General features: G+C 67.2%; 398 protein-coding genes, 9 tRNA genes, 4 pseudogenes and 1 other annotated feature (2 of these 412 only partly in view). Of the genes and pseudogenes, 158 read left to right on the forward strand and 253 right to left on the reverse strand.

The annotated features are described in order from the left end of the window. On the reverse strand, positions 1-37 hold the start of the coding sequence (gene epmA, locus OU996_RS15935) for an EF-P lysine aminoacylase EpmA (RefSeq protein WP_267582594.1). Its footprint begins 1,019 nt before the window's first position; the window shows 37 of its 1,056 coding nt (coding positions 1-37); its start codon is at positions 35-37; its stop codon lies off the left edge, out of view. 127 nt (positions 38-164) lie between these two features. Here epmA and efp point away from each other — a divergent pair, with 127 nt between their 5' ends. Next, a complete protein-coding gene (efp, locus tag OU996_RS15940; RefSeq protein WP_267582595.1) occupies positions 165-734 on the forward strand; it encodes an elongation factor P in 570 nt (189 codons plus the stop codon). Positions 735-811: 77 nt separating this feature from the next. Here the strand turns inward: efp and smpB are convergent, their stop codons facing one another. Then, a complete protein-coding gene (gene smpB / locus OU996_RS15945) occupies positions 812-1,288 on the reverse strand; it encodes an SsrA-binding protein SmpB (protein ID WP_267582596.1) in 477 nt (158 codons plus the stop codon). A 40-nt stretch (positions 1,289-1,328) separates the two neighbouring features. Then, complete coding sequence (dapA, locus tag OU996_RS15950; RefSeq protein WP_267582597.1) at positions 1,329-2,219, reverse strand: 4-hydroxy-tetrahydrodipicolinate synthase; 891 nt, start codon at positions 2,217-2,219, stop codon at positions 1,329-1,331. Positions 2,220-2,540: 321 nt separating this feature from the next. Here dapA and OU996_RS15955 point away from each other — a divergent pair, with 321 nt between their 5' ends. After that, positions 2,541-4,841 (forward strand): lytic transglycosylase domain-containing protein, encoded by a 2,301-nt coding sequence (locus OU996_RS15955; RefSeq protein WP_267582598.1) that lies wholly within the window; start codon positions 2,541-2,543, stop codon positions 4,839-4,841. A 122-nt stretch (positions 4,842-4,963) separates the two neighbouring features. Here OU996_RS15955 and OU996_RS15960 read toward each other — a convergent pair whose 3' ends face one another. The 13 genes from OU996_RS15960 to OU996_RS16020 form a co-directional block, all read right to left on the reverse strand. Continuing rightward, positions 4,964-5,098 carry a hypothetical protein gene (locus OU996_RS15960; RefSeq protein WP_267582599.1) on the reverse strand — a complete coding sequence of 45 codons (135 nt, stop codon included), beginning with the start codon at positions 5,096-5,098 and terminating at the stop codon, positions 4,964-4,966. A gap of 3 nt (positions 5,099-5,101) precedes the next feature. Next, positions 5,102-7,201 (reverse strand): OmpA family protein, encoded by a 2,100-nt coding sequence (locus OU996_RS15965; RefSeq protein WP_267582600.1) that lies wholly within the window; start codon positions 7,199-7,201, stop codon positions 5,102-5,104. Positions 7,202-7,298: 97 nt separating this feature from the next. Further along, on the reverse strand, positions 7,299-8,558 hold the full coding sequence (locus tag OU996_RS15970) for an aminopeptidase (protein ID WP_267582601.1): 1,260 nt from the start codon (positions 8,556-8,558) through the stop codon (positions 7,299-7,301). Between the two features lie 150 nt (positions 8,559-8,708). Next, entirely contained in the window at positions 8,709-8,951 is a 243-nt protein-coding gene (locus tag OU996_RS15975) for a hypothetical protein (RefSeq protein WP_267582602.1), read from the reverse strand. A 196-nt stretch (positions 8,952-9,147) separates the two neighbouring features. Continuing rightward, complete coding sequence (locus tag OU996_RS15980) at positions 9,148-9,726, reverse strand: nucleoside 2-deoxyribosyltransferase (RefSeq protein WP_267582603.1); 579 nt, start codon at positions 9,724-9,726, stop codon at positions 9,148-9,150. 99 nt (positions 9,727-9,825) lie between these two features. After that, on the reverse strand, positions 9,826-10,542 hold the full coding sequence (locus tag OU996_RS15985; RefSeq protein ID WP_267582604.1) for an SOS response-associated peptidase: 717 nt from the start codon (positions 10,540-10,542) through the stop codon (positions 9,826-9,828). A gap of 53 nt (positions 10,543-10,595) precedes the next feature. Beyond that, positions 10,596-12,242 carry a sensor domain-containing diguanylate cyclase gene (locus tag OU996_RS15990; RefSeq protein WP_267582605.1) on the reverse strand — a complete coding sequence of 549 codons (1,647 nt, stop codon included), beginning with the start codon at positions 12,240-12,242 and terminating at the stop codon, positions 10,596-10,598. 289 nt (positions 12,243-12,531) lie between these two features. Beyond that, a tRNA-Arg gene (locus OU996_RS15995) sits at positions 12,532-12,608 on the reverse strand. Between the two features lie 25 nt (positions 12,609-12,633). Beyond that, the gene (locus OU996_RS16000; protein WP_267582606.1) at positions 12,634-12,939 is read right to left on the reverse strand and encodes an ETC complex I subunit; all 306 of its coding nucleotides are present in this window, start codon (positions 12,937-12,939) and stop codon (positions 12,634-12,636) included. Positions 12,940-12,986: 47 nt separating this feature from the next. Next, positions 12,987-13,063, reverse strand: a tRNA-Pro gene (locus OU996_RS16005). Between the two features lie 91 nt (positions 13,064-13,154). Beyond that, entirely contained in the window at positions 13,155-13,559 is a 405-nt protein-coding gene (locus OU996_RS16010) for a DUF192 domain-containing protein (RefSeq protein ID WP_267582607.1), read from the reverse strand. 124 nt (positions 13,560-13,683) lie between these two features. Next, positions 13,684-14,280, reverse strand: a complete 597-nt coding sequence (locus OU996_RS16015) for a cold-shock protein (RefSeq protein WP_267582608.1) — start codon at positions 14,278-14,280, stop codon at positions 13,684-13,686. 130 nt (positions 14,281-14,410) lie between these two features. Beyond that, positions 14,411-15,187 (reverse strand): SIR2 family NAD-dependent protein deacylase, encoded by a 777-nt coding sequence (locus OU996_RS16020; protein WP_267582609.1) that lies wholly within the window; start codon positions 15,185-15,187, stop codon positions 14,411-14,413. 53 nt (positions 15,188-15,240) lie between these two features. Here OU996_RS16020 and OU996_RS16025 point away from each other — a divergent pair, with 53 nt between their 5' ends. From OU996_RS16025 to OU996_RS16035, 3 genes are all read left to right on the forward strand, one after another. Continuing rightward, positions 15,241-15,663 (forward strand): VOC family protein, encoded by a 423-nt coding sequence (locus OU996_RS16025; protein WP_267582610.1) that lies wholly within the window; start codon positions 15,241-15,243, stop codon positions 15,661-15,663. A 217-nt stretch (positions 15,664-15,880) separates the two neighbouring features. Beyond that, positions 15,881-15,955 (forward strand) — tRNA-Glu (locus OU996_RS16030). 528 nt (positions 15,956-16,483) lie between these two features. Beyond that, entirely contained in the window at positions 16,484-17,014 is a 531-nt protein-coding gene (locus tag OU996_RS16035; protein ID WP_267582611.1) for a hypothetical protein, read from the forward strand. A 114-nt stretch (positions 17,015-17,128) separates the two neighbouring features. On the opposite strand, the gene OU996_RS16040 is transcribed toward OU996_RS16035, so the two are convergent. Beyond that, positions 17,129-17,653: a hypothetical protein gene (locus tag OU996_RS16040; RefSeq protein ID WP_267582612.1), complete on the reverse strand. Its 525-nt coding sequence runs from the start codon at positions 17,651-17,653 to the stop codon at positions 17,129-17,131. Between the two features lie 399 nt (positions 17,654-18,052). On the opposite strand from OU996_RS16040, the gene OU996_RS16045 reads away from it, so the two are divergent. Both OU996_RS16045 and bla read left to right on the forward strand, forming a co-directional pair. Further along, the gene (locus OU996_RS16045) at positions 18,053-18,907 is read left to right on the forward strand and encodes a hypothetical protein (protein ID WP_267582613.1); all 855 of its coding nucleotides are present in this window, start codon (positions 18,053-18,055) and stop codon (positions 18,905-18,907) included. 96 nt (positions 18,908-19,003) lie between these two features. Then, a complete protein-coding gene (bla, locus tag OU996_RS16050) occupies positions 19,004-19,945 on the forward strand; it encodes a subclass B3 metallo-beta-lactamase (protein WP_267582614.1) in 942 nt (313 codons plus the stop codon). Between the two features lie 140 nt (positions 19,946-20,085). Here bla and OU996_RS16055 read toward each other — a convergent pair whose 3' ends face one another. Next, positions 20,086-21,228 (reverse strand): AraC family transcriptional regulator, encoded by a 1,143-nt coding sequence (locus OU996_RS16055; protein ID WP_267582615.1) that lies wholly within the window; start codon positions 21,226-21,228, stop codon positions 20,086-20,088. A 141-nt stretch (positions 21,229-21,369) separates the two neighbouring features. On the opposite strand from OU996_RS16055, the gene OU996_RS16060 reads away from it, so the two are divergent. Together OU996_RS16060 and OU996_RS16065 are read left to right on the forward strand one after the other, a co-directional pair. Continuing rightward, positions 21,370-22,401: a hypothetical protein gene (locus OU996_RS16060; protein WP_267582616.1), complete on the forward strand. Its 1,032-nt coding sequence runs from the start codon at positions 21,370-21,372 to the stop codon at positions 22,399-22,401. A gap of 47 nt (positions 22,402-22,448) precedes the next feature. Beyond that, a protein-coding gene (locus OU996_RS16065) for an IS3 family transposase (protein WP_267582617.1) occupies positions 22,449-23,680 on the forward strand; the annotation gives its coding sequence in 2 pieces (ribosomal slippage) (positions 22,449-22,746 and positions 22,746-23,680; 1,233 coding nt in all). Continuing rightward, positions 22,733-22,849 (forward strand) — a sequence feature (AL1L pseudoknot). (Overlaps the previous gene by 117 nt.) A 39-nt stretch (positions 23,681-23,719) precedes the next feature. On the opposite strand, the pseudogene OU996_RS16070 reads toward OU996_RS16065, so the two are convergent. Both OU996_RS16070 and OU996_RS16075 read right to left on the reverse strand, forming a co-directional pair. Next, positions 23,720-24,199: pseudogene (locus OU996_RS16070) on the reverse strand (hypothetical protein); the annotation flags it as partial. Positions 24,200-24,378: 179 nt separating this feature from the next. Next, positions 24,379-25,218: an oxidoreductase gene (locus OU996_RS16075; protein WP_267582618.1), complete on the reverse strand. Its 840-nt coding sequence runs from the start codon at positions 25,216-25,218 to the stop codon at positions 24,379-24,381. Between the two features lie 48 nt (positions 25,219-25,266). On the opposite strand from OU996_RS16075, the gene OU996_RS16080 reads away from it, so the two are divergent. After that, positions 25,267-25,863, forward strand: coding sequence for a TetR/AcrR family transcriptional regulator (locus OU996_RS16080; RefSeq protein WP_267582619.1), 597 nt, complete (start codon positions 25,267-25,269; stop codon positions 25,861-25,863). A gap of 229 nt (positions 25,864-26,092) precedes the next feature. Here OU996_RS16080 and OU996_RS16085 read toward each other — a convergent pair whose 3' ends face one another. After that, positions 26,093-26,752: an O-methyltransferase gene (locus tag OU996_RS16085; RefSeq protein ID WP_267582620.1), complete on the reverse strand. Its 660-nt coding sequence runs from the start codon at positions 26,750-26,752 to the stop codon at positions 26,093-26,095. Between the two features lie 84 nt (positions 26,753-26,836). On the opposite strand from OU996_RS16085, the gene OU996_RS16090 reads away from it, so the two are divergent. After that, a complete protein-coding gene (locus tag OU996_RS16090; protein ID WP_267582621.1) occupies positions 26,837-27,469 on the forward strand; it encodes a TetR family transcriptional regulator in 633 nt (210 codons plus the stop codon). A gap of 148 nt (positions 27,470-27,617) precedes the next feature. On the opposite strand, the gene OU996_RS16095 is transcribed toward OU996_RS16090, so the two are convergent. From OU996_RS16095 to OU996_RS16110, 4 genes are read right to left on the reverse strand one after another with little or no spacing between them, the layout of a single operon-like run. Further along, positions 27,618-28,319: an ABC transporter ATP-binding protein gene (locus OU996_RS16095; protein ID WP_267582622.1), complete on the reverse strand. Its 702-nt coding sequence runs from the start codon at positions 28,317-28,319 to the stop codon at positions 27,618-27,620. Continuing rightward, positions 28,316-29,479, reverse strand: coding sequence for an ABC transporter permease (locus OU996_RS16100; RefSeq protein ID WP_267582623.1), 1,164 nt, complete (start codon positions 29,477-29,479; stop codon positions 28,316-28,318). Before OU996_RS16100 ends, OU996_RS16095 begins: the two co-directional genes overlap by 4 nt. Further along, complete coding sequence (locus OU996_RS16105; RefSeq protein WP_267582624.1) at positions 29,476-30,678, reverse strand: efflux RND transporter periplasmic adaptor subunit; 1,203 nt, start codon at positions 30,676-30,678, stop codon at positions 29,476-29,478. The genes OU996_RS16100 and OU996_RS16105 overlap by 4 nt, the downstream gene beginning before the upstream one ends. Before the next feature lie 37 nt (positions 30,679-30,715). Beyond that, positions 30,716-30,988, reverse strand: a complete 273-nt coding sequence (locus tag OU996_RS16110; protein ID WP_267582625.1) for a cysteine rich repeat-containing protein — start codon at positions 30,986-30,988, stop codon at positions 30,716-30,718. 261 nt (positions 30,989-31,249) lie between these two features. Here OU996_RS16110 and OU996_RS16115 point away from each other — a divergent pair, with 261 nt between their 5' ends. From OU996_RS16115 to OU996_RS16125, 3 genes are all read left to right on the forward strand, one after another. Next, complete coding sequence (locus tag OU996_RS16115) at positions 31,250-31,969, forward strand: response regulator (protein WP_267582626.1); 720 nt, start codon at positions 31,250-31,252, stop codon at positions 31,967-31,969. 11 nt (positions 31,970-31,980) lie between these two features. Next, positions 31,981-33,306, forward strand: coding sequence for an ATP-binding protein (locus OU996_RS16120; RefSeq protein ID WP_267582627.1), 1,326 nt, complete (start codon positions 31,981-31,983; stop codon positions 33,304-33,306). A gap of 234 nt (positions 33,307-33,540) precedes the next feature. Beyond that, the gene (locus tag OU996_RS16125; RefSeq protein WP_267582628.1) at positions 33,541-33,951 is read left to right on the forward strand and encodes a hypothetical protein; all 411 of its coding nucleotides are present in this window, start codon (positions 33,541-33,543) and stop codon (positions 33,949-33,951) included. Between the two features lie 68 nt (positions 33,952-34,019). Here the strand turns inward: OU996_RS16125 and OU996_RS16130 are convergent, their stop codons facing one another. The 8 genes from OU996_RS16130 to OU996_RS16165 all read right to left on the reverse strand — a co-directional run bounded on the left by OU996_RS16130 (position 34,020) and on the right by OU996_RS16165 (position 42,672). Then, complete coding sequence (locus OU996_RS16130) at positions 34,020-34,691, reverse strand: SH3 domain-containing protein (RefSeq protein ID WP_267582629.1); 672 nt, start codon at positions 34,689-34,691, stop codon at positions 34,020-34,022. A gap of 469 nt (positions 34,692-35,160) precedes the next feature. Then, positions 35,161-35,484, reverse strand: a complete 324-nt coding sequence (locus tag OU996_RS16135) for a hypothetical protein (RefSeq protein ID WP_267582630.1) — start codon at positions 35,482-35,484, stop codon at positions 35,161-35,163. A 15-nt stretch (positions 35,485-35,499) separates the two neighbouring features. Then, the gene (locus OU996_RS16140) at positions 35,500-36,894 is read right to left on the reverse strand and encodes an FGGY family carbohydrate kinase (protein ID WP_267582631.1); all 1,395 of its coding nucleotides are present in this window, start codon (positions 36,892-36,894) and stop codon (positions 35,500-35,502) included. Beyond that, a complete protein-coding gene (locus OU996_RS16145; RefSeq protein ID WP_267582632.1) occupies positions 36,894-38,114 on the reverse strand; it encodes an NAD(P)/FAD-dependent oxidoreductase in 1,221 nt (406 codons plus the stop codon). Before OU996_RS16145 ends, OU996_RS16140 begins: the two co-directional genes overlap by 1 nt. Beyond that, on the reverse strand, positions 38,111-39,520 hold the full coding sequence (locus OU996_RS16150; protein ID WP_267582633.1) for an NAD(P)/FAD-dependent oxidoreductase: 1,410 nt from the start codon (positions 39,518-39,520) through the stop codon (positions 38,111-38,113). Before OU996_RS16150 ends, OU996_RS16145 begins: the two co-directional genes overlap by 4 nt. 119 nt (positions 39,521-39,639) lie before the next feature. Next, positions 39,640-40,749, reverse strand: a complete 1,110-nt coding sequence (locus OU996_RS16155; protein WP_267582634.1) for a C4-dicarboxylate ABC transporter — start codon at positions 40,747-40,749, stop codon at positions 39,640-39,642. A 46-nt stretch (positions 40,750-40,795) separates the two neighbouring features. Then, complete coding sequence (locus tag OU996_RS16160) at positions 40,796-42,133, reverse strand: TRAP transporter large permease (RefSeq protein ID WP_267582635.1); 1,338 nt, start codon at positions 42,131-42,133, stop codon at positions 40,796-40,798. Then, on the reverse strand, positions 42,133-42,672 hold the full coding sequence (locus OU996_RS16165; protein ID WP_267582636.1) for a TRAP transporter small permease subunit: 540 nt from the start codon (positions 42,670-42,672) through the stop codon (positions 42,133-42,135). The genes OU996_RS16160 and OU996_RS16165 overlap by 1 nt, the downstream gene beginning before the upstream one ends. A 503-nt stretch (positions 42,673-43,175) precedes the next feature. Here OU996_RS16165 and OU996_RS16170 point away from each other — a divergent pair. Continuing rightward, positions 43,176-43,949, forward strand: a complete 774-nt coding sequence (locus tag OU996_RS16170; protein ID WP_267582637.1) for a DeoR/GlpR family DNA-binding transcription regulator — start codon at positions 43,176-43,178, stop codon at positions 43,947-43,949. Between the two features lie 363 nt (positions 43,950-44,312). Here the strand turns inward: OU996_RS16170 and OU996_RS16175 are convergent, their stop codons facing one another. Next, complete coding sequence (locus tag OU996_RS16175) at positions 44,313-44,531, reverse strand: hypothetical protein (RefSeq protein ID WP_267582638.1); 219 nt, start codon at positions 44,529-44,531, stop codon at positions 44,313-44,315. Positions 44,532-44,767: 236 nt separating this feature from the next. Between OU996_RS16175 and OU996_RS16180 the strand changes: the two genes are divergently transcribed. From OU996_RS16180 to OU996_RS16195, 4 genes are all read left to right on the forward strand, one after another. Then, on the forward strand, positions 44,768-45,370 hold the full coding sequence (locus OU996_RS16180) for a helix-turn-helix domain-containing protein (protein WP_267582639.1): 603 nt from the start codon (positions 44,768-44,770) through the stop codon (positions 45,368-45,370). 289 nt (positions 45,371-45,659) lie between these two features. Next, positions 45,660-47,513, forward strand: a complete 1,854-nt coding sequence (locus OU996_RS16185) for a type I secretion system permease/ATPase (protein ID WP_267582640.1) — start codon at positions 45,660-45,662, stop codon at positions 47,511-47,513. A gap of 11 nt (positions 47,514-47,524) precedes the next feature. Next, positions 47,525-49,048: an HlyD family type I secretion periplasmic adaptor subunit gene (locus OU996_RS16190; RefSeq protein ID WP_267585730.1), complete on the forward strand. Its 1,524-nt coding sequence runs from the start codon at positions 47,525-47,527 to the stop codon at positions 49,046-49,048. Between the two features lie 284 nt (positions 49,049-49,332). Beyond that, positions 49,333-51,936 carry a fibronectin type III domain-containing protein gene (locus OU996_RS16195; protein ID WP_267582641.1) on the forward strand — a complete coding sequence of 868 codons (2,604 nt, stop codon included), beginning with the start codon at positions 49,333-49,335 and terminating at the stop codon, positions 51,934-51,936. A 133-nt stretch (positions 51,937-52,069) separates the two neighbouring features. Here OU996_RS16195 and OU996_RS16200 read toward each other — a convergent pair whose 3' ends face one another. Then, positions 52,070-53,005 (reverse strand): LysR family transcriptional regulator, encoded by a 936-nt coding sequence (locus OU996_RS16200; protein ID WP_267582642.1) that lies wholly within the window; start codon positions 53,003-53,005, stop codon positions 52,070-52,072. Positions 53,006-53,135: 130 nt separating this feature from the next. On the opposite strand from OU996_RS16200, the gene OU996_RS16205 reads away from it, so the two are divergent. The 5 genes from OU996_RS16205 to OU996_RS16225 are packed head-to-tail and all read left to right on the forward strand — an operon-like array spanning position 53,136 to position 57,216. Further along, on the forward strand, positions 53,136-53,981 hold the full coding sequence (locus tag OU996_RS16205) for a transporter substrate-binding domain-containing protein (protein ID WP_267582643.1): 846 nt from the start codon (positions 53,136-53,138) through the stop codon (positions 53,979-53,981). Between the two features lie 23 nt (positions 53,982-54,004). Further along, positions 54,005-54,664, forward strand: coding sequence for an amino acid ABC transporter permease (locus OU996_RS16210; protein WP_267582644.1), 660 nt, complete (start codon positions 54,005-54,007; stop codon positions 54,662-54,664). Positions 54,665-54,667: 3 nt separating this feature from the next. Continuing rightward, positions 54,668-55,384 carry an amino acid ABC transporter permease gene (locus OU996_RS16215; protein WP_267582645.1) on the forward strand — a complete coding sequence of 239 codons (717 nt, stop codon included), beginning with the start codon at positions 54,668-54,670 and terminating at the stop codon, positions 55,382-55,384. Positions 55,385-55,429: 45 nt separating this feature from the next. Then, positions 55,430-56,110, forward strand: coding sequence for an urea carboxylase-associated family protein (locus tag OU996_RS16220; RefSeq protein WP_267582646.1), 681 nt, complete (start codon positions 55,430-55,432; stop codon positions 56,108-56,110). Next, complete coding sequence (locus OU996_RS16225; RefSeq protein WP_267582647.1) at positions 56,107-57,216, forward strand: DUF917 domain-containing protein; 1,110 nt, start codon at positions 56,107-56,109, stop codon at positions 57,214-57,216. Before OU996_RS16220 ends, OU996_RS16225 begins: the two co-directional genes overlap by 4 nt. A 91-nt stretch (positions 57,217-57,307) precedes the next feature. On the opposite strand, the pseudogene OU996_RS16230 reads toward OU996_RS16225, so the two are convergent. From OU996_RS16230 to OU996_RS16245, 4 genes and pseudogenes are all read right to left on the reverse strand, one after another. Then, a pseudogene (locus OU996_RS16230) lies at positions 57,308-57,854 on the reverse strand (transposase); the annotation flags it as partial. 217 nt (positions 57,855-58,071) lie between these two features. After that, positions 58,072-61,527: a bifunctional cytochrome P450/NADPH--P450 reductase gene (locus OU996_RS16235; protein ID WP_267582648.1), complete on the reverse strand. Its 3,456-nt coding sequence runs from the start codon at positions 61,525-61,527 to the stop codon at positions 58,072-58,074. 25 nt (positions 61,528-61,552) lie between these two features. Then, positions 61,553-62,836 (reverse strand): glycosyltransferase, encoded by a 1,284-nt coding sequence (locus OU996_RS16240; RefSeq protein ID WP_267582649.1) that lies wholly within the window; start codon positions 62,834-62,836, stop codon positions 61,553-61,555. Next, positions 62,836-64,380 (reverse strand): MFS transporter, encoded by a 1,545-nt coding sequence (locus tag OU996_RS16245; RefSeq protein WP_267582650.1) that lies wholly within the window; start codon positions 64,378-64,380, stop codon positions 62,836-62,838. Before OU996_RS16245 ends, OU996_RS16240 begins: the two co-directional genes overlap by 1 nt. Before the next feature lie 636 nt (positions 64,381-65,016). On the opposite strand from OU996_RS16245, the gene OU996_RS16250 reads away from it, so the two are divergent. Then, entirely contained in the window at positions 65,017-66,204 is a 1,188-nt protein-coding gene (locus OU996_RS16250; RefSeq protein WP_267582651.1) for an efflux RND transporter periplasmic adaptor subunit, read from the forward strand. A 61-nt stretch (positions 66,205-66,265) separates the two neighbouring features. Next, the gene (locus tag OU996_RS16255; RefSeq protein ID WP_420712770.1) at positions 66,266-69,328 is read left to right on the forward strand and encodes an efflux RND transporter permease subunit; all 3,063 of its coding nucleotides are present in this window, start codon (positions 66,266-66,268) and stop codon (positions 69,326-69,328) included. A gap of 24 nt (positions 69,329-69,352) precedes the next feature. Here OU996_RS16255 and OU996_RS16260 read toward each other — a convergent pair whose 3' ends face one another. From OU996_RS16260 to OU996_RS16295, 8 genes are all read right to left on the reverse strand, one after another. Further along, positions 69,353-69,682 (reverse strand): hypothetical protein, encoded by a 330-nt coding sequence (locus tag OU996_RS16260; RefSeq protein ID WP_267582653.1) that lies wholly within the window; start codon positions 69,680-69,682, stop codon positions 69,353-69,355. A 125-nt stretch (positions 69,683-69,807) separates the two neighbouring features. Then, positions 69,808-72,696, reverse strand: coding sequence for an ATP-binding protein (locus OU996_RS16265; protein ID WP_267582654.1), 2,889 nt, complete (start codon positions 72,694-72,696; stop codon positions 69,808-69,810). Positions 72,697-72,784: 88 nt separating this feature from the next. Beyond that, positions 72,785-73,576 (reverse strand): carbohydrate ABC transporter permease, encoded by a 792-nt coding sequence (locus OU996_RS16270; RefSeq protein ID WP_267582655.1) that lies wholly within the window; start codon positions 73,574-73,576, stop codon positions 72,785-72,787. Further along, a complete protein-coding gene (locus tag OU996_RS16275; protein WP_267582656.1) occupies positions 73,569-74,489 on the reverse strand; it encodes a carbohydrate ABC transporter permease in 921 nt (306 codons plus the stop codon). The genes OU996_RS16270 and OU996_RS16275 overlap by 8 nt, the downstream gene beginning before the upstream one ends. Further along, positions 74,449-75,954 carry an ABC transporter substrate-binding protein gene (locus OU996_RS16280; protein WP_267582657.1) on the reverse strand — a complete coding sequence of 502 codons (1,506 nt, stop codon included), beginning with the start codon at positions 75,952-75,954 and terminating at the stop codon, positions 74,449-74,451. The genes OU996_RS16275 and OU996_RS16280 overlap by 41 nt, the downstream gene beginning before the upstream one ends. 64 nt (positions 75,955-76,018) lie before the next feature. After that, positions 76,019-81,484: a Calx-beta domain-containing protein gene (locus OU996_RS16285; protein ID WP_267582658.1), complete on the reverse strand. Its 5,466-nt coding sequence runs from the start codon at positions 81,482-81,484 to the stop codon at positions 76,019-76,021. Positions 81,485-81,625: 141 nt separating this feature from the next. After that, positions 81,626-82,939: an HlyD family type I secretion periplasmic adaptor subunit gene (locus OU996_RS16290; protein ID WP_267582659.1), complete on the reverse strand. Its 1,314-nt coding sequence runs from the start codon at positions 82,937-82,939 to the stop codon at positions 81,626-81,628. Next, positions 82,936-84,654, reverse strand: coding sequence for a type I secretion system permease/ATPase (locus OU996_RS16295; RefSeq protein WP_267582660.1), 1,719 nt, complete (start codon positions 84,652-84,654; stop codon positions 82,936-82,938). Before OU996_RS16295 ends, OU996_RS16290 begins: the two co-directional genes overlap by 4 nt. A 221-nt stretch (positions 84,655-84,875) precedes the next feature. Here OU996_RS16295 and OU996_RS16300 point away from each other — a divergent pair, with 221 nt between their 5' ends. The 12 genes from OU996_RS16300 to OU996_RS16355 all read left to right on the forward strand — a co-directional run bounded on the left by OU996_RS16300 (position 84,876) and on the right by OU996_RS16355 (position 97,826). Next, entirely contained in the window at positions 84,876-85,994 is a 1,119-nt protein-coding gene (locus OU996_RS16300) for a sensor histidine kinase (protein ID WP_267582661.1), read from the forward strand. Continuing rightward, positions 85,979-86,689, forward strand: coding sequence for a LytR/AlgR family response regulator transcription factor (locus OU996_RS16305; protein ID WP_267582662.1), 711 nt, complete (start codon positions 85,979-85,981; stop codon positions 86,687-86,689). The genes OU996_RS16300 and OU996_RS16305 overlap by 16 nt, the downstream gene beginning before the upstream one ends. A gap of 247 nt (positions 86,690-86,936) precedes the next feature. Then, positions 86,937-87,902 (forward strand): galactofuranose ABC transporter, galactofuranose-binding protein YtfQ, encoded by a 966-nt coding sequence (gene ytfQ, locus OU996_RS16310; RefSeq protein ID WP_267582663.1) that lies wholly within the window; start codon positions 86,937-86,939, stop codon positions 87,900-87,902. 159 nt (positions 87,903-88,061) lie between these two features. Next, positions 88,062-89,606, forward strand: coding sequence for a sugar ABC transporter ATP-binding protein (locus tag OU996_RS16315; protein WP_267585732.1), 1,545 nt, complete (start codon positions 88,062-88,064; stop codon positions 89,604-89,606). Positions 89,607-89,616: 10 nt separating this feature from the next. Further along, positions 89,617-90,624 (forward strand): ABC transporter permease, encoded by a 1,008-nt coding sequence (locus tag OU996_RS16320; RefSeq protein WP_267582664.1) that lies wholly within the window; start codon positions 89,617-89,619, stop codon positions 90,622-90,624. A gap of 8 nt (positions 90,625-90,632) precedes the next feature. Further along, the gene (gene yjfF, locus OU996_RS16325; protein WP_267585733.1) at positions 90,633-91,616 is read left to right on the forward strand and encodes a galactofuranose ABC transporter, permease protein YjfF; all 984 of its coding nucleotides are present in this window, start codon (positions 90,633-90,635) and stop codon (positions 91,614-91,616) included. Between the two features lie 102 nt (positions 91,617-91,718). After that, positions 91,719-93,149 carry an aldehyde dehydrogenase family protein gene (locus OU996_RS16330; protein WP_267582665.1) on the forward strand — a complete coding sequence of 477 codons (1,431 nt, stop codon included), beginning with the start codon at positions 91,719-91,721 and terminating at the stop codon, positions 93,147-93,149. Positions 93,150-93,336: 187 nt separating this feature from the next. Beyond that, positions 93,337-94,656 carry an NtaA/DmoA family FMN-dependent monooxygenase gene (locus tag OU996_RS16335; protein WP_267582666.1) on the forward strand — a complete coding sequence of 440 codons (1,320 nt, stop codon included), beginning with the start codon at positions 93,337-93,339 and terminating at the stop codon, positions 94,654-94,656. Between the two features lie 38 nt (positions 94,657-94,694). Beyond that, positions 94,695-95,540, forward strand: coding sequence for a transporter substrate-binding domain-containing protein (locus OU996_RS16340; protein WP_267582667.1), 846 nt, complete (start codon positions 94,695-94,697; stop codon positions 95,538-95,540). Positions 95,541-95,563: 23 nt separating this feature from the next. Beyond that, positions 95,564-96,292 (forward strand): ABC transporter permease, encoded by a 729-nt coding sequence (locus OU996_RS16345; RefSeq protein ID WP_267582668.1) that lies wholly within the window; start codon positions 95,564-95,566, stop codon positions 96,290-96,292. Beyond that, entirely contained in the window at positions 96,289-97,059 is a 771-nt protein-coding gene (locus OU996_RS16350) for an ABC transporter permease (RefSeq protein WP_267582669.1), read from the forward strand. The genes OU996_RS16345 and OU996_RS16350 overlap by 4 nt, the downstream gene beginning before the upstream one ends. Then, positions 97,056-97,826, forward strand: coding sequence for an amino acid ABC transporter ATP-binding protein (locus tag OU996_RS16355; protein ID WP_267582670.1), 771 nt, complete (start codon positions 97,056-97,058; stop codon positions 97,824-97,826). Before OU996_RS16350 ends, OU996_RS16355 begins: the two co-directional genes overlap by 4 nt. A 28-nt stretch (positions 97,827-97,854) precedes the next feature. On the opposite strand, the gene OU996_RS16360 is transcribed toward OU996_RS16355, so the two are convergent. Together OU996_RS16360 and OU996_RS16365 are read right to left on the reverse strand one after the other, a co-directional pair. Continuing rightward, the gene (locus OU996_RS16360; RefSeq protein ID WP_267582671.1) at positions 97,855-98,412 is read right to left on the reverse strand and encodes a flavin reductase; all 558 of its coding nucleotides are present in this window, start codon (positions 98,410-98,412) and stop codon (positions 97,855-97,857) included. 31 nt (positions 98,413-98,443) lie between these two features. Next, positions 98,444-99,757, reverse strand: coding sequence for an NtaA/DmoA family FMN-dependent monooxygenase (locus tag OU996_RS16365; protein WP_267582672.1), 1,314 nt, complete (start codon positions 99,755-99,757; stop codon positions 98,444-98,446). 309 nt (positions 99,758-100,066) lie between these two features. Here OU996_RS16365 and OU996_RS16370 point away from each other — a divergent pair, with 309 nt between their 5' ends. Beyond that, positions 100,067-101,089, forward strand: coding sequence for a LysR family transcriptional regulator (locus OU996_RS16370; protein ID WP_267582673.1), 1,023 nt, complete (start codon positions 100,067-100,069; stop codon positions 101,087-101,089). Here the strand turns inward: OU996_RS16370 and OU996_RS16375 are convergent. Next, on the reverse strand, positions 101,044-101,472 hold the full coding sequence (locus tag OU996_RS16375; RefSeq protein WP_267582674.1) for a VOC family protein: 429 nt from the start codon (positions 101,470-101,472) through the stop codon (positions 101,044-101,046). The genes OU996_RS16370 and OU996_RS16375 overlap by 46 nt on opposite strands. A 117-nt stretch (positions 101,473-101,589) precedes the next feature. Here OU996_RS16375 and OU996_RS16380 point away from each other — a divergent pair, with 117 nt between their 5' ends. Next, positions 101,590-101,976 carry a hypothetical protein gene (locus OU996_RS16380; RefSeq protein ID WP_267582675.1) on the forward strand — a complete coding sequence of 129 codons (387 nt, stop codon included), beginning with the start codon at positions 101,590-101,592 and terminating at the stop codon, positions 101,974-101,976. Positions 101,977-101,979: 3 nt separating this feature from the next. Here OU996_RS16380 and OU996_RS16385 read toward each other — a convergent pair. The 3 genes and pseudogenes from OU996_RS16385 to OU996_RS16395 all read right to left on the reverse strand — a co-directional run. Beyond that, positions 101,980-102,306 (reverse strand): annotated as a pseudogene (locus OU996_RS16385) (DMT family transporter); the annotation flags it as partial. Between the two features lie 251 nt (positions 102,307-102,557). Further along, the gene (eutC, locus tag OU996_RS16390) at positions 102,558-103,433 is read right to left on the reverse strand and encodes an ethanolamine ammonia-lyase subunit EutC (protein WP_267582676.1); all 876 of its coding nucleotides are present in this window, start codon (positions 103,431-103,433) and stop codon (positions 102,558-102,560) included. After that, positions 103,430-104,818, reverse strand: coding sequence for an ethanolamine ammonia-lyase subunit EutB (locus OU996_RS16395; RefSeq protein ID WP_267582677.1), 1,389 nt, complete (start codon positions 104,816-104,818; stop codon positions 103,430-103,432). Before OU996_RS16395 ends, eutC begins: the two co-directional genes overlap by 4 nt. Before the next feature lie 170 nt (positions 104,819-104,988). Here OU996_RS16395 and OU996_RS16400 point away from each other — a divergent pair, with 170 nt between their 5' ends. From OU996_RS16400 to OU996_RS16410, 3 genes are all read left to right on the forward strand, one after another. Beyond that, on the forward strand, positions 104,989-105,732 hold the full coding sequence (locus OU996_RS16400; RefSeq protein WP_267582678.1) for an alpha/beta fold hydrolase: 744 nt from the start codon (positions 104,989-104,991) through the stop codon (positions 105,730-105,732). A 124-nt stretch (positions 105,733-105,856) separates the two neighbouring features. After that, a complete protein-coding gene (gene speB / locus OU996_RS16405) occupies positions 105,857-106,912 on the forward strand; it encodes an agmatinase (protein WP_267582679.1) in 1,056 nt (351 codons plus the stop codon). Then, positions 106,912-107,718: a carbon-nitrogen hydrolase family protein gene (locus OU996_RS16410; RefSeq protein WP_267582680.1), complete on the forward strand. Its 807-nt coding sequence runs from the start codon at positions 106,912-106,914 to the stop codon at positions 107,716-107,718. The genes speB and OU996_RS16410 overlap by 1 nt, the downstream gene beginning before the upstream one ends. 71 nt (positions 107,719-107,789) lie before the next feature. Here the strand turns inward: OU996_RS16410 and oxlT are convergent, their stop codons facing one another. Next, on the reverse strand, positions 107,790-109,109 hold the full coding sequence (gene oxlT, locus OU996_RS16415) for an oxalate/formate MFS antiporter (RefSeq protein ID WP_267582681.1): 1,320 nt from the start codon (positions 109,107-109,109) through the stop codon (positions 107,790-107,792). Between the two features lie 620 nt (positions 109,110-109,729). On the opposite strand from oxlT, the gene OU996_RS16420 reads away from it, so the two are divergent. Then, positions 109,730-109,873: a hypothetical protein gene (locus OU996_RS16420; RefSeq protein WP_267582682.1), complete on the forward strand. Its 144-nt coding sequence runs from the start codon at positions 109,730-109,732 to the stop codon at positions 109,871-109,873. A gap of 137 nt (positions 109,874-110,010) precedes the next feature. Next, positions 110,011-111,360, forward strand: a complete 1,350-nt coding sequence (locus OU996_RS16425; RefSeq protein WP_267582683.1) for an MFS transporter — start codon at positions 110,011-110,013, stop codon at positions 111,358-111,360. Between the two features lie 13 nt (positions 111,361-111,373). Here OU996_RS16425 and OU996_RS16430 read toward each other — a convergent pair whose 3' ends face one another. The 12 genes from OU996_RS16430 to OU996_RS16485 all read right to left on the reverse strand — a co-directional run bounded on the left by OU996_RS16430 (position 111,374) and on the right by OU996_RS16485 (position 135,136). Continuing rightward, positions 111,374-112,885 carry an MFS transporter gene (locus tag OU996_RS16430; protein WP_420712771.1) on the reverse strand — a complete coding sequence of 504 codons (1,512 nt, stop codon included), beginning with the start codon at positions 112,883-112,885 and terminating at the stop codon, positions 111,374-111,376. A gap of 137 nt (positions 112,886-113,022) precedes the next feature. After that, entirely contained in the window at positions 113,023-114,354 is a 1,332-nt protein-coding gene (locus tag OU996_RS16435) for an MFS transporter (RefSeq protein ID WP_267582685.1), read from the reverse strand. Continuing rightward, positions 114,354-114,869 (reverse strand): DUF3833 family protein, encoded by a 516-nt coding sequence (locus tag OU996_RS16440; protein ID WP_267582686.1) that lies wholly within the window; start codon positions 114,867-114,869, stop codon positions 114,354-114,356. The genes OU996_RS16435 and OU996_RS16440 overlap by 1 nt, the downstream gene beginning before the upstream one ends. Positions 114,870-115,020: 151 nt before the next feature. Further along, a complete protein-coding gene (locus OU996_RS16445; RefSeq protein ID WP_267582687.1) occupies positions 115,021-116,391 on the reverse strand; it encodes an APC family permease in 1,371 nt (456 codons plus the stop codon). Between the two features lie 153 nt (positions 116,392-116,544). Next, positions 116,545-117,558, reverse strand: a complete 1,014-nt coding sequence (locus OU996_RS16450; RefSeq protein WP_267582688.1) for an ABC transporter substrate-binding protein — start codon at positions 117,556-117,558, stop codon at positions 116,545-116,547. Between the two features lie 36 nt (positions 117,559-117,594). Continuing rightward, complete coding sequence (locus OU996_RS16455) at positions 117,595-118,389, reverse strand: ABC transporter permease (RefSeq protein ID WP_267582689.1); 795 nt, start codon at positions 118,387-118,389, stop codon at positions 117,595-117,597. Beyond that, positions 118,386-119,237 carry an ABC transporter ATP-binding protein gene (locus OU996_RS16460; RefSeq protein ID WP_267582690.1) on the reverse strand — a complete coding sequence of 284 codons (852 nt, stop codon included), beginning with the start codon at positions 119,235-119,237 and terminating at the stop codon, positions 118,386-118,388. Before OU996_RS16460 ends, OU996_RS16455 begins: the two co-directional genes overlap by 4 nt. Positions 119,238-119,259: 22 nt before the next feature. Continuing rightward, entirely contained in the window at positions 119,260-120,207 is a 948-nt protein-coding gene (locus tag OU996_RS16465) for a hydroxymethylglutaryl-CoA lyase (RefSeq protein WP_267582691.1), read from the reverse strand. Beyond that, positions 120,204-121,445, reverse strand: coding sequence for a CaiB/BaiF CoA transferase family protein (locus tag OU996_RS16470; protein WP_267582692.1), 1,242 nt, complete (start codon positions 121,443-121,445; stop codon positions 120,204-120,206). The genes OU996_RS16465 and OU996_RS16470 overlap by 4 nt, the downstream gene beginning before the upstream one ends. Before the next feature lie 136 nt (positions 121,446-121,581). Continuing rightward, on the reverse strand, positions 121,582-122,094 hold the full coding sequence (locus tag OU996_RS16475; RefSeq protein ID WP_267582693.1) for a papain-like cysteine protease family protein: 513 nt from the start codon (positions 122,092-122,094) through the stop codon (positions 121,582-121,584). 26 nt (positions 122,095-122,120) lie between these two features. Continuing rightward, positions 122,121-127,904 carry a hypothetical protein gene (locus OU996_RS16480; RefSeq protein ID WP_267582694.1) on the reverse strand — a complete coding sequence of 1,928 codons (5,784 nt, stop codon included), beginning with the start codon at positions 127,902-127,904 and terminating at the stop codon, positions 122,121-122,123. A gap of 122 nt (positions 127,905-128,026) precedes the next feature. Next, entirely contained in the window at positions 128,027-135,136 is a 7,110-nt protein-coding gene (locus tag OU996_RS16485; protein WP_267582695.1) for a hypothetical protein, read from the reverse strand. Positions 135,137-135,532: 396 nt separating this feature from the next. Between OU996_RS16485 and OU996_RS16490 the strand changes: the two genes are divergently transcribed. Beyond that, complete coding sequence (locus OU996_RS16490; protein ID WP_267582696.1) at positions 135,533-136,633, forward strand: TIGR03032 family protein; 1,101 nt, start codon at positions 135,533-135,535, stop codon at positions 136,631-136,633. A 19-nt stretch (positions 136,634-136,652) separates the two neighbouring features. Here the strand turns inward: OU996_RS16490 and OU996_RS16495 are convergent, their stop codons facing one another. After that, the gene (locus tag OU996_RS16495; RefSeq protein WP_267582697.1) at positions 136,653-142,268 is read right to left on the reverse strand and encodes an autotransporter domain-containing protein; all 5,616 of its coding nucleotides are present in this window, start codon (positions 142,266-142,268) and stop codon (positions 136,653-136,655) included. Between the two features lie 668 nt (positions 142,269-142,936). Between OU996_RS16495 and OU996_RS16500 the strand changes: the two genes are divergently transcribed. From OU996_RS16500 to OU996_RS16535, 8 genes are all read left to right on the forward strand, one after another. Beyond that, positions 142,937-144,106 carry a transporter substrate-binding domain-containing protein gene (locus OU996_RS16500; RefSeq protein WP_267582698.1) on the forward strand — a complete coding sequence of 390 codons (1,170 nt, stop codon included), beginning with the start codon at positions 142,937-142,939 and terminating at the stop codon, positions 144,104-144,106. 33 nt (positions 144,107-144,139) lie between these two features. Beyond that, positions 144,140-144,754 (forward strand): ANTAR domain-containing response regulator, encoded by a 615-nt coding sequence (locus tag OU996_RS16505; RefSeq protein WP_267582699.1) that lies wholly within the window; start codon positions 144,140-144,142, stop codon positions 144,752-144,754. Between the two features lie 232 nt (positions 144,755-144,986). Beyond that, entirely contained in the window at positions 144,987-145,856 is an 870-nt protein-coding gene (locus OU996_RS16510; protein ID WP_267582700.1) for a nitrilase family protein, read from the forward strand. Positions 145,857-145,892: 36 nt separating this feature from the next. Next, on the forward strand, positions 145,893-147,047 hold the full coding sequence (locus OU996_RS16515; RefSeq protein ID WP_420712641.1) for a substrate-binding protein: 1,155 nt from the start codon (positions 145,893-145,895) through the stop codon (positions 147,045-147,047). 204 nt (positions 147,048-147,251) lie between these two features. After that, entirely contained in the window at positions 147,252-148,088 is an 837-nt protein-coding gene (locus OU996_RS16520) for a branched-chain amino acid ABC transporter permease (protein WP_267582702.1), read from the forward strand. Next, positions 148,081-149,928: an ABC transporter permease subunit gene (locus tag OU996_RS16525; protein ID WP_267582703.1), complete on the forward strand. Its 1,848-nt coding sequence runs from the start codon at positions 148,081-148,083 to the stop codon at positions 149,926-149,928. The genes OU996_RS16520 and OU996_RS16525 overlap by 8 nt, the downstream gene beginning before the upstream one ends. Further along, on the forward strand, positions 149,925-150,644 hold the full coding sequence (locus OU996_RS16530) for an ABC transporter ATP-binding protein (protein ID WP_267582704.1): 720 nt from the start codon (positions 149,925-149,927) through the stop codon (positions 150,642-150,644). The genes OU996_RS16525 and OU996_RS16530 overlap by 4 nt, the downstream gene beginning before the upstream one ends. A gap of 7 nt (positions 150,645-150,651) precedes the next feature. Beyond that, positions 150,652-151,383, forward strand: a complete 732-nt coding sequence (locus OU996_RS16535) for a DUF1028 domain-containing protein (RefSeq protein WP_267582705.1) — start codon at positions 150,652-150,654, stop codon at positions 151,381-151,383. Between the two features lie 15 nt (positions 151,384-151,398). Here the strand turns inward: OU996_RS16535 and OU996_RS16540 are convergent, their stop codons facing one another. The 13 genes from OU996_RS16540 to OU996_RS16600 all read right to left on the reverse strand — a co-directional run bounded on the left by OU996_RS16540 (position 151,399) and on the right by OU996_RS16600 (position 163,905). Beyond that, positions 151,399-151,752 carry a cupin domain-containing protein gene (locus OU996_RS16540; protein ID WP_267582706.1) on the reverse strand — a complete coding sequence of 118 codons (354 nt, stop codon included), beginning with the start codon at positions 151,750-151,752 and terminating at the stop codon, positions 151,399-151,401. Positions 151,753-151,763: 11 nt separating this feature from the next. Further along, a complete protein-coding gene (locus OU996_RS16545; RefSeq protein ID WP_267585734.1) occupies positions 151,764-153,152 on the reverse strand; it encodes an NAD(P)/FAD-dependent oxidoreductase in 1,389 nt (462 codons plus the stop codon). Next, positions 153,152-153,889, reverse strand: a complete 738-nt coding sequence (locus tag OU996_RS16550) for a sugar phosphate nucleotidyltransferase (RefSeq protein ID WP_267582707.1) — start codon at positions 153,887-153,889, stop codon at positions 153,152-153,154. The genes OU996_RS16545 and OU996_RS16550 overlap by 1 nt, the downstream gene beginning before the upstream one ends. Next, a complete protein-coding gene (locus OU996_RS16555; RefSeq protein WP_267582708.1) occupies positions 153,886-155,373 on the reverse strand; it encodes an aldehyde dehydrogenase family protein in 1,488 nt (495 codons plus the stop codon). The genes OU996_RS16550 and OU996_RS16555 overlap by 4 nt, the downstream gene beginning before the upstream one ends. 29 nt (positions 155,374-155,402) lie before the next feature. Then, positions 155,403-156,932 carry an aldehyde dehydrogenase family protein gene (locus OU996_RS16560; protein ID WP_420712642.1) on the reverse strand — a complete coding sequence of 510 codons (1,530 nt, stop codon included), beginning with the start codon at positions 156,930-156,932 and terminating at the stop codon, positions 155,403-155,405. An 11-nt stretch (positions 156,933-156,943) separates the two neighbouring features. Continuing rightward, positions 156,944-157,969 (reverse strand): aminoglycoside phosphotransferase family protein, encoded by a 1,026-nt coding sequence (locus tag OU996_RS16565; protein ID WP_267582709.1) that lies wholly within the window; start codon positions 157,967-157,969, stop codon positions 156,944-156,946. Between the two features lie 38 nt (positions 157,970-158,007). Continuing rightward, positions 158,008-158,355: a cupin domain-containing protein gene (locus OU996_RS16570; RefSeq protein ID WP_267582710.1), complete on the reverse strand. Its 348-nt coding sequence runs from the start codon at positions 158,353-158,355 to the stop codon at positions 158,008-158,010. A gap of 9 nt (positions 158,356-158,364) precedes the next feature. After that, positions 158,365-158,724 carry a cupin domain-containing protein gene (locus tag OU996_RS16575; RefSeq protein WP_267582711.1) on the reverse strand — a complete coding sequence of 120 codons (360 nt, stop codon included), beginning with the start codon at positions 158,722-158,724 and terminating at the stop codon, positions 158,365-158,367. 5 nt (positions 158,725-158,729) lie between these two features. Beyond that, positions 158,730-160,004 (reverse strand): glycosyltransferase, encoded by a 1,275-nt coding sequence (locus OU996_RS16580; protein WP_267582712.1) that lies wholly within the window; start codon positions 160,002-160,004, stop codon positions 158,730-158,732. 62 nt (positions 160,005-160,066) lie between these two features. Continuing rightward, the gene (locus OU996_RS16585; RefSeq protein ID WP_267582713.1) at positions 160,067-161,122 is read right to left on the reverse strand and encodes an ABC transporter ATP-binding protein; all 1,056 of its coding nucleotides are present in this window, start codon (positions 161,120-161,122) and stop codon (positions 160,067-160,069) included. Then, positions 161,119-161,910 (reverse strand): ABC transporter permease, encoded by a 792-nt coding sequence (locus tag OU996_RS16590; RefSeq protein WP_267582714.1) that lies wholly within the window; start codon positions 161,908-161,910, stop codon positions 161,119-161,121. Before OU996_RS16590 ends, OU996_RS16585 begins: the two co-directional genes overlap by 4 nt. Then, positions 161,903-162,769, reverse strand: a complete 867-nt coding sequence (locus OU996_RS16595; RefSeq protein ID WP_267582715.1) for an ABC transporter permease — start codon at positions 162,767-162,769, stop codon at positions 161,903-161,905. Before OU996_RS16595 ends, OU996_RS16590 begins: the two co-directional genes overlap by 8 nt. Before the next feature lie 89 nt (positions 162,770-162,858). Then, the gene (locus OU996_RS16600; RefSeq protein ID WP_267582716.1) at positions 162,859-163,905 is read right to left on the reverse strand and encodes a polyamine ABC transporter substrate-binding protein; all 1,047 of its coding nucleotides are present in this window, start codon (positions 163,903-163,905) and stop codon (positions 162,859-162,861) included. A gap of 165 nt (positions 163,906-164,070) precedes the next feature. On the opposite strand from OU996_RS16600, the gene OU996_RS16605 reads away from it, so the two are divergent. Together OU996_RS16605 and OU996_RS16610 are read left to right on the forward strand one after the other, a co-directional pair. Further along, a complete protein-coding gene (locus OU996_RS16605; RefSeq protein WP_267582717.1) occupies positions 164,071-165,033 on the forward strand; it encodes a GntR family transcriptional regulator in 963 nt (320 codons plus the stop codon). After that, positions 165,030-166,325, forward strand: coding sequence for a glycosyltransferase (locus OU996_RS16610; RefSeq protein ID WP_267582718.1), 1,296 nt, complete (start codon positions 165,030-165,032; stop codon positions 166,323-166,325). The genes OU996_RS16605 and OU996_RS16610 overlap by 4 nt, the downstream gene beginning before the upstream one ends. A 2-nt stretch (positions 166,326-166,327) precedes the next feature. On the opposite strand, the gene OU996_RS16615 is transcribed toward OU996_RS16610, so the two are convergent. Beyond that, complete coding sequence (locus OU996_RS16615) at positions 166,328-167,380, reverse strand: LacI family DNA-binding transcriptional regulator (protein ID WP_267582719.1); 1,053 nt, start codon at positions 167,378-167,380, stop codon at positions 166,328-166,330. 142 nt (positions 167,381-167,522) lie between these two features. Here OU996_RS16615 and OU996_RS16620 point away from each other — a divergent pair, with 142 nt between their 5' ends. The 6 genes from OU996_RS16620 (at position 167,523) to OU996_RS16645 (ending at position 174,604) form a co-directional block, all read left to right on the forward strand. Continuing rightward, positions 167,523-168,581, forward strand: coding sequence for a sugar phosphate isomerase/epimerase family protein (locus OU996_RS16620; protein ID WP_267582720.1), 1,059 nt, complete (start codon positions 167,523-167,525; stop codon positions 168,579-168,581). Further along, positions 168,578-169,720, forward strand: coding sequence for a Gfo/Idh/MocA family protein (locus tag OU996_RS16625; protein WP_267582721.1), 1,143 nt, complete (start codon positions 168,578-168,580; stop codon positions 169,718-169,720). The genes OU996_RS16620 and OU996_RS16625 overlap by 4 nt, the downstream gene beginning before the upstream one ends. Positions 169,721-169,746: 26 nt before the next feature. Then, a complete protein-coding gene (locus tag OU996_RS16630) occupies positions 169,747-171,243 on the forward strand; it encodes a sugar ABC transporter ATP-binding protein (RefSeq protein ID WP_267582722.1) in 1,497 nt (498 codons plus the stop codon). Continuing rightward, complete coding sequence (locus OU996_RS16635) at positions 171,236-172,231, forward strand: ABC transporter permease (RefSeq protein ID WP_267582723.1); 996 nt, start codon at positions 171,236-171,238, stop codon at positions 172,229-172,231. Before OU996_RS16630 ends, OU996_RS16635 begins: the two co-directional genes overlap by 8 nt. A gap of 27 nt (positions 172,232-172,258) precedes the next feature. Further along, positions 172,259-173,224 carry an ABC transporter substrate-binding protein gene (locus OU996_RS16640; RefSeq protein WP_267582724.1) on the forward strand — a complete coding sequence of 322 codons (966 nt, stop codon included), beginning with the start codon at positions 172,259-172,261 and terminating at the stop codon, positions 173,222-173,224. A 138-nt stretch (positions 173,225-173,362) separates the two neighbouring features. Then, positions 173,363-174,604, forward strand: coding sequence for a CaiB/BaiF CoA transferase family protein (locus tag OU996_RS16645; RefSeq protein ID WP_267582725.1), 1,242 nt, complete (start codon positions 173,363-173,365; stop codon positions 174,602-174,604). A gap of 6 nt (positions 174,605-174,610) precedes the next feature. Here OU996_RS16645 and OU996_RS16650 read toward each other — a convergent pair whose 3' ends face one another. Beyond that, positions 174,611-175,105: a DoxX family protein gene (locus OU996_RS16650; protein ID WP_267582726.1), complete on the reverse strand. Its 495-nt coding sequence runs from the start codon at positions 175,103-175,105 to the stop codon at positions 174,611-174,613. Between the two features lie 153 nt (positions 175,106-175,258). Here OU996_RS16650 and OU996_RS16655 point away from each other — a divergent pair, with 153 nt between their 5' ends. From OU996_RS16655 to OU996_RS16675, 5 genes are all read left to right on the forward strand, one after another. Further along, a complete protein-coding gene (locus OU996_RS16655) occupies positions 175,259-177,085 on the forward strand; it encodes a methanol/ethanol family PQQ-dependent dehydrogenase (protein WP_420712643.1) in 1,827 nt (608 codons plus the stop codon). A gap of 213 nt (positions 177,086-177,298) precedes the next feature. After that, positions 177,299-178,222 carry an ABC transporter substrate-binding protein gene (gene osmF, locus OU996_RS16660; protein WP_267582727.1) on the forward strand — a complete coding sequence of 308 codons (924 nt, stop codon included), beginning with the start codon at positions 177,299-177,301 and terminating at the stop codon, positions 178,220-178,222. Beyond that, positions 178,219-179,448, forward strand: a complete 1,230-nt coding sequence (locus OU996_RS16665; RefSeq protein ID WP_267582728.1) for an ABC transporter permease — start codon at positions 178,219-178,221, stop codon at positions 179,446-179,448. The genes osmF and OU996_RS16665 overlap by 4 nt, the downstream gene beginning before the upstream one ends. Next, on the forward strand, positions 179,445-180,368 hold the full coding sequence (locus OU996_RS16670) for an ABC transporter ATP-binding protein (protein WP_267582729.1): 924 nt from the start codon (positions 179,445-179,447) through the stop codon (positions 180,366-180,368). Before OU996_RS16665 ends, OU996_RS16670 begins: the two co-directional genes overlap by 4 nt. Next, entirely contained in the window at positions 180,365-181,123 is a 759-nt protein-coding gene (locus OU996_RS16675) for an ABC transporter permease (RefSeq protein WP_324290707.1), read from the forward strand. The genes OU996_RS16670 and OU996_RS16675 overlap by 4 nt, the downstream gene beginning before the upstream one ends. A gap of 1 nt (position 181,124) precedes the next feature. On the opposite strand, the gene OU996_RS16680 is transcribed toward OU996_RS16675, so the two are convergent. The 3 genes from OU996_RS16680 to OU996_RS16690 all read right to left on the reverse strand — a co-directional run bounded on the left by OU996_RS16680 (position 181,125) and on the right by OU996_RS16690 (position 190,863). Beyond that, entirely contained in the window at positions 181,125-181,679 is a 555-nt protein-coding gene (locus OU996_RS16680; RefSeq protein ID WP_267582730.1) for a cupin domain-containing protein, read from the reverse strand. A 251-nt stretch (positions 181,680-181,930) separates the two neighbouring features. Further along, positions 181,931-187,105 (reverse strand): autotransporter outer membrane beta-barrel domain-containing protein, encoded by a 5,175-nt coding sequence (locus OU996_RS16685; protein ID WP_267582731.1) that lies wholly within the window; start codon positions 187,103-187,105, stop codon positions 181,931-181,933. Continuing rightward, positions 187,039-190,863, reverse strand: coding sequence for a beta strand repeat-containing protein (locus OU996_RS16690; protein ID WP_267582732.1), 3,825 nt, complete (start codon positions 190,861-190,863; stop codon positions 187,039-187,041). Before OU996_RS16690 ends, OU996_RS16685 begins: the two co-directional genes overlap by 67 nt. A gap of 38 nt (positions 190,864-190,901) precedes the next feature. Here OU996_RS16690 and OU996_RS16695 point away from each other — a divergent pair, with 38 nt between their 5' ends. After that, positions 190,902-191,918: a hypothetical protein gene (locus OU996_RS16695; protein ID WP_267582733.1), complete on the forward strand. Its 1,017-nt coding sequence runs from the start codon at positions 190,902-190,904 to the stop codon at positions 191,916-191,918. A gap of 31 nt (positions 191,919-191,949) precedes the next feature. Here the strand turns inward: OU996_RS16695 and OU996_RS16700 are convergent, their stop codons facing one another. From OU996_RS16700 to OU996_RS16715, 4 genes are read right to left on the reverse strand one after another with little or no spacing between them, the layout of a single operon-like run. Then, the gene (locus OU996_RS16700) at positions 191,950-193,704 is read right to left on the reverse strand and encodes an ABC transporter ATP-binding protein (protein WP_267582734.1); all 1,755 of its coding nucleotides are present in this window, start codon (positions 193,702-193,704) and stop codon (positions 191,950-191,952) included. A gap of 59 nt (positions 193,705-193,763) precedes the next feature. Then, positions 193,764-195,599 carry an ABC transporter ATP-binding protein gene (locus OU996_RS16705; protein WP_267582735.1) on the reverse strand — a complete coding sequence of 612 codons (1,836 nt, stop codon included), beginning with the start codon at positions 195,597-195,599 and terminating at the stop codon, positions 193,764-193,766. Continuing rightward, a complete protein-coding gene (locus tag OU996_RS16710; protein ID WP_267582736.1) occupies positions 195,596-196,813 on the reverse strand; it encodes an MFS transporter in 1,218 nt (405 codons plus the stop codon). Before OU996_RS16710 ends, OU996_RS16705 begins: the two co-directional genes overlap by 4 nt. A 42-nt stretch (positions 196,814-196,855) precedes the next feature. After that, entirely contained in the window at positions 196,856-199,018 is a 2,163-nt protein-coding gene (locus OU996_RS16715; RefSeq protein ID WP_267582737.1) for a TonB-dependent receptor, read from the reverse strand. Between the two features lie 144 nt (positions 199,019-199,162). Here OU996_RS16715 and OU996_RS16720 point away from each other — a divergent pair, with 144 nt between their 5' ends. The 10 genes from OU996_RS16720 to OU996_RS16765 all read left to right on the forward strand — a co-directional run bounded on the left by OU996_RS16720 (position 199,163) and on the right by OU996_RS16765 (position 209,976). Beyond that, complete coding sequence (locus OU996_RS16720; RefSeq protein ID WP_267585737.1) at positions 199,163-200,170, forward strand: helix-turn-helix domain-containing protein; 1,008 nt, start codon at positions 199,163-199,165, stop codon at positions 200,168-200,170. 415 nt (positions 200,171-200,585) lie between these two features. Continuing rightward, positions 200,586-201,083: an RNA polymerase sigma factor gene (locus OU996_RS16725; RefSeq protein ID WP_267582738.1), complete on the forward strand. Its 498-nt coding sequence runs from the start codon at positions 200,586-200,588 to the stop codon at positions 201,081-201,083. A gap of 101 nt (positions 201,084-201,184) precedes the next feature. Then, positions 201,185-202,114, forward strand: coding sequence for a FecR family protein (locus OU996_RS16730; RefSeq protein ID WP_267582739.1), 930 nt, complete (start codon positions 201,185-201,187; stop codon positions 202,112-202,114). 161 nt (positions 202,115-202,275) lie between these two features. Then, positions 202,276-204,651 carry a TonB-dependent receptor domain-containing protein gene (locus OU996_RS16735; RefSeq protein WP_267582740.1) on the forward strand — a complete coding sequence of 792 codons (2,376 nt, stop codon included), beginning with the start codon at positions 202,276-202,278 and terminating at the stop codon, positions 204,649-204,651. 26 nt (positions 204,652-204,677) lie between these two features. Next, a complete protein-coding gene (locus OU996_RS16740) occupies positions 204,678-205,625 on the forward strand; it encodes a ferric iron reductase (protein ID WP_267582741.1) in 948 nt (315 codons plus the stop codon). Continuing rightward, complete coding sequence (locus tag OU996_RS16745; RefSeq protein ID WP_267582742.1) at positions 205,622-206,548, forward strand: iron-siderophore ABC transporter substrate-binding protein; 927 nt, start codon at positions 205,622-205,624, stop codon at positions 206,546-206,548. The genes OU996_RS16740 and OU996_RS16745 overlap by 4 nt, the downstream gene beginning before the upstream one ends. Then, entirely contained in the window at positions 206,545-207,582 is a 1,038-nt protein-coding gene (locus tag OU996_RS16750; RefSeq protein ID WP_267582743.1) for a FecCD family ABC transporter permease, read from the forward strand. Before OU996_RS16745 ends, OU996_RS16750 begins: the two co-directional genes overlap by 4 nt. Further along, the gene (locus OU996_RS16755) at positions 207,579-208,526 is read left to right on the forward strand and encodes a FecCD family ABC transporter permease (protein ID WP_267585738.1); all 948 of its coding nucleotides are present in this window, start codon (positions 207,579-207,581) and stop codon (positions 208,524-208,526) included. The genes OU996_RS16750 and OU996_RS16755 overlap by 4 nt, the downstream gene beginning before the upstream one ends. Then, on the forward strand, positions 208,519-209,313 hold the full coding sequence (locus tag OU996_RS16760; protein WP_267582744.1) for an ABC transporter ATP-binding protein: 795 nt from the start codon (positions 208,519-208,521) through the stop codon (positions 209,311-209,313). The genes OU996_RS16755 and OU996_RS16760 overlap by 8 nt, the downstream gene beginning before the upstream one ends. 225 nt (positions 209,314-209,538) lie before the next feature. Then, entirely contained in the window at positions 209,539-209,976 is a 438-nt protein-coding gene (locus OU996_RS16765; protein ID WP_267582745.1) for an EamA family transporter, read from the forward strand. A 340-nt stretch (positions 209,977-210,316) separates the two neighbouring features. On the opposite strand, the gene OU996_RS16770 is transcribed toward OU996_RS16765, so the two are convergent. Then, a tRNA-Ser gene (locus OU996_RS16770) sits at positions 210,317-210,408 on the reverse strand. 264 nt (positions 210,409-210,672) lie between these two features. Then, a complete protein-coding gene (locus OU996_RS16775; RefSeq protein WP_267582746.1) occupies positions 210,673-211,383 on the reverse strand; it encodes a glutathione S-transferase N-terminal domain-containing protein in 711 nt (236 codons plus the stop codon). A 335-nt stretch (positions 211,384-211,718) separates the two neighbouring features. Between OU996_RS16775 and OU996_RS16780 the strand changes: the two genes are divergently transcribed. Next, on the forward strand, positions 211,719-211,952 hold the full coding sequence (locus OU996_RS16780; protein ID WP_267582747.1) for a hypothetical protein: 234 nt from the start codon (positions 211,719-211,721) through the stop codon (positions 211,950-211,952). 155 nt (positions 211,953-212,107) lie between these two features. Further along, positions 212,108-212,839: a hypothetical protein gene (locus OU996_RS16785; RefSeq protein WP_267582748.1), complete on the forward strand. Its 732-nt coding sequence runs from the start codon at positions 212,108-212,110 to the stop codon at positions 212,837-212,839. A 9-nt stretch (positions 212,840-212,848) separates the two neighbouring features. Here the strand turns inward: OU996_RS16785 and OU996_RS16790 are convergent, their stop codons facing one another. From OU996_RS16790 to OU996_RS16815, 6 genes and pseudogenes are all read right to left on the reverse strand, one after another. Then, positions 212,849-213,376 carry a GNAT family N-acetyltransferase gene (locus tag OU996_RS16790; protein ID WP_267582749.1) on the reverse strand — a complete coding sequence of 176 codons (528 nt, stop codon included), beginning with the start codon at positions 213,374-213,376 and terminating at the stop codon, positions 212,849-212,851. Between the two features lie 244 nt (positions 213,377-213,620). After that, positions 213,621-214,511 (reverse strand): 2-hydroxy-3-oxopropionate reductase, encoded by an 891-nt coding sequence (glxR, locus tag OU996_RS16795; protein ID WP_267582750.1) that lies wholly within the window; start codon positions 214,509-214,511, stop codon positions 213,621-213,623. Positions 214,512-214,539: 28 nt separating this feature from the next. Further along, positions 214,540-215,304 carry an HpcH/HpaI aldolase/citrate lyase family protein gene (locus OU996_RS16800; protein ID WP_267582751.1) on the reverse strand — a complete coding sequence of 255 codons (765 nt, stop codon included), beginning with the start codon at positions 215,302-215,304 and terminating at the stop codon, positions 214,540-214,542. A 46-nt stretch (positions 215,305-215,350) separates the two neighbouring features. Continuing rightward, the gene (locus tag OU996_RS16805; RefSeq protein ID WP_267582752.1) at positions 215,351-216,850 is read right to left on the reverse strand and encodes a tripartite tricarboxylate transporter permease; all 1,500 of its coding nucleotides are present in this window, start codon (positions 216,848-216,850) and stop codon (positions 215,351-215,353) included. A gap of 93 nt (positions 216,851-216,943) precedes the next feature. Further along, positions 216,944-217,312, reverse strand: a pseudogene (locus OU996_RS16810) (tripartite tricarboxylate transporter TctB family protein); the annotation flags it as partial. A gap of 12 nt (positions 217,313-217,324) precedes the next feature. Continuing rightward, a complete protein-coding gene (locus OU996_RS16815) occupies positions 217,325-218,311 on the reverse strand; it encodes a Bug family tripartite tricarboxylate transporter substrate binding protein (protein WP_267582754.1) in 987 nt (328 codons plus the stop codon). A gap of 140 nt (positions 218,312-218,451) precedes the next feature. On the opposite strand from OU996_RS16815, the gene OU996_RS16820 reads away from it, so the two are divergent. Continuing rightward, entirely contained in the window at positions 218,452-219,357 is a 906-nt protein-coding gene (locus tag OU996_RS16820) for a LysR substrate-binding domain-containing protein (RefSeq protein ID WP_267582755.1), read from the forward strand. Positions 219,358-219,407: 50 nt separating this feature from the next. Here the strand turns inward: OU996_RS16820 and gatB are convergent, their stop codons facing one another. Beyond that, a complete protein-coding gene (gatB, locus tag OU996_RS16825) occupies positions 219,408-220,901 on the reverse strand; it encodes an Asp-tRNA(Asn)/Glu-tRNA(Gln) amidotransferase subunit GatB (RefSeq protein WP_267582756.1) in 1,494 nt (497 codons plus the stop codon). A gap of 372 nt (positions 220,902-221,273) precedes the next feature. Between gatB and OU996_RS16830 the strand changes: the two genes are divergently transcribed. Together OU996_RS16830 and OU996_RS16835 are read left to right on the forward strand one after the other, a co-directional pair. Beyond that, on the forward strand, positions 221,274-222,971 hold the full coding sequence (locus OU996_RS16830; RefSeq protein WP_267582757.1) for an L-lactate permease: 1,698 nt from the start codon (positions 221,274-221,276) through the stop codon (positions 222,969-222,971). 80 nt (positions 222,972-223,051) lie between these two features. After that, entirely contained in the window at positions 223,052-223,324 is a 273-nt protein-coding gene (locus OU996_RS16835) for a DUF6455 family protein (RefSeq protein ID WP_267582758.1), read from the forward strand. 25 nt (positions 223,325-223,349) lie between these two features. On the opposite strand, the gene OU996_RS16840 is transcribed toward OU996_RS16835, so the two are convergent. From OU996_RS16840 to OU996_RS16865, 6 genes are all read right to left on the reverse strand, one after another. Continuing rightward, positions 223,350-224,789 carry an esterase-like activity of phytase family protein gene (locus OU996_RS16840; RefSeq protein ID WP_420712644.1) on the reverse strand — a complete coding sequence of 480 codons (1,440 nt, stop codon included), beginning with the start codon at positions 224,787-224,789 and terminating at the stop codon, positions 223,350-223,352. Positions 224,790-224,893: 104 nt separating this feature from the next. Further along, entirely contained in the window at positions 224,894-225,190 is a 297-nt protein-coding gene (locus OU996_RS16845) for a chorismate mutase (protein WP_267582759.1), read from the reverse strand. Then, positions 225,190-226,671, reverse strand: a complete 1,482-nt coding sequence (gene gatA, locus OU996_RS16850; protein ID WP_267582760.1) for an Asp-tRNA(Asn)/Glu-tRNA(Gln) amidotransferase subunit GatA — start codon at positions 226,669-226,671, stop codon at positions 225,190-225,192. Before gatA ends, OU996_RS16845 begins: the two co-directional genes overlap by 1 nt. Positions 226,672-226,676: 5 nt before the next feature. Continuing rightward, the gene (gene gatC / locus OU996_RS16855; protein ID WP_267582761.1) at positions 226,677-226,964 is read right to left on the reverse strand and encodes an Asp-tRNA(Asn)/Glu-tRNA(Gln) amidotransferase subunit GatC; all 288 of its coding nucleotides are present in this window, start codon (positions 226,962-226,964) and stop codon (positions 226,677-226,679) included. Positions 226,965-227,068: 104 nt separating this feature from the next. Continuing rightward, positions 227,069-227,347 (reverse strand): hypothetical protein, encoded by a 279-nt coding sequence (locus OU996_RS16860; protein WP_267582762.1) that lies wholly within the window; start codon positions 227,345-227,347, stop codon positions 227,069-227,071. Between the two features lie 38 nt (positions 227,348-227,385). Then, positions 227,386-227,772, reverse strand: a complete 387-nt coding sequence (locus OU996_RS16865) for a hypothetical protein (protein WP_267582763.1) — start codon at positions 227,770-227,772, stop codon at positions 227,386-227,388. 143 nt (positions 227,773-227,915) lie between these two features. Between OU996_RS16865 and OU996_RS16870 the strand changes: the two genes are divergently transcribed. Beyond that, positions 227,916-228,848 carry a hypothetical protein gene (locus OU996_RS16870; RefSeq protein ID WP_267582764.1) on the forward strand — a complete coding sequence of 311 codons (933 nt, stop codon included), beginning with the start codon at positions 227,916-227,918 and terminating at the stop codon, positions 228,846-228,848. Between the two features lie 75 nt (positions 228,849-228,923). On the opposite strand, the gene OU996_RS16875 is transcribed toward OU996_RS16870, so the two are convergent. Both OU996_RS16875 and OU996_RS16880 read right to left on the reverse strand, forming a co-directional pair. After that, a complete protein-coding gene (locus OU996_RS16875) occupies positions 228,924-229,628 on the reverse strand; it encodes a metal-dependent hydrolase (RefSeq protein WP_267585740.1) in 705 nt (234 codons plus the stop codon). 83 nt (positions 229,629-229,711) lie between these two features. Continuing rightward, a complete protein-coding gene (locus OU996_RS16880; RefSeq protein WP_267582765.1) occupies positions 229,712-230,953 on the reverse strand; it encodes an MFS transporter in 1,242 nt (413 codons plus the stop codon). A gap of 93 nt (positions 230,954-231,046) precedes the next feature. On the opposite strand from OU996_RS16880, the gene OU996_RS16885 reads away from it, so the two are divergent. From OU996_RS16885 to OU996_RS16895, 3 genes are all read left to right on the forward strand, one after another. Then, a complete protein-coding gene (locus OU996_RS16885) occupies positions 231,047-231,490 on the forward strand; it encodes a helix-turn-helix domain-containing protein (protein ID WP_267582766.1) in 444 nt (147 codons plus the stop codon). 169 nt (positions 231,491-231,659) lie between these two features. Then, positions 231,660-232,154: a Holliday junction resolvase RuvX gene (gene ruvX, locus OU996_RS16890; protein WP_267582767.1), complete on the forward strand. Its 495-nt coding sequence runs from the start codon at positions 231,660-231,662 to the stop codon at positions 232,152-232,154. A gap of 5 nt (positions 232,155-232,159) precedes the next feature. Next, the gene (locus OU996_RS16895) at positions 232,160-233,092 is read left to right on the forward strand and encodes an AEC family transporter (protein WP_267582768.1); all 933 of its coding nucleotides are present in this window, start codon (positions 232,160-232,162) and stop codon (positions 233,090-233,092) included. A gap of 60 nt (positions 233,093-233,152) precedes the next feature. Here OU996_RS16895 and OU996_RS16900 read toward each other — a convergent pair whose 3' ends face one another. After that, entirely contained in the window at positions 233,153-233,548 is a 396-nt protein-coding gene (locus OU996_RS16900; RefSeq protein ID WP_267582769.1) for a hypothetical protein, read from the reverse strand. A 170-nt stretch (positions 233,549-233,718) separates the two neighbouring features. Here OU996_RS16900 and OU996_RS16905 point away from each other — a divergent pair, with 170 nt between their 5' ends. Genes OU996_RS16905 through dprA form a run of 4 tightly spaced genes read left to right on the forward strand, consistent with a single transcriptional unit; the run spans position 233,719 to position 237,764 of the window. Further along, the gene (locus OU996_RS16905) at positions 233,719-234,672 is read left to right on the forward strand and encodes an aspartate carbamoyltransferase catalytic subunit (protein WP_267582770.1); all 954 of its coding nucleotides are present in this window, start codon (positions 233,719-233,721) and stop codon (positions 234,670-234,672) included. Next, positions 234,665-235,981, forward strand: a complete 1,317-nt coding sequence (locus tag OU996_RS16910) for a dihydroorotase (RefSeq protein WP_267582771.1) — start codon at positions 234,665-234,667, stop codon at positions 235,979-235,981. Before OU996_RS16905 ends, OU996_RS16910 begins: the two co-directional genes overlap by 8 nt. A gap of 51 nt (positions 235,982-236,032) precedes the next feature. Then, positions 236,033-236,638 (forward strand): glycerol-3-phosphate 1-O-acyltransferase PlsY, encoded by a 606-nt coding sequence (gene plsY, locus OU996_RS16915; protein WP_267582772.1) that lies wholly within the window; start codon positions 236,033-236,035, stop codon positions 236,636-236,638. A gap of 13 nt (positions 236,639-236,651) precedes the next feature. Then, positions 236,652-237,764, forward strand: a complete 1,113-nt coding sequence (gene dprA / locus OU996_RS16920; protein WP_267582773.1) for a DNA-processing protein DprA — start codon at positions 236,652-236,654, stop codon at positions 237,762-237,764. Here dprA and OU996_RS16925 read toward each other — a convergent pair. After that, on the reverse strand, positions 237,761-237,973 hold the full coding sequence (locus OU996_RS16925; RefSeq protein ID WP_267582774.1) for a hypothetical protein: 213 nt from the start codon (positions 237,971-237,973) through the stop codon (positions 237,761-237,763). The genes dprA and OU996_RS16925 overlap by 4 nt on opposite strands. A 289-nt stretch (positions 237,974-238,262) precedes the next feature. On the opposite strand from OU996_RS16925, the gene topA reads away from it, so the two are divergent. Further along, positions 238,263-240,938 (forward strand): type I DNA topoisomerase, encoded by a 2,676-nt coding sequence (topA, locus tag OU996_RS16930; RefSeq protein WP_267582775.1) that lies wholly within the window; start codon positions 238,263-238,265, stop codon positions 240,936-240,938. Positions 240,939-240,972: 34 nt separating this feature from the next. Here topA and OU996_RS16935 read toward each other — a convergent pair whose 3' ends face one another. Further along, entirely contained in the window at positions 240,973-242,451 is a 1,479-nt protein-coding gene (locus tag OU996_RS16935; RefSeq protein WP_267582776.1) for an MDR family MFS transporter, read from the reverse strand. A gap of 179 nt (positions 242,452-242,630) precedes the next feature. Here OU996_RS16935 and rnr point away from each other — a divergent pair, with 179 nt between their 5' ends. The 5 genes from rnr (at position 242,631) to rpmG (ending at position 247,737) form a co-directional block, all read left to right on the forward strand. Then, a complete protein-coding gene (gene rnr / locus OU996_RS16940; protein ID WP_267582777.1) occupies positions 242,631-244,952 on the forward strand; it encodes a ribonuclease R in 2,322 nt (773 codons plus the stop codon). 21 nt (positions 244,953-244,973) lie between these two features. Further along, positions 244,974-245,417: a DUF983 domain-containing protein gene (locus OU996_RS16945; RefSeq protein ID WP_420712772.1), complete on the forward strand. Its 444-nt coding sequence runs from the start codon at positions 244,974-244,976 to the stop codon at positions 245,415-245,417. Between the two features lie 8 nt (positions 245,418-245,425). Further along, positions 245,426-246,166 carry an NUDIX hydrolase gene (locus tag OU996_RS16950; RefSeq protein WP_267582779.1) on the forward strand — a complete coding sequence of 247 codons (741 nt, stop codon included), beginning with the start codon at positions 245,426-245,428 and terminating at the stop codon, positions 246,164-246,166. 128 nt (positions 246,167-246,294) lie between these two features. After that, complete coding sequence (locus OU996_RS16955; RefSeq protein WP_267582780.1) at positions 246,295-247,449, forward strand: MFS transporter; 1,155 nt, start codon at positions 246,295-246,297, stop codon at positions 247,447-247,449. Between the two features lie 120 nt (positions 247,450-247,569). Next, the gene (gene rpmG / locus OU996_RS16960) at positions 247,570-247,737 is read left to right on the forward strand and encodes a 50S ribosomal protein L33 (RefSeq protein ID WP_267582781.1); all 168 of its coding nucleotides are present in this window, start codon (positions 247,570-247,572) and stop codon (positions 247,735-247,737) included. Between the two features lie 276 nt (positions 247,738-248,013). On the opposite strand, the gene OU996_RS16965 is transcribed toward rpmG, so the two are convergent. Further along, the gene (locus OU996_RS16965) at positions 248,014-248,385 is read right to left on the reverse strand and encodes a response regulator (RefSeq protein ID WP_267582782.1); all 372 of its coding nucleotides are present in this window, start codon (positions 248,383-248,385) and stop codon (positions 248,014-248,016) included. Positions 248,386-248,505: 120 nt separating this feature from the next. Between OU996_RS16965 and OU996_RS16970 the strand changes: the two genes are divergently transcribed. Continuing rightward, positions 248,506-248,808 (forward strand): DUF3572 domain-containing protein, encoded by a 303-nt coding sequence (locus OU996_RS16970; RefSeq protein ID WP_267582783.1) that lies wholly within the window; start codon positions 248,506-248,508, stop codon positions 248,806-248,808. Positions 248,809-248,820: 12 nt separating this feature from the next. After that, positions 248,821-250,188 carry a DNA polymerase IV gene (locus tag OU996_RS16975; RefSeq protein ID WP_267582784.1) on the forward strand — a complete coding sequence of 456 codons (1,368 nt, stop codon included), beginning with the start codon at positions 248,821-248,823 and terminating at the stop codon, positions 250,186-250,188. Here OU996_RS16975 and OU996_RS16980 read toward each other — a convergent pair. After that, on the reverse strand, positions 250,145-250,972 hold the full coding sequence (locus tag OU996_RS16980; RefSeq protein WP_267582785.1) for a cell envelope integrity EipB family protein: 828 nt from the start codon (positions 250,970-250,972) through the stop codon (positions 250,145-250,147). The genes OU996_RS16975 and OU996_RS16980 overlap by 44 nt on opposite strands. Before the next feature lie 147 nt (positions 250,973-251,119). Between OU996_RS16980 and OU996_RS16985 the strand changes: the two genes are divergently transcribed. The 4 genes from OU996_RS16985 to OU996_RS17000 all read left to right on the forward strand — a co-directional run bounded on the left by OU996_RS16985 (position 251,120) and on the right by OU996_RS17000 (position 254,255). Further along, a complete protein-coding gene (locus tag OU996_RS16985; RefSeq protein ID WP_267582786.1) occupies positions 251,120-251,581 on the forward strand; it encodes a RidA family protein in 462 nt (153 codons plus the stop codon). A gap of 3 nt (positions 251,582-251,584) precedes the next feature. Beyond that, positions 251,585-252,349 carry a glycerophosphodiester phosphodiesterase family protein gene (locus tag OU996_RS16990; protein WP_267582787.1) on the forward strand — a complete coding sequence of 255 codons (765 nt, stop codon included), beginning with the start codon at positions 251,585-251,587 and terminating at the stop codon, positions 252,347-252,349. Positions 252,350-252,484: 135 nt separating this feature from the next. Next, a complete protein-coding gene (locus tag OU996_RS16995; protein ID WP_267582788.1) occupies positions 252,485-253,783 on the forward strand; it encodes a GNAT family N-acetyltransferase in 1,299 nt (432 codons plus the stop codon). 49 nt (positions 253,784-253,832) lie between these two features. Next, complete coding sequence (locus OU996_RS17000; RefSeq protein ID WP_267582789.1) at positions 253,833-254,255, forward strand: HIT family protein; 423 nt, start codon at positions 253,833-253,835, stop codon at positions 254,253-254,255. A 12-nt stretch (positions 254,256-254,267) separates the two neighbouring features. Here OU996_RS17000 and OU996_RS17005 read toward each other — a convergent pair whose 3' ends face one another. From OU996_RS17005 to OU996_RS17025, 5 genes are all read right to left on the reverse strand, one after another. Further along, positions 254,268-254,621, reverse strand: a complete 354-nt coding sequence (locus tag OU996_RS17005) for an AzlD domain-containing protein (protein ID WP_267582790.1) — start codon at positions 254,619-254,621, stop codon at positions 254,268-254,270. Then, positions 254,618-255,361, reverse strand: coding sequence for an AzlC family ABC transporter permease (locus OU996_RS17010; protein ID WP_267582791.1), 744 nt, complete (start codon positions 255,359-255,361; stop codon positions 254,618-254,620). Before OU996_RS17010 ends, OU996_RS17005 begins: the two co-directional genes overlap by 4 nt. Positions 255,362-255,524: 163 nt before the next feature. Continuing rightward, positions 255,525-257,981, reverse strand: coding sequence for an ATP-dependent Clp protease ATP-binding subunit ClpA (clpA, locus tag OU996_RS17015; protein ID WP_267582792.1), 2,457 nt, complete (start codon positions 257,979-257,981; stop codon positions 255,525-255,527). Positions 257,982-258,012: 31 nt separating this feature from the next. Continuing rightward, the gene (gene clpS / locus OU996_RS17020; RefSeq protein WP_420712773.1) at positions 258,013-258,345 is read right to left on the reverse strand and encodes an ATP-dependent Clp protease adapter ClpS; all 333 of its coding nucleotides are present in this window, start codon (positions 258,343-258,345) and stop codon (positions 258,013-258,015) included. 339 nt (positions 258,346-258,684) lie between these two features. Beyond that, positions 258,685-259,023 carry a phasin family protein gene (locus tag OU996_RS17025; RefSeq protein ID WP_324290757.1) on the reverse strand — a complete coding sequence of 113 codons (339 nt, stop codon included), beginning with the start codon at positions 259,021-259,023 and terminating at the stop codon, positions 258,685-258,687. Positions 259,024-259,376: 353 nt separating this feature from the next. On the opposite strand from OU996_RS17025, the gene OU996_RS17030 reads away from it, so the two are divergent. Then, complete coding sequence (locus OU996_RS17030; RefSeq protein ID WP_267582795.1) at positions 259,377-261,059, forward strand: D-alanyl-D-alanine carboxypeptidase family protein; 1,683 nt, start codon at positions 259,377-259,379, stop codon at positions 261,057-261,059. 9 nt (positions 261,060-261,068) lie between these two features. On the opposite strand, the gene OU996_RS17035 is transcribed toward OU996_RS17030, so the two are convergent. Then, entirely contained in the window at positions 261,069-261,767 is a 699-nt protein-coding gene (locus tag OU996_RS17035; protein WP_267582796.1) for a DnaJ domain-containing protein, read from the reverse strand. Next, the gene (locus OU996_RS17040) at positions 261,764-262,486 is read right to left on the reverse strand and encodes a VWA domain-containing protein (RefSeq protein WP_267582797.1); all 723 of its coding nucleotides are present in this window, start codon (positions 262,484-262,486) and stop codon (positions 261,764-261,766) included. The genes OU996_RS17035 and OU996_RS17040 overlap by 4 nt, the downstream gene beginning before the upstream one ends. A 129-nt stretch (positions 262,487-262,615) precedes the next feature. Between OU996_RS17040 and panC the strand changes: the two genes are divergently transcribed. Further along, positions 262,616-263,473, forward strand: a complete 858-nt coding sequence (gene panC / locus OU996_RS17045) for a pantoate--beta-alanine ligase (protein WP_267582798.1) — start codon at positions 262,616-262,618, stop codon at positions 263,471-263,473. A 4-nt stretch (positions 263,474-263,477) separates the two neighbouring features. Here panC and OU996_RS17050 read toward each other — a convergent pair whose 3' ends face one another. The 4 genes from OU996_RS17050 to OU996_RS17065 all read right to left on the reverse strand — a co-directional run bounded on the left by OU996_RS17050 (position 263,478) and on the right by OU996_RS17065 (position 265,084). Next, a complete protein-coding gene (locus tag OU996_RS17050; protein WP_267582799.1) occupies positions 263,478-263,648 on the reverse strand; it encodes a hypothetical protein in 171 nt (56 codons plus the stop codon). Between the two features lie 60 nt (positions 263,649-263,708). After that, the gene (locus OU996_RS17055) at positions 263,709-264,143 is read right to left on the reverse strand and encodes a DUF1489 family protein (RefSeq protein WP_267582800.1); all 435 of its coding nucleotides are present in this window, start codon (positions 264,141-264,143) and stop codon (positions 263,709-263,711) included. Positions 264,144-264,173: 30 nt separating this feature from the next. Further along, positions 264,174-264,848 carry a glutathione S-transferase family protein gene (locus OU996_RS17060; protein WP_267582801.1) on the reverse strand — a complete coding sequence of 225 codons (675 nt, stop codon included), beginning with the start codon at positions 264,846-264,848 and terminating at the stop codon, positions 264,174-264,176. A 107-nt stretch (positions 264,849-264,955) separates the two neighbouring features. Then, complete coding sequence (locus OU996_RS17065) at positions 264,956-265,084, reverse strand: hypothetical protein (protein WP_267582802.1); 129 nt, start codon at positions 265,082-265,084, stop codon at positions 264,956-264,958. Between the two features lie 284 nt (positions 265,085-265,368). Between OU996_RS17065 and OU996_RS17070 the strand changes: the two genes are divergently transcribed. Together OU996_RS17070 and OU996_RS17075 are read left to right on the forward strand one after the other, a co-directional pair. Further along, entirely contained in the window at positions 265,369-266,070 is a 702-nt protein-coding gene (locus tag OU996_RS17070; protein ID WP_267582803.1) for a DUF599 domain-containing protein, read from the forward strand. Between the two features lie 52 nt (positions 266,071-266,122). Further along, positions 266,123-266,365: a DUF3253 domain-containing protein gene (locus OU996_RS17075; protein WP_267582804.1), complete on the forward strand. Its 243-nt coding sequence runs from the start codon at positions 266,123-266,125 to the stop codon at positions 266,363-266,365. A 99-nt stretch (positions 266,366-266,464) separates the two neighbouring features. Here the strand turns inward: OU996_RS17075 and OU996_RS17080 are convergent, their stop codons facing one another. From OU996_RS17080 to mgtE, 3 genes are all read right to left on the reverse strand, one after another. Next, positions 266,465-267,262 (reverse strand): YdcF family protein, encoded by a 798-nt coding sequence (locus OU996_RS17080; protein WP_267582805.1) that lies wholly within the window; start codon positions 267,260-267,262, stop codon positions 266,465-266,467. A gap of 12 nt (positions 267,263-267,274) precedes the next feature. After that, on the reverse strand, positions 267,275-269,473 hold the full coding sequence (locus OU996_RS17085) for a putative bifunctional diguanylate cyclase/phosphodiesterase (RefSeq protein ID WP_267582806.1): 2,199 nt from the start codon (positions 269,471-269,473) through the stop codon (positions 267,275-267,277). Positions 269,474-269,673: 200 nt separating this feature from the next. Then, a complete protein-coding gene (mgtE, locus tag OU996_RS17090) occupies positions 269,674-271,077 on the reverse strand; it encodes a magnesium transporter (protein ID WP_267582807.1) in 1,404 nt (467 codons plus the stop codon). A 143-nt stretch (positions 271,078-271,220) separates the two neighbouring features. On the opposite strand from mgtE, the gene OU996_RS17095 reads away from it, so the two are divergent. After that, entirely contained in the window at positions 271,221-271,496 is a 276-nt protein-coding gene (locus OU996_RS17095; protein WP_267582808.1) for an acylphosphatase, read from the forward strand. A 6-nt stretch (positions 271,497-271,502) separates the two neighbouring features. On the opposite strand, the gene lipB is transcribed toward OU996_RS17095, so the two are convergent. After that, positions 271,503-272,225: a lipoyl(octanoyl) transferase LipB gene (gene lipB / locus OU996_RS17100; RefSeq protein WP_267582809.1), complete on the reverse strand. Its 723-nt coding sequence runs from the start codon at positions 272,223-272,225 to the stop codon at positions 271,503-271,505. Positions 272,226-272,407: 182 nt separating this feature from the next. Between lipB and OU996_RS17105 the strand changes: the two genes are divergently transcribed. After that, positions 272,408-272,492: transfer RNA gene (locus OU996_RS17105), tRNA-Leu, on the forward strand. Between the two features lie 248 nt (positions 272,493-272,740). On the opposite strand, the gene OU996_RS17110 is transcribed toward OU996_RS17105, so the two are convergent. The 38 genes from OU996_RS17110 to OU996_RS17295 form a co-directional block, all read right to left on the reverse strand. Further along, positions 272,741-273,523 (reverse strand): polysaccharide deacetylase family protein, encoded by a 783-nt coding sequence (locus OU996_RS17110; RefSeq protein ID WP_267582810.1) that lies wholly within the window; start codon positions 273,521-273,523, stop codon positions 272,741-272,743. Positions 273,524-273,709: 186 nt separating this feature from the next. After that, positions 273,710-275,143, reverse strand: a complete 1,434-nt coding sequence (locus OU996_RS17115; RefSeq protein WP_267582811.1) for an exopolysaccharide biosynthesis polyprenyl glycosylphosphotransferase — start codon at positions 275,141-275,143, stop codon at positions 273,710-273,712. Positions 275,144-275,469: 326 nt separating this feature from the next. Beyond that, positions 275,470-276,576, reverse strand: coding sequence for an RluA family pseudouridine synthase (locus OU996_RS17120; RefSeq protein WP_267582812.1), 1,107 nt, complete (start codon positions 276,574-276,576; stop codon positions 275,470-275,472). A 47-nt stretch (positions 276,577-276,623) separates the two neighbouring features. Beyond that, the gene (gene crcB, locus OU996_RS17125) at positions 276,624-277,007 is read right to left on the reverse strand and encodes a fluoride efflux transporter CrcB (protein ID WP_267582813.1); all 384 of its coding nucleotides are present in this window, start codon (positions 277,005-277,007) and stop codon (positions 276,624-276,626) included. Between the two features lie 36 nt (positions 277,008-277,043). Further along, positions 277,044-278,360: a replication-associated recombination protein A gene (locus tag OU996_RS17130; RefSeq protein ID WP_267582814.1), complete on the reverse strand. Its 1,317-nt coding sequence runs from the start codon at positions 278,358-278,360 to the stop codon at positions 277,044-277,046. A gap of 5 nt (positions 278,361-278,365) precedes the next feature. After that, complete coding sequence (locus OU996_RS17135) at positions 278,366-279,859, reverse strand: DegQ family serine endoprotease (protein WP_420712645.1); 1,494 nt, start codon at positions 279,857-279,859, stop codon at positions 278,366-278,368. 115 nt (positions 279,860-279,974) lie between these two features. After that, a complete protein-coding gene (gene rplQ, locus OU996_RS17140) occupies positions 279,975-280,400 on the reverse strand; it encodes a 50S ribosomal protein L17 (RefSeq protein WP_267582815.1) in 426 nt (141 codons plus the stop codon). 87 nt (positions 280,401-280,487) lie between these two features. Then, a complete protein-coding gene (locus tag OU996_RS17145) occupies positions 280,488-281,504 on the reverse strand; it encodes a DNA-directed RNA polymerase subunit alpha (protein ID WP_267582816.1) in 1,017 nt (338 codons plus the stop codon). A 130-nt stretch (positions 281,505-281,634) separates the two neighbouring features. Then, a complete protein-coding gene (rpsK, locus tag OU996_RS17150; protein ID WP_267582817.1) occupies positions 281,635-282,024 on the reverse strand; it encodes a 30S ribosomal protein S11 in 390 nt (129 codons plus the stop codon). A gap of 114 nt (positions 282,025-282,138) precedes the next feature. Then, a complete protein-coding gene (gene rpsM, locus OU996_RS17155; protein WP_267582818.1) occupies positions 282,139-282,507 on the reverse strand; it encodes a 30S ribosomal protein S13 in 369 nt (122 codons plus the stop codon). 183 nt (positions 282,508-282,690) lie between these two features. Beyond that, complete coding sequence (locus OU996_RS17160) at positions 282,691-283,275, reverse strand: adenylate kinase (RefSeq protein ID WP_267582819.1); 585 nt, start codon at positions 283,273-283,275, stop codon at positions 282,691-282,693. Beyond that, the gene (gene secY, locus OU996_RS17165) at positions 283,272-284,603 is read right to left on the reverse strand and encodes a preprotein translocase subunit SecY (RefSeq protein WP_267582820.1); all 1,332 of its coding nucleotides are present in this window, start codon (positions 284,601-284,603) and stop codon (positions 283,272-283,274) included. The genes OU996_RS17160 and secY overlap by 4 nt, the downstream gene beginning before the upstream one ends. Positions 284,604-284,658: 55 nt before the next feature. Further along, positions 284,659-285,150, reverse strand: coding sequence for a 50S ribosomal protein L15 (gene rplO, locus OU996_RS17170; RefSeq protein WP_267582821.1), 492 nt, complete (start codon positions 285,148-285,150; stop codon positions 284,659-284,661). A gap of 22 nt (positions 285,151-285,172) precedes the next feature. Then, positions 285,173-285,364 (reverse strand): 50S ribosomal protein L30, encoded by a 192-nt coding sequence (gene rpmD, locus OU996_RS17175; protein WP_267582822.1) that lies wholly within the window; start codon positions 285,362-285,364, stop codon positions 285,173-285,175. Positions 285,365-285,390: 26 nt separating this feature from the next. After that, positions 285,391-285,942, reverse strand: coding sequence for a 30S ribosomal protein S5 (gene rpsE / locus OU996_RS17180; protein WP_152301896.1), 552 nt, complete (start codon positions 285,940-285,942; stop codon positions 285,391-285,393). 42 nt (positions 285,943-285,984) lie between these two features. Further along, on the reverse strand, positions 285,985-286,347 hold the full coding sequence (gene rplR, locus OU996_RS17185) for a 50S ribosomal protein L18 (RefSeq protein WP_267582823.1): 363 nt from the start codon (positions 286,345-286,347) through the stop codon (positions 285,985-285,987). 12 nt (positions 286,348-286,359) lie between these two features. Then, positions 286,360-286,893, reverse strand: a complete 534-nt coding sequence (gene rplF, locus OU996_RS17190; protein WP_267582824.1) for a 50S ribosomal protein L6 — start codon at positions 286,891-286,893, stop codon at positions 286,360-286,362. 21 nt (positions 286,894-286,914) lie between these two features. Further along, positions 286,915-287,313, reverse strand: coding sequence for a 30S ribosomal protein S8 (rpsH, locus tag OU996_RS17195; protein WP_267582825.1), 399 nt, complete (start codon positions 287,311-287,313; stop codon positions 286,915-286,917). Positions 287,314-287,326: 13 nt separating this feature from the next. Beyond that, complete coding sequence (rpsN, locus tag OU996_RS17200) at positions 287,327-287,632, reverse strand: 30S ribosomal protein S14 (protein WP_267582826.1); 306 nt, start codon at positions 287,630-287,632, stop codon at positions 287,327-287,329. A 57-nt stretch (positions 287,633-287,689) separates the two neighbouring features. Next, positions 287,690-288,247: a 50S ribosomal protein L5 gene (gene rplE, locus OU996_RS17205; RefSeq protein WP_267582827.1), complete on the reverse strand. Its 558-nt coding sequence runs from the start codon at positions 288,245-288,247 to the stop codon at positions 287,690-287,692. Further along, positions 288,240-288,557, reverse strand: coding sequence for a 50S ribosomal protein L24 (gene rplX / locus OU996_RS17210; protein ID WP_267582828.1), 318 nt, complete (start codon positions 288,555-288,557; stop codon positions 288,240-288,242). The genes rplE and rplX overlap by 8 nt, the downstream gene beginning before the upstream one ends. Next, complete coding sequence (gene rplN / locus OU996_RS17215) at positions 288,557-288,925, reverse strand: 50S ribosomal protein L14 (protein ID WP_163073307.1); 369 nt, start codon at positions 288,923-288,925, stop codon at positions 288,557-288,559. The genes rplX and rplN overlap by 1 nt, the downstream gene beginning before the upstream one ends. Positions 288,926-288,998: 73 nt before the next feature. Then, the gene (gene rpsQ, locus OU996_RS17220) at positions 288,999-289,247 is read right to left on the reverse strand and encodes a 30S ribosomal protein S17 (protein ID WP_013166271.1); all 249 of its coding nucleotides are present in this window, start codon (positions 289,245-289,247) and stop codon (positions 288,999-289,001) included. 10 nt (positions 289,248-289,257) lie between these two features. Continuing rightward, positions 289,258-289,467: a 50S ribosomal protein L29 gene (gene rpmC, locus OU996_RS17225; RefSeq protein WP_267582829.1), complete on the reverse strand. Its 210-nt coding sequence runs from the start codon at positions 289,465-289,467 to the stop codon at positions 289,258-289,260. An 11-nt stretch (positions 289,468-289,478) separates the two neighbouring features. Further along, the gene (gene rplP / locus OU996_RS17230) at positions 289,479-289,892 is read right to left on the reverse strand and encodes a 50S ribosomal protein L16 (protein WP_267582830.1); all 414 of its coding nucleotides are present in this window, start codon (positions 289,890-289,892) and stop codon (positions 289,479-289,481) included. Between the two features lie 29 nt (positions 289,893-289,921). Then, positions 289,922-290,629 carry a 30S ribosomal protein S3 gene (rpsC, locus tag OU996_RS17235; protein WP_267582831.1) on the reverse strand — a complete coding sequence of 236 codons (708 nt, stop codon included), beginning with the start codon at positions 290,627-290,629 and terminating at the stop codon, positions 289,922-289,924. Beyond that, a complete protein-coding gene (rplV, locus tag OU996_RS17240) occupies positions 290,629-291,009 on the reverse strand; it encodes a 50S ribosomal protein L22 (protein WP_018390605.1) in 381 nt (126 codons plus the stop codon). The genes rpsC and rplV overlap by 1 nt, the downstream gene beginning before the upstream one ends. Before the next feature lie 10 nt (positions 291,010-291,019). Further along, positions 291,020-291,298: a 30S ribosomal protein S19 gene (gene rpsS / locus OU996_RS17245; protein ID WP_267582832.1), complete on the reverse strand. Its 279-nt coding sequence runs from the start codon at positions 291,296-291,298 to the stop codon at positions 291,020-291,022. A gap of 17 nt (positions 291,299-291,315) precedes the next feature. Further along, on the reverse strand, positions 291,316-292,149 hold the full coding sequence (gene rplB / locus OU996_RS17250; protein ID WP_267582833.1) for a 50S ribosomal protein L2: 834 nt from the start codon (positions 292,147-292,149) through the stop codon (positions 291,316-291,318). A 22-nt stretch (positions 292,150-292,171) separates the two neighbouring features. Next, on the reverse strand, positions 292,172-292,468 hold the full coding sequence (locus OU996_RS17255; RefSeq protein ID WP_213356472.1) for a 50S ribosomal protein L23: 297 nt from the start codon (positions 292,466-292,468) through the stop codon (positions 292,172-292,174). After that, positions 292,465-293,088 (reverse strand): 50S ribosomal protein L4, encoded by a 624-nt coding sequence (gene rplD, locus OU996_RS17260; protein WP_267582834.1) that lies wholly within the window; start codon positions 293,086-293,088, stop codon positions 292,465-292,467. Before rplD ends, OU996_RS17255 begins: the two co-directional genes overlap by 4 nt. Then, positions 293,088-293,819, reverse strand: coding sequence for a 50S ribosomal protein L3 (gene rplC, locus OU996_RS17265; protein ID WP_267582835.1), 732 nt, complete (start codon positions 293,817-293,819; stop codon positions 293,088-293,090). Before rplC ends, rplD begins: the two co-directional genes overlap by 1 nt. Before the next feature lie 22 nt (positions 293,820-293,841). Further along, positions 293,842-294,150: a 30S ribosomal protein S10 gene (rpsJ, locus tag OU996_RS17270; protein ID WP_013166261.1), complete on the reverse strand. Its 309-nt coding sequence runs from the start codon at positions 294,148-294,150 to the stop codon at positions 293,842-293,844. A 96-nt stretch (positions 294,151-294,246) separates the two neighbouring features. After that, entirely contained in the window at positions 294,247-295,437 is a 1,191-nt protein-coding gene (gene tuf / locus OU996_RS17275) for an elongation factor Tu (RefSeq protein ID WP_267582836.1), read from the reverse strand. A 63-nt stretch (positions 295,438-295,500) separates the two neighbouring features. Further along, on the reverse strand, positions 295,501-297,576 hold the full coding sequence (gene fusA / locus OU996_RS17280; protein ID WP_267582837.1) for an elongation factor G: 2,076 nt from the start codon (positions 297,574-297,576) through the stop codon (positions 295,501-295,503). Between the two features lie 27 nt (positions 297,577-297,603). Beyond that, the gene (gene rpsG / locus OU996_RS17285; RefSeq protein ID WP_213753715.1) at positions 297,604-298,074 is read right to left on the reverse strand and encodes a 30S ribosomal protein S7; all 471 of its coding nucleotides are present in this window, start codon (positions 298,072-298,074) and stop codon (positions 297,604-297,606) included. Between the two features lie 11 nt (positions 298,075-298,085). Next, positions 298,086-298,457, reverse strand: a complete 372-nt coding sequence (gene rpsL, locus OU996_RS17290; protein WP_018390597.1) for a 30S ribosomal protein S12 — start codon at positions 298,455-298,457, stop codon at positions 298,086-298,088. A gap of 459 nt (positions 298,458-298,916) precedes the next feature. Continuing rightward, the gene (locus OU996_RS17295; RefSeq protein WP_267582838.1) at positions 298,917-299,372 is read right to left on the reverse strand and encodes a MarR family winged helix-turn-helix transcriptional regulator; all 456 of its coding nucleotides are present in this window, start codon (positions 299,370-299,372) and stop codon (positions 298,917-298,919) included. Positions 299,373-299,546: 174 nt separating this feature from the next. On the opposite strand from OU996_RS17295, the gene OU996_RS17300 reads away from it, so the two are divergent. Beyond that, entirely contained in the window at positions 299,547-299,969 is a 423-nt protein-coding gene (locus tag OU996_RS17300) for an organic hydroperoxide resistance protein (protein WP_267582839.1), read from the forward strand. Between the two features lie 201 nt (positions 299,970-300,170). Here the strand turns inward: OU996_RS17300 and rpoC are convergent, their stop codons facing one another. From rpoC to OU996_RS17370, 14 genes are all read right to left on the reverse strand, one after another. Then, positions 300,171-304,361 (reverse strand): DNA-directed RNA polymerase subunit beta', encoded by a 4,191-nt coding sequence (rpoC, locus tag OU996_RS17305; RefSeq protein WP_267582840.1) that lies wholly within the window; start codon positions 304,359-304,361, stop codon positions 300,171-300,173. 126 nt (positions 304,362-304,487) lie between these two features. Next, a complete protein-coding gene (gene rpoB, locus OU996_RS17310; protein ID WP_267582841.1) occupies positions 304,488-308,618 on the reverse strand; it encodes a DNA-directed RNA polymerase subunit beta in 4,131 nt (1,376 codons plus the stop codon). 281 nt (positions 308,619-308,899) lie between these two features. Continuing rightward, on the reverse strand, positions 308,900-309,274 hold the full coding sequence (gene rplL, locus OU996_RS17315) for a 50S ribosomal protein L7/L12 (protein WP_267582842.1): 375 nt from the start codon (positions 309,272-309,274) through the stop codon (positions 308,900-308,902). 50 nt (positions 309,275-309,324) lie between these two features. Continuing rightward, entirely contained in the window at positions 309,325-309,843 is a 519-nt protein-coding gene (gene rplJ, locus OU996_RS17320) for a 50S ribosomal protein L10 (protein ID WP_267582843.1), read from the reverse strand. Positions 309,844-310,311: 468 nt separating this feature from the next. Beyond that, a complete protein-coding gene (gene rplA, locus OU996_RS17325; RefSeq protein ID WP_267582844.1) occupies positions 310,312-311,013 on the reverse strand; it encodes a 50S ribosomal protein L1 in 702 nt (233 codons plus the stop codon). 4 nt (positions 311,014-311,017) lie between these two features. After that, on the reverse strand, positions 311,018-311,467 hold the full coding sequence (gene rplK / locus OU996_RS17330) for a 50S ribosomal protein L11 (RefSeq protein ID WP_267582845.1): 450 nt from the start codon (positions 311,465-311,467) through the stop codon (positions 311,018-311,020). A 258-nt stretch (positions 311,468-311,725) separates the two neighbouring features. After that, on the reverse strand, positions 311,726-312,103 hold the full coding sequence (locus OU996_RS17335) for a ribbon-helix-helix domain-containing protein (RefSeq protein ID WP_267582846.1): 378 nt from the start codon (positions 312,101-312,103) through the stop codon (positions 311,726-311,728). A 114-nt stretch (positions 312,104-312,217) separates the two neighbouring features. Continuing rightward, the gene (locus tag OU996_RS17340) at positions 312,218-312,820 is read right to left on the reverse strand and encodes a DJ-1/PfpI family protein (protein WP_267582847.1); all 603 of its coding nucleotides are present in this window, start codon (positions 312,818-312,820) and stop codon (positions 312,218-312,220) included. 183 nt (positions 312,821-313,003) lie between these two features. Further along, positions 313,004-313,534 carry a transcription termination/antitermination protein NusG gene (nusG, locus tag OU996_RS17345; protein WP_267582848.1) on the reverse strand — a complete coding sequence of 177 codons (531 nt, stop codon included), beginning with the start codon at positions 313,532-313,534 and terminating at the stop codon, positions 313,004-313,006. An 11-nt stretch (positions 313,535-313,545) separates the two neighbouring features. Next, entirely contained in the window at positions 313,546-313,743 is a 198-nt protein-coding gene (secE, locus tag OU996_RS17350) for a preprotein translocase subunit SecE (RefSeq protein WP_267582849.1), read from the reverse strand. A gap of 178 nt (positions 313,744-313,921) precedes the next feature. After that, a tRNA-Trp gene (locus OU996_RS17355) sits at positions 313,922-313,998 on the reverse strand. 243 nt (positions 313,999-314,241) lie between these two features. Next, a complete protein-coding gene (gene tuf / locus OU996_RS17360) occupies positions 314,242-315,432 on the reverse strand; it encodes an elongation factor Tu (RefSeq protein ID WP_267582836.1) in 1,191 nt (396 codons plus the stop codon). Positions 315,433-315,624: 192 nt separating this feature from the next. Further along, positions 315,625-315,698, reverse strand: a tRNA-Gly gene (locus tag OU996_RS17365). A 32-nt stretch (positions 315,699-315,730) separates the two neighbouring features. Further along, positions 315,731-315,815 (reverse strand) — tRNA-Tyr (locus OU996_RS17370). A 246-nt stretch (positions 315,816-316,061) separates the two neighbouring features. Between OU996_RS17370 and OU996_RS17375 the strand changes: the two genes are divergently transcribed. Together OU996_RS17375 and OU996_RS17380 are read left to right on the forward strand one after the other, a co-directional pair. Continuing rightward, positions 316,062-316,967, forward strand: a complete 906-nt coding sequence (locus OU996_RS17375) for a TrmH family RNA methyltransferase (protein ID WP_267582850.1) — start codon at positions 316,062-316,064, stop codon at positions 316,965-316,967. A gap of 350 nt (positions 316,968-317,317) precedes the next feature. Beyond that, entirely contained in the window at positions 317,318-318,991 is a 1,674-nt protein-coding gene (locus OU996_RS17380) for an MFS transporter (protein ID WP_267582851.1), read from the forward strand. 103 nt (positions 318,992-319,094) lie between these two features. Here OU996_RS17380 and OU996_RS17385 read toward each other — a convergent pair whose 3' ends face one another. The 3 genes from OU996_RS17385 to OU996_RS17395 all read right to left on the reverse strand — a co-directional run bounded on the left by OU996_RS17385 (position 319,095) and on the right by OU996_RS17395 (position 320,660). After that, positions 319,095-319,436, reverse strand: a complete 342-nt coding sequence (locus OU996_RS17385) for a RidA family protein (protein WP_267582852.1) — start codon at positions 319,434-319,436, stop codon at positions 319,095-319,097. 133 nt (positions 319,437-319,569) lie between these two features. Further along, positions 319,570-320,208, reverse strand: a complete 639-nt coding sequence (locus OU996_RS17390; protein WP_267582853.1) for an OmpA family protein — start codon at positions 320,206-320,208, stop codon at positions 319,570-319,572. Between the two features lie 29 nt (positions 320,209-320,237). Further along, positions 320,238-320,660, reverse strand: a complete 423-nt coding sequence (locus OU996_RS17395; protein WP_267582854.1) for a cysteine rich repeat-containing protein — start codon at positions 320,658-320,660, stop codon at positions 320,238-320,240. A gap of 290 nt (positions 320,661-320,950) precedes the next feature. On the opposite strand from OU996_RS17395, the gene OU996_RS17400 reads away from it, so the two are divergent. Next, positions 320,951-321,025: transfer RNA gene (locus tag OU996_RS17400), tRNA-Thr, on the forward strand. Between the two features lie 5 nt (positions 321,026-321,030). On the opposite strand, the gene OU996_RS17405 is transcribed toward OU996_RS17400, so the two are convergent. Then, a complete protein-coding gene (locus OU996_RS17405; protein WP_267582855.1) occupies positions 321,031-321,933 on the reverse strand; it encodes a class I SAM-dependent methyltransferase in 903 nt (300 codons plus the stop codon). Positions 321,934-322,413: 480 nt separating this feature from the next. Here OU996_RS17405 and OU996_RS17410 point away from each other — a divergent pair, with 480 nt between their 5' ends. Then, complete coding sequence (locus OU996_RS17410) at positions 322,414-323,322, forward strand: hypothetical protein (protein ID WP_267582856.1); 909 nt, start codon at positions 322,414-322,416, stop codon at positions 323,320-323,322. Positions 323,323-323,431: 109 nt separating this feature from the next. Here the strand turns inward: OU996_RS17410 and OU996_RS17415 are convergent, their stop codons facing one another. Together OU996_RS17415 and OU996_RS17420 are read right to left on the reverse strand one after the other, a co-directional pair. Beyond that, the gene (locus OU996_RS17415; RefSeq protein ID WP_267582857.1) at positions 323,432-324,127 is read right to left on the reverse strand and encodes a sulfite oxidase-like oxidoreductase; all 696 of its coding nucleotides are present in this window, start codon (positions 324,125-324,127) and stop codon (positions 323,432-323,434) included. Positions 324,128-324,268: 141 nt separating this feature from the next. Further along, positions 324,269-325,006 (reverse strand): TerC family protein, encoded by a 738-nt coding sequence (locus OU996_RS17420; RefSeq protein ID WP_267582858.1) that lies wholly within the window; start codon positions 325,004-325,006, stop codon positions 324,269-324,271. 461 nt (positions 325,007-325,467) lie between these two features. Between OU996_RS17420 and OU996_RS17425 the strand changes: the two genes are divergently transcribed. The 7 genes from OU996_RS17425 (at position 325,468) to OU996_RS17455 (ending at position 332,068) form a co-directional block, all read left to right on the forward strand. Then, positions 325,468-326,592 (forward strand): extracellular solute-binding protein, encoded by a 1,125-nt coding sequence (locus OU996_RS17425; protein WP_267582859.1) that lies wholly within the window; start codon positions 325,468-325,470, stop codon positions 326,590-326,592. Between the two features lie 147 nt (positions 326,593-326,739). Beyond that, positions 326,740-327,816 carry an ABC transporter ATP-binding protein gene (locus tag OU996_RS17430; protein WP_267582860.1) on the forward strand — a complete coding sequence of 359 codons (1,077 nt, stop codon included), beginning with the start codon at positions 326,740-326,742 and terminating at the stop codon, positions 327,814-327,816. Then, on the forward strand, positions 327,809-328,846 hold the full coding sequence (locus OU996_RS17435) for an ABC transporter permease (protein WP_267582861.1): 1,038 nt from the start codon (positions 327,809-327,811) through the stop codon (positions 328,844-328,846). Before OU996_RS17430 ends, OU996_RS17435 begins: the two co-directional genes overlap by 8 nt. A 196-nt stretch (positions 328,847-329,042) precedes the next feature. Next, entirely contained in the window at positions 329,043-329,840 is a 798-nt protein-coding gene (locus OU996_RS17440) for an ABC transporter permease (protein WP_267582862.1), read from the forward strand. Positions 329,841-329,869: 29 nt separating this feature from the next. Next, positions 329,870-330,457 carry a hypothetical protein gene (locus OU996_RS17445; RefSeq protein ID WP_267582863.1) on the forward strand — a complete coding sequence of 196 codons (588 nt, stop codon included), beginning with the start codon at positions 329,870-329,872 and terminating at the stop codon, positions 330,455-330,457. Positions 330,458-330,584: 127 nt separating this feature from the next. Next, positions 330,585-331,577 carry an MBL fold metallo-hydrolase gene (locus tag OU996_RS17450; protein ID WP_267582864.1) on the forward strand — a complete coding sequence of 331 codons (993 nt, stop codon included), beginning with the start codon at positions 330,585-330,587 and terminating at the stop codon, positions 331,575-331,577. Between the two features lie 242 nt (positions 331,578-331,819). After that, a complete protein-coding gene (locus OU996_RS17455; RefSeq protein WP_267582865.1) occupies positions 331,820-332,068 on the forward strand; it encodes a DUF3297 family protein in 249 nt (82 codons plus the stop codon). 12 nt (positions 332,069-332,080) lie between these two features. Here the strand turns inward: OU996_RS17455 and cutA are convergent, their stop codons facing one another. Then, the gene (gene cutA, locus OU996_RS17460; RefSeq protein ID WP_267582866.1) at positions 332,081-332,413 is read right to left on the reverse strand and encodes a divalent-cation tolerance protein CutA; all 333 of its coding nucleotides are present in this window, start codon (positions 332,411-332,413) and stop codon (positions 332,081-332,083) included. 27 nt (positions 332,414-332,440) lie between these two features. Between cutA and OU996_RS17465 the strand changes: the two genes are divergently transcribed. Then, entirely contained in the window at positions 332,441-333,256 is an 816-nt protein-coding gene (locus OU996_RS17465; protein WP_267582867.1) for an NAD kinase, read from the forward strand. Positions 333,257-333,281: 25 nt separating this feature from the next. On the opposite strand, the gene OU996_RS17470 is transcribed toward OU996_RS17465, so the two are convergent. Then, entirely contained in the window at positions 333,282-334,403 is a 1,122-nt protein-coding gene (locus OU996_RS17470; RefSeq protein ID WP_267582868.1) for a DUF2336 domain-containing protein, read from the reverse strand. Positions 334,404-334,513: 110 nt separating this feature from the next. Then, a complete protein-coding gene (locus tag OU996_RS17475) occupies positions 334,514-335,578 on the reverse strand; it encodes a hypothetical protein (protein WP_267582869.1) in 1,065 nt (354 codons plus the stop codon). Between the two features lie 123 nt (positions 335,579-335,701). On the opposite strand from OU996_RS17475, the gene OU996_RS17480 reads away from it, so the two are divergent. The 7 genes from OU996_RS17480 to OU996_RS17510 all read left to right on the forward strand — a co-directional run bounded on the left by OU996_RS17480 (position 335,702) and on the right by OU996_RS17510 (position 345,588). After that, positions 335,702-336,265 (forward strand): nitroreductase family protein, encoded by a 564-nt coding sequence (locus OU996_RS17480; RefSeq protein WP_267582870.1) that lies wholly within the window; start codon positions 335,702-335,704, stop codon positions 336,263-336,265. Between the two features lie 3 nt (positions 336,266-336,268). Next, on the forward strand, positions 336,269-336,868 hold the full coding sequence (locus tag OU996_RS17485) for a flavin reductase family protein (protein WP_267582871.1): 600 nt from the start codon (positions 336,269-336,271) through the stop codon (positions 336,866-336,868). 94 nt (positions 336,869-336,962) lie between these two features. Continuing rightward, entirely contained in the window at positions 336,963-337,673 is a 711-nt protein-coding gene (locus tag OU996_RS17490; protein WP_267582872.1) for a L,D-transpeptidase, read from the forward strand. 108 nt (positions 337,674-337,781) lie between these two features. Continuing rightward, complete coding sequence (gene parA, locus OU996_RS17495; RefSeq protein WP_267582873.1) at positions 337,782-338,423, forward strand: ParA family partition ATPase; 642 nt, start codon at positions 337,782-337,784, stop codon at positions 338,421-338,423. 243 nt (positions 338,424-338,666) lie between these two features. Continuing rightward, positions 338,667-339,008 carry a hypothetical protein gene (locus OU996_RS17500; RefSeq protein ID WP_267582874.1) on the forward strand — a complete coding sequence of 114 codons (342 nt, stop codon included), beginning with the start codon at positions 338,667-338,669 and terminating at the stop codon, positions 339,006-339,008. A gap of 305 nt (positions 339,009-339,313) precedes the next feature. Then, on the forward strand, positions 339,314-341,329 hold the full coding sequence (locus OU996_RS17505) for an autotransporter assembly complex protein TamA (protein WP_267582875.1): 2,016 nt from the start codon (positions 339,314-339,316) through the stop codon (positions 341,327-341,329). After that, a complete protein-coding gene (locus OU996_RS17510) occupies positions 341,329-345,588 on the forward strand; it encodes a translocation/assembly module TamB domain-containing protein (RefSeq protein WP_267582876.1) in 4,260 nt (1,419 codons plus the stop codon). The genes OU996_RS17505 and OU996_RS17510 overlap by 1 nt, the downstream gene beginning before the upstream one ends. 4 nt (positions 345,589-345,592) lie before the next feature. Here OU996_RS17510 and OU996_RS17515 read toward each other — a convergent pair whose 3' ends face one another. After that, positions 345,593-346,387 (reverse strand): SDR family NAD(P)-dependent oxidoreductase, encoded by a 795-nt coding sequence (locus OU996_RS17515; RefSeq protein ID WP_267582877.1) that lies wholly within the window; start codon positions 346,385-346,387, stop codon positions 345,593-345,595. A gap of 165 nt (positions 346,388-346,552) precedes the next feature. Here OU996_RS17515 and OU996_RS17520 point away from each other — a divergent pair, with 165 nt between their 5' ends. From OU996_RS17520 to sseA, 4 genes are all read left to right on the forward strand, one after another. Continuing rightward, positions 346,553-347,995 carry a cryptochrome/photolyase family protein gene (locus OU996_RS17520; RefSeq protein ID WP_267582878.1) on the forward strand — a complete coding sequence of 481 codons (1,443 nt, stop codon included), beginning with the start codon at positions 346,553-346,555 and terminating at the stop codon, positions 347,993-347,995. A gap of 120 nt (positions 347,996-348,115) precedes the next feature. Continuing rightward, positions 348,116-349,147, forward strand: coding sequence for a cysteine synthase A (locus OU996_RS17525; protein WP_267582879.1), 1,032 nt, complete (start codon positions 348,116-348,118; stop codon positions 349,145-349,147). Further along, positions 349,147-349,875: an alanyl-tRNA editing protein gene (locus OU996_RS17530; RefSeq protein WP_267582880.1), complete on the forward strand. Its 729-nt coding sequence runs from the start codon at positions 349,147-349,149 to the stop codon at positions 349,873-349,875. The genes OU996_RS17525 and OU996_RS17530 overlap by 1 nt, the downstream gene beginning before the upstream one ends. 106 nt (positions 349,876-349,981) lie before the next feature. After that, entirely contained in the window at positions 349,982-350,845 is an 864-nt protein-coding gene (gene sseA, locus OU996_RS17535; protein ID WP_267582881.1) for a 3-mercaptopyruvate sulfurtransferase, read from the forward strand. 2 nt (positions 350,846-350,847) lie between these two features. Here sseA and map read toward each other — a convergent pair whose 3' ends face one another. The 5 genes from map to OU996_RS17560 all read right to left on the reverse strand — a co-directional run bounded on the left by map (position 350,848) and on the right by OU996_RS17560 (position 356,914). Beyond that, positions 350,848-351,633: a type I methionyl aminopeptidase gene (gene map / locus OU996_RS17540; protein ID WP_267582882.1), complete on the reverse strand. Its 786-nt coding sequence runs from the start codon at positions 351,631-351,633 to the stop codon at positions 350,848-350,850. A 756-nt stretch (positions 351,634-352,389) separates the two neighbouring features. Continuing rightward, the gene (locus tag OU996_RS17545) at positions 352,390-353,187 is read right to left on the reverse strand and encodes an amino acid ABC transporter ATP-binding protein (RefSeq protein WP_267582883.1); all 798 of its coding nucleotides are present in this window, start codon (positions 353,185-353,187) and stop codon (positions 352,390-352,392) included. A 16-nt stretch (positions 353,188-353,203) separates the two neighbouring features. Continuing rightward, positions 353,204-354,580, reverse strand: a complete 1,377-nt coding sequence (locus OU996_RS17550; protein WP_267582884.1) for an amino acid ABC transporter permease — start codon at positions 354,578-354,580, stop codon at positions 353,204-353,206. Between the two features lie 10 nt (positions 354,581-354,590). After that, positions 354,591-355,778: an amino acid ABC transporter permease gene (locus tag OU996_RS17555; RefSeq protein WP_267582885.1), complete on the reverse strand. Its 1,188-nt coding sequence runs from the start codon at positions 355,776-355,778 to the stop codon at positions 354,591-354,593. 113 nt (positions 355,779-355,891) lie between these two features. Further along, entirely contained in the window at positions 355,892-356,914 is a 1,023-nt protein-coding gene (locus tag OU996_RS17560; RefSeq protein WP_267582886.1) for an amino acid ABC transporter substrate-binding protein, read from the reverse strand. 274 nt (positions 356,915-357,188) lie between these two features. Here OU996_RS17560 and metC point away from each other — a divergent pair, with 274 nt between their 5' ends. Further along, positions 357,189-358,382, forward strand: coding sequence for a cystathionine beta-lyase (gene metC, locus OU996_RS17565; RefSeq protein WP_267582887.1), 1,194 nt, complete (start codon positions 357,189-357,191; stop codon positions 358,380-358,382). 2 nt (positions 358,383-358,384) lie between these two features. Here the strand turns inward: metC and OU996_RS17570 are convergent, their stop codons facing one another. The 22 genes from OU996_RS17570 to recJ all read right to left on the reverse strand — a co-directional run bounded on the left by OU996_RS17570 (position 358,385) and on the right by recJ (position 386,437). Further along, entirely contained in the window at positions 358,385-360,121 is a 1,737-nt protein-coding gene (locus tag OU996_RS17570; protein ID WP_267582888.1) for an ArnT family glycosyltransferase, read from the reverse strand. Between the two features lie 106 nt (positions 360,122-360,227). Further along, positions 360,228-362,513 carry a putative bifunctional diguanylate cyclase/phosphodiesterase gene (locus OU996_RS17575; RefSeq protein ID WP_267582889.1) on the reverse strand — a complete coding sequence of 762 codons (2,286 nt, stop codon included), beginning with the start codon at positions 362,511-362,513 and terminating at the stop codon, positions 360,228-360,230. A 135-nt stretch (positions 362,514-362,648) separates the two neighbouring features. Continuing rightward, positions 362,649-363,290, reverse strand: a complete 642-nt coding sequence (gene ureG, locus OU996_RS17580) for an urease accessory protein UreG (RefSeq protein ID WP_267582890.1) — start codon at positions 363,288-363,290, stop codon at positions 362,649-362,651. A gap of 18 nt (positions 363,291-363,308) precedes the next feature. Continuing rightward, on the reverse strand, positions 363,309-364,013 hold the full coding sequence (locus tag OU996_RS17585) for an urease accessory protein UreF (RefSeq protein WP_420712646.1): 705 nt from the start codon (positions 364,011-364,013) through the stop codon (positions 363,309-363,311). Positions 364,014-364,022: 9 nt separating this feature from the next. Further along, on the reverse strand, positions 364,023-364,802 hold the full coding sequence (locus tag OU996_RS17590; RefSeq protein WP_267582892.1) for an urease accessory protein UreE: 780 nt from the start codon (positions 364,800-364,802) through the stop codon (positions 364,023-364,025). A 104-nt stretch (positions 364,803-364,906) separates the two neighbouring features. After that, positions 364,907-366,619 carry an urease subunit alpha gene (gene ureC, locus OU996_RS17595; protein WP_267582893.1) on the reverse strand — a complete coding sequence of 571 codons (1,713 nt, stop codon included), beginning with the start codon at positions 366,617-366,619 and terminating at the stop codon, positions 364,907-364,909. Positions 366,620-366,666: 47 nt separating this feature from the next. After that, complete coding sequence (locus OU996_RS17600; protein ID WP_267582894.1) at positions 366,667-367,287, reverse strand: urease subunit gamma; 621 nt, start codon at positions 367,285-367,287, stop codon at positions 366,667-366,669. Between the two features lie 92 nt (positions 367,288-367,379). Further along, positions 367,380-368,246, reverse strand: coding sequence for an urease accessory protein UreD (locus OU996_RS17605; RefSeq protein ID WP_267582895.1), 867 nt, complete (start codon positions 368,244-368,246; stop codon positions 367,380-367,382). Next, complete coding sequence (urtE, locus tag OU996_RS17610; RefSeq protein ID WP_267582896.1) at positions 368,221-368,916, reverse strand: urea ABC transporter ATP-binding subunit UrtE; 696 nt, start codon at positions 368,914-368,916, stop codon at positions 368,221-368,223. Before urtE ends, OU996_RS17605 begins: the two co-directional genes overlap by 26 nt. 5 nt (positions 368,917-368,921) lie before the next feature. Beyond that, positions 368,922-369,716: an urea ABC transporter ATP-binding protein UrtD gene (urtD, locus tag OU996_RS17615; protein WP_267585742.1), complete on the reverse strand. Its 795-nt coding sequence runs from the start codon at positions 369,714-369,716 to the stop codon at positions 368,922-368,924. Positions 369,717-369,742: 26 nt separating this feature from the next. Then, positions 369,743-370,897, reverse strand: coding sequence for an urea ABC transporter permease subunit UrtC (gene urtC / locus OU996_RS17620; protein WP_267582897.1), 1,155 nt, complete (start codon positions 370,895-370,897; stop codon positions 369,743-369,745). Continuing rightward, complete coding sequence (gene urtB / locus OU996_RS17625; protein ID WP_420712647.1) at positions 370,894-372,531, reverse strand: urea ABC transporter permease subunit UrtB; 1,638 nt, start codon at positions 372,529-372,531, stop codon at positions 370,894-370,896. The genes urtC and urtB overlap by 4 nt, the downstream gene beginning before the upstream one ends. Before the next feature lie 288 nt (positions 372,532-372,819). Beyond that, a complete protein-coding gene (urtA, locus tag OU996_RS17630; RefSeq protein ID WP_267582899.1) occupies positions 372,820-374,130 on the reverse strand; it encodes an urea ABC transporter substrate-binding protein in 1,311 nt (436 codons plus the stop codon). A gap of 207 nt (positions 374,131-374,337) precedes the next feature. Next, positions 374,338-375,504 (reverse strand): aminotransferase, encoded by a 1,167-nt coding sequence (locus OU996_RS17635; protein WP_267582900.1) that lies wholly within the window; start codon positions 375,502-375,504, stop codon positions 374,338-374,340. Between the two features lie 261 nt (positions 375,505-375,765). Next, a complete protein-coding gene (locus tag OU996_RS17640; protein ID WP_267582901.1) occupies positions 375,766-376,899 on the reverse strand; it encodes a DUF1513 domain-containing protein in 1,134 nt (377 codons plus the stop codon). 10 nt (positions 376,900-376,909) lie between these two features. Continuing rightward, positions 376,910-378,046, reverse strand: a complete 1,137-nt coding sequence (locus OU996_RS17645) for an imelysin family protein (protein ID WP_267582902.1) — start codon at positions 378,044-378,046, stop codon at positions 376,910-376,912. A gap of 14 nt (positions 378,047-378,060) precedes the next feature. Further along, on the reverse strand, positions 378,061-379,290 hold the full coding sequence (locus OU996_RS17650; RefSeq protein WP_267582903.1) for a di-heme oxidoredictase family protein: 1,230 nt from the start codon (positions 379,288-379,290) through the stop codon (positions 378,061-378,063). Positions 379,291-379,556: 266 nt separating this feature from the next. Then, positions 379,557-381,017 carry a multicopper oxidase family protein gene (locus OU996_RS17655; RefSeq protein ID WP_267582904.1) on the reverse strand — a complete coding sequence of 487 codons (1,461 nt, stop codon included), beginning with the start codon at positions 381,015-381,017 and terminating at the stop codon, positions 379,557-379,559. A 7-nt stretch (positions 381,018-381,024) separates the two neighbouring features. Continuing rightward, the gene (locus OU996_RS17660; RefSeq protein WP_267582905.1) at positions 381,025-382,320 is read right to left on the reverse strand and encodes an imelysin family protein; all 1,296 of its coding nucleotides are present in this window, start codon (positions 382,318-382,320) and stop codon (positions 381,025-381,027) included. 173 nt (positions 382,321-382,493) lie between these two features. Continuing rightward, positions 382,494-382,781, reverse strand: coding sequence for a hypothetical protein (locus OU996_RS17665; RefSeq protein WP_267582906.1), 288 nt, complete (start codon positions 382,779-382,781; stop codon positions 382,494-382,496). A gap of 338 nt (positions 382,782-383,119) precedes the next feature. Beyond that, positions 383,120-384,451 carry an NAD(P)/FAD-dependent oxidoreductase gene (locus OU996_RS17670; RefSeq protein ID WP_267582907.1) on the reverse strand — a complete coding sequence of 444 codons (1,332 nt, stop codon included), beginning with the start codon at positions 384,449-384,451 and terminating at the stop codon, positions 383,120-383,122. Positions 384,452-384,616: 165 nt separating this feature from the next. Then, the gene (recJ, locus tag OU996_RS17675) at positions 384,617-386,437 is read right to left on the reverse strand and encodes a single-stranded-DNA-specific exonuclease RecJ (RefSeq protein ID WP_267582908.1); all 1,821 of its coding nucleotides are present in this window, start codon (positions 386,435-386,437) and stop codon (positions 384,617-384,619) included. 219 nt (positions 386,438-386,656) lie between these two features. Here recJ and OU996_RS17680 point away from each other — a divergent pair, with 219 nt between their 5' ends. Then, positions 386,657-387,967 (forward strand): esterase-like activity of phytase family protein, encoded by a 1,311-nt coding sequence (locus OU996_RS17680; protein WP_420712774.1) that lies wholly within the window; start codon positions 386,657-386,659, stop codon positions 387,965-387,967. Positions 387,968-388,006: 39 nt separating this feature from the next. On the opposite strand, the gene OU996_RS17685 is transcribed toward OU996_RS17680, so the two are convergent. Then, positions 388,007-388,876: a DMT family transporter gene (locus OU996_RS17685; protein ID WP_267582909.1), complete on the reverse strand. Its 870-nt coding sequence runs from the start codon at positions 388,874-388,876 to the stop codon at positions 388,007-388,009. 237 nt (positions 388,877-389,113) lie between these two features. Between OU996_RS17685 and OU996_RS17690 the strand changes: the two genes are divergently transcribed. After that, positions 389,114-389,809 carry an alpha/beta hydrolase gene (locus tag OU996_RS17690; RefSeq protein ID WP_267582910.1) on the forward strand — a complete coding sequence of 232 codons (696 nt, stop codon included), beginning with the start codon at positions 389,114-389,116 and terminating at the stop codon, positions 389,807-389,809. Between the two features lie 71 nt (positions 389,810-389,880). Here OU996_RS17690 and OU996_RS17695 read toward each other — a convergent pair whose 3' ends face one another. From OU996_RS17695 to OU996_RS17715, 5 genes are all read right to left on the reverse strand, one after another. Then, positions 389,881-390,222 (reverse strand): hypothetical protein, encoded by a 342-nt coding sequence (locus OU996_RS17695; RefSeq protein ID WP_267582911.1) that lies wholly within the window; start codon positions 390,220-390,222, stop codon positions 389,881-389,883. Positions 390,223-390,439: 217 nt separating this feature from the next. Further along, a complete protein-coding gene (gene glpX / locus OU996_RS17700; protein ID WP_267582912.1) occupies positions 390,440-391,435 on the reverse strand; it encodes a class II fructose-bisphosphatase in 996 nt (331 codons plus the stop codon). A gap of 14 nt (positions 391,436-391,449) precedes the next feature. Further along, on the reverse strand, positions 391,450-392,769 hold the full coding sequence (locus OU996_RS17705; RefSeq protein ID WP_267582913.1) for a homoserine dehydrogenase: 1,320 nt from the start codon (positions 392,767-392,769) through the stop codon (positions 391,450-391,452). A 57-nt stretch (positions 392,770-392,826) separates the two neighbouring features. Then, on the reverse strand, positions 392,827-394,044 hold the full coding sequence (locus OU996_RS17710; RefSeq protein WP_267582914.1) for an LL-diaminopimelate aminotransferase: 1,218 nt from the start codon (positions 394,042-394,044) through the stop codon (positions 392,827-392,829). A gap of 162 nt (positions 394,045-394,206) precedes the next feature. Further along, the gene (locus OU996_RS17715) at positions 394,207-394,524 is read right to left on the reverse strand and encodes a hypothetical protein (RefSeq protein WP_267582915.1); all 318 of its coding nucleotides are present in this window, start codon (positions 394,522-394,524) and stop codon (positions 394,207-394,209) included. Positions 394,525-395,325: 801 nt separating this feature from the next. Here OU996_RS17715 and phaC point away from each other — a divergent pair. Then, entirely contained in the window at positions 395,326-397,029 is a 1,704-nt protein-coding gene (gene phaC / locus OU996_RS17720; protein WP_267585744.1) for a class I poly(R)-hydroxyalkanoic acid synthase, read from the forward strand. A gap of 171 nt (positions 397,030-397,200) precedes the next feature. On the opposite strand, the gene argC is transcribed toward phaC, so the two are convergent. Then, positions 397,201-398,256, reverse strand: a complete 1,056-nt coding sequence (gene argC, locus OU996_RS17725; RefSeq protein WP_267582916.1) for an N-acetyl-gamma-glutamyl-phosphate reductase — start codon at positions 398,254-398,256, stop codon at positions 397,201-397,203. 358 nt (positions 398,257-398,614) lie between these two features. Here argC and parE point away from each other — a divergent pair, with 358 nt between their 5' ends. After that, positions 398,615-400,666: a DNA topoisomerase IV subunit B gene (gene parE, locus OU996_RS17730; RefSeq protein ID WP_267582917.1), complete on the forward strand. Its 2,052-nt coding sequence runs from the start codon at positions 398,615-398,617 to the stop codon at positions 400,664-400,666. A 6-nt stretch (positions 400,667-400,672) separates the two neighbouring features. Here parE and OU996_RS17735 read toward each other — a convergent pair whose 3' ends face one another. Together OU996_RS17735 and OU996_RS17740 are read right to left on the reverse strand one after the other, a co-directional pair. Then, a complete protein-coding gene (locus tag OU996_RS17735; RefSeq protein WP_267582918.1) occupies positions 400,673-401,302 on the reverse strand; it encodes a LysE family translocator in 630 nt (209 codons plus the stop codon). After that, positions 401,302-401,793 carry a GreA/GreB family elongation factor gene (locus OU996_RS17740; RefSeq protein WP_267582919.1) on the reverse strand — a complete coding sequence of 164 codons (492 nt, stop codon included), beginning with the start codon at positions 401,791-401,793 and terminating at the stop codon, positions 401,302-401,304. The genes OU996_RS17735 and OU996_RS17740 overlap by 1 nt, the downstream gene beginning before the upstream one ends. A 215-nt stretch (positions 401,794-402,008) precedes the next feature. Here OU996_RS17740 and OU996_RS17745 point away from each other — a divergent pair, with 215 nt between their 5' ends. After that, positions 402,009-403,613, forward strand: coding sequence for a DEAD/DEAH box helicase (locus OU996_RS17745; protein ID WP_267582920.1), 1,605 nt, complete (start codon positions 402,009-402,011; stop codon positions 403,611-403,613). A gap of 108 nt (positions 403,614-403,721) precedes the next feature. Here OU996_RS17745 and OU996_RS17750 read toward each other — a convergent pair whose 3' ends face one another. From OU996_RS17750 to OU996_RS17790, 9 genes are all read right to left on the reverse strand, one after another. Then, positions 403,722-404,084 carry a TfoX/Sxy family protein gene (locus OU996_RS17750; protein ID WP_267582921.1) on the reverse strand — a complete coding sequence of 121 codons (363 nt, stop codon included), beginning with the start codon at positions 404,082-404,084 and terminating at the stop codon, positions 403,722-403,724. Between the two features lie 21 nt (positions 404,085-404,105). Further along, entirely contained in the window at positions 404,106-404,495 is a 390-nt protein-coding gene (sufA, locus tag OU996_RS17755; protein WP_267582922.1) for a Fe-S cluster assembly scaffold SufA, read from the reverse strand. A gap of 134 nt (positions 404,496-404,629) precedes the next feature. Then, the gene (locus OU996_RS17760) at positions 404,630-405,064 is read right to left on the reverse strand and encodes a VOC family protein (RefSeq protein WP_267582923.1); all 435 of its coding nucleotides are present in this window, start codon (positions 405,062-405,064) and stop codon (positions 404,630-404,632) included. Between the two features lie 5 nt (positions 405,065-405,069). Beyond that, entirely contained in the window at positions 405,070-405,450 is a 381-nt protein-coding gene (locus OU996_RS17765) for an SUF system Fe-S cluster assembly protein (RefSeq protein WP_267582924.1), read from the reverse strand. Next, positions 405,447-406,703 carry a cysteine desulfurase gene (locus tag OU996_RS17770; protein ID WP_267582925.1) on the reverse strand — a complete coding sequence of 419 codons (1,257 nt, stop codon included), beginning with the start codon at positions 406,701-406,703 and terminating at the stop codon, positions 405,447-405,449. Before OU996_RS17770 ends, OU996_RS17765 begins: the two co-directional genes overlap by 4 nt. A 147-nt stretch (positions 406,704-406,850) precedes the next feature. Beyond that, positions 406,851-408,164 (reverse strand): Fe-S cluster assembly protein SufD, encoded by a 1,314-nt coding sequence (sufD, locus tag OU996_RS17775; protein WP_267582926.1) that lies wholly within the window; start codon positions 408,162-408,164, stop codon positions 406,851-406,853. 11 nt (positions 408,165-408,175) lie between these two features. Further along, complete coding sequence (gene sufC, locus OU996_RS17780) at positions 408,176-408,934, reverse strand: Fe-S cluster assembly ATPase SufC (RefSeq protein WP_267585745.1); 759 nt, start codon at positions 408,932-408,934, stop codon at positions 408,176-408,178. Between the two features lie 115 nt (positions 408,935-409,049). Continuing rightward, a complete protein-coding gene (gene sufB / locus OU996_RS17785) occupies positions 409,050-410,522 on the reverse strand; it encodes a Fe-S cluster assembly protein SufB (protein ID WP_267582927.1) in 1,473 nt (490 codons plus the stop codon). A gap of 120 nt (positions 410,523-410,642) precedes the next feature. Beyond that, complete coding sequence (locus tag OU996_RS17790; protein WP_267582928.1) at positions 410,643-411,812, reverse strand: cysteine desulfurase family protein; 1,170 nt, start codon at positions 411,810-411,812, stop codon at positions 410,643-410,645. Positions 411,813-412,153: 341 nt separating this feature from the next. Between OU996_RS17790 and OU996_RS17795 the strand changes: the two genes are divergently transcribed. Then, positions 412,154-412,819: an alpha/beta hydrolase gene (locus OU996_RS17795; protein WP_267582929.1), complete on the forward strand. Its 666-nt coding sequence runs from the start codon at positions 412,154-412,156 to the stop codon at positions 412,817-412,819. 92 nt (positions 412,820-412,911) lie between these two features. On the opposite strand, the gene OU996_RS17800 is transcribed toward OU996_RS17795, so the two are convergent. Then, positions 412,912-413,247 carry a hypothetical protein gene (locus OU996_RS17800; protein ID WP_267582930.1) on the reverse strand — a complete coding sequence of 112 codons (336 nt, stop codon included), beginning with the start codon at positions 413,245-413,247 and terminating at the stop codon, positions 412,912-412,914. A gap of 218 nt (positions 413,248-413,465) precedes the next feature. Then, positions 413,466-414,620 (reverse strand): anhydro-N-acetylmuramic acid kinase, encoded by a 1,155-nt coding sequence (locus tag OU996_RS17805; RefSeq protein WP_267582931.1) that lies wholly within the window; start codon positions 414,618-414,620, stop codon positions 413,466-413,468. 86 nt (positions 414,621-414,706) lie between these two features. Between OU996_RS17805 and tyrS the strand changes: the two genes are divergently transcribed. Next, positions 414,707-415,963 (forward strand): tyrosine--tRNA ligase, encoded by a 1,257-nt coding sequence (tyrS, locus tag OU996_RS17810; protein WP_267582932.1) that lies wholly within the window; start codon positions 414,707-414,709, stop codon positions 415,961-415,963. 126 nt (positions 415,964-416,089) lie between these two features. Here tyrS and OU996_RS17815 read toward each other — a convergent pair whose 3' ends face one another. Continuing rightward, positions 416,090-419,611, reverse strand: coding sequence for a DUF3971 domain-containing protein (locus OU996_RS17815; RefSeq protein WP_267582933.1), 3,522 nt, complete (start codon positions 419,609-419,611; stop codon positions 416,090-416,092). A gap of 188 nt (positions 419,612-419,799) precedes the next feature. On the opposite strand from OU996_RS17815, the gene bcp reads away from it, so the two are divergent. Beyond that, a complete protein-coding gene (gene bcp, locus OU996_RS17820) occupies positions 419,800-420,267 on the forward strand; it encodes a thioredoxin-dependent thiol peroxidase (RefSeq protein WP_267582934.1) in 468 nt (155 codons plus the stop codon). A gap of 59 nt (positions 420,268-420,326) precedes the next feature. Here bcp and prfB read toward each other — a convergent pair whose 3' ends face one another. Then, positions 420,327-421,457: a peptide chain release factor 2 gene (gene prfB / locus OU996_RS17825; protein ID WP_267582935.1), complete on the reverse strand. Its 1,131-nt coding sequence runs from the start codon at positions 421,455-421,457 to the stop codon at positions 420,327-420,329. A 166-nt stretch (positions 421,458-421,623) separates the two neighbouring features. On the opposite strand from prfB, the gene OU996_RS17830 reads away from it, so the two are divergent. Beyond that, positions 421,624-422,241, forward strand: a complete 618-nt coding sequence (locus tag OU996_RS17830; protein ID WP_267582936.1) for a glutathione S-transferase family protein — start codon at positions 421,624-421,626, stop codon at positions 422,239-422,241. Positions 422,242-422,259: 18 nt separating this feature from the next. On the opposite strand, the gene OU996_RS17835 is transcribed toward OU996_RS17830, so the two are convergent. Together OU996_RS17835 and OU996_RS17840 are read right to left on the reverse strand one after the other, a co-directional pair. Continuing rightward, positions 422,260-424,698: a penicillin-binding protein 1A gene (locus tag OU996_RS17835; protein ID WP_267582937.1), complete on the reverse strand. Its 2,439-nt coding sequence runs from the start codon at positions 424,696-424,698 to the stop codon at positions 422,260-422,262. A gap of 114 nt (positions 424,699-424,812) precedes the next feature. Further along, positions 424,813-426,132, reverse strand: a complete 1,320-nt coding sequence (locus tag OU996_RS17840; protein WP_267582938.1) for an N-acetylmuramoyl-L-alanine amidase — start codon at positions 426,130-426,132, stop codon at positions 424,813-424,815. Positions 426,133-426,898: 766 nt separating this feature from the next. Here OU996_RS17840 and OU996_RS17845 point away from each other — a divergent pair. Continuing rightward, positions 426,899-429,688 carry an Rne/Rng family ribonuclease gene (locus tag OU996_RS17845; RefSeq protein WP_267582939.1) on the forward strand — a complete coding sequence of 930 codons (2,790 nt, stop codon included), beginning with the start codon at positions 426,899-426,901 and terminating at the stop codon, positions 429,686-429,688. A gap of 84 nt (positions 429,689-429,772) precedes the next feature. Here the strand turns inward: OU996_RS17845 and OU996_RS17850 are convergent, their stop codons facing one another. Further along, positions 429,773-430,975, reverse strand: a complete 1,203-nt coding sequence (locus OU996_RS17850; RefSeq protein WP_267582940.1) for a pyridoxal phosphate-dependent aminotransferase — start codon at positions 430,973-430,975, stop codon at positions 429,773-429,775. A gap of 144 nt (positions 430,976-431,119) precedes the next feature. Here OU996_RS17850 and OU996_RS17855 point away from each other — a divergent pair, with 144 nt between their 5' ends. The 6 genes from OU996_RS17855 to aat all read left to right on the forward strand — a co-directional run bounded on the left by OU996_RS17855 (position 431,120) and on the right by aat (position 436,750). Beyond that, positions 431,120-432,607, forward strand: a complete 1,488-nt coding sequence (locus OU996_RS17855) for a M48 family metalloprotease (RefSeq protein ID WP_267582941.1) — start codon at positions 431,120-431,122, stop codon at positions 432,605-432,607. Positions 432,608-432,618: 11 nt separating this feature from the next. Further along, positions 432,619-433,401 carry a DsbA family protein gene (locus tag OU996_RS17860; protein ID WP_267582942.1) on the forward strand — a complete coding sequence of 261 codons (783 nt, stop codon included), beginning with the start codon at positions 432,619-432,621 and terminating at the stop codon, positions 433,399-433,401. A gap of 213 nt (positions 433,402-433,614) precedes the next feature. Then, positions 433,615-434,052 (forward strand): type II 3-dehydroquinate dehydratase, encoded by a 438-nt coding sequence (aroQ, locus tag OU996_RS17865; protein WP_267582943.1) that lies wholly within the window; start codon positions 433,615-433,617, stop codon positions 434,050-434,052. Positions 434,053-434,082: 30 nt separating this feature from the next. Beyond that, positions 434,083-434,556: an acetyl-CoA carboxylase biotin carboxyl carrier protein gene (accB, locus tag OU996_RS17870; RefSeq protein ID WP_267582944.1), complete on the forward strand. Its 474-nt coding sequence runs from the start codon at positions 434,083-434,085 to the stop codon at positions 434,554-434,556. Between the two features lie 10 nt (positions 434,557-434,566). After that, on the forward strand, positions 434,567-435,919 hold the full coding sequence (gene accC, locus OU996_RS17875) for an acetyl-CoA carboxylase biotin carboxylase subunit (RefSeq protein WP_267582945.1): 1,353 nt from the start codon (positions 434,567-434,569) through the stop codon (positions 435,917-435,919). Between the two features lie 153 nt (positions 435,920-436,072). Further along, positions 436,073-436,750 carry a leucyl/phenylalanyl-tRNA--protein transferase gene (aat, locus tag OU996_RS17880; RefSeq protein WP_267582946.1) on the forward strand — a complete coding sequence of 226 codons (678 nt, stop codon included), beginning with the start codon at positions 436,073-436,075 and terminating at the stop codon, positions 436,748-436,750. On the opposite strand, the gene OU996_RS21475 is transcribed toward aat, so the two are convergent. Continuing rightward, a complete protein-coding gene (locus OU996_RS21475) occupies positions 436,681-437,319 on the reverse strand; it encodes a DUF2155 domain-containing protein (protein WP_420712648.1) in 639 nt (212 codons plus the stop codon). The genes aat and OU996_RS21475 overlap by 70 nt on opposite strands. Positions 437,320-437,461: 142 nt before the next feature. After that, on the reverse strand, positions 437,462-437,875 hold the full coding sequence (locus OU996_RS17890) for an NADH:ubiquinone oxidoreductase subunit NDUFA12 (protein WP_267582947.1): 414 nt from the start codon (positions 437,873-437,875) through the stop codon (positions 437,462-437,464). A gap of 674 nt (positions 437,876-438,549) precedes the next feature. On the opposite strand from OU996_RS17890, the gene OU996_RS17895 reads away from it, so the two are divergent. Genes OU996_RS17895 through OU996_RS17905 form a run of 3 tightly spaced genes read left to right on the forward strand, consistent with a single transcriptional unit; the run spans position 438,550 to position 443,813 of the window. Further along, the gene (locus OU996_RS17895) at positions 438,550-442,278 is read left to right on the forward strand and encodes a vitamin B12-dependent ribonucleotide reductase (protein ID WP_267582948.1); all 3,729 of its coding nucleotides are present in this window, start codon (positions 438,550-438,552) and stop codon (positions 442,276-442,278) included. A 15-nt stretch (positions 442,279-442,293) separates the two neighbouring features. After that, positions 442,294-443,217, forward strand: a complete 924-nt coding sequence (locus tag OU996_RS17900) for a DUF429 domain-containing protein (RefSeq protein ID WP_267582949.1) — start codon at positions 442,294-442,296, stop codon at positions 443,215-443,217. A 44-nt stretch (positions 443,218-443,261) separates the two neighbouring features. Next, on the forward strand, positions 443,262-443,813 hold the full coding sequence (locus OU996_RS17905; protein ID WP_267582950.1) for a GNAT family N-acetyltransferase: 552 nt from the start codon (positions 443,262-443,264) through the stop codon (positions 443,811-443,813). Positions 443,814-443,985: 172 nt separating this feature from the next. Here OU996_RS17905 and OU996_RS17910 read toward each other — a convergent pair whose 3' ends face one another. The 4 genes from OU996_RS17910 to OU996_RS17925 form a co-directional block, all read right to left on the reverse strand. After that, positions 443,986-444,201: a cold-shock protein gene (locus OU996_RS17910; protein WP_013165949.1), complete on the reverse strand. Its 216-nt coding sequence runs from the start codon at positions 444,199-444,201 to the stop codon at positions 443,986-443,988. Positions 444,202-444,500: 299 nt separating this feature from the next. Beyond that, on the reverse strand, positions 444,501-444,713 hold the full coding sequence (locus OU996_RS17915; protein WP_213755755.1) for a cold-shock protein: 213 nt from the start codon (positions 444,711-444,713) through the stop codon (positions 444,501-444,503). A gap of 254 nt (positions 444,714-444,967) precedes the next feature. Beyond that, a complete protein-coding gene (locus OU996_RS17920) occupies positions 444,968-445,291 on the reverse strand; it encodes a hypothetical protein (RefSeq protein ID WP_267582951.1) in 324 nt (107 codons plus the stop codon). A gap of 177 nt (positions 445,292-445,468) precedes the next feature. Further along, positions 445,469-447,748 carry an NADP-dependent malic enzyme gene (locus OU996_RS17925; RefSeq protein WP_267582952.1) on the reverse strand — a complete coding sequence of 760 codons (2,280 nt, stop codon included), beginning with the start codon at positions 447,746-447,748 and terminating at the stop codon, positions 445,469-445,471. Between the two features lie 174 nt (positions 447,749-447,922). Between OU996_RS17925 and OU996_RS17930 the strand changes: the two genes are divergently transcribed. Continuing rightward, positions 447,923-449,941: a hypothetical protein gene (locus OU996_RS17930; RefSeq protein WP_267582953.1), complete on the forward strand. Its 2,019-nt coding sequence runs from the start codon at positions 447,923-447,925 to the stop codon at positions 449,939-449,941. Positions 449,942-450,128: 187 nt separating this feature from the next. On the opposite strand, the gene OU996_RS17935 is transcribed toward OU996_RS17930, so the two are convergent. From OU996_RS17935 to ndk, 4 genes are all read right to left on the reverse strand, one after another. Continuing rightward, the gene (locus OU996_RS17935; protein ID WP_267582954.1) at positions 450,129-452,291 is read right to left on the reverse strand and encodes a molybdopterin-containing oxidoreductase family protein; all 2,163 of its coding nucleotides are present in this window, start codon (positions 452,289-452,291) and stop codon (positions 450,129-450,131) included. A gap of 78 nt (positions 452,292-452,369) precedes the next feature. Beyond that, complete coding sequence (locus tag OU996_RS17940; RefSeq protein ID WP_267582955.1) at positions 452,370-453,119, reverse strand: TerC family protein; 750 nt, start codon at positions 453,117-453,119, stop codon at positions 452,370-452,372. Positions 453,120-453,274: 155 nt separating this feature from the next. Then, entirely contained in the window at positions 453,275-453,979 is a 705-nt protein-coding gene (locus OU996_RS17945; RefSeq protein WP_267582956.1) for a TerC family protein, read from the reverse strand. Between the two features lie 371 nt (positions 453,980-454,350). Next, positions 454,351-454,773, reverse strand: a complete 423-nt coding sequence (ndk, locus tag OU996_RS17950) for a nucleoside-diphosphate kinase (RefSeq protein ID WP_267582957.1) — start codon at positions 454,771-454,773, stop codon at positions 454,351-454,353. 175 nt (positions 454,774-454,948) lie between these two features. On the opposite strand from ndk, the gene OU996_RS17955 reads away from it, so the two are divergent. From OU996_RS17955 to OU996_RS17970, 4 genes are all read left to right on the forward strand, one after another. Next, the gene (locus OU996_RS17955) at positions 454,949-455,317 is read left to right on the forward strand and encodes a hypothetical protein (protein WP_267582958.1); all 369 of its coding nucleotides are present in this window, start codon (positions 454,949-454,951) and stop codon (positions 455,315-455,317) included. A gap of 278 nt (positions 455,318-455,595) precedes the next feature. Further along, the gene (locus tag OU996_RS17960) at positions 455,596-455,814 is read left to right on the forward strand and encodes a hypothetical protein (RefSeq protein WP_267582959.1); all 219 of its coding nucleotides are present in this window, start codon (positions 455,596-455,598) and stop codon (positions 455,812-455,814) included. Positions 455,815-456,259: 445 nt separating this feature from the next. After that, positions 456,260-456,775: a DinB family protein gene (locus OU996_RS17965; protein ID WP_267585746.1), complete on the forward strand. Its 516-nt coding sequence runs from the start codon at positions 456,260-456,262 to the stop codon at positions 456,773-456,775. 99 nt (positions 456,776-456,874) lie between these two features. Next, positions 456,875-458,737, forward strand: a complete 1,863-nt coding sequence (locus OU996_RS17970; RefSeq protein WP_267582960.1) for an ABC-F family ATP-binding cassette domain-containing protein — start codon at positions 456,875-456,877, stop codon at positions 458,735-458,737. 206 nt (positions 458,738-458,943) lie between these two features. On the opposite strand, the gene OU996_RS17975 is transcribed toward OU996_RS17970, so the two are convergent. The 3 genes from OU996_RS17975 to OU996_RS17985 all read right to left on the reverse strand — a co-directional run. Beyond that, positions 458,944-460,188 (reverse strand): porin, encoded by a 1,245-nt coding sequence (locus OU996_RS17975; protein ID WP_420712649.1) that lies wholly within the window; start codon positions 460,186-460,188, stop codon positions 458,944-458,946. 303 nt (positions 460,189-460,491) lie between these two features. Further along, positions 460,492-460,938 carry a DNA polymerase III subunit chi gene (locus tag OU996_RS17980; protein ID WP_267582962.1) on the reverse strand — a complete coding sequence of 149 codons (447 nt, stop codon included), beginning with the start codon at positions 460,936-460,938 and terminating at the stop codon, positions 460,492-460,494. Positions 460,939-460,954: 16 nt separating this feature from the next. Continuing rightward, a protein-coding gene (locus tag OU996_RS17985) for a leucyl aminopeptidase (RefSeq protein ID WP_267582963.1) crosses the window boundary here: on the reverse strand, positions 460,955-461,373 show its 3' portion. 1,090 nt of this gene lie beyond the right edge of the window; only the last 419 of its 1,509 coding nucleotides appear in the window; its start codon lies off the right edge, out of view; the stop codon is at positions 460,955-460,957.

Here is a 461,373-nt window from a genome sequence, read left to right on the forward strand (position 1 = left end):
ACCAGAGCGAGGCGTCGACCGAAGGAAGGGCAGGCATGGAATCGCTCCGCAGAGGTTGCGCCGGCGGGGTTGGCGGATGACGGGCGCGCTTGTATAGGAGGCGCCAAATGGAATCCCCCGGTGCCTCCGCGCGATGCGGCGCACCCAACAGCCAGAGAACCTCCATGGTCAAGGTCATCGCCAGCACGCTGCGCAAGGGCGCCGTTCTCGACATCGACGGCAAGCTCTATGTCGTGCTGACCGCCGAGAACATTCATCCCGGCAAGGGCACGCCGGTGACGCAGATCGACATGCGCCGCATCTCCGATGGCGTGAAGATCTCCGAGCGCTACCGCACCACCGAGCAGGTCGAGCGCGCCCATGTCGAGGATCGCCCCTACACCTTCCTGTATTCGGACGGTGAGGGCTACCACTTCATGAACCCCGAGAATTACGATCAGGTCGCGGTCTCCAAGGACGTGATCGGCGATCAGGCCGCCTATCTGCAGGAGAGCATGCAGGTCATGCTGTCGGTGCATGAAGGCAACGCCATCGCCATCGAGCTGCCCCAGCGCGTGGTGCTTGAGGTGACCGAGACCGAGCCGGCCATGAAGGGCCAGACCGCCTCCTCCTCCTACAAGCCCGCCATCCTGTCGAACGGCGTGCGCTCGGCCGTCCCCCCGCATATCGGCGTCGGCACCCGCATCGTCGTGATGACGGCGGACGGCTCTTATGTCGAGCGCGCCAAGGACTGACCGGTCCTGACAGGGCGAATCAAAAAGCCCGGCCAAGTGCCGGGCTTTTCTTTGTTTTCGACTCTGGCGGGCGAACCTCAGCCCCGGCTGCGCATCAGCCGCTGCTTGTCGCGCGCCCAGTCCTTTTCCTTCAGCGCCTCGCGCTTGTCATGCGCCTTGCGCCCGCGTGCCACGGCGATCTCGATCTTGGCGCGGCCCTGCTCGTTGAAATAGATCTTCAGCGGCACCACGGTCATGCCCTCGCGCTCGACCGCCTGCCAGAGGCGGGCGATCTGGCGCTTCTGCAGCAGCAGTTTGCGGGGCCGGCGCGGCTCGTGATTGAAGCGGTTGGCCTGCAGATATTCCGGGATGAAGGAATTGTAGAGGATGGCCTCGCCCGTCTTGGCCGAGACATAGCTCTCGGCCACGGTCGCCTTGCCTTCGCGCAGGCTCTTCACCTCGGTGCCGCTGAGCGCGATACCGGCCTCGAACACCTCGCCGATCTCGTAATCGAAGCGGGCGCGGCGGTTGTCCGCGACCACTTTGCGCGGCAGCTCTTTCTTTTTCTCGGCCATCACTCTCGCTCCGACACCGGAGCGTATGCCCCGTGTCCCGTCAGTTGATCAGCCCGGCGTGCCGCATGGCCGAACGGACGATCTCCTTGGTGCCCTCGCTCACCGGCACCATCGGCAGGCGTGCCTCGTCGGCGATCTTCCCGAGGACGCTCAGCGCATATTTGGTGGGGCTCGGGTTGGTTTCAACGAACAGCGCCTGAAACAGCGGGAACAGGCGGTCCTGCAACTCCAGCGCCTTGGCGTAATCGCCGGCGAGGCACGCGTTCAGCAGCTCCGAGCAGAGCTTGGGCGCCACATTCGAGGCGACCGAGATGCAGCCATGGCCACCATGCGCCATGAAGGAGAGCGCGGTCGCGTCCTCGCCCGAGAGCTGGTTGAACCCTGTCCCCATCGCCTGGCGCTGCTGGCTCACCCGCACGAGATTGGCGGTCGCATCCTTCACGCCGACAATGTTCTTCAGCTCGAACAGCCGGGCCATGGTCTCGACCGACATGTCGATCACCGAGCGGCCGGGGATGTTGTAGATGTAGATCGGAATGCCGATGGCGTCGTTGATCGCCTTGTAGTGCTGGTACAGGCCTTCCTGGCCGGGCTTGTTATAATAGGGCGTCACCACAAGCACGGCGTCCGCCCCCGCCTTCTCGGCGTGGCGCGCGAGGTCGATGGCCTCGATCGTGTTGTTGGAGCCCGCCCCCGCCATCACCGGCACGCGGCCGGCGGACTGCGCGACGGTCCATTCGACGACCTTCTTGTGCTCGTCATGCGACACGGTCGGGCTCTCGCCGGTCGTGCCGACGGGCACGAGGCCGTGAATGCCTTCTTCGATCTGCCAGTCGACGAGGCCGCGGAACGCTTTCTCATCCAGCGCACCATCGCGGAACGGCGTCACCAACGCCGTGAAGGATCCACGAAAGGGCAGCGAATGGGCCATGGCGCGCTCCTGAATTCTTCTCATATTGTCGCAGGCCAACCCACATGGCGCTGCAAAGGGGGCATGGAATATCGCGTCGGCGTGGCGGAAGGAAGGGCCTTGTTGCGGCAATACTTGGCAAAGATCGGGCGCGGCGCCACGCTGCCCCCGTTTCGCCGGGTTGCGTGCCTACAACCGCCGAGAGCGCGGGGCACGCCCTCATGCGGGCGGTTGTGGTTAGCAATTCGTCAATAAGATCGCGCGACAAAGGAAGCGAGGCGGCCCGGGCCGGGCCAGCCACGCGGTGCGGGCCATGCCCCGCTTGTCGGGAGTTCGTCGGCCATGAGCGATACGAAGCGGCAGGAATCGAACAGCACGCGCAAGCCGGGCCTCCGGCGAGCGACGGGCCGTCGCGCGCTGATCCTCCCCGTTATCGCGGCCATGCTGCTGGCCTCCGCCATGCCCGCCACCCTCGCCAACGCCGCCAGTTCCACGCCGACGCCGCCCGCCCCGCCGGCCAAGCCGGGCGCGAAGACCAGCGGCAAGCCCGCCGCGAAACCCGCCCCGAAGGCAGCGGCGAAACCCGCCGCCAAACCTGCGGCCAAGAGCGCGGCCAAGCCTGCTACGAAATCCACGGCGAAGACGGCGGCCAAGCCCGCGACGAAACCCGCTGCGAAGCCCGTGGCCGCCGCCGCCGCGATTCCCGCCCTTGCGACCCCGGCGGTCGCCACGCCCGTACTTTCCGGTGCGCCGGCAGACCTCCAGCGCGCCATTGCCCTGATCGAGCAGGGGCAGAGCGCGCCCGCGCTCGCCATGGCCGATTCGATGCGCGATCCGGGCGCGCAGGCGCTGGTGCGCTGGCTCGCCTTGCGCGTCACCGCCCGCGATGTCGGCTTTGACCGCGCTGTCTCGATCCTGCGCGCCCACCCGACGCTGCCGACCCCCATCGTGCTGCGCCGGCGGCTCGAATATCTGCTCTATGTCGAGAACAAGGATGCGCAGACCATCCTCGCCTTCTTCGGCGAGCAGCGCCCCTATTCCGGCGAGGGCAAGATCGCGCTCGCCCGTGCCCTGTTCGCCGCCGGCGACCAGAAGGCGGGCGCCGCCTGGCTGCGTGATGCCTGGCGCGAGGACATGCTGTCCTCCGACGTCGAATCGACGGTGATGGCCGAGTTCGGCGGCGTGCTGACGCGCGCCGACCACAAATACCGCGCCGACAAGATGCTCTATGCCGAGGATGCCGAGCGCGGCCTGCGCGCCGCCCAGCGCGCCGGCGACGATGTCGTCGCCCTCGCCAAGGCCCGCATCGCGCTGTTCTCCAAGAATGGCGACCCGCAGAAGCTGCTCGGCGCCGTGCCGGGCTCGCTGCGTTCGGACCCGGCCTATCTCTACACCCTCGCCAAGATCCAGCGGCGCGGCGGCGACGACCAGGCGGCGGCCCGTACCCTGTCGGCGGTGTCGAAGGATCCGGCCGTGCTGGTCGATCCCGATGAGTGGTGGACGGAGCGCCGTCTGGTGGCGCGCGAACTACTCGACCAGGGCGACCCCCGCACGGCCTACAAGGTGGCCAGCGGCGCGGGTCTTCCGGAAGACGACCACAAGCGCGCGGAAGCTCAATTCACCGCCGGCTGGATCGCGCTGCGCTTCCTCAAGGATCCGAAGACCGCCCTGACCCATTTCAGCCGCGTGGCGGAAAATCAGGTTCACCCCGCGACCATCGCGCGCGGCTTCTACTGGCAGGGCCGCGCCTGGGAGGCGCTGGGCTCGACCGCCAGCGCCCGCCAGCATTACGAGGCCGCGGCCGAATACGGCACCGCCTATTACGGCCAGCTAGCCAGCGCCAAGCTCGGTCGCCCCACTGTGAAGGTCCATGCCGCGCCGGCGGCGAACGCCGCCCAGCGCGCCGCCTTCGCCCGCGACGAAGGGGTGATGATCTACAAGCTCCTGCAGAAGACCGACCGGTCGAGCCTGCAGCTCGCCCTCGCCTATGACCTCGCCGAGCGCCTGCCGGATGCCGCCCAGCTCGGGCTGCTGGCGGAAGTGGCGCGCGCCGATGGCGACGCCCGGACCATGACCACGGTCGGCAAGATCGCGCTCAATCGCGGCTTCAAGCTGGAAGCCGAGGCGTACCCGACCATCGGCATCCCCAGCTACAAGCCGATCACCACGGATGTGGACCGCGCGCTGGTTTACGCCATCGCCCGGCAGGAGAGCATGTTCAACCCCTCGGCCGTGTCGAGCGCCGGGGCGACCGGGCTCATGCAGGTCATGCCGGCGACGGGGCGCACCATCGCCAACCGCACCGGCGTCGCCTTCGCGCCGGCGCAGCTGCGGGTGCCCTCGGTCAACGTCCAGTTCGGTGCCGCTGAGCTGCGCGCGCTGCTCGACAATTATCAGGACAATTATGTCCTCACCTTCGCCGGCTACAATGCCGGGCGGGGCAATGTCTCCAAATGGATCGCCGCCTATGGCGACCCGCGCGACCCCTCGGTCGATCCCATCGACTGGGTGGAGCGCATCCCGTTCTCCGAGACGCGCAACTATGTGCAGCGGGTGATGGAGAACGCGCAGATCTACAAGGCCCGCTTCGGCTCGCGCGACACGCTGCAGATCGAGGCGGACCTGCGCGGCTCGCGGCTCTGATCTTTGGCCTCAGATCCCGGCCTTGCGGCGCGCGAGGGTGCGCCGCAGCCAGCAGCCGGCGATGCAGCCCAGCCCATAGGTGACCAGCAGCAGCCCCGTCACCTCGATCGCGAACTCGCTCATCACGTTACCTCGTTCTCGGAGGTGGCAACGGGCGCGGTTCTGCGCGGGTGGCAGCCGGAGAGCCAGCCGGTCGCCGCGCCGATGGCGAAGGCGCCGGCGACATAGGGCCAGAGCTCAAGCGTCAGATACCACATGACTTACCTCACGATGAGCTGGAGCCCGGCCGGCAGCGCGGGGGCGGGCTGGCCTTGCGCCATGGCGGCCGCGCCATCGGTGACGATCCGGTCCGCCGCGATGCCGGCATGGGCGAGATAGTCCGACACCGCCCGCGCCCGCGCGCCAGCGAGGGTGGGCGTCGCGCCCGGCACTTCCACGCGGATGGTCACCAGCGCGTCGGGACAGCCGCGCGCGGCGGCGGCGACATGATCGAGCAGCCCACGGCTTGACGGCGCGATGGCGTCACCTGCCGGCGAGAAGCCGATGCTGCCGCGTGTCAGCAGATCGTCGATCGCCTTCTGGCACTGGGTGTTGTCGCCCGCCATGATCTGCGCGGCGATGTCGAGCCCGAGATCGAGCGTGAAACTCTTCGGCAGCGCCTGGGTGAGATTGGCGCGGATCTGCTCGATGGCGGCCGGGTACAGCACCGTCCCGGTGAAGCGCAGCTTTGAATCGTCGAAGCGCGCCTCGCCGGCGCTGGTGCGGGCAAGCTCCTGCAACGCCGCGGTGACCGCCGCCGAGAACGACGCCGGCGCACCCTGGGCGAGCGCCGAGACGTCGTTGACCGGCGCGCCGAGCAGCAGCGCCTTGGCGTCCGCCAGCAGCGCGGCATGAGCCGGCGCGTCGGGGTAGAAGCCGGAGAGGGTCAGCCCCTGCCCGTCCTTGCGCAGGCTGAACACATAGGGCGAGACCACCGGCGGGCGCACATCGCGCATCAGCGTGAAGCCGCCCGGCAGCGGCCCGGCCAGCGCGGCGTCAACGGTGGCGAAGGCCGCCGAATCGACCGCCTCGCCGCTGATCGCCAGTGTGGCGTCCTTGCCGCGCACCGCGCCCGCGCGCAGCTTGGCGAGCTGGCTGACGCCGAACACCGTGGCGTTCACCCACGCCTCTGCCGCCGGCCCGCCGGCCGCGATGCGGATCTCGTCGCTGAGCGGCACGCCGGGGAAGCCCGCCCGCACCGCGTCGAGCAGCAGGCGCTTGGCGTCCTCGGAAGGCGCATAGCCGGTGAGGCGGATGCCGCTGCCGGTGCGCTGCACGCCCCACACGAAGGGCGCGACGGTCGGCGGTTCGACCGCGAAGCGGGTGAGCGTATAGCCCTCCGGCACGGCGCGCCGGGCCCCGGCCAGCGCGTCATAGGCGGCGAAGTCGGGCGCGACGCCCTCGATGATGATGGTGGTGCCGGACAGCGTGACCTTGCCCCCCGGCAGCCGCCCGAGCTGGGACAGCGCGAAGGACACGGCCTTCAGCCAGCCCTCGGTCGGCGGGGCGCCATCGGCGAGGCGCAGGCGGTCGGAGATGGCCGCGCCGGGCACGGCGGCCCGCACCATGTCGAGCAGCGCCCGGCGGGCATCGCCGAGCGGGATATAGCCGTCCAGCACCACACCATCGGGCTCGCGCGCGGCCGACCACATGAAGGGCGAGACGGCCGGCGGCAGCACGGCGAAGCGCGCCAGCTTGAAGTCCACCGGCAATTCGCTGCGCACGGTGACTTCCAGCTCGTCATAGGTCGTGAAATCCGGCGCCCGGCCCTCGATGGAGAAGGCGTCGTCCGAAAGGGTGAAGCGCCCGCGCTGCATCTTGGCGAGCTGGTCGAGGCCAAAACTCACCACGCCGATGAAATCGCCGGCCGGCACGCCGCGCGCACGCACCAGTTCCTTCGCCCCGCTCAGCGCGACGCCCGGAGTCATCTTCTCGGCCGCCTCGATGATGCGCTTGCGCGCATAGGGCGAGGGCACATAGCCCTCCAGCTTCAGCTTATTGCCGTCGCGAATGGCGGCGAAGGTGAAGGGCCGGCGTTCGGGCAGCAGGGTCGTGCGGTCCTCGACAAGGCGCACGCCGAACAGCTGGCCGAGCTCGGCCCGGACCTTGACCCGCGCATCCTCGGACAGCGCCTCGCCTTCCAGCACCGCGTCGCGGCCCTTGAAGCTCGCATGGGCCCAGGATTCGCCGATGGCCACCAGCAGCCGGTCGGCACGGTCGGTCAATTCCGTCTCGATCGGCGCCCGCCCGAAATGCAGGGCGGCCGCGAGCAGCAGCACAAGGGCCGGCAGCCCCTTCCACCAGCTCCGCCATCGACACATCACGCACGTCCCCCATGAAGGCGCCGGCCCGGTTCCCGCCGCCCGCGGGAGCCATGACAAGCGACAGGCGCCTCAGACAGTCTCGATAGCCGGGTCGTCAGACCCACTCCCCGCCCCGCATCACCGGCTCGGCCGCGCCGGCGGCGGTGATGCCGTCGACGTCGACCTCCCCCGAACCGATCATCCAGTCGATATGGATGAGGCTGGAATTGGCGCCCCGCGCCGCCAGCTCCTCCGGCGTCAGCGACGCACCGTTGATGAAGCATTTGGAATAGGACTGGCCGAGCGCGATGTGGCTGGCGGCGTTCTCGTCGTAGAGCGTGTTGTAGAACAGAAGCCCGCTCTTCGAGATCGGCGAGGAGTGCGGCACAAGCGCCACCTCGCCAAGGCGACGCGCCCCCTCGTCGGTTTCCAGCACCTTGTTGAGCACATTCTCGCCGGTGCGCGCCCTGGCCTCGACGATCCGCCCGCCCTCGAAGCGCACCACGATGTCCTGGATCAGCGTGCCCTGATAGGAGAGCGGCTTGGTGCTGGCGACATAGCCGTCCACCCGGTCCTTGTGAGGCGTGGTGAACACCTCCTCAGTCGGGATATTGGCGTTGCAGATGATGCCGTTCTTGGCGGTGGAGGCGCCGCCGGCCCATTCATGCTCGTCGGCGAGGCCGACGGTGAGGTCGGTGCCCGGCCCGCGGAAGCGCAGCGCCGCGTAGCGCCGGGCGTTGAGCCGCGTGGTGCGGGCGTTGAGTTCTGCATTATGCGCGTCCCAGGCGGCGACCGGGTCCGGCGTGTCGACGCGCGAGGCGGCGAAGATGGCGTGCCAGAGCTTGGCGACCGCGATGTCCTCGGGATCATCGGGGAACATCGCCTTGGCCCAGGCGGGCGAGGCGTAGGACACGATGGTCCAGTTGATGTCGAAGCCGGCGATCAGCGACAGCGCCGGCATATAGGCCTTGGAGCGCGCCCGGTTGGCGCGGGCGACCTTGTCGGGATCTTCATTGGCCAGCAGCGCCGGGTTGTCGCCGGAAATGGCGAGCCGGGCGGCGCCGTTCTTGAAGGCGTTGGCCATACCCTCATAGAGCCAACCGCTGGCTTGGTCGAAGCTCGGATCCGGCGCGTTGCGGAAGCGCATCAGCGCGGCTTCATCGTCATGGAACAGGGTGGTGACGAGGCTCGCCCCGGCCTTGTAGGCATGTTCGGTAATGCGGCGCACGAGCGGCAGCGCGTCGATGGCGGCGGTCATCACCAGTTCCTGGCCCGGACGCAGCCCGAGGCCCACGCGCACCGCCACTTCGCCGAGCCGGTCGAGCCGCTCGTCATGCGAGAGGGCTTCCGGGGGGACGCCAGCGTGCTTGGTCATGGGCTTCTCCGATACTCGTCCTGGTGAGGCTCGTCGTCATTTCGAGTCGCGCGCCATTCAAGAGAGCCCATGCCCTCCCCGTCAAGGCAGCCGAACCCGAACGCGGCGGGCCAGGGCCGCCGCGCGGTGAGTAAGCCACGCCGCTCCGGGCTATTTCGTGACCGGACGCGCCGTCGGCTTCACGATCACCTGTCCCTTGGGAGCGAACCACGGATCGGCATAGGCGCCATAGCTCGGCCCGAGAGAGGGAAACCACGGCCGTCCCTGCGGCAGCACGTCCGTGCGCGTGTAGAGATCGCCCTCGAACGGGCCGGTAAATTCCATATTGGGGTTCTGCATATGCGGCAGATATGCCTTCAGCGCCTGGGCCGAGCCGCCCAGACCCGCGGTCATCGCAACCGCCGACACCATCCCAAGCCCAATTTCAACCCACCTGCGCATGCTGGTCTCCCTCGCCTGCGTGAACCGGCGCCATGATGGCGGCCGGCCGACAAGGCCCAAGCGGGAGCTCGTCGGATGGTTCCATGATAGCAGGCTCCGGGGCACCGGACGAGACGCTGACGCAGCGGCGGCGCGGCTTTGCGGGCGATCACCAGCCGACGAGCCAGTCCACCACCATGCCGGCGCTGAGGGCCACAACGAGGCTGACGCCGATCGCCACCAGCACCGCCGCGCGGGTCTGCCGCTGGAGCTGGCGGTTCTTGCTGGTGAAGCTCAGCGCCTCGACGGCCTCAATGATGGCCTCGGCCGGGCTCGCCCAGACCTGCTGCCCGTCCGGCACGATCATCAGGTTTTCCGGCTTGCCGAAATCCTCGACCAGATGGCCCAGCGCGTCGCGACCCCGCTCATCGGCCGGCACGCGCTCGGTCAACGTGCGGCACTCCTGCGACCACAGGAAGAACGGCTTGCCGAGCGCCTCGCCATAGCCGATCTCGAAGGCCGTGCCGGGGTCCATGTGGACGCCGCGAAACGGCGAGATGTCGGCGATGATGGCATCCGCCTCATGGATCATGGCGATGCAGCGCCGGCGAATGTCGGTCGTCGTGCCGTCGAGCGGGTAGAGCCCCTCCACGCCCAGGCTGGCGCATAGCGCCTTCAGCTCGGCGCCACGCTCGGCGGCGTCCGGCCTGAACACGTCCGGTCCCGCGAGGTACAGGCGAAGCGACATGGTCGAACTCCCTTCAGGCGGATCGCGCCCGCGACGGCGCGATGTAGCCGAGCCCAGCACCTACGCGCAAACCCCGCGCCCGGACCGGCCGCACCGCCTTCAAGGCCCCAGCAGCGAGAAGAGATCGCGGACGGGCTCGACCTCGGGCGGGGGATCCTCCTTCGCCCCGCGCGCCACCACGACCAGCGCGTCATCCACCAGCGACTTCTGCAGCGCCCGCGCCTCGCTCCACGGCGCGCGCAGCCAGACATCGCGCTCCTCCGCCGTGGTCAGGATCACCGGCATCGCCTTGGGATGCACCGGCGCCACCACGGCATTCGGCTCGGTGGTGAGGAAGCCGAACAGGTCCGTGGTGACCGGACCTTCCTTGACCTTGCGCACCCCCGTCCAGCGGGTCCAAAGGCCCGCGAAGAAGGCGAGCGGGCGGTCCTCGCCCAGCGCGAACCAGACCGGCTCATGAGTGGCGAGGGCATTTTCCGAAAAGCTCGTGAACGGCACGAGGCAGCGATGCTGCGGCGCGAGCCAGGGCCGCCAATGCGGCGAATCGACCTTGCGTATGTTGGTGACGCCGGGATCGCGCCCCCGCCCCTCCAGCAGGAAGGCGGGCGAGGGCATCCCCCAGCGGGCAAGGACGAGCTCCGCCCCCTGCCCCGCCCCATCCGCCGCCCGTGGCCGCACGATGGGGGCGGGATAATCCGGGAAGATGCCCGGCTGCGGCGGCAGGTTGCCGGCGCCGTTATGGAGCTCGCCCGTGAGGCCGCGCACCAGATCGGCGATCGCCTGAACATTGCTTCGGTGGCTGTAGAGATTGCACATGGCCGAAAGCTAGCCCGTGCGGCACCGCCGGCCAAGAAGGGTCGGGGCCGGTCTCAGGCGAAGCAGCCGGCCTGTCCTTCCGGCCAGAGCGGATCGGGACCCCCGTCGGTGTGCCGCGTCTTATCGGCCTGACTGTTCACCTCATTGCCCTGACTGGTCACCTCACTGCACTGACTGGCCGGCCGGACCGGACCCAGAACCACCCGGTCCCGCCCGCCCTGTTTGGCGGCATAAAGCGCCGCGTCCGCGCAGACGAGCAGCTGGCTGACCGTCTCCGGCCGCGCTGGCGTCAGTATTTTAATACCGACACTCAGGGTGCAGCCATCCCGCCCCTCGAAGAAGCGGCCCGTCGCCGCCGCGAAATCCGCGCGGATGCGCTCGGCTACATGGAGGGCGCCGGTGGAATCGGTTTCGGGCAGAAGGACTGCGAATTCCTCGCCCCCGGTGCGGGCCGCGAAGTCGCCGGGGCGGCGAAGCTGTCCCGCTATCGCCTTGGACAATAAGCGTAAAACCTCGTCGCCGGTGGCGTGCCCATAGCTGTCATTGATCCGCTTGAAGCGGTCGGCATCGAGCGCCAGAAGGCTCAGCGGCTGCCTCGCCCGGCAGGCCCGGTCACGCTCGCGTTGCATGACCTCGTCGAACCGCCGACGGTTGGGCAGGCCGGTCAGGCCATCGGTCGTGGCGAGGGCCGCCATGTCGATCTCGGCCTGGTGCCGGCGCCGCAATTCGGTGCGCAGCTTGGTCGCGAGCAGGATGGCGGCCACGCACATGAGCAGGACGACAGCGCTCAGAATGAACAGCCTTTCCAACCACTTGGCATAGATCTGGGTGGTGGACTGCGACGCCACGAGCAGCAGGTTGGTGTTGGCGATCCAGCCGAAGGTCAATATGCGCGTGGCATCCTCCACCTGCGTCTGGTCCACCGGCCCACCCGGCAAGCCGCCGCGCGCATGCATGACGCCCCCGCGCTCCGCCGCCGCGAGCGCCTGCTGAAGCGCATCGCCGGCGGCATCGCGCTTGTTTCGGCTCTGGCCGTTGAACAGGGCGAGCGGGCGTCCCGCTACCATGGCACCATCAGCGCTCAACAGAGCGAGGCTGACCGCCTCCGGACCGCGGCCTTGCAGATCGTCGATAACCCGCTCCAACAACGCCACCGGCACAGCCACCACCGCCGCGCCGCGAAAGCCGCCGTCGGCGTCGACCAGCCGCCGCCCCATCAGAATGGCCTTGTTGGCCCCCGCAAGCCACGGCACGGGCTCACTGATGGATGGTGCATCACTACCGTCGCGGATGTGTTGCACGAAGCTCCGGAGATACGGCGCCCCGTCGAGGGGAACCGCGTCCATCGGATCAGCCCGCACCTGCCCGTCGGGACCGGTGAGGAACAGGTTGACGGGCGAAGGAAGCCGTTCGGCGACGCTAAACAGCGCGGACTGCCGGTCGTCACCCAGCGCGCCACCCGTCGGACTGGTCAGCGACACCGCGAGATCAAGCGCGAACAGCCACAGATCCACCTCCCGCGAGATGTGGTTCTCGGCGAGATGCAGCATGTCGCTCGATGAGCGCAGCGCCTTCCGGGTCACCTCGTCATAGGTGATCCACAGCGTCAGGCTGGTCGCGGCGATCAGCAGCAGCGAGACCAGGAGGCTCAACGGGAGCAGCAGGGTTTCCAGGCGCGAGGAGATAGAGGGCAGCTTCATGGCGCCAGCCGATTCGGGGGTATCGTTTTACTTAAGCGGCCCTGGCGCGTGCGGCGTTGAGGCAGAACAAATCCTTGCCGGGAAAGGCGGCTGTGGCGAGCGGTAATTTGCTCGGGTTGAATCCCCTTGGTCCGCGCTGTCTCCTGCGCCGAGTCAGTGGAGGCGCGCATGGGCGGAGAAGGATCGTTTGTCTTCAAGGCAACGCTGGCCGCACTCACGCTGCTAATGCTGGCCTATGTGTTCCGTGTCTTCGATTAAGCCATCGGCACGCGACGAACGGCGCGCCGGATGGCGACCGCGGCTGGGCTCGAACCAGCGACCTGCCGCTTAGAAGGCGGCTGCTCTATCCAGCTGAGCTACGCGGCCGGGGAGGCGATCCGGGAGTTGCCGATCAGTGCGTCCACTGGCCGAGGCGGCGGAAGCTGAAATTGTCCGAATAGGCGATGCGGCGGCGCGTCGGCTCCTTGGGCTCCTGCACCTGATAGGCGATGCCATGCTTCTCGGCATAGGCGACCGCCTCTTCCTTGCTCTCGAAGCGCAAACGAAGCTGGCTCTTCATGTCGGCGGAGCTGGTGTAACCCATCAGCGGCTCGACCTGACGGGCGACCTCCGGCTCATAGTCCAGCACCCAGAGCTTGGTCTTCGCCGTGCCCGACTGCATCGCGTTGCGGGCCGGCTTGTAGATGCGTGCAACCATTCAACTCGCTCCCATAGCGTCGTGCCGGCGAATTTCGCATATCCGGATGGTCGGGGCAGCAGGATTCGAACCTGCGACCTGAAGTACCCAAAACTTCCGCGCTACCGGGCTGCGCTATACCCCGACAAGCGCCAGCGTCGCCGCCAGCACATGAACAGCGGCATCGCATCCACGCGCGGCGCCGTCAAGCCGATCCTGCCCTATCGGGCCGTCCGTCACGGCGCAGCGAACATCCGGTGGCTGACCCGGTCGCCAACCGCGATCCCGCGGGCCCGCACCGTGCCGGCCGGAAGCTCCAGCACCGCCCGCACCGCGACGCCCGAGGAGATCGTCGCGGTCGAGAGCGGGGTGGTGTCCGTGGTGATGGAGGCAATCCGCCCATCCGAGCGGATGAACAGCATGTCGAGCGGGATATAGGTGTTCTTCATCCACATATAGACGGGCTGATCGACCTCGAAATCGAACAGCATCCCGGCATCCGGCTTCAGCTCGGTGCGGTACATCAGCCCCTTCGCCCGCTCCGCCGGCGTGGTCGCGATCTCGACCGTAAAGCTGATAGTGCCCTTGGCCGTGGCGATGGTGAGCGGCTCGAAACTCGCCGCGCGGGCGGGAGGCGCCATCAAGCTGAGCCCGGCGAGAAGCAGGAAAAGGCAAAGCCACCGGGTAAAAACCGGAACGACGGAGCGGTAAGCCCCGGCCGGAACGTAAAATGATACCATTAATGCGGGGCGCGGGGCGCCTTCCCTAGTGCGACGAGGGCGTGGTGGCCCCGTCTGGCCGAACCTCAGCCGCCATCAGACCCTTGGGTCCGGGCCCGAAGCGGACCAGCACCATCTGCCCGGGCCGCAATTCGGTCAAGCCGTGGCGCCGCAGCGTCTCCATATGGACGAAGATGTCCTCTGTCCCCTCCCCGCGGGAGAGAAAGCCGAAGCCGCGCAGCCGGTTGAACCACTTCACCCATGCCCGCTCGAACCCGCCGACCGGCTGGACCGCCACATGGGTGCGCGCCTGCGGAAGCTGGGAGTGGTGCAGCGCGGTCGAGGCATCCATCGAGAGCACGCGCAGGGCCTGAAAGCCGCGTTCGCGGGTGATGGCCTCGCAGACCACGCGGGCGCCCTCTTGAGCGGTAGTAAAACCGCCCCGGCGCAGGCAGGTCACATGCAGCAGGACATCGCTGCCACCACCATCGGGGACAACGAATCCATAGCCCTTCGAGACGTCGAACCATTTGATGGTGCCGGCGATCTGGAGGAGGCCTTCCGCGCGGTCGCTGGCATCATCCGCGTCCAGCGCGTCGTGCTCCGCCAGGCCATAATTTGGCAAGGTACCGTCCGAGACCATCGGCCATTTACCTCCGCGAACGCTGCGCCCCGCCGCCTGACCAGCGCCTTATGATTCTGCTCGGGCAAGCATAGCACCCGATCCCGCCACGAAAACACCCAAATTGATTCGGCACGAACCTCGACGGTGCTTAATTACCATGAAGGCCCATGGATAGCTCGAGCACGTCACCGATATCGGCGTGAATGACGAGATCAGCCACGGCGTCGAATTCCGTCGGCTCGCGGTTCACGATGACGAGCGTCGCGCCACGTTGTTTGGCGGCCGCCGGAAAGCCCGCCGCCGGCCATACGACGAGCGAGGAGCCCAGCACGAGGAACACATCGCACCCGTGCGTCAGTGCCCGCGCCCGCTCCATCGCCTCTTTCGGCATGGGCTGCCCGAAGGACACGGTCGCCGTCTTTATGGGGCCGTCGCACGCTTGGCAATCCGGCGCGCTACCGCCGCTCGCGTCGAAATACAGACGCACCCAGCCGATTTCGTAGCGGGCTTGGCACGCGAGGCAGGTGGCGTAGGTCGTGTTGCCGTGGAGTTCGACCAGTTTGTCGGGCGGCACGCCGGCCGCCTGATGCAGGCCGTCGATGTTCTGTGTGACGATGCCCGCAAAGCGGTTCTCAGATACCAATCGCGCCAGAGCCCGGTGTCCCCGACCCGGCTGCGCGCCGCCAAAGGATTCTTCCATGGCAAAGCGCCGGCGCCAGGCCTCGTCGCGCATGTCCCGCCGGGTGAGGAACGTCTCGAAGTCGATCGGACGATTGCGCGTCCACAGTCCGCCGGGCGAACGAAAATCGGGGATGCCGCACTCGGTCGAGATGCCCGCGCCCGTAAAGGCGACGCCCCGGCGCGCGCCGGCAAGGATCACGCCCAGTTCGGCACAGCGTATCTTGATGTCATCGTCCGCCGTCATATGTTGCGACCACTCTCCAGGCGGCCCGGCCGCCACAGCCCGCATGAGGACCCATGAAGTACCTTCACACCATGGTGCGCGTCACCGACATCGACGCCTCTCTCGATTTCTACGTCAACAAGCTGGGTCTGGAGGAGGTCCGCCGCAAGGAAGTGCCCCAGGGCCGCTATACGCTGGTGTTCCTCGCGGCGCCTGGCCAAGCCGGCGTCGCCGAGGTGGAGCTCACTTATAACTGGGATCCCGAGGCCTATGGCGAGGGCCGCAATTTCGGCCATCTGGCCTATGAGGTGGACGACATTTACGCCACCTGCGCCAAGCTCCAGGCCGCCGGCGTGACCATCAACCGCCCGCCGCGCGACGGCTACATGGCCTTCATCCGCTCGCCCGACAACATCTCGATCGAGCTGCTGCAGAAGGGCGGCGCCCTGCCCCCGCAGGAGCCGTGGGCGTCGATGCCGAACACCGGCAAGTGGTGAGACGCGCCCAGCGACATCCTCGCTGGTGATGCGGACGACCGCGGCTCACCCGAGCCGAGATGGCCCATCGCTGCCACAACAGGCAGGACCGGAGGCATCGGCGCCTCCGGTCTGGGTCTTGCGACTGGTCACTCCCGCACTCGCGCGAGCCTGTGGATGACGCGATGCATGCCCTCTTGTGCGCCGGCCCGCGCGCCCCTATAAGGCCCCGGCCTGCGCGCCCTTCGTCTATCGGTTAGGACGCCACCCTTTCACGGTGGAGAGAGGGGTTCGACTCCCCTAGGGCGCGCCAGGCTTTTCAATGGGTTAGCCCATCCCCGCCTCTGATTTGTCGAATATTCGTCTAATAAGCGCTGGCGAATGTTGGGGGGCGCGCACGGACGTGTCGTGGCCCCGCTTGCTCGACCGATCGAATGATTTCGAGGTATTCGGTGGACGACGCTGCCGGCACAAGCGGCTCACCTGAAAGCGAAATTCTCCTCAATTTTCGGCAGCATCTGGTGGAGCGATTGCGGCTGACCTCAAGAACGAGGCCGCTTCTAGAATGCGCTCACCTCGGGGCCATTCTGGATGCGTACCTAGAGCATGTGGCCCGGTATGTCCCCCAGCGTCCGCGCGAGATCGTATACTTGGCAGACTTCTGGGACAGCAAACGCGCGCTCAAATGGGCAGGCGAGATTTTTGAGATTGTCGATGCCATCAGAAGGGGGGCGACCTCTCGCCTTACCTGTCTCATCGCGTGCATGGCGAAACCTACGTTTGGCAACCAGGCAACGGCAGAGACTGGAAATCCCGCGACTTCGCTTTGAATGCGTATCAGATGCACCATCTGCATCTATCACGCGCCAAAGGCTGCCAGTCGTATGGTGACGACCTCTTATATGTGCGGTTCCGGCGCAACGAGGCGTGCCTGCTTTTCGTTGGCGATCACAAGAGCTTTTTTTCGGGCGAGGCCCATTCGGCAGCGGTGAAAGTCAATCGTCATGTCGGCTTAACCCTCGTCGGGGTCGAGCCATCCGATGAAGCGAACCTGCCCAGAAAGAGTACGCTGCTTGCGCTTCATGGCTTCACCACCCATGGAGCGGCAGGCAACTCAGCGGTAATGGCGAGCCTTCTCACATCTAGCGGCCATAGCATCGCAATGAAGCGCTACTCCGATAGAATTTTAGATGCGATCGATCAGATTGCAACGAAAATTCTAGACCGAAGCGAGTATAGCAGGTGGTTTGGTGATCATACAGGCCCGATCCCGCATCAGCCGGAATTTGCGCTTATTATGGATCACTTGGATTTTGCGATTTACGAACGCGTATCTAAAGTTCTGATCCGCGCCCTCGATTACAACCATTAATCTAATTGATCATATAGCGTCAAAGCGCCGAGCACGTCCCATTTCGATCGCCGGCGAGAACTGCTGCAGGAGCGCGCTTACTTAATATTGGGGCTCGATTCCAAGCAAAAGCCCTTATTTTGTCTCAGTAATCTGCTCTCGTTGCAGAAGAAACAAATCCAATTCGTGGGCATATTGTCGAGGGCGCGCACTTGCCCCTATGAATTTGTCCACACAATCTTCGATGCTATCAATTATCGTTATAATTTCAAGAAAATCCATACACTTAAGATCTCTACTGCCATCAAAGTATCTATATTCAAAATCTTTGTGTGGTTCATGATAGAAATAAATTATTTTTTTAAACTCTTCATCATTATTCATGCCATTTTTCAAACAGTGATCGTATAAATTATTTAAATTGTGACCAAATTTCCTGGATGAAAAAGTATATTTAATATATCCACAATATGCAAGCCACGATTTTAGATATAGCTCAAGAGAAAATGCCAATAAAAGATTCATTGGAAGAATGGAAAGTGTCATTCCGTGCGATTTTCGGAGTGGGCTTGCATACAAGTATTTTGAGGTCTCTAAGTACACTTTGGCTGGAACGTAGTAGTATTCTGAATTTTTTATTTTTTCAACATCAGAAATCATACTGCAGTCCCTCGATCGGTCATTTTCATACGCCCCCATGGTTTCTTATAGCTGATTCAATCTAGTCGCCTACCGTCTCCTGCCGCGTCCGAGCCGAAAGTCGAGACAGTGGTGGCTGCCGAGCCGCGCGATGCCAGCCCTTGGGAGGCCGTGAAGGTCGGCGACTTCGTGCTGGTGGCCGATCCGGCGACGGCGCGTGGCGTTGCCCCACCTACCTCATCCAGCGTGACGTCCGGTTTTACCCGGGGTGACGTTCAATCATTGGCCGCTCGTCACCGTTGTTTGGCCGAACCTTCCCTTATCCCTGCATGCCCTTTCGCTGACCATGCGGCCTTCCGATACCGGCGACTGCGCCACACAGCGGCGTGCCCGCTGCGCAGAGAGAGGGAGCGACTGGCCGTGTCGAACTGGATTGTTGGTTCTATCAGCGGGTCTGCATTCGCCATGGTGGCCATGCTCGGCGCTATTACGGTGGCCACCGCGCAGACATCGGGGACCGGTCAGGTCGGCCCAACGGCGCAGGCCAAGCCGCGCACCGAGGTGGATGCCGCTGCAGCGCAGAATCCGATCTCCAACATGATCAGCGTCCCATTTCAGAATAACACCAGCTTCTCAGCCGGCCCCTATGGGCAGACGCAGAATGTGATGCTGGTGGAGCCGGTCATCCCGTTTCATCTCAATGAGGACTGGAACCTCGTGACGCGCTGGATCGCGCCGGTGATCAGTCAGCCCCGCATGCGTCCGACCGAAGGTCCTGAGTTCGGGCTCGGGCCTCTGAACCCGCAATTCTATTTCGTGCCGGCGAATACCGGCTCAACGATGATCGGGTTCGGACCACAATTCCAGCTCCCGACCGCCACGGACGACGTGCTGGGGGTCAATAAGTGGGGCGCCGGCCCGGCACTGGCCGCGTTGACGATTCAGGGGCCCTGGGTGGTCGGCTTTCTCGCCAACAATATGTGGGCCGGCAGCGAGGGACCACACGTCAACCGGCTGACCCTCAATCCCTTCATCAACTACAACATGGCGGACGGCTGGTATTTGTCATCCGCCCCGGTGATGACCGCGGACTGGCTGGCATCCAGTGGCAACCGCTGGCTAGTCCCGCTCGGCGGAGGCATCGGACGCGTCTTCAAACTTGACGAACAGCCGATCAACGCCCGCGTCCAGGTCTTCAACAACGTGGTAAGGCCGACCGGAGCGGGGAGCTGGATCTTGCAGCTCCAGGTGCAGCTGCTGTTCCCGACGCACTGAGCGGCTTTCATCGCTCACCATCATCTCACACGGCACGAGCGTGGACCCACCGGCCAGCCGGCAGCAAGATCAAGGCTCCAAACATCGGAGAGCAGGATGTCCAGGCCCTTTTGTGTCCTTATGGGCTTGACGCTTCTTGTGGCCGATGCGGGACTGGCACAGACCCAGTCGACGAACCAGGTCACCTGGGAGCAACTCGCCAACGACAATAAATTATTCCTGTCATACGCCAACAAAACGCTGAAATGGGAAGAGCCGACGGAACCCTTCAGGATCGTCGGGCCGATCTACTTCGTGGGGACCGAGGGCCTGGGGGTTTTTCTGTTTGCCACGGCGCAGGGGCATATTCTGATGAATACGGGTATGCCCTCATCGGGACCGATGATCGTCGACTCCATTCGAAAGCTTGGCTTCAGGCCGGAAGATATCAAGATCCTGATCAACGCCCACGCCCATATCGATCATGCCGGGGCGTTCGCCTTCATCAAGAGGCTGACCGGAGCGCAGCTGGCCGTCATGAAGGATGATGTCGCGGCCATGGAGAGCGGCGACCGCGACGATTTCAAGTATCGCAACGATCTGGCCTACGAAGGCGTGAAAGTGGACCGTGTCCTGCGCGACGGCGACGTCATCAAGCTGGGCGACGTGCTTCTCACCGCCTATCACACGCCCGGCCACACCCGCGGCGCCACCACATGGATCGCGAACCTGGTGGTCGACGGCAAGGCCTATGTTGTGGCGTTTCCGGACGGTGCGGGTTTCAATCCCGGCTACCGCGTGGCGAAAGACCCGTCGTACCCCGGCATCGCGGAGGACTTCCGCAAGACGCACCATATGCTGGAGATGCTCAAGCCGGATATCTGGCTGGCCCAGCACAACGAATATTACGGCTTTCAAGCCAAGCGAAAGCGTGCGGAGACGGAGGGCGTAACCGTCTGGATCGATCCGGAGGGCTACAGGCGCTTCATCGCCAGCAAGAAGCGTGCGTTTGAAGACGAGGTGGACGATGAACTCGGCGCCAGCAGCCCGCCGAAGTGAAAGATGGGCGTCTCCCGCTGCGGTCCGCCCGGAGTGCGATCGATCGGATCAAAGACATCTGATTGGCGGGTCGACCTCACCTTGATCGGGAGAGATGCGTGATCCGATCAACGTGGCTGCAGGCGGGGCCGACGCATGCTCTAGCACCCGGGGTTCGCGCCGGAGCGCCGGAACGCATTCGGCGTTGTCTTTGTCCAGCGCTTGAAGGCGTAACGAAACGCTCCGGGGTCGCTGAACCCCAGCAAGGCCGCAATGGTCTCCACGGTCAGGCGGGTGTCGCGCAAGTAGCTGATGGCGGTTTGTGCGCGCAGATCGTCGATCAGCGCACGATAGGACGTGTTCTCCTCCTGCAGCCGCCGCCTGAGCGACCTCGGACTGAGGCCGAGCTGACGGGCGAGCGTTTTCGCGCCCGGCGGGGATTCGAGAGTTCCAAGCAGCACTTGGCGCACCTTGCCGGCGACGCCCATGTTCTGCTCGAGCTCGGTCAGCAAGTCGTTACAAATTTGCGCGACGTGTGCATAGGTGACGGAATTGCCGAGGGCCGGCTTCTTGTCGAGCCATTCGACCGGGAACAACAATCTGTTTTTCGGCTGCTCGTAGAGAATTTCGCAGCCAAATTGTTCGGCAAGACGCGCGCCTGAGATGGGCCTCCGCGCCTGTAATTGCACCTGCGTAAGACAGAAGTCCGCACCCATAACATCACGATGGGCGCAAAGAAGCGCGCTGAATTGTAGTTCTATGATGAAATCACGCAAGGCGTCGTCGAGAGACGTGAACGGAAGCACCGTGATGCACCAGATTGCCAACGCGTCCTGCTCTTCGAACGTCACATCCACGAGCGGCGCCGTCAACTGATAGTATTGTTGGGAAAACGCGACCGTCTGTCGAAAATCGGTCCCGCTCAGCAGTGCGAGGCCATAGATCCCGAATGTCGAAACGTGAAAATTTGACCCGACCTCGAACGCGAAACTGGGGTTCTGGCTGAATTTCAATGCGTTTTTGTACGACTGAAGGATCTGATTAACCGATACCTTGGTCATGGGAGACGTCAGTTCGGCTTCCGAGATGCGGATTCCCTGGAGCGCCGCCTGCAGCGGAACCCCTTCGGCCTTCAGACAATCGACGATCTTGCCGATCTTAAAGACCGAATACACATTATCGTCGGGATCAATTGCAAACATGCTCCCTCCATGAAAGTTGGATGGCTGATGCTGGCGCATTTGGCCGCTTTTTGCAGGATGCTGGCCACCATACGGCTTCTCTTCCATATCGGGTTTGGCCATGTTCAGCCACCAGCGTGTTTGCCGCCGGCAGCAGTCGCGGCCACCGCCCGGCCCGGCCGCCCCTCATTTGCGATCACGGCAAACCACTGACCGTCACCCTGAATACTTACCCGCCTTAACTGATGCTAAGTCGAGCTGCCAATGGACGAAGACCTCTTGCTAAGGGACGAAAGGAGGAGGGCTCGCCCTGAGGCCGCGTGTAATGATGTTGAGGCATCGGAGGCTGGGTCAATCGCGGTTGCGGCGAAGCTTGACGCCAGGTCTCTCCAAGTCCCCCTGCGGCGGGGCGCCCGGAGGCCCAACCGAACGGGCGCAAGCCTGCCCGAGATCAGACGTCTCCTGTCGAGGACGTGGCAGTTCCTGCTTGCACAGCGCACGGACGATGCCAATGAGCTGATCGACCATATCGAGCTGCAGATCGATGGTCTTCCAACTCTGGCCGCGAGGCGGCTCACGGAGGCGACACACCTGCTGCGGGCTGTGAGCCTAGCGTTCGATGATCATTGGCTTGCGGCCTACACCATGGCGCAGGTGCATATGGACCGCAATGGAGCGCCCAAGGGCGCCGCCCGGACCCTCTACAAAATAGGATTGTGGAAGCTCATGCGCCAGCAGGCGTTCCAGGCCGCGTCAAGCCAGTGGCCTGGGAATGGCTGTTCGCGTTCCGAGGCCACTGCCGCGGGGTTCGATCTGTCCATAGAGGCCGCTTTTGCGATCGATCAGCTCCGATTGACGACCGCCAAGCGCCTGGCGACCCACGCATGCGGGATGTTTCAGGCGTCCCAAGCCAGCCGAACCGACGCCGCGGAGGGGCTTATCCTGCTCCCGCTCTCTCTCATCGCTCTTGTGCATTATGAGCAGGGCGACCTCCATGACGCTGAGCGGCTGATTGGCGACCGCTTGCCCCTGGTAGACGCCGAGAGCTCGATCGAAAGCGCGCTGCGCTGCTATCTGGTGCTTGCGCGCATTGCGCGGCACCGGATGCATTATGATCTTGCGGGGATCTTGCTGAGCCGCGGCGAGGCCCTTGGCGAAAGACGGGGGTGGCCACGCCTCGCTCTGGCGTGCATGGCCGAGAAAGTCTCATGCCTTCTTGAGATTGGCAGGCGTGAGGAAGCCCGGCTGTGTCTCGAGCGGTGTGACCGCTATATCGAGGCGTCCGCGAGGGTATGAACCGCCCCGGCTTTGCCGGAGGCCCCAACTCCTGAGAGGATGGGGCTATGACGAGCAAGACGACGAACAAGTTCTCGCCTGAGGTGCGTGCCCGGGCGGTGCGGATGGTGCTGGATCACGAGGCTGCACACCCTTCGCGCTGGCAGGAGATCGTGTCGATTGCGGCGAAGATCGGCTGCTCGGCGCACTCATTGAATGAGTGGCTGAAGAAGGCCGAGGTCGATGCCGGCAAGCGGGCCGGCGTGACGACGGATATGTCGGCGAAGCTGAAGGCCCTTGAGCGCGAGAACCGCGAGCTGCGGCAGGCGAACGAGATCCTGCGCAAGGCATCTGCTTATTTCGCCATGGCGGAGCTCGACCGCCGGTCGAAGACATGATCGCGTTCATCGATGGTCATCGCGGTGCGTATGGGGTCGAGCCGATCTGCAAGGTGCTGCCGATCGCCCCATCGACCTATCATGCGCATGTCGCCCGGCGGCTTGATCCGTCGAAGTGCTCGGCACGGGCGCTACGGGACGAGGTTCTGCGCCCCGAGATCGAGCGCGTGTTCGCCGAGAACTTCGAGGTCTATGGAGCGCGCAAGGTCTGGCGACAGATGATGCGCGAGGGGTTCGATGTGGCGCGCTGCACCGTCGAACGGCTGATGCAGGGCATGGGCTTGGCCGGTGTGATCCGCGGCAAGCCGGTCCGCACCACGGTGCAGGACAAAGGGGCCCCGTGCCCGCTCGACCGTGTGAACCGGATGTTCCATGCGCCGGCGCCTAACCGGCTCTGGCTCTCGGACTTCACCTATGTCAGCACCTGGGCGGGCTTCGTCTACGTCGCCTTTGTGATCGACGCCTATGCTCGCCGCATCGTCGGCTGGCGGGTGAGCCGGACCGCGCATGCCAGCTTCGTGCTGGATGCGCTGGAGCAGGCCCTTCACGAGCGACGGCCCGCCCATCGCGGCGGCCTGGTGCACCATAGCGACCGCGGTTCGCAATATGTGAGCATTCGCTACACCGAACGGCTGGCTGAGGCCGGCATCGAGCCCTCCGTCGGCAGCGTCGGTGACAGCTATGACAACGCACTCGCCGAGACGATCAATGGCCTCTACAAGGCCGAGGTCATCCATCGTCGGGGGCCTTGGCGATCCTTCGAGGCCGTCGAGTTCGCCACGCTGACCTGGGTTGACTGGTTCAACCATCGCCGGCTGCTGGAGCCTATCGGTAACATCCCGCCGGCCGAAGCCGAGGAGCGCTACTACGGCATGCTCGGTGAGCAGAAAATGGCCGCGTGACTTAAACCAAATGGCCTCCGGTGAAGCCGGGGCGGTTCACCAGGCCTCATAGAAGGTGTTCTGGCAGTACGCGGCATTCTTGCTGGTGAGCTTCACCGTCTTGACGAATAGCGTGCCCGGATCGGCAGCCTGCTTGAGCAGCACCCGGCGGTGCCGGTCGATATAGGCCTCGAGATAGTGATAGAGGCCGCCGAGGTGCGGCAGGATCAGCCGGAACGGCTTGCTGCCAAAGAAGGACGAGTTCGCGTTCTTGAAGGCGACGGAGGGGATGAGCACTTCCCATCCCTGGTCGCGCCCGCTCCAGCGCAGCTCGCCACGCTTCATCTCGACGAGGCGGCGCTCAGAGGTTGGTGGCCGGCCGCGAGGACAGACGAGGAGCTGACGCAGGTTCTTCTGCCGCAGCCCGAGATGCAGACCGAGCCGCAGCATGAGGAAAGCCCGCACCGCCTCGGCCGCGGCGCGCGGGTAACGGTTCTCGTCCGGCATCAGCCGCAGGATCTCCTCGGTGATCTCCCGATGCCAACGCAGGAAGTGCGGATGCGGACGCTCAAATGCCCGTTGCGGCGCAATGGCGCGTCCGCTCCGATTGATGAAGGCGCACACGCCACCTCCAACCTCGCCCACGCTGCCGCGCAGGTGATGTCTGAGATCGTCGCGGTTTCGGTTTCGTTCCTAACCTCGGAGGATACAATCGCTCACTATGCGAAGCTGGTTGAGCGCGAAAGTGCCTCCCATGCGCTGATTTCGTCGCGCATGCGATCGAGTTTCTGTTCGACCAGCCCCAGCGCGTCCGCTCCGAGGAACAGCCTCACGGGCGGGTTCTCGGCATCGACCAGAGCGAGCAACGCCTGAGCAGCCTTGTCCGGGTCGCCGGGTTGATTGCCGCTCTTGGACTGTCGTGCGGCGCGGACCGGGTCCATGACCGTGTCATAGTCGGCAATGCTGCGCGGCGTGCGATCCATCGAGCGGCCGGCCCAATCGGTGCGGAATTGGCCGGGCGCGAGTGCGGTCACCCGAATTCCGAAGCTCCCCACTTCCTTGCCGAGCGCCTCGGACAGGCCTTCCAGCGCGAACTTGCTGCCACAATAGAAGCTGATCCCCGGCATGGTGATGAAGCCACCCATGGACGTGACGTTGATGATATGGCCGCGACGCCGTGTGCGCATGCCCGGCAGCACCGCCTTGATCATCGCGACGGGCCCGAAGACGTTGGCGGCGAACTGGCGCTGAAGATCGTCCATGGACGATTCTTCCAGCACGCCCTCGTGCCCGTAACCCGCATTGTTCACCAGCACGTCGATGGGGCCGGCTTGCTGTTCGGCTGCGGCGACAGCCGCCGGGATCGCGTCGAAATCGGTCACATCCAGCGTGACCGGGTGAGCGCGACCGGACGCGAGCGCGGCGAAGGCCTCGCCATCACCCTGCCGCCGCACGGTGCCGACAACACGGTGACCGGCTTCGAGCGCGCCGAGGGCAAAGGCGCGCCCGAGTCCGGAACTGACGCCTGTGATGAGAAATGTCTTGGGGGTGGAAGCCATGATACAACTCCTGAAACGATCATATCTATATCATGATATAAACAGGCCATGACAGGAAACAAGACCCAGGCAGCGCCGACCGCCGCGCGCGGCGAGCCGGTTCGCCAGCGTGTGTTGGACGCGGCGGAGCGGCTGCTGCGCCGGGGCAAGGCCGATTTCTCGATGCGCGACCTTGCCACCGAGGCCGGGGTGAGTTTCGCGACACCGTTCAATCAGTTCGGCAGCAAGGCGGCGATCATGCATGCCCTGTCGGGCCGGCGGATCGATACGATGGCCAAGCGCTTTGCCGATATATCGCCGCCGGCCGATGCTGCCGGCAGGGTCCTGCTGGCAATTGACACGGCGGTCCAGGTGATGCTGGAGGAACCGGAGATAAACCGCGTTGTGATGGGCTGGATCGGCACGGCCGGTCCTTCCCCAGGAAAGGTCCTGGCGCACTCCACGACCTTATGGGCGCTGGCGCTCGGCGCCGGGGAAGGCTTGGCCGGGGCGGACAGGGAGCGCGCGCTGTGTTGTCTGCCGGAACAGCTCGCCTTCGCCTTTCGCGGGGTTCTGTCGTTCTGGACCGCCGGCGAACTGCGGGATGAGGAACTTACCTCGCAGGCAAGAGAAATGGCGAAGACGTTGCTTCTCGGATTCGCTTAACGGCCACAGTCTGCGATTTCACCACGTAAGCTGCCGCCGGGCCGCCAAGGCCGACCGGCAAGCAACATGCCCTACGCGTCGAGCGGTCATCCGCGATGGACGGATGACCGCTCGAATTCAGATTTCGCCTCGCTCCGCTGGGAGAAATGCATCCGCCACGTCGACACCAAGGCGCCGGATCGTATCCTCGATCCTGGAATGACGGTGCAGTATCTGGATCGCACGGATATTACCCGTCGATGCGCATCGAGAGCTCAACGTCTTCGGCGAAGGGGGTCGAGAAGTAGCCGCCGCCCGGTTCACGTACGCGCTTGAGATAGTCGGGGCTGTGGTCGGCATTGTCAGCTATGATAAGCGCGCCGGGCCGCAGGCGGCATTCGACCAGGCTTAGAATGTCCGGATAGAGCGCCTTGGCTCCGTCGAGCAGCAGCAGATCGATCGTTTCGGGAAGGTCTGCAGCAAGCGTCTCTAGCGCATCACCCTCGCGGATTTCGACGAGGTCGGTGAGACCACCTTGCCTTAGATGCTCCCGCGCGCGCTTGACCTTTGATGGCTCGAACTCGCTGGTGATCAGCCGTCCGCCGCCATTGTCGCGAAGTGCGGCGGCCAGGTGCAGGGTCGAGATGCCGAACGAGGTCCCGAACTCGACAATCACTCGTGCCGAGTTGCTGCGCGCCAGCATGTAGAGCAGCAGACCAGTTTCCCGGGAGACCGGAAGCCAGGCATCCTTCAGGCGCCCATAGAGTTCGCGATAGCCGGTCCTGCTCCGCATCAGCCGCTCGCGCTCTTCGCGCGAGAACTCTGGGAGCGCGGGGTTCTTTGCCGCTTCAGCTTCCGAGAAGAGTCGGTCGAGCAGCGGCCCCAGCGGCGCGCCGGTTAGGGTGGTCATGGGAAGTCTCCGGATGTTTCTTGCGTCGAAACAGAAAATACGAATAATTCGTCGTGTTTCCTATTCGCGTTGCGGAGCAGCCCGGTGGCCGATCTGCCAAAGGTCCGGATTTCCTCGCGAAAGGAGCCGAAGCAGGCCCGCTCCAACGAACTGGTTTCGGCTATCCTGCAAGCGGCTGTTCAGGTTTTGGTGCAGGAAGGCGCGCGGCGCTTCACCACGGCGCGCGTGGCGGAGAAAGCCGGCGTCAGCGTCGGATCGCTCTATCAGTACTTCCCCAACAAGGCCGCGATCCTGTTCCGCCTCCAAAGTGACGAATGGCGGCAGACGACCGGCGTAATGACCGAAATCCTCGGCGACGCAGCCACACCGCCGCTCGACCGGCTAGGGAGACTGGTGCGCGCGTTCATCCTGTCGGAATGCGAGGAGGCAGCATTGCGCGTGGCACTCGCTGACGCGGCGCCGTTCTACCGCGACGCGAAAGAGACACGCGAAGCACGTGAGGCTGGAGCCCAGGTGTTTGACGCTTTCATGCAGGATGCGCTTCCCGAGGCTTCGGCGGAAACCCGACGATTGGCCATCGATCTGATCACGACCGCGATGAGCGCGGCCGGCAAGCAGTTCTCGTCAACGCCACGAAACACCGCCGAGATCGACGCCTATGCCGCCGGATTGACCCGCATGTTTTGCGCTTATCTGCGCGATCTGCAACAGAACTGAGCCGCGAGGGTTTGGCTGCAGGACGAGCGCCCTTCTCCGCATCCCAAAACTTCAATACTTTCATCGTCTTCCGCTTCTCTCCGCCAGGAGAATTGGCGGGAGAACGTCGGCATCAACCGGTACAGTCTCGGCGATCACATCAGCATCATCATCGGTCGACCTTGCCCACACATATCCGACCGTCCTCGAAGTGCACGATGCGGTCGAACAGGTCGGTCGAGCGCGGATCATGTGTGATCACCAGCACGGCCGCACCCCGCGTGCCGGCGATGCGGCGGAAGATCTCCATCACCTGACGGCCGCGTACGCTGTCCAGCGCGGCCGTGGGCTCGTCGGCTAGGATGAGCGGCGGAGCGTTGGCAAGCGCTCGCGCCACCGCCACACGTTGCTGCTCGCCGCCCGACAACTTCGCCGGCAGGTGATCGGCGCGATGTACGAGATCGAGCGCGGCAAGCAGCCGTCTTCCATGGGCGCGGGCATCGGCAGGGGCTACATCCGCGAGCTCAAGGCCCAGCGCGATATTCTCCACTGCTGACAGGAAAGGGATCAGATTCGCCTTCTGGAACACAAAGCCGATGCGCTTGCGGCGTATCTGGCGCAGCGAGTCGAGGTCGGCGTCGGCGTGGGAAACCCTCTCCCCCGCCAGCCAGACCTCGCCGGAGGTTGGATTCTCCAGAAGCCCAGCGAGCATCAAGAAGGTGCTCTTGCCCGAGCCGCTTGGCCCGAGGATGCCGACCAGCTCGCCAGCAGCAACGTCGAGCGAGACGCCGTCGAGCGCGCGTACCAGCCCGCCACCGGTGGCGTAGTGGCGTGAGAGCGAGCGCACCGAAAGCACGGGTGCGCCGCTCACGACAACACCTCGCGTGCCTCGACCTGAGAGGCGCGGGTAATGCCGACCCACGCCGCGACGGTGCAGACAATAGCAAGGGCAAGCGCGATTTGCGCAAGATCGGGCGGCAGCATCACCACGCGGCGCGGGAAGAAAGGGAAGATCATCCATGCCAGGACGACCGCAAGTGCGTAGCCGGCGATGCCGATGAGTGCGGCCTGCTGGCCGATGAGACGGACCACGACGCTCTCGCGCGCGCCCATCAGCTTTAGCAGAGCGATCACGTGCAGCTTTTCGAGGGTCATGGTGTAGACGATGAGCGACACCACGATGGCGGTGATGACAAGGATCATCCCGGTGAAGGTCAGGATCTGGAGGCGCAGCTTCCAGAGCCGGGCATTGAGCATCAGATCACGCTGCTCGCCCGTGGTCATGACCCGCACGTCGCCCCAGCGCTGCAGGGAGGCGATCACGCGAGCGGTGTCGGCGGCGGGATCGAGCCGGACCAGCACGGCAGAGATCTTGCTGTCTTGCGCCACCGAGCTTGCATCGGCGCTCACGGCGCTGGCGCCGGTCCCGGCGGCGCGCGCGAGATGGATCTCTTCCGATGTGCGGCGTCGCGCGATGACGGCCGCGTCATTGATACCGACGAAAAGCAGTCCGTCGCCGGCCGAATCGACCATCTGCCGCGTGAGGCCGACGACCGTATAGACATCGCGCGCGAGCTGTATCCGGTCGTCGACCTTCAGGCCGGTGCTCGCATCTGCCACCGCCTCATAGCGGCTGCCGCCGAGCCAGCGACCTTCCGCGAGCGACAGCCAGCGTCCATTGTCGCGCGGCACGTCGACACCGGTCACGGTGGCGCGGCGCGGGGCGCCGGCGAAGCTGAACTGCTGGCTGAACTGGGTGAAGCGCCGCACATCCGCGACACCGGGCACGCCCTCGACCCGCCGGTCCATGTCGGCCGCCACGGCGGAACCTTCGGCAAAAGGCCCGGCGCGCTCGCCTTGCACGACCCAGAGATCAGCATCGATCCGGTCGATGATGAGGAGCGCATCTTCGACGATGCCGCGATAGAGGCCGATCATGCCGATCACCGCCATGACGAGGAAGGCGATGCCGACAGTGGTAAGCGCGAAGCGGGTCGGTGCGTGGAGCGTATCTTTCAGCGCCAGGTTCACGGGGCCGCTCCGGCGAGGCGCACGCGCATGAACGGGTAGAGGTCGTCAGGTTTGAGGATCTCCTGGCCGGCATCAAGACCGCGCCGGATCTCGACGCGCCGCGCGCCGGCCTCGCCCAGCGTTACTTCGCGCCATCGCGCGCGGCCGCGGGACGCGATCCATACGCCGGGGCGCCCGTCGCGCCAGACAAGATACGACGTTGGCACGGTCAGCAACGGGCCGCGCCGCTCGAGGATGATACGCGCCATGGCGCGCTGGCCGAGGGCCCAGTTCGCGGGAACCGTATCGAGCGCGATGTCGATCTCGAATTCCCTCGTCTCCCGGTCGACCTCCCGCCCGAGCCTGAGGACGTGCCCGCGGATGGTGTCCTCGGCGCGAGTGAAGGTGATCTCCGCCGCCTGTCCCGACCGGACAGCGGATATGGCGCTCTCGTCCAGCCGCGCGGTCAGGACAAGACTTTCCGGATCGACGAGGTGCAGCAGCTCGCTGCCCGGCGCCAGCACCTCGCCGACATGGCGCGTGCGCGACACCACCACGCCGGAAATCGGCGCGCGCAGCACGCTGTCGTCGAGTTGGACGCGGGCAACGGCTATGCGCGCCTTCGCGGCATCGTGCTCGGCCTCGGCCTGCTCAATGGCGCGGCCCGCGCGCGCGATGTCGGCTTCAGCCTGACGGCGGGCGGCGAGCGCGTCTTCGAGGCCCGCCGCGCTGGAGACACCCTTGGCGAGCAGCGCGACCTGCCGTTCATGCGTCGCGCGCGCCTGTTCCAGCGTCGCGAGGGCGCGGTCGCGCTCGGCTTGTGCGGCACCCACCCCGCGCTCGGCGGCATGGGCGCTCGCCTCGGCGGCGTCGACCTCGCCACTGAGGTCATCGAAGGCGAGGCGGGCGAGTGTCTCACCTTTGGCGACCACGTCGTTGCGGTCGACAGCGAGTTCCTCGATGCGCGCCTGGATGCGACTGCCGACGCTTGCCTCGGTCAGGGCCGACAATGTGCCGGGGCCCCGAAGCTCCACATCCAGCATGCCTGAGCGCAGAATCTCACCCTCGACCGCATGCGGATAGAAATAGCGCAGGCCAGCGAATCCGATCCCCAGAACCACCGCCACGAGGACGGTCAGCCGAAGCCCATGGCGACGACGCGGACGCGGGAGGGGGGCCTCCAGCGACAGGAACGGGTCGAGGCCCGGCTGGACGTTCATGACAAGGGCATCCGGGTGAAGGGCGGCCGGGGGCGGGTCACTGGGCGGGGGTAGCCTTGGCGGCGACGAGAGCCTCCTTGCAGGGTTGGGAGATCTTGTCGGGATTGGCCTTGATGCACTGAAGGATGCGCCCGCCGCCTGGCTGCACGCCGGGGCAGGTGGCGCGGATGTCCGCCTTGCAGGCGGCACGGACAGCCTCTGCCTGTGCACGCGAGAGGTTCTGTGCCGACGCGGCTCCTGAGAAGGCGGCGCCGAGCAGGGTGGCGAAAGCCAGCACGAGGCCGGCGCGAAGGAAGAACGCACGATCCATGAGGTCGGCTCCTTTAGCGGGTTGGGACACAGGACCATGGAGCCCGCCCGGCTGGGGGGCGGCCGACCGCGACAGGCTCCATGGCGGGCAGGTTTGCGCCTGCCATGCCGCCGGGAACGGGTGTGCTGCGCACGGCGGTGGAAGCGAATATCGACCCGAGGGTTTGCGGCCGTGTCTCCGCGCCGGGGCTTTTTGTTGCAGTTTGTATCGACGCCGTGGGGACGGCTTGCGCGGCTCCGTCGTCGCTGTCATGCCAGCGCCATGACAGCCGCAAGAGTGCTTCTGGTTGAGGACGACCGCGACATTCGCAGCCTGCTCGTCGATTTCCTCGGCGGCGAGGGCTATGACGTCGAGGCGGTCGGCAGCGGCGTCCTTATGGACCGGGCGCTGGCGCGCGGCATGCCCGACCTTGTCATCCTCGACATCATGCTGCCCGGTGAGGATGGGCTGTCAATCTGCCGGCGGCTCAGGACCAGAAGCCGCGTACCGATCCTCATGCTCACGGCCAAGCATGACGACATCGACCGCATCGTCGGGCTGGAGATTGGCGCCGACGATTATCTCGGCAAGCCGTTCAACCCGCGCGAATTGCTCGCGCGCATCCGCGCATTGCTGCGCCGCGCGTCCGGTCCCCTGTCCGCGCGTGTGCCAGAGCGGAGGCGCCGGCGTTTCGCGGGGCTCATCGCCGATCTCGACGCACGCACGGTGGCGGACGAGAGCGGGCAGCGTGTGCTTCTCACCACGGCCGAGTTCGACCTGTTGACCTGTTTCCTCGAACGGCCCGGCCGCGTGCTCTCGCGCGACCAGCTGCTGGACTGGACACGCGGGCGCGCCGGTGGCGACCCGTTTGACCGAACCATCGACGTCACCGTGTCGCGGCTGCGCAGCAAGCTGGCCTGCGGCCTCGGCGAGGCCGAGCAACCGATCACCACCGTGCGAAATGTCGGCTACCTGTTCTCGGCCGACGTGCACGAGGTCTGAGGCGAATTGCCATGCGTCTTGGCCTGCTCACCCGCATCATCCTGATCGTCGCGATGGCGTTTTTCGCCATCCAGCTGCTGGCGCTGGCCTTCTATTTCGGCGCGGGCGAGGGGGGGCGCACTCTCGGCGAGGCGCCGCCTTCACTGCCGCGGCAGATCGCGTCTCTGGCCCTACTGGTCGATGAGGTGCCGGCCGATCTTCGGCCCGCTTTGCTGGAGGCCTTCAGCGAGAATGGCCGCATCGCTACGATCATTCCCGCCCTACCCGATAATCTCGACCCCACGAAAGGCATCGGACGTATCGAGCGTTCCATCCGGACGGCGCTGGCGCTGCGCGGTGCGCAGGGGCGGCAAGTGCTCGTGCGCCTCGACGGCCCCACTGAAGACGGGCGCGGTGACATGCTCAGCGTCTATGTCGGACTGGCCGAGGGCGGCTATGTCTGGCTCGATATCCAGGACCGCGTCACCGTCCGGCTGCTCGGCGTGCCGATCGGCTTCTTCGCCGGCCTGTTCGGCGTCCTTGTCGCTCTGGCCGCGTTGGTCGCGGTCGCGCGCGAGATGCGGCCGATCACACGCCTCGCCCGCGAGGTCGACAGGGTCGGCGAGAACATCGCCCCGGTCACGATAGCCGAGCGCGGCGCGCCGGAGTTGCGCAAGCTGATCCGCGCGGTGAACGCGATGCAGGAGCGTATCGCCGCTTTAGTGCGCAACCGAACGCTGACGCTCGGCGCTATCTCGCACGACCTGCGCACCTATCTCACTCGCCTGCGCCTGCGCGTGGAAATGTTGCCGGACAGTCGCCACCGCGCCGGCGCCATTGCCGATGTCGAAGCCATGCAGTCGCTAGTGGAAGACACACTCGACTTCGCGCAGGAGTCCTTTGCCCCGACAGAGCCGCCCTCCGCCGACGTCGCGGCCGCGCTGCGCCGCTACAGCGCCGAGCAGAACGACGCGCGCCTCGTCCTCGACTTGCCGGACGGCCCGGCATGGGTCGCGATGGGCGACAAGGCGCTCGGGCGCGTCATTGCGAACCTCGTCGGCAATGCGTTGCGCTATGGCGAGCGTGCCTTCGCCCGCATCGATGCCAGCGGCTCGCCTGTGGTGCTGGTCATAGAGGATGAGGGCCCCGGCATCCCCGCCGAGGAGCGCGAGCGCGTCTTCGAGCCGTTCCATCGGCTGGAGTCCTCGCGCAATCGCGACAGCGGCGGGACGGGCCTCGGCCTGACCATCGTCCGCCGGCTGGTCGAGCGGCACGGCGGCAGTGTCGAGCTGGACACCAGCTGGCGCGGGGGGCTTGCCGTCCGGGTCCGGTTGCCGCGGGCGGAACCTGCGGGCTGATACAAATCGACATGCCGCGGTTCGAGCGGCGATACCTTGGCTGCTCACCCTTGCCGCCTCAGCAACGGCAAAGGACTTGATGCCATGAGAGCCACATTCCCGACCAGACTGAGCACACGGATGGCCGGCGCAGCGGTCGTCCTCGGCGTCGCCGCCGCGGCCATACCCACATTCGGGAGCGCGCGGGAACTGACAGGGCCCGCCGGGCCCTGGGCATGCGAGCCGGAGCCGTTCGTGAGCGAACCGGGTCCGGCCTTCGATCCGACCGCCGTTCGGCTCATTGCCGGCCTGCTCCTCTCGGCGCAGGAAACCGCGCTCGGCATCCGGAGCGACCAGATGGATGCCTGGCGCGGCTACACAACGGCGCTCATCGCGCTTATGCCCTCAGGCGAGCGGCTCGGGCGCTGGACGGAGGAGAAGCAGCGCGCCGAGGCACAGGCTTTCGACCTCGCGCAGGACCTTGCCAGTGCCGCCATCGAGCGGGCGGAGAAGGCCCGTGTGTTGCAAGAGGCCGTTTCCAAGCTGAAGGCGGCGCTGACGCCTGAGCAGATGCGCATGGCCAAGCTGATGCAGGAGAGCCTGGTCGAGCGTATCGTCCGTTTCCTGGAATGGCGCCGCAGCGAGGCGCCCGGCATGCCGCTCTGACGGTCGCGCGCCGACAAAAAAGGGCCGGGAGCGCAGGCTCCCGGCCTTCTTTATCGGGTGACGCCCGATCACCAGCGCTGGAAGCTGCGCGAACCGGTGTGCACAGCGCCGCCGGGACCGGTGACCGTCCGATTGGCCGTGCAGCCCTGTCCGGCGGCGCAGCTGCGCGTGCGCGTTGCGGTGCCTCCCCGAGGGCCTTCCGTGCTCCGGGTGGAGGTGCAGGCCCCGCTGGTGCAGGTGCGGGTCTGCGCCGTTGAGCCGCCATAGACGCCGGTGGCGCCGCGAAGACCGACGCAGGTGCCGCCCGCGCAAGTGAGCGAGCGGTTGGCCGACGTCACGCGCGGCGGCCCATAGGGCGGATAGGCACCCCAGCGCCCATACCAGGGATAGGCGACATAGTGGCGATCCCAATAGACCCGGTTGAAGGACACGACGGTGATGCCGACCACCGGCGCCACCGGCGCGGTGAGCACAACCGGCGCCCCACGATAGATCACCTGGATGTAGTTCGCCGCCACCCAGCCGCGATACGGGCCGAAGCTGATGTCGCACCAGCTATAGCCGGAGACGCAGCCAAAGGTGGTGATGGCAGCGCCTGTCGGCACGACCGTGACCGTGGGATAGACGGTCGACGGACCGGCGCGAAGATTGACGTTGGTGACGGCGACGGCCGTGGTGGCGGCACTGGCAACCGGCGCGGCGAGAGCCAGAGCGGCAGCAAATATGATCTTCCCGAGCATGGCGGAACCCTGGTTCAGGTGGCCGGAAGCGGCCTCTGTTTACCCACCGACCTTTCTGGGTCTTGGATATCGCCGGGGTGTCTCGACCGGGTTTCAAATTGTGACAGTCATTGCGGAGCGAGCGCGGTAGCCATCTGAGTGATCGACCAACGGTCACACGTTATGCGGCGACTGTCGGGACCGCCGAAGCGCGCGGGATCCGAACGAGACTGAAGCGCGGGTTTATCACGGATATGTTTGTCGACCTGCGGGCGACGCACGCCGTCTAAGCACCTTGTTGGGCATTCTCTAAATAAGCGCAATTTCAACGACATAGGTGTTCGCAGTTTCGCCTTGGTCGGCGCGCCACTTCCGTACAAGGTCGCGAACACCCGAATGGGTGGCGCGGTCGGCGAGTAAGGCCCTTTCCAGCACCGACCTTGATCCGTGGATCCGCACGAGTTGCTGGTCGACTTCGACCGATCAGCGCTCACAGATAGGCTTTGCGGAACGGTGCCTCGCCCCCGGTGATATTCGAGCGTATGAGCTGCCCGAAGCGGGCGAGCTTATCCGAATCGAGCCGGCTTGCGGCGGCACCCTGATTCTCGATCCGCTCCAGCGCCGAATGTGCACGGTCCCGATCTGCCTTGAGCTTGGCAATCTGCTCCTTGAGCATCTCGTCGGGCTCAGTGATGCCGTCGGGCTGCCGTTCCGCTGTTTGTTCTTTGGCCGTTGGATATTTCCCAAACGGTCTTAAGCGATGGCTGCGCCATCGCGTCCGAGATCCGGCGCCCTCGAGTGCCTTGCCGCTCAAGATGCGGTCCGAGGATTAGCCGCGCCAGCCGCGCGAGTAACCGATCGCCCGCGTAAATCGTTGGCGGTCGGCGTCCGACACCGATCCATCCGGTTCGAAGCGGCGGGCTTTGGCTCGCACCCGGCCAACCTCCACGCCGCAGAGTTCGGCCAAGCCGAGCGCGGTCATCTCGTGCAGAGTCGGCACTAGCACAGTTCGTCTGGACGCCGCGGCAAGGAAGCCGGCGAAATAGCGGCTCTGGGAGAGGCCGCCATCAATGGAAAGCGTCGTGATCGCCCCGGCATAGTTGGCTGCCGGCTCGATGAGGCCGACGGTGAGAAGCGCGATCCCCTCCAGCGCCGCACGCACCATGTCGCGCCGATCCGTCGCCGCGTCCATGCCGATGAAGAGCGGCGCGGCGTGCCGATCCCAATAAGGAGCGGCGAGCCCTGAAAGGGCCGGCACGAAGACAAGGCCCCGGCTCAGAACGGAAGGCCCCTCGAAGCCGTCGAGTTCCTGCGGATGCTGATAGAGGCCGAGCCGGCGCAGCCATTCCAGCGCAGCTCCGGCATCATAGACGCCGCCTTCGAGGGCGAAGACTGGCCCCTCCCCCACCCGCTGCCAGGCGATGGTGGGCAGGAGACCGTCGAGCGTTGGCCGCTGCGCTCCGGTAATGGCAAGCAGGAAGGCCCCGGTGCCGAAGGTGATCTTCACCTCGCCCGGGGCGCGGCAGCCATGGCCATAGAGCGCGGCCTGCTGGTCGACGATGGAGGCCTTGATCGGCACGCCATCGACGGCGCCGAACCCGGCATCGACCGCGCGGATCGGCGGCAGGGCCTCGATCGGAACCCCGTGCAGGGCGCAGAGGTCCGCGCTCCAGGTTAGAGTCGCGAGGTCGAGCAGGCCGGTGCGCGACGCCGTTGCCAGATCGGTCGCGAAGGTTCCGGTCAGCCGCTCCAGGAAGAAGGCGTCGGTGGTGCCGAGGCGCAGGCGCCGCTGTGCGTGGGCCGCCTTCACGACGGGGCTCTCCCGCATCAGCCAACCGAGCTTGCTGGCGGAGAAATACGGGTCGAGCGGCAGGCCGGAGATCGCCTGAGAGCGCGCCTGCACCGCCGCGCCAAGCCCGGCCAACTCGTCGGCGGTGCGGGCATCCTGCCACACAATGACATTTGAGAGCGGTGCGCCGGTCACTGCGTCCCAGGCGAGGCAGCTCTCGCCCTGATTGGCGAGCGCGATGGCATCGACCGGCCCGGCGGCGGCGAGGAGGGCGCGGATATTGGTAATTAGCTCCTCTGGGTCATGCTCGACCCAGCCGGAGGCGGGGTACCACTGCGCGTGCGTGCGGCTCCCGGCAAGTTCCGCCGCGCCATCGTCGGCGACAACGAGGCAGCGTGTGGAGGTCGTGCCCTGGTCGATGGCGGCGACGCGCATCAGCCTTCCTCGCTCAGCCGGAAGTGGATGGAACTTGCCGCGAAGGCCGAGGTGGGGATCGGGACAAGGATGCGGCGCTCAGGGAGGAAGAGCTTGCGCGCCCACCAAACCTCACCCCCGTCAATCTCCAGCACCAGACGCCCGCGCACCGCACGGGTGACGCGCAGCTGGAAATCGGCCAGTGCCGGCTCGCGGACGCCGGGGCGGATGAGGCTCGGCACGACCAGCTTGATCGGTTCGTCAAAACTGACGGCAACCGGCGCTTCCGCGCAGGGCGCGCCCAAGAGGTCGCGCACCAGCGCCCGGCCGATCGCGCGCCCCTCGCGGAACGACCATCCGCCGGTCTCGACCGCGCGCAGGAGATTGCCAGCGGCAAAACAGAAGGGATCGCGCGTGCGCCCCTCCTGATCGACGGCTGGCCCGGCGCTGCCGCGATCCACGCCCAGCGGCGATTGCAGGAAAAGCGCCGATTCCGGGGTAAATCGGCCGGTGAGCAGCACGCCGTCGCAGGCGACTTCCTCCCGGCGACCATCGGCGTGGCGCAACGTTGCCGCCTCGACGCGGCCCGCGCCGCGAATGTCGACGAGGTCGGTTCCGAGACGGAACGGCACACCGGCAAGGCGTGGAAACCACGCGAACGGGGCGCGCGCCAGCGGTTGGGGACAGGATTCGGCCAGGGCGACCGGGCGCGCGCCATGGCCGATGCAGGTGAGCACCGCCGAGAGGCTGACAAGCTCCGAGCCGATGATCAGCGGGCGCGTGAACGGCATCAGTCCGTGGAAGGCGACATAAGCCTGAAGCGTGCCGGTGGTGACGACACCAACCGGGCGATCGCCCGAAATCAGGCGCGACGAACGAGGCCGCTCGCGGGCCCCGGTGGCGATGAGGATGCGCGAGGCGTCAAGCGTGCCGATGCCGTCCGGCGTTGCAATGTCGAGCCGCCCGCCGGGCTGAAGCCGCACCACGCTGTGGCCGGTACGGACCTCGACGCCGGCCCGCGCCGCCTCCGCCGTCAGCCGGCGGCCATAGGCGGCACCGAGATAGACCCGGCCGAATTCGCGCATGCCGAAGGGCGAATGGCTGCAATGACGGGTGGCGCCGCCGAGCTCCGGCTCGCGGTCGAGCAGCATGACGCGGGGAATGCCGGCGCGGCGCAGTTCGACCGCCGCGGCGACGCCCGCCGGTCCGCCACCGACGATGATGACGTCCGCGTCGCTCATGTCTCTCCCCGCTCATCGATGGCGAGGGGCACGGCGAGACGGTCCCGGCTCATCTCGGCGAGCCGGGCGTTGCAGTAGAAGCCCTGGCAGCGCCCCATGCCGGCGCGGGTGCGGCGTTTCAGGCCACCGAAATCGCCGGGCGGCAGCGCGCTGGCGAAAGCCGCTTCGATCTCGCGTCTCGTCACCAGCTCGCAATGGCAGACGATCTCGCCATGGCCGGGCTGCTGCCAGTCGCGGGCGTAAATCTCCGTGAGATTGGGCAGCCGCACCGCCGGCGGCGTGGTTGGGGTCAGGGGGGGCGGGGCGAAGGCGGCGTGCAGCGTCACGGCGTGCTGGGCAAGGCCCAACGCCGCCGAAAGACCGGTCGAGCGGATGCCGCCCAGCGTGATGGCTCGCTGCGCCGCGCGTGACGTGACGCGGTAGTGCTTCTTCTCGGTGGCCGGCCGAAGCCCCGCATAGACGGCGGTGACGGGAATGCCCGCCAGCGCCGGCACGATCTCGGCGCCGCGTGCCAGCAGCGCCTCCAGCGTTTCGCGCTCAACGCTGGCGCGCACGCGGTCCTGCTGCTCCTCGGCGGTCGGGCCGATGATGACATTGCCGAAGGCGGTCGGGCAGACCACGACGCCCTTGGTGATCTCCGTCGGCACCGGCAGCACGATGCGCGGCACATGAGCATAAGCCGCCTTGTCGAGCACGACGAACTGGCCCTTGCGCGGGCGGATCTCGAAATCCGGCACGAAGCCAAGCCGGCGGTCCACCTCGTCACCATAGAGGCCGGCGGCGTTGATGACGGCGGCGGCGCGAATATCACCCAGCGAGGTCAGAAGCTGCCAGCCGCCTTCGAAGGTGCCGGCAATGAGTTCTGCGTCACGCAGAACGCGCGTGCCGAGCGCCATGGCCTGCGTGAGATAGGCGAGCGGCGCCGTCCAGGGGTCGATGATGTGCTCTCCCGCGACCTCAAGCGCCGCGACAAGGCGACGGGACAGGCCGGGCATGGTGGCGCGGGCGGCATCGGCTGTCAGGAGGTGAAGCCCATCCACGCCATTGCCCCGCCCCTGCGCCGCAATCTGTTCGAGCTTGACCGCTTCCTCCGCGCTCCACGCGCAGACGAGAGCGCCGGTTTCGACGACGGAGAGGCCCAGTGTGTCGCGCTCCGCCAGATATTCGGCACGCCCGGCCTTCACCAGTTCCAGTTCGAGACTGTCGGACGGCGCGTCGAAACCCGTGTGCAGGATGGCGCTGTTGGCCTTGGAGGCGCCGGAGAGAATGTCGCTGCCCTTCTCGATCACCACGACCTTGGCACCGGCGAGGGCGAAGCGCCGGGCGACCGCGCAGCCGACGACGCCCGCGCCGATGATGGCGAGGTCGTACTCGTCCGCGAGAATGGAGGGGAGATGGGGGAGCATCGCGGCTCCTTTCCTGTCACTCGCGTGCCGGCGCGGCCGGTCGCGTTACGCATGAGGGCCGGGGCACGCCCGGGCCATGCGGCCCCGCCCATGGGCGAGGCCGCGTCCTTAGGGGCCGATCAACGGTAGGGGTAGCCCGCCTTCTGCATGGTCTCGTCATACTTCTTGAAGGCCGCCACCACCTTGCCGGCGCGCGGGCTGGAGGCGGCAATCTCGTCCCAGAAGCCCTTGGAGTCCGAGAGGACCTTCGCCCAGTCCTCGGGCGGGAGCTGGGTCAGCTCCATCTTGTTGCCTTCGACGCGAAGCTTCGCCTCGCCGCCCCAGTACCAGACGTCGCGGTAGTAGTGGGACTGGTCGATGCTCATCAGGAACAGCTCCTTCAGATGCGGCGGCACTTTCGCCCAGCTCGGCGAGTTGGCGAAGTAGCTGCCGAACCACGCGCCGGTGACGGAGTTGGAGAGCGCGTAGTTGCAGACATCCGCCCAGCCAACCTCATAGGCCTCGGTGAAGCCGCACCAGGCCACGCCATCGAGTTCACCGGTCTGCAGCGCGACTTCGACGTTGTCCCACGGGATGGTCACCGGCACGAGGCCGTACTTGGACAGGAACTTGCCCGCGGTCGGCACGCCGAAGACGCGCAGGCCGTTCATGTCGGACAGCTTCTTGATCGGCTTGTTGACGGTGAAGATGTGCAGCGGGTCCCAGGCACCGGTCGACAGCCAGGTGACGTTCGGCACGTCCGCATAGGCCTCTTCCCAGATCTCCTTCAGGCCGTAGTAACGGAACAGGGCGGGCACATCGAGGCTGTAGCGGGTGGCGAAGGGGAAGTAGCCGCCGAACACCGCGATATCGACCGGCGAGGCCATGGTCGCCTCGTCCGACTGCACCGCATCGAGCGTGCCGGACTGGAGGGCGCGGAACAGGTCCGAGGTCGGCACGAGCTGGTCGGCGTAAAAGAGCTCGATGACCATCTCGCCATTGGCGGCGGCGTTGAAGGCGTCGATCTGCGGCTTGATGACGTGGGCGCCGAGCGGCGCGCCGGAATAGGTCTGCAGGCGCCACTTGATCGGCCCGGTCTGGGCGATCACCGCCGGAGCCGCGAGCGTGGTGCTAGCGAGCGCCGCGCCGGCCCCGAGGCCCGCCTTGGCCATGAAATTGCGGCGGCTGGCGAGAATCTTGTCCGCAGCCGGGTCCACCTTTTTCGGAACGGGCTTCTTGATATCGGTCATTCCTTGCTCCTCTGGTTTTTGGAAGGTCTTTGGAAACGACGAGGCCTCAGCCCTTGACGTTCATGTGGGCCGGCAGCCAGAGCGCGATCTGCGGGAAGACCATCAGGATGATGATGGTGAAAAACATGATCGCGGCGAACGGCCAGATCGACCGGTAGATGTCGATCAGCGAGATTTCCTTCGGCGCCAGCGAGCGCATCAGGAACAGGTTGTAGCCGAAGGGCGGGGTTATGTAGGCGATCTGGCAGGTGATCGTGTACAGGATGCCGTACCAGATCAGCTGGTTGTCGAAGCCGAGATCAAGCGCCTTCACCAGCGGGATGTAGAGCGGCGCGACGATGACCAGCATCGCCGTGTCGTCGAGAAACATCCCCATGATGATGAAGCTGAGCTGCATCATGATGATGATGGTCCAGGGGTTGAGATCCCACTGCTTGACGAACAGGAACTCGATCGCCTTCACCGCGCCGAGCCCGTCGAACACCGTGCCGAAGGCCAGGGCGGCGAGGATCAGCCACATGAACATGCAGGAGACGTTCAGCGTCTTCAGCGCGGTGCCACGGATGATCGGCCAGGTGAACCGGCCCTTGACCACCGCCGCGAGGGTGGCGGAGGCGGCGCCGACGGCCGAACTCTCGACCAGGCTGGTGACGCCGAAGACGAACAGGCCGGTCATGAAGAAGAAAATGACGAAGGGAATGATGCCCGCGCGCGCCAAGGCCAGCTTCTCGCGCAGCGGCATGTTGAGCTCGTCATCGGTCAGCGCCGGCGCGAGCTTCGGGTTCAGCTTCACTCGCACATAGATGTAGATGATGAACAGCGCCGCCATCAGCAGGCCGGGCCCGACACCCGCGAACCACAGCTTGGAGACCGGCTGGCGCGCAATCATGCCGTAAAGCACCAGCACGACCGAGGGCGGGATGAGAATGCCGAGCGACGAGCCGCCCTGCACCACGCCGGAGATCAGCACCTTGTCATAGCCGCGGCGGATCATCTCCGGCAGCGCGATGGTGGCGCCGATCGCCATGCCGGCGACGGAGAGGCCGTTCATGGCCGAGATGATAACCATCAGGAAGATGGTGCCGATGGCGAGGCCGCCGGTGAACCGCCCGAACCAGACGTGCAACGCTCGGTACAGGTCTTCCGCGATCCCGGACTCCGCCAGGATGTAGCCCATGTAGATGAACATGGGCAGCGTCAGCATCGCGTACCAGTTGAACAGCTTGAAGACCTGGTTGAACGGCAGGTCCATCGCGCCGGGGCCATAGAGCATCAGCGCGGCCGCCGAGGCGACAAAGCCGATGCCGGCGAAGACGAGCTGTCCGCTGATGAGCGCCACGACCATCGAGGCGAACATCAGCAGTGCGATCATCTCGTAGGACATCAGATCTTCTCCCCGCGCAGCGTGAAGATGTGCTTGATGACCAGCGAGAATGCCTGCAGCAGCATGAGGATGAGACAGACGGTCAGCAGCGCCTTGATCGGGATGACCGAGGGGTTCCAGATGGAGAACCGCTTCTCATTGGTGGCGATGGCGTATTGCAGGCTGGAGATCGAGCCCGTCAGCAGCACGCCGAGATAGAAGATCAGGCACCAGACGGTGACGAGGTCCATCTTGGCCTTCCCCCGCTCGGAGAGCGTGGAGTACCAGAGATCCATCCGCACATGCTCATTGTTGCGCAGCGTGAACGGCCCGCCCATGAAGTAATAGGCTGCGAGGGTGAACTGGGTGAGTTCCACCGCCCAATGCACCGGCATCTTGACGAGGTTGCGCATCACCGCGTCGAACAGCAGCGTCCCGCCCATGAAGAAGATGAGCGACGCGGCGAGATAGCCGACATAGTTGGATAGGCCGTCCACCACCCGCACATAGCGGGCCGCGAGTCCCCAGGCCCCCGTATTTCTTGCCCCAACCGACGTCACATGTTTGCTCCGTTGCACCGCCATCCCCGTGGCCGGCGTCTTGCCGACCGTGCCCGCGCCTTTTTAGGCGCGCGTGAATCGTGGTGGCGCGGCACGACGCGCCCCTCGCTTCCTAAGCCGCGAAGACAGGTTCATCTGGTCCCCTCATGCCGCAGTGCACGCGATTGGCGCGTGCCTGCTTTTTTGGCATAGCAAGCAATGTACCGGTTTCGCGTTTGAACGGAAGCCCTAGCTCGGCAGAACACGTGCAATAGGTCACTCTATTTTGCCTGTTATGACCGTTCGGGCGACTTTGATGCGATCTTATTGACCATTCGGCTGATATGCTCTTGAATGACGAATGGCCGGTGGACGGAGCAGTAACTTGATGTCGGCTCCGTGCAACGGCTTGGTCGGATTGTGCCCGCATTCGGTCAGTCCCTCGCGACTCGACAGGCGCGCGAACGGCCGCACCGCCGCCAAACCTGATCACCCCTACGTCACTTCAGCTCGGGATTGCTTCGGTGCCGACCCATCATCGACATGACCAGGTACTCGCCCTTCTCACGCAGTCGGGCGAGATGACCGTGGAGGCGCTCGCCGAGGAACTCGGCGTGTCCCGCGAGACCGTGCGGCGCGATCTCACCCAGCTTGGCGCGGCGGGGAAGTTGCGCCGCTTTCATGGGGGCGCCCGCCCTATCACCGCCACGTCGTCGGTGGTGGACAGTGAATCACCCTTCGCGCACCGCCTCGCCCAGAACGCCGCTGCCAAGCGGCGCATCGCCGCCGCGGCGAGCCGCCTGTTCCGCCCTGAGGATTCACTGTTCATCGACACCGGCAGCACAACCGTCGTCTTCGCCGAAGCTCTGGTGGCGGTGCCGTCGCTGGTGACGATCACCAATTCGCCCCGCATCGCCGCGACGCTGGCTTCCAATTCGAGTCACAAGGTCTTCCTGATCGGCGGCGCCTATGGCCCCGATGCCGGCGAGAGCCTTGGGCCGCTGGCGCTGGAACAGATCGGCAAGTTCCGCGCCCGCCACGCGGTGCTGACCATCGGTGCCATCGACCCGACCTGCGTAATGGATTTCGATCTGCAGGAGGCTGAGGTCGCCAAAGCCATGATCGAGCGCGCCGATCGAGTGACGGTGCTCGCGGATTCCAGCAAGTTCGACCGTCGCGCTGTATTCGAAGTCGTCGCCCTTGGGCGCATCCACACGCTTGTGACAGACGCGCCACCGTCCGAGCCCATGGCCCGTGCGCTTGCCGTTGCCGGAACCCAGTTGATCATTGCCCGCTAGGTTTAGGACAGATTGATCCAGCCCAGAAGATGATGAGCACGGCAATGCATGTGGATGCAGATAAGGTGCGCGCCAATAGTCATCGGGCTGCGGTCTACAGTCGTCGACCTGTCATCGCATGCGACATGAGGCGGACGGCGAGGTGTGCGGAGTTTGAGCTGGCTGAAACACAGATTTCGTGCGGACGTGACGCGCACGGCTGGACGGGAGGAAAGCTCGCGCTCCAGCGCCAAGATGGCGTCGACCATTTCCGCTTCGGATCGAAACTTGACTTCTCTCCGAGTCCCGCCGGTCTGCCTTGCGATGCGGCGCGGGCCGCCCGCTTTCCTCGAGGATCCGGATGAGCGTCAAGCGTCCACGCGATCACCGGCTCTCGTTCCGCGCCAGCACCCGGTCGAGCTCACCCGTCCAGATCCCCAGCTTCAGCATGGGCTGGACCGAGCGCTCGTACTCCAAAGCCGTCTCGTTCGAGCGACGGACCCTGCGGACCGCCTTCCGGGATATCTTCAGCTCGCGGCAGATCGCCTTGATCGCTTTGCCTTGAACAAAATATGCCCGACCAATCTTCGCGATCGTCGCCACCACAGGCATCCGAAACCTTGCCGCCGATCGTCCCGGAGGCACCGTGAACCCCTGCGTCAGAGGGGTCCGTTTGGACGCCCCCCTAAAACGGTGTCCTGTTCCACGCCGATTCACATGAGGGCGCGTCAGAAGAACGTCTCCGGGAGACATCGAGGCTGATTGACACCCCGGAACTGGCGCCGCCATGATCTCTTCGCGAGAGGGGCATGGCATCTCGGGGTAGGAATGTAAGGTCGATGTCGGAAGGGGACGCTCGTTTCGCTCTGAGGCTACGCTCGTGGCGCCGATTGAATGGCATCAAGCAGTTCGCCTTGGCGGAGATGCTGGGCGTGTCCCAGGCGGCGGTATCGTATTGGGAAACCGGGCGCGACAAGCCCTCTCCTGATCTGATGAAGCGCATCACCGAGCTGATCTCCGGGTCCGAACTGGACGAGATCCGGCTGGAACGTGTGTTCACGGAACGCCAACCCGGCATCATGGCACTCTATGATCTTGATGGCGTCCGCTTGCTGGCGGCATCGCGGGGTTATCGCGCCCTGTGGCCGGGCATGTCGCTGCTGCAGGGCATGTCGTTGGAACGTCATCTCGTGAATGAGTCCGGCGAGCTTCTGGCGAACGCGGCTCTCCGGCGCGATATCAACTCCGGCAAGCTGGCCCTGGTCAGCGGAGTGAGCGACCGCCATACCGATATCATTGTCGACACAGCCGTCCGCCATGAGTGGAACACCCGTGTCCGTCGCTTTGGGCCCAAGACGCTCCTGTCCATCTCCTACGATCCATGCGGCGAAACGGTCCCGGTGGGCATCACCGAAGTGAAGCTCTTTTCCGATCTGAAATAAGCGCCCCTCGCATGGAAGGCGTCTCTCGGCGCGCGTCCCCTGCCTCAACGTACCGAGTACGGCAGCGCTCTATCCGCAACGTTCGACGAACCATGCTAAAAAGCAAGTTTTTATAGTATAGTCCATGTTATAAAATATAACTTCCTATCTCTGCTTAGAAACGCGTAAAGAATAATCAAAGCCCGCCTCCGTTCGATCCCCACGATTTGTACGCGCAGGCCGATAGCGACGATTATCTGATAATGAATACAATCAATAACTTGACGATCCAAGGAGTGGGCGCAGGTGCGTGGCCCTTCCCGGCCTATTCTGGGCAGGCCTGCCTGTTGTCATGCGGATACATTTTCAGGCGGGCGACGATGCGATCGGCAATAGCCGGTTTCCGCCGATGACGGGGCGTCCAAGGACGTCGCCGGCCGGTCGTCATCACCGTGGAGGGGTCGTGAGCGTCCTCTTCGACGGCAGCCGGCAGGCCCTCATCGGCGTCGGGGTGTTCAGCGGTGTCGCCAATCTGCTGATGCTCACCGGCCCGCTCTTCATGCTCCAGGTCTACGACCGGGTGCTGGTCAGCCGGTCGCTGCCAACCCTCTGGGTGCTCGGCCTCATCGCAACCGCGTTCTACATCGCCTTCGCCATGATCGACTATGCGCGAGGTCGAGTGCTGGCACGCCTCGGCGACCGGATGGAAGCACGGTTTTCAGGACTGGCCTTTCGCCGCGAGATTGCCGATGCGTTCGATGGGCAGGCGACCGACGGCAGATCGACAGCGGATCTGGCCACGGTCCGGCGCTTTCTCGGTGGGCCGGCGCCGCTGGCGCTGTTCGACCTGCCATGGGTGCCGCTCTATCTGGTGGTGCTGGGGCTTCTCCATTGGTCGCTCGGGCTCATCGGCTTTCTGGGCGTCGCGGTGGTGGTGTCCCTTGCCCTCCTGAACAATCACCTCACGCGTGCGCCGATGGCTCTGGCGGCGGGCGAGGCAACGCAGGCCGGCATGATGCTGGAAGCCGCCCGCCGCTCGGCCGAGGCGGTGACGGCTCTCGGCATGCGGCCCCAGGTGGCCGGACTCTGGGGCGGGACGCTGGCCCGGGCACGGGCCACCGAACGCGACAGCGGCGATGCTGCGGCCCGCATTGCCGCCATCTCGCGCGGCTTCCGCCTTTTCCTGCAGTCGGCGACGCTAGCCATCGGTGCTGTTCTCGTCATCGAGCAGGCCGCCACGGGCGGCATCATGATCGCCTCGTCCATTATGCTGGGCCGGGCGCTGGCGCCGATCGACCAGATGGTGGCCCAGTGGAAGACCATGGCCGGTACCCGAGCGGCCCTTGAGCGCCTCGAGAGCCGGCTTGTCCATGACGCCGGCGCCGCGCCGAAAATGGATCTGCCGACCCCCACCGGCCGTCTCTCCCTCGCCGGTGTGATGGCTGCGCCGCCGGGCATCCGTCGCCCGCTGCTTGAAGGCATCGCCTTCCAGCTCCATCCCGGCGAGGCTCTTGGCATTCTCGGCCCAAGCGCCTCCGGCAAATCCACCCTCGCCCGTATCATCGTCGGCCTGTGGCGCCCCATGAGCGGTAGCGTGCGGCTGGACGGCGCCACACTCGACCAGTGGGATCCCGACAGACTCGGCCGGCACATCGGCTATCTCCCGCAAGATGTGGAACTGATCGGCGGCACCGTGCGCGACGCGATCAGCCGGCACCAGATGGGCGCGAAGGACGCGGACGTCATCCGTGCCGCCCAGGCCGCGGCGGCTCACGCCATGATCCTGGCACTACCCGACGGCTACATGACCCGCCTCGGGCCCGGCGGGGCGGCGCTTTCCGGCGGTCAACGCCAGCGTATCGCCCTCGCCCGGGCGCTTTACGGCGATCCCTGCCTCATCGTGCTCGACGAACCGAACGCCAGTCTCGACCAGGAGGGCGATGCGGCCCTGACGGCCGCGCTGCTGGTCGCCCGAAAGCGCGGCGCGGCCGTGATTGTCATCACTCACCGGGCCAGCGGGCTCGCCGCCTGCGACCGTGCCCTGGTGCTGAAGGACGGACGCATGGTCGCGCTCGGTCCCAAGGAAGTGGTCCTGCGTGATCTGATGAAACCGGCGGTCGAGGCGCCGGCACGGCCCCGTCTGGCGAAGGAGGTCGCACGGTGATGCGCAAGCCCATGGGTATACGCCCCGCAAAATCGTCTGCCGGTGCGCCCCCTCGGCCATCCGCGCTGCGGGAGGCCTGGCGAAAGCGTGTTCAGCGTCGCAGGCAACGGGATGGCGCTGACCGCCGGCGCACGAAGGACGACCCGGCCGATCCCTCCCGCCACCTGCGGTTCGGCGCGATGGTGTGTGCCGGGGTCGTCCTCAGTTTCAGTGCTTGGTCGGCCCTCGCCTCGTTGCAAAGCGCGGTGGTGTCGTCCGGCATCGTGGTAACGGAAGGAAAGACCCGCACCGTCCAGCATCTGGACGGCGGCATCATCAGTGCGCTTGCGGTGCGGGATGGAGCCGAGGTGAAGGCCGGCGATCTGCTGATCCGCCTTGATGCCACCCGCCATGCCGCCGAGCGGGCCATCATCGAGAACCGGCTCTATGAAGCCCTCGCCCGGCAAGCCCGGCTCAAGGCCGAGCGCGATGATGCCCCGGCGATGACGCGCCCGGCCATGCTGGATGTCATGGTCGGCGGCGATCGGGCATGGGCCAATCTTCTGCCCACCTATCCCGCAACGACGGCTGTGCTTGTTGGCACTGGCCTGCCGCCGGAGGCCATCACCCCACCTGAAACCGGCGCGGAGATCGCCAACCGGGTGTTCTCCGGTCAGGAACGGCTGTTTCAGGCCCGGCGTGACACGGTGAAAGCCCAGATCGCGCGACTGGAGGCCGGCATTGCCCAAAGCCGGGAGCAGATTGGCGGCCTTGAGGCACAGCGGGAAGCCGCCCGGCGCCAGCATGTCCTCATCGGCAAGGAGCTGGAGACGGCCCGCGTGCTGGGCGCCAAGGGCCTGATGCCGAGCACCCGGCTTCTGGCGCTGGAGCGCCAGCAGGCCGAGCTTGAAGGCGCCATCGCCGGGCGGGGCGCCGACAAGGCCGCTATCGAGCAGGGGATCGGCCAGCTTCATCTGCAAATCCTGGAGCTTGAGCGGGATACCCGCGAGAAGGTGCTGACCGAACTGCGCGAGGCGGACGCCAATGTGCAGGAGCTGTTGGAGCAGCGCATCGCTGCCATCGACAAGCTGAGCCGTACGGATGTCCGCGCTCCGGTGAGCGGACGGGTGAACGCGCTCGCCTTCCACACCCTCGGTGGTGTCGTGAAGCCGGGCGACGTAATGATGGAGATCGTTCCGGACGATGAGACCTTGATCGTGGAGGCGCGGGCGGACCCGGCATCGGTGGACCGTATCCGCGCCGGGCAGCCGGCCCGCATCCGCCTCGCCGCGTTCGACCAGCACTCGACACCGGAACTGGCCGGCACGCTTCTCGTCGTCTCGCCCGACCGTCTCGTCGATCCCCAGACGGGCGCGTCCTATTTTGCGCTGAAGGTTGCCATCGACACCGGCCAGCTCGACCTTCTCGGTCCGGACAAGCCTCTGGTACCCGGCATGCCAGCGGATGTGTTCATCGTCACCGGCAGGCGCACGCCTCTCAGCTACCTGACAAAGCCACTGACCGACCAGATGGCGCGGGCGTTCCGAGAAGATTGAGGCGTGCGGGGGATCAGTCCCCGGCAACGCCTGTGGCATCAATAGATGACATCCGTATACACGCAACAACCTTCATCATGCAGCACATAACTACGGCATGTCGCGGCGCGAACTTGCACTTATAAAATATAACAGCCCGCCCCAGGGGCCGCACTGCGCATTTTGACAGATTATGTCCCTGCGCGATCAACGTTTTATTGGCGCATTCGAATCTGAGGGGCCGGGTCTCCCGGCTTTTCGTCGGCGTAGCTTCGTGTCTGATCAAATTTTATCAAGGGGTAGTCATGTCTTCCGCGTCCGGTGCGACAACAACAATCACATGGCTGTGGAGCACCGATACGGTGCTTTCCTTCGATCCGGCCACCGATGTGCTCGATTTCGGCTGGTTGTCCTCGGACAATTTTACCATCTCGGAAGAGGGTGGCTCGGTCGTCATTTCCATCCCATCCAACAATCAGACCTACAGGCTGGAGGGCGTGCGGCTCTCCGACCTGACGCTGGCGAATATCACCGCCCGCGATGCCTCGACCCTCGTGGTCTGGCAGGCGGCCATCGAGGCCGCCGGCAGCGACTCTGGCGAAAGCTCCGATGACGACAGTTCCGGCAGCGACGACAGCACCGATGACAGCGGCGCATCCATCGACACCGACGACGAAACCGATAGCTCAAGCGCGACCACCGCTTACGCGGCCGCCTGGTCCGCCAGCAATGTCTATAAGGCCGGCGATCTCGTCAGCGTCGGCAATTCCGTCTACCAGGCAGGATGGTGGACGCAGGGTGACGACCCGTCCGGCAGCAACTCGGTCTGGACGTTCGTGGGCTATATGGACACCACCCCGGTTGTGCCGGATGCGCCCGACGATCTCTACGCCGCCAGCACCTCCGCCTCCACCACCGTTCTGGTGTGGGATGCTGCCGAGGTAAACGGTGTCGGCACGGTTAGCGCCTATGAGGTCTATCAAGACGGCGTTCTGATCGGCACCACCAGTTCCACCTATTACAAGGTGACGGATCTGGCGGCGTCCACGACCTACTCCTTCACCATCGTCGCGGTCGACGAGGCCGGGGCGTCCGAAGCCTCCGAGGCCGTCAGCGTGAGCACCGCCGCCGAGGGCACGGGCGGGGGCGACAAGACCTTCTCGCCCTATATCGACATGTCTCTGTCCAGCAGTCAGAATCTGGTCGAGATCGTCTCGGCCGCCGGCCTCAGCGCGGTCACCCTGGCCTTCGTCCTCTCCTCCGGCACCGATACGCTCGGCTGGGGCGGCATCGGCACGATCGCCGACGACACTTTGCCGAACGGCACCACAATACTCTCGCAGGTCGAGCAGCTCCAGGCGATGGGCGTGGAGGTGACGATCTCGCTCGGTGGCGCCAATGGCCAGGAAGGGGCACTCACCTTCTCCAGCGCCGAGGCACTCGCGGCCGCCTATCAGCAACTGATCGACCGCTATCACGTTACCCAGCTCGACTTCGATATCGAGGGGTCGGCTATCGCCAATGACGCCGCCAACGCGCTGCGCAATGAGGCGCTCGTGCTGTTGCAGGAGGCGAATCCCGAGCTGGAGGTGTCGTTCACCCTTCCAGTGCTCACCACCGGCCTGACCCAGGACGGCATCGACCTGCTGACCGCGGCCATGGAAGCAGGGGTAACAATCTCCACCGTCAACATCATGGCGATGGACTATGGCGCCTATTACGACACGGGCGACATGGGCGCCGACGCGATTTCCGCGGCGCTGGCGACCATCGCCCAGTTGGAGGCGATCGGCCTCGACAGCCAGATCGTCATCACCGTGATGATCGGCATCAACGATGTCACCACCGAGGTGTTCACGCTGGAGGATGCCCAGCAGCTGGTCGATTTCGCAGAAGCCAACGACAATGTCGCGGGTCTCTCCATGTGGTCGCTGAGCCGCGACAACGGTTCAGCCACCGGCTACGTCTCGCCCACCGGCAGTGGCGTCGAGCAGGAGACCTATGCCTTCGCGGAGATTCTCAAGACGGTAAGCGACGGCAGCACCGGCACCGGCGAAGACGACACCGATACGGGTGGCGATACCGACCCGGATGACACCGGCACGACAGATCCAGACGATACGAACCCGGATGATACAGACGACACCGACACGGACCCGGACGACACCGACCCCGGCAGCACGGACGGCGACGATACCGGAACCGGCACCACCACGACCATCACCTGGGCGTGGGGCAGCCAGACCGTGCTGTCGTTCGACCCGGCGACCGATGTGCTTGACTTCGGCTGGTTCTCCTCCGCCAGTTTCACCATCTCGGAAGAGGATGGCTCGGTCGTCATCGCTATCCCCTCCAACGACCAGACCTATACGCTGGATGGTGTGAGCCTCGACGATCTGTCGATGGACAACATCACGGCCAAGGACGCGAGCGCGCTCTCCGCCTGGCAGGACGCACTTGATGCTGCGAGCGAAGACGGCTCCGACACGGGGGCGACGGACGGGGACAACCCCGACACCGGCAACACGGAAACGGGCGAAGACGACACCGGGAACACTGATAACGGCGAGACCGGAACCAGCACCACCACGGCCATTACCTGGGCGTGGGGCAGTGACAGCGTCGTGTCCTTCGATACTGCGACCGATACCCTCGACTTCGGCTGGATGTCGGCGGACAGCTTCTCCGTTTCGGAGGTGGATGGTTCGGTCGTCATCGCCATCGCGGGCAATGACCAGACCTATACGCTTGACGGCGTGAGGCTTGCCGACATGTCGATCGACGACATCACGGCCAAGGATGCGACGACGCTGGCGGAATGGCAGACCCTCCTCGATGCGGCTGATGAAGCCGCGGCAGAAACGGTGTCCGTCGCCAGCGCGCTGCATGCGTCGGACGGCCTCGCCTGATCCTCGAGTATCGACAAAGCCGCAGGCGGCCATGCGCAGCCTGCGGCATGCCGCTCTGGGGCGGCAGCGACGCTCTGTTCGTTGGCCAATGCCCGGTCAGCGGCCGAGGCCCATAGGATCGATGCAGTTCTTGTCAGCGGGCGGGAAAGCCGCGGTCGTTTGCTCCACCGTCTCCGATCTGCTGGATGACATCGGCGAGCTTTTCGGCGAAGCGCGTTGTGAGCCCTGAAAGCTGCGCGCTGGAGCGGTGGACGATGACCAGCGTCTGCCAGCTGACCTCCTCCGAGATGATGGGCACGAAGCTCAGTGTGCCGCCTAGGCGTTCGAGTTCTACATCGGCGCGGGTCAACACCGTTGCAAGATCGCTGAGCCGTGCCAGCCGCTTCAGAAGGTCGATCGAGTTGCTCTCGACGATCGGCTCAATGGCAAGGCGCGAGCGTCGGGTGAGCCGGTCGAAGATCGCCCGCAAGGTGAGCCCTTCAGCCGGCAGAGCGAAGGGATGCCCGGCAAGGTCGCTGGGCCGCACGCTGCTGCGCGACGCGAGCGGGTGACCCGGTCCCACCACGAGGCCGACGCTGCAGCGCGTGCTGCTGTAGATGTTGAGGTTCGGTTGTGGGGGCAGGTCGAAGCCAACACCAAACTGCGCGTCTCCCTCGCCGACGGCCAGAGCGATGCGTTCGGCGGGCATGGCCGTCAGTGTGATGTGTGTCAGCGGGTAGGTCATGTGCCACGCACTGACGACCGGGGCGAGCACATCGGCGGTCAGCGCTTCCAGTGTCGCGACGTTGATACGCGTGCGCCGCAGCGTCTTGAGATCGCTGATCCGACCGATCGTGCGCGAATGGTCCTTCATCGTCGCGCGGATGTGCTCGACCAGCAGTTCACCGGCCGCCGTGAGCCGCACCCCGCTCGAGAGGCGTTCGAACACCGCGACGCCGAGCTCCTCCTCGAAGGCCAGGATCTGTCGGTTGATCGCCGAGGAGGCGATGCCGAGCCGCTCGGCCGCCTGGCGCATCGATCCGGCGCGAGCGACCTCGTCGATGTAGCGCATGAGGCGCGAGTGCAGCATGGCAAATTCCCGAGTGACCGCTGCCAAAAAGGCAGCGCTCCATTGAGTTAATGATGCTAGCGGGCGGACGCGCGCACTCCTAGCCTTCTCGCGCCTGCACCATCGACGACGGGCCAAACGGGAGACTGGAATGACGAACAGGAGCTGCTGGCGGCTGGCCGGCGCCACCGCAATCGCCCTCGCCGCGCTGTGCTCGGGCTGGTCGGCCAAGGCTGACACACTGGCGACCATTCTTGCGGAGAAGAAGGTCACGGTCGGTACCGAAGCCGCCTTTCCGCCTTTCGAGTTCGTCGAAAACGGCAAGATCGTCGGCTACGGCAAGGATATACTCGACGCGGTCATCGCCGATCTCGGCGTCGAGTTGATCCAGCTCGACGTGCCGTTCCAGGGCATCCTGCCCGGGCTCGACGCCAAGAAATTCGATTTCGTCGCGACCTCGGTCGGCATCACGCCGGAGCGCGCAGCAAAATACGCCTTCACCATGCCCATCGCAGTCAGCAGCGAGGTCATCCTCAAGCGCGCCGACAGCCCGATCACCACCGTCAAGGATCTTGAGGGCAAGGTCGTCGGCACCCAGCTCGGTACCACGACCGAGCAGGAGGCTCGCAAGGCCGACGCCGCGCTCAAGGCGGCCGGCGGCACGGGCTTCAAGGAATTGAAACTCTACCCGTCCTTCCCGGAAGTCTACGTGGCGCTTGCCAGCGGCGAGCTCGACGCGGTGGTGCAGAGCGGGCCGAACGTCGCCACGCTGATCAAGGAAAAGCCCGGCGTCTTCGCCGTTGGCGACACCATCAGCCAGACGCCGCGCTATATCGCCTGGGTTACCCGGCCTGCAGATCCTGAGTTGAGGGCGCGCATCTCGGCAGAGATCAAGAAGCTGCGTGACAGCGGCAAACTCGCCGAGTTCCAGAAGAAGTGGTTTGGCTTCACCATGGATATCCCGGACACCGGCTACCTCCCCGCCGGCGCACTCTGACGCATCCGAGGCAGGGCAAGGCGATGGCGCTTGACGGATCAGCCTATCTCGATGCGCTACCGAAGCTGCTCGCCATCAGTTGGATCAGCCTCTCCATCGCCCTCGCCGCCATGGTTCTGGGGTTGTGCGGCGGGGTCACACTGCTGCTGTTGCGCGTACTCAAATGGCCGCTTCTCAGTCTCCTCATCGCGGCTCTACGTAGCATCGTCCTCGGCGTGCCCGTGCTGGTGTTGATCCTGTTCGCCTATTACGTCCTGCCGGCGATCGGGTTGAACCTGTCGCCGGTGGTCGCCGGCACGTTGGCCCTCGGCCTCTGCAGCGCGGTCTTCATGAGCGAGATCTTCGGCGGGGCGCTCACCGCGATCCCGCCGGGGCAGGTGGAGGCCGGGGCCGCGCTCGGCCTCGGGCCGCTCTGCGTGTGGTCACGGGTACTGCTGCCGCAGATCTTCCGTCTCAGCATCGGCCCGCTGGTGAACGAGTTCACCATTCTGCTGAAGGCGACGGCGCTGCTTTCGGTCATCACCGTCACTGACATGATGCGTACCGCGCAGCAGATCTATGCGGTGAATTACCGCCCGTTCGAAACCTTGCTGGCGGTCGCGACGATCTATGTCGCCATCAACATCGTTGCCAGCCGCCTCGGCGACAAGCTGCAGTCCATGACCCGCCACGGGATGCGCTGACCCGTGGCGACGTTCGATCTTGCTCTTCGCTATTGGCCGCTGCTGGCAAACGGGCTGCTGCTCACCGTGTGGGTCTCGCTGGCCGGCATTGCGCTTGGCGTCCTCCTCGCCATCCCACTGGCCGCCGGCAAACACTCCCGTCGGAAGCTGCTGCGCGTGCCGGCTGCAGTCCTGATCGAGCTGCTGCGAAACGCGCCGTTCATCGTGGTGCTGTTTCTGGTCCATTTCGGTGCCCCGCGGCTTGGCTTGCGTCTGCCGGCCTGGGAGAGCGGCATGGTCGCGCTTGCCCTCTATGGCGCCGCCTATTTCGCCGAGGTGCTGCTTGCGGCCTACCGCGCGGTGCCCGTTGGACAGAGTGAGGCTGCACGAAGCCTTGGTCTGTCACGCCTGCACATTCTGCGCCTTGTGGTCGGCCCGCAAATGCTGGGCGTCGGGCTCCCGCCCGGCCGCGTCGTGGCGATCATGCTCCTCAAGGACTCCGCGATCCTCTCGATCATCGCGGTTCCCGAGCTGACCCACGCGACCCTGCGCATCCAGGCCGAGACCTTCGACACGGTCGGCACCTTCATCATCACCGCGGCGCTCTATTGGCTGCTGGCGACAACGCTTGGCGCCGTGCTCGATCGCCTCGACAGGGGCGTGCGGGAACGGCGCCGCCACACAATACGCGGCAGCGCCGTGGCGCGGCGCTATCTCACGCTCGACTTCTATTGGCGCTGAGGCGCGGACCCAACACCTGCTTCAACGAGAAAAGGAACAGACGCCATGGACCAGTTGCTCGATGCGCCCGGCAGCCTCCCGGACCTGCGCGGCCTCCATAACGAGCCGGGCCCGCGTCGCTGGGAGCGCATTCTGGTCCCGAAAGGCCGCACTGCGTTCGAGCTCGACAAGGGTGACACGCTGCGGATCATTGATCTCGACGGGCAGCAGGTCGCCGACCTCATCTGCTTTGACCGCCACAATCTCGTCGACAAAATCTCCCCCAGCACCACGGTGATGGTGAAGGGCAACATCCACCTGACCACCGGCGACTATATCCGCTCGGTGGATGCCTATCCCATGCTCAAGATCACGCAGGACACGGTGGGGCGGCACGACATTCTGGCCGGCTCCTGCTGCCCAGGGCTGAACCGCCTGCGCTATGGCGAAAAGGCTGCGCACCAGCCGAACTGCCGCGAAAACCTTGCCGCCGTGATGGAGCCTTATGGCGTGCGGTTGAGCGAAATTCCCTACACGTTCAATATCTTCATGAACGTGCCTATCAGCCCGGAAGGCAATATCGAGGTTATTGCTCCGGTGTCCAAGTCAGGCGATTTCATCGATCTCCATGCAGAGATGGACCTCGTCGTGGCGATCTCCAATTGCCCGCAGGAGCGTAACATCTGCAACGGCTTCAATGCCACACGGCTTGGTCTGGTCGTCTACAACACGCAGGCGTCGTCATGAGCTCATCGGCGCTGGAGGAGCTGTTCCGCGGTCTCGTCTTCTACGGCACGGGTGGCGGTGGACGCGCCGAGGCCGGCCTCGCGTTACTGCGCGGCCATTTTGGCGCGGACTGGACGCCCCGGTTCACCGCCCCCGCCGATCTGCCGCCGGAATCGCATGCGTGCGCGACCATCGTCATCGGTGGACGCGATCCCGACAAGGACATCCCCATCGCGCTGCGTGCCGCGCTGAATGTCCCCGAGGCTGATCTCGCGATACCGCTGCGCTTTGCCCGCGCCGTGCAGGCGCTGGAACGCGCGACCGGCACCGAGATCGCGGCGCTGGCTGTCGTCGAGCTTGGCAGCCTCGCCATGGCCGCGACCCTGGTGGCGGCCGACATGCTGGGCAAGGCAGTGCTTGACTGCGATGGTACGGGACGCTCAATTCCCGAACTTGGCCTTGCCAAGCTCGACCTCGTCGGTCTGTCGCCCGCGCCGGCCGCGCTGGTCGATCGGTTCGGCAACGAGACCGTGCTGCTGACCACAAGCGGCGCGTCGATGACCGACCGTCTCGCGCGCCAGATCAACGCGGCAGTCTATGGACGGGGGCTCGCCTGCGCCGGATATCTCGCGCCCCTGAGCGCATTCGCCGCCGGACTGGTGCCGGGCAGCGTTGCGACGGCGCAGGAGATCGGCACCATTCTCAGCGGCACGGGCGAGGTGTCGCAGCGCCTGGAGGCCTTGTTCGCACGCACGGGCGGTCGCCTTCTGTTCAAAGGCACAACGACCAAGGTGCACTGGCGCAGTGCCGAGCCGTATCGCTTCCGCGACCTCGACTATTATTTTGCTGGGCTCGACGGGAACGCCGGCGACAGCTTCCGCATCTGGGTCAAGAACGAGCACCATCTCGTCTGGCGAAGCGATGAACTCATCGCCTCAAGCCCGGATCCGATCGCGGTGCTCGATGCAAGCACTCTCGAACCGCTGACCACCCTCGGCGACGTCGAACCGGGCCGCGAAGTCGTGGCCGTGGTGGTGCCCGCGCTCGACGCGATCTGGCGGACACCGGCAGGAATTGAACGCCTCGGCCCCGCCCGTCTCGGTTTCGAGGCGGGTCGGTCCGAGTGACATGGCGTTAGGTCGGGCAGTTCCTGGCGAAGCTAGTGGATTCGAGCGAAGCTCGCCATTCGCCCGGAAATGCGCGTCAAAGCGCGGGGCGGTAGAGAATGCGGCGGACATCGGCCGGGAAGCCATAGAACGCAATGACCTCACTCCATGCCCGTCGCCAGCTCTGGCCGATAGCCGGGTAGCGGCGGCCACGGCGCGATAAATGCCCTTCAGGGCCGCCGCGACGACCCTGCGATCCTTGTAGGAGACGAAGTCGAGGCTCCGGCGCAACAAGTGGACGATGCAGGTCTGGACTATTGCTTCGGGAAAACGGCGCGGATCGGCTTAAGCGGGCGAGCCTGCCAGGTGGCGATTTCCTCCAGCACGGCGTCGATGACCGCACTGATGGGCTCGGGCGAGACCTCGATGCCACAGAGCTCGCGCAGATGCCCGGCGATCTCCCGGGCGCTCGTGCCACGGGCGTACACCGATACGATCTTGTCGTCGAAGCCGGGAAAGCGGCGCTGGTACTTGGCGATGAGCTGCGGATCGAACGTCGCCTGTCGGTCGCGCGTGATATCCAGCTCGATCCGGCCGGTCTCGGTCGTCACCGTCTTACAGCCATAGCCGTTGCGGCTGTTACCAGCCTCGTCGCCCGCCAAAGATGCAAATGCGGGCCTCGCTCGGGGCCGCTCCCTTGAGGCGCAGGAGCTCATGGACGTACCAATCCATCAGTTACGTGGCATTGCGCATCGCCTCTGCGCCAATCGTGGGCGCGCTGATGTTCTCAACGATCGTCAGCACCCCAGCAATCCGAGCGGCATTTTCGAATGACCTCCGGGGTACCCTGGCCCGATCGTACAAGTGTGATCATCGTCAGTTGGAGGCCCAAACGTCTTGGAGGTAGCGGTGCGCGGCTTCCAGCTCGGGCAAGGCCGGGGCGCCGAGGATGTCGGTCAAGGCCGCGCGTACATCAGGAGCCATGGTGCGGGCATTGCCGCAAATCAGGATGGAGGCCCCGCGCGCGACCAGTTCCTTGACCGGGGCGGAATGGACCCGCAGCAGATCCTGGACATAAGTCTTGGGCATGCCCTGGCAGCGCGAGAAGGCGACTGCGAGCAGGCTCAACGTGCCTTCATCCCGGTAGGCTTCCAGTTCCTCGCGATAGAGGTAATCGCCCTCGTTCCGGCAGCCGAAGAACAGCAGCACCGGCCCCACATCGACGCCCTTCGCCCTCAGCGCATGCCGCTCCTGGATGAAGCCGCGCAGGGGCGCGATGCCGGTGCCCGGTCCTATGAGAATGAGCGGCACGGAGGGATCGTCCGGCAAATGAAAGGCGCTGCCCGTGTCCTTCACCACTGCGCGCAGCGTCGCTCCCTCGGCGCGGCCCGCGAGATAGGTGCTGCACAGGCCGTCATGCTCGGTTCCGTCGCCGCATCGGAAACGAAGCGCGCCCACGGTGAGCGAGCAGCGATCCGGCGCGAGCAAGGGTGACGACGAGATGGAATAGTAGCGCGGCTTCAGTGCCGGCCGCAGGCCGAGCAGGGTGGCCAGGTCAAGCTGCACCGATGGCACCTGCGCGAGCAGATCCATCATGCGCGGCTTGCCGGCAGCAAGGGCCGGAAAATCGGCGAGCCATTGAGCGATCCGCGCCTGATCGGGCGGGCAGCGGGCCGCCCTCGCCCAGGCCCGCAATTCGCGCCGCTTCACCGGGCCGGCGAGATCCACATGCTCGGCGAGAAGCTCGCCCACGCGGACCGGCACGCCAAAGGGCAGCCCACCCTCCCCCTCCGCTTCCGGCTTCAGGGCGGTCAGCAGCACCGTGGCATCAGCGGCGAGGCCGCAAAGCGCCACCGCGGCGGCCACGAGCGCCGGCGGATTGCTGGGAAAGACGCCGAGATGATCGCCCGCGGCATAGGCAGCGCCGGCGGGCAGGGACAGCTCGATATGGCGGGTGGAGCCGCGCGCGTCCAGCGCTTGCAGTTCGCGGTTTACCCGCACCTCGATCCGCACGGCGTCCTGATCGAGCGCCGTGCCACGGCGCGGTGCCGCCTCCGTCGCTGCGCCGGCGAAATTCACCACCTCCACCTTGATGGCCGGCGTCCCAGCCGCATCGACGTCCTGGGTACGCCCGACGTCGGCGCTGTCGAGTGCCTGCCACAGGCCCGCGCTCCAGCTCTCCACCGCCGCCTCGAAGTCGCCGTCGGCGTCGGCCGCACCGGGCGCCAGAAGGGGCGTGCCGCCGCGCGCTGCGAGACCCTCGGCGATGGTCCGGGGGAATTTCTGGAAGGTCTGGCGCCACTGCGCGTTGCCGCAGCCCAGCACCGCGAAGCGCACGCCGGCGCAGGCATCCGGCGGCGCTGTCTCCAGCCAACGGGCGAAGCCGGCGGCGTTGTCCGGGGGCGCGCCGTTATAGGTGGAGGTGACGATGACCACCGGCCCGTCGGTCAGCCAGGGCTGGCCCACCTGCTCGTCCAGCTCCGCCACGCGCGCGGCAAAGCCCCGGCTGCCGGCATCGCGCGCCAGGGCAAGGGCGATGTCGCGGCAGCCCCCCATATTGGAACCGTAGAGCACGCTCATCGGCCGACCGACTCCCGAGACGGTCTCGGCAACGGGCGTACCCTTGGGGGATTCAGCCCGCACCGGAAAGCGGCCCTTCACCTCGGGCCGCCGTTCCAGCCGCATCTCCAGATGGTCCGGCTTCACGGTGAGCGCCTGCTTGTGGTGCAGCATATAATGCGGGTCGCGCGGGCGGGCCGTGTAGCGCTGGATGAAGCGGGCGAGCACCATGCGGGCTTCCAGGAGAGCGAACTGGAAGCCGATGCAGGAGCGCACGCCCATGCCGAAGGGATGGTAGGCATCGCGGTGGTGCTTGCCCTCCTCCCCCGGCAGGAAGCGGTCGGGGCGGAAGCTGTGCGCGTCGGGGCCCCAGAAGCGCGGATTGGTATGCAGGGTGGTCAGCGACACGAAGATGCGCTCGCCGGCCTTCACCTCGTAGCGGCCATGGCCCACAGTCGTGTCGCGGGTGACATAACGGGGGAACATGGGCACGGGCGGGCACAGCCGCAGCGCCTCCTTCAAGACGCGCTGGGTGTAGTCCAGCCGGCCGCAATCCTCATAGGTCGGGACATAGGAGAAATCCCGGCCGAGCACCTGATCCACCTCGGCGATCAGCTTCTCCAGCACGTCCGGGTTCTTCCACAGATGGTAGAGCGCATAGGAGAGCATGCCGCTGGTGGTCTCATGGCCGGCGATCAGCAGGACGATGAGCTGGCCGCGAATATTGTCGTCCGGCAGCTTGAGCCCGGTCACCCGGTCCGGCGTGGTGAGCATCACCTGCAACAGGTCCGTGGGCACGGGCGCGCCCGAGTCCATGAGCGCGCGCCGTTCGCGGATGATGGCGTTCACATCGTCCAGCATGATCTTGTCGGCGGCGACGCGCTGGCGGCGGGCCTCGTGGTAGAAGATTTCCGGCAGGACGCGCTTCGGCTCCTGCATCGCATCAACCAGCACCAGGTTCATCGCCTCGACAAAAGGCGGGAGGTCGGGAGAGTCGATGGCCCCGTACCGTTTGTTGAAGGCGGCGTAGGAGATGGCCTCGAAAGTCATCCGGGTCATCAAGTCGGTCGCGAGGAAGCTCTCGTCGGGCCCCAGCCGGTCGAGATGGGCGAAGAGGTCGTCGGCCACCTCGACGATGCGGCCATAGTAGTTCTTCAGCGCGGTCGAGCCGAAGGCCGGGGCGAGAATGCGGTGGGCGCGGTGCCACAGCGGGTCATCGTCACTGGCGGTGAACAGCGCGCTGCCGACACTCTTTTCCGCGAGGTTGCCAAGGCCGCCACGGCCCTCCACCACCTTGGCGAACACATCAGGGGCCGCCGTCATCTCCGAGACTATATCGGCATCGGCACAGAAATAGGCCTTCCCGCCCGGCGCCGTGAAGGCGAAAAAGTCGCCATAGCGGGCGTGAAGATCGGCCATCGCGCCCACGAGGCCATCCGCGTGATGCAGCTCGGGCAAGTTTCCGACGATGGGATACGGCTTGGGACCGGGAACGGCCTCATGCGTACCGGCGGCATCGCTGCCGGCGGTCACCAGTGTCAGTTGCGCCCCATCGGGAACGCTGTCATCCAACGCGACCACCCTCCCATCCGGCGTTTCGACATGGAAGGTAGCGCCGGGCTTGAGGTGGGCGGCAACACGGACCGCCTCCAGCACCGCCTCACGGCTGGCGCCGGAAAACCAGCCGACGCGGATGTTTCCGGCCGGAAGACTGAGTTCAAGGGTCTTCAGGGCGGGGGCGGTCTCGTTGGCGGCGGTCTCGGCAGCGGACATGGGAGCTCCTGGCGCCCGGAGATGATCAGCGTTCGGCGTTGGGTAGGGTGGCGGAGCTGCGCTGCGCCGGGCTGACCTGCAGCGCCTCGATGGCGGCCACAGTCGCCGCCATGTCCCGCTCGGGGTCGATCTCCCGCGCCACCGCCTTGGCGCGCGCGGCAAGCCCCGTGTCATCAAGCACCGCGCGCAGGCTCTGTTCGAGGGCGGCCCGGTTGACCTTCGTGTGCGGGAGCGCCGCCCCCACGCCTATGCGCCGCATCCGCATCGCATTGTCGGGCTGGTCGAAGGCGAAGGGAATGGTGAGCACCGGCACGCCGGCCCGCAGCGCCTCCGCGCAGCCGCCGACGCCTCCATGCTGCACCACGGCGGCGGCATGAGGAAACAGGCTGGAATGCGGCGCATAATCGAGTGCCAGCACCTGATCGGCCGGCGCATCGGGCGGCGGGTTTTTGCCCATGAGCAGGATGGCGCGACGCCCCAGTGCACGGGCCGTATCGGCGGCAACCTGGTAGAAGTCGTGCGCCAGATAGACCACCGTGGTGCCCAGCGTGAACACCACCGGCGGCGAGCCGGCCGCGAGGAAGGCCTCGATACGCGCAGCGGTCTCGGGGCTCGCTTCCTGCGCGAAGAAGGGAAAGCCCGTCTGTACGGAGGCGGCCGGCCAGTCCCGTTGCGGCGCGCCGAAAACACGCGGGAACAACGCCAGCACGAGATCGGGCGAAAATTTGTCGGTGAAGATGATGTCGCCGGTGCCCACCCCCATTTCACGCTGAAGGGCCAAGAGCGGACCGGCCCACCGCGTCGTCTGGTGGCGGATGAGGCGGAACATCAGCCGCTGCGGCCATGTCCCGAGATGACGCAGATGGTAGCCCGCCGGAAACCAGCTGTAGATGCTTGGATCGAGCGCCGACATCATGGTGGCGGGCGCCAGCATGGCATTGGCCCAGGGGATACCTCGCCGCGCCGCGACCAGCCGGGCCACATGGACAAGTTCGCCCACCACCAGCGCGTCGGCGCCTTCGGTGGCATTCAGCAGATCCTCGTAGGTCTCACGAACATGAGGAAAGACGAGGTCGAGGAGCAGGCGACGCCCGCCATGCACCGGGTCGCCAAAGATCTCCATCAGCACGTCGGGGGGAAAGTCCGGCCGCAGCGGATGGAAGGTCAGGCCCAGCGCCGCCACGCGCGGGGCATAGACCGGCGGGGCGGCGATGATCGGCTCATGGCCGCGCGCGCGCAGCGCCTGCCCGATCGCGAGCATGGGATAGAGATCGCCGAACGATCCGAGCGTGGCCAGAACAACGCGCATCAGGGCACCATCTTGGCGTTTTGTGGAAGCGCAGCCGGCTTGCGGCGCATCAGCACCAGGGCGGCCAGCAGGCCCAGCGCCACCATGCCGGAACCGACGTAATAGCCGTCGCCAATGCTCTGCGCGGCGCTGAGGCGCAGGGCGGAGGCGACCGCCGGCCACTGGTCGAGCAGCGCCCGCACCGCCTCGTCCTTGCCATAGATGGCCTGCTCCATGAGGCTTTCGAGCTGGGCGCGCGCCGCCCCCTCGGGTGCGGCCTTCGCCGCGATGTCGAGCACGCGGGCGCGCTCCATGCCGGCGACCGCCGTGCCGATCGCCGCCATGCCGATGGCGCCGCCGAGCTGGCGCACCGTGTCGAGGGCACCAAAGGCACTCCCGCGCTGGTCCTCGACCACGCGGGCGGTGCCGTCCGTATAGGCCTGCGACAGGAAGAGGCCCATCCCCGCGCCGGTGACGATGAGGGCGGGAAACATCAGCAGGAAATCTGCACGGGGCAGCACGTGCGTCTGCCAGAACAGGCCGAGGGTCGCCAGCGTCAATCCGGTGACGACCGGCAGCTTCGCGCCATATCGGTCATAGAGCCGGCCTGCCAGCGGCGCACACAGCATCAGCGGCAGCAGAAACAGCAGCATGGCGAGGCCCGACTGAAGCGGGGTGAAGTGCAGGATGCGCTGGAGATAGATCGCGCCGAAGGCCGATTGCCCGACCAGCGCGCACTGCGCGCAGAACAGCACGAGGCTGTCCGCGGTGAACTGCCGGTCGGCAAACAGGCGCATATCCACCAGCGGCTCGACCGCGCGACGCTGCCCGACGATGAACAGCGCCAGAAGAACCGCGCCTGCCGCGATCAGGGTAAGCGTAAGGGGCGCGTTCCACCCCCAGACATGGCTCTGCTGCAGACCCAGCACCAGAGGCCCCAGCGCTGCCGCCAGCAGCAGGCTGTAAGCCGGCCGGAAGGTGCCGCCGCGCGGGCTGGCGGCCGCCGGACCGGCCGCACGGAGCAGCACGAGGGTTGCGGCGGCCAGCGGAAGGTTGACAAAGAAGGCCCAGCGCCAGCTGCCAAGCTGCACCAGCGCGCCGCAGATGATCGGACCGAACACCAGAGCGAGGCCGCCCAGGGCGCTGTAAATGCCCATCGCCCGGCCGCGCTGGTTGGGCCCGAACGCCTCGGTGGCCAGCAGCGCCGCGGCAGGCGCCATGAGAATGTTGCCCAGCCCCTGCAGCACGCGGCCACAGAGCAGCATGGGCAGATCAACCGACACGCCGCAGAGGAGCGAGCCCAGGGCGAACAGCACGACGCCGGCGATGAAGGTGCGTTTGCGGCCAAAGACATCCGCCAGGCGCCCCCCGGTCGCGATGGTAGCCGCCACGGTCAGCGCGTAGAGGGTGATGATCCATTGCTGGGCGCCGTGGCTCAGCATCAGGTCGCGCTGGATGGAGGGAAGCGCCACCGCCGTGCCGGTCGCGTCGATCATGATCATGCCCAGCGCGCCGCTGCCAGCAAACACGGCGCACCATCGCTGCTGGCTGGTTGCGGTGGTCATGCAGGCTCCCGAACACCGACCATGGCGGCACCCGCCAGCGATGCGTCCCGGCCATGATCCGGCACCGAGTTTCTGCGGTCGCCCCGAGCTTGTCCACGCCCCCCTCATAAGAAAACACCGTCGCTCTAGCGCAATCGATGGCACGGTGCCGAGTAGTGGACGGCAACCGGCGCCAAATCACACCGTGTAGGGCGCTTAGTGGCCTATGGGGAGCGTGCGGGAGTCGAACGCGACCGACGAGCACAATCCGCGCGGATGTATTTGTTGACATCCGGGCTGGCGCCCCCTGCCTTCGAACTGCCCCTTCGATCCATTCCCCGGCACTTTTAAACAAAAGCAATTTCCACGACATATGTGTTCGCGGTTTCAATCTGATCAGCGCGCCAGTTTCATACAGCTGTGAATGATCGACGATGGCGGCAGCAGTCCAAACCTCACGCCGTGGCCTCCCTGTTGAAGGCGCGGCAGCCCCAGCTTAGCAGGCTATAGCGCTCCACCGCCAGCGACCGAGCCTCTCCTTACAACAAGGCTTATGCACCTTCCCTAAGGTACTGTTTCTAAACAATATTTAACTCACATCTTGTCACCGAACACGCCACACTCCCCTGGCGCCTTCATGGGCGATGGGAGCGCGAAATGAGTGAGACGGCGGAGCGGACCTCGGCGTGGCGGGGGCGTGCCATCTTCATGGTATGCCTCCTTGCGCTGGGCGGCGGCCTCTATGCGTGGTCGAGCCGTGCCAGCACGCCCCGCGCGGCCGAGGCTCCCGCGCCGCGCGCGGCGGTGCCGGTGAACGTGGCGACGGTCGAGCGCCGCTCCCTCTCGGTCGTACTGAACGGCATTGGCATGGTGCAGGCCTCGCGGACCGTGAACATTCACGCCCGCATCGACGGCACGCTTCAGTCGGTGAATTTCCACGAGGGTCAGAATGTGAAGGCCGGCGACGTGCTGGCGCAACTCGACCCGAAATTGGCGCAGGCTAATCTCGACCAGGTGCGCGCCGGCAAGGTCAAGGACGAGGCGCAGTTGCGCGGGGCGGAGGCCGATCTCGCCCGCTACGCCGCTTTGGTGCAGAAGGACTATGCCAGCCGTCAGACCTTCGACCAGCAGCAGGCCACCGTCGACGAGCTCAAGGCCGCCGTCGCCGCCGATGCTGCCGCTGTGGAAACCGCGCAGACCAATCTCGACTACACGACGGTCACCGCGCCGGTGGGTGGTCGCATGGGCATTCGCCAGGTGGATGCCGGCAATCTCGTGCATACGAGCGATTCGACGCCCATCGCCGTGCTCGCCACGCTCACCCCCATCGACGTGGTGTTCTCGCTGCCGGAAAAGGACATCGCCGCCGTTCAGGAAGCGCAGGCGCGCGGGCCGGTGCCGGCTGTCGCGACGCGGGACGACGGGACCGTGCTCGGCACGGGCACGCTGACCGTCATCGACAACCAGATCGACGCCACCACGGCAACGCTGAAGCTGAAGGCGAGCTTTCCCAATGACGATGAGCGGCTGTGGCCCGGCGCCTTTGTCCATGTCGCGCTGACCGTCGGCACGATGAAGGACGCGGTGACGGTGCCGGTCGCCGCGATCCAGCGTGGGCAGGACGGCGTCTTCGCCTGGGTGGTGACGCCGGACAACACCGCCGTAGCCCGGCCGATCGTCACGGGCCATGTCGCGGACGGGTTCGCGGTGGTGAAGGAGGGGCTGACCGACGGCGACCGGGTGGTGGTCAACGGGCAATACCGTCTGCGCGCCAACACCAAGGTCGCGGTCGCCGGAGGCGACCGGGAAAGCCTGGCACAGGACACCCCGGCGGCGGCTAAATGAGGCGCGCGCGGTGAACCTCTCGGCTCCCTTCATCGAACGTCCGATCGCCACAACGCTGCTGATGGCGGCGCTCGCGCTCCTTGGCGTCGTCGCCTATCCGCTGCTGCCCGTGGCACCTTTGCCGCAGGTCGACTTCCCGACCATTCAGGTCTCGGCCTCCCTGCCCGGCGCCAGCCCCGACACCATGGCGGCCGCGGTGGCCGCGCCTTTGGAACGGCGCTTCGGCCAGATCGCCGGGCTCGACCAGATGACCTCGACATCCACCCTGGGGTCGACCTCGATCACGCTTCAATTCGCGCTCGACCGCGACATTGACGGCGCGGCGCAGGACGTGCAGGCGGCGATCACCGCCGCGCAGCGTCAGCTTCCCGACGACCTGACCACGCCACCGAGCTACCGAAAGGTCAACCCGGCCGACAGCCCGATCCTCATCCTCGCCGCGCGCTCGGACACCATGCCGATCACCCAGGTCGATGATTTCGCGGACAATGTGCTGGCCCAGCGCCTCTCCCAGGTGAAGGGCGTTGCGCAGGTGGTGATAGGCGGTGAGCAGAAGCCGGCCATCCGGGTGCAGATCGACCCGGCCCGGCTGGCGGCCAGCGGCCTCACCTTCGAGGATGTCCGCACCACGCTCGCCGATTCCACGGCGGAGGCCGCCAAGGGGGCGATCAACGGCGCCGTGCGCAGCTTCACCATCGCCGCCAATGACCAGATCGTCACGCCGGCGGATTATGACGACGTGATCCTCGCCTATCGCAACGGCGCCCCGCTGCGGGTGCGCGATGTCGGCCATGCGGTGGAAGGCGCGGAGAACACCCATGTCGCGGCGTGGAGCACCGGGCGCCCCGCCGTGGTGCTCTTGGTGTTCAAGCAGCCCGGCGCGAATGTCATCGAGACGGTGGACGCCATCAAGGCCACCCTGCCCCGCCTCGACGGCATCATCCCCGCCGGCATCAGCATCGACACCATCGTCGACCGCACCACCACCATCCGCGCCTCGGTCGCCGATGTGGAGTTCACGCTGCTGCTCACCATCGCGCTGGTGGTGATGGTGATCCTTCTGTTCCTGCGCAATCTGCGGGCGACGCTGATACCGGCCGTGGCCGTTCCGCTCTCGCTCGCCGGCTCGGCGGCGGTGATGTACGCGCTGGGCTTCAGCCTCGACAATCTGTCGCTGATGGCGCTGACCATCGCGGTCGGCTTCGTCGTCGACGACGCCATCGTCGTGGTCGAGAACATCGTGCGCCACATGGAAGAGGGCGAGCCCGCCTATGCCGCCGCGATGAAAGGCGCGCGCGAGATCGGCTTCACGGTGCTCTCCATCAGCATCTCGCTGGTCGCGGTGTTCATCCCGCTATTGCTGATGGGCGGAATCGTCGGGCGGCTGTTCCGTGAGTTCGCGCTCACCGTCACCGCCTCCATTGCCGTGTCGGCACTGGTGTCGCTGACGCTGACTCCCATGCTGTGCGCGCGCTTCCTCAAGCCACCGCCCCACACCCATGGCCGGCTTTACCGGGTGATCGAGGCCGGCTTCGAGGCTCTCCTCGCCTTCTATGTGCGTACGCTGGCGGTCGCGATGCGTTACCGCTTCCTCACGCTGATGGTGTTCTTCGGCACGCTCGCCCTCACCGGCTGGCTGTTCGTGGCGGTGCCGAAGGGTTTCTTCCCGACGCAAGATATCGGCATCCTCAGCGGACTGTCGGAGGCGGCGCAGGACGTCTCGCCCGACGAGATGAAACGCCTTCAGGTGAAGATCGGCGCCGTCCTCGCCAAGGACCCCGCCGTCGCCGCCTTCGGCTCGATGCTCGGTTCCGGCGGAGCGACCACCACGAATACCGGCCGCTTCTTCGTCGCGCTGAAACCGCGCGAGGAGCGGGACGTCAGCGCCACTGAGGTCATCAACCGCCTGCGCCCCAAGCTGGCGCAGGTGACCGGCGCCGCGGTCTTCCTTCAGCCGGCGCAGGACATATCGGTCGGCGGCCGGGTGTCGCGGGCGCTCTACCAGTACACGCTGACCGATGTGGACCTGCACGAGTTGGAGGACTGGGCGCCCAAGCTGCTGGCGCGGATCCGTCAGCTCCCTGAGTTCACTGATGTCTCCAGCGACCAGCAGGGCAACGCGCCCCAGCTCAAGGTGACGATCGACCGCGACCGGGCCTCCCGCTTCGGCATCCAGCCCTCGCTGATCGACGCGACGCTCAACGATGCCTTCGGCCAGCGGCAGGCGGCGCAGTACTTCACCCAGCTCGATTCCTACGCGGTGATCCTTGAGGCGACGCCGGAGCTGCAGCAGCATATCGGCACGCTCGACCAGATCTACGTGAAGTCGCCGAGCACCGGGCAGGCCATTCCGCTCTCGACGCTGGTGACCATCGACCCGCAGGCGGTCGGGCCGCTCTCCGTGTCGCATCAGGCGCAGTTCCCGGCGGTGACGATCTCGTTCAACCTCAAGCCGGGCGTGTCGCTCGGCGATGCGGTGGCGGCGATCAACCGGGCCTCGACCGAACTCGGCGCGCCCTCCACCCTCAGCGGCAGCTTCCAGGGCAGCGCGCAGGTGTTCCAGAGCGCGCTGGCTAGCGAGCCGGCCTTGATCGCGGCGGCTCTGTTCGCGGTCTATGTCATCCTCGGCGTGCTCTATGAGAGCTTCATCCACCCGCTGACCATCCTGTCGACGCTGCCATCGGCGGGGGTGGGCGCGCTGCTGGCGCTGTGGGCCGGCGGCTTCGACCTGTCGGTGATCGGCATCATCGGCATCATCCTGCTCATCGGCATCGTGAAGAAGAACGGCATCATGCTGGTCGACTTCGCCATCGCCGGCGAGCGCGAGCGCGGCATGAGCGCCGAGGAGGCGATAACCGAAGCCTGCCGTCTGCGCTTCCGACCCATTCTGATGACGACGATGGCGGCGCTGCTGGCCGGCGTGCCGCTGATGCTGGGCACGGGCACCGGCACGGAGCTGCGCCAGCCGCTCGGTTACGCCATGGTCGGCGGCCTGGCGCTCAGCCAGGTGCTCACGCTTTATACGACCCCGGTGGTCTATCTCTACCTTGCCACCCTGCAACGCCGGCTGGGCGGCTCGACAACAACGCCGCCGGTCACGCCAGCCCTCGCCAACAGCCCGTGATCCGTCGGCGTTAGATTGCGGCGGTTAGCAGGGGCCTTCGGGGCCGGCTGCGTCGGCGATGAGTTGCCAGACCCGCTTGGCATTCGCGACGATGCGGTCGCAGGAGGGCGTGACGTCGGCATCACTGGCGCCGCGCAGCAGGGCGTGGCGGCGGGTGGCTTCAGCCTGCAGCATGATCGCGGTCAGCGCGTTGGCGATCTCAGGCAATGAAAGGCCCGCCATCGCACGGGAGATATCGGCCTCGACCGCGCACAGGTCCGCCTCACCGCGACCGCTCGGTACGGTCACGTCCGTCATGGCGAACAGGCTCAGCGGTTCCATCTTTGTCATGTCGAGCCAATGAGAAAGCTTCACGCCAGTGGTCTCCTCGAACACTGAACCGACTGATGGAACTGTAGCGGCCACGTGAAAAGGCGCGTGTAAAACTTTGCAAATTGTCACGGCGGCGCGGTATCCGGCCGCCCCGGCGTGGGAGGGGCTCAGAGCGTTCCGTCAACGCTCCCCGGCGCGCGCAATTCGCTCAGCAGGGCGCGCGCGTCGATCAGCAAGGCATGCGCGCCCTCCCGATGCCGGACCAGAGGGGACAGTAGCGCCTCAGCCTCGCTAGGGTGGCCTTTCGCCTGCCAAAGCCGGGCAAGGCTCACAGCGGCCTTGATCTCCCAGAAGGCCGCTTCCTGCTCGCGGGCGACCCGCAGGGCCGTCACCAGCGCCACTTCAGCCTCTTCGTCGGCGCCGGGCGCGTTGCCAAGGCCGGCGAATTCGCCGGTCAGCCGCCACAGTTCCGCGACGAACCAGCCTTCCTCATTCTCCTGCGAGCGGACCAGCGCCTCGGCCAGACAGGCCCGCGCCCGGCCGAGTTCGCCAGCCAGCGCAAGGGCCTGGGCGTACTCCGCCAAGAAGACGATGTAGTACACGCCATAGGCAATGCCCCTGAGCTTGATCAGAGCGTCGCCGAGATTCTTGACGCCGATCGACAGATCGCCCTCGCGGACGGCGAGGACGCCGGCAAAGCACTGACCCCACACCTGCCAGAACTCGATCCCGTCCTGCGCGGACACGTCGACCAGCCGTGTGATGTAGCGCCGGGCGCGCGGCAGGTCGTCGGCGAATAGCGCGACCGGGCACGCCGCCTGCACCAGCACCTGACACAGCGTCAGCCGGTCGTCGCTCGCTTCCGCGACCGCCACGATGTCGTCGACCTCGGCCAGCGCGGCGTCGAACGCGCCCTGCAGCCAGAAGATTCGGGCGAGAAAACAGCGGGCTGTGAGCTTCTGCTCGAACACGAAGCGGATGATCTGGTCGCCGGTGGTCGGCACGACATAGCCCTTGACCATGTGCTCAAGGTGCCGGCGCGCCTCCGTCTGCCGGCCGAGCAGGTGGAGGATGTAGCCAATCATGCGGTGGCCGACATAGCTGTCGTTCAGGTCGCTGCGGCGGGCGGCGACGTCGGCGAAGCGATGCGCCAGGGCCAGCGCTTCCTGAAAGCGGCTCCGGTTGAGCAGGCCGGACCACAGCCCCCACAAGCCGCGCAGCTGATAGTCGGTATCATCCAGGCTCTCCGCCAGATCGAAGGTCTGCTGCCAGGCCGCACGGGTTTCGTCCACCTGTCCCTTGATCTGCATGAGCGACCAGGCCAGCACCGCCTGAAGGCGCATCTGAACCTGCGCCGGGCAGGCCCCATCGACCCGCGCCAGCACAGCGCTGACATGGCCATAGGCTTCGGCGATGAGTTGGAGCTGGAACCACAGCGGCACCGCCCCGAGCGTCAGGGCCACGGCGATTTCGGTGTCGCCGTCGGGCGACAGCGCCCAATCGAGGGCCGCGCGGGCATTGTCGATCAGGTGATGATGGTTCCGGGTCCATTCCGGCGCCGGGCGTCGCGGCCAATCCCGATTGGCGCTGTCGAGCGCATCACGGAAAATCTCCGCATGCCGGCGCCGGAGCAGGTCGAGCTTCCCGCTCTCAGAGAGCTTCAAGCTGGCATAGGCGCGCGTCGTGTCGAGCAACCGGTAGCGCGCCTGCGAGCCGTGTACATCGGCAACAACCAGCGACTTCTCGACGAGATTGGCAAGGGCGTTGATGACCTTCTGGTCCGTGGCCTCGTCATCGGCGACGATGGCGATCGCGTCATCGACGGTGAAGGTGCCGGCGAGTATGGCCAATTGCCGGAGGACGAGCTGCTCAAAGGGCGGAAGCAGCGCGTAGCTCCAGTCGAGCAGCGTGCTCAAGGTTTGATGGCGCTGGCGCGCCGTGCGGCGGCCCTGCAGGTTCAGCCGAAACCGGTCGTCGAGCAGGTTGGCGAGACCGATGACCCCCAGCCCTTCGACGCGGCCCGCCGCGATCTCGATGGCGAGCGCGATCCCGTCGAGCCGCCGGCAGAGATCGGCGACGACGGACGCTTCCGCGTCGATCAAACGGAAGCCGTTGAGGCTGGCCGCGGCGCGCTCCACGAAGAGCTGGACCGCCGGATACTCCAGAGCCTCGGCGCTGGTGAGGCCGGGGCGCGGCGGCGGGGAATCGAGCGAGGACAGGCGGTGAATGTGCTCGCCCCGCACCCGCAGTGGCTCGCGCGTCGTGGTGAGGATGTGCAGCCCCTCGCCGCCCTGGAGGAACAGCGCTTCCGCAAGGCTGGAGACGGTGTCGATGACATGCTCGCAGCTGTCCAGCAGCAGGAGCCGGCGCTTGGAGCGGGTCGCGGCGATGAGGCTCGGCAGCAGCTGGTCCGTGCGCACGCCGATCCCCATCGCCGCCGCCACGGCGGTCGCGACGAGTTGCGGGTCATTCAGGGCGGACAGATCGACGAAGCAGACACCGTCGCCGAAACTGGCGGCGAGGTCATGGGCGACCGCGAGCGCCACGGTCGACTTGCCGATGCCGCCGGGGCCGACCAGCGAGACGAAGCGCTGCTCGCGCAGCAGCGAGGTGATGAACTGGACCGTCGCGGTGCGGCCGATGATGCGTGCGGGCACGGGAGGCAGGTTCGCGCTGATGCCGCGCGGCTCGACCGGCCTCTCCCGCGTCGGGGGGGCGTCCTCGCGCACGATAGGAAACACGAAGGAATAGCCGCGCCCGGACGTATTGACGATGTAGCGCCGCCCCTCCTGCCCGTCGCCGAGCGCACGGCGCAGAGCCGCGATGTGCACGCGCAGATTGGCTTCCTCGACGAAGGTTTCCGGCCAGGCGCTCTGGATGAGCTGCGCCTTGCTGACGACGGCACCGTGATGGTCGAGAAGCGTCGCCAGAAGGGCCCGCGCGCGGCTGCCCAGCGTCACCGCCACCCCGTCCTGCGCCAGCAATTGCTGGGCCGGGTAGAAGGTGAAGGGCCCGAATCGTACCGGCCCGGCTAAAGCTGTGTCCTGCTCAATCACACTGTTCCATTAGCGGTGTCGGCGCTCCGGGAACAGTCCCGGAACGCGATTGTTCGAAGGGGCGACGGCAGACCGTGGATACTACGCGTCAGCTCGCCTCAAGGCTCAGCCGCAGGCCGCGCAACATGGAGCGCTGCAGCCACAGGAAGGTGAGCAGCACGGGCACGCTCGCCACCAGCACGGCGCCCATGACATCCGGCCAGTCCACCGCATAGCGCCCCGCGGTCAGGGCATTGACGCGGATGGGCAGCGTGAAGTTCGACGAACTGCGCAGGATCGTCAGGGCCAGCACGAATTCGTTGAAGGCGGTGATGAAGGCGAAGGTCGCCGTTACCGCCACCGCCGGCATGGACAGCGGCAGCACGATGAGCCTCAGGATCTGGAAGCGGGACGCACCATCGATGCGGGCGGCGTCCTCCAGTTCCAGCGGGATCGCATCAATGTAGCCCCGCAGCATCCAGACCGCGAACGGCACCTGGAAAGCCGAGTAAAGGCCGATCAGCGCTAGCCTCGTGTCGGTGAGCCCCACGCCCGCCATGAGCTGGGACAGCCCCAGCACCAGCATGACCGGCACCAGAATCTGTGACGCCAGCAGGATCTGCGAGGCCGCGCGCCGTCCCCGGAAGCGCCAGCGGGAGATCGCATAGGCGGCCGGCAGGGCGATCAGCGTCGAGATCACGGCCGTCGAGACGGCGACGACGAGGCTGTTCACCAGCGCGGTTCCCAGTTCCGTGCGCGCCCACAGCCCCGCCCAGAAGCCACCGAGGCTCCCCTCCCCCTCGGCGCGGTGCAGCGTGTCGAGGGCGATCGCGAACGGAAACAGGTTCACCGCAATCAGTGGCAGCAGGGCACACCAGGACAGCACGCTGCGCTTAAGCATGGGCGGGGCGCTCCAGCAGGCGCAGCATCAGCACGGTCAAGGTTCCCAGCAGGGCGAGCATCACCAGCGACAGCGCCGCCGCTTCGTCCAGCCGGCCCATGGAGAAGGCCAGCTTGTAGAGATAGGTCACGACGATATCCGTGCTGTTGGCCGGGCCGCCCTGCGTGAGGATCCAGATGATGGGAAAGGAATTCGTCACATAGGCGATGTTGAAGATCAGCACCACGCCGAGGAAGGGACGCAGCAGCGGCAGCGTCAGATGGGCGAACCTCTGCCACGCACCGGCGCCATCGAGCCGCGCCGCGTCGTTGAGATCGTCGGGGATCGACGACAGGCCGGCGAGAAGGATGACGGTGCTGAAGGGCACCGACACCAGCACGGCGATCAGGATCTCGAAGCCGAAGCTGGCCGGGATGGAGCCGAGCCACACCACCGGCCGCTCGATCAGCCCTGTTGCCAGGGCGAGCCGGTTCAACAGGCCGTTCTCATCGCTGAGCACCCGCCGCCAGACCACGGCCATCGAGGTGACGGATATGGCCCAGGGCGCGAGCACGAGGAACTGCGCCACTCCGCGTCCGGCGAAGCGCCGGTTGAGGATCAGCGCAGCCGGCAAGGCGAGGAGCACGGTGCCGGCCACCACGGCACCCGTCCAGATCACGGTGCGCACCGCGATGCCCGGCAGGAGCGGGTCCGCCGCGAGGCGAGCGAAATTGTCCAGCCCGGCAAAGGCCCCGATCCGGCCGAAGCGGGACACGTCGTGCAGTGCCATCCTGACCAGCAGCAGGACCGGCACCAGGGTGATCAGCAAAGTCGTCGCGACGCTCGGGGCGATGAGCAGAAGCAGCGTCAGCCGGTGGTGCCGTTCTCCCCCGTCACCGGCGTGCCAGGACGTCGTCGATTTGCCGCGCGGCATCGGTCATCGCCTCTGTCGGCGTCTTCTGGCCGAGATACATGCTTTGCAGCGAGCGGACGGTGATTTCCTCCACCTCCGACCAGCCTTTTATCGTCGGCGCGAAGCGGGCGTAAGGCAGTCCGGCGGCGAAAGCGGCGACATCGGGATTATCCTTGTAATAGCTGTCACTCGCCCCCTCGACCGTCACCGGAAGCAGCCCTTCCGCGTGATCGAACTCGGCGCGGTATTTCGGGCTGTAGAGGAACTGCATGAAGTCCCAGGCCGCCTTTTGGTTCTTCGACGAGCTGGACAGGGTGAGCACGTCGGTGACGCCGAGAGTGACGGGCGCCGCCTGGACCGGCAGCGGCAGAACGGCATAGCGCAGGTTCGGCGCCTCCGCCTTCAGCTGCGGAATGAGCATCGGGTAGGTGAAGACGATGCCGATGCGCCCTTCCTTGAACAGCTTGAACACATCCTCGCGGCTCTGCGCCGTCGGCGAGGGCTCGGTCGCCTTGTCGTTGATCAGCGACTGGTAGAAGCTGGCCGCGCGAATGGCCTCGGGCGAGCCGAGCCCGCTCTTGCCATCCTTGGTGAGGATTTCACCGCCAAAGCCCCAGAGCGCATAATAAAAATAGGTGTCGACCTCGACCTCCTTGCCCGGCAGACCGAACCCGTAGCTGTTGGGCAGCGCCGACACGGCCTTTGCCGCGTTACGCAGTTCGTCCCACGTCTTTGGCGGTTGCACGCCGGCCTTCTGCAGCAGATCGGTGTTGACCACCATGGCACGCGCGGAGGCCGCCGCCGGCAAACCGAGCAGAGCCCCCTTCACGGTGGCGGGCACGAAGAAGGCCGGAATGAACTTGGCCTTGAAGTCCGGCGTCGCCAGCGCATCGAGCGGCTGGAGCAGCCCGTCGGCGGCAAGGTCCGACACCCACATGGTCGGCACGATGGCGATGTCCGGCTGATCGCCGCTGCTGATGTCGGTGGTCAGCTTCTGCAGGTAGCTGTCCCACGGAATGACCTCGATCTGGATCCGCGTATCGGGATGCTGCGCCTCATAATCGCGCGCGACGCGCTCAAGAAAAGGACGCGTAAAGCCGGAATACTCCCCGGCGGTAAATCGCAGATCCGTCGCGCAAGCGCTTCCACCCGCCAATGGAAGAACCGCTAAAGCAAGCGCAAGAAAAAAACCTAAAAAACGCGCCATTGTTATTGTCCCCCCACAATAGCAACCGAACCTAGCCCAGGGGACAGCCGACTGGCAATAATCAGAAACATGGTGATACGGCGGCTTCGTCGGACGCGCGTCAATCACCTCTGCGGTTTTCAGCCTCGGAGCATGGAGCGTCGGGAACACCGCGTGCCGCTGCGGGAGACCTTCTCCGGCAAAGAGTGTCGACCGCGCACTGTTCGATATAAGGCCGTTCGACCAACGGGGGACATAACGTCGATCGGGGCGCCCAGTCACAAAGGCGTGCGGTGCCATCCACAGCTCCCTTCAGAGCCTGGATGGCACCGCACGGACTCACTCGGCGTTCGGACCTTCGATCCTAGATCAGGAAGTCGAACTGCGTGCTGTCGAAGGTGCCGTGTCCGACCAGTTGGAAGCGCACATCCGCCCCGTGATCGAGCGCGGCGGTGGCGGCGAGGTTGCGGACGACATAGCCGTCCTCGTCGCGGGAGACGATCTCGGCCCCCTGAAGCTGGGCGATCTCGTAGGGCGTGTCGATCTCCAGCGTCCATCCGCTCAGGGCGGCGCCGTCATTGTGCAGCGTCACCTCGGCGGTGAAGTCGGCGGCGCGGCTTTCGACCAGCGCGATGGACGCGTCGATCAGGTCATTGCTGAGCGGCACGGACGCCGTGCGCAGGGCGCTCGCCTCCTCCCCGCCGACCGCGCGCCCGTTGACGATGAAATCATCCGCCGTGGCGCTTCCGCCCGAGGCCTGGAAGCCGAAGCTCACCTCCGCCCCTGCCGCCACCTTGCCGTTCCACGCGGCGTTGCGCACCACATAATGGTCGCCGACATGGCTGACGATCTGGGCGTTCCAGATGTTGGAAATGTCGAAGGGCGCATCGAACTCCACAGTCCAGCCGTTCAGCGCGGCCTCCGGCTTCAGCGTCATCGCGGCGGTAAAGCCGGTGCCCCAATTGCTGGCGACGGAGAAGGACACCGCGTCACCGCCAGCGGGCGGGGCGGCATCGTCATTCTCGATCGTACCGCGCCCCGTCCCGTCCGCCAGCGTGGCCCCGGTGGGGCTGGAGAGGACGAGGTTGAAGGTCTCGTTGCCCTCTAGCACGCCGTCGCCAATCGCCGCCACCTTGATCGTCTTGCTGGTCTCCCCGGCCGCGAAGGTCAGGGTGCCGGAGGCCGCCTGATAGTCCTGCCCGGCCACCGCCGAGCCGTTCGCGGTCGCGTATTTCACGCTCACCGGCCCGGTCGCGGCTTCCGACAGGGTGACGGTGAAGGTGAGCATGCCCGCCGCGCTGGCGCTGCCCTCCAGCGCCGTGGCGTCGCTGACGCTGAGCGTGGGCAGGGTTGGGGCGGCCGCGTCATCGTCCTGGATCACCGCGCTTGCCTGCGCGACGCCGATCACCGCGCCCTGCGCATTGCTGAGCAGCAGCGTGAAGCTCTCGGTGGCTTCGGCGAGATTGTCGCCGGTGACGGCGATGCGCACGGTCTTGGTGGTCTCGCCGGCGGCAAAGCTGAGCGTACCGCTGGCCGCCGTGAAGTCATCGGCCTCGGCGGTGCCGGCAACCGTCTGATAGTTCACCGTCACGGCCTGCGTGGCGGCGGCCGAGAGGGTGATTGTGAACACGGCATAGGTGCCGGCGCCGCTGCCGCCCCCCTCCTCCAGATCGAACTGGATGGGCTCGAGATAGGCCATCTTGTTGGTGTTCACCGTGCGCCAGTCATCGGCGAGAATGCCTCCCGTATCGCCGGAATTGGGGTTCCACGACCAATAGGTCCAGCTGATGCCCTCCTGCCCGGCAGGAATGTCGATCGTGCCGTCATTGTCGAAGTCGCCGGCCATATAGGAGGTCAGCGCCTCCAGCCAGGGGGCGTCCTTCGGGTCGGTCAGCTTGGTGCCGAACTCGCCGATCAGCACCGGCGCGATGTTCTCGCGGTAGATATAGCCCCACATCTCGTCGAACTTCTCGGGGAGTTGCGCGGCGAAGTTCGGATCCTTGAACCAGGGCTGCTCATAGACCGAGTTGCCATAGTCATGCGCCGAATAGACCAGCTTGTTCGGCACATCGAGTTCGATCGGCCGGTCGGCCACGCCCTGGAGGTTGCCGCCCCACCAGTAATTGTCGCCCTCATAGGAGCCGACGCCCTCGACGATGATCAGCCAGTTCGAGTTGACCTCGCCAATGGCGTTGCCGGCCCGCTCGGCCGCCGCCGCCCAGTCGTTGGCGCCGCCGCCGCCCCAGGTGCCGTTATAGGGTTCGTTGTGCAGATCGGCGCCGATGACAGCAGTGTTGTCGGCATAGCGCTCCGCCAGCATCTGCCAGTCGTCGATCCAGGCCGCCTCCGTATAGGTGCTGTCGTACCAGAGTCCGTTCTCGGAGGTGCCAGCGCCGAAGGAGGAGCGGTGATGGTCGAGGATGATCTTCATCCCGATCTCCTCCGCATAGGCGACGATCTTGTCCATGATCTGCAACGGCGTCAGGCCTTTGAGATCGGGATTCTGGCTGTAGTCGATGCCGCTGGCGCTCATCGCGTGCAGCGTCGCACTGGCGAAAGGCAGGCGGATCGTGTTGAAGCCCAGCTCCTTCATCTGGTCCATCATGTCCGTATAGGACCGCGTCCAGACGCCATGGGGCGAGGCGTTCGAGGATTCGAAGCCGAACCAGTTCACGCCGGCGATTTTCACCGAATTGCCGGCGGAATCGATGATCTGGTTGCCGGAGGTCGAGAACCAGCCATCCGCCGCGCCGCCGCCCGCGCCCGCGTCGCCCTCCACGACCGTGGTGCCGGCCACCGAAACGGTGGGCGGCGGCGTCACGTCGTCATTGGTGATGGTGCCGGTGCCGCTGGCATCCGCCAGCGTGGCGCCGGACGGGTTGGAGAGGGTAATGGTCAGCGCCTCGTTCGCCTCCACCACCTTGTCGCCAATGACGGGGACGCGGATGACCTTGGAGGTCTCGCCCGCCGCGAAGGTCAGCGTGCCCGACACTGCCTGATAATCCTGCCCGGCCGTGGCTGTGCCGTTGGCGCTGGCATAGGTGACGCTCACCGCGCCGGCCGCGGCCTTGGATAGAGTCACAGTGAAGGAGAGATAGGCCGTGCCGTCATTGCCCTCAGTGACGCTGGCGTCGCCAATGGCGAGGGTGGGCAGAGTGATAGCGACGTCGTCATTGGTGATGGTGCCCGTCGCCGTCCCGTCCGCGAGAGTGGCGCCGGAGGGGGTGGAGAGAGTGATCGTCAGCGCCTCGTTCGCCTCCACCACCTTGTCGCCGATCACCGGAACGCGGATGACCTTGGAGGTCTCGCCGGCGGCAAAGGTCAGCGTGCCCGACACCGCCTGATAGTCCTGCCCGGCGGTGGCCGTGCCATTGGCGCTGGCATAGGTGACGCTCACCGCGCCGGCCGCGACCTTGGAGAGAGTGACGGTGAAGGAGAGATAGGCAGTGCCGTCATTGCCCTCGGTGACGCTGGCGTCGCCAATGGCGAGGGTGGGCAGAACCGGCACCGGGTCCGTCCCTCCCCCGGCCGGGGTTCCATTGATGACGAAATCATCGGCGACGATGGCCGTTCCGCCGGGCGACGCCTGGAAGCCGAAACTCACCTCGCCATTGGCCGCTACCTTGCCGTTCCAGGAAGCGTTGCGGATGACGTAATGGTCGCCGACATGGCTGACGATCTCGGCGTTCCAGATGTTGCTGATGTTGAACGAGGCGTCGAACTCCACCGTCCAGCCGTTCAAGGCGGCAACGGGCTTCAGCGTCATCGCGCCGGTGAAGCCGCCTCCCCAGTTGCTGGTGACAGCGAAGGCGAGGTTGTCGCCGCTCGGCGGCGGTGCGGCGGCATCGTCGTTCAGCAGCGTGCCGGTGGCCGAACCGTCGGCGATGGTCGCGCCCGTGGGGGCCGAGAGCTCGACGGTGAAGCGCTCATCCGCCTCGACTATCTTGTCGCCGATAATGTCGACATGGACCTGCTTGCTGGTTTCGCCCGGCGCGAAAGTGAGGGTGCCGTTGGTTGCCTCATAATCAGTGCCGGCCACCGCCGTACCGTTGACCGTCCGATACTGTACCGTCACGGGCGTGGTCGAGGGCTTGTCGAGCGTGACCATGAACATAAAGTGGACGTGGTCGCCATTGCCTTCGGACACGGACAGATCGGCGACGGACAGGGCCGGAACGGGAGTCGGCGTCAGCCCGTCATCGTTCAGCAGCGTACCGGTGGCCGAGCCGTCGGCGATGGTCGCGCCCGTGGGGGCGGACAGCTCGACCGTGAACCGCTCATCGGCCTCCGCGACCGTGTCGCCGATCACGTCGACGTGGATCTGCTTGGCGGTCTCGCCCGGCGCGAAAGTCACCGTGCCGCTGGTCACCTCATAGTCCGACCCGGCGAGCGCCGTGCCGTTCGCCGTGCGGTACTGCACCGTCACCGGGCTGGTGGACGCCTTATCGAGCGTGACCAGGAACATGAAATGGACATGGGCGCCGTCGCCTTCCGTCACCGACAGATCTGCGATGGACACGGCCGGCAGCACGTTCGGCGCCTGCGCGTCGTCATTGACAATGGTGCCAGTCGCCCGCTCATCCGCCAGCGTGGCGCCGGACGGGGAGGACAGCACGAGATCGAACGCCTCGTTGAGCTCGAAGGTGGCGTCGCCGTTGATGGTGACTTGCACGGTCTTGGTGGTCTCGCCCGGCTGGAAGGTCAGCCGGCCAATGGCGGCCTGATAGTCGGAGCCGGCCAGCGCCGTGCCGTTGAGGGTGGAATAGTCGACGCTGACCACCCCCGTCGCCGCCTGGGACAGGGTGACGGTGAAACTCATCACGCTCGTGCCGCTCTGGCCTTCGGAGACCTGCGCATCGGCGACCCGGAGCGTCGGCAGGGTGCCGCCGGCATCCGCCGCCTCGATGAGGCCGCGCCATTTCTGGTAGGTGGCGTCTTCCACCGCGACGATGTTGTTGTAATCGAGCTCCGCCAGCGAGACGCCGGTGAGCGTGTAGGTCTGGTTCTGACCGACGATGGTGATGACCGTGGAGCCGTTCACCTCCGCCACGGTGAATTCGGCCGGGCGGAAATATTTGAAGTCCAGCTTGTCCGTCGCCGGGTCGAAGTCGAGCACGGTCTTGGTGCCGTAATCCCAATCGATGAGATAGGTGGTGCCGGTGACACCGCTCGGCGGGGCGCCGGGGCCAGCGGTCGTCGGCCACACATTGGTGCCGACGGTCGGAATGTCGGCACGGCTGATCACCTGCGAATCCGGCACGGAGTCGAGGCCGAGCTGGAGGAAAATGCGGTCTTCGCGCACCTGCGCCGAATGGAACAGGAAGTTATCGGCCGAGAGGTCGGCCACCGTCGTGCCGAGCAGGATCAGCGTCTGGCCGGTCGTGTAGTTGCCGATGACCACGCCCTCGGCGCCGTCAACCATGTAGAGCTGCTCGCGCGTGCCGTAATAGCGGAAGTCGACCACATCCGTGTCGGCATTGAAGGCCACGCGGTCGATCTGGCCGACCTCATGCGAGCGGGCATAGACCGTGTTGGGTTTCTGGGTGATGCCGTGTTCCCAGGCCAGCGCGCCGCTGAGATCCTGCCGCAGATGATCGTTCTCCACCGGCACGAAGCTGTTCACCGTGAGCTGGCCGAGCGAGACGCCGACGATCAGCGTCTGCTTGCCGGTCCACGGGTCCATGAAGGCGACGCCCTCGGCGGTGTCGACGACGATGTAGCCATGCACCGAGTTCGAGCCGAGATCGAGCTTGTCGGTCGCCGGGTTGAACCCCTCGATGCGCCGCTGGCCTGACGCAGGCAGTTCTGCGGAATAGATGGTGCCGGCCATGATGTGCTCTCCTCGTCAGGTCGTCGCTCTCACCGGAGCGGTAAAATCAATGCACGAGCCGCTGTCATCATCACGGGGGTGCTGCCGGGCACTCGACGAAGGCGGCGCAGAAATCGACGAGTCCGCCAGCGCCGCGCCGGGTCACCGCTCGCGAAAGGCGCGGGCGATCTGATCCTGCAACGGCTTGGCGATGTATTGCAGCGGCGTGCGATCCTGCGTGCGCACGAACACTTCGGCCTGCATGCCCGCGCTGACCGTCTGCGGCGCCAACCGCGCCAGCTCCTCGGGCGGGATCGCCACCCGGATCGTGTAGAACACCGCGCCGGTCTGCGGGTCGCGGCTGGTGTCGGGCGAGACACGTGCCACCGTGCCGGCAAGTAGCGGCGTGGTGCGCTGGTTGAAGGCGTGGATGCGCACATCCGCCCGCTGGCCGGGCACGATCTGGTCGATATCCGGCGGGTTGACCCGCGCCTCCACCTGAAGCGCCTCGCGCGCTGGCACGATCAGCAGGACCGGCTCGGCCGGGGTGATAACGCCGCCCACCGTATGGACGGCGAGCTGATGCACGAAGCCCGCGCTCGGCGCCCTGATGTCGACGCGCTTCAACTGGTCCTCGGCGGCGACGCGGCGTTCAACGAGCTCGGCCGCCTTGGCCTGAATCTCGCTCAGTTCCTTCATCACCTCCTCGCGCAGCACATCGTCGATCTCGATGATCTGCAGCCGGGTCTCGGCGATCTTGCCCTCGGTTTGCGCGACAGCCGCAATGAAGCGGCCCTTCTCGCCATCGAGCTCCGCCGCCTCGCGCTCCAGCGCCGCCTTGCGGCTCAGCGCCACGAGGTTCTTGGCGTAGAGGTCGCGCACACCCTTCAGTTCCTCGGCAATCAGCGCCGCCTGCCGGTCGCGCGCCGCCTGCTGGGCGCGCAGACCGGTCACCTCGTCCTCAAGCTGACCGATCCGCCGGGCAAGCTGGGCCTTGCGCCCTTCACGCGCCGCCCGGCGCGCCTCGAACTGGTTCTGCTCGGTGGCGATCAGCTTGGCGATTGCCGGCTCCCCGGCTCGCGGCATCAGCTCCGGCGCCACCTCGATGACCTCAAGGCGGTCGCGCTCGGCGATCAACCGCCCCTGCCGGGCGGCAAAGTCGTCAAGTTGCTGGGTTACCACCTGAAGATTGGCGCGGGTGATGGTGTCGTCGAGCCGGATCAGCACCGCGCCCGCCTCCACCTGGTCGCCCTCGCGCACCTTCAATTCGCCGACCACGCCGCCGGTGGCGTGCTGCACCTTCTTCACATTGCCATCGACGACGAACTGGCCGGTGGCAACGACCGCGCCGTTGAGGGTCGATGTCAGCGCCCAGACTCCCACCGTGCCGGCGAACAGCAGCACCGCCGCCCCGCCGAGAAGGGTCAGGCGCCGCAGGGCGGGGCCGTGCTCCGAAGTTGATGCCAGGATCGTCATGAGGCCACCGCCGTGCGCTTGATGCCGGGCACGCCGTTTTGCCGGGCGAGCTTGCCCAGAACGTCCTCCTTCGGGCCAAAGGCCTGAATCCGCCCATCGCCCATCAGCGCGAGCCGGTCGAGCGAGGAAATCGCGCTCTGGCGATGGGTGACGACGATCACGATGCCGCCGCGCGCGCGCACGCCCTGCACCGCCTGCGTGAGCGCGGCGTCGCCGTCCGGGTCGAGATTGGAATTCGGCTCGTCGAGCACGACCAGGAAGGGCGCACCATAGAGCGCGCGGGCCAGGCCGATGCGCTGGCGCTGCCCGCCGGAGAGCGCCATGCCGCCCTCACCGATGCGGGTGTCGTACCCCTCTTCCAGTCGCAGGATCAGCTCATGCGCACCCGCCGCCCGTGCCGCCGCGACGATGGCCTCGCCGGGCGCGTTCGGCGTGAAGCGGGCGATGTTCTCCGCCACCGTGCCCTCGAACAGCTCGACATCCTGCGGCAGGTAGCCGACATGGCGGCCCAGCGCGTCAGGCGCCCATTGATCGAGGCTGGCGCCGTCGAGCCGGACCTCGCCCTTGAGCGGGCGCCACACGCCGACCAGCGCCCGCACCAGCGTCGACTTGCCGGACGCGCTCGGCCCGATGATGCCGAGCCCCTGCCCCGCCTCCACCTGCAGCGACACGCCCGACAGGATCGGCGCCGAGCGGCCCGGCGCCGCGACAACGAGATTGTCGACGGTCAGCAGCGCCGCCGGTACGGGAAGCGGGGTGTGGTGACGCTCGGCCAGAGCGGGCGAGGCCAGCACCTGTTCGAGACGGCGTAGCCCGAGGCGCGCGGCCACGAAGCCCTTCCAGTTGCCGACGGCGATCTCGATGGGGGCCAGCGCGCGCGACGTCATGATGGAGGCGGCGATCATCGCGCCGCCGGAAATCTGGTCGTGAATGGCGAGATAGGCGCCGAGCCCCAGCACCGCCGATTGCAGCACCATGCGGAACACCTTGGCAAAGGCGCCGCTGGAGCCTGTCACATCGGCGGCGGCCAGCCAGTCGCTGACATGCCGGCGGTTCGCCTCCTCCCATCGGTTGGCGAAGGCGCCGCCCATGCCCATGGCAGTCAGCGCCTCGGCATTACGGCGGTTCGCCTCGGCAATCGCCTCGCGCGTGCCGCGGCTGGTCATCTGCGCCTTCATGGCGGCGCGGCTGGCCTGTTCGGTGGCCCAGGTCAGCGCGACGATGATGATCCCGCCGCCGAGCGCCAGCAGGCCGAGCCAGGGGTGCAGCAGGAAGCAGCCGGCGAAGAATAGGGGCATCCACGGCATGTCGAACAGCGCCGTGGGCCCGAGCGATGCCAGGAACGCGCGGATCTGGTCGAGGTCGCGCACGGGTTGGAGCGCCTCCTCGGCGCGCCGGCCCGCCAGCGAAAGGCCTCGCGCGGCACCGAAGGCCAGCGGCGAGACCTGCTCGTCGAAGCGCGCCCCGATGCGCGCCAGCATCTTCACCCGCACCGCGTCGAGGAAACCTTGCAGGACGTAGGCGACCAGCAGCAGCAGTGACAGGCCGATCAGGGTCGGCACGCTGCGCGAGCTCAGCACCCGGTCATAGACCTGCAGCATGTAGAGCGAGCCGGCGAGCATCAGCAGGTTGATGACGGCGGAGAATCCCGCCACGGCGACGAAAGCCGGCCGGCAGGCGGACAGGGCACGGGAGACGGGCGAGGCGGCGGCCATCAGGAACCTCGGAAGACTGAGCCTCATGCACGCCCGCGAATTACGGATCGGCGCGGCTTGCCGGCGCTAGGCACCGTCGCCGAAAGATGCCATGGGCTAGGCATCCCGGCACCGGCGCGGCGGCCGCGACTCGATGAACGGGGCGCAGAAATCGACGAGCCTGACACCGCCCCCGGCCCACCGGTGCGCGGCGCGGGCGCAGGCCCTCAGGAGAACCGTCGGTGCCCGCTTCGCTCACCCTCCCGTCCGGCCCATTCAGCGGCGCGTGGCATCGCCTGAGCCCGTTCGCGCGGGCGCAGATTGTCGGCTGGGGCCTGTTCACGCTGGTCGATCTGGTGAACCGGCAGCTCACCTATCAAGATCTCACGGTCGCGCTGGTGATGAGCGCGCTGATTTACCTGCTGCTCGCCGGGCTCTCCACCGGCCTCGGCGGCCTCTATGACCGCGTCTTTCCCCGCACGGTGCTCGGACCGTGGAACGTCGCTGGCATGGCGCTGCTCGCGAGCGGGGCGTCCGCGGTCATCGTTCTCGTCACCGTTCTGGTGCGCCAGAGCTTTGGCTGGAGCATCCCGGACTGGGGCGTGCTGGAGGAGATCGCGCTGCCCTTCACGCATTACGCGGTGGCGCTGACCGGCTGGAGCCTGCTGTTCTTCTGGATCCGCACCGACCGCCAGCGGCAGGCGGCGCATGCGGCGGCGCTCAGCGCCGAGACGCAGATGCTCGCGGCCAAGGCGGAGGCGCTTACTGCGGAAATCCAGCAGCTTCGCCTGCAGATCAACCCGCATTTCCTGTTCAACGCGCTGAACGGGATCGCCGAGGAGGTGCCGGAGCATCCCAAGGCGGCGCTGGCGATGCTGCGCGACCTCACCGACTATCTGCGCCATGTGCTCGCCGGCATCCGCGTGCCCGTGGTGCCGGTGAAAGAAGAGGTGGCCGCCCTAGCCGCCTATCTGCGCATCCAGCAGGCCCGTTTCGGCGCCCGCCTGCGGGTGCGGGTGGAGATGGACCCCGCCGCCGCCGGCCGGCAGATCGCCAACAGCCTGCTCCAGCCGCTGGCCGAGAACGCCGTCGAGCATGGCGACCGCTCGCAGGTGCTGGAACTCACCGTCAGCGTGCGGCTGGAAGGCCCGGCGTTGCGGATCGACATCAGCAATACCGGCCGGTTGGACCCGGCACATCGGCTGCGCGCCGGCCATGGGCTCGGCCTCGCCAATTTGCGCCGGCGTCTTGATGTTCATTATCCCGCGCGGCACGCCTTCAGCCTGCACGAGGCCGCGAGTGGGACCGGGCAGGTCATCGCCACACTTACACTGGAGGGCGACGCGTGCTCCGCGTCCTGATTGCTGATGACGAGCCTCTGGCGCGCCGCGCCCTGCGCCGGCTGCTCGCGGCCCATGCCGATGTCGAGATCGTCGGCGAGGCCGAGAGCGTGGGCGAGGCGGCTGAGCTGCTCGGCCGACTCCAGCCCGATCTCGTCCTCCTCGATATCCAGTTCAACGGCCCTGACGGCTTCGACCTGCTTGCCGCCACGCCGACGCCGCCGCGCGTCATCTTCGTCACCGCCTATGCCGAGTATGCCGTGGAAGCCTTCGCCGTGGAGGCGGTGGACTATCTGCTCAAGCCCGTGGCGCCAGAACGGCTCGACACGGCGCTCGACCGCGTGCGGCGGCTGCTCCCCGCCCATCCGCCCGCCAGCGACATGATGGAGCTGCGCGTGCCCGGCCGCGTGGTGCGCTGCCCGCCCACCGACATTCTCGCCATCGAGGCGGAGGGCGACTTCAGCCGCGTGCATGTCGCCGACCAACCGCCGCTGATGATCCTGCGCAGTGTCGGCCAGTTCGCCGCCAGCCTTCCCTCCCCGCCCTTCCTGCGGCTCGGGCGTTCGATCATCGTCAATTGCGACCGCATCCGCAGCGTCGACACGCGCTCGCGCGATGAGGTGCGGCTTGCCTTGCAGGGAATGGCCGAGCCCATCCGCCTCGGCCGAGCCGCCGCCTCCCGCCTGAAGCAGGCCCTTTCCGGCTCGCGCGACTAGCCGCCATCGCCGCCCCTCGAACCCGCCTCGCCACGTTGAAGACGTTCCCCGGCCCTCGCCTGTCGGCGGGCGGAGCGGGATGCCGCGCGGCGTTTCGCCAGCCCACCGGCCTGCGGTTTTCAACGAAGCGGCCAACGCTGAAAAGTAAAACAGTATGACTATTCAGCCTCTCTAGACTGTGGCATAGATTCCCTGCCGGCAAGCGACCCGACAGTGGCGCGGCGGCACCACCAACGGGAGGACGCCAATGAATTTCAGGGCTTTGCTGCTCGCGACCGCCATAGGCGGCGCGCTTCTGTCCGCCGGCGCGCAGGCCGCGGACCTCACCATCGGTTTCTCGCAGATCGGTTCGGAGTCGGGCTGGCGCGCGGCCGAAACCACCGTTTCCAAGGCCGAGGCCAAGAAGCGGAACATCAATTTCAAGATCGCCGACGCCCAGCAGAAGCAGGAGAACCAGATCAAGGCGATCCGCTCCTTCATCGCGCAGGGCGTGGACGCCATCTTCCTCGCGCCTGTCGTGTCCACCGGCTGGGACTCGGTGCTGAAGGAAGCGCAGGAGGCCAAGATCCCGGTCGTCCTGCTGGATCGCGACATCGATCCCGCTGGCAAAAACCTCTACCTCACCGCCGTGACCTCCGACTCCGTGCATGAAGGCAAGGTCGCCGGTGAGTGGCTGGTGAAGACGGTCGGCTCCAAGCCCTGCAATGTGGTGGAGCTTCAGGGCACAGTCGGCGCTTCCGTCGCCACCAACCGCAAGAAGGGCTTCGAGGACGGCATTGCCGGCGCATCGAACGTCAAGATCATCCGCAGCCAGACCGGCGACTTCACCCGCGCCAAGGGCAAGGAAGTCATGGAGAGCTTCATCAAGGCCGAAGGCGGCGGCAAGAATATCTGCGCGGTCTACGCCCATAATGACGACATGATGGTCGGCGCGATCCAGGCCATGAAGGAAGCCGGCCTGAAGCCCGGGACCGATGTCCTCACCGTCTCCATCGACGCCGTGCCGGACATCTTCAAGGCCATGGCCGCCGGCGAGGCGAACGCGACCGTCGAGCTGACGCCGAACATGGCAGGCCCGGCCTTCGACGCCGTCATCGCCTACAAGACCAAGGGCACCGTGCCGCCCAAGTGGATCCAGACGGAATCCAAGCTCTACACGCAGGCGGATAACCCGAAGGCGATCTACGAGTCGAAGAAAGACCTCGGTTACTGAGCCGGCTCCGCCGCGGGCGCTCCTCGCGCGCCCCCGGTGCCCGCTCCGCGCGGGCCGGCCCTCCTCCGGTCGGCCCGCGCTGTTTTCCAGGCTTGTTCCGAGGTCGCCATGACTGATTTCGACCCAGCCGGCCAAGGCACCGGCATGTCTGGCACCGGCATGTCCGGCGGCGGACCCGCGACCCCATTGGCCGCGCCCCCGCTGCTGGAATTGCGGGGTTTCTCCAAATCCTTCGCCGGCTTCGTCGCGCTCGATCGCGTGGACTTCACCCTGCACCATGGCGAGATCCACGCGCTGCTGGGCGAGAACGGCGCCGGTAAGTCGACGCTCATCAAGGCGATGACCGGCGTCGTGACCCGTGACGCCGGCACGATGCGTCTGGGCGGCGCGGACATCGCCCCCCGTTCGGCGCAGGAGGCCGTCAAGGCCGGCATCGCCACGGTCTATCAGGAAGTGAACCTCGCCCCGAACCTGTCGGTGGCGCAGAACCTGTTCCTCGGCCGGCAGCCCACCCGCTTCGGTCTGGTGCGCGAGGGCGAGATGCGCCGGCGTGCCGAGGTACTGCTCGCCGAGTTCGGCCTCGCCATCGATGTGGCGGCGCCGCTGGAAAGCTACTCGGTCGCCATCCAGCACATCGTCGCCATTGCCCGCGCGGTCGACCAGTCCGCCCGCGTGCTCATCCTCGACGAGCCGACCGCCAGCCTCGACGCGCAGGAGGTGGAGGTGCTGTTCGCGGTGATGCGCCAGCTGAAAGAGCGCGGCATCGGCATCGTCTTCGTCACCCACTTCCTCGATCAGGTCTACGCGATCTGCGACCGTATCACCGTGCTGCGCAATGGCCGGCTGGCCGGCAGCGCGCCCATCGACCAGTTGCCGCGCCTCGATCTGATCCGCCTGATGCTCGGCCGCGAACTCAGCGAGGCGACCGCCGCCCGCCCCGCGCGTATCGCCGGCGAGGAAGGCGCGGCGATTGCGGAATTCGCCGCCTATGGGCGGGGCGGCTATGTCGCGCCCTTCGATCTCACGCTGCGGGCGGGCCATGTGGTCGGCCTTGCCGGGCTGCTCGGCTCGGGGCGAACCGAGACGGCCCGCCTCGTCTTCGGCGCGGTGAAGGCCGATTGCGGTGCCGCTCAGGTCGATGGCCGCGCGGTGGCCATCGGCACGCCCCGCGAGGCCATGCGCCTCGGCTTCGGCTATTGCCCGGAGGAGCGCAAGACCGAAGGCATCGTCGCCGAACTCTCCGTGCGCGAGAACATCGTGCTCGCCTTGCAGGCCCAGCGCGGCATCCTGCGCCCGCTCTCGCGCCGCGAGCAGGACGAGATCGCGGCCCGGTTCATCCGCCTGCTCGACATCCGCCCGCCCGATCCCGAGCGGCCGATCGGCCTGCTCTCCGGCGGCAACCAGCAGAAGGCGCTGCTGGCGCGCTGGCTCGCCACCTCGCCGCGTCTGCTGATCCTTGATGAACCCACGCGCGGCATCGATGTCGGCGCGCATGCGGAGATCATCCGGCTGATCCGCCAGCTCTGCGCCGACGGGCTGGCGCTGCTGGTGGTTTCGTCCGAACTCGACGAGATCGTCACCTATGCCGACGAGGTGATCGTGCTGCGCGACCGCACCCATGTCGCACGCCTGTCGGGCGATGCCATCGACGTGCCGGCCATTCTGGCGGCCATTGCCGACGCCCCCGCGCCGGCGGCAGCGTAGGGAGGGCCGGATGCTCATGAAGCTGCCGCGCATCGGCACCTCGCAGATCGTCGCCCTCGCCCTCATCCTCGCGGCCAACTGGTACGTCTCGCCGCAATTCTTCGACATCCGCCTGCAGGACGGCCGGCTGTTCGGCAGCGTCATCGACGTGCTCAACCGCGGCGCGCCCGTCGCCCTACTGGCGCTCGGCATGGTGCTGGTGATCGCCATGCGGGGCATCGACCTCTCGGTCGGCGCGGTGATGGCGATCTGCGGCGCAATTGCCGCCAGCCTCGCCGACAGCCATCCCCTGCCCGTCGTGCTCGCCGCCGCCTTGGGCGCGGGGCTGCTCTGCGGGCTATGGAACGGCCTGCTGGTGGCGGTGCTCGGCATCCAGCCCATCGTTGCGACGCTGATCCTCATGGTGGCCGGGCGCGGCATCGCCCAGCTCATCACTGAGGGGCGGATCGTCACCTTCACCTCGCCGGAGCTGGCCTTTCTCGGCGGCGGCTCGGTGTTCGGCCTGCCGACGCCGGTGGCGCTGACGCTGGGCATGACCGTGCTCACCCTCATTGTCGTGCGCGGCACCGCGCTGGGCCTGATGATCGAGGCGACCGGCGGCAATCCGCGCGCCAGCGCGCTGGCCGGCATCGGCACCCGGGCCATCACCCTCGCCGTCTATGTCTGGAGCGGGCTCTGCGCCGCGCTGGCCGGCATCGTCGCCGCCGCCGACATTCTCGGCGCCGACGCCAACAATGCCGGGCTGTGGCTGGAGCTCGACGCCATCCTCGCCGTGGTGATCGGCGGCACCTCGCTGTTCGGCGGGCGCTTCTCCATCGTGCTCGCCGTCATCGGCGCCCTCATCATCCAGGCGATGAACACCGGCATCCTGCTCTCCGGCTTTCCGCCGGAGACCAATCTCGTGGTGAAGGCCGTGGTGGTCCTGGCGGTGCTGCTGGCCCAGTCGCCTCGGCTCGGCGGGCATCTGGCGGGGCTGCGTGTGCAGTTCGGCCGGGGCAAGCGGGAAGGAAAATCCTGATGGGCGCGATCTCCCGCCTGACGCCGGTACTGGCGACCACGGTTGTCTTCCTCGTCGGCTTTCTCATCTGCGCGACCATCTACCCGAACTTCGCCTCGCTGCGGGTGGTGATGAACCTGCTGACCGACAACGCCTTTCTCGGCATCGTCGCGGTCGGCATGACCTTCGTCATCATCTCCGGCGGCATCGACCTGTCGGTCGGCTCGGTCATCGGCTTCACCACCGTGTTCCTGGCGCTGGCCATCGAGCGCTGGGGCGTGCCGCCGCTCGCCGCCTTTGTGCTGATCCTCGTGCTCTGCGCCGCCTTCGGGGCGGCGATGGGGGCGATGATCCAGTATTTCGAGCTACCGCCCTTCATCGTCACGCTGGCCGGCATGTTCCTCGCGCGCGGGGTCAGCTTCCTGCTCTCCACCGAGTCGATCCCGATCAATGCCGAGCTCTACGCCACGCTGTCCGACCACGCGATCCGGCTGACGGGCGGGGCGCGGCTGACGGTGCCGGCGATCATCATGCTGGCGGTGGTCGCGGGCGGCATGGTGCTGCTGCACCTCACCCGCTTCGGGGCGAATGTCTATGCGCTCGGCGGCTCGCGCAGCGCGACGGCGCTGATGGGAATCAACGTGCCGCGCACCACGGTGCTGATCTACACCCTGTCGAGCGTGCTCGCGGGACTGTCGGGCATCGTCTTCTCGCTCTACACCTCCTCGGGCTATTCGCTCTCCGCCGTGGGCGTGGAGCTCGACGCGATCGCCGCCGTGGTGATCGGCGGCACGCTGCTCTCGGGCGGTTATGGCTTCGTCATCGGCTCCTTCCTCGGCGTGCTGATCCAGGGGCTGATCCAGACCTATATCAGCTTCGACGGCATGCTCTCGAGCTGGTGGGCGAAGATCGCCACGGGGCTGCTCCTCTTCGTGTTCATCGCCTTTCAGCAGCTGACGCTCCACCTCGCCCGCCGACCCGCGCGCCGGGCACCGGGCGTCGCGCAGGTGTGACGCGCGGCACGGAGTTTGCGAGTATCGTGCGCGAGGGCGACGCGAGCCGCGCCCCTGCGCCGGGCTGTCGCCCGTTGCGTTCCTGACGAGAGATGAACCCGCATGTCCCCGAATACGCAGAAATTCTACATCGACGGCGCCTTCGTCGAGCCGCTGGAGAACCGCCCGCTCGGCGTGGTCGACCCGGCCACCGAACAGGTCTTCGCCACCATTTCGCTCGGCACGCTGGCGGATGTCGACCGTGCCGTCGCGGCGGCGCGCGCGGCCTTTGCCACCTTCCAGTTCAGCACCAAGGATGAGCGCCTCGCCCTCCTCGAGAGCCTCCTCGCGGTCTATGAGCGGCGCTATGAGGATGTCGCGCAGGCGATCAGCCACGAGATGGGCTCCCCCATCGCCCGCGCCCGCGACTCGCAGGCCTATGCCGGCCTCGGCCATCTGAAGGCGACCATCGAGGCGTTCCGCAATTTCGAGTTCGACGAGACGCGCGGCACCACCCGCGTCACCCATGAGCCGGTCGGCGTCGTCGGCCTGATCACGCCATGGAACTGGCCGCTCAACCAGATCATGTGCAAGGTCGCGCCGGCCATTGCCGCCGGCTGCACCATGGTGCTGAAGCCCTCCGAGATCGCGCCGATCTCCGGCATCGTCTTCGCCGAGATCATGCACGAGGCCGGTTTCCCCAAGGGCGTGTTCAATCTGGTGAACGGCACCGGCCCGGAAGTCGGCGCAGCGCTGTCCTCGCATCCCGACATCGACATGGTGTCCTTCACCGGCTCGACGCGCGCCGGCACCGATGTCGCGCGCAATGCCGCGGCGACGGTGAAGCGCGTGGCGCAGGAACTCGGCGGCAAGTCGGCCAACATCATTCTGCCGGACGCGGATCTTGAGACCGCCGTGGCCGAAGGCGTGCGCGCCTGCTTCTCCAATACCGGCCAGTCCTGCGACGCGCCGACCCGTATGCTGGTGCCGGCCGACCGGCATGACGAGGCGCTGGAAATCGCCCGCCGCACGGCGGCGACGGTGCGCGTCGGCTCGCCCACCGACACCGAGACGCAGATCGGCCCGCTGGTGAGCGACGTGCAGTTCGCCAAGGTGCAGGATCTCATCCAGGCCGGCATCGACGAGGGCGCGACCCTGGTGGTCGGTGGCACGGGCAAGCCCGAAGGGCTGGAGACCGGCTATTTCGTGAAGCCGACCGTGTTCGGCCATGTGAAGCCGGGCATGCGCATCGAGCGCGAGGAGATCTTCGGCCCGGTGCTGTCGATCATCCCCTATGACAGCATCGACCAGGCCGTCGCCATCGCCAATGACACGCCCTATGGCCTCGCGGCCTATGTGCAGGGCACGGATATGGACGAGGCCCGCCGCGTGGCGCGGCAGCTTCGCGCCGGCTCGGTCTATCTCAACTACCCGGACTGGGATCTGTTCGCGCCCTTCGGCGGCTACAAGCAGTCCGGTAACGGGCGCGAATATGCTGATTTCGGCCTGCGCGATTTCCTGGAGATCAAGGGCATCGTCGGCTACGGCGCCTGAGCGGACCAGCGCAGCGACAAGCAACGGCCAGGGAACGCCCTGGCCGTGCATCGCAATTAGGCACTGCCGGAAAGCTGGGCGCCAACCAAGCTTCGCCTCTTCGCGATACTTCCACAGGGAAGGCGAGACTTAACCTCGAGTGAGGTCGCTGGATCGGGTTCCAGCCGTCAGCACGAGGTCGCCTTTCATGCCCGCCAATCCCTTCCATCTCGCCTGGTTTCTTCAGGGCTCCAGCATCCAGGCCTGGGGCGAGCCATGGACCGGCAATATCGGTCAGGACTGGATGAGCGCCGATATCTTCGTCGATCTCGTGCGGTCGATGGAGCGGGCCTGCTTCGATTACCTGCTGATCGAGGATTCCATCTATGTCGGGCAGAACTGGCAGAATTCGCGCGACATCTTCCTGAAGGGCGGCATCTGCATTCCCCGTCAGGAACCCAGCGTGGTGGCGACGCTGCTGGCGGCTTCCACCCGCAAGCTCGGCATCGTGCCGACGCTCTCCACCTTCGCTTACCACCCCTACCTCACCGCCCGCATCGTCTCCTCGCTGGACCAGATCTCCGGCGGGCGCGCCGGCTGGAACATGGTGACCGGCTCGTCGGACCTCTCCGCCCAGAATTTCGGCATGGAGAAGCTGCCCGAGCACGACCAGCGCTATGTGATGGCGGAGGAGTACATCGAGATCGTGAAGCGCCTGTGGGGCTCGTGGGAGCCGGGCGCGATCATCGACGACCATGAGAACGGCGTGCTCATCGACCCGGCGAAGGTCCACACCATCGATTATGTGGGCCAGCACTATGCCTCGCGCGGGCCGCTAAACTCCGGTCCCTGCCCGCAGGGCCAGCCGGTGATCGCGCAGGCCGGCGGCTCGAAGAGCGGGCGCAAGATCGCCGCCACCCACGCCAACACCATCGTCGCCGCGCCGAACGGCGTCGCCGCCATGAAGCAGTACCGCGACGATGTGCGCGCGCAGATGGCCGAGCTCGGCCGCAACCCGGACGACTGCAAGATCCTGTTCCTGCTCTCACCCATCGTCGCGGAGACGGAGGACCAGGCGAAATGGGCGGCCGAACAGCGCCGCGTCTCGGCGGCGGAGAATCTCGACGCCCGCATGGCCCGCTTCGGCTGGAGCACCAATCTCGACCTCTCCGGCCTCGACCTCGACACGCCGGTGAGCCAGCTCACGCTCACCACCAATGGCCACCAGTCCAGCCTCTCGCAGTTCCTCACCCGCGCCGGCGACAAGCCGCTGCGCCAGGCGATGATCGACCATGTGAGCTGCGGCTATTGCGTGGACGTGGTGGGCACGCCCGACAGCGTCGCCAGCCAGATGGACGAGATCATGCAGGAGATCGGCGGCGACGGCTTCCTCATCGCGCTCTCCGACGTCTCGCGCCGCTCGGTGTCGACCATCACCGACGGGCTGGTGCCGGTGCTCCAGCGCCGGGGCCTCACCCGCCGGGCCTATTCCCACCAGTTCCTGCGCGACAATTTGCTCGAGTTCTGATCCACGCCGCCCCTTCCCCCAACCATGGAACGACGTCGATGATCTCACGCCTCCCGCACCATCGTCTCCGCCGCGCCGGATCGCTTGCCCTCACGGCTCTCCTGCTCGGCGCCGGCCTCTCCGCGGCCTCCGCCGAGAAGCTCAAGCTCGGCAATGAGGGCGTCTACCCGCCCTTCTCCATGGTGGACGCGTCCGGCAACCTGACCGGCATGGAGCCGGAGCTGGCGCGCGAGATGTGCAAGCGCATCGGCGCCGATTGCGAGATCGTCGTCATGGACTTCAAGGCGCTGATCCCGTCCATGCTGCAGGGCAAGTTCGACGGCATCGTCACCCAGATCTCGCCCACCCCCGAGCGCATGGACAAGGCGCTGTTCGCCATGCCCATCGTCTACAATCCGGCGACCTTCGTGGTGCGCAAGGACAGCAACTACACGCTGACCAAGGAGGGCGTGACCGGCAAGGGGCTGCGCATCGCCCTCCAGCGCGGCGCTTCCATGGTGCCCTACATCCACAAGCACTTCGGCAAGGACACCTTCGTCGAGGTCTATTACGACAATCCCGACCAGATGAAGCTCGATCTGCTGGCCGGCCGCCTCGACCTCATCTTCGATTCCAAGATCAACTGGACGCTGGAGCTGATCGCCAAGCCCGAGGGCAAGGACTACATGCTCGCCGGCGGCGACCACTGGCTCGGTGACCCCGCCATCCCCGAGGCCGAGCGCGGCTATAGCTGGATCTTCCCGAAGAAGAGCGGCGATCTGGTGAAGCGGGTCAATGCCGCGCTCGCCGCGATGATCAAGGACTGCACCTACACCACCATCCGCAAGAAATACGTCCCGGTCGCCACACTGGCGGCGGAAGCCGCCTGCACCACCACCAACTGACGGCGGCGCGCGGGGTTCAGCTCATGACCAACCTCTCCCTCGCCGATATCGCAGGCTATCTGCGCCAGCTCGGCGAGGGGGCGCTGATCACGCTGGAGCTGTTCCTCGCGAGCTTCGCCCTCGCCTTCACCCTCGGCGTGCTCATTGGCGTCGCCACGCTGTCGAAGAGCCGCGTCGTCACCGTCGCCTGGCGGGTCTATGCCTCCATCTTCACCGGCGTGCCCTCGCTGCTGGTGATCTTCCTCGTCTATTACGGCGGCAGCGCCATGCTGGCGGCCCTGTTCGGCGAGTTCGGGGCGAGCATCGACATCTCGCCCTTCGGCGCCGGCGTCGCCGCGCTCGCCATCGTCTATGCCGCCTACATCGCCGAGCTGGTGCGCGGCGCCATCGCCAACCTACCGAAGGGCCAGTTTGAGGCGGCCCGCGCACTCGCCATCCCGCCAGTCATCCTGTGGGGCCGGGTGATCCTGCCGCAGGCCATGCGGCTCGCCTTGCCCGGCCTCGTCAATGTGTGGAGCTTCATGCTCAAGGAGACCCCGCTCGTCTCGCTCGCCGGGCTGCAGGATCTGGTGGCCAGCGCCAAGATCGCGGCGGGCGCGACCAAGGAACCCTTCCTCTTCTTCATCGCCACGGCTTTGGTCTTCATCGCCTTCAGCGCCGCCACATTGAAACTCGCCACGCGGCTGGAGCTCCGGCTCGATCGCGGCCAGCGCCGCGACACCGCCCGCGTGCAGGCCGGGATGGAGGCATGAGCGGCTTGCCCGTCGATCTCGCCCTCGCCTGGGAAAGCCTGCCGGCCCTGCTGCAGGGGCTGAAGGTCACGGTGCTGGTGACGCTGCTGCCGATGGCCCTCGGCCTCGCCCTGGCCTTCCCCGTCTGCTTCGCGCGGATGTCGGAGCGCCGCTGGCTCTCCCTGCCGGCGGAGATCTTCGTGGTGTTCTTCCGCGGCGCGCCGGTGCTGATCCTGCTCTACCTCGTCTATTACGGGCTGGGCCAGATCGAGGCGCTGCGCAACGGGCCGCTCTGGCTGCTGTTCGGCTCGCCGCTCGGCTGCGCCCTCGTCGCCTTCGGGCTGAACCACGCCGCCTATATGGCGGAGATCCTGCGCGGCAGCCTGCTGGCCGTGCCGCATGGGCTCATCGAGGCCAGCGAGGCGCTCGGCATCACCCGGCGCAACGTCTTCATCTGGGTGAAGATGCCGCTGGCCATCCGCTACGGGCTGAAGGCCTATCAGAATGAGGTGGTGAGCTTCATCAAGGGCACGGCCATCGTCTCGGTGGTCACGCTGACCGACCTCACCGCCGTGGCGAACGGCATCTTCGAGCAGACCTATGATCCCTTCACCCCCATCCTCTGCGCGGCGGCGCTGTACTGGGCCTATGTGAACCTCATCCGCCTCGCCTTCGCCGGCTGGGGGCGCTGGCTCGACCGTCACAAGGATGACGACGCGGCCGCGACCACCGCCCTGCCCGACCGCGCCGCACCCCGCCCGGTGGCGCTCAGCAAGGAGGCGTCATGAACCCGTCCGCTCAGGAGCCATTAGCCGCGCCCGCCTCGCCGGCCATCGCCATCGCCGGACTGGTGAAACGCTATGGCGCGCATCGGGCGCTGGATGGCGTCGATCTCGACGTGCGGCGCGGCGAGAAGGTGGTGATCTGCGGCCCGTCCGGCTCGGGCAAATCCACGCTGATCCGCTGCATCAACGCACTGGAGCGGCACGATGGCGGGCGCATCGTCGTCAACGGCATCGAGCTGACGGCGGATGAAGGCACTGTGCAGGACATCCGGCAGGAAGTCGGCATGGTGTTCCAGCACTTCAACCTGTTCCCGCATCTCACGGCGCTGGAAAACTGCATGCTGGCGCCGCGCCTCAATCGGGGCCTGGCGAAGGATCAGGCGGCGCGGCTCGCGATGCGCCATCTGGAGCGTGTGGGCTTGGCCGATCTCGCCGGCCGCTACCCCGGCCGCCTCTCCGGCGGGCAGCAGCAGCGCGTCGCCATCGCCCGCGCGCTGTGCATGGAGCCGCGCATCCTGCTGTTCGACGAGCCGACCTCCGCCCTCGACCCGGAAATGGTGAAGGAGGTACTGGGCGTGCTGGAGGAACTGGCGGAGAGCGGCGTCACCATGATCTGCGTCACCCATGAGATGGGCTTCGCGCGCCGGGTCGCCGACCGCTGCGTCTTCATGGATGGAGGGCGCATCCTTGAGGAGGCCACAGCGCGGGATTTCTTCGCGACGCCGAAAAGCGAGCGTCTGCAGCACTTCCTCGCGCAAATCCTGCGCTGACGGGCAAATCCTGTTCTGACGGGAACCGTCAGACCGTCAAATGGTGAAAGCGGCGGCCGAAATAGACCAGACCGCCGACCGCGCCAGCCTGATGCAGACCCAGCACTTCGCAGAACGCGACATCATGCGTGCCCACCGTGGCAAGCTCCGTCACCCGGCAGTCGAAGGCCACGCTCGCCTCCATCAATACCGGCGCTCCGGTCACGAGTGTGCCCCACTCCGCGCCGGCGAAGCGCTCGCTCATTGTCTTGACGCCACCGGCGAAGGCCATGCCCAGCGCTTCGTGATGCGGACCCGCCAGCGTGTTGACACACAGGCTGCGGCTGTTGGCGATCGCCCGGTGCGACTGGTTGGAGCGGTTGATGCAGACCAGCAGCGTCGGCGGGCTGTCCGTCACCGAACACACCGCCGAGGCCGTGAAGCCGCAGGGACCATCCTCATCGAGGCTGGTGACAATGTTCACCGCCGCCGGCAACCGGCTCATGCCCTCGCGATAGAGCTCCCGGCTGACCGCCGCCGGGAGCGCCTCACCCGCAAGGCGGGCGAGCGTGTCGGCGGCGATGCTGCGTGGGTCGGTCGCGTTCATGATGTCCTCCGTCGGCGGGATCGCAACAGGATCAGAACTCCCGCAGCGTCTGGCGCAGCGTCGCGCCTTCCGTGTAGCTGGTGCGGGCAAGCCCCCGGCGCTGCAGGGCCGGCACCAGCCCCTCGCAGATCTCGGTGATGTATTGCCGGGAGATGTTGGCGGTGAAGGGCCGGGTGATCAGGAACCCGTCGCCGCCGACCTCCGCCATCACCTCGCCCATGCGTTCAGCGACCTGATCGGGCGTGCCGACGAGACCGTCGAGCCCGCGCGAGAGCTGGTCGGCGCAGAGCTGGCGCAGCGTCTTGCCCGAGCCCCATTGCTGGAAGGCATCGAGCGAACCCTGCTCGCCATTGGTAGTGAGGTGCGGCAGCGGCTGGTCGAGGTCGAAGGTGGAGAAGTCGATGTCGGTGATGGCGGCGATCAGCGCCAGCGCCTTCTCGCAGTAATCCGGCGCCTCGACGATCCGTGCGGCCTTGGCCTTCGCCTCGGCTTCGGTCTCCCCGAGAATGGGGGCGACCACGAACAGCACCTTGATCTCGTCCGGGTCGCGCCCACCGGCGGCGGCGCGGGCGCGCACGTCGTCGCGATAGGCCTTGAGGCCGGCAACCCCCATGGAGGGGGCGATGATGCTATCGGCCGTCATCGCCGCGAATTGCCGGCCGCGCGGCGAGCCACCGGCCTGCACGAAGGCGGGGCGGCCCTGCGGTGAGGGCACGCAGTTCAGCGGCCCGCGGCTCTTGAAATACTTGCCCTCGAAATGGATCGGCCGGACCTTCGAGGCATCGGCATAGGTGCGGGTGACGGGATCGCGCACCACGGCATCGGCGTCCCAGCTTCCCCAGAGCTGCTTGCACAGCTCGACATATTCGTCGGCCATGTCATAGCGCTCCTGCCGGGGAGGCAGCTTGTCCATGCCGAAATTCTCGGCCGCGAGATCCTCGCCGGTGGTCACGATGTTCCAGCCGAAGCGGCCCTTGCAGATGCTGTCCAGCGTCGCGCACAGCCGGGCGAGCATGAAGGGCGGATAGGCCATGGTGGAGAAGGTGGCGACCACGCCGAGATGGCGGGTATTGGCGCCGATCAGCGCCGCCATCGGTGAAGGATCGGCCTTCGGGCCCATGATGTTGTGCTTGAGATAGACCTCGTTCGTGCCGCCATAGGCCTCCGAGATCATCAGCGTGTCCTCGAGCATGATGTAGTCGAAGCAGGCGCGCTCCATCGCCTTCGCCATGTCGATATAGAACTGCCCGTCCCACGGGTCGCCGCCACCCCCGGTGAAGGGCTTGGTCCACTCATCGACCGCGAAATTGGTGAACCAGCCGAGATGGAGGGGCTTGGGACTCATGTGCTGCCTCGCCTGTGTAACGCGCGGGATACCGCCGGGTGATCGATCCGCCGGATGACGTGCAACGCTAGTGCCGCCCGCGCGGCCGCGACCATCGCGAAAAGCCCAAGCGATGTTTCGCAGCCGGCGTCGCATCTTTGGGCAGCAGGCGGGCTCGCGGGGCAATCGCTGTGCAATCGCTCTTTCCGATCACAGGATGAGCAGCATCGATTTTGCTTGATTATCAGCGACATGGGCGCCGGGCCGTCACGGCGCGCATCTTGCTATTTGCTGTCCACCCTGGGGACGTCGACGCGGAGAGGCCTAGCCATGTCGCATATCAGCCAGATCTACGACATCGACCTGAAGCTGCTGCGCTGCTTCTGCACCATTGTGGAGGAACAGAGCTTCACCGCGGCGCAGGCGGCGCTGAACCTGTCGCAATCGACGCTGAGCGAGAACCTGAAATCGCTGGAGATTCGCCTTGGCGCGCGGCTGTGCCGGCGCGGGCCCAAGGGCTTCAAGCTGTTTCGCGAGGGCGAAGTCGTCTACAAGGCCGCCAAGGAGCTGTTCGCCGCGATCGAGGCCTTCAAGCAGAAGGCGTCGAACATCAACCAGACCACGGCCTATGAGCTGTCCATCGGCATTCAGGACGGCATCGTCGAGAACCCGCATGCCCGCGTGCATGACGCCATCCGCCGCTTCTCGGAATATTACCCCAATGTCCGCTTCCGCGTTGAGGTGATGCTCGGCTTCCAGCTCGCCGGGCGGGTGGCGGACGGGATGGTGCATGTCGGCATCGGGCTGATGAACGAGCATTACCCGCAGCTCAGCTACGAGCACCTGTTCGACGAGCAGGGCTTCATGTGCTGCAGCGCCCAGCACCCGCTCTTCGCCATTCCCGACGAGGCGCTCACCCTCGCCGACATCGACGCCGCCGCCTATTGCAGCCGGGGCCATCTGGAGCGCTACCACCCCGAGCGCACGCGGCGCAGCGATGGCGCGGGTGATATCGGGCACGGCATCCAGTCGCAGCTCGCACTGATCCTGTCCGGGCGGAACATCGGCTATGTGCTCGACCACATGGCCGAGCCGCTGATCGCCGGCGGCATGCTGCGCGCGCTCCGGCCGGACCTCGTGCGCATCGTCAATCCGGTGACCGCGCTGATGGGCCCCGCCGCCAGCGACTTCAAGCTGGCGCGGCACTTCGTCGACTGCCTGGTGGATGTCCATATGGAACTCGGCAGCGCCCGCCTGCTGCCGCGCCCGGCCGTGCTCGATGGAACGCGGCCGGCGAATGACCGGGGCTACACCCCGCCGCCGGGCGCGCGGGCCTCCTCCAGCGCGGCCTGAGGCTCGTCCTCCTCATAGAGCTCCAGCGGCAGGCCGTCAGGATCGGCGAAGAAGGTGAAGCGGCGCCCGGTATAGGGATCGACCCGCACCGGCTCGCACGCCACATCGAGCCCCACCAGCCGGGCGATCTCGGCGTCGAGATCATCGACCGTGAAGGCCAGATGCCGCAACCCCTGTGCCTCCGGCCGGCTCGGGCGCGGCGGGGCGTCGGGGAAGGAGAACAGCTCGATCCGCGCATTGCCCGCATCGAGATCGCATTTCCAGGAGCGCCGCTCGGCCCGGTAGACCTCGTGCAGCACCGGGAAACCCAGAACCTCCGCATAGAAGCGGCGCGAGCGCGCATAGTCGGCACCGATGATCGCGATGTGGTGAATGCCCTTCATCCGCCCTGCCCAATCCCCCACGCCCCCCGCGCCCCTCTGACGCAGCCGGCGCCGGCACCTTGCACAAGCCCGCCTCTCCCGGCAGATAAGCCTTTCGTAGCAGAGAGGGCGCGGAAAATGGCGGAGAAGCTGACGATCCATGGAATGCTCGCCACGGCGAGCCATCTGCCGCGCCTGCCCTTCGACACGCGTGAGCTCGCGACCATCCGTACCGCAACGCCCATCGTCGGGCCCAAGCTGTCGCCGAAGTTCGAGCCCGAGGCCGGCTATGTCTATCTGGCCTCCCGCCAGCTCCATATGGAGTTCGTGGTGGTGAAGTCGGTGCGCAAGAAAACCATCTTCGGCTCGCTCAAGCCGCGCTTCACCATCTTCCTCGGCTTTGAGGATGGCGAGGTGTGGGAGCAGGGGCCGGAAGTCACCACGCCCCGCGCCGTCGCCTATGTGTTCCAGCGCCTGCAGGCCGCCGACCAGTGGCTGGACAAGGAATATGGCCGCAAGCGGTGAGGCTCAGCCGGCCTGAAGCCGCAGCCCGATGATGCCGGCGACGATGGCGGCGACGCAAAGCAGCTTCATCGGCGTCAGCGCCTCGCCGAACAGCAGCGCGCCCAGGAACACCGTCCCCACCGAGCCGACCGCCGTCCAGGCGGGATAGGCCACGCTCACCGGCAGCGTCTTCATCGCGGCGGTAAGGAATAGCAGGCTGGCAATACCGGCCGCGACGGTGAACACGCTCCAGCCGACGCGGGAAAACCCGTCGGCATATTTCATCGTCACCGCGAACAGCATCTCGAACAACGACGCGACGACGAGATAAACCCAGGCCATTCTCAATCTCTCATGCTGCCGCCCGACAGGGAGCGGATCCGTGCATCGGTGGTAGACGCAGCCACCTGCGTAGCTCCTGGTGTCCGGGTGAAGTTACCCGACAACCGCCGTTTTCAGCGGCCCATCGAGCCGGTGCCCGACGGGCCGCGCCAACGCTTCCCCGCGCTGGCACGGAAAACATCGCGCGTCCGGCAAAGGCGATGCTGCCGGTGGGGTCCGCGAAGATTTCGGAAACAGCGAGGAATTGGCCCCGATGAACCTCAGCCGGCGGAAAGGCGCGGCTGCGGTGGCTTGCCGCCAACCAGCAGCAGGTCGCTCTCGTCCTTGAGGTTCACGCCGGTGAGCTGGCGTGCCATGGCTTGGTCGATGAGCCAGGCGAGCTTGAAGGCGGCGTGGTCATAGGCCAGCCCCTCGCCGCGCACATTCGAGATGCAGTTGCGCTCGGCATCGGAGCGGCCGACACGCGGCGCGAAGGTGAGATAGAGGCCGAGACTGTCCGGCGAGGAAAGCCCCGGCCGTTCGCCGATCAGCACCACCACGGCGCGGGCCTTCATCAGCTCGCCCACCTCGTCGCCCAGCGCCACACGGGCCTGCGAGGCGACGGCAATGGGGGCAAGACGCCAGCCGGCTTCCGCCACCCGCGCCTTGAACGCGGTGAGGAAGGGCACGGCCTGCGCGTGGATGGCGGTGGAGGACAGACCATCCGCCACGACGACCGCCAGATCCACCGGGTCACCCGCCCGCTCACGCAACGCCGCGCGGCTGGCGTCGGAGAGCCGCCGGCCGAGATCGGGGCGGCGCAGATACGCATCGCGTGCCGGGGCGGCGGAGGCAATCTCGATCGTCTCGAAGCCGAGGGCACCAATGGCCTCGGCCGTCGCGGCGGAATCGAAGGGGGTATGCACGGCATCGCGGGCCTGCGCATGGGCAAGGGCGAAGCGCAGCACCTCGCGCGTCGGCAGCCCCGTGCCGGCCCGCCCGAGCGCGATACGCGCGGGCGTGGTGCCGGCGAGCTTGCGCCAGACATCCTCGACCACATAGCCCGCCGAGGCCTCCGGGATGGTCGTCTCCGGGCTCACGGCTTCCGGGGCGATGATGTCGGGTTCGGCAGAATCCTGCGGGAGCGGGGTCGTCATGCCGCCAGCTCCGGCGCGACGGCGAGCAGCGGATGGTTGCCGCGCTGCGGCTTCAGCCGGCCATCCGGCCCGGTGACACCCATGCGCTGGAGCCACGCCTCGAACTCCGGCGCGCGCTTGAGGCCCAGAACCTCGCGCAGATAAAGCTGATCGTGGAACGAGGTGGACTGGTAGTTCAGCATGACGTCGTCGGAACCGGGAATGCCCATAATGTAGGTCACGCCCGCCGCGCCCAGCAGCGTCATCAGCGTGTCCATGTCGTCCTGGTCCGCCTCGGCATGGTTGGTGTAGCAAACGTCGCAGCCGAGCGGCACACCCATCAGCTTGCCGCAGAAATGGTCCTCCAGCCCGGCGCGGATGATCTGCTTGCCGTCATAGAGATATTCCGGGCCGATGAAGCCGACGACGGTGTTGACCAGAAGCGGGCGGAACGGCCGGCACACCGCATAGGCGCGGGCTTCCAGCGTCTGCTGGTCGACGCCGTGATGGGCGTTGGCGGAGAGCGCGGAGCCCTGCCCGGTCTCGAAATACATCACATTGTCGCCGAGCGTGCCGCGCTTCAGCGACAGCGCCGCCTCATGGCCTTCCTTGAGCGTGGCAAGGCTGATGCCGAAGGAGGCATTAGCCGCTTCCGTGCCGGCGACGGACTGGAAGACCAGATCCACCGGCACGCCGCGATTGATGACGTCGGTCGAGGTCGTCACATGGGTGAGCACACAGGACTGGGTGGGAATCTCGAAACGCTGGATGATCTCGTCCGTCAGCTTCAGCAGATCGCTGAGCACGGGCAGGCTGTCCGAGGCCGGGTTGATGCCGATGGTGGCGTCGCCGCAGCCATAGAGCAGCCCGTCGAGGATCGAGGCGGTGATGCCGGCGGGATCGTCGGTCGGGTGGTTGGGCTGGAGCCGCACCGCCATGGTGCCGGGCAGGCCGATGGTATTTCGGAACCGCGTCACCACCCGGCATTTCTTGGCGACGATGATGAGATCCTGATTGCGCATCAGCTTGGAAACCGCCGCCGCCATTTCCGGCGTGATGCCCGGTGCGAGCGCAGCCAGCACCTCGGAGGTCGCCACCGGCGACAGCAGGAAATCGCGGAAGTCGCCGACCGTCATGTGCGCGATCGGGCGGAAGGCGACGGCGTCATGCGTGTCGATGATGAGACGGGTGACCTCGTCAATCTCATAGGGCACCAGCGCATGGGTCAGGAAGGTCGCGAGCGGCACCTCCGCGAGGCACATGCGCGCCGCGACATTCTCCTCCGCCGAGCCCGCGGCGACGCCGGCGAGCATGTCACCGGAGCGGATCGGGGTCGCCTTCGCCATCAGCTCCCGGAGATCGGCGAAGACATAGGTCTGCGATCCGACGATGTGACGATAGGCCATGGCTGCTCCTTCACCGGCGCGCGAGCCCTGCCCAAATGCGCGCCATGGCAAAAACTTACCCCGACGGCGCGGCGACGGGAAGCGCGACTTGTGTTGGTCGACGACATGCCACGCTGGACGGGCGCGCGCCCACGGGCTAGGAGGCGGGAAAGCGAACGGGGAGACGCGCCATGGCCACCTTCATCCTCATCCACGGCTCCTGGCACTGGGGCGGCTGCTTCCAGAAGGTCGCCAACATCCTCGGCGCCGCCGGCCATGCGGTGATCGCGCCCGACCTCGCGAGCCACGGCTTCGACCCGACGCCGACCGCCGCCGTCACCGACATCACCATCTACGCCGCGCCGGTGCGCGCCGCGCTCGAGGAGATCGAGGGCAAGGCGATCCTGGTCGGCCATTCGGTGGGTGGGGCGACCTGCACCTGGCTCGGCGAGGAAATGCCCGAGCGCATCGCGGCGCTGGTCTACCTCACCGGTTTCATGGCACCGGCCGGCAAGACCGCCCGCGACTTCGTGATGATGCCGGCCTATCTCAAGGATCCCGCCATCGTCGAGACGCAGGGCATGCTGCGCATCGGCAAGGAGGGGCTCGGCCTCGACCTGACGAAGACCGACCTGATCGCCCGCTCGCTCTATTCGGACTGCTCGGCGCATGACATCGCCCGCGCCCTCCCGAACCTCGTGCGGGTCACGCCACACGCGCCTTTCGTGTACACATCGTCCACCACACTGCACCGCTTCGGCCGCCTTCCGCGGCACTATATCGAGTGCCTTCAGGACCGCGGTTTGCCCCTCGCCGTGCAGCGCGAGATGCAGGCGGCGGTGCCCGGCGCGCATGTCCACCAGCTCGATACCGGGCATTCCCCGTTCCTCTCCGCGCCCGAGGCGGTGGCGGATATCCTATTGAACATCTGCTGAGCCCGCAGCGCCACACGTCGCGGCATCCGGCATGGTCAAGGCGCGTGCCCCCTTTCCCGCTGGCACCGACACCCGCTAGCCTGACCGGACTTCCAGAAGCCCTAGGGCTCACCAAGAGGCACGAATGTCCGATCAGGAAAAGCTCGCCGCGCTGCGGGCGAAATATGCAGGCGTCGGTGGCGGCGTGGTCTATGACGAGACCTTCAAGCGCGTCGCCGACATGCAATTCAAGGATGGCGAAAAGCGCGTCTGGCCGTGGGCGGGCGCCGCCACCCTGCTCGATGCCCCCTATCGCCCCGACGCGCAGGAACTCGCAGATTTCGGCGGGCTGGACATGGCACTCATTGGCGTTCCGATGGACCTCGGCGTGACCAACCGCGCCGGCGCGCGCCTTGGCCCACGTGCAGTGCGTGCCATTGAGCGCATCGGGCCCTATGAGCACGTTCTGAACATGGTACCGGCCGCCGAGGCCAAGACGGCGGATATTGGCGACGTCCCGTTCCGCTCGCGCTTTAGTCTTGATTCCTGCCATGAGGACATCGAAGCTTTCTACAAGAAAATTGTCGCGGCGGGCGTCATCCCGCTTTCGGTGGGCGGCGACCACTCGATCACCGGCTCGATCCTCAAGGCGGTGGGAGAGACGCGCCCCGTCGGCATGCTGCATATCGATGCCCATTGCGACACCTCGGGCACCTACGAGGGCGCCAAGTTCCATCATGGCGGCCCCTTCCGCAACGCGGTGCTGGATGGGGTGCTCGATCCGAGCCGCACCATCCAGATCGGCATTCGCGGCGGCGCGGAGTTCCTCTGGGAGTTCTCCTATGAGAGCGGCATGACCGTGATCCATGCCGAGGAGGTCACCGGCATGGGCGTTCCGGCGATCATCGAGAAGGCCAAGCAGGTGCTCGGCACCGGCCCGGTCTATGTGTCCTTCGACGTGGATAGCCTCGACCCCGCCTTCGCGCCCGGCACCGGCACGCCGGAGATCGGCGGGCTCACCTCGCGCGAGGTGCTGGAAATCCTGCGCGGCCTCAACGGGCTCGACGTGATCGGCGGCGATGTCGTCGAAGTCGCGCCGCAGTATGATAACACCTCCAACACCGCCCACGCCGCGGCGCAGGTGCTGTTTGAGATCTTCTGCATGTCGGTGACGGCGCTCAAGGCGCGGCGGGGGCCCTGATGCGTCTCGCCATGCTGCAGACAGCCGGCGACCGGGAGAACCGTGTCGCCGCGAATCTCGACCGGCTCGCCGATGCCGCCGCGCGCGCGGCGGCCGGCGGCGCGGATTTGCTGCTCGCGCCCGAGATGTTCCTCACCGGCTACAATATCGGGCGCGCCGCCGCGGAAGGGGTGGCGGAGCCCGCTGACGGCCCCAGCGCCATGCGTGCGGCGGAGATCGCCCGCACCCATAATATCGCGCTGTGCTACGGCTACCCCGAGCGCGGCGCTGATGGGGCGATCTACAATGCCGCCCTGCTGATCGACCGCGACGGTCGTCAGCTACTCAACTTCCGCAAGACGCACCTGTTCGGCGACCTCGACCGGGCGATGTTCGCGGCCGGTCCCGGCACAGCCGAGGTCGTGGAAGTCGCCGGCCTGAAGGCGGGAATGCTCATCTGCTACGACGTCGAGTTCCCGGAAGCTGTGCGGGCTCTGGCGCTCAACGGCGCCGATCTCGTTCTGGTGCCGACGGCGAACATGAAGCCCTATGATCCCGTCTCGCTCTATGTCGTGCCCGCGCGGGCCTTCGAGAGCGAGCTCTTCGTCGCCTATGCCAATCGCTGCGGCGCGGAAGGGGAGCTGGAGTATATGGGCCTGAGCTGCGTCGGTGACCCGTCGGGCGGCAATCTGGTGCTGGCGGGCGACGGCGAGGAGCTTATCTTCGCCGATCTGACACCGGAAGCGCTGGCTCGCGGGCGGGAGTTGAACACCCATATGCGCGACCGTCGGCCGGGCCTCTACGCTTCCCAGCTCGCGGACCGCTAAGCGAACGATCCGTCAAACGAAAAGGGCGCGCCGGGGAGACCGGCGCGCCGTTGTTCTTGTTGCGTCTCGCGTCAGTGAGCGGGCGACTGACGACCGGCGATGGGGGCCAGGCCGTCCGCCTCGACCACCGTACGGGCGATGAAGCGCGCACGCAGCGGCTTCAGCACGAACATGGCGAGGAAGGCGGCCGTGGCGTTGAGGCCGACGGCGATGGCGAACACGGCGTACCAGCCATAGCTCGCCGCGATGATGCTGGCGAAGGGCACCAGCAGCGCCGCCGTACCCTTGGCGGTATAGAGCATGCCAGCGTTTGTCGCCGCGAACTTCGAGCCGAAGGTATCGCCGCAGGTTGCCGGAAACAGCGAGTAGATCTCGCCGAACACGCCGAAGAAGCAGGCCGTCGCCAGCACGAACACCAGCGGGTTCGAGCCGTGATAGACGAGCAGCAGCAGCATCGCGGCGGCGGTGCCGAAAGCGATGAACATGGTGTTCTCGCGCCCGATCCGGTCCGAGACATAGCCGAAGATCGGCCGGCCGAAGCCGTCGAAGATGCGGTCGAGCGAGATGGCGAGCGTCAGCGCCGCCGCCTGCAGGCCGAGCAGGTTCACCGGAATGTCGGCGACGCCGAGATCATGGGCGATCGGGCCGATCTGGGCCGCCGCCATCAGGCCGCCCGAGGCGACCATGACGAACATGAGGTACAGCACCCAGAACACCGGCTTGGTGATCGTCTGCGAGGGCTGGTAGTCGATCTTGCTCTGCGGCAGCGACAGCGCCTTCTTGGGCGCGGCGATCTTATGGACCGGCGGCCGCAGGAACTGGGCGAGCAGGAACACGACAAGGCCCTGGCCGATGCCGAACCAGAAGAACGCGGTCTGGTAGCCATGCGCGGCGATCGTGTTGGCGATCGGCACCACGGTCAGCGCGGCACCGGCGCCGAAGCCGGCGGCGGTCGCGCCGGCGGCGAGGCCGCGACGGTAGGGGAACCACTTGAGCGCGTTACCCACGCAGGTGCCGTACACCGCGCCCGCGCCGATACCGGCGAACACCGCACCGGCATAAAGCAGGGTGAGCGAATCGGCGTAGGAGTTGATGACCCAGGCGAGGCCGATCATCACGCCGCCAAAGGTCACGACCACCCGGGGGCCGTAGCGGTCGACGAACCACGCCTCGATCGGCACGAGCCAGGTCTCGGTCAGCACGAAGATGGTGAAGGCGGTCTGGATCGCCGCACGGCTCCAGCCATGGGCCTGATTGATCGGGTCGACGAAGAGCGTCCACCCGTACTGAAGATTGGCGATCATCGCCATGCAGAGGATGCCGCAGGCGAGCTGGAACCAGGGTTCCCAGCTCCGCGCAGCGCCGACCGGATTCGTCGTGTTCGCTTCCATAGAGGTTTCCTCGACCTGTTGCTGCCGCACGGCTCTTCGTGGCCGCTTCGGGCGCGGATGCTCCCCGCATCCCCAATATGTCCGCCCGCGATGCCCGCCGCTCTTCGCCTCGGGACTTTCCCAACGTCAAATGCTGACGAATGGTCAAGTATTAAGAAATTCAATCATGCGATTTCAGACAATTTCAACAATTAGCACTTTCCTGAACGGATTCAATATCTTTCATACCAATGGCTATTTACTTAGCGTAATGGCGTTATATATCATATATACGTATCCTTCATTTTGACAATTCATATCCACAATCGAATGATGTCGTGCTTTTGGCAGCATGAACAATGGCCTGAAGACCGCCTTTTGGCAGATGACGTCTTGTGATGACGCTGATGATGCGCGCCGCGCCTCTGCGTCATGTGCGCAGACTGCCCTAGCGCAGCGAGGGCCAATCACCGCCGCCCGCTCCCGATCTCTGCGTTATCCGCTGGGGAAGGCGCGCTTGGCCGAGGCGCCCCATTCCCGCGATCATCGCGGGATCGACAGGGAACCCCAAGGCGGTCGACCGCGTTCCAGTACCGCGACCGGTGCTGTAGTCCGGTCGTCAACGCGATAAGGGGATTTCTATGAGCCGCACTGTGCTCGGGGCCGTGGTCGTCGTACTGGCCGTCGTCGCCGCCGTCTTTGCCTACCAGGCCTATGAACGCGAACAGAACTCGCTGCAGATCGAGGTGGGCCCGAATGGCGTGAAAGTCGATCCGCCGGGCTGAGGCTAGGAGTTCCCGACGCGACGAAAGTCGCATGGGCGCGGGCTGTTTCGCCGGGGCGGCTGGTCTAAAAGGGCGACCTGATCCTTATCCGGTCGCGTCTCATTGCCCGGCCGCCCGCTCCCGGAGCCTTGCTACCCATGTCTTCCCCGTCAGCCGCCGTTTCAGGCGGCGCCGTTGCCAATCCGCGCTCGCGCGTCATCCTCGCCAGCCTGATCGGCACCACCATCGAATTCTACGACTTCTATGTCTATGCGACGGCAGCGGTGTTGGTATTTCCACACCTCTTCTTTCCCGCCGGCAATGACACAACCGCCCTCCTCGCTTCCTTCGCCGTGTTCGGCGCCGCGATGGTCGCCCGCCCGCTCGGTGCCATCTTCTTCGGCCATCTCGGCGACAAGCGCGGCCGCAAGGTGACGCTGGTCGGCGCGCTGCTCACCATGGGCATCGCCACCTTCCTCATCGGCGCCCTGCCGACCTATCATCAGGTCGGCTGGCTCGCCCCGGCGCTGCTGATGCTGATGCGCCTCGCCCAGGGCTTCGCGCTTGGCGGCGAATGGAGCGGGGCGGCGCTGGTCGCCACGGAGAATGCGCCGGCCGGCAAGCGCGCGGTCTATGGCACCTTCCCGCAGCTCGGCGCGCCGCTCGGCTTCATTCTGGCCAACGGCCTGTTCCTCATCATCGCCGCGGTTCTGCCCTCCGAGGATCCCTCGCGCCCGTCGCAGGCCTTCCTCGAATGGGGCTGGCGCATTCCTTTCCTGTTCTCGATCGTGATGGTGATCGTCGGGTTGTGGGTTCGCCTGAATCTTGTTGAGAGTGCTGCTTTCGAGAAGACGGTGAAGGCCGGCAAGGTGCATAGCCTGCCGCTGGTGTCGGTGTTCCGCACCCATACGCGCGAACTGGTGCTTGGCACCTTCTACATGCTCGCGACCTATGTGCTGTTCTACCTGATGACGACCTTCTCGCTGAGCTACGGCCGGGCCGGCGTCAACGCCGCACTGCCCGGGCTTGGGTATGATTACACCACCTTCGTGCTGATGATGATCATCGGCGTGGTGTTCTTCGGCATCTTCACCATGGTCTCCGGCCCGTGGGCGGATCGCTGGGGCCGTCGGCGCACGCTGATCCTCGTCACCCTGGCGATCATCGCCTTCGGCCTGCTCTGGGTGCCGCTGCTGGCCGCCGGAACCTTCGGCGTCATGGCGTGGCTGATCCTTGGTTTCAGCCTGATGGGACTGACCTTCGGCCCCATGGGGGCGCTGCTGCCGGAGCTCTTCCCCGCCAATGTGCGCTACACCGGCTCGGGCATTTCCTACAACGTCTCGTCCATCCTCGGCGCGGCGGTGGCGCCGTTCATCGCCGTGGCGCTGTGGAACTGGGGTGGCGGCAGTCCGTTCTGGGTAGGGATATACCTCTCCGCCATGGCCGGACTGACGCTCATCGCGCTGCTGATGGGCGCGGAGACACGTGACGTCGATATCGAGGCCTGAGCGTCGCCCGGTGTCAGATCCGGGCAAGCCTCAGGCGCGCAATGACAAAGGCGGCGAGGGTGGCGATCACGCAGGCGAGCGCCGCCTTGTCCAGCGCGCCCATGAAGGCGGTGTGCGCCGCCGCCAGCAGCGGCGCGGCCTCCGCCGCCGGCAAAGCGCGCGCGGCGATAACGGCGCCGTCCAGCGTCGCGCGCGCCGGGGCCAGCACGGTCTCGGGCAGGCCGGGCAGGCTGGCCGCTTCCATGCTCAACCGGTAGCTCGCCGCCGCCAGACTGCCGAGAACGGCAATGCCGAGCGCGCCGCCAAACTCGAAACTGGTCTCTGACATAGCCGAGGCCGCCCCTGCCCGCTCGGCCGGTGCGAGGCGCATGACGAGATCGGTGGTGAGCGTGCCGACCGGCGCAAGTCCAAGACAGATCAGCACAATTGCCGTCATCAGCACCGCGAGCGACGAATCTGGGCGCAGCTGTGTCAGCACGCCGAAGCCGAGGGCGGCGATCAGGGCGCCGATCGAGAGCACGTCAACCGGACGCCAGCGGCGCACCAGCCAGGGCGTCGCCATGGAGCCGACAGCGAAGCACACGCCCGAAGGCGCCGTCCACAACCCCGCCTCCAGCGGGCTCATGTCGAGCACGAGCTGCAGATATTGCGAGATGAAGACGAAGATGCCCATCGCGCCGAGCATCGCCGTTACATTGATACCGAGCGCCGCGCCGAGGCCGGGGTGACGGAACAAAGCGAGGTCGATCATCGGGTCGGTGAGCCGCCCCTGCCGGCGGATGAACAGCGTGCCGACCGCGAGACCGAACGCAATCGCCGCCACCGCTACCAGCCCGACGCCGGACTCGGCCATGTGCTTCATGCCGTAAATGATTGATAGCGAAGCGACAATCGACTGCGCGGCGCTCAGCACGTCGAGCCGCCCGGCCTTCTCGTCGCGAAACTCCGGCAGCAGCAGCGGGCCGGCGATGAGCAGGCCGATCATCACCGGAACGGCCGCAAGAAACACCGCCCCCCACCAGAAATACGTCAATATGATACCGCCGACGAGCGGCCCCAGCGCGGCGCCGGAGGAGAAACAGGCGATCCAGACGCCGATCGCGAAGGTGCGCTCGCGCTGGTCGAGGAAGATGTTGCGCAGCAGGGACAGGGTGGACGGCGCCAGCGTCGCGCCGGCGATGCCGAGGATGGCGCGGGCGGCGATCAGCTCCTCGGCGGTGCGCGCGAAGGCGGCGAGGAACGAGGCGGCGGCGAAGGCCGCGGCGCCGATCAGCAGCAGACGGCGCCGGCCGATGCGGTCGCCCAGCGTGCCCATCAGCATCAGCGTGCCGGCGACCATGAAGCCGTAAATATCAATGATCCAAAGCAGTTGCGCTGCCGACGGGGCCAAGTCGAGGGCGAGGTGCGGCACCGCGAGATTGAGCACGGTGAGGTCCATCGCGTAGACGAGGCAGGGCAACGCGATCACCCCGAGGGCCACCCAATCACGCAGGGTAGCCCGTTGAGAAATCTCTGACGCCTGCATCACGCACCTCACCTATGGGCGGTGGGCATAGCCGATTGGCCTGCCTCCAGCCAGAGGGCGTTGACGTTCCGGCACGGCGCGCTCCGCTCACTGACACCAGGCGGCAACAGAATAGGTGTTTTGATACCGCAACGCCGTTAGGGCGCCGCAGCGCTCTCGATGCGCGCGCGCAGAACCTTTTGCGCCGCCTCGTCCAGCGGGAAGCGCCACATCAGCGCGATGGCGGCCAGCTTCGGGACCAGCGGCAGCCAGGCATAGAGCGCGGCGAGCGCTCCCGTGCCCTCCCCGCCGGGCGCGCCGGGGGTGAAACCGGCGACGTCCAGAAGCGGAAAAACCAAGCCAACACTAAGGGCTAGCGAGAGTTTCGTGGCCAGCGTCCACGCCGCGAAATACAGGCCGGAGCGTTGCTCGCCGGAGGCGGCGGTGTCGGCGTCGATGACGTCGGCCTGGATAGCCGGGGGGATCACGAGGTCGAAGGCGAGCAGGAGGCCGGTCGCCACGCAGATGGCGGCGAAGGCGGCGCTGTCGCCGGGGCCGAGAAATCCGGCTGCCGCGAAGATAGCGCAGGCGATCAGCATGGAACCGCACCAGGCACGGTGTTTTCCTACCTTTCCCGCCACCTTCAACGCCAACGGCACTCCCGCTATCGCACTGAGAAAATAGGCGAAAAGCAGCGGACCGCGCAGTTCCGGGGCGCCCAGCCGGTCGGCGACGAAATAGAGGAAAAGCGTCGCCGGAATGGCATTGGCGAGGCCATTCAGCACGAAGGCGGCGAGCAGGCGCAGGAACGGACGGTTCGCCACGAGGTGTTTCAGCCCCTCGCGCAGGTCCAGCCGGGTGAGCGAATGGTCCACCGGCTCGGGCACGAAGCGCAGTGCAATGAGTCCAAAAGTCGGTGCAGTGAGGAGGACAGTCAGGCCGATCAGTGCAAGTCCGTGCAGTCCGTCCGACCGGTCGAAACCAGTCAGGAAGGGCAGGCTGATGGCGATGAGCGTGCCGATCAGCGTCGCCCCTTCGCGCGCGGCGGTGATGGCCGCCCGCTCGCGGTAATCGCCCGACAGCTCCGCCCCCCAGGCGCCATAGGCGAGGGTCGCCGCCGTGTAGCCGAGCGAGACGCCCGTCGCCCAGACGGCGAGATAGGCGAGCCCTGCCCCGGCCGGCGGCGCGAACAGCATATAGGCGCTCACCGCCGCCACGGGCAGCGCCGCGAGGAACAGGGTGCGCCGACGCCCCAGGCGCGTCTTGATGCGGTCGGACAGCAGGCCCAGCGCCACGTCGCCAGCGGCGTCGATGAGGCGGACCGCCAGCAGCACGCCGCCGACCGCGCCGAGCGAGAGGCCGAGCGTCTCGGTGTAGAAGGTCGGGACCAGCAGATAGAGCGGCAAGGCGAGGGCCGCGAGCGGCAGCGCCGGCAGCGCATAGGCCAGCAACCGCCCGCGGCCGACCCCCGACCCGGATGCGCCGGCCATCAGGGCCGCCGGAACTCGACCCGCGTGCGGGCGACCGGCAGCCCGAACTTCGTCACCCACGCCGTGTTCAGCACCGTGCCGTCCGCGCGCAGGGTCATGGTGTCGTAGAAGCGCACGAGATTCTCGCCCGGCCCCTCGTCCAGGTCCATGAGATAGTTGAAGGTGGCGGTGTTGCCGCGAATGGTCACGCGGGTGTCGCCGCGCACATCCTCGCGGGTGCCGAGATAGGTGCCGTCCGGTTGCTTCTCGAACCGCCAGGTCTTGGTCTGGTGCTCGCCATCGGTGAAGGTGAACTTCTCGACCAGCGTCAGCATACGGCCGTTCCAGGTGCCGTCGAGCGCGACGGCGAACTGGCGCGACGTGCCGTTGATGGCGCTGAACGAGCCGGTCGCTTCGGTCTTGCCGGTGAAATAGCCCTCCAGCGTGAAGGCGGTCGCGGCCTGCGCGCCGGCAGAGCCGAGCGACAAGCCTGCGGCCAGACTGAGGGGAATCAGACGTTTCAATCCATGGCTCATGGCGGCCTCCGTGCTCCCGTGCGGACCGGGTGCCGTCTTTACGCACCGGCGCGCCGCCTGGATGACTGCGGCTCCGGCAGGCCAGGGGTGAAGACTGTCTCGCTTCAGGCGCGCGGCATGGCCGGCGCCTGAAGCGAGGGATGGAGGCGCTTTACTGCGCCGCGTGCTGCCGTGGGCTCGCGGCCGGCGCCACTGCGGGACGCCGCGTCGCCAGAATGCCGCCCAGAATGATCCAGCCCACAACCAGATAGGGCCAGAGATTGTCCGGGAAGGCCGGGGCTGGATAGAGGGCGTTATAGAGGGGCCAAGCCATCGCTGCCGCTCCGAGCACGCCCAGTGCCAGCCAAAGCGGGCTCCCAATGCGGAAGGCATGCACCGCCGCGGCCGCCGTCACGCCGATATAGGCGACGATAAGGGCGAGGACGGCGATGGTGCCGACATTGTCGTAATATTTCGCCGGCCCGATCAGCGGCGCCCAGCCGACAAGGCCCGCCAGCATCAGCAGTGCGACCACGCCGACCGCCACGGCGGGCGTGCCGTAACGCGGGTGTACCTTTGCCAGCGTCGCCGACAGCCCGCCCCGCCCCAGCACGAACAGCATGCGCGCCCCGGCCGACATCGTACCGAGCACACAGGAGATCGCGGAGACGGCAGCCGCCAGATCCAGCAGCGTGGCGATGTGGATGTTGCCGTATTTAAGAGCCAGCGTGTTCAGCGGCGCCTCGCTCGCCGCCAGCGCCTTCGCGTTGGCGAGGCCGAAGCCCATCACCTGGATATAGGAAGCGAAGACGAAGAACAGGCCTGCCAGCACCACCGACCCCAGCAGCGCCAGGGGGATGGCGCGTCCGGGCTGGCCGGTTTCCTCCGCCAGTGTCGTCGCCGCCTCGAAGCCGGCGAAGGAGAGTACGGCGAAGACCAGCGCATAGCCCACGCCCCACCAGCCAATGCTCGGATCCGGGCGGAAGGGAGCGAGGCTCAACCCTTCGGTAGCATGGACCGCGATGAGGATGCGCACGCCGAGATAGATGATGACGGCGACCGAGGAGAGTTCCAGGACCAGCATCAGGCGCGTCGCCACGCTCATGTCGCGATAGGCGAACAACGCCGCTACCGCCAGCGCCACGACGGCGATGACGATCCAGCCGACGCCAATATCGACGCCATGGTCCGCCAGCGCCGCCTTGATGAAATCGCCCGCCAGCGCCGCGCTGCCGGAACCGCCGCCGAGATAGAGCAGCAGCATGCACCAGCCGGCGATGAAGCCGGCGCGGGGGCCAAAGGTCTGGCCGATATAGGCGTAGCTGGAGCCGGCCGAAGTGACGCGGCGGGCAAAAAACACGAAGGAGAGGCCGACAATCGCCACCAGCAGCGTGCCGAGCGCGAAGCCGAGCGGCGCGGCGACGCCGGCCGCGCCGACCGCCAGCGTCACGTTCAGCGCCATGCCCATCGTCGGCGCGATGACCGACACCGAAAGACCAACCGCCTCGATCGGACCGAGGTCTCGTTTGAGCTGATCCGCCATGCCGCGCCCCCACTGATGTACCGCCCAGTTAGATCGACGGAACGGGGGGCGACAACCGCCGATTTTTGGTCGCATTTACAAAAAAATGCCGACGGGAATCCCCGCCGGCATCGGGCATGTCGCCAGCGGGCGCCGCAACGGCGCCCGGCGTGATTACTGCGCCTTCGCCTTGGCGAGGAAGGAGCCGTCAAAGGTCTTCGACAGGTCGATCGCCGCGCCGTCGAGCTTCGGGTCCGTGGTGGTGAGCAGGTTCAGCGCGCTCTTCATGCTGGCCTCGTCGATATTGCCATCGGTCGAGTAGGATTCGCGCGAGGCGTTGAACGCCTTGATGTACAGCGTCTTGTCACCCAGCCAGTACTCCTCCGGCACGGCGGCGGCGACCTGCTCGGGCGTCGCCTTCTCCAGCCATTTCAGCGTGCGGTAGAACACGTTGGTAAGGGCCTGCACCGTCTTGGGGTTCTCCTTGATGAAGTCCTCCTTGAGGTACAGCACCGCCGCCGGGTTCATGCCGCCGAACAGCTGCTCGGTCCCCTGCGTGGTGCGGGTGTCGATCATCACATTGATCAGATCGAGTTCCTGAAGCTTGGAGATGACCGGGTCGAGATGGGAGATCGCGTCGATCTCGCCCTTCTGCATCGCCGCCACCGCCGAGGCCCCGCCGCCGACGCCGATGAAGGCCGCGTCGTCCTGCTTCAGCCCGGCCTTGGCGAAGGCGTACTGCACGAGGATGTGGGTCGAGGAGCCCGGCGCAGTGACGCCGATATTCTTGCCCTTGAGATCGGCAACCGTCTTGATCTTGTCGGCCTCGGACTTGCGCACCGCCAGCACGATGCCGGGATAGCGTCCGAGGTCGATGACGGCGCGGATGTCCTGCTTCTTCTGCTGCATGCGGATCGTGTGCTCATAGGCACCCGTGACCGCATCCACCGAGCCGCCGACCAGCGCCTGCAGCGACTTGGCGCCACCGCCGAAATCGTTGATCTCGACGGTGAGGCCGGCGTCCTTGAAATAGCCGAGCCGCTCGGCCAGCGTCAGCGGGAGATAATAGAGCAGCGGCTTGCCACCGACGCCGATGGTGAGGTTCGGTTTCTCCACATCGGCCGCCTGGGCGGCACCGAGGGCCGGAAGCAGCAGCGAGGCTGCCAGCAGGATCGTACGTAATTTCATGGGGTTCCTCCCGTTTCTTGAATGATTAGATGCGGATCAGCCCTGTTCGCTGGCCGCCTGCGGCCGCCAGACCAGAAGGCGGTTCTCCACCCGCGTGACCACCCAGTCGATGACCAGCACGAAGGCGGCAAGGATGAACATGCCGGCGAACACGCCGGTGACGTCGAACACGCCTTCCGCCTGATGGATGAGATAGCCGAGCCCGGCCGACGAGCCGAGATATTCGCCGACCACGGCGCCGACCAGCGCGAAGCCGACGGCGGTGTGGAGCGAGGAGAACATCCACGACATGGCCGAGGGCCAGTACACATTGCGGAACAGCTGGCGCTCGTTCATCCCCATCATGCGGGCATTGGCGAGCACCACGGGGCTCACCTCCTTCACGCCCTGATAGACGTTGAAGAACACGATGAAGAACACCAGCGTGACGCCCAGCGCCACCTTCGACCAGATGCCGAGGCCGAGCCACAGCATGAAGATCGGCGCCAGCACCACGCGGGGCAGCGCGTTGACCATCTTCACATAGGGATCGAACACCGCCGCCAGCAACGGCTTGCGGGCAAACCAGAAGCCGATCAGCACGCCGCCGACCGAGCCGATGATGAAGGCCAGAACGGTTTCGGTCAGCGTGATCCAGAGGTGCTTCCAGATGGTGCCCGAGACGAACAGCTCGACCACGCGCTGCATCACGTCGAGCGGGGTGGAGAAGAAGAACTCCGGCAGCAGGTACTTGCCACCGATCGGCACGGTGGCGCCGACATGCCAGACACCGAGCACGGCGATGGCGACCAGAACCTGCAGCAGCAAGAGCTTCAGGGGATGCGTCTTCACGATGCGATCTCCTCGCCTTCGGTGATGTCGCCATAGGTCTTGGCGACCTCGGCCTTGAGCTGGTTCCAGATCTGCCGGTGCAGCTCATGGAAACGCGGATCGAGACGAATCTCGGAAGCGTCGCGCGGGCGGGCGAGGTCGATGGGGAAATCGCCGATGATGCGCGCCTCGGGCCCCGCCGACATGATGACCACGCGGTCCGACAGAGCTATGGCCTCTTCGAGGTCATGGGTGACGAACAGCACCGCCTTGCGGTCCTGCGCCCAGAGCCGCAGCAGGAGCGTGCCCATAATCTGCCGGGTCTGCGCGTCGAGCGGGCCGAAGGGCTCGTCCATCAGCAGGATCTTCGGATCGCGCACCAGCACCTGGGCGAGGGCCACGCGCTTGCGCTGGCCGCCGGAGAGCTGGTGCGGGTAGCGCTCGCCGAAGCGGCCGAGGCCAACCTTGGTCAGCCATTCCTGCGCCTGCTCCAGCGCCCGCGCCCGCGGCGTGCCGCCGATCTCCAGCGCGATCGCGACATTGTCCAGCGCCGTCTTCCACGGCATCAGCGCATCCTGCTGGAAGAGATAGCCGGCCTTGGCGTTGAGCCCCACCAGCGGCTCGCCGAAGATCGCGACCTTGCCGCCGGCCGGCTTCAACAGGCCCGCCGTGGCGTTGAGCAAGGTGGACTTGCCGCAGCCGGTGGGGCCGACAATGGCGACGAACTCACCCTCGCGCACATGCAGCGAGGTCGGCGCCACCGCTTTGAAGGTCGGCTTGCCCTTCATGGTGAAGCTGATGCTCACATCGTCCAGCGCTACCGCCAGCGGTGCGCCGTCAACAGGTGTCCGCAACGCGGAATCCATCATCTGTTCTCCTTGTCGCGAGGGGTCAGGACGCGGCCTGACGCAGAGAGGCGGGAACCGGGTGCAGATCCCCGCTCCGCCCGGCCTTGGCCACCTGGCCGGGAATGTCGTGGCCGATGAGCGCCGGCAGGCCGCGCGCCAGTGTGAGAAGGGCCGGCAGGTCGACGCCGGTCGCCACGCCCATTTCATCGAGCATATGGACGAGATCCTCGGTCGAGATGTTGCCGGTGGCGCCCGGCGCGAAGGGGCAGCCGCCAAGGCCGCCGAGCGAGGCGTCGAAACGGTCCGCCCCCTCCTCCAGCGCCGCCACCACATTGGCGAGGCCCATGCCGCGCGTGTTGTGGAAATGCAGCGTCAGCGGCACCGTGCCAAAACTCTGGCGCACCGCCCGCACCAGCCCCGCCACCTGCCGGGGATTGGCCATCCCGGTGGTGTCGGCGAGCGTGACGGAATCCAGCCCGATCTCGAGATAGCGCCCGACCAGCGCCAGCACCTTCTCCGGCGCCTGCGCGCCCTCGAAGGGGCAACCGAAGGCGGTGGCGATGGAGCCGTTGAGCTTGGCGCGCCCCTTCGCGGCCACCACGATGGCGCGGAAGCCGTCGAGCGACTGTTCCGGGCTCATGCGCATATTGGCGAGGTTGTGTGTCGCGCTCACCGAGAGGACGAGGTTCAGCTCGTCGAGCCCCGCCTCCAGCGCCTCCTGCGCCCCGCGCAGGTTCGGCACCAACGCGACATAGGTGACGCCCGGCCGCCGGGTGATGGCGCGCGCCACTTCCCGCGCATCGGCAAGGTTCGGCACCGCCTTCGGGGAAACGAAGGACGTCACCTCGATCTTCGCCACGCCAGTCTGCGACAGCGCGTCGATCAGCGCGATCTTGTCGGGCGTGGGCAGGAAGCGCGGCTCGATCTGCAGGCCGTCGCGCGTCACCACTTCCTGAATGTGGACGCGGGCGGGAAGGGTCTCGAAGCTCACGCGGCATCCCCCTGCCCGTCCGGCGCGGCGACGGCGCCCTTGCTGAGCAAGGCGGCAATCTCGTCCGGCGTGTAGCCGATTTCCGCCAGCACGTCGGCGGTGTGCTCGCCAAGGCGCGGGCCGAGCCAGCTCACCCCGCCGGGCGTCCCGGAGAGTTTTGGCACGATGCCGGGCATGCGCACCTCAGTGCCATCCGGCAGGATCGAGGGCAGGATCATTTCCCGCGCCTGATATTGCGGGTCGGCGACGATGTCCTCGACCGAATAGATCCGCCCGTTCGGCACATCCGCCGCGTCGAGCGCCGCCACCACATCGTCGATGGGCCGGGTGCGCGTCCAGTCGGCAATGGCGCCGTCGAGTTCCGAGGCATGGGCGGCGCGGCCGTCATTGGAGGCGAGGCGCGGGTCGTTGCCGAGGTCGTCGCGACCGATGGCGGTCATCAGCCGCTTGAAGATGGCGTCACCATTGCCGGCGATGACAACGAAGGCGCCGTCCCGCGTCGGGTAGGTGTTGGAGGGCGCGATGCCCGGCAGCGAGCCGCCCGAGCGCTCGCGCACATGGCCGAGCAGGTCATATTCCGGGACCAGGCTCTCCATCATGTTGAACACGCTCTCATAGAGCGAAACGTCCACCACCTGCCCCCCGCCATTGCCGTTCTTGATCGAGAGCAGCGCCATCAGCGCGCCCATCACCGCATGGAGGGCGGCGAGCGAGTCGCCGATGCTGATGCCGGTGCGGGCCGGCGGGCGGTCCGGGTCGCCGGTGGTGTAGCGCATGCCGCCCATCGCCTCGCCGACCGCGCCGAAGCCCGGCCGCTCGCGATAGGGCCCGTCCTGCCCGAAGCCGGAAATGCGCACCATGACGAGGTTCGGGTTCACCGCCTTCAGCTGCTCCCAGCCAAGGCCCCAGCGCTCCAGCGTACCCGGCCGGAAATTCTCGATCAGCACATCGGCCTCGCGGGCAAGGCGGCGCACCACCTCCTGCCCTTCCGGCAGACGCATATTGATGGCGACGGACTTCTTGTTGCGCGACTGGAGATACCACCAGAGCGAGGTGCCCTTGTGCAGCTTGCGCCATTTGCGCAGCGGATCGCCCTCGCCGGGCGACTCGACCTTGATCACCTCCGCGCCGAACTCCGCCATCAGCCGGGCGGCGAAGGGCGCGGCGATCAGATTTCCCAGTTCGACCACGCGGATTCCCGCGAGCGGGCCCTTCTGGGCGGTGGATAGGGGCGGCATGCTGGCCTGCATCCTGCGGCTTCTCCCGATAGTTTTTCCGCTTCTATCGGTCGAAAGCGCCGCGAGGTCCAATCATCTTTGGGCATAGATGATGGGATGGCCGTGAATGAGTGAGCGCGGCGCGGCAAGCGCAAGCTCACTTCAGATACATCACACTGAACAACGGATCCTGTCCCGGGCTGATCTCGAAGATGGTCACGAACTCATGCAGGCTGAAGAGCTGCAGCCTGCCACCCTGACCATTGGCCACCTTCAGGCGGGTGGTTGTTGGTGCGCCATCGCCCTCGATGCCGTAGACCACCACTGCGTGATTGATCTCATGCGCGCCAGATCCATCGACCAGAGTTATAAGCGGCCCATGGAGACGCAGAAGTGCGTCCCACCCCGACGCGGCTATGCACTGCTGATGTTGCTGGTTGAAGGGGCCGCTCTGCCTCCACAGGCTGAGGTCGGCATATGACAAGGCCGATCCAGTCACCTGTTTGAGAACGAAAGCGCCTCCGAGCCGTCCGGCGGCCTCGGCCATGGTGTAGGGTCGGCTGTCTTTCCAGCCGTAGAGGACCGCGGTCGCAGCCGCCCAGCAAAGATCAAGGTTGCCTTGGTCCACCGCAGCGATAGGCGGGCGGACGGTAAAGCTGAGACTGGGCACGGCAGTTCTCCTCTCGTTGGAGATGATCAGAACGACCATGGTGCCGGGCGCGAGATGCTCAGCACCATGGCCTTGGCGTCAGACGGGTTGGGCGTGGCACCGATGGGCTCCAGCGTCTCCTCGAAGAGATCCCCCAGCGTGGTGATGGGCATCCCCTGGCGCACGAGGACGCGCAGGATGCGCCAGCGCCCGAGCTGTCCTGTCGGCACGGGCGTGTCGGGTGCTGGCCAGATCGGCGCACCGCACGCGGTGAGGATGGGAGCGCTGCCGCGCACCGTGTTGATGAGCGGCACGACGACGGCCGGCCGTTCGATCATCCGGCCGAGGCTGTCATGGGCCGGGATGGTCAGCACGGCGAGCCGCATCTCGTCGACGGAGGAGGAATCCTGGACAGGGTCATCCGGCAGAAGATGCACGGGGCCGTCGTCGTCGCGCAGCTCGATCCCGCCCCAGCCGGTCACGTCCCTGTTCCGGCGGAGCTCCAGATCGGAAACCGCCACGGTCCGATCCTTGCCGCCCCGCGCCACGCGGAAATGCGAACTCGGCACGGTGAATTGGCACCAGACGGAGGAGGTGTAGTCCGACAGGCGCAGCGGGCGCACAGTTTGAGGTGCGGTGCCGCTCAAATGGAGCTTGGCGTCCTCAGTGATGGGCGTCGTCGCGGCGCGCGCTTCCAGCGGCAGGGTGACGATGGCGAGCCAGCCAAGTTCCGCCGCCGGACCCGGCGTGCGGCCCTGCGTGCGGCGCAGCTGCACGGCGACATCGCCGGTGGGCTGCCAGGTGTCGCCCTTCTCGGGTTTCGCACGGGCGGAGACCACGAGGCGCAACGCCGCCACCTCGCCCGGCTCCAACTCGATCGTGCAGAATGCGGCATTGGGCGCGCTGGACGGCGCCCATGCGCTCCTGGCGGGGCCGGGGTCTTCGTGGCGGAGCACCCAGGCGGAGAGAGTCAGTTGGTTGCCGGCGCGTACCGTTTTGAGCATCACCCTCTGCCCGCGCCTGGCCGCGCGGGCGGGCGAGCGACCCTTCGGTAGAGGCTCCAGAGCCAGACCCACCTCGCTTATGGCGCCGGCATCCGCCCAGTCGAGCACGATGCCCTCATGGCGTGCGCCGGGCGCGGTGCTGGTAATGGGAAGTTCCTTGGCACCGGGCTCAAAGGGGGCCGCCTTCAAGCCCTCCGGGTCTTCCTCGCGGCGGAATTTCAGCTTGATCATCGACCAGGGCGCGAGATCGCCGCCGCGCGGGGTGACGATGACGCTGGCATGGTTGAACGGGCCGACCGGGTTGCCCCGGTCGAAGCTGTAGCCGATGGGGCCCTCAAGGCTCAGCGGGATCGCCGCGCCACTATGGGCGCGGCCGGTGCGGATCGGGTCGGGGCCGACTTCCGGCAGGAATTTGAGGTTCGACAGCGGCGTTTCGCCAAAGGCCGGCCGGGGGTGACGGGCGATCTCGCAGGCGACGGCGAGCCGGTCGCCGAAATGATCGTTGCGGTGCATGGCGCCGGAGAACAGCGCCAGCAGCGGCGGCACCGAGCCGGACACGTCATCAGCCGTCTCGGTCAGCGGCAGCACCAGCGCGAGCGGCGGGCGCTCGACGGCGCGGCCATTATCGGTGTCGCGCACCTCATGCGGGATCCAGTCCGCCGGGCCGCCGAGATGGCTTTGAGCCTCCGCCTCCTGCCGGAACAACGGGGCGTAGCGGCTGACGAACCGCACCTTGAAACGCCAGAGATTCCAGCCGCCGCGCCAGTCGAGATCGCGGGTCAGCACCGGCGGCGCCTCACCGATGCCCGCCACCGCCAGCGCATGGCCGGCCCGCAGCGGACCGAAGGCGACGCGGCCGACATCGGTGTCCGCGCGGTCGTAAAAGGCATCGCCCGGCCCATCCGCACGGGGCGTGCCGCGCCAAGACCAGCGCTGCGGCACAAGGCCCGCCGTCTCGCAATAGCGCAGGACGCGGCGGCCCTCATCGCCCAGAACATCCTTCGGCAGGACGAGACTGACGGACCGCTTGTCGTCGCGTTTTATCTCACGGAGCATGGTTCCGCTCGCGGGGCTGGCGACGGGAAGCTCGCGCGTGGCGACCTCCACGGGGACGACCGCCGCCTGCCCGAGCAACCAGTCGGCGCCATCAAGGCGCGCGCGGGAGCAGCTTTCCAAGACCGCCCTGCCGAGACGCTCCTGGTTGGGTCGCCGATTGTCGAAGGGTTTCGCCTCGGCCTGTATCGCCGCGCGGACACGCAGCTCATAGACATGGCCCGGGAGCAGAGTGGCGGTGATGTGGCCGTCCTTGCGTTTAAACGCCTCCGTCGCATCGGCCTTCAGGGTCACCCGCGCTTTCGGCCGCTCCAGCACGTCGGCGGTCGCGATGAGAGGTTGGTCGATGCGCCGCCGCTCGGGGAAGACCTGCCACAGCTCGATGCCGAGCGCGGAGACGGCGGGGTCCGGCAGTTCCTCCTCGCTGCGCCCATCGGCCGGCGGCGCCTTGGCCTGGAGATCGTTCAACTGCCGGGCGATCTTGCCGCGCAGGGGTGCGTCGGGCGGAAGCGCGAAGAGCGCGCAATTGACCCAGCGCTCCCAGCTATGCCGGTCGATGCTGGGGCCGGCGAGAGTGACCGTGACGCTGGTGCGGACGGTGCGGTTCGACAGAAGGCGATCCGGCACGACAGCGCTCCCGTTGCGCAGCACCGGCACATCCAGCCCATCCAGCAGCAGCGGCTCGATCGGCTTGCTGCGTGCGCTGCGCTCGCTGCCGGGCGCACCGGCGGCACTTTCCACACCATCGACGAGAAGGCGCACCGGGCCGGGTTCGACGGTGATGTCCGGCGAAGTGGTGGTGAGGTGGAGATAGATGCCCTCCCCGCCCGGCGGGGTGCCCGGCGGCGGAAGGGTGCGCGCGAGATCCCAGGCCTTCTCGAAATCCGCCCGCAGTTCCTCCTCTGCCAGAGGCGGCAGATCCTTGTAGCGGATGGTCGCGGCGCCGCTGCGGGCGACCTCGACGCGCCACCAACGTTCCTGGCCGCTGAGATTGGGCAGGCTCAGCGTGACGGTACTGAGCGGCGCCGACGCGCCGGCATCGCTAAGCGTCACCGTGAGTTCCCCCGCGACACCAACAAGGGGCGTGACGAAGCTGAAGCGTAGCCCCGCATTCGCCTCGCCCGGCCAGTCGATCAGCGTGCCGCCGGTCTCGTGGTCATAATTGAGCCGCAGCCCGGCGGCGGTGAGCGCCTGCACCGGGGCGCGCCTCGGCAGATCGCTCGCCAGCAGGCTCACCGGCACCAGAGGCGCCGGCAGGTCGTGGCTGATGGCGGGCGTGCCGATGCCGGTGGTGCGCACATAGTTGGCGAGCGTCGCTATCTGGCCCTGCAAGGTGAGAGGGGCGCCGAACAGATACGGGTTGTCCGGCGCGCGCAGCCCCGGTGCGAGCACGCCGCCCTGCGCCACGAGATGGCCGGCGACCTCATAGTCATAGCCGAAGGAGAAGGCCGGAAGCGGTGCGATGACCGCGCCCGCCGCCTCCCCTGCCACGCGGGCGCGCGGCTTCGGCGGGGCGGCGGCGATGACCCGCGTGGCGGCGAGCCCGCTGCCCGCTCCCGGCTGGTCGAGCACCGGATCGCCGGCCATGGGCGCCGTGGCCCAGCTATTGGCGAATTCGGCGATGGCATCGCTGACGCCCACCTGATCGCCGGGCGCCGCCGGCAGCGGATCGACGAAGTTGCGCTCGGTCGTCTTCGACAAGGGCACCTTGATGAGCGCGTCGTCCTCCGTGCCGCCGAGATAGAGCCGCGCCGGGTTGAGCGAGACGAAGTTGGTGGGAGTGCCCGGCCCGGACCGGCGGACCAGCAGGCCGTAGCCGGACAGCCGCGTCCAGGAGTCCACCGTGCGCGGGAAGGTCTGGATCTGGTCGATTTGCAGCGCCATGGGCAGCGGCAGCGGCGTGATGCGGTCGAACGGGTCGGCGCGGAAGGCGATGCGGCCCGCGATGCGCGCGGCTTCCTCGGCGGCGATTTCCAGCAAGACGGCCAGCAAGGCGCGAACGGGGTCGGGGTCGGGCCCCTGAAGCTGCGCGAGGAAGGTGCGGTAGAGGCCGGGCTTTGCCTCCGAGCCCCAGAGCAGCACCGACATGGCGCCGCTCAGGCGTTCGGCAAGTCCGCGCCTCGGGGGCGGGTCCGGGGTTGGGGTCGGGTCCGGGGTCGGGTCCGGGGTCGGGGCGGCCGGTGCGCTGTACCAGTCCTCCCGCCCCGCCACCAGCCCCTCAATGAAGGGCCCGGCAAAGGCGAGCGCGGCGCTGGCGCGGGCGCGCTCGAAGGAAGTGCGGGCGAAGGGCTCGCCGGCGCCCGGCGCGGGTTCGCCGGCCGGCGGCGCCGGCGGCGGGCGCCGTTCGCGGTTGACATGAAGGGCGGCGCGGTTCGGCTGAGTGGCCGGCAGTTCGTGATAGCGCAGGCCGCGTGCCGTCTCCGGCGCGCCGGACGGAGCCGCCCGGTGCAGCCACAGATGCCGGAGAATGTCGGTGTCGGCTGGCAACCGCACGGCGGACGCCTCGCTGCCCAACGCCGCCCTGAGATAATCAAGCGTGAAAGGGGAATGCTCGGAAAAGCCGAGCGCGTTCATCTCGTCCCGCGACACGCGCAGCGCGGCGGGAACGCTGGCGGCGACGACGGCCGGGAGCGACGCCAGATGCGACGCCAGCAGGTCACGCGCGGCGGCGGTGTCCTCGGCGATCAACGCCTCGATCAGCGGCACCTCGAAGCGTCCGACCGTGTCGAAGCGCGCGGCGAGCACCTGCGCGGCGATGAGGTCCAGCACTGCCTTGAGCCGCCCCAGCGCCGCCTCGTCCAGCTCGGGCGCGGGAGCCTCCGGCGCCGCGGCCCTGCGCCACTGCGCCACCGCGCGCGGCAGGACGGAGCGGATGCGGGCCAGCGGGTCCATGGCGTCGGCGAGGCGCTGGGGCAGCTCGGCGACGCTTTCGCCCGTCGGCAGGGTGAAGCGGTAGGCGTCCGTGCCGCCGATCACAGCGACGCGCTGGGTGAACAGGTCGACCAGGCGGCCTTCCGTGAGGTTGGCTACCATATTCTTCTTGGTCAGGCTCGGCTCGACGATGGCGATGCAGGCGGGGGCGGTGGCTTCCTTCTGGGTGAACCCGGAGTAATCGGGCACGCGATCGCCATTGTCGTCGAATTCTGTCCAGTCGCCCGGCACGAACGCCTCATTGGTGCTCCAGCCGAATGCCGGCGCCGCGACGAAGCGGAGATTGTCCAGTGCCGCCAGCGCGTCCGCCGTCAGCGCGGCGCGGGAGATGGCCAGCAGCGCATGGGACCGGCTGGCGCAGGGCACGGGATGCGGCAGCGTCGGCAGGCGCTCGATGAAGCCGGGCACCGTGCCCTTGGTGCTGGTCTCCTGATCGCGCGGCCCGAGATGCAGCGCATCGCGGCGGAGCACGCTTTTCTCGAAGGCAATGGCGTCAATGGCCGCGTCCAGCCGGGTGATGAGGGAGGGACGGTCGAGCGCCGCCGAGACCGGCGCGACGTGCTGAGCGTCGATTGCCGTATAGGCGTCCGCCGCGTCGAGATAGCCGATCTTCCAAGCTGCCGCGTCGTGCGGATTCCACGCGGCTGGGGCGCCCGCCGGGGCCCGCCACTTCCACGGCAGCAGCGCATCCACCAGCGCCCGCGGATCAGCCGGCGCCGCCGGGACATCTTTCCAGCTCGCGGAGAGCGATATGGCGAGCCAGACCGGGGCGTCGGCCGCGCCGGCCCACTCGCCGTCGGACTGGATCCGGTCGACCTGAACGCTGACCTGGAGCTGGGGCATGATCCTGCGCCTTTGATGGAGGGTCGGAAGGCACGTGAGGTCTTGGGCACGTGAGGTCTTGGGCACGTGAGGTCTTGGGCACGTGAGGTCTTGGGCACGTTGGGGGGAGCTGGATTGCCGGATCAGCCGAAGCTGTCGGCATAGTCGGCGGCGGGCGCCTCGGCGCGCTTCTCGCCGGCCAGCTTGTATTCGACCGACTGGTTCACCCGTAGCGTGTAGAACATGCTGATGCGGAAGCTCAGCCGCAGCGTGCCGCGCGCCAGCATGACCGCGCCGTCATAGGAAACCTCCAGCCGCAGCATGATGTTGGCCGTCACCAGCCCGGCGACGTCGACCGCGCCGCGCGCGAGCAGGAAGACGGTGATGGTGGTGGTGTTGCCGCCCCCGGCGGTGCTCCAGGTGAGCGCGACGCTGCAGCCGATCTGCAACCACACCCCGCCGGAGACGACACCGAAACCGAAGGCGAGGCCGACGCCGGCGCAGATGGCGATATCGAGCGTGTAGGTCAGCACCGACCCCTTCGGCCGGTAGGACAGGCGCTGCGAAACGTAACCGCCGCCATTGAGGATCCACACGGCCAGCGTGAACGGCGCATCGCGCGAGGACAGGTCCAGCGTGACGCCAATCTCGAATTCCGGCACGGCGATGATGGCGAAGCTGGCGCCGAGGCTGAGATCGGTGATGGCGAAGGCGCCGGTGGCGATCGGCGGCAGTTCCATCGAGAGGCGCGCGACCAGCCCGACCGGCATGCCGCCGCGAAACAGCGGTTCGACCCCAGCCGGCAGCCCCTTGCCGAGCTTCGCCATGAGATTGGTGAGGAATTCGAGGCTCGGGGCGAGGCGCACGCGCTCGGTGGCGATCTTGAAGTCGATCTTGCCGCTGTCGTCGAACAGCAGCGGTGTCTTCTCGAAGGTCACGACCTCCATGCCGCCGCTGATGACCCGCCAGTCGCCGGCGATCATGCCCTTGGCCGTCTTCTCGATCCGGCCAGAGGCACCCATGCGCATCTGCGTTTCCGCGCGGAACTGCGCGTTCTCGACGGCGAAGGCGACGGGGCCGAAATCGAAGATGGTCGTGGTGCCCTTCAGCGGCACGTCCACCTCCGCCCGCATCCACGCCTCGCGCGCTTCCTTGTCGAAGCCGCGCGTGATCTTGACGCCCTGGCACTCCTTGCCGGACAGATCCGGGAAGCCCGCCTGCCGCAGCAGGGCTTCGATATCGAGGCCGGCCATGTCCGGGATGAGCTTACCGAGCGACAGGTTCGACATGGACGCGGGGAGACAATCCTGCGCGAAGCCCATGATGGGGGTGCGCAGGCCAAAGGAATCCAGAAGTTCGCCGGCCGCCTGCGCCGTGTTCGCCGCACGATTGGCCAAGGCGAGGACCGGGGTGACATCCACCACCGGCTTCACCAGGTCGAACACATAGGCGACCTCGGGCCGATTGAAGCCCAGCGTGTCGCCCTTGGGCGGCTCACCCACCGCGCGGATGAGGCGCAGGACGTTGTCGCCCTCCTGATAGAGATCGCGGGCGCGATTGATGCCGGCGTCGATATCCTCCTGCCGCACGCCGGCGCGCCGGGACAGTTCCTCCCCGACACCATCGAGCACGCCGTCGACGCGGTCGGTGATGGCGCGGGCATGCCGGGCAACAGTGGCCTCCACCTCGGCGCGCAGCTTGTCGACCGTGGCGAGGCCATGGCCGATCTGGTCGAACACCACGTCGATCTGCGCGATGAGAGCATTGGCGAGGCTGTGGATCTGCTGCTCGATCGCGGCGGCATTTCCCTGCGCCCCAGCGACCGCCCGCTTCAGCTCGGCCGAGAGATGCGCCGCCTGATCTTCCACCTTCGGCGCGAGCGAGGCGGAGAGCCCTTCCAGATAGGTCGTGACAGGCTTCATAGCGGCGTCGAGCTTGCTCTGGACCGCTTCGGTCTGCGGCAGCGCGTCACGCAGCTTAGCGCGCGCCTCGGTGAGTTTGCCGTCGACAAGGGGGCTGAAGGCGGCAAGTTCAGCGGACATCGCCCGCAGCCGGGCGGCAGCATCCTTCGCGGCGGCCACGATGGCGGCGTCGGCGGTGCTGAAGGCCCCGTTCATCAGGTTCCCGGCGGCCGCGTGCGCCGCCTTGATCCGCTCGGCGATCTGTCCGGCCGCCGTGACGACGCTCGCGTCCAGAACGGACTGCCACGGCGCCAGCACGTCATTGGTAAGCGTCCGCTGAGCCTCATCCAGCACCGCCGCGACCTCCGCAAGAGCGCCGGTCGCCGCGTTTTCAAGTGACGTGATGAAGTTGTTGAGGCCCCCGCGAAGCCCGGTGGCGGCGTTGTCGATGGCCATCACGGCCGCGATGAGCTTCTGCTCGGCCTCGTCAATATGGTCCGTCGGCCATTTGTCGATCGCGCCCTGCAATGTGGCGAGCGCGGTGAGCATGGCGGTGATGTGCGTATGCGCATCCGCGATGGCCGCTTGCGCCGCCGCCGGCACGTTGCGCGCGGTGGTGAGCCGGCTTGCCGCCTGCTGCGCAGCACGTGCCGCCGTGCGGAGCTTACCAACATGGTCGGCAATTTGCGCCTTTAGCTCCGCCTCGGACGACTGGCCCGGCGTCCACTGCTGAATTGCCTTGATGAGTACGGCTCCATCCGGCAATCCGGCGAGGGCCCGGCGCGCGCTTCCGGCGGTGGCGGCGATCTCCTCCGCCACGCCCGGCAGGGCGCGGCGCACGGCGCCGAGATTGACGGTGATCGTGGCGAAGGCGGCGGCGATGTCGTCGCGCAGCTCCGCGACGGCGTCCTTTTGCAGTAACTTGGCCGCCTCGACCGCGCCATTGAGCGCCGCTTTCGCCTGCTGGCGCGGCCCCGCGAGGGGACTGCCGACGGCCAGCGTGTCGAGTTCGCGGGCGAGGTTGTCCAGTTCGGCCCGCCAGCGACCGCTGATCTCCCGCGCCCTGGCGACGAGTTCGGCGTGAGCTTCCGCCACCGCGACCTCGTCCACAGCCCTGGCTCGCCCGCACAGACGCGCCGCTTCCGACCGCGCCGCCTGCCGCACCTCGCCGGCGAGCTGGGCGGGAAGGTTCACCAAGGCAGGAGTCTTGCGGATTTCGGCGGCAATCTCCGCGGCCTTGGTGGCGCCTGTCTCCATCACCTTGTTGAGCTTATCAACGAGCTGACCTTCGCATTCGCGCACCGCCTGCTTGGCGCGGGCGCGGCCATCCGTCAGCGCGCCCGGCCGCAGCAAGTCGCGGGCGAGCTGGTCGAAACGCGCCGGAATGGTGCCGAACAGCCGGTCGATCTGCCCGCGCAGATCCGCCGCATATTGCCCCGCCATCTGGCCGGCCTTGCGCGCACCCGTCGCTTGCTCGGCGTCGCGCGGTCGGGCGCGCGAGATCGTCACGTTCTTCAGAACCGCCGCCGGCCCCTCGGCCACCCGCCCGGCGCCGAGGCGCACCGGAATGCGGCCATCGACCAGATCGAGCGTCAGTCGATCATGCCCGCCAGCGCCGCGCGGCGCCGGAGGCAACATACCCTCGTGCAGATCGGCGTCGCTCGGCTTGTCGCTCTCCTTCACCAATGGCGCAGGCGCGTCGCAGAAGTCGATGCCCTCGACCGGATGCCAGCTATCGACGCGATCGCCGGTCTCGGACTTCCATGTCGATGTGTAGAAAAATAGCCTTTCCGGCTTATTGTAAGCGATGGTGGTTAGGGTGCCGTCCTCGCCCAGCGTGACGAGCTGGATGAGCGGCTTGGGGTAGAGATTGGCGAGGCTGTCCGGGTCGCCCGAGGGCGACGCGCTGGCGAGTTCCTCCTGCCAGAGCGGCACCGCCCAACCCTCGTCGCGCACATCGCCGCCCCAGTTGGAGTCGACGCGGATGCGCCGGGTGACGAAGCGCGTGGCGACAATAGCGCCGGCTTCAGTGGTCGCCTTGCCGTCTTCCGGGTAGCGCCGCTCGGGCTGGAGAATGTCGATATATTCCTCGACCTTGCGCAGGATGCAGCGGCCGGCGTGTTCATCCTGCTTGTGGAGCACGCCCTCCGCATAGAACTGTGCCGGCGGCACCACGGTCCGGCGGTAGATCACCACATGCTTGGCGCGGTTGTGCAGGCCGCCGATCCGGCCCAGCCGCTCAAGCTTGTAATGGCTGAGGCGGCCCATATCGGTCTCGGTCTCGATGACCGACTTGCCGTTGGCGAACACCGCGCGCTGGCGACCCCAGCCGCCAAGCGCGGAGAAATGCAGCCCGCCGATGCGACCGGAGGTGGAGACCGGATCGGCATAGCATTCGGCGAGAATGTTCGCGCTGTCGAAGGCCCAGGGGATGCCGCCGGGAAACGCCTCACGATAAGCGGCTTCATCATTGGGGTCGGCGAAGCTCTCGAGGAAGGCGGGGTCGGCGCGGCCCGCACCGGGATAGCCGGACGGCGCCGGAAAACGGAACGGCGTCTGCGGACCGCCGCCTTCCTCATCCCTGCGGCGCAGGGTGAAGCGCAGCCCGTCCGTGGTCTCGAGATCCTCCGATGGATGGTCGCGCCACAGCTTGTCCACCGCGATGCGGCTCGCCTCCAGCAGCAGCAGCGCCTTGACGCGCGGCGGCAGGGAGGGGGCGCCGCCGCGCCGGTCGATGCTGGGCGGCGCGCCGATGATGCCGCCGAGCTCGGCCAGCCGGGTGCGCTGGACCGGGCGGTGCTGCACCAGCAGCCCATAGGCGAGCTCCACGCGCAGATCGCGGACCACGACACCCGGATCGGCATCCGCCACCCGGTTGAACAGACGGCGCAGGTTCCAGCCCGGCTCGCGCGAACCGCTATCGCGCAGCGTGGGATCGACATCGATGCGCGTGAGCGAGCCGAAGCGCATCGCCGCCGGCTGGCCCGGCTCGATATCGGCCGGCTTCCGGCCGGGACCGTTCTTCTCCATCGCCTCGCCGAGCGTCTGCGTCGGCAGGAGGAGCCTGACCTCCTGCGCGCTGTCGCGGAAGCGCCAGACCGGCACGCCGCCTTCGAGGGCGCTTTGCGCGATCTGCTGCGCCGCGTCGCTCGACTCCGGTCGGAGCCCCTCCACCGCCGCGATGCGAAAGGGCGCGGGGTCGATGACGAGGAGCTTGCCGGGCTCCTGACCCGCGCCCTCCACGGCGCTCAGTGTCCAGACGACGCCCTGGTCGCTGTCGCCATCGACCGTCTCCTCCGCGTCCAGGCGGAAGGCGGGTCTGGCCTCAGCCGGCTTTTTATCGCCGGTCGCGGACGCGGGCACTATGGGCGACAGATCGAGGATCAGGCCGCGCGCGGCCTCTTCCGCCACATCGAACTGAAGCGCCGATTCCTCGGGCGGCAGGGGTGACGGCTCCACCGGCCGCACCCGCGTCACATCGAGCGTCATGGTGACATGCAGATGAGCACCGACCGGCCCACCATCCGCCCGCCGGCGCGGCACGCGATGGGTGATGACCTGCGACACGCGCTGTAGCGTCAGGTCGAACTCGATGCCGGCGACGATGAGGGAGGGGGATGTGGAGAGCCAGGGCGGCTCATCTGTGCTGATCCGGTAGCAAATACCCTCCCGTGTCCGCGCGGGCTGGAAGGTCGCGGTATCGACGTCAGCCGCCATGAGCCCGCCGGAGACCTTCCGTAGCGTCTCACCGCTCGACAGAGTGAGGGCGGACAGATCGGGCGTGACCTTCGCGGTGGCAGTTGCCAACCTTTTCCAGGACTTCCAGGGATCCGCCGTTGGCACCGGCTCAAAGGAATGCAACGACCAGATCGCGTTGGTATCCCTCGCCCGCGCCGCCCAGTCGTTCGCCTCGCTCGCTGATTCCGGGCGCAGACGGCGGCGCGGCGTTCCCGTCACGGTGAGGGTTCCGACCACATGCCAGGGGAGCCGGCCCGACGCCTCATAGCCCGCCAACACGGTCATCCCCGAGAGTGGCCGCAGCCGTCGCAGCGCGCGTCCGGTCGTGTCCTGATCCTGATCGATGATGTTCGCCAGCACGTCCTCAACGGAGTCGCCCTGCTCCTTCTGCTGGAAGCGGGCCGCCGCGACCCATGACACCCCCCTCGGGAGGTCCAGCCTCACCACACCATCGACCGCGATCTGCTCCTGGCTTATCGACAGGCCGTCTGTGAACGGGGCACTTTGAAGACTGCGGGCGATCTCCTCCGGGAGCTGGAGCTTCTCGGCAGCGAAGCCTTTGATCAGCGCGGACCAGTGATCGGAGCTGCCGACACGCAAATCCAGTTCGCAGCGCAGGATGAGCTGCGCCATATCTTCCCCGTCCGGGCGAATTTCGCGAAAGCCGGCCTGCCGCCTCCGGCTGTCCAGGCCCTTTGGAGGCATCTTCGCAAAGGTCGGCAGCAGGGCGAAGATCGGCGATTCGTCCTCAGTGCCGACGCCGACCGAAAGGACTGGCTCACCAGCGGCCGTCAGGTCATGCAGGCCGAAAGGCGCCTTCTTGTCGGTCGCTTTGCCGAAGTGAAGCCCGTCAGCCGTCGAGAAGGCCAGCGCGAGTTTGATGAAGCCGCAACTGCGACGTTCCGGCCACTCCACCGCTGTCGCGTCAAACCAGAGCTTGCGCTTTTGTTTGTTCCGGTCAGCCTCGGCGAACAGGAACAGGCGGGTGTCGTACCGCTTTCGCCCGGCATCGGCCGACCGATCCTGCTCATGGGCGCTGACCGCAATGGGAACCTGAGCCGCGAGGGCAAAGCCCTTCAGTGTTCGTGGAACCGCGCCTTGATGCGTGCCCGGCCAATCCTGCAGGGCGTCCAGCCGCAGCCGCGACACCGCCCATGTGGGACCGATCGGTGTCACAGGATCATCCGGACAGACCACTGTCGCGGCGGTGTCCAGCCAGGCGAGTGGGGTCGGCAGTCCGCCGCCGGCCTTGAACACATCGCCCTGGCGGAAGAAATGGATGCGGGCGATGCCGTCAAGATAGAAGGTCGGGCCACTGACGCGCGGCTCCGTATCGCCGCCTGACCCATCCGATACGCCGACCCGACCAGCCCCATTGGTCAGCCAGTCGTCGAGCGACGCGCTGGAGGGCAGGTCGAACAGGCTATCGACGGCAGCGTCCGCCGGAGGGGAGGTCAGATAGGCCTTCAGATCGTCGGGATCGATGAGGGCGACGTGCCAGTCGCCGGTGGGGGCGTCGCCCTTGGTGCCGATGGCGACGACGAGCAGCTTCTTGGTGTCATCTTTCGGCTTGGCAAGCGCCAGCAGCGCCAGCCGGGCCCCGGTGATTGGCATGGTGTCCCCCCTGCAGTAACAGGCACGAACCGCTGGAGCGGCAGGCACGGCACCACGGACAGCGTCTCAGGGGGATGTGTTGCGTGTCATTCGCGACGGGCGCTGCCATTGTCGGCAGGCAGCCGCATTGGCGCGGCACGCGAACTGGGCCTGTGCGCGACGACCGCCCCCACGCGCGCCGCGCTCAAATTTTCGCACCCTCCAGTTGTATTTCCACGATCTTTGGATCGCAAGTGGCATTTTCGGAAGGACCGCGCATCGTCGGTTCCGCGTGTTCCACGCTTCGGCGCGGTGAGGTCGCATCCCTCTGGACGGCGCGCCGGCCTCATGTCAGAGCGGTGGTATCGGGACGCTTGGCTTCCCCGTTGTGTTGCGGTCTGCCGGAGTGGGCGCCTCATGAACGACAGCACCTCCCCCGCCACGGAAGCCACCGGGGCCGGCGCCACGCAGATTTCCTGTTCGCGCGGCTTTGGGGACTGGCTGGCCACCCATATGGTCAGCCTCGCCCTCTCCTCCTACCAGACCGGGCAGCTCATCCTGATCGGGCGCAGCCCGCAGGGCGACGTATCGTTCCACCGTCGCGATTTCGTCCGGGCGATGGGGCTATGGGCCGAGGCCGGCCGCCTCTTCATCGCCGCGCGCCAGCAGATCTGGCGGCTGGAGAATGTGCTGGCGCCGGACGAGCTGGCCAACGGCATTTTCGACCGGCTCTACGTGCCCCGCGCCGCCGAGGTGACGGGGGATCTCGACATTCACGAGATTGCCCGCGATGCGCAGGGCCGGCTCATTTTCGTGAACACCAAATATTCCTGCCTCGCCACGGTAAGCGCGACCCATGCCTTCCAGCCTCTGTGGAAACCCCGCTTCATCTCGCGTCTGGCGGCCGAGGACCGCTGTCACCTGAACGGCCTGTGCCTTGATGCCGGCCGCCCCCGTTATGTCACGGCGGTCGCGCGCACCGATGTGGTGGATGGCTGGCGCGCCCACCGGGCCGGCGGCGGCGTGGTGATTGACCTCGCGAATGACGCGGTCGTGGCGGAGGGCCTCTCCATGCCCCACTCGCCCCGGTTTTATCAGGGGCATCTCTATGTGCTCGATTCCGGGCGCGGCCTGCTGGTGCGGCTCGACCCGAGTTCGGGCGCGCGCACCGAGATCGCCTTCTGTCCCGGCTTCCTGCGCGGCCTCGCCTTCCAAGCGGGGTACGCCATCGTCACGCTGTCCCTGCCGCGCGACAGCAATTTTGGTGGCCTGCCCTTGCAGGAGTCCATTGCCCGGCGCGGCGGCGAGCCCTGGTGCGGCGTCCAGATCATCAATCTCGCCACGGGCGATATCGTGCACTGGGTGCGCTTCCAGGGAATGATCCGCGAATTGTTCGATGTCGCGGCGCTGCCGGGCGTCCGGTGCCCCATGGCGGCGCCGAGCCAGGGGCCGGAATTTGCCAGCGTCATCACGATGGAAGCTCCGGCGCGCGATCTCGACGCGCCCGGCTGGGGCTGACGCGCAGGAGCGGCGCGGCTCAGAAGCGGATCAGCAGCTGGCCGCTGAGCGCGCTCTGCGTGGCCGAGGCGGCGATCTGCCCGTCATAGATCAGCGCGAGGCTGGCGGTCGGCCCGAGGCTAATGGCGAGGGAGGCGCCGAGAACCAGAGCGTCCTCGGCGATGGGCACGCCGGAAATGGTGAAGGCCTCCGAGCCGCTGGCGAACTGCATCGTCGCTTGCGGGGTGATGTCGCCGAAGGCGTGCTGCCAGCCCACCGTCACGCTGGGCGTGTAGCTACGGCCCTGCACCTCGAAGGTCTTGCTGAGGGTGACGCCGAGCGTGCCATACACGGTGTCCATGCCGCCGCTGTCGACATCGAGCGCGGCGCTCGCCCCGGTCTCAACCGCGGAAGCGTCGTCGAGATGAACATAGGCGAGACCAATAAAGGGCTCGATCCGGTGATCCTCGACCGTGAAGGCATAGCCGATCTGGCCGAAGATCTGCGTCTCGCCGGTCGTGTAGCTCGCGCTGGTGCCGGCCTCATAGCCGGGGAACACCACGCTGCGCGCGACCGACACGTCATGCCACGTATAGGCGCCGCCCATGCGCAGGGCGAGCGGGCCATATTGCCCGCCGGCGTAGAGACCCGCCGTATAGCTATCCATCGAGCCGGAGGACGCTCGATCCTCGACATCGAACCAGGAGTCGCTGTAACCGCCGAAAGCACCGACGCGCCAATTGGCGTTGAAGGCGGCGTCGAAGCCGGCCAGCACGCCGCCGATGGAATTGGCAATGGTCGCAGCGTTGCCGTCGCCGAAGCTGTCGCCCCAGCCGCCGACGCCCGTTACCCATATGACCACGGGAAGCGTGCCGAGGCTGGCCGTTGCCGGACCGGCACTGTCGCCGGCGCCAAAGGACTGGCGCAGCCGCATGTTCACGGCGTCGCGGACATAGGCCGATTGCTGCATCATCACCGTCTCCGCCGAGGCGTAGATTTCGCCGGAGAGGGCGTCGAAGGCGGCATAGGCTTGCCCGGCGAGCTGCGCCGCCACGGCGTCATAGACCGGGTTGCCGGCGCCAAGCGTTTCGACGCCGATAGCGGTGGCCCGCTCATTGGCCGTGCGCGCCTCCTGCCAGAACGGAATGTCGTTGCGCACCAGCGTCACCTCGACCTCGGTGGCGCTGTAGCTCAGCACCGGGTCGAGAAAGGCGAAGTTGGAGCTGGCGCCGGAGAAGGTGCCGATGATGCCGCCGGCGGCGGAGAGGACGTTGAAGCTCCAGGAATTGGCGTAAGAGCCGGGCGTGCCGACCACGGCGAGCTGGGCGCCATCCGCGATGGTGGCATGGCCGCCGACCGTGATGACGTCGCTCACCTGCCCCGGCGCGACATCGACCTGATAGAGGGAGCCAGCGTTGAAGACGGCATTGCCGGCGACAACCAGAGTGCCCGGCGAATAGCCGGGCGCGACCACGCCGCCCGCATTCACGGTGAGAGCGGCGATGGTGCCCGTGCCGCTCAGCACGCCGCCCGCGCCGACCGTGAAGGACGAAGCGCTGGTGACGCCCGATGCCAGCTCCAGACTGGCCTGCTCCACAAACACTGGCCCGGCAAAGGCGCTGCCGGCATAGAGCACCGATCCGCCGCCCGTCAGCGTCACCGTGCCTGAGCCGGTGAGCGCGGCGGGAAACACATAGAAGCTAGAGAGGTCGTAGACGAGCGCACCCTCATTGACGATGGGGCCGAGGATCCAGCCCTGCGTGCCGCCATTGCCGATCTGCAACGTGCCCGCCGTGATGGTCGTGCCACCCGTATAGCTGTTGCTACCGGTGAGGATGAGCGTGCCCCAGCCCTGCTGGACCAGCGCGCCGGTGCCGGAAAGGGTGCCGTCGAGGATGAGCGTATCGGACCGGTTCACGGCCAGCACGCCGTCATTGCGCACATCGCCGACCAGGCTACCCGTGGTGCCGCCATGGCCCAGCGTGATCTGGCCGCTGGCGATGGTCGTTCCGCCGGTGAAGCTGTTGTCGCCGTCGAGCACGAGCGCACCCGTGCCGGTCTTCACCAGACGGCCGCTGCCGGAGATAACGCCGGCGAAGCGGGTCGACTGGTTGTCGCCGCCGGTCGTCAGCGTGTGGGCCGCCAGTTCCACCCTGCCCTCGCCCGCGAGCGAGCCGATGGTCTCCGACGCCTCCAGCGCGAGCGTGCCGGCCGCGTCGATCTCGACCGTGTCGCCGTCCGCGAGCGCCGCGCCGCTCGCCGCCACGAGCCGCCCCGCCATGATGCGCGTGCCGCCGCTGAAGCTGTTGCTGCCGGCGAGGCGGACCGCGCCGTCGCCGCTCTTGATGAGCGTGCCGGTGCCGATAATGCTACCGTTGATGCCGAGTGTCTGACCGCCGATGGCGCCCAAAACACCAAAACCATCGAGCGTGACGGTGCGCCCTGTATCGAAGGAGCCTGCGGCGAGAAGCCCGCCCCGCGCGAGATTGATAAGTCCGCCTGCAACGCCAAGGCTGGCATCGCGCGCGACCTGAACCGTGCCGCCGCTGATCCGCAAGCCGCCGACGAAGTCGTTGTCGGCGGTGAGCACCAGGCGGCCGGCGCCGATCTTCTCTAGCCCGCCCGTGCCGGTGATGGTCGCGTCGATCGTGGCCGTCACGTCATGGCCCTCGACCCAGATCCGGCTGCCATCATGGACAGAGAGACCGGAGCTGGCGCTTGCCGGAGCGATCACATAACCGTCGCTGACGAATTCAAGCTGCTCGAAGGAAGCGCGGCCCTCCAGCGTGACGGTGCCGGCCGTGCCGGTGAAGATGCCGAACTCGCCGCCCCAGGGATTCTCGATGCCGAAGGCGGCTTCCACCCAGGTGTCGCTGGTGGCCGTCCAGCTACCCGAGCCGCCCAGCGCGCCCCCCGACGCGGTCCAGAACTGGAACGGGCTGGCATCGCGGATGACGAGGTTGACCTGACCGTCATTGCTGAGGTCGAGCGTCGTGGTGTAGCCGACCGGCGTGGTTCCCAGCGTCACGCTGCCGGCAAGGTTGCCCCCGTAGCTGAAGGCTCGGTAGATGCCCGCGCCATGCGGCGGCGCGCCGGCAACATCGAGCGTGCCGCCGAGGGTGAGATCGGCGCTGACGGTCGCGATCCCCGAATTGGCACCGGCGCCAAGGGTGAGAATGGCCGCCGCGCCCGCATCGAGCGTCGCCGTGGCGGCGAGGAGCGGAATACCCTGCGGGTTGTCGACCCCCGACCAGCCGCCCGACAGGGCTCCGCCCGCGAGCACCGCGATGGAGTTGACGGAACCAAATCCCGTCAGCGTCGCGCCGCCCGCCACGGTGACCGCCGATCCCGCGAGCGAGGCGCCATAGAGCCCCAGCGTGCCCGTCAACACGGTGGTGGGGCCTGAGAAGGAGCTGTCGGCGGTCAGGGCCAGCGTACCGGCCCCGGCCTTGACCAGGCTGCCGCTGCCGCTGAGCGCACCATCCAGGGTCACCGTCTGGCCGGCCGCCACATCCAGCGTGCCGCCGGGTGGCGATACGGCGAACAGCCGTTCGCTCTCGAAGCTCGCAGTCATGGCGAGCGTGCCGCCGGCGAGGGTCACGCCGCCTGTCACGGCCCCGAGCGCGCTATCCGCCGCCACCTCGACAATGCCGTCTTCCAAGATGACGCCGGCGGAGAAACCGTTTGTGCCGGCCAGCACCAACGTGCCGCCGCCGGATTTGGTCAGCGCCGAGGCGGAGTCCTCGGCAATGCCGGCCGTGAGCGTCAGCATGCTGCCGGCGACCACGTCGAGAACCGTACTCGCCAGCGTGCCGGACGCCGTGCCGTCGAGCGCCACCGCTCGCCCCGTCGCGAAGGAGGCCGTCGTGGCGAGGGTGCCGCTCTCAAGCGTGAGCACCCCGGCCCCGCCGCCGAGCGCGGCGTCGGCGGCGATCACCAGCGTCGAGCCATTGGCGATGGTGATGCCGCCGGAGAAGCTGTTGCTGGCCGTCAGATTGACGCTAGCGCCTCCCTGCACCCTCACCGCGCCGGTGCCGGAAATGACGCCGGCAAAGCTCTGGTCCACGGGCGAATTGAAGACCAGGACGCCGTTATTCGAAACGTCGCCGAGGATCGAGCCCGCGACGCTGCCATTGCCGAGATAGAGGGTGCCCTGCGCGATGACGGTGCCGCCGCTAAAATTGTTCGCGGCGGTCAGGAACAGGCTGCCGTCGCCCGCCAGCGTCACGGCGCCCGCCCCGCTGATGGCGCCCGCGAGCGTGCCGCTGATCGCGTTGAGATAGATCGCCGCCGCGCCGCCCACGGTGACGGTGTTGCCGATCATCAGCCCGTTCACGGCGAAGGCGAGCGTGGTGCCGCCGCTCATGGCAAGCGTGCCGGTGCCCAGCGCCTGATTGCTGCCGACGCTGACAGTGCCCTGCGTGAGGTTCACCCCGCCGGAAAAGCTGTTGGCGCCGCTCAGGGCCAGCGTGCCGCTATCGGTCAGCGTCAGGCTCCCTGCCCCGCTCAGCACGCCGCTGAGGGTGAGGGTCTGGCCCGGGAGCGCGTCAACCGAGCCGCCCGCTGCGTTCAGGATCACGGCCTGTCCGATCGTGAGGCTCTGCGTGACCTGCAGCGTGCCGCCGGCGAAGGTGAGCGTGCCGCTGCCGAGGCCGAGATTGCTGGCCGCGGCGATCGACAGCACGCCGCCCTCGAGCGACCAGCTCACATCGACCGCCGGGGTGCCGGTCAGCGTCCATGTGCTCGTCCCCAGCTTCTCCATCGTGTAGAAGCCGGCGATGGTGGAGCCCACGGGGCCGACACTCGTCATGTCGAACGTGCCGTCGGATGTGCCGCCGAGCGCCAGTATGTTGGTATTGCCGGTGGCGACGATGCCGCTGGCGCTATAGCCCGCCTCCAGGATCACCGTGTTGGAATCGCCGGAGATCAGGAAGGCACCGGCCTGGGAAAGCCCGCCGCCGGTATTGCCACCCGCCGCGCCGCCGGCGAGCGACAGCTGGTTGTTGCTGCCGGTGATGAGGATGCCGACATTGCCGGCCCCGTCCTCGCCGGGCGTGAAGCGCCCCATTCCGGCCTGCCCGCCATCGCCGCCGGTGACGGTCGCGCCGCTGGCGATGGAGACGTCCCAGCCATCGCCAGAGATGACAAGACCGGCGCCGCCGACACCGCCCGCGCCGCCGTAGCTTCCGTCTCCCCCATCGCCGCCATCACCACCCGTGACGCTCTGCTGGATGATGAGCGTGCCGTTATCGCCGGAAAGAAAGACGCCATGACCGCCGGCGCCGCCATCGGCGCCGCCGCTGGCGATGATGGTGGGCAGTTCGCCCGGATGCGGGATGATGACGACGACGCCATCGCCGCCTTTGCCGCCATTGCCGCCGCGCACCTGTTGGGAAATGACGATGGGCGACGAGCCGGGGGTCAGTGACGCGCCGAAGCCGCCCGCGCCGCCATTGCCGGCGCCGCCCGCGACAGTTGCGTAGAAGCCGTCATAAGACGATCCGTCGCCACCATCGCCGCCAATACCGCCGACCAGCACCCCGGTCGGCGACACCGAGTTGAAATAGCCATGGGCGGCGCCGCCGCCGCCGCCGCCCGAGCCGCCATCTTCGCCATCGCCACCAGCGTCGCCATTGCCCGCGGGATTGGCGCCCACCGGCGCGATGCCGCCGGCCCCGCCGCCGCCACTCGTCCCCGCTAGGCTGTCGCCTGGCGCACCGGACCCGCCGGTGACACCGGCGCCGCCGCCACCACCGCCACCGCCGCGGGGATTCGACGAGCCATTTCCGCCGGGCCCGACGGGGTTCGAGACGCCGTTCGGCGTGGGATCGAGGGCAAAGGCGCGGGGGGCGAGGCCGGCGAGCGCCAGAGCCGCCAGGGCTGCGGAGGCCAGCAGGCGCCGGCGCCAATGTGGTACGGCACGGTCGCTTCTGAGACGCGACAGATGGTTCGGGGGGAGATGTCTCGGCGGCGTTGGTGGAGCGTCAAATGAGAGGCGAGGCCCCGTCGGGCCTTGTTCTGATGACGGCCACTTCGCGACCCGCATCGCGCACCACCGAACCGGCGCCGGGCAAGACGACGCGCGCGGCGCATGTCCTTCCGGCTCATGGTCTAGCCGTACCATGGGACCGCAAATTATGACAATACGTTACGTCATGTGTCCAAACGCTGCCACATGACGAAGGCATGCCGGCGCCGCTCCGACCGGTGCAGGATGCTCGCGCCGCGCCCGCCCTCTTGCCATTGCGCGGCCTGCGGCTCACAAACCCTGCGCCGTGCCTCGCGTCCCCGGTGGTGGCGGGCGGGGCGGTTGACGGGACAGACATGAGCAGTGCGGTAGAGACTTTCAGCGGTGCCGAGGGCGCTTCGGCGTCCGGACAGGCCGTGTGGCGGGTGGGCGTGCTGTTCTCCCGCAAGGGACACATGCGCGAGCCGGAAACCGAGCATTTTCGCGGCACGGCGCTGGCCATCGAGGAGATCAACCTCGCCGGCGGCGTGCTCGGGCGGCCGATCGAACCGGTGTGCTATGACCCGGAATCGAGCCCGGACCTCTACCGGCGCTACGCCGAGCGGCTGCTGACCGAGGACAGCATCAGCGTCATCTTCGGCTGCTGCACCTCCTCCTGCCGCAAGGCGATCCTCGCCACGGTGGAGCGGCGCAACGCGCTGCTGTGGTATCCCTCGCTCTATGAGGGCTTCGAGTACTCGCCCAATGTGATCTACACCGGCGCGGCGCCGAACCAGAACAGCCTGCAACTCGCCCGACACCTGCTCACCACCTATGGGCCGCGCGTCTATCTCGTCGGCTCGGATTACATCTACCCGCGCGAATCGAACCGCATCATGCGCGACCTCGTCTCGCGCGGCGGCGGCGAGGTGGTGGCCGAAACCTATGTGCCCGAGCAGCCGCACGGCGACGACATACGCCGCGTGGTCGAGGACATCCGCCGGCGCGCGCCCTCGGCGGTGTTCTCCACCGTGGTCGGCCAGGGCGGGCAGATGCTCTACCGGATTTTCCGCGAGGCGGGCTTCGACCCGCGCACCCTGCCCATCGCCAGCCTGACCATGGCGGAAGGCGAGATCCGCGCCATCGGGCCGGAGCTGTGCGTCGGGCATATCACCTCGGCGCCCTATTTCTCGACGGTCGACACCCCCGCCAATCGCCGCTTCGTCGCCGCCTACCGCGCCCGCTTCGGTGCCGATGCGCCGGTGACGATGTATGCCGAGGCCGCCTATTTCCAGATCAAGCTGTTCGCCGATGCGCTGGCGCGGGCGAAGTCGCTCGACACGCAGCGCCTCGTCGATGCCGTGCTCGGGACGGAGATCGACGCGCCGCAGGGCCGTATCCGCGTCGACCCGGACAACAACCACACCTGCCTGCTGCCCCGGATCGGCATGGTCAACGAGCATGGCGATTTCGACGTGGTGTGGGAAGGCAAGGATCCGGTGAAGCCCGACCCCTATCTCGTCGACCACATCTATGAACATGCGTGAGCGGGTGATGCCGGCGGCGCCGGAGGGCGGGCGATGACCGCCTCGCAGCTCATCCAGAACCTGCGCAACACGCGCGTCGCCGTGGTGCATCCGCGCGACCAGGATGGCGATGATCTGGTGCGCCAGCTCCAGCGCATCGGCTGTCAGGTGCAGGTGGTCTGGCCACCGCCGCCGCAGCTTCCCCTGCCCCTCGACGCGGTGTTCTTCCTGCTCGACCGCGATACCAAGAGCTCGATGCCCTGGCGGATGGCGGACCACCAGCTCGCCCATATCGCCATCGTCGACTACGAGAACCCGACCGTGCTCAAGGCACTGCTCGATTCCAGCGCCCATGGCGTGATCGTGCGGCCGATCCGCGCCTCCGGCGTGCTGGCGAGCCTCGTTCTGGCGCTGTCGCAGCGTGGCTATGAGAGCCGGCTGATCGCCAAGATCGCCAAGCTGGAAGACACGCTGCGCACCCGCCGCGATGTGGAGAAGGCGACGCGGCTGCTGATGGGGCTGCGCAACCTGTCGGAAGACGAGGCCTACCAGTTCATCCGCAAGCAGGCGACGGCCAAGCGCCTGCCGATCGGCGCCATGGCGGCCTCGATCATCAACGCCCATGCCATGCTGATCGAGCTCGATCGCGACGGCGAGGCGGAGAAGTAGGCAATTCGCCCAGCTTTTGGGCACACGCCAAGACTGCACGCATCCTCGGCATTTCCGCTTGACTTGGGCGCGCCGCTGCGTTTGCATGAGGGCAACGCTACATCAGCGCCGCGGCAGCGTTGCCGCCTGACATCCAAGGCTATGCAGCCCTCGATGGTGCCGAAAGGCACTGCCGGGGGCTTTTTGTTTTTCACGCCGCGGGCGACCGCGACGACCGCAGAGGTGTGCCCAAATGCCGACTTCGAGCCTTGTCCGCGTGGCCTGCGTCCAGATGGAGCCGCGCATCGGCGATACCAACGCCAATGTCGCGCATTCGCTGACGCTGATCGGCCAGGCGGCTGATGCCGGCGCGACGCTGATCGTGCTGCCGGAGCTGGCCAATACTGGCTACGTGTTCGAGACCCGCGAGGAGGCCTTCGCCCTCGCCGAGACCATTCCCGACGGCCCGACCTGCCGGGCCTGGGCCGCCCTCGCGGCCGAGCGCGGGCTGCACATCGTCGCCGGCATCACCGAACGCGCGGGCACCTCGCTCTACAACAGCGCGGTGGTGATCGGGCCGCAGGGCCATATCGGCACCTACCGGAAGATGCATCTGTGGGGCAACGAGAACCTGTTCTTCGAGCCCGGCGACAATGGCTTCCCGGTGTTCCACACCGCCATCGGCCGGATCGGCGTCGCCATCTGCTATGACGGCTGGTTCCCCGAGACTTACCGGCTGCAGGCATTGCAGGGCGCGGACATCGTCTGCGTGCCGACCAACTGGGTGCCGATCCCTGGCCAGGCCGAGGGGCGCGAAGCGATGGCCAACATCCTCGCCATGGCGGCCGCCCATTCCAATTCGCTCTACATCGCCTGCGCCGACCGCATCGGCACCGAGCGCGGCCAGCCCTTCGAGGGGCAGAGCCTCATCATCTCCTATACGGGCTGGCCGGTGGCGGGCCCCGCGAGCCGCACCGGCGAGGAGATCGTCGTCGCCGAACTCGACCTCGGCGCCGCCCGCAGCGCGCGCAACTGGAACGCGTTCAACCAGGTGCTCCGCGACCGGCGCACCGACGTCTACGCCGAGATGCTCGGCTCCGACATCCGTCGGGGCTGGTACTGACCTCCACAAAAACCTCAAAACCTTCCGGAGACCATGATGTCACGCAATCACCTGCTACTGGCCGGCCTGCTGGCCGGCGCGCTCGCGGCGGGCCCCGTCCGCGCGGCGGACACCATCACCATCGGCATTCCCGTCGGCCTGTCCGGCGCCAATTCGGTGGTCGCGCCCTCCGTGGTCCAGTCGGCGGAACTGGCCGTCGAGGAGATCAATGCCAAGGGCGGCATTCTTGGCAAAAAGGTCGTGCTGGAAGTGGCCGATGACGCCTCGGGCGCGGCCGGCGCGCAGAAGGCCTTCGACTCGCTGATCTTCCAGAAGAAGGTGGACGTGCTGATCTCCATGGAGACCTCGGCGGCGCGCAATGCCGGCCTGCCGATCGTCAATCGCGGCAAGACCCCCTACATCTACACCTCGTTCTATGAGGGCCGCTCCTGCAGCCCGTACATGTATGTGAACGCCTGGGTGCCCGACCAGCAGGTCGCCCCCATTGTCGACTTCTTCAACAAGGAAGGCGCCAAGACCTACTTCCTCATCGGCTCCGACTACGCCTTCGGCCGCGGCATGCTCGCCTTCACCAAGAGCTATATCGAGAAGACCGGCGGCAAGATCGTGGGCGACGAATACGCCCCGATGGACGCGACCGACTGGACCGCCATCCTTTCGAAGGTGAAGGCTGCCAACCCGGACGCCATCATCACCTCGACCGCCGGCGGCGCGCCGAACGTGACCCTGACCAAGCAGCTGCGCGCGGCCGGCATCAAGTCGCTCTACGGCAACCTCGCCGTCGACGAGGGCACGGCCAAGGCCATGGGCCCGGATGCCGAGGGCATCTACATCGCCGGGTCCTACTTCACCAATATCGACACGCCCGCCAACAAGGCCTTCCTCGCCGCCATGGAGAAGAAGTTCGGCACCGGACTCAAGACCCCGAACGACCTGTCCGTGCCGCAGTATGAGGCGGTCTATGCCTATAAGGCGGCGGTGGAGAAGGCCGGCACGACCGAGGCCGCCAAGGTGATCCCGGCGCTGGCCGAGGTGAGCGTCGACGGCCCGCGCGGCACCATCACCATGAACAAGCAGCGCCACGCGCCGCTGACCATGTATCTCGGCCAGGTGCAGGGCGACGGTTCGGTGAAGATCCTCTCGACCTTCAAGAATGTCGATCCCGGCGAGCAGTGCCCGAAGCTGAACTGAACGCCTTCATCGTCTCCGCTCTCCCGATCCGGGCGAGCGGAGAACACGGAAGCCAGGAGAGGGGGCTGCCACGATGGCCCCCTCACTCCACCCTCTCCCCGGCGGGCGGAGGAAGCTGATGCCGGCGGGACCAGGGCGACCAATTGATGGCGCGATCCTTGCCGCTTTCTCACAGACCGTGCCTCTCAACCTGAAAGACCTCGCATGATCGCCCAGACACTGGACATCGTGACGACCGCCGCCATCCTCTATGTGGTGGCGACCGGGCTCCTGCTGGTGTTCGGCGTCATGAAGATCATCAATTTCGCCCATGGCGGGCTGATGACCCTCGGCGGCTATGCCGCGCTGCTGACCACCCAGGCCGGGCTGAATCCCTGGCTCGCCATTCCCGCCGCCGCGCTGTTCGGCGGCGTCGCCGGCATGGCGATCGAGCGCTTCGTGGTGCGCCCGCTCTATTCCCGCCCGCTCGACGCCATCCTCGCCACCTGGGGCCTGTCGATCATCATCGGGCAGATCATCACCATCGCCTTCGGGCGCGGCGTGCAGTTCGCCCAATCCCCGCTCAACGGCACGCTGGACGTGCTGGGCGAGAGCTATTCCGCCTACCGCCTCGCTCTGGTCGGCATCGCCGCCGTGCTGGGCCTCGCGCTCACCGCCCTGCTTCAGAACACAAGGCTCGGGCTGGAGACGCGGGCGGTCATCATGAACGAGGATCTCGCGCGCGGGCTCGGCATCAATAGCGGGCTGGTCCGCTTTCTCACCTTCACCCTCGGCTCGGCGCTGGCGGGCATTGCCGGCGCGCTCATCACCCCGCTGTCCAGCGTCGATCCCGGCATGGGCGTGCCCTGGCTGGTGAACGCCTTCATGCTGGTGCTGGTCTCCGGCGCCTCGCTGGTCAGCCTGCTCGCCGCCTGCCTCGTGCTCGGCGGGGCGCAGGTGCTGGTCGCCACCCATCTCAGCCCGGTTCTCGGAGGTCTGACCATCGCCGTGCTCGCCGCCGTGATCCTGCGCATCCGTCCGAAGGGGTTCGCCCGTGACTGAAGCGCGCCGCCTCTCCCTCATCCTAGCGGTCGCGCTGGCCGCTCTCGCCGCCATCTTCGCCGGCCCCTATGTGCTCGACACCTATTCGGTGAACGTGCTCACACGCTCGCTGCTCTATGCCGCGGTGGCGCTGACGGTCGATCTGCTCTGGGGCTATCTCGGCATCCTCACCTTCGGCCAGTCGGTGTTCTTCGCCTGCGGCGCCTATGCGGCGGGCCTCGTCTTCACCCATATGGACTTCTCGCCCGCCAACGCCCTCCTCGCGCTGGGGCTCGGCGTCGGCGGGGCGCTGCTGGTGGCCGCCATCGTCGGCTGGCTCGCCTTCTGGCATGGCGCCTCCGCGCTCTATGCCTCGGTCATCACGCTGGTCCTGCCCATCGTCGCGACGCAGATCCTCTATTCCGGCGGCACCTTCACCGGCTCGTCGAGCGGCCTCTCCGGCTTCATGAGCTTCGACCTGTCAATGGAAGCCTGGTTCTGGCTGTCCGGCAGCTTCCTCGTGGTGGTGACGACGCTCGCCTTTATCGTGGTGAAGAGCGATGCCGGGCGCCTTCTGGTCGCGGTGCGCGAGAACGAGCAGCGCTGCAAATATCTCGGCCTCGACACGTCGCGGCTGAAGATCGTCGTCTATCTCGCCTGCGCCGCGATCGGCGCCATCGCCGGCTACATCTATGCCGGCTATGCGATGGTGGTGGCGCCGGAGCTCGCGGGCTTCGTCTTCGGCACGGAGCTGGTCATCTGGACCGCGCTTGGCGGGCGCGGCACGCTGCTCGGCCCGGTCTTCGGCGCGCTCATCGTCGATTATGAGAGCGCGCAGCTCGCCGGCGACTACCCCTTCGTCTGGCAGCTCATCATCGGCTCGCTCTTTGTTCTGGTCATCATCGCCTTCCCGCGCGGCCTGCTGCCGGTAGTGGTGGATGTGCCGCGCAAGCTGCTGGCGATGCTCCGCCGCGCTCCCGCCGCCCCCGCGCAAACCGTGCGGCTCGCCACGCTTGATGCCGCGCTGACGCAGGGCGAGGCGCCCGGTGATGGCCCGGCGCTGGCGGTGGAGGGCGTCGCAAAACGCTTCGGCAGCCTCACCGTGCTGGAAGCCATCGATTTCAAGGCCCGCGCGGGCGAGCTGGTCAGCCTCGTCGGCCCCAACGGCGCCGGCAAGACCACGCTGATGCGCTGCATCGCCGATGGTGCGGAGCGTTCGGCCGGCACGATCATCGTCAACGGTCACGATATTGGCCGCCGCCCGCCCGAACATTGCGTCGCGCTCGGCGTCGGCCGCAAGTTCCAGATGGCCAATGTGTTCGACACGCTGACCGTCGCCCAGTGCCTGCAGATCTCCCGCGCCCGGCATGAGCGCCCCTCGCTCTGGCGCCGCGCCGATGTGCTCGCCCTGCCCGAGGCCGCCATGCATGTGCTGGCGACCACCGGGCTCGACCGCCAGCTCGCCACGCCCGCCCATCTGCTCTCGCACGGCATGAAGCAGGCGCTGGAACTCTCCATGGTGCTGGCGCTGGAACCCCGCGTGCTTCTGCTCGACGAGCCGACCGCCGGCCTCACCAAGACCGAGCGGATGCAGATCGGCGCCATCCTCACCGACCTCACCCGCAAACAGGGCCTGTGCGTGCTGCTGGTGGAGCATGATCTTGACTTTGTGCGAGAGATTTCCTCGCGCGTCATCGTGCTGCATCAGGGGCGCATCGTGCTCGATGGATCGGTCGAGGAAGTCGTCGCCTCGGAGCTGGTGAAGCAGGTCTATGCCGGCTCCGGCCATGCCGGCATCGCCCATGAGACCGCGCCCTCGGGCGCCCATCCCGCCGCCACGACCGGGGAGATGCCGGCATGAGCTCCCAGATGACGAAGCTAGAGGCGCTGAGCGTGCGCGACCTCTCCAGCGGCTATGCCGGCGCGGCGGTGCTGCGCGGGGTCACGCTCACCATCGCGCCCGGCGAAATCCTCGCCGTGCTCGGCAAGAACGGCATGGGAAAATCGACACTGCTCAAGGCCGTGATGGGCTTCCTGCCGAAGATGACCGGCGCCGTGATGATCGGCGGCAGCGAGGCGACGCGCCTCTCGCCCCATCGCGTGGCGCGGCTGGGCGTTGGCTATGTCGCGCAGGAAAAGGCGCTGTTCCAGGACATGACGGTGGCGGAGAATCTGCGCCTCGCCGTGCGCGGCCCGGCCTTCGAGGCCTCGCTGGCGGAGGTGGAAGCTTCCTTCCCCTTCCTGCTGCAACGCTTGAACCAGCGCGCCGGCACGCTGTCCGGCGGCGAGCAGAAGATGCTGCTGATGGCCCGCTCGCTCGCCACCGGCGCCAAGCTCCTGCTGCTCGACGAAATCACCGAAGGGCTGCAACCCTCCGTCATCGACAGGCTGGCCGGGGTGATCCGCGCCGCGCGTGAGCGGCATGGCACGACCATCCTGCTGGTGGAGCAGCACCTCGCCTTCGCCCTCGCCGTCGCTGACCGCTGGGCCGTGCTGGACCGGGGCGAGATCGCCGAGGCGGGCGCCTCCACCGAGCCGGACGCGCGCGCCCGCGTGCTCAAGCATCTCAGCGTATGAGGCGGCCATGACCTTTTCCATCGTCGCGCGCTGCCCGCTCACCGGCCGTCTCGGCGTCGCGGTGGCCACCGCCGTGCCGGCGGTCGGGGCGATCTGCCCATTCACGCGGGCGAAGGTGGGCGCCGTCTCCACCCAATCCTGGGTGAACCCCTATCTCGCATTTGGCGTGCTCGACGCCATCGCCGCCGGCCAGAACGCCCGCGCGGCGCTCGAAGTGGTGCTGGCGAGCGACGACGCGCGCGAACTACGGCAGGTCGGCGTGGTCGATGCCAGCGGCGCCGCGGCGGCCTTCACCGGCACCTCCTGCGTGCCGTGGTGCGGGCAGGAGATCGGGCCGGGCTTTGCCGCGCAGGGCAACATGCTCACCGGGCCGGAGGTGATCGACGCCATGGCGGCCGCCTATCGCGCCAGCGAGGGCGCTGCCCTCGACGAGCGGCTGATGCGCGCCATGGAAGCGGGGGACGCGGCGGGCGGCGACCGGCGCGGGCGGCAGTCGATCAGCCTGCGCATTCAGGGCGAGGAGGATTATCCCGCGCTCGACCTCAGGGTCGACGACCATCCCCGCCCGGTGACGGAGCTGCGCCGCGTGCTGGAAATCGCGCGGCTGCAGCTTATGCCCTTCATCGAGGGGATGCCGAAGCGTGGCGAGCCGCCGGGGCCGGCGCCGGAGGCCGTCACCTCGCTGCTCGCCCTCGCCCCGCCCGACCGGCCGGGCGGCGGCGGCAGCGCGCCGGATTGAGCCGGCACGGCACCGTCAGCTCAGGATGAAGAACACCTTGCGCACATGGGTCAGGTTCTCCCAGGTGCCCTTGAAGCCGCGCGCGACCACGAAGCTCTCGCCGGGCCCGAATTCGCGGGCCTGCCCGGCGGCATCGGTGAGGCGGACGCGGCCCTCCAGCAAATGGCACATCTCGTCATAGTCGCAATCGACCCGCTCGCGGTGCGGCGGCGCCTCCCAGATGCCGGAAAAGGCGCCTTTCTCCACCTGGGTGAAATGCCGTCGGCTCTGCGCGACAAAGGGCACGTCCACCACGGCCGGATCGTCGGTGACAATGTCGCGGGCGGGAACGGCGTCGGCATCAAAGGCGATGACGTGGCGGGGTGACATGCTGAAGGCCCTCATGAATCAAAGCCGACGCCCATGGCGTCGAGCAGGCGATTGAAGCGCGAGCGGCGCCCGTCCCGGTCCTCCTGCGCCAGCCCGATCTGGGCGAGCCGCACGCCGAGCCAGCGCAGCGGTTCCGGCGGGAAGGGAAAGGGACGCGTGCGCGACATGGCGAGGCGGGTGCGCTCGGTCTCCACGCCGTCGAGCAGGTCGAGCATGGTCAGCGCGGCGAAGCGGCTGGCCGAGACTCCTTGCCCGGTGAAGCCCATCGCATAAGCGAGCTTTCCGCGCGCGGCGAGCCCGGCGAAGAAGGTGGTGCGCGCCGAGGTGTCGATGATGCCGCCCCAGGCATGGGTGAAGGTCACATCGGCGAGCGGCGGCAGCGCGCGGGCGAAATGGGTGGCGAGCTTGTTGTAGGTCTCGGCCCGATCGAGCAGCGCCGCATCGCGCCGCGAGCCGAAATGATAGACCGCGTCATAGCCGCCCCAGAGGATGCGGTTGTCGGCGCTCTTGCGGATGTAGTGGAACTGGTTGCCGCTATCGGCCAGCGAGTGCCGCCCGGTCCAGCCGATGGAAGCGAGTTCTTCCTCGGTCAGCGGGCGCGTCATGATCGCGTAGTCGAAGATCGGGATGACGCTCGGGCGCAGCCGGCGCAGCAGCGGCGGCGCGGCATTGGTGGCGAGCACCGCCCTGCCCGCCTGTATCACGCCGCCGGGCGTCACCAGCTCGATGCCGGTCGCGCTCGTGCGCAGCGCCGTCACCGGCGTGTCCTCATAAAGCTCGACGCCCTGTGAAAGCACCACGCGGCGCAGCTCCGCCACGGTTTTTGCCGGGTTCACCTGCGCGTAGTTCGGCTCGAACAGGCCGGCGCCATAGACCGGGCTGCTTAGCTTTTCCGCCAAAGCGGCCCCGGTGAGCGGGTGGCTCTCAATGCCGAAGCGGCGGTGAGAGGCGGCGAGCGCGGTCAGCCCCTCGATCTGCCAGGGCGTCGCTGCGAGGGAGAGCTTGCCCGGCCGCTCGAACTCGATGTCGAGGCCGTAGCGGGCAACATCGTCGGCATAGGCGTCGAGATTCGCCCGGCCGAGGCGGATCAGCGTTTCCACCTCGCGCGGCCAGCGGCGCAGCGCATTGCCGAGGCCATGCGAGATGGACGGCGCGCAGAAGCCGCCATTGCGGCCGGAGGCGGCATTGCCGGTTCGGCCCGCTTCCACCAGCACTATGCGCGCCTGCGGGTCGCGCTCGCGGGCCTTCAGCGCCGTCCAAAGTCCGGTGAAACCGCCGCCAATGATGGCGAGGTCCGCCCGTGTGTCGCTGGCGAGCGGGGGCTGCGCGGGCGCTGGGGCAACCGTGTCGAACCAGTAGGGACGCAGCACGGCGTGTTTGAGGGTGGGCAGCAGCTCCATCACGCGACGGCCTCCGCCAGCTTTTCTTCCAGCGCCGCCAGTTCCTCACGCGAGTTCACGCCGGTCACTTCCAGCTCGCCCGCCTCGACGGTGGCGACGCGGTAGCCGTCCGCGCGGGCGAGCGCGACGATGTCGGTCAGATAGTACTCGCCCTTGGCATTGGCGCAGCCGACGCGGCCAAGCCACGGGAACAACAGATCGCCCCGCACCGCCATGACGCCGGAATTGCAGAAGCCGATGGCCCGCTCGGCGTCGCTCGCGTCGCTGTGCTCGACGATGCGCAGGAGGCTGCCATCCGCCGCCGTCACCAGCCGCCCATAGGCGCGGGTGTCGATGGGGCGGAAGCCGAGCACGGCGAGCGCGACGTCACCGCTCACCGCCGCGCAGAGCGCGCGCATGGTGGCGGGGGTGATGAGCGGCACGTCGCCATAGAGGATGAGCACCGTGCCAGAGAGGCCGGCCAGCTCACCTTCCGCCGCCCGCACCGCATCGGCGGTGCCGAGTTGCTCGTGCTGGATCGCCTTCGGCAGAGCGGGAAAAGCCTCCTCGATCTGCTCGCGCCCGGCACCGACGACCAGCACGACCTTCTCCGCCGCGATCTGAGCGAGACTGTCGAGAAGATGCGCCAGCATCGGCCTACCCTTCAGCTTATGCAGCACCTTGTGCAAGGGCGAGCCCATGCGGCTGCCCTTGCCGGCGGCGAGCACGACGGCGGCGATGGGGGACGTCGCGCTCATGCCGGCCCCGGCAAATACCAGCCCCACACTTCGGACGGGTCGAAACGGGTGATCTGCTTGGTCTCGAAATAGGCGTCATAGCCGGCGCGGCCGAGTTCGCGGCCAATGCCGGAGGTCTTGAAGCCGCCCCAGGGCAGCTGGGTGAAGGTCGGCTGCGAGCAGTTCACCCAGACGATGCCGGCGCGCAGCTTGCGCGCGACGCGCTCGCAGCGCTCGAGATCATCCGACATGACGGCGGCGGCGAGGCCATAGGCGCTGTCATTGGCGAGGATGAGCGCCTCCTCCTCGGTGTCGAACGGGTTCACGCAGACCACGGGGCCGAAGATCTCCTCGCGCCAGATGCCGGCATCAACAGGCACGTCGGCGAAGATGGTGGGCGTGAGGAAGTACCCCTGCGCCAGCCCCTCCGGCCGCTCCCCGCCGGAGACCAGCCGCGCGCCAGACGCCTTGCCACTGGCGATGGCGGCAAGGATCTTGTCGTACTGACCCTTGGAGACGATGGGGCCCAGCTTCACGCCGGGAGCGTCGCCCGGACCGATGGTTATGGCTTCCGCCGCCTCCTTCAACCGCGCCAGCAGGCGGGGATAGAGGCTGCGCTCGACCAGCACGCGTGAGGTGGCCGAGCAAACCTCGCCCTTGTTCCAGAAGATGCCGAACAGGATCCACTCGACCGCCTTCTCGACATCGCAATCGGCGAAGACGAGGAAGGGCGACTTGCCGCCAAGCTCCAGCGCCACGGTGCGGATGCCGGCGGCGGCCGCCATCATCACCTTGCGCCCCGTGGCGACCGAGCCGGTGAAGGCCAGCTTGTCGCAGACTGGGTGATCGGCAAGCGGCTGGCCCGCCTCCGGGCCGGTGCCGGTGACAAGGTTGAACACGCCCGCCGGAATGCCGGCCTCGTGGATGATCTCGGCCAGCGTCTCGCACGACAGCGAGCAGAGTTCGGACGGCTTCAGGATAATCGTGCAGCCCGCCGCGAGCGCCGGCGCCACCTTCCACACCGCCATCAGCAGCGGGTAGTTCCACGGCGTGATGGCGCCGACCACGCCGAGCGGCTCGCGGGTGATGCTGGCGCGAAAGCGGGCGTCGCCGACATCGACCTCCTCGTCCGCGCGGCTGTCCTCGGCCTCGGCGAGACCGGCGTAATAGTCGAAGGTGAAGGCGGCATCGCCGACATCCCATTCGGCTTCCGGCAGCGGCTTGCCATTGTCGCGCACCTCGATGGCGGCGATCTCGGAAAGGCGCGCGCGCAGACCCTCAGCCACCTTGCGCAAGAAGGCCCCGCGCTCGGCGCCGGTGAGGCCGGACCACACGCCGGCATCAAACGCCCGGCGCGCCGCACGCACCGCGCGGTCGATGTCCTCGGCCTGCCCGGCGGCGACATGGGCGAAGGGCTGTTCCGTCGCCGGGTCGATGGCCGGGAAGCTGCCGCCGGCCGCCGGGGCAGCGAAGGCACCGTCAATGTAAAGGCGCGTTGTGTGCATCGGGCTCGCCCTCATCAGACCTGCTCGTTTCAGACGTGTTTGCGGCCACCCGTCCCCGACCGGTCGAGGAACCAGTCATCCGGGTAGGGATACCACCACTCGTGAATCTGCGGCTTGTGGTCCATGACGACCATTTTCGAGCGGCGGAAGGCGTCGAGCCCCTGCCGGCCGAGTTCGCGGCCCATGCCGGAGGCCTTCCAGCCGCCGAAGGGCAGCGCGTCATTGTCGATCATCGGGTTGTTCACCCAGACCATGCCGGCCTCCAGCCGCTCGGACGCCTCGATGGCCTCTTCCAGCGACGTGGTGAAGATCGAGGCACCGAGCCCGAACGGGCTGTCATTGGCCGCGGTGATTGCCGCGTCGAAATCCGCCACGCGGCAGACCGCGACGACGGGACCGAACGCCTCCTCGCGCAGGATCTCCATGTCGGGCGTGCAGCCGGTGAGAATGGTCGGCTCGTAGAACCAGCCGGTCTCCAGCCCCTCAGGGATACGCCCGCCGCACGCGATCGTCGCGCCCTTGGCGACCGCGTCGGCGACGAGGCGCATCACCTTGTCGCGCGCCGCTTTCGACACCAGCGGGCCGAGTTCGTTCTTCTCCAGCCCGTTGCCTATGCGCAGACGCTTGGTCTCGCGCACGAAGGCCTCGACGAACGCGTCATGGATGGCATCGACGGCGTAGATTCGCTCGGTCGAGGTGCAGACCTGCCCGGACATGTGGAAGGCACCCGTCACCGCGCCTGCCGCCGCCACATCAATGGGGGCCGAGGCGGCGATGATCATCGGATCGGAGCCGCCGGCCTCGATGACGGCCGGCTTCATCTTCGCCGCCGCCGCCATGGCGACCGCGCGCCCGCCCGCCACCGAGCCGGTAAAGGCCACGGCATGGGTGCGGTCGCTGTCCACCAGCGCCTTGCCCACCTCCGCGCCGCCCGGCAAGCACGCGACGAGCCCTTCCGGCAGGCCGTCGAACACCTTCATGAATTCCAGCGTGCACAGCGTCGTCGCCTCGGCGGGCTTGACGATGCAGCCATTGCCGGCGGCGAGCGAGGCCGCGACCGTCCAGCACATCAGCAGGATCGGGAAGTTGAACGGCATGATGTGGACGGAGACGCCCAGCGCCTCGTGCCGCGCATATTGGGTCGAGCCGATCTGCGTTGTGCCGGCGATCTTGCCGGCATCGTCGCGCGCCATCTCCGCGTAATAGCGGAAGATCGGCGCGACATTGGCGAGTTCGCCAATGGCCTCGGGATAGGGCTTGCCCATCTCCCGGCTCATCAGGATGGCGCAGTCGGTGAAGTTCGCCGTCTCGATGCGATTGGCGAGCGCGTGCAGCGCCTTGGCGCGGCTCTTGGCGTCGGTGCGGTTCCACAGCTTCTGCGCGGCGTTGACGCGGGCGAGAACCGCCGCGATCTCCTCGCCCGTCACCTCGACTCGGCGGCCGACCTCCTCCAGCGTCGCCGGGTCGATCACCGGATGGGTGACGCCCATGGAGGGGTGAAGACCGGGGCTGAGATAATAGCGCGGGGCGGCAAGATCGGCGGGGGTAAGCTCAGGCATGCGATGTTCCTTCATGCCGGCGCGCGAGGCGCGGCCAGCCGGGACGCCAGTGCCTCGCCGCGCGCGCGCAAGTCTGGCAGCGCCTCGGCAAGGAATGCGGCGATGGGTGTGAGGGTGGCGGCATCAAGGGCCGCCTCCAGCTGGCCGAGCACGCGCGGCAGCCAGGTGAGGTAATGCGCCTTGCCGTCGCGCTGGCAGAGCCGCACGAAGACGCCCGCGATGCGGGCATGGCGCTGCGCGCCCATCAAATGATAGCGCGCGCGGATCGCCCGCGCTTCGGCTTCATTGCCCGCCAGCGCGTCGATGTAGCGGTCCAGCATCGCCTCTTCGAGGCCGGGAGCGAGGTCGCGCCGGGCGTCCTGCAGCAGCGAGACGAGGTCATATTCGCGCGGCCCGCGCACCGCGTCCTGAAAGTCGAGCAGGCCGCAGCGGGCGACGCCGTCGCGCCCGTCGAGTTCCATCAGGTTGTCGACATGGAAGTCGCGCAGCACCAGCGCCTCCTGCCGGCCATAGAGCGGGGTGAGCGCCGCGTCCCATAGCTCAAGGAAGCGCTGGGTGAAGGCGGCACGCTCCATCTCCGGCGCCAGCGCCGGGGCGAACCAGTCGCAGAACACGGTGAGTTCGGTGAGCCAGACATCGCGGTCATAGAAGGGCTGCGAGACCGCCGCCCCCTCGGGCGATTGATGCAGATGCGCCAGCGCGTCGATGGCGAGCGCGTAGAGTTCCTCTTCGGAGCGCCCGGCCCTGAGGCGGCGCGCATAGGTGGCGTCGCCCCAGTCCTCGATCAGCGCGAGGCAATGCACCGGGTCCGCCGCCTCGACGCGCGGCGCCGACAGGCCGAGCCCGTTCAGGTGCCGCGCGACGCGGATATAGGAGGCGAAGCCCTCCGGGTCGGTGCGGTCCTCCATCAGCAGCAGGCCGGCGTCCGGCAGCCGGTAGTAGCGGCGCGCCGAAGCATCGCCCGGCAGCGCCATGAGCGGCACGCCGGCCTGCCCATGGCGCGCCAGAAAGGTCACGCCGGGGGGATCCAGCCGCACGGCCGGACCGGACTCCTTGCTAAGGGGGACGGCCACGCTCATCGGATCATGTAGACCTTCTTGATGGTCTCATGGACCGTGCAGACGCCCTTCCAGTCCTTCGGGAAAAAGGCGGCGGTGTCCGGGGTGATCTCGATCACCTCGCCGCTCTCATGCACATAGGTGCAGCGCCCCTCCAGGAAGTGGCAGAACTCGTCGGAGGTGACGTGGCACTCCCACTCGCCGGGCGTGCAGATCCACAGGCCGCATTCGGACTGGCCGTTCGGGCCCTTGTGGATCACCTGGCCGGAGACGTGGGACTGGCCCTCGATCATGGTCGGGATGATGCCCCAATCAACCACATCGGTAACGGAAAGCGGCTTCTTCATCAGGGGGGTCGCGGTCATGTGTTTCACTCAAACCAGCATGTAGATGTTGCGGATGGTCTCGATCACCTCGGCCTCGCCCTCATAGCCGCCGGGAAACAGCACGCAGGTGCCGGCCTCCACCTCGGTGACCTCGCCGGTGACGGCGGTGTAGCGGGCGCGGCCGGAGACGAAGTGGCAGAACTCGTCGCGCGGCACGGAGATTTTCCAGCGGCCGGGGGTGCAAACCCAGATGCCGGTCTCCGGCGAGTTGCCCGGCCCCTTGAACAGCAGGCGGCCGGTGGAGTGCGAGGCGCCCTCGATGGAATCGGGCTGCGCGCCCCAGTCCACGAGGTCGTCATAGGTCGTGGCGCCATGGATGTGCGGCGCGGAGCTTTTCAGATTGGTCATGGCGGTCACGCCAGAGCGGTGAGCAGGCGCGCGGCCTTCTTCGGGCCCTCGCAGCTCTGCATATGGGCGGAGGTGGCGGCGAGCTTGGCCTTGATCGCCGGATCGGTGAGGCAGGCCTCGATCTTGGCGATCAGCTCCTCGTCGGTCCAGTCATAGCGCTCGGAGCGGAAGCCGTGGCCGGTCTCCTCGACCCGCATGGCGTTGTCATGCCCGTCCCAGACATAGGGCATGATGATCGCCGGCTTGCCGAAATAGAGGCACTCGGTGAATGAGTTGTTGCCGCCGTGATGGATGACGGCATCGACCTGCGGGATGACCGAAGGCTGCGGGAACCAGCTCGCCAGCGCGACATTCTCCGGCACGTCCGTGTAGCTCGCGAGATAGTCGCCGACATTGACCAGCGCGCGGTAACGGGTCTTGCCGACCAGCGCGATCAGGCGCTTCAGCAGCTCCGTATCGCCCGAGCCGAGCGAGCCGAAGGAGATGTAGAGCAGCGGGCCGTCATTGTTCTTGGCGAAGGTCGGCACGGTGTAGGGCTCGTCCTTGCGCACGCAGCCTTCCAGATACTGGAAGCGCGCCGGGTCGAGCGGCACCGCCCGCTTGTACTTGGCCTGCTCGGGATAGAGCAGCAGGTTGAGATAGGGCGAAGCCTCGAAGAACTGGCCGAGCGGATAGGCCTCTTCGCCATTTTCGGCGAGGAAGGCGTTGAACGCGTCATGGATCGGCTTGATGACCTCGTTGAACTTCGCCCGGAAAGCGGCGTGGCCCTCATGGTCGTTCTCGCCCATGCCGGAGAGATGCGGCGGGATCGCCTCGTCCTCGATCTCGTTCTCCGAGCAGGAGATGATGCGCACCCATGGCACGCCGGACTGCTTGATGGCCGGGAAGAGGATGACGTTATCGACCGCGATCACATCCGGCTTGATGCGCGCGAGCACGCCCGGCAGATCCTTCTGCGCCCATGTGGCGCTGGAGACGATGGCCTCCCAGCATTCCCGGACATAGTTGTCGAGCTGGTCGATCGGCTTCTTCGAGAAGTTCGGGATGTGGCCGTTGATGAAGTCCTCCCAGAACTTCGCCATCTGTTCGGGCGGCATCGGCTCGGACAGCGCGACCGGGTGCGCCTCGAAGCCATAGCCCTCATAGACCGAGATGAAGCCGGGATCGGACAGGAACACCGCCTTGTGGCCGAGCGCCGTGACCGCCTGGGCGATGCCGACGGAGTTGAGGGCCGGACCGAAGGCCGCTTCGGGGAAGAAGGCGAAGGTCTTCTGTTCCATCGTTTAACCTCTCTGGAAGCGCCTCTTGGCGGGCGCCGGTGGTGTCGTTCGCGGGGACGGCGTCAGGCGGAAAAGATGCGGGTGTCGGCCCGGCTCCAGCCGAGGCTGAGCACGTCGCCGGGGCGGAAGGAGCGGGCCTCCGCCGCATCGGCCGTCACCCGGCAGATCAGCGGCCTGGGGCTTGCCGGGGTCTCGATATGCACCTGCAGATCGAGACCGTGATAGGCGGTGGCGAGGATGCGGCCGGAAAGCCGGTTTTCGCAGGCATGGGCGTCGAGCCGCAGCCGCTCAGGCCGCACGGCGGCGACGAGATCGCCGCCCAGCCCGTCGGGAATGTCGGCGCGGATGAGGCTGCCCTCCGCGGCGGTGAGCTTCGCCCCGTCGCGGGTGACGGGGATCACGTTCATCACCCCGATGAACTCGGCGGCGAAGCGGTTGGCCGGATGCTCATAGACCTCACGCGGCGGGGCGCATTGCAGCAGCTCGCCATGCTGGAGGATGGCGATGCGGTCGGCCATCACCAGCGCCTCCTCCTGATCGTGCGTGACGATGATGAAGGTGATGCCGAACTGGTGCTGAATGCGCTTCAGCTCCAGCTGCATCTCGCCGCGCAGCTTCTTGTCGAGCGCCCCGAGCGGTTCGTCGAGCAGCAGCAGCTGCGGGCGCTTCACCAGCGCGCGGGCGAGCGCGACACGCTGGCGCTGGCCGCCCGAGAGCTGCTCGGGCTTGCGGGCCGCCAGCGCCGAGAGCTGGATGGTGGCGAGGATCTCGTCCACGCGCTGACGGATCTCCGTGCGCGGCAGCTTCTCCATCTCCAGCCCATAGGCGATGTTCTGCGCCACGCTCATATGCGGGAACAGCGCATAGGACTGGAACATCAGGTTCACCGGCCGGTGGTTCGGCGGCACGTTGGAGATGTCCTGCCCGTTCAGCAGGATCTGCCCGCCGCTCAGCGTCTCGAAGCCGGCGAGCATGCGCAGCAGCGTGGTCTTACCGCTGCCGGAAGCGCCGAGCAGGGCGAAGAACTCGTTCTGGCGGATATCGAGCGACACGCCATTGACCGCCCGGACGGAGCCGTAGCGTTTCTCGACGTTGCGCAGGGAAAGCAGGGTCGTCATTGGCCGGGCAGGCCTCCGCGATTGAGCCGCTGCGACAGGGCCAGCGTGACCAGCGAGAAGCCGATCACCAGAGTCGCGAGCACATTGATTTCCGGGGTCACGCCGAAGCGGATCATGGCGTAGATCTGCATCGGCAGGGTGATCGAGGCGCGCTGGGCCCCGGCGGTGAAGAAGGCGATGATGAATTCATCGACCGAGAGGGTGAAGGCGAGCAGCCCGCCCGCGACGATGGCCGGCGCCAGCACCGGCAGCACCACGCGGCGCAGAGTCGTCACCGTCGAGGCGCCGAGATCGGCTGAGGCTTCCACGATCGACCAGTCGAAGGATTTCAGCCGCGCCCGCACCACCGCGCAGACAAAGGCGAGGTTGAACACGACATGCGCCATGATGACGGTGTGCAGGCCCAGCCGCACATCGAGCAGCGAGAAGAAGCTGAGCAGCGCGATGGCGAGCACGATGTCGGGGATCACCATGGGCGCGAAGATCAGCGTCTCCAGAAAGCGCCCCTTGCGGCGGCGGATCTCGATGCCGATGGCGAGCAGCGTGCCCAGCACCGTGGCGACGAAGGCCGAGACCAGCCCGACGATCAGCGTGTTGCCGGCGGCGCGCAATATGTCCTTGTTGGCGAACAGCGCGCCGTACCATTTCAGCGAGAAGCCGGTCCAGGCGGTCGGCATTCCGCCGGCATTGAAGGACAGGCCGACCAGCACCGAGATCGGGATGTAGAGGAAGGCGAAGACGACGCCGAGGATGAGCAGCATCAGCCGCATGGTGTGACGGTCAGCCATCGACGCCTCCGCTCGCCTGGCGGACGGTGGAGGCGCGCTCATTGGCGTAGGTCTGCGCCGTCAGCAGCACCAGCATCACGGCGATCAGCACCATGGAGAGCGCCGAGCCGAAGGGCCAGTCATTGGCGGTGAGGAACTGGGCGTAGACGAGGTTGCCGATCATCTGGAACTGCCCGCCGCCCAGCAGCGCCGGGGTGACGAAATTGCCGATGGAGAGCACGAAGACGAAGACGAAGCCGGTCGCGACGCCCGGCAGGGTGATCGGCAGGATCACCCGGAGAAACGTCGTCCAGCCCCCGGCGCCGAGGTCGCGGGAGGCTTCGGCAATCTCCGGGTTGAGGCGGGAAAGCGGAGCGTAAGCGGCGAGGATGACGAAGGGCAGGTAGTTATAAACGAGACCGAGTACCACCGCGCCTTCGGTGTAGAGCATCTGCGGCAGCGCGCTCTCGACGCCGAGCCAGCGGGCGATGGCGACGATCAGCCCCTCCCGGTTCAGCAGCACAATCCAGGCATAGGTGCGCACGAGATAGTTCGACCAGAAGGGCAGGATGGCGAAGAACAGCAGCGCCGGCTGGTGGCGGCGTGGCATGGCGGCGATGGCATAGGCGGCGGCGTAGCCGACCACGGCTGCGATGGACGCCGCGAGCCCGGCGATCCAGGCCGATTTCAGGAAGATCCGCGCATAGAGCGGATCGAACACCATCGCCACGTTCTCAAGCGTGAAGGTGTATTCGATGCCGCCATAGATGCCGCGCCGGAAGAAGGCGAGCGCGAGGATCAGCAGGCACGGCACCACCATGAAGGCGGTGAGCCACGCAAAGGCCGGCGCGACCAGCACGAGGGATTTACGATCTTGCATCGGGTTCAGGCACCGTCAGTCACCCCGGTCGGGGTGCGATAGACGGCCGCCCCCGCGGGTGGCGGGAGCGGCACGATCCGTCGGTCGGGTCAGTTCGCGGCCATGATCTCGGACACGGTACGCGAATAATCGCGCTGCGCCGCGCCGACATCGCGCAGCTGCTCATGCTTGAGCAGCTCGGCCGGGGTCATCGTCATGTTCGGGTACTTCTGCAGCAGCGCCGGGTCGAGCCCCTCCATCGCCGCCTTGTTGGGTACCTTGTAGAGGATGTTCTCTGCCGCCCAGCGGTGGGTCTTGCCGTCCAGCATGGAGTTGATGAAGGCGTAAGCCGCGTCCTTGTGCTCGGACGCCTTGAGGATCACCATCGTGTCCACCCAGAGGTCCGAGCCCTCCTTGGGGATCACGTATTTGATCTGCGGGTTCTCGGTGATGCCGTAATTGCACCAGCCGTCCCAGGCCTGCACCAGCTGCGCCTCGCCCGACACCAGCTTCGAGTAGAAGGTCGTGTCATCATAGGCGAGCAGGGTCTTCTTGGCGGCGATCAAGAGGTCGCGGGTCTGCTGCAGCTTGGCCTTGTCGGTCTCGTTGACCGAATAGCCCTCCGACAGGAAGCCCGCCGCCAGCAGCCAGCGGTCGGTCGCCAGCATGGTGGTCTTGCCCTTGAGAGCGTCGGTCGGCTTCAGGAGGTCGTTCCACGAGGTCGGCGCGGGGGTCAGGTCCGAGCGGTAGCACAGCCCCGTCGTGCCCCAGGTATAGGGCACGGAGAAGGTGTTGCCCTTGTCATGGGCAAGCGTCGTCGCCTCCGGGTAGAGGTTCTTGAGGTTCGGCAGCTTGGAATGATCCAGCTCCTCGGCGAGGCCGAGATTATGCAGCACCTCGGCGAAGGGCGAGGAGACGAAGACCACGTCATAGCCCTTGCCCTTGGCGGCGATGAGCTTGCCCATGATCTCTTCATTGGTGGCGTGCAGCACCAGCTCGGCGCTGTTGCCGGTGGCCTCGTTGAACTGCTTGATCGCGTCGGGGGCGAGATAGCCGTCCCAGTTCGAGATCACGAGCGGATCCGCGCTCGCGGCGAAGGCGGTGAGGCCCAGAGCCATGCCGGCAATGGCCACCGCACGGCAGGAAATCCCCACCATGGCAAACTCCTGTTGTCCCCCACCAATTCGGTGGTTCTCGGAAGGAAAGCGGTTCTTGATGACCGCTGATTGGGAGAGTACGAATAAGCGGAAAAATACGTCAAACTGTATTCTTGGTTCTTTGGCGAACGTCCCCCAACTCCGGGATGCCGCCGGGAGGATGCCATGGCCGGACGCCGCCGCGCCGCCCGTCACAACCATGTGTCGCTCGCCCAGCAGATCATCACGCTGGCGCTTGATCGTGGCATGAAGGCCGGCGAGCACATGCCCGAGCAGGCGATTGCCGAAGCCTGCGGCGTCTCGCGTACGCCGATAAGATCCGCCTTCAAGATATTGGAAAAGAATAATATTTTAGTCTGGAAGGAAGAGGCGGGTTATTTTCTATCCCAGGGCGCACAGGACGGGTTGACCGAGGCGAAGGTCGGGGTCGAGGATCTCGAACAGAGCCTGTTCACCCGCATCCTAGCCGACCGCTCCGCCCGCCGCATCGCCGACGTGCAGTCCGTCAGCGCCCTCGCCCGGCGGTATTCCGTGTCGCGCGTTGAAGTACTGAATGCGCTAAAAGTACTGGCGCGGGATGGTATCGTCACCCAGCTTCCCGGCAGCGCATGGGCGTTCCAGCCCCTGCTCGACACGCCTCGCGCCATCGCCGAAAGCTTCGCCTTCCGGCTCACGCTGGAGCCGCAGGCGATCCTCACGCCGGGCTTCACGCTCGACCCGACCCGCGCCAGCGCGCTCAGGGCGCAGATGCGCGCCTTTCAGGATCTGCCGGACAGCCGGCTCACCGCCGCCGGCTTCCAGCGCCTCGACATCGACTTCCATGTGATGATCGCGGAAGGCTCGGCCAACCGGTTCGTGCAGGGCACGCTGCTGGCGCATCACCGGCTGCGGCGCATGGCGCAGAAGGAGGCAGCCGCCCCGCCCTTCCGCCAGCGCCAGGCGATGGAGGAGCATCTCGACATCCTCGACAGTCTCGAGCGTAACCAGCTTGAGCTTGCCGCCGACCAGATGGTGCTGCATTTGCGTCGCTCGGGGATTCGCCGGCCGGAAGCCGCCGGGCGCGGCATGTCCCCGCTGCTGAGAGGCCCGCAACAGGCCGGCGCGCGCATCAAAGGAACGGCCTCGTGACCCGCCCACCCGTCATCGCCCTGTTTCCCGAAGCGAGCTTCGGCGCCGCGCTCAACTGCGTCGGCATCGCCCGCGAACTCGCGGCGCGCGGCGCGGAGCCGGTGTTCCTCTGCCATCCCGGCTTCACCGGCGTCTTCGCCGAATACGGCTTTCGCGAATATCACCTCCAGCCCGAACCGGCGGCGGCGCAGGGTCGCGGCGAGACCTACTGGCAGAACTTCGTCAACACCCACCTCGCCCATTTCGACCTGTCGCCGCTCAACCAGCTCGAGGCCTATGTCGCCCCGACCTGGGAAGCGATCGTCGATACGGTGATCGCGGTCGAGGACTCGCTGGAGGCGCTGCTCAATCAGATCCAGCCGGACGCGATCCTGCTCGACAATGTCATCATGTTCCCGGCGATCCTGCGGTCGGGAAAGCCATGGGCGCGCGTGGTCTCCTGCGCCGAGACGGAAATCCCCGACCCGCTTGTCCCTCCCTATCTTTCCGGCCTGTCGCCGGAGGATGCGGGGGGCCGCGCAGCGTGGGAGAAGGCGGCAGCGGCGATCCTCAAGCCCGCTCATAACCGCTACAACGCCTTCCGCCGCGCCCGTGGCCTGCGCCCATTGCCGGGGGGCCAGTTCCTAGAGAATTCCGACTGGCTCAATTTGCTGCTGGCGCCCTCCGCCGTGCGTTACGAGCGCGCGCAGGCGCTGCCGGAGGAGCTCTTCGTCTTCCTCGAAGGCTGCGTGCGCGAGGAGGTGCCGTTCGATCCCCCGCCGCTACCGGTGAATGACGGGCCGTTGGTCTATATGAGCTTCGGCAGCCTCGGGGCGATCGACACCGAGCAGATCGGCCGCATGATCGAGGTGTTCGCCACGCTGCGCGCCCGCTTCTATGTGAATGTCGGCGGCTTCATGGACGCCTATCGCCGGGTGCCGGACAATGTGTTCCTGGGGAGCTGGTTTCCCCAGCCCTCGGTGGTCGCGCAATCCGCGCTGTTCATCCACCATGGCGGCAACAACTCGTTCTGCGAGGCGCTGTTTCACGGCGTGCCCTCGCTGGTCATGCCCTATTGCTGGGACGGCCATGACAATGCCCGCCGCACGCAGGACACCGGCGTCGGCCGCGCCATGCACCGCTCCGACTGGTCGCCGGACGGGCTGCGCGCGACCATCACCGGGCTACTGGAGGATCACGCGCTGCGGGCGCGGCTGAAGGCGATCTCGACCCGGATGAAGGCCGAGCCGGGGGTTCGCCGCGCGGCGGAGGCGGTGCTGGAACGCCTGTCGGTCGCAGTGGAAACGGCCTAGCTTTAAGCTGGCGCCGCCGTGCTGCCGCGGAGCACCAACTCCACCGGAAGGATCACATCCTCCGCCGTGTCGGTGCCGGCGATCAGGTCGAGCAGGAGTTGGGCGGCGCGGCGGCCGATAGCCTCGCGCGGCTGGCGGATGGTGGAGAGCGCCGGCGTCATGTGGGCAACGAGCTCGATGTCGTCGAAGCCCATCACCGAGACATCGCGCGGCACGGCGAGGCCGCGATGCTGCACCTCCCCGATGAAGCCGCAGGCCATGGCGTCGCTGGAGAAGGTCATGGCGCGCGGGCGCTCCGCCTCCGGCAGAGCGAGCCAGGCCGCCCCGGCGCGCCGGCCGGAATCCAGCGAGAAGTCGCCCGGCAGCACCAGCGGCGCCGGCAGGCCATGCGCCTTGAGGGCCTGTTCCGTGCCGGCAAGGCGGGCCTGCGTCAGCACATTCTCGGGCGGGCCGGCGACATGGCCGATGTGGCGATGACCGAGCGCGACGAGATGGTCGACCGCCAGCGCGGCGGCGGCACGGTTGTCGATCTTCACCCGCGGCGCGGTGAGGCCGGGGATCCATTCGCAGGCCAGCACCAGCGGGATGCGCGGCTCGTAACGCTCGAGCGGGACGGCGCCGTCGAGCACGATCAGCCCGTCCGCCCGGCTCGGCTCGGCATAGCCCAGGATCGATTCCGCGCTCATCGCCCGCGTGTCGGCAATCAGCAGATTGTAGCTCGCCGGCGCCAGCACCGCCGACATGCCGGCGAGGATCTGCGAGAAAAACGGGTTGGACAGATCCGGCACCAGCGCCACCACCCCGCCGGTGCGCCGGTGGCGCAGATTGCGCGCGGCGTGGTTCAGACGATAGCCGGTGGCGCGGATCGCTTCCTCCACCCGCTGCCGCGTCTCGGCGGTCACCACCTCGGGATTGGAAAGCACCCGGCTCACCGTCGCCGTCGAGACGCCGGCCAGACGCGCGACATCGGCAAGGCGCGGCGTCGCCTGACGCGAGGTCGCGCGGTCGGACGGCTCGGGCAAGGGGAGCGGCGGGCGGCGCAGATGGTGTTCCATTAGGCCCTCCATACCCCGCGTAACGGTGCGGCGGCAATCGGAAGCGAGGGGCGCTTGCAATCGATTACAAACTTCCGTTACGCTAGGTGCAACCGATTACAAAAAGCAACGGTTAGGCACACGCAGCCGGTCGGGAGGACCCATGCGCACGATCAAGGGACCAGGACTCTTCCTGGCTCAATTCCTTGGCGCGGATGCGCCGTTCAATTCCTGGGACAGCATCACCCGTTGGGCCGCCAATTGCGGTTATGTCGGTGTGCAGGTGCCGACCAACGATCCCCGCATCTTTGACCTCGATCAGGCCGCCGCCTCGCGCGGCTGGTGCGAGGATTGGGCCGGCAAGGCGCGGGAGAACGGCGTCGCGATCACCGAGCTCTCCACCCATCTGCAGGGTCAGCTCGTCGCGGTACACCCCGCCTATGACACGATGTTTGACGGCTTCGCCGCCCCCGAGGTGCGCGGCAATCCGGCGGCGCGGCAGGTCTGGGCGGTCGAACAGGTGAAGAAGGCGCTCACCGCCTCGCAGCATCTCGGCCTCACCGCCATGGTCAGCTTCTCCGGTGCGCTGGCCTGGCCCTATGTCTATCCGTGGCCGCAACGTCCGGCGGGACTGGTCGAGGAGGCGTTCGACGAGCTGGCGCGCCGCTGGCGCCCGCTGCTCGACCATGCCGATGCCTGCGGCGTCGATATCTGCTTCGAGATCCATCCGGGCGAGGATCTGCACGATGGCGACACGTTCGAGATGTTCCTGGAGCGTGTCGGCGGGCATCCGCGCGCCAAGATGCTCTACGATCCCTCGCACTATGTGCTGCAGCAGCTCGATTATCTCGACCATCTCGACATCTATGCCGAGCGCATCGGCATGTTCCACGTCAAGGATGCCGAGTTCAACCCGACCGGCAGCAAGGGCGTCTATGGCGGCTATCAGAGCTGGGTGAACCGCGCCGGCCGCTTCCGCAGCCCCGGTGACGGGCAGGTGGATTTCGGCGCCATCTTCTCCAAGCTCGCGGCGATGGATTTCGACGGCTGGGCGGTCGTCGAGTGGGAGTGCTGCCTCAAGCACCCGGAAGACGGCGCTCGCGAGGGCGCGGCCTTCGTGAAGAACCACATCATCCGCGTGACCGAGAAGGCGTTCGACGATTTCGCCAGCGCCGGCACCGACCGGGCCGGCAATCGCCGCCTTCTGGGCCTCGACCGATGAGCGCGCCCGCCCCTATTCGTCTTGGCATGGTCGGCGGTGGCACGGGCGCTTTCATCGGCGCCGTCCACCGCATCGCCGCCCGGCTCGACGGTGAGTTCCAGCTCGTCGCCGGTGCCCTCTCCTCCACGCCGGAAAAGTCCCGCGCTTCGGGCGAAGCCTTGGGTCTCGCCCGCGTCTATGACGATTTCAGCGCCATGGCGCGCGCCGAGGCCCGCCGCAAGGACGGCATCGAGGCGGTCGCCATCGTCACGCCCAACCACATGCACGCCGCGCCCGCCATCGAGTTCCTCAGGCGCGGCATCCATGTGATCTGCGACAAGCCGCTCACCGCGACGCTTGCCGAGGCCAAGCAGCTCGCCGCTGCAGCGGAACGCTCCAAGGCGCTGTTCATCCTCACCCATAATTACACCGGCTACCCGATGGTGCGGCAGGCCCGCGCCATGGTCGCGGGGGGCACGCTCGGCCGGCTGCGGCTGGTGCAGGTGGAATATGTGCAGGAGTGGCTGACCGAAGCGGCGGAGAAGCACGGCTCGAAACAGGCGGAATGGCGCACCGACCCGGAGCGTTCCGGCGCCGGCGGGGCGACCGGCGATATCGGCACTCACGCCTATAACCTCGCCGGCTTCGTCTCCGGCCTCACGCCCGAGGCGCTGGCCGCGGACCTCTCGACCTTCGTGCCGGGCCGCGCGCTCGACGACAACGCCCATGTGCTGCTGCGCTTTAAAGGCGGGGCGCGCGGCATGCTGTGGGCGAGCCAGGTGGCGCCCGGCAATGAGAACGGCCTGCGCCTGCGCGTCTATGGCGAGAAGGGTGGGCTGGAATGGGCGCAGGAGGATCCGAACTACCTCTGGTTCACCCCCTTCGGCGAGCCCAAGCGCCGCATCACGCGCAATGGCACCGGGAGCGGGCCGGAGGCGGCGCGGGTCTCGCGCATCCCGCCCGGTCACCCGGAGGGGTATCTCGAAGGCTTCGCCAACATCTATGCGGAGGCGGCCCGCGCTATTCGCGCGCATCAGGCCGGCGAGCCCGTGCCGGATGAGGTGCTCTATCCCACGCTGGCCGACGGCCTCGCCGGCATGCGGTTTGTCGACGCCTGCGTGCGCTCGTCCCGCCGCAACGCTGCGTGGGTCAGCCTGTGACCGGCGGCGCCGGAGACGCGGCGCCGGTGCTCGAACTCGTCGGCGTGCGCAAGAGCTACGGACCGATCGAGATCCTGCACGGCATCGACTTCGCCCTGCGCGCGGGCGAGGTCCACGCGCTGATCGGCGAGAATGGCGCGGGCAAATCGACCATCATGAAGATTCTCGGCGGATTCATACCGCCGAGCGCGGGCGAGGTGCGCCTTGATGGCCGCCCTGCCCCCTATGTGAGCGGCGCGCAGGCGGAAGCCGAGGGCGTCGTCGTCATCCATCAGGAGTTCAACCTCGCCCCGGACCTCACCGTGAGCGAGAACATCTGGCTCGGCCGGGAGATCGGCCGCCTGTTCCTCGACCACGCGGCGATGCGCCGGGAGACGCAGGCGCTGCTCGACCAGCTCGACAGCACCATCCGGCCGGAGGCCCGCATCCGCGACCTGCCCGTCTCCGACCGGCAGATGGTGGAGATCGCCAAGGCGCTGGCCCGCAAGGCGCGCGTGCTCATCATGGACGAGCCCTCGGCGGTGCTGACCAGCCGCGAGGTCGACATCCTGTTCCGCCAGATCGACCGCCTGCGCGCGCAGGGCGTGGCGCTGCTCTACACCTCGCATCGCCTCGACGAGGTCTCGCGCCTCGCCGACCGCGTCACCGTGCTGCGCGACGGCGCGGTGGTCCGGCGCGCCATGCGCGGGGAACTCAGCGAGGACGGCATGGCGACCGCCATGGTCGGCCGCGACCTTGAGGACATCTACCCCGCACGGCGCCACGAGATCGGCGCGGTCGTACTGGAGGTGCGTGGCCTCTCCGTCCCGCCCCTTGTCCACGACATCTCCTTCACCCTGCGGCGCGGCGAGGTGCTCGGCATTTCCGGCCTCGTCGGCTCCGGCCGCACCGAACTCGCGGAAGGACTGGTGGGCCTGCGCCCCGCCAGCGGCACCGTGCTGCGCCATGGCGAGCCCGTCGCCATCCCCTCGGTCCGCGACGCGGCCAGCCACGGCCTCGCCTACCTCACCGAGGACCGCAAGGAGCGCGGGCTGCTGCTCGACAAGACGCTGCGCGAGAACCTCACCCTCGCCGATCTCGCCCGCTTCGGCACGCCCTTCCTCTCGGAAGCGCGGGAAGAGGCCGCGCTGACCAAGGCCATCGCCGATTTCGACATCCGCGCCCCGCGCCGCGACCTGCGGGTGGGCAACCTCTCCGGCGGCAACCAGCAAAAGCTCCTGCTCGCCAAGACGCTGCTGTCGGACCCGGAGATCGTCATCATCGACGAGCCGACGCGCGGCATCGATGTCGGCACCAAGAGCCAGATCTACGCCTTCATCGACGCGCTGGCGCGGCAGGGGCGCAGCGTCATCGTCATCTCCTCGGACATGCCGGAAATCCTCGGCCTGTCGGACCGCGTGCTGGTGATGCGGCAGGGCCGCCTTGCCGGCGAACTCACTGGCGAACGCATCAGTGAGACCGCTATCGTCCGTCTGGTGATGGGCACATCCGAAGATCTCCGGGAGGAGCCCCTTCATGTCTGATGCCGCCGCGCGCCCCGCCCCGGCTTTGCGCCTGCCGAGCCTTTCCGCCCTCGGCCCGCTGCTGGCGCTGATCCTGCTGGTGCTGCTGGGCGCGTTCCTGAACGACAATTTCCTGTCGGCCGGCAACATCACCAATGTGCTCGCCCGCTCCGCCTTCATCGGCATGATCGCGGTGGGCATGACCTTCGTGATCACCTCCGGCGGGCTCGACCTGTCGGTCGGCTCCATGGCCGCCTTCATCGCCGGGGTGATGATCCTCGCCATGAACGCCCTGTTGCCCGCCATGGGCGTCGGCGTACCGCTCATCCTTGTCGGCATGGGCGTGGCGCTCGCCGTCGGCCTGCTGGCGGGGCTCGGCAACGGATTGCTGGTGACGCGCGCCGGCATCGAACCCTTCATCGTCACGCTCGGCACCATGGGCATCTTCCGCTCGCTGGTGACCTGGCTCGCCGATGGCGGCACGATCAGCCTGGATTTCGCGGTGCGCCAGCTTTACCGGCCGGTCTATTATTCCGGCCTGTTCGGCATCGCCTGGCCGATCCTGGTCTTCGCCGCCGTCGCCATCGCCGGGCAGGTGGCGATGCGCCATACGCGCTTCGGGCGCTATTGCGAGGCCATCGGCTCGAACGACAAGGTGGCGCTCTATTCGGCGGTGAATGTCGAGCGCATCCGCCTCGTCACCTATGTGCTGCTCGGCCTGCTCGTGGGTCTTGCCACCATCATGTATGTGCCGCGCCTCGGCTCGGCCTCGGGCTCCACGGGCATGTTGTGGGAGCTGGAGGCCATCGCCGCCGTCATCATCGGCGGCACGGCGCTGAAGGGCGGCTATGGCCGGGTCTGGGGCACGGTCGTTGGCGTGCTCATCCTCAGCCTCATCGACAACATCCTGAACCTTGCCGACCTGGTGTCGCCCTATCTCAACGGCGCGATCCAGGGCGTCATCATCGTCCTCGCTGTCGTGCTGCAGCGGGGCAAATCATCCGCCTGAGAGCGGAAAAAACGGGAGGAGACAACAATGGAACGCAGGACATTCCTCACCACGGGCGCCATCGCCGCCGCGGCCGCCACCGCCGGCCTTGCCACGCCCGCCGCCGCGCAGGGCAAGAAGGCGGTGATCGGCGTCTCGATCCCCTCGGCCACGCACGGCTTCATGGGCGGGCTGAACTGGCACGCGCAGGAAACCATCAAGCGGCTGAAGGCGACCTACCCGAACCTTGACTTCGTGCTCGCCACCGCCGGCGCCGTGGGCAAGCAGGTGAACGACATCGAGGACATGATGGCCACCCGCAACATCGACGCGCTGGTGGTGCTGCCCTTCGAATCCGAGCCGCTGACCAGCCCAGTGAAGGCGGTGAAGGACGCCGGCAAATGGGTCACCGTGGTTGATCGCGGCCTTGCCCAGGCCGGCATTGAGGATCTCTATGTCGCCGGCGACAACACCGCCTTCGGCCGCGTGGCCGGCGAGTATTTCAAGGCGAACCTCAAGCCCGGCGCCAGGATCGTCGTGCTGCGCGGCATCCCGACCACGCTCGACAATGAGCGCGTCGATGCCTTCACCGCCGCCATCAAGGGCTCGGGCATCGAGATCCTGGACATGCAGCACGGCAACTGGAACCGCGACAAGGCGTTTTCGGTGATGCAGGACTACCTGTCCAAGCACAAGAAGATCGACGCGGTCTGGGCGGCCGATGACGACATGGCCATCGGCGTGCTGGAGGCGATCTCGCAGGCCGGGCGGCAGAAAGAGATGTGGATTGTCGGCGGCGCCGGCATGAAGGAGATCATCAAGCGGATCATGGACAAGGATCCCCAGCTCCCCGCCGACGTCACCTACCCGCCGGCGCTCATCTCCAGCGCGCTGGAGATCACCGCGCTGCGCTTCGTCTCCGACACCCCGGTCTATGGCCGCTTCATCATCGGCTCGACGCTCATAACCCCCGCCAACGCCGCGCAGTTCTACTTCCCGAACAGCCCGTTCTGAGCGGGCACCCGAACCCCAACGCCGCGGCCGCTTGCGAGGAGACAGCGGTCGTGGCGTCTCTTCCTGACCACATCGCCCTTGGCGCGAAGGTGCGCTAGGACCGCATCGTCAATGTCGACGTGACGCGGGAGAGTCGGGATGGAAACGGCCACGGACACCGAAACGGTCGGCTCGCCGGCCCTCAGCGGCATTCGCGTGCTGGATCTCTCGCGCGTGCTGGCGGGGCCGTGGGCGACGCAGGCGCTGGGCGATCTCGGCGCCGAGGTCATCAAGATCGAGAAGCCCGGCAGCGGCGACGATACGCGCGGCTGGGGCCCGCCCTGGCTCGCCGATGGCGACGGCAACCCGACCCGCGAGAGCGCCTACTTCCTCTGCGCCAACCGCTCGAAACGCTCCGTCACCATCGACATGGCGCAGCCGGACGGGCAGGCGCTGATCCGGCGCCTTGCCGCCGCGAGCGATGTGGTGGTGGAGAATTTCAAGGTCGGCGGGCTCACGCGCTACGGCCTCGACTATGCGAGCCTCGCCGCGCTCAACCCGCGCCTTGTCTACTGCTCGATCACCGGCTTCGGGCAGGACGGGCCGGAAGCGGGGCGGGCGGGCTATGACTTCATGATCCAGGGCATGGCGGGGCTGATGTCGGTGACCGGCAGCCCGCAGGACGAGCCGCAGAAGGTCGGCGTCGCGCTGATCGACGTGCTGACCGGCCTCAACGCCACCATCGCCATCCTCGCCGCGCTCCAGCAGCGCGCACGCACCGGGCGCGGCCAGCATATCGACATGGCGCTGTTCGATGTCGCCATGGCGAGCCTCGCCAATCAGGCGCTGAACTTCCTTGTCGGCGGTTCGTCCCCGCGCCGACTTGGCAATGCCCACCCCAATATCGTGCCCTATCAGGCGTTCGAGACGGCGGATGGCCATCTCATCCTCGCCATCGGCAATGACGCGCAGTTCGCCCGCTTCTGCCGGCTGGCGGAACTGCCGGAACTGGCCGGCGATGAGCGCTATGCCACCAATGCCGGGCGCGTGGCGCATCGCGACAGCCTGATCCCGGTCGTCGCGCAGGCGCTGAAGCGGCAGACCACGGCGGAGTGGCTGGCGATGCTCGACGCTGCCGGCATTCCGGCCGGGCCGATCAACACCATCGCCCAGGCCTTCGCCGAGCCGCAGGCGCTGGCGCGCGGGCTCGCTCTGTCGATCCCGCACGCGCTGGGCGGCATGGCGGCGGGGGTGCGCTCGCCCTTGCGGCTCGCCGACTCGCCGATGGACGCCCCGCTGCCGCCTCCCCTGCTCGGGCAGCATACGGATGAGGTGCTGGCCGATCTGCTGGGGATCGACGCCAGCGAGCGGGCGCGGCTGCGCGCGGCCGGCGCCATCTAGCGGAATTCAGGCGGCAAACGGCCAGCCCGTGGCGCCGCCGGCGAACAGCGACCACCAAATGATGAGCGGCTGGAACGGCAGGCGCACCCAATAGTACAAGCGCGCGCCCGGCAGTCCGTCCACCGCCAGCCCCGCGACGGCGTTGCGGATGTTCGCCGGGAAGACGCAGGCGAAATAGAGCGCGAGCATCCAGCCGGCGAGAAGCCGGGTCGGCGGCAGGAGCAACCCGACCGCGCCGGCGATTTCGCACAGACCCGTAAAGGCGATGACGAAATCCGGCCAAGGCACCAGATCGGGCAGCATCGCCCGGTAGCGCTCCGGCGTGCGCAGATGATCGACCGCGGCGAAAACCAGCCCGAAAGCCAGCCCCCACGCCATGGCGAGCGGCACATCAGCGGCCGGCAGCACTAGCGTCTGGACGAGATAGGCAAGCCCACTGGCGAGACCGACAAGGACGAAGAACAGCACGGCAGCCACGCGGCAAAAGGATGAGGCAGGCATGAGTGGCGCCGAATGTTAATAGTGTCAACATCGCCCGCCGCCTCATGACGGAAACGCCGCCCGCTTCCCCAGCGCGATCTTGCCGGCCGGGTGGGCGGGCGTGTTATCGAAGCGGGGGCGCGGCTCACGCGCCATCGGCAAGGGGAGCCGGGCATGACAGCATCCGGGACGCTTCGGGGTAGGCTCGCCGCGCTTGCGATGGGGCTCGCGCTGTTGGCCGGGGGCCACGCTCGCGCCAATGACGATGTGCTCGCCCGCAGCGCCGACCCCACCATGCAGGTGCTGCAGACGCTCGACTACGCCAATACGCGCTATTCCCGCCTCGACCAGATCACCACCGCCAATGTCGGGCAGCTCCGCGTCGCCTGGACCTTCTCCACCGGCGTGCTGCGCGGCCATGAGGGTAGCCCGCTGGTGGTGGACGGGGTGATGTATGTCCACACGCCCTTCCCGAACATCGTCTACGCGCTCGATCTCGACCAAGACGGCCGTATCCTGTGGCGCTACGAGCCGCAGCAGACGCGCGACGTTGCCGGCATCATGTGCTGCGACCTGGTCAATCGCGGCCTCGCCTATGCGGACGGGATGGTGGTCCTCGCGCAGGCCGACACCACCGTCGTCGCGCTCGACGCGAAAACCGGCGCGGTGCGCTGGAACGTGGCCGATGGCGATCCCAAGCACGGCGAATCCAACACCGCCACGGTGATGCCGGTGAAGGACAAGCTGATCGTCGGCATTGCCGGGGCGGAGTTCGGTGCGCGCGGGCACATCACCGCCTATGCGCTGAAGGACGGCGCCCGGCTCTGGCGGGCCTATTCCACCGGCCCGGATGCCGAAATGCTGGTGGACCCGGACAAGACCACCGAACTCGGCAAGCCGGTCGGGCCGGATTCCTCGCTGAAAAGCTGGGAGGGCGAGCAATGGACCCTCGGCGGCGGCGCGCCCTGGGGCTGGTTCTCCTATGATCCCCGGCTGAACCTCATCTATTACGGCACCGCCAATCCTGGCACCTGGAACCCCACCCAGCGGCCGGGCGACAATCGCTGGGCCTCCGCCATCTTCGCCCGCGACGCCGATACCGGCGTGGCGCGCTGGGTCTACCAGATGACCCCGCATGACGAATGGGACTATGACGGCGTCAACGAGATGATCATGACCGATCAGGCCGTGGACGGCAGTCCCCGGCCGCTGCTCACCCATTTCGACCGCAACGGCTTCGCCTACACGCTCGACCGCGCCACCGGCGAATTGCTGGTCGCCGCGCCCTTCGCGGAAGGGGTGAACTGGGCACGCGGCATCGACATGGACAGAGCGAGCCCGACCTATGGAAGGCCGATCCGCGACCCGCGCTATGGCACGGAAGCCGAGGGCGAGGACGTCACCTATTCCGGCATCTGCCCGGCCGCCATCGGCGCCAAGAACCAGCAGCCGGCGGCCTATTCGCCGGTCACCGGCCTGTTCTATGTGCCGGGCACCCAGCTCTGCATGGATTACGAGCCGTTCCATGTCGATTACGCCGCCGGCCAGCCTTATGTCGGGGCGACGCTGACCATGTACCCGCCGCCGGGCGCGGAAGGCCGCACCGGCCGCTTCATCGCCTGGGACAATCTGAAGGGCCGCGTGGTCTGGCAGGTGCCGGAACGCTTCTCCGTCTGGTCCGGCGCGCTCGCCACCGCTGGCGGGCTGGTGTTCTACGGCACGCTGGAAGGCTATCTGAAGGCCGTGGATGCCGCGACGGGGCGGGAACTCTACCGCTTCAAGACGCCCTCCGGCATCGTCGGCAATGTGATGACCTATCAGCATCGCGGCCGGCAATATGTGGCGGTGCTCTCCGGCGTCGGCGGCTGGGCCGGCATCGGCCTCGCCGCCGGGCTGACCGATCCCAATGCCGGCTCTGGCGCCAAGGACGCCTATGCGGCGCTCTCCAGCTACACCGCGCTGGGCGGCCAGCTCACCGTCTTCGCCCTGCCGGACCGCTGAGCAACGGCGAATCGCGGCCAGAGACCTTCAGACACGGCATAATGAACGGGGCGGCGCAGGCGGCGCCTCCCCGGCCGATGCTCTTGCGTTACGGTAACGATAACGCCTCTCAGGCCGTACAATGTCGCGTAGGCTGTGGGAACAGCGGCTCGACTCTACCGTTGAGGGACGATGGGGACGCGCGGGATGACGACGCGCATGAGGGAATCGACAATGAGCATCAGCCGTGTTCTCGCCGTCGCCGCGCTGGCGACCGGCCTTGGCCTTGGCGCCGTGGCCCCGCTCCGCGCCGCCGACACGATCACCGTCGCCTCCAAGATCGACACCGAGGGCGCGGTCCTCGGCAACATCATCGCCCTGCTGCTGGAACAGGGCGGCCTGCCGGTGAAGGAGCGCCTCTCGCTCGGCCCGACCAAGATCGTGCGCACCGCGCTGATCCAGGGCGAGATCGACATCTACCCGGAATATACCGGCAATGCCGGCTTCTTCTTCAATATCGACGCGGACCCAGCCTGGAAGAAGGCGGACACCGCCTATGCCAAGGCCAAGGAACTGGACGCCGCCAACAAGCTGGTCTGGCTGCAACCCGCCCCGGCGAACAACACCTGGGCGATCGCCGTGCGGGGCGACGTGGCGCAGGCGAACAAGCTGGCGACGCTTGACGATTTCGGCAAGTGGGTCGCCGGGGGCGGCAAGGTGAAGCTCGCCGGCTCCGCCGAGTTCGTCGAGAGCGCGGCCGCGCTTCCCGCCTTCCAGACCGCCTATGGCTTCACGCTGAAGCCTGACCAGCTTCTGGTGCTCTCCGGCGGTGACACCGCCGCCACCATCAAGGCGGCGGCGGAGGGCACGTCGGGGGTCAACGCGGCCATGGTCTATGGCACGGATGGCGGCATCGCGGCGCTGGGCCTCAAGGTGCTCACCGACACCAAGGGCGTGCAGGCGGTCTATGAACCGGCCCCCGTGGTGCGCGCGGCGACGCTGGAGAAATATCCGCAGATTGCCACCCTCCTCGCCCCGGCCTTCGCGACGCTGAACCTTGAGACGCTGCAGGCGCTGAACGCCAAGGTGCAGATTGAGGGGCAGGACGCGCGCACCGTGGCCAAAACCTATCTGACGGAGAAAGGCCTGCTGAAGTGAGTCTTGCCGGCGACGGCATCGCCCTTGCCAAGGTCGCGGCGGCAACGCCGCGGCCCTCGGTGGCGCCGCCGCGCGCCAATCCCCTGCTGGTGCTCATCGTCACCGGCATGGTGGTGGCGCTGGGCAGCCTCGGCTTTGTCTCCGTCGCGGCGAACCGCATCGTCAGCGGCAAGCCGGTCGCCCTGTGGCAGGCGGTCGAGCCTGCCACAGCCTTGCTGATCGCGGCGCTGGTCGTCGCGCTGGGCGCGGCGGCGCTGGTGCGCTCGGCGCCGTGGCGGGATCGCCTCGTCGCCACGCTTGCCGCGCTATTGCTGGTCGGCGGCGTGGCGGCGGCGGCACAGGCCGCGAGCCTCGTCGCGGCGGCGAGTGGGCCGGTCGCCCGCACCTCGCTCGGCGCCGCCTTCTGGATCGTCACCGCCGGCGCCGGCTTCGCGCTGGCGGACGCGAGCGGCCGGCTTAGCACCCGCGCAGCCGGACCGGCGCTGATCGCCCTTGCGGTCGCCGGCGCCCTGCTGGCACTGGCGCTGTCGGGCGCGCTGTCCGACCTCTCCATCGCCCGCGAATTCGCCAACCGGCGCGCCGCCTATTGGGGCGAGCTCGCCCGCCATATCGGGCTGGTCGGCGGCGCGCTCGCCGGCGCGGTGCCGCTCGGCGCGCTGCTGGGCGTCGCCGCGCTGCGCCGTCCCGGCTGGCGCAAGCCGATCTTCGCGACGCTCAACCTCGTCCAGACCATCCCCTCCATCGCCTTTTTCGGCCTGCTGATCGGGCCCCTCTCGGCGCTGGCCGGCACGTTTCCCCTGCTGCGCGATCTCGGCATCAGCGGCATCGGCGCCGCCCCGGCCATCATCGCGCTGACCTTCTATGGCCTGCTACCCGTGGCGCGAGGCACGTTCACCGGCCTCGCCTCGGTTCCTCCCGCCGTGATCGACGCAGCGCGCGGCATGGGGCTGAGCGACGCCCAGATCCTGTGGCGTGTCAGCCTGCCGCTCGCCGCGCCGGTGTTGCTCGCGGCGCTGCGCATGGTGGTCGTCCAGCTCATCGGCCTCACCGTGGTGGCCGCGCTGATCGGTGCCGGCGGGCTCGGCGCCTTCATCTTCCAGGGGCTCGGCCAGACCGCGACCGATCTCATCCTGCTCGGCGCGCTCTCCGCCATCGCCCTGGCGCTCATCGCCGACTTCACCCTGCGCAGCGTCAGTGCGCTCGTCACACGGAGGGTGCGCGGATGATCGTGCTCGATCGCCTGACCAAGCGCTTCGGCCCGACCACGGCCGTCGACCAGCTCACCCTCACCGTTCCCACCGGCGCCATCTGCGCGCTGGTCGGACCCTCCGGCTGCGGGAAATCCACCACGCTGCGCCTCATCAACCGCCTGATCGAACCGGATGGCGGACGGGTGCTGATCGACGGCACGGACGCCGCGAGCCTGCCGGCGGTCACGCTGCGCCGGCGTATCGGCTATGTCATCCAGTCCATTGGGCTTTTCCCGCACTGGAACATCGCCCGCAACATCGCCACCGTGCCCGATCTGCTCGGCTGGCCCGCCGCCCGCATCGCGCAGCGCGTGGACGAATTGCTGGCGCTGGTCGGGCTTGATCCCGACACCTATCGCGACCGCCGCCCGCACGAACTCTCCGGCGGCCAGCAGCAGCGCGTCGGCGTCGCGCGGGCGCTGGCCGCCGATCCCGACCTCCTGCTGATGGATGAGCCGTTCGGCGCGCTCGATCCGGTGACGCGCGATGGCCTGCAGGCGGCGCTGCTCGACATCCAGGCCCGCACCGGCAAGACCATCATCATCGTCACCCACGACATTGACGAAGCCATCCGCCTCGGCTCGCTGATTGCCGTGCTCGACAGTGGCCGGCTGATCCAGCATGGCAGCCCGCGCGACATCCTCACCCGCCCGGCGAATGGATTCGTGGAGAGCTTCGTCGGTGGCCCGAAGCGGGGGCTGCGGCTTCTGCAGGTCACCCGCGTGGCGGAGCGGACCGATTTCGACGCCACCGTGGAGGGCGAGCCGATCCAAGCCGAAGCGCCGCTCGACGCCGCGCTCGCGCAGATGGTGGCGCGCGGCACCGATCGGCTGGCGGTGGTCGACGCCAGCGGACGGCGCGGCGCGCTAGCGCTGGCCGATGTGGTGGCGCCATGAACGCGCTGGCGGGCCGCAGCGGCACCACGCGCCTCGCCGGCTCCCCGGCGTTGTGGGCCAGCCTTGCCTTCGCCGCCGCCCTGCTTTTGCTGCCCCATAGCGCACCGCTGTTCCATGGGCTGTTTCCCGATCTCGCCCGCCCGCTCTACACGCGCGCCAGCTTCCTTGAGCTCGCTTTGTCCCATGCGGCGCTGGTGGCGACCGCCAGCCTTGTCGTGGTGATCGTCGGCGTCGGCATCGGCGTGTTCGTCACACGCCCGGCCGGACGCGATTTCGCCGGGCCGGTCGATACGCTCACCGCCGTCGGCCAGACCTTCCCGCCCACCGCCGTGCTGGCGCTGGCCGTGCCGGCCATCGGCTATGGCGGCGCGCCGACGGTGATCGCGCTCATCGCCTATGGGTTGCTGCCCGTGGTCAGCGCCACCATTGCCGGCCTCGGCGGGGTTCCGGCCGCGACATTGCAGGCGGCGGACGGGCTCGGCCTCTCCCCGCGCGGGCGGCTGCTCACGGTCGAACTGCCGCTCGCCGCCCCGGTCATCCTGTCGGGCGTGCGCACCTCAGTGATCCTCAATATCGGCACCGCGACCATCGGCTCGACGGTCGGCGCCCTCACCCTGGGCTCACCGATCATCGAGGGACTGTCGGGCTCGAACCCGGCCTATGTGGTGCAGGGCGCGCTGCTGGTCGGCCTGTTCGCCATCGCCACCGATCTGTGGTTCGACGAGCTGGAACGGCGCCTCGCGACCGGCGGTTGAGCTATTCCGGCGCCTTGTGGATCGGGTCGACCCAGTAGACCGCCTCCGGCTTCTCCACCGGCTCGACATCGGCGATGTTCACCACCACCGCCTCATTGTCCGAGCGCACCAGCACGCATTCGAGCGGCGCGTTCGGGTCGGCGTTGATCTCCTGATGCGGCACATAGGGCGGCACGAAGATGAAATCGCCCGCCTCGGCCTCGGCGACATATTCCAGTCGCTCGCCCCAGCGCATCCGTGCCCGCCCGCGAACCACATAGATCACGCTCTCCAGCGCGCCATGGTGATGCACACCGGTCTTGGCGTCCGGCTGGATGGTGACGGTGCCGGCCCAGATCTTCTGCGCCCCGACGCGGGCATGGTTGATCGCCGCCTGCCGGAACATGCCGGGAGTCTGGGCGGTGTTGGCGTCCAACCGGTCGCCCTTGATGACCCGCACGCCATGATGCTTCCAGTGCTCAGGATCGTGCGGTTGGTCCAGCGCGTGATCCTGCGCGTGCTCGTGGGAGTGATCGTGGGAGTGATCGTGGGAGTGATCGTGCGGATCATCGCTCATCGTCTCGTTCTCCCTGCCGGAGGCGGACCCTCGCCCGCCTGTATCGTATCGGCCGCGCCAGCATGATGACGTCTGCCGGGCGGCGATCAAGACGCAGCGCAGCATCGGCCGCCGCTGCACGGCCACGGATCGCTCACGCGACTAATTGGGCAAAGGCAATGGCCGACCGCGCGTGGCCCGATGAGAACCCTATGTTCGCTACAGCGATAGGCCGCATGCCAGTGGTCAGGCCCTAACAGTGCTCCCGCGGCTCACCACCTGAGACGCAAGCTGCCGCTGGCGCCGAGGACGGAATAGCCGTCGCCAATCTGGGCGTCGAAACCGGCGGAGAAGCTCATATTGCCGCCGAGATTGACCTTAAGCCCCGCATGAAGATCGAGCGCGTCGCTGACAACCGGGATCGGCGTTCCGGAGAAGGTCAGATCCGGCGCTTCGGCGAAGCTGCGCGAGACGTTACGATCGGGGCTGAAGTCATGCATCCACGCAGCGCGCACGAACGGCGCGTAGGTCGTGCCGTCCTTTCCGTGCCACAGGCTGTCGAACTGCACGCCCAGATAGACCGGCAGCGCGGTGATCGTGCTGTCATGGTAGGTCAGGCCGGCCCCCAGTGCCCCGAAGCTCTCCGTGCCTGATCCCAGCCAGAGTTGCATCGGCTGGAAGGCGGCGAAGGGGGTGAGGGTCGCGCCGGTGTCGCCAAGCGCGAAGCTGTAGCCGACCTCAACCCGGCCACCGAGAAGCGTGCCGTCGAGATCCGCGTCGGTCGCGAGGTTGAGACCGAGACCATACAGGTTGCGCTCGAAATCGGCGCTGCCATAGCCGAGCGTGGCGATCGCGGAGATATAGGCCTGTCCCATCTCGTAGACGCCATAGGCGCTGAACCCGCCATAGGCGGTTGATGTGCTGGCGCCGTACTCATCCGCCGACAGGTTGGTGGAGGAGAAATTGCCGGCGAAACCCGCCAGAAGGGGCAGGTCCGGCAGTTCCCCATCCGTGCCGATGGTGATGCCGAGCAAGGTGCCCGAGAGCCCGCCACCGGTGGTCGAGCTGCCGATGGGGGCGCCCCAGACATACGGCGCCGCATCGGCTTCACGGCGGCCCGCCGGGCCGGTCGTGATCGACGGGGCCGCGTGACGCTGGCGTAGGCGCCAATTGTCCATCTGGTCGGTGACGCTCGCCATCGCCGCCGATGTCGCGTTGATCATGCTCTGGGGCACCAGCGAGACCGCGCCGCCACCGAGCGTCTGATAGGAGGTCTCGAGGCGGTCGACGGTCGGGATTTCCAGCAGCGCCGGGACGATGGCCTGGAACAGCCCGGACGAGCCACGGGTCTGGATGACGGCGACAGTCTCGCCGACCTCCTGCGCATCCGGTGACAGACCCGCGGGGGTGAAATCGATATGGGTGTCGAGGCTCAGCAGCGCGGAGGAGCCGGACAGCGAGAAGTCGAGGATCGCCGTATCGCCCATGGCGGTCAGGCTGGACCAGCTGATGCCGTCCGCCGCGGTGAGGAAGGGCACGGAGAAGGCGCCGGGCATGGCGAGACCGGGGCGGTAGACGCGGCCCACGATGGCGCCCGCGAGTTGCGCTGTCCCGCTCACGGTGAACTGGTCGGCCCCGAGCGAGATCTGGTCGGTGCGCACCACCAGGCTGCCGGTCGCGCCCTGAACGAGTGACCCATCAATGGCCGTCATGCCGAGGGTGGTGGTGCCCCGGCGCAGCACGCCGTCGTTGCGCAGGACCGCTTGCGGTCCCCCGAGGTCGAGCGACGACCCGGCATAGATCGTTCCGGTGGACAGATTGACGAGGCTGTTCAGGAAGCCATCGGCAAGGGACAGGCTGCCGAGCAGGCTGCCGCCATTGGTAATGGCGCTGTAGCCTCCTGTGGTGATGACGGCCATGCCCTCGCCGCCGTCGACCGTGGCGATCCAGCCGTCATTGTTGACGAAGTTCTCGGTGCCATCACTGACGATGGCGGTGCCGCCGACACCGCCAATGACGCTCGCGCCCTGCGCGACATTGATGATCGGATCCCCGTTGCCCTGCATCAGGACGCCGACGGCGCCGGCCCCTGTGGCGCTGACCGCCGTGCTGCTCGCGAGATTGACCACCACCTTGCCGGAGGCGGCCGTGCTGCCGTTCACCAGCTCCATGCTGGTGCCGTTCATGACGAGGCCGCCGCCATTGCTGACGGACTGCGCGATGACGCCATAGGCACCGGCGCCGGTGGTTGAGATGGTGCCGTTCACATTGACGGTCACGGCCCCGCCGGTGCCCGTGCCCCCCGAGGCGGTCCAGCTCGCCGCCTGGCCGTCGGAGATCGCTGCGCCGCCGCCGCCGCCGATGGACTGGGCGAGAACGCCGACGGCATTGGTGCCGGTGGTGGTCAACGATCCGCCGAGCGTCACCTCGACCGCCCCGCCATTGGACGCAGTGGACGGCCCGGCGAAGGTGACACTGGCGCCCGCATTGGCCACGCCGCCGCCGCCGCCGATGCTCTGCGCCAGGATCCCGATCGCCGCGTTGCCCGTGGTGGCGATCGCCCCGGAGGTGGAGAGGGTGACCGTGCCGCCCGCTCCACTGCCCGCCCCGCCGAGCGTCGTGGCGAGCCCGCTCGCCATGGCCGAGCCCGTGCTGACGCTGGCGACACCGCCACCGCCGCCGATGGACTGGGCGAGGATGCCGAAGGCCGCGCCGCCGGAGGTCGAAATACCCGCCGCCGTGACCGAGACGCTGCCGCCATCATTGCCGGTGCCGCCCGTTCCCGCCAGCGTCAGCGTGCCCGTCACACTGCCGCTGGTCAGGCTGGACGAGCTGGCGGCACCAACGCCGCCGCCGCCACCGACAGACTGGGCGAGCAGCGCCACCGCCGCCGCGCCCGTGGTGCTGATCGTATCGGCGGTAGTTACCGTGACCGTACCGCCGGTCTGGCCGGTGCCGGCGCTGCCGCCGAGCGCCATGTCGAAGGACGCCTCAGTGCCGCCCGAGGCGCCGCCCGTCGAGGCTCCGGCCGCTCCACCGCCCCCGCCCACGGACTGCGCCAATAGGCCATAGGCCTGGACGCCTTGGGTCGAGATCGCCTCATTTGCCGTCGCCGTGACGTCACCGCCGATCCCGCCCGCGCTCCCCGATCCACCCAAGCCAAAGGCCAGGGCATAGGTGCTGTTGCTGGCATTCACCGTGCTCGCCCCGCCGGCGCCGCCGCCACCGCCGACGGACTGCGCGAACAGACCGGCGGCATGAGCGCCGAGCGTGGTGATCTGTGCATCCAAGGTGACCTGCACCGCGCCGCCGGCGCCGCCGCCACCGCCGGATCCGCCAAGCCCCATCGCCAGCGCCACGCCGTCATTGGCGGAGGTGGAGGTCGAGGTGCTGGAGGCCGAGCTGCTGCTACTGCCGCTGCCGCCGCTGTTGCTCGGCGCCGTCGCTGCCGACACCAGCGCGCCGCCCGCGCCACCACCGCCGCCCACCGATTGCGCGAACACGCCATAGGAGCTGTCACCCAGCGTGGTGATGCCGGTCGGAACGCCGCTCCAGCTCGCCGGCGCCGTGACGGTGACGGTGACATTGCCGCCGGCGCCACCGCCGCTGCCGCTGCCGCCAAGGCCGAGCGCGATGGAGGCCGTGCCGCCCGCGCCCGAAGTCGTGGACGAGGCGCCGCCGGAGCCGCCGCCGCCGCCGACCGATTGGGCGAAGACGGCGCTCGAATTGTAGCCGACCGTGTAGAGCGTGCCCTGGGTGGTGACACCGACCGTGCCGCCGGCTCCGGCGCCCGATCCCGCTCCGCCGATCGACAGCGCCACGCTGGCTTCGCTCGCCGAGGAATTGGTGGTGCTGGAGCCGCCATTGCCGCCGCCGCCGCCCACCGACTGTGCGAAGAGGGCGGACGAATGGTCGCCGGCGGCAATCATGGTGGTCGAGCCGGTGAGGTCGACACCAGTGACGATCACATAGGCATTCGTGACCGTGACGTTGCCGCCGGCGCCGCCCGTGCCCCCGCCACCGCCAAGGCTCATCGCCAGCGAATAGCCGCCATCGCTGCCCGACTGGCTCCCCTTATTGCCCCCGCTCGCACCGGCTGATGCCGAGGTCTCGCTCCCGCTGGCGGAACCCGAGAGGCTGCCGGTCGAGCTGGACGATGACCCGCTGGCACTGCTGGAGGACGACACGCTGGAACTGGCGACGCTGGAGCCCCCATTGCCGCCGCCGCCGCCCACCGACTGGGCGAAAATACCCGCCGCATTCGGCCCGAGGGTGTTCACATAAGCCAGCACGGACGAGGAGACGCTCACCGCGCCGCCATCGCCGCCGCTGCCGCCGGAGGCACCGAGGTTCATGCTGACCGCCGCCTGCCCACCGCTGCTCGCCGTGCTGGACGAGGAGCCGCCCTTACCGCCACCGCCGCCCACCGATTGGGCGAAGAGGCCCGCCGCCATCAGGCCGAAGGTCTGAATCGAGCCGGACGAGGTGATCGTGACGCCGCCACCGTCTCCCCCATCTCCGGCGCCGCCACCGAGGCTGAACGAGGCGGCATAGGAATCGCCATTGGCATTGGCATTGCTCGCGCCACCATTGCCGCCGCCGCCGCCGATGGATTGGGCGAGGATGCCGCTGGCTTGGTCACCATAGGTGAGGATCGACGCGGTGTTGGTGACGGTGACGGCGGCACCGGTGCCGCCAAGGCCGCCGAAACCGCCGATCGTCACCGAGGCGGCGATGCCCGAGACCGCCCCATCGTCGCTGCTCTCCGGCTGGCTGTCGGAACTGCCCGAGACGGCCGAACTGACCGTGCTGGCGTCCTGCCCGGCGCCGGCTCCCGCCACCGAGGTAACGCCGCCCTGCACCTCCTGTCCGGCGCCGGCATCGGTCGTGCTCGAGGCCGCACCGCCGTTGCCGCCGCCGCCGCCGATGGATTGCGCGAGGATGCCATAGGACAACGCGCCATAGGTCAGCAGCATGCCGCCGCTGTTAACGGTGACCGTGCCGGCATCGCCGCCGCCCGCACCAAACCCACCAATGGCAAGACCAGCGGCGTAATCATTGCTGGAGGCGGTGGCCTGGGTCCAGCCGCCATTGCCGCCGCCGCCGCCAATGGATTGGGCAAGGATCGCGGAGGCGTGAAGGCCGATCGTGGTGATGCCGTTCCCGCCATTCTGGTTGCTGCTGACGGTCACGCCATTGCCTGAGCCGCCGGATGCACCGCCACCACCAATGGCGAGGGCCACCGAGGCGGTGGTCGCGGCGGCATTCGCATCGGCCGATCCGCCATTGCCGCCCGAGCCGCCGATGGATTGCGCGATGATGCCGGCCGACTGGTCGCTGAAGGCGCCGGAGGAGCCGGTGCGGATCGCGCCGTTCTGCGTCACCTGCACCGAGGCGCCATCGCCGCCCGAGGCTCCGCTGCCGCCGATGGCGACGCTCGCCGCCACGCCGTCGGTGCTTTCGCTGACGCCGGAGAGACTGAAGGCTCGGCTCGACCCGCCATTGCCGCCCGCGCCGCCGATGGACTGGGCGAGAATGCCGGCCGACAGATAGCCATTGGTGGTGATGTCAGCCGCCGTGACGGTGACGGTGCCGCCCGACTGGCCGCTGCCGCCCCCCCGCCGGTGGCGCTGGCACCACCCACCGACACCTTGGCATCGCCGCCGCCGGTAGCGCCGGAGCCGGCAATGGCAAAGCCGCCATTACCGCCCGAGCCGCCGATCGCTTGCGCGAGAATGCCGATGGACTGGTCGGCGCCAGTGGTGACCATATCGGACGCGCTTACGGTAACATCGTAGGCGCCGCCCCCGGCGCCGCCGCCGCCGCCGACGTCGACGCTGGAGGCGAAGACGACAGAGCCCGCCGCCGAGGCGGTAAAGCCGCCATTGCCGCCATTGCCGCCAATGTTCTGCGCGATGATACCGGGCGAGAACAGGCCGCTGGTCGAGGTGCTGCCCTCGGCCGTCACCTGGACGGTGCCGTTGCCGGCGCCTCCCGCGCCGCCGGTGCCGCCAATGCTGACGGGTGCGCTCGCACCCGAGCCGAGTGCGCCGGCGATGTCCCAGCCGCCATTGCCGCCATTGCCACCGATGGACTGCGCGATGATGCCGGCCGACTGGTTATAGCCATTGGACGTCACATCCTGCGTCTGGATGGTGACATTGGACGACGTACCGCCAGCGCCACCCGCACCGCCCAGATTGACGCCGGCCGACAGGCCTTCGCTGAGGCCGCCCGCCACCGCGAATCCGCCATTACCGCCCTGCCCGCCAATGCTCTGGCCGACCACGCCCGGCGAGAGGGGGCCGTTCATCGTCACCGCATCATAGAGGGTGATCGTCGCCCCGGACGCCGCCCCACCGCTGCCGCCAGCGCCGCCGATATCGAGGCTCCCCGAGGCGGCACCGGCAAAGTCGCCGCTGGCGGCGAACCCGCCATTGCCGCCGCCCCCGCCAAGGGACTGGGCGAGCACGCCCGGCGCGGTGCCACGCGGCTGAGTGCCGTATGTGCCCGCCGCGCCGATGATGGCCCCATAGCTGGTGACGGTCACGTTGCCGGAATTGGAGCCAGCTCCCCCGCCGCCTCCCACCGCCAGGCTGAACGCCCCGTCACCGGAGAAATCGCCGCTAGTGACAAAGCCGCCATTGCCGCCGCCCCCGCCGATCGACTGCGCGAGCAGGACGGGCGCGCCGCCATAATTGGAGGTGAGCGCGCCGTAATTCTGCACCGTCACGTCGCCGGCGCTGTTGCCCGCTCCGCCGGCGCCGCCGACCGTGATGCCGGCGGACGCGGAGATGCTGAGATCCGCATTTACGCTGAAGCCACCGCTGCCGCCGCCGCCGCCGATGGATTGCGCCATGATGGCGCTTGACCCCGGACCATTGACGGTGATGTCCGCGGAACCATAGCTGCTGTTGACGGTGCTGTTCTGATTATAGACCCAGACCTCGCCGCCCGTGCCGCCAGTGCCACCGGTCCCGCCCACGGCGAGGCTGCCGGCGATCGAGCCCGCATTCACCGAAATGGTGTTGCCGCCAGCGCCGCCGCCGCCGCCGATGGCCTGGGCGAGAATGCCATGGGAGCGTTCGCCATTGGTGGTGATGACGCCGCCGGAATTGTCGGCGGTGACCGAGGTCGAGTTCCCACCCCCGCCGCCGGATCCGCCCACCCCGATGCCGATGGCCGACCCGGTGGTGACGGTGCCGGAAATCGACGCGCCACCCACGCCGCCGCCACCGCCGATGGACTGGCCGACGAGGCCGGAGGAATCGTCGCCATTGGTGGTGATGCTGGCGGCATTGGTGCCGGTATAGACATCGCTGCCATCGCCGGCGCCGGCGCCCGCCCCCCCGAACGCCAGCGAGAAGCCTCCGACGGAGGAACCGGACAGCGACACGGCATAGCCGCCCGCGCCGCCGCCCCCGCCGATCGACTGGGCGACGATGCCAGGGGAACTATCGCCCTGGGTCAGGATCAGCGCGGAACTGGCCGGTCCAGTGATGGTCTGCCAACCGGTGAAGGTGATGGTGGAGCAGGCGCCGTTATTGCCGGAATTGCCGGAATAGGTGTTGCAGTTCACCCCTACCGGGCTTGTACCACCGCCGTCGCCACCGGACCCGCCATGGGCGATGGCCGCCGAGACCCCGCCCGAGAGATCGAACGCCACGCTGCCGCCGCCCGCACCGCCGCCCCCGCCGATCGCCTGGGCGAGAATGCCGGCGGAATTGATTTCAGAGGTGGTGATGTTGCCGGTATTGCCCACGAAGATGCTGGAGCCGCCGCCACCTTTGCCGCCGGTACCGCCCACGGTCAGCGACACGCCCGCGACCAGCGAGGCGGACCCCGAGAGTCCGAATCCGCCCGCGCCGCCGCCCCCGCCGATGGACTGGGCGAGGATGCCGTAGGAGCCGCCCGCCGAAGTCGGCGTGCCGCTCCCGTTACAGGCACCGGTGCACAGGTCGCCGAAATTGATCGCCGCGATCTGCTGACCGTCGCCGCCATTGCCACCCGATCCACCCAGCGCTACCGCGAGGTCGGGAGCACCGGAGAAGGCCATGCCCCCCGAGCCGCCGGCACCCCCGATCGATTGGGCGAAGATGGCGGCGGCCGAGCCGCCGGTCGTGGTGATGCTGGAATAGTTGAGAACCTCGACCGCCCCACCATAGCCGGCGGGTCCGCCCGAGCCCCCGAGCGCGGTCAGGCCCGCCGCCACGCCCGCATTGCCGCCGCCGCCGCCGACCGACTGGGCATAGATGCCATAGGCGCCCGCGCCGCTGGTGATAAGGGTCGCATTGGACTTGTCACCGTTCATGACATTGACTTGGCCGCTATCGCCGCCATAGCCGCCGCCGCCGGACACGCCGCCGTACCATCCGTTGGCGCTGCCGCCGTCGCCGCCATTCCCGCCGATGCTCTGGGCGAAGATGGCCGTCGTCTCTGAGGTGATGGGGGCGAAGTTGAAAACCTCGACCTGGCCGCCGGTCCCGCCGGCGCCGGCGGCGCCGCCATTGCCGCTGCTGACGGAGCTGGTCTCGTTGCCGCCATTGCCGCCCTGCCCGCCGACGCTCTGCGCCCAGATACCGTAGGAGTCCGGACCCGTGGTCGTCAGCGCGACGTAGTTCTCGATGAAGACTTCGCTGCCGCTTCCGCCCGCGCCGCCGCCGCCGCCCTGAAAGCTGACATTGGAGGTGCTGCCGCCATTGCCGCCGCGCCCCCCCTGCGAAATGCCGACGACCCCCGTATAGGTAAAGGTGTAAGTGCCCGACTGCGTGCTGGTCTCGATCTGCACATAGCCGCCGCCGCCGCCAGCACCGCCGGGATCGCCGCCATAACAGCTGCCGCCGCTGCCGCCCGCGCCGCCCTGCCCGCCGACCGCGGTCGCCAGAGCCATGGTCGCGTTATAGGTCGCGCCGGAGTTCAATCCGGTCGTGAAGTCGATGATGGCGGAGTTTGCCGTGCCGCCACCCGCCCCCGGATAAGGCGGGTAATCGCAGACCCCCTGGGCATTCTGGCCGCTGCCTCCCGTGGAGCCCGTCTGCGTGGTGCTGGAAAGGGTGCTCGTCCCGATCGACGGTGCCGTGCTCTGTGCGGCGGCAGATGCGGTCAGCGCACACAGTGCCGCCGACGACATCAGGATCTGCAGGGACAGGCCGGAAGGGGCAGCGACCAGCGGCCGAGACAGCAACGTCAGGACGGCGATGTGCATCTCTTGGTCCACTGCGAAACGACGCCGGCGTCGCCGGCATGCACCACTACATTTGGGAAAACCATGCCCCAGGGGAAGGTTTGAAGATCCAGCGTGCTATATGCAACGCCACATTTTGGAATCATCGGGTCGATATGCCCGAGGCGCTTTGGATCATGATTGCGTCGCCCGGACATTGCGCCTTCTTCCCCGAAACCGTTGTGAGGCTGTTCGGCGCCGCGGCGCTCAATGAGCTCATGGCAGCGCCCGGATTTCCAGCGGCCGTGCAGGTAGCCGCGGCAAATGCCGTCCGCCTCTATGACGGCAATTGGCTGCGCAACCGGCTGCTGAATGATCGCGGGCGCTTTCTGGCGGTACTGCTCATTCTGGATCTGCACTTCACCGAAAGCGGCGGCCGGGGCGTCACCGGCGCGCGGCTGCGCCGGGAGGTTGTGGACCTGGGCGTGTGCAGCGCCGGCCGGGCCACGGCCTTCCTCGCCGCGCTGCGCTTCAAGGATCTTCTGACGGCCTGCCCTCAACGCGACGCGAAAGAACGGCGCCTAATGCCGGGCGCCGCGCTTCTGCAGATGCATCGCGAGCGCTGGAACGGCATGTTCTCCGCCATCGCCCACCTCGACGCGGCGGCGGCGGTGGACGCGCGCGCCTTGCCGGACGACCTGCTGTATGGCCCCTGCACCCACGCCATGGCGGATTGCTTCAGGCAGGGCGTGCGCGTCTTCGACGCCGCCCCCGAACTGCGCGACGTGGCCGAGCGTGACGCCGGTCTCGCCATGCTGGTGTCGCTCATGGCCACCGGCGAAGCCCTGTCCATCACCCAGCTCGCGCGGAGATTCTCCGTCTCCCGCGCCCACGTCGGCAATGTCCTGCAACGCGCCGAGACGCTGGGGCTGGCTTCCAGTGAGCCGAGCCGGAGCGGCTATCGGGCCGGCCCGGCATTGCAACCGGCTCTCATGCGCTTCTATGCCATTGTTTTCCTCATCTTCCTGACGGCGTTGAAAGAAGGGCAACGACAAGCTGCCAGCCAGATCGGCGCAAGAACGCCGTCCGCGAGCTAAACGGCCGCTGGGCTGATACCTGAAAGCCAGATCATGGCGTGGTCGGACCGGCCGGCATTGCCCGCCAGCGCTTCGCCTGTTGCTGCGCCACCCACATGCACTGGTAGCGTCCACCCTGCGCCAATAATCGCGCATGGGTGCCGCTTTCGATAATGCGGCCGTCCTCGACCACGACGATATGGTCCGCACCCAGGATGGTGGACAGGCGATGGGCAATCACGATCACGGTCCGCTCGTCCACCAGCGCGTCGATGGCACGTTGCACCGCCATCTGGCTGGCGGCGTCGAGCGCGGCCGTCGGCTCGTCGAGAATGACGATGGGAGCATCCTTCAGCAGGGCGCGGGCGATGGAGAGGCGCTGTCGCTCCCCGCCGGACAGGCGTCCGCCATAATCGCCCAGCCGCGTGTCCCAGCCCCGCGGCAGGCGCGCGATGAAGTCGAGGCATTGCGCCGCCGCCGCCGCGGCCTCGACTTCGGCCATGGTCGCGCCCGGCCGGCCGAAGCGGATATTGGCGGCGACCGTGTCGTCGAACAGGTGAACGTCCTGAAAGACGGCGGTGACCCGACTGTTCAGCGTGGCCGGCTCCATCGCGCGCAGATCCACGCCGCCGATGAGGATACGCCCCGCTTGCGGGTCGGCATGACGCATCAGCAGCCGCGCCAGCGTGCTCTTGCCGGAGCCGGAGGGCCCAACCAGCGCCGTCAGGCTGCGAGCGGGCAGTTCAAGGCTGATGTCGCGGATCGCGTCCGTCGCGGCCTGCGCATAACGAAAGCGCACATTCTGGAAGCTGATAGCACTGGTCTCCGGCCGCCGTGCAGGCGCGAGCTGCGGCAGGGCCGGTTCAGCAAGGATCTCCTCAATACGCTCAAGTCCGGCCTCAATGACCTCGATCATCATCGTGTAGGACACGAAGGTGGCGAGCGGTTCGGCGGAGCGCGCCGCGACGACCATCACGGCCGCCAGCAGCGCCGGTTCCAGCGTGCCCTGCACGACCCAGAATAGGCCCGCCATGGTGATGGCGAGGAAGCCAAGCTCGATGAGGCTTGCGATAATGATGTTCGGGCCCTTGCCCCGGCGATGCGTGGCCACCTGAAGGCGCTCAAGTGTCGCAAGGCTGTGCTGGAGCGCCTCCGCCCTTTCGCCGGTGCAGCGGAAAGCCCGCATCGCGGGCAGGCCCTGCACATAGTCGACAATGTCGGCGTTGAGCGCGCGGTGCGCTTGCGCCAGAGCCCGCATGTCCCGACTGAAATGCCCGCGCTGCCAGCGGTAGAGAGGCACGATGAGGGGAACGAGGCCCAGCAGCAGCAGGCCCATGCGCCAGTCATAAGCGAGCGTCACCAGAGCGGCGACCAGCGGCGTGATCACGGCGACGGTGATGAGATTGGCGATGGTCAGGACGTGGTTCAGGTGCTCGTCCACGTTGCCGAGCACCGTGGCATGTACCTCGCCCGCGCGCCGGTCGCGCAGGCGCTCCAGCGGCATGCGGCGTAACTGGGCGCCGAGCTGCTGGCGCAGCCGATGCGTGGCATTTGCCATGTGGCCATCATAGTCGAAGCCTTGAGCCCACCAGCGCAGCCCGGCCGACACCCCGGCGAGGGCGAGCATGACGACAAGCCACATCAAAGGATGGCCAGATTCCGGTTCTGAAAGCAGCCCCTTGAACAGCGGCAGCAGGCAGGCCAGTGCAAGACCTTGAAGCACCCCGGCCACCAGAAGGGCGCTGAGACTTGCCCGCAGCCGCGCCGCCTGCGGACCGGCGCTGCGCATCAGGCGTTGGTAGGTCACATGCCACGGCGTCATCACAGCCGCGGGCACGTCAGTCGAGGCTGTCGCGTCAGATGTTGTCATGACGTCGCGTGGTCCCGTCGGGAGGCCCGCAGCGCCCAATGGGCGGACTGCCCATCATGGGCGCAGAGCTGTGCGTAGAGTCCGCCGCGCGCGACGAGGCCGGCATGATCGCCGCGCTCCGCCAGCCGGCCCCTGTCGAAGACCAGTATCTGGTCGGCGTCGCGGATTGTGGTCAGGCGGTGCGCGACGAGAATCACGGTTCGCCCGCGCATCAGTGCCGACAGGCCGGCAATGAGCGTGGCTTCGCCCTCGGCATCGGCGAAGGCGGTCGCCTCGTCCAGAACGAGGATCGGCCGGTCGGCCAGCACGGCGCGCGCGATCGCGATGCGCTGGCGCTGCCCGCCCGACAGCCGGCCACCGCTCTCCCCGAGCCGGGTCTCATAGCCCTGTGGCAAGGCCATGATGAAGTCATGGGCCTGCGCCGCACGGGCCGCGGCGATGACCGCCTCCTGACTGGCCGCGGGCTGGCCGAGGCGGATGTTCGCCGCCACGGTGCCGGCGAGAAGGAAGGGATCCTGGAAGACGAAGGCGACATGGCTCATCAGCAGGTCAGGGTCGAGCCGCCGAACATCCTCCCCGCCCACCAAGATGCGGCCGGCACTGACATCCCAGAAACGGGGAATGAGCCGTACCACCGTGCTTTTGCCGGCGCCCGAGGCGCCCACCAGTGCCGTCACCGTGCCCGGCTGCGCTCTGAAACTGACATCGTGCAGCGCGTCGGTATCGCCGGCACCGTAACGGAAATACACATGCTCGAAGGTCACGCTGGCGTCCCGTGGGCAGCTCTGCGCCTCCGGCGACACCGACAGTTCCGGCAGATCGAGCACCTGCACGATGCGCGCGACGCTCTGCTTCGCCTTCTCCACCATGTGGTTGAGCATCATCAGGGGCATCAGGGCCTCAGCCATCCCTGTGCCGAGCAGCAGCGTGGCGAGCCAGGTTGGAAAGTCGAGGCCGCCGTTCGGGAACAGCACAAGGCCGACGGCCAGAAGCGCGCCGAGGGTCGGGAGCGGGCCGAGCACCGCCAGAGAGAAACGGGCGGTGAAGCTCGCGGCTCGGTACCAGGCAACAAGCACGTCGCGATAGGCGTCGAGCGCGCTCCGGTAGCGCCCGAATGTCCCCTCGCCGCTATCGAAGGTGCGCACCACCGGCATGGCCTGCACATATTCGATCACCGCCGCGCTCAGGCGCTCGCGCGCGGCATTGTAGCACCGAACCATCGACCCGTGGTTGCGCATGGCGAGAGCGAGGACCGAAAGGCCCAGCGCGAGGACGCCAGCGGCGGCTAGCGCAAGGCGCCAGTCGAGGCAAAGAAGCGCGCCGAAGGTGACAACCGGCATGGCGTAGGCACGGGCGTAGAGCGGCGTGCTGTCGGCGACGAAGACATGGAGCTCCTTCACATCGTCATGCATCACCTTGGTCAGCGCGCCGGTTCCGACCGCTTCGATCTGGCCGATGGAGAGACCGGCCAGATGCTCTGCCAGCCGGGAACGCAGCAGCCTTTCCAGCCGGAAGGCGGCAAAATGAGACTGGTCAAAGGCCGCCAGCCTGAACGCATAGGCCCCCACTGTCGCGGCAACGGCGCCAGCCAGTGGCAGCCACAGCGCGTGAAGCCCACCGTCCGGCATCGATGGCCGATCCAGTACCGCCGCGAAGGCGAGCGCCGCAAAGGCAAGCGCCCCGAGCGCACAGAGGCTGGCGAGCGCTGAAAGCGCGATGGCGCCGATGATCTGCCCTTTCACCGGCGCGATGATCACCCAGGGATTCGTTCGCCCGTCGCACACGTGGTCATCGGCGGGCGTGGCGCCGTGCGCCTCGACGCCACCCGTCATGCGGGAAGGTCCGCCGCCCCGTGGATTGCGGGGCGACCCCTGCGATATCCCAGCGCGAGCCACGTCGCAGCGGTGGCTGTGACCGCCGCCAGGGCGAGCACGCCGGCATAGCCGAGCGAAGCCGCGAGCGCCGCCGCCGCCGACATGGTGGCCATCGCAGCAAACTGGTTCACGCTGTACTGGAGCGTGTAGTCGGTCGCCGGGCTGGCGGGCGCGGCATGGTCCATCATCAACGTGGCGAGCACCGTCGCGGCGGGATTATAGCCGATGAAGAACAGCACCACGCCTATGCTCCCCACCAGCGCACCCGTGCCGTCCTGCACTGGCAGGAAAACGGCAAGGATGCCGGCGAGTTGGACGAGACCGGCGCCGATGAGCGCGGCGCGCCGGGTCACGCGAGCCATCAGCCATCCGGTTGCCAGGGCAGCGGCGAGACCCGCCAGCGAGCCGCTGACATTCACCACCAGCCCGACGCGGTCGAGATCCCACCCGGCATCGATGAGGGCAGGCATCATCACCGCATAGGCCATGCCGCTCCCCATCGGGAACAGCAGCAGCAGGGCCAGCCAGCGGCCGCTGCCCGGGGCGCGCCAAAAGGAGAGGAGGCGCATGGCCAAGGCGCCGGCGTCGCGGCGGCGCCGTTCCCAGCGCGGTTCGCGGAAACCCAGCAACTGGAACAGGGAGATCGCGGTGCCGGCGGCGAGCAGGATGAGACTGGCGGTCCATCCGATCTGAGGATAGGCCATGAGGATCACGCCGCCGCCGACGAGGTTGCCGATAAGCCCCCCGGCGATCTGCAGCCCATTGCCGAGCCCGCGCTCCGCCGGCGTCAACAGCCGGCAGGCGAGCCCGTCAACCGCGATGTCCTGCGTCGCCGAGAGCAGCGCCACCAGGAGGCACAGTGTGTAGACGAGGCCGAAATCGTCGATCACGTCCAGCCCGCCAATGGCGAGCAGCAGGAGGACCAGCGCGCTCTGGGTCAGGATCAGCCAGCCACGGTAATGGCCGAGCCATCCCATGCCGAAGCGATCCACCGCGGGCGCCCAGAGCGCTTTCAGCGGCCAGACGAGGCCCAGCATGTAGACCAGGCTGACCGTGTCCAGCCCGGCGCCGCGCTGGCGCAGTATCGCCACCAGGGCCACCACGAAGAAGCCGAGACCCAGATATTGCGTGGTGTAGAGGCTGGCCAGCAACAGCCAGGACCGGCGCGACATCCGTGACGCATCCGGCGCCGTGGGAGGGAGCGTTTCCATGGCTCAGAAACGGTGCGTGATGCCGGCCACGAAGGTGCGCCCGCGCGCCATGCCGCCATAGGCGATGCTGGCGGACGGCACGTAGTAGCCATAGAGGTCATAGGTGTCGTTCAGCAGATTGTCGGCGCGGACATAGACTTCCGTCTGACCCTGCGCGACGCCGAGATGCACGTCGAGCTTCTGGTAGCTGTCGAGATAGAGGTTGTTCTGCGGGTTGGCCGGCCGGGAGCCGACATAGTTGTAGCTCACGACGCTCTTCAGCACCGGGCTGGTCAGCCCGAGGAAGGCCGGCAGCGGGGTCTCATAGCTCGCCATCACCAGCGCGCTCCATGGCGAGACGTCCGGCACCGCGTTGCCCGACAGGATGTCGCCATCGGCCACGCCGTACACATCCCCGGTAATCGTCGCATCGACATAGCTGACGCCGACGGCGAGCTCGAAACCATGGCCCGGCCGCCAGCGCCCCTGCAGCTCGAAGCCCTGGCTGCGCGTGTCGACATTCACCGCGCTCGCCACATAGGTCATCGAATCATAGGACAGGAGATGGTTGTCCGACACCCAGTTCACATAGGCCGCGCCGGTAAGGGCGAAGCGTCCATCCTCCGTCGCGGTTGAGAAGCCCAGTTCGATCATGTCGTTGATCGCACCTGCAAAAGGCTCTCCGTCCGCGACCTGGGCCGTATAGACGTTGAAGCCGCCCGGCGCATAACCGCGGGCATATTTCGCATGGAGTTCGGTCGTCCGCGCCACCGCATAGGTCAGCACGGCACGGCCGGTGGTCGCCGTCTCGTCCATCGAGCGTGAATCATACAGGGCAAAGCCACTGTTCCAGAACGTGCCGTCATAGCTGGCGACGGTCCAGTTCTGACGCAGGCCGAGGGTCAGCTTCAGTGAATCGGTGAGCCCATAGGTCACGTCGCCATAGAGGGCGTAGGTGTCGGTGGTGTAATCCCGCAATGTCGGGCTGTTCGCGCCGTAAATGGTGAGCGGCGAGTCGTAGGACGCGACGGCATGCTGGAAAAAGGCTCCCGTCACCCAGTCGAGCGTGGCGTCTGTCGGGGCCGAGAGTTTCACCTCCTGGGTGAAGACACTCTGCTGCATCTCGTCCTTCACCCAATATTCGGAGGGCGCGCCATATTGGGCGGTGGTGATGTTGCCGTCATAGGCGAGGATCGCGCTGCCGCTGGTGTTCATGTAGGAGCTGATCGAGCTGATACGGCCGATGTCCAGGTCATGGTCGATCTGGAGCACGTAGCGATCAAACGTCTTGCTGTCGTCGTCATAGAGGCCGGGCGTCAGGTCAACGCTGGCGGGATTCTGATAGGGCATCAGGACGAACAGTGTCGGCAGGGCGCTGACCGTCTCGTGCTCCACCACCAGCCGCGCCGAGGTTCCCGTGCCCGCGTCCCATAGCAGCTGACCGCGGAAGGCCACGTCGCTTGGCGTGGACAGCGGCTCGCCACCATCGGCGCTGTTCTCCACCCAATGATCGGACTGCGTGTAGCGCACCGCCAGACGCCCGCTCAGCGTATCCGTCAGCGGGCCACCCACGGCGGCTTCGAGCAGCGCCTGCCCCTGCTGCCCGTATTCCGCCCGGCCATAGCCTTCGAGTGTGCGGGTGGGCAGCCGGGTGGTGATATCGATGGCGCCAGCGAGAGCCGAGGGTCCGAACGTGGTGCCCTGCGGCCCCTTGAGGATCTCCACCGACTGGACATCGAGAGTACCCAGCGACAGATAGCTCGGGCCCGCCGGTGCGCCGTCCATGATCATGGGAACGGCGCTGTCCCCCAGATTCATCGGGTACATGGATCCGACGCCGCGAATGTAGATCGTCGACAGATTCGTGCCGCCGGCCGAATTGATGTTCACGCCGGGGGTCATGCGCAGTACTTGCTCGACCGTATCGAGGCCGAGATCCTCGATTTCGCCGCCCGTGAATACGGTGGCCGTGTAGGCATCGGCCCCACCTTTGCCCTCGACCATGATCGGCGAGAGCTGCACCGCATCGTCGGTCGCCGGCGTGGTTCCGGCCTCTGCCGCCGCGTCGGAGGATCCCGCCTGTTGCGCGCTCAGCCCAGGGGCGTGACCAACCGTCAGGGCCGCGGCAAGGGCGAGTGTCCGAAGGCTGGTGCTGGCGAACAGATGGTGCAGCGGCTGTGGTCTCATTATCGGCTTTCCGGTCGAACCCATTGGCGGTAAATGCTAAGCAAATAACCCGCTCATTCTCCCCTGATCGGATCAAACGATATCCAAACCCGATCAAATCCCCCTGCGACCATGGTCACGCCGATGAAAGATCCCTTGTCTGAGGTGCGTGTCGATATTTCAATATCGGAAATGGTGGCTGGAAACGCTCCAATTGCTGGGGAGCATGGCTCTTCAATTGAATCGACAACCAATGTTGTTCAGGATGGATTAGAATTATTCTATTGGAATGGCCGCTTCGAGGAGCAGAGGGAATTTCCACTGCTCGACGACCGGGACCGGCTCTATTTCTGCTTCAACTCGTGCATCAGCGGCGGTGCGCGCTGCCTGTTTGAAGACGGCACGCAGCGGGAATACGAGATCTGCGGAAATGGCGGCCGCGTTCAGTACGGGCCAGGTCGGAAAGGGCTCTACCAGCAAAGGGGGGAGATTCAGAGCATCGCCGTGATGGTGCAGCCAGACCTCTTCGCCGCCTGGACGCAGCACGGCAGCGCCCGCTTCCTGAGACGACTGGCTGATACCGGCATTATTGATGGCTACCGCGGGGGCGAACTGCTCGCCATGGCCCAGCTTCTGCGTCACGTCGCGACGCAGGGCGGCGGTGCGGCCCCCTCGGTGTCGCGTCACTCCCTCTGGCTGCAGGCGCAGTGCATGGCGTTTGTTAGTCTCTTCCTGGAGCCGTTGCAGCCGCCGGCCCAAAGCGGGCTGGGCACGAGTGACCAGCATCGGCTGTTCCGTGCAAGGGACAGGCTGCTGGCGGACCTCAGCCAGGCGCCGTCACTCGATGAACTCGCCAAAGAGGTCGGATTGAGTGTTCCTACCCTCACGCGTGGTTTCCGGCGCCTGTTCGCCGCCAGCCCCTTTGCGCTGTTTCAGCGCGAGCGCATGGAGGCGGCGCGTGTCCGCCTGACCAATGATCGTGACTCCGTGATGCGGATCGCCGCCGACCTCGGCTACACCAACGCCAGCCATTTCGCGGACGCCTTTCGCCGCCAGTTCGGCTTCCTGCCGGGCGAGATCCGGCGCCAGACGCGGAAGCGGCCCGCGGGAGAGCGGGACGCAAGCACGCCGCCGACCTCGACCCGCGCGCCACAGAGACCCACCAGCGGCTGAGCCGGCTCCACGACGCCTATCAGGGCGGGTTGTGGCCCAAACGCGCCGGAAGTCCCGTGACGTATGCCAATCGGTGGGCCGATCCTGGCGGGCATCGACGACAAAGGGCGGATGAGCCGTTGAGCCGCCCATCGGCGCGTGTTGCCAGCGCGAACTCCCCTTCGTTCACGTTGGCGCGCGGATGTCGTCGCTCGGCAACGATGTGGCGCTGGCAGCCTGTTTCCCAAGCACCCATGCCGTGCTGCCGACGGTGTCCATAGAATGGACCAGCTAGACTCGGTCCTTTCCGCGATCATTTCGCAGCATATCAAGAACATTTCTAATATTTCCGAGCCGCATTGATGCATTCGACCTTTTCGCGCTACTGCGTTGCGTCACCCATTTGGGCCGCGAACCGGAGAGGCGGATCGAGCCGATGTCCCGCAATGACGCATTGCGTGAGCTCTTCGATGCCGAGCGCTCGTCGATCCTGCGCTTCTTCCGGCGCGTGACAGGGTCGGCGACCCAGGCCGAGGATTTGTCGCAGGATGTCTTCGCGCGCCTCGCGGCCACCAATCTCGCAGGTGTCGCCAATCCGCAGGCCTATATGCGCAGCGTCTCCGCCAACGTCGCCACCGACCTCATCCGCCGCGAGAGCCGGCGGCGGCTGAGCCACGCCGAGATCGACGATCTGCTCGACGCGCCCGATCCGGCGGCGGACCCGGAGGCCACGCTCATCGCCAAGGATCAGACCGAGCGGCTGATGGAAATGCTGGCGGAACTGCCGCCGCGCCGGCGCACCATCCTGCTGGCGGCACGGCTCCACCATACCCCGCATCGCGATCTCGCGCGCGAGCACGGGGTCAGCGTGCGCACCATCGAGATCGAGATCCAGAAGGCGCTGGCGCATTGCGCGCGCGTGCTGACCGACTGAGCGCCCCCATATTGTCCGCGCCCCTTCCCATGACGCATATAGGCCCATGGCCGCGCCTTCCGGGCGCGCGCTTCGCCGGCTATCGGCAGCAGGGCGCAGGCATGACGGGCAGTGACGGCATCGGCGACGCCGCGGGCGCGCTTCAGGACGAGGCGATCGCGTGGGTGGTGCTCCTCACCTCGGGGGAAGCCACGCGCGACGATGCGGCGCGTCTGAAAGCCTGGCGAGCGCGCAGCTATGCGCACGAGCTCGCCTTCCGCCGGGCCAGCGCCGTCTGGCGCGGCGTGGGGGCCGTCCCCGCCCCTGCCCGGCTGTCGCGCCGCCTCTTCCTCGCCGGCACCGGCGCCGGAGCCGCGCTCGCCGCCGGCTGGGCCGGGACGATGATCGGCGTGCTGCCGAGCCTCGACCAGCTTCTCTCCGATCACGCCACCGCGGTCGGCGCGCAGGCCCGCATTGATCTGCCGGACGGCTCGCATGTCGATCTCGACGGCGCCAGCGCGCTGGATGCACGGTTCACCACCGAGGCGCGCGCCGTGACGCTCGTCGCGGGCGCCGCCGAGTTCGAGATTGCCGCCGATCCTCGGCCGTTCCGCGCCACGATAGGTCCGGCGGACGTGACGGCGACCAAGGCCCGCTTCGCCGCCAGCGTCGGCGCACAGCAGACGGTGATCGACTGCATCGAAGGGCGTATCGAGGTACGGTGCGGCGACGCGACGACCTTGCAGGCTGGCGAGCGCGCCCGGCTGGCAGGGGGAGCGCGGCTCGCCGGGCGCGAGACAGTCGCGCCGGACGCGGCGGCGCCGTGGCGGCGCGGCCTGCTGGTCTTCGCCGACCAGCCGCTGGCCGATGTCGTCGCTGACATCAACCGCCACCGGCGCGGCCGTATCGTGCTGGCGCGGCCGGGGCTGGGCGAGCGGCGCGTCGACGGCGTGTTCCATCTCGGCCGCCCGGACGAGATCGTCACCAATCTCGCGGCGGCGCTAAAGCTGCGCGACACCTGGCTGCCGGGCGGCGTGGTGCTGCTGAGTTAATTTTTTTGCCGCACCGGATTCGGGTCCGCCGATCCGCGTCGTCTTGTCCTTGTAGCGAATGCCTCGACGCATTCAGGGGCTCAAGACGGGGACGGTCAGGTATGACGGGGATGCGGAACAGCCGGACGCGGCGCGCGGCGCTGCTGGCGGGATGCGCGCTCATGGGGTTCACGCTCGAAGCGCAGGGCGTGGCGGCACAGGGCGCCTCATCGGGCGCCGCACCGGTCGCGGTGGCACCGTCCGTGACCTATGCCATTCCCCCCGGCCCGGTCTCTGGCGCGCTGGCGGCGTTCGGCGCGACCAGCGGCGTGCAGATCGTCTATGACAGCGCCATCGCCCGTGGCCTCACCTCGCCCGGCGTGTCCGGCACGCGCACCCCCGAGCAGGCGCTGGCCGCGCTGCTCGCCGGCACCGGGCTGAACGGGCGCTTCACCTCGCCGCGCTCGGTCATCATCGAAGCCCCCGCGCGCAGCACGGCCTCGGTCGTCATCAGCGAGGACATGATCCAGCTCGACGCGATCACCGTGTCCGGCGAGAAGCTCGAGCGCGACCTGTCGCAGGTCTATTCCAGCGTCGGCATCGTCACCGGCGAGCAGTTCTTCGACTACGTGATCGAGGATCTGAACGGCGCGCTCAACAAGCTCGCCAACACCCGCGTTTCCAGCGCCAATCGCGGCAATAGCGGCATCGTCATCCGCGGCCTGTCCTCGGACGGCATCAGCCAGCCGACCAACTCCTCCCCGACCATTGCCGTGATCGTCGACGGCGCCTCGCAGAATGGCGAGGGCATCCGGCGCGGCAATCGCGGCACCTGGGACGTCGCCGATGTCGAGGTGTTCCGCGGCCCGCAATCCACGCTTCAGGGCCGCAACGCCATGGGCGGCGCGGTGGTGGTGAACACCAACGACCCGACCTGGACCACGGAGGCCGCCCTGGAGGGCGATATCGCCGGCTCGTCGAATTCGGGGGATTTCGGCAGCGGCGCCTTCATGCTGTCGGGCCCGATGATCGAGAACCAGCTCGCCTTCCGTGTCGCCGGGCAATATTTCGAGGATGAAAGCGGCATCGCCTATGCCGATCCGCTGAACGAGGATCTTGGCCAGGGCTATTTCGGCCAGCTGCGCGCGAAGTTCCTGCTCACCCCCGCCGCGCTGGACGGCTTCGAGGCGCTGTTCACCATCAGCCACACCTCGGACCGGCCCTCGGTCTCGGCGGTGACCGGCCCGGACTTCTTCGCCCGCCGCTTCGATTCCGACGTCTCGGCCGTCGAGCTGCGCCAGACCGACGTCACCAATGTCGTCGCCAACGTCTCCCAGGATCTCGGCGCGGGCATCACGCTGCGCTCGGTCACGGCCTTCATCCAGACCGACGCGACCATCGAAAGCCCCCAGGGCGCCGTCGCCTTCATTCGCGACGAAGTGCGTCCCGGCAAGGATTTCACCGAGGATCTGCGTCTCGAACTGGAGGAAGGCGTGCGCCCGCTGAGCGGCGTCATCGGCCTCAATATTGGCCGCTTCAGCTATGAGCGCGACTCCAGCATCACGGTGACCAACGCCGCCTATGGCCTGTACGACATGCTGTATCAGGACATTCAGGCCAGCAATACGCTGACGTCCTATGCGCTCTATGCCGACATGCGCTACGCCATCGCCGAGCGGTGGTCGCTCATGTTCGGCGGCCGTCTCGGCTACGAGACCGTCGACGTCACCAATGATGGCGAAGTGCTGAACCTCCGGTCCTTCGGTTACGACACGATCGACCAGACCGCCTCCACCGACTACACGGTGGCGCTGCCCAAGATCGGTGTCGCCTACGAGATCGACGACAAGCAGAACCTCGCTTTCACCGTCAGCGAAGGTTTCCGCGCGGGCTTCGCCGCCGTCGATACCTATGGCAATCCCTATGAGGTCGAGCCTGAAACGCTCTGGGCCTATGAGGTGGCCTATCGCTCCAAGTGGTTTGACGACCGGCTCGAAGTCAACGTGAACGGCTTCTACTACAAGTACACCGATCTCCAGATCACGGTGGAGGATCCCAACCCGCTGTTCCGGCAGTCCATCACCATGAATGCCGGCAAGGCGCATGCCTATGGCGCGGAATTCGAGCTGCGCGCGCGCCTCACGCAGGAATTCACCGCCTTCGCCTCTCTGGGTCTGCTGAAGACCGAATTCGACAGCGCGGTGACGGCGACCGGCGACTATACCGGCAACGAATTCCCCGAGGCCCCCGCCGCCACCTTCAACATTGGCGGCGTATATCGCCATGGTTCCGGCTTCTTCGCCTCGGCCGACCTGTCCTACACCGATAGCTATTACTCGGTGGGCGACGTCGCCAATACCGAGGATGAACAAGTCTCCGCCTTCACCCTCGTCAATGCGGCGGTGGGCTATGAGGCAAAGAACTGGTCGCTCACCCTCTACGCCAAGAACATCTTCGATGAGCAGTATCTGACCAGCATCTACATCGACAATGTCGGCTCGGAGGCGAATATCGGTGATGGCCGGGTGATTGGCGTGCGGGCGCGCGCAACGTTCTGATGCAGACACATGACGGGCCTGCGGGCATGAACGCGCCGCCGAACGGTGCTGACAAGACGACGGAGGCGGCGCGGATCATCAGCGCCGCCTTTGGCGTTCTCGCACGGCACTGGACGCTGCCACAGGCTGATGTCGGCCCGGTGGAGCCCGGTTTCACACCGCTGACCGCGCTGTTCGGCGCCGAGCCTTTCCTGGCAGCGATGCTGGCCCGCCAGCAGGCGGGAACACCGGGCCTCGACGCGAAGGGGGCCGCGGCCTTCTTCATCTCTGAATATTCCAACCTGCTCGGAATCCTCGCGGCGGTGCCGTTCCTCTCGCACGGTCTCGTGCCGGACCTGTCGGCGGCGAACTGCGCGCTCTCGGCGCAGCTGCCGCCGGGCGAGGCGCCGCGCGTGAGGCTGCGCCTGCTGAACGCGGCCGGCGTGACCGACCGCGTACCGGCGGAGGCGGAAGCCTGCTTCAGCTTGGTCGACCATGAGGGCTTGCGCGACGCCCTCTCCCACGCTCTCGAAGCCCACATGGCGCCGCTGATCGACAGCCTGCACGCCCGCACCGATCTGCCGCGACGGGCGATGTGGCGGCTCGTCGGCGACGCCGTCGCCATGCGCTTTCTGGAAGCGGGCCAGCGCCTCGGTTGCGAAGCGACAGCGAAAGAGGACGTCATGGCCGTCCTGATGCGGCCGGGCTCCCCGCTCGCCAACCGGCAATTGCATTTCTTCGACGTCGAGATCGTCGACGACGCGCCGCCGCGCGAGGTGCTGGCCCGCCGCACCTTCCGCGCCCGTGGCGGCTGCTGCCGCTTCTACACCGCGCCGGGCGGCTCGCTCTGTACCAGTTGCGTGCTGGTCAAGCCCGAGGACCGGCGGCAGCGCATCGAAGCCCGGATGCGGGCCGAGCTCGGCCTGCCGCCTGCGCCCCAAGAGTCGTTCAGCCCGCTCACTCCGGCATCACGACATCAAGGGGGCGACGCATGATACGGCCGCTTGCCACGCTCACGCTCGGTCTCGCTCTGCTTGGCATGCTCGGTGCGCCGGCGCGGGCCTGCGAGGGGCGCCGCATCGAATCCGCGGACATCCTGCATGCACCGGTCTGCGTCCCCACCGATCCCCGGCGCATCGTGGTCCTCGACCCGACCTTCAGCCTGGGCATGGGGCTGGAACTGGAGCTGCCGCTGCTGGGAGCGCCGCTGGCAGTGATGAGCGACCATGCCCTGCGCGAGAAGGCGCTGGCACGCGGCGTCACGGATCTCGGCAGCTTCATGGAGCCGAGCATCGAGCGCATCGTTGCCTTGCAGCCCGATCTCATCCTCGGGACCGCGCTGGCCGACCGCGCCTATCCCCTGCTGTCACAGCTCGCCCCGACCGTGCTGATCGACGCGGATAACTGGCAGGACTATCTGCGGCTTGTCGCTGAGGTCGCCGGGCGGCGGGAGCGGGGCGAGCAATTGCTTGAAGGCTACAGGACGCGCGTCGCCCACCTGAAATCCCGCGTGCCGGACCGCAGCGTCTCCGTGGTGCGCATCACCCCATGGGATTTTCAGGTCTATCTCGACGGCCCCAAGGCCTATGGCCCCTTCGCGGTGCTGCGGGATGTCGGCGTGCGGCGTTCGGCCTATGAGACGACAGGGGGGGATGAAACCCTCAAGCGCCCGGACTGGGAAGCTCTTGCCGGGCTCAATGGCGAAACCCTGCTCTACATCGTCGGCGGCGTGAACAACTCGGCCACCAGCGGCCGGCACGAGGAGGTGCTCGCCAACCCGCTCTGGCAGATGCTGCCCGCCGTGAAGGCGGGGCGCGTGCATCGTCTCGATCCGGCCGTCTGGATGGAATTCAGCGGCGTCGGCTCGGCGCATCGCGTGCTGGATGATGTCGAGCGCCTCATCATCGCCCAGCCATGAGGACGCCTGACGACACGGCCTCCCTCCGGCAAGACAGTCGGAGCCGAAGCCTGCGCGGCCTCGGCCTGGCTCTCGCTGTCGCGGCGCTGCCGGTCCTCGCGCTGTGGGCGCTGAATACGGGCAACGCGGCCATACCGCTCGATAGGCTGGTGGCTGCCGTGATCGGGTTCGACGCGTCGCGCGAGCACCTCATCCTGTGGGAGGTGCGCTTGCCGCGCGTGCTGGCCGGGCTGCTGGTCGGCGCCCAGCTCGCGGTTGCCGGGGCCATCATGCAGGCGGTGACCGCCAACCCGCTGGCGTCCCCCGGCCTGCTCGGCATCAATGCCGGCGCCGCCTTCGCCGTGGTGCTGGCCATCGCGCTGGCGGGCATGGACGGCGCCGGCACGCTCATGTGGTTCGCCTTTCTTGGCGCCGGCATGGCGGCCGTCACGGTGTACGCTCTGGGATCGGCCGGACGGGGCGGGGCAACCCCGCTCAAGCTCGCCCTGGCCGGTGCGGTGCTGACCGCATTCCTCGCCTCGCTGACGACCGTGATCCTGCTGCGTGACCAGACCACGCTGGACAATGTCCGCCTCTGGTCCATCGGCAGCCTGAGCGGCCGCCCGATGAGTGCTGTGCTCGCCATTGGTCCCTGGGGCCTCGCCGGGCTTGTGGGCGCGATGCTGGCGCGCGGGCCGATCATGACGCTGAGCCTCGGCAGCGACCTGTCGCGGGCGCTCGGCCAGAGCCTCGGCCTGTGGCGGGCGATCAGCGCCGCCCTCGTCGTCCTGCTCGCCGGCGCCGCCGTGGCGCTGGCCGGCCCGGTCGGCTTCGTCGGCCTCGTCGTGCCGCATATGGCGCGACTGCTGGTCGGGCCCGACTATCGCTGGATCATCGCCTACAGCGCCCCGCTCGGTGCCGGACTGGTTCTGCTCGCCGACACATGGCTGCGCTGGCTATCGGGCGTCGACATACCGGTGGGCGTCATGCTGGCACTGGTGGGCGGCCCAGTCTTCATCGCGCTGGTGCGTCGGCAAGGATGGAGCCTGCGATGATCGCCGTGGCGCTGCCGGCTCTCCTCATCCTGCCCCTCGCCCTGCTCGCCCTCGCCTGGGGCGATGCCGGTGTGGCGCCGGGCGATATCGCGGCGTGGCTGTCGGGCGATCCGGTGGCTGCGGTGCTGGTCGGCTCGCTGCGCGCCCCCCGCCTCGCCGCGGCGCTGCTCGTCGGCGCCTGCCTCGGGGTGGCCGGTGCGATCACCCAGGCGGTCATGCGCAACCCGCTCGCCGAGCCGGGCCTGCTGGGCATCAATGGCGGTGCCGGACTTGCTGTCATCGTCCTGATCGTCCACCTCACTGCACCGACTGGCCAGTGGCTTCCGGTCGCCGGTTTCGCCGGCGCGGCGCTGGCGGCGGGCGCGATCTACGCACTGTCCTGGCGGGGAGGCACGTCCTCGATCCGGCTCATCCTGATCGGCATCGGCGTGTCCGCCCTGACCGGGGCGGGCATCGCTTTCATCACCGCCTTCGGCGACGTCAGCAAGGTCCAGCGGGCCATGAGCTGGATGGCGGGAAGTCTCTATGGTTCTGATTGGAAAAGGGTTTTCCTTCTCCTCGGATGGGCCTTGCCCGCGCTGGCGGCAAGCTGGCTGCTCGCGCGCGACCTCACATTGATGGCCTTTGACGACGACACGCTCCAGGGATTGGGCATGCGCCTCCAGCTGATGCGGGGGACGTTGATCCTGTTATGCACGATCCTCGCCGGCGCCGCCGTCGCGACAGCCGGCCCCATCGCCTTCATCGGCCTGATCGCCCCGCATCTCGCCCGCCTGTCCGCGAGAACGCGCTATCTCATTCCGATCACTGCGCTTTATGGTGCCATATTACTCCTGACGGCGGACATCTTGGCGCGGGCCTTGATGCTGCCGGCCGGCCTCCTGACGCCGCTGATCGGCATCCCTTTTGTCGGATTTCTCCTGCGGAAACAAAGCCATGAGTGAAGTGGCCGGGCCCGCCCGACTCCGGGCGCAAAGGATCAGCGTCGGGTATCGCGGCCGCGATGTGCTGCATGATCTGACGTTGGAGGTGCCTTCATACCGCTTCACCGCTCTCCTCGGCCCGAATGGCAGCGGCAAGTCCACCCTGCTCCGCGCCCTCGCCGGCCTCACGCCCTTGCGCACCGGCGAAGTAACGCTCGACGGACACACCCTCCACACCCTCTCCCGCCGACACCTCGCGCAGAAGCTAAGCCTGCTTCCGCAGACGCCCCGTGCTCCCGACGACATTTCGGTCGCCGATCTCGTTGCCCAAGGCCGCTACCCGCACCGCCGCCTGTTTACATCCTGGAGTTCGCGAGACCAGCTTATCTGTAATGATGCCATGCGGTTGACCGATATTGATGATCTCGCGGCGAGGCCGCTCGGCGCTCTCTCAGGCGGACAACGCCAGCGCGCCTGGATCGCGATGACGCTGGCCCAGTCTGCCGACATCCTGCTGCTCGACGAGCCCACGACCTATCTGGACATCGCCCACCAGCTCGACATCCTCGATCTGCTGCGCCGGCTCGTGCGTGAGCAGGGGAAAACGATCGTGGCGGTTCTTCATGACATCAACCACGCGGCCCGCTTTGCCGATCATATCTGTTTGGTGAAGGATGGCAGGATCCTCGCAAGCGGCTCTACCCGCGAGATTATCCAGCCTGACCATCTCAAGAAGGCGTTCGCGATCGACGCGGTCATTCTCCACGACCCACACGACGGCATGCCGGTCTGCGTCGCCAGAAAATGATGTGGACGCGCGCGTTGAGGACGAGTCCCCCGCCGCGCCCTGCGACGCTCCATGCCAATTTACGGGATGGCCAGGCCAGAGTGTATGGTTCGCGAGCCATACCTGTTGCTGCGGCAGCCATAATCTGACGCCCAAGCGTGGATAAGATGTTGCAGGCCACTGGGCTTTAAAGCTGATGAGGCTGGACACCGTGACGGTGCGGACATGTCCACTGGAGAATCGGCCGTGAAGAACCTTTTCCTGGCCTGGCCGGTCTGGGCTGTCCTATCGGCGGCCTTCGCAGCGCTGACGGCCATCTTCGCCAAGATCGGCGTCGAGAATGTCGGCTCGGACTTCGCCACTTTCGTGCGCACAATCGTTATTCTGTGTGCGATCGCGGCCATTCTCGCCGTGACCGGGCAGTGGCAGTCTCCAGCATCCGTGTCGGGACGAAGTTACCTCTTTCTCGTCCTCTCCGGGCTGGCCACGGGGGCCTCGTGGCTTTGCTACTTCCGGGCATTGAAGTTGGGAGATGCCGCACGCGTCGCGCCGATCGACAAGCTCAGCGTGGTCATGGTCGCGGTGTTCGCCGTCCTGTTCCTGGGAGAGCGTCTGACGCTTCCCAACTGGTGCGGGGTCGCACTCATCGCGGCAGGCGCAATCCTCGTCGCCTACAAGCCCTAGCGTCGGCATTGCTTGGCCGGTGCTACTGAGGCCCGGCGCAATCACGCGTTGGGCATCAATGGCTCTGTGACTTGCGAGGATGTGAACGGACCCCGGAGACCTGTCTCAGGACAACGGCACTCTCCGGAAGGTCGTCACCGTCGCCGCGCTTGCCAATCTAGCCTCTTTCGGCGAAGGCGGCGGCTACCGGCGCGACCATTTGCGCGCCTTGGCTCAGCAGGTGGAGGTCGGCCCGAAAGAAGTCCGCATCATCGGATCGAAGGGCGACCTGCTCAAAACGCTGACTGCCGTTTCAGGAGGAAAATCAGCGGCGCTGGGCGTGCCCACTCAGGGACTGAAATGGCGGAGACGGAGGGATTCGAACCCTCGAGGCCCTTTTGGGGGCCTGCTCATTTAGCAAACGAGTGCCTTCAGCCTCTCGGCCACGTCTCCAGCCGGCGCGTGGCCCTTGACGGGTTCGGCAGCCAGCGGGGCCCTGTCTAGGTTTCCGGCGCCTCGCGGTCAAGGGCTTAGCGGCAAAGGGAACCGTCCGCAGCCTGCCGTCCACATGCCCGGCGCAAGTTTGCAGGCGCGGGAGATATCGAAAGGCCGCGACCGAAGGATGACACCCCTCCGGCGCCCACGGCCCGCGGGGGGCGGCGCCGCCCTGTCCGTCAGGCGGAGCGCACCCGCATGAGCGCGCCCTCGCCGCTGCGGTCAGCGCGCGCGCTGGTTGAACAGCACCTTCTGCGCGTCCTTGTCGGTGGCGAGGTCCATCTTGCCGCGATCCTCGGCATTGACCGCCAGCCCGCGCTTCACCGCCGGGCGGGCGAGCACGCGCTCCAGCCAGGCGGCGAAATGCGGGAACTCCTTGATGTCCTGCCCCTGCCGCTCCCACAGCTTCGCCCAACCCACGCAGGCGATGTCGGCGATGGAATAGTCGCCGGCGAGGAAGGGGCGGTCGGCGAGGCGCTTGTTCATCACGCCATAGAGCCGGTGGACCTCGTTGGTGTAGCGGTCGATGGCGTAGGGGATCTTTTCCGGCGCGTAGATGCGGAAATGATGCGCCTGCCCGGCCATCGGCCCGAGGCCAGCCATCTGCCAGAACAGCCACTGCTCGACCTCGACCCGCCCGCGCTCGTCCGACGGGTAGAACAGCCCGGTCTTGCGCCCGAGATATTGCAGGATCGCGCCGGATTCGAAGATGGAGATCGGCGCGCCGTCCGGCCCTTCCGGGTCGAGGATGGCGGGAATCTTGTTGTTGGGCGACAGAGCGAGGAAGTCGGGGCGGAACTGCTCGCCCTTGCCGATGTTCACCGGCAGCACCTCATAGGGCAGCCCGCATTCCTCCAGCATGATGGAGATCTTCCACCCGTTGGGGGTCGGCCAGTAATGAAGCTGGATCGGCTGGGTCTGAAGCTGGGCCATGGCCTTGCGCCTTTTGGAACGCTCGTGGACGTTTCTCGCGCCCGCCCCCTGGCGGCCGTTAACCATGAGAACTAGGACGTGCCGGGCACGCTGGCAAGCGCGCCCGCAAAGCTGTGGCAAAGCCGTGGCGCCGTTGCCCACAAGCAAGCATGATCGCCGCCGGGCAAGATTTCGCTCAGCATCCAACCGCGCATACATGACCTATGGGAATATCTGTCATGTATTCGTGATGACGTTCAACATTTCATCGTCTTTGCACCGCACTTATGCCCGGCACTGCGGCTGAAATCTTCCTCGTTCGCAGCATCGCGAACGGGATTTACGAGGGAAATATCATGACCCATCGTCTCCTCGCCGGGCTTGTCGCCGCCGGCATCGGCCTCGCCTCGGCCTCCGCTTTCGCCGCCACGCCAGCTCCGGCCACCGCGCCCACCCCCGCCGCGCATCAGAAAGTCGCGAGCGCGTCCAAGACGGACTGCCAGAAGGAGTGGAAGACCGGCGAGAAGGCCGGGAAGCTCGGCGGCCTCGGCCAGAAGGATTTCCTCGCCAAGTGCCAGAAGGGCGCCTGAGCCGCGCCTCGACCGCAGGCGGGCCGACGCGCGACCCTGGCGCCGGCCCGTCGCGCCGCCCCGGCGCGCGGTGGTGAATGTCGCACCTGCGACGAATCACGACCTCGCGCGTTAGGAGCAGCGGACCGGTGCGGAGGCCGGCCGCTGGAGGATGGATGCCGCGCGCGAATCAGATCGCCCTGCCCGGCCTCGCCGCCCTGCTCCTGGGGGCGGCGTTGATTCATGGCGCGCCGCTGCCCGCCCGCGCGCAGGCGACCGCACCAGCGAGCCCGAACGCCGCGAGCGCGACGACCTCCTCATCCCCCGCGCCGGTAGCCGCCAAGGCCTGCGCCGATCGCTGGAATGCGCTCAAGGCGGCGAACCAGACGGGCGCGACCACCTATCGCGACTTCTACCAGTCCTGCATGGCCGGCGCCGCGCAGGCCGGCAGCGCGGGTCCGGCGCCACCTGCGGCCAAGCCGGCGACGCCCACCGGCCCGGCCGCCACCGCCGCGCGCCCGACCATTCGCCAATGCGCGGACCTCTGGAGCGAGCTGAAGGCGAAGAACCAGACCGGCGATCTCACCTATCGCGACTTCGCCCAGCAATGCCTTGCCGGCAGCGGTCCGGCCGAACCGGCCAAGGGCGCGGCAAAGGCAGAGGCGAAGAACGCGCCCACAGACGCCAAGCCGGACGGCGCGTCCTCTGCCACGAGCAAGGCCGAAACGCCCCCGGCGGTGGTGACGACGCTCGCCCCTCCCCCGCCCGAGGCCCTGCAAAAGCCGACCGACGAGGCCGACCGCGCCGCGGTGAATCGCTGCAATGGCGAGTGGCAGGCCTACAAGGCCCGGCACAACCTCTCCGGCGCCAAGGCCTGGCACGTCTTCATGGCCCGCTGCCTGCCCTGAGCGGCGCCGTCAGCCGGCGGAAAAGTCGATCTTGAAGCCGTCGAGCCGCTTTTCGAATCCGAGCCGCTCATAGAAGCGGTGCGCGTCGAGCCGCTTCTTGTTGGAGACGAGCTGCAAGGAAGAGGCCCCGCGCCGCTTCGCCTCGGCGATGGCGAATTCCATCATCGCCGCGCCGACGCCCTGCCCGCGCAGATCCGGATCGACCTGCACCGCCTCGGCAATGGCGAGGCGCGCGCCGTGGCGGGTCAGTGCCCGCATCATCATGAGCTGGAAGGTGCCGACCACGCGCCCGCCGAGCCGGGCGACATAGAGCGTCGCGCGGGGATCGGCGGCGATGTCGTCAAAGGCGCGCTCATAGTCGGGAAAATCGGCGGGGTCGGCGCTGTCGCGCACGCCGAACATCGTTTCGCGGGCGAGGATGGAGACGATGGCCGGCAGGTCCGCCCGGGTGGCGGGCCCGACGAGAATGGAGGCAGTCGCGGGCGCGTCGCTCCCTGTTCCTGTCGCGCGATCAGCCTGCGTCACCTGATCCGTCATTCCTGATTCCCCGCCTTCCAGCCATGCGCGACGTCCTAGCGCGACGCAGGAACAATGTCGCGGTCGTCGGCTCGGCGCGCCCGCAGATCGCCAACAGGAACGGCCCCGGCGCCAGCCTGAGACATGATGATGTCGGCCATAGGCTGGCGAATCGGCAGCGGCGATCATGCGCCGCTGCCGCGCGGGGCTCCCTCTACGGGTGGGATCGGCCGGTGCGGTTTGATATCCGGCCTCGGTGACGCACTCACGCGTCGGGGGCGACCTGGTGGTTGGCGAGCAGCTCGAGCGCCTTCACCAGCGCCGAGTGATCCCACGCCGCGCCGCCATTGGCCGCGCAGGCGCTGAACAGCTGCTGCGCCAGCGCCGTCGAGGGCAGCGACATCTGCATCTGCCGCGCGCCGTTCAGCGCGAGGTTCAGATCCTTCTGGTGCAGCTCGATGCGGAAGCCCGGATTGAAGGTGCGCTTGATCATGCGCTCGCCATGCACTTCCAGGATGCGCGAATTGGCAAAACCGCCCATCAGCGCCTGGCGCACCTTGGCCGGGTCGGCACCGGCCTTCGAGGCGAAGAGCAGCGCCTCGCCCACGGCGAGGATGTTCAGCGCGACGATGATCTGGTTGGCCACCTTGGTGGTCTGGCCGTCGCCATTGCCGCCGACGAGGGTGATGTTCTTGCCCATCTTCTCGAACAGCGGCTTCACCGTCTCGAAGGCGCCCTCGGGGCCGCCGACCATGATGGTGAGCGAGGCGGCCTTGGCGCCGACCTCGCCGCCGGAGACCGGCGCATCGAGATAGTCGCAGCCGAGATCGTTGATCTTCTTGGCGAATTCCTTGGTCTCGACCGGCGCGATCGAGCTCATATCGACCACGATCTTGCCCGGCGTCAGCCCCGCCGCGATGCCGTTCTCGCCGAACAGCGCGGCGGCCACATGCGGGGTGTCCGGCACCATGGTGATGATGATATCGGCGTGCCTGGCGACTTCCGTGCCGGTCGCGCAGGCCACGCCGCCCTTGCCGGTCAGCTCCGCCGGAACCGGCTTGATGTCGTAGAGATACAGCTCATGGCCCGCATCGATCAGGTGACCCGCCATCGGCGCGCCCATGATGCCGAGACCGACAAATCCAACCTTCGCCATCGTCTCTTCCTCGCTCGTTGAACCGGTCTCAGGCCTTGAACTTCTTCGCGATGGCTTCGGTGCTGCGCGCCAGCGTGCCGGTGTCGATGCCCACCGCCGTGAAGGTGCTCCCCGCCGCCATGTAGCGCCGCGCCAGCGTCTCGTCGCCGGTGAGGATGCCCGCCGGCTTGCCGGTGGCGACGATACGGTGCAGCGTGCCTTCGATCAGCTCGACGATGTAGGGGTTGCCCTGGTCGCCGAGATAGCCGAGGTCGGAGGACAGATCGCCCGGCCCGACGAACAGGCCGTCGATCCCGTCCACCGCCGCGATGGCCTCGATATTGTCGAGCGCCTGCTTGGTCTCGATCTGCACGAGGATGCAGATCTCCTCATGCGCGCGGGCGTGGTAGTTGGCGACACGGCCATAGCGCGAGGCGCGGGCCGCCCCGGCAAAGCCGCGGATGCCGTGCGGCGGAAAGCGCGTCGCCGCGACGGCCGCCTGCGCCTGCTCCACCGTCTCGACCATCGGCACCAGGAAGGTGAGCGTGCCGATGTCGAGGAAGCGCTTGAAGACGATCGGATCGTTGACGGGAATGCGCACGATCGGGTGCGTGGTGTTCTCCATCATCGCGTGAAGCTGCGCGAGCACGCCGGGCACGTCGTTCGGCGCGTGCTCGCCGTCAATGATCAGCCAGTCGAAGCCGGAGCCGGCGAGGATCTCGGTGGCGGTCGGGCTCGCCATGCTGTTCCAGAAGCCGATCTGCTGGCGGCCGGCCATGAGGCCGCGTTTGAAGCTGTTGACGGGCAGGTCCACGGTGAGCGTCCTTGTCGTGATGGAGCGTGAGGGAAAGGCCGGGCCGCTATTCGGCAAGGGCCTGCTTGCGTGTCTTCAGCACCGCCGGCGACAGCATGGCGAGCAGCATGATCGCGACGATGGCGAGCAGCAGAGCGCTGATCGGGCGGGTGACGAACACGGTGGGGTCGCCATCGGCGAGCTGCATGGCGCGGCGGAAATTCTCCTCCAGCTGCGGACCCAGCACGAGGCCGAGCAGCAGCGGCGCCGGCTCGACGCCGACCTTGATGAAGAAGTAGCCGACCACCGCGCAGCCCAGCATCAGCCAGACATTGAAGGCGCTGTTGGAGATGCCGTAGGTGCCGATGCAGCAGAACAGCACGATGGCCGGGAACAGCAGCCGGTACGGGATCTTCAGCATGGAGACCCACAGGCCCACCAGCGGCAGGTTGATGATCAGCAGCATCAGATTGCCCGTCCACATGGAGGCGATGACGCCCCACACCAGTTCGGGTTGCTCGGTCATCACCTGCGGGCCGGGCTGGATGCCCTGCATCATCAGGGCGCCGATCATCAGCGCCATCAACGCATTGGCGGGAATGCCGAGCGTCAGCAGCGGGATGAAGCTGGTCTGCGCGCCGGCATTATTGGCGGCCTCCGGCCCGGCGACGCCCTCGATGGCGCCCTTGCCGAAACGCGAGGGATCCTTGGCCAGCTTCTTCTCCAGCGCATAGGCGGTGAAGGGCGGCAGCGCCGCGCCACCGCCCGGCAGCACACCGAGCGCCGAGCCGATGAAGGTGCCGCGCAGCATGGCGGGAAAGGCGGCCTTGAGATCGGCCCGCGAGGGAATGAGGTCGCGCAGCTTCTGGCTCACCACCTGCCGCACGGCCGGGCGCTCCAGATTGGCGATGATCTCGGCGAGGCCGAACAGGCCCATGGCGACGGGCACGAAATCCAGCCCGTCCGCCAGCGCCGGGACGCCGAAGGTCATGCGCGCCACACCGGAATTCACATCGATGCCGACCGTGCCGATCAGCAGGCCGAGAAACACCATGGCGAGCGACTTGGACACCGAGCCATGCGCGAGGATGACGGCGGCGAACAGGCCGAGCACCAGCAGGCTGAAATATTCGACCGCGGTGAATTTCAGCGCCAGCGCCGCCAGCGGCAGGCTGAGCACGGCGATGACGACCGTCGCGACCGTGCCGGCGAAGAAGGAGGAGATGGCCGCGATGGCGAGCGCCGGGCCCGCCCTGCCCTGCTTGGCCATCTCATGGCCGTCGAGGCAGGTGACGACCGAGGAGGTCTCGCCGGGCACATTGACCAGGATCGCCGTGGTCGAGCCGCCATATTGCGCGCCATAGAAGATGCCGGCGAGCATGATGAGCGCCGAGGCGGGCGCGAGGCCGAAGGTGAAGGGCAGCAGCAGCGCCACTGTCGGGATCGGCCCGATGCCCGGCAGAACGCCGATGGCCGTGCCGATCACGACACCGATCAGGCAGTAGAACAGATTGTTCCACTGCAGCGCGGTCGAGAGGCCGAGGAGGAGGTTGTCGAAGAGTTCCATGGCGTCTTGGGCTCACCAGGGCCAGATGGACACGGGCAACGCCAATGCCTTGATGAAGAGCAGCACCGCGCCGGCCGTGACCGCGAGGCCGAAGACGATCACCTCGAAAAAGCGGCTCTCGCGGCTGGCGGCGGCGGCGATGAGGATGGCGGCGAAGGAGGCGAGCGCGAGCCCCGCATTCTCGATCAGCAGCGCGAACACGCCGACCGCCGCGCCGACCCCGAGGATGGGACGCAGCTGAACCGGGTCGATCCCGGCATGGCCGCGCAGCAGGCCCCGCCCGGCGAAGAACAGGCCGAAGGCCAGGAGGATCAGCGCGATGGCGCGGGGCATGTAGCCCGGCCCCATATCGGCGGCGGTGCCACCGTTGAGCCCGCGCGTGGCGACGAGGGTGCCCGCCGCCACGGCGATGAGGAAGGCGCCGAACGCAAGGTCCGGCCAGTCGAAGCGGCGGCGGGTCACGGCGCGTCCCGCTCAGTTGGTCTTGATGTCGGCAGCGCGGACGATATCGCCCCAGCTCTTGATGTTGGTCGCGAGCCAGGTCTTGACGTCTGCCGGCGAACCGGGACGCACCGAGCCGCCCTGCTCGGCAATCTTTTCCTTGATGTCCGGCATGGCGAGTATCTTGTTCAGCTCGGCATTGAGCTTGGCGACCACCTCGGGTGGCGTCTTGCCGGTCGTCAGCAGGCCCTGCCAGGTGCCGGCGTCGCTAAGCGGGAGCTTGGCTTCCTTGAACGTCTCGACATTGGGCAGCGCCGCCAGACGCTCGTCGCCGGTCACCGCGATGCCGACGAGCTGGCCATTGGTGACGAAGGGGAGCGTCGCCGTCGCGCCATTGATGATGACCGTGCTCTCGCCGGAAACCACCGCGCGGGAGGCCGCCGCGCCGCCCTTATAGGGCACATTCTTCCACTCGATCCCGAGATCGCGGGCGAGTGCCACGGCGGTGATGTGGTTGAGCGCGCCGACACCGGAATTGGCGACCGCCAGCTTGCCCGGATTGGCCTTGGCATAGGCGACCAGCTCGGCGACGTTCTTGGCCGGCACGGCGGGGTTCACCGCCAGCACATAGGGGCCGAACATCACCATGCCGACCGGAGCGAGATCGGCCTCGACATTGTAGGACAGGTCCGGGAACAGGCTCGGCGCGATGGCGAGCGAGCCGATATCCATCAGCAGCAGCGTGTGGCCGTCGGGGCGCGCCTTGGCGACCGCGTCGGCGCCGATATTGCCGGCGGCACCGGGCTTGTTCTCCACCACCACGGGCTGGCCCACGGCTTCGGAGAGCTTCGGCGCGATCAGGCGGGCCAGAATGTCGGACGTGCCGCCGGGGGCGAAGGGCACGACGATGCGCACCGGGCGATCGAAGCTCTGCGCGGCGGCGGGACCGGCCGCGAAAGCCGGCGCGAGGACGGAAAGAGCGAGAGCGGCCGCGGCCGCCTTGAGAATGCGAAGGCTCATTGGCGTTACCTCCAGGGAGTGGCGATGGCGACGTTGCGCCTTGCTTGTTGGGTGGCGTCGTCGCCTCCACCGTCAATCTAGGGCGCTTTCGATGCGACAATGAGTTGTTCTCTGCATTGATCGATGCCAGTTTTGCATTGATGTTTGAACTCAGTCATCTCCGCTGCTTTGTCGCCGTCGCCGAGGAACTGCATTTCGGCCGCGCCGCCGCGCGCCTCAATCTCACCCAGCCGCCGCTCAGCCGGCAGATCCAGTTGCTCGAGCATACGCTGGACGTGAAGCTGCTGGAGCGCACCAGCCGCTCGGTCAGCCTCACCCGCGCCGGGCACAGCTTCCTGCCGGAGGCGCGGCGGCTGCTGCGGCTCGCGGAGGGGGCGGCGCTGGCGGCGCGGCGGACGGCGAGCGGCGATGTCGGATCCATCACCCTCGGCTTCACCGCCGCCTCCGGCTACGATTTCCTGCCGCGCCTCATCACCCAGTTCCGCGCGGCGGCGCCCGGCATCGACCTCGTGCTGAAGGAGATGGTGTCGACCGACCAGTTCGAGTCGCTGACCTCCGGCCTCATCGATGTCGGCCTCGTTCGCCCCACCTTCAACCGCCGGGAAGTCGTCTCGCTCTGCGTGGTGCGCGAGCCCCTGATGATGGCCGCGCCGGAAGGTCACCCCCTCACCCGCGCTCCCGAGGTCCAACTGGCCGATCTCGACCGCCAGCCCATGGTGACCTATTCGCCCTATGAGGCCCGCTATTTCTACGATCTGCTGGCGACACTCTTCGCCACCGCCGGGATCACGCCGCGCTATGTCCAGCACATCAGCCAGGTTCACTCGATCCTCGGCCTGGTGAAGGCCGGCCTCGGCGTGGCTCTCGTCCCCCGCGCCGCGCGCAATCTGCGCTTCGAGGGCGTGGCGCTACGTCCCCTCGCGACCGGCGCGTCCCCTACCGTCGAGCTTCATGCGATCTGGCGGCCGGGCAACACCAACCCGGCCATACCCGCCCTACACCACACCTTGCAGGATCTGGTGACGAGGCCGGAGTCCGACCTCTAGCACGTCGCGCGCAACGCGGGCGGGTAAGAGCGCCGACGGACGCCCCCGCCTCAGATGCCCAGCTTGGCCTTCAAGAGGTCGTTCACCGTCTGCGGCGCGGCCTTGCCGCCGGTCTGCTTCATCACCTGGCCGACGAACCAGCCGAGCATGGTCGGCTTGGCCTGAACCTGCGCCACCTTGTCGGGGTTGGCGGCGATGATGGCATCGACCGCCGCCTCGATGGCGCCGGTGTCGGTGACCTGCTTCATGCCGCGCGATTCGACGATGGCGCGCGGGTGGCCATCCTTCTCCTCGGCGATGATGATCGCCAGCACGTCCTTGGCGATCTTGCCGGAGATGGTGCCGTCGGCGATCAGGTCGACCAGCCCGGCGATCTGCACCGGGGTGATGTGGGTCTCGAAGACCGAGAGGCCGGAGGCATTGGCGAAGGCGGAAACGTCGCCCATCACCCAGTTCGCCACCGCCTTGGCGTCGCGCACGGTGCCGCCATGGGCCACCGCCGCCTCGTAATAATCCGCCGTCTCCTTCTCGGCGACCAGCACGTCCGCGTCATAGGCGGAAAGGCCATAATCGCGGATGAAGCGCGCCTTCTTCTCGTCCGGCAACTCGGGCAGATGCGACGCCAGCTCGTCGACGAAGGCCTGGCTGAATTCCAGCGGCAGCAGGTCCGGGTCGGGGAAGTAGCGGTAGTCATGCGCTTCTTCCTTGGAGCGCATGGAGCGCGTCTCGCCCTTGCCGGGGTCGAACAGGCGGGTTTCCTGCTCGATCTTCCCGCCATCCTCGATGATGCCGATCTGCCGGCGGGCCTCGGTCTCGATGGCCTGGCCGATGAAGCGGATGGAGTTGACGTTCTTGATCTCGCAGCGCGTGCCGAAATCATCGCCGGGCTTGCGCACGGAGACATTCACGTCGGCGCGCAGCGAGCCCTTTTCCATGTCGCCGTCGCAGGTGCCGAGATAGCGCAGGATGGTGCGCAGCTTGGTTACATAGGCCTTGGCTTCCTCGGAGGAGCGCAGGTCCGGCTTGGAGACGATCTCCATCAGCGCCACGCCCGAGCGGTTGAGGTCGACAAAGGACTGGGTGGGGTGCAGATCGTGGATCGACTTGCCGGCATCCTGCTCCAGATGCAGGCGCTCGATGCCGACCTCGATCGGCCCGTCCGGCGTGTCGACCAGCACCACGCCCTCGCCGACGATGGGGCTCTTGTACTGGCTGATCTGGTAGCCCTGCGGCAGGTCCGGGTAGAAATAGTTCTTCCGATCAAACACCGAGCGGTTGTTGATCTGCGCCTTCAGCCCGAGGCCGGTGCGCACCGCCTGCTTGACGCATTCGGCGTTGATCACGGGGAGCATGCCCGGCATGGCCGCGTCGACCAGCGAGACATGGCTGTTCGGATCGCCGCCGAATTCGGTCGAGGCGCCCGAGAACAGCTTGGAGTTGGAGGTCACCTGGGCATGGATTTCCATGCCGACCACGATCTCCCAGTCGCCGGTCGCGCCCTTGATGAGCTTCTTCGGGTCGGCGGGGCGGGCGTGCATGTCCATGGGGTCGAACCTGTTCTGGCGGGCGTCGGCGCGGCGTTACTCTCGTGCCTGTTCCCTACCGCGCGGGCGCCCATCCTGACAACCGTCTCGCGCGCGTTGCCGGCGCGCGCGCCGCGACGCGCGATCACCGCTGCGTGGCAATCCTATCTTACCGACACACGCATCACATCCATCATCACAGCACCACTCACGCGATTGTGGCTGCGACTTCGGAACTAATCCTAAAGCCCAATCATAGTGTTACTCAGTTATGGTCTAAAAAAATTACCAACAAGATCAAAAACACGCCCCGCCAACCACGCGCCCGGCACCGGCCATGGCCACGGACAGCGCGCGTGCTCAGGAAACGCGCCCCCAAGGAGAAAACGCCCCATGTCGATGGGACTGCTCGCCCTACTCGCCTTTCTTCCCATCATCTCCGCCGGAGTTCTGCTGATCGGCTTCCGCGTCGCGGCGCGCATCGTGATGCCCATCACCTATGTGATGGCAGTGGTGATCGCCTTCCTCGTCTGGGGCGTCAGCGCCAACCGGATTCTCGCCTCGACCCTGCAGGGCCTCATCCAGACGGCGGGCCTGTTGTGGATCATCTTCGGCGCCATCCTGCTGCTGAACACGCTCAAGCATTCCGGCGCCATCTCCACCATCCGCGCCGGCTTCACCGCCATCAGCCCGGACCGGCGGGTGCAGGTGATCCTCATCGCCTGGCTGTTCGGCTCCTTCATCGAGGGCGCCTCGGGCTTCGGCACGCCGGCGGCGGTGGCGGCCCCGCTCATGGTGGCGGTCGGCTTCCCGGCCATGGCGGCGGTGGTGTTCGGCATGATGATCCAGTCGACGCCGGTGTCCTTCGGCGCGGTCGGCACGCCGCTGATCGTCGGCGTGCAGACCGGGCTCGACCGGGCGGCGATCGACGGGCAACTGGCGCAGGTGGGTTCGAACTGGCCGGCCTTCTTCCACATCATCACCTCGGAAGTGGCGATCCTCCACGCCATCTGCGGCACGCTCATGCCGCTCTTCCTCATCATGGCGATGACCCGCTTCTTCGGCCGCAACCGGAGCTGGACGGAAGGGCTCTCCATCGCCCCCTTCGCGCTGATGGCGGCCTTCGCCATGACGGTGCCCTATGTGCTCTCCGCCGTGCTGCTGGGCGCCGAGTTCCCCTCGCTGATCGGCGGCCTGGTCGGCCTCGCCATCATGACGCTGGCGGCACGTGCCCGCTTCCTGGTGCCACGCGACAGCTGGGATTTCGCACCGACCAGCGAGTGGCCGAAGGAGTGGTTCGGCGCGCTCGACATCCGGCTCGACAGCCTCGCCAAGCGCACCATCCCGCTCGCGCTGGCCTGGACGCCCTATGTGCTGCTGGCGATCTTCCTGGTGGTCAGCCGCATGGTGCCCGCCATTGGCGGCACGCTGAAATCGGCGACGCTGGCGGTGTCCGGCATTCTCGGCGAACAGGGCATCAATGGCGATTTCCCGCTGCTGTTCTCGCCCGGCGGCCTGCTGGTCATCATCTGCCTCATCACCTTCGCGCTGCATCGCATGTCGGCGGCGGGCTTCGGCGCGGCGGTGCGCGAGAGCGGCGGCACGCTGATCGGCGCCGGCTTCGTGCTGATCTTCACCGTGCCGATGGTGCGGGTGATGATCAATTCCGGCGTCAACGCCAACGGGCTCGACAGCATGCCCGTGCTGGTCGCCGAATGGGTGTCGGCGCAGGTCGGCGCGGTCTACCCGGTGTTCGCCCCGTCGGTCGGTGCGCTCGGCGCCTTCCTCGCCGGCTCGAACACGGTGAGCAACCTCATGCTCAGCCAGTTCCAGTTCTCGGTGGCGCAGGGGCTGGGCCTCTCCTCGGCGCTGATGGTCGCCGGCCAGTCGGTCGGCGCGGCGGCGGGCAACATGATCGCGATCCACAATGTGGTCGCTGCCTCCGCCACGGTCGGCCTGCTCGGCCGCGAAGGGTCAACGCTGCGCATCACCATCCTGCCGACGATCTACTATTTGCTGGTGGCCGGCACGCTGCTGCTGGTCGGCTTCTACGTGATCGGCGTCAGTGACCCGCTCACCGTCATGCGCTGAGTCCCCCGCGCTTGAGCAAGATCAAGGCCGCCCCCGCGCGGGGCGGCCATTCTTCCCGCTGGCATTGCGGGGAGGCTTTCATGCAGGTGGACACGATCGACGAGCGGCTCGCCCTGTTCCGCGCCATGATGGAACATGCCGGGCTGTCCCCCGACAGCGGCATCGTTTCCGACGAGGAGCTGCGCGCTGCCGCCCAGCGGTGCCTGGGCTGTCGCGCGGCGGAGGAGTGCCATCACTGGATGGCCGAGAAATCCCCCGCCGACCCGGTTCCGGGCTTCTGCCGCAACGAGGATCACTTCGCGCAGTGGGTGGCGGAAACCATCGCCCGCGAAACGGCCGCGCTGGAGGCGTAGCCCCCGGCCCGGCCGCGCCTGCCTGTCAGTGCCGCGACAGCCGGTAGACCAGCACCCGTGTGTCGACATCGGCGTCGGCCTTGTAGTCGGCGCCGACCTGATGGCCCTGCGTGGTCAGGAAGTCGTTGTCATTGGCGATCAGCAGGAAGGCGTCGTCCGGGTGCGCCGGATCGAGCGCCGGCACCAGCGCCATCGATTCCCACTTCTCCGACAGGTCGGTGGCGTCATGCGGCGCGCCATTGTGGAGGCCCGCCTTGGCAAGCTCGGCATTGTCGTTGAGGTCGACCACCGGGCCGGTGAGCGTCGCCGGCGTCACCGACGGATCGACCACGCCCTTGGGCGCCACCGGTGTCAGCCCGTCAAAGGCGGTGCCGGCGATGTTGGTGGCGCCGGCAAAATCCAGCAGGTCGACACGGCGGTAGAGCGAGGTGTCGCCCTTCACGCCCCAGCCATTATTGCTGTCGCGCGAGAGCAGCAGGAAGCGGCCATCGCCCAGCGCGGCAAGCTCGCTCTGCGCGGCCACCAGTGTCTTGTCGCCATCCTTGAACAGCGGCAGCGGCACGACATATTCGCCGACCAGCGCGAGATGGTCGGGATCAGCCGCGTCATAAACCAAAGCGCGGGTGTTCTGACGGGTGGACTTCTTGTCGCCGCCATCCTGGCGCAGCGCGCTTTGCAGCACCACCGTCAGGCGCTTGGTCGCCGGCTCATAGGCCAGACCCTCGAAGCCCTGATTGTTCTGCCGGCCGGTCTCGGGGTCTTCCACCGCGGGCTTGGGCGCGCCGGGGCCGGGATTGTTGGAGGAGAAATCGAGCTTGCCCTTGCGCATCGGCAGGAAGGCGGCCGGCGGCAGGGTGGCGGAGAGCATCCGGCCCTCGGCGTTGAAGTGATAAAGCGCCGGCCCATACTCGTCGGAAATCATCAGCGAGCCGTCCGGCAGCCGCACGATGGCCTCGGGATCGAGGCTGACCGCGCCGGTCGCCGCGCCGGGAAGGCCGAGCCCGCCGGCCGGGCCGATGCCATTGGTGGTGTTAAGCGTCACCGGATCGAGCCCGCTCATCGGCGTGCCCGTGGTGTCGGTGAGCAGGAAACTGTCCTCCAGCTTCAGCGTCGCCATCGCCGCCTTGCCCGGCGCCGGCGTGTCGAAGGCGATGGACACCCGGTTGAGGCGCACATGATAGTCGCTCGTGCCCTCGACATTATAGCCACGGTCCGGCAGCAGCAGGAACTCGCCGGCATAGCCGGTGGCGGTCTTCGTCCAGGACAGCACGGTCATGCCGGAACCGGAGCCGAAGGTCTCGCCGAACCGGTCGCGCAGCGTGGCCGGCAGCTGGCCGCTGGCGACGAGGCCCTGATTATGCGGCAGGTCGGAAAGCCCGGCGGCGAAAGTGGCCGGCGCGGCGAGTGTCAGCAGCAGGCCGAGAGCGGCGGCACGGCCGGCAGTGGAGAGCGGATTCAGCGTCACGGGAACCTCCCATCGGACGAGGAAGGCCGCTTCTAGGCGCGCTTCTTGACAGCACCGTGAACGCCGTAACGTAAGCCCTGCAAGGATTTGGCGGGGCTGGAGCCCTACCCCAGCCGCTCGTTCTCATAGGCCACAACCCAGTCGATCAGCACGCGCCAGAGCTTTTCGGCGAGCTCCGGCGGCACGCCCTTGGTCTCGGCCTGCGCCATCACCTTCTCGACGACGTCCTCGACCCGCTCGGGCAGGAGGGCGGCGAGGCCCTCCGCCTGCTTGATGGCGATGACGTGCTTGACCACCTCGAAGCGGCGGGCGAGCAGCTCGACCATCTGCGCGTCGATATGGTCGATCTCCGCCCGGAAGGGCGCGAGCGCGCGCTCGTTCTCGGGCAGGATCCGCGCCATCACAGCCACCACTTCTCCGGGATGTCGAACCGGCCGGCCGCATCCTCGATCACCTGGCCGAGCGCGAACAGCTCCTGCTCCTCGAACGGCTTGCCGATGAGCTGGAGGCCGAGCGGCAGGCCCTCGGTGGAGAGCCCGGCCGGCACCGAGATGCCCGGCAGGCCGGCCATGTTCAGCGTCACCGTGAACACGTCCTGCAGATACATCTCCACCGGATCGGCGCCCGACTTCTCGCCAATGCCGAAGGCCGGCGACGGGGTGGCGGGGGCGAGCACGGCGTCGATGCCGCCGGCGAAGGCGGTCTCGAAGTCGCGCTTGATCAGCGTGCGGACCTGCTGCGCCTTGAGGTAATAGGCGTCGTAATAGCCGGCCGAGAGCACATAGGTGCCGATCATGACGCGCCGGCGCACTTCCGCGCCGAAGCCGGCCGCGCGGGTCTTCTCATACATCTCGACGATGTCGCGGCCGGCCACCCGCTCGCCATAGCGCACGCCGTCATAGCGCGCGAGGTTGGACGAGGCTTCCGCCAGCGCGACGATGTAATAGGCCGGCAGGGCGTATTTGGTGTGCGGCAGGCTGATCTCGACGATTTCCGCCCCGGCGTCGCGCAGCATCTGCGCGCCCTTGTCCCACAGCGCGGCGATCTCGGCCGACATGCCGTCGACGCGGTACTCGCGGGGGATGCCGATGCGCTTGCCCTTCACCGAGGCGCCGCAGGCCTGCTGATAATCCGGCACCGGCAGGTCGACGCTGGTGGAATCCTTGGCGTCATGCCCGGCCATGGCGCGCAGCAGCAGCGCCGCGTCATTCACCGAGCGGGCGATCGGCCCGGCCTGGTCGAGCGAGGAGGCATAGGCGACGATGCCCCAGCGCGAGCAGCGGCCATAGGTCGGCTTGATGCCCACCGTGCCGGTGAAGGCCGCCGGCTGGCGGATCGAGCCGCCGGTATCGGTGCCCGCCGCGCCGGCGGCGAGATGCGCCGCCACCGCCGCCGCCGAGCCGCCGGAGGAACCGCCGGGCACGAGCGGCTGCGTCGAGCCGGTGCGCCGCCAGGGGTTCACCGTCGGGCCGAAGGCGCTCGATTCGGTGGACGAGCCCATGGCGAACTCGTCCTGGTTCAGCTTGCCCAGCAGCACCGCGCCGGCCTGCCAGAGATTGGCGGTCACGCTCGATTCATAGGGCGGGACGAAGTTCTTGAGGATGTTGGAGCCGGCCGTGGTGCGCACGCCGTCCACGGCGTAATTGTCCTTCACACCGAGCGGGATGCCCTCAAGCGACCCGGCCTCGCCCTTGGCGATCCGCGCGTCGCTCGCCTTGGCCATGTCCAGCGCCTTCTCCGGCGTGGTCAGCACATAGGCGTTGAGCGCCCCGGCGGCCTCGATGGCGCCGAGATAGGCGGTGGTGAGCTCGGTGGCGGTGAAATGGCCCTGCGCCAGCCCTTCGCGGGCGGCGGTGATGGTGAGGCGGGTGAGATCGGTCATCGCGCTCACTCCACCACTTTCGGCACGGCGAAGAAGCCGTCTTCGGCCAGCGGGGCGTTGGCCAGCACGCGCTCGGGATAAAAGCCGTCGGTGACGGCGTCCGCGCGCAGCGGCAGCGTCATCGGGATGACGCTGGTCATCGGCTCGACGCCGGTGGTGTCCACCTCGCCGAGTTGCTCCACGAAGGCGAGGATGGCGTTCAATTCGCCCTGGAGGTGGCTTACCTCTTCCTCCGTCACGGCGATGCGCGAGAGATGCGCCACCCGCCGGACCGTCGCCTGATCGACCGACATCCGAAATCCCACTCAACGAGAACGATGCGCGCCCTATAGCAGGCACGCACCGCGCCCCGCAACGCGCGGGGCGGCGCATTGCGGGGCGTGGGCACGGGCAGCGGTCAGGAACGCGCCAGTTCCAGGCACTTGCCGGCGGCTTCCGCGTTGGCGCGCGCCGTGCCCTGGTCCATCTGGCCGGACATGACGAGCGAGCGGGCCGAGCTGGTGATCGCCGAGCGCACATCGCCGCCAGCGCTCACCGCGCCGGCATAGATGGCCTGCCCCTGCGGGGTCAGCTTGGCGGCGCAGGCGCTGCCGGCGGCGGCATCGGCGAAGGCCGGCGAGGCGGCACCGAGGGCGAGAACGACGCCAACAGCGGCGGCGCGGGAAAGAATCATCATGGTTGTCTCCTGGAACACGAAGAAAAGCGAAGCGGGGATCAGCGCAGGCCGGGCATATTGACCCCGCCGCCGCCATTGACCCCCGGGCCGGGGCGCGCCACGGCGCGCGAGTTCGGCGTGCCGGGTGCACCAACGCCGGGCGCACCGACACCACCGACGCAGCCGACCGGGTAGCCCGGACGGGTGCAGTAGACGGCGGCCCGCGCCGCCGGGGCGGTGCCGACGCAGCCGACGGGATAGCCGGGGCGCGTGCAGTAGACAGCCGCGCGCACCGCGGGCGTCGGCCGCACCACGCAGCCGACAGGAACGCCGGGGCCGGTGCAGTAGATTACCGCCGCCGAGGCGGGGGACGGCCCTAGCATCGCGAGGCCACCGGCGAGAATCGCGGCGGCCGACAGAGCGCTGAGGGAAAGTTTTCCGGTCATATCGCCTCCTTAGGTTGACATCACGGAGCGGAAGCGGCGCGATAATGCCCTGCCGGACATAAACGGCAATGTCGATTATTGATCGGATCGTGGCATCTCGGCTGCCACGCACCGATAACGGATCAGCCTGCCGAACCGGACGCATGATGCTGCCAGCCTTTTCCGCCGCTGCCGCGAATTCCGTTCCGCTGGAAGCAGAAGCGCTTGCCGCGCTGCTCGCCCTCGAATCAACGGAGCGCGCGGCGCTGCTCCAGCATCCCGCTTTCCCGGCCACGGCCTTCGCGGCGGCACGCAGCCTCAGCGTGCAATATCACGGCAATGTGCTGCTGACGCGCGTTCTGAACGACCGGGGGCGCATCGCCCTCTCGCTACTCATGCTCAGCATGCATCTCGAATCAGCGCCGGGCTCGCCCGGCCTCACCGCCGGGCGCCTGAAGGCGGAGGCCACCGCTCTTCGCCTGTGCAGCCCCGGCCGGGTGACAGCGGTGCTCGCCGCCTGCCGGCTGCTCGGGCTGGTCGTCCAGGCCCCGGACGCGGACCGGCGCCGGCACCGGCTGGCCCTGACCCCGCGCATGCTGGCGATCCACACGGCGCGCTGGCGCGCGATGTTGGAAGCGATGGCCCCGGCCTCGCCGGAGGCGGCACGTGGCGCCGTCCATCTCGACAATCCGCGCTTCCTTGAGCCTTTCGTCGACACCATGCTGGTGCCGTTCCGCGCCGGCTGGCGCGTTGTCAGCGAGCTGCCGTGCCTTGAAATCTTCGCCGACCGCGACGGCGGGCTGATGGTGGCCTTCAGCCTGTTCGACGCGGCGCGCACCGGCACGGCCTTGAGCGTCGCCCATCTCGCCCGCGAGTGCCGGATCTCCCGCTCGCATGTGATGGAGATGCTGCGCGTCGCCGCCGAGGCGGGCCTCGTGCGGCGGGACAGCGGGCGCAGCACCGAGGGCGGCGCACTGGCCGAGCCGGCGCTGGTGGAGGCCATGCAGATGCTCATGGCCACCGCCCTGGCGCGACTGACCCGCGCCACCCGCGCGGGTCTGGCGGCGATCGGCGAGGCCGCGTGCGACACGGTGTGAGCCCGATCACCATCGCGCCGGAGCGGACAGCCGGCGGCGTGGCGTATGGGCTTCAGATGTCAGGGTTTCAGAGCGTCACAGCTTGGGAAAGTCCTGGGCGACGCCGACCGGCGGCACCACCACCGTCGCCTCCTCGCCGACCAGCGCCACGAAGCGGTCGGCATTGGGCTCCAGCAGGCCGAAGGTGGCGTAATGGGCGGGAATGATGGTCAGCCCGCCGAGATAGCGCGTCACCGCCACGGCCGCGGTTTCCGGCCCCATGGTGAAGCGGTCGCCAATCGGCAGGATCACAATGTCCGGCCGGTGGATCTCGGCGATCAGCGCCATGTCGGAGAAGATGTCGGTATCGCCCATGTGCCAGAGCGTCGGCTCGCCCGGCGCCTTGACGATGAGGCCGTTGGCATTGCCGAGATAGACGCTCGCCCCGTCCACCACCATGCCCGAGGAATGGTCCGCGCGGACCATGCTGACGGTGAAGCCCGGCAGATGGATGGTGCCGCCGGTGTTCATCATCTCCAGCTTGTCCAGCCCCTGCGTGCCGAGCCAGCCGCAGAGATCGGCATTGGCCACCACCGTCGCGCCCGTCGCCTTGGCGATGGCGACGGTGTCGCCGACATGGTCGCCATGGCCATGGGTGAGCAGGATATGGCTGACGCCCTGGCTCGCCTCTTCCACCGTGCTGGTGAACATCGGGTTATGCGAGAGGAACGGGTCGATCAGCACCGCCGTGCCGGCGAGCTCTAGGCGAAAGGCGGCGTGGCCGTACCAGGTGATCTTCATCATGCTCTCCGCGCAGGTGACGGCGGCAAGATAATGCGCCGAACGGGTGACACAAGGTGCCGGTCCGGCAGCGGCGGGAGGGTTCAGGGCCGGTCGCCAGCGCGGCGATGGGCTGCCGCGACCAGCCCGATCGCGACGAGCATCAGCGCGCCCGCCACCAGAAAGGTGAGCTGCATCCCGGCCGCGATGGCCGTGGGCGTCGCCCGCGCGAAGGCGTCCGTCCCCACCCCAAAGGCGAAGACCGCGCCCATCACCGAGGCGCCGGCGATCAGCCCGATATTGCGCGAGAGGTTGAGCAGGCCGGCCACCGTGCCCCGCCGGTCCGGCGGCACATCCGCCAGCGCCGCCGTGTTGTTGGCGGCCTGAAAGAGCTGATAGCCCGGCGTCACCACGGCCATGGCAAGCACATAGCCGGTCACGCCGACAAGGTTCGGCAGCAGCGCGAGCAGGAACGCGCCGCCCGCCAGCAGGCCGAGGCCGACAGCCCCCACAAGGAACGGCCCACCCGCATCGACCAGCCGCCCGGACGGGACGCCGCTGATGACGGAAATCGCCGGGCCGACGGCCATGACGAGGCCGACCTGCGTCGCCGTGAGGCCAAGAGCAATGCCGAGATAGAACGGGCCGACCACCAGCGTCGTCATCATCACGGCGGCGACCAGCAGATTGACAAGGAGATTGGGCACCAGCCCCCGGATCACCGCCACCCCCGACCGGGAAGAAGCGCGACTCACCCGTGCCGCCTCACCGGCCGGCATCGCGATGGCCAGCACGAGCGTCAGCAGGGCCAGCGGCACCAGCACCGCGAAGATGCCACGCCAGCCGGCCACCGGAATCAGCAGGCCGCCGAGAACCGGGCCGAGCGCCGTCCCCAGCGCCGACACGGTGCCGAGCAGACCCATGACGCGGCCGAGGCGGGCCGCGCTCGCCGTCTGCCGCATCAGCGCCATGGAGAGCGTCATCAGAAAGGCCGCGCCGCTGCCCTGAAGCGCCCGAGCGGCGATCAGCAGCGGCAGGCTCGGCGCGAGCGCGCAAAACAGTGAGGCGAGCGCGAACAGGCAAAGGCCGGCGACCAGCATCGGCTTCAGCCCGTAGCGGTCGCCCAGCCGGCCGGCGATCACCACAGCCACCGTCAGCGCCGCGAGATAGGCGACCACCACCGCCTGCACCGCCGCGAATGGCGCCGCGAAGGCCTCGGCCAGCGTGGGAAGCGCGATATTGGCGATGCTGGTGCCGAGCGAGCCCAGCAGCATCGCCAGCGCCAGCGTCGCCACGGTCCGCGCGGCCGCGCCCGTTCTCGGCGCTCCGGCGTCGTCTCCGTCCATCTGCCGCGCTTTCCTCGGCCGCATGGCCATCTCCCCTTGCCGGAAACCTGTTTCAAACGCAGGCTGCCACTTCAAGTCGCATTGAGGTCAAGCATGAAGTTGCTGGATATTGGCGAGGTCGCCGCGCGCAGCGGGATGAAGCCCTCGGCGCTGCGCTATTACGAGGAAGCCGGGCTGATTTCCCCGGTGTCCCGCCATGGCCTGCGCCGGCAATTCGCCCCCGAGGTGCTGCTGCGGCTGAAGCTGATCGCCATGGGCAAGGCCGCCGGCTTCCCGCTCGGCGAGATCGCCGCCATGTTCGGCCCCAATGGCGAGCCAAGCCTGCCGCGCGACGTGCTGCACGCCAAGGCCGACGCCATCGACCAGACGATCCGGGAGCTCGCCGCGCTGCGCGACACGCTCCGCCACGTCGCCGACTGCCCGGCCCCGTCGCACATGGAATGCCCCACCTTCCGCCGGCTGGTCGAGGTCGCCGGAACCCGTGGCCGGGGTCGGGAGAGGAGCGGGTCGCCCCCGCCGCGCGGTCGCCCGCGCTGAGGGCGATCCCCGGTGAGGCACACGCGCGGCCCGCTGGCCTCATTGCACTGACTGGTCACCAGATTGCACAGACTGGTCACCTCACTGCACTGACTGGTCACGCATTTTGGCCGGCATTTTCGCCCCGCCATGGCGCCCGGTGCGGGGGCGTGCTAGGCCGCTCGGCATCATGCCCGCAGCCATTCTCACCATCGTCGAGGCCGCCCCTCTCCTGCCCCCGCGCGGCGGGCTGGTGGGGCTCGATCTCGGCACCAAGACCATCGGCGTCGCCTCCTCCGACCCCGACCGACGCCTCGCCGCCCCGGTGGAAACCATTGCGCGCAAACAGTTTACGCCCGATGCGCAGCGAATCCTGTCGCTCGCCGGCGCCCGCCACGCCGCCGGTTTCGTGCTCGGCCTCCCGGTCAATATGGACGGCTCGGAAGGCCCGCGCGCCCAGTCGACCCGCGCCTTCGCCCGCAACCTCGCCAAGCTCACCGAGCTGCCGATCATCCTGTGGGACGAGCGGCTCTCCACCGCCGCCGTCGAGCGCGACATGCTCGCCATGGACATGAGCCGCGCCCGCCGCGCCGAAGTCGTCGACCAGCAAGCCGCCGTCTTCATCCTGCAAGGCGCCCTCGACCGGCTGCGCTTCATCGCTGAAAACATATTTTCTGACAGGTAGTTAGTATGGAAGCAGTGCTCGGCGCGCTGGTCCCCGTCTTCCTCGTCATCGCCCTCGGCGCGGTGCTGAAGCGCGGCCTTCTGCCGGAATCCTCGCACTGGATCGCGCTGGAGCGGCTGACCTATTTCGTGCTGTTCCCGGCGCTTCTGGTGGTGTCCATCGTCCGCGCCGAACTCGGCAAGGTCGCGGTCATGGAGGTCTCGGCCGCGCTGCTCGGCTCCATCGCCCTGTTCGCCCTCGCCCTGACACTCGCCCGCCGCCCGCTGAGCCGCTGGCTGGAGCTCTCAAGTCCTTCCTATACCTCGGTTTTTCAGGGCGCGCTGCGCTGGAACACCTATATTGCGCTGGCCGTTTCGGGCGCCATCGCCGGTCCGGCCGGGCTGGCGGTGGCGGCGGTCGGGCTCACCGTGATGATCCCGGTGCTGAATGCGCTGAGCGTCATGGTGCTCGCCCGTCACGGGGAAAATGGCAGCAACAGCAAGAGGTTGATGTTTCTCCAGCTGGTCCGCAACCCGTTCATCTGGTCCTGCGTCGCCGGCGGGCTGATCAACGCCCTGCACATCCCGATCCCGCCGGTGATCGTCACCTTCGCCGACGTGCTCGGCCGCGCCTCGCTGGCGCTGGGGCTGCTGGTTGTCGGCGCCGGATTGCGGTTGGGCGACCTGCGACGGCCGCGGGTCGCGACCTGGTTCGCTAGCTTTATCAAGCTGTTAGCCCTTCCCGCCGCCGCCGTCACCATCGGCTGGGCGCTGAAGCTGCACGAGGTGGACCTGCTCATCGTCGCCGTGGCGAGCGCGGTGCCCTCGGCGCCCAACGGCTATGTGCTCGCTCGCCAGATGGGCGGCGACGCCCCGTTGCTGGCGGAAATCCTCACCCTGCAGACGCTGCTCGCGGCGCTGACCATGCCGCTCGTCATCGGGCTGGTTGCGTATCTCTAGGCGTCCATAAAGCGGCGCTTGCGGCGCCGCCTTGCCTAACCCCTTGATATACCGAAACGATCAGCAACGCGTCCAGTAGCCGGTGCCGCGATGCGGGTTGGTCTCCACCCAGCAGCGTCCGGGACTGCGGCTATAGACCGGGCGGCCATAATAGCCGGGGCCTTCGTCATAATAGCCAGGCCCGGCATCATAATACCGATCGCGACGGGTGGCGTTGGCGATGGCCGCGCCAGCGATCACGCCAGCCGCGATGCCGACACCAACCGCGCAGCCGCGGCAGCGGACAGTCTCAACCGGCGCCGCCGGCACCGTGCGCACCGCCTGCGGCACGCCACCGCCCAGCGACACGGGGGCCGCGGCGGCGGGCAGGCTGGCCAGCGCGGTCAGCGCCGCCGCAAAGCCGATGCCGGCAATCGTGCCGATGCCGGCCCTGGTATTCTCAACCGAGTGGGTCATCGTCGATACTCCATTTCCGCGCTCTGGCGCCGTGCCGAGACAACGCAAAGGCGCAGCGGCGGTTCCCCGGTGCCCACTGCCGGCGGCCGGCCGGCGGCGCCGAAACGTTGGGACAGCGTGCTTTATGGCTTGCGGCGGGGGCCCGGTGCGTCTATCCAGCCGACTTCGATATGACATCGAACCCGACTGCCAGCTTTACCCTCCAGCGCCGCCATCTGCTCGGCATCGAGGGCCTTTCCCCCGACGAGATCGTCGGGCTGCTCGACCTCGCCGAAGAGTTCGTGCTCCTCAACCGACAGGTCGAGAAGAAGCGGGCAACCCTGCGCGGCCGCACCCAGATCAACCTGTTCTTTGAGGCCTCGACGCGGACCCAGTCCTCCTTCGAGATCGCCGGCAAGCGCCTCGGCGCCGACGTGATGAACATGTCGGTCGGCAACTCCTCGGTGAAGAAGGGCGAAACGCTCATCGACACGGCGGCGACGCTGAACGCCATGCACCCGGATGTGCTGATCGTGCGCCACAGCGCCTCCGGCGCCGCCGAACTGCTCGCCCGGAAGGTCGACTGCTCGGTGGTGAATGCGGGCGACGGGGCGCATGAGCATCCTACCCAGGCGCTGCTCGACGCCCTCACCATCCGCCGCAACAAGGGCCGCATCCAGGGCCTGACCGTCGCCATCTGCGGCGACATCATCCACTCGCGGGTCGCCCGCTCCAACATCCTGCTGCTGCACGCGCTTGGTGCGCAGGTGCGGGTGATCGCGCCGCCGACCCTGCTGCCGCGCGACATCGAGCGCTTCGGCGTTGACGTCTATGGCGACATGAAGCGGGGCCTTGCGGATGTGGACATCGTGATGATGCTGCGGCTCCAGCGCGAACGCATGAACGGCTCCTATGTGCCTTCAGTGAAAGAGTATTTCCACTTCTGGGGGCTCGATGAGGCCAAGCTTCGCTTTGCCAAGCCGGATGCCCTGGTGATGCATCCGGGCCCGATGAATCGCGGCGTCGAGATCGATTCGGCGGTCGCCGACGGCGCCCAGTCCCTCATCCGCGAGCAGGTCGAGATGGGCGTCGCCGTCCGCATGGCCGTGCTGGACGCGCTGTCGCGGAACCTGCCCAATGCGTGATCTCCGCCCGATCCACGACGCTCGCCCGATCCTCCTCGCCAATGCGCGTGTGATCGACCCCTCGCGCGACTTCGACGCGCATGGCGACCTGCTCATCGCCGACGGCGTGGTGAAGGACTTCGCCGTCAATCTGAAATCGGCGGGCCTGCCGGAAGGCACCGAGATCGTCGACTGCCGACACCTCATCGCGGTGCCCGGCCTCGTCGACATGCGCGCCTTCATCGGCGAGCCGGGCGCTGAACACCGGGAAACGCTGGCCTCGGCCAGCCAGGCGGCGGCGGCCGGTGGCGTGACCACCATCATCTGCCAGCCCGAGACCGACCCGATTATCGACGAGCCCGCCATCGTCGACTTCGTCATGCGCCGGGCGCGCGACACCGCCATCGTCAATGTCCTTCCCATGGCGGCGCTGACCAAGCGGCTGGAAGGTCGCGAGATGACGGAGATCGGCCTGCTGCGCGAGGCGGGGGCGGTCGCCTTCACCGATGGCACCCATTCGGTCGGCTCGGCGCAGGTGCTGCGGCGCGCCCTCACCTATGGGCGGGATTTCGACGCGCTGATCGTCCATCACACCGAGGACAAGTCGCTGGCCGGCGAGGGCGTGATGAACGAGGGCGAGCTGGCCTCGCGCCTCGGCCTCGCGGGGATGCCCAAGGCGGCGGAAACCATCGTGTTCGAGCGCGATGTGCGCCTCGCCTCGATCACCGGCGGGCGCTACCACGCCGCCTCGCTCACCTGCCCGGAATCGCTGGAGGTGCTGCGCCGGGCGAAGGATGCGGGGCTGAACGTTACGGCATCCGCCTCCATCAACCATCTCACGCTCAATGAGCGCGATGTCGTCGGTTACCGCACCTTCTTCAAGCTGACCCCGCCCCTTCGCTCGGAAGACGACCGTATGGCGCTGGTTCAGGCGGTGGCGGAAGGACTGATCGACGTGGTCGTCTCTGACCATGACCCGCAGGATGTCGACGTGAAGCGCCTGCCCTTCTCCGAAGCCGCCTTTGGCGCCATCGGGCTGGAGACCATGCTCGCCGCCGGGCTGCGGTTGGTGAATGATGGCACCTTGCCCCTGATGGCGCTGATCCGCGCCATGTCGACGCGGCCAGCCGAGCTGCTCGGCCTGCCGGCGGGCTCGCTGCGGCCGGGAAGCCCAGCCGACATCGCGCTGATCGCGCCGGACGAAGCCTGGATCCTCGACGCGGCAAACCTGAAGTCGCGCTGCCGGAACACGCCGTTCGACGAGGCCCGCTTCGAGGGCCGCGTCGTTCGCACGCTGGTCGCCGGCCGCACCGTCTACGAATATGTCTGATCGGAACGCTGCCGAGTTCCCTTTCGGCACAAAGCCTTTAAGGTCGCTGGCATGAGTTGGTCGTTTCCCACCCTGCCGAGCGTCATTGCCCTGCTGCTCGGCTATCTGCTGGGCTCCATCCCGTTCGGCCTCATCCTCACCCGGATGGCCGGGACACAGGATATTCGCAGCATCGGCTCCGGCAATATCGGCGCCACCAATGTGCTGCGCACGGGCCGCAAGGGCCTCGCGGCGGCGACCTTGCTGGGCGACGCGCTCAAGGGCACGGTGGCGGTGCTGCTGGCCGCCGCCCTCATCGGCCCGGCCGCCGCACTGCCCGCGGCGTTGGGCGCGTTTCTGGGCCACCTCTTCCCCGTCTGGCTCAGCTTCAAGGGCGGCAAAGGCGTCGCGACCTTCCTTGGCGTCACGCTGGCGCTGGCCTGGCAGGCGGCGCTGGTCTTCGCCGCCGCGTGGCTCGCCGTGGCCTTCATCACCCGCTACTCCTCGCTGGCAGCGCTGGTCGCCAGCGTGCTGACGGCGCTCGCCGCCGTCATCGTTGCCCCGGCGCCCACGGGGCTGCTGCTGGCGATCCTCGCCACCCTGCTCTGGTTCATGCACCGGGCGAACATTTCCCGGCTGCTGGCGGGCACCGAAGGCAAGATCGGTAAGAAGGGCTGAGGGAGCGGCAAGGGTGGCACCACGCGGCGTTCGTCTCGATCACGACCAGCGCCGCGACTGGCTCCGCCTGATCCGCACCGAAAATGTCGGCCCGCGCAGCTTCCGCAACCTGATCAACCGCTATGGCGGCGCCGCCGCGGCGTTGGACGCGCTGCCGGGACTCGCCCGGCGCGGTGGCGGTCTTATTCCCCCACGCGTCCCGAGCCCCGCCGAGGCCGAGGCCGAAATGCGGGCGCTGGAACGTCTCGGCGGGCAGTTCCTCGCCCTCGGCGAACCGGACTATCCCGCTTTGCTGCGCGAAATCGACGATCCCCCGCCGCTCATCGCCGTTCTCGGACGGGTCGATCTGCTCAATCGCCCCTGCGTCGGCATTGTCGGCTCGCGCAACGCCTCAGGCGCCGGGCGCACGATGACGGCGCGCCTGTCGCGCGGCCTTGGCGAGGCCGGTTGGGTCGTGGTCTCCGGCCTCGCGCGTGGCATCGACGCGGTGGCGCATGAGGCGAGCCTCGGCACGGGCACCATCGCGGTGCTGGCCGGGGGGCTGGATCGCCCTTACCCGCGCGAGAACGAGCCGCTCATGCGCGCCATCGCCGAGCAGGGGGTCGTGCTCAGCGAAATGCCGATGGGATGGGAACCACGGGCGCGCGACTTCCCCCGGCGCAACCGACTCGTCTCCGGTCTCTCGCGGGGCGTCGTGGTCGTCGAGGCGGCCGATCGCTCCGGCTCCCTGATCACCGCACGCCTGGCGGGCGAGCAGGGGCGCGATGTGTTCGCGGTGCCCGGTTCGCCGCTCGATCCACGCGCCAGTGGCACTAACGCGCTGATCCGCCAGGGCGCGACGCTGGTGACCAGCGCCAGCGACGTTCTGGAGGGGCTGTCGCTGTTGCACGATACCCCTCGCCCGCTCGACGCCGAGGAAGGCAGCGATGCCGGCTTTGACATTCCCGACCCCAGCGACGACGCGCGCGGTCGGCTGCTGCAACTGCTCGGGCCAACACCCCTGCCGGTGGACGATCTCGTCGCCATGTCCGGCCTTTCGGCCGGTGCGGTGCAGATCCTGCTACTGGAACTGGAGCTTGCCGGGCGGCTGGAGCGCCATGGCGGCGGTCGCGTCTCGCTCCTCTAGCCGCGATCCTCAGGCGCCTCGGCCGATCTCTCCGCCTCAGGAGCAGGCAGGCCGGCGATGGCCCGCGCCTCTTCGCTCGCCATCTGCAGGAGATAGCGCAGGATAGCCAGATCGCGTTCGCTGGCGAGGCCCGCCAACTCGCGCGCCATGTCAGCAATGTAGGAAGCCGTGTCCCGGCTCCGGCAATGGTCATGCGGCTGCTCGTTCACGAGAAACCTGCTCTTGAAAGCCGACAAAGGGTTGTGACGGAATGGGTATGCACCAAATAATTGCGCATAGGGTGATTAACTAAATCAGGAATTGCAATCCATCTCTTGCGGGGGCGCACTTTCTCCCGCATTGCAGCACCCTCGGCGAAAACACCGGCGTTGCGGACGGTTCCCCCTTGCGGAAGCGGCCCCTCGTGCGGCAAGGAGGCCGGGGGCATTTGACAGGCCGGGGCGGCTCCCCCATTTTCCGGGCCGCTTTGGGCTAGACTACCAACGGACGCGCGGGCTGATGCAGGTCGTAATCGTCGAATCGCCTGCGAAGGCCAAGACGATCAACAAATATCTGGGACCGGACTACGAGGTGATCGCCTCGTATGGCCATGTGCGCGACCTGCCGGCCAAGGATGGCTCGGTGGATCCTGAGCACGACTTCCACATGCTGTGGGACGTTGATCCAAAGTCGCAGAAGCGGCTGTCGGACATCGCCCGCGCGGTGAAGGAAGCGGACGGTCTCATCCTCGCCACCGACCCGGATCGCGAGGGCGAGGCGATCTCCTGGCATGTGCTGGAGGTGCTGAAGGAAAAGCGCGCGCTCAAGGGCCAGCCGATCTCGCGCGTGGTGTTCAACGCCATCACCAAGCAGGCCGTGCTTGAGGCGATGAAGCACCCGCGGCAGATCGATGGCGCGCTCGTCGATGCCTATCTGGCGCGGCGCGCGCTCGACTACCTTGTCGGCTTCACTCTCTCGCCGGTGCTGTGGCGCAAGCTGCCAGGCGCCCGCTCGGCCGGCCGCGTGCAGTCCGTCGCGCTGCGGCTGGTTTGCGACCGCGAGCGCGAGATCGAGACCTTCGTGCGGCGGGAATATTGGTCGATCGTCGCCCAGCTCGCGACGCCGCGTGCGGATGTGTTCGAGGCACGGCTCGTCGGCGCGGACGGTAACAAGATTTCCCGCCTCGATGTTGGCACGGCCGAGGAAGCTGCGGCGTTCCGCACCGCGCTGGAGAGCGCGGCCTATCGCGTCAGCTCGGTCGAGGCCAAGCCTGGCCGGCGAAACCCCTACCCGCCCTTCACCACCTCGACACTGCAGCAGGAAGCGAGCCGCAAGCTCGGCCTTGCGCCGGCCTCGACCATGCGCGTCGCCCAGCGCCTCTATGAGGGCGTGGACGTCGGCGGCGAGACCGTCGGTCTCATCACCTATATGCGTACCGATGGCGTGGACATGGCGCCGGAAGCGGTGACCGCCGCCCGCGCCGTCATCGGCCAGGACTATGGCGACCGCTACGTCCCCGCCGCGCCGCGCAAATACACCACCAAGGCGAAGAACGCGCAGGAGGCCCATGAGGCCATCCGGCCGACGGATGTCTCGCGCCGCCCCAAGGATGTGGCGCGCTATCTCGAACCCGAGCAGGCCCGGCTCTATGAGCTGATCTGGTTGCGGACCGTCGCCAGCCAGATGGAATCGGCCGAGCTGGAACGCACCACCGTCGACATCGCCGCCACGGCGGGCGGCCGCGCGCTGGACCTGCGGGCCACTGGCACCGTCATCAAGTTCGATGGCTTCCTCACCCTCTACCGCGAAGGCCGCGACGATGAGGAGGAGGACGAGGAGAACCGCCGCCTCCCCGCCATGACCGCCGGCGACGCCCTCGCCAACAAGGGCATCAAGGCCGACCAGCACTTCACCGAGCCGCCGCCGCGCTATTCGGAAGCCTCGCTCGTCAAGCGCATGGAAGAGCTCGGCATCGGCCGGCCCTCGACCTATGCCTCCGTGCTCGCCGTGCTGCGTGACCGGGAATATGTGCGCCTCGACAAGCGCCGGCTGGTGCCGGAGGACAAGGGCCGCCTGGTCACGGCGTTCCTCGAGAGCTTCTTCGACCGCTATGTCGAGTATGACTTCACGGCCGATCTGGAAGAGAAGCTCGATCAGATTTCCGCCGGCGAACTGGCCTGGAAGGACGTGCTTCGCGACTTCTGGCGCGACTTTACCGCAGCTGTTGGCGAAACAAAGGATCTGCGCGTCTCCGAGGTGATCTCCGCGCTCGACGAGATGCTGACCGCGCACATCTTCCCGCCCAAGGAAGACGGCACGGACCCGCGCCTGTGCCCGACCTGCGGCACGGGGCGGCTCTCGCTCAAGGTCGGTAAGTTCGGCGCCTTCATCGGTTGTTCGAACTACCCCGAATGCCGCTACACGCGCCCGCTCGCGGTGCAGTCCGGCGAGGGCGAGAATGGCGCGGAGGCGAGCGGCAACCGCGTGCTGGGCACCGACCCGGAGACGGGGCTGGAAGTCTCGCTGCGCGATGGCCGCTTCGGCGCCTATCTCCAGCTCGGCGAGGCCAAGGATGGCGAGAAGCCGAAGCGCTCCAGCCTGCCCAAGGGCCTCGCGCCAGCCGATGTCGACCTCGACGCCGCGCTGGCCTTGCTTTCGCTGCCGCGCGACATTGGCCGCCACCCGGAGACTGGGGAACCGATTCTCGCCGGCATCGGGCGGTTCGGGCCTTATGTCCAGCACGGCAAGACCTACGCCAATATTGAGGCGGGCGATGATGTCCTGACCATCGGCCTCAATCGCGCCGTTGCGCTGATCGCCGACAAGCAGAACAAGGGCCCCGGTCGCGGTCGCGGCGCGGCCGGCGGGCGTGAACTCGGCGAGCATCCGACACTGGGCGGCGTGGTGACTGTGCGGCCCGGCCGCTTCGGCGCCTATGTCAACCACGGCAAGGTCAACGCCACGCTGCCGAAGGATATCGATCCTGCGGCCGTGACGATGGACGAGGCGGTGAAGCTGATCGAGGCGAGGGCCGCGCTGGCTCCTGCCAAGCCCGCCGGCCGCACCACGCGCAGCGCGACCAAGACGGCGAGCAAGAACGCGGATGCGCCCGCGACCAAGAAGCCGGCAGCAAAGAAGGCTACGGCCAAGAAGACAGCCAAAGCGCCATCGAAACGCACGGCCAAGGGCGCTTAATCGCGCCCTTGGACCGTTACCGGCCGCCGCGCTCCTACTCCGGCAACGGGCCCGGTCCCTCGCCGGAGCGCAGCGGCCGCTCCTCCATCGCCAGCATGGCGATGAGCGACAGGATGAGTGCGCCCGCCCCGGCGACAAACACCCAGCGGAAAGCATGCGCCAGCGGAACGGGGTCCGTGCCGGCAACCAGCATCTGCTCCATGAGGCGTCCACCTTCCACGCCGGAGGCGCCGACCACGATGGCGCCGAAGCCGGCCGTAAGCACGGCACCGCCAAGCGAGCGGAAGAAGTTCACCATCCCGGTCACCACGCCGATCTGCGGCATGGGCACAGCGTTCTGCACCGCAACCGTCGAGACAGGGAGCACGGTGCCGAGCCCGATCCCGGTCAGGGCGAGACAGGCGGCGAACAGCCAGATGGGCAGGCCCCGAGGCTCCAGCGCCAGCAGCGCCAAAGAGAGGATCGCCGCTACCAGCCCGAGCAGCGAAATGCGCTTATAGTGCCGCACCCGACCCATCATCCGCCCGGCCCCGGTCGCGCCCACCACCACGCCGGACATCAGCGGAATGAGCGCGACACCGGATTCGCTCGCGGTGAGGCGCAGCACGCCTTCGAGATAGAGCGGCAGCACGATCGACAGGCCGACCAGCGTGCCCATGGCGAAGGCGGCGGCAGGTACGCCCGCGCGCACGACCTTGTTGCCCATGATGCTCACCGGCAGAAGCGGCTCGCTCGCGGTGGCGACCCGCGCGAAGAAGGCGAGCCAGAGCACGACCGAGGCGGCCATGAGCCCGAGTATCGGGAGCGACAGCCAGGGATAGCGCGCGCCGCCCCAGCTGAGCGCCAGCAGCAGGGCCACGGTAGCAACGCACATCAGCAGCGCGCCGAGAAGATCCAGCCGGTGGGGATGGTGATGGGCCGGCAGCCGGCGCAGCGCCCGGTCGCTCATGGCCGCAGCGACGAGACCGATCGGCAGGTTGATCCAGAAGATCAGCGACCAGTGCAGATGTTCAGCGAAAAAGCCGCCGAGGACCGGCCCGGCGATGCTCGAGGTGATGAACACGGCGGCGAAATAGCCCTGATAGCGGCCGCGCTCGCGCGGCGCGATCATCAGCCCGACTATGGTCTGCGCCAGCGCGATGAGCCCGCCACCGCCGAGCCCCTGCACCGCCCGCGCCGCGATCAGCCAGAGCATGCTGGGCGCGAGGGCGCAGGCGACCGAGCCGATGAGAAACAGCGCGATGGCGATGCGCAGGACAGGACGCGGGCCATGGATATCCGCGAGCTTGCCGACCAGCGGCGTCACCGCCGTCCCGGTGAGCAGATAAGCAGTCACGATCCAGGAAAGATTCTCCAGATCGCCGAAATGCGCTCCCATGGTCGGCAGCGCCGTTGCGATGATGGTCTGATCCAGCGCGCTGAGGAACATCGCCAGCATGACGCCGATGATGATGGTCCTGATATCGGCATGGTCCAGCGGGGCCGCTTGAGCGTCTGGCGAACGGGCATCCATGTCACGTCTCTCAAAATGCGTGCCCTGCCCCCGGGCCGCGGGACAATTGTCGCGCGAGACAGTAAAGGCAAGAGGCCCGACGAACGAAAAGACGAACGAACTCCGCCCAGCCCGGATCGTATGTCGACGCGCGGACATGATGCCGCTAGCGTCGGGCACCAGCCAGGAACCTGTGAATCGTGCGAAAGCCCTCTCGACCGAAGCCCCGCAAAGCCCCGGCACCGCGCCAGCCGAAGGGCTTGCCGACGCGCGAGGAACTTATCGCCTTCATCGCGACCCATGGTGGTGATGTTGGCAAGCGGGAGATTTCCCGGACCTTCGGCCTCGATGGCGGCGACCGGATCGTGCTCAAGGCGATGCTGCGCGAACTGGCCGATGAAGGGCTGATCGGGCGCAAACGCGGCAAGCTCCATCTGCCGGGCGCGCTTCCCGCCGTCGTCATGTCCGAGGTGATCGAGCGCGACGAGGATGGCGAGCTGATCGCTGTTCCCATCGATTGGGACACCGAGGAACAGGGAGAGGCGCCGCGCATTCTGGTGCAGCTCGCCCGGCGCGGGCGACTTGCCGGTCCCGCGCCGACGGTCGGCGACCGGGTGCTGCTGAAGACCGAGGAGATTCCCGAGGCGGATGGCAGCGTCCGCCATAGCGGCCATGTGCTCAAAGTGCTGGAGAAGTCTCGCACGCTGGTGCTCGGCCTCTACCGCCGGGATGCGCAGGGCAGCGGCCGGCTGATCCCCATCGACAAGCGCAATATGGGCCGGGAACTCGCCATCCCGCCGGATTTCGCCAATGGCGCCGAGGAAGGCGATCTGGTCTCGGTCGAGATCGTCCGCCACCACGCCTATGGACTGCCCACGGCAAAGGTGAAAGAGCGGCTCGGCTCGATCGCCACGGAGAAGGCGATCAGCCTCATCGCCATCCACGCCCATGGCATTCCCAGCGTGTTCCGTCGCAACACCTTGACTGAGGCTGAGGCGGCGCGGCCCGCGAGCCTCGCCGGGCGCGAGGACTGGCGCGACCTGCCCTTGCTCACCATCGACCCGCCGGACGCCAAGGACCACGACGACGCTGTTCATGCGACGCCGGACACCGATCCGGCGAATGCCGGCGGCTTCATCCTCACGGTCGCCATCGCCGATGTCGCCGCCTATGTGCAGCCGGGCTCGGCGCTAGACCGCGAGGCGCTGGTGCGTGGCAACTCGGTCTATTTCCCGGACCGCGTGGTGCCGATGCTGCCGGAGCGGATCTCGAACGACCTGTGCTCGCTGCGCCCGCTGGAGGACCGCCCCGCCCTCGCCGTGCGAATGGTCATCGGGCCGAATGGCCGCAAGAAGTCGCACAGCTTCCACCGCATCATGATGCGCTCAGCCGCCAAGCTCGCCTATGCGCAGGCGCAGGCGGCGATTGACGGCCGGCCGGATGAGGTGACGCAACCGCTACTCGACGGCGTGCTGCGCCTGCTCTGGGACGGCTATGCGCTGGTGAAGAAGGCGCGCGATGCCCGCTCCCCGCTCGACCTCGATCTGCCCGAGCGCAAGATCCTGCTGAAGCCGGACGGCACGGTGGACCGCGTGATCGTCCCCGAGCGGCTCGATGCCCATAAGCTGATCGAGGAGTTCATGATCCTCGCCAATGTCGCGGCGGCCGAGACGCTGGAAGAGAAGCGCATTCCGCTCATCTACCGCGTCCATGACCAGCCTTCGCTGGAGAAGATGTCGAGCCTGCGCGAGTTCCTGCAGACGCTCGACATCAAGATGCCGAAGAGCGAGACGGTCCGGCCGGCTCAGTTCAACGAGATCCTGGCGCGGTTCACCGACACGGAATATGCCCCGCTGGTCAATCAGGTGATCCTGCGCAGCCAGGCTCAGGCGGAATATGCGCAGGAGAATTACGGGCATTTCGGCCTGCATCTGCGCCGCTACGCCCATTTCACCTCGCCGATCCGCCGTTATGCCGACCTGATCGTCCATCGCGGGCTGATCCGCGCCCTCGGCTTCGGCCGCGACGGACTGCCGGAGAGCACGACGCCGGAGGAGCTGGCGGAAATCGCCGCCCGTATCTCCGCCAGCGAGCGGCGGGCCATGGCGGCGGAGCGCGAGACTATTGATCGGTTGATCGCTCATCACATGGCCGAGCAGATCGGCGCGACCTTCAAGGGGCGCATCTCCGGCGTCACCAAGGCCGGTCTGTTCGTCGCCCTGGACGACACAGGGGCGGATGGCTTCATCCCAGCCGTCACGCTCGGCCATGACTATTACCGCTATGACGAGGCTCGCCACGCGCTGATCGGCGACCAGACCGGCGAGATGCACCGGCTCGGCGACCGCGTCGAAGTGAAGCTGGTCGAGGCGGCGCCGGTGGCTGGCGCGCTGCGATTCGAGCTCCTATCTGAAGGCAGTCGCGTCAGCGGTGCGGCACGCGGCCCGCGCGGGCCGCGCGGTCGCTTCCGCCGGCCCGATGAACGCCCTGCCCGCCCGCCGCGCGGCGGCAAGCGCCGCTAGCGCCGGAGTGCCACCATGACGATGACGTCCTCGCATCCCACCCCTCCGCGCTCCGTCGGCACCGGAATTGCGAACGGTTTGCGGATGCGTTGCCCGGCCTGCGGCGAGGGCAAGCTGTTTGCCTCCTATCTGAAGGTCAACGAGCACTGCCCGAGCTGCGGCGAGGAGCTGTGGCACCACCGCGCCGACGACGCCCCGCCCTACATGGTCATCACCATTGTCGGCCACATCGTCGTGCCGCTGCTGCTGGCGGTGGAGATGGCGCTGCACCCGGATCTGTGGATCCATCTCATCATCTGGCTGCCGATGACGCTCATCCTGTCGCTTGTGCTGCTGCCGCCGGTAAAGGGCGCGCTGATCGGCTATCAATGGGCGATCCGCATGCATGGCTTTGATCGCGGCGACAGCGAGTATGATCCCGTGCCGCCCAGCCAGCGCTCCGGCGCCGTCCTGCTGAAGCCCTGAGCCCGACCATGAGCCTCCACGATGTTTCCGAGCGCTTCGAGCTGAAGCGCCCCACCCCGCCGCATGCCGCCATTCGTCCCGTGGACGCCGCGGCACTGATCCTGGTCGACCGTTCCGCCCGCACGCCCCGCCTGCTGCTCGGTCGGCGAAACCCATCCTTGCGCTTCATGCCCGGCAAGTTCGTGTTTCCCGGCGGGCGGCTCGACCCGCAGGACCGCCAGATGTCGGTCTTCGGCATGCTCGACGAAGTGAGCGAGCGCCGCCTGATGGAGCGGGTGACGCGGCCGAGTCCGGGCCGGGCGCGGGCGCTGGCACTTTGCGCCATCCGCGAGCTGTGTGAGGAAACCGGACTGCTCCTCGGCATAGATGAGGCCGGGGCGCCAGAGAGGGCACCGGCGGGATGGGAGGCCTTCACCGAGGCCGCGATTTACCCGAACCTTGAGGAACTGACCTTCGTCGCGCGCGCCGTGACCCCGCCCGGCCTGCCCCGCCGCTTCGACACCCGCTTCTTCATGGCGGATGCCAGCAATATCGCGCACCGCCTGGAGGGCGTGGTCGGGGACGCCTGCGAGCTGGTGGAGACGGCCTGGCTGACCATCGCCCAGGCGAAGAAGGCGGAGGTGCCGCAGATCACCCGCGCCATCATTGAGGAGATCGAGGCCCGGCTCGGCTCCGGCAACAAGCCCTGGCTTCCCGTTCCCTATTACTTCGCCCGTGGCGGGCGGATGTACCGCGACACGATCGCCTGAGCGCCTGAGCGCCTTCCGCGACTCACAATCGGCCTGCATGAGCACATCGCCAAAAGTCATTCGACTTTCGTGAGCCATGGGGTAGAGCCCTCGGCGGAGGCGTTTGCCTCGCAGCTCAGGTGCCGTCCATGCATGCCCCCGCCGCCCCCGCGGTCAATATCGCCTCCATCGCCGCCGCCATTGGTGCCATTTCCGCGGTCGGCTTCGGCCTTGCTCTGTCGATCCCGCTGCTCGCGCTTGAACTGGATTCGCGCGGCATCTCCAGCGCCTGGATCGGCATGAACACGGCGGTAGGCGGGCTGGCCACACTGGCGATCGCACCGGTCATCACCAAGCTGGTCGGACGCCTCGGCGCCGGGCCACTGCTTATGGGGGCGATCCTCGTCGCCGCCATCTCGCTCCTCGGCTTCAAGGTCACCAGCTCGTTCCTGCTGTGGTTTCCACTACGCTTCATGTTCGGCGCGGCGCTCTCCGTGCTGTTCATCATCAGCGAGTTCTGGATCAACGCGGCGGCGCCGCCCGGCAAGCGCGGGCTGGTCATCGGCATTTACGGCACCGTGCTCTCCTGCGGCTTTGCCGGAGGGCCCGCCATCCTCACGCTGGTCGGCACCACCGGCTGGCCGCCTTATCTCGCCGGCGCCGCCATGTTTGGGCTCGCCGCCATTCCGGTGCTGATCGGGGCGTCGAGCGCGCCGGTGGTGGAGAAGGAGAGCGCGGGCGGCCTGTTCAGCCTGATGCTGATCGCCCCGGCGGCGACACTCGCGGCCTTCATCTTCGGTGCGGTCGAGACCGGCCTCATCAACTTCCTGCCGCTCTACGGTCTGCGGCGCGGGCTCGATGACGGCCAGGCGGCGCTGCTGCTCACCATCGCCGAGCTCGGCAACGTGTTCCTGCAACTCCCCCTCGGCCTGCTGAGCGACCGGGTCGACCGGCGCAAGCTGCTGCTGGTTTGCAGCACCCTCGGATTCGGTGGCGCCGTGCTCATCCCCTCCCTCGCGGCTGATAGCTGGGCGATGTGGGCGACCGTCTTCCTGACGACGGGAATCGTGTGCGGCCTCTACACGGTCGGCCTCGCGCTGCTCGGTGCGCGATTCGATGGGGCGCGGCTCGCCACCGCCAACGCCGCCTTCGTGATGCTCTACTCGCTCGGCCTGACCTTCGGGCCGACCGCGGTCGGGGCGGGCATGCAGGCCGTGGATCCACACGGCTTTGCGTGGAGCCTTGCGGGCTTTCTCATCTTCTACTCGGTGGTGGTCGCCGGTCAGATTTGGCGCGACCGCTGAGCTAGCTTTCTTGACATTCCGGGACTGATCCGCGATACGGACGCCCAACGAGCGGCTTCGCTGCCGCGCGAACCCGATTTTTTAGACGTGGCCGAGGCCACGCCCCAGGAGACCCGGTCAATGGCCAAGGCAACGACCATCAAGATCAAGCTCGTGTCGAGCGCCGACACCGGCTTCTTCTACGTCACCAAGAAGAACTCGCGCACCATGACCGACAAGCTGGTCGTCAAGAAGTACGACCCGGTCGTGCGTAAGCACGTCGAGTTCCGCGAAGGCAAGATCAAGTGATACATGGCCTTCGGGCCATCGCTTGAAACGAACAAGGCGCCGCAAGGCGCCTTTTTTGTTGATCGGATCGCTGTTCAGTCGAGGAGACGGCCGGCGGTGGCGAAACGGAGAGGCCTTCCAAGACGCCGCCCGCCGGCCTGACCCCACGGACCCAGGAGATGCGGCGGACCCGAGCACTCCGCAGGGTATGGCGTTCAGGGTTGCAAGGCTATCCGATCAGCGTGAGAACGCAACAGGTACATCGATCCTTCGCGGACGATTGGAACGCGTCGTCGATCAGGCCTCGGGTAGAAAGTGGCGCACCGTCTCAAGGAACTTGCTGACCGAAATCGGCTTCGACAGATAGGCCTCGCAACCGCCTTCGCGGATGCGTTCCTCATCGCCCTTCATGGCGAAGGCGGTCACCGCGATCACGGGGATGGCCTTGAGGTCGGGATCTGCCTTCAGCGCCCGCGTGACGTCAATGCCGGACATCTCCGGGAGCTGAATATCCATCAGGATCAGATCCGGCCGATGTGAGCGGGCAAGAACCAGCGCTTCGGCGCCATGACGGGTGCCGACCGTGATATAGCCATGGGCTTCGAGAAGATCGTTAAAGAGCTTCATATTCAGCTCATTATCTTCCACGATCAGAACGGTCTTGGGCATCTGGCTCGGTCCGTGAGTCCTGAACTTCGTCGTCGACGGTCCGTACGCGGGCCAAAGTCAGCAAGCGCAAGGCCCATCTTCTGATCTGAGCTTACCCGTCCATTCCTTACGGAACCCCAAATGCGGCTTCGCAATTCCAAGCCTTTATCCAACCAGCAAGCCGCGCGTGAAGTGAGCCTCGGCGCGCTCGGCTTTCTCGCCGCCGACCCGGAGCGGATCGGCCCCTTTCTGGCCGAGAGCGGACTCTCCCCGGCGGATCTGCGCGGCATTGCCGGCTCCACCGCCTTTCATGTGGCGCTGCTGGACTACCTCATTAACCGGCAGGATCTGCTGATCGCCTATGCCGAGGGCGCCAAGATCGACCCCGGGCATGTGGTGGCGGCGCGCGAGATCCTGTTCCACGCCGACCTCCCCGAGGACTGAGCGAGGACCGACATGGCGGGCATGCCGGGCTTCTGCCGCGACTGCCTGCGGGACGCGCAGGGCGCGCCGCGCTGCCTGCAGTGCGGCAGCCCGCGCGTGGTCCGCCATGCCGAACTCGACCGTCTCACCATCGCCCATATCGACTGCGATGCCTTCTATGCGGCGGTCGAGAAGCGGGACAACCCTAGCCTGCGCGACGTGCCCGTCATCATCGGCGGCGGCCGGCGTGGTGTCGTCTCAACCGCCTGCTACCTCGCGCGGGTGAAGGGCGTGCGCTCGGCCATGCCGATGTTCAAGGCGCGGGCGCTGTGCCCTGAGGCCGTGATCGTGAAGCCGAACATGGCCAAGTACGTCGCCGTCGGCCGGGAGATTCGTGAGCGCATGCTGCGGCTCACACCGCTGGTCGAGCCGCTCTCCATCGACGAGGCCTTCCTCGACCTGTCCGGCACCGAGCGTCTGCACGGGACGAGCCCGGCGCGCACGCTGGGCCGCTTTGCCCGTGCCATCGAGGCCGAGATCGGGGTCACCATCTCGGTCGGTCTGGCGCCGAACAAGTTCCTGGCCAAGATCGCCTCCGACCTCGACAAGCCACGCGGCTTCGCGGTCATCGGAGCGGCGGAGGCGGCGGCTTTCCTCGCCCCGCGCAGTGTCGGCACCATCTGGGGCGTCGGCGCCGCCACGCAGGAGCGCCTCGCGCGCGAGGGCTACCGGCTGATCGGCGACCTTCAGGCGGCGGACGGGACCGCGCTGGCGCGGCGCTTCGGGGCGGAGGGGCTGCGCCTCTGGCGTCTCGCGCGCGGCATTGACGACCGGCGGGTGAATCCCGAGCGGGAGACCAAGAGCGTTTCGACCGAAACGACGTTCGACAGCGACATCAGCGATTTTCGCGCGCTGGAAACGGAGCTTTACGCGCTGTCGCGCAAGCTTTCGGACCGGCTGAAGGCGGCCGAGCTGTCCGGGCGAACGGTCACGCTCAAGCTGAAGACGTCCGACTTCAAGCTGCTCACCCGCGCGCGCGCGCTGGAAGACCCCACACGCCTCGCCCATCGCATCTTCGCCCACGCCCGCGAATTGCTGGAGAGGGAGGCAGATGGGCGCCGCTTCCGGCTGATCGGCGTGGGCGTCTCGGAACTGGCGGATCTTACGCTCGCTGACCCCGGCGATCTGATCGATGTACAGGCGACGAAGAAGGGACTGGCCGAATTGGCGACCGATCAGCTACGCGCCAAATTCGGTAAGGGAATCATCGACCGGGGCATCGCGCTCGACGCGGCCCCTCGCACGGCGGCGCCCCAGCCGCACCGAAACGCCCCAGAGCCGGCGGAGCCAGGGCCGGCTACTTCGCGCAATTCTCCTGCGGCAGCGCCTCATAGGAAGTGAGCGTGCCGCGCAGGGCGAAATCGCCATAGTCGAGCTTCAGCGCGCGACTGACGCCGTTCTCGAACAGGTCGAAGCTGATCGTGTAGTCGGGCGTCTGCGTGTCCGTGCCGCGCTCGTAATAGCTGATGGTCACCGGATAGCGCATCCGGCCGGCGAGGTCGCTCTTCGTTGCCGCGTCCTCCAGCCCCTTGGGATCATTCGAGCCCTTGCCGATGACGGTCAGCGTATCGAACACCTTCTTGGCGTCGGGCGACCCATCATAGACAGGTGCCTCAACGAGGCTCTCGCCCTGGCCGGCGGCGTCGAGCACCTTCACCACATGCTGGGTGGGCAGCAGCACGCCCTTGGCGAGGCGGATGGTGCCCTCCTCAGGCTTGGTCGCCTTGACGACCAGCTGCCCGTCGCGCCGCTCCGCCACGCCGTCGGCTTCCTCGGGGGACTCGTCATTGACCGTGTTCACAACGCGGAAGCGGAAGGCATTGCCATCACCGTCTTCCCAGGTCGCGGTCGTGATCGAGCTATTGAGCCGCCCGCCTTCGGTTTCAAGATCCGTGTTCTGGCGCAACTGCACCGAGTAGCCGGCGCAGGCATTGCCGCGCAGCTCATAGACGATCTCGCCACGCGCTCCGTTGACGCGCTTCGCCGGCGTGCTGCCGTCGAGGGAAAGCGCATAGGTCGCGCGATGGGGCGAGAGCTGCACCGCCCACGCGGGCGCCGCTGCGGACAGCATCGAAACGAGGACGGCGGAGGCGGTCAGGCCGCGAAGGAAAACGGGAGCGGACATAAAGACAAGATTCCTCGGGCACGCCGCGCATGCGCTTGCGCACGGCAGAACGATCAGACAAACATCGCACCCCGAACTCAAGGCGAGAACAAGGGCAAAAGTGGGAAACCACGCTGCGTCTCGCCGCACCTTAGCACGGAGACAGCCATGTCCGGTCAGGTTGAGGCCAAGCTTGCGGCCCTCGGCATCACCCTTCCCGTCGCCGCCGCGCCGGTGGCCAATTATGTGCCCACGGTCATCAGCGGCAACCAGCTCTGGATCTCCGGCCAGGTATCGGTGAAGGACGGCGTGTTCCTGAGCGGCAAGCTCGCCGGCGAGGCCGATCTCGACGCCGGCCGGGCCGCCGCGCGCCAGTGCGCGATCAACCTGATGGCGCAGATCAAGGCCGCGCTCGGTGAACTCGACCGGGTGACGCGGGTGGTGAAGCTCGTCGCCTTCGTCAACTCGACCCCAGACTTCACCGATCAGCCCAAGGTGGTGAACGGCGCCTCCGATCTTTTCGTCGAAGTGTTCGGCGATGCCGGCCGCCACGCGCGCTCGGCGGTGGGTGTATCGGCCCTGCCGTTCAATGTCAGTGTCGAGATCGACGCCGTTATCGAGTTCGCTTGAGCCATGCCGGTCCCCGTCCCGTCCGCAGCGCCGGCCTGGCTCACCGCCCGGCCGATCGCCCATCGCGCGCTGCATGACGCGGCGGCTGGCATCATCGAGAACACGCCCTCGGCCGTCGATGCGGCGCTGGCGGGCAACTATGCCATCGAGGTGGACATCCAGCTCTCCGCCGATGGCGAGGCGATGGTGTTCCATGACGACACGCTGGAGCGCCTGACACTCAGTACCGGCCCCGCCAACACGCTCAGCACCGCGCAGTTCGAGGCGCTAGAGCTGCGCGGCACGTCCGACCGCACCATGACGCTGGCCGACCTGCTCGCCCGCGTCGCCGGCCGCACGCCGCTGGTCATTGAGCTCAAGAGCCATTTCGACGGTAATGACGCGGTAGCGCGTCGGGCCATCGAGGTGCTGGCGGGCTATGAAGGTCCGGCGGCGCTGATGTCCTTCGATCCCGGTCTGGTGGCCAGCGTGTGCCGGCTGGCGCCGCATATCCCGCGCGGCTTCACCATGGAGCGCCGCTATGACGACCCGGAGTGGGACTTTCTCACGCCGGAGACCAAGAGCGCCTGGGGCGCGCTCGCGCCCTTTGCGGAGATGCAGCCCCATTTCCTCGCCCATTACGTCAAGGAGCTGCCGTCGGAGGCGGTCACCTGGGCGCAACGCACCCATGGCATCGCGGTGCTAACCTGGACCGTCCGCTCGGCGCAGGATCGCGCGACGGCGGCGCAGTATGCCGATCAGATGATCTTCGAGGGCTTCCGCCCCTGAGAGCGGCGGGCCGCGCCGTCCCTGCCGCTCAAGGATACCGTAACGGCACTTCGCAAGGTCGTGAGCTCGCTTCCGTTCGCCCGCAAAGGCGCGCAGACTAGCGGAGCCTCATGCCGAACGAGCCATCCCACCCCCATGCCTGACAGCACGTTCACCCTCCGGGTCGAGAGCGACATCGCTGCGATTCCCGCTGATTCCTGGAATCGCTGCACCGCCAACAGCTCGCCTAATGCTTTAGATAATACATATAAGTCATTGGTATCAAAAGACTATGAAAAACTTCAACACGCTGAATCAAGCGTTGAAGTCGCTGCCGCGTCACTTGCGAAGCCACTCATCAACCCCTTCGTCTCGCACGCCTTTCTGAGCGCGCTGGCAGAATCAGGCTCCGCTTGTGCCGAGACCGGCTGGCTGCCGCAGCATCTCGTGCTTGAGGACGAGGACGGCCGCGTCGTCGGGGTGTGCCCGGCCTATCTCAAGTCGCACTCGCAGGGCGAATATGTCTTCGACCATGGCTGGGCCGAGGCCTATCAGCGCGCCGGCGGGCGCTATTACCCCAAGCTCCAGGTATCCGTGCCCTTCACCCCGGCGACCGGCCCGCGCCTCATGGCGAGCCCCGACGCGCCGGCCGACGCGGTTCGTGCCGCGCTCGCTGGCGGGCTGGTGACGCTGGCGAAAATGCGCCGCGTCTCCTCCGTGCATGCGACGTTCCTTCCCGAGGCCGATGCCACCGCGCTGGAAGACCAGAACTTTCTGCCGCGCACCGACCAGCAGTTCCACTGGCACAATCGCGGCTATGCCGACTACGAGGCCTTTCTCGGCGAGCTCGCCTCCCGCAAGCGCAAGGCGATCCGGCGCGAGCGGCGCGAGGCGCTGGAGGCGGGTGTCACCATTCACTGGCTCACCGGCGCGGACCTCACCGAGGAGGTGTGGGACGCCTTTTTCGCCTTCTATCTGGAGACCGGCGCCCGCAAATGGGGCCGACCCTATCTCACCCGCGCCTTCTATGGGCTGATCGGCGAGCGCATGGCCGACCAGATCCTGCTGGTCATGGCCAAGCGGGCGGGACGCTGGATCGCCGGGGCGATCAATTTCATCGGACCCGACACGCTCTATGGTCGCCACTGGGGCGCAATCGAGCATCACCCCTTCCTGCATTTTGAGGTCTGCTACCACCAGGCGATCGAGTTCGCGATCTCGCGGGGGCTCGGAACGGTCGAGGCTGGTGCGCAAGGTGAGCACAAGCTGGCACGCGGCTATCTGCCGGTGACGACGCGCTCGGCCCATTACATCGCCGATCCCGGCCTGCGCGCCGCTGTGGCCAATTACCTCGCCAGCGAGCGCCGCTATATGGCCGAGCTCGGGACGGAACTCGCCGATGCCGGCCCGTTCCGCCATGACCTCGCCGGCGCGCCACCCGAGGAGGAGCCTTGACCCAAGCGGCACGGCTTGCGATCAGGAGCCGCAACAGGGGGAGGACGTCATGGCCTACGATCCCAACAACATCTTCGCCAAGATCCTGCGCGGCGAGTTGCCGGCGCACTGCGTCTATGAGGACGAGAAGGCCTTCGCCTTTCTCGACATCATGCCGCGCTCGACCGGCCACACGCTGGTCATCCCCAAGGCACCCGCGCGCAACATTCTCGACATCGCCCCAGACGATCTCGCCCATGTCATCCAGGTCGCCAAGAAGGTGGCGCTGGCGCAGATGGGCGCCTTCGGCGCGGATGGAATCACCGTGCAGCAGTTCAACGAGACTGCCGGCGGGCAGGTGGTGTTCCACCTGCATGTGCATGTGATTCCGCGCTTCGAGGGTATCGAGCTGCTGCCGCCGCAATCCAAGATGGAAGCGCCGGAGATCCTGACCGAGAACGCCGCGAAGCTGGCCGCCGCCCTCGCCGGCTAGAGATGGCGGGTGTCAGCCGCCGACCCCGAGCCACCAGGCCCCGGCAACCAGCAGCGCCTCGGCGGCGAGGACACCGGCGAGAACCGAGCGGCGAAAGGCGAGGAATCCGCCGAGCCCCATCACCACGGAGCCGGCCCGCAGCCAGAAGGGCAGCGCGACCAGCGCGCCGTTCGGCACGAGCAGCAGGCGCGCGACGACGGCGGCGAGTAGCGCCGTCGCCACCGCACGCACCCATTGCATCCACAGCCCGTCCTCATCGATCCGGCGACCGAACAGCACGCCAAGCACGCGCCAGACTTCGTTCGGCAGAAAGCCGACGATGAGCACGACGAGCGCCGCACCGAGTTCTGTCTGGATGAAGCTCATGCCGCCTTCCGGAAGCCGTAGCGGGCGATAAAGAAGGCGAGCGTGCCACCGCCAACGCCTGCCCAGAACAGGTCGAGGCCTCCGGGCGAATTTACCGCCAGCGGCGAAATGGCGGCGCCCAGACCGATCGCCAGCCAGTCCACGGGCGCCTTGGCGTTGCGCACCAAGAGGATGGTGAAGGAGATCGGCGTGAGCAGCAGCAGAGCGACAGCGAACGGGCCCGGGAGCACATCCGTCAGATAGAAGCCGAAGGCTGTGCCGGCCATGCTCATCAGCGTCATGCCGGTGCCGAGGCCCATCGCATAGGTGGGCTGCCCGACCTTGGGCACATGCGGCAGGAGGCGCAGGGCCTCCACCCACATGGTCATGGCGATGAAATGGGCGCAGACCAGTTCACGCCACAGCCGGGGCTTCGGCCCGCGCATCAGCGGCATCACCGAGACGACCATCGGCAAGAGGCGCACGCCCGAAAGACACACGGCCACCGCGACCGCCGGCAGGGAGGCACCCGCGCCGATGCCGCCGACAAGAATCACCTGGGCCGGCAGTGCCCAGATGAACAGGGTGGAGAGCAGTCCCGCGCCAATCGGGAAGCCGACATCGTGCAGCAAGCCGCCAAAGCCAACAAAGGTCGCCACCAGCACGAAGCCGGGCACGGCAAGCGAACCAACCATGCCGCGCAGAAACCAGCGGGTGGCGGAAAGCTGGGCAGGTGGCGCAAGCTCGGGCACGGGAGACATCGGGGGCTCAACAGGACGCCCGTTCATCGACCCTTCACCCGGTGGGGTCAAGCGCCTCCTTCGGCGCGCCCCGGCCTCTGATGCAGGGCAGCCATGCCCACAGGATCAACAACGAAAAACCCCGCCGGCATGAACCGGCGGGGTTGTTTTCAGTCAGAGAGGCTCAGGCCTTCACGAGCGGCACCTTGGGCACCTTGGAGCCGCCAGGACGGGGACGACCGCCCTCACCCGCCGGCTTGGTGGCCTTCACCGCCTTGGGCGCCGCCTTTGCGGGCGCCTTGCGGCGCGGGGCGCGCTTGGCCTTGACCGGTTCGATCTTCTCCGGCTTCGGCGTGATCGGCCCCTCCGGGAACTCGAAGGTGAGTGCGGAATCGCCATCGTCGTCGGTCTTCAACACGACGCGGACATGACCGCCGGAACGCAGCTTGCCGAACAGCACCTCATCGGCCAGCGCCTTCTTGATGTGCTCCTGGATCACGCGACCCATGGGTCGCGCGCCCATCTGCTGGTCATAGCCCCGCTCCACCAGCCACGCGGTCGCCTCGTCCGATAGCTCGATCGTGACATTGCGGTCTGCGAGCTGCGCCTCGAGCTGCAGGACGAACTTCTCCACCACCAGCGCGATGACCTCATTGGTCAGATGCGCGAAGGTGATGATGGCGTCGAGGCGGTTGCGGAACTCCGGCGCGAAGAGCCGGTTGATCGCCTCCACATCGTCCCCCTCCCGCTTGGAGCGGGTGAAGCCGAAGGCCGACTTGGACAGGTCCGCCGCGCCGGCATTCGTCGTCATGATCAGAATGACGTTGCGGAAATCGACCTGCTTGCCGTTGTGGTCCGTCAGCTTCCCGTGGTCCATCACCTGCAACAGGATGTTGAACAGATCGGGATGTGCCTTCTCGATCTCGTCGAGCAGCAACACGCAATGCGGGTGCTGGTCGATGCCATCGGTCAGCAGGCCACCCTGGTCGAAGCCGACATAGCCGGGAGGCGCGCCGATCAGCCGCGAGATGGTGTGCCGCTCCATATACTCCGACATGTCGAAGCGCAGGAGTTCCACGCCGAGGCTCGACGCGAGCTGCTTGGCGACTTCCGTCTTGCCGACGCCGGTCGGACCCGAGAACAGGTAGGAGCCGATCGGTTTCTCCGGCTCGCGAAGGCCAGCCCGCGCCAGCTTGATGGCGGACGCCAGAGCCTCGATCGCCTTGTCCTGACCGTACACCACACGCTTCAGCGTCGTCTCGAGGCCGGCGAGCACTTCCGTGTCGCTCTTCGAGACAGTCTTGGGCGGGATGCGGGCGATGGTGGCGATCGTTGCCTCGATCTCCTTCACGCCGATGGTCTTCTTGCGCCGCCCCTCGGGCAGCAGCATCTGCGCCGCGCCGGACTCGTCGATGATGTCGATCGCCTTGTCGGGGAGCTTGCGGTCGTGGATGTAGCGGGCAGAGAGTTCCACCGCCGCCTTGATCGCCTCGTTGGTGTAGCGCAGGCGATGATAGTCCTCGAAATAAGGCTTGAGCCCCTTCAGGATCTCGATCGCATCCGGCACCGTCGGCTCCGGCACGTCGATCTTCTGGAAGCGACGCACAAGGGCGCGATCCTTCTCGAAGTACTGGCGGTACTCCTTGTAGGTCGTCGAGCCGATGCAGCGCAGCGTGCCGGCGGCGAGCGCGGGCTTGAGCAGGTTGGAGGCATCCATCGCGCCGCCCGACGTCGCACCGGCACCGATGACGGTGTGGATCTCGTCGATGAACATGATGGCGTCGGGATAGGCCTCGATCTCCTTGACCACCTGCTTGAGGCGCTCCTCGAAATCGCCGCGGTAGCGGGTGCCGGCCAGCAGCGCGCCCATATCGAGCGAGAAGACGGTGGCCTTCCTCAGCACCTCCGGCACTTCGCCGTTGACGATGCGCCGCGCGAGGCCCTCGGCGATGGCGGTCTTGCCCACGCCGGGATCGCCCACGAAGAGCGGGTTGTTCTTGGAGCGGCGGCACAGCACCTGGATGGTGCGGTGAATCTCGCTGTCCCGACCGATGAGCGGATCGATCTTGCCTTCGCGCGCCTTTTTGTTGAGGTTCACGCAATAGGCGTCGAGCGCATCGGCTTTCTTCTTGGTGTCCTCCCCGGTCTTCGTCTCCGTCTCCTCCTCGGCGCCACGGACAGGACGGCTTTCCGACATGCCGGCGCGCTTGGCGATGCCGTGACTGATGTAGTTCACCGCATCATAGCGGGTCATGTCCTGCTCTTGCAGGAAATAAGCCGCATGGCTCTCGCGCTCGGCGAAGATCGCCACGAGAACGTTGGCACCGGTCACCTCTTCGCGACCGGATGACTGGACATGGATCACCGCGCGCTGGATGACGCGCTGAAAACCGGCGGTGGGCTTGGAGTCCTCGCCGCCATCCTGCACGAGATTGTCGAGCTCGGTGTCGATGTACTCGACGAGATTGCGGCGGAGCTTATCGAGATCGACGTTGCAGGCGCGCATGACCGCCGCCGAATCCTGATCGTCGACCAGCGATAGCAGCAGGTGCTCGAGGGTGGCGTACTCTTGGTGGCGTTCATTGGCGAGCGCGAGGGCCCGATGAAGCGACTGCTCGAGGCTGCGGGAGAAGGTGGGCATCGGGACCTCTTCGTTTAGCCGTCGCGGGGCGTCACTTCTTCTCCATGACGCACTGCAAAGGATGCTGATGCTTGCGTGCGAAGTCCATCACCTGGGTGACCTTTGTCTCGGCCACTTCATAGGTGTAGACGCCACACTCGCCCACGCCATGCTGATGCACGTGCAGCATGATCTGGGTGGCTTCCTCCCGGTTCTTGGTGAAGAAGTGCTCCAGCACGTGCACGACGAACTCCATTGGCGTGTAGTCGTCGTTGAGCAGGAGCACCCGGTAGAGGCTTGGCCGCTTCACCTGCGGCTTCGTCCGGGTAATCACCGCCGTCCCCGGCGGGCTATCGCCGCGCCGACGACGCTCGTCGTCGGCCATCAGGATCAGGGGCAGCGTTTCGATATCAGATGCTGACATTCAGGCTGGACCTTACCGGCAACATGCCGGGGCTTCATCAGACATAATAGGTAGCGCCCCCCACTCGCGCCAGAGCCCCGACCGGGTCTCTCTGTCGCAATCCGGTGACAATGGACCCGTTCAAGCTTGCGCGGCGGTAGCCTTGTCGTGTCACGCCATCGCCACACACGCGAAATCACCCAGCAACGAGAAAGGCCCGACCTTGCGGCCGGGCCTTTCAAAATCTCTGTTCGGCATCGGGCTCCGCGGCTACCGCGAGCCGGAAACGCCTGAACCGCGTTGATCACATATCGCGAAGGATCACTTCGCGCCGGGGATCTTGGCGATGATGCCTTCGTAGGGCTTGTAGCTCTCCTTGGCGAGATCGGCGTACAGCTCGCCCATCTTGGTCGCCTGAGAGACGAAGCTCTCATACGCGTGCTTGAAATAGTCCGACTGGATCTCAACCGCCTTGTCGAGGGTCTTGGCGCCGAACAGCTTCTCAGCCGTCGCGGTGCTCTCCTCGAAGGACTTCTTGGAATAGTCGGCCATCTCGACGGCGATGGCCTGAACACCCTTCGACACGGTGCCGAAGCTCTTCATGGCCAGTTCGAGGTTGTCTTTGCCCAGCTTCTGGAGGTCGTCGATGTTCTGCATGATCGCCTGCTCCTGTGTTGTTTCACGCGTGCCGGGTTCTGCCCACTCGCGCCGCTTGGGAAGCGTCTCCCTGCCATTGTTCTAATGCGCCGCAACATGACCGTCAAGGGATTTTTGTGCGCCGCAACATGACAGGCCCACACAAGGGTACCGGCCCATTTTATCGCCACATCGGGAGGGATGATGGGCACGGAATTTACGACTTCGTAACCGCACTCTTCTTAAGGTTTGCGAAGTGATCGCTCGGCAACGTTCCTTCAGTTCAGGGCTAGTGCGCCGGATGCGTGCGGCTTTGCCGAAGGCCTGCCGATCGTAGTGTACCGGCGCTAGCCGAGATGAGTAGGCGAGACAGGTAGATGCGGGTTCCGGGGCTTATCGGCACGTATGCCATGCGTGCCGGCGTGGTGTTGCTGGCGGCGTCATTGCTGGGCGGGGGCGTCGCTGAGGCGGCGTCGAAGAAAAAGCCGAAGCAGGCGCGCAACAAGGCCGCGGTCACCCGCACTGTCGCTAATGACGGCATCTGGCAGCGCGGCTACTCCGATATCGTCATCGACGCCAATACGGGCCGAGTCCTCCACGAAGAGAACGCCGACGCCCTCCGTCACCCGGCCTCAGTCACCAAGGTGATGACCCTTTATTTGCTGTTCGAGCAGCTTGAGGCCCGCCGGCTTCGCCTCGATTCCCAGCTCCGTGTCTCCGCCTATGCGGCGGCGCAGCAGCCCTCCAAGCTCGGCGTGAAGGCCGGCTCCACCATTTCCGTTGAAGACGCGATCCAGGCGCTAGTCACCCGTTCGGCCAATGACGTCGCGGTGGTGATCGCCGAGAACCTCGCGGGCGATTCCTCGTCTTTCGCCCGGCGCATGACGCAGCGCGCCCGCTCGCTGGGCATGTCGCGCACCACCTTCAAGAATCCGAACGGTCTGCCCGATCCGCAGCAGGTCACCACGGCGCGCGATCTCGCCACGCTCGGCCGCGCGATCCAGGAGCGCTTCCCGACCTACTACGCCTATTTCGAGAAGCGCAGCTTCATGTATCGCGGCGTCGCGATCCGTAATCACAACCGGATGCTCGGCCGCATCGAGGGCGTGGACGGCATCAAGACCGGCTACACCAACGCGTCCGGCTTCAACCTGTTGACCAGCGTGAAGCGCGACGGCCGGTATGTTATTGCCGTCGTCATGGGCGGCGCCAGCGCTGCCTCGCGCGATAACCGCATGGCGGCCCTCGTCACCGAAGCCCTTCCCCGCGCTTACGCCGGCCGCCAGATGGTCGCCCGCATGAACACCGCCCCGGGGGCCGTCGACGATATCGCGGTCGCCGCCCCGGCTGCCGCGCCCGTCGCCGTCGCTCAGGCCCCGACGCCGGCGCCCTCGCCCGTGGTGGCCGCTGCGGCCCCCGAGGTAATCCCGGTTCCCACCGCTAATCCGCGCGTTGCCATGGCGTCCGCCGCCGCCCTGCCGGCTCCGGCCGAGACCGACGAGATGACGACCGCCTCCGTGCCGACCCCGTCGGCCCGCACGGCCGCTCCGACCACGGTCGCCGGTGCCGCCAGCCCGATCGTCCCCGTTGCCGTGAAGACCGTGCCGGTCGCCCGCCCCGCCGCGCCCACCGCCACCTTCAGCAACCAGCCCGGCATCCTCGGCACGCTGGCCTTCACCAGCACCGGTCAGTCGGTGGCGGCCGCGCCGGCCGCCGCGCCCGCGCAGCAGGCCATCAAGAAGGTCCAGCTCGCCAGCGCCGGCCCGACCGAAATTCCGATGCAGGAGACCGAGCGGGCCGAAACCGCCGCCCGTCCCCGCGCCGGCGGCTGGGGCATCCAGATCGGCGCCTATGGCAGCGAAACCGACGCGCGCGCCCAGCTCGCCAAGGCCAAGCAGAAGGCCGGCTCGGCTCTCTCCAAGGCCGATCCCTACACCGAGGCGGTCAAGTCCAATGTCGTGCGCGCCCGCTTCGCCGGCTTCGATGCCGAGGCTGCGGCCCGCAAGGCCTGCGCGGCGCTGAAGCGCAGCGACTTCGGCTGCATGGTCTTCCGGAACTGACGGGAGGCCTCAATGGCGCTGGAGCAGGATATCCTTGGCTTCGTTCACCCGGGCAGCGAGATAATTCGACCCGCCCTGGTCGGGATGGAGTTTCTTCATAAGGGAACGGTGAGCCTTGCGGATGTCATCCGCCCCCGCCCCCGCCGGAAGCCCCAGGATCTGGTAAGCCTCCTCTTCCGTCATCGTGCCACGGCGCGGCGCATCAGCGCCCCTCCCGCCCGCGTCTCGGTGAGCGTGTTCACGCCAACCGGGCGCCCGGCGGTCCAGATACGCTTCGAGTAGCTGGCGGCTTTCCGGATCAAGCTCCAGGGCAAGGCGGGCCACCGTGGCGACGTCCATGGCATCAAGCGGCCGACCCGCATAAGGGCCGGTGGTCACCGTGCCCGACAGACGGCCGCTATCGTGATCGAGTTGCATATCGAGCGCGGCTGTTCGGACCGACGATGTACGCCCCTTGGTCGTCTTCAGCCGATCCCAGGGCATGCCGCTCCGAAAGTTCCATCCGATCAGCGACAGTCCAAAGATGCCGAGCGGGATCGCGGTCTCGATATGGCCGCGCATGCCCAAGAAGCCCGCCAGCAGCAGCGTGACGCTTCCCCCCACGCCCCTCCCCATCCGCACCAGTGCCTTGGCGTCAGCCCGGCCGAAGGCCTTCAGGCCATAATAAAGCAGGGCGACGATTGCAGCCCCGACGAGCAGATTGATCATTGGCCGTCCTGCATGGCCGACAGAAGATAGCGCGCGCCCGTTGATGAGGCCGACAGCGCCTGGAGCGCGCTGGTCCCGCCGGCGGCGTAACTGGCCGCCGCGCGCAATAATTGGCGCAACTGGTCGGCGGAGCCGGCATCGAACCGGCACCACGCACCCTTGGTGAGCCGGGCGATTTCACGGAACGCCCGTTCGGCATCACGGTCGTGCCCTTCCTGAAACAGGAAGGCGGGAATGCCCCGCAGCGCCAGCGGCCCAGCCTCGGCGCAGAGGTGATCCAGCGCTTCCTCCATCGCGTCGCCAACGAAAACAAGAGCACCAACAGGGCCTTGCGCGGCCTCATTGGCAGTATGCCTGAGCACGCGACCGATCTGCGTTCGCCCGCCCCGGCAGTCGATCTTGGCCATCAGCCCACCAAGCCGTGCACCCTCGGCGATCCAGGGCGACGCGCGGCATTCGTTGATGCCGCGGAAATAGACGAGCTTCATGTCGAGCCCACCGATCCTGCCGGCCTCCTCGAACATCTCCGCCTGCAACCGGCACGCCATGTCCCAGGTCGGCTGCCGGCTCATCGTCGCGTCGAGACCAAAGATCAGCCGGCCGCGCTGCCCCGTCGCAAGCGGCGCGGGCGTCCGTGCCTCCACCTCGGCCAGGAAGGCGGCAACGTTCGCCGTGGGCGCAACCGCGGGTGTGGAAAGGCGTGTCTTGTCCGAAGTCATCAAGGCCTCGATCGGATTCGCGGGGAGTGTAGCGGTGCGACGCCCGGCGAGACAGCGCCTCGCGCATGGTTGACCGCCGGGGCGACTTTGCTAGACCGTGCCGGCGCTTGCGATGAGGAGACCGCCGCGATGACCCGCCCAACCGTCCGGCCCGTCCACACCGTCCAGGAATTGCGCCAGCAGGTTTCAGCCTGGCGCGCCGCCGGAGACCGTATCGCGCTTGTGCCGACCATGGGCGCGCTTCATGCGGGTCATATGGCGCTGATGACCGCCGCGCGCCAGCATGCCGACCGTGTGGTGCTGACCATCTTCGTCAATCCGACGCAGTTCGCCCCGACGGAAGATCTGAGCCGCTATCCGCGTACCTTGGACGCCGATCTCGCCAAGGCGAGCGAAGCCGGCGCCGACCTCGCCTTCGTGCCGGATGTCGCGGAAATGTATCCAGAGGGCTTCGCGACCACGGTGTCGCTAACCGGCCCTGCCCTCGGTCTTGAGACCGACTTCCGTCCCACGCACTTTGCCGGCGTCGCCACGGTAGTCGCCAAGCTGTTCATTCAGGCGGCGCCCGACGTCGCGATGTTCGGCGAGAAGGACTATCAGCAGCTTCAGGTCGTAACACGTATGGCGCGCGATCTCGACCTGCCGCTCCGCGTCATCGGCGTGCCGACCCTACGGGAGGCCGATGGCCTCGCCCTCTCCTCCCGCAATGTCTACCTCTCGATGGAGGAGCGCGCGGCGGCCCCTGTCCTGTACCGCGCGCTTGAGGATGCGGCGGCGGCGATGGCGGCGGGAACGCCCATCCCCCAGGCTGTTGATGCCGCGCGGGCGACGGTTTGCGCCGCTGGCTTTGACCTTCAATATCTTGAGGCGCGTCACGCTCAGACACTGGCGCCCATCGACGCCCTTGCCGAGGGGCCGGTCCGGCTTCTGGTGGCGGCACGTATCGGCACGACGCGTCTCATCGACAACATCGCCGTGCCGAGTTGAGGCCTTATGTTACCGTCAGGTAGCTGATGGCGAAGCCGATGATGACGAGCGCCATACCGATGCCCAGCACGTAACGCATCGGCTTCACCTCGACCGCCTGACGCTCCTCGACATTGGCCTTCACCACCACCTCGTCACCGACGATTTCGCGGTGGTCGTCCGAATCCTGTTTCATCGCTCGTCTCCCTGGTTGCAAGGGACAACGCGGCAGGCCGGATGGGGTTTCCCTTAGGGCCTAGAGAAGGCCGAGCGATCGCAGTTCCCGCCGAAGCGTCTCGGGCAGCGCGACATCCGCCGAACCTTCGGAAAGGTCGGCGGGCGCGTCGGCGGCGGTAAGATAACGCCACCCCTGGAAGGGACGATGAGGGCGCGGCTCGACGCGGCGGACCACGGGCTCCAGCACCAGATGGCAACGGCGTATGCCGTCCGCCGCGACAAAGGGACGGATCGCGGTCAGCCGCTGGCGGCAGGCCACCTCCCCCTTGATGACCCAATAGAGCGAGCCACTGTCGACGATCTCGGGGGCGCGATTCGGCACCATGCGGGTGGTGTGGAACTGCTCGGCCGGCGCGCCGCGCGCCGCCTTGGCCGCCAGATCCTGCGCGATCCACTCTTCGAGATCCTGCACCGACTCGGCGCCAACGCAGAGCTTGAGAAGATGGAGCGGCATGAATGACGGGTCCGGCGGCGGGGAGAGGCCTTATACCCGCTTGACGACCGGCCAGTCGACCTCGTCTTCGGGAACGATGCCGGTCTCCTGCAGGGCCAGCGTCTTCCACGCGACGAAGGCCGGATGCGCGTGGATCGCGTCGACATAGGCCTGCGTGGTCGCATCCATCGCGATGCCATAGGTCCGCAGCCGCGTCGCGACGGGGGCGAACATCGCATCGGCGGCACCGAACGAACCGTACAGAAAATCACCGCCTTGGCCGAAGCGCCCGCGCGCCTCCGCCCAACGGTGTGAAAGTACCTTCACATCCTTCAAGGCGGCGTCCGGCATGGGACGGGCCTCGATGGGACGCCACAGATTCATCGGTGCCGCACTGCGCAGCGCGCCGAAGCCGCCATGCATCTCGGTCGCGAGCGAACGCGCATGCGCCCGTGCCGCCAGATCGCTGGGCCACAAGCCGCGATCCGGGAAGCGCTCGGCCAGATGTTCAAGAATAGCGATGGATTCCCACACAACGGCATCGCCGTCGATGAGGACCGGCACCCGGCCTGCCGGCGACGCGGCATAGGCCTGCGCCTTGAAGTCGGGGGCTTCGAGCGCAATCGTCTGCTCCTCGAAGGGGATGCCCGCTGCCTTCAGCGCGATCCACGGCCGCAACGACCAGGAGGAGTAGTTCTTGTTTCCAATGATGAGCTTAAGCGCCATGGCCGTGTCCCCCGAATGAGGGCACAACCATCGACGACAGATCCGCCGGATGCAAATGCACAGCTGTCATGGCGCCCATCAGCGCCACTGATCGAGCTGCCGCAAACTCAGCCCGCCGCGACCTGAACGGCCTGGAAGCCACCGAAAATGTAGACAAGAGCGACGGCGGCCAGGAAGGCGACAACCGTCCAGCGTGCAACTCCCCAGCAGGAGGAGTGCTCGGAAAGGGAAGACATGGAAAATCCCTTGATAGGTTCACCTCTCGGCGCTCGGGAACCTCATTTGTTCGCCGCGCCGGATTGATACAAAACTTAATGAAACGTTATCGCTTTCGCAATCGCGAAATAGTCACAATCCCCCGCGTCCCATGCAACCCTGCTAGGCACGCGCAAGCTTGGATTCGGCAGCCCCGCACCGCTGTGCACAGGCGCGGGCGGCTATTGAAGCGAACGGATCGACGGATCACCATACGGCGCCCGCGATCTGACCGCGGCCCTGCGGCGCAAGGCACTCCAACCCCATGTTCGGCTTCACCTATCTCGACGGCATCGCCTTCAGCGCCTTCATCGGCTCCTGGATCGTCTATCACTTTCTGATGGAGGGCGGCTGGTCGGAGCGGCGCTCGTTCAACCGGCGCATGGACCAGTTCCGGCTGGAATGGATGCAGCGCATGCTGCTGCGCGACAACCGGATCGTCGATGCCCAGATCGTCGCCGCGCTGCAAAATGGTACCGCCTTCTTCGCCTCCACCTCACTGCTGGCGATCGGTGCCACGCTGGCGATTCTGCAGTCCACCGACGCGGTGATGGCGATCTTCAGGGATCTGCCCTTCGTCGAGCCCAACCGGACCAGCTGGGAACTCAAGACGCTGGGCCTCGCGGTGATTTTCGCCAACGCCTTCTTCAAGTTCGCCTGGGCCTACCGACTGTTCAATTATACCACCATCCTGCTGGGCTCGACGCCGCCCGCCCGCGACGCAGCGACCCCGGAGGCGCAGATGCACGCGCGCAAGGCCGCCCGCATGGCGACGCTCGCCGGCCGGCACTTCAACCGGGGACAGCGCGCCTTCTTCTTCGCCCTCGGCTATCTCGGCTGGTATGTGAACGCGTGGGCCTTCATGGTCGCCACCTTCGCCATCTTCATCGTCATGACCAACCGGCAGTTCGGCAAGGACGCCCATTGGATCCTCGATGACCCCGAGCCGGAGACCAGCCGTGACTGACAAACCGACGAGCCAAACTCCTCCGCGCCCGCGCCTTCCGTCGGAAGATGCGATGGAGCAAGCCATTCTGGCCGCTGCAGAATCTGCCGGTCGCACGGTGGCGCCGGAGGATGTCGCGCGCAGTGTGGCCAAGGGGCCGGAATGGCAGGCGGCGCTGCCGGTGCTGCGGCGGGTGGCGCAGCGCATGGCGCGGGAGGGACGGCTGGTGATCTACCGCAAGGGCAAGCCGGTCGACCCGGACGATTTCCGCGGCGTCTACCGGCTCGGCCTGCCGGGTATCCCGCCCGAAGGCTAGAGCTTCTCCGGTGAATTCCAGTTCACCGGAGAAGCTCTAGCTTATTGTTTCGACGCATTTTCTTCACGCGAACCGGAATCCACTTCGCTCGAAAATGCTCTAAGGCGCGGGGAACAGCGCGCCGGTGCGGCCGGTAACATAATACACCACCAGCCCCACCCATTCGCGCAGCGCGCCGTCGACGAATTGCAGTCCCTCGGCGACCGAGCCGAACAGGCGCCAGACGGCCCCCTGCCCTGTCGTGCGGTAGTCCACCGGATAGGCGGTGACCGGAAATCCCGCCGCGCGGAAACAGCCCATGGCACGCGGCATGTGCATGGCGGAGGTCACCAGCAGCCAGCGCTCGCCTGCGACCGGATTAACTAACCCTCTGGTCAGTCGTGCATTTTCCGCCGTATTGCGCGACCGCCCCTCAAAAATCACACGGCCGGGATCGACGCCGATCTGCGGCAGCACTTGCCGGATCACATCGGCCTCGGCGATTGGCGGAGGATCGAGGCGCCCGCTGCCGCCGCTGAAGACGAGGCGGGCATCGGGATAGCGGCGGCTGAGATCGGCCAGGGCAAAGAGCCGTTCTGCCGCTTCCTGAAAGGCCGGCTGGCCGCGCGCGGCGGTGATGTCCGGCAGCTCCGCGCCACCAAGTACAATAATACCGGCGATCGGTTGTCCATCATCTACGAAAGCGGGGAATCGGTCTTCCAAAGCCTGCGTCATCATCCGCCCGAACGGCCCCAGCCCGGCCAGCAGGAGACCGACGATTCCAACCGCCATCAGCACGCGCCCGAGCCGCCAGCGCGGTGCAGTGAGGTGAACAGTCAGGCCGATGAGTGCAGTGAGGGTGAGTAGTGTGGATGGCACGACGGCCATCCAGACGAGCTTGGAGAGGGTGAAGAACATGGGCCTCTCCGCTCAGCGCTGCGCCTGCGACAGGGACGTCCCCTCGCCGCGCACGGTGCGCTCCAGAAAGCGGCCGACGCTCGCCAGCGGCACCGGTGCGGAGAGCAGGAAGCCCTGCACGTGATGACAGCCGACCGACTGGAGGTAGCGCAGCTGCTCGCGCGTCTCCACCCCCTCGGCGGTGACGGTGATGGCCAGCGCCCGGGCCAGCCGGACGACGCAGTCGATGATCGCGGCGGCATCCTCGGTATGGCCGATGTTCTGGATGAAGCTGCGGTCGATCTTGATCGTGTCGACGCGGAAGCGGCGGATATAGCCGAGCGAGGAATAGCCGCTGCCGAAATCGTCGAGGGCGATGCGGATGCCGAGATTGCGCAGCGCGGCGAGCGCGGCGAAGGCTTCCGGCTGGTTGCCGAACAGCAGGTTCTCGGTAATCTCGATCTCCAGCCGCTCCGGCGGGAAATCCGTGTCGCGCAGGATGCCCCGCACCGTGTCGGCGAGGTCGCGGCTGCGGAAATCGACCGGCGAGAGGTTGACGGCCACCTTCGTGTCGCCCCAGCCGCGCGTCTGTTCGCAGACGCGGCGCAGAACCCACATGTCGAGCTCGGTGACCAGCCCGGACTGCTCGGCCACCGGGATGAACTCGCCGGGTGAGATGAGGCCCTGCACCGGGTGCAGCCAGCGCACCAGCGCCTCGAAGCCAATGACGGCTTCGCTGTCGGCTGCGAATTGCGGCTGGTAATAGACCGCCAGCTCGCCCTCCGCGAGGGCGCGCTTGAGCTCGATCTCCAGGTCGCGCCGACGCACGACCTCCCGTTCCATGCGCGGGGTGAAGAGGCGGAAGCAGCCGCGCCCTTCGGATTTCGCGCGGTAGACGGCGATATCGGCCAGCCGGATCAGTTCGCTCGCCTCGGTGCCATGGTCCGGGGCGATGGTCGCGCCAATCGAGCCGCTGAGCGCCAGCATCTGACCGGCGATCCTCGCCGGGCGCCGCACCGTGGCGAGAACCTCCGCGCCGATGGCCTCGATCTCCTGATCGTCATCGCCGACCGTCGCGAGCAGCACGAATTCATCGCCGCCGAAGCGGGAGGCCAGCAGCGAAGGCAGCTTCAGTGCGCCGAGTCGGGCGCCGATCTCGGCCAGCAGCATGTCGCCGACATGGTGGCCGAGCGTGTCGTTGATGTCCTTGAACCCATCGAGGTCGAGGAAGAACACGACGAGACGCGCCCCCGGCGAGACGCGCAGCAACCGGTCGCGCAGCGTGCGCATCAGCATCGCCCGGTTGGCGAGGCCGCAGAGCGAATCGACATAGGCAAGGCGCGAGGCCAGCGCCTCGCTCTTGGCCAGTTCATGCGTCGCCCGGCGGGCATACCACAGGATGATGACCGCGGCGGCGAGCAGCAGGATCGCCGTTCCCATCAGCGCCGGCAGCAGCGCGCGTAGCAGCGAGGCGCCGGGGTTCTCCGGCATCCAGCTCAGCCAGGCCGGCGCGATGGTGCCGTCGTGGAACGGGATCAGCACCGCCTGCCGCGTCTCTTCCGGCGGCGCATTGGTGATGGCCGGGGCGACGACATGCAGCTCGGCGATCAGATCGCCCAGGAAGCCGGCATCGAGAAAGACCACGGTCACCGCGATGGGCGGCACGCGCGTTGGCGAGACGACGCGCCCGTAATCCGGCGTGATGCTGATCGCCCCGACCAGAGCGGGCCGGCCCTCCACGCGCATATAGCCGGCACGGAACACCGGCGGCAGTTCGCGCGGACGCTCGTTCTGCCGGGCGGTGAGAGAGGCCTGCGCCACTTGTTCCTTGAAGGCCGCTTCCACCCCGCGCACCAGCGGCAGCATCGCGTCGGCGTCGAACGGGGCGATGTCGGTCGGCATCAGCGAGCCGTTGATGGCCGCGTAGCCGAGCCCGGATTCGAGCACGACATAGGAGCGGTCATGCCCCTGCGTGTCGTGCAGCCAGCGGCCGAAATTCTCGTGTACCCAGTTCACGTCGAGGAAATAGGCGGTACGCAGCACCGACTCGTCCCAATGCGCGAAGCTGGCGAGGTCGCGCTGAAGATCGCCGGCACGCCGGTTGAGACTTTCGAGGATGAGCACGTTCCAGCGGTCGCGGGCGGCCTGGTCGACACGCTCGGCGGCCAGCAGCGAGAAGGCGATCATGGAGGCGATGGCGGCGGCGATGACCAGCGCCACGGCGAGGATCATCCGGTCACCGGTGCGCGCCAGCCGGGCGCTGCCAATCTGGCGACGCGTCGATCCAGCCCGTTCATCAGGCCGGGCTGCGGGAACCTGCCCACGAAGCCGGCCGATGGGCGCCCACATATGCTCCCTCCCTCGGATACCCCCACGATAGAGCGGGTTCCTTAATGCCGGTTGAAGTCATTTGAATTTTTATGCAATCGGCGTCAGGCGAACCAGAGCGAGGCAATGCCGAGGAAGGCGAAGAAGCCGACCACATCGGTGATCGTGGTGACAAAAGGGCCGGAGGAGACGGCAGGATCCACCTTCAGACGGTCCAGCGCCAGCGGAATGAGAATGCCGCCCAGCGCGGCCGCCACCAGATTGATGATCATGGCGAGGGCGATGACGAAGCCGAGATCGAGCACGCCGAAGCGGGCGAAGACCACGACCGCCATGATGACGGCGAAGACCACGCCGTTGAACAGCCCGACGAGAAGCTCGCGGCCGATGATGCGGCCGGCATTGCTCGGCCGAAGCTCGCGGGTGGCGAGCGCCCGCACGGCAACCGTCATGGTCTGCGTGCCGGCATTGCCGCCCTGGCTGGCGACGATGGGCATGAGCACCGCCAGCGCCACCATCTTCTGCAGCTCCCCCTCGAACAGGGAGATGACGAAGGAGGCGAGATTGGCCGCGATCAGGTTGAGGAACAGCCAGGTGAAGCGGCTTCGCGCGATGTACCAGAAACTGTCGGACAGTTCTTCGTCGCTGGCGACGCCGCCGAGCGCCTTCAGATCCTCATCCGCCTCTTCCTGGATCACGTCGACGATGTCGTCGACGGTGAGCACGCCGACGAGGCGGCCGGCACTGTCCACCACGGGGGCGGAGATGAGGTTGTAGCGCTCGAAGACGCGGGCCACGCCTTCCTGATCGTCGGTGACGTTCACCACATGGCGGTCGGGCGTCAGCACCTCGCCGAGCTTCACCCCGCGCTTGGTACGCAGCAGGCGGTCGAGCGGGACCGAGCCGCTGAGGCGGTAGGACGGGTCGACCACGAAGACCTCGAAGAAGGTCTCCGGCAGGCCCTCGGTCTCGCCGATATAGTCCAGCGTCTGGCCGACCGTCCAGAACGGCGGCAGGGCGATGAACTCGGTCTGCATGCGCCGGCCGGCGCTCTCCTCGGGATAGTCGAGGCTGCGCTGCAGGGTCGCCCGATCCGGGATCGGCAACTGCGCGAGGATCGCCTGCTTCTCGTCGTCGTCGAGGTCTTCGAGGATATAGACCGCGTCGTCGGAATCGAGGTCGCGCATGCCCTCGACGACGGTCTGCGTCGATAGCCCCTGAAGGATCTGGACGCGGACGGTCTCGTCCAGCTCGGTCAGCGCGGTGAAGTCGAAATCCGCGCCGAGAAGTTCGATCAGGCGGGGCCGCTCGGAGGCCGGCAGCGCCTCGAGCAGGCGCGCCACATCGGATTCATGCAGGTCGGCGACGAGGCCGCGCAGGACATCGGCCTCGCCCGCGTCGATAGCGCCGACGATAGCCTCGACAAAGCCGGGCACGTCGATGGGATCGACCTCCGGCTCCGGGCCGCGCCCCGAGCGGGAGGCGGCGAGATCGGTCTCTTCGCGCATGCCGCTCTCCGGCCGGATTCGGATGGGGTGACGTGAACCGTTCTTATGAAGCATCCTACGGGAAGGCAAACCGATCCCTGTCGCGCGCGAGCGATGCCGCGCGCGCGTGGTGCCCCGGCAACAGGTCAGGATTCAGGACGGCAATGATCGCGGTGCGACTTCTCATCGGCGGGCGCGTGCAGGGCGTCGGCTACCGCGCCTGGTTCGCGGCGGAAGCGCGCCGGCGCGGGCTCACGGGCTGGGTCCGTAACCGGCGCGAGGGCACGGTGGAAGCGCTGCTGCGCGGCGAGGCGGACGTTATCGAGGCGCTGGTCGCCGCCGCCCACCGAGGCCCGCCGGCGGCGCGGGTCGACCGGATCGAGGTCAGCGAGGCGCCGGACGACGGCGGGGAGGGATTCGAGGTATGGCCGACGGTGTAAGTCGCCTCAGACGGCGACCGTGGGGCCGAAGATCGCCTCGAATTCGCGGCGCAGGGCAAGGTCGACATCGTCCATAGTCACCGGCCGGCCAAGCGCCACAAGGCTGGTCACGCCATGCTCGCGCACGCCGCAGGGCACGATACCGTCAAAATGCGCGAGGTCCGGTTCCACGTTCAGCGAGATGCCGTGCATCGTCACCCAGCGGCGCAGGCGAATGCCGATGGCGGCGATCTTGTCCTCGCCCTCCTCACGCGCCGGCCTGCGCACCCAGACGCCCACGCGGTCCTCCCGGCGCTCGCCGCGCACATTGAAGGCGTCGAGCGCGCGGATCAGCCATTCCTCCAGCGCGGCGACGTAGCGGCGCACATCCGGCGTACGGCGCTTGAGGTCGAGCATCACATAGGCCACGCGCTGGCCGGGGCCGTGATAGGTGTACTGCCCGCCCCGCCCGGCCGGGTGGATCGGGAAGCGGTCGGGATCGACGAGATCTTCCGGCCGCGCGCTGGTGCCGGCGGTATAGAGCGGGGGATGCTCGATGAGCCAGACCAGCTCGTCCTCCTCCCCGCCGGCGATCGCGGCAGCGAGGCGGTCCATCTCCGCCAGCGCCTGCGCATAGTCGGTCAGGCCGGGGCTCACCCGCCAGCGCACCGGCGGGCTGCCCGGCAGCGGCAGAAGCCGGGCGGCGAGGTCGTCGCGGGCGGAGGTGGCGGGGCTGGTGGTCGCGTCCATGGCGCAGAGATAATCATTCCGCGCGCGTCTGTCTCCCCGCCTGTCTCCCTGCCACTCAGGCGCAGGGCGCAACTCTGTCCACAGCCCGGCGCGCGGCTCTTGTGGACCCTCAATCGATCTGTTAGACGATGCCCCGCTCCCGCCGGCCAGTGCTTCACAGCGCGCCGCCGGCTCCGGGCGATGCGGTCGTGGCGGAATTGGTAGACGCGCTGCCTTGAGGTGGCAGTGGGTAACACCGTGGAGGTTCGAGTCCTCTCGACCGCACCATTCTCTCAGAATGGTGCTTACATTCTGAGCCTGACGCACGGCGACCTTCGGGTCGCCGTTGTTGTTTCTAGCCGGACCTTCGGGTCGCCGTTGTTGTTTCTAGCCGGACCTTCGGGTCGCCGTCGGTGTTTCCGGCTGGACCTTCGGGCAGCCGTCGGTGTTTCTAGCCGGACCTTCGGGTCGCCGTCGGTGTTTCCGGCTGGACCTTCGGGGCATCGACCTCGCGCCAGCGACCCGCCCCTGCCCGCTCAGTTCGGCGCCACGGCCGTCGCCACGCCGGCGGGAACGATATGCACGACATGGTAGCCCTTCTCCCGAAGCGCGGTGAGGAAGGCGGGAATCATCTTGGCGGTCTGCGCTCGCGTGTCGTGGAACAGGATGATGCCGCGCCGCTCATGGTCGAGCCGGGTCATGGTGAGTTCGAGCTGCTGCTCGGGCGTCATCGGGTTCCAGTCCCCCGCCCAGAGATCAGCGCCGAACACCCCCACACCGCGCTTCGCCAGATAGTCCAGCAGCGCCGGCGAGGAGCCGAAGCCGGGGAAGCGGAAGAACGGCACGCGCGGATGCGGCCCGGCGGCGCCATAGGCGGCCTTGTCGACGGAGGCGAAGCCCTTCTCGATGTCGGCCACGGCCTTGTCGAAGGGCATGTCCGCCAGCGTCATCGGGTGGGTCTGGCTGTGATGGGCGACCGTGTGGCCCTCGGCGATGATCCGGCGCACCATCTCGGGATGCGCCGCCGCCGCCCGCCCGACGAGGAAGAAGGTCGCGCGCACGCATTCCTTGGCCAGCGCGCGCAGCACCGTCTCGGTCGTTCCGGGATGCGGGCCGTCGTCGAAGGTCAGCACCACCTCGCCCTCGGCGAGATCGAGCGTCTGCGGGAAATGCTTGGTGCCGACCTGCAGGCCGGCCGCCTGCACCTCCATCACCCGCGACGTGCCGAGGCGCCCCTCGCAGGCGGTCGCCGCGACGGCGGGCAGCGCGGGGAGTGCCGCGAGGGTGGTGACGAGAGCAAGCGTGGCAAGGCGGCGCATGGCAACTCCGGCGCGCGGATCGAACCCGCGCCTAGCTACCCCGTTCGCCCCAGCGCCGCCAGAGCGGCGGCGCAACACTTGAAGGTCTTACGCCGCCAGAGCGGCGGCGCAACACGTCGCAAACCTTCCGCCGCCAGAGCGGCGGCGCCACACTGAAGAGCCTTCCGCCGCCGGCGCGGCGCGCGCTCAATAGGCGTTGTGGTGAACGGCGACCTTGATCGTCATGATGAGGATCTTGATGTCGAGCCAGAGCGACCAGCCATTGATGTATTCGAGATCGGCCGCCACGCGGCGCTCGATGTCGACGCGGCTATGGGTGGCACCACGATAGCCGCGCACCTGGGCGAGCCCGGTCACGCCCGGCTTCATGGTGTGGCGGCTCCAGTAATCCGGGATCAGCTCCCAGAACAGCGCGCCCTCCGCCCGCGAGCCGAGCGCATGCGGGCGCGGCCCGACGAGGCTCATATCGCCGTTCAGCACGTTGAAGAGCTGCGGCAGTTCATCGAGGCTGGTGCGGCGCAGGAAATTGCCGATGCGGGTCACGCGCGGGTCGCTGCGGGAGGCCGATACGCTGCCGGTCGTGTCGAGCAGGTCAGTCCGCATGCTGCGCAGCTTGAAGCAGCGATAGGTCCGGTTGTTGCGCCCCACCCGCTCCTGCACGAAGAAGGCCGGGCCGGGCGAATCGAGCTTCACCAGAACGGCGCAGACGGCAATTACCGGACCGACGATCAGCAGCATGGCGCTGGTGACGGCGAGGTCGAAGGCGCGCTTGAGCAGCCGCTCGCCGAGCTTCATCGGCCCGCGCGAGATCACCAGCGTGGTGTGATTCTGCCAGTGCGAGATCGCCAGCGGCTGCACGTCGCCGAGATCGGCGATGATTTCCGCGTCGAGCCCGCTGAGGCGCATCGCCTCGGCCCATTTCAGCCGCTCATCGGCCTCCGAGAAGGCCAGCACCACCCGGTCAGCGTCGCGCACGGTGCGGCTCACCCGGTCGAAGAACATCGGGTCACTGAGCGCCGGCACGATGTTGTGCTTCCGCACATTGACCATCATGGTCATCATATTGCCGGTGCGGCGCTCCATGCCGACACCGTCGGTCAGCACGACGATGCGCGGCTCGACCACGGAGAAGAACAGCTTGCGGATCATGTTGACGCCGACCGCTCGCATGAGGGCCAGCAGCAGCGCCGCGAGCAGCAGCGTGTAGCCGACCTCGAGGCGGGAGAGTTCGGCGCTGACCTTCATCGCGAAGGTGGCGCTGAAGCTGATGGCCGCGGCGATGACCAAGGCGGCGAGAACCCGCAGGATCGACCGGCTGAAGGAACGCAAGGTGCGAACATTATAGGCCCGAAGGGCTATCGCGGCGAGAAGGAAGGACGGGGCGAGGAGCGCCAGCGTCCGATCCCAGTCGCTCGGCGACAGATCGCCATAGCGAATGAAGCCGCCCAGAATGCCCGACATAGCAATCGTCGCAATATCGGCGACGACAGCACCGAGCATGAGGGACAGCCGCAGGAGATTACGATGGCGGCTCAAAAGGGCGCGCGAACGCGCGCGGTCCTTGCGCCCCTCACCCGATGTGCGTTCGGACAGCTCGTAATAGGTTCCGGTTTCGCTCATAGGTGACTGTCCCCCAACAGCCGGCAATTCATGGGCATGCCCGATCTCCGCAGGGAGGCCGCGCGCCAGTTCACTTGCCGATACTTTCCGCATGAATCGGCGCGTTCTTCCTGGCGATTTCGAGCGGCTCTTCTGCCGAGACAGCGATGATTTGCAACTAGCGCCAGGATACAGGCGATAACCATGCCACGCCTATGGGGCGGTACTGGTTTAGGCCGACCGCATGTGCACTTCCTGCACGACCGTTGCACGGGGGACACGTTGCAGTGCAGCATGGGGCCCGGAACGGCCCCACGGGGTCAGATCTCCGGGATCAGGACTCCGGATCAGGACTCGGGCGCCTCGACGATGGGGTCATACTGAGTCGCGTCGAATCCCAGCACGCTCCAGCTTTGCTGCATGTGCGGGGGCAGCGGTGCCGAGACATCGATCAGCTTGTCGCCGCGCGGATGCGGGATGACGAGGCGGCGCGCCAGCAGGTGCAGGCGGTTCTGCAACCCGCCCGGCAGCGGCCAGTTCTCGATGTCGAAATATTTCGGATCGCCGACGATGGGATGACCGATATGCGCCGCATGGGCACGCAGCTGGTGGGTCCGGCCGGTCACCGGCTTCATCGACAGCCAGGCCATCTTCTGCGCCGCATGGTCGACGACGGCGTAATAGGAGATGGCGTGGCTCGCCTCGTCGTCGCCATGGCGGGCGACGCGCATGCGCTCGGCTGCCTCATCCTTGGCCAGATAGGTCGAGATGCGCCCCTGCGCCGGGCGCGGCACGCCGGGAACCAGTGCCCAATAGACCTTGCGGGCCGAACGGGAGCGGAAGGTTTTCGCCAGCGTCGAGGCCGACAGGCGGGTCTTGGCGACCAGCAGGATGCCGGACGTGTCCTTGTCGATGCGGTGCACAAGACGCGGCTTCTGCCCGTCATCGCCGCGCAGCGCCTCCAGCATGCCGTCGACATGGCGGTAGGTGCCGGAACCGCCCTGAACCGCCAGACCAAAGGGCTTGTTCAGCACGAGGACGTCGCGGTCCTCGTACAGCGTCATCTGGCGGAGCGCGACGGCGTCCTTGTCGTCCGAACTGGCGCGCCTGACGGCCGGCGCCGCGAGCGAAGCGGAGGACTCCGCCCGCTCGCCGTTGGCTTCCGCCCGCTCACCGGGGGCGGCCCGCTCGCGCAGGGGGGCCTTGCCTTCCTGCGCGTCCAGGAAATCGGCGGCGGAGAGCTTCGGCTTCTCGTCGAGCGGGGGGATACGGACGCTCTGCCCGGCGGACAGGCGGCTATTGGTCTTCACCCGGCCGCCATCGACGCGGATCTGCCCGCCGCGCAGCAGCTTCTGCAGATGCCCGAACGACAGGTCCGGGAAATGCGTCTTGAACCAGCGGTCGAGCCGCATTCCCTCTTCGTCGCGGTCGACGAGGCGTGTTTCTACGGCCATGTGGAAATTCTCCTTGCCCCAGCACATAGCCGAGACAAGGCCCGCCGTCACGCGAGAGCGCGCATGATGGCCAGACCGCCGAACACCGCGACAAGGGAAAGGGCGACCGAACCGCCGACATAGAGCGCCGCCAGCCCCATCTCGCCGCGCTCCATCAGCAGCGCGGTGTCGAGCGAGAAGGAGGAGAAGGTGGTGAAGCCGCCGAGCATCCCCGTGATGATGAAGACGCGCGCGTGATAGCTCCACGCCCACTCGGCGCGGAAGGTGAGCCAGCCGGCGACGAGACCGATCGCGAAGGAACCGACGATGTTGATCGCCATGGTGCCAATGGGGAAATGCATCCCGAAAAGGCGCATCGCGAGCATGTTGACGGCGTTGCGCAGCACGCCGCCGATGCCTGCCCCGATGAAGATCATCACCATGCTGTTCATGCCGGCCTACTCTCGCTCCTGTCCGCGACCTGTTTCTCAGCGACTTTGGCGCTCGGCGCGCAGCCGGGCCCAATAGTCCAGCCTCTTCTTCACCTCGCGCTCGAAGCCGCGTTCATTCGGCTGGTACAGCTCGGGCCGGCGTTCGCCCGCCAGCTCGTCGGGGAAGAACTCCTGCCCGGCATACGCATCCGGATAATCGTGATCGTAGCGATAGCCGGCGTGGTAGCCGAGATCCTTCATCAGCTTTGTCGGTGCGTTCAGGATAGATTTCGGCGGCGCGAGCGACCCGGTCTTTTGCGCCAACGACATGGCGGCGTTGAAGGCGGCATAGGCGGCGTTCGATTTGGGAGCGGTCGCCACATAGGCGATGGCCTGGGCGAGGAACAGCCGCCCCTCCGGCCAGCCGACGCGGTCAAAGGCGGTCCAGGCGGCGACCACCATGGGCATGGCCTGCGGATCGGCCATGCCGACATCCTCGGACGCGGCGCAGCACAGGCGGCGGAACACCGTGCCGGGATCCTCGCCGCCAACGATCATGCGCGCGGCCCAGTACATGGCGGCGTTCACATCCGAGCCGCGCAGGCTCTTATGGAAGCAGCTCAGCAGATTGTAGTGCTCGTCCTGCCCCTTGTCGTAGATCGGCGCACGCTTCTGCACCGTCTCGGACAGGGCGGCGACATCGAGGTCCGCGCCATCGGCCAGCGCCAGCAATTCCTCGACCAGCCCGAGCAGATAGCGCCCGTCGCCATCGGCCATGCCGGCGAGCGCGGTGCGGGCATCCGGCTGGAGCGGCAACCGCCGCCCCTCGATCGCCTCGGCGCGCTGGAGCAGGCGCTCGATGGCGTCGGGGTCGAGCGATTTGAACACCAGCACGCGGGCGCGCGACAGCAGCGCCGCGTTCAGCTCGAAGGACGGGTTTTCCGTGGTGGCACCGATCAACGTGATCGTGCCGTCTTCCATCACGGGCAGGAAACTGTCCTGCTGGGCGCGGTTGAAGCGGTGGATTTCGTCGACGAAGAGCAGCGTCCCCTGCCCCACGGCACGCCGGCCGCGCGCGGCCTCGAACACCTTCTTCAGCTCGGCGACGCCGGTGAAGATGGCGGAGATCTGCTCGAAATGCAGGTCGGTCTGCCGGGCGATCAACCGGGCGACGGTGGTCTTGCCGGTGCCGGGCGGCCCCCAGAAGATCAGCGAGCCGAAGGAGCGCCCGCCGGCGAGACGGGTGAGCAGGCCGTCGGGGCCGGTGAGGTGCTCCTGGCCGACGACCTCGGCGAGGTTCTGCGGGCGCAGCCGGTCCGCGAGGGGACGGGGCACCGAGGAGTCCAGACCGCCGGCCCCAAAGAGATCGCTCAACGCCGTCAACCCGGCAGCATGGCGGTGAGCGTGCGCCCGCCGCGCTGGAGCGTGATACGCCACACCCGCGCCGGCTGGCCGGTGACGCGCACCAGATCGGCCGTTCGGGTGATCTTCACGCCGTTCACCTCAAGAATCACATCGCCCGCGCGCAGATTGGTCATCTCAGCCGGCGAGCCGTCGACGATGGCCAGCACGACGACGCCGCTTTCCGCCTCGACGGTGCGCAGCTCCTCGGCGACGGCGGGAGAGAGGTTCACCACCGTGGCGCCGCCAAGCGGCGAGCGGTTGGTCACCGTCACTTCTTCGCGCGGCGTGCTTTCGGGCGCCGGCAGGAGCGGGATATGCAAGGTCGCGGTCTTGCCCTGGCGGACAACCGACACCTCGACGCTGCCGCCGAGCGGGCGGGTGGCGAAGCGGTAGCCGAAGGCATCGGGGTCGTCGACCTCCTGACCGGCGACGCCGACGATGAGATCGCCAACCCGCAGGCCGCCCTTCTCCGCCGGGCTGCCCGGTCGCACGGTCTGCACCAGCGAGCCGACGGGGCGGGCGAGATCGAGGCTGTCGGCGATGTCCTGATTGACCGATTGCAGCGTCGCGCCGAGCCATGGGCGACGCACCGACGTGCCCCCGCTCAGCGCCGATTGCAGCACGACGCGCACCATGTCGGCGGGAATGGCGAAGCCGATGCCCTGCGAACCGCCGGAGCGCGAGAAGATCGCGGTGTTGATGCCGACCACGCGGCCCGCGCCATCCACCAGAGCGCCGCCGGAATTGCCGGGATTGATCGCCGCGTCGGTCTGGATGAAGAACTGGTAGTCGGTGATGCCGACCTGCGTGCGGGCGAGCGCCGAGACGATGCCCTGCGTCACCGTCTGGCCGACACCGAACGGGTTGCCGATGGCGAGCACGATGTCGCCGACCAGCAGATCATCCGACGAGCCCAGCACCACGGAGGGGAAAGCCCCCTTCCCGCCCTTGAGCTTCAGCACGGCGAGATCCGTGCGCGGGTCGCGCAGCAGGATCTCCGCGTCGAATTCGCGCTTGTCGGCCAGCGCCACGCGGACCTCGTCGGCCCCCTCGATGACGTGGTTATTGGTGACGACGAGGCCCGAGGGATCGACGATCACGCCCGAGCCCAGCGCCCGCTGGATCCGCTCGCTCGGACCGCCAAAGCCCGGCCCGTCCGGTGCGCCGAAGAAGCGGCGGAAGAACGGGTCTTCCAGCAGCGAGGCGCCGCGCCGGGTCTGGACGGCGCGCATGGCGTAGACATTGACGATGGCCGGCGCGGTCTTCGCCACTACGGGGGCGAAGCTCAGCCCGATCTCGGCGCGCGAGGCCGGCACGCGCGGCTCCGCCGGCAGGGGCTGCACCGGCATCGGCATGGGCGGCGCGGCCTGCCCGGCGGCGGGCGGCCCCGCCGGCACCTGCGCGTGGGTCGGCCCGAGGCTGGCCGCGAGAAACAAGCTGGCGAGAAGGAGGGAGCGGGTGCGCATCATGACCGCAGATATAGCCCTCCCGGCGCGGCGGAAAAAGGGTAGGCACGTTTCCTCGCCGCGCAAAAGAAAAGGGCGGCCGAAGCCGCCCCGATCGTGTCGCTGGAAAAAGCCGGGCTCAGGCCGCGGCGTTTTCCGCCTTGGCCGCCTCGTGGCGGGCGAGGTCGGCGGCGCCCTTGGCGCTCTCGTCGCGGTCGACCAGCTCGATCACGGCGACGGGGGCCGAATCACCGTGGCGGTAGCCCGCCTTGATGATGCGGGTGTAGCCGCCATTGCGCTCCTTGTAGCGCGGGCCGATGACGTCGAAGAGCTTGCGCACGACGGCGACGTCGCGAACTTCCGCGATCGCCTGACGGCGGGCATGGAGGCCGCCGCGCTTGCCGAGGGTGATCAGCTTCTCCACCACCGGGCGAAGATCCTTCGCCTTGGGCAGGGTGGTGACGATCTGCTCATGGGTGAGGAGCGCCTGGGCCATATTGGCAAACATGGCCTTGCGGTGCTCTGCGGTCCGGTTGAACCGGCGATAGGCTTTGCCGTGGTTCATGGCGAGTATCCTGTCGTACGGCGGCTTTCGAGCCGAAGGGTGAAGGTGACGGCTCGAACGCCGCGTAAAAGACGAAGTAGACGTGGCTCAGTAGTGATCTTCGAACCGCTTGGCGAGATCCTCGATGTTCTCCGGCGGCCAGCCCGGCACTTCCATGCCGAGATGCAGGCCCATGCTGGCGAGCACTTCCTTGATCTCGTTCAGCGACTTGCGGCCGAAGTTCGGGGTACGGAGCATCTCCGCCTCGGTCTTCTGGATCAGGTCGCCGATATAGACGATGTTGTCGTTCTTCAGGCAGTTCGCGGAGCGGACGGAGAGTTCGAGCTCGTCCACCTTCTTCAGCAGCGCCGGGTTGAAGGGCAGCTCCTGCATCGCGGGGCTCTCGGCCTCGCGCTTGGGCTCCTCGAAGTTCACGAAGATCTCAAGCTGGTCCTGCAGGATGCGGGCGGCATAAGCCAGCGCGTCCTCGGGAGCGACCGAGCCGTTGGTCTCGATCGACAGGGTCAGCTTGTCATAGTCGAGGATCTGGCCCTCACGGGTGTTCTCGACCTTGTAGGAGACCTTCTTCACCGGCGAGTAGAGGCTATCGACCGGGATGAGACCGATCGGCGCGTCCTCGGGACGGTTGCGGTCGGCGGCAACATAGCCCTTGCCGGTATCGACCGTGAACTCCATGCGGATCTCGGCGCCGTCGTCCAGCGTGCAGAGAACCAGCTCGGGGTTCAGCACCTGCACGTCGCCGACGGTCTGGATGTCACCGGCGGTGACGACACCCGGACCCTGCTTCTTCACCACCATGCGCTTGGGACCATCGCCCGCCATCTTGATGGCGATGTCCTTGATGTTGAGCACGATGTCGGTCACGTCCTCGCGCACGCCGGGGATCGACGAGAACTCGTGGAGTACGCCGTCAATATGGACGGAGGTGACCGCGGCGCCCTGCAGCGAGGACAGCAGGATACGGCGCAGCGCATTGCCGAGCGTCAGGCCGAAGCCACGCTCCAGCGGCTCGGCGACCACGGTCGCAAGGCGTTTCGGATCGCTGCCGACCAAAACTTCGAGCTTCTCGGGCTTGATCAGCTCTTGCCAGTTCTTTTGAATCACGACGTCACCCTTGCTTTCGACAGCGCCTCGGGAACCTGTCCCGCCGACACCATCCCCGGCCAACACCGGGAGGGAATGCCAAACGCAGCGGCTGTTGCGGCGCGGAACGCGCCGCCGCAGTTAAACGGCGTCAGACGCGCCGACGCTTGCGCGGACGGCAACCATTGTGCGGGATCGGGGTCACGTCGCGGATCGACGTCACGGTGAACCCGGCGGCCTGGAAGGCACGCAGAGCCGACTCGCGACCCGAACCGGGGCCCGACACCTCGACCTCGATGGTGCGCATGCCATGCTCGGCAGCCTTGCGGGCGCAATCTTCGGCGGCAACCTGCGCCGCATACGGCGTGGACTTGCGCGAACCCTTGAAGCCCATGGCACCGGCCGAGGACCACGAAATCGTGTTGCCCTGAGCGTCGGTGATGGTGATCATGGTGTTGTTGAACGACGCGTTCACATGCGCGACGCCGGAGGCGATGTTCTTGCGCTCGCGGCGCTTAACGCGGGTAGCTTCTTTGGCCATGGACCTCGGATCCTTCAGGCGCGCCCGTTATTCCAGGCGCTCGGGACAATGTACAAACGGAACGACCGGCGCGCGGGCGCGCCGGCACGAAAAGGCGGGCCGAAGCCCGCCCGATCACTTCTTCTTGCCGGCGATCGCCTTGGCCGGACCCTTGCGGGTGCGGGCATTGGTGTGCGTGCGCTGACCGCGGACCGGAAGGCCACGACGGTGACGCAGGCCACGGTAGCAGCCGAGATCCATCAGGCGCTTGATGTTCATCGACACTTCACGGCGCAGATCGCCCTCGACGATGTAGTCGCGGTCGATAGCTTCGCGGATCTGCAGCACTTCCTGGTCGGAGAGCTGGTTCACGCGACGGTCGAGCGCGATGCCCACCTTCTCGACGATCTCGGCCGCGAACTTCGGGCCGATGCCGTGAATGTACTGAAGCGCGATGATCACGCGCTTGTTGGTCGGAATGTTTACGCCTGCAATACGAGCCACGACGGCTTCTCCATGTGAATCCGGCAAGCCGGAAGATGACCCCGCGTCCGGTGGAGCCCGGCCCCTGCGGAGATACGCACGAGGCCGCGCGACATCACTGGATGATGTCGATGCGCGGCACCCGATTAAGTGAAGCGCGGCTCATAGGGCGATTCACGCACCCTGTCAAGCCACACTGATGATCTAGACGGTTTCGAGCAGCCCGGCGATGGCCTCGGACACCTCGTCGATCGGCTTCATGCCATCGACCGCCGTGAGCAGGCCGCGCTCCGCATAATAGGGAGCGACGACCGCCGTATCGCGGTTGAAGGCGGCAAGCCGGGTCTTGAAGATCTCCGGGTCGTCATCCTTGCGGACCGGCTCCCCGCGGGCGGCGGTCTCGCGCGCCCGCTGCAGGATGCGGTCGACCAGCTTGTCCTGGTCGACCTTGAACTCGATCACCGCGTCGAGCTTGAGGCCCTTGTCGGCGAGGATGCCGTCGAGCGCTTCAGCCTGCGCGACGGTCCGCGGAAAGCCATCGAGGATGAACCCGTTGGCGCAGTCCGCCTGATCGATGCGGTCGGAGATGATGCCGATGACAATGTCATCGGACACCAGCTTGCCGGCATCCATCACCGCCTTGGCCTTGAGGCCGATCGGCGTGCCGTCCCGAACCGCCTCGCGCAGCATGTCACCCGTGGACAGCTGCACGATGCCATAGCGTGCCACCAGGCGCTGCGCCTGGGTGCCCTTGCCGGCACCCGGCGGTCCGAGCAGTATCAACCTCATCGACGCTTCCCCTTGAGCTTGGCCTTCTTGACCAGACCCTCATATTGATGCGCCAGCAGGTGCCCCTGAACCTGTGCCACGGTATCCATGGTCACGCTCACCACGATGAGCAGGGAGGTGCCGCCGAAGTAGAAGGGCACCGCTGCGTACGAGATGAGAATCTCGGGGAACAAGCAGACGATCGCAAGGTAAGCCGCACCGATGACGGTGATGCGAGTCAGCACATAGTCGATGTACTCGGCGGTACGCTCGCCCGGACGGATGCCGGGGATGAAGCCGCCATGCTTCTTCAGATTGTCCGCCGTCTCCGCCGGATTGAACACGATCGCCGTGTAGAAGAAGCAGAAGAACACGATCAGCAGCACATAGAGCAGCATGAACAGCGGCTGGCCGTGGCCAATGAGCGTGGTCACCGTGGTCAGCCAGCCGGGCCCCTGCCCCTGCATGAAGCTCGCGACCGTGGTCGGGATGAGCAGCAGCGAGGAGGCGAAGATCGGCGGGATGACGCCCGAAGTGTTCAGCTTCAGCGGCAGGTGCGAGGACTGGCCCTCATACACCTTATTGCCGACCTGGCGCTTCGGGTACTGGATCAGCAGCCGGCGCTGGGCCCGCTCCATGAACACGATGAACATGATGACCGCGGCGGCCATCAGGATCACCGCCAGCACGAGGCCGGTCGAGATCGCGCCCTGGCGGCCCAGTTCCAGCGTGTTGGCGATCGCCGAGGGCAACTCCGCCACGATGCCGGCGAAGATGATCAGCGAGATGCCGTTGCCGATGCCGCGCGAGGTGATCTGCTCGCCCAGCCACATCAGGAACATCGTGCCACCCGTGAGGGTGATGACGGTCGAGATGCGGAAGAACCAGCCGGGATCCGCCACGACCGCGCCCGAGCCTTCAAGGCCGACGGCGATGCCGTAGGACTGGAACACGGCGAGCACCACGGTGAGGTAGCGCGTGTACTGGTTGATGGTCTTGCGGCCCGCCTCGCCTTCCTTCTTCAGCGCTTCCAGCGTCGGGGAGACGGTGGTGAGGAGCTGAATGATGATGGAGGCCGAGATGTACGGCATGATGTTCAGGGCGAAGATCGCCATGCGCGAGACCGCGCCGCCCGAGAACATGTTGAAGAGGCCGATGATGCCCTGCTGCGCCGTCTTGAAGACGTCCGCGAGCGCGTCGGGATTGATCCCGGGCATCGGAATATAGGTGCCCAGCCGATACACGAGAAGCGCACCCAGTGTGAACCAGATGCGCTTCTTGAGTTCGTCGGCTTTCGCCAGAGCACCGAAATTGAGGTTTGCCGCGAGCTGTTCTGCTGCCGAGGCCATGGGGCTTCGCTCCCTCGACTGTGCCCTGAAAAGATCGGTAGGCCTGACTTAAGCGTCAGGCCGCCGTTTCGCCAGCCTCGGCCTTGGACGCGAGAAGCGTCACCTTGCCGCCGGCCTTCTCGATCGCCTCGACCGCCGACTTGGTGGCGTGCGCCACCTCGAGCGTGACCTTGGCCGTCAGCTCGCCGGAACCGAGAACGCGCACGCCCGCCTTGACGCGGCGCAGAACGCCCGCCTCGACCAGCGCCGCCTGGGTGATCGTCGCCTTGGCGTCGAGCTTGCCAGCATCGAGCGCGGTCTGGATACGGCCGAGGGTGACCTCGTTCCAATCCAGCGCGAAGATGTTGTGGAAGCCGCGCTTGGGCAGGCGACGATGGATCGGCATCTGGCCGCCCTCGAAGCCCTTGATGGCGACGCCGGTGCGCGAGGTCTGACCCTTCACGCCACGACCGCCGGTCTTGCCCTTGCCGGAGCCGATGCCGCGACCGACGCGCATCCGCTTCTTGCGCGAGCCGGCATTGTCCTTGATGTCGTTCAGGTTGCTCATCGCCCTGTCTCCTTCGACGCCGTCACGCTTCGACGACGCGGACGAGGTGGCGAACCTTGAAGATCATGCCACGCACCGCCGGGGTGTCTTCGAGCGTCGAACGACGCCCGAGCTTGTTGAGGCCGAGGCCGATGAGGGTCGCCCGCTGCGCGCCGGGGCGGCGGATCGGGCTGCCGGTCTGTTCGACCGTGACCGTATTGGTGGTCTTCGCCATGATAAGCTCCACTACCTTTCAGGGCGTCAGTCGGTCGCTTCGGCGTCGTCGACACGACGGCGCGACTGAAGCTGCGACACCTTGAGGCTACGGCGGGCAGCCACCAGACGCGGGCTGTCCTGGTTCTTCAGCGCATCGAAGGTCGCCCGAACCATGTTGTACGGGTTGGACGAGCCGAACGACTTCGCCACCACGTCCTGCATGCCGAGCGTCTCGAAGACGGCGCGCATCGGGCCGCCCGCGATGATGCCCGTACCGGCCGGAGCCGCACGCAGGATCACCTTGCCGGCGCCGTGATGCCCATGCACGTCGTGGTGCAGCGTCCGGCCCTCGCGCAGCGGCACGCGGATCAGCGCGCGCTTGGCGGCTTCCGTGGCCTTGCGGATGGCTTCCGGCACTTCACGGGCCTTACCGTGGCCGAAGCCGACGCGACCCTTCTGGTCGCCAACCACAACCAGGGCGGCGAAGCCGAAGCGACGGCCACCCTTCACAACCTTCGCGACACGGTTGATGTGGACCAGCTTGTCCACGAACGTGTTGTCGCGATCCTCGCGTTCACGCTCACGTTCACGAGCCATGATCTTATCCTCGTCGTTCTGCGGGGGATCCCGCTCGTGATCTCAGAAGTTGAGGCCGCCCTCGCGGGCGGCATCGGCGAGCGCCTTGACACGGCCGTGATAGATGAAAGCGCCGCGGTCAAACACGACGTCCTTCACTCCGGCCGCAATGGCGCGTTCCGCCACGAGCTTGCCGATCGCCTGAGCCGCCGCGACGTCCGCGCCGGTCTTCAGGCTGTCCCGCAGATCCTTCTCGAGCGAAGACGCGGCGGCGAGAGTGACGCCGCGCGCATCGTCGATGATCTGCGCATAGATGTGCTTCGACGAACGATGCACCGAAAGGCGCGGCCGCCCGTTCGCCGTCGCGCGGATCGCACGACGGACACGCGCCTTGCGGCGCTCGGTAGCGTCCTTGAACTGAGCCATGGTTCGATTCCGTTACTTCTTCTTGCCTTCCTTGCGGAAGATGAACTCGCCAGCGTACTTGACGCCCTTGCCCTTGTACGGCTCGGGGCCACGATAATCGCGGATCTCGGCGGCAACCTGACCAACCTGCTGGCGGTCAATGCCGGAAATCACGATCTCGGTCGGCTTCGGCGTGACGATCTGGATCCCTTCCGGGATCGGATAGTTCACGTCGTGGCTGAAACCGAGGGCCAGGCTGAGCGACTTGCCCTGCACCGCGGCGCGATAACCGACGCCGGTGATCTCGAGCTTCTTCTCGAAGCCCTTGGTCACGCCTTCGACGGCATTGGCGACGAGCGTGCGGGACAGACCCCACATCGCCTTGTGCCGGTTGGTCTCGCCACGCAGCGCGAACAGGAGCGCGCCCGCCTCAAGCTTCACGTCGATCTCGTCGACGACGTTGACCTGAAGGGCGCCCTTGGGGCCCTTCACCTTGACGGTCTGACCTTCCACGGTGGCGGTGACGCCGGCCGGGACGGTGATGGGGGCTTTGCCGATCTTGGACATGTGCTCTCTCTGCCTCCCCGATCAGAAGACCGTGAAGAGGACTTCGCCGCCCACGTTCTTATCGCGGGCTTCGTGGTCCGCCATCACGCCCTGCGGCGTGGAGACGACAGCGACGCCGAGACCGTTGGCGACGCGGGGAAGGGTCTTCACCGACGAATAGACGCGGCGGCCCGGCTTGGAGACGCGCGAAATCTCGCGGATCACCGGCTCGCCGTCATAGTACTTCAGCTCGATCTGGAACTCGGTGCGGCCATTGACCGGCTCAGACGCGGAATAGCCGCGGATGAAGCCTTCAGAGGCCAGCACGTCGAGAACGCGGGCGCGCAGGACGGAACCGGGCGTGAGCACGGTTTCCTTGCGGCGCATCTGAGCGTTGCGGATGCGGGTGATGAGATCACCGATCGGATCAGTCGTGGACATGGTCAGGCCCTCCTCACCAGCTCGACTTCACGAGACCGGGGATCTGCCCCTGCGAGCCAAGCTCACGAAGGGCGATGCGGCTCATCTTCAGCTTACGGTAGTAAGCACGCGGACGGCCCGTCACCTCGCAACGATTGCGGATGCGAACCTTCGCCGAATTGCGCGGGAGTTCCGCGAGCTTGAGGACCGCCGCGAAGCGCTCCTCAATCGGCAGTTCCTTGTTGCTCACCAGGGCCTTGAGACGCGAACGCTTGCCGGCGTAGCTCTTGGCGAGCTTCCGGCGATGTTCGTTCTTTTCGACCGAGCTCTTCTTGGCCATAAATTTGCTCCTAGTCTCCGCGTTTGAGGCCGTAGCCCCACTGCCGGAAGGGGATGCTTACTGACGGAACGGGAAGTTGAAGGCCTTCAGAAGCGCGCGCGCTTCGTCGTCCGTCTTCGCCGTCGTGCAGACGATGATGTCCATGCCCCACATCTGATCAACCTTATCGTAGTTGATCTCCGGGAACACGATATGCTCCTTGATGCCGAGGGCAAAGTTGCCACGGCCGTCAAAGCTCTTGGGGTTCAGGCCGCGGAAGTCACGCACGCGGGGAAGAGCGATGTTCACGAGCCGATCAACGAACTCGTACATACGCGTCTTGCGCAGGGTGACCTTCGCGCCGACCGGCTGGTTCTCGCGCAGCTTGAAGTTCGAGATCGCCTGACGGGCGCGGGTCACGACCGGCTTCTGGCCGGCGATGAGCGCGAGGTCGCCGGCGGCGGTCTGCACCTTCTTGGTATCGGCGGTCGCTTCGCCAACGCCCATGTTGATGACGATCTTCTCGATGACCGGCACTTCCATGACGTTCTTGTAGCCGAACTGCTCGACCATCTGCTTGCGGATGCTTTCCTCGTAGAAAGCCTTCATCCGCGGGGTGTAGTTGGTCTCAGCCATCGATCTTCTCCCCCGAGCGCTTGGCGACGCGCACCTTAGTGCCATCAGCCTGCACAAGGAAACCGACGCGGGTCGGCTTGCCATCCTTCGGATCGGCAATCGCGATGTTCGACAGGTCGATGGGAGCCTCCTTGGAGATGATCCCGCCTTCCTGGTTCTGCGTCTGCCGCTGGTGACGCTTCACCAGGTTGATACCGCGCACCTTGGCGGTACCTTCCTTCGGAAGCACCTCGAACACCTCGCCCGAGCGACCCTTGTCGCGACCGGAGAGTACGACGACCTTGTCGCCCTTCTTGATCTTGGCAGCCATCACAGCACCTCCGGTGCCAGCGAGATGATCTTCATGTGGTTCTTCGCGCGAAGTTCGCGCGGAACCGGCCCGAAGATACGCGTGCCGACCGGCTCTTTGTTGTTGTTGATCAGGACGGCCGCATTGCGGTCGAACCGGATCACGGTGCCATCGACGCGACGGATGTCCTTGGCCGTGCGAACCACGACCGCCTTCATCACGTCGCCCTTCTTAACACGGCCGCGCGGAATAGCTTCCTTCACCGACACCACAATGATGTCGCCGACATGGGCATACTTACGCTTCGAGCCGCCAAGCACCTTGATGCACATGACGCGACGCGCACCGGAATTGTCCGCGACGTCGAGATTGGTCTGCATCTGGATCATGACGCACCTATTTCTCGCAAAAACCGCGCGCAGCCGTTACCGGCGCGCGCCCCTCAATCCCGTTTCCGGGCGCTCAGACTTCAGCCCGCTTCTCGCCCTGGACCACGATCCAGTTCTTGAGCTTGGACAAGGGGCGGTGCTCCTCGATCCAGACGGTGTCGCCTTCCTTCCACACATTGCCCTCATCATGGGCATGGTACTTCTTGGAACGGCGGACGGTCTTCTTCAGCAGCGGATGGGTGAAACGGCGCTCGACCCGGACCACGACGGTCTTGTCCTGCTTGTCGCTCACCACGACGCCCTGCAGCAAACGCTTCGGCATCGCTATCTCCTCACTTCGCCTTGGCCGCGGACGCGGCCTTCTGCGCCTGGGTGGTCTTGACCCGCGCAATATCGCGACGGACCTGACGCACCCGCGCCGTGTTCTCGAGCTGACCGGTCGCCTTCTGGAAGCGCAGGTTGAACTGCTCCTTCTTCAGCTTGAGCAGCTCGTCCGAGAGCTCGTCCGCGGTCTTCGTCCGAATGTCGGAAGCCTTCGTCATCATTCCCTCCGTCACTCGGCGATGCGTTCGACGAAGCGCGTCTTGATCGGCAGCTTCGCGGCGGCAAGAGTGAGAGCCTCACGCGCGATATCCTGGCTCACGCCATCGATCTCGAACATGATGCGGCCGGGCTTGACCTTGGCGGCCCAATATTCGGGAGCGCCCTTGCCCTTACCCATGCGGACTTCGGTCGGCTTCTTCGACACCGGCACGTCCGGGAAGACGCGGATCCACACGCGACCGGCACGCTTCATGTGACGGGTCAGCGCGCGACGCGCGGCTTCGATCTGGCGCGCGGTAACGCGCTCCGGCTCAACGGCCTTCAGCCCGAACTGGCCAAAGTTGAGGTCAGTTCCGCCCTTCGCAGCACCGTTGATACGGCCTTTGAACTGCTTGCGGAACTTTGTGCGCTTCGGTTGCAGCATGTCGCGCCTCTTATTCCTTCTGTCTCAATTCACGCCGCGTCGCGACGCGAGGAGCGACCACCCGACGATTCACCTTCCGCGGCGCGCTTGTCCTGCGCCATCGGATCGTGCTCGAGGATCTCGCCCTTGAAGATCCAGACCTTGACACCGCAGGTGCCGTAGGTCGTGAAGGCGGTGGCCGTACCGTAATCCACGTCCGCGCGCAAGGTGTGAAGTGGCACGCGCCCTTCACGATACCATTCAAGGCGCGCAATCTCAGCGCCACCAAGGCGTCCCGCGCAGTTGATGCGGATGCCTTCGGCGCCCAGACGCATCGCCGACTGGACGGCGCGCTTCATGGCGCGACGGAAAGCCACGCGACGCTCGAGCTGCTGGGCGATTGATTCGGCCACCAGGCGCGCGTCGATTTCCGGCTTCCGGATCTCGACGATGTTGATGAAGACCTCCGAGTTGGTCATCTCGGCGACCTTCTTGCGGAGCTTGTCGATGTCCGCACCCTTCTTGCCGATCACCACGCCCGGACGCGCCGAGTGGATGGTGACGCGGCACTTCTTGTGCGGGCGCTCGATCACGATCTTGGAGACGGCAGCCTGCTTGAGCAGCTTCTGCAGCATCTCGCGGATCTTGATGTCTTCATGCAGCAGCTGGCCGTACTCGCCCTTGCTGGCGAACCAGCGGGAGTCCCAGGTGCGGTTGATGCCGAGCCGCAGCCCGACGGGATTAACTTTCTGACCCATCAGGCCTTCTCCTCGACTTCACGGACCACGATCGTGATATGCGAGAACGGCTTCTCGATCCGGCTGGCGCGACCGCGAGCCCGCGCCGCGAAGCGCTTCATGACGAGACCCTTGCCGACATGCGCCTCGGCGACGATGAGATCGTCGACGTCCAGCTCATGATTGTTCTCGGCATTGGCGATAGCCGATTCCAGGCACTTCTTCACGTCGCCAGCGATCCGCTTGCGGGAGAACTGCAGATCGGCCAGAGCCGTCGCGACCTTCTTCCCGCGGATCAGGCCCGCGACGAGGTTGAGCTTCTGGGGGCTCACGCGGAGATTGCGTGCAACCGCCTTGGCTTCCGTATCCGCGAGCGTGCGCGGACGAGCTGCCTTACCCATGACCCTACCTCTACTTGCGCTTGGCTTTCTTGTCCGCCGCGTGCCCGTAATAGGTACGGGTCGGGGCGAACTCGCCGAACTTGTGGCCTACCATGTCCTCGGACACCGAGACCGGCACATGCTTGTTGCCGTTGTAAACGCCAAAGGTGACGCCAACGAACTGCGGCAGGATCGTGGAGCGACGGCTCCAGATCTTGACCACGTCGTGACGACCCGACGAGCGCGCGGCTTCCGCCTTCTTGAGGAGGTAGCCGTCGACGAACGGACCTTTCCAGACCGATCGAGACATAATTCAGTTCCCCTCGCTCACTTCTTGCGGGCGTGCCGGCTGGACACGATGAACTTGCCGGTCGACTTGTTCTTCCGGGTCTTCTTACCCTTGGTGGGGAAGCCCCACGGGGTGACCGGATGACGTCCGCCCGAGGTACGGCCTTCGCCGCCGCCGTGCGGGTGATCGACCGGGTTCATGGTGACGCCGCGGTTATGCGGGCGACGGCCCAGCCAGCGCTTGCGGCCGGCCTTGCCGAGGTTGGTGTTCATGTGGTCGGGGTTCGAGACCGCGCCCACCGTGCCGCAGCACTCGCCGTGCACCAGACGCTGCTCGCCCGAGTTGAGACGGACGATCACGTAGCCCTGGTCGCGGCCGACGATCTGAGCGTAGGAGCCGGCGGAACGGGCGATCTGCCCACCCTTGCCGATCTTCAGCTCGATGTTGTGCACAATCGTGCCGACCGGCAGGTTGCCGAGCGGCGCGGTATTGCCGGGCTTCACGTCGACGTTCTTCGACGCGATCACCTGATCGCCGACAGCGAGACGCTGCGGGGCCAGGATGTAGCTGAGCTCGCCATCCTCATACTTGATGAGGGCGATGAAGGCGGTGCGGTTCGGATCGTACTCGATCCGCTCGACGACCGCCGGCACATCGCGCTTGGCGCGCTTGAAGTCGACGAGGCGGTAGGCCTGCTTGTGGCCGCCGCCGCGGAAACGGACGGTGATCCGGCCGAGATTGTTGCGGCCGCCGGACTCGTTCTTGCCCTCGGTCAGCGTCTTGACCGGCTTGCCCTTGTACAGGGCCGAGCGGTCGACGATGACGAGCTGGCGAAGGCTCGGCGTTACCGGCTTGAAGGTTTTGAGCGCCATGTCTCTGATCCTTGATCCCGGCTCACAGACCCGTCGTGATGTCGATGGTGTGACCCTCGGCGAGGGTAACAACCGCCTTCTTCACGTCGGACTGCACGCCCTTGCGGCCCTTGAAGAACTTCGTCTTCCCCTTGCGGACCAGCGTGTTGACGCTCTCGACCTTCACGTCGAAGAGCTTCTCGACCGCCTCCTTGATCTGCGGCTTGGTAGCCGTCAGAGCAACCTTGAAGACGACCTTGTTGTGCTCGGACGCCGCCGTGGCCTTCTCGGTGATGACCGGGGACACGATCACGTCGTAGTGGCGCGGATCGAGACTCATTTGAAGCGCGCCTCCAGAGCGTCGACAGCCGCCTTCGTCAGAACCAGGGTCTGGCGACGCAGGATGTCGTAGACGTTGATGCCCTGGACGGGCAGCACGTCAAGGTGACCGATATTGCGCGAGGCGAGGCCGAAATTGGCATCCACCTCGGCGCCCGAAATCACGAGGGCGTTCGACAGGCCGAGACCCGCCAGGCGCTCCTTGAGCAGCTTGGTCTTGGGCTCGGCCAGCGTGGCGTCATCGAGGACGACGATCCGCTGTTCCTTCGCCTTGGTGGAGAGCGCATGCTTAAGAGCAAGCGCGCGCACCTTCTTGGGCAGGTCGCTGGCATGGCTGCGCTGGACCGGACCGAACGCCCGGCCGCCGCCACGGAACTGCGGAGCGGAAGCCGCACCGTGGCGAGCGCCGCCGGTGCCCTTCTGCTTGTACATCTTCCGCTTGGTGCGGTTGATGTCCGCGCGCGACAGGGTCTGGTGCGTGCCGGCCTGACGGCGGGCGAGCTGCCACACCACCATGCGGTGCAGGATGTCCTGGCGCGGCTCGAGACCAAAGATCTCGTCCGACAGGGTCACGGAGCCGGCTTCGGCGCCGTCGAGGGTTTTGACCGCGAGTTCGACCATCACACGTTCTCCTCGGCCGCAACTTCGGCCGCCGGAGCCGCCTCGGCCTCGGAGCCCGGAAGACGGAACTTGCCCGGCTTCGGCGCTTCGGCCGGCAGCTTCTTCTTCACCGCGTCGGCCACCAGGATCCAGCCGCCCTTGTTACCGGGGACTGCACCCTCGACCGCGATCAGCCCGCGCTCAACGTCGGTCAGAACGACCTTGAGGTTCTGCGTGGTCACGGTGTCGACGCCCATGTGGCCGGGCATCTTCTTGTTCTTGAAGGTCTTGCCGGGATCCTGACGACCACCGGTAGAACCGATCGAACGGTGCGAGATCGACACACCGTGCGTGGCGCGCAGACCGCCGAAGTTGTGACGCTTCATACCACCGGCGAAACCCTTACCGATGGAGGTGCCGGTCACGTCGACGAACTGACCGACCACGAAGTGATCGACGGTCAGCTCGGCACCGACGGGGATGAGATCACCCTCTTCGACGCGGAACTCCGCGAGCTTGCGCTTCGGCTCAACCTTCGCAACTGCGAAGTGGCCGCGCATGGCGCGGGTGGTGTTCTGAGGCTTCGCCTTGCCGACACCGAGCTGGACGGCGGTGTAGCCGTTCTTCTCGAGCGTACGGTGAGCAACCACCTGGCAATTATCGACTTTCAGCACAGTGACCGGAACATGTTCACCCGCATCATTGAAGATGCGAGTCATGCCGACCTTCTGGGCGATGACGCCTGACCGCATGGCCGTGTCCCCTCGCCTTCTCTCAGAGCTTGATCTCGACGTCGACACCCGCAGCGAGGTCGAGCTTCATCAGCGCGTCCACGGTCTGGGGGGTCGGGTCGACGATGTCCAGCAGACGCTTATGCGTCCGCATTTCGAACTGTTCACGGGACTTCTTGTCCACGTGAGGCGAACGATTGACGGTGAATTTCTCAATCCGCGTCGGCAGCGGAATGGGGCCGCGGACCTGGGCGCCCGTGCGCTTCGCCGTCGAGACGATTTCGCGCGTCGAAGCGTCGAGTATGCGGTGGTCGAACGCCTTGAGGCGGATCCGAATGTTCTGGCCGTTCATTGACTTCAGGCTCCCAGAGGGCTCGTCAATAGGGCTCTATTACGAGCACCACGAAAAAAGGGCGCGAGCATCCCGCGCCCTTCGGGATTGGTTAGATCACTCGATGATGGCGGCGACGACGCCGGCGCCGACGGTGCGGCCGCCTTCGCGGATGGCGAAGCGCAGCTTCTCTTCCATCGCGATCGGAACGATCAGCGCCACGTCAACCGAGATGTTGTCGCCCGGCATCACCATTTCCGTGCCTTCCGGCAGCGTCACGATGCCCGTCACGTCCGTCGTGCGGAAGTAGAACTGCGGACGGTAGTTGGTGAAGAACGGCGTGTGGCGGCCGCCCTCTTCCTTCGTCAGGATGTACGCCTCGGCCTTGAACTTCGTGTGCGGCTTCACCGAACCCGGCTTGCACACGACCTGACCGCGCTCAACATCCTCACGCTTGGTGCCGCGCACCAGAATGCCGACATTGTCGCCCGCCTGGCCCTGGTCGAGCAGCTTGCGGAACATCTCGACGCCGGTCACCGTCGTCTTGATGGTCGGGCGGATGCCGACGATCTCGACTTCCTCGCCGACCTTGATGATGCCGCGCTCCACGCGACCGGTCACCACCGTGCCGCGGCCCGAGATCGAGAACACGTCTTCGATCGGCATCAGGAACGGCTGGTCAACCGGACGCTCCGGCTGCGGGATGTAGCTGTCGACCGCTTCCATCAGCTTCAGAACCGCGTCGCGGCCGAGCTTCGGGTCGCCATTCTCCAGCGCCACCAGCGCCGAGCCACGGATGATCGGGATGTCGTCGCCCGGGAAGTCGTACTTCGACAGAAGCTCGCGAACCTCGAGCTCGACCAGCTCCAGAAGCTCCTCGTCGTCGACCATGTCGCACTTGTTCAGGAACACCACCAGGGCCGGAACGCCGACCTGACGGGCCAGAAGGATGTGCTCGCGGGTCTGCGGCATCGGGCCGTCCGCCGCCGACACCACCAGGATCGCGCCGTCCATCTGCGCCGCGCCGGTGATCATGTTCTTCACATAGTCGGCGTGGCCGGGGCAGTCGACGTGAGCGTAGTGGCGGTTCGCCGTCTCGTACTCAACGTGAGCCGTCGAGATCGTGATGCCGCGCGCCTTCTCTTCCGGCGCCTTGTCGATCTGGTCATACGCCGTGAACGTCGCGCCGCCCGACTCCGCAAGAACCTTCGTGATCGCCGCCGTCAGCGACGTCTTGCCATGGTCAACATGGCCAATCGTGCCAATGTTGCAGTGAGGCTTCGAACGGTTGAACTTCTCTTTGGCCACGGTGCTCTCCGTCGGTCAGTATTCGAATGGGATGCGAATTCGCTGGAAGGGTCAGGCCGACGCTCACGCGTACTTGGCCTGAACCTCCTGCGCGACGTTCGACGGCACCTGCTCGTAGTGGTCGAACTGCATGGTGAAAGTCGCGCGGCCCTGGCTGAAGGAACGCAGCGTGTTGACGTAGCCGAACATGTTGGCCAGCGGGACCATCGCGTTCACGACGTTCGCATTGCCACGCATGTCCTGGCCCTGGATCTGGCCACGGCGAGAGTTGAGATCGCCGATCACCGAGCCGGTGTAATCCTCGGGGGTGACGACCTCGACCTTCATGATCGGCTCGAGGAGCACCGCGCCGCCCTTCTGAAGGGCTTCACGGAACGCCGCACGCGAGGCGATTTCGAAGGCGAGGGCCGACGAGTCGACTTCGTGATAGGCGCCGTCAACCAGCTCGACCTTGACGTCGACAACCGGGAAGCCGGCAAGCACGCCCGAACCGAGCACACTCTCCAGACCCTTGTTGACGCCGGGGATGTATTCCTTCGGCACCGCGCCGCCGATGATCTTGCTCTCGAAGGCGAAGCCCTTGCCGACTTCGTTCGGCTCGACCACGAACTTCACGCGAGCGAACTGGCCCGTACCGCCGGTCTGCTTCTTGTGGGTGTAGTCGACTTCGGTGCGCTTGGTGATCGTCTCGCGATAGGCGACCTGCGGGGCGCCGATGTTGGCGTCGACCTTGTAGGTGCGCTTCAGGATGTCGACCTTGATGTCGAGATGCAGTTCGCCCATGCCCTTGAGGATGGTCTGGCCGCTTTCGAAATCAGTCGACACGCGGAAGGACGGATCCTCCGCCGCGAGCTTCGCCAGAGCGAGGCCCAGCTTCTCCTGGTCGGCCTTGGACTTCGGCTCGATCGCGATCTCGATGACGGGTTCGGGGAACTCCATCTTCTCGAGGATCACGGGCTTCGCCGGGTCGCAGAGCGTGTCACCGGTGCGAACTTCCTTGAGGCCAGCCAGGGCGACGATGTCGCCGGCATAGGCTTCCTTGATGTCTTCACGGTTGTTCGCATGCATGAGAAGCATGCGGCCGACGCGCTCCTTCTTGTCGCGGGTCGAGTTCAGCAGACCCATGCCGGTCTCGAGCTTGCCAGAATAGACGCGGCAGAAGGTGATCGTGCCGACGAAGGGGTCGTCCATGATCTTGAACGCGAGGACCGACAGCGGATCGGAGTCGCTCGGGTTGCGAACGGTCTCTTCCTCGGTGTCGAAGTCGATGCCCTTGATCGCGCCACGGTCGATCGGGCTCGGCAGGAAGTCGCAGACGGCGTCGAGCAGGGGCTGAACGCCCTTGTTCTTGAAGGCCGAGCCGCAGAACACCGGGTTGAACACGCGGCCGATGACGGCCTTGCGGATCAGGCCCTTGAGGGTCGCCTCGTCCGGCTCAACGCCATCGAGGTAAGCCGAGAGCACGTCGTCGTCGAGTTCGACAGCCGCTTCGAGCAGCTTGCCGCGATATTCGACGGCCTGGTCGAGCAGCTCGGCCGGGATCTCTTCGTCGTGATACTTCGCGCCGAGCTCTTCATTGTCCCACACGACCGCCTTCATGCGGACGAGGTCAATGATGCCCTTGAAGTTGTTCTCGGAGCCGATCGGCAGCTGGCAGCACACCGGCTTGCCGTCCACGCGGTCGATGATCATCTCGACGCAGCGGAAGAAGTCAGCGCCGGTCTTGTCCATCTTGTTGACGAACACGATGCGCGGAACGTTGTACTTGTCGGCCTGACGCCACACGGTCTCGGTCTGCGGCTCGACGCCCTGGTTGCCGTCGAGAACGCACACGGCACCGTCGAGCACGCGCAGCGAACGCTCGACTTCAATGGTGAAGTCGACGTGGCCGGGCGTGTCGATGATGTTGAGGCGCTTGCCGTGCCAGAAAGCGGTCGTCGCGGCCGACGTGATCGTGATGCCGCGCTCCTGCTCCTGGGTCATCCAGTCCATGGTGGCGGCGCCATCATGGACTTCGCCGATCTTGTGGCTCTTGCCGGTGTAATAGAGGATCCGTTCGGTCGTGGTGGTCTTGCCGGCATCAATGTGGGCCATGATGCCGAAGTTACGGTAGTCTTCGATAGCGTGAATGCGCGACATATCAGATCCTCGTCCCGGCTCTCGTCATCACCAGCGGTAGTGAGAGAAGGCGCGGTTCGCCTCCGCCATGCGGTGGGTGTCTTCCCGTTTCTTCACGGCCGTGCCGCGATTGTTCGAGGCGTCCAGCAGCTCGCCGGACAGACGCTCGACCATGGTCTTCTCGTTGCGGGCACGCGCCGCAATGATCAGCCAACGGATCGCCAGCGCCTGACGACGCTCCGGGCGCACTTCGACGGGCACCTGGTAGGTGGCACCGCCGACGCGGCGCGAACGCACCTCGATGGCCGGGCTGACATTGTCCAGAGCCTGGGTGAACACACCCAGCGGCTCGGACTTGGCGCGGTTCTCGACCAGATCGAGAGCACCATAGACGATCGCCTCGGCGACCGACTTCTTGCCGTCATACATGACGGCGTTCATGAAGCGGCTGAGAACCTCGGAACCGAACTTCGGATCCGGGGTGACCTCACGGCGCTCTGCACGATGACGACGGGACATCGCTCAAATCCTCACTTCGGCCGCTTCGCGCCGTACTTCGACCGGCGCTGCTTGCGGTTCTTGACGCCCTGCGTATCGAGCACGCCGCGCAGGATGTGATAGCGCACGCCGGGAAGATCCTTGACGCGGCCGCCGCGGATCATCACCACGGAGTGCTCCTGCAGGTTGTGCCCCTCACCGGGGATGTAACCGATGACTTCGTAGCCATTGGTCAGACGTACCTTGGCGACCTTACGAAGGGCCGAGTTCGGCTTCTTCGGGGTCGTCGTGTAGACGCGGGTGCAAACGCCGCGCTTCTGCGGGCTGGCCTGCAGCGCCGGAACCTTGTTCCGGGCCTTCTGGGCTTCCCGCGGCTTGCGGATCAGCTGGTTGATCGTCGGCACTTCTCTCGCCTTCGTCTCGCTGCGCCGGAACAGGAGTGTTCCGCGCTACCCAATTCCGCGGCTACAACCGCAATTTCGCTCTCGACGGATCGGAACAGTCCGCACGGTCCATTGCTGCGAACGAAACAAGCGCCGTCGGCCATAGTCATGGCCGAGGGCGCTGAACGTTCAGAGGATCACGGGACAGCAAGCTGTCAGTCGCGATCATGCGCCGGTATTGATCGTGCATGCGTCCCGGCAGCGTCTTGGAATTCTGTGTCCAGACAGGGTGTCCGAACGCGGTAACTCCAACCGCCTGCCGTGAAAGTAGGCGCCTTCTACGCGCCGACTCGGTTGCCGTCAAGCCCGAAAGCAAGCATTGGCCGGGGTTCGGGGCCGATCCGGCGCCGCTTCAGGGCTTTGTGACACTTCAGTGTAGCGAAAATCAGGCGCTTAGCCTCAGTGGTCGCGGTCGTAAGGTCAGTTCTGCGTGGAACGCAGAGATGAGTCGATCGAATCGCGAATCTGCATCAACCCGTCCCGCATCGCGGCGAGTTGCTCCGGCGGGCATGCCGCCGCGCGCAGCAGGGTGGCTGGCATGGCTTCAGCCCGCATCTGGAGAGCCCTCCCCGCCTCGGTGAGCGCAATGATGACCTGGCGCTCGCTTGCCGGATTGCGCCGGCGTGTGACGAGCCCCTGGGATTCGAGTCGCTTCAGCAGCGGGGTGAGCGTGCTCGATTCGAGCTGCAGCCGCGCGGCAAGGCTCCCGACGCTCTGCTCCCCATCCTCCCAGAGCAGGAGCATGGCGAGGTATTGCGGATAGGTCAGGCCGAGCCGGTCCAGCACCGGACGGTAGGCGCGCGTCACCGCGTGCAGCGCCGAATAGAGCGCGAAGCAGAATTGCGCGTCGAGGGTCGGCAGGTCGTCCATCGCCATGGCCGTGGCTCCTTGATTGCCCCTGCGCGTTCTATATCGTGTGCGATTTAGTGGTGCACGATTTTTATTCTGGACAGGCCGAGCGAGAGGCGCTAGACAGGTTGTATCGCACGCGATGGTTCTTCGCGGCACGGTTTTCGGATGCAGCGGCATCCTCACATGGGAGAGAAGATCATGAAGGTTCTCTACGCGACCCAGGCGACGGCGACGGGCGGGCGTACCGGTTCGGCGGCGACGGCGGACGGCGCTCTCAAGGTCGACCTCGTCACCCCGAAGGAGCTCGGTGGTCCCGGCGGCGCCGGCAACAATCCCGAGCAGCTCTTCGCCGCCGGCTATTCCGCCTGCTTCCTCGGCGCCATCAAGTTCGTCGCTGGCCAGCAGAAGATCAAGGTCGCCGACGACAGCACCGTCACGGCGGATGTCGGCATCGGCGCGCGGGATGATGGCCAGGGCTTCGGCCTCGATGTCGCGCTGACCATCAAGCTGCCGGGCCTGGAGCGCGCTGTGGCGGAAGATCTGGTGCAGCGGGCCCATATCGTGTGCCCCTACTCGCACGCCACCAAGGGCAGCCTGGACGTCCGCCTGACCGTCGCCTGATCGCGCCGACGACGCCGACAGAAAGCTGAAACGACACAGGGCCGCTCCTCACAGGGCGGCACTGTTGTTTGTGCGACGGGCGGCGTGTGTGGATCACATCGAGGCCGGCGACACCGCATGCGCCGTCACCTCCAGCCCGCCAAAGCAAAAGGGCCGCCCCGTGAGGAGCGGCCCTTTCCTTTACGTGCCGTGCGGTGCCGATCACTCGGCGGCCGCGGGGCCCTCGATCTGCGGGGCGTTGCTCGCCACGCCGTCCTGCTCGTTCTGCGCGGCGATGAGCTCGTCGCGGCTCGTCGCGGTGACGCGCAGCTTCGCCATCTGGGCGCCGGTGCCCGCCGGGATGAGGCGGCCGACGATGACGTTCTCCTTGAGGCCGGCGAGATCGTCGGACTTGCCGTTGACCGCCGCCTCGGTGAGCACGCGGGTCGTCTCCTGGAAGGAGGCGGCCGAGATGAAGGAGCGCGTCTGCAGCGAGGCCTTGGTGATGCCGAGCAGCACGGGATGACCGGCTGCCGGCTTCTTGCCTTCGGCGACGAGCACCTCGTTGATCTCGTTCAGCTCGGAGGCATCGATCTGCTCGTTGGTGAGCAGGTCACTGTCGCCGGCGTCATCGATCTCGACCTTCTGCAGCATCTGCCGGACGATCACCTCGATGTGCTTATCGTTGATGAGCACGCCCTGGAGCCGGTAGACCTCCTGGATTTCGTTGACCAGGTAGGCGGCGAGCTCCTCGACGCCCTTGATCGCCAGGATGTCGTGCGGCGCGGGATTGCCGTCGACGATGAAGTCGCCCTTCTCGACGAGGTCGCCATCCTGCAGATGGATGTGCTTGCCCTTCGGGATCAGGTACTCGGCCGCATCGTCGTTCGAGTCCTGCGGCTCGATCGAAACGCGACGCTTGTTCTTGTAGTCCTTGCCGAACCGGATCGTGCCGGAGATTTCGGCGATGATCGCCGCATCCTTCGGACGACGCGCCTCGAACAGCTCCGCCACGCGCGGCAGACCGCCCGTGATGTCGCGGGTCTTGGCGGACTCCATCGGCACACGGGCGAGCACGTCGCCCGCCTTGATGTGCGAACCCGGATCGGCCGAGAGGATCGCCTCCACCGGCAGCGTGTAGCGGGCGTCGCCGCCGCGCGGCAGCTTCAGCACCTTGCCGTCGGCACCCTTGACCACCAGCGAGGGACGCAGTTCCGAGCCGCGGCCCGTGCGCCAGTCGGTGACGACGCGCTTGGCGATGCCGGTCGACTCGTCGACCGTCTCGCTCAGCGAGGCGCCTTCGACCAGATCCTCATAGCCCACCGTACCCTCGACTTCCGTCAGGATCGGGCGGGTGTAGGGATCCCACTCGGCGATGCGCTGGCCGCGCTTGATGGCGTCGCCATCATCCACCTTCAGCTTGGCGCCGAACTGGATCCGGTGAGCCGCCTTCTCCGAGCCGTCATGATCGATGATCAGGACGGAGAGGTTGCGGCTCATGGCGATCAGCTCGCCTTCCGAGTTCCGCACCACATTGCGGTTGCGGATCTTCACCGTGCCCTCGAACGAGGCCTCGATGAAGGACTGCTCGGAGAGCTGCGCCGCGCCGCCGATGTGGAAGGTACGCATGGTGAGCTGGGTGCCCGGCTCGCCGATCGACTGCGCCGCGATGACGCCGACCGCCTCGCCCATGTTCACCGGCGTACCACGCGCCAGATCGCGACCGTAGCAGGTGCCGCAGACGCCGTTCTTGGCCTCGCAGGTCAGCACGGAGCGGATCTTGATCTCCTGCACGCCGGCCTTGCTGATGCGCTCGACATCGGCCTCGTCCATCATATGGCCGGCCGGGACGATCACATTGCCGGTCGCACCTTCGATCACGTCCTCGGCCGCGGTACGGCCGAGCACGCGGGAGCCGAGCGTGGCGACGATCTGGCCCGCATCGATGATGGCGCGCATGGCGATGCCGTTCGTCGTGCCGCAGTCGCGCACCGTGATGATGCTGTCCTGCGCCACGTCGACCAGACGACGGGTGAGATAGCCCGAGTTCGCGGTCTTCAACGCGGTGTCCGCGAGGCCCTTACGGGCGCCGTGGGTCGAGTTGAAGTATTCGAGAACCGAGAGGCCTTCCTTGAAGTTCGAGATGATCGGCGTCTCGATGATCTCGCCCGACGGCTTGGCCATCAGGCCGCGCATGGCGGCGAGCTGACGCATCTGCTCGCGCGAACCACGGGCGCCGGAATGGGCCATCATGTAGATCGAGTTGATCTGCTTCTCGCGACCCGTCACCGGATCCTTCTTCACGGCCGAGATCTCGGCCATCATCTCGTCGGCGAGGCGCGCGGAGCACTTGCCCCAGGCGTCGACGACCTTGTTGTACTTCTCGCCCTGGGTGATCAGGCCGTCATTGTACTGCTGCTCGTACTCCTTGGTGAGCGCACGGGTCTCTTCGACCATGTCCCACTTCTTGGAGGGCACCACCATGTCGTCCTTGCCGAAGGAAATGCCGGCGCGGAAGGCGTTGGTGAAACCGAGCGTCATGATGCGATCGCAGAAGATGACCGTCTCCTTCTGACCGCAGTGGCGGTAGACGGTGTCGATCATGTTCGAGATCTCCTTCTTGGTCATCAGCTTGTTGACGACGTCGAAGGGGGTCTTGGCGTTCTTCGGCAGCAGCTCGCCGAGCTTCATGCGGCCGGGCGTGGTCTCATGGACCTTCGAGGCGGGGTTGCCGTTCTCGTCCACGCCGATGTAGCGCCCGCGCACCTTGGTGTGCAGGGTGATGACCTTGTTGGCCAGCGCGTGGTCGATCTCGCCCATATTGGCAAAGGCCATGCCCTCGCCGGGCTCACCCTCACGCATCATGGTCAGGTAGTAGAGGCCGAGCACGATGTCCTGCGACGGCACGATGATCGGCGCGCCGTTCGCCGGGTGCAGGATGTTGTTGGTCGACATCATCAGCACGCGCGCTTCGAGCTGCGCCTCGATGGACAGGGGCACGTGCACCGCCATCTGGTCGCCGTCGAAGTCCGCGTTGAAGGCCGAGCAGACCAGCGGGTGGAGCTGGATCGCCTTGCCTTCGATGAGCACCGGCTCGAACGCCTGGATGCCCAGGCGATGCAGCGTCGGGGCGCGGTTCAGCATCACCGGATGCTCGCGAATGACCTCGTCGAGGATGTCCCACACCTCGGGACGCTCCTTCTCGACGAGCTTCTTCGCCTGCTTCACGGTAGCGGACAGGCCCTTCGCGTCGAGACGCGAATAGATGAAGGGCTTGAACAGCTCCAGCGCCATCTTCTTCGGCAGGCCGCACTGGTGCAGCTTCAGCTCGGGACCGACGACGATCACCGAACGGCCGGAATAGTCGACGCGCTTGCCGAGCAGGTTCTGACGGAACCGGCCCTGCTTGCCCTTCAGCATGTCGGCGAGCGACTTCAGCGGGCGCTTGTTGGCGCCGGTGATGACGCGGCCGCGACGGCCGTTGTCGAACAGCGCATCGACCGCTTCCTGAAGCATGCGCTTCTCGTTGCGGATGATGATGTCCGGCGCCTTCAGCTCGATGAGGCGCTTCAGGCGGTTGTTACGGTTGATGACGCGGCGGTACAGGTCGTTGAGGTCCGACGTCGCGAAGCGGCCGCCATCGAGCGGCACCAGCGGACGCAGATCCGGCGGGATGACCGGCACATGGGTGAGGATCATCCATTCCGGCTTGTTGCCGGAGAGCTGGAAGGCCTCGACGATCTTCAGGCGCTTGGCGAGCTTCTTCGGCTTCAGCTCGGTGGTCGCCTCGGCGATCTCCTTGCGCAGGTTGCCAGCGATCTTCTCCAGGTCCATCGAGCGCAGCAGCTCGCGGATCGCCTCCGCGCCGATCAGCGCGGTGAACGAGTCGTCGCCATACTCTTCCTGAGCGCGCAGATAGTCCTCTTCCGAGAGGAGCTGACGCTCCTTCAGCGGGGTGAGTCCCGGCTCGATGACGCAGTAATACTCAAAGTACAGGATGCGCTCGAGATCCTTCAGCGTCATGTCGAGCAGCAGGCCGATGCGGCTCGGGAGCGACTTCAGGAACCAAATGTGAGCGACCGGGGCGGCCAGCTCGATATGGCCCATGCGCTCGCGGCGCACGCGCGAGAGGGTGACCTCGACGCCGCACTTCTCGCAGATGATGCCCTTGTACTTCATGCGCTTGTACTTGCCGCACAAGCACTCGTAGTCCTTGATCGGCCCGAAGATGCGCGCACAGAACAGGCCGTCGCGCTCGGGCTTGAAGGTCCGGTAGTTGATGGTCTCCGGCTTCTTGATCTCACCGAAGGACCACGAAAGGATCTTTTCCGGACTCGCGATCGAGATCTTGATCTGATCGAAAGTCGGCGCCGGCGCCGCCGGGTTGAAGAGATTCATGACCTCTTGATTCATCGCCGTCTCCTTCGGCTGGACCCCGCTCCCGCCGCCGCGGGTCGCTGAGGTCACAGAAAGTTCTGTCTATGACGAGGGCGAACACGAGGGGCCGCGTCCGGCCCCTCGTGCTGGTCAGTCAGTCGGTCATTCAGCCGCTGGGAGGCTCTCGCCCGCGCCCGGCACCGCCGAAAGGGTCTTGGAGTTCATCAGCTCGACATTGAGGCCGAGCGAACGCATCTCCTTCACGAGAACGTTGAAGCTCTCGGGAATACCCGCTTCGAAGGTGTCGTCGCCGCGAACGATCGCCTCATAGACCTTGGTACGGCCGGCGACGTCGTCGGACTTGACGGTGAGCATCTCCTGCAGCGTGTAGGCAGCGCCATACGCTTCAAGGGCCCACACCTCCATTTCACCGAAGCGCTGTCCGCCGAACTGCGCCTTACCACCCAGCGGCTGCTGGGTAACGAGCGAGTACGGGCCGATCGAGCGCGCATGGATCTTGTCGTCGACAAGATGATGCAGCTTCAGCATGTAGATGTAGCCGACCGTCACCTTACGGTCGAACTGGTCACCGCTGCGCCCGTCATAGAGCGAGGACTGCGCGGACTTGTCGAGACCGGCCAGTTCCAGCATGCGCTCGATGTCCGCCTCGCGGGCGCCATCGAACACCGGCGTGGCGATGGGAACGCCGCGCCGCAGGTTGGAACCGAGCTCGACCAGCCCTTCTTCGTCCAGCGAGGCGATGGTGTCGTCCTCACCGTAGATCTTGCCAAAGGCATCCTTCAGCGGAGCGATGTCGTTCTGCTGATGATACGCCTCGATCGCACGATCGATCACCTTGCCGAGGCCGGCGCAGGCCCAACCCATGTGGGTCTCGAGGATCTGGCCGACGTTCATGCGCGAGGGCACGCCGAGCGGGTTGAGCACCATGTCGACCGGGGTGCCGTCCTCAAGGAACGGCATGTCCTCGACCGGGACGATGCGCGAGACCACGCCCTTGTTGCCGTGCCGGCCGGCCATCTTGTCGCCCGGCTGGATCTTGCGCTTCACGGCGATGAAGACCTTGACCATCTTCATCACGCCCGGCGGCAGCTCGTCGCCACGCTGGAGCTTCTCGACCTTGTCGAGGAAGCGCTGCTCAAGGCGCTTCTTCGACTCGTCGTACTGGTTACGGATCGCTTCCAGCTCGCTCATCATCTGGTCGTCGGCGACGGCGAACTGCCACCACTGGCTGCGCGGATAGTCGGCCAGCACCGAACGGGTGATCGCCGTATCCTTCTTGAAGCCCTTGGGGCCCGCCACGCCGGTCTTGCCGTCGAGCATCTCGGCCAGGCGGCCGAAGACGTTGCGGTCGAGGATCGCCTGCTCGTCGTCGCGGTCCTTGGCCAGACGCTCGATTTCCTCGCGCTCGATCGCCTGGGCGCGCTCGTCCTTGTCGACGCCATGGCGGTTGAACACGCGGACTTCGACGACCGTGCCGGTGACGCCCGGGGGAACGCGCAGCGAGGTGTCGCGCACATCCGCCGCCTTCTCGCCGAAGATGGCGCGCAGCAGCTTCTCTTCCGGGGTCATCGGGGACTCACCCTTCGGCGTGATCTTGCCGCAGAGAATGTCGCCCGCCTGCACTTCGGCGCCGATATAGACGATGCCGGCTTCGTCGAGGTTCTTCAGCGCCTCTTCCGACACGTTCGGAATGTCGCGCGTGATTTCCTCCGGCCCGAGCTTGGTATCGCGGGCCATCACCTCGAATTCCTCGATATGGATCGAGGAGAAGATGTCGCCCTTCGAGATGTTCTCGGAGAGGAGGATGGAGTCCTCGAAGTTGTAGCCGTTCCACGGCATGAACGCGACGAGGATGTTCCGGCCGAGCGCGAGATCGCCGAGGTCGGTCGAGGGACCGTCCGCGATGATGTCGCCCTTCTTCACCCGGTCGCCCACGCGCACCAGCGGACGCTGGTTGATGCAGGTCGACTGGTTGGAGCGCTGGAACTTCTGCAAGCGGTAGATGTCGACGCCCGACTTCGACGGATCATTCTCTTCCGTCGCGCGGATGACGATACGGGTCGCGTCCACCTGGTCGATGACGCCGGTGCGGCGGGCAGCGATGGCCGCGCCCGAGTCACGAGCGACAATCGATTCCATGCCGGTGCCGACGAAGGGCGCATCGGCGCGCACCAGCGGCACGGCCTGACGCTGCATGTTCGAGCCCATCAGAGCGCGGTTCGCGTCGTCGTTCTCAAGGAACGGAATGAGCGCGGCGGCGACCGAGACGAGCTGCTTCGGCGACACGTCCATGAAGTCGACGCGGTCCGGCGTCACGAGAAGAACGTCGCCAGCGTGGCGGCAGACAATCAGATCTTCGGTGAAGCGACCTTCCGAATCGAGCGGAATGTTCGCCTGGGCGACGTAGTACTTTCCCTCCTCCATGGCGGAGAGATAGACCACTTCGTCCTGGACCTGGCTGTCCTTCACGCGGCGATAGGGCGCCTCGATGAAGCCGTACTTGTTCACGCGGGCGAAGGTCGCCAGCGAGTTGATGAGGCCGATGTTCGGGCCTTCCGGCGTCTCGATCGGGCAGATGCGGCCGTAATGCGTCGGGTGCACGTCGCGCACCTCGAAGCCGGCACGCTCGCGGGTCAGACCGCCCGGGCCGAGGGCCGAGAGACGACGCTTGTGCGTGATCTCGGACAGCGGGTTGGTCTGGTCCATGAACTGCGAGAGCTGCGACGAGCCGAAGAACTCGCGCACCGCCGCCGCAACCGGCTTGGCGTTGATGAGATCCTGCGGCATCACGGTGTCGATGTCGACGGACGACATGCGCTCCTTGATGGCGCGCTCCATGCGCAGCAGGCCGACGCGGTACTGGTTCTCCATCAGCTCGCCGACCGAACGGACGCGGCGGTTGCCGAGGTGATCGATGTCGTCGATCTCGCCCTTGCCGTCGCGCAGCTCGACCAGCGTCTTGATGACCGCGAGGATGTCCTCGCGGCGCAGCACGCGCATCGTGTCCGGGCAGTCAAGGTCGAGGCGCATGTTCATCTTCACGCGGCCGACCGCGGAGAGGTCGTAGCGCTCGGAATCGAAGAACAGCGAGTGGAACATGGCTTGCGCGGAATCGAGCGTCGGCGGCTCGCCCGGACGCATCACGCGGTAGATGTCGAACAGCGAATCCTCACGGGTGAGGTTCTTGTCGACGGCCAGCGTGTTGCGGATATAGGCGCCCACATTGACGTGGTCGATGTCCAGGATCGGCAGGTCGTCATAGCCGAGCTCGACAAGCTGCTTCAGCATCTTGTCGCTGACTTCCTCGCCCGCCTCGACATAGATCTCGCCAGAGCTCGGGTTCACGAGGTCTTCGGCGACGTACTGGCCGATCATCTCCTCGTCGGAGATCTTGAGGGCCTTGAGGCCCTTCTCGGCGAGCAGGCGCGCCTGGCGCACGGTGATCTTCTTGCCGGCTTCGATGACGACTTCGCCGGTATCGGCGTCCACAAGGTCCGCGACAGCCTTGTAGCCCTTCATGCGCTTGGGATCGAAAGGCATGCGCCATCCGTCCTTCGTGCGGGTGAAGGAAATGGTCTCGTAGAAGGTGTTGAGGATTTCCTCGCCGTCGAGACCGAGGGCGAAGAGCAGGCTCGTCACCGGAATCTTGCGGCGGCGGTCGATGCGCGCGAACACGATGTCCTTGGCGTCGAACTCGATGTCGAGCCAGGAACCGCGATAGGGGATGATGCGCGCGGCGAACAGGAGCTTGCCCGAGGAGTGGGTCTTGCCCTTGTCGTGGTCGAAGAACACGCCCGGCGAGCGGTGCATCTGCGAGACGATGACGCGCTCGGTGCCGTTCACGATGAACGTGCCGTTCGAGGTCATCAGCGGGATGTCGCCCATATAGACGTCCTGCTCCTTGATGTCCTTGACGGACTTGGAGCCGGTGTCGGGATCGACATCGAACACGATGAGGCGGAGGGTGACCTTGAGCGGCGCGGCGAAGGTCATGCCACGCTGGCGGCACTCGTCGACGTCGTACTTTGGCGGCTCGAACTCATAGCGGACGAATTCGAGCATGGCAGCGCCCGAAAAGTCCGAGATCGGGAATACCGACTTGAAAACCGCCTGAATGCCGTCGTCCGCACGCCCGCCCTTCGGCTCGTCGATCTGCAGGAACTGGTCATAGGACGCCTTCTGAACCTCAATGAGGTTCGGCATCTCAGCCACTTCCTGGATCTTGCCGAAAAACTTGCGGACCCGCTTACGACCGGTGAACGTCTGCGCCATGTCGCTCCTCGCTCCGTCCGAAAAACCGTCGCGTCAGCCGCTCCAAGGGGCAGATGCCCAACAGCCGCGGTGACGCATCACACATGCAACAATACGAGCAGGCGACGGCGCACGGCGCCGTTCCTGCCGGGTTGCGCATCCGACGGCTCGCCGGACGACCCCCATCATCGGGATCGTCGGGGAAGCCGTCGGGGGCCTCCCGCCTCGCCCCATCCCGCCAGGGCGGTGGACGAAGGCAGAGGCCGCCGGGGTTAGCCGGCGGCCTCGAAATGATCGTCAGATCACTTGAGCTCGACCTTGGCGCCAGCCTTCTCGATCTGGGCCTTGATCTTCTCGGCTTCTTCCTTGGTCACGCCTTCCTTGACGGCCTTGGGAGCGCCTTCGACGAGATCCTTGGCTTCCTTGAGGCCCAGGCCGGTGATGGCGCGGACTTCCTTGATGACTTCGATCTTCTTGTCGCCGGCCGCGGCCAGGACAACGGTGAACTCGGTCTGCTCTTCGGCGACCGGCGCGGCAGCGCCAGCCGGGGCAGCGGCAACGGCCACGGCGGCCGCGGCGGAAACGCCCCACTTCTCTTCGAGGAGCTTCGCGAGCTCGGCAGCCTCGAGAACGGTGAGGGAGGACAGCTCGTCAACGAGCTTCGACAGGTCAGCCATTTTACTTAAGTCCTTGGATTTCGGTTCGAACCAGTATTACCGGTAAAGCCTCACGCGGCTTCGTTCTCTTTGGCATAGGCCGCGAACACGCGGGCGAGCTTAGCCGCCGGCGCGGTGCTGAGCTGGGCGATCTTGGTCGCCGGGGCCTGGATAAGGCCAACCAGCTTCGCACGCAGTTCATCAAGGGACGGCATGGTGGCCAGAGCCTTCACACCATCCACATTCAGGGCCGCCTTGCCGAAGGCGCCGCCAAGGATCACGAACTTGTCGTTGGTCTTGGCGAAGTCCACGGCAACCTTCGGAGCCGCAACAGGATCGCTCGAATAAGCGATAATGGTCGGACCCTTCAGCAGGGACGCGACATGTGCGACTTCCGAACCTTCGAGAGCGATCTTCGCGAGGCGGTTCTTCGCCACCTTCACGGTCGCACCGGCCGCCTTCATCTGACGGCGCAGGGCCGACATCTGGGCGACGGTGAGGCCGGAATAGTGGGCCACGACGACGACCGAGGTGTTCTGGAACACATCGGACAGCGACGTGACGAGCTCTTCTTTTTGCGCTCGATCCACTTCACTTGCTCTCCGGTGGCGAGGAAGAAAGCCTTCCCCGCCGGGTTTGCGCCTTGTCACCACCCGGAAGGGCGGCAACGGTTAGCATCCTGTCCCCTTGGGAACCGGTAAACCGGCCAAGGCGCTGGTTCGAGCCGAAATCCAAGTCCCGGAAAACCGGAACCTTTCACGCGGTCGTACCCCGTCTATGCTGGCCCCTGCGGGATTAAGCCACCTCGAATGAGGGGCGCCGGCAGTCTCGGACAGGACTTAAAGCCGGCAGGGCGAGCCCTACCGGCCTCTCCATCCAATTTTACTCGGATGAAAGCCTCAAATTTTATCGACTCGCGCCCGACTCGTCGCCGAGCGCGAAACCGCCCATATAGAGGGTCGTTCTGGATTTGTCACCCCTGATAGCATCCGGGGCTTGACAAATCCACCCTGAGCCGATCACGGCCCCGCGACCCGCGGGGCCGCCGGATCGGGTCATCAGGCCGGGTTCAGGACCGAGGCAGTCTCGACCTTGAGGCCCGGGCCCATGGTCGAGGACACCGCAATGCGCTGGACATAGTTGCCCTTGGCGCCGGTCGGCTTGGCCTTGACCACGGAGTCAGCGAAGGCGCGGATGTTCTCGGCGAGCTTGTCGACCGGGAACGAGGCCTTGCCGATGCCGGCGTGGATGATGCCGGCCTTCTCGACGCGGAACTCGACCGCGCCGCCCTTGGCCGCCTCGACGGCGCCCTTGACGTCCATGGTCACGGTGCCGACCTTCGGGTTCGGCATCAGGCCGCGCGGGCCGAGCACCTTACCGAGACGACCGACGAGCGGCATGAGGTCCGGGGTCGCGATGCAGCGATCGAAGTCGATCGTGCCGCCCTGGATGGTCTCGAGCAGATCCTCGGCGCCGACAATGTCTGCACCCGCCGCCTTGGCTTCATCAGCCTTGGCGCCACGGGCGAACACGGCGACGCGCACGGTGCGGCCCGAGCCATTCGGCAGGTTGCAGACGCCACGGACCATCTGGTCGGCATGACGGGGATCGACGCCGAGATTCATCGCGACCTCAATGGTCTCGTCGAACTTGGCGGTGGCACGCTCCTTGAGCAGCACCAGGGCCTCGTCGAGACCGTAGAGCTTCACCGGATCGATACCGTCGCGCACCGCGCGAACACGCTTGGAAACCTTGGCCATCAGCTCAACCCACCACTTCGAGGCCCATGGAACGGGCGGAGCCCTCGATCATGCGGACCGCCGATTCGACGGTGTCGCAGTTCAGATCCTTCATCTTCATCGCCGCGATCTCGCGCATCTGCTCCTGCGAGATCTTGCCGACGAAGCCGCCCTTGCCGGGGGTCTTCGAGCCCGAGCCGGGCTTCTTCTTCGTGACCAGACCCGCCGCCTTCTTCAGGAAGTAGGAGACCGGGGGGGTCTTGAGTTCGAAGGTGAAGGAACGATCCTGATACGCGGTGATCAGGACGGGGATCGGCATCCCCTTTTCCATCTGGGCGGTCTGGGCGTTGAACGCCTTGCAGAATTCCATGATGTTCAGGCCGCGCTGGCCGAGCGCGGGACCGATCGGCGGGGCCGGGTTGGCCGAGCCGGCCGGCACCTGCAGCTTCACATAGCCGGTAATCTTCTTCGCCATGAAAGGCTCCTGCTGCACTGACGGCTGCCAGGCCATCAGCACAAAACACGCCGTCACGGCCATGTGGAGCCGTGGGCGACGTGGGTTCCGGGTCGCGGTTGCGGCACGTGTGTTCCGGCTGGCGAACCGGACATGCCTCCCGCGGATGTAGGCATCACTTGGGATGCGAGGGTCGCTTACAGCAAAATGCGCGCCAGGGGAAGGCCCCTGCCCTTTTGCGTGCCCCGGTTTAGCGGGCGCGGACTCAGGCGGCGTGGATCAGGCCGCGTCCGGCAGGCGTCGGCCGCCACGGGCACGGCCGGCCTCGCGCGCGAGGATGGCATCGGCGTCGAGACTACGGATCGGCGTTGCCATGTCGCGCGGCACGTCGCCCTCGAGCTGCAGGCTGAGATAGCGCCCGCAGCATACGCGCAGGAAAGAGGCGAAGTTCTCGACCTCGCCATGGGCGAAGGTGAGTTCCTCGTGCAGCTTGGCCAGAAGCTGGGAGACGCTCATCCCGTCGCGCTGGGCGATCTCCTCCAGCACCTGCCAATAGAGGTTCTCCAGCCGCACGCTGGTCGAGAAGCCGCTGAGGCGCACCGACTTCAGCCGCGTCTGCCAAAGCGTGCGGTCGGCCTCGATGAAGAGCTTGCACATGGATCGCCTCCTCGGGATGGATGGCCGGCGGCAGGCCGGACGCCCGCCGCCAGAATAACCCCGTTCGCCGCGCGGGCGAAGCCGCGCGATGCGTCAGGCGAACGGCATGCCGGCTCACGCCGCCTGCCGCACCTCCTCATGCACGATCCGCGTGCCGAGCACGGTGAGGAACTGGCCGATCCATGCGGGATGGGCCGGCCAGGCCGGAGCGCTCACCAGATTGCCGTCGGTCACCGCCGCGTCGATGGCGATGTCGGCATAAATGCCGCCGGCAAGTTCCACCTCGGCGCGGCAGGCGGGATAGGCCGAGCAGGTCCGGCCCTCCAGCACGCGCGCGCCGGCGAGTAGCTGCGCGCCATGGCAGATCGCGGCGACGGGCTTGGCGGTGTCGAAGAAGTGGCGGACGATCTCGATGACGCGGGCGTTCATCCGCAGATATTCCGGCGCCCGGCCGCCGGGAATGACCAGGGCGTCGTAACGGGCCGGGTCGATATCGGCGAAGCTGGCGTTGAGCGCGAAGTTGTGGCCGCGCTTTTCCGAATAGGTCTGCTGGCCCTCGAAGTCGTGAATCGCGGTGTTCACGCTGTCGCCGGCCTTCTTGTCGGGACACACCGCATGGACGGTGTGGCCGACGGCGAGCAGCGCCTGGAACGGCACCATGACCTCGTAATCTTCCACGAAGTCGCCGACGATCATGAGAATGCGCTTGGCAGCCATCTTGTCCTCCCCTGGATCACGGGCGGCGTGGCGTCGCCGCCTCGGATGGAGGACCAGTCTAGGCGCGTGGCGCACGGGTGGGTGTTAACCCGCTATCGCCGGCACGGGGATGCGGAGCGTCAAAAACGAAAATCCCCGGGACCAGCCCGGGGATGCAAAATCGTCTCGGCCAGAGAGGCCGCGTCAGGTCTTCTCGACCTGACCGAATTCCAGTTCGACCGGCGTGGCGCGGCCGAAGATCGAGACCGCGACCTTGAGGCGCGAGCGCCCCTCGTCGACTTCCTCGACGATGCCGTTGAACGAGGCGAACGGGCCGTCGGAGACCTTGACCGTCTCGCCGACCTCGAAGCTGATCGACGGCTTCGGGCGCTCGATGCCTTCCTGAACCTGCTGCAGGATGCGCATGGCCTCCCGCTCAGGGATCGCCATCGGCTTGTTGTCGGCGCCGAGGAAGCCGGTGACCTTCGGCGTGTTCTTGATGAGATGGAAGGCCTCGTCGGTGAGGTCCATCTTCACCAGCACATAGCCGGGGAAGAACTTGCGTTCGGCGTCGACCTTGCGGCCACGGCGCACCTCGACGACCTTTTCGGTCGGAACCAGCACCTGCTCGAACAGATCGGTGAGCCCACGCTGCGCCGCCTGTTCCTTGATGGAATCGGCGACCTTCTTCTCGAAGTTCGAATAGGCGTGGACGATGTACCAGCGCATCGGCATCGGGTGTCTCCTCAACGACCGATCTGCAGGATATGCGCGATGACGAAGCTCAAGACCTGGTCGGCAACCAGGAAGAAGAGCGAGGCCAGCACGACCATGACGAAAACCATGGCGGTGGTGATCAACGTCTCGCGACGGGTCGGCCAGGTGACCTTGCGGGCTTCCGCGCGGACCTGCTGAAAGAACTCGACCGGATTCGTCTTCGCCATCTTCGTCTCGAAACGCCTCTGTGGCAGGGGCCGCGCCGCCACCTGTGTGTGTCGCGAAGGATCCGGGAGGGCCCTTCCGCGATCGGATCGTCCAAACGCGCGAAGCGGGCGTATAGCCCGCAAAGCGGCTTCGCGTCAAAGGGACGTTTGCTGCCTTGCCTGCCACCGGCGGAGAGGGTGGCAGGAGTGGAGGGACTCGAACCCCCAACCCCCGGTTTTGGAGACCGGTGCTCTAACCAGTTGAGCTACACTCCTACAGTCCGCGTCGCGGACCGCGTCTTCCTAGTTGATCCGTCCATCCCGTGTAAAGAGAGGAGAGCGGATCAGACGCCTCGCTCCACATCCGGCTGTGTGGAAGACCTGCCGGCGGGGAACTCCAAGACAAGGACCTGACGGCCCGAATCTCGATCGGCGTGTCATCGGCAGGCGCCGAAGACGACAAGACCCGCGCCAGTGGCTGGCGCGGGTCCGGAGGGAAGCGCCGAAGCGCTTCCCAGATCACTCGATGATGGCGGCGACGACGCCGGCGCCGACGGTGCGGCCGCCTTCGCGGATGGCGAAGCGCAGCTTCTCTTCCATCGCGATCGGAACGATCAGCGCCACGTCAACCGAGATGTTGTCGCCCGGCATCACCATTTCCGTGCCTTCCGGCAGCGTCACGATGCCCGTCACGTCCGTCGTGCGGAAGTAGAACTGCGGACGGTAGTTGGTGAAGAACGGCGTGTGGCGGCCGCCCTCTTCCTTCGTCAGGATGTACGCCTCGGCCTTGAACTTCGTGTGCGGCTTCACCGAACCCGGCTTGCACACGACCTGACCGCGCTCAACGTCCTCACGCTTGGTGCCGCGCACCAGAATGCCGACATTGTCGCCCGCCTGGCCCTGATCGAGCAGCTTGCGGAACATCTCGACGCCGGTCACCGTCGTCTTGATGGTCGGGCGGATGCCGACGATCTCGACTTCCTCGCCGACCTTGATGATGCCGCGCTCCACGCGACCGGTCACAACCGTGCCGCGGCCCGAGATCGAGAACACGTCTTCGATCGGCATCAGGAACGGCTGGTCAACCGGACGCTCCGGCTGCGGGATGTAGCTGTCGACCGCTTCCATCAGCTTCAGAACCGCGTCGCGGCCGAGCTTCGGGTCGCCATTCTCCAGCGCCACAAGCGCCGAGCCACGGATGATCGGGATGTCGTCGCCCGGGAAGTCGTACTTCGACAGAAGCTCGCGAACCTCGAGCTCGACCAGCTCAAGAAGCTCCTCGTCGTCGACCATGTCGCACTTGTTCAGGAACACCACCAGGGCCGGAACGCCGACCTGACGGGCCAGAAGGATGTGCTCGCGGGTCTGCGGCATCGGGCCGTCCGCCGCCGACACCACCAGGATCGCGCCGTCCATCTGCGCCGCGCCGGTGATCATGTTCTTCACATAGTCGGCGTGGCCGGGGCAGTCGACGTGAGCGTAGTGGCGGTTCGCCGTCTCGTACTCAACGTGAGCCGTCGAGATCGTGATGCCGCGCGCCTTCTCTTCCGGCGCCTTGTCGATCTGGTCATACGCCGTGAACGTCGCGCCGCCCGACTCCGCAAGAACCTTCGTGATCGCCGCCGTCAGCGACGTCTTGCCATGGTCAACATGGCCAATCGTGCCAATGTTGCAGTGAGGCTTCGAACGGTTGAACTTCTCTTTGGCCATAACTCGTTTCCTTCAGCGACATACGGGCCGCGAAAATCGGGGCGTGGGATAGGCGGTTTCCTAGAATTCCGCAAGTGCCACGGCGCAGGTGCTTTGAAGCAGTCACAGCCATGCTGCGATTTGCCGCCCGCAGGGCATGTTTCGCCACAAAAGCTGCGACGGAACCATGACGGCGGCTGCGTGGTGGGGCAGTGGAGCGGGTGAAGGGAATCGAACCCTCGTCATCAGCTTGGAAGGCTGTTGCTCTACCATTGAGCTACACCCGCGAGGGCCGAGGCAAGCATAGCGGAGAGCGACGTGGTGGGGGAGGTAGGACTCGAACCTACGAAGGCATAGCCAGCGGATTTACAGTCCGCCCCCTTTGCCGCTCGGGACACTCCCCCTCGCACGTCGGTCGCGCCGCGAGGGCATCGACCACCGGCCGTTCCGGCCATCGGTGACAACACATCAGGATGCGCCGTCACCGTGCGGCGCGCTTTATGGTGGGGTGCCCCTGCCCTGTCAACCCCGCCCGCCACGCCGTCGGCCCGGCGGTGGACAACCTCGCCCCGCGTGGGGCGCCCGTCCGACAAGCGGCGCGCGCCCGCACGGCAAATTGCCAAGCGCCGCGCGGCATGACAGAAGGCGGCATGAACGATCGACCCAAGCCCCCGTCCGACCGTCCCGCCCGCCCCGCAAAGCCCGGCTTCGGCCGTGGCGGCGGCAAGGGATTCGGCGGCAGGTATGGCGGGGGCAGCGGCGGCTTCAGCAAGGGTAGCGGCGGCAAGGGTGGGTCTCGCCCCCGGCCGGCGGGACGCCCCTTCGGCGAATGGCCGGATGATGTCGCCATCCTTTATGGCTGGCACAGCGTGGTGGAAGCCCTGCGCAATCCGCGCCGCAAGGTGCGCCGGCTGATGGCGACCGAGAACGCGCTGAAGCGGCTCGAGGACGAATCGATTCCGCTCAAGGTCACGCCCGAACAGGTACGTCCCGGCGAGATCGACCGCCTTGTGGGACCGGATGCGGTGCATCAGGGGCTTTTTGCCGAGTGCGATCCCCTGCCCTCGCTCAAGCTTGTGGACGCGGCCGAGAACGACCTCGTGCTGGTGCTCGACCAGATCACCGACCCGCACAATGTCGGCGCCATCGTGCGCTCGGCGGCGGCACTGAAGGTCGGCGCGATCATCACCACCGCGCGTCACAGCCCGGCCGCGACCGGCGTGCTGGCCAAGAGCGCCAGCGGCGGGCTGGAGCATGTGCCCTTCTGCTTCGTCGGTAATCTCGCCCGTGCCCTCGAAGAGCTGAGAGACAGCGGCGTTCAAGTGGTTGGCCTCGATAGCGAGGGGCCGGCGGACCTTGTGGACACGCCGCTGCGCCGTCCGGTTGCGCTGGTGCTGGGCGCCGAGGGCAAGGGCCTGCGCCAGCTCACGCGCCAGACCTGCGACACGCTCGCGCGCATCGACCTGCCCGGCGCCATCGTCAGCCTCAACGTGTCGAACGCCGCCGTCCTCGCCCTGCATATTGCGCGGCGCGCCATCGGCCAGCCTGCCGGCTGAGCGCCAGAATTACCGCACGCTGAGCCGGCGCAATTCTTTCGCAGCGCGGAAGAGCCGCTGTTACGACCAATTGCCAATCGTCAAACGGTTACGTTTTCGCCAAGCTTTCCTTTGAGGCAGTGGCGGAACGCAAGAATTCCGCGCGCCAACATCCGGGACCGGCGCCGCAAACGCTCTCACGCGGGCCGCTTTCGGGAGGAAACGACCCGAGCGACGGTGTTCCCAGAGGAACTCACAAGATCGTTCGGCAAATACTGACACGGCTCCACCAGGAGCCTGGTGTTTTCAGCGCGCATCGCGGGATGCGCGAACGCATTCACACGCGATTTTTCTGGGGAAGGGACGACACCATGAGCGTAACGACGGGAGGGGCGCCCGCCAAGGCGGCGCCCATGACCAAGGAAGAGAGGAAGGTTATTATCGCCTCCTCCGCCGGCACGGTCTTCGAATGGTATGATTTCTATCTCGCGGGCTCGCTGGCCGCGAACATCGCGATGACCTTCGTGCCCGGCAGCAATGACACGGCCAAGTTCATCTTCGTGCTGTTCGGCTTCGCCGCCGGCTTCGCCGTCCGCCCGTTCGGCGCGCTGTTCTTCGGGCGCCTCGGCGACCTCATCGGCCGCAAATACACCTTCCTCGTCACCATGACGCTCATGGGCATCGCCACCTTCGTGGTCGGCCTGCTGCCCGGCTATGACACGATCGGCTATGCCGCGCCGGTGATCTTCATCATCTGCCGCCTCGCCCAGGGCCTTGCGCTCGGCGGCGAGTATGGCGGCGCCGCGACCTATGTGGCCGAGCATGCCCCGCACGGGCGCCGCGGCTTCTACACCTCGTGGATCCAGACCACCGCGACCGTCGGCCTGTTCCTGTCGCTGCTGGTCATCCTGACCCTGCGCCTGTCCATGTCGCCGGAAGACTTCAACGCCTGGGGCTGGCGCGTTCCGTTCCTGCTGTCCATCATCCTGCTCGGCTTCTCGATCTGGATCCGGCTGCAGCTCAGCGAATCCCCGGCCTTCCAGAAGATGAAGGCGGAGGGCACCCGCTCCAAGGCGCCGCTGACCGAGGCCTTCGGCCGCTGGTCCAACGCCAAGATCGCGCTGATCGCCCTGTTCGGCGGCACCGCCGGCCAGGCGGTGGTCTGGTACACCGGCCAGTTCTACGCGCTGTTCTTCCTCACACAGACATTGAAGGTCGACGGCACAACAGCGAATCTGCTGATCGCCGCCTCGCTGCTGATCGGAACGCCGTTCTTCATCCTGTTCGGCTGGATGTCGGACAAGATCGGCCGCAAGCCGATCCTCATCGCCGGCTGCCTCATCGCCGCCGTGACCTACTTCCCGCTGTTCGAGAACATCGCCCGCGTCGCCAATCCGAAGCTGATTGAGGCGACGGAGAACGTGAAGATCCAGATCGCCGCCGATCCGGCACAGTGCGGCACGCTGTTCGACCCGGTGGGCGTGCGCGTCTTCACCCGACCCTGCGACGTCTACCGCCGTACGCTGGCGACCAATTCGATGCATTACGAGCTGGTGCCGGGCCCCACCGGCTCCGCGACCGCCGCAACGGTCAATGGCACGGCGGTTACCATCCCCGATACCGACAAGGTCGGCGCGGCCATCGTCGCGGCGGCGCAGGGCGCGGGCTACCCCAAGGCAGGTGACGCCAGCATCGTGAAGCAGCCGACCATTGCCGGCGTGCTGAGCGACCAGCGCACCCTCACCCTGATCGGCCTGCTCTTCGTCCTCGTGCTCTATGTGACGATGGTCTACGGCCCGATCGCCGCGCTGCTGGTCGAACTCTTCCCGACCCGCATCCGCTACACCGGCATGTCGCTGCCCTACCACATCGGCAATGGCTGGTTCGGCGGCTTCCTGCCGCCCACCGCCTTCGCCATCGTGGCAGCCACCGGCAACATCTTCTCCGGCCTGTGGTACCCGATCATCGTGGCTCTGATGACCGTGGTGATCGGCGTCATCTTCCTGCCGGAGACCAAGAACCGCAATCTGGACGACTGGCACTAGTCCGACGGACATCTCTGGCGGCGCCCGCGGGTGCCGCCGGCCCAAACGAGAACGGCCCCGTCCTGCGACGGGGCCGTTTTTTCGTGGTGGGCAGCGCGGCGGATCAGACCGCGGCGGTGACGACGATCTCGACCAGATAATCCGGGGTGGCGAGCGCCGCCTCGACCGTGGCGCGGGCCGGGGTATGGCCGGCGGCGACCCAGCCGTCCCACACCGCGTTCATCTCGCCGAACTTCGAGATGTCGGCGAGGTAGATGGTGGCGGCGAGGATCTTGGTCTTGTCGGTGCCGGCGGCGGCCAGCAGCGCGTCAATCTGCTCGAGCACGCCCTTGGTCTGGGCGGCGACGCCATCGCCCAGCGCCACCTGGCCGGCGAGGTAGGCAACGGAGCCGTGCACCACCGCCTGGCTCATGCGCGGGCCGATCTCGATTCTCTTGATGCTCATCTGACAAACTCTGGTTTTCAAAAAGGAAAGGCCGGCGGAACGCCCTCGAGCGAACCGACCGGCCTTGGTAGCACAGGAAAAGCGGGAGCGCCGCCCCCGCCCTTCGAGTCACGCATCGGCAATCAGCCGCGCATCACTGCGGGTTGGTGACGCCCTTCGGCATCGGGCCCATCGTGCCGATGTTGAAGATCTGCACCCGGCGGTTGATCGGATCCTCAGGCTTGGAGGGCACCTGGAGCGCCTCCTGGCCGAGGCCGAGCGCCTGCAGGCGGTCCGGCGAGACCTGGTAGACCACCACGAGCGCCTGCACGATGGCGTCGGCGCGCTCCTGGCTGAGCTTCAGATTGTAGGCGCGCGTGCCGGTCGTGTCGGTGTTGCCGACCACGACGAACTTGTAGTTCCACAGGATCGGGTGGTGCAGCGCGTCGGCGATGGCGCCGAGCGTCTCATAGGACGCCGGCCGGATGATCGACGAGTTCAGCGCGAACTGAATCTGCACCGTGATCTGCGCCAGCTTGTCGAGCAGCTTGGCGATCGCGGACTTGTCGAGCGGCAGCGGCTTGTTCGCGGCGACGGCATCCTGCGCCATCTTGCGCAGCAGCTCGACGGTGAGCGACGGGTCGTCATTGGTGACGCCCGACAGCCCCTGCAGGATCTGCTGGTTGGTGAGGTCGGTCTGCGCCGAAGCCGGGCTGGTCAGCGAGGTGGCCAGCGGAGCGGCAAGCGCCGCGGCGAGCGCGAGGCCGCCGACGAAACGGGTGAAACGGGTCATGATCTGTCTATCCCTCGTTGCCGTTTGCGTCAGTTCGCCCAGCCGGCGTCGAGCAGCACCTGCTTGCACGCCGGACGCACGACCTTGGTCGAGGCCAGCAGGCAGTTCAGCATGTTGGCGTCACCCGGCTGCACGCCCGAACAGAATTCCTGCGCGCTCGGCGCACAGATCTTGAACGAACCGTTCTGCGCGGCGACCCGCTTGGCGATCGAGGCCTGCGCGGCAGCGAAATCGTCGAAGCACGCGCGCGGCACCTGATCCTGGTGCTGCGTCAGGCACTTCATCACGTCGCCGGTGCCGATGTTGAAGTTCGAGCAGAAACGCTCGATCGAGGGGCCGCAGCTCTTGGCGATGAGCGCGCCGGCCTGGGCGTAGCTCATGGTCTGCGCGGACGCCGTGCCGGCGCTCGCCGCCAGCAGGAGGGCCCCCAACCCGATTACCATTCCCTTCATGTGCATCTCGCCTCCCGTGCGAGTCATATCGCGCGGCGCATGGCCGCTCCGACTCGACGACCGTGTCGAGCCGCGATGGTATTCCTGTCGCAGAACCCAAGGTCACACGCAATGATCCGCGTCAGGAACTCTGGGTGAGACGGGCCAGATTCACGATGAATCCGCCATCCTGACCCATTGCCGGCGCGCGGCTCGCGTGCTTCCCCCTCGGCCCCGCTTGACGCCCGGCGCCAGTTGCGGGAAGACGGCGATGCCCGGTCCGCGCCCGCCAGCGCCGGACAGCGCGGCGCGCCGGCTTAGCACAGCGGTAGTGCAGCGGTTTTGTAAACCGAAGGTCGGGGGTTCGATCCCCTCAGCCGGCACCAGTCCTTCACCTCACGCGTCGCAGCCACAGGCTGCCGCCGCGCCGCGCGACGAAGTCGGGCAGCGTGTCGGCGAAGAGATCGGCGTGGTGGTGCGCCAGATAGGCGTTGAACAGCAGGATCTCGAAGCGCTCGTTGAACTGGAGGAAGCTGCGGACGAAATAGCTCTCGTTCCAGGCGCGGCCTTCCTTCAGCCAATGCTCGGGATACTCGAACGGCCAGAGGATGTCGTGAATATGGATCACGACCCCCGGCGCGAGGCGCGGCAGGATCTCGCGGAAGGCGAAATCGACATCGCTCCCCGTGCGCACGACATGCGAGCTGTCGATGAACAGGATGTCGTTGGCCTCCAGCGCCGTGAATACCGCCAGCGGCACATCCTGAAGCCGCTCGACGCGGATCTCGCTGCGCTCTTTGTCCGCCGCGCTCAGCCGGGCAAGCAGCCGCTCGGGAAACGGATCGATGAAGGTGAAGCGCGGGTTCAGCGCCGGATCGGCATCGACGGTATCGAGCATCAGCGCGGAGGAATGGCCGGACCCGACCTCCACCACCCGGCGCGGCTGGACATCGCGCATCATCGCATAGGTGGACCAGGCGTCGGCGAATTCGAAAAACTGATTGTTCTGGCGGTAGCGGGCATTCTCCCCCCGATCCGGCAGGCCACCGAAGCGGGCGATGAGGCGGGCGGCAAGGGCGCGCTGCGCGTCGGCGCGCAGATCGACGCCGGCCACCTCAGTCATGGCGCGTCGCGCTTCCCGCGAGGGACGCTCCAGCAGCAGGTCGGGAGGCGGCACCGGCGAGTAAAAATGGCCGGGTTTGGCGAAGCGCAGGAACGGATTGGCCTCGGCAAGCCGCCCGTAATGCACCATCCGGCGCAGCCGCGACAAAGGCGTCTTCAACGTTGCCAGCATCGGCCCCTCCACGCAGGCGGCGTGCCTGCGCCCCTCCCCTCGGCGACCGGAGGTGATCGCCGGGCCTGTGCGGCACAGAGAGTCCCGCGCGCCGTCGTCCGCATCGACGCTCGCCAAATCTGACGAGAGCGGCAGCGACTACTTACGACAACGATTTATACGCAACGACGGTACATTGGCATTGCCGATTATTTCCAGCAATCCGCAATTGATATAATACATAATACATCCGCAATTCCTTACGCTGATCTTCATGGCCGCGACACCACCCCGCGAGAGAGGCCTCTATCGGTGCTTGAATCGGCCCAAAGAGCGCCGTCGCGGACGGCGCCGGGCACGCGGCGCGGCGAGGAGGCAGGCGCCGTCCCGGCTCGCGGCCCGGGCGCCGAGATTCCGCATCATTTATTTCGCGTAAGGCCCTCAGATTCCTTCGAATCAGCTATGTTGAATCAAATCCGAGGGGATCGGGGGATTCCGCACATGCAATCCAAGTGGCGTGCACCTGCGTGCTATGTCGGCGTCGCCGTGATCTGCGCCTTGTATCTGGCCGTCGTGCCGGGCGTCGGCATTACCGATGTCTGCGCCGGGGCTGGCCTCGGGGCGGCGGTCATGTGGGCGATCAACGAGTGGGAAACCGGCAAGTGGAACGTCGCCGTTCCCGGCGCGGCGGTGGCGGCTGGTGCCGTGAGCACGCCCGCTTTGCTGGTCAGCGCCCCGCCTGCGGCGGTGACCGCGACGGCTGAGACGGCCGCGGCCAAGCCGCCGGAAACGGCAAGCGCGGATGCACCGGCCGCTGAGTCGCGCCCTCGCGTCGATTCCGGCGTCGCCACGCCCGAGACCCTCGCCAAGTGGGAGATCGACGAGAAGGAGCCGAGCTGGGATCCCTCCGCTCTCGCGGAGACCTGGGCCAAGCTGCGGCGCGAACTCTCGATCAGCGGTCCCCGCCGCCCGCAGGTCGCCCCGGACCTGCCGCGTACCGCCCAGCTCGCCAAGGGTCCGCTTGGTGCGGCTCCGCTCGGATCATCCGCGTCTAGCGCGTCGAGCCTCTCTTCCAAGAACGCGCCGGCCGCCAAGGCCCCGCCCGCGCGCGGCGTCTCCGCCAGTGCGGCCCCCGCCAAGCCCGCGCTGGGCAGCCTCTCCAAAGCCTATCAGGACAGCCAGCGCCAGGGGGCCAGCGCCTCCAAGAGCGCGGCGCCGTCCCGCCTCGGCAGCGGCACCTCGATGAATAACGGCACGATCGCCGCCACCAAGGCGTCCTACACGCCGGGCAGTTCCTTCGCCGCGCCGTCCTCCTCGACCACGACGCCCGCCCGCAAAGTCGCCGGCGGCGGCACCGAGCCGGCGCGCACCAGCTCCTTCCTGCGCCCCGGCCCGATGCGCCCGCGCTGAGGGCGGCGACGCGTCTCGTTTCCAAGCAAAAGGCCGGATGGACACCCATCCGGCCTTTTTTATTGTCGTCTGCGGGGCGCTGCGCAAAGAGCGGCGACGCCTGCCCGCCTCACTCGTCGTCGGAATAGCGCTGCTCGCGCCACGGGTCGGCGTGGTTGTGATAGCCGCGCTCCTCCCAGAAGCCGCGCTTGTCGCCGGTGCGGAACTCGATCTGCTTGAGCCACTTGGCGCTCTTCCAGAAATACAGATGCGGCACCACCAGCCGCACCGGGCCGCCATGCTCGGTGGTGAGCGGCTGGCCCTCCCAGCTATGGACGATCAACGCATCCTCGGCCGCGAAGTCCTCCAGCGCGAGATTGGTGGTGTAGCCGTCATAGGACGACAGCAGCACATGGCTCGCCTCGGGCTTGGGCATCACCAGGTCGAGCAGGTCGCGCGTGGCGAGGCCCTCCCAGCGATTGTCGTAGCGCGACCAGGTGGTGACGCAGTGAATGTCTGTCGTTTCCTGCGTCTGCTTCTGCGCCCGGAATGTCGCCCAGTCCCAGGAGAGCGGCTGCTCCACCGCGCCGGTGACATCGAGCCGCCAGCGGTCGAGCGGCAGGCGCGGCTGCATGCCGAGATCGAGCACCGGCCAGTCGCGCACCAGATGCTGGCCGGGCGGCAGGCGGTCGCTGTCGGGGCGCGTCACCTTGCCGGTGAGAAACTTGCCCTCGCGCGCCCAGCGCTGCTTGGTGGTGGTGAGCTTGCTGTCCGCCGGCAGCGCGGCCTCGGCGGCGCGTGCGGAATGGTCGCTGGTGTCGTCCATGAAGGGGCTCCCTCCGCGAATGGAGCCTTATTCTAGCATGACGGGCGGCGCGGGCTTTTCCTGAGCCCACGCCGCCCGCCTCACGCTTGCGTCAGCGGCGCCGGTCCTGCCCCGGACCCGCGCCGCCGAACTCTACCCGCCTCAGTGCGAGACGCGACGGCGGCGGCGCTGCACCATGTTGAGCGCCTCGATGCCGGCCGAGAACGCCATGGCGGCGTAGATGTAGCCCTTGGGCACATGCGCGCCGAAGCCCTCCGCAATCAGCGTCGTGCCGATCAGCAGCAGGAAGCCCAGAGCCAGCATGATGATGGACGGGTTGTGGTTGATGAAGTTGGCGAGCGGGCCGGCCGCCAGCAGCATGGTCATCACCGCGAACACCACCGCGATCACCATGATCGGGATGTGATCGGTCATGCCGACAGCGGTGATGATGCTGTCCACCGAGAAGACGAGGTCGAGGATCAGGATCTGCACGATCGCCGCGCTGAAGCTCACCTTGATGAGTTCGCCGGTGGCGTCCTGCTGCTCCTCGTGCGGCGCCATGGTGTGGTGGATTTCCTTGGTCGCCTTCCACACCAGGAACAGGCCGCCGGCGATGAGAATCATGTCGCGCCAGGAGAAGGCCTTGCCGAAGACCGTGAATACCGGTTCGACCAGCTGGACGATGAACGCCACCGTGCTGAGCAGCCCGAGGCGCATGACCAGCGCGAGGCCGATGCCGATCTTGCGCGCGCGGGGACGGATGTCCTCCGGCAGCTTGTTGGTGAGAATCGAGATGAAGAGGAGGTTGTCGATACCGAGCACCACCTCCATGGCGATCAGCGTGATAAGCGCCGCCCAGGCTGCCGGGCTCGCTGCGAGTTCAAGCAAATATTCCACGGAATCACTCCCCGAGCATGGATAGACGCGGCAGGGCCGCGCAGCCGCACAAGCCGCGCTGCGCAACGCGGCGGCGGTTTTGAAGGTCGATCAACAGATGGCGAAAGGGCAAGAGAGGACACGTTCCAGCCAGCACGATATCGGAAGCGATCCGACATCACGCGATTGCTAGCTAAGCGTCGCGTCAGAGGGGCCCGGATCAACGGGTAGGACAAGACTAGGGGAGAGGGCGCGGATTGGCAGCGCCCGCGCACTTGACAGATTGTCGCACCCCTCCCGCTGCGGCCTGCAAGGCGCTGCGGCAGGTTGCAGGAAGGCGACATGCCCGTTGCGCGGGCACGACATGCTCGAAAGCCGTCCACACCCCCGCTTCCGCGACGCGCGGGGCCGTGTCATCGTCCGTTCATCGCCCCCTACTAGAGCGAACGCAGTTTTGCCCCTGGGGGCTTAGGGAGGTACTGATGATCCGCTTTTCCCGCCGTGACATGATGAAGGCTGGCGCCTTCGCGCTGGCCGCCCCGGCCGTGCTGCGCGCCCACGACGCCCTCGCCACCTCCGGCTCCGTCACCGTCTATGCCTGGGGCGATTATTTCGACAAGAACCAGCTCCTCGCCGACTTCACCAACGCCACCGGCGTCAAGGTGAACCTCTCGACCTACGGCTCGAACGAGGAATGCGAGAACAAGCTGCGCGCCGCCGGCGGCAAGGGCTTCGACATCATCTTTCCGTCGGTCGACACCGGCCCGAACTACTACAAGGACAACCTGCTCCAGCCGATCGACGAGGCGAAGTTCAAGGCGGCGCAGGTCGTCCCCTCGATCTACCGCAACTCGCTGACTCTGGGCGCGGCCTATCGCGGCAAGCGCTACCTCGTGCCGTTCGACTGGGGCACCGAGGGCGTGACCTGGGATTCGAGCAAGTTCGACAAGAAGTCGGGCGAGATCTCCTATGGCGACATGTGGCTGGCCGGCTTCCCCAAGCAGACCGCCATCCGCCAGAAGTCGGTGTTCAACGGCGTCGCCCTCTATCTCGACGCCACCGGCGAGCTGAAGTCCGACCGTGGCCTCGATCTCTACAAGTCCGAGGCCGAATCGCGCCGCGTGTTCGAGGGCGTGCTGAAGTACATCGTCGCCCATAAGGGCAATATCGGCGCCTACTGGAACAACGCGACGGAAGCCACCGCTGCCTTCACCGACGCGGGCTGCACCATCGGCCAGACCTGGGACACCACCGGCATCCTGCTCCACCGCAACACCGACAAGAAGTGGCGCTATGGCATGCCCAAGGAAGGCGGCCTCGCCTGGACCGACACGTTCGGCATCCCGGCCGGCGCGGCCAATGTCGAGCAGGCCTATGCGCTCCTGAACTTCCTCTACCAGCCGGAAATCGGCGCCAAGTTCGCCAACACCACCGGCTATAACAGCGCGGCGGTCGGCGCCGACCAGTTCCTCTCGGAAGACGCCCGCGCGGCCTTCCAGGCGGCGTACCCGGCCGGCACCATCGACAACCTGTTCTGGTGGCCGATGCAGACCGACTTCTACGCCAAGCTCCGCGCCGAATATGTCGAGAAGCTGACCAACAGCTGATCGGGCGTGCCGGGCCACGGCGGCCCGCCATTACCTCACCACGTCATCCCCGGGCCCGTCCCGGGGATCCCCGCCCGCGCCTCGCGGGTAGCGGATGGCCGGGCCGAGCCCGGCCATAACCGCCCACATCATGGCTGATGGTCTCCCATGCGCGGCAAGGACGTTCGTCTCGACCAGGTCTCGATCCGCTTCGGCGAGGCCACCGCCGTGAAGCCGACGGATCTTTCCATCCAGGCCGGCGAGTTCTTCTCCATCCTCGGCCCGTCCGGCTGCGGCAAGACCACCATCCTGCGCACCATTTCCGGCTTCATCGAGCCGACCGCCGGGCGCGTGCTGATCGGCGGCGAGGATATGGCGGGCAAGGGCCCCAATGAGCGGCCCACCGCGCTGATCTTCCAGAATCTCGCGCTCTTCCCGCTGATGAGCGTCGCCGAGAATGTCGCCTTCGGGCTGGAGGCGCGCGGCGTCGCCAAGGCCGAGCGGCTGCGCCGGGCGCAGGAGCTGCTCGAACTCGTGGCGCTCAGCGGCTATGGCGACAAGAAGCCGTCCGACCTCTCCGGCGGCCAGCGCCAGCGGGTGGCGATCGCCCGCGCGCTCGCGGTGGAGCCCTCCGTGCTGCTGCTCGACGAGCCGCTCTCCGCGCTCGACCTCAAGCTGCGCCAGCACATGCGCACCGAATTGCGCGCGATCCAGAAGCGCGTCGGCATCACCTTCATCTACATCACCCACGATCAGGGCGAGGCGCTCGCCATGTCCGACCGCGTGGCGGTGATGAGCCGCGGCCAGCTGGAGCAGGTGGCCGATGCCGACACGCTCTATGCCGACCCCGCGACGCCGTTCGTGGCCACCTTCGTCGGCGAGCAGAACGTGCTGCGCGGCACGGTGGCGACGCTGAGCGACGACATCGCCGCCGTCGACACGCCGGTCGGCCGCCTCACCGGGCGCGTGAAGGGCCCGCTGAAGGTCGGCGATACCGCGCTGGTGATGGTGCGCCCCGAGCGCATCAGCCTCGACGGCACCGGCGAGAACAAGGTCGCCGCCCGCCTCGCCGCGCGCAGCCTCGAAGGCCCGGCGGTGCATCTGCAATGCGCCGCCCCCGCCCACAACTTCACCGTCACCGTGCCGAACGGGCCGGATGTGCGGGCGCTGCCGGAAGAACTCACCCTCGCCTTCAGCCGGCAGGACACGCTGGTCTACCCGGAAGGGATCCTCGCCCATGGGTAGCCTCGCGCGCGCCTATGGCCGCCCGCTGGCGGCGGTGATCGCCGGCATCACCCTGCTGTGGATCCTCGCGCTCATCCTCGTGCCGCTCGGCGCGATGCTGGAGCAGTCGCTGTGGTGGCGCGATTCCAAGGGCGACGTGTCGCTGCAGATCGACCGGCTCTACAACGATATCTCCATCCTCCAGCTCGACCGCGCCAGCGCCACCGACGCCGCGCGGCAGGCCGAGCTCGACGCGAGCATGGCGCAGAAGCAGGCGGAAGCCACCGAGCTTGAAGCGCAGGAGAAGAACCCGCCCAAGACCTACGGGCTGGCCAATTTCACTCGCATGAGCGGGCTGCACTTCTACATCTTCGTGCGCACCATTCTCTATGCGCTCATGGTGACGGCGCTGGCGCTGGTCGTCTGCTACCCCGTCGCCTATGTGGTGGCGCTGGCGAGCGGGCCGCGCAAGGCGATCATCCTCACCGTCGCGCTCATCGTGCCCTATGCGATCAACGAGCTGCTGCGGGTCTATGCCTGGCTGATGATCCTCGACTATCGCGGCGTCATCAACGGCGTGCTGGCCTGGATGGGCTTCATCAATCTGGATGCGCGCGAGTGGATTCCCTTCCTGGAGAACCCCTCCGCCGTCTTCCTGGCGATGATCTACACCTATGTGCTCTTCATGGTGTTCCCGATGGTGAACACGCTGGAGACGCTGGACCGCAACCAGATCGAGGCGGCGCGCGATCTCGGCGCCTCGACGCTGCGCATCCACCGCCGGGTCATCATCCCGCACGCCAAGCCGGGCATCGCGGTGGGCTGCATCATGACCTTCATGCTGTCGGCCGGCTCCTATTCCGTGCCGGCGATCATGACGCGCGGCCAGGGCGGCGATTGGTTCAGCCAGCTTGTCTACCGGCAGTTCTACGAGAGCAATAACTGGAACATGGGCTCGGCCTATGCGGTCTCGCTGCTCGTGGTCTGCACCGCCTTCATCCTGCTGATGATGCGCCTGTTCGGCGTCGGGCTGAGGGACATCGCGAAATGAGGATGTCCCGCGTGTCCCGTCCTCCTGTCGACATCCATGCCATGTGCCCTTCCCTCTCCCCGTCGGGGAGAGGTGGCCCGCGAAGCGGGTCGGAGAGGGGCATTCGCGATTGCGGAGCCTCAAGCGCCCTCACCCCACCCCTCTCCCCGCCGGGGAGAGGAAGCCTTGGCGCGCACCGTCTCACGGGAGTCACCCCATGAGCACCTCGACCGAGAGCGCCGGCGCGCGGCTGGTGCTGAACATCTATATCGGCCTGTTCGTGCTCTATCTCTTCCTGCCGCTGGCGGTGATGTCGGCGGCGGCGTTTAATTCCTTCGACTACCCCTCGGTCACGCAATGGCGCGGCTTTACGCTGCACTGGTTCGTGGCGCTTGCCGATGACCAGCGCCTGCTGCAGGGCCTCGTCAATTCCGTGCTGGTGGCGCTCGGCGTCATCGTGGTGTCGATCCCGGCCGGGCTGTCGGGGGCGCTGATCCTGACCCGGCTCGGCCAGCGCTCGGGCACCTTCCTCTATTCGGTGCTGGTCTCGCCGGTGCTGACGCCGGGCATCATCCTCGGCATTTCCAGCCTCATCTTCTGGCGCGAATTCGGCGTGCCGGGCGGTCTGTTCGTGGCGGTGATGGCGCAGTCGAGCTTCATCGCCTCCTACGCCATGCTGCTGTTCCTCGCCCGGCTGCAGCGGCAGGACCGCACGCTGGAGGAGGCCGCGCTCGATCTCGGCGCCAGCCACCCCCTGGTGTTCCGCCGCATCACCCTGCCCTTCCTCGCGCCGACCTGCTTCACCGCCGCGGTGGTCGCCTTCCTGCAGTCCTTCGAGAACTACAACACCACCGTCTTCGCCATTGGCGGCGAGTGGACGCTGGTGACCGAGATCGCCTCGCGCCTGCGCTTCGGCCTGTCCCCCGTCATCAATGTGGTGGGCGTGATCTTCGTCGCCCTGACCTTGATCGCCGCCATCAGCTATGTCGTCCTGAAGGGCAAGCCGTCCCGCTGAGACTGGCGAGTCGGGTCGGGGGAGAGCCTATGCGTCACGCAGTTGTGGCGGCGGTCATGCTGTTGGCCGTGAGCGGAGCACCGGCGCTTGCCGGCAGCACCACCATTGGCGGCACGGTGACCACCGAGCGAGCGCCCGATGATTTCAACGCGACGAAATCGACGGACTGGGAGGCCAACATCTCCCACACCTTCGACAATCACGTCATCATCGCCGGTAGCGTCAAATATTACGATACGGCGCACAGCACGAGTTCAAAGACCAACGTGCAGGGCGCCATCGGCTATACGCACGATTTTGGCGGTTTCGCGCTGACCGGCATGGCGGGTGTCGGCCAGCACTTCATCAATGCGGATGAGGATAGCAGCTTCCCCTATTATTATTTCAGCGTGGCGGCCGACATAAAGATCACCGAAACGATCAGCTGGACCGCGGCGCGGCTGCGCTACCGCAATGCCTTCGACACCGCGAACAATTACGACACGCCGGAGGTCGCCACCGGCATCAACGTCAAGCTCGACGACCACAACTCGCTTAGCTTCTTCGTCGAGCGCGACTGGACCGATGGCGAGGCGTCCTATAACGGCCTCGAACTCGGCTTCAAGCACCGCTTCTGAGCCAGGCTCTCACCCGAACGTGATGCCCCCCGTGATTGCCGGCTGCGGCGGCGCGACTAGCTTGCTGCCGCGATCCAAAGCGCGATCCGATGCGTTTCAGACGGGTCTTCCATCAACGGAGTCTGCGATGACGATCATGTCCCGCCGCCAGGCGCTGGCCGGTGCCGCGAGCCTGCCGGTGCTCTCCGCCGCCCTGCCCCTGCTCGCCGCGAGCACGGCCCCGGCGGCCGCCCAGACCACCACGGGCCAGCAGGTGCCCGGCCTCTACCGCTACAAGATCGGCGACATCGAGGTGACCGCGGTCAATGACGGCGTGCGCTCCTTCCCGCTGCCGGACGGCTTCGTGAAGAACGCCTCGCGCGACGAGGTGAACAAGGCGCTGGAGGCCTCCTTCCAGCCGAAGGATCGCATGAGCATCCAGTTCAACCCGCTGCTCATCAATAATGGCGGCAAGCTCACGCTGATCGATACCGGCAACGGCCCGCAATCCGGCAATGCCACGGTCGGGCGGCTGACCGCCAATCTCGGCTGGGCCGGGGTGAAGCCCTCGGACATCAACACCGTGGTGATCTCGCATTTCCACGGCGATCACATTAACGGCCTGCGCGCCACGGATGGCGCCCTCGCCTTCCCCAATGCCGAGGTGCTGGTGCCCGCCGCCGAGTGGAAGTTCTGGATGGACGAGGGCGAGATGAGCCGCGCTCCCGAAGGCCTCAAGGCCAATTTCCAGAACGTCCGCCGCGTCTTCAAGGACATCGAGAGCCGCGTGAAGCCCTATGAGTGGGACAAGGAGGTCGTCCCCGGCCTCACTTCGGTGAACGCCGCCGGTCACACGCCGGGCCATACCGCCTATGTGCTCGCCTCCGGCGACGGCAAGCTGTTCATCCAGTCCGACACCACCAACACGCCGATGCTGTTCGCCCGCAATCCCGAGTGGCAGGTGCAGTTCGACATGGACGGCGCCAAGGCGGTGGAGACGCGCAAGCGCATCTACGACATGGTGGCGGCCGAGCGGCTCCAGCTCACCGGCTACCACTACCCGTTCCCGGCGACCGGCTTCATCGAGAAGGACGGCGCCGGCTACCGCGTCGTGCCGGCGATCTGGCAGCCGGTGCTTTAAGCCCGGCGTGGCAATGCACTGACATGACGGCACGGGGATGAGGCTAGGCCTCATCCCCGTCTTTCGTTTCAGAGCGGATGAGGCTAGGCCTCGCCCCCGTTTCCGTTTCAGAGCGGATGAGGCTAGGCCTCGCTGCCGTTTTCGTTTCAGAGCGGGTGAGGCAATGCCTCGCCCCCGTCTTTCATTCTGGAGCGGGCGCGGCTATGTCTCGCCGCGACTTTCCTTGCACAGCGAGCCCCTTGATGAGCGACACGCTTCCCGACCGCCTCTCCAGCGACCCGACCAGCCCCTATCACGACGAGGCCCTGCTCGCGCGTGGCGTCGGCATCCGTTTCAAGGGCGTCGAGAAGACCAATGTCGAGGAATACTGCGTCAGCGAAGGCTGGATCCGCGTCTCCGTCGGCAAGGCGCGCGACCGCGCCGGCAACCCGATGACCGTGCTGCTCAAGGGCCCGGTCGAGCCTTATCTGCGCGAAGAGCCGCAGGAATAGACCCGGCGCCGCTCAGCCCGCCGTCTCGGTGGTGATCCAGTCGAGATAATCGGGATCGCCATCGACGATGGCCATGACCACGACGGCCGGGACTTCATAGGGATGGCGGGCGCGCACCGCCTGCGTGACCGCGACGGACAGATCCTCGCGGGTCTTGAAGATCATCACGGTTTCCTGCGCCTGCTCGATCTCGCCCTGCCAGCGATAGATCGACATCATGCCCGGCAATATGTTGACGCAGGCGGCCAATCCGTCCGCCACGATGGCCCGGCCGGCCGCTTCGGCCTCGACGGCGCTCGGCCAGGTCGTATAGATCATCACCGTGCCGTCCATCCGCGCCGTCATCCTCACAACTCTTCCGGGCCGTCCCGCATGAACGAAGTCGCCCGCCCCACGGATCCGAACGCGGAAGCTGACGCAGCGCAAGCCTATAACCGAATCGCCTTTGTCGCGAGCGAGGCGCCGGATGCGCAGCAGGCACGCGCCATGCTGGTGGCGCGGTATGGCGAGGAGCCGGTGGAGGATGCCGACATCGTGGTCGCCCTCGGCGGTGACGGCTTCATGCTGCAGACCCTGCACCGCTTCCGCGACAGCGGCATCCCGATTTACGGGATGAATCGCGGCTCGGTCGGCTTTCTGATGAACAGCTTCCGGCAGGACGATCTGCCGACCCGCATCGCCGCCGCCCAGCGCGTCGTCATCCATCCGCTGATGATGGAGGCCACCGACGTAAATGGCCGGCTGCACCGGGCGCCCGCCATCAACGAGGTCTCGCTGATCCGCCAGTCCTATCAGGCATCCAAGCTGCGCATCGCCATCGACGGCAAGATGCGCATGGAAGAGCTGATCTGCGACGGCGTGCTGGTCGCCACCCCGGCGGGCTCGACCGCCTATAATCTGTCGGCGCAGGGGCCGATCCTGCCCATCGGCACGCCGCTTCTCGCGGTCACGCCGATCTCCGCCTTCCGCCCCCGCCGCTGGCGCGGCGCGCTGGTGCCGGACCGCGCGCGGGTCGACATCGCCGTGCTGGAATCGGAAAAGCGCCCGGTCAACGCCACCGCCGACCATTTCCAGGTGCTGAACGTGGTGGCGGTGCGGGCTAGGCTCGACCCGGCCTCGTCGATGACCATGCTTGTCGACCGCGACCACTCGATGGAAGAACGCATCCTGCGCGAGCAGTTCGGCTGATCGCGCAGCAAAGCGGCGCGCGGGATCAGGCGGCGATGCCGCGCCCGCCCGCCTCCTCGCGCCAGCCGCGCAGCATGGTGAGCAGCCGCTCGGCACCGGGCGCCACCTCGTAGCGGCCGATCACCTCGTCGAGGATGCGGCGCTTGAGCCCGGCAGCGTCGAGTTCCTCGGCGTGGTCAGCCTGCACGACCTCCAGCGCCGTGCGGAAGGCGATATAGGCGCCGCGCGGCAGGCCGATGCGGTCATAGACGGCGCGGAAGGAGCGGCCGGAACGGTCCGCCAGCATCGCCGCGACCTCGTCGGAGCTGATCTGCGCCAGCACCGACGCCATCTCCTGGAACAGGCGAACCTCGCCGAACAGCAGCGCGCGCAGCGCCAGAACGGGGGTGAGCTTGCCCTTGGCCTTCATCCCCTCGACGGCGATGCGCAGCCGCGTGCCGGTATCCTGCATCGGCATCTCGCGCGGGGCCTCGGCATCGGCTTCCTCAGCCGGGCAGGCCTCGCGGGCGACGCGCGAGGCGGCATCCGGGCTCAACCAGCGGCGCTCGGCGACAAAGGCGGAGAGCGTGTCGGCCACTTCGCGGATCAGCGCGTGGTGGATGGCGCGCGGCAGGTCCGGGCGGGCCAGCAGCGCCTCGCGCAGCGCCGGCATCTGGCCGAAGCGGGTGGCAAGGCTCACCAGCGCCGCCTCACCGAGCCGGGCCGAGCGGTTGCCGGCGAGCGCCAGGGCGCCTTGCGGCCCAGCCAGGCGCGCCAGCACGGTGGCGACTTCCGGCTGGAGATCGCGCCGCGCGGCGATGGCGAGGCGCACCATCTCGTCGCCGGTCTCGCAGAAATGGATGAGTTCGCGCAGGCTCGGCACCGGCGAGCGGGCGAGCATCACAGCGGCGGGCGCCCCGCCCTGGGCGGCGATGCCGAGCACGAGGTCCGCCGGCACCAGCGGGTGATCGGCCAGCGCGGCGGCAAGCGCGAGGCGCACCTCAAGGCACGGATCATCCGCGAGTTCCGGCAGCGAAGCCTCGATCTGGGAACGGTCGGCGGCGCCGAGATCGGAGCGCAGATAGGCCCGCGCCAGCGCACCGGCCGCCTTGGCCCGCGCCGCGTCGGGCGCGGTCCGCGCCCACATCAGAAACTGACGAACGATCATGGCCGCCCCCCGCACTCGTTATCGGAGCGGAGATGATGCGGCGAACGCCCTTAAGAAACGGTTGACCATAAGCCGCCGGATCGCCCGCATGCTGCGCCGCGGTATCCCGGTCAGTCGCCGCTGCCCTCGTCGGTGCTCACGCTCGGCGGGCTCGCCTGTTCGCCCACGACGACGTCGACCGGGGCGTCATGGCCGGCCTCGACCTTGAAATCCTTGGTGTAGGTCTTGCCCTCATAGCGGGCGACGGCGGTGTATTCGCCTTCCGCCAGCATCAGGACCGGGTTGGCGCTCATCGATTCCTTGATGCTGTCGCCGCCCGGGCTCAGCACCGACCATTGCGCGTCGGGAATCGGCGCGCCGCCCGGCGCGTTCACCAGCCGCAGCACGATCTCCGCCGCCCGGTGGTGCAGCGTGGCGTCCGCCACCTTGCCGGGAGCAACCGAAATATCCGCCTGGATGACGGCGTTGCCCTCGCCATAGGTCGAGACGACGTAATAGTCGCCCGCCGGCAGCACGACGAGATCGCCGGCATTGGCGTCGCGGAAATAGGGGCGGCTGGAGGCGCGGCCCTGCAGGAAGCTGCCCTCGAAAATATCGAAGGTCACCTTCTGCGCAGGAATCTGCTTGTCGCCGACATCGGCGTGCAGCCGGATGCCGCCGGCGGGAAGGGTGATCTGCTCCCGCCGCGATTCGTCGCCGACGACGATGCGCCGGGCGACGCTGGCGAGGCCGTAGGAGACATGCACCACATAGCCGCCGGGCGAGAGGAAGAACACCGGCGCGGGGTCGGCCGCCTCGGCCACCAGCGGGTAGGCGCCCGACGGTTCCGGCCGGTCGGCGAAGACGCGCCAGACGAGGCCGCGGGGCACCAGCCCCTCCTTCTCGCCATAGCGCGCGCTCATGCCGATGGCGGCCTTGCCGGGCGGCGGCTGGGGCAGGATGGTGTGCGGATCGCCCGCCGGCTTCACTGCGGCGGGAGCCTGCGTCGCCGGCTGACCGGGCTTCAACGCCGGCTTGCCCGCGGGGGCGGGAGAGGCCCCCGGCGCGAGATTGCCGGCGAAGGGCAGCGCCTGCGCCAGCGCGGCCGCAGGCGCGGCGAGCACAAGAAGAGCGACCATCACCGGCAGGCGCCGGCGCGGCACGCGGAAGGAGTCGGGACGGGGCGCGTCAACCATGCCCGGCTTGGTGCCCGCAAAGAGGGGCGAATTCAAGTCAAACTACCGCCGCCCGCCCCCTGCCGCGCCTTGGTGACCGAACGCGGCCGTGCTACCGGCGAGCGCCAGCAGAGGATGGACCCGATGACCGACGCGCTGACGCTGCTCAAGACCCGCAAGAGCCCGAAGATATTCGACCTCGCCGGCCCCGGCCCCTCCCCGGCCGAGATCGACGAGATGCTTACCATCGCCTCGCGCGTGCCCGACCATGGCAAGCTCGCGCCGTGGCGCTTCATCATCTTCGAGGGCGACGGGCTGAAGCGCGCCGGCGAGGCCATCGCGCAGGTCTTCCTTGCCGACCACCCCGACGCCAATCCCGAGCATGTCGAGCAGGAGCGCAACCGGCTCTCGCAGGCGCCGCTGGTCATCGCCGTGGTGTCGAAGACCGTCCCGCACGCCAAGATCCCGGAATGGGAGCAGACGCTCTCCGGCGGCGCGGCCTGTACGCTCCTCGTCGTCGCCGCCCATGCGCTCGGCTATGCCGCGACCTGGCTGACCCAGTGGTACAGCTACGATGCCCGCGTGCGCGCCGCGCTCGGCCTGTCGGAGAGCGAGCGCATCATCGGCTTCGTGCATGTCGGCACCCTGGCCCGCCCGCAGGAAGACCGCCCCCGCCCGGCGCTCGCCGATATCGTGACGAGGTTCTGAGCCATGTTCTACGAGCCCGCCCGCCGCAATCACGGCCTGCCGCACGATCCGCTGAAGGCCATCGTCGCCCCCCGCCCGATCGGCTGGATCTCGACGCTGGCTCCGGATGGCACGGCCAATCTCGCGCCCTATTCCTTCTTCAATCTGGTCAGCGAGAACCCTTCCATCGTCATGTTCTCCAGCGCGGGCCTCAAGGACACCGTGCGCAATGCCCGCGCCAGCGGCGAGTTCGTCTGCAACCTCGCGACGCTGGAACTGATCGAGCAGGTGAACCTCACCTCGAAATACATCGCGCCGGACGAATCCGAATTCGACCTCGCCGATCTCGCGCGCGCGCCCTCACGGCTGGTGAAGCCGCCGCGTGTCGCCGCCTCGCCCTGCGCGCTGGAATGCGTGGTGACGGAGAGCTTCGACCTGAAGGACCGGAGCGGCGCCGCCAGCGGCCGGCACGTCACCTTCGGCGAGGTGGTCGGCGTGCATATCGACGAAGCCTTCATCGAGGGCGGGCTGGTGCGCACCGACAAGATGCACGCGCTCGCCCGCTGCGGCTATTTCGACTACGCCTGGGTCGACACGCTCAAGTCCGTGCCGCGGCCGGAATAGCCACCGGAGCGGACCCATCTCACGCAGATGGAAACCACTTGTTCACCATAATCGCAGTAACATGCGTGCATGTGCTGGTGGAGGCTTGCCAAAGATGCGTCCTGTTGATCGTCGTGCCGTGCTGGGCTTTTCGCTCGCCGGCGTCGCCCTGGCTCTCGGCGGATGCAACCGCACCACGACCGCCGGCGCGCCGCTGGCGCCGATGTCGTCGGTGTCTAGCTATGCCAGCATCAACCCGGCCGGCAATTACGGGCCGGTCTCCGACCGCTTCCCGATCAAGGCGTTCGACACCTCGTCGATCAACCCGGCCTTCCTGCGCCGTGAGGTCGCCTACAGCACCACCGAGCCGGCCGGCACCATCATCGTCGATCCGCGCGAGCACTTCCTCTATTACGTGCTGCCGGGCGGCCGGGCGATGCGCTACGGCGTCGGCGTCGGCAAGCAGGGCTTTGGCTGGTCGGGCACCGCCACCATCAATTCCAAGCAGGAATGGCCGGACTGGTACCCGCCCAAGGAGATGATCGAGCGCCGGCCGGACATCAAGCCGCAGCTCACCCAGTTGCAGAGCGGCGTCGGCGTGCCCGGCGGCCTGTCCAACCCGCTCGGCGCCCGCGCCATGTATCTGTGGCAGAACGGCAAGGACACGCTCTACCGCATCCATGGCACGCTGGAGCCGGACACGATCGGCACCAACGTGTCCTCCGGCTGCATCCGCATGATCAACCAGGACGTGATGGATCTCTATAGCCGCGTCGCCGTCGGCACCCGTGTGGTCGTGCTCGGAGCGCCCCGTCCGGGCGTCTGAGAACCGCTGCGTCAACGGCATCCGCCCCGCGGCATCGGCGGGGCGGATTAAACGGTTGCTCCCCGCCGGTTGCAGTGCAACCTTCGGCAGGGCGGGAGACATCAGCGCATGAGCGGCCACATCATCACCATCGCGCAGCAGAAGGGCGGTTCGGGCAAGACGACGCTCGCCGCCCATCTCGCGGTCGCCTTCGCCCGCGCCGGCAAGCGCGTGGCGCTGATCGATTGCGACCCGCAGGGGAGCCTGGGCGAATGGTTCGAGGCGCGCGAGCAGACGCTCGGCGAGGCCGCGACCGGCCTGTCCTTCCGCACCGCCAGCGGCTGGGGCGCGCGCCGCGAGGCCCGCAGCCTCGCCCGTGACTATGATGTCGTGGTCATCGACACCCCGCCGAAATCCGACGTCGAATCCCGCCCCGCCATCGAGGCGGCGAGCCTGGTCGCGGTTCCCGTGCAGCCCACCCCGATCGACCTCTGGGCCACCCAGCCGACGCTGGAGATGATCGCCAAGGAAGGCACGCCCAGCCTGCTCGTCATCAACCGGGCGATTGCGCGCGGCGGGCTGACGCAGGAAATCTCCGAGGCCATCCGCGCGCTCGGCCACCCCGCCGCCCAGACCCGCCTCGGCAACCGCGTCGCCTTCGCCGCCAGCATGGGCGAGGGCCTGACCATCATGGAGACCGACGCCGGCTCCAAGGGCGCGCTGGAGGTCGAGGCGCTCGCCGCCGAGCTGGTGGCCGCCCTCCCCGCCTGACCGGACCCAAGCCTCGCTACGAAAGCTCCTCGCTGCGAAAGCTCCTCGCTCGCTGCGGGCGCCCGCCTTTTGGCCCGGTGCGGCGTCAGTTCAAGGGGCTTCACGCCCAGTTTATTGCATTCACGCAATCGGTTCACGTCATCGCGACCGGGGAACAAGTCGCGCCGCAATGACTTTTCCCCCCGAACGCTCGCTGACGGCATTCGCTGCGGCGGGCGAGCCCACCAGAACGGAGACGTGAACATGAAGACGTTTATCATCGCCACTGCCGCCGTCGCGAGCCTCGGCTTCGCGGGTGCCGCCTCTGCGAACCAGCAGAGCTACAGCAACACCACCTGGCAGGAGACCACCACCGGCACCTACCAGAGCGCCCCGCGCACCAATTATGTGGCGCCGGGCTATGATGCCCGCACGGGCATGATCGAGGGCCGCAACTCCGCCGTCGTCGATCCGAGCCGCGCCACGGCCGGCTCTTATGTCGACTCGCATTACGGCGATGGCCTGACCACCTATCAGAGCAATCCGGGCGTCGAGCCCTACATCGCCAAGCAGATCGAGATGGATCAGCGCGGCAGCGGCAACTGACGAGGGCCTTCGGGCCTTCCGACGGAGGACAGGCGCGGCGCCCCTGGCGGGCCCGCGCCTTTGCCTTATGTGCAGCTTTTATGGCTCCACATTGCCGGCAATCGCTACCACATCACCGCCCTGTGGTTGACGCCGGGAACCAGCCAAGGCAATCAGGACGGGGCGCTTTCCGTATGGCAAGCCAAAATTCATAGCCGTGACTGTATCTTCGCGGCAAAGTGACCCGGGCGGCTTCCTCGCTCGGTTCACCGGTCCCCGGACCGCTACTCGGGTGTGGACAATTGGCGTGTTGCGTAACGAGAGAGTTGGACCGACCGGAGCGCGCCCTGCGCGCCCGTCGGCTTATGCTCGCCGTGGCGCTCGCCCTGACCCTCGCCGCGCATGGCCCCGCCCACGCGCAATCGGCCGCCCCCACTGCTGAGCCGGCCCCGGCCGCGCCGAGTGAGGACGCACCGCGCCCCGGCCTGTTCAACTCCCTGCTCAACCTGTTCAGCCCGAACCGGATGGCCGATGACGGCCCACCGGCGCCGGACGCGACGCCCTACACGGTCGAGATCGAGATCAAGGACGCCGACCGCTCCCTGCGCAACGCGGTGGAGGGAGCCTCGTCGCTGGAGAGCCTGTCGCACCGCCCGCCCTCCGGCGCCGCCGGCCTGGTGCGCCGCGCGCTGGCCGACCGCAACAACATCACCACCGCGCTCTATGGCGAAGGCTATTATGCCGGGTTGATCCGCATCCGCATCGCTGGTGCGGCGCCCGAGGCGGCCAACATCTTCGAGATCGTCGAGGCCGCCCGCAAGAACGGCCCGGTGCCGGTGCGGGTCGAGGTCGAGCCCGGCCCGCTCTTCACCTTCGGCACGGTGCAGATCCTCGACGCGCGCACCCGCCGCCCGCTCGCCGACGCCCCGACCCTGCGCCGGCTGCGGCTGGAACCGGGCGAGCCGGCGCTCGCCGGCAACATCGTGCGGGCCGAGGGCGCGCTGGACGATCATTATCGCGGGCTCGGCCACCCCTTTGCCCGCGTCGCCAGCAAGGATGTGGTGGCCGACCACAAGACCTCGACGCTCGACGTGTCGATTTATGTCGAGCCCGGCCCGCCCGCCACCTTCGGGCGTTTCACCGTCTCCGGCGCCGATTTCCTCCCGCCCGGCTTCATCGAGGAGCGGATCGAGATTGCGCCGGGCACGCCTTACTCGCCCGAGACGCTGAACAGCCTGCGCCGGCGGCTGCTGACCTATGAATCCATCGCCAGCGTGCGCATCGAGGAAGCGAGCAAACTCGACGCCGATGGCAGCCTGCCGATTACCCTGATCGTCGAGGCGCGCAAGCCGCGCTATGTCGGCTTCAGCGGCACCTATTCCTCGACCGAAGGCGCGGCGGTCAACGCCTTCTGGGGCCATCGCAACCTGTTCGGCGGCGGCGAGACGCTGCGGCTCGACGCGCAGGCCTCCTGGTTCGGCGAGAAATCCGAAGCGGTGCCGGATGCCGACCCGTTCGGCTACAAGGTCTCCGCCTCCTTCATGAAGCCCGGCATCTACACCGCGCAGGACGATCTCGTCGCGCAGGCCGCCGTGCTGCGCGAAGTGACCAACGCCTATGTGCGCGAGGCCGTGACCCTCGTCGCCGGCGTGCGGCACCGTTACAGTGACGACCTGTCGCTGCAGATCGGCATCGACCTTGAACAGTCGCAGGTGGAGGACACCACCGGCACCGGCGATTACAGCATTGTCGGCGTGCCCTTCGACCTCACCTATGACACGCGCGACAATGAGCTCGATCCCTCGCGCGGCATCCGCTTCGCCGGCACGCTGGAGCCCTTCGCCTATCTCGGCGACGCTGGCGCCGGGCCGGTCATGGTCAAGGGCGCGCTCTCGGCCTACCACGCCTTCGACGAGGACAAGCGCTTCATCCTCGCCGGCCGCGTTGCCGCCGGCAGCGTGTTCGGCGCCGGCCTCTACGACATTCCCCCGCAGCGCCGCTTCTATGTCGGCGGCGGCGGCTCGCTGCGCGGCTATGACTACCAGTCGGCCAGCCCGCGCAATGAGGACGGCATCATCATCGGCGGCCGGTCCTTCTTCGAGGCGTCGCTCGAAGGGCGCATCCGCGTCACCGACACGATCGGCATCGTGCCTTTCTTCGACATGGGTTCGGCCTACTTAAGCGAGTGGCCGGATTTCGACGGGCTGAAATACTCGGCCGGCGTCGGGCTTCGCTACTACACCGCCATCGGTCCGCTGCGCCTCGACCTCGCCTTCCCGCTTAATCCGGGGCCGGATGACGGGGATTTCGGCCTCTATGTCAGTCTGGGGCAGGCGTTCTGATGATGCGCATCGCGAAAAGCCTGCTTCTCCTCGTCCTCGGCCTGGTGCTGCTGGTCCTGCTGCTGTTCGGCGCCGTGCAGACCCCGCCGGGCAAGGCGCTGCTGGCGCGCACCCTTTCCTCCCTCGCCTCCTCGCCCGACCTTCAGTTGGAGATCAGCGACCTCTCCGGCCTCGTGCCGTTCGACATGCGCGCCGGCACGGTACGCGTGGCCGACCGCGAGGGTGAGGTGGCGCAGGTGGACGGTCTTCACCTCGCCTGGCGCCCGCTGGCGCTGTTTGAGCGCACGGTGGACATCACCCGCCTCACCGCCACCCGCGTCGAGGTGCTGCGCCGGCCCTTGCCGCCCAATGAGCCGCCGCCGCCCGGCGAGCCGCCCTCGCTGGCCGTGCCGATCCGCATCGGCGCGCTGAGTTTCCCCGACATCGTGATCGCCGAGCCGGTGCTCGACCACGCCGCGCGGCTCTCGCTCACCGGCTCGGCCGACATTGCCTCGCTGGCCCGCGGGCTCTCGCTCGACTTCGCCCTGCAGCGGCTGGACGCGGAAGGCAGCCTCACCGGTCGCGCCAGCTATGCGCCGGCGAGCGGCACGCTCGATCTCGACATCGCCGCGCGCGAACCCGCCGGCGGGCTGATGGCGCGCGCCGCCGGCCTTGAGGGCCTGCCAGAGATCACCGCCACGCTCAAGGGCGCCGGCCCGCTCGATGCCTGGGACGGCCAGCTCGGCGTTACCGTCGGCACGCTGGCGCAGGCCACCGGCGCCGCCGGCATCCGCGCCGTGCCGCAGGGCCACCGGCTCACCTTCGCCATCGACGCCGACATCGCGCGCCTGCTGCCGCCCGACCTGGCCCCGCTCGCGGAAGGTCGCACGGAACTCGCCGGCGCCGCCCTGATCGACGCGGAGCGCCGCATCACGCTGGAGCCGACCACGCTGCGCGCCGCCGGTCTCGGTGCCGTGGTCACTGGCACCATCGCCCCGGACCGCACCGCCGACCTCACCTTCGACGCGACGGCGGGCGCCGCCTCCCGCTTCGGTGCCCTCGCTCCCGGCATCGGCTGGACCGGCCTCACCCTCGCCGGCACCGCCAAGGGCGACCTCGCCCGCCCCTCGCTCGACGCGCGCCTCACCGCGCAGGGTCTCACGGGCGCCGGCTATGGCGCGAGCGACGTCCACGCCACGCTGCGCACCGTGCCCAATGGCGGCGGCGCGATGGCCATCATCATCGAGGGCGACGCGCAGGGGCTCACCGCATCCGACGCCGAAGTTGCCGGCGCGCTCGGCACCGCCGGCACCTTCAGCGCCAGCGGCACGCTCCCCGCGCAAGGTCCGGCCACCCTGACCGACCTGACCGCCCACCTCACGGCGCTGACCGCCCATTTCGCCGGCACCGCGACCAGCCAGTCGATCAACGGCGATCTCGACGTGCAGCGGCTCGACCTCACCGCCTTCGGCCCGCTCGCCGGGCGCCCGCTCGGCGGTCAGGCGCAGCTCAAGGCGCGCGTCGCCGGCAGCGCCGATTTCGCCCGCCTCTCGCTCGATCTCGACGGCGCCGCCACCGGCCTCGTCACCGGCATTCCCCAGATCGACCGGCTGCTCGGCCAGCAGACCCGCTTCACCGGCGCGGTGGCGCGTGATGGCGCGAACGCGCTCGCCGTGCGCGAGCTGAAGCTCACCACGGACGGGCTCGCCGTTACCGTGGACGGGCGCATCGCCACCGATCTCGCCAACCTCACGGCGAAAGTCGCGCTGGACGATCTCGCCCGGCTCGACCCGCGCGTCTCCGGCGCCGCGCAGGCGGACGCGGCTTTCTCCGGCACGCTGGACAAACTCGGCGTCACCGCGACGCTGCGCATCCCGCAGGGCACGGCGATGGACCGCCCGCTGCGCGACATCGCCCTTGATGTCACCGCGCGCGACATCACCAGCGCGCCCTCCGGCTCCTTCACCCTGGCGGGCGAGGTGGCCGGCAAACCGGCGCGCGGCAGCGGCGCGCTCGCCAGCGGCGCGGATGGCAGCCATCGCCTCACCGGCCTCGACCTCGCCATCGGCTCCGTCACCGCGCGCGGCGATCTCGCCATCGGCGCGGATACCAAGGCGACCGGGCGCCTCGCCATCGCCGCCGGCAATCTCGCGGATATCTCCGTGCTGGCGCTCACCGAGATCACCGGCCGGCTCAACGCCGATGTGACGCTCGACGTGGTGGAGGGCCAGCAGCGCGTCGCGGCCACCGGCGACGCCGCCAACATAACCTTTGCCGGCCGCAGCCTCACCAGCGCGCGGATCGACGCCACGGTGACCGATCCGCTTGGCGTGCCGCTGGTCAACGGCACCGCCGATCTGCGCGGGCTCGATCTCGGCGGCACGACGGTGGAGAGCGCCACTGTGCGGGCCACCGGCAACGCCTCGGGCACCGACATGACGGTGGACGCGGTGGCGCAGGGCTTCACCATTCGCACCGCCGGCCGGCTCACCCCGCAGGCCGGTGGCGCGCAGATCCGGCTCGACCGCCTCGCCGCCACGCGCGGCTCGCTCACCCTCACCACCGCCGCGCCGGCGACCTTCGTGATCGAGAACGGCACGGTGCGCACCGAGCGGGTGGTGCTGAACGCCGCCGGCGGCAACCTCACCATCGCCGGCACGGTGGGCGAGACGCTGAACCTTACCGTCGATGCCCGCGCCTTGCCGCTGGCGCTGGCGGAACTTGCCGCCCCCGGCCTCAATCTCTCCGGCACGCTCGCCGGCAATGCCCGCATCACCGGCACCCCGGCGGCGCCGACCGGCACCTATGAGCTGCGCATCGCCCGCCTCTCGACCCCCGACATCGCCCGCTCCGGCGCCGGTCCGTTCGATATCGCCGCCTCCGGCACGCTGGCCGACCGCCGGGCGAGCCTGCGCGCCACGGTGAACGGGGCCAATCTACAGGGGCTCACCGTCACCGGCTCTGTGCCGGTCGGCGCCGGGCAGCTCGATCTTGCGGTGCGCGGTGTGGTCAACCTCGCCATCGTCAACCCGGTACTCGCCACCACCGGCGCGCGCATTCTCGGCACCGCCAATGTCGATGCCACCATTCGCGGCACGGCGGCGGCACCGAGCGCCGGCGGCACGGTGCGCATCAGCGGCGGGCGCTTCGACGACAATGTGAACGGCATCGCGCTCGATCAGATCCAGGCCGTGCTCACCGGCACGGACCGTTCCATCACCATCACCTCGCTCACCGCCCGCACCACCAATGGCGGCTCGGTGACCGGGCGCGGCACGATCGCGCTCGACCCGGCGGCGGGCTTCCCCGGCCGCATCGACCTTGATCTCGTCAATGCCGCTCTGGTGAACAGCGACCTGATGCGCCTCGTCGCCGAGGGGCGGCTGGGCGTGGAGGGCGCGTTCCTCAATGGGCCGCGCCTTACCGGCCGGATCACCCTGCGGGCGCTCGACATCTCCATTCCCGACCGTTTCGGCGGCGGCGTGCGGGCGATTGATGTGCGCCACGTCAATGCCAGCAAGGCGTTCACCGCCAAGCGTCAGCAGGCGCAGGCCCGCCCCACCGCCGCCAGCCGTAATGATGGCGTCGGCCTCGATCTCGTGCTGGCGGCGCCGAACAACACCGTGTTCGTGCGCGGCCTCGGCATGGACGCGCAGCTCGGCGGCGAATTGCGGCTCACCGGAACCACCCGCGCGCCGATCGCGCTCGGCGGCTTCGATCTGCGGCGCGGCACCTTCGATTTCGCCGGGCGGCGCCTCACCTTCACGCGCGGGCGCATCACCTTCACCGGCACCACCGACCCGGAGCTCGACTTCGTGGCCGAGACCACCGGCAATGACGTGACGGCGCGCATCACCATTTCCGGCCCGGCCTCGCGCCCGGAGGTGAGCTTCAGCTCAACGCCCACCTTGCCGCAGGACGAGATCGTGGCGCGGCTGATGTTCGGCCGGTCGGCGGGCAACCTCAATGCCGGGCAGGCGGTGCAGGTGGCGCAGGCCATCGCCCAGCTTTCCGGCGGCTCCGGCGCGCTGGAGAATCTGCGCCGCTCGCTCGGCGTCGACAGCCTCGACATCGGCACCAATGAGGCCGGCACCGGCGGGCAGATCGGCATCGGCCGCCGGCTGAACGACAATATCTATCTCGGCGTGCGCCAGGGCACGACCTCGGGATCGAGCAAGGTGACGGTCGATATCGACGTCACCCGCAACATCCGCCTGCAGGGAGCCACGGGCGCCGACGGCTCGGCCGAGGTCGGCATCGGCGCCCAGTGGGACTATTGAAGCGTCAGCCCCGGTAGCGCGGCGCCGGATCGCGCAGCGACAGGCCGGGCTGCACGGCCATGCGCGCGGCGGTGATCGCCTCATAGCCGGCGAAGTCCGGCAGCGGCGGAATGGTGATGGCCTCGCCCATGTCGAGCCCCTTCAACGCCGCATCGACCAGATTGTCGGCGCTCATCACCGCCTCTTCCGGGAATACATTGGCGTCGATGCCCGCGCGCTCGAAGAACTCCGTGCGCGTCGCCCCCGGCAGGACCGCCTGCACGCGCACCGGGCTGCCCTGCAGCTCGGTCTGCAAGGACTGGGTGAAGGCGAGCACATAGGCCTTGGTCGCGGCATAGGCACCGGGGAAGAACTCCGGCACGATCGCGACCACCGAGGCGATGTTGATCAGCGTGCCGCGCCCGCGCCGGGAGAAGGTGTCGACCGCCGCCACCGCGAGCCGGGTGAGCGCGACGACATTGAGCCGCACCATGGCGTCGATCTTCGCCGGGTCGGCGCCGACGACCGGGCCCTCCGTGCCGGAGCCGGCATTGTTGACGACGAGGGTGAGCCCCTCCTCCTCGACGATACGCGCGGCGACGCGGGCGGCATCCATCGGCTCGGCGAGATCGGCGGCGAGCACCTCGACCTTGCGGCCCGTCGTCGCGCTCAGCTCGCCCGCCAGCGCTTCCAGCCGCTTGCGATTGCGCGCGACGAGGATCAGGTCGTAGCCGCGCTTGGCCAACCGATCCGCATAGACCTTGCCGATGCCGCTGGATGCGCCTGTGACGAGGGCGGTGCCCGGTGATGCTGCACTCATAAGGATGTCTCCCGCGGCAATCGCCGCTTTAATGATGGTCATCATGTAATGGCTACCTCCCCGTCCCCGCAAGCCGGCGCTGGCGGAAAGGCACGGCGCGGCCGATCCGGGCGGGCGAATCCGACGTAGACTGCGCACCCCTTCCGTTCCCGTCCGGCCGTGCTCATGCCCGCTTCTGACCCCCGCCCCGCCCTCGTCTGGCTGCGCGACGATCTGCGCCTCGCCGACAATCCCGCGCTCGCCGGCGCAGCCGAGAGCGGCCGGCCGGTCGTGCTCGCCTATGTGCTGGACGAGGGGCGGCAGATCCGCCCGCTCGGCGCCGCCGCGCGCTGGTGGCTCGGGCGGGCTCTGGCGGACCTCGCCGACGCAATTGCGGCGCGCGGCGGAACGCTGGTGCTGCGCCGGGGCGACCCGGCCGCGATCATTCCCGCGCTGGCCGGGGAAGTGAACGCCGACGCCATTCACTGGAACCGGCGCTATGACGCGCCGCAGATCGCGCAGGACACCGCGCTGAAGGCGACGCAGCGCGCGGCCGGTCGCACGGTGGCAAGCCACAACGCCACGCTGCTGCACGAACCCTGGAACGTCGCCACCCAGTCCGGCGGGCCGTTCAAGGTCTACACCCCCTTCGCCCGCGCCGCACAGCAGCAGCCGGTGCGCGCGCCGCTGCCCGAACCGGAGGCGCTGCGCTTCGCCCCGGCACCGGCCAGCGAGAAACTCGCCGACTGGCATCTGGAACCAAGCGCGCCGGATTGGGCGGGCGGCCTGCGCGCCAGCTGGCAGCCGGGGGAGGACGGCGCACGGGCGGCGCTGGAGCGTTTTCTCGCCCACGGCCTCGCCGGCTATGCGGAGAATCGCGACCGGCCGGACCGGGAGAATGTCTCGCGCCTCTCGCCCTATCTGCGCTTCGGCAATATCTCGCCGCATCAGGTGCTCGCCGCGACCCGCCATGCTGAAGCGGCGGGGACGGCGGGGGCGAAGGACGCGGCGAAGTTCGTCGCCGAGCTGTACTGGCGCGAATTCGCCTATCACCTGCTCTACCATTTCCCCGACCTTGCCACGGCGAACTTCAACGCCCGCTTCGACGGCTTCGGCTGGGGCGACAATCCCGGCCATGAACGCGCCTGGCAGCGCGGGCTCACCGGCTACCCCATCGTCGATGCCGGCATGCGCCAGCTCTGGGAAACGGGGTGGATGCACAACCGGGTGCGGATGATCGTCGCCTCCTTCCTCATCAAGGACGCGCTGGTCGACTGGCGCCGCGGCGAGGACTGGTTCTGGGATACGCTGGTCGATGCCTGCCCGGCCAACAACCCCGCGAGCTGGCAATGGGTCGCGGGGTCAGGGGCGGACGCGGCGCCCTATTTCCGCATCTTCAACCCCGTCACCCAGGGCGAGAAGTTCGACCCGGACGGCGATTATGTGCGTCGCTACATCCCGGAACTCGCGCGCCTGCCAGCGGAGGCGATCCACAAGCCGTGGGCGGCCAAGCCCGATGTGCTGCGCCGCGCCGGGGTGACGCTCGGCCTCACCTACCCGCACCCGATCCTCGACCACGCCGTCGCGCGTGAACGGGCGCTCGCCCACTACGAGGCCATTCGCGGTTGAACTGGGCCACTTCCGCGTCCAAGCCGGTTGCCGCCGCGCCGATAGCTCACTAGTTTCAGGCACTTTCCAAGCGGGCAGCGCGACCATCCCGCGGTGCCAAAGCGGCGGTGATTTCAGACGATGACGATCCGTAACGGTCTTGTCGACACGGTCGGCAACACGCCCCTGATCAAGCTCAAGCGTGCCTCCGAGCTCACCGGCTGCACCATTCTGGGCAAGGCGGAATTCCTCAATCCCGGCCAGTCGGTGAAGGACCGCGCCGCGCTCTACATCATCAAGGACGCGGTGGCGCGCGGCGCGCTGCGTCCGGGCGGGGTGATCGTGGAAGGCACCGCCGGCAATACCGGCATCGGCCTCGCGCTTGTCGGCAATGCGCTCGGCTACCGCTCGGTGATCGTCATTCCCGAGACGCAGAGCCAGGAAAAGAAGGACATGCTGCGGCTCGCCGGCGCCACGCTGGTCGAGGTGCCCGCCGTCGCCTACGCCAACCCGAACAATTATGTGAAGGTCTCCGGCCGCCTCGCCGAGGCCCTCGCCAAGACCGAGCCGAACGGCGCCGTCTGGGCCAACCAGTTCGACAACATCGCCAACCGGCAGGCCCATTTCGAGACCACCGGCCCGGAAATCTGGGAGCAGACCGAGGGCGCGGTGGACGGCTTCGTCGCGGCGGTGGGCACCGGCGGCACGCTGGCGGGCACCGGCATGGCGCTGAAGGCGCGTAACTCCCGCATCAAGATTGGCCTCGCCGACCCGTTCGGCGCCGCGCTCTACAGCTATTACACGACGGGCGAACTGAAGGCCGAGGGCTCCTCCATCACCGAGGGCATCGGCCAGGGGCGCATCACCGCGAACCTTGAAGACGCGCCCATCGACGTCGCCTACCAGATCCCCGATGCCGAAGCGGTGCAGATCGTGTTCGACCTTCTGGAGCATGAGGGCCTGTGCCTCGGCGGTTCCTCCGGCATCAACATCGCCGGCGCCATGCGCCTTGCCCGCGAGCTTGGGCCCGGCCACACCATCGTGACCATCCTGTGCGACTACGGCACGCGCTACCAGTCCAAGCTCTTCAACCCCGACTTCCTGCGCGAAAAGGGCCTGCCCGTGCCGGGCTGGCTGGAGCGCAGGGTCGACCTCCCGAGCGTGCTCGTCTGATGGCCACCCAGCTCCTGTTCCGCGACGACGCTTATCTGCGCGAGACCACGGCCACCGTGACCGCGCTCACCCCCGAGGGCGGCATCATCACCGACCGCACGGTGTTCTACGCCAATGCCGGCGGCCAGCCGGGCGACACGGGCGTGCTGCGCCGCGCCTCCGGCGCCGAGATCGCGCTGGCCACCGCCGTCTATGGGCCGGACAAGGCCGATGTGATCCACGTTCCCGCCCAAACCACAGGAACGGGCGGCGGCGAATTACCGGATATCGGCGAGAGCGTCACGCTGGTGCTCGACTGGGACATCCGCCACAAGCGGATGCGCATGCACACGCTGCTGCATCTGCTCTCCGTCGCCCTGCCCTACCCGGTCACCGGCGGTTCCATCGGCGATGCGGAAGGCCGGCTCGATTTCGACATTCCCGAAGCCAATCTCGACAAGGACGCCATCACGGCCAAGCTCGCCGAAATGATCGCCACCGGCGCGGCTGTCACCGAGAGCTGGATCACCGACGAGGAACTCCTCGCCAATCCGGGCCTCATCAAGACCATGTCGGTGAAGCCGCCCATGGGCACCGGGCGCGTGCGCCTCGTCGCCATTGAGGGGCTCGACCTCCAGCCCTGCGGCGGCACCCATGTGCGCAGCCTCAAAGAGATCGGCGCGGCACTGGTGACCAAGATCGAGAAAAAGGGCCAGCAGAACCGCCGCGTGCGGGTCGCCTGGGCCTGATAGTCTGGGCGTAATGTTCGAGGCGTTGGCTTCGGACGCAGGTTCGACGGGCGTTCCTCGCCGGGCCTGAAACAGGGTGGCGCCCGCCGCCCATCGGGAGTGAACCATGTCCTATGATCCCCGCTTCGTCAGCACCGAATGGCTCGCCACTCATCTCGGCGCGCCGAACCTGGTCATCGTCGATGCCTCCTGGCACATGCCGGCGACCGGGCGCAGCGGCCGGGCGGAATATCTGGAGCGGCACATTCCCGGCGCGGTGTTCTTCGACATCGACGCGATCTCCGACACGTCGAGCCCGCTGCCGCACATGCTGCCGACGGAAATCGTGTTCCGCGCCGCGATGGAATCGCTCGGCATCGGCCGCTCGATGAAGATCGTGGTCTATGACACCGCCGGCCTGTTCTCCGCCCCACGCGTGTGGTGGACGCTGAAGGCGTTCGGCGCGGTCGATGTGCAGATCCTCGATGGCGGCTTTCCGAAATGGCTGGCGGAAGGCCATCCGGTCGAGGCAGGCGAGCCGACCATCTACCCCGCGAGCTTCGAGGCGCATCTCGACAAGAGCTGGGTCGCCAGCATCGACGAGGTCGCCACCCGCCTTGCCAATGGCAGCGCGCAGGTGCTGGACGCCCGCGCCGCCGAGCGCTTCCGTGGCGAGGTGCCGGAACCGCGCGCCGGCCTGCGCGCGGGCCACATTCCCGGCGCGCGCAATCTGCCGGTCTCCGAGGTGGTGAAGAATGGCCGGCTGGTCGATTCCGACGCCATCCGCGCGGCGGTGGACGCGGCCGGCATCGACACCGGCCGCCCGGTCATCACCAGCTGCGGCTCGGGCGTGACCGCCGCCATTCTCTGGCTCGCGCTCGATGTCATCGGCGCCCGGCCCAAGGCGCTCTATGACGGCTCCTGGACCGAATGGGGCGGCTCCGACCGCCCGGTGGCGACCGGCCCGGCGGCGACGCTGCCCAAGGAATAAGGTCACCGTTTTCCGGCGCCCTTCCCCGCCAAGCTGCCTACCCCCGCCAGCGTGAGGATCAGCGGGCCGTTCCGGGTGGCGACCACCGTGTGCTCATACTGCACGGTGAGCGCGCGCGGCTCGCTATAGAGCGTCCACGGATCATCGCCATCCTCGGCGTGCTCGGCGCCGAGCGACAGGAACGGCTCGACGGTGAAGACCAGCCCCTCGCGCATCACCCGCCGCTCGGACGCGTCCGGCCAGGTGGCGATTTCCTTGGGCTCCTCATGCAGGCTGTGGCCGATGCCGTGGCTCGCGAGGTTGCGCACCAGCGTGTAGCCGTTCTTGCGGGCGAAGGCGCCGACGGCCTTGCCGATCCCCGCCAGCGGCCGGCCGGCGCCGACCTCGCGCAGCCCCGCCCACATCGCCCGCCGCCCATCCTTGCACAGCCGCTCGACCGCGCGGGTGACCGGCGGCACGGCATAGGAAGCGCCGGTGTCGCCGAACACGCCGCCCTTCTCGGCGGAGACGTCGATATTGACCAGATCGCCCGGCTGGATCGCCCGCGCGCCGGGAATGCCGTGGGCGATCTCCTCATTGACGCTGATGCAGGTGGCGCCGGGAAAGCCATAGACGCTCTCCGGCGCCGAGCGCGCGCCCGCGCCTTCCAAGAGCGCCCGGCCGATGGCGTCGAGCTCGGCCGTGGTGATGCCCGGCTCAATCGCCTTGCCCATCGCCTCCAGCGTCACGGCGACGATGCGGCCGATCTCCTTCAGCGCCGCCAGCTCGGCCTCGCTCGTCACCACCATGGCGGGTTTCTCCGGTCGCGTCTTGAACAGGCGATGGCGTTCGAGACCATCGCGCCGCCGCTGTAACCGGCGAGGCCCCTCCGGGCAAGGCGCCGGCGGCCGGGTTGAGGCAAGCGCAGGCGGGGACGACCGGGGGAGGCGCGGCTTGGGGGGACAGGGCACGACCGGGGCATGCTGACGGGACAGGGTGCCGTCATCGGGCACCGCGCGCCGTCAGCACCCCGTCATCCCGGACGGCCAAGGGCCGATCCGGGATCGCGGCCCGGCTCATGATCGGCCGACGATCCCGGCTCGAAGCGGCGCCGTTCCCGCCCGTCATCGGCGGATGCCGTCGCCCAAAGGCCACGTCATCCCGGACGGCCAAAGGCCGATCCGGGATGACGTCCCGGCTCATGATCGGCGGACGATCCCGGCTCTGCGCTGCGCGGCTCCCACCCAATCGCCATCATCCCCGGGCTTGACCCGGGGATCCACGTCTTGGTTCGAGCCCGGCTTGCCAAACGGAGACGGGAGGCAGCGCCGTTCCCCTCCCCGACGAGGCACCTCATCACGCCGAACCGGCACCACGCGCCGCCCGGTGACGCCCCTCACCCTCATCGGCCTCATCGGTCATTTTTCCTGCACACACTGGCCTGATCGTCCACCTGACTGCACTGACACGCCACGGCGCAGCAACGAAAACGGCCGCCCCATGGGGGCGGCCGCCACAAGATTTCATCGGGACGCGCCAGCCGGCACACCCGGTAAAAGCCAGCCTCAGTGCAGAATCTGGCTGAGGAACAGCTTGGTGCGCTCATGCTGCGGGTTGGAGAAGAACGCATTCGGCTCGTTCATCTCGATGATCTGCCCGGCATCCATAAAGATAACCCGATTGGCGACTTGCCGGGCGAAGCCCATTTCATGGGTGACGCACAGCATGGTCATGCCTTCCTCGGCGAGACTGACCATGGTCTCCAGAACTTCCTTGACCATTTCCGGGTCGAGCGCCGAGGTCGGCTCGTCAAACAACATGATCTTCGGCTTCATGCAGAGCGCGCGGGCAATAGCCACGCGCTGCTGCTGGCCGCCGGAGAGCTGGCCGGGAAACTTATGCGCCTGCTCGGGAATCTTGACTTTCTTGAGAAAATGCATCGCCAACTCTTCGGCGTCCTTCTTGGGCATCTTGCGGACCCAGATCGGGGCGAGCGTCAGATTCTCCAGAATGGTCAGATGCGGGAACAGGTTGAAGTGCTGGAAGCACATGCCGACCTCGCGGCGGATCTCGTCGATCCGCTTGAGATCATTGGTCAATTCGATGCCATCGACGACGATCGAGCCCTGCTGGTGTTCCTCCAGCCGGTTGATGCAGCGGATCATGGTCGACTTGCCGGAGCCCGAGGGGCCGCAGATGACGATACGCTCGCCGCGGCGGACCTTCAGGTTGATGTCCTTGAGCACGTGGAACTCGCCGTACCACTTATGGACGCCAACCAGTTCTACCGCCACGTCTTTTCCCGGCGGCGTGTGCACGGCGGGGATCTCGTCGCTGGAAACGATGGAATGGTGTTCGGTCATGGAATGTCTCCGTCGTTCAGCGGCGGTGGGAGGTGTTGAGGCGGCGCTCCACGAAGAGCGAGTAGCGCGACATGCCGAAGCAGAAGAAGAAGTAGACGAGGCCGGCAAAGGCGAAGCCGGTGTAGAGCGTCACCGGGCTCGCCCAGTTCGGATCGGTGAAGGACGCGCGGAGCTGGCCGAGGAAATCGAAGATCGAGACGATCAGCACCAGCGTCGTATCCTTGAACAAGCTGATGAAACTGTTCACGATTCCCGGAATGACCAGGGTCAGCGCCTGCGGCAGGATGATGAGCCGCATCATCTGGCTCCAGGTCAGCCCCATCGCCATCGCGCCCTCATACTGGCCCTTCGGAATGGCCTGCAGGCCACCGCGCACCACCTCCGCCATATAGGCGGCGGAGAACAGGGCAACGCCCACCAGCGCACGCAACAGTGCGTCCGGATTAGCGCCCTGCGGCAGGAACAGCGGCAGCATGTAAGTCGCGAAGAACAGCACAGTAATCAGCGGCACGCCGCGCCAGAACTCGATGAAGATCACCGAGAGCAGCCGCACGACAGGCATTTGCGAACGCCGCCCCAGCGCCAGCGCGATGCCCAGCGGCAGCGAGGCGACGATGCCGGTGACCGCGATCACCAGCGTCACCAAGAGCCCACCCCACTGCCGGGTCTCGACATAGGAGAGGCCGACATTGACGTCCCAGGCGAAAACCACCGCCGCAAAACCGGCGAACACCAGAAGCGTACTGCGCGCCGCCGCACGGCCCGCGCCGCCGAGGCCGGCGATGATACCGCCGATGACGCCAGCGACGATGAAGGCGGTTAGCAGCAGATCGACCCAGAAAGTCAGGTTCAGCCCGGCCACCGTCGCCCCGCCGGTGAGCGGGCTGATGAGGCCGAAACGCTCCAGGAAGAAGGCGGAGGCGTTGATGTTGCCGCCGGTCAGCAGGACAAAGGCGACCACCGGGTAAATCGCGAAGAACAGCAGCGAATTCAGCCGCTTATACGGCGCGCTCGGCACCAGCAGCGGGACCAGCAGAACGGCACCAAGCGCGAAGACGATGTTGGGCCGCCAGCGTTCGGCGAACGGGTAGAAGCCATATATGAACTGGCCGAACTTGGCGTGCACGAAGGGCCAGCAGGCCCCGACATTCGGACCAAGGCAGGCCTCGCGGTTCTCCCCGGTCCACACCGCGTCGATCAGCAGGAAGCGGATCAGGGGCGGGAAGAGCAGCAGCGCCACGCCGATGCCGGCGAGGGTGAGGATGGTGTGGAAGAAGCCGGAGAACAGGTTCTCCCGCATCCAGCCGATCGGCCCGAGATTGCGCGTGGGCGGCGGCAGTGGCGTTACCAGGTCGGCCCGGATGAAGGTGCCGTCGTCGAAGGTCAGACTCATCGCGCGCTCCTCACCGTTCCACGAGCGCGACGCGCTTGTTGTAGGCGTTCATGATGACGGAGGTGATGATGGACAGCAGGAGATAGACGCCCATGGTCATCGCCACGATCTCGATCGCCTGGCCCGTCTGGTTCAGCGTGGTGCCAGCAAAGACCGCCACGAGGTCGGGATAACCGATGCCGACGGCGAGCGACGAGTTCTTGGTGAGGTTGAGATATTGGCTGGTCAGCGGGGGAATAATGACCCGCATCGCCTGCGGAATGACCACCAGCCGCAAGGTCTGGCTGTTCTTCAGCCCCAGCGAATGGGCCGCTTCCGTCTGGCCATGGCTGACCGCCTGGATGCCGGCGCGCACATTTTCCGCAATGAAGGCGGCGGTGTAGGTCGCCAGCGCCACGGTGAGCGCGACGAATTCGGGAATGACCCGCACGCCGCCGACGAAGTTGAAGCCCTTGAGTTCCGGGCGCTCGATGGTGATCGGGAAATCCGTGACGAACATCGCGACGGTCGGCACGAGGATGAGGATGGCAAGCCCGATGGGCAGCATGGGCAGCCGGCGCCCGGTCTCCTCCTGCCGCGCGCGCGACCAGTAGCTGAGCAGGATGACGGCGAGGATGGCTGCGCCGATCGCCCACAGCACCACGCCCGTTCCGTCGCCGAAGATCGGGCGGGGAACGATAAGGCCGCGGTTGGAGATGTAGATCTCGTTGAAAAGATTGATGCTCTGGCGCGGGTTGGGCATCGCGCTGAGCACCGCGAGGTACCAGAACAGGATCTGGAACAGCGGCGGCAGGTTGCGCAGCACCTCGACATAGATCGTCGACAGGAGGCGCACGACGAAGTTCTTGGAGAGCCGGCCGATGCCGACCAGGAAGCCGATGACGGTGGCAAGGATGATGCCGACCACCGCGACCAGAAGGGTGTTCAGCAGGCCGACAAAGAAAGCTCGGCCATAGGTCGACGTCTCGCTATAGGGAATGAGCGTCTGGTTGATGCCGAAGCCGGCGGTGTTGTCGAGAAAGCCGAAACCGGTCGCGATCTTCTGCGCCGCCAGGTTCTGGCTGGCATTGTCGACGAACATCCAGCCCAGAAAAACGACCACGATCAAGGCGATGATCTGCAGCCCTATGCTGCGCACCTTCGGGTCGTTGATGAAAGAAGTCTTCCCGCCAGACGCGGGCGCGGCCAAGTCCGTCATGGTCCCCCTCGCCTCTTTCGAGGCTCACTGCTTAATCCCGGCGCCGAACTTTGCGTCAGCTTCCGGCAGGAAAGCTCCCGGCCCATAGGACCGGGAGCCTGTCATGACTGATCTCAGCGGATCGGCGGGGCGTACTGCAGGCCGCCCTTGCTCCACAGCGCATTCACGCCGCGGGCCAGCTTGAGGGGGGTGCTGGGGCCGACATTCTTGTCGTACATCTCGCCGTAATTGCCGACGCCCTTGACGACCTGATAGGCCCAGTCATTGCCGATGCCCATGCCCTCGCCGAACTTGCCTTCGGTGCCGAGCAGGCGCTTGACCTCGGGATTGGCCGAGGACTTGAGCTGATCGTCGACGTTCTTCGAGGTCACGCCGAGTTCTTCAGCGTTGAGCTGGGCGAACAGCACCCACTTCACGATGTCGAACCACTGGTCGTCACCATGCGCGACCACAGGGCCGAGCGGCTCCTTGGAGATGATCTCCGGGAGAACGATATGGTCGTCCGGGTTCGTCAGCTTCAGACGCTCGCCGGCGAGGCCCGAACGGTCGGTGGTGAGCACGTCGCAGCGGCCGGCGTCATAGGCCTTGACCACTTCGTCGTTGGTGGCGAAGGCGATGACTTCATAGGTCATGTTGTTGGCGCGGAAGAAGTCGGCGAGGTTCTGCTCGGTGGTGGTGCCGGTCTGCGTGCAGATCGAGGCGCCCGAGAGCTCCATGGCCGAGTTCACCTTCTTGTCCTTGCGGATCATGAAGCCCTGGCCGTCATAATAGGTCACGCCGGTGAAGTTGAGACCGAGCGAGGTATCGCGCGTGATGGTCCAGGTGGTGTTACGCGACAGAATATCGATGTCGCCGGACTGCAGCGCGGTGAAGCGATCCTTGGCCGACAGAGGCGTGTACTTGACCTTGCTGGCATCGCCGAACACCGCTGCGGCAACGGCGCGACAGAAATCCACGTCGAGGCCGGTCCAGTTGCCCTTGTCGTCGGGCGTCGAGAAACCGGGCAGACCCTGGCTGACGCCGCACTGGATGAAGCCCTTGGACTTCACCTGCTCGAGCTTCGTCGCAGCCTGCGCACCGGTGGCCGCGAGGCCAAGGGCGCCCGCGACGGCAAACGTGGAAATGAGGCGTTTCATGTGTGCAGCCTTCTTTACTGGTTCTGAGCTGACGTTCCGCTCGTGGCTCCGAACGGAACGTTGCGACAATTAAAGCAATTCACATGCCGCCACATGCCGGGCAAGCGCGGCACGGTCTGCCCCCTTCGTCTATATCCGCCGGGCACCGTGCTATAGGATGCTGCGGAAGACGCGGGAGCCATCAGAACGCCGTATTCCCCCACGGTCAAGCGCAACCCGTCCTCCTCCACGACCACCCCACTGGCATCAAGATACCGACGAGCGATTTCTCAGCATGGCCTCAGTTCGCAAAGACGCGCCACCCGCCACGTATTCCCTGGAAACCGACCTTGTGCTCCTCGGGCGCGATCCGGCGCGGTTTGACGGCTTCGTGAATACGCCGATCGTGCGCGGCTCCACCGTGCTGTCGCCGACGGTTGCCGACCTTGAGGGTCACACGGGCCGCTACACCTATGGCCGGCGAGGCAACCCCACGGTCGAGGCGCTGGAACAGGCGCTCACGCAGCTTGAAGGCGGCGCCGGCGTGGTGCTCACGCCGTCCGGCCTGTCGGCGGTCAGCGTCGCGCTGCTCTCCGTGCTGCAGGCAGGCGACCACCTCTTGATGACGGACAGTGCCTATCTGCCGACGCGCCAGTTCTGCAACGGTGTGCTGCGCCGCTACGGCGTCGAGACGACCTTTTATGACCCGCTCGTCGGGGTGGGCATCGCCGGGCTGATCCGGCCGAACACGCGGGCGGTGTTCCTGGAGTCGCCGGGCTCGCAGTCCTTCGAGGTGCAGGACGTCCCGGCGATTATCGAAGCGTTGCGCGGCACCGACATACTGACGTTGATCGACAATACCTGGGCGACGCCGCTGTATTTTCGCCCGCACGATGTCGGGGTGGACATCTCCATCCAGGCCGGCACCAAATATCTGAGCGGCCATTCCGATCTGAACATCGGAACGATCTCCGCCACGGCGCGCAGCTATCCGCGCGTGAAGCAGACCCATGGCGACCTCGGCATCACTGTCGCTCCCGAAGACGCCTTTCTAGGCGCGCGCGGGCTCCGCACCATGGCGGTACGCCTTGCCCGGCATCAGGAATCCGCGCTCACCGTGGCCCGCTGGCTTGCATCCCGGCCGGAGGTGCTTCGGGTGCTTCATCCCGGCCTTCCGGAGCACCCCGGCCATGCGCTGTGGAAACGGGACTTCAAAGGCGCGACCGGGCTGTTCAGCATCATTCTCCAGCCTGTGCCGAAGGCGGCGGTCGATGCCTTCCTCGACAGCCTAGCCTTGTTCGGCCTCGGCTATAGCTGGGGCGGGTTCGAGAGCCTGGCGATCCCGTTCGATTGCCGCACCTATCGCACGGCGACGCAGTGGGAGCCGGGTGGCCCCGGCGTGCGCATCCATATCGGGCTCGAAGATCCGGTGGATCTCATCGCCGACCTCGAACAGGGCTTCGGCCGGCTGCGCGACGTGGCGGGCTGACCTCAGCCGCCCGTGCGCCGGTAAACGGAGAGGCGGACGGCGCGCCCGTCCGCATAGGCGATGCCGCCAATATCGGCGGTGCGCTCGAAACGCAGACCCAGCGCTTCGGCGCGCCGCACGAAACGAACTTCCTGCCGACGCTCGATCAGCACGACATGGCAGCCACCCTCGCGCAGGAAGTCGGCGGCGGCGGCCCCATCCATGAAGCGCACCTTGCCCGGCAGCAAGAAGGGCAGGCTCGGCTCGTTGTAGCCGGCAGCCCCGACCACCAGCGGTTCGCTATCGGTGGGGCAGCTCTCGCGGGCGATGGCGGCGACAACACGCGGCGAGACCCACAGGCTGGCCATTTGCGGCAGCAGGAGCTGCATCACGCCGAAGCCCGAGATCAGCATGCCGACGACCGCGAGCAATGCTGACTTCTCGACGCCGTACTCGCGCACGGCGGCAGCCGCCGTCACGAGCGCGAAAAAGCCGAGCAGCAGCAGCAGCCAGGCGAGCAGGCTGGTGGTACGGTCAAAAATAGCGAGGCCGAGCAGCGCGGAGACCGCGATAAAGGCGCCGATCACCGGCCACAGCCAGAGCACGCGCACGAGGCGCGGCCCGCTCAGCGCCATCGCCCCCCGCTCGATCGCGATGGCGATGGCAATGGCAACGGCCGGGAACAGCGGCAGCAGATGTGCGGGAAACTTCGTCGGGATGAGGTCGAGCACGGCCCAGGCCGGCACGACCCAGGCGAGGAGCAGCCGCATCGTGCGCAGCCGGCGGGCTTTCCACAGCATGGGCGCGGCCAGCACCGCAAGCGGCGCAGCCGGCCAGAACATACCTCCAAACGCGACCAGCAATGTGCCCGGCAGCGGTCCTGTGCCCTGGAAGGACGGTGATACCCGCCCCATCATGGCCCGCGCCGCCGAGGCCACGTTGCTGTCATCCATGCCGAAATGGCGCAGCAGGTACCAGACCAGCCCGACAAGGCCGCAGAGAGCTAGGCCCACGACGGGAAAGGTGACACGCAACGCACGAAAGGAACGATCCACAGCGACAAGCGCCAGCAGCGTCATCAACGGGTAGAACAGCGCCATGAGCCCGCGCGAGAATAGCGCGACGGCGAGCGAACCCCACAGAATGGCCACGAGCGCGCGCGGGGCGCCCGTCGGCAACAGACTGTCGGCCTCACGGGCCTGCGTCGGCAGATAAAGCCGGGCGAGCGCACCGAGCATAGCCGCGGCCGCGGAGAGCATGACGGCATCCGCAACGGCAAGGCGCGCCGCCACACCCACGGCGGCCGAGGAACCCAGCAGAATGGCCGCCAGCAGCGCCCCACGCCGTCCGGTAAAGGCGAGCGCCGCCCAGAAGGTGAGCAGCACCGCCGCAATGGCCGCCAGCAGCGAGGGAAGACGGTAGAGCCAGATCGTGTGATCGGCATTCCTGACGCCTGCCAGCTGGGCGGCACCAACCAGCGCGGACTGCACCCAATACCAGCCCAGCGGGCGGGTATGCGCGCTTTCGCTGCCGATCCGGGTTTCCGCGAGCTGCCCGGTATCCACCATTTGCCGCGAGATCAGCGCAAAGCGCGCCTCGTCCCGGTCAAGAACGGGAGTGGCAAAGAAGCCGGGGAGGAAAGCGACGAGGCACAGCAGGACCAGCAACAGGACGCATCGCATATTGGTCCGGGACGCGCCATCGACGAGGCCAACAAGGCGGCTTGCGAGCCTTAGACCGCGCAGCGGCGCGCGTGTCATGGCGGAACTTTCGTCCCACAGGGCCTCAGGCTTCATCATGCTCGTCCGATTCGAGATGACGGGAACATAACAGAAGGCCGGAGGCGCCGCCGAGACCGCGACGATGTCACATCAGCGCATCAAGCGGGCCGGGAGCGCCATAGGAGGCGAGTTCGGGGCTCCAGCCCTTGAGCAGCGCAGGGACGCGGGAGGCCGGCAGTGCCTTGGAGTAGAGAAAGCCCTGCGCAAAGTCGCAGCCATTGGCCCGCAGATAGGCTGCCTGTGAGAACGTCTCAACGCCCTCGGCCACGGTCTCAATGCCAAGACTCTGACCGAGATTGATGACGGCGCGCACGATGGCGGCATCGTCGATATCGTGCTCGATGTCATGCACGAAGGAGCGGTCGATCTTGATGCGATCAACCGGAAACTGCTTCAGATGGCTCAGTGACGCGAAGCCGGTGCCGAAATCGTCGAGTGCGATGCGGATGCCGGCCTGATTGAGGATCTGCAGGCTCTGACGGACCATCTCCGTTCCACGGCCAAGGAACACGGTTTCGGTCACCTCTATGGTGAGCCGCTCCGCGCCGAGGCCCGCGAGGTCGAGAGCGGTAAGCACGCGTTCCGGCAACTCGCCATGGGCGAATTCGGGTGAGCTGACATTGATCGCGACATGCCCATACTCGCAGCCGAGCGCGGTCCACTGTGCCATGTCGCGCGTGGTCAGCTGCAGCAGACGCTCGCCCATCTCGACGGACAGATGGGGATCCTCGAAAATCGCGCTGAACTCCTGCGGCCCCAGCACGCCGCGACGCGGATGCCGCCAGCGCAGCAGCGCCTCGAAGCCGACAATGGCTCCGGTCGAGAGCGACACTTTCGGCTGATAGAAGGGCTGGAACTCCCCGTTTTTCAAACCAAGCCTGACGCGGGCGGCTAGTTGCACGCGGTTCTCGGTCGCCTTCTGCATGCGCGGATCATAGCCGATCGCAATGCCCCGACCGGCGGATTTGGCGCGATAAAGGGCGATGTCCGCGTTCTTCAGTAGGGTGGAAGGGTCGGTACCATGATCCGGCGCCACGGTCACACCGATGCTGCCGCGGCAGGACAGAGAGGTGCGCCGATACTCGAAGGGCAGGCTCAGCGCGGCAAGGATGCGTTGCGCGACGATCATGCCGTCATCGGCATTTTCCATGCGCGACAGCAGCACGATGAACTCGTCGCCGCCGAGCCGCGCCACCGTGTCCAGCTCCGACACACTCGCCATGAGCCGCCGCGCCACCTCGATGAGGAGCGCGTCGCCGGCATCGTGGCCAAGGGTGTCGTTGACGTCCTTGAACTGGTCCAGGTCGACCAGCAGTACCCCGACATAGCCCCCGCTGCGGCGCGCGCGGCGCAGGGCAATATCCAGCTTGTCGCGCATGAGCCCCCGATTGGGGAGGTCGGTGAGCGCATCATGATTGGCCATGTGCCACATGCGCTGCTCGGCCTGCTTGCGCTCGGTCACGTCCTGCATGATGCCGAAGGCGCGCGCAGGGACGCCGTCCTCGATCTCCAGTTCGCAGCTCTGGCGGATCAGGCGGTGTTGGCCCTGGGCGTTGACGAAGGGCAGCTCCATCTCGAACGCCTCGCCCGTGCGCAGGGCATGCACGAATTTGCGCCGGAAGTGACGCCGCGCCTCAAGCGGGAAGTGGGCCAGTGCGAGTTCCTCGGTCGGCTCGCTGGTGGGTGGCAGACCGTAGATGCGGTAGACACCGTCCGACCAGCTGAGGCGGCGGGTGGCGACGTCCAGTTCCCAGCCGCCAACCTTGGCGAGCCTCTCCGTCTGCGCCAGCAGGGTCTGCCGCCGCCACAGCTCGCGACTCTGCATTTCCAGCAGGCTCTGGCTGGTCCGGCGGTGCTCGAGTTCCCTCTTGGTTCGACGCGTCGCCTCATGCAAACGGAACTGATCGACGATTATCTTCGTGAGATGCAGCACGATCTCGCGCTCATCGGACGCCAATTCGCGCGGCTCGGGCCCGAACATACAGAGCGAGCCGATGTTAAGCCCCGGACGCAGCGCAATGGGTGAGCCGATATAGAAACGGATATAGGGATCGCCGACGACATAGATATTGTCGCGAAAACGCGGATCGTCCCGTGCATCCGGGACCACCAGCATTTCCTCGGTCATGAGAGTCCAGGTGCTAAAAGAGTGTGCCCGTGACGTGCCTTCGGCCTGCCCAAAACCCGAATTCGCCTTGAACCACTGGCGATCCCGGTCGACCAGACCAATGCAGGCCGATGGCAGGTTGAACATCTTGCGCGCGAGAACGCACACCCCATCCAGAACGGCGGAGGGCGGCGAGTTCAGTATGTCGAGCGCGTGCAGTTCTGCTAGCCTTTCCGCCTCATTCTCGGGAATCGGAAAGGACATTTCGCACCTGGTGAGGCGGGCGGGAGCAGAGCCGTTCGGAACAGGGCGGGTGATCAGCCGCAGCCCAGCTCCAATACAGGCGGTTCAGAAGATACCGTCATTTCACCACCAACGTGACGGCGCGACAATAGTCGCTCACTCCGCCGCGGGGCGCTCCGTCGCGACCAGCCCACCGGCTTCCTCGATGAAGCGCGCGACATCGGCCACGCCCTTACCCTCGCGGATATTGGAGAAGACGAAGGGCCGTCGGCCGCGCATGCGCTGGCTGTCGCGGTCCATCACCTCAAGCGACGCGCCAACGAAGGGAGCGAGGTCGATCTTGTTGATGACGAGCAGGTCCGAGCGGGTGATGCCCGGCCCCCCCTTGCGCGGGATCTTCTCGCCCGCCGAGACGTCGATCACATAGATGGTGATGTCCGCCAGTTCCGGCGAGAAGGTCGCGGCAAGGTTGTCGCCACCCGACTCGATCAGAATGAGGTCGAGTCCCGGGAAGCGCCCGCGCATCTCGGCCACGGCCGCGAGATTTGCCGAGGCGTCCTCGCGGATCGCCGTGTGCGGACAGCCGCCGGTCTCGACGCCCATGATCCGATCCGCCGGCAGCGCGCCGGCGCGGGTCAGGATTTCCGCGTCTTCCTTGGTGTAGATGTCATTGGTGATGGCGCAGAGATCGTAGCGATCGCGGAAGGTCCGGCACAGCGCCTCCATCAGCGCCGTCTTGCCGGAGCCGACGGGCCCGCCGATGCCGACCCGAAGCGGTCCTGTGGCTTGCCTGGTCATTCAATGTCCCCTCACCTGTCAGCTCCTGAAGAGCCGCGTATACTGTGTCTCATGGCGCATTGAGGCGATGTCGGATGCAAGCGCGCTGCCGCCGAGGCGCTCAAGCGATTCACTCGCTGCCGTCACAGCCACCTCGCGCACGACCGGCGTCACCGCGGCCATGGTCCGGTTGCCGTCGCTCTGGCCGAGCGGCACCAGCCGCACCGCGGCGGAGATGAGATTCGCCGCGACGGCGCCAAGATAGGCGGACAGCGTCGCCGGCAGCGGCAAGCCATGCGCCGCAGCAGCTATGCCAACGGCGGCGGGATAGGCGACGCGTCCGCTCCAGATATCCGCCAAGCGATCCAGAACCGGGGCGGGCCACGCCAGGCGCGTCGCGGCGACGAAGGCATCCCCCTGGTTCAACGTCTCCATCTGCCGTTCGCGCGAGGACGCGAAGGCGGCGGCGAGTTCGAGCAGGTCGCGCAAGGCAGTGTCGTCGCCGCTGGCCGTTGCCCGGTAGGCATGGGCAAGGAGGACGGCGTCGGTGAACGGGCCGCCGTGGTGAAGGAGATCGTCCACCCAGCTGATGAGGCCATGAACATTGCCAACCGCGCCCGTCTCCACCGCCCATTCAAGAGCGTGCGAATAGGCAAAGGCGCCGACCGGGTAGGCCGGCGACAGCCAAACGAATAAAGGCAGCAGGTCCGTGGCCGGCGCCACCGCCCCCTTCGCCCCGCTCATGCGCGTTCCCTAATGGCCGTGGCGATGGCCGGCCGCATGGCCATGATCGTCATGCGTGTGGTCGCCATGCTTGTGCTCATCGTGCGCGTGATGGTCATGAGCATGGTCATGACCGCAGCCGCAGCCGGCGTCGTGCTCATGCTTATGCGCCGCGCCATGATCGTGCACATGCAGCACGTCGCGCGCCGGAGCATGGTCGTGATGCTCATGGTCGTGATGCGCGTGACCATGATGTTCATGGCCATGGTGCTCATCATGCGCGTGGTCATGACCGCAGCCGCAGTCCTCGCCATGGGCGTGATGATGTCCATGATCGTGGTGACCATGATCGTGGTTCGCATGGCCGTGCGCCTCGGCCGCCTCGTAGGCACCGCCCTCAGGCTCGAACGCCGCCTCGACGATGGAAACTGTGGCGCCGAGGCCGCGGGCCATGTCCTCGAGGACGGAATCACGCGCGATGCGGATGCGGTCGGCCAGCAATTCGGCCGGCACGTGGCGGTTGCCGAGATGCCAGGCGAGACGCGCGAGATGATGCGGATCCTGCGCCACGATTTCTGCGACCGGCTCTTCAGCGGCAGCGACAGCGACTATGCGGCCATCATCAAGCAATAGGCCGTCCCCGTTCTTCAGACGAGTTGCGTCTTCCAGATCGAGCAGGAACGCCACGTCGCCCTCCCCGCGCATGGCGATGCGGCGGCGGTGGCGGCCGTCATGCGGCAGCACGACGCGATCAGCGGCGCTGGCGGCCTCCCAGCTGCCGGCGGGCAGGATCGAACGGGCACGGATCATGGTCAGTCTCCTCGGAGCATGTCCCCGCAAAGGTGGTGTGCCATTGCGGCGATGCCATGCCCCGGCTGATGGATTTCGGCAGGCGCGTGCGCGCCTGTCGATGCTTAGAACAGGAAGTAGCGCTGCGCCATCGGCAGTTCGCTCGCCGGCGCGCAGGTAAGAAGTTCGCCGTCCGCGCGGACCTCGTATGTCTCGGGATCGATCTCCAGATGCGGCGTCGCGCTGTTGTGGATCATCGAGGCCTTGGAGATGCCGCCGCGTACATTTGAGACGGCGACGAGGCGCTTTTCCAGCCCGAGCTTGGCGCCGACATTCAACTCGATGGCGGCCTGCGAGACGAAGGTCAGGGAGGTCGCGGTGCGGGCCTTGCCGAAGGCACCGAACATCGGCCGGTAGTGGACCGGCTGCGGGGTCGGGATGGAAGCATTCGGGTCGCCCATCTGCGCAGCGACGATCATGCCGCCCTTCACCACCATGTCCGGCTTGGTGCCGAAGAAGGCGGGCGACCAGACGACGAGATCCGCCAGCTTGCCCACTTCCACCGAACCGATGTGATGCGCCAAGCCGTGCGCGATGGCGGGGTTGATCGTGTATTTGGCGATGTAGCGCTTGGCGCGCGCATTGTCGTTGCGCTCACTGTCGCCCGGCAGAAGCCCGCGCTGCAGCTTCATCTTGTGCGCGGTCTGCCAGGTGCGCGTGACCACCTCGCCGAGCCGGCCCATCGCCTGACTGTCCGAGCTCATCATCGAGATGGCGCCGATGTCGTGCAGGATGTCCTCGGCCGCGATGGTCTCCTTGCGGATGCGGCTCTCGGCGAACGCCAGATCCTCGGCGATCAGCGGGTCGAGGTGATGGCAGACCATGAGCATGTCGAGATGCTCATCGAGCGTGTTGATGGTGAAGGGCCGCGTCGGATTGGTGGAGGACGGCAGCACATTCGGCAGGCCGACCACCTTCATGATGTCCGGCGCATGCCCGCCGCCCGCGCCCTCCGTATGGAAGGCATGGATGGTGCGGCCCTTGAAGGCGGCGATGGTGTCCTCGACGAAGCCGCTCTCATTGAGCGTGTCGCTGTGGATCATGACCTGGATGTCGTGATCGTCCGCCACCGACAGGCAGTTGTCGATCGCGGCCGGTGTCGTGCCCCAGTCCTCGTGGAGCTTGAGCGCGCAGGCGCCCGCCTCGATCTGCTCGACCAGCGGGCCCGGCAGCGACGCGTTGCCCTTGCCGGAGAAGGCGAGATTCACCGGGAAGCTATCGGACGCCCGCAGCATCATCTCGATGTGCCAGGGGCCGGGCGTACAGGTCGTCGCATTGGTGCCCGCCGCCGGGCCGGTGCCGCCGCCGAGCATGGTGGTCACGCCGCTCATCAGCGCGTGCTCGATCTGCTGCGGGCAGATGAAGTGGATATGGCTATCGAAGCCGCCGGCCGTGATGATCTTGCCTTCGCCGGCGATGATCTCGGTCGAGGCGCCGATGATGATGGAAACGCCCGGCTGGATCGCCGGGTTGCCCGCCTTGCCGATGCCGCAGATGCGCCCGTCACGGATGCCGATGTCGGCCTTCACAATTCCCCAATGATCAAGGATCAGCGCGTTGGTGATGACGGTGTCCACCGCGCCGTCGCCGCGCGTCACCTGCGACTGGCCCATGCCGTCGCGAATGGTCTTGCCGCCGCCGAACTTCACCTCCTCGCCATAGACGGTGAAGTCCTTCTCTACCTCGATGACCAGCGAGGTGTCGGCGAGGCGCACACGGTCGCCCGTGGTGGGGCCGAACATTTCGGCATAGGTGGCGCGGGAAATCTTGATCGACATGGCGTTTCCGTTCGGCAATCGGGCGAGCGCGAAAAAGGGAAGCCGGCTCAGAGCCGGCCCATCACGGTCTGGCGGAAGCCATAGACTTCCCGCTGGCCCGCCAGCGCGACGAGCTTAACCTCACGGCTCTGGCCGGGCTCGAAGCGAACGGCGGTGCCGGACGGAATGGCGAGCCGCATGCCGCGCGCGGCATCGCGATCAAAGCTCAGCGCGGGGTTGGTCTCGAAGAAATGGTAGTGGCTGCCGACCTGAATCGGCCGGTCGCCCGTGTTGGCCACCGTGATGGCGATGATCTCACGCCCGGCGAGCAGCTCAATGTCGCCCTCCTCCACCAGCACCTCGCCCGGCGGCGGCACGACATGGCTGGAGGGAATGGGCTCGTGAACGGTGACAAGCTTGGTGCCGTCGGGAAACGTCGCCTCGACCTGAATGTCGTGGATCATGTCGGCAACGCCGGGCATGACCTGGTCGGCGGTGAGCACCTGCGTCCCAAGCGTCATCAGCTCGGCCACCGTCTTGCCGTCGCGCGCGCCTTCCACCACCACATCGGTAATGAGCGCCACCGCCTCGGGATGGTTGAGCTTGATGCCGCGCTCAAGGCGACGGCGCGCTACCATCGCGGCCATGGCGACGAGGAGCTTGTCCTTCTCGCGCGGGCTGAGATTCATCGGTCAGGTCTCCGGCTGTGCAGGCAATGCGGGGTGGTTTCGGCGCGGGGCGGCACGACCATGCATCAGAGGTGCCATAGCGTACGGTGGCATCAGGAGTGCCATATGCGGGGCACCTCATTAATGCCTAGCGCGGGAATGACACGGCGGATGGCGGCGTCGAGCGGCGCGCCATCGCGCGCCAGCAGGCGAATGCTCACCATGCCGTTCCAGGCGCTGGCGCCGGCGTCGAGATGCTCCGGCAGACCATCTGGAAGGTCGAGTGCCGCGCGCACCGCCTCCAGCCGGCTCTCCGCGTCGGGCGCGATGAGGAGCAGCGTGGCAAAGGCGGCCCAACCACCCGCACAGGCCCGCCGATCGAGCGTTGCGGCGATGTCACCCTCAAGCACCATGCCGTCGGCATAGACCAACTGCCCGGCCCTGCGGATGCGCCAGCTGTCGAGCAATTCGCCGCGCGTGAACCGCTCGCCCCGCGCCGTACGGCCGAGGATCACCGGCTCGACGAGCAGAAGGCGCGCGTCGGCACCGACATCGGCTATGATCGACCGCCTCAGGCGCGCGCCATCGAACAGGATGGTCGGCTGCGGCATCCACTCGATGGCGGCGCCCGACGCGGCCGCGAGGTCGACATCGACACGCGTGGGCGCGCCGTCGGAGCGGTATACCTTCTCCGCCGCCTGGGTGGTGACCACAAGTTGGGCGGAGGATGCTGCGCGGATGATCGCCTGAGAGCTATCGCCCCCGGTCAGCCCACCTCCTGTATTGAGCAGAACCGCTTCAAGCGCGCGGCGGCGACGGCCGGACAGCGGAAAGCGGGCGCGGGCAAAGCCGGCTTCCTCGATATGCGTGCGCACCGTCCGCCCGTCGATGCCGACCGCTTCGATCCGCAACCGTCCATGCCCGCGCCGTTCGACCGGAATCGTGGCGGCGGCGTCAGACGGCAATTCGATTGCGTACATCCGGATCCTCAAGGGCGGCGCCGTCGCCCGACATCACCACCGCGCCGCGCTCCATCACGATGAAGCGATCAGCCAGTTCCTTGGCGAAGTCGAAATACTGCTCGACCAGCACGATGGCGATATCGCCCTTGCTGCGCAAGTAGCGGATGGCGTTGCCGATATCCTTGATGATCGAGGGCTGGATACCCTCGGTCGGCTCGTCCAGAACCAGCACCTTGGGACGCATGACCAGCGCCCGGCCGATGGCGAGCTGCTGCTGCTGCCCGCCCGACAGGTCGCCGCCCCGCCGGCGCATCATCGAATCGAGCACCGGAAAGAGGGAAAACACGTCGTCCGGGATGAAGCGATCCGCGCGCTTGAGCGGGGCAAAACCCGTTTGGAGATTCTCGGCCACGGTCAGCAGCGGGAAAATCTCGCGTCCCTGGGGCACGAAGGCGATGCCACGGCGCGCCCGCTCGGACGGCGCCATGGACGTGATGTCCTCGCCGTTGAATAAGATCGCGCCCTTGGCGACGGGCGCCTGACCGACAATGGCGCGCATCAGGCTGGTTTTGCCCACGCCGTTGCGCCCGAGCACGCAGGTGACCTTGCCGGGCTCGGCCACCAGCGAGACCCGGCGCAACGCCTGCGCGGCACCGTAGAAGAGGTTGACGTCCTGAACTTCCAGCATGGCGCCTAGCGTCCCAGATAGACTTCGATGACGCGCTCATTGGCGCTGACCTGGTCGAGCGTGCCCTCGGCCAGCACGGAGCCTTCATGCAGGCACATGACCCGCACCCCGAGATCGCGCACGAACGTCATGTCGTGCTCGACAACCACAACCGAATGGCCGTTGGCGTTGATCGCGCGCAGCAATTCGGCGGTCTGCGCCGTTTCGGCGTCGGTCATGCCGGCGACCGGCTCGTCGACCAACAGAAGCTTCGGATCCTGCGCGAGCAGCATGCCGATCTCGAGCCACTGTTTCTGGCCGTGCGAGAGCTCGCCGCCCAAACGATTGCGATGATCGCTGAGCTTGATGGTCTCGAAGATCTCATCGATCCGCTCCCGTGCCGCCGCGCTCTCCCGCCGGAAGATGTTGGGCAGCGCCGAGCGCTGGTCCTTGAGCGCGAGGCGGAGATTATCGATCACCGTGTGGCTCTCAAACACGGTCGGCTTCTGGAATTTGCGGCCGATGCCAAGCGTGGCGATCTGCGTCTCGTCCAGCTTGGTAAGGTCGGTAATGCCGCCGTTGAAATAGACGTCGCCCTTGTCCGGGCGGGTCTTGCCGGTGATGACGTCCATCATCGTGGTCTTGCCGGCGCCGTTCGGTCCGATGATGGCCCGCATCTCGCCGGGATCGACAGTGAAGGACAGGGAATTGAGCGCCCGGAAACCGTCGAAGGTCACGGTGACGCCGTCGAGGTACAGCAGCGCCTCGGTCAGCGACTTCTTCTCGGCGCCGAGGCCATCGGGAGCTTCAGGAGCCACCATATCGATCGCGTTCATCGTGGGGCTCCTCATTCGGCCGGCTTGGGCGAGGCGAGCGGAGCGTCGGCCCCGTCCGGCGGCGGCCGCCGCTTCTCGCGCCACTCATAGAAGGTGCCGACGATGCCCTTGGGCAGGAACAGCGTCACCGCCACGAACAGCCCGCCGAGCATGAACAGCCAGTAGGGGGCGAGCATGCCCGAGGTGAAGTAGGTCTTGGCATAGTTCACCAGCACGGCGCCCAGCGCCGCCCCGACCAGCGTGCCGCGCCCACCGACCGCCACCCAGACGATGATTTCAATCGAGTTGGCCGGCGAGAATTCGGACGGGTTGATGATGCCGACCTGCGGCACATAGAGCGCGCCGGCGATACCCGCCAGCATGGCGGAAACGACGAAGGCGACGAGCTTGTAGTTCTCCGCCCGGTAGCCGGTAAAGCGCACCCGCGTTTCCGCATCGCGGATGGCGATCAGCACCTTGCCGAAATGCGAGCGCACAAGGAAGCGGCACAGCACGTAGCCGAGACCAAGGGCCAGGGCGGAGAGGACAAAGAGAACAAGGCGCGTGCCGTCGGACTGGATGTTGAAGCCGAGAATGTCCTTGAAGTCGGTCAGGCCGTTATTGCCGCCAAAGCCCATGTCGTTTCGGAAAAAGGCCAGCAGCAGCGCGAAGGTCATCGCCTGGGTGATGATCGACAGATAGACGCCGGTGACGCGGGAGCGGAAGGCGAACCAGCCGAACACCAGCGCCAGGACGCCGGGCGCCAGCAGCACCATCACCGCGGCGAACGGGAACAGGTCGAAGCCGTACCAGAACCAAGGCAATTCCTTCCAGTTCAGGAACACCATGAAGTCCGGCAGCACCGGGTCGCCATACACGCCGCGCGTGCCGATCTGGCGCATGAGGTACATGCCCATCGCGTAGCCACCGAGCGCGAAGAAGGCGCCGTGGCCGAGCGAGAGGATGCCGACATAGCCCCAGATCAGATCAACCGAGAGCGCAAGCAGGGCGTAGCAGAGATATTTGCCGAGCAGAGAGACCACATAGGTCGGCACATGAAGCGCCGAATCCGGTGGGGTCAGCAGGTTCAGCGCCGGCACAAGGATCGCCGCCGCTGCGAGAATACCGAGGAAAATCAAGCCACTGGGCGCAAGAAGCGCGGGCTGGCGCGTATCGGTCGTGCTCATGCTTCGATCGACCTCCCCTTGAGGGCGAAGAGGCCTCGGGGGCGTTTCTGGATGAAGAGGATGACGATGACGAGCAGCGCGATCTTGCCGAGCACGGCGCCGGCATAGGGCTCGAGCAGCTTGTTGGCGATGCCGAGCGACATGGCGCCGACCAGCGTGCCCCACAGATTGCCCACGCCGCCGAAGACGACGACCAGGAAACTGTCAATTATGTAGCTCTGCCCGAGGTTTGGCGAGACGTTGTCGATCTGGCTGAGCGCCACGCCGGCGATCCCGGCGATGCCCGAGCCGAGGCCGAAGGTCATCGCGTCCACCCAATTGGTGCGGATTCCCATCGCCGCGGCCATGCGCCGGTTCTGCGTGACGGCCCGCATTTCGAGGCCGATGCGGGTGGTGCGGAGTACAGTGAGGAGTGCAATGAAGACAATCAGTGCAAAAACGATGATCCACAGCCGGCCCGAGGTGATCGCCAGGTGGCCGATGTCGAACGAGCCGGACATCCAGCTCGGCGCGCCCACCTCGCGGTTGGTCGGGCCGAAGATGGTGCGGATCGCCTGCTGCAGGATGAGCGAGATGCCCCAGGTGGCGAGCAGCGTCTCCAGCGCCCGCCCATAGAGGAAGCGGATCACCGTGCGCTCGATCAGCACGCCGATCAACCCGGTGAACAGGAAGGCGAGCGGGATGGCGATGATGAGCGACCAGTCGAACAGGCCGGGATAGCTCTGCCGGATCAGTTCCTGCACGACGAAGGTGGTGTAGGCGCCCAGCATGACCATCTCGCCATGCGCCATGTTGATGACGCCCATCACGCCGAAGGTGATGGCGAGGCCGATGGCGGCGAGCAGCAGCACCGAGCCCAGCGAGACCCCGTACCAGACATTCTGCGCCACGCCCCACAGAGCGAGGTTGCGCTCGATCCCGGCAATGGCGTCGGCGGCGGCCTGCTTCACCTCGGGCGAGGCGCTGTCGGGCACGCTGCGCAGGATGGCGAGCGCGTCCTGATTGCCCTCGGCGCCGACGAGCTGCACCGCGGCGATGCGCTCGGCCGGCGAGATGCCCTCCTTGGCGATGAGGATGGAGGCGCGCGCCAGCGTCAGCGCCGTCTTGACCTTGGGGTCCGTCTCCTTGGCGAGCGCCGTCTCCAGCGCCGGCAGCGCGGCCTCGTCGCGCGAGCGGGCGACGGCAACCGCCGCGTCGATGCGCTTGGCCGGGTCCGGGCTCACAAGGGCGAGCGCGCCGCTCGCCGCCTCGATGGCGCGACGGATGCGGTTATTGACGCGCACCGGCTTCACCGCCGGGGCATCGGCCACCGGCTGGAGCGTCGCCGCGTTCACCAGCCCGGTCGCGGTGCTGATGAAGAGCTGGCGCGGCGCGGTCGTGGAATAGACCAGCTTGCCGTCGGCCAGAGCGCTGACGATCTGCGCCGCGGCTGGGTTGCCGCTCAAAGCGAGCGCGCCGAGCGCGGCTTCGGTGTCGTTGTAATTGTCGTTCGCGAGCTGCGCGAGCGGGGCGCTGATGTCCTGCGCCCGGGCGGCGCGGGAGGCGGTCAGCGAGCCGGCCAGCACGGCGCACAGCGCGAGCAGGGCGACAAGGAGGGCGCGGCCAGAACCGCCAGGTCGTGCGCGAGAGGTCATCATCATCCGTCGGTGAGCGGAAGCTGGCGGCCGAAACAGGTCCGGCGGCGACGGCACAGCGGCACGGGAGCCTTCATTGTCGGGCAGAATCCTCTGGCCGGCAGGGCGTCACGGCGCCGCGGGTGCCGGCCGCCCGTGGAGCACGTTCCGATCTGATTGCACCGCAATCAGATCGGTAAAACGTTCTCCATCGGAAACTGAGAGACTGATTACCGATCAGGTTGTTTCAACCTGATCGGATCAGGCTCCGGGCGGCCGGCGGGAGGCGGAGCGATCAGACGGTGCGGCTCACTGGCCGGCGCCGCCGCACTTGCCGGTCTTGACGTTGAAGTTGCCGCAGTTGAGCGGCTTGCGCCAATCGGAGATCAGATCCTTGGAGCCTTCGAGGTGGGGCGACCACTCTTCGGCAACGATCAGGCCGGGGGTCTGCTCGACGATGTCGAACTGGCCGTCGTCCTTGATCTCGCCGATGAGCACCGGCTTGGTGATGTGGTGGTTCGGCATCATGGCCGAGTAGCCGCCCGAGAGGTTCGGCACGGCGACGCCGATGATGGAGTCGATCACCGCGTCAGGATCGGTGGTGCCGGCCTTCTCGACCGCCTTGACCCACATGTTGAAGCCGATGACGGTGGCTTCCATCGGGTCGTTGGTCACGCGCTTGTCGTTCTTGGTATAGGCCTTCCACTTGGCGATGAACTCCTTGTTCTCGGGAGTATCGACCGACTGGAAGTAGTTCCACGCCGCGAGATGGCCGACCAGCGGCTTGGTGTCGATGCCGGCGAGCTCTTCCTCACCCACCGAGAACGCCACGACCGGGATATCGGTCGCCTTGATGCCCTGGTTACCGAGTTCCTTGTAGAACGGCACGTTGGCGTCGCCATTGATGGTCGAGACGACGGCGGTCTTCTTGCCGGCCGAACCGAACTTCTTGATGTCGGCGACGATGGTCTGCCAGTCGGAGTGACCGAACGGCGTGTAGTTGATCATGATGTCCTCGGCCTTGACGCCCTTGGACTTCAGATAGGCTTCGAGGATCTTGTTGGTCGTGCGCGGATAGACATAGTCGGTGCCGGCGAGCACCCAGCGCTTCACGCCTTCGTTTTCCATCAGGTAGTCGACCGCCGGGATCGCCTGCTGGTTCGGGGCGGCGCCGGTGTAGAACACGTTGCGCTCGCTCTCCTCGCCCTCATACTGGACCGGGTAGAACAGGAGGCCATTCAGCTCCTTGAACACCGGCAGCACGGACTTGCGGGACACCGAGGTCCAGCAGCCGAACACGACCGCGACCTTGTCCTTGGCGAGCAGCTCGCGCGCCTTCTCGGCGAAGAGCGGCCAGTTGGAGGCCGGATCGACCACCACCGCCTCGAGCTTCTTGCCGAGCACGCCGCCCTTGGCGTTCTGTTCCTGCACCATGAACAGCACGGTGTCCTTCAGCGTGGTCTCGCTGATCGCCATGGTGCCGGACAGCGAGTGCAGCACGCCGACCTTGATCGTTTCCTGGGCCTGCGCGGGCAGGGCCGCGCCGGCAACGGCAAGCGCAGCCGCGCCGAACGCAGCGCGAGCAGCTACGCGCCGCGCCTGAGTGAACAGGTTGAGCATCTTCTTTCCCTTCTGGATTTCAACACGCAGGACCCCCGTCCGCGTGCCGGGAAATGTTCTGCAATGCGCGTGCCAAACCATGCAAAGCGGTGGCCCGGCACTCCTGCGGGAACAGTTCGAAATTCGCAGGAGACACCTGCACAAAAGTTGGGCGGCAGATCCACCAATTGAGCGGATCGGATGCGACTTAGGTCTTATGTGTATACATTATCGACCTGAAGCGGCCTCGGGCACCGCATGTTGAAGGCGTCCGAGCGCCTGATCGAGCGTCGCATCGGTCTTGGCGAAACAGAAGCGCACCACGCTGCGCACCGCATCCTGCGCATAGAAGGCCGAGACCGGAATCGCGGCCACGCCATGCGCTGTTACAAGGCGGTGGCAGAATTCCTCGTCGCTGACCTCCAGCTTCAGAGGGGCTAGATCGACATTGAGGAAATAGGTGCCGGACGAGGGCAGCACCGGAAAGCCGGCCTCGGACAGGCCGCGCGCCAGCCGGTCACGCGAGCGCTGGAGGCTGGCGCGCGTGCCGAGGAACCAGTCCTGCGGCTTGCCGAGGCCATAGGCCACCGCGTGCTGGAGCGCGGGCGGCGTCGTGAAGGTGAGGAACTGGTGCGCCTTGGACAGCACCTTCATCAACTGTGGGGCGGCGCAGACGAAGCCGACCTTCCAGCCGGTCATGCCGAAGATCTTGCCGGCCGAACCGATCTTCACGGCGCGCTCGCGCAAACCGGGCAGAGCCAGCACCGACACCGGCTCATGGCCGTCGAACACGACATGCTCCCACACCTCATCGCTGACGAGCACCGCGCCGGCCCGCTGGGTGTAGGTGGCGAGAAGGTCGAGCTCGGGGCGGGAGAAGACGCGACCGGTCGGGTTGTGCGGGTTGTTGAACAGCACGAGGCGCGTGCGCGGCGTGAAGGCGGCGTCCAGCGCCGCCTCGGTGATCTGCCAGTGCGGCGGCACGAGACGCACGAGGCGCGGCACGCCGCCTGCCCGCTGCACCAGCGGCAGATAGGCGTCATAGAGCGGCTGTAACAGCACCACCTCGTCGCCCGGCTCGATCAGCGCCAGCAGCGCGCCGGCGATCGCCTCGGTGGCGCCGGAGGTCACCATCACCTCGGCGTCGGGGTCGAGGTCGAGCCCCTGCCAGAGCCGATAGTGATCGGCCACCGCGCGGCGCAGCTCCGGCACGCCCATCATCGGCGGGTACTGGTTCCAACCATGCAGCACCGCTTCCGCCGCCTTCTCGCGCACGTCGAGCGGGCCGGGGTCATCCGGGAAGCCCTGGCCGAGATTCACCGCCTGATGCTCGCGCGCGAGGCGCGACATGGTCTCGAACACCGTGGTCGGCAGATCGGCAAACAGAGAGTTCATTCCACAGCCCCAGAACGGATACAGAGATTTTGGACACGGACAACGTGTCCTTATCGATCCGACCGGGACAAAAGGAAAGAGGTGGCGCGTGGCGCGGGAGGGTCAGACCACGTAGTTGGTGGTGAACATCAGAGCCCGGTTGTCGGCGCTTGCCGAGCAGGTTCCGCCCGAAAGGCCGGAGACGGCCGTCATGGGGTGATCGTGGCCGTGAGGCTCGCCATCACGGCGCCGCCCGAAGGAACGGCCGATCACGCCGGCCGATCAGACCGCAAGTGCCGCATGATTGTCGAAGCGCAGGTCTTTCTTCACCCGCGCGCTGACTCCCAGTGACTCACCATCCGTCGCCAGCAGCGCGATCTCGCCGAGCCCGCTGGTGGCGAGGAACTGCCCGGCCTGCCGCGTCGGGGCGAGGCCGCAGCCATCCACCAGCGTCAGCGCGCCGATAAAGCGCCCGTCGCGGCGCCACACCGCGACGCGGTTGCCGCGCGGGCTGGCGGCGGCGACATAGGCGCCGGAGGCATCGAACGCCACCGAGCCGACATAGGTGCGCAGTCCCCGCCATTCGGCGTCCGGCGCGTCGAAGGCGGTCAGCCGCTCGCCTTCCACGGCGTAGAGCAGCGGGCGGGCGATGCCGTCGGCGAGCAGATCCTGCGCGGCGATCACGGTGAAGCCATCCGGCGCGCTGGCCAGATGCCGCAGCGACAGGGAGGCGAGATCGTCGCTCAACGCCGCGACGCCTCGCGCGGCCCCGCTCATGGGATCGAGCAGCGCGACACTGGCGCCGGCGATCTCCGCGCCCACCGCTTCCGGCGTGTGCGGCTCGACACCGCCATTGGCGACGATGAGCGTTCCGCCGACGGGGAGGAGATCATGCGGGCCGATGCCGGACGAGGCCCATTCCGCCTCGATGGCGAAGCCCGCCTCCGGCACGCGGCGGGTGACGACGCCCTGCCCGCTCGCCCGCTCGATCTCCACCGCGAGGAACCGCCGCCCGTCCTCGATGAATCGTCCATGGCCGGAGAACACCCGCCCCTCGCCCGGCTCGAACCGCGCCAGCACGGTGCCGCTGCGCCGGTCGAAGACGATGGCGGTGGTGCCGGGCCGCCGCGCCACGGCGATGGCGGTGCGCCCGTCCGGGCCGGGCTCCACCCAGTGCAGCCGCTGTCCGGCCGCGCCGACCGGCGTCGCCTCCATGTCGGGCGACAGCAGCACCGGCGCGAAGCCCTCGCCCACGCCGGCGGTGCCGACCCATTCGGTCTCCATCAGGTCGCGCGCATGGTCGTCGGCATGAGCGGCGCCGCCGAACAGAAGGCGCGGCGCAGCCACCACCGTGCCGAGCGTGCCGAGCAGGCCGCGACGGGAGACGCCGGAGGGGGAGCGGTCGAACAGGCCCATCGGTGCCCCCTCAGTCGCCGTCGAGCGCGTTGAAGCCGAGTGGCACGCCGAGGCCGGAAGCGAGCGGGCTGGCGACGCTCGCCTGCGCCGCCTTGAAGGCGGTGATGGTGGCCTGCAACTGCTTGCGCCCCTGCGGCGTGGTCGCGGCGGCGCCGATATCCTCGGGCAGCGCCTTGGCCGCCGCCTCGGCGCCCGCCATGGTCTTCTCGATGGTCGCCCGCCCCTTGGCGTCGAGGCCAAGCGCAAGCTGGTCGGCCAAGGCGTCGGCGCTGGCGATGATGGCGATGATGGTCTCGCGCGACAGACCGCTGCGCCGCCGGTCGGCCAGCAGCGGCTTGGCGTCATCCGGCGTCTTGCCGAGCACGACGAGCAGGCGCTGGTCGACGACGCGCTGATAGGCGCCGGCGAGGTCGGTCACCATCTGGCTCAGCAGCGCGCCCGGCTCCGGGAAATAGACGGGATCGGAGTGGCCGGCGATCAACTGGCCGAGCAGGCCGTTCTGCCGGTCGCCCCAGCCGTCGCGCAGCTCCTCGGCGATGGTGGCGAGGTTGAGGGCGATGGCGCGGCCGAGCGCGCAGCGCCGCGCGGCTTCCGGCCCCGTCACCAGTGCGGCCTCCGCGCCGTCGTCATAGAGCACGCGCTCCAGCGCCGGCAGGCCCTGCACGGCGGCGCTCAGGCGGAAGAAATGGTCGGGCTGCAACCGCTCATCCGTCGCGTCGCCAATGATCTCGGCCACCGAACGGCCGACCGCGTTGCGCCGCTCCGGGAACAGGTTGAAGCGGTCCGGCCGCAGCGAGAGCATGACCGGGCCGAAGGTGATGAACTCGACCGAGGCCCAGCCATCGGACACGGCGGCAAAGTGCGACTTGAGTTCGGTTAGGCCCTCAGGGGTCGGCCTGGCGCAGAAGCTGTCCCAGGCCTGAAGCTGCGCCCGTGTCGCCGTCCTCAGCGTGTCGTAGCGTGGCAGCAGCCAGCTCTCCACCACCTCCGGCGCCGAGACGGGCGCCGCATTGGCCCGGCCGACGAACAGGCCGGACAGCAGCGCCGTGGCTCCGGCAAGGACGGGCACGCTTTGCGCCGCATGGCCCGCCACCTGCCCGATCTGGCTTGCCAGCGCCAGCACCAGCGCGAAGGGAGAGCGGTTCATGCGAAATCCTCGGCTCATAGAGACGACACATAGTCGATCAGGATACGGCGCTGGCGGTCATCCAGAGCGTCGAAACGCATCCTGGCGCCACTCGCCTCGCCGCCATGCCAGCCCACAGCCTCGGCGACATTGGTGGCGCGGCCGTCATGCAGCAGACCGAGGCCGCGCGCCAGAGAGCGCGAGAGGCCCGCCAGCGGTGCCGTGCGCCACTCGGCGGCACCGGCGCCGGGCACGCCGGCCGGATCGGCCAGCCCCGTGCCCATATCGTGCAGCAGCACATCGGTGAACAGGGCAAGGTGCCCGCCATCGCGGGTCGGCAGAGAGGGGTGGTGGCAGGCCGCGCAGCCCGTGGCGGCGAACAGCTTGGCGCCGCGTCGGTCGGGCTCGCTGGCGGGTGCCTTCAGGCTGCGCAGATAGGCGTCGATGCGCGAGACGATAGCCTCGGTGATTTCCGGTTCGCCCTCGGCGTCCCGCCCATGCGGGGCGTTGCGGCAGGCGGTCTGCGCCGGCGTGCAGTCGCCCCACGGCTCCAGTCGGCGCGGCGTGGAGAGGCCGAGGTCGAGCGAGAAGGCTTCCGACGTCTGTCCGGCCAGATCGGCATGGCTCGCCTTCCAGCCGAAGCGGCCGATGCGCGAGCCACCCTCGGGCGTCTCCAGCCGCCGTGCCCGCCCGCGCACGCCGTCGCCATTGCGGTCGTCGGGATCTTCGAGCGCGAGAATGGCGGCGTCATCCACCAGTTCCAGCCGCCCGCGCCCGCGCAGATCCGGCGCGACGCGCAGCGTCACCTGCGTGGCGGCGTCCAGCGGGCCATAGCCGAGTTCGTCCGCGTGCGGGATGCGCCGGCCGTTCATCACCGTGACGCCGATGGCGCCCTCCGCCGGCACGCCCGGCAGCGTCATCGTCTCCAGCCGGTGGCCATAGACCGGGTCCGGCCCGCCATCTTCACGGAACAGGCCCAGGACCAGCCCCAGCCCCTCCGGTCGCCCGGCCTGGTTGATTGCCGTCGCCCCCTGCCCGGCGCCGGGATGGCAGGCCGAGCAGGAGCGCGCATCGAACAGCGGGCCGAGCCCGTCATTGGCGCGGGTGGAACTCGGCGCCGGCACCCAGGGTCGCTCGAACAACGCCTTGCCGATGGCGATGTCGAGGCCGTCATCGCCGGCGGTGGCGGGAAGCGGGAGGAGGAAGGCGGCGAGGAGAAAGGGAAGGAGACGTCGGCGACCATGAGCTCGCCGACCAGCGACCAAGGCAGATGCGCCGCTGCGCGGAGTCTTCCCTGGATCCCGGATCGGCGCTCCGGCTTCGCCGTCGCTGGTCCGGTACACGAGGCAAGCGTGTGCGGGAGGGAGAGCCTCCCCCTTCCCGTTTCCCGGACAAGCCGCGCGCAGCGCGGTGCCGATCCGGGATTCAGCGGAAACTGCGCCGAAGGCATCCTTCCCCTCACCGCAGCCCTCTCCCAGACGGGGAGAGGGAGCCGGGTCGGCATGGCCAAACATGCGTGCGCGGGGAATCATCACACCACCCGGAACCAGCCCATCATGCCGGTCTCCATATGTTCGAGGATGTGACAGTGGAAGACCCAGTCGCCCGGCGCGGCGACGAAGGCGATGTCCACCGCCTCGCCCGGCTGCACCAGCACCGTGTCGGCGAAATGCGGCGGCAGGCGGCCCTTGCTGGAGCCGAGCACGGCGAAGGCGTGGCCGTGCAAATGGATCGGGTGGGGAAATCGCGTCTCGTTCTTGATGGTGACGCGGTAGCTCTTGCCCACCTCCATGCGCGCGAGCGGCGGCGGCAGACCAAGGCGCGTGCCGGCCGACCAGGAGACCTGGCCGATCGACCAATAGGTCGCCGCGCCGACGCAGAAGCTCGCCACCAGCGCCTTGGCCAGCGGATCGTCCGGCGGCAGGCCGAGTTCCTTCACCGCCGCATCGGTCGCCTGTTGCAGAGTGAAGGAAAGGGTCTCGGCGCTGTCGAGAGCCGGCACGGGCAGTTCGGGCGGCGGCAGGGCAAGCGGGCCCTTGCGGGGACGCTTCACCCGGCCACGCGCGCTGAGCGTTGCGAAGCTGTAAATGTCTGCCGCACGGTAATCGCCGAACGTCACCGGCGCGCCATTGGCGGGCATGCGCACATGCAGGTCGATGCGCTGCGCCGGACCCATGCGCCAGATGCCGTCCGGCAGGTCGTCGAGCTTCACCGGCTTCAGCGCATGGCCGTCCACCGCGATGAGCCAGGCCTCGCCACCCTCGACGCCAATATCCATCACGCGGGTGGAATCGACATTGAGGATGCGTAGCCGCACATCGCCGCCGGCGGGGGCGTTGAGCGCGAGGCGCGGCTGGCCGTTGCAGGTGCGGGTGGCGCCATAGGTGCCGGCCTTGGAGGCGCCGTCGGCCTCGGTGAGCGGCAGGAAGCTGCCATCGTCGGCGAGGCGCCAGTCCTTGAGGCAGAGCACATGCTCGGCATCGAAGCGCGGGTCGCGCGGATCCTCGACGATGAGCACGCCGACCAGCCCGCGCCCGGCCTGCCCGGTCTCGTCGCAATGGGGATGGAAGAAGAAGGTGCCAGGATCGTCCAGTGGCAATTGGTGCACGAAGCGCGCGCCCGGCTCGACCAGCGGCTGGGTCAGTGGGGGCACGCCGTCGAATTCGTTCGGCATGCGGATGCCGTGGAAATGCAGCGAGCTGCCCTCATGAAGCCCGTTCGCATAGGTCGCCTCGAGCCGGGCGCCGCGCGGCAGGCGGATGAGGCGGAAGGGTTCGCCATCATAGGCGTAACAGGGCGTCGCCGGGCCGTCCGGGCCGAGCAGGCGCATGTCCATCGGTCCGGCGGCGAGCGTCAGCCGCTCGGTCGGCACGAAAGGCGCCGGCGCGCGCGCCTGCCCGAGGCGCGAGGGAGCGATCGCTCCCAGCGCACCAAGGGCCGCGCCCGCGCCGAGAAAGGCGCGGCGCGAGAGACCCGCGCCGCGTGACTTCATGATGGCCTCACTGACCGACCTTGGACGGGTCGTCCAGGCTGTCCGAACCCTCGACCTTGATCTTGAGCTTGAGCGCGGCGACCACGCCCTCGAAGCCGCGGGTCTGGGCGACCAGCGAATCGACGCCGGTCTGCACCAGCTTGTTGCCGGCCGCGTTGCCCTCGCCGATCATCTGATCATAGGCCTCCTTGCCGCTGTCGGCCTCGTCCTTGATCGCCTTCAGCGCGGCGAGCGCGGCGTCGACCTTGGCGTCGGCTTCCTTCGCCGCGTCCGGCGCCTTGGCGGCCGCATAGGCGGCGACCGAGGGGCCTTCCACGACGGTGCCGTCCACGCGGGTGTACTTGCCGCGATAGATCGAGGCGATGCCCAGCTCGTCGTAATAGTGCGAGTTATGGGTGTTGTCGGAGAAGCAGTCATGCTCCTCCTCCGGGTCGTGCAGGATGAGGCCGAGCTTCATCCGCTCGCCCGCCAGCTCGCCATAGGACAGCGAGCCGAGGCCGGTGAGGATGGTGCCGAGCGCAGCCTTGTCCTTCTGCTTGAGCACGGCGGCGCGGGCCTTGCCCTTGGCGCTCCACGCCTTGGCCATGTCCTCGAGGTCGGACACGAGCAGGTCGGTGGCGGCCTTGAGATAGGCGGCGCGGCGGTCGCAATGGCCGTTGGTGCAGTTGGCGGTGTCGTAATCGGTGGCGGGACGCTTGCCGGCGCCCGGCCCGGTGCCGTTCAGATCCTGGCCCCAGAGCAGGAATTCGATGGCGTGGTAGCCGATGGCGACGTTCGACTCGACGCCGCCAGCCTCCTGCAGGCTGTCGAGCAGCTTGGGCGTGATCTTGGTGGCGTCGATGGTTTTCTTGCCGACGCGGATCTTGGTGTTGGCGATCACATTGGCGGTGTAGAGCGGGTTCTCGTCCGAGGCGTCGCCATAGGACTTGGCGTCGACATAGTCGATCAGCCCCTCATCGAGCGGCCAGGCGTTCACGCGGCCTTCCCAATCGTCGACGATGGCATTGCCGAAGCGGTAGCCCTCGGTCTGCTGGTAGGGCACGCGGGCGGCCTTCCAGGCGGCCTTGGCCTTGTCGAGATTGGCCTCGGTCGGCGCGGCGAGGAAGGCGTCGACGGCGGCCTGCAGATCCTTCGCGGTCTTCAGGCTGTCGCCATACATCGCCTCGGCGATGTCGGCATAGGTGACGACGACATCGCGCACCTTCGGCGCGGCGGTGTCGGCGCCGGCCGGGCCGGCCGCTATGAGGGCGCCGAGCGCAACGGCCGCCAGAAGCGGCGCCGCGAACAGGGTTTTGGCTCGCATGGTTTCTCCTCCCGTCGCCCCCAGGGCGTTCGTGATAGGGAGTCCTACGCCAGCACCGGAAGTCGTCGCAAGTGTTCGGGGTGCAGATTAGAACCGTTACACGGTACGCACAACACGAAGACACGCCAGGCGCGCGATCAATACGTGCGATTACTTCTTATGATGACCGGCGATTATGACGCAGCGTCCAGAAGGGGCTGGAGCGCCTCGATCAGCGCCTCGTCGGTGACGGAAGCCAGCGGGCAATAGAGCTTCGCCGCCTCGGTGCGCCTGCCGGGCCGCATCACCAGCACCACGGTTTCCGCCCCGCCGCAGGCCGGGTCGCCGCAGGCGATCTCGGTGATCGACACGGTGGTGTCCTCGCCGACGCCGAGCATGGCGCGCGCACGCGCGGCGAGCTCGCGTGCCGCATCCGGCGCGGCTTCGGCACCCGCGCCCCGGCGGAAAAACAGGCGGGCCATCGCGCTCTTTCCTCACTCCCGGCGGAACGACACGGCCGGCGAACGTGGCCGGCCTTTGGGGGCCAGCGTCCATGGAGTTAAGCCCGCCCGCGCCGCGCCGCAAGCCGCTGTCGCGGCAGGCGCCGCCCGCAAGTAAAGATCACCACTCGCTCTTTAGAACTATAATAATACGCGAAGATAGCTGTTGTATCAGCAGATTAGTCATCGTACTTACTTCGCAGCGGCTGCCGACAACGTCAGGCAACCCAGTCATCGCTGCCGTCAGTGACGGCACAGCTTTCGCGAGGCCCTTTCCCGGCAGGTCTCGTGAAACGCGCGGGACGACGACACGCGCTCCCTCAGTCGTCGTCCCGCGCCTTAGCTTCCCGCCGCGCGCGAGGCTCCCCGCGTGCCTCGGCCTCCCAGCCGCCCATCCACGGTTCGGGCGCCCTCACACCGAGATAGCCGAGAATCCCCAATGCCGCCGCGACGCCCGTGGCGAAAGAGGCTTGCAGCAGGTAGCCGCCCGTCGGCGCTTCCCAGTCCAGCATCTCGCCTGCCACGAACACGCCGGGCCGCGCCGTGAGCATCAGACCATCGCTCACGTCCGATCGGGTGATGCCGCCGGCGCTCGAGATCGCGCGCTCCAGACCCGCCATGCCGGTGACGGTGAGCGGCAGCGCCTTGATGCGCGCGGCGAGCTCCAAAGGCTCGGTCGGCAAGGGCCCCTCGCCCTCGCGCAGCAGACCGGCCGCGACGGGTGAGAGGCCCGCCGCCTTGCGCAACCGGTTCGACAGCGACTCGCCCTTGCGGCTCGCGGCCAGCCGCTCGGCCAGACGCGCGGCGGAGAGGTCCGGGCGGAGGTCGAGCGTCAATGTCGCCTGCCCCTGCCGCTCGACCATGGCGTGCAGTGGGGCGGACAGCGCATAGACCGCGCCGCCCTCCAGCCCCGCCGGGTCGATCATCGCCTCGCCGCGTACTGTCGCGCCATCAAGAGTGAGCGCGATCCGCTTCAACGGCTCGCCGGCGAAGCGGCTGCGGAAGGTCTCCGACCAGCCGATATGCGCGCCGCTATTGGCCGGACGCAACGGCGCAACCGTGACACCCGCGGCGCGCAGAAGCTCGACCCAGCCGCCATCGCTGCCGAGGCGCGGCCAGCTTGCCCCGCCCAGCGCCAGCAGCGTGGCGTCCGGCCGGATGATGGCTTCCCCCTCCGCTGTCGCGAGGCGCAAACCGCCGGCCTCGTCCCAGCCCTTCCAGAGTTGGCGGGGGGCAAGGCGCACGCCGAGGGCGTCCAGCCGGCGCAGCCAGGCGCGCAGCAAGGGCGAGGCCTTGAAGCTCGCGGGGAACAGCCGGCCGCTCGAGCCGATGAAGGTCGGCTCGCCCAGCCCCTCGACCCAGGCCTGAAGCCGGGCCGGCGGGAACGCATCCAGCAGAGGCGCGAGCCAATCGGCCGCCGCGCCATAGCGGCCGATGAAAGCGGCGCGCGGTTCGGAGTGGGTGAGGTTCAGCCCGCCCCGCCCGGCGATGAGGAATTTACGCGCGGGCGAGGGCATGCGCTCATGGATCGTCACCACGCAGCCGGCCTGTGCCAGCATTTCGGCGGCGATCAGCCCGGCCGGACCGGCGCCGATGATCGCCACCTGCGGCGGGGCGGAATTCCGTGAGTCGGATGAGGGGTTTGCGCTCACCGGCTCACATTCCGATTCCGGGTGAAGTCGGCGGCAAATGACGTGTGCGCCCAAGGCCCTGCCCGCCGCCCATGCCGCCCTGATTCAGGCTCGCCCTGAGGGCCTGAAGAACTGATTCAACAGGCTCGCAGGTTGATTCAGATGGCCGGCTCAAGCCCATGACAATCAACCGATTTCGGGCATGGCGACATCGCTGACGCGCAGATTGACCTGCGTGCGCCCCTGCCAGCTATCGAGTTCCAGCATGCCGGCGACATGGATGTTCTGGCCGCGCGCGGCGAGCAGGCTCTGGCCGAGCGGCGTGTTCACGGCACGAAAGGCGACGCCGGACAGGATGGTGCCGTCCGAGCTGCGCAGCCGCACCCGCACCTGATCGGCGCTGCCGGCCTCGGCATAGACGAGGCGATGGGCGGGAAAGGCGAAGATCGGCTGCGGGTTGCCGGCGCCATAGGGCCCGGCACGCTCGATCAGTTCGATCAGTTCTGGCGTCGCGCCAGCGGCGGAGAGCGCGCCGTCGATCACCGTCTCATCGACCGCCCGCGCTTCCTCCACCGCGCCGGAGAGCGCCTCGTCGAGATAGGCGCGCAGATCCCCCAACCGCTCACGGGCGATGGTGAGGCCGGCCGCCATGGCGTGCCCGCCGCCCTTCACCAACAGACCCCGATCCACCGCGCCGCGCACGGCGCGGCCGACATCGACGCCGGGGATGGAACGGGCCGAGCCGGACCCCATGGCGCCGGTAAAGGCGATGGCGAAGGCGGGACGGCCAAACTTCTCCTTCAGCCGGGCGGCCACCAGCCCGACCACGCCGGGATGCCAGCCCTCGCCGGAAGAGAGGATAACCGTGCCCTCCCCGGCAAGGCCGAGCGAGGCTTCCGCTTCGGCCTCGGCCTGCGCGACGATGGCGCGCTCCACCTGCTGGCGCTCGGTATTCAGCCGGTCGAGTTCGGCGGCGATCACCGCCGCCTCGATGGGATCGCGGGTGAGCAGCAGCCGCGTGCCGAGCGCGGCGTCGCCAATGCGCCCGCCGGCATTGATGCGCGGTCCCAGCAGGAAACCGAGATGCCACGCCTTGGGCGGGCCGGAAAGGCGGGCGGCATCCATCAGCGCCGTCAGCCCCGGCCGTAGCCGCTGGCGCAGCACAATCAGCCCCTTGGTGACGAAGGCGCGGTTGAGGCCGGTGAGCGGCACCACATCCGCCACCGTGCCGAGCGCGACGATGTCGAGAAAGGACAGGAGGTCCGGCGCCGGCCGGGCATCGGTCCAGAAGCCGCGCCGGCGCAGCTCGCGCACCAGACCAACGGCGGTGATGAAGACAATGCCGACGGCGCAGAGATGGCCGAGGCCGGACAGGTCATCCGCGCGGTTCGGGTTCACCAGCGCGGTGACCTCCGGCAGGCTCTCGCCGGCCTGGTGATGGTCGATCACCACCACGTCCAGCCCCAGCTCGCGGGCGCGGGCGAAGGGCTCGAAGCTCATCGTGCCGCAATCGACGGTGACGAGCAGCCGCGCGCCATTGGCCGCCAGCGCCTCGATGGCCGGGATATTCGGCCCGTAACCCTCGAAGATGCGGTCGGGAATGTGGAAGGCGGGGTCGAGCCCGCCGGCACGCAGCACCTCGACCAGCAGCGCGGTGGAGGTGGCGCCGTCCACGTCATAATCGCCGAACACCGCGACCGCCTCGCCCTTCTCCACCGCATCGGCGAGGCGGGCGACGGCGGGGGCCATGTCGGTCAGCGTGTCCGGGTCCGGCAGCAGGCGGCGCACCGTCGGATCGAGATAGGCCTCGACCTCCTCGATGGCGACGCCGCGCCCGGCCAGCACGCGGGCGAGAATTTCCGGCACGCCCTGGCGCTGGACGATGGCCATCGTCGTCTGTGCGCCGCGCGCGTCCAGCCGCTCGCGCCAGAAGCGGCCCAGCGCGGAATGCTTCACACCGAGAAAGGCACGCGGCGCCGGCGCCGCGGTCGGGAGGGTCAGACTCATGCGCGGAGGATAAGCCCTAACTTGGCGGGCGCGTCGAGAGGCGGCGCGCCTCTCAGGCGCGGACGGCGGGAAATGGTCATGAACATGTCGTGCGCCTGTTGCCGCAACGACATGGGCGAGCCTCAGGAAAGGCGCCTCGGCTCACCCGATCCCCACGACAGGAGACCAACCATGTCGCTGCGTTCCTCGCTGCTCGCCGGCGCCGCCGTCGCGCTGCTGATGCTGGGCACGCCCGCCCGCGCCGACCAGACCTTCCCGGCGACGCTCGCCGGCCACGCCGTGCTGCCGGCGCAGACCTTCATCGAGATGCCCGCCGACGCGCCCGAAGATCTCAAGACCTCCGGCAAATTCACGACCGGCGCGCGCGTGGAAGCCATCGGCTCGGTGATGGGCAAGTCGGCGGGCCGCCCGACGGGAGTCGCCGTGCCGTTCAAGGGCCAGCCGGTCCAGGGCCATTCCGGCATCAAGGTGATGCCGGACGGCTCGTTCTGGATCATCACCGACAACGGCTTTGGCTCGAAGGCCAACAGCCCGGATTCGGCGCTGTTCCTGCGCCATTACAAGGTCGACTGGTCGACGGGGGCGTTCCAACCGGTCGAGACCATCTTCCTCACCGATCCCGACAAGAAGGTGCCGTTCCGCATCGTCCATGAGGGTACGGACAAGCGTTACCTGACCGGCGCTGACTTCGACATCGAGAGCTTCCAGATCATCGGCGACGATCTGTGGATCGGCGAGGAATTCGGCCCCTTCCTCATCAAGGCCGACCTGACCGGCAAGGTGAAGCAGGTGTTCGAGACGGTGGCCGGCGAGACGCCGGTGCGCTCGCCCGACAGCCCCTCCGTCACCTCCCCCGCCGCGCCGAACGCGCCGGCGACCTTCAACGCCCGCCGCTCCAAGGGCTATGAGGGCATGGCCGCCTCCAAGGACGGCAAGTTCCTCTACGCCCTGCTCGAAGGCCCGCTCTGGGACGCTTCGACGAAGGACTGGCAGAAGACCGCCGACGGCAAGGAATTCCTGCCGATCCTCGAATTCGATGTGGCCAACGGCAAGTGGACCGGGCGCATGTGGCAGTACGTTCTCGAGCAGAACGGCCATGCCATCGGCGACTTCAACATGATCGACGGCACGACCGGCCTGATCATCGAGCGCGACAATGGCGAGGGCACCAAGGACAAGGCCTGCGCCGAGGGCACCAAGGGCCCGGACTGCTTCCACGACCTCGCCAAGTTCAAGCGCATCTACAAGATCGAGCTGACCGACGCCAATGCCGGCCAGCCGGTGCGCAAGATCGGTCATATCGACCTGATGAACATCGCCGATCCCGACAAGAAGGCCCGCAAGGCGCTGAATGACGGCGTGCTGACCTTCCCGTTCTTCACCATCGAGGACGTGGATGTGGTCGACGCCACGCATATCGTGGTCGGCAACGACAACAACCTGCCCTTCTCCTCCTCGCGCGATCCCGCGAAGGCGGACGACAACGAGCTGATCCTGCTCGAGGTCGGCGATTTCCTGAAGGCCAAGTGAAGCGCGAGAACAGGAGCCGGGGCGGCCACGCCCCGGCTGTCACGCCGTGTCGGGCAACGTGGTGGGCGCGGAGGGCTTGCGCAGGATGAGCGCGACGCCGATCACCATCACCAGTGCGCCGATGAGCTTCACCAGCGAGGGCGCGTCGCCGATCAGCACGATGCCGAACAGCACGGTGAGCAGCGGGTTGAGCATCGAATAGGGCACCACCGCGTTCACCGAATGGCGCTGCAGCAGCCAGTACCAGATGCCGTAGCCGATGATCGACGAGGCGATGGCACTGTAGATCACGGCCATCCAGCCATGGATTCCCGCCGTCGCCACCATGCCCCAACGGTCCGCCTCGAACAGCCATGACGCAAGGAACAGCTGTGGCACGGAGAACAGCGAGGACCACCCCATCATGGTCATGGGCGAGACGCTGGACATGTGGTTGACGATGAGATTGGTCACCGCCCAGCCGGTGGCGCTGGCAACCAGCAGGGCGAGACCGAGCGGGCTCGGCCAGGTCGGCCCGGCGGCGATGATGAGAATGCCGGCGAGCGAGATCGCCAGCCCGGCGGTGCGCAGCCGTCCCAGCGGCTCCTTCAGCATCAGGCACGCCAGCACCGTAGCGATCGGTCCGCCGAGCTGGATGATGACCGCGCTCGTGCCGGCCTCCGCATGCTCCAGCGCCGCGAACAGCAGGCCGAAATGCACCGTGCCGAAGGTGAAGGACACCAGCAGAATGCCCGGAAGCTGCGCACGGGTGATGCGGGTGAACGGGACCAGCAGCGCCGACACCACGACGAATCGCAGCGCCGTCGTCAGCAAGGGCGGGATCTCCTGAACGCCGAGCTTGATGACGATCATGTTCAGCGCCCAGACGCAGACGACGGCGAGGGCGAGCAGCTTGTCACGAAAGGGCATGGGGACGCAGTGGCGAGGGACGACCGGCAACCCCGGGCGGAAGCTGCCACCGGCGCGGACTCGCGAAAGGGCGGCCAGTTTCCCGCTGATAGCGCCCCCGCGCCTCAAAGCAAAGCCGGCATCGCCGATGCCTGCCCTGCACCGGCCTCATGGCGGAGGTGCTGGCCTCCGGTCTCGGGCGGCGACGCGGCGCCCTGCCCTCTTGCGGCGCCAAGCCGGCTGGGTATGGTGCGCGCCATGCTCGACCTGTCGCTCCTCGGCCGCCTGTCCTTCCAGCACGCCGCGCCCTCCAAGCCGCCGCTGCCGCCCGGCCGGCATGATCTCGGCCTGTTCGACACGCGCGACTATGTGCTGATCGTGCCCGAGGGAATCGATCCCGGCCGGCCGACGCCCTTCATGTGCCTGTTCCATGGTGGCGGCGGCAGCGCCGAGAAGATCCTGCCGATCATGCGCCGCCATGCGGAGGAACGCGGTTTCCTGCTGCTGGTGCCGCAGTCGCTGTTCCCGACCTGGGACATCGTTATTGCCGGCAACGGACCCGACCGCGAGCGGCTGGATGTCGGGCTGGCGGAAGTCGCGTCCCGCTTCAGTCTGGACCCGACGCATTTCGCCTTTGCCGGCCATTCGGACGGGGGCAGCTACTCGCTGTCCAACGGGCTCAGCAACGGGCAGATCGTCACCCACATCCTTGCCTTCTCAGCCGGCTTCATGACCGTGCTGGCGCAGGAAGGCTCGCCCAAGGTTTTCATCGCCCATGGGCAGCAGGACACGCAAACGCCGATCGCCACGGCCGGCCGCTCGCACGCCGCCAAGCTGCGCCATGCCGGCTATGAACTGACCTATGTCGAGCATGGCGGGCCGCACGCCTCGCAGCCGCCCATGGTGCAGCTCGGCGTCGATTACTTCCTCAAGGACGTCCCGCCGCGCGGCTAAGGCGACAGCGGCGCCAACAAAAAGGCCGGCGCGAGGCCGGCCTTTCCGACGATCATCAGCCGAAAAATCGCTCAGGCGACCTTCTTCGCCGACTTGGCGAGCTCGGCAACCTCGGCCTCATACTTGGCGACCAGCGCGGCGAAATCGCCGGGGCCGGCCTTCAGCGCCGCCTTCACATCCGACGCCCAGGTGGTGTGGCGCAGGGTGAAGGTGTTGGTGGCGGAGGAGCCGTACTTCTTCGAGAAGGCGACGTTCAGCTTGAACGGAATCGGCTCGGAAGCGAGGTAGTTGGTGGTCGCGTGCTCCGTCACGAAAGCCGTGTAGGCCTCGGCGACCTCCTGGTACTTCTCGGCGGCGATCAGCGCGTCGATCTTGGACAGCAGGGGCGGAAGCAGCGAATGAGGAGCGGTCATGGGTCGTTCCCTTGGCAATTGGCTTGGCGTTCGGGTGGGAGGCGCCCCTGACGGGCCGCGCCACCGCACCGCTCTGGTATACAGCACACCGCGCCGCGACCAAAGCAACAGATGAGCCCGCCGTCGCGCCCCATGCGAGGCGGACCGGCGAAACAAAAAGGGCGCCCGAGGGCGCCCTTTTAATCGCGGTCTGAGCTCGCGGCGGGCGCGATGCCTCTCAGAGGTGGAACTTGGAGAGGTCGCGATGCTCGGCCTCGATCCAGCGCACCGTGCCGGAGGCGGAGCGCATGACGACGGTGTGGGTCTTCACCACGCCGCGCTCATACTTCACGCCCTTGAGCAGATTGCCGGTGGTGACGCCCGTCGCCGCGATCAGGCAGTCGCCGCGCACCATGTCGGTGATGGTGTAGATCTTCTTCGGGTCGGTGACGCCCATCTTCTTGGCGCGCTCCCGCTTCTCCTCGGTGTCGAGGATCAGGCGGGTGTACATCTCGCCGCCGATGCATCGCAGGGCCGCCGCCGCCAGCACACCTTCCGGCGCGCCGCCGGTGCCGAGATAAATGTCGACGCCGGTCTCGTCCGGGTTGGTGGTGTGGATCACGCCCGCGACGTCACCATCGGTGATGAGCTGCACGGCCGCGCCGGTCTTGCGCACCGCCTCGATGATCGCCGCGTGGCGCGGGCGGTCGAGGATCAGCGCGGTGATCTCGGAGGGCTTCACGCCCTTGGCCTTGGCCAGGGACTGGATGTTCTCCTCGGGCGTGGCGTCGATGTCGATCGTGCCCTTCGGGTAGCCCGGCCCGATGGCGATCTTGTCCATGTAGACGTCGGGCGCGTAGAGCAGCGTGCCGCCTTCGGCCATCGCCATCACGGCGATGGAGCCCGGCATGTTCTTGGCGCAGAGCGTCGTGCCTTCGAGCGGGTCGACGGCGATGTCGACCGCCGGGCCCTTGCCGGTGCCGACTTCCTCGCCGATGAACAGCATCGGCGCCTCGTCGCGCTCGCCCTCGCCGATGACGATGCGGCCGGCGATCGGCAGGCGGTTCAGCTCGCGACGCATGGCGTCCACCGCGGCCTTGTCGGCCGCCTTCTCGTCGCCGCGCCCGCGCAGGCTGGCGGAAGCCACCGCCGCGCGCTCGGTGACGCGCACCAGTTCGAGCGTCAGGATGCGCTCAAGCGCCTGCCCTGCCTTGACCGTAATTTCTTCCGCCATCGTCCCAGCCCCTCTCAGTCCTTCTCGATCCGTATCACCTGCGGCGGCTGCGCGATGACGCCATCGAGATCGATGGCGGCGATCGCGCGGCGCACCGCGTCCTCGTTCGTGGCGTAGGTGATCAGCACCACAGGTGCCGGGTCCTCCGCGCTGTCAGCCCGGTCGCCGCCATGAGGGCGGCCCCGCCGGTGCTGCATTATGGACTCGAGCGAGATGTTCTGCTCGGCCATATGGCGGGCAATGGCTGCCGCCGTTCCAGGCCGATCAACCGCCGCAAGGCGGATATAATACCCCCCTTCATGACGCTGGATGGCGGCCTTGCCCGCCGGGCGGAGATTTTCCGCCTTCCAGCCGAAGGGTGTGCCCGCCGCGCCACTGGCGAGATCACAGATGTCGCCGACCACGGCGGACGCCGTCGCGTCGCTGCCGGCGCCGGGGCCGACCAGCGTCAGCGCCACCGCGTCGCCGTCAATCGCCACCGCATTGGTCACGCCGGAGACCTGCGCGATTGGCCAATGTTTAGGCACCATGGTCGGGTGAACGCGAAGCTCCACCGCCTCGCCGGCGCGGGCGGCGACGCCCAGCAGCTTGATGCGGTAGCCGAGCTCGTCCGCCGCCTCCAGGTCCTGCAGCGTGATGGAGCGGATACCCTCGACATGGATCGCATCCGGATCTGGCTGCACGCCGAAGGCCAGAGCGGCGAGCAGGGACAGCTTGTGCGCGGTGTCGAAGCCATCGACGTCGAAGGTCGGGTCTGCCTCGGCATAGCCGAGTTGCTGCGCCTGATCGAGGCACGCTTCGAAGGAGAGCCCCTCGTCGCGCATCCGCGTCAGGATGTAGTTGCAGGTGCCGTTGAGAATGCCGGAGACGCGGGCGATGCGGTTGCCCAGCAGGGCCTCGCGCAGCGTCTTGATGACGGGAATGCCACCGGCAACGGCCGCCTCGAAGCGGATGCCGACGCCCTTGTCTTCCGCCGCCGAGGCGAGCGCCACGCCGTGATGGGCGAGCAGCGCCTTGTTGGCGGTGACGACGGTGTGGCCGGCGGCGATGGCGGCTTCCACCGCCGCCTTGGCGGTGCCCTCATGGCCGCCGATCAGCTCGACGAACACGTCAATATCGGGGTCGCGGGCCAGTTCGACGGCATCGTCGAACCAGCGCATCCCGGTGAGGTCGCAATCGCGGTTGCGGGAGCGGTCACGGGCGCTGACGGCGACGACCTCGACCGCACGCCCGGTGCGGGCGGCGATCTCGTCCTTGCGACGCGCAAGCATGCGCACCACGCCCGCGCCGACCGTCCCGAGGCCGGCGATGCCAATTTTCAGCGGCGGCGCCATAGTTTGTCCGAACTCAACAGAAGACCAGATAGCGGCGCCGTTCGGGAGGACCGAGCGTCAGCGCGCCGCGGCGAGAGGGACGACGTTGTGCAATGTTTCCGCGCCGGTTTCAAGGAACCGGCGGACATTGCGGGCGGCCTGCCGGATGCGCTGCTCGTTCTCCACAAGTGCGATACGCACATACTCATCGCCATGCTCGCCGAAGCCGACGCCCGGAGCGACGGCCACATCCGCCTTCTCGATCAGCAGCTTGGCGAATTCGACGCTGCCCATGTGGCGGAACTTCTCGGGGATCGGCGCCCAGGCGAACATCGAGGCGCTCGGCACGGGAATCTCCCAGCCGGCCTTGCCGAAGCTGTCCACCAGCGCGTCGCGGCGCTTCTTGTAGACCGCGCGCATGTCGGCGATGCAGTCCTGCGGGCCGTTCAGCGCCGCCGTGGCCGCGACCTGGATCGGCGTATAGGCGCCGTAATCGAGATAGGACTTCACCCGCGCCAGCGCCGCGATCAGCCGCTCATTGCCGACCGCGAAGCCCATGCGCCAGCCGGCCATGGAGAAGGTCTTGGACATGGAGGTGAACTCCACCGTCACATCCATGGCGCCCGGCACCTGCAGCACGGAAGGCGGCGGGTTGTCGTCGAAATAGACCTCCGAATAGGCGAGGTCGGACAGCAGGATCAGGTCGTGCTTCTTCGCGAAGGCGACGCAGTCCTTGTAGAAATCAAGATCGGCGACGCAGGCCGTCGGGTTCGACGGGTAGCACAGCACCAGCGCCAGCGGCGACGGGATCGAATGCACCACCGCGCGCTCCAGCGCCCGGAAGAATTCCGGGCCGGGCTCGCACGGCACCGAGCGGATCGCCGCGCCGGCCATCAGGAAGCCGAAGGCGTGGATCGGGTAGGACGGGTTCGGCACCAGGATCACGTCGCCCGGCGCGGTGATGGCCTGCGCCATATTGGCGAAGCCTTCCTTCGAGCCGATGGTGGCGACCACCTGCGTGTCGGGGTTCAGCTTCACACCGAAACGGCGCTCATAATAGGCCGCCTGCGCGCGGCGCAGACCCGGAATGCCCTTGGAGGCGGAATAGCGGTCGGTGCGGGGACGCCCGATGGTATCCTTGAGCTTCTCCACCACATGGGCGGGCGCATCGAGGTCCGGGTTGCCCATGCCGAGATCCACGATATCAGCGCCGCCATTGCGAGCGGTGGCCTTCACACGGTTCACCTGCTCGAAGACATAGGGCGGCAGCCGGCGGATACGGTGGAAGTCGGTCATCGGTCTCAAGCTCCAAACCGCCCCGATTCATCGGATAGCGGCACTGAGGCGCTACATAACACTGTTCAGGCGCCCGCACAGCGAGGGATCGCAGCGAAAACGGGCGGAAGCGTGATGAAAACTGTCGCGGCCACGTATCGCCAAGGTGGCGCCGGGCGACGCCTAGGGCTGTTGCTGGCTATCGGTCTCGACTTGCTGCTGTTGCTCGCGGGCGAGGCCCTGAAGATCGCTCTGCATCTTCGCCGTCTGCGCCGGCGTCATCACCGGGCGGTCGCCGATCTGCGCGGGGGCGCCGAAATTGGGGTAGACCAGTTCCTGGCCGGGGGTGATGGGCTTGGCCATCTCTGGCGGCAGCAGCGAGGACGGCCCCGAGCAGCCGGCGAGCGCCAGCGCCACCAGACCGGCCAGGCAACCGGCCCGTCGAGCCGGGCGCGCCATGGCGCGCGGGATCATCCGGCAAGGATCCGCCATGCTCTTCATGCCCCGGTCATCTCCCACGCTCACCGATCTCCCATGCCTCCGGCCTGATACGCACTCGCCCCGGCCGGGCCGCACGGCTATGATGGCATCACCTATGAACGCAGGCACCCGCGGGGACAAGCGGTGAGTAACCGACGCACGACCGGAAAGCCGGCCACCGACGCCAAGACGCCCCTCCGCACGGCGCGTTCGACCACGACAACTGACCCGGTGAAACCGGCTGACAGCAAGGCCGCCACGAGCCGGAGCGCCGCCAAGCTCGCCACCGAGGCGACCGCAACCGCGCCGGTGAGCAAACCGGCGACCAAGCGCCCGCAAAAGGCGACCGCGCCTGCCAAGCCCACGGTCGAATCAAAAGCACGGCTGAAGGCTGCGATCCCGGAGACCACGCCCCAAAGCGTCAAGGGCGGCCCGGCGAAGCCAACCGTGACGTCTTCAGCCAGGAAGGCCCGCGCGCCCGCTGCCGACCTGGCGCAAGCCAAGCCAACTCCTGCCGCACCCGCTCCCACCGCGCCGGATAGGGCCGTTAAGCGTCCGCGCACGAAAGCCGCCGAACAGCCCTCCGCCCTGCCCCGCTACGCGGTGCGCCCCTCGCAGCGGCGCGCGCAGGCCGAGGCTGAAACGCTGGCTGCGCCCGTTCCGCCCCCGCAGGCCGTGCCGGCGGCACCCGCTCAGCCCACACCACAACCGAGTGCAGCCAAGCCCGCTGCGCCGGAACCGCCCCCGCTCGGCTCCGGTCCCATCGATCTGCAGGCCTTCGCCGGCAATCTCGCCCGCCTCGTCGAGGAGGGCGGCAAGGCGATGGCGGCCTATATGCGGCCGCGCGAGGAAGGGCTCATCCAGGACGATGTCGCCGAGGACATTGCCGACGTGATGAAGACCATCGGCAATGTCGCGGAGTACTGGCTTGCCGACCCCAAGCGCACGGTGGAGGCACAAGCCCGGCTGATCGGCGGCTATCTGGAGCTGTGGTCATCCACGCTCAAGCGCCTGAGCGGCAAGGAGGCCAAGCCCGTCGCCGAGCCGCCGGCCCGCGATGCCCGCTTCATCGATTCGGAGTGGAGCACCAACCCATTCTTCGACACGCTGAAACAGACCTATCTGCTCACCGCCAACTGGGCGGAGAACATGGTCGATGAGGCCGAGATCGACGCGCACACCAAGCACAAGGCGGAGTTCTATGTCCGCCAGATCGCCGGCGCCGTCTCGCCCTCCAATTTCGTGCTGACCAACCCGGAACTGCTGCGCACCACACTCGCTTCCAATGGCGAGAACCTTGTGCGCGGCATGAAGATGCTGGCCGAGGACATTGAGGCCGGTGGCGGCGACCTGAAGATCCGCCAGACCGACAACAGCAAGTTCAAGGTCGGCGAGAACCTGGCCGTCACACCCGGCAAGGTGATCTTCCAGAACGAGATCATGCAGGTCATCCAGTACGCGCCGCAGACGGAGAGCGTGCTGGCGGTGCCGCTGGTCATCATCCCGCCCTGGATCAACAAATTCTACGTGCTCGACCTGACGCCGGAAAAGTCCTTCATCCGCTGGGCGGTCGAGCAGGGCCTCACCGTCTTCGTGGTCTCCTGGGTCAATCCTGGCCCTGAGCTCGCCGGCAAGGGCTTCGACGCCTATATGAAGGACGGCGTGCTCACCGCCTTCGACGTGGCGAAGAAGGCGAGCGGCAGCCAGGACTTCCACGCGGTCGGCTATTGCGTCGGCGGTACCATGCTGGCGATGACGCTCGCCTGGCTTGCGGCTTCCGGCCAGGATGTCGGCCTGCGCTCCGTCACCTTCCTGACGACGCAGGTGGATTTCACCCATGCCGGCGACCTCAAGGTGTTCATCGACGAGGAGCAGATCGCCCATCTCGAGCGCAAGATGCTGGAATCGGGCGTGATGGACGGCCGCAAGATGGCCAACGCCTTCAACATGCTGCGGGCCAACGACCTGATCTGGCCCTATGTGGTGAACAACTATCTCAAGGGGCAGGCGCCCTTCCCCTTCGACATTCTCTACTGGAACTCGGATTCGACCCGCCTGCCGGCGGCGAATCATTCCTTCTACCTGCGCAACTGCTACCTCGATAACCGGCTGGCGCAGGGCAGCCTGATGCTGGCGGGCAAGAAGCTCGACCTCAAGAAGATCAACCTGCCCATGTACAGCGTCGCGACGCGCGAGGACCACATCGCGCCCGCCGCTTCGGTGTTCCTCGGCTTGCAAATGTTCGGCAATCCCGGCCGCTTCGTGCTGGCCGGCTCCGGCCACATTGCCGGCGTCATCAACCCGCCCGCGCGCGGCAAGTACCAGTACTGGACGGGCGAGGCCCCCGGCGGCGCGCTGGAAGACTGGATCGCCGGGGCGCAGATGCATCCGGGCTCGTGGTGGCCGGACTGGTTCGCCTGGATCGCCCAGCAGGACGATGCCCGCGTTCCCGCGCGCATCCCCGGCAAGGGCCCGTTCAAGGCGATCGAGGAGGCGCCCGGCAGCTATGTGAAGGTGAAGGCGTAGAAGGCTTCACTGGCTCTTGGCCTGTCATCCCCCTCGGGTCTTGCCTTCTGCAAGCCCAAGGACAGGCTCCGCGCAGCGGAGAGCCGGGATCGTTAGCCGACGGCGAGCGCCATGCGATCCCGGATCGGCCTGCGGCCGTCCAAGATGACGGTCATGGCCTCACGGGAGCCCTCACGGGAACAGGGCGATCTGCTCGAGCCCCAGCGTCTCGGGATAGCCGAGCACGAGGTTCATGTTCTGCACCGCCTGGCCGGAGGCGCCCTTCACCAGATTGTCGGTGGTGGAGATGACGACCACGCGATCCGGCGCGCGGTCCTGCACCACGCCGATGAAGGCCATGTTGGAACCCTTCACGAAGCGCGACTGCGGCACCTGGCCGAGCGGCAGCACGTGCACGAAGGCCTCGCCCTTATAGAAATCGGCCAGCACGCGATGCACGCCCTCAGCGCCGACGCCCGCGCCGGTCTTCAGATAGATGGTCGCGTAGATGCCGCGGCTCATCGGGATGAGGTGCGGCGTGAAGGTCGGCACCACGCTGCGGCCGGCGGCCTTGGAAAACTCCTGGTCGAATTCCGCCGTGTGCCGGTGGCCGCCGACGCCATAGGCGTGCATGCCATCCGTCACCTCGGTGTAGAGCAGGTTCTCCTTGGCCGCACGGCCCGCCCCTGTCACGCCGCTCTTGGCGTCGATGACGATGTGCTCGGGGTCGATGGCGCCGGCCTCGATCAGCGGCACCACGGGCAGGATGGCGGTCGTGGTGTAGCAGCCGGGATTGGCGACGAGCCGGGCCTTGCGGATGTCGTCGCGATAGAGCTCGACGACGCCGTAGACGGCTTCCTGCTGCAGTTCCAGCGCCTGATGCGGGTGGCCGTACCACTGCTCATAGGCGCCGGCATCGCGCAGCCGGAAATCCGCGGACAGGTCGACGATCTTGATGTGCGGCGCGGTCTCGAAGACTTTCTTGATGACCTGCTGCGTGGTGCCGTGCGGCAGGGCGCAGAAGGCGAGATCGACGCCCGACCAGTCCACCGCGTCGATAGTGGTGAGCGTCGGCAGGTTCAGCGGCGCGAATTGCGGGAACACCTCGGCCATGCTCTGGCCGGCCTTGCGGTCGGCAGTGAGCGCGACGATGTCCACGCGGGGGTGACGGACCAGCAGGCGCACCAGCTCCGCGCCGGTGTAGCCCGAGGCTCCGAGGATGGCGATCCGTGCCTTGCTGTCCGTCATCGTGGCGTATCCCGTCACTGGCGCGGGGAACGCCCCGCGCATGGAGACCGCGCCATTACACCGGATGCATGTCGCGGGAAAGACACGGATCTGCGCGCCGCGCGCATGGCGGCCGCGCGAGGAGGGCGGGAACACGGCTGAGCCTCCGCCGCTTGCCCCTCGCCTGCACTGTCGTCACCGACCGAAAGGACACGATGGCGCGCGATATTGTCGGGCTCTATGGCGGCAAGGTGCGCGCCAACCGCAAACGGCTGCGCTGCTGATTGTTCACGTCCTGTTCACGCGACTGACGCGCTTTGGCATAATGTGGTGTAATGGAATCGCCTGACGCCCCATTCAGCGAAAGCCCGCCTGCCTGATGTCCGATCCGAACCTGTTCGACCTTCCCCCCGCCGCGCCCAAGCCCGCGGCGACCCCGGCCGCGCCGAAGCCTGTGCGGGCGCCCGCCGCCTCCCCCGGCCTGCCCGGCGAGAGCGGTTACACGGCCGCGGATATCGAGGTGCTGGAAGGGCTGGAGCCGGTGCGGCGCCGGCCGGGCATGTATATTGGCGGCACGGACGAGAAGGCCCTGCATCACCTCTTCGCCGAGGTGATCGACAATTCAATGGACGAGGCGGTCGCCGGCCATGCCAGTTTCATCGAGGTGGAACTGACGGCCGACGGTTTCCTGACCGTGACCGACAATGGCCGCGGCATTCCGATCGAGAACCACCCGAAATATCCCGGCAAGTCGGCGCTGGAGGTCATCCTCACCACGCTGCACGCCGGCGGCAAGTTCGACAGCAAGGTGTACGAGACCTCGGGCGGCCTGCACGGCGTCGGCGTCTCCGTCGTCAACGCGCTGTCCGACGTGCTGGAGGTCGAGGTCGCGCGTGGGCAGGTGCTTTACCGCCAGCTCTATTCGCGCGGCATGCCGCAGGGCCCGATCCAGGAGATCGGCCGCGTGCAGAACCGGCGCGGCACGCGGGTGCGCTTCCACCCGGACGCGCAGATTTTCGGCGAGGGCGCCCGCTTCAAGCCGGCCCGCGTCTTCAAGATGGCCCGCTCCAAGGCCTATCTGTTCGGCGGGGTCGAAATCCGCTGGAGCTGCGACCCGGAACTGGTCGCCGGCAGCGAAATTCCGCCCAAGGCCACCTTCCGCTTTCCCGGCGGCCTCAAGGACTATCTCGCCGCCGATATCGAGGGCCACACGCTGGTCCACCCGGATATCTTCGCCGGCAAGACCTCGCGGCCCGGCGGCCATGGCTCGGCCGAGTGGGCTGTGGCCTGGCTCGGTGACGCGGACGGCGCCATTTCCTCCTACTGCAACACCATCCCCACCGCCGAGGGCGGCACGCATGAGACCGGCCTGCGTGCCGTTCTGCTCAAGGGTCTGCGCGACCATGCCGAGCGCACCGGCAACGCCAAGCGCGCCGCCATCATCACCGCCGACGACGTGATGGCCGGCTGCGCGGCCATGCTCTCGGTCTTCGTGCGCGAGCCGGAATTTCAGGGCCAGACCAAGGAAAAGCTCGCCACCGCCGAGGCCGCGCGCATCGTCGAGGGCGCGCTGCGCGACCCGTTCGACCATTGGCTCGCCGGCAACCCGCCGCAGGCCAGCCGCCTGCTCGACTGGGTTATCGAGCGCGCGGACGAGCGATTGCGCCGCCGGCAGGAAAAGGAAGTCTCCCGCAAGAGCGCCGTGCGCAAGCTGCGCCTGCCGGGCAAGCTGGCGGATTGCTCCAACAACTCGGCGGCGGGCTCCGAGCTCTTCATCGTCGAGGGCGATTCGGCCGGCGGCTCCGCCAAGCAGGCGCGCGAGCGCCAGAGCCAGGCCGTGCTGCCGCTGCGCGGCAAGATCCTCAACGTCGCCAGCGCCGGCCGCGACAAGCTCGCGCAGAACCAGCAGCTTTCCGATCTCGTCCAGGCGCTCGGCTGCGGCACGGCCGCCAACTATCGCGACGAGGATCTGCGCTATGAGCGCGTGATCATCATGACTGACGCCGATGTCGACGGCGCTCACATTGCCTCGCTGCTCGTCACCTTCTTCTACCGGCAGACGCCGAAGCTGATCGAGAACGGCCACCTCTTCCTCGCCGTGCCGCCGCTCTACCGCATCACCCAAGGCGCCAAGACGCTCTATGCGCGGGACGAGGCGCATCGCGACGAGCTGCTGCGCAAGGAATTCTCCGGGCGCGGCAAGGTCGATATCGGCCGCTTCAAGGGCCTCGGCGAGATGATGCCGGCGCAGCTCAAGGAAACGACGATGAACCGCAAGACGCGCACCCTGCTGCGCGTCACCATCGACGATGCCGAACGCGCCGCCACCGCCGATATCGTCGAGCGGCTGATGGGCAACAAACCGGAAAGCCGCTTCGCCTTCATCTCCGAACGCGCGGCCTTCGCCGGCGAGGAATTGCTGGATATTTGACGGCTCTTACCGCCGCTCAAACGCGATGCGCGCGGCCAGCAGCAGGAAGATGCCGCCGGTCGCGCGCTGCAGCCAGCGGGCGACATGGGCGCGGGTGGCGAGCCAGCCACTGAGGCGGCCGGCGAAAAGGCCGACGGCGATGTTGATCAGCGTGCCGCCCGTGTTGAGGATCGCACCGAGCAGGAAAAACTGCAGGAAGGTCGAGCCGCGCGCCGGATCGACGAATTGCGGCAGGAAGGCGAGAACGAAGACCGCCACCTTGGGATTGAGCAGGCTCACCACCACCGCTTCCCGCCAGGCGACAAGAGCACGGGCCGGCGCGCCACCCGCAGGCGCCACTAGCGGGCCGGAGGAGCGCCAGGCCTGTGCCGCGAGATAGACCAGATAGGCCACGCCCGCCCAGCGTATCGCCTCGAACGCCGCCGGATGCGCCCGGAGCACGGCGGCAAGGCCGATACCCGCCGCCAGCGTGTGGATCAGCACACCCGCGGCAATGCCGAGGCTGGCGGCGACACCCGCGCGCGGGCCGGATTTCATGCCCTGCCCGAGGCAGAACAGCATGTCATTGCCGGGGGTCAGGTTCAGCGCCAGCGCGGCGGGAACGAAGACGAGCAGCGTCTCGACGGGGATCAGCATCAGGCCTCGTCCTCGGTCTCGGTCTCAGGCGTGGTGTCGACGTCGGCAATCTCCATCACGCCGGTCGGCAGGCTGACCTCATCGCCGATCCACTTGCCCATCAGCGCGCGGGCGACCGGCGAGATCCAGCCGATGCGGCCCTCGCGTGGCTCCGCTTCATCCTCGCCAACGATGCGGAAGCGGCGGCAGCGGCCCTCCTCGTCCTCCAGCGTGACCAGCATGCCAAAGGTGATCGCCGCGCCGTCCTGCGGCGGGTCGATCGGTTCGGCATTGGCCCGGCGGGAGGACCAGTAGCGCAGCTCCCGCGACGCGGCGGCGACGGCCGCGCGATCCCCCGTGACGGTGGCCGCCGCCAGTGCCTCGCGCTCGCGCCCGAGCGCCCGGTCGATGAGCGCCAGTCCGCGCCGCGTGACGAGGTTTCGGTGCGGGCTGACCGGGCGTTCAGGCAGGCTGTCGCCGCCGCCATCTTCCTTGACGAAGGCCCGGCTCATACCGTCACCCCGGTCATGCGGCTTACGCTGCGACCCGGGACGCGGGCGAATGCCGTAAAAGCGGCTATTTTCATTGACTTTCCGAGCTTTGCGCCTAAGGTGCGGCCGTCGTCTGACCTTATCCGACTGATGCGCTCCGCGCGACGACAACTCAGCCGACCCCGGTTACGGCTCGGGGCCAGGCGGGCGGTGCGCAGCCGCAGAATTGATCCCAGATGCCTTTTAACGAACTGGGCCTGAGCGACAAGGTGCTCTCGGCCGTCGCTGATACCGGTTATACCGAGCCGACGCCGATCCAGGCGCAGGCCATTCCGCATGTGCTTGCACGCCGCGATGTGCTGGGCCTCGCCCAGACCGGCACAGGCAAGACAGCGGCCTTCACCTTGCCGATGCTCACCCTGCTGGAGCAGGGCCGCGCCCGGGCCCGCATGCCGCGCACGCTCATTCTGGAGCCGACGCGCGAGCTGGCCGCCCAGGTCGAAGAGAACTTCGTCAAGTACGGCAAGAACCACAAGCTCAATGTCGCCCTGCTGATCGGCGGCGTCTCCTTCGGCGACCAGGACGCCAAGCTGGTGCGCGGCGTCGATGTGCTGATCGCCACGCCGGGCCGCCTGCTCGACCATATCGAGCGTGGGCGCCTGCTGCTCTCCGGCATCGAGATCCTCGTCATCGACGAGGCCGACCGCATGCTCGACATGGGCTTCATCCCGGACATCGAGCGCATCTGCAAGCTGGTGCCGTTCACCCGCCAGACGCTGTTCTTCTCGGCTACCATGCCGCCGGAAATCCAGCGCCTCGTCGCGCAGTTCCTGTCGAACCCGGTGCAGATCGAAGCCTCGCGGCCCTCGTCCACCGCCTCGACCATCACGCAGCTTCTCGTCGCCTCCGGCAAGGAGGACTATGACAAGCGCGAGACGCTGCGCAAGCTGATCAATGAAGGTGAGAACCTTCAGAACGGCATCATCTTCTGCAACCGCAAGAGTGAAGTCGCGGTGGTGCACAAGTCGCTGCTGCGTCACGGCTACAAGGCGGTCTGCCTGCATGGCGACATGGACCAGCGCTCGCGCATGCAGGCGCTCGACCAGTTCCGCACCGGCGAGGCCACGCTGCTGGTCGCGTCCGACGTCGCCGCGCGCGGTCTCGACATCCCGGCCGTGAGCCATGTGTTCAACTACGACACGCCGCACCATGCCGAAGACTATGTCCACCGCATCGGCCGCACCGGCCGGGCCGGTCGCGCGGGCGCCGCGTTCACCATCGTCACGCCCGGCGAGGTCAAGTCGCTGGCGGCGATCGAGAAGCTGATCGGCCGCTCGATCGAGTGGAAGGACGGCGCGACGCTCGACAATCTGCCGCCCTCCGAGCCGCGCCGCGAGCGCAGCGACCGTGCCGGCAGCAGCGAACGTGCCCGTGGCGGCCGTGATCGCGGCCGCAGCCGCGCACCCGAGCGCGATGCCGAGGATCGCGAGCGCAAGGGGGCCCGCCCGGCCCGCCGGCGCGGCGCCGACGAGGCTGCTCCCGTCGAGGCGCTGGAAGCCCCCGCGCTGACCGTCGTGCCGGATGTGGACGCCCCCGCCAAGCCCGCCCGTCGTCGTGGCAAGAGCGCCCCGGCCGGCACGGGCGCGGCCGATGGCGCCGCCACCGTGCAGCCCGCCGCCGCGCGGGCTCCGCGCGAGCCCCGCGAGCCCAAGACCCCGACGCGCGCGCCGGTGACCCCGCTCACCCATCGCCGCGAGGAGCGCAAGCCCGCCGACGAACCGGCCGACACCTCGCATCTACCGGCCTTCCTGCTGCGCCCGGTGCGCATCAAGGCGAGCTGACACTAGGCTGGCTGACCAACCTTACCACCACTTCGCGGCCCGGCATGTCCGGGCCGCATTCATGTTGGGAACCGCGTCAGTCGCGAGACGAAAGGGCTTGGGCCGGGCTCACATGCCGTGGGGAACCACCCGTCGGCGAGGGTTCGCCTCCCGTGCCGCCGCCGCGTGGCGCGCCAGCCCCAGGGCCCGCGCGCCGAGTTCGGCGGCCTCGTCCGGGTCGTCCAGCGCCGATTCCGGCATGGACCAGTAGCTCACCGTAATCGTGCGGCCGCCGCTCTCATAGATGAAGGGCTCGGCCCCACGCGCCGCGAGCTCGCCGCCAAACGGCACATCCGCTTTCAGATAGAGCCGGCCATCCGCCACCAGGGCGAACATCACCCCGTCGGCATAAACGCCGAGGCCGCCGAACATGCGCCGGCAGCGCACCGGGCGGAAGGTGGCGAAGATGTCGGCGACGGCTGTGGGATCCATCAGGCCGCCCCGCCGCTCGTGTCAGCCGGCGTGAATCTCGACCGCCTCGGAGCGGACCGGGGTGATCGCCACCGATTCGCCGCAGCCGCAAGCCGAGGTCTGGTTCGGGTTATTGAACACGAACTGGGCAGCGAACTTGTCGGTCTTGTAGTCCATCTGCGTGCCCAGCAGATAGAGCACCGCCTTGGGGTCGATGAGAACCTTCACGCCCTTGTCCTCAACCACCTCATCGAAGCGGCCGGCCTCCTCGGCGAACTCCATCGTGTATTCCATGCCGGCGCAGCCGCCATTCTTCACGCCGACGCGCAAGCCGATGACCGGCTTGTCGGAGCGGGCGATGATGGACCGCACGCGCTCGGCGGCGGCGTCGGTCAGCGACATGATGGGCGGGCGGGAACGGGGCAGGCTCATTTCATCGTCTCCTAATCGACGCCGGTTCAAGGCCGGCGGATCGGTCGCTTTAAGATGGGGTAGGAACCCGGTTCAGGCAAGGCGGATTGCCGCCGGTCCGCCATGCCGCCGATGATGAGCGGGCCCGAGCCGCCTCAATAGTTCGGCCACAGGCCCGGCGTGGCGAGTTCCACGAGGTGCTGGTCGGGATCGCGGAAATAGAGGCTGACGCCGCCGCCCTTCCAGTCCACCCGCCCCTCAAGGACGACACCCTGCACGTCGAGATGCCGGCGCCACTGTTCCACCGACGTGGCGGGAATGGCGAGCGCGTAATGCAGCGGGCCGTGGCCATCATGGGGAGGAATCGTGCCCTCGGCCATGGTCACGGGGGCCAGTGCCTGCCCGCGCAGGAACAGCAGCAGCACGCTGCGCGGACCGGCGTCATAGGCGCAGAAACGGTCATCCGCGACCATGGGCTTCAGGCCGAGCACGCCCTCATAGAAGGCGCGGGCGCAGGCGAGATCGTCGACATAGAGCCCGGTCTCGACCACACCCGAGATGGGCGGCGCCGGATTGGGCCCCGCCGCCATCCGGCTCACCAGAGGTTCAGCGTCAGCCGCGCCTCTTCCGACATGCGGCCCTGATCCCAGGGCGGATCGAAGGTGAGGTTCACGGTGACGCCCGAAATCCCACCGACGCTCGCGACCGCGCCTTCCACCATGCCGGGAAGCTCGGCGGCGGAGGGGCAGTTCGGCGTGGTCAGCGTCATCTCGACGGCGACCTGCCGGTCATCGGCGATATCGACCTTGTAGATCAGGCCGAGCTCGTAGATGTCGACGGGAATTTCCGGATCGTAGACGGTCTTGAGCGCAGTGACGATCTCGTCCGTCAGGCGGTCGAGTTCCTCCTGCGGGATCGTGGACGCGATCGCCGGGGCGTTCGGCGTATCGGCGAGACTTCCGGTGGCTTCGCTCATGCGAAAAGATCCTGAGCCTTGATGAGGGCGTCGGCGAGAATGTCGACCTCCTCATGAGTGTTATAGAGCGCGAACGACGCCCGGCACGTCGCTGTCACACCATATCGCCCCAGAAGCGGCATCGCGCAATGGGTGCCGGCGCGAACGGCGACGCCCGCACGGTCAATGATGGTGGCGATATCGTGCGGATGCGCGCCCTTCACGTCGAAGGCGAAGATCGCCCCCTTGCCCGGCGCCTCGCCATAGATGCGGATGGAGTTGATGCGCGACAGCCGCTCCTTGGCGTAAGCAGCGAGCGAGGCTTCATGGGCGGCGATACGCTCGCGCCCGAGGCTTTCCATAAAGGCCAGCGCCGCGCCAAGGCCCACCGCCTGCACGATCGGCGGGGTTCCCGCCTCGAAGCGGTGCGGCGGCTCGCCATAGGTGACGCCCTCTTCCGTCACCGTGCGGATCATCTCACCACCGCCCTCGTAAGGCGGCATCCGCTCCAGCAGCGCGCGCTTGCCATAGAGCAGCCCGATGCCGGTCGGCCCGTAGAGCTTGTGGCCGGTCACCGCGTAGAAATCGACGTCCAGATCCTGCACGTCGACCGGCATGTGGACGGCAGCCTGCGAGCCATCGACCACGACCAGTGCCCCGACGTCGTGGGCGAGGCGGGCGATCTCCTTGATCGGCGTCACCGTGCCGAGCACGTTCGACATATGGGTGATGGCGACAATCTTGGTGCGCTCGGTGAGCAGCGCCTTGAAGGCATCGAGGTCGAAGGCCCCCTCCTCCGTCACCGGCGCCCACTTGATCACCGCGCCCTTGCGCTCGCGCAGATAGTTCCACGGCACGATGTTGGAGTGGTGCTCCATGATCGAGAGCACGATCTCGTCACCCTCGCCGATGGACTGGCCGAGCGAGGAGGCGACAAGGTTGAGCGCGCCGGTGGCGGAGCGGGTGAAGATCACCTCATCGAGCGACGGCGCATTGAGGAAGGCGCGGCAACGCTCTCGGGCTTCCTCATAGGCTTCGGTCATCGCGTTGGCGAGGTAATGCAAGCCGCGGTGAACGTTGGAATATTCGTTCTCATAGGCGTAGCGCATGCGGTCCAGCACCTGGACCGGCTTTTGCGACGACGCGGCATTGTCGAGATAGACCAGCGGCTTGCCATAGACGAGCTTGGACAGGATGGGGAAATCCTGCCGCACGCGGGCGACGTCATAGGTGCCGTTGGACACGGCGGGATGAGTGGCGACCTTGTCGGTCATGATGCGGCCTCTCCAGAGGGCGTCATCCCGGACGACGCGACTGCGTCGCACCGGGAACGCGGGCCGACAGCGGCCCCTAATGTGCGGACGATCCCGGATCGCGGCGCTGCCGCGTCCGGGATGACGGCTTCGATGCGCGCAGCGCGCTCACGCCCGCGCCTTGAGCCAGGCTTCCGCCCGCTCGACCAGCGCCTCGCGCAGCCCATCATGCTCGACCGTCTCGATGGCCTCGCCGACAAAGGCCTGCACCAGCAGGCTCTGCGCTTCCTTCATCGGGATGCCGCGGGCGCGCAGATAGAACAGCAGATCGTCGTCGATCGCCCCGCAGGTGGCACCGTGGCCGCACTGCACGTCGTCGGCGAAGATCTCAAGCTCCGGCTTGTTGTCCATCTCCGCCTCGTCGCCGAGCGCCAGCGCGCGGCTCATCATCCGCCCGTCGGTCTTCTGCGCTGCCTGGCGGACGACGATCTTGCCCTGGAACACGCCGCGGGTCTGGTCGTCGAGCACGGTCTTGAACAGCTCGCGGCTCTCACAGCCCGGTACCTGATGGTCAACCAGCAGGGTGGAATCGGCGTGCTGGCGGCCCTTCAGCAGCGTGGCGCCGTTGAAGCCGACCTGGCTGCTATCGCCCGAGAGCGTCGCATAGAGCGAGGTACGCGCCACCGCTGCGCCGATGCCGAAGGTGAAGGCGTGAACCTGCGCCTGCCGGCCGACATCGAACAGGAGGGTGGAGAGGTGGAAGGCGCGGTCGCCATCCTCCTGAAGCCGCACCACGTCCAGATGCGCCTCGTCGCCGACAGCGAATTCGGTCGCACTGTTCGCCTGATAGGCCATTGCCTGAGGCCCCTCGAAGCTCTCCACGACGGTGAGCTTCGAGCCCGCGCCGAGCACCACCAGGGAGCGCGCGAAGCTGGCGGCCGCGCCCGTGCCGGCAAAGACATGGGCGATGTGGATCGGGCGGGCGATCTCGGTGCCGGGCGCCACGGTGATGACGACGCCATCCTTCGCCAGCGCCGTATTGAGCGCCAGCGACGCGTCGTAGCGGCCGGGCAGGATGCCGCCGATGCGGCTCAGCACCTCGTCACCCGTCGCGCTCGCCGAGGCCAGCGTGGTGATGGTGAGGCCGGCTTCCAGATCGGCGAGATCGGAGAGCTCCGGCACCACCGCGCCATTGGCGACGACGATGCGGCGCACCTCGACCTCGCGCAGCAGCGTGGCGCGCGCATCCGCCTCGGCGACAGCGGCAGTGCCGGCGACCGGCACGGCCTCGCGCATCAGCGTGCGCAGATCGGTGTACTTCCACTCCTCGACCCGCCGGTGCGGCAGGCCGTGCTCGGCGAAGCTGCGGGCGGCGGCGAGGCGCAGATCGGCCAGCCGGTCGCCACTCGCGGGCAACCCGTCCAGAGCGGCGATGAACGCCTGCTCGGCCGGGGTCCGGATGGGACGGATATCGGCGTTCATCTCATCCACCCTCACGCCGCGTCCTGCTGGTACTCGGCATAGCCATTGGCTTCGAGCTCGAGCGCCAGCTCCTTGCCGCCCGACCGCACGATCCGGCCCTTGTGCATCACATGCACGAAGTCCGGGACGATGTGGTTCAGCAGGCGCTGATAATGGGTAATGACGATCATCGCCCGGTCCGGCGAGCGCAACGCGTTCACGCCCTCGGAGACAACCTTGAGGGCGTCGATGTCGAGGCCGGAATCGGTCTCGTCGAGGATGCAAAGCTTCGGCTCGAGGATCGCCATCTGCAGGATCTCGGCGCGCTTCTTCTCGCCGCCGGAGAAGCCGACATTGACGCCGCGACGCAGCATGTCCTGGTTGATGCCGAGGTTCGCCGCCTTGTCCTTCACGAGGCGCAGGAAGTCGGGCGTGGAGATTTCCGCCTCGCCGCGCTTCTTGCGCTGCGCGTTCAGCGCCGAGCGCAGGAAGGTCATGGTGGCGACGCCCGGCACTTCGATCGGGTACTGGAAGGCGAGGAACACGCCCTTCGCGGCGCGCTCGTCGATCTCCATCTCCAAGAGATCCTCACCGTCGAGCGTCACCGAACCGTCGGTGACCTCATAGTCTTCCTTGCCGGCGAGGATGTAGGAGAGCGTGGACTTGCCGGAGCCGTTCGGCCCCATGATGGCGTGGACCTCGCCCGGGTTCACCGTCAGCGAGAGCCCCTTGAGGATCTCCTTGCCGTGATCGCCGTCGATCTTGGCGTGGAGGTTGTCGATGTCGAGCATGGCCATGTCGTTCATTCCGTATCTGGAGCGCGGCGTCCCGGTCGGGGCGCGCTGAAAGTCTGGGACACGATCCCGGAGCACGGCGCCGCCGCGTCCGGGAGGATGGTGACGGGCGTCAGCCCACCGAGCCTTCGAGGCTCACGGCGATCAGCTTCTGCGCCTCCACGGCGAACTCCATGGGAAGCTGCTGGAGCACGTCCTTGACGAAGCCGTTGACGATCAGCGCCGTTGCTTCTTCCGGGTCGAGGCCGCGCTGGCGGCAGTAGAAGAGCTGGTCCTCGGAGATCTTCGAGGTGGTCGCCTCATGCTCGAACTGGGCGCTGCTGTTCTTCGACTCGATATAGGGCACGGTATGCGCCCCGCACTTGTCGCCGATGAGCAGGCTGTCGCAATTGGTGAAGTTGCGCGCGCCGGTCGCCTTACGGTGCGCCGTCACCTGGCCGCGATAGGTGTTGTCCGAGTGGCCGGCGGCGATGCCCTTGGAGATGATGCGGCTCGACGTGTTCTTGCCGAGATGGATCATCTTGGTGCCGGAATCGACCTGCTGATAGCCGTTGGAAATCGCGATCGAGTAGAACTCGCCCTGCGAATTATCCCCGCGCAGGATGCAGCTCGGGTACTTCCAGGTGATGGCCGAGCCGGTCTCGACCTGCGTCCAGGAGATCTTGGAGCGGTCGCCACGGCAGTCGCCACGCTTGGTGACGAAGTTGTAGATGCCGCCCTTGCCGTCCTTGTCGCCCGGATACCAGTTCTGCACCGTCGAGTATTTGATCTCGGCATCGGCCAGCGCCACCAGCTCGACCACCGCCGCGTGAAGCTGGTTCTCGTCGCGCTGCGGGGCGGTGCAGCCTTCGAGATAGCTCACATAGGCGCCTTCATCGGCGATGATGAGCGTGCGCTCGAACTGGCCGGTGTTGCGCTCATTGATGCGGAAATAGGTCGACAGCTCCATCGGGCAGCGCACGCCCTTCGGCACATAGACGAAGGAGCCGTCGGAGAACACCGCTGAGTTCAGCGTGGCGAAGTAGTTGTCGGTCACCGGGACGACGGAGCCGAGATACTGGCGCACCAGCTCGGGGTACTCGCGCACGGCCTCGGAGATCGGCATGAAGATCACGCCGGCCTTGGCGAGCTCTTCCTTGAAGGTGGTGGCCACCGAAACCGAATCGAACACCGCGTCGACCGCGACCTTCGAGCCGCCGCTCTGGATGCCGAGCAGCGCGTCGCGCTCGCGCAGCGGGATGCCGAGCTTCTCATAGGTGGCGAGGATTTCCGGGTCGATATCGTCGATCGACAGGGCTTCCTTCCGCTTCGGCGCGGAATAGTAATAGAGCTCCTGATAGGCGATCGGCGGGTAGCTCACCCGCGCCCACTGCGGCTCCGGCATGGTCTGCCAGCGGCGGAACGCCTCGAGGCGCCACTCCAGCATCCATTCCGGCTCATTCTTTTTCGCCGAAATGAAGCGGACGGTGTCCTCGCTCAGACCCTTCGGGGCCTTCTCGGATTCGATTTCCGTGAAGAACCCGTACTTGTACTGATCGACATCCAACGAGCGGACCTGGTCCACTGTCTCCTGTACGGCCGGCATCGCTTTTCTCCTCTCCCGCGCGGGTTCAAGGCCCGCGGGTCAGGCCAACACTTCAAGCAGGCACCGTGCTGCAGCACCTGTACGCACGATCACGCCACGCGGACGTGGCGCCACATAACCTCACGCCGCGGCGCGGCGACGCAAAAGACCCGGCAACACCCGGCGGAACACGCCGAGCGCCCGGTCGACATCCTCATCCCCGCTCGACCAGCCGAAGGACAGCCGGAAGGCAGACCGCGCGATCCGCTCGGGCACGCCCATGGCCGTCAGCACATGGGAGGTCGCCACCTTGCCCGACGAGCACGCCGCACCCGCGCTGACCGAAAGGCCCGCGAGATCGAGCGCGATCACGATGGTCTCGGCCGGCACGCCCGGAAGCGACAGGCTCGAGGTGTTGGGCAGGCGATCGACATCGCCGACGAGCAGAACGAGCTCGGGAAACACGCTCCTTAGAGCGTCTTCAAGCCTTTCGCGCAAGGCGTGGATGCGCCTTTGTTCGCTCTCCACAGCCGCCGCCGCGCTTTCCGCCGCAGCGCCAAAGGCCGCGATGGCGGGAATGTTCTCGCTGCCCGCCCGCCGTCCGCGCTCCTGCCCGCCACCGCCGAAGACCGGGGCGGGACGCAGATCCGGGTCGGCCATAATGAGCGCGCCGCCCCCCGGCGCCCCACCGAGCTTGTGAGCGGAGATCGAGATGAGGTCGGCGCCCAGCGCCGGCAGCGACACGGGGATGCGCCCCGCCGCCTGCACCGCATCGGTATGCACCAGCCCGCCCACGGCATGGACGCGGCGCGCCACCTCGGCCACCGGCTGGATCACGCCAGTCTCGTTATTGGCGAGCATGACCGAAGCCAACACGCGCCGCCCCTCGGCCTGATGGCGCTCCAGCGCCGCCTCCAGCGTCTCCAGCCGCAGCCGGCCGCGATTGTCGACCGGCAGAATTTCCACATTGTCCGGCGCGAAACGATGGCCGCGCAGCACGGCAGCATGTTCCACCGCGGTGGTCAGCAGCACGTCGCAGGTCAGCGGCACCTCGCCCCGCTGGAAATCAGGCGTCAGCGCCAGCGTGTCCGCCTCAGTGCCGCCCGCCGTGAACACCACGCCACGCGGATCCGCCCCGACCAGCCCCGCCACGCGCAGCCGCGCCGTCTCCAGCGCGGCACGCGAGGCTCGGCCCTCACTGTGCACGGACGAGCCGTTGCCGGTCGCGTCGAGCGCGTCCAGCAGCGCGGCCCGCGCCTCGGGGCGCACCGGCGAGGTGGCGTTGTGATCGAGATAAGTGCGTTCGCTCATGATGTCCGTGGGCTCGACGTCTCTAGCTCCGTCACTATATAGGTCGGCAACGCCCAATCCGCCCGCCCTTTTGCGCGAAGTGCTTGCAAATTAAGGCCGCGTCCTTCATAGGTTGACACCCGTCCTCTTCGAAGGGATGCCCGGACGCTAAGATTGTAAGCGTCGCCGCTGCAACCCGACGTAGAATATTAGAATTATTCTAATAAGTTAGGGTTTGCACCCCGTGTCGTCAAGGCGCCGGCGGTAGATTGCGGTCCAGAAGGACGGCGGGCACCCCAACGGACGCCTTCCTCCCACGGACGTCACTCTTCCCGGCACCGCATCCCAAGGTTACGAGCTTCATGCCCGAGGTCATCTTCACCGGCGAGAAGGGGCGGCTGGAAGGCCGTTACCAGCCGGCCAAGACACGTCACGCGCCGATCGCCATCATCCTGCACCCGCACCCGCAGTTCGGGGGCACGATGAACAACCCGGTCGTCTACAACCTCTATTACCAGTTCGTGAACCGGGGCTTCTCCACGCTGCGCTTCAACTTCCGCGGCGTCGGGCGCAGCCAGGGCTCGTTCGACCACGGCCAGGGCGAGCTCGCCGATGCCGCCGCCGCGCTCGACTGGGCGCAGTCGATCAACCCGGATGCGCGGGCCTGCTGGATCGCCGGCTTCTCTTTCGGCGCCTGGATCGGCATGCAGCTGCTGATGCGCCGCCCGGAGGTCGAGGGCTTCATCTCCATCGCTGCCCCGGCGAACCTCTATGACTTCTCGTTCCTGGCGCCCTGCCCGTCCTCGGGCCTGTTCGTCCATGGCGACAAGGATGCGGTCGTGCCTTTCTCGGCGGTCACCGGCCTCGTCGAGAAGCTGAAGACGCAGAAGGGCATCGTCATCGAGCAGCAGACGGTGGCGGACGCCAACCACTTCTTCGATGGCAAGACCGAAGACCTCATGGAAGTCGTCGGCACCTATCTCGACAAGCGCCTGCCCGATACGGCGAAGAAGACCAGCGCCGCCTGAGCGCGCGCGCCTGACATGCAAAAGCCCGGCTCACGGCCGGGCTTTTTTATTGGGCAGGTTCGTGAAGGCGGCCGGCGGCGCCGGCCGGCCGATCAGTTCAGCACCAGCCGCGACGGGTTGCTCACGACCAGTTCGTCACCACGACGGGCGATCTCGACGAGGCTGGCGGTCGCGCCTTCCGCGCCGGGAACGGAGAAGCTAACGGCCTGCTCCGGCTGCAGGGTGGCACCGACACGGATCGGCGCACCGCCGCCGACGCTCAGCGTCGCCACGACATGGTAGCCGTCGGACTGCGGGGTGTAATAAGCGACGCCGCGCACATAGCCGATATTGATCGTCTGGGCGGTGGCCGGACGCAGGCCACCCTTTTCGGCGGCGCGGACAGGGGCGATGACGGCGACCGCGACGAGGCCCGCGGCGACGGCCAAGGGGAGGATATCACGCGAAAGATTGCGCATCTCGATTGCTCCAAGTTTCTGTCCAGGCGTTTTGATCAGAAGCTGCCTGCCTGGCGAGCCGGACTTCCGGGAGCCCTCAAGATACGCAAAATATTGTGCGCCGCATCATACGTTTGCGCATCGCACCATTGCGTTTAAGGAATACTGCGACGATTCGATGTCATATTCAGATTTTCTGAATAACAGATTCAGTTTTGCTGTGCCGGGGGCGCCAGCACCACCCCACCGGTCAACGCATGCGGCACGCCGGTCGTGGTCGGGAAACTCAGCGGCAGGCCCTTCAGCGCCCGCACCGCCAGAAAGGCGAAAGCCTGCGCCTCCAGCGCGTCGACCGACCAGCCGACGGTCTCCGCGCTCACCACCTCCATCTCCAGCCGGAATCTGAGCATGGCCAGAAGCGTCGGATTATGCGCCCCGCCGCCAGCGACGATCAGGCGGGTGGGCCGCGCCGGCAGGAACGGCAGCACCGCGCGGCAGGCCTCGGCGCTCAACGCGGTGAGCGTCGCCGCCCCGTCCGCCGTGCTCATCGCGTCGAGGCCGCCATGCTCGGCCACCCAGGCGCGGAAATCGTTGCGGTCCAGCGACTTCGGCGTCGGGCGGTGAAAGAACGGGTGCGCCATCAAGCGCGCCACCGCTTCCTCGTCCACACGTCCCCAGCCGGCAATGATGCCGTCCTCGTCGAAGGGCAGGTCCGTGCGGGCCTTAATGAAATCATCGATCAGCGCATTGGCCGGGCCGGTGTCGCAGGCAATCGGATCGCGCATGCCGTCGATATAGGTAACGTTCGCCACCCCGCCGAGGTTGAGCACCAGCAAGGGCTTGGGCGGCCCGAGCCCGCGGGCAAGCGCCCGGTGATAGACCGGCACCAGCGGCGCCCCCTGCCCGCCAGCCGCGACATCGGCGGCGCGCATGTCATAGACCAGCGTCGCTCCCGCGCCGGTCGTCATCGTCTGCAGCGCCCGCGCCAGCGCGGGACCGTCGCCGAGCTGCACCGTCAGCCGGTTCTCCGGCCGGTGAAGCACCGTCTGGCCATGATAGCCGATGACGTCGACATCCCGGTAGGCGGGGAATTCCTTGAAGAAGCTGGCGAGCGCCTGGCCATGGCGCTCCGTCGACAGCCGCTCCGCCCGGGCGAGAATGCCGGGCCGGGCATGGCGGTCCGTCATCTCCCGTGCATCGGCGAGGGCACGGAACAGCAGGTCGCGAATCTCCGGTTCGTAAGGGTAGGTTCGCCCCGGCCCGAGCAGGTCGACACTCTCGCCGTCAGTTTCGATCAGCGCCACGTCGATCCCGTCGAGCGAGGTGCCGCTCATCAGCCCGATCGCTTTCAACGGCCGATCCATATGATTCCCTCGGGGTGCTTTCGCTGCGCGAAGCTGTTAAATCACCCGCCCGTTCCTAAGATCGCGTTGATGCCGGCAGGCCGAAGATGAGCAAGTTCCGATCCGATTTCCTCCGCACCCTCGACGAGCGCGGCTTCATCCACCAGATATCGGATGAGGCGGGGCTCGACGCTCTCTTCGCGACGGAAACCGTCACCGCCTATATCGGCTTCGACCCGACGGCGCCAAGCCTGCATGCGGGCGGCCTCATCCAGATCATGATGCTGCACTGGATGCAGGCGACCGGCCACCGCCCGCTCTCGCTGATGGGCGGCGGCACCGGCATGGTCGGCGATCCGTCCTTCAAGGAGGAAGCCCGCAAGCTCATGACGGTGGAAACGATCGAGGACAACATCGCCTCGATCAAGCGCGTCTTCTCGAACTACCTCACCTATGGTGAGGGCCCGACCGGCGCGCTGATGGTCAACAACGCCGAGTGGCTGCGCGGGCTGAACTACCTCGAATTCCTGCGCGATGTCGGCCGGCATTTCTCGGTCAACCGCATGCTGTCCTTCGACAGCGTGAAGACCCGGCTGGAGCGCGAGCAGTCGCTCTCCTTCCTCGAATTCAACTACATGATCCTGCAGGCCTATGACTTCGTCGAGCTGGCCCAGCGTTACGACTGCCGGCTGCAGATGGGCGGCTCCGACCAGTGGGGCAACATCATCAACGGCATCGACCTCGGCCACCGCATGGGCACCAAGCAGCTCTACGCGCTGACCTCGCCGCTGCTCACCACCGCGTCCGGCGCCAAGATGGGCAAGTCGGTGAACGGGGCGGTGTGGCTGAACGCCGACATGCTCGGCCCCTATGAATTCTGGCAGTACTGGCGCAACACCGAGGACGCGGATGTCTCGCGCTTCCTCAAGCTCTACACCACACTGCCGATGGACGAGATCGCCCGGCTCTCCGCCGTGGCCGGCTCGGAGATCAACGAGGTCAAGAAGATCCTCGCCACCGAGGTGACCGCCATGCTGCACGGCCGCGCGGCGGCGCTGGCAGCGGCAGAGACGGCGCGCAAGACCTTCGAGGAAGGCGCGATTTCCGAAGACCTGCCCACGGTCGAAGTGCCGGCCGCCGAGCTGGAAGCCGGCATCGGCGTTCTCGCCGCCTTCGCGGAAAAGGCTGCTCTCGTCGCCTCCAATGGCGAGGCGCGCCGGCAGGTGAAGGGCGGCGGGCTCAAGGTGAACGACGCGACCGTCACCGACGACAAGGCGGTGCTGACCGCGCGCGACCTGTCGCCCGAAGGCGTCATCAAGCTGTCCTTCGGCAAGAAGAAGCACGTCCTGCTGAAGCCGGTCTGAGGCGCGGTCGCGTCATCCCGGACGGCCGCAGGCCGATCCGGGATCGTACCCTCGACAACAACGATCCCGGCTCTCCGCTTCGCTACGGCCGGGATGACGCATCACAATCATGGCTGCTGGAACGACCTACCGCGACGGAATCACTGCCGGCGGTGTCGGATCCGGCGCCTGGCGGTACTCGAAGATCTTGCGCAGGAAGCCGGGCGCGACGGCGGAAATCGGATTGAGCCGCAGCGTCGGGCCGGAGAGCGGACCGACGATCTCATAGGTGACGCCGACCAGCCCCTCATTCGGTCCGCCGCCGAGGAAAAAGCCGAGCACCGGCACGCGGCTGAACAGATTGTTCAGCCCATAGGCCGGCACATAAGTACCCCGGATGGCCATACGGTCGGCTGCGAAGTCCATGTTGCCGTCGAAAGTCGAGCCGATGGACGGCCCCCAGATCGCACCATCCTTGATATCGAGCACCTCGGCGGTGCGCACGAAATCGACCTGCAGCTTGCGGAACACGATGGCGCCGCCTGGCGTCAGCTTGCCGTCGCGCTGCGCGGCAGGCGCAGCGGCGATCAGCCGGTCGAGCCCGGATTCACCGCGAATGATGAAGTCGCGCATATTGACGACGCCCGCCTGCGCGGCACCGTCGCCGCGCGGCGCATCGACCTCGATCCACAGATCGCCGCCATAGATGCGCGGGTAGAGGTTGATGAAGCGCAGCAGCGCGCCAGCGTCATTGGTGGTGACGCGCAGCAGCGGGCGGCCACGGTCACGCGCCACGAGTTCGCCATTCACCCCGCCCTCACGACCGACGAGCCCCCCGAGCGAGAAGGCGCGCAGGTCGCCATTGCGACGCGAGAGCTTGAGCACGGCTTGCCGCATGGTCTCGCCATTATTGCCGACGACCACGCCGAGATTGACGTCGAGATCGACATCGGTCGGCTTCTCGTTCTGGCGGCCGGCGACCGGCGCTTCCATCAGGCTCTTGAGGAAGGCGCGGGCCTCGATCACCTCGCCGCGCACGGTGATCTTCATCGTCCCGTCGGCGCTTTCCGCCTTCACGCTGGCCTTGTCGCCATCGGAGAGCTGGAAGGTGGGCAGGTTGGCGCTGGTGAAAGCGGCCTTGGAATCGAGTTCAACCGTGCCGCGAATATTGACGCCCTGGCCGGTCACCACGAGATCGTCGAGCCGGGTGCCGCGCGCGGTGAGCGTCGCCTTCGCGGTGAGCCGCGCCGCCTTGCCGGCGGGTTTCGACCAGCCGGGCACCAGTTCGGCGAGGCGAGCGCCGGTGAGATCGAGATCGACATCCACCGACTTGCTCTTGGCGCCGATGCTGCCGGACAGCTTCACCCCCACCGTGCCCGACAGGCCGCCGAGATCGAGATCCAGCCGCTTGCGCGCGGCATCGTCGAGATTGGCGGCGAGGCTGAAGGTCGCGTCGCCCTGGCTGGGGCGTGAATATTCAAAGCTCGTCGGCGCCCCGCCGATCTTGCCGTCACCGCGCACCACCGTCTGCACCGGGGTGACGAAGAGCTTGACCGTTCCGTCCTCGAGCTTCTGGTCCATGACGACCTTCTCGGCACCGAAATCGGTCAGCTTGGCGTCGAAGGCGTAATCGACATCGGCCGGCGTGATCTTCTCGGAGAGGCGGACATTCACCTGCGCCGTGCTGGAGATCGTGCCCTGGATGGTCGCGGGATCGAGCCGCTCCTCGACGGGGACGTAGAGCGGCGACAGGTTCGCCAGTTCCACCGCGGCGGCGGCCGGACCGTCGAGCGAGAACTGCACCTTGGCGGCGGGCTTCGGCATTATCGTGTTCGGCACGTCGAACACGCCCTGCGCGATGGTCACGCGGCGGCCGGTGGGGCTTTCCATATAGGCGTTGGTTGCGGTCACCTGCGAGGCCTGCCCGGAGGCATGGACCGTGATGTCGGCGCCGCGCACAAGCGGCATGCTGGGCACCGCCGTGAACACGGCGTTGCTGCCGCTGATGGCGATGCTCATCCCGTCATCGGGGAGCGGGTTGTCCTTGTTGCCGATGGAAGAAAGCGGGGCGAGGAAAGAGATGGAGGCGGACTGGACGTCGCCGGACACCAGATTGTCGTAGACCCATTTGCGCACATCAGGCGCGGCGACCACCGGCCAGAGCCGCTTCAGCGACAAAGCGGACATGGGCGTTGCTACCATCTTGAGGCCCAGCGCCGGTTCGGCGCCGCCGAGATCGAGGCTACCGGCAAGGTCAATGCCACCCTTGGGCCCGCGTAGCACACCCGTGTCGATGGCGATCAGCTTCTTGGCCACGTCGAAGGACAAGGCGAGCTGCACATTATCGAGGATGAAGGGCGGCTCCTTCTCGCCGACCCCGCCACCGGCGAAGCTGGCCTTGGCCTGGCTGATCTGCGCGCGCCAGATGCCGTCGCTGGTATCGGGCGGCGTGATGCTCGCCGCGAGACTCATGCCGAACGGCCCGGCCTGCGCGCTGAGATCATCCAGCACGATCTGCTTTTGCGCGCCATCCAGATGGAAGCCCAGCGCCGCCTCGTCGATCACCATGCGCCCGGCCGCATCCGCGCCGAGCTGGAGCTCGCCGGCGCCGGCGATCAGCTTGCCGCGCGCGCCGAGTACCGTGCCGGCGGCGTCGATATCGGCAGCGAAATCCACCGAGAGCGGCGAGGTCGCATGGATGCCGTCCGCCGCCTTGCCGGCCGCGATCAGCAGGTCGCGCGGGGCGAGATCGCGGACCGCCAGCGAGACGGTGCGCTTGCCATTCGCCAGCGTGCCCATGAAGGCACGCGCGGACCACGGCCCGTCCGTTCCGCCCGACTTCATATCGAACGCCATCCCCCCGGCCTCGGCCCGCGAGACGCTGAGATCGATGTCGTTAAAGGTCCATTGCCGGCCACTCGCCTCGCTGCGAACAATGAGCGTGCCGTCCTTCAGGCCGATCTCATCGAGCGAGCCGCCATCAAGGCCGCCACGGTCGAAGCCGCGCGCCAGCGTGGCGAGCACCGGCAGGCGCAGCGGCAGCGGACCGGTGTCGACGACAGCCGCCACCTCGGTGGCGGGAGCCGCCCCCCCGACGGGACCGGAAGCGGGAGCCGCCGGCATGGCGACCGACGGCGCTTCGATCGGCTTGGCGCCTTCGGTGGAAATGGCGACGGTGCCCTGCTGGTCGATGCGCACGGTGACGGTGACGCCGAGCAGATCGACCCGCTGCGGGCGCATCAGCCAGGGCAGGAGCGTGTCCTGCATCTCCACTTCGGCCTGCGGGGCGGTGGCGATGATCTCGCCGGCGGCATCGCGCACGATGATGTTGCTGGCGCGCAGCACCATGCCGCCATCCTCGGCCCGGTTGCCGGTGATGGCGCCGATCTGCACGCTCTGGCCGGGCGCGAGGCGCGCCTCCAGCGCACGCTCCACATAAGGCCGCGCCATGTCGAGGGTGAGCACGCCGAACAGGAACAGGGCATAGACCAGCCCGGCCATGAGCAGGGCGCCGACACCAACGCTACCTGCCGACCAGCCGCAGACGCGCAGCCAGCGGCGGCGCCGACGCGACGGCGGTACCGCGCAGACTTTGGGGATGCGGCGCAGGCGCGGGCGTTTGCTCCCCGTGCGGCCTACGGCTTCCCTGCGCGTGGTGATTTCGTCCATCTACCGCCCGAATCTCCAATCGCGGTATAATGCCCGCGCCCCGGCTCTATCGCGACATCCTGTCGGTAACTTGTCGGCTGTCCGATCCGCTTCCCACGCGGAGCCGTAAAAGCCAACCTGGCCGGGCGACCCGCCGCGACATCCGATGATGGGCGGCATCGCCGCAAAAGCTGACGAAAGGAAGGCAGATGACGAATCTCGCACCCGGCACCCCCGCTCCCGACTTCAACCTGGTGGCCGACACTGGTGAGACTGTCAGCCTCGCCGGCTGCCGTGGCCGCAAGCTCGTGCTGTATTTCTACCCCAAGGCGGGCACGTCCGGCTGCACGGTCGAGGCGCATGACTTCAACCGCCTGAAGCCCGACTTCGATGCCGCCGATACGCTCGTGGTCGGCGTCTCGCCCGATCCCGACAAGGCGCTCGCCAAGTTCCGCGCCAAGGAAGGCCTCACCTTCCCCCTCGCTGGCGACGAGGACCACGCGATGCTCGAGGCTTACGGCGTGTGGGCGGAGAAGTCGATGTACGGCAAGAAGTATATGGGCGTCGAGCGCACCACCGTGCTGATCGACGCCGCCGGCACGATCGCGCAGGTCTGGCCGAAGGTGAAGGTCGCCGGCCACGCCGAGGAAGTCCTCGCCGCCGCCAAGGCCCTCTGACACGCCCCGCAGGCCGCCCCAGGGAGCGCGACACGCCGCGCCGCCCTGGGCCCGGCCTGTCAGTCCACGTCGTCGACGCTCGACGGCCCACCGCCATAGGCGCGCTGCGCCAGCGCCGCTTCCATGAAGGGATCGAGCGCGCCGTCCAGCACCTCCTGCGGCGTGCCGGAGGTGACGCCGGTGCGCAGATCCTTCACCAGCTGGTAGGGCTGGAGCACATAGGAGCGGATCTGGTGGCCCCAGCCGATATCGGTCTTGGCGGCCTGATCGGCGGCGGCCTGCGCCTCACGCTTCTTCAGCTCCATCTCGTAGAGCTTGGCGCGCAGCATTTCCCACGCTGTCGCGCGGTTCTTGTGCTGCGAGCGATCGCCCTGCGCGACGACGGCGATGCCGGTCGGGATATGGGTGAAGCGCACCGCCGATTCGGTCTTGTTGACGTGCTGGCCGCCCGCGCCGCCGGAGCGCATCGTGTCGATGCGCAGGTCGCTTTCCTTGATGTCGACCACGATCCGGTCGTCGATCACCGGGTAGACGTCCACGGAGGAGAACGAGGTCTGGCGCCGGGCGTTCGAATCGAAGGGCGAGATGCGCACCAGCCGATGCACGCCGCCTTCGGTCTTCAGCCAGCCATAGGCGTTGTGGCCCTTGACCAGAATGGTCGCCGATTTGAGGCCCGCGGTTTCACCCGCCGACTCTTCGATCAGCTCGACCTTGAAGCCGCGCCGCTCCGCCCAGCGCGTGTACATACGCAGCAGCATGAGCGCCCAGTCCTGGCTGTCGGTGCCGCCGGCGCCGGCATGGACTTCGAGGTAACTGTCATTGGCATCCGCCTCGCCCGACAGCAGCGCCTCGAGCTGGCGGCGTGCGACCTCGGCCTTGAGCTTGGCGAGCGCCGCGGCGGCCTCGGCGACGATGCCCTCGTCGTCCTCCATCTCGCCGAGTTCGATCAGCTCGACATTGTCATTGAGCTCCCGCTCGATCCTCTCCAGCGAATTAAGCCCGTCCTCAAGCGTGCCGCGCTCCTGCATCAGCTTCTGCGCGCGCTCGGGGTCGTTCCACAGGTTCGGATCCTCGGCGAGCGCGTTGAGCTCGGCGAGGCGGGCCTTGGAACGGTCGAAATCAATGTGCTGCCGCAGCAGGACGGCGGCTTCGCGGATTTCGTCGACGCTCGCAGCGAGCTCGGCGCGCATGATCGGACACTCTCGAAAGGACGTGAAAGGCGGCGGAAAATAGAAAGGTTGGTGCAGGCTGTAAACGGCTCCGCCCGGTTTGGCCATAACAGCGTGGGGATGCTTGCATCGCGGCAGGCGCGCTCTAGGCTGGCGCCCCTACCTTGCTACGCTCAGGAACACGCCTATGCATCTTATCGGCATGCTGGATTCGCCCTATGTCCGCCGCACGGCGGTGTCGCTGCGGCTGATGGAGCTGCCTTTCACGCACGAAGCGGTGTCGGTGTTCCGCCATTTCGACCGCTTCGCCACCATCAACCCCGTGGTGAAGGCGCCGACGCTGGTGACGGATGACGGCGTGGTGCTGATGGATTCGACGCTGATCCTCGAACATGCCGAGCGGCTGGCGAACCCAGCCCATTCGCTGGTGCCGGGCGATATCGGCGACCACGCGCGCGGCCAGCGCATCATCGGCCTCGCCCTCGCTGCCTGCGAGAAGGCGGTGCAGATCGTCTATGAGCGCGAGTTGCGCCCGGCGGAGAAGCTGCACCAGCCCTGGCTCGATCGCGTCGCCGGCCAGCTCGGGGCCGCGCTTCGCCTGCTCGATGCAGAACTGGCGGGAACGGAAGGCTGGCTGTTCGGCGAGCGCCCGATGCAGCCGGATATCACCGCCGCCGTCGCCTGGACCTTCATCCGCCATATGGTGCCGGATCATCTGCCGGAAGGCGCGTATCCCGCGATCGTCGCGCTCGCGGCGCGGGCCGAGGCCCTCCCCGCCTTCACGGACTACCCGCACAGCGTGTGAGCGCGACGGCCCGGCGGCTCAGTAGAGGCCGCCGGTGCCGCTGCCGCCGATCGCGCGGTCGGCCTCGGGCGAGACGCCGATCGGATTGCCGGAGGCATCGGTGGCGCCGATGATCGAGTAGCTGTCCGGCGGTGCGGTGCCCGGCTTGAACGCTTCGAGGATCGAATTCTCACCCGGCCCGGCACGCAGACCGGTCTTCGGGTTGATCCGGATCAGCTTCATGCCCGGCGGCACGCGGAACGGCACCGCCGGGCGGTCCGCCAGCGCCACCTGCATGAAATCACGCACCACGGGCGCCGCGAGCAGGCCGCCGGTCGACCCCTTGCCCATCGGCTTGGGCGTATCGAAGCCCAGATAGACGGCCACCACCATGTCCGGGGTAAAGCCGACGAACCAGGCGTCCTTCTCCTCGTTGGTGGTGCCGCTCTTGCCGGCCACCGGCTTGCCGAGAACCTTCAGCGCCGTGCCGGTGCCACGCTGCACCACGCCTTCCATCATCCCGACCAACTGATAGGCGGTCATCGGGTCAAGCACCTGCTCGCGCCGGTCGATCAGCGTCGGCTCGGGCTGGTTCTGCCACTGGGCGGCGTCGCAGCCCCGGCATTCGCGCTCGTCATGCTTGTAGATGGTCTTGCCGTAGCGGTCCTGAATGCGGTCGATCAACGTCGGCTTCACCCGCTTGCCGCCATTGGCGAAGATCGAATAGCCGCCGGCCATGCGCATGGTCGTGGTCTCGCCCGCGCCCAGCGACATGGAGAGCACCGGCAGGAGATTGTCGACGATGCCGAAACGCTTGGCATAGTCGACGATGACCGGCATGCCGATGTCGTTGGCGAGGCGCACCGTCATCACGTTACGCGACTGTTCGAGGCCGAATCGCAGCGTCTGCGGGCCGTAGAACTTGCCGGAGTAGTTTTCCGGCCGCCACGTTGCCTGCCCGGCCTGATTGAGCTCGAACGGCGCGTCGAGAACGATGCTCGACGGCGTGTAGCCATTGTCGATGGCAGCCGCATAGACGAAGGGCTTGAAAGACGAGCCCGGCTGGCGCTGGGCCTGGGTGGCGCGGTTGAACTGGCTCTCGTCGAAGGAGAAGCCGCCGACCATGGCGAGCACGCGCCCGGTCCACGGGTCCATGGCGATGAGCGCGCCCTCGATGCGCGGCTGCTGGCGCAGGCGCCACTGGTCAGGCTTGCCCTGCACCTGCTCGACATAGACGACGTCGCCCGGCTTCAGGATGCTGGCGACGCCGCCCTTGGCGCCGCGCACCGCCCATTTCGCTCCGTCGCCGGTGACCAGCCCGACATCGCGCTGCGAGGTGAGCACGCCCGAGCGGTCGCGCTGCGGCTGGAGGCCGATGCGCGCGCCCTGCGCGTCCGATTCGAGCACGACGGCGAGGTGCCAGGGAATGTCGGTGAAGGTGCGCACATCGGCGAGCCGCGCGCCCCAGTCACCACCCGTGTCGATGCGGGTGACGACCCCGTGCCAGCCGCGCTGTTCGTCATAGCGCGTCAGGCCGGCAAGCAGCGACTCCTTGGCGATCTGCTGCAGTTTGGGGTTCAGCGTGGTGCGGACCGAGAGGCCGCCGCCATAGAGCTTGTCCTCGCCATAGCGCTCGAAGATCTCGCGGCGCACTTCCTCGGCGAAATACTCGGCGGAGAAGATGTGCGCGCCGGTCGGGCGCACGACGACGGAGAGGTCGGTGGCCTTGGCCTCGGTCGCTTGCTGCTCGGTGATGTAGCCGTTCTCGGCCATGCGATCGATCACCCAGTTCCGGCGCTCGACCGCGGCCTCGTGGCGGCGGAACGGGTGGTAGTTGTTCGGGCCCTTGGGCAGCGCGGCAAGATAGGCCGCCTCGGCGATGGTAAGCTCCGATACCGACTTGTCGAAATAGAGCAGCGAGGCGGCGGCGACGCCGTAGGAGCCGATGCCCAGATAGATCTCGTTCAGGTACAGCTCGAGGATCTTGTCCTTCGAATAGGTCCGCTCGATGCGCAGCGCCAGCAGGGCTTCCTTGATCTTGCGGTCGAACGACACCTCATTGGTCAGCAGGAAGTTCTTGGCGACCTGCTGGGTGATGGTCGAGGCGCCCTGCGGGCGGCGGCCGGAGCCGTAATTCTGCACGAAGGCATAGGCGGCGCGGCCGATGCCGGTCACGTCGATGCCGCCATGGGAATAGAAATTCTTGTCCTCGGCCGAGATGAAGGCGTCGAGCACGAGCTTGGGAATGTTCTGGATCGGCAGATAGAGGCGCCGTTCCTTGGCATATTCCGCGACCAGCGAGCCATCGCCCGCGTGGACGCGGGTCATCACCGGCGGCTCATAGTTCTGCAGCTGCGAGTAATCCGGCAGATCCTGCGAGAACTTCCAGACGAAGTACCCCGCGACGGCGCCGCCGACCACGAAAAGGATAGTGCCCAGGGCGAACAGAAAGCCCAAGAACCGCAAAAGCAGCCGCATGCGGCCGTGCCCTCTAAAGCTGGGACATCGCCCGCGCGACGCGCGATCCGAGTCCAATGATGTGACGTCGCCCGCGCCCCCTGTGGGGGGCAACTATGGCCGTATCGCGACCGTTCAGGGCGTGGCGCCGGCCGTTGGGTCACCCGAGGGGCGCCCCATGCTGGCCGGCAGCGCCATGGCCGGGCCGTCGGATGGCTTCTGAGCCGTGAAATAGGCGTTGATCGCGCTCACCATGGCATCGGTGACACTAGACTGCCAGTCCGCCGATGTCATGAGCTCCAGATCGCGCGTGCTGGAAAGATAGCCCAGCTCGAACAGCACGGACGGCACGTCCGGCGCCTTCAACACCTTGAAACCTGCCGATTTGAGCGGCGCCTTGTGCATGCGCGCGCTCTCCTGGACGCTGCCGACCAGCGTGCGCGCGAAATGGGCGGAAAAGTTGCGCGTCTCCCGCTGCGCGAGGTCGAACAGGATGCCGGCGACGTCGGCCGGCTCCTCGGAGAGGTCGAGACCGGCAATCATGTCCGCCTTGTTCTCCGAATCGGCGAGGCGCTGCGCCTCGGCGTCGGAGGCGCGATCGGAGAGCGTGTAGATGGTCGCCCCGCGCGCATCACCATCGCGCGCCGAGAGCGAATCGGCGTGGAGCGAGATGAACAGGCGCGCATTGTTCTCGCGGGCAAAGCGCACGCGCTGGCCGAGCGCGACATAGGTGTCGCTGTCGCGCGTCAGCAGCGGGCGGTACTTGCCGGAACGCTCAAGCTTGGCCTTGAGCTGCTGGGCGATCGCGAGCACGAGATCCTTTTCGGTGACACCGCGCGCCGCGTTCACCGCGCCGGAATCGATGCCGCCATGGCCGGGGTCGATCACGATGACCGGGCGCCGGTCCCCGGAGTCGGCAGCCGCGGCCGGCGGCACCTGCGCCTGGTCCGACTGACGCACCGGCGCGGCGACGGCCTTGAGGAAGCTCGCCCGATCGGTCTTCACGAGGTCGATGACGAGGCGCGCCGGCTGGCCGTCCATCGGCTCCAGCACGAAGGCCTTGTCGATGGTGACGGGCGCGGCGACATCCATGACGATGCGGGCCTTGCCGGGAGCGAACAGGCCGAAGCGATAGGCGCTGACCAGTCCCCGCCCCTCCTGCCCCGCGCTCGCCGGCAGGGCGAACACCACGCCGGGCACGTCGACCACCACGCGGTAAGGGTCCGCCAGGGTGAAGGCACCGAGCGGCACGGCGCGGGAGAGGTCGATCACCAGGCGCGTGCGCTCGCCGTCACCGGCTAGGCGCGCATCGGTCGCGACCGCCGGCTCGGTGCTGGCCGCCGGGCTTGCGGCAGGGCTTGCGGCAGGCGCCTGTGCGGCCACGGGCAAGGCCACGCCGGCGCCAAGCAGCGCCGCCGACAATCCAAGCCCGAACATCGCCTTGCGCCAGTTCATCGTGTCTGGAAGCCTCCGGCAGGATCATGTGAGGGATATGGCGCGCGGGCGCCTCTCCCAGGGATTTCTACCCGAAATAGGAAGGGCTGGTTAACCCTTCCTTGCCGGCAAGGCGCTGACGGGGGCGTGACGTGGCCCGGCGGCCACGCGGGGGCGACGCGCCGTCGACGCGGTTAGGACACGATCCTTGCCAAATCGGCACGCATGCCGCTATTAAGAGCATGCATATGGTTCGCATTCCGGGTCGCTCGCTGGACGTCCGGCTTACGCGGTCCGACGGCGCGGGGCGTCCCTGATCCGGGGTGCCCGTCGACGGTCATGATTGGGCCCCTCGCGGGCGCTTGGCCGAGAACAGCGGAACACGTTCCGCGCGCCGGGTACCGCTGTCGCCGACGTTGTTTCCGGGCCCCGGCCGCCGGACGGTCGCGCTCATTCGTCGCGCGCTGTCCCCCGGACACCGCCGCCATGTGCCTTGAGCCGGATCGCTCCCGATCGCGGCTTGCCCTGTTCGGTCGAGGAATGGACGGCAGCACACGATGACGCGTCAGCCGGCAAGTGCGGACCAGATGGCAGGCGGGCTTCTGCACCGCAGCCATGTCCGCCGGGCCGCGTTGCGCCTTCGCCGTCCGCGCCGCGTGATTGCGGCGTCATTTCCTTATTCCTTCCTGTTCAGCGACCTGTTTTCGGTCCGTCCTTACTGGCACGGCTTCCGCCGTCCGGCGTCCCAGCGGACGTCGACGCCGCCGTTGCCGCATATGAGAGTTCAATGGCCAACAAGATGCTCATCGACGCCACCCACCCGGAGGAGACCCGGGTTGTGGTGGTGCGCGGCAATCGAGTCGAGGAATTCGACTTCGAGGCTGCCAACCGCAAGCCGCTGCGCGGCAACATCTACCTCGCCAAGGTAACGCGGGTAGAACCTTCCCTGCAGGCCGCCTTCATCGAGTATGGCGGCAACCGGCATGGCTTCCTCGCCTTCAGCGAGATCCATCCCGATTACTACCAGATCCCGGTCGCCGACCGGCAGGCGCTGCTCGACGAGGAAGAGCGCCAGCAGCGCAAGGAAGCCGAGGCCGAGAACGAGGACAAGCCGAAGGGCCGCGTCCGCCGTGGCCGTGGCGCCGCAAAAGATGCGAACGGCGACGAGACCGTCTCCGAGGCCACTTCTGACGACAGCGAGGACGCTGCCGAGGAAAAGCCGCGCGGCCGCAACCGCCGTCGTCCCTCCGCGCAGGCCTCGTCCGATGACGAGGGCGGCGGCGAGGTCGAGGAGATCGCCGGCGAGGAAGAAGTCGTCGAGCAGGTTGGTTCCGACGATGCGCTGGAGGAAGTTCCCGAGCGCGGCGCGCCGCGCGTGCGGGCCCGCCAGTACAAGATCCAGGAAGTCATCAAGCGCCGGCAGATCATGCTGGTGCAGGTCGTCAAGGAAGAGCGCGGCAACAAGGGCGCGGCGCTCACCACCTATCTGTCGCTCGCCGGCCGCTATTCGGTGCTGATGCCGAACACCGCCCGTGGCGGCGGCATCTCGCGCAAGATCACCTCGGCCGACGACCGCAAGCGCCTCAAGGAAGTTGCCTCCGATCTCGATGTGCCGGAGGGGATGGGCGTCATCCTGCGCACCGCTGGCGCCAACCGCACCAAGACCGAGATCAAGCGCGACTTCGAATATCTCCTGCGCCTGTGGGAGAATGTGCGCGAGCTGACCCTCGGCTCGACCGCACCCTCGCTGGTGTATGAGGAAGGCTCGCTGATCAAGCGTTCGATCCGCGACCTCTACAACAAGGACATCGACGAGGTTCTGGTCTCCGGCGACGAGGGCTATCGCGAGGCCAAGGACTTCATGCGCATGCTCATGCCGAGCCATGCGAAGAACGTGAAGCCCTACAAGGAATTGCAGCCGATCTTCACCCGCTTCGGGGTGGAGAGCCAGCTCGACGCGATGTTCCTGCCCCAGGTCCAGCTCAAGTCCGGCGGCTATCTCGTCATCAACCCGACGGAGGCGCTGGTCTCGATCGACGTGAACTCGGGGCGCTCGACACGCGAGCACAATATCGAGGACACGGCGCTCAAGACCAACCTTGAAGCCGCCGAAGAGGTCGCCCGCCAGCTCCGCCTACGCGATCTTGCCGGTCTCGTCGTGATCGACTTCATCGACATGGACGAGAAGCGCAACAACCGGGCGGTCGAGCGCAAGCTCAAGGACTGCCTGAAGAACGACCGCGCGCGCATCCAGCTCGGCCGCATCTCGCATTTCGGCCTGATGGAGATGAGCCGCCAGCGCATTCGCACCGGCGTGCTGGAGAGCTCCACCGAGGTCTGCCCGCATTGCGGCGGCACCGGCCATGTGCGTTCCTCGCCCTCGGTCGCGCTGCAGCTTCTGCGCGCGGCGGAGGACATGCTCCAGCGCTCCAACACGCATAACCTCATCGTCCGCACCCGGACCGAGAACGCGCTCTATGTGCTCAACCACAAGCGCGGGCATCTGCATGAGCTGGAAGCGCGCTTCGGCGTCGCCATCACCATCAGCGCCGACCCGACGCTGACCGGCCTCACGCCCTTCGCCATCGACAAGGGCGAGGCGGTGCCGAACCCGATCCCCCTGCCCCGCCCGGCGGAGATCCTGCCCGAGCCCGAGGACATCGAGCCGGATGTCGTGGAGGAGCCCGAGGAAGAGGAAGAGACCGAGGTTCACGAGCCCCGCGAGGCGCGCGAGCCCCGTCCCGCCGCTGCGACGGCCGAGGCCAATGGCGATGCCGCCACGGCCGAGGGCAACAAGCGTCGCCGTCGTCGGCGTCGGCGTCGGCGTGGCGGCCAGAATGGCGAGAACGGTCATCGCTCCGGCGAGAATGGCGGGCTGGAGACGGCCGGCGCCGAGTTCGAGGACGATGGCGACGATAATGGCGACGAGGGCGAGTCGGGCACGGACAACGTGACCGAGGCGACCGAGACCCACGTGCTCGAGACCCACGTGATCGAGACCTCCGCGCCCGAGACGGGCGCCGAGACCGACGCGCCGGTTGCCGGCGATGTCGCGGTCGACGTGACCGAGGCGGCGCCCGTCGCCAGCGACGAGGTTGTGGCCGAGGAGCCCGCCGCCGAGGACGCCAAGCCGCGTCGCGGTCGTCGGGGCGGCCGTCGCACCCGTGGCGCCAAGGCCGAGGCGGACGCCACTGCCGAAGGCACGGCTGGCGAGGCGACGACCGAGGCTGCTGCCGAGGTAACCCCGGAAGCAACGCCCGAGGCTCCCGTCGAGGCCGCGCCGGTCAAGGCGACCGAAGCCAAGCCGCGCCGTCGCCGGTCCACCGTGCGGGAGCCCGCCCCGGTCGCCGTGACCGAGGAAAGCGCGTCGGTGACGCCGGACGCCCCCGTCGCGGCCGAGCCGGCCACGGACGCGCCGGGCCCGGAAGTCGCGTCGACGGAAGCCTCCAGCGAGGCCACTGTTGAGACAGCCCCGGCCGAGACCGCGCCGGCGCCGGTCCAGACGGCTTCCGCCGCGCCCGAGCCGGACCGTCCGCGCCGCACCGGTTGGTGGCAGCGCAAGATCTTCGGCGAGTGAGCCTCGCGGCTCTCGACCCACAACAGCAAAACGGCGCCTCACGGCGCCGTTTTCGTTTTGAGATGCGGCGAGCCTGCGGACGGTTCAGCCACGCCGCAGGAAGTCGCCGATCCGCTCCACCGCCTCCGCCATCTCGGCGGGCGCGCCGGCATAGGAGAGGCGCAGATAATGGTGGCCGCGATGCGGGTCGAAATCGACGCCCGGCGTCGCCGCCACATGGGCTTCATCAAGCAGGCGGCGGGCGAAGGCGGCGGAATCGTCGGTGAAGCGCGACACGTCGGCATAGAGATAGAAGGCGCCGTCCACGGGGAGAAACTCCGGCAGCCCGGCCTTGGGCAGGCCCTGCGTCAGGATCAGCCGGTTCTCCTCATAGCCGTGCTTGACCGCCTCCATCTCCGCCGCGCCGTCAAAGGCGGCCTCGGCGGCGATCTGCGAGAGGGTCGGCACGGAGATCATCAGGTTCTGCTGCAACCGCTCCACCGCGCGCACCAACGGCGCCGGCATCACCATCCAGCCGACGCGCCAGCCGGTCATGCAGAAATATTTCGAGAAGGAATGGATGATCGCCGCCTCAAGGCTGATCGCCGCCGCCGTCGCGGCCGGAAAAGCATAGTCCAGCCCGTGATAGATCTCGTCCGAGATGAAGCGGATGCCGAGACTCTCGGCAGTGGCGATGAGCTCGGCCAGCGCCTCCGGGCGCATCATCGTGCCGGTCGGGTTGGCCGGGCTCGCCACGAGAATGCCCTTGAGCGGCGTGCGGGCATGGGCGGCACGCAGCGCCTCGGGCATGATGACCCAGCGCGAGGTGGCATCCGTCTCGATCAGCACCGGCTCGCAGCCCAGCGCCGTCAGGATGTGGCGATAGGGCGGATAGCCGGGATTGGCGATCGCCACCCGGTCCCCCGCCTCGAACATCGAGAGAAAGGCGAGCAGGAACCCGGCTGACGACCCCGTCGTCACGACGACGCGCGCCGGGTCGAGATCGAGCCCATAGGTCTCGCCATAATGGCGGGCGATGCGGGCGCGCAGCCCCGGCAGGCCGAGCGCGGTGGTGTAGCCGATGCGCCCATGCTCCAGCGCCCGCTTCGCCGCCTCGCGGGCGGTGTGGGGGGCCGGCGCGGCGGGCTGGCCGACCTCCATATGGATGACCCGCCCGCCCTCGGCCTCGATGCGCGCCGCCCGCTCCATCACGTCCATGACGATGAAAGGCGCGATGTCGCTGCGCCGCGAGGCGCCGGCAAGCAGGGCGACGGCCTCGACGGGAGAGGTGGCGCGTGGTGCGGTCATGTTGCTCAACCTTGCCGTTCCGCCGTATCCGCGCCGCAATCTCCGGCTGGTCTCGGGCTACGTTCAATGGAAGATGATCCGCGGATGACTTGACCCTGCCGTCACGACAGCGTCAGGTCGCCCGCACATTGCTGCGTTCGATGGATGATGCCTCTGCTGCGCCTTGACAACCCCTCGCTTCGGCTGACGCACCGTCCCGCTGGCCGTGGTCGCCATTTGGGCCGCCGCGCGGGCGGGCGTGGCCTGCTGCGCGGGCTGGCGACCGGCCTCGGCTTTCTTGCCGTGGGCGCGCTCGACATGCAGCCGGCAATGGCGCAATCCAAGCGCAACCCGACGATCATCCGCGACGCGGAGATCGAGACACTGATGCGCGACTACACCCGTCCGATCTTCAAGGTGGCGGGGCTTACGCAGCAGAACATCCAGGTCGTCCTGATCGGCGACGATTCGTTCAACGCCTTCGTCGCCGACGGCAAGCGCATCTTCATCAACACCGGCACGCTCAAGCAGTCGGCGACGCCGAACGAGGTCATCGGCGTGCTCGCCCATGAAACTGGCCACATCGCCGGCGGGCATCTCGCGCGGATGCGCCAGCAGATGGAAAACGCGCAGACCGCCGCCATTGTCGGCATGCTGCTCGCCGCTGGCGGCATGGCGGCGGGTGTGTCCACCGGCTCCAATATGGGCGGCTCCGCCGGCGCCGGCGCGATGACCATGCCGCAGGAGATCGTCCGGCGCTCGCTGCTGGCCTATCAGCGCAGCGAGGAGCAGGCGGCCGACCGCTCGGCCCTCACCTATCTCAACGCCACCAAGCAGTCGCCGGCGGGCATGCTCAAGACCTTCGAGCGCCTGCAGAACGACCAGATCTTCATCAGCCAGCGAATCGACCCCTACGCGATCAGCCATCCCATGGCGGCCGAACGCATCGCGGTGCTGGAAGACCTCGCGCATAAGAGCCCTTATTTCGACGTCAAGGATCCGCCGGAGCTTCAGGCCCGCCACGACATGATGCGGGCCAAGCTGGTCGGCTACACCCAGACGCCGGATGGCGTGGCGCGCATCTATGGCCCGCAGGGCAACACGCTGCCGGCGCGCTATGCGCGGGCGATCTCGGCCTATCGCTATGGCAACATCAACGACGCGATCCGCCAGATCGACGCGCTCATCGCCGAGCAGCCGCGCAACCCCTATTTCTACGAGATCAAGGGTCAGGCCTATCTGGAAGCCGGCCGCGGGCGCGACGCCATCGGTCCGCTGCGCCGCGCGGTCGAGCTGTCCGACGGCAACCCGCTCATCCGCATGCTGCTCGGCCAGGCGCTGATCGCCACCAATGACAAGAGCCTGATGGACGAGGCCGTGCGCGAGCTCAATTTCGGCCTGCAGCGCGAACCGTCCTCGCCGATTGGCTGGCGCTACCTCGCCATGGCCTATGGCCAGCGCGGCGACTATCCCAATGCCGACCTCGCCTCCGCCCAGTCCGCCCTGCTCAGCGGCGAGTACAAGCTGGCGCGCGAACTGGCGACGCGCGCCAAGACCAAGTTCCCGCTCGGCTCGCCCGGCTGGCTGAAGGCCGACGACATCCTCAATTTCAAGCCGCCGCAAGAAGCCATGCGGCGCAAGCCAACACCGTAACGGAGAGACACATGCCGCTCACCCTTCTTAGCCGCGCCGGCCGCAGGCTCATTGCCGCGAGCCTTGCCGCGAGCCTCGCGATCGGCATGGGCGTCGCTCCGGCGGCGGCTCTGGACGACGCGCAGCGCAAGGAATTCGAAGGCGTCATCCGGGAGTACCTGATCAAGAATCCCGAGGTGATCCAGGAAGCCATCATGGAGCTGCAGAAGCGCCAGGCGGCGAATGAGTCGAACCAGCGCCAGCAGGCGCTCACCACCATGAAGCCCTTGGTGTTCGATTCCCCGCGCGGCGTGGTCATCGGCAACCCCTCTGGCGACGTCACGCTGGTCGAGTTCTTCGACTATAATTGCGGCTATTGCCGCCGGGCGCTGGCCGACATGCAGCAGCTCATGAAGGGCGACCCCAAGCTCAAGGTCGTGCTGAAGGAATTCCCGGTGCTCGGACCGGGCTCGGTGGAGGCCGCGCAGGTGGCCGTCGCCGTGCGCCTCACCGCGCCGGACAAGTACTATGCCTTCCACGAGAAGCTGCTGAGCGAGCGCGGCCAGGCCAACAAGGCCAAGGCGCTGGAGGCCGCCGCGGCGGTCGGCATCGACAAGGCCGCGCTGGAGAAGGCGCTCGCCAATCCCGAGGTCAACGCCACGCTGCAGGAGAACCTCAAGGTGGCCGACGCGCTCGGCATCGACGGCACGCCCTCCTATGTGGTGGGTGACGCAGTCATCGTCGGCGCAGTCGGCCACGACCAGATCAAGAGTGCCGTGGATTCCGTGCGGAGCTGCGGCAAGACCCAGTGCTGAGCCCGAGCGGGCGGACAATCGGGCACGCGCGCGAAAGCCTGTGAACGGCCCCGCCACCGGCCTCAGGCCACGACAGCGGCCCCCGCGGCGCGATTCGCCGCTGGGGGTTACTGCGTCTGCATGCGCGGCGGGGCTTGGCGTTCACGCGGGCTTTGCCTATAACCCCGCGGCTGCCCGGCACGCGCCGGGCGGAAGCTGGCTCTTTGAGGCGCGATGACGGACACCGTCCACGTCCTGAACGGACCGAACCTGAACCTGCTCGGCACGCGCGAGCCGGAGGTGTATGGCCGTGCGACGCTGGCGGATGTCGAAGCCGCCTGCCGCGCCGCCTGCGATCGACACGGGCTCGGCCTCGTGTTCCGCCAGACCAACCATGAGGGCGAGTTGGTCACCTGGCTGCAGGAAGCGCGCGGGAGTCTGGGCGTCGTGCTCAACGCCGCCGCCTATACCCACACTTCCGTCGCCCTTGGCGACGCCATCAAGGCCGTCGGCCTCAATGTCGTCGAAGTCCACTTGTCCAACGTCTTCGCGCGCGAAGCCTTCCGCCATCATTCCTATATCTCGCCGGTCGCCCGTGGGGTGATCTGCGGCCTGGGGATCGAGGGCTACCGGCTCGCCATAGACGCGCTGGCCGCAGCCCGCGTGAACTGAGGGGGACGGGGCGACCGTCACGGGATCATGATGAAAACCAACAAGCCGAACATCGACCCCGCGCTGGTGCGCGAGATCGCCAACCTCCTCTCCGAGAGCGACCTCACGGAGATCGAAGTCCAGCAGGAGGATCTGCGTATCCGCGTCGTGCGCGCCGCGCCGACCGTTTATGCCGCTCCCGCGCCGGTCACCGTGGCTGCCGCGCCTGTTGCCGCGGCTCCCGCTGCCGCTGCGCCGGTCGCCGCCGCGAGCGACGATCCCGCCAAGCATCCCGGCGTCGTGCCCTCGCCGATGGTGGGCACCGCCTATCTCGGCCCGGAGCCGGGCGCCCGGTACTTCATCGATGTCGGCTCGGTCGTGAAGGAAGGCCAGACGCTCCTCATCGTCGAGGCGATGAAGACCATGAACGCGATTCCCGCGCCCCGCGCCGGCACCGTGACCCGAATCCTCGTGGAGAATGCGCAGCCGGTCGAATATGGCGAGCCACTCCTGATCATCGAGTGAGGCGCGCCTGATGTTCGGCAAGATCCTGATTGCCAATCGCGGCGAGATCGCCCTGCGCGTGCTGCGCGCCTGCAAGGAAATGGGCATCGCCACCGTGGCGGTTCATTCCACCGCCGACGCCAACGCCATGCATGTGAAGCTGGCCGATGAGAGCGTCTGCATCGGCCCGCCGCCCGCCAAGGACAGCTACCTCAACATCCCCGCCTTGCTCGCCGCCTGCGAGATCACCGGCGCCGAGGCGGTGCATCCCGGCTACGGCTTCCTGTCGGAGAATGCGCGCTTCGCCGAGATCCTGATCGATCACGGCGTCGCCTTCATCGGGCCCAAGCCCGAGCATATCCGCATCATGGGCGACAAGATCGAGGCCAAGCGCACCGCCAAGAAGCTCGGCATCCCCTGCGTGCCCGGCTCGGAAGGCGGCATCACCTCGGATGACGAGGCGGCCCGCGTCGCCGAGGAGATCGGCTTCCCCGTGCTCATCAAGGCCGCCGCCGGCGGTGGCGGGCGCGGCATGAAGGTCGCCCGCGCGCCGGACGAGCTGTCCTCAGCCCTCTCCCAGGCCCGCTCGGAAGCCCGCGCCGCCTTCGGCGACGACGCGGTCTATATCGAGAAGTATCTCGGCACGCCCCGCCACATCGAGATCCAGGTGCTCGGTGACGGCCAGGGCAACGCCATCCATCTCGGCGAGCGCGATTGCTCGCTGCAGCGCCGGCACCAGAAGGTGTGGGAGGAAGCCCCCTCCCCGACCATCACCGCCGAGCAGCGCGCCCGCATCGGCGAGACCGTCGCCCAGGCGATGCGCGACATGAAATATCTCGGCGCGGGCACCATCGAGTTCCTGTACGAGAATGGCGAGTTCTACTTCATCGAGATGAACACCCGCATCCAGGTGGAGCATCCGGTGACCGAGGCGATCACCGGCATCGACCTGATCGCCGAGCAGATCCGCGTCGCTGCCGGCCAGCCGCTCGGCATTAAGCAGGAAGACGTGGTGCTGAACGGCCACGCCATCGAGTGCCGGGTGAACGCCGAGCATCCCCGCACCTTCCGTCCCTCGCCGGGCAAGATCTCCTACTGGCACACGCCGGGCGGCCTTGGCGTGCGGATCGATTCGGCGGTCTATCAGGGCTATTCGATCCCGCCCTATTACGACAGCATGATCGGCAAGCTGATCGTGCACGCCAAGTCGCGCGAGGAATGCCTCAACCGGCTGCGCCGCGCGCTCAACGAGTTCGTGGTGGAGGGCATCGAGACCACGCTGCCGCTGTTCCGCGAACTGGTCGAGAACCCCGACATCCAGCGCGGCGCCTACGACATTCACTGGCTGGAGCACTTCCTGGCCGCCGGCGAGCCGGGCTCCTGAGCCGGGCGACACCATCTTCACACGACCATCATGGCCGGGCTCGTCCCGGCCATTTCTGTTGCGGCCGCCGCGCTCCCCATCGCTGAGCCGATTGTGAGCGGTCACGGCCGCCGGCGCCTTCACAGCACCGCCTATCTCCGTCATTCTGGCGTCATGTCACGCCCGCGCGAACATCAGGTCGAGATCACACCGGAAGTCCTGCTGAAGGCCTATGCCTGCGGCATCTTCCCCATGGCCGAAAGCGCCGACGATCCCGGCCTCTACTGGATCGAGCCGGAGCGGCGCGGCGTCATCCCGCTCGACGACTTCGCTATTTCCAGCCGCCTCGCCCGCACCGTTCGCTCAGATCGCTTCGAGGTGCGGATCGACCATGATTTCGAGGCGGTGATCGACGGCTGCGCCGCCCCGGCGGACGGGCGCGGCTCGACCTGGATCAACCGGCGCATCCGCAAGCTCTATTGCGACCTTTACGAGCGCGGCCACTGCCACTCGGTCGAGACCTGGGAGAATGGCGTGCTGGTCGGCGGGCTCTACGGGGTGCGGCTCGGGCGGGCCTTCTTCGGCGAGAGCATGTTCCACACCGCGCGCGATGCCTCGAAGGTGGCGCTGGTGCATCTGGTGGGCCGGCTGCGCAAGGGCGGCTTCACCCTGCTCGACACCCAGTTCGTCACCGATCACCTGCGCAGCTTCGGCGCGATCGAGGTCACGCGGCGGCACTATCACCGGCTGCTGACACAGGCGCTGGAGGGCGAGGGTGATTTCTACTGCTGGCCGCCCGGCGAGGCGATCACCGGCGCGGTCTGCTTGCAGTCGGTCAGCCACACATCATAGATCGGGTGCTCGACACCGTGCAGGCCGGGGCTTGAGGCGAACATCCAGCCGCCGAACAGCGGCTGCACCTTCCCGTCCAGCGTGATTTCCTGAACCTCGACGAAGCCGGTGGTGTTCTGCGACTCCGTTACCGGCCGCGTATAGCAAGCGCGCGGGGTGATGCGCAGCGCGCCGAACTGCACGGTCTCGTTCACCGCCACGTCGAAGGAGATGATGCGGCCGGTGATCTTGTCGAGGCCGGAAAACACGGCGGTCTTGTTCACCACCTTCTCGGCCGGGGGTTGCACCACCTCAATGTCGCCGCTCGGGCCGACCGTCGCCTGGCCGGGCACGTCCGGCTGGGCCGGGGCGGGCTGGCGCACCTCGCCGCCTTCAGGCGGGGCCATGATGGACGGCACGCCGGCGCCGCCGGGCGGGGGCGAATCGGGATTGGTCACCGCGCCGGGCGGCGGGGCGAGCGGCTGCGATTCGACCCCGCCCTGCCAGCCCTGCTGGGCAGCCAGCGGCGCGCTCAGCGCGAGCGATGCCGCGGCGGCGAGAAGGAGGATACGGATCGGGGCGGAAAGCATCGCAAGGCCTCGGAAATCGCGCGCCGGCCGGGGCGCGCGCCTCGCGTCAAGATGCGGGGCAATGCGGCGATGTCGGGGCGGGCCCGCGCGAAAGCCGGTCCAGGAACCGGAACATGGCGCGGGCAGACTCACCCGCGACGGTTCACTCGGGCGTCCACGCCTTGTAGTCGCCGGTGACGGCGGGGCGGTGGCCGAAGCCGACAGTGGAACCGGCCGGGCGATAGGCCGCGGGGGTGCCGGTCGGGTTGGCGCGGTGCGGCTTCTCCCACTCGCGGGCGACATAGGTTTCCTGCGGCGGGGCGACATCGCTGCGCTGGTGCATCCAGGCGTGCCAGCCCGGCGGAATGGCGGTCGCCTCGGCGGGGCCGTTATAGATCACCCAGCGGCGCTCGAAGCCGAGCGCGGGATCGATCTTGCCGCCCTTGGTCCGGTAGTACTTGTTGCCCTGCTCATCGGTGCCGACGAATTCACCGTGGCGCCACGTATGGAAACGCGTGCCCATGGTCTGGCCGTTCCACCAGGTGAAGGTCTCGGTGAGGAAGTCGGAAAGCTTCACGGAAATCGTCCCTGCGCCGGCTGGAAGATGGGGCGGAACATGCCACCCGGACCGCCCGGTGTCCAGCGCGCGCAAGCCTTGCGGGCACCGAACCCACCTGAACAGGGGCCTCGCGCGCTCGCGCGCGAGCATGCGAGAGCGCGCGCCTCACGTAATTGTGGACAGATCGTCCTTTCGTGGCGGCGGCCCCAACGACCTGTCACAAAGCGCCGCCCACCGCTTATTGGCCGCGGGCGCGCCCCATGCCCGTCTTCCCCGCTGTCCACCGGCCGGGAGAACGCCTTGCGTCTGGACTCTCGGTGCGAATCCGCGCGTCATAGACAACTAATGGGTGGAGTTGCGGGTGCGCACACACCACATACGAGATGTAGGGCTTTGTTTACGAGTGCCCACTATCTCTTGACGTCACACGTAGAGTCGTACAGGTTGCGTTTCGTCCCCGACTGCGGCGGCAAGCCGATGACCCGGGGGCAAATCCAAGCCCGTTGCGTTGCGATTTCGGTCCTGTGACCGAGAGCCGACAACGCATGTCCGGGCTTTGGAACACGGAAACGATAGGCGCCGGCGGCGGTTGTTTTCGTGAGGGACTGACGGGGACGCGCTCGGACGGAGATTCGAGCCAATTCAATTCGAGTGCGCCGGACGGGGCGCACCGCGAACCGGGGACGACGATCATGCGCATCGAGCGCCGCTATACCACAGCCGGCCAGTCACCTTACGCCGCGATGGCGTTCCGCAAGGCGACGAGCGAAATTCGCAATCCTGACGGGTCGGTGGTGTTCCGCCTCGAAGGCATCGACGTGCCCGAGCATTTCTCGCAGGTGGCCACCGACATCCTCGCGCAGAAGTATTTCCGCAAGGCCGGCGTCCCCGCGCGGCTGAAGAAGGTCGAGGAGGAGACCGTCCCCTCCTTCCTCTGGCGCGGTGCGGCCGATGAGAAGGTGCTCGGCGGCCTCCCCGAGAAGGAGCGCTATATCGGCGAGGTCGACGCGCGGCAGGTCTTCGACCGCCTCGCCGGCACCTGGACCTATTGGGGCTGGAAGGGCGGCTATTTCGATTCGGAAGTCGACGCCCAGGCGTTCTTCGACGAGCACCGCTACATGCTGGCCATGCAGATGGCCGCGCCCAACTCGCCGCAGTGGTTCAACACCGGCCTGCACTGGGCCTATGGCATTGACGGCCCGAGCCAGGGCCATTTCTACGTCGATTACGTCACCGGCAAGCTGACCCGCTCGAAGTCCTCCTACGAGCACCCGCAGCCGCATGCTTGCTTCATCCAGTCCGTGGGCGACGACCTCGTGAATGAGGGCGGCATCATGGACCTGTGGGTGCGCGAGGCGCGCCTGTTCAAATATGGCTCGGGCACCGGCTCGAACTTCTCGGCGCTGCGCGGCGAGGGCGAGAAGCTCTCCGGCGGCGGCCGCTCCTCCGGCCTCATGTCGTTCCTGAAGATCGGCGACCGCGCCGCCGGCGCCATCAAGTCGGGCGGCACCACGCGCCGCGCCGCCAAGATGGTAGTGGTCGACGTCGATCACCCGGACATCGAGACCTATGTCGACTGGAAGGTGAAGGAGGAGCAGAAGGTCGCCGCTCTCGTCACCGGCTCCAAGATCGTCGCCAAGCACATGAAGGCCGTGATGAAGGCCTGCGTGAACTGCGAGGGCGAGAATGGCGATTGCTACGACCCGGAGAAGAACCCGGCGCTGAAGCGCGAGATCCGCGCCGCCAAGAAGGCGCTGGTACCGGAGAACTACATTCACCGCGTCATCCAGTTCGCCAAGCAGGGCTACACCGACATCGACTTCCCGATCTACGATACGGATTGGGATTCCGAGGCGTATCTCACCGTCTCCGGCCAGAACTCGAACAACTCGGTGCGGGTCGATGACGACTTCCTCACCGCGGTCGAGGCCGATGGCGACTGGAACCTCACCTCGCGCATCACCGGTAAGGTGACGAAGACTCTCAAGGCCGCCGAGCTGTGGGAGAAGATCGGCCACGCCGCCTGGGCCTGCGCCGATCCGGGCATCCAGTTCCACACCACCATCAATGACTGGCACACCTGCCCGGCCGCCGGCCCGATCCGCGCGTCCAACCCGTGCTCCGAGTACATGTTCCTCGACGACACGGCGTGCAACCTCGCCTCGCTGAACCTGCTGCAGTTCCGCAAGGCCGACGGCACCTTCGACGTGGCGAGCTATGAGCACGCCTGCCGCCTGTGGACCGTGGTTCTCGAAATCTCGATCCTGATGGCGCAGTTCCCGTCGAAGGAGATCGCCAAGCTCTCCTACGAGTACCGCACCCTCGGCCTCGGCTACGCCAACATCGGCGGCCTGCTGATGACCTCGGGCATCCCCTATGACTCCGCCGAGGCCCGCGCCTATTGCGGCGCCCTCACCGCGATCATGACCGGCGTCGCCTATGCCACCTCGGCCGAAATGGCCAAGGAGCTCGGCCCCTTCGCCGGCTACAAGCCCAACGCGACCGAGATGCTGCGCGTGATGCGCAACCACCGCCGCGCCGCCTATGGCGAGAAGGGCGGCTATGAGGGGCTGAACACCAACCCCGTGCCGCTCGACCACGCCAAGGTGCCGGAGCCGATCCTCATCGAGCGCGCCAAGGCGACCTGGGACCAGGCGATTGCCCTCGGCGAGGCCCATGGCTACCGCAACGCCCAGACCACGCTGCTCGCGCCCACCGGCACGATCGGCCTCGTCATGGATTGCGACACCACCGGCATCGAGCCCGACTTCGCGCTGGTGAAGTTCAAGAAGCTGGCCGGCGGCGGCTACTTCAAGATCATCAACCGCGCCGTGCCGGAGGCGCTGCGCACGCTCGGCTATTCCGAGAGCCAGCTCGCCGAGATCGAGGCCTATGCCGTCGGCCATGGCTCGATCACCCAGGCGCCGGCCATCAACCATGGCTCGCTGCGCGCCAAGGGCTTTGACGACGCGATGCTCGCCAAGGTCGATGGCAGCGTGAAGAGCGCCTTCGACATCAAGTTCGTCTTCAACCGCTGGACGCTCGGCGACGAGGCACTGGCCAAGCTCGGCGTGCCCGCCGACAAGCTGATCGATCCCGCCTTCGACCTGCTCACCTTCCTCGGCTTCTCGAAGAAGGACATCGAGGCCGCGAACATCCATGTCTGCGGCGCCATGACCCTGGAGGGCGCGCCCTTCCTCAAGGTCGAGCACTACCCGGTGTTCGACTGCGCCAATCCGTGCGGGCGCATCGGCAAGCGCTACCTCTCGGTCGAGAGCCACATCCTGATGATGGCGGCGGCGCAGCCCTTCCTCTCGGGCGCGATCTCCAAGACCATCAACATGCCGAACGACGCCACGGTGGAGGACTGCAAGCAGGCCTACATGCTGTCCTGGCGCCTGGCGCTGAAGGCCAACGCGCTCTACCGCGACGGCTCGAAGCTCTCCCAGCCGCTCAACTCGCAGCTCGTTTCCGACGAGGATGACGAGGAGGACACGCTCGAGGCCCTGCTGGAGAAGCCCGCCGCCGCGCGCGCCACGCAGATCACCGAGAAGATCGTCGAGAAGGTCATCGAGCGCGTGGTCGCCATCCGCGACCGCGAGAAGATGCCCGATCGCCGCAAGGGCTACACCCAGAAGGCGGTGGTCGGCGGCCACAAGGTCTATCTGCGCACCGGCGAATATGATGATGGCCGCCTCGGCGAGATCTTCATCGACATGCACAAGGAAGGCGCGGCGCTGCGCTCCTTCATCAACAACTTCGCCATCTCGGTGTCGCTGGGTCTCCAGTACGGCGTGCCGCTGGAGGAGTATGTCGACGCCTTCACCTTCACCCGCTTCGAGCCCGCCGGCCCGGTGCAGGGCAACGACACGATCAAATACGCCACCTCGATCCTCGACTACATCTTCCGCGAGCTGGCCGTGTCCTATCTCGCCCGCAACGATCTCGGCCATGTCGATCACAGCGAGTCGAATTTCGACGCGCTCGGCAAGGGCGTGGATGAGGGCAAGGCGGCGCCCGGCGTCACCCCGGCCTCGCGCATGGTCTCCAAGGGCCTGACGCGCGGCCGCTCGGTCGGGCTGATGGTGGTGCCGGCCGGCTCCACCGTGACCCCGGCCGCCTCGCAGTCCACCTCGAACGTCACCGCCCTGCGCGGCGCCGTTCAGGGCGCGACCGCCCTCAAGGCGGAGCCGGAGATCGAGGAAGACGAGGCGCTCGGCGCCACCGACGCCCTGCCCTGGGCCGCCCCGGCCGCGGCCCCCGCCGCTGCCGCTGGCCCGAGCAAGTCGGAAGCCCGCGCCATCGCCCGCGCCAAGGGCTATGAGGGCGAATCCTGCCCCGAGTGCCAGAACTTCACCATGGTGCGCAACGGCACCTGCCTGAAGTGCGAGACCTGCGGCTCGACGACCGGCTGCAGCTGAGGCAAGGTCAGACTCATGTTCGACCACCTCATCCATGCCGACTGGAGCATGGATGAACGGAAGAGATGGATGACGATGGCCACCCGTCAGAAGGACGGGTGGCTTATCGATTCCGCCTGCCAGGCGGCGTCGCCCTCTGTCTTTGTTAAAGAACTTGCGGAGATTGGCCAGAATGGACGCCTTCTGGTCGGCTTCGACTTTCCGATCGGCGTGCCATCAGCCTATGGCGTGCAAACCGGCTTTGCTGATTTTCCGGCCGCACTGAGAGCCTTCGGAGAGGGCGACTGGTCCGAGTTTTTCAAGGTCGCCGACATTCCGGCGGAGATTTCCCTGCGACGGCCGTTCTATCCCCGCGTCTCCCGCAAGGGGAGCGCACGGATTGAGCTCGCCGCGGGCCTTGGCGTGCCCATGTTCGCCGACCTGCTGCGGAAATGCGAACGCAGGACGCAATATGGCCCTGAAGGCTGCGTCTTGTTCTGGACTCTCGGCGGCAACCAAGTCGGCAAAGGCGCACTGACTGGCTGGCGCGAGGTGATCCGGCCCGCCATGCTAGACGGCGCTCGGCTGTGGCCATTTGACGGCACTCTGGACGAACTGTCGCAAAGCGCTGGTGTGGTGCTTGCGGAGACCTATCCGGCGGAGGCCTACACCATTTTTGATGGTCGCTTTCTCCGTAGCGAAAGCAAGGGCCGGCAGGTCGACCGCTTAAACAAGGCTCCCGCCATCCATCGCTGGGCGCTCGCCAACTCAGTACAGCTGTCGCCGTCACTTATCGCTCAGATCGACACGGGCTTCGGTCCGAGAAAGACAGGCGAGGACGCTTTTGATGCCTTTGCCGGCATCGTCAAGATGATCGAAGTGGCCGAACGGCGTCGGAAAGAGATTAGCCATCCGTGGCCAGAGACAACGGTCTGGGAAGGCTGGATTCTCGGACGATAGCCCGCCCGCCGGTCCGACCGACACGCGTCATATCTGGATTGCCGATGAACACGCCCCCCACCCTCACCACGCCCCGCCTGATCCTACGCCCGCACCGGCTTGAGGATTTCGAGGCCTATGCGGCGATGTGGGCGGAGCCGGCGGTGGTGCGGTTCATTGGCGGGCAGGGTTTTTCCCGCGAGGTGGCGTGGAACCGGTTCCTGCGCCATCCGGGCCTGTGGCACTTTCTCGGCTTCGGCCATTTCGCGATTGAAGAGCGTGCCACCGGCGCCTTCATCGGCGAGGCCGGCTTTCATGATTTCCGCCGCGCCCTCTCTCCCTCGCTGGAGGGGACGATGGAGGCCGGCTGGGTGTTCGCCGGCGCGGCGCATGGCAAGGGCTATGCGCGTGAGGCGATGACGGCCGTGCTCGGCTGGGCGGATGCGCATCATCCCACACGGCGCCTCACCGCGATGATCGAGGAGAGCCACGCCGCCTCGCTGCATATCGCCGGCACGCTCGGCTTCACCCGCTTCGCCGGGGCGCTCTATGGCGGGCGGGACATGGTGCTGCTGGAGCGCGCGCGGCCCGGCACACCGACGAGTTACCTTCCCTAGAGGAAGATTCCTGACGCCGCGCATGTTTCAGAACGACGCGGGCCGCGCGGCAGGGGCACGCCAGCATCTCTGTGGCGCCACCACCCTCACCGCCCCCGCCAGCACAAAAAAGCCGCCGCTCCGGCGGGAGCGGCGGCTTCATGCGGGACGCCTGGTGCGACCCGGAGGCGTATCAGCCCACGCGCAGGTTGACCGCGGAGGTCTTGCCCGAACGCTGGTCGGTCTGCAGCTCGAAGGAAACCTTCTCGCCGTCGCGCAGGCCCTGCAGGCCCGAACGCTGAACCGCGCTGATATGGACGAACACGTCCTTGCCCGCGCCATCAGGCTGGATGAAGCCGTAGCCCTTCTGGTCGTTGAACCACTTCACGGTGCCGGTCTGGGTAGACATCAGGGTAGTCTCACGTCATCGAGGTTGCACATTCAGCAGGCGCGTGGCACCTGCCGCTGGGTCGAATTTGGAAGAAAAGCTGAACGTGCACCCGGCAACGCCAAGGTGAAACGGCCCAGAGTCCAGCCAAAATCTGGCATGAAGACTAGCGCGAATGCGCGCCAATGCAAGGGCCGGTGCCGTCGCGGAAAGCCGCTTTAGCCGGCAAATGTCGCCGCCTCGCCCGCACCAGGCGACAAGACGGCGACATTCAGATCTTGTCTAAACAGGCGGCGCGCCGCCCGTTGCTCCCGGACCGCTCAGAGCGGGCGCAGGTTCACCGCCGAGGTCTTGCCCGAGCGCTGGTCCGTCTGCAGCTCGAAGGAGACCTTCTCGCCCTCGCGCAGGCCCTGCAGGCCCGAGCGCTGCACGGCGCTGATATGGACGAACACGTCCTTGCCCGAGCCATCCGGCTGGATGAAGCCGTAGCCCTTCTGCTCGTTGAACCACTTAACGGTGCCGGTATCAGCCATAGAAAGAAACCTTAGGAGACCAGGATTTTTGGCGGCGAACGCCGGATGACGCCCGCCGGCAGACGGCTTGTGCGAAAACCTGTGCGCCCGCGGGCGGCGCAGTCCTTCGGTCAAATCCGTGCACGTTCAGATTGGCGAGGAATATGGCTTTTAGACGGCAAAAATCGCCACACTTCCGCCCCATATGCGGCAGAACTGCGATGAGTTTCCTGGCGGGAAAAGGCCGGCTTTTCGCCGGCCCACAGCGCTAGCGTTCAGTAGCAATAGTCATAGCTGACGCGCACCACGCGCCCGTTCGGGTAGCGGTAATGGCAGTTGCCGCGGCGGACGTAATAGTAGCCCTGCGGGCCACGATTGCGCCCGATTACCGCGCCGGCGCTCGCCCCGATGGCGCCGCCAAGCAGCACGCCGGTGCCGGTGCCGATCAGCACCCCGCCAAGGAGCGCGCCGGTGAGCCCGCCGATCACCGCGCCCTCCGCCGCGCCGCCATTGCCCGCGCGAGCGGGAGAAGAGGCCAGGCACGGGGCGGCGAGGCACAGGGCGACGGCAAGGAAGACGGCGCAGCGGCGAAACATCATGAACCTCCCCGGCGCGGCGCGAACCAGCCGCGCTCCAGCGGGAGGACGGTACGTGGCGGCAGGTTACGTTGGGATTAAGCCGGCCGGTTCCGGCGGGCATCGGCGCCGGGAGATCACGCAAAGACAGGCGGACGGAGAGATGCGCGCGGGGATCCGCCCCCGCGCGCATGAAAAGGCTCAGCCGTTCTGCGCCTCGACCACCGCGATGGCGGTCATGTTGACCACGCCGCGCGCGGTCACCGAGGGGGTCAGCACATGCGCCGGGCGCGCGGTGCCGAGCAGGATCGGGCCAACGGGGAGCGCGTCGCCGAACACCTTCACCATCTGGTAGGCGATGTTGGCGGCGTCGAGATTGGGCATGACGAGAATGTTGGCCACGCCCTGCAGGCGCGAGCCCGGCATCACCCGCTCGCGCATCTCCGGCACCAGCGCGCTGTCGCCTTCCATCTCGCCATCGACCATCAGGTCCGGCGCCTTGTCGAGGATGAGGTCGAGCGTCGCGCGCATCTTCACCGCGCCCGCATCGTCGCGCGAGCCGAAGTCGGAATGCGAGAGCAGCGCCACTTTCGGCTCTATGCCGAAGCGCTTCACATGCGCCGCCGAGAGGATGGCCATCTCGGCGAGATCCTCGGCGCTCGGGTCCGTCGTGATCTGCGTGTCGCAGAGGAAGAAGGCGCCCTTCTGTGTCAGCAACATGGAGAGCGCGGCCACATCGCGCACGCCCGGCGCGAGGCCGATAATGGTGCGAATGTGGCGCAAATGGCGGATGAACCGCCCCTCGACGCCGCACAGCATGGTGTCGGCATCGCCCCGCACCACCGCCAGCGCGGCGATCACGGTCGGGGTGGTGCGCACCAGCGTGCGGGCGAGTTCCGGCGTCACGCCGCGGCGGCCGGCGCGCTCGACATAGGTCTGCACATAGTCGCGGTAGCGCGGGTCGTCCTCGGGGTTGATGAGGTCGAACTCGACGCCCGGACGGATGGAGAGGCCGAAGCGCTCCAGCCGCGTCTCCACCACGGAGGGGCGGCCGATCAGGATCGGGCGGGCGATGCCCTCCTCCACCACCACCTGCGCCGCGCGCAGGATGCGCTCATCCTCACCCTCGGCGTAGATCACGCGCTTGGGCGCCTGACGGGCGAGGGTGAAGATCGGCTTCATCACGAGGCCGGAGCGGAAGACGAAGCGGTCGAGCTGCTCCTGATAGGCGTCGAAATCGGCGATCGGCCGCTTGGCCACGCCCGATTCCATCGCCGCGCGCGCCACCGCCGGCGCCACGCGCAGGATGAGGCGCGGGTCGAAGGGCGAGGGAATGAGCGAGGTCGCGCCGAACACCGGCGTCTCGCCGCCATAGGCGCGGGCCACCACGTCGGAGGGCGTGTCGCGCGCCAGCTCGGCGATGGCGTGAACGGCGGCGATCTTCATCGCCTCGTTGATCTGCGTCGCGGCGGCATCGAGCGCGCCACGGAAGATGAAGGGGAAGCACAGGACGTTGTTGACCTGGTTCGGGAAGTCCGACCGGCCGGTGCAGATCATCGCGTCCGGGCGCGCCTCGCGGGCGAGGTCGGGCATGATCTCGGGCGTCGGGTTGGCCAGCGCCATGATGAGCGGACGGTCCGCCATCGCCTTCAGCATCTCCGGCTTCAGCACGCCGCCGGCGGAGAGGCCGATGAAGATGTCGGCGCCGGCGATCGCCTCGGCGAGCGTGCGGGCCTCGGTGTTCTGGGCGAAGGCGCCCTTATAGGGGTCCATCAGCACGGTGCGGCCTTCATAGACCACGCCCTCGATGTCGGTGACCCAGATGTTCTCGCGCTTGGCGCCCATGGAGAGCAGCAGCCGCAGCGTGGCGATGGCCGCCGCGCCGGCGCCGGAGGTGACGATCTTCACCTCCTCCAGCTTCTTGCCGCCAATATGCAGCGCATTGACGATGGCGGCGGCGACGATGATCGCGGTGCCGTGCTGGTCGTCATGGAAGACGGGAATGCCCATCTTCTCGCGCAGCCGCTCCTCGATCTCGAAGCACTCGGGTGCCTTGATGTCCTCGAGGTTGATGCCGCCAAAGGTCGGCTCCAGCGCGGCGACGACGCTCACCACATGGTCGGGCTCGAGCGCGTTGATCTCGATGTCGAACACATCGATGCCGGCAAACTTCTTGAAGAGGACGGCCTTGCCCTCCATCACCGGTTTCGAGGCTTCCGGGCCGATATTGCCGAGCCCGAGCACCGCCGTGCCGTTGGACACTACCGCCACGAGATTCTGCCGGCCGGTCAGTTCGGCGACGAGTTCCTTGTCGGCGGCGATCGCCTCGCACACCGCGGCGACGCCGGGCGTATAGGCCAGCGCCAGGTCGCGCTGATTGGCGAGCGGCTTGGTCGGCTGGATCTCCAGCTTCCCCGGACGGGGCAGGCGGTGATAGACCAGCGCCCCTGAGCGCAGGTCATCGGAAATGTACGAGGCCATGGCGATTCCTTCCCCCGGAACTGGCGGTACGGCGTGGGGCTCTCTTGTGCCGTACACCGAGTTGCCGATTTTGTAATGCCCGCCTTTCGACGGTCAGGTAAGCTTACTCATCAAAGCGGCCGCCGGACGAGACCAACCACCCGCGCGTACCGTCACTTTTCAGGTCGTATTCTCATGCGCAAGACTTTTGTCGTCGCGACCGCCGCCCTGCTCGTCGCTCTGGTCGGCGGCTACTTCGCGCTCGGCGCCATCGTGAACCATTTCGCCCGCCGGCAGGTGGACGCCCTGTTCGCCGATCTCGGCGCGGCGGGGATCGAGGCGCATCGCGGCGAGGTGCGCTTCGACCTGTTCAAGGGTCATTTCGAGATCGAAAATGTCTCCTTCACCTCGCCCGGCCAGGGCTCGCTGAAGCTGACCTCGCTGGTCGCCGACGGGCTGACCCGCCCGGATGACCGCCGCTTCACCGCCCGGCAGATCGACATTCACGACCTCTCCTTCGACGGCCCGGCCCCGCTCGCGCCCATGGTCGACATCAGCTACCGCGCGCCGAAGATCGAGATCACCGGCGTCGAGGGCCCGACCGTCGTCACCCCGGATGGCACCGAGCCGGCGCAGATCGCGCTCGCCGTGCTGGAGGCGCTGAAGGTGCAGCGCGTCGCCATCCCGGAATCGCTGGTCACCACCCGCTCAGGCACCGGCAATGACCGGCTGGAGACCGACGTCACCCATGGCGCGGTCGCGCTGGAGGACATCGCCGGCGGGCGCGTGGCGCGCGCCAGCATCGCACCCTCGCGCTTCACCGCGGGCGGCGCGCCGGCCAATGCCGCCACCGGCCGGGTCGGACGCGTCAGCATCGAGACCATCGACGTCGCCGCCCTGCTGATCCTGCTCGACCCGCAGCGCCGCGCGCGGGAAGAAAACTACCGCACGCTCTACGGCACGGTGAAAGTCGACGGCTATGAGCTGAAGGCCGATAGCGGACTCACCCAGCGCTGGAGCACGATCGAGATCGCCGACGTCGCCATCCGCCCCTCGGCCATTCCCGCCGAGGAACTGCTGGCGAGCGGCCAGCGCATCCAGCAGCTTGCCGCCAAGGGCGAGCAGCCCGCGCCCGCCGAGATGGCCGCCATGCTCCGCGCAATGGCCGCCACCTATGATGGGCTGCGCATCCGCGCCATCGCATTCAAGGACATGACGGCGCTGGAGGCCGACGGCACCAAGGTGGAGCTCGCCGCGCTCACCGCCGGCCCGCTCAATGAGGGAAAGCTCGACAGCCTCGCCCTCGACCGGCTGAAGGGCACCGAGGCCGACGGCAGCAGCTTCCATCTCGACACGCTGAAAATCGGCGGGCTGCGGCCCGGCGCCATCATGGAACTCGCCGCCGACGCAGCCGAAAGCCCGGAGGCGACCCGCGACATCGCCTGGCTGATGCGGCTGTTCGGCATTGTCAGCAGCTTCACGCTGGAAGGCGCCGAGGCCCCCGTGGAGAAGGGCGGCGAACCGGTGGTGATCGACCGGGCGAGCCTGTCCTGGAGCGGGGAGACCGACGCCCTGCCGACCCGCATGGCCGCCTCGCTGCGCGTGACCGGCCCCACCGCCGCCTTCGCCGCCGACAAGCCGGTCTTCGCGCTGGTGCCGGACGGCATGCAGCGCGCCAGCGTCGCGCTGGACATTGGTGGGGAGTGGAACGAGGCGGCGAGCACCCTCACCCTCGCCCCGCTCTATGCCGAGGTGTCGGATGCCTTCGCCCTCTCGGTGAAGCTGTCGCTGAGCGATGTCGATGACGCGCTGTTCTCGCCGCAGCCGGACGAGGCGCTGGCCGGCGCGCTCGGCGCGAGCCTCGCCGCGCTGGAGATCACCGTCTCCGATGCCGGCATCTATGAGCGCAAGCTGGAGGAAGCCGCCAAGCAGCAGGACATGGAGCCGGAGGCGCTGCGCCAGCTCCTCGCCGGCTTCGCCGAGCTGCTGCTGGCCCAGACGGTGGCCGACCGCCCGGACCTCGAGCCCGCCACGCAGGCGCTGGTCGCCTTCATCCAGAAGCCGCTCTCCACCCTCTCGCTGCGCATCACCCCCCGCCACGAGCAACTGCCGGTGATGACCATCGTCGAAGCCGTGGAATCCGGCGAACCGCTCGGCCTGATCGACGAAATCAACGTCCAGCTCACCCAGCCTTTGAGCCCGGTGACGCCGTAGGGAGCCGGGGAGACGCGGGTGTAAGGACGGAGCGATTCCGCGAGACGCAGCGTGCGAGGCCGCACCCTGTAAACGTCATCCCGGCCGAAGCGCAGCGGAGAGCCGGGATCGCGACCCGCTCTTACTGGAGCAAGCGATCCCGGATCGGCCTTCAACCGTCCGGGATGACGGTGCGAGGGACGTCCCCTCACCCGCGCGCGATGCGGACGCGGTTGTCGTGGAAGGCGGCGCCGCCGACGGGGGCGACGGGGTCGGCGCCGGTCAGGCTGTTGATGCCCTGCCCGCCCGCATGGGCGCGGTTGGGCCAGATCGATTCCGCCACCACCACGCCGCGCCGCAGCCCGTCGAAGATCTGCACATGCAGCAGCACCTCGCCGCGCGCGCTGGTGACGCGGGCGAGATCGCCCGTGGCGAGGCCGAGCGCCGCCGCGTCCTCCGGGTGGATCATCAGCTCGGGCCGCTTCTCGCGCGCGACCGAGCTCGGCGTCTCCGTGAAGGTCGAGTTGAGGAAGGTCCGCGCCGGCGAGGTTACCAGCCGGAACGGGTACGCCTCATTCGCTTCCTCGATGACCGCCCAATGGTCCGGCCATTCCGGCATCTGGGTGTACGGCCCCATCTTGGCCGGGGCGGCATAGGGCACCTTGGCCCAGTTGGGCTTGAGGCGGAACTTGCCGTCCGGCCAGTTGAAGCCTTTGAGGTAATGCGCCGTGGCGAAATCCGGCTGCACGTCGAGGAAGCGCTTGTCCTCCAGCTCCTCGAGCGTGCCACGCCCGGTCGCCTGCAGCGTCCAGTCGATGATCTCCCGCGGGTTCATCGCGAAGCCGCGATGCTCCGCCCCGAGCCGGCCGGCGAGCGCGCCGATGACCTCGTGATTGGAGCGGCACTCGCCGGGCGGCTCGACCAGCTTGGGGCCGAGGATGACATATTGGTTGCCGCCGCCCTGATAGAGGTCGTCATGCTCGGTGAACATGGTCGCCGGCAGCACGATGTCCGCCATCGCCGCCGTCTCGGTCATGAACTGCTCATGCACCGCGAGGAACAGATCCTCGCGCGCGAACCCCGCCCGCACCCGCGCCTGATCGGGCGCGACCGAGACCGGGTTGGTGTTCTGAATGAGCATGGCTGTGACGGGAGGCCCACCCGCCAGCGCCTCGGCGTCGCCCGTCAGGATCGCGCCGATGCGCGACTGGTCGAGTTGGCGGCCCGGACGGGGGCGCGACTCACTGGCCACATCGGCCTGACCGTTCACCTCACTGGCCTGACTGGTCACCCCATCGGACCGGGGGGTGAGCAGATCCAGGCCCTCGATCAGCGTCTTGTTCCAACGGTAGATCGCCGAATTGGTGTGGAAGGCGCCGCCACCCTCATGCTGCCAGGCGCCGGTCACGGTCGGGATGCAGGTGACCGCGTGCATCGCCACCGCGCCGTTGCGCGAGCGGGTAAAACCATACCCGGCGCGGATGAAGGTCTTCGCCGTGCGGCCGATCGCGTGGGCGAAGGCCTCGATCTCGGCGGCCGGCAGGCCGGTGATGGCTTCCGCCCATTGCGGCGTGCGATCCTGGAGATGGGCTTCAAGACCGGCAGGATCGTCAGCGAAATCAGCGAGATAGGCGCGGTCGGCGAGATTGTCGCGGAACAGCACATGCATGATCGCGCAGGCGAGCGCGGCATCGGTGCCCGGCCGGATCAGCACGGGGATGTCTGCCTGCTCCATGGTCGGCGAGCGGTATACATCCACCACCGCGATCTTCGCGCCGCGCTCCTTGCGGGCGCGGATGGCGTGGGTCATCACATTGACCTGCGTCGCCACGGGGTTGGTGCCCCAGATCACCACCAGGTCGGCCTTGGCGATCTCGCGCGGGTCCGGCCCGGCGAGACGACCGGTGCCGGCCATGAAGCCGCTCCACGCCGGATTGACACAAATCGTTGAGAAGAAACGCGAATAGCCCATCGCATGGGTCAGCCGGTTGATGCCGTCGCGCATCACCAGCCCCATCGTGCCGGCATAATAATACGGCCAGACGGTCTCCGGTCCGTGCATCCGGGCGGCCCTATCGAAACGATCGGCGATCTCGTCCAGCGCCTCGTCCCACCCTATCGGGGCGAAACGCCCCTCCCCCTTGGCGCCGATGCGGCGCAAAGGCTGGGTCAGACGGCCGGGATGATGCGCGCGCTCAGAGTATCTGGCTACCTTCGCGCAGATGACGCCGGCGGTGTAGCTGTTGTCGCGCGAGCCACGCACCCGGCCGATGCGCCCGCCGGAGATGTCGATCTCCAGCGCGCAGGTCGACGGGCAGTCATGCGGGCAGGCGGAATAGCCGGTGTGGCTGGGCAGGCTGTGCTGATTCATGAAAAAGGCGCTCCGCCAGCATCCTAGCGGAGCGCCCCATCTTTTTACATCACGGCGTTAGGCCAACGCCGCAAAGGCTCAGTGCGAGCCGACCGCCGCCGCCGAACGGCGGTTCTTCACGATCCAGCCAAAAGCCAGCACGAAGGCCGCGCCGACCACAGCCGCGAGATAATGCGGCAGCGGGGCCGGCTTGAGACCCACCGGATCCTCGGGATCGGCGATGGTCTCGACCAGGTTCGGGCCCAGGCCCTGCATGGTTTCCAGCACGATCTTGTCGCTGACCAGCATTTCGCCGGCGATCCAGCCGAGCAGCGCCGCGCCGAACCAGATGAGGATCGGGAAGCGCGAGATCAGCTTCAGGATGAGCTGCGAGCCGAAGATGATCAGCGGGATGGTGAGCAGCAGGCCGAAGATGAACAGCTCGGCATGGCCACGGGCGGCGGCGGCGATGGCGACGACATTGTCGAGGCTCATCACGGCGTCGGCGATGGCGATGGTGCGCACGGCCTTCCACAGGCTGTCCGCGCCCTCGACATGGTGCCCCTCGCCACCCTCGTCGAGCACGAGCTTGATGGCGATCCAGAACAGCAGCAGGCCACCGACAACCTTCAGCAGCGGCACGCCAAGCATGTAGGACACGACCAGCGCGAAGATGATGCGCAGGCCGACCGCCGCACCGGCGCCGAGCAGGATGCCCCATTTGCGCTGCTTCTCCGGCAGCGAGCGGCAGGCCAGCGCGATGACGACGGCATTGTCGCCGGACAGCAACAGGTCGATCCAGATGATTTGCAGCAGAGCTACCCAGAAGATAGGGCTTGAAAAATCCATAGGTCCTCTCCGGTCGTCGAGAATTCGAAATCAGCGTGAACCGGACCCTCCATCTGGCATACCTTGTTATGTATGCCAGATTTCACCCCTGAAACTGAAAGCGCCCGCGACGGATGAGGTCGCGGGCGCTTCAGGGAGGGAACCCGGTTAGGTCATCAGGCGTGCGTCCCGGAAGAATGCGCCCCGCGACGCAGGCGCGTCAGGGCCCAGCCGAGCGCCAGCACAACCACCGCGCCCGCAGCTGCAGCGGCGTATTCGTAGTGGTGGACGACAGCCTCACCGAAGTAATCCAACACCTTCACGTCGGAGACGAACATCTCGCCCGCGACCCAGCCGAGCAGGGCCGCACCAGCCCAGACCAGGAAGGGGAAGCGCGCCAGCAGGCCCATGATGAGCGCCGCGCCGGCGATGATCATCGGGATGGAGATGACGAGGCCGATGATGATGAGCGTCCAGTCGCCATCGGCGACGGCGGCGATGGCGACGACATTGTCGAGGCTCATCACAAGGTCGGCGACCGCGATGGTGCCAACGGCGCGCCACAGGCTGTCATGCGCGGCCACGCCGCCCTCTTCGCCTTCCGCCTCCGGCACGACGAGATCGACGGCGATGTACATCAGCGCCAGCGAGCCGACGATGCGCAGCCAGGGCAGACCGAGCAGCACGGCAATGATGGCGGTGAAGACGATGCGCATGCCAACGGCGACACCCGCGCCGAGAATCATGCCCGTGCGGCGCATCTTGTCGGGGAGCGACCGACACGCCATGGCGATAACGACGGCGTTGTCGCCGGACAGCAGCACGTTGATCCAGATGATCTTCATCAGTGCCAGCCAGAAAAGCGGCTCAAGATAATTCATTATGGTTCCCTCACCTCGTTCCGCGCGCGGACGAGACTCTCTTGATTGGTTCAAGCGGCGTTGGCGCGCCGTGCAAAGGTGAGGCAAGAGGAGGTGGCTCCGGCGGGCCCACTCCCGGGCGCTCTTGGCGCGCCAAATCGGCTTTCCCCGCTGCGGGCCACTTCTCCTGTGGCCGGACCCCCGCAGCGCCCATGAGTGGGAACATACATAATAATCTATGCGCCCGCCAACCCCTTCTGCACCATTTCGTGAGTTAATTGAGTTGATGATGCTGCAGGCGCTCATGTTTACGCTGCCGCGCACAAGAAAAGCCCCGCCCGGTTGCCCGGACGGGGCCTGAACTCAGCGTAATCAGCTGCGAAGACTGAGGATCAGCCGACGATCTCGTTGCCCGCGAAGAACTGGGCGATCTCGATCGCGGCGTTCTCGAGGCTGTCCGAACCGTGGGCCGAGTTCTCACCGACGGAGAGGGCGAAGTCCTTGCGGATGGTGCCCTCGGCGGCGTTGGCCGGGTTGGTGGCGCCCATCACGTCGCGGTACTTGGCAACCGCGCCTTCGCCTTCCAGCACCTGCACGACGATCGGGCCGGAGATCATGAAGTCCACGAGCTCACCGAAGAAGGGGCGCTCCTTGTGGACGGCGTAGAAGGTCTCGGCCTGAGCGCGGGTGAGCAGGATGCGCTTCTGCGCGATGATGCGCAGGCCGGCCTTCTCGATATAGGCGTTGATGGCGCCCGTCAGGTTGCGCTGGGTCGCGTCGGGCTTGAGGATCGAAAAGGTGCGCTCGAGCGCCATGGTCGTCTTCCTTGAAAGTGTGGGGAATGCGTGATCGAGGCGGCTTATAGCGGGGGCTCCCGGTCCCGACAAGACGCCCGGCGCATCATGGCGCGCCGCCATGCCAAGGCTCCTTTTGGCTGCCGGGCGGGACAGCCCGTATCGAGGCCCCGCGCCCGTCAAAAAAGACCGCGGAATGGGCTGGAACACAGCTGCGTGCACCGACGAAAGTTCCGGGCGTTCGCGGCTTGTGGGAAAGGAGGGTGAGGCGCATCTGTTCGGCGCCAAGGCCAGATCCTTCCCGCCCCATGCCCCGAAAGCCCGCGTGATGACGAAGTATGCGTTCCCTGTGCTTGGCGCCCTCCTGCTGCTGGGCGGCGCCCTGCTCCTCCCGCGTTTGACCTCGGCGGGAGCCAGCGCCGGTACGGGCGCGCCGGCCATCACGACCAAGGAGCAGACCGAGCCGCAGCCGCCCGGCTACCGGAGCTGCTACCAGGAGCGCAGCTTTATCGCCTCCGGCACGCCGCGGTTCGAAACCCGGCGCCGTTGCGTATTCGACGAGTAATCGCGCTTCACGACTTCATGATCGATCCTTGGAACCTTCTGCCCCGTACCCACGTTAAGTCACCGTTAACGAAGCGCATGAGGCCACCACGGATGAACGAAGGCGTCGTTGTTCGTTCTCTTCAGCCAGCCGTCCAACGCGGCCGGCAGCGGCCTCGTGTGCGAGGAAAATGTGCCGAGGTACGGCGTCACAGTGAGCGTAACCCCGTGAGTTCTTGGGAAGGCGTGCGTTTCTAACGGTCCGGTGGCTGCTCCACCGGGAGGTGGAAGGAGCCGGATATGTTGAAAACCGTGATGATCAGTGCTGTTGCGGCGGTCATGGGCTTCAGCGCTCTGTATGTGGGCGCGGCCTCGGCCACCGGTTACTTCAAGCGTCAGCCGCAGGTGGCGACGGTCGATATTCCGACCGAACCGGTTGCGGGTGATTGCGTGATGCAGACGCGCTGGATGAGCGACGCGGGCCGTATGGTCCAGGTCGAGCGCCCGGTCTGCTACTGAGATTTCAGGAATAGGCTCGCGGCATCCCCCACTCCCCCAAGCCCCGACGCGAGCCCATACGCCCCGGCTCCTCCCCCCAAGGAGCCGGGGCATTCTTTTTACCCACGCCCCCGCGCGAAGATGAACACCGGCCAACGGCGCGTTCAGCCACCGTTGCAGCTGGCTTTGTCATGGTGACGGCGTTCCGAAATCGGAACGCCCTACCGGACACAGCCAGTACCGCCGACCCGGTGCTGCGTTCGGCGAGCCCGGCCCCGGCTGTTCGCAGCGGGGCCGGGATCAGCCCTCGCCCCCCGAAGAAACCATCCATCGTTTTCGCGCACGCGCGGCATTTCAATTTGGAATTGGCGTCCCCGCGCGCACCTGCGGCAGAGTTGGCCCACACGCTCGAGGGCCGCTCATGCCGATATCCATCTCCGCCGCGCCGTCAGCCAGCGATGACACGATGGTGCAAAGATACCTCAATTTCGCGGATTACAACCGCTGGGCCAATGCCCGACTCTATGCCGCCGCCGCCCGACTGAGCCCGGATGAGTTTCGCGCCGACCGTGGCGCCTTTTTCGGCTCGGTATGCGGCACGCTCAACCATCTTCTGGCGACCGACCGCATCTGGCTACGCCGCATCACCGGCACGGGCGAGGCGCCGAACCGGCTGGATGCCCAGCTTTTCGACACCTTCAAGGATCTTGCCGGCGCCCGCGCGGTGGAGGATACCCGGATCACCGATCTCGCGGCGTCGCTGACGCCCGAGCTTCTGCTGGCGCCCATCACCTATGCCAATATGACCGGGGTGCAGTTCACCCAGCCGTTCTGGACCGTGCTGGACCACCTGTTCAATCACCAGACCCACCATCGCGGGCAGGTCCACACGCTGCTGACCATCCTGGGCGGCCCGGAAGCTGGCCCCTCGCTCGACCTCATCGCCCGGCAGCGGGAGATCGACATCGCCCGGCCGCTGTGACGGCCGAGCGGCAGCATAACACCGTCGAATAATGGGGCTGGCGGCACTTCCGCCGCCCTCCCCCTTGCCGCACCGTGCTCCGCGCGGCACAAGACGCGCATGATCACCTTCGACGACATTTCGCTGCGCGTGGCCGGCCGGCTGCTCATCGATCACGCCTCCGTCTTCATCCCCGAGGGCGCGCGGGTCGGCCTTGTCGGGCGCAACGGCACCGGCAAGACGACACTGTTTCGCGCCATTACCGGCCATTTGTCGCTGGAGACCGGCGACATCCGCCTGCCGGGCGCCGCCCGCATCGGCCAGGTCGCGCAGGAGGCACCTGCCGGGCCCGAGCGGCTGATCGATGTCGTGCTCGCCGCCGACACCGAGCGCGCGCGGCTGCTGAAGGAACGCGAGAGCGCGAGCGATCCCGGCCGCATCGCCGATATCGAATTGCGCCTCGTCGATATCGACGCCCATGCCGCCCCGGCGCGCGCCGCGCGCATCCTCGCCGGCCTCGGCTTTGATGAGGCGGCGCAACAGCGGGCCTGCGCGGAATTTTCCGGCGGTTGGCGGATGCGCGTGGCGCTCGCCGCCGTGCTGTTCGCCGAGCCCGACCTGCTGCTGCTCGACGAACCCACCAATTATCTCGACCTTGAAGGCACGCTCTGGCTGCAGGACTACCTCGCGCACTACCCGCGCACCGTTCTGATCGTCAGCCATGATCGCGAGCTGCTGAATCAGTCGGTCTCCTTCATCCTGCATCTCGACCAGCGCAAACTCACCCTGTGGCGCGGCGGCTATGACAGCTTCGAGCGCCAGCGGGCGGACAAGCTGGCCGTGGACCAGAAGGCGCGGATGAAGCAGGAGGCCAAGCGCAAGCATATGGAGGCCTTCGTCCAGCGCTTCCGCGCCAAGGCAACCAAGGCGCGGCAGGCGCAGTCACGACTGAAGGCGCTGGCGCGCATGGCGCCGATCGCCGAAGCGGTGGGCGAGGCGGCCGCCGCCATCTCCATCCGCCACCCCGAGCGCCAGCTCTCCCCGCCCATTCTAACGCTCGACGGGGTGTCGGCGGGCTATGAGCCGGGCAAGCCGATCCTCAAGAACCTGACGCTGCGCATCGACCATGACGACCGCATCGCCCTCCTCGGTCCGAACGGCAATGGCAAGTCCACCTTCGCCAAGCTGATCTCGGATCGGCTGGCCCCGCTCGGTGGTCGCATGGTGAAGGCCGGTGGGCTAGAGATCGCCTATCTCGCCCAGCACCAGCTCGACGAACTCATCGCCGAGGACACGGTCTATGACCATGTGCGGCGCCTGATGCCGGACGCACCGGAGGCGAAGGTCCGGGCGCGCGCGGCCGAGATGGGATTTTCCGGCGAACCGGCCAACACGAAGATCGCCGCGCTGTCGGGCGGGGAGAAGGCGCGCCTGCTGCTCGGACTGGCGGCTTTTCGCGGGCCGCATCTGCTTATTCTCGACGAGCCGACCAACCATCTCGACATCACCGCACGCCAGGCGCTGGTGGAGGCATTGAACGAGTTTCCCGGCGCCGTGATCCTCATCAGCCATGACCGCTCGCTGCTCGATGCCGCTGCCGAGCGGCTTTGGCTGGTCGCAGACGGCACGGTGCGGCCCTATGAGGGCGATCTCGACGAGTATCAGCAGCTCGTCCTGCGTCGGTCGCCTCCCAAGGAGACGGCCCGGAAAGACGACGAGGCGAGGCCCGCCGCGCCGAAGCGCCCTGCCCTTGGCCCTCTGCGCAAGCAGATCAAGGAGGCGGAGACGGCCATGGCGAAGCTGGAGACAGAGCTGGCGGCGCTCGACGCCAAGCTCGGCGCGCCCGGCCTCTATGAGAAAGATCCGCGCGAAGCCGCCCGCCTCGCCACTAGCCGTGGCGCCTGCGGCGAGAAGCTGGCGGAGGCGGAAGAGCGCTGGATCACGCTATCCGCGCAGCTCGAAGAGCTGGAAGCGCAGTCTTAGACGAGAGCCCCGCTATCAGACCGCAAGCCGGTCCGCGCGGAAGCGTGCGCCGGGGCGGATAGGCACGCGCCTCGCCCGACATGCTTCGAGACTACGCGAACCGGCGGGAGCGCCCGAGGACTCGCCACGTCAGGTCATCACGCACAACACAAAAAGAAACCCCGGCCGCAAGGCCGGGGTTTCCATCACGTCAGAGACTGACGAGATCAGAACGAACGACGGACCGACAGGATGACCTGGTTGAAGTCCGAGGAGTTCACGAAGTTGCCGAGATCGTCTTCGATCGGGGCGTCGTAGTTGGCTTCGCCGTAGGTGTACTGAGCAACGAAGAGGAGGCCCTTGACCGGGGTCCAGTTCAGGCTGGCGCCCACGTTGAAGAGGCTCATGCTGGAGACCGAACCGTCCCAAGCAGCCGACGGGACGTCGAGCTCGCCGTAGTTACCGAACAGCACGCCGTAGACCGACGGGGTGAAGTAGTGGGTCAGCTCGCCGGCAACAGTCCAGGCCGTGGCGGCTTCGTAGTCGCCGGTGGCCGGGTTGTAGTAGGAGTCGGCGAATTCGAAGGTGCTCAGCTGAGCGTAGCTGCCGGTGATGCCGGTGTACTCGATCGCGCCATCGCCGTAGGTGGCTTCGATGTACAGGGTGTCACCCTCGCCGAGAGCGTTCAGGTTGAACTTGACGCCGCCGAGGACGCCCCAACCGATGTCGTCACCGCTGGTGCCAATGCCGAGAACGTCGTAGTTCTCGTCGTTGATCTGACGGACGACGCCGGAGACCTGGAAGCCGCCCCACTCGCCTTCGTAGTTGATGTTACCGACGAGGGCCGGGAGATCCTGACCAACGTTCGAGTAACCGACGTCGAGGTCATACACGCCGTTGGAACGGGTGCTGTCGTCTTCGATCGAGATCGTGGCCGTGAAGCCATTGCCGAAGTCAGCGGTGTAAGCGGCGACGGTGGCGTTCTCGTCCGAGGTCAGCTCGACCGAGTCGATACCCCAAACGTTGTTGTCGGCGTAGTAGTCGTAGAACGACTGAACCTTACCGAAGGTGAAGCCGGCGAACTGGATGTACGCCTTGTCGAGGCTCGGCGAGGTCGACTCACCGTAGGTCAGGCGATACTCGAGGTAGGAACGGAGCGTGCCGTACTCGGTCTGGGTGCGGGCGTCCAGACGGATCGCGCCACGGGCCAGGAAGTAGGTGTCGTCCTGCTCGTCGGACACAGCGTTCGACTGATCGAGGTAGTTATAGTCGGTCTGCACGAAGCCACCGACCTTGAGGCAGGTGTCCGAGCCGGGGATGTAGTAGAAGCCCGCGCCGTAGGTGGAGCAGATCTTCACATATTCAGCAGCCTTCGCCTTCACAGGCAGATCGGCCGCCGCAGCAGTCCCGACCATCGCGAGCCCGGCGACCGAACCGAGCAGTACATTCTTCATGACCGTCTTCAATTTCATTCTCCCCCAAATTGGACCAATGTTGGGTTTTCGATTGTCAGGATCCGCCGCAACCCGCGACATCCGTGGACGATATTGTTTGAAAGCCCTGGGAGGTGCAAAGCCAAAGTGGCTCCAAACAGGGCCTCGGGGCCATTCGGCAACCGAGTGTTGCTATCTGGACACAATTTTCACGGCCCCGACGGCCGCTTTTGCGCTTTCGGCGGCAAAGTAGAAAGCTATGGTAAATCAAGGCTTAACGGGAATCGAGGGCAGCGACGGTCGCACAGAATGTGGCGATTGGCGCCTCGAAGCGGCCCGGTTTCAGCGCTGGACCCAGCGCCCCTCGGCCGTCTGCTGCCAATAGGCGACGGCGTGTCCGGCCGCCTTTGCGGCGCGCCATTGCGCCCGCGCATGGTCGATTTCGTCGGGATCGGCGCCATCGAAGAGGTGAATCACCCGCGTATAGGCGCCGATATCGCCGGCCGTGGCGCGTTCGATGAAGAATCGCACGGCCGCACCGTTGGGATTCGCCTCTTCCGTGGTGAGGAGAATCGGCTGGCGGGCCGACTCGGGCTGCCGGTCGGTGCCGTGCGGCAGGAAGGACGCGTCGTCATAGGTCCAGAGAATCTGGTCGAGCGCGTCGATCCGCTCGGGGGAGGACGCCTGCACGATGCAGCGCCAGCCGCGCTCGAGGCACTTCTCCAGCAATTGCGGCAGGGCGCCCTCAAGCGGGCGCCCCTGCAAGTGATAGAAGAAGACCTCGGCCATGCGCGCGGCGTCCGGCTCAGGCTTCGTAATGGTCGGCGACGAACTGGTCGAGCAGCCGCACACCCCAGCCGCCGCCCCAGCTCCGGTTGAACTCGCTGGTCGGGGAGTTGATGGCGGTGCCGGCGATGTCGAGATGCACCCACGGCACATCGCCGACGAAGCGCTTGAGGAACTGTGCCGCGGTGATGGAGCCACCGAAGCGCCCGCCGGTGTTCTTCATGTCGGCGAATTTCGAATCCACCAGCTTGTCGTACTCGGCCGAAAGCGGCATGCGCCACACCTTCTCGCCGGTCGCCTGCCCGGCGCTGGCCAGCCGCTCGGCCAGCGTATCGTCATTGGCAAACAGGCCGGCATGCTCGGTGCCCAGCGCCACCATGATGGCGCCGGTGAGCGTGGCGAGGTCGATCATGAACTGCGGCTTGAAGCGCTCCTTGG

Origin of the sequence: Ancylobacter sp. SL191 (assembly GCF_026625645.1) — a bacterium.
GTDB lineage: Bacteria > Pseudomonadota > Alphaproteobacteria > Rhizobiales > Xanthobacteraceae > Ancylobacter.

Bases quoted from the DNA above. Each gene is read 5' to 3' on its own strand.
- OU996_RS16710 (WP_267582736.1), bottom strand. From the start codon at position 196,813: ATGTCGCGCCGGTCCTGGCTGTTGCTGGCCAGCCTCTACACCACGCAA.
- map (WP_267582882.1), bottom strand. From the start codon at position 351,633: ATGGTGGTGACGAGCGAGGCCGAGCTGGCGGCGCTGAAGGAGATCGGC.
- OU996_RS17840 (WP_267582938.1), bottom strand. From the start codon at position 426,132: ATGAACTGGCGCAAGGCGATGTTCGGGCTTGGATTGTCGGCGGCGCTG.
- rpsS (WP_267582832.1), bottom strand. From the start codon at position 291,298: ATGTCTCGATCGGTCTGGAAAGGTCCGTTCGTCGACGGCTACCTCCTC.
- OU996_RS17915 (WP_213755755.1), bottom strand. From the start codon at position 444,713: ATGGCTGATACCGGCACCGTTAAGTGGTTCAACGAGCAGAAGGGCTAC.
- OU996_RS16625 (WP_267582721.1), top strand. From the start codon at position 168,578: ATGAGCGCGCCCGCCCCTATTCGTCTTGGCATGGTCGGCGGTGGCACG.
- topA (WP_267582775.1), top strand. From the start codon at position 238,263: ATGCAGGTCGTAATCGTCGAATCGCCTGCGAAGGCCAAGACGATCAAC.
- OU996_RS16750 (WP_267582743.1), top strand. From the start codon at position 206,545: ATGAGGACGCCTGACGACACGGCCTCCCTCCGGCAAGACAGTCGGAGC.
- OU996_RS17010 (WP_267582791.1), bottom strand. From the start codon at position 255,361: ATGTCTCCCGTGCCCGAGCTTGCGCCACCTGCCCAGCTTTCCGCCACC.
- recJ (WP_267582908.1), bottom strand. From the start codon at position 386,437: ATGAGTCTGACCCTCCCGACCGCGGCGCCGGCGCCGCGTGCCTTTCTC.
- OU996_RS17600 (WP_267582894.1), bottom strand. From the start codon at position 367,287: ATGAATCTCAGCCCGCGCGAGAAGGACAAGCTCCTCGTCGCCATGGCC.
- gatA (WP_267582760.1), bottom strand. From the start codon at position 226,671: ATGACCGATCTCACCCGCCTCACCATCACCGCCGCCCGCGAAGGGCTG.
- OU996_RS16775 (WP_267582746.1), bottom strand. From the start codon at position 211,383: ATGGCCCAGCTTCAGACCCAGCCGATCCAGCTTCATTACTGGCCGACC.
- OU996_RS17295 (WP_267582838.1), bottom strand. From the start codon at position 299,372: ATGGCGATGGACGACCTGCCGACCCTCGACGCGCAATTCTGCTTCGCG.
- OU996_RS16980 (WP_267582785.1), bottom strand. From the start codon at position 250,972: ATGTCCGCTCCCGTTTTCCTTCGCGGCCTGACCGCCTCCGCCGTCCTC.
- OU996_RS16470 (WP_267582692.1), bottom strand. From the start codon at position 121,445: ATGCCGCCCCTATCCACCGCCCAGAAGGGCCCGCTCGCGGGAATCCGC.
- OU996_RS17405 (WP_267582855.1), bottom strand. From the start codon at position 321,933: ATGCTGGCAACGTTGAAGACGCCTTTGTCGCGGCTGCGCCGGATGGTG.
- urtE (WP_267582896.1), bottom strand. From the start codon at position 368,916: ATGCTGGAAGTTCAGGACGTCAACCTCTTCTACGGTGCCGCGCAGGCG.
- OU996_RS16895 (WP_267582768.1), top strand. From the start codon at position 232,160: ATGGAAGCAGTGCTCGGCGCGCTGGTCCCCGTCTTCCTCGTCATCGCC.
- OU996_RS16580 (WP_267582712.1), bottom strand. From the start codon at position 160,004: ATGGAACAGAAGACCTTCGCCTTCTTCCCCGAAGCGGCCTTCGGTCCG.
- OU996_RS17440 (WP_267582862.1), top strand. From the start codon at position 329,043: ATGAGCACCTCGACCGAGAGCGCCGGCGCGCGGCTGGTGCTGAACATC.
- rpsG (WP_213753715.1), bottom strand. From the start codon at position 298,074: ATGTCCCGTCGTCATCGTGCAGAGCGCCGTGAGGTCACCCCGGATCCG.
- cutA (WP_267582866.1), bottom strand. From the start codon at position 332,413: ATGACGGCGCGGATGGACGGCACGGTGATGATCTATACGACCTGGCCG.
- OU996_RS16875 (WP_267585740.1), bottom strand. From the start codon at position 229,628: ATGAAGATCACCTGGTACGGCCACGCCGCCTTTCGCCTAGAGCTCGCC.
- OU996_RS17520 (WP_267582878.1), top strand. From the start codon at position 346,553: ATGCCCGCTTCTGACCCCCGCCCCGCCCTCGTCTGGCTGCGCGACGAT.
- tuf (WP_267582836.1), bottom strand. From the start codon at position 315,432: ATGGCCAAAGAGAAGTTCAACCGTTCGAAGCCTCACTGCAACATTGGC.
- OU996_RS16545 (WP_267585734.1), bottom strand. From the start codon at position 153,152: ATGGAGCTGCTGCCCACCCTCAAACACGCCGTGCTGCGTCCCTACTGG.
- OU996_RS16010 (WP_267582607.1), bottom strand. From the start codon at position 13,559: ATGGCGCCTCCCGCCCGCGCGGCGAGTTTCGAGCCGCTCACCATCGCC.
- OU996_RS17255 (WP_213356472.1), bottom strand. From the start codon at position 292,468: ATGAGTCTCGATCCGCGCCACTACGACGTGATCGTGTCCCCGGTCATC.
- OU996_RS16025 (WP_267582610.1), top strand. From the start codon at position 15,241: ATGAAGTACCTTCACACCATGGTGCGCGTCACCGACATCGACGCCTCT.
- OU996_RS15985 (WP_267582604.1), bottom strand. From the start codon at position 10,542: ATGTGCAATCTCTACAGCCACCGAAGCAATGTTCAGGCGATCGCCGAT.
- OU996_RS16535 (WP_267582705.1), top strand. From the start codon at position 150,652: ATGACCTTTTCCATCGTCGCGCGCTGCCCGCTCACCGGCCGTCTCGGC.
- OU996_RS17395 (WP_267582854.1), bottom strand. From the start codon at position 320,660: ATGAAGGGAATGGTAATCGGGTTGGGGGCCCTCCTGCTGGCGGCGAGC.
- OU996_RS17050 (WP_267582799.1), bottom strand. From the start codon at position 263,648: ATGAAACAGGATTCGGACGACCACCGCGAAATCGTCGGTGACGAGGTG.
- ruvX (WP_267582767.1), top strand. From the start codon at position 231,660: ATGCCCGCAGCCATTCTCACCATCGTCGAGGCCGCCCCTCTCCTGCCC.
- secE (WP_267582849.1), bottom strand. From the start codon at position 313,743: ATGGCGAAGACGAATCCGGTCGAGTTCTTTCAGCAGGTCCGCGCGGAA.
- OU996_RS16485 (WP_267582695.1), bottom strand. From the start codon at position 135,136: ATGCCAATCACCGGGGCCCGGCTGGCGCTGCTGGCGCTTGCCAAGCCG.
- OU996_RS17935 (WP_267582954.1), bottom strand. From the start codon at position 452,291: ATGAATCAGCACAGCCTGCCCAGCCACACCGGCTATTCCGCCTGCCCG.
- OU996_RS16985 (WP_267582786.1), top strand. From the start codon at position 251,120: ATGTCCGGTCAGGTTGAGGCCAAGCTTGCGGCCCTCGGCATCACCCTT.
- OU996_RS16520 (WP_267582702.1), top strand. From the start codon at position 147,252: ATGATCGCCCAGACACTGGACATCGTGACGACCGCCGCCATCCTCTAT.
- OU996_RS16250 (WP_267582651.1), top strand. From the start codon at position 65,017: ATGAGTGAGACGGCGGAGCGGACCTCGGCGTGGCGGGGGCGTGCCATC.
- rplQ (WP_267582815.1), bottom strand. From the start codon at position 280,400: ATGAACCACGGCAAAGCCTATCGCCGGTTCAACCGGACCGCAGAGCAC.
- OU996_RS16290 (WP_267582659.1), bottom strand. From the start codon at position 82,939: ATGACGATCCTGGCATCAACTTCGGAGCACGGCCCCGCCCTGCGGCGC.
- OU996_RS16640 (WP_267582724.1), top strand. From the start codon at position 172,259: ATGGAACGCAGGACATTCCTCACCACGGGCGCCATCGCCGCCGCGGCC.
- OU996_RS17980 (WP_267582962.1), bottom strand. From the start codon at position 460,938: ATGGCCGAGGTCTTCTTCTATCACTTGCAGGGGCGCCCGCTTGAGGGC.
- OU996_RS17895 (WP_267582948.1), top strand. From the start codon at position 438,550: ATGCGCATCGAGCGCCGCTATACCACAGCCGGCCAGTCACCTTACGCC.
- aroQ (WP_267582943.1), top strand. From the start codon at position 433,615: ATGACGGACACCGTCCACGTCCTGAACGGACCGAACCTGAACCTGCTC.
- OU996_RS17570 (WP_267582888.1), bottom strand. From the start codon at position 360,121: ATGACACGCGCGCCGCTGCGCGGTCTAAGGCTCGCAAGCCGCCTTGTT.
- OU996_RS17765 (WP_267582924.1), bottom strand. From the start codon at position 405,450: ATGAGCGAAGCCACCGGAAGTCTCGCCGATACGCCGAACGCCCCGGCG.
- OU996_RS17760 (WP_267582923.1), bottom strand. From the start codon at position 405,064: ATGGCGGCGGGGCCCAATCCGGCGCCGCCCATCTCGGGTGTGGTCGAG.
- rplE (WP_267582827.1), bottom strand. From the start codon at position 288,247: ATGGCTGAGACCAACTACACCCCGCGGATGAAGGCTTTCTACGAGGAA.
- rpsQ (WP_013166271.1), bottom strand. From the start codon at position 289,247: ATGCCGAAGCGTTTGCTGCAGGGCGTCGTGGTGAGCGACAAGCAGGAC.
- OU996_RS17680 (WP_420712774.1), top strand. From the start codon at position 386,657: ATGCTGGGCACGCCCGCCCGCGCCGACCAGACCTTCCCGGCGACGCTC.
- OU996_RS16670 (WP_267582729.1), top strand. From the start codon at position 179,445: ATGATCGTGCTCGATCGCCTGACCAAGCGCTTCGGCCCGACCACGGCC.
- OU996_RS17110 (WP_267582810.1), bottom strand. From the start codon at position 273,523: ATGCGCCGCCTTGCCACGCTTGCTCTCGTCACCACCCTCGCGGCACTC.
- secY (WP_267582820.1), bottom strand. From the start codon at position 284,603: ATGGCCTCGGCAGCAGAACAGCTCGCGGCAAACCTCAATTTCGGTGCT.
- OU996_RS15965 (WP_267582600.1), bottom strand. From the start codon at position 7,201: ATGTGTCGATGGCGGAGCTGGTGGAAGGGGCTGCCGGCCCTTGTGCTG.
- OU996_RS16490 (WP_267582696.1), top strand. From the start codon at position 135,533: ATGAACGACAGCACCTCCCCCGCCACGGAAGCCACCGGGGCCGGCGCC.
- OU996_RS16715 (WP_267582737.1), bottom strand. From the start codon at position 199,018: ATGAGACCACAGCCGCTGCACCATCTGTTCGCCAGCACCAGCCTTCGG.
- OU996_RS17695 (WP_267582911.1), bottom strand. From the start codon at position 390,222: ATGACCGCTCCTCATTCGCTGCTTCCGCCCCTGCTGTCCAAGATCGAC.
- OU996_RS17860 (WP_267582942.1), top strand. From the start codon at position 432,619: ATGCCGCTCACCCTTCTTAGCCGCGCCGGCCGCAGGCTCATTGCCGCG.
- OU996_RS16785 (WP_267582748.1), top strand. From the start codon at position 212,108: ATGCCGCGCGCGAATCAGATCGCCCTGCCCGGCCTCGCCGCCCTGCTC.
- OU996_RS16035 (WP_267582611.1), top strand. From the start codon at position 16,484: ATGCACCATCTGCATCTATCACGCGCCAAAGGCTGCCAGTCGTATGGT.
- rplX (WP_267582828.1), bottom strand. From the start codon at position 288,557: ATGGCTGCCAAGATCAAGAAGGGCGACAAGGTCGTCGTACTCTCCGGT.
- urtD (WP_267585742.1), bottom strand. From the start codon at position 369,716: ATGGTGGCTCCTGAAGCTCCCGATGGCCTCGGCGCCGAGAAGAAGTCG.
- OU996_RS16060 (WP_267582616.1), top strand. From the start codon at position 21,370: ATGGACGAAGACCTCTTGCTAAGGGACGAAAGGAGGAGGGCTCGCCCT.
- ureG (WP_267582890.1), bottom strand. From the start codon at position 363,290: ATGACCAGGCAAGCCACAGGACCGCTTCGGGTCGGCATCGGCGGGCCC.
- OU996_RS16210 (WP_267582644.1), top strand. From the start codon at position 54,005: ATGGCGCTTGACGGATCAGCCTATCTCGATGCGCTACCGAAGCTGCTC.
- OU996_RS17705 (WP_267582913.1), bottom strand. From the start codon at position 392,769: ATGGCGCCGCCGCTGAAAATTGGCATCGCCGGCCTCGGGACGGTCGGC.
- OU996_RS17300 (WP_267582839.1), top strand. From the start codon at position 299,547: ATGAAGGTTCTCTACGCGACCCAGGCGACGGCGACGGGCGGGCGTACC.
- OU996_RS16330 (WP_267582665.1), top strand. From the start codon at position 91,719: ATGTCCCCGAATACGCAGAAATTCTACATCGACGGCGCCTTCGTCGAG.
- OU996_RS16220 (WP_267582646.1), top strand. From the start codon at position 55,430: ATGGACCAGTTGCTCGATGCGCCCGGCAGCCTCCCGGACCTGCGCGGC.
- ytfQ (WP_267582663.1), top strand. From the start codon at position 86,937: ATGAATTTCAGGGCTTTGCTGCTCGCGACCGCCATAGGCGGCGCGCTT.
- OU996_RS16480 (WP_267582694.1), bottom strand. From the start codon at position 127,904: ATGCCCCAGCTCCAGGTCAGCGTTCAGGTCGACCGGATCCAGTCCGAC.
- OU996_RS16570 (WP_267582710.1), bottom strand. From the start codon at position 158,355: ATGACCGCGACCCCCCTGATGAAGAAGCCGCTTTCCGTTACCGATGTG.
- OU996_RS17095 (WP_267582808.1), top strand. From the start codon at position 271,221: ATGATCGCGGTGCGACTTCTCATCGGCGGGCGCGTGCAGGGCGTCGGC.
- parE (WP_267582917.1), top strand. From the start codon at position 398,615: ATGTCCGATCCGAACCTGTTCGACCTTCCCCCCGCCGCGCCCAAGCCC.
- sufD (WP_267582926.1), bottom strand. From the start codon at position 408,164: ATGAACGCCGATATCCGTCCCATCCGGACCCCGGCCGAGCAGGCGTTC.
- OU996_RS16590 (WP_267582714.1), bottom strand. From the start codon at position 161,910: ATGGCTGACCGTCACACCATGCGGCTGATGCTGCTCATCCTCGGCGTC.
- OU996_RS17455 (WP_267582865.1), top strand. From the start codon at position 331,820: ATGAGCGACACGCTTCCCGACCGCCTCTCCAGCGACCCGACCAGCCCC.
- OU996_RS17960 (WP_267582959.1), top strand. From the start codon at position 455,596: ATGTTGAAAACCGTGATGATCAGTGCTGTTGCGGCGGTCATGGGCTTC.
- OU996_RS16515 (WP_420712641.1), top strand. From the start codon at position 145,893: ATGTCACGCAATCACCTGCTACTGGCCGGCCTGCTGGCCGGCGCGCTC.
- OU996_RS17430 (WP_267582860.1), top strand. From the start codon at position 326,740: ATGCGCGGCAAGGACGTTCGTCTCGACCAGGTCTCGATCCGCTTCGGC.
- rplB (WP_267582833.1), bottom strand. From the start codon at position 292,149: ATGGCGCTCAAAACCTTCAAGCCGGTAACGCCGAGCCTTCGCCAGCTC.
- smpB (WP_267582596.1), bottom strand. From the start codon at position 1,288: ATGGCCGAGAAAAAGAAAGAGCTGCCGCGCAAAGTGGTCGCGGACAAC.
- OU996_RS16365 (WP_267582672.1), bottom strand. From the start codon at position 99,757: ATGAGTCCCAAGCCCCTCCATCTCGGCTGGTTCACCAATTTCGCGGTC.
- rpmC (WP_267582829.1), bottom strand. From the start codon at position 289,467: ATGACGAAGGCTTCCGACATTCGGACGAAGACCGCGGACGAGCTCTCG.
- OU996_RS16225 (WP_267582647.1), top strand. From the start codon at position 56,107: ATGAGCTCATCGGCGCTGGAGGAGCTGTTCCGCGGTCTCGTCTTCTAC.
- rpsE (WP_152301896.1), bottom strand. From the start codon at position 285,942: ATGGCTCGTGAACGTGAGCGTGAACGCGAGGATCGCGACAACACGTTC.
- rplA (WP_267582844.1), bottom strand. From the start codon at position 311,013: ATGGCCAAGGTTTCCAAGCGTGTTCGCGCGGTGCGCGACGGTATCGAT.
- OU996_RS17065 (WP_267582802.1), bottom strand. From the start codon at position 265,084: ATGTCTTCCCTTTCCGAGCACTCCTCCTGCTGGGGAGTTGCACGCTGG.
- eutC (WP_267582676.1), bottom strand. From the start codon at position 103,433: ATGACGACCCCGCTCCCGCAGGATTCTGCCGAACCCGACATCATCGCC.
- OU996_RS17560 (WP_267582886.1), bottom strand. From the start codon at position 356,914: ATGAAACGCCTCATTTCCACGTTTGCCGTCGCGGGCGCCCTTGGCCTC.
- osmF (WP_267582727.1), top strand. From the start codon at position 177,299: ATGAGCATCAGCCGTGTTCTCGCCGTCGCCGCGCTGGCGACCGGCCTT.
- OU996_RS17740 (WP_267582919.1), bottom strand. From the start codon at position 401,793: ATGAGCCGGGCCTTCGTCAAGGAAGATGGCGGCGGCGACAGCCTGCCT.
- OU996_RS16295 (WP_267582660.1), bottom strand. From the start codon at position 84,654: ATGGCCGCCGCCTCGCCCGTCTCCCGTGCCCTGTCCGCCTGCCGGCCG.
- OU996_RS17055 (WP_267582800.1), bottom strand. From the start codon at position 264,143: ATGCCGCTCCATCTTCTCAAGCTCTGCGTTGGCGCCGAGTCGGTGCAG.
- rplR (WP_267582823.1), bottom strand. From the start codon at position 286,347: ATGGCTCAGTTCAAGGACGCTACCGAGCGCCGCAAGGCGCGTGTCCGT.
- OU996_RS16435 (WP_267582685.1), bottom strand. From the start codon at position 114,354: ATGGCCGGCGCATCCGGGTCGGGGGTCGGCCGCGGGCGGTTGCTGGCC.
- rpsJ (WP_013166261.1), bottom strand. From the start codon at position 294,150: ATGAACGGCCAGAACATTCGGATCCGCCTCAAGGCGTTCGACCACCGC.
- OU996_RS17490 (WP_267582872.1), top strand. From the start codon at position 336,963: ATGCGTCCTGTTGATCGTCGTGCCGTGCTGGGCTTTTCGCTCGCCGGC.
- OU996_RS17480 (WP_267582870.1), top strand. From the start codon at position 335,702: ATGACCGACGCGCTGACGCTGCTCAAGACCCGCAAGAGCCCGAAGATA.
- OU996_RS16585 (WP_267582713.1), bottom strand. From the start codon at position 161,122: ATGACGACCCTGCTTTCCCTGCGCAACGTCGAGAAACGCTACGGCTCC.
- OU996_RS16460 (WP_267582690.1), bottom strand. From the start codon at position 119,237: ATGATGGATTCCGCGTTGCGGACACCTGTTGACGGCGCACCGCTGGCG.
- speB (WP_267582679.1), top strand. From the start codon at position 105,857: ATGTCCGATCAGGAAAAGCTCGCCGCGCTGCGGGCGAAATATGCAGGC.
- OU996_RS16155 (WP_267582634.1), bottom strand. From the start codon at position 40,749: ATGACCGATATCAAGAAGCCCGTTCCGAAAAAGGTGGACCCGGCTGCG.
- OU996_RS17040 (WP_267582797.1), bottom strand. From the start codon at position 262,486: ATGACTTCGGACAAGACACGCCTTTCCACACCCGCGGTTGCGCCCACG.
- OU996_RS16675 (WP_324290707.1), top strand. From the start codon at position 180,365: ATGAACGCGCTGGCGGGCCGCAGCGGCACCACGCGCCTCGCCGGCTCC.
- OU996_RS17160 (WP_267582819.1), bottom strand. From the start codon at position 283,275: ATGAGGTTGATACTGCTCGGACCGCCGGGTGCCGGCAAGGGCACCCAG.
- nusG (WP_267582848.1), bottom strand. From the start codon at position 313,534: ATGCCGATGCGCTGGTACATCGTCCACGCCTATTCGAACTTCGAGAAG.
- OU996_RS17135 (WP_420712645.1), bottom strand. From the start codon at position 279,859: ATGATGCGCACCCGCTCCCTCCTTCTCGCCAGCTTGTTTCTCGCGGCC.
- OU996_RS15980 (WP_267582603.1), bottom strand. From the start codon at position 9,726: ATGTCGCTTCGCCTGTACCTCGCGGGACCGGACGTGTTCAGGCCGGAC.
- OU996_RS16195 (WP_267582641.1), top strand. From the start codon at position 49,333: ATGTCTTCCGCGTCCGGTGCGACAACAACAATCACATGGCTGTGGAGC.
- OU996_RS16340 (WP_267582667.1), top strand. From the start codon at position 94,695: ATGATCTCACGCCTCCCGCACCATCGTCTCCGCCGCGCCGGATCGCTT.
- OU996_RS16110 (WP_267582625.1), bottom strand. From the start codon at position 30,988: ATGGATCGTGCGTTCTTCCTTCGCGCCGGCCTCGTGCTGGCTTTCGCC.
- OU996_RS16445 (WP_267582687.1), bottom strand. From the start codon at position 116,391: ATGGCGGATCAGCTCAAACGAGACCTCGGTCCGATCGAGGCGGTTGGT.
- OU996_RS16540 (WP_267582706.1), bottom strand. From the start codon at position 151,752: ATGTCACCCCGCCACGTCATCGCCTTTGATGCCGACGCCGTTCCCGCC.
- sufC (WP_267585745.1), bottom strand. From the start codon at position 408,934: ATGCTCGACATCGACAACCTCCACGCCAAGATCGACGGCGATCACGGC.
- OU996_RS17750 (WP_267582921.1), bottom strand. From the start codon at position 404,084: ATGGATCCCACAGCCGTCGCCGACATCTTCGCCACCTTCCGCCCGGTG.
- OU996_RS17530 (WP_267582880.1), top strand. From the start codon at position 349,147: ATGGCCACCCAGCTCCTGTTCCGCGACGACGCTTATCTGCGCGAGACC.
- OU996_RS16440 (WP_267582686.1), bottom strand. From the start codon at position 114,869: ATGAGCCATGGATTGAAACGTCTGATTCCCCTCAGTCTGGCCGCAGGC.
- OU996_RS16950 (WP_267582779.1), top strand. From the start codon at position 245,426: ATGAGCCTCCACGATGTTTCCGAGCGCTTCGAGCTGAAGCGCCCCACC.
- OU996_RS21475 (WP_420712648.1), bottom strand. From the start codon at position 437,319: ATGCTTTCCGCCCCGATCCGTATCCTCCTTCTCGCCGCCGCGGCATCG.
- OU996_RS17640 (WP_267582901.1), bottom strand. From the start codon at position 376,899: ATGGGCCTGTTCGACCGCTCCCCCTCCGGCGTCTCCCGTCGCGGCCTG.
- OU996_RS17665 (WP_267582906.1), bottom strand. From the start codon at position 382,781: ATGGCCCGCCTGTTTTTCCGCCGGGGCGCGGGTGCCGAAGCCGCGCCG.
- accC (WP_267582945.1), top strand. From the start codon at position 434,567: ATGTTCGGCAAGATCCTGATTGCCAATCGCGGCGAGATCGCCCTGCGC.
- OU996_RS16350 (WP_267582669.1), top strand. From the start codon at position 96,289: ATGAGCGGCTTGCCCGTCGATCTCGCCCTCGCCTGGGAAAGCCTGCCG.
- OU996_RS17585 (WP_420712646.1), bottom strand. From the start codon at position 364,013: ATGAGCGGGGCGAAGGGGGCGGTGGCGCCGGCCACGGACCTGCTGCCT.
- OU996_RS17075 (WP_267582804.1), top strand. From the start codon at position 266,123: ATGGAGCAAGCCATTCTGGCCGCTGCAGAATCTGCCGGTCGCACGGTG.
- OU996_RS16815 (WP_267582754.1), bottom strand. From the start codon at position 218,311: ATGAGCCTTCGCATTCTCAAGGCGGCCGCGGCCGCTCTCGCTCTTTCC.
- OU996_RS17645 (WP_267582902.1), bottom strand. From the start codon at position 378,046: ATGAACCGCTCTCCCTTCGCGCTGGTGCTGGCGCTGGCAAGCCAGATC.
- phaC (WP_267585744.1), top strand. From the start codon at position 395,326: ATGGCGGCCTATATGCGGCCGCGCGAGGAAGGGCTCATCCAGGACGAT.
- OU996_RS17575 (WP_267582889.1), bottom strand. From the start codon at position 362,513: ATGTCCTTTCCGATTCCCGAGAATGAGGCGGAAAGGCTAGCAGAACTG.
- OU996_RS17735 (WP_267582918.1), bottom strand. From the start codon at position 401,302: ATGCTGATCCCCGTCGAGACGCTGCTCGTCTTCGTTCCCGCCGCGCTG.
- OU996_RS17465 (WP_267582867.1), top strand. From the start codon at position 332,441: ATGAACGAAGTCGCCCGCCCCACGGATCCGAACGCGGAAGCTGACGCA.
- OU996_RS16690 (WP_267582732.1), bottom strand. From the start codon at position 190,863: ATGCACATCGCCGTCCTGACGTTGCTGTCTCGGCCGCTGGTCGCTGCC.
- OU996_RS16040 (WP_267582612.1), bottom strand. From the start codon at position 17,653: ATGATTTCTGATGTTGAAAAAATAAAAAATTCAGAATACTACTACGTT.
- OU996_RS16995 (WP_267582788.1), top strand. From the start codon at position 252,485: ATGCCTGACAGCACGTTCACCCTCCGGGTCGAGAGCGACATCGCTGCG.
- OU996_RS16955 (WP_267582780.1), top strand. From the start codon at position 246,295: ATGCATGCCCCCGCCGCCCCCGCGGTCAATATCGCCTCCATCGCCGCC.
- tyrS (WP_267582932.1), top strand. From the start codon at position 414,707: ATGAGCAAGTTCCGATCCGATTTCCTCCGCACCCTCGACGAGCGCGGC.
- OU996_RS16315 (WP_267585732.1), top strand. From the start codon at position 88,062: ATGTCCGGCGGCGGACCCGCGACCCCATTGGCCGCGCCCCCGCTGCTG.
- OU996_RS17965 (WP_267585746.1), top strand. From the start codon at position 456,260: ATGGTGCAAAGATACCTCAATTTCGCGGATTACAACCGCTGGGCCAAT.
- OU996_RS16615 (WP_267582719.1), bottom strand. From the start codon at position 167,380: ATGGAACACCATCTGCGCCGCCCGCCGCTCCCCTTGCCCGAGCCGTCC.
- OU996_RS16835 (WP_267582758.1), top strand. From the start codon at position 223,052: ATGCAGGTGGACACGATCGACGAGCGGCTCGCCCTGTTCCGCGCCATG.
- OU996_RS15975 (WP_267582602.1), bottom strand. From the start codon at position 8,951: ATGACCGCGGGTCTGGGCGGCTCGGCCCAGGCGCTGAAGGCATATCTG.
- OU996_RS16200 (WP_267582642.1), bottom strand. From the start codon at position 53,005: ATGCTGCACTCGCGCCTCATGCGCTACATCGACGAGGTCGCTCGCGCC.
- OU996_RS17005 (WP_267582790.1), bottom strand. From the start codon at position 254,621: ATGAGCTTCATCCAGACAGAACTCGGTGCGGCGCTCGTCGTGCTCATC.
- OU996_RS16990 (WP_267582787.1), top strand. From the start codon at position 251,585: ATGCCGGTCCCCGTCCCGTCCGCAGCGCCGGCCTGGCTCACCGCCCGG.
- OU996_RS17470 (WP_267582868.1), bottom strand. From the start codon at position 334,403: ATGATCGTTCGTCAGTTTCTGATGTGGGCGCGGACCGCGCCCGACGCG.
- OU996_RS16055 (WP_267582615.1), bottom strand. From the start codon at position 21,228: ATGGCCAAACCCGATATGGAAGAGAAGCCGTATGGTGGCCAGCATCCT.
- urtC (WP_267582897.1), bottom strand. From the start codon at position 370,897: ATGAGCACGACCGATACGCGCCAGCCCGCGCTTCTTGCGCCCAGTGGC.
- plsY (WP_267582772.1), top strand. From the start codon at position 236,033: ATGAGTTGGTCGTTTCCCACCCTGCCGAGCGTCATTGCCCTGCTGCTC.
- OU996_RS16705 (WP_267582735.1), bottom strand. From the start codon at position 195,599: ATGACGGGTGGCGTCGAGGCGCACGGCGCCACGCCCGCCGATGACCAC.
- OU996_RS16600 (WP_267582716.1), bottom strand. From the start codon at position 163,905: ATGGTGGGGATTTCCTGCCGTGCGGTGGCCATTGCCGGCATGGCTCTG.
- OU996_RS16740 (WP_267582741.1), top strand. From the start codon at position 204,678: ATGAACGCGCCGCCGAACGGTGCTGACAAGACGACGGAGGCGGCGCGG.
- OU996_RS17545 (WP_267582883.1), bottom strand. From the start codon at position 353,187: ATGACCGAACACCATTCCATCGTTTCCAGCGACGAGATCCCCGCCGTG.
- OU996_RS16280 (WP_267582657.1), bottom strand. From the start codon at position 75,954: ATGGCACCGCACGCCTTTGTGACTGGGCGCCCCGATCGACGTTATGTC.
- OU996_RS16900 (WP_267582769.1), bottom strand. From the start codon at position 233,548: ATGACCCACTCGGTTGAGAATACCAGGGCCGGCATCGGCACGATTGCC.
- OU996_RS17930 (WP_267582953.1), top strand. From the start codon at position 447,923: ATGCGCAAGACTTTTGTCGTCGCGACCGCCGCCCTGCTCGTCGCTCTG.
- rpsC (WP_267582831.1), bottom strand. From the start codon at position 290,629: ATGGGTCAGAAAGTTAATCCCGTCGGGCTGCGGCTCGGCATCAACCGC.
- OU996_RS16000 (WP_267582606.1), bottom strand. From the start codon at position 12,939: ATGGTTGCACGCATCTACAAGCCGGCCCGCAACGCGATGCAGTCGGGC.
- OU996_RS15955 (WP_267582598.1), top strand. From the start codon at position 2,541: ATGAGCGATACGAAGCGGCAGGAATCGAACAGCACGCGCAAGCCGGGC.
- OU996_RS16635 (WP_267582723.1), top strand. From the start codon at position 171,236: ATGTCTGATGCCGCCGCGCGCCCCGCCCCGGCTTTGCGCCTGCCGAGC.
- bla (WP_267582614.1), top strand. From the start codon at position 19,004: ATGTCCAGGCCCTTTTGTGTCCTTATGGGCTTGACGCTTCTTGTGGCC.
- OU996_RS17410 (WP_267582856.1), top strand. From the start codon at position 322,414: ATGCAATCCAAGTGGCGTGCACCTGCGTGCTATGTCGGCGTCGCCGTG.
- OU996_RS16550 (WP_267582707.1), bottom strand. From the start codon at position 153,889: ATGAGCGCGACGTCCCCCATCGCCGCCGTCGTGCTCGCCGCCGGCAAG.
- OU996_RS16680 (WP_267582730.1), bottom strand. From the start codon at position 181,679: ATGAGCGATGATCCGCACGATCACTCCCACGATCACTCCCACGATCAC.
- OU996_RS17475 (WP_267582869.1), bottom strand. From the start codon at position 335,578: ATGGTTGACGCGCCCCGTCCCGACTCCTTCCGCGTGCCGCGCCGGCGC.
- OU996_RS16450 (WP_267582688.1), bottom strand. From the start codon at position 117,558: ATGAAATTACGTACGATCCTGCTGGCAGCCTCGCTGCTGCTTCCGGCC.
- OU996_RS16160 (WP_267582635.1), bottom strand. From the start codon at position 42,133: ATGTCCTACGAGATGATCGCACTGCTGATGTTCGCCTCGATGGTCGTG.
- OU996_RS16910 (WP_267582771.1), top strand. From the start codon at position 234,665: ATGCGTGATCTCCGCCCGATCCACGACGCTCGCCCGATCCTCCTCGCC.
- OU996_RS17660 (WP_267582905.1), bottom strand. From the start codon at position 382,320: ATGCGAGCCAAAACCCTGTTCGCGGCGCCGCTTCTGGCGGCCGTTGCG.
- OU996_RS16275 (WP_267582656.1), bottom strand. From the start codon at position 74,489: ATGCCGCGCGGCAAATCGACGACGTCCTGGCACGCCGGTGACGGGGGA.
- OU996_RS16400 (WP_267582678.1), top strand. From the start codon at position 104,989: ATGGCCACCTTCATCCTCATCCACGGCTCCTGGCACTGGGGCGGCTGC.
- OU996_RS17910 (WP_013165949.1), bottom strand. From the start codon at position 444,201: ATGTCTACCCAGACCGGCACCGTGAAGTGGTTCAACGACCAGAAGGGC.
- OU996_RS16190 (WP_267585730.1), top strand. From the start codon at position 47,525: ATGGGTATACGCCCCGCAAAATCGTCTGCCGGTGCGCCCCCTCGGCCA.
- OU996_RS15970 (WP_267582601.1), bottom strand. From the start codon at position 8,558: ATGACCAAGCACGCTGGCGTCCCCCCGGAAGCCCTCTCGCATGACGAG.
- OU996_RS16425 (WP_267582683.1), top strand. From the start codon at position 110,011: ATGTCTTCCCCGTCAGCCGCCGTTTCAGGCGGCGCCGTTGCCAATCCG.
- prfB (WP_267582935.1), bottom strand. From the start codon at position 421,457: ATGCGCGCCGAGCTCGCTGCGAGCGTCGACGAAATCCGCGAAGCCGCC.
- OU996_RS16735 (WP_267582740.1), top strand. From the start codon at position 202,276: ATGGGGTTCACGCTCGAAGCGCAGGGCGTGGCGGCACAGGGCGCCTCA.
- OU996_RS16410 (WP_267582680.1), top strand. From the start codon at position 106,912: ATGCGTCTCGCCATGCTGCAGACAGCCGGCGACCGGGAGAACCGTGTC.
- OU996_RS16945 (WP_420712772.1), top strand. From the start codon at position 244,974: ATGACGTCCTCGCATCCCACCCCTCCGCGCTCCGTCGGCACCGGAATT.
- OU996_RS17790 (WP_267582928.1), bottom strand. From the start codon at position 411,812: ATGAGCGAACGCACTTATCTCGATCACAACGCCACCTCGCCGGTGCGC.
- lipB (WP_267582809.1), bottom strand. From the start codon at position 272,225: ATGGACGCGACCACCAGCCCCGCCACCTCCGCCCGCGACGACCTCGCC.
- OU996_RS17655 (WP_267582904.1), bottom strand. From the start codon at position 381,017: ATGAAGTCACGCGGCGCGGGTCTCTCGCGCCGCGCCTTTCTCGGCGCG.
- OU996_RS16560 (WP_420712642.1), bottom strand. From the start codon at position 156,932: ATGCCTGAGCTTACCCCCGCCGATCTTGCCGCCCCGCGCTATTATCTC.
- OU996_RS17380 (WP_267582851.1), top strand. From the start codon at position 317,318: ATGAGCGTAACGACGGGAGGGGCGCCCGCCAAGGCGGCGCCCATGACC.
- OU996_RS16645 (WP_267582725.1), top strand. From the start codon at position 173,363: ATGGAAACGGCCACGGACACCGAAACGGTCGGCTCGCCGGCCCTCAGC.
- aat (WP_267582946.1), top strand. From the start codon at position 436,073: ATGTCACGCCCGCGCGAACATCAGGTCGAGATCACACCGGAAGTCCTG.
- rplC (WP_267582835.1), bottom strand. From the start codon at position 293,819: ATGCGGTCAGGCGTCATCGCCCAGAAGGTCGGCATGACTCGCATCTTC.
- OU996_RS16085 (WP_267582620.1), bottom strand. From the start codon at position 26,752: ATGACCACCCTAACCGGCGCGCCGCTGGGGCCGCTGCTCGACCGACTC.
- sufB (WP_267582927.1), bottom strand. From the start codon at position 410,522: ATGCCGGCCGTACAGGAGACAGTGGACCAGGTCCGCTCGTTGGATGTC.
- OU996_RS16335 (WP_267582666.1), top strand. From the start codon at position 93,337: ATGCCCGCCAATCCCTTCCATCTCGCCTGGTTTCTTCAGGGCTCCAGC.
- OU996_RS16885 (WP_267582766.1), top strand. From the start codon at position 231,047: ATGAAGTTGCTGGATATTGGCGAGGTCGCCGCGCGCAGCGGGATGAAG.
- OU996_RS16745 (WP_267582742.1), top strand. From the start codon at position 205,622: ATGATACGGCCGCTTGCCACGCTCACGCTCGGTCTCGCTCTGCTTGGC.
- OU996_RS17770 (WP_267582925.1), bottom strand. From the start codon at position 406,703: ATGACCGACAAGGTCGCCACTCATCCCGCCGTGTCCAACGGCACCTAT.
- gatB (WP_267582756.1), bottom strand. From the start codon at position 220,901: ATGGACATGCACGCCCGCCCCGCCGACCCGAAGAAGCTCATCAAGGGC.
- OU996_RS16395 (WP_267582677.1), bottom strand. From the start codon at position 104,818: ATGGCCTATCGTCACATCGTCGGATCGCAGACCTATGTCTTCGCCGAT.
- OU996_RS16605 (WP_267582717.1), top strand. From the start codon at position 164,071: ATGGCCGGACGCCGCCGCGCCGCCCGTCACAACCATGTGTCGCTCGCC.
- OU996_RS16105 (WP_267582624.1), bottom strand. From the start codon at position 30,678: ATGAACGTCCAGCCGGGCCTCGACCCGTTCCTGTCGCTGGAGGCCCCC.
- OU996_RS16725 (WP_267582738.1), top strand. From the start codon at position 200,586: ATGTCCCGCAATGACGCATTGCGTGAGCTCTTCGATGCCGAGCGCTCG.
- crcB (WP_267582813.1), bottom strand. From the start codon at position 277,007: ATGAACAGCATGGTGATGATCTTCATCGGGGCAGGCATCGGCGGCGTG.
- rplL (WP_267582842.1), bottom strand. From the start codon at position 309,274: ATGGCTGACCTGTCGAAGCTCGTTGACGAGCTGTCCTCCCTCACCGTT.
- fusA (WP_267582837.1), bottom strand. From the start codon at position 297,576: ATGTCGCGCATTCACGCTATCGAAGACTACCGTAACTTCGGCATCATG.
- OU996_RS17425 (WP_267582859.1), top strand. From the start codon at position 325,468: ATGATCCGCTTTTCCCGCCGTGACATGATGAAGGCTGGCGCCTTCGCG.
- OU996_RS16555 (WP_267582708.1), bottom strand. From the start codon at position 155,373: ATGCACACAACGCGCCTTTACATTGACGGTGCCTTCGCTGCCCCGGCG.
- OU996_RS17510 (WP_267582876.1), top strand. From the start codon at position 341,329: ATGATGCGCATCGCGAAAAGCCTGCTTCTCCTCGTCCTCGGCCTGGTG.
- OU996_RS16935 (WP_267582776.1), bottom strand. From the start codon at position 242,451: ATGGATGCCCGTTCGCCAGACGCTCAAGCGGCCCCGCTGGACCATGCC.
- rpoB (WP_267582841.1), bottom strand. From the start codon at position 308,618: ATGGCGCAGACGTTCACCGGTCGTAAGCGGGTCCGCAAGTTTTTCGGC.
- OU996_RS16880 (WP_267582765.1), bottom strand. From the start codon at position 230,953: ATGGACGGAGACGACGCCGGAGCGCCGAGAACGGGCGCGGCCGCGCGG.
- OU996_RS16020 (WP_267582609.1), bottom strand. From the start codon at position 15,187: ATGACGGCGGACGATGACATCAAGATACGCTGTGCCGAACTGGGCGTG.
- OU996_RS16905 (WP_267582770.1), top strand. From the start codon at position 233,719: ATGACATCGAACCCGACTGCCAGCTTTACCCTCCAGCGCCGCCATCTG.
- OU996_RS16780 (WP_267582747.1), top strand. From the start codon at position 211,719: ATGACCCATCGTCTCCTCGCCGGGCTTGTCGCCGCCGGCATCGGCCTC.
- OU996_RS17030 (WP_267582795.1), top strand. From the start codon at position 259,377: ATGCGGGTTCCGGGGCTTATCGGCACGTATGCCATGCGTGCCGGCGTG.
- OU996_RS17555 (WP_267582885.1), bottom strand. From the start codon at position 355,778: ATGACGGACTTGGCCGCGCCCGCGTCTGGCGGGAAGACTTCTTTCATC.
- OU996_RS16830 (WP_267582757.1), top strand. From the start codon at position 221,274: ATGTCGATGGGACTGCTCGCCCTACTCGCCTTTCTTCCCATCATCTCC.
- OU996_RS16235 (WP_267582648.1), bottom strand. From the start codon at position 61,527: ATGTCCGCTGCCGAGACCGCCGCCAACGAGACCGCCCCCGCCCTGAAG.
- OU996_RS17635 (WP_267582900.1), bottom strand. From the start codon at position 375,504: ATGAACTCTCTGTTTGCCGATCTGCCGACCACGGTGTTCGAGACCATG.
- OU996_RS16240 (WP_267582649.1), bottom strand. From the start codon at position 62,836: ATGCGCGTTGTTCTGGCCACGCTCGGATCGTTCGGCGATCTCTATCCC.
- OU996_RS16760 (WP_267582744.1), top strand. From the start codon at position 208,519: ATGAGTGAAGTGGCCGGGCCCGCCCGACTCCGGGCGCAAAGGATCAGC.
- sufA (WP_267582922.1), bottom strand. From the start codon at position 404,495: ATGAGCCTGCCCCGTTCCCGCCCGCCCATCATGTCGCTGACCGACGCC.
- OU996_RS17920 (WP_267582951.1), bottom strand. From the start codon at position 445,291: ATGATGTTTCGCCGCTGCGCCGTCTTCCTTGCCGTCGCCCTGTGCCTC.
- OU996_RS17070 (WP_267582803.1), top strand. From the start codon at position 265,369: ATGTTCGGCTTCACCTATCTCGACGGCATCGCCTTCAGCGCCTTCATC.
- OU996_RS17815 (WP_267582933.1), bottom strand. From the start codon at position 419,611: ATGGACGAAATCACCACGCGCAGGGAAGCCGTAGGCCGCACGGGGAGC.
- OU996_RS16255 (WP_420712770.1), top strand. From the start codon at position 66,266: ATGGCGGCGCTCGCGCTCCTTGGCGTCGTCGCCTATCCGCTGCTGCCC.
- OU996_RS17835 (WP_267582937.1), bottom strand. From the start codon at position 424,698: ATGCGGCTGCTTTTGCGGTTCTTGGGCTTTCTGTTCGCCCTGGGCACT.
- OU996_RS16320 (WP_267582664.1), top strand. From the start codon at position 89,617: ATGCTCATGAAGCTGCCGCGCATCGGCACCTCGCAGATCGTCGCCCTC.
- clpS (WP_420712773.1), bottom strand. From the start codon at position 258,345: ATGGCCGACGACGAGCGTCGTCGGCGCGGCGATAGCCCGCCGGGGACG.
- OU996_RS16360 (WP_267582671.1), bottom strand. From the start codon at position 98,412: ATGAACGCGACCGACCCACGCAGCATCGCCGCCGACACGCTCGCCCGC.
- panC (WP_267582798.1), top strand. From the start codon at position 262,616: ATGACCCGCCCAACCGTCCGGCCCGTCCACACCGTCCAGGAATTGCGC.
- OU996_RS16505 (WP_267582699.1), top strand. From the start codon at position 144,140: ATGACCGCCTCGCAGCTCATCCAGAACCTGCGCAACACGCGCGTCGCC.
- OU996_RS17830 (WP_267582936.1), top strand. From the start codon at position 421,624: ATGCATCTTATCGGCATGCTGGATTCGCCCTATGTCCGCCGCACGGCG.
- argC (WP_267582916.1), bottom strand. From the start codon at position 398,256: ATGACGGACAGCAAGGCACGGATCGCCATCCTCGGAGCCTCGGGCTAC.
- OU996_RS16375 (WP_267582674.1), bottom strand. From the start codon at position 101,472: ATGAAGGGCATTCACCACATCGCGATCATCGGTGCCGACTATGCGCGC.
- rpoC (WP_267582840.1), bottom strand. From the start codon at position 304,361: ATGAATCAAGAGGTCATGAATCTCTTCAACCCGGCGGCGCCGGCGCCG.
- OU996_RS17605 (WP_267582895.1), bottom strand. From the start codon at position 368,246: ATGTACGCAATCGAATTGCCGTCTGACGCCGCCGCCACGATTCCGGTC.
- OU996_RS16650 (WP_267582726.1), bottom strand. From the start codon at position 175,105: ATGCCTGCCTCATCCTTTTGCCGCGTGGCTGCCGTGCTGTTCTTCGTC.
- OU996_RS16355 (WP_267582670.1), top strand. From the start codon at position 97,056: ATGAACCCGTCCGCTCAGGAGCCATTAGCCGCGCCCGCCTCGCCGGCC.
- urtA (WP_267582899.1), bottom strand. From the start codon at position 374,130: ATGCTCAACCTGTTCACTCAGGCGCGGCGCGTAGCTGCTCGCGCTGCG.
- OU996_RS17970 (WP_267582960.1), top strand. From the start codon at position 456,875: ATGATCACCTTCGACGACATTTCGCTGCGCGTGGCCGGCCGGCTGCTC.
- dapA (WP_267582597.1), bottom strand. From the start codon at position 2,219: ATGGCCCATTCGCTGCCCTTTCGTGGATCCTTCACGGCGTTGGTGACG.
- clpA (WP_267582792.1), bottom strand. From the start codon at position 257,981: ATGCCCACCTTCTCCCGCAGCCTCGAGCAGTCGCTTCATCGGGCCCTC.
- OU996_RS16380 (WP_267582675.1), top strand. From the start codon at position 101,590: ATGGCGGAGAAGCTGACGATCCATGGAATGCTCGCCACGGCGAGCCAT.
- OU996_RS16205 (WP_267582643.1), top strand. From the start codon at position 53,136: ATGACGAACAGGAGCTGCTGGCGGCTGGCCGGCGCCACCGCAATCGCC.
- OU996_RS16245 (WP_267582650.1), bottom strand. From the start codon at position 64,380: ATGACCACCGCAACCAGCCAGCAGCGATGGTGCGCCGTGTTTGCTGGC.
- OU996_RS17060 (WP_267582801.1), bottom strand. From the start codon at position 264,848: ATGGCGCTTAAGCTCATCATTGGAAACAAGAACTACTCCTCCTGGTCG.
- OU996_RS16180 (WP_267582639.1), top strand. From the start codon at position 44,768: ATGTCGGAAGGGGACGCTCGTTTCGCTCTGAGGCTACGCTCGTGGCGC.
- mgtE (WP_267582807.1), bottom strand. From the start codon at position 271,077: ATGCGCGAAGAGACCGATCTCGCCGCCTCCCGCTCGGGGCGCGGCCCG.
- OU996_RS16730 (WP_267582739.1), top strand. From the start codon at position 201,185: ATGACGGGCAGTGACGGCATCGGCGACGCCGCGGGCGCGCTTCAGGAC.
- ureC (WP_267582893.1), bottom strand. From the start codon at position 366,619: ATGTCGATCAAGATTTCCCGCGCCACCTATGCCGAAATGTTCGGCCCC.
- OU996_RS17850 (WP_267582940.1), bottom strand. From the start codon at position 430,975: ATGACCGCACCACGCGCCACCTCTCCCGTCGAGGCCGTCGCCCTGCTT.
- OU996_RS17000 (WP_267582789.1), top strand. From the start codon at position 253,833: ATGGCCTACGATCCCAACAACATCTTCGCCAAGATCCTGCGCGGCGAG.
- rpmG (WP_267582781.1), top strand. From the start codon at position 247,570: ATGGCCAAGGCAACGACCATCAAGATCAAGCTCGTGTCGAGCGCCGAC.
- rplO (WP_267582821.1), bottom strand. From the start codon at position 285,150: ATGAGCAACCTGAACGACATCAAGGACAATGCCGGCTCGCGCAAGAAG.
- OU996_RS16150 (WP_267582633.1), bottom strand. From the start codon at position 39,520: ATGCTCCCCCATCTCCCCTCCATTCTCGCGGACGAGTACGACCTCGCC.
- OU996_RS16015 (WP_267582608.1), bottom strand. From the start codon at position 14,280: ATGGTCTCGGACGGTACCTTGCCAAATTATGGCCTGGCGGAGCACGAC.
- OU996_RS16790 (WP_267582749.1), bottom strand. From the start codon at position 213,376: ATGACGGATCAGGTGACGCAGGCTGATCGCGCGACAGGAACAGGGAGC.
- OU996_RS16510 (WP_267582700.1), top strand. From the start codon at position 144,987: ATGCCGACTTCGAGCCTTGTCCGCGTGGCCTGCGTCCAGATGGAGCCG.
- ndk (WP_267582957.1), bottom strand. From the start codon at position 454,773: ATGGCGCTCGAGCGCACCTTTTCGATCCTCAAGCCCGACGCGACCCAG.
- OU996_RS16370 (WP_267582673.1), top strand. From the start codon at position 100,067: ATGTCGCATATCAGCCAGATCTACGACATCGACCTGAAGCTGCTGCGC.
- OU996_RS16075 (WP_267582618.1), bottom strand. From the start codon at position 25,218: ATGGCTTCCACCCCCAAGACATTTCTCATCACAGGCGTCAGTTCCGGA.
- OU996_RS16865 (WP_267582763.1), bottom strand. From the start codon at position 227,772: ATGACCGGAAAACTTTCCCTCAGCGCTCTGTCGGCCGCCGCGATTCTC.
- OU996_RS16870 (WP_267582764.1), top strand. From the start codon at position 227,916: ATGATGCTGCCAGCCTTTTCCGCCGCTGCCGCGAATTCCGTTCCGCTG.
- OU996_RS16820 (WP_267582755.1), top strand. From the start codon at position 218,452: ATGTTTGAACTCAGTCATCTCCGCTGCTTTGTCGCCGTCGCCGAGGAA.
- OU996_RS17375 (WP_267582850.1), top strand. From the start codon at position 316,062: ATGAACGATCGACCCAAGCCCCCGTCCGACCGTCCCGCCCGCCCCGCA.
- OU996_RS17120 (WP_267582812.1), bottom strand. From the start codon at position 276,576: ATGGCCGTAGAAACACGCCTCGTCGACCGCGACGAAGAGGGAATGCGG.
- efp (WP_267582595.1), top strand. From the start codon at position 165: ATGGTCAAGGTCATCGCCAGCACGCTGCGCAAGGGCGCCGTTCTCGAC.
- OU996_RS16345 (WP_267582668.1), top strand. From the start codon at position 95,564: ATGACCAACCTCTCCCTCGCCGATATCGCAGGCTATCTGCGCCAGCTC.
- OU996_RS17690 (WP_267582910.1), top strand. From the start codon at position 389,114: ATGCTCGACCTGTCGCTCCTCGGCCGCCTGTCCTTCCAGCACGCCGCG.
- OU996_RS17975 (WP_420712649.1), bottom strand. From the start codon at position 460,188: ATGAAATTGAAGACGGTCATGAAGAATGTACTGCTCGGTTCGGTCGCC.
- OU996_RS16285 (WP_267582658.1), bottom strand. From the start codon at position 81,484: ATGGCCGGCACCATCTATTCCGCAGAACTGCCTGCGTCAGGCCAGCGG.
- OU996_RS17445 (WP_267582863.1), top strand. From the start codon at position 329,870: ATGCGTCACGCAGTTGTGGCGGCGGTCATGCTGTTGGCCGTGAGCGGA.
- OU996_RS17115 (WP_267582811.1), bottom strand. From the start codon at position 275,143: ATGAGCGAAACCGGAACCTATTACGAGCTGTCCGAACGCACATCGGGT.
- OU996_RS17925 (WP_267582952.1), bottom strand. From the start codon at position 447,748: ATGGCCTCGTACATTTCCGATGACCTGCGCTCAGGGGCGCTGGTCTAT.
- OU996_RS17415 (WP_267582857.1), bottom strand. From the start codon at position 324,127: ATGGACGACACCAGCGACCATTCCGCACGCGCCGCCGAGGCCGCGCTG.
- sseA (WP_267582881.1), top strand. From the start codon at position 349,982: ATGTCCTATGATCCCCGCTTCGTCAGCACCGAATGGCTCGCCACTCAT.
- OU996_RS17905 (WP_267582950.1), top strand. From the start codon at position 443,262: ATGAACACGCCCCCCACCCTCACCACGCCCCGCCTGATCCTACGCCCG.
- OU996_RS17340 (WP_267582847.1), bottom strand. From the start codon at position 312,820: ATGGCTGCCAAGCGCATTCTCATGATCGTCGGCGACTTCGTGGAAGAT.
- OU996_RS17855 (WP_267582941.1), top strand. From the start codon at position 431,120: ATGATGCCTCTGCTGCGCCTTGACAACCCCTCGCTTCGGCTGACGCAC.
- OU996_RS16530 (WP_267582704.1), top strand. From the start codon at position 149,925: ATGAGCTCCCAGATGACGAAGCTAGAGGCGCTGAGCGTGCGCGACCTC.
- OU996_RS16695 (WP_267582733.1), top strand. From the start codon at position 190,902: ATGCACCACTACATTTGGGAAAACCATGCCCCAGGGGAAGGTTTGAAG.
- OU996_RS17745 (WP_267582920.1), top strand. From the start codon at position 402,009: ATGCCTTTTAACGAACTGGGCCTGAGCGACAAGGTGCTCTCGGCCGTC.
- rpmD (WP_267582822.1), bottom strand. From the start codon at position 285,364: ATGGCGAAGACCACCAATACGGTCACGGTCGAACAGACCGGCAGCCCG.
- OU996_RS17085 (WP_267582806.1), bottom strand. From the start codon at position 269,473: ATGATCCTCGCCGTGGCGCTGGTCATCGCCGCCGCCATCGCCTCCATG.
- OU996_RS17900 (WP_267582949.1), top strand. From the start codon at position 442,294: ATGTTCGACCACCTCATCCATGCCGACTGGAGCATGGATGAACGGAAG.
- OU996_RS16595 (WP_267582715.1), bottom strand. From the start codon at position 162,769: ATGCAAGATCGTAAATCCCTCGTGCTGGTCGCGCCGGCCTTTGCGTGG.
- OU996_RS16975 (WP_267582784.1), top strand. From the start codon at position 248,821: ATGGCGGGCATGCCGGGCTTCTGCCGCGACTGCCTGCGGGACGCGCAG.
- rpsK (WP_267582817.1), bottom strand. From the start codon at position 282,024: ATGGCCAAAGAAGCTACCCGCGTTAAGCGCCGCGAGCGCAAGAACATC.
- gatC (WP_267582761.1), bottom strand. From the start codon at position 226,964: ATGTCGGTCGATCAGGCGACGGTCCGGCGGGTGGCGCATCTCTCGCGC.
- OU996_RS16965 (WP_267582782.1), bottom strand. From the start codon at position 248,385: ATGCCCAAGACCGTTCTGATCGTGGAAGATAATGAGCTGAATATGAAG.
- OU996_RS17940 (WP_267582955.1), bottom strand. From the start codon at position 453,119: ATGGATTTTTCAAGCCCTATCTTCTGGGTAGCTCTGCTGCAAATCATC.
- OU996_RS17435 (WP_267582861.1), top strand. From the start codon at position 327,809: ATGGGTAGCCTCGCGCGCGCCTATGGCCGCCCGCTGGCGGCGGTGATC.
- metC (WP_267582887.1), top strand. From the start codon at position 357,189: ATGGCCTCAGTTCGCAAAGACGCGCCACCCGCCACGTATTCCCTGGAA.
- OU996_RS17550 (WP_267582884.1), bottom strand. From the start codon at position 354,580: ATGAGTCTGACCTTCGACGACGGCACCTTCATCCGGGCCGACCTGGTA.
- OU996_RS16270 (WP_267582655.1), bottom strand. From the start codon at position 73,576: ATGCTTAAGCGCAGCGTGCTGTCCTGGTGTGCCCTGCTGCCACTGATT.
- OU996_RS17500 (WP_267582874.1), top strand. From the start codon at position 338,667: ATGAAGACGTTTATCATCGCCACTGCCGCCGTCGCGAGCCTCGGCTTC.
- OU996_RS17945 (WP_267582956.1), bottom strand. From the start codon at position 453,979: ATGAATTATCTTGAGCCGCTTTTCTGGCTGGCACTGATGAAGATCATC.
- OU996_RS16575 (WP_267582711.1), bottom strand. From the start codon at position 158,724: ATGACCAATCTGAAAAGCTCCGCGCCGCACATCCATGGCGCCACGACC.
- glxR (WP_267582750.1), bottom strand. From the start codon at position 214,511: ATGGCGAAGGTTGGATTTGTCGGTCTCGGCATCATGGGCGCGCCGATG.
- OU996_RS16115 (WP_267582626.1), top strand. From the start codon at position 31,250: ATGACAGCCGCAAGAGTGCTTCTGGTTGAGGACGACCGCGACATTCGC.
- OU996_RS17715 (WP_267582915.1), bottom strand. From the start codon at position 394,524: ATGAAGAGCATGGCGGATCCTTGCCGGATGATCCCGCGCGCCATGGCG.
- OU996_RS15960 (WP_267582599.1), bottom strand. From the start codon at position 5,098: ATGTGGTATCTGACGCTTGAGCTCTGGCCCTATGTCGCCGGCGCCTTC.
- OU996_RS17525 (WP_267582879.1), top strand. From the start codon at position 348,116: ATGACGATCCGTAACGGTCTTGTCGACACGGTCGGCAACACGCCCCTG.
- OU996_RS16130 (WP_267582629.1), bottom strand. From the start codon at position 34,691: ATGCTCGGGAAGATCATATTTGCTGCCGCTCTGGCTCTCGCCGCGCCG.
- OU996_RS17795 (WP_267582929.1), top strand. From the start codon at position 412,154: ATGCCCGAGGTCATCTTCACCGGCGAGAAGGGGCGGCTGGAAGGCCGT.
- OU996_RS16145 (WP_267582632.1), bottom strand. From the start codon at position 38,114: ATGAGCGACGCGGACGTCATCATCGTCGGTGGCGGACCGGCGGGCGTC.
- OU996_RS16120 (WP_267582627.1), top strand. From the start codon at position 31,981: ATGCGTCTTGGCCTGCTCACCCGCATCATCCTGATCGTCGCGATGGCG.
- glpX (WP_267582912.1), bottom strand. From the start codon at position 391,435: ATGGCGGAAGAAATTACGGTCAAGGCAGGGCAGGCGCTTGAGCGCATC.
- urtB (WP_420712647.1), bottom strand. From the start codon at position 372,531: ATGACCTCTCGCGCACGACCTGGCGGTTCTGGCCGCGCCCTCCTTGTC.
- rplN (WP_163073307.1), bottom strand. From the start codon at position 288,925: ATGATCCAGATGCAGACCAATCTCGACGTCGCGGACAATTCCGGTGCG.
- OU996_RS17485 (WP_267582871.1), top strand. From the start codon at position 336,269: ATGTTCTACGAGCCCGCCCGCCGCAATCACGGCCTGCCGCACGATCCG.
- OU996_RS16500 (WP_267582698.1), top strand. From the start codon at position 142,937: ATGAGCAGTGCGGTAGAGACTTTCAGCGGTGCCGAGGGCGCTTCGGCG.
- OU996_RS16970 (WP_267582783.1), top strand. From the start codon at position 248,506: ATGCGGCTTCGCAATTCCAAGCCTTTATCCAACCAGCAAGCCGCGCGT.
- OU996_RS15990 (WP_267582605.1), bottom strand. From the start codon at position 12,242: ATGAAGCTGCCCTCTATCTCCTCGCGCCTGGAAACCCTGCTGCTCCCG.
- OU996_RS16620 (WP_267582720.1), top strand. From the start codon at position 167,523: ATGCGCACGATCAAGGGACCAGGACTCTTCCTGGCTCAATTCCTTGGC.
- rplD (WP_267582834.1), bottom strand. From the start codon at position 293,088: ATGGTCGAACTCGCGGTCAAAACCCTCGACGGCGCCGAAGCCGGCTCC.
- OU996_RS16420 (WP_267582682.1), top strand. From the start codon at position 109,730: ATGAGCCGCACTGTGCTCGGGGCCGTGGTCGTCGTACTGGCCGTCGTC.
- OU996_RS16080 (WP_267582619.1), top strand. From the start codon at position 25,267: ATGACAGGAAACAAGACCCAGGCAGCGCCGACCGCCGCGCGCGGCGAG.
- OU996_RS17515 (WP_267582877.1), bottom strand. From the start codon at position 346,387: ATGAGTGCAGCATCACCGGGCACCGCCCTCGTCACAGGCGCATCCAGC.
- OU996_RS17955 (WP_267582958.1), top strand. From the start codon at position 454,949: ATGGGCTGGAACACAGCTGCGTGCACCGACGAAAGTTCCGGGCGTTCG.
- OU996_RS16860 (WP_267582762.1), bottom strand. From the start codon at position 227,347: ATGATGATTCTTTCCCGCGCCGCCGCTGTTGGCGTCGTTCTCGCCCTC.
- OU996_RS17685 (WP_267582909.1), bottom strand. From the start codon at position 388,876: ATGCCCTTTCGTGACAAGCTGCTCGCCCTCGCCGTCGTCTGCGTCTGG.
- OU996_RS16845 (WP_267582759.1), bottom strand. From the start codon at position 225,190: ATGGCGCGGATCCTGCCCGAGAACGAGCGCGCGCTCGCGCCCTTCCGG.
- OU996_RS17845 (WP_267582939.1), top strand. From the start codon at position 426,899: ATGGCCAACAAGATGCTCATCGACGCCACCCACCCGGAGGAGACCCGG.
- rpsN (WP_267582826.1), bottom strand. From the start codon at position 287,632: ATGGCCAAGAAGAGCTCGGTCGAAAAGAACGAACATCGCCGGAAGCTC.
- rpsH (WP_267582825.1), bottom strand. From the start codon at position 287,313: ATGTCCACGACTGATCCGATCGGTGATCTCATCACCCGCATCCGCAAC.
- OU996_RS17390 (WP_267582853.1), bottom strand. From the start codon at position 320,208: ATGACCCGTTTCACCCGTTTCGTCGGCGGCCTCGCGCTCGCCGCGGCG.
- OU996_RS16655 (WP_420712643.1), top strand. From the start codon at position 175,259: ATGACAGCATCCGGGACGCTTCGGGGTAGGCTCGCCGCGCTTGCGATG.
- bcp (WP_267582934.1), top strand. From the start codon at position 419,800: ATGACGAATCTCGCACCCGGCACCCCCGCTCCCGACTTCAACCTGGTG.
- OU996_RS16805 (WP_267582752.1), bottom strand. From the start codon at position 216,850: ATGGAACTCTTCGACAACCTCCTCCTCGGCCTCTCGACCGCGCTGCAG.
- OU996_RS17080 (WP_267582805.1), bottom strand. From the start codon at position 267,262: ATGTTCTTCACCCTCTCCAAGCTCGTCTGGATGGCCGTCGTGCCATCC.
- parA (WP_267582873.1), top strand. From the start codon at position 337,782: ATGAGCGGCCACATCATCACCATCGCGCAGCAGAAGGGCGGTTCGGGC.
- rplK (WP_267582845.1), bottom strand. From the start codon at position 311,467: ATGGCGAAGAAGATTACCGGCTATGTGAAGCTGCAGGTGCCGGCCGGC.
- OU996_RS17035 (WP_267582796.1), bottom strand. From the start codon at position 261,767: ATGATCAATCTGCTCGTCGGGGCTGCAATCGTCGCCCTGCTTTATTAT.
- accB (WP_267582944.1), top strand. From the start codon at position 434,083: ATGAAAACCAACAAGCCGAACATCGACCCCGCGCTGGTGCGCGAGATC.
- oxlT (WP_267582681.1), bottom strand. From the start codon at position 109,109: ATGGAAGCGAACACGACGAATCCGGTCGGCGCTGCGCGGAGCTGGGAA.
- OU996_RS16755 (WP_267585738.1), top strand. From the start codon at position 207,579: ATGATCGCCGTGGCGCTGCCGGCTCTCCTCATCCTGCCCCTCGCCCTG.
- rplV (WP_018390605.1), bottom strand. From the start codon at position 291,009: ATGGGTAAGGCAGCTCGTCCGCGCACGCTCGCGGATACGGAAGCCAAG.
- rplP (WP_267582830.1), bottom strand. From the start codon at position 289,892: ATGCTGCAACCGAAGCGCACAAAGTTCCGCAAGCAGTTCAAAGGCCGT.
- OU996_RS17385 (WP_267582852.1), bottom strand. From the start codon at position 319,436: ATGAGCATCAAGAGAATCGAGATCGGCCCGCGCATGAGCCAGGCGGTG.
- OU996_RS17450 (WP_267582864.1), top strand. From the start codon at position 330,585: ATGACGATCATGTCCCGCCGCCAGGCGCTGGCCGGTGCCGCGAGCCTG.
- OU996_RS17805 (WP_267582931.1), bottom strand. From the start codon at position 414,620: ATGGATCGGCCGTTGAAAGCGATCGGGCTGATGAGCGGCACCTCGCTC.
- OU996_RS16430 (WP_420712771.1), bottom strand. From the start codon at position 112,885: ATGCAGGCGTCAGAGATTTCTCAACGGGCTACCCTGCGTGATTGGGTG.
- OU996_RS17710 (WP_267582914.1), bottom strand. From the start codon at position 394,044: ATGACCGACTTCCACCGTATCCGCCGGCTGCCGCCCTATGTCTTCGAG.
- rplF (WP_267582824.1), bottom strand. From the start codon at position 286,893: ATGTCCAAGATCGGCAAAGCCCCCATCACCGTCCCGGCCGGCGTCACC.
- OU996_RS17335 (WP_267582846.1), bottom strand. From the start codon at position 312,103: ATGTGCAAGCTCTTCATCGAGGCCGACCGCACGCTTTGGCAGACGCGG.
- OU996_RS16140 (WP_267582631.1), bottom strand. From the start codon at position 36,894: ATGCGCGTCGCCGCCATCGACCAGGGCACGACCTCCACACGCTGCCTC.
- OU996_RS17590 (WP_267582892.1), bottom strand. From the start codon at position 364,802: ATGATCCGTGCCCGTTCGATCCTGCCCGCCGGCAGCTGGGAGGCCGCC.